The sequence below is a fragment of the Pseudomonas sp. LBUM1662 genome (genome assembly GCF_059695915.1).
The window spans coordinates 2,701,991-3,159,658 of the sequence record NZ_CP166793.1 but is presented as its reverse complement, the minus strand read 5'-3'; the positions used below and the strand labels follow the sequence as shown (position 1 = coordinate 3,159,658).

Annotated in this window: 426 protein-coding genes, 3 tRNA genes, 8 pseudogenes and 2 riboswitches (2 of these 439 only partly in view); of the genes and pseudogenes, 239 read left to right on the top strand and 198 right to left on the bottom strand. The window is 59.0% G+C overall.

Annotation, left to right across the window (positions count from 1 at the left end; genetic code table 11):
- The 6 genes and pseudogenes from arnF to ACA049_RS14300 form a co-directional block, all read left to right on the top strand.
- Positions 1–182: the 3' end of a 4-amino-4-deoxy-L-arabinose-phosphoundecaprenol flippase subunit ArnF gene (arnF, locus tag ACA049_RS14325; protein ID WP_497336434.1), read on the top strand. It extends 220 nt beyond the left edge of the window; 182 of the gene's 402 nt are visible here — the last part of the coding sequence; the start codon falls outside the window, past its left edge; its stop codon occupies positions 180–182.
- On the top strand, positions 179–1,558 hold the full coding sequence (locus ACA049_RS14320; RefSeq protein WP_497336432.1) for a UDP-glucose dehydrogenase family protein: 1,380 nt from the start codon (positions 179–181) through the stop codon (positions 1,556–1,558). Before arnF ends, ACA049_RS14320 begins: the two co-directional genes overlap by 4 nt.
- A 175-nt stretch (positions 1,559–1,733) precedes the next feature.
- Positions 1,734–1,877, top strand: a pseudogene (locus ACA049_RS14315) (GNAT family N-acetyltransferase); the annotation flags it as partial.
- Positions 1,878–2,124: 247 nt separating this feature from the next.
- Positions 2,125–2,619, top strand: coding sequence for an Hcp family type VI secretion system effector (locus tag ACA049_RS14310; RefSeq protein ID WP_497336430.1), 495 nt, complete (start codon positions 2,125–2,127; stop codon positions 2,617–2,619).
- Entirely contained in the window at positions 2,607–3,320 is a 714-nt protein-coding gene (locus ACA049_RS14305; protein WP_497336428.1) for a DUF4225 domain-containing protein, read from the top strand. Before ACA049_RS14310 ends, ACA049_RS14305 begins: the two co-directional genes overlap by 13 nt.
- On the top strand, positions 3,317–3,622 hold the full coding sequence (locus ACA049_RS14300; protein ID WP_497336426.1) for a hypothetical protein: 306 nt from the start codon (positions 3,317–3,319) through the stop codon (positions 3,620–3,622). Before ACA049_RS14305 ends, ACA049_RS14300 begins: the two co-directional genes overlap by 4 nt.
- A gap of 626 nt (positions 3,623–4,248) precedes the next feature.
- Here ACA049_RS14300 and ACA049_RS14295 read toward each other — a convergent pair.
- Entirely contained in the window at positions 4,249–5,214 is a 966-nt protein-coding gene (locus tag ACA049_RS14295; RefSeq protein ID WP_497336424.1) for a LysR family transcriptional regulator, read from the bottom strand.
- Positions 5,215–5,521: 307 nt separating this feature from the next.
- On the opposite strand from ACA049_RS14295, the gene argH reads away from it, so the two are divergent.
- The 14 genes from argH (at position 5,522) to ACA049_RS14225 (ending at position 21,988) form a co-directional block, all read left to right on the top strand.
- Positions 5,522–6,949: an argininosuccinate lyase gene (argH, locus tag ACA049_RS14290; RefSeq protein ID WP_497336422.1), complete on the top strand. Its 1,428-nt coding sequence runs from the start codon at positions 5,522–5,524 to the stop codon at positions 6,947–6,949.
- Between the two features lie 148 nt (positions 6,950–7,097).
- Complete coding sequence (locus ACA049_RS14285; RefSeq protein WP_109631694.1) at positions 7,098–7,976, top strand: amino acid ABC transporter permease; 879 nt, start codon at positions 7,098–7,100, stop codon at positions 7,974–7,976.
- A gap of 10 nt (positions 7,977–7,986) precedes the next feature.
- A complete protein-coding gene (locus ACA049_RS14280) occupies positions 7,987–8,751 on the top strand; it encodes an amino acid ABC transporter ATP-binding protein (protein WP_497336420.1) in 765 nt (254 codons plus the stop codon).
- A 38-nt stretch (positions 8,752–8,789) separates the two neighbouring features.
- On the top strand, positions 8,790–9,614 hold the full coding sequence (locus ACA049_RS14275; RefSeq protein ID WP_497336418.1) for an ABC transporter substrate-binding protein: 825 nt from the start codon (positions 8,790–8,792) through the stop codon (positions 9,612–9,614).
- 140 nt (positions 9,615–9,754) lie between these two features.
- Positions 9,755–10,603 (top strand): polysaccharide deacetylase family protein, encoded by an 849-nt coding sequence (locus ACA049_RS14270; RefSeq protein ID WP_497336416.1) that lies wholly within the window; start codon positions 9,755–9,757, stop codon positions 10,601–10,603.
- Entirely contained in the window at positions 10,596–11,483 is an 888-nt protein-coding gene (locus ACA049_RS14265) for a polysaccharide deacetylase family protein (RefSeq protein WP_497336414.1), read from the top strand. Before ACA049_RS14270 ends, ACA049_RS14265 begins: the two co-directional genes overlap by 8 nt.
- Positions 11,480–12,859 (top strand): MmgE/PrpD family protein, encoded by a 1,380-nt coding sequence (locus tag ACA049_RS14260; RefSeq protein WP_497336412.1) that lies wholly within the window; start codon positions 11,480–11,482, stop codon positions 12,857–12,859. Before ACA049_RS14265 ends, ACA049_RS14260 begins: the two co-directional genes overlap by 4 nt.
- 106 nt (positions 12,860–12,965) lie before the next feature.
- On the top strand, positions 12,966–14,144 hold the full coding sequence (locus tag ACA049_RS14255; protein ID WP_497336410.1) for an MFS transporter: 1,179 nt from the start codon (positions 12,966–12,968) through the stop codon (positions 14,142–14,144).
- 160 nt (positions 14,145–14,304) lie between these two features.
- Complete coding sequence (locus tag ACA049_RS14250) at positions 14,305–15,012, top strand: HPP family protein (protein WP_497336408.1); 708 nt, start codon at positions 14,305–14,307, stop codon at positions 15,010–15,012.
- A 376-nt stretch (positions 15,013–15,388) separates the two neighbouring features.
- Positions 15,389–18,235: a cytochrome P450 gene (locus ACA049_RS14245; protein ID WP_497336406.1), complete on the top strand. Its 2,847-nt coding sequence runs from the start codon at positions 15,389–15,391 to the stop codon at positions 18,233–18,235.
- Positions 18,232–18,630, top strand: coding sequence for a Rid family hydrolase (locus ACA049_RS14240; protein WP_497336404.1), 399 nt, complete (start codon positions 18,232–18,234; stop codon positions 18,628–18,630). The genes ACA049_RS14245 and ACA049_RS14240 overlap by 4 nt, the downstream gene beginning before the upstream one ends.
- Positions 18,627–19,490, top strand: coding sequence for an alpha/beta hydrolase (locus tag ACA049_RS14235; RefSeq protein WP_497336402.1), 864 nt, complete (start codon positions 18,627–18,629; stop codon positions 19,488–19,490). Before ACA049_RS14240 ends, ACA049_RS14235 begins: the two co-directional genes overlap by 4 nt.
- Positions 19,491–19,726: 236 nt before the next feature.
- A complete protein-coding gene (locus tag ACA049_RS14230) occupies positions 19,727–20,833 on the top strand; it encodes an enoyl-CoA hydratase/isomerase family protein (protein WP_497336400.1) in 1,107 nt (368 codons plus the stop codon).
- Between the two features lie 3 nt (positions 20,834–20,836).
- Positions 20,837–21,988, top strand: a complete 1,152-nt coding sequence (locus tag ACA049_RS14225; protein WP_497336398.1) for an acyl-CoA dehydrogenase family protein — start codon at positions 20,837–20,839, stop codon at positions 21,986–21,988.
- Positions 21,989–22,087: 99 nt separating this feature from the next.
- On the opposite strand, the gene ACA049_RS14220 is transcribed toward ACA049_RS14225, so the two are convergent.
- The 6 genes from ACA049_RS14220 to ACA049_RS14195 form a co-directional block, all read right to left on the bottom strand.
- Positions 22,088–22,861 (bottom strand): enoyl-CoA hydratase, encoded by a 774-nt coding sequence (locus tag ACA049_RS14220; protein ID WP_403103656.1) that lies wholly within the window; start codon positions 22,859–22,861, stop codon positions 22,088–22,090.
- A 149-nt stretch (positions 22,862–23,010) separates the two neighbouring features.
- Positions 23,011–24,138 (bottom strand): acyl-CoA dehydrogenase, encoded by a 1,128-nt coding sequence (locus tag ACA049_RS14215; RefSeq protein WP_109631727.1) that lies wholly within the window; start codon positions 24,136–24,138, stop codon positions 23,011–23,013.
- A 159-nt stretch (positions 24,139–24,297) separates the two neighbouring features.
- A complete protein-coding gene (locus ACA049_RS14210; RefSeq protein ID WP_497336396.1) occupies positions 24,298–25,491 on the bottom strand; it encodes an acetyl-CoA C-acyltransferase in 1,194 nt (397 codons plus the stop codon).
- Between the two features lie 11 nt (positions 25,492–25,502).
- Complete coding sequence (locus ACA049_RS14205; RefSeq protein WP_497336394.1) at positions 25,503–26,264, bottom strand: SDR family NAD(P)-dependent oxidoreductase; 762 nt, start codon at positions 26,262–26,264, stop codon at positions 25,503–25,505.
- A gap of 15 nt (positions 26,265–26,279) precedes the next feature.
- Positions 26,280–27,944: an AMP-binding protein gene (locus ACA049_RS14200; protein WP_497336392.1), complete on the bottom strand. Its 1,665-nt coding sequence runs from the start codon at positions 27,942–27,944 to the stop codon at positions 26,280–26,282.
- A 276-nt stretch (positions 27,945–28,220) separates the two neighbouring features.
- A complete protein-coding gene (locus ACA049_RS14195) occupies positions 28,221–29,237 on the bottom strand; it encodes an AraC family transcriptional regulator (RefSeq protein ID WP_497336390.1) in 1,017 nt (338 codons plus the stop codon).
- A 276-nt stretch (positions 29,238–29,513) separates the two neighbouring features.
- Here ACA049_RS14195 and efeU point away from each other — a divergent pair, with 276 nt between their 5' ends.
- From efeU to ACA049_RS14170, 5 genes are all read left to right on the top strand, one after another.
- The gene (gene efeU, locus ACA049_RS14190) at positions 29,514–30,353 is read left to right on the top strand and encodes an iron uptake transporter permease EfeU (RefSeq protein WP_497336388.1); all 840 of its coding nucleotides are present in this window, start codon (positions 29,514–29,516) and stop codon (positions 30,351–30,353) included.
- 8 nt (positions 30,354–30,361) lie between these two features.
- The gene (efeO, locus tag ACA049_RS14185; RefSeq protein WP_497336386.1) at positions 30,362–31,561 is read left to right on the top strand and encodes an iron uptake system protein EfeO; all 1,200 of its coding nucleotides are present in this window, start codon (positions 30,362–30,364) and stop codon (positions 31,559–31,561) included.
- Positions 31,562–31,578: 17 nt separating this feature from the next.
- Positions 31,579–32,877 carry an iron uptake transporter deferrochelatase/peroxidase subunit gene (gene efeB, locus ACA049_RS14180; protein ID WP_497336384.1) on the top strand — a complete coding sequence of 433 codons (1,299 nt, stop codon included), beginning with the start codon at positions 31,579–31,581 and terminating at the stop codon, positions 32,875–32,877.
- Between the two features lie 24 nt (positions 32,878–32,901).
- Positions 32,902–33,726 carry an iron uptake system protein EfeO gene (gene efeO / locus ACA049_RS14175; RefSeq protein WP_497336382.1) on the top strand — a complete coding sequence of 275 codons (825 nt, stop codon included), beginning with the start codon at positions 32,902–32,904 and terminating at the stop codon, positions 33,724–33,726.
- Positions 33,727–33,912: 186 nt separating this feature from the next.
- Positions 33,913–35,082, top strand: coding sequence for an MFS transporter (locus tag ACA049_RS14170; protein ID WP_497336380.1), 1,170 nt, complete (start codon positions 33,913–33,915; stop codon positions 35,080–35,082).
- Positions 35,083–35,085: 3 nt separating this feature from the next.
- Here ACA049_RS14170 and pssA read toward each other — a convergent pair whose 3' ends face one another.
- A complete protein-coding gene (pssA, locus tag ACA049_RS14165) occupies positions 35,086–36,429 on the bottom strand; it encodes a CDP-diacylglycerol--serine O-phosphatidyltransferase (RefSeq protein WP_497336378.1) in 1,344 nt (447 codons plus the stop codon).
- Positions 36,430–36,646: 217 nt separating this feature from the next.
- Between pssA and ACA049_RS14160 the strand changes: the two genes are divergently transcribed.
- Together ACA049_RS14160 and ACA049_RS14155 are read left to right on the top strand one after the other, a co-directional pair.
- Positions 36,647–37,210, top strand: a complete 564-nt coding sequence (locus ACA049_RS14160) for a TetR/AcrR family transcriptional regulator (RefSeq protein WP_497336376.1) — start codon at positions 36,647–36,649, stop codon at positions 37,208–37,210.
- 56 nt (positions 37,211–37,266) lie between these two features.
- Complete coding sequence (locus tag ACA049_RS14155; RefSeq protein ID WP_010460010.1) at positions 37,267–37,743, top strand: nuclear transport factor 2 family protein; 477 nt, start codon at positions 37,267–37,269, stop codon at positions 37,741–37,743.
- A gap of 167 nt (positions 37,744–37,910) precedes the next feature.
- Here the strand turns inward: ACA049_RS14155 and sfnG are convergent, their stop codons facing one another.
- Positions 37,911–39,005 carry a dimethylsulfone monooxygenase SfnG gene (gene sfnG / locus ACA049_RS14150; RefSeq protein WP_497336374.1) on the bottom strand — a complete coding sequence of 365 codons (1,095 nt, stop codon included), beginning with the start codon at positions 39,003–39,005 and terminating at the stop codon, positions 37,911–37,913.
- Between the two features lie 351 nt (positions 39,006–39,356).
- Here sfnG and ACA049_RS14145 point away from each other — a divergent pair, with 351 nt between their 5' ends.
- Complete coding sequence (locus ACA049_RS14145; RefSeq protein ID WP_497336372.1) at positions 39,357–40,595, top strand: acyl-CoA dehydrogenase family protein; 1,239 nt, start codon at positions 39,357–39,359, stop codon at positions 40,593–40,595.
- Between the two features lie 206 nt (positions 40,596–40,801).
- Positions 40,802–41,581, top strand: a complete 780-nt coding sequence (locus ACA049_RS14140; RefSeq protein WP_109631768.1) for a TSUP family transporter — start codon at positions 40,802–40,804, stop codon at positions 41,579–41,581.
- Here the strand turns inward: ACA049_RS14140 and nudC are convergent.
- The 3 genes from nudC to ACA049_RS14125 all read right to left on the bottom strand — a co-directional run bounded on the left by nudC (position 41,549) and on the right by ACA049_RS14125 (position 44,180).
- Positions 41,549–42,379 carry an NAD(+) diphosphatase gene (gene nudC, locus ACA049_RS14135; protein ID WP_497336370.1) on the bottom strand — a complete coding sequence of 277 codons (831 nt, stop codon included), beginning with the start codon at positions 42,377–42,379 and terminating at the stop codon, positions 41,549–41,551. The genes ACA049_RS14140 and nudC overlap by 33 nt on opposite strands.
- Before the next feature lie 6 nt (positions 42,380–42,385).
- A complete protein-coding gene (locus ACA049_RS14130) occupies positions 42,386–43,198 on the bottom strand; it encodes a crotonase/enoyl-CoA hydratase family protein (protein ID WP_497336368.1) in 813 nt (270 codons plus the stop codon).
- Between the two features lie 208 nt (positions 43,199–43,406).
- Positions 43,407–44,180 (bottom strand): class I SAM-dependent methyltransferase, encoded by a 774-nt coding sequence (locus tag ACA049_RS14125; protein ID WP_497336366.1) that lies wholly within the window; start codon positions 44,178–44,180, stop codon positions 43,407–43,409.
- Between the two features lie 127 nt (positions 44,181–44,307).
- On the opposite strand from ACA049_RS14125, the gene ACA049_RS14120 reads away from it, so the two are divergent.
- The 4 genes from ACA049_RS14120 (at position 44,308) to ACA049_RS14105 (ending at position 46,742) form a co-directional block, all read left to right on the top strand.
- Complete coding sequence (locus tag ACA049_RS14120) at positions 44,308–44,868, top strand: cytochrome b (protein ID WP_497336364.1); 561 nt, start codon at positions 44,308–44,310, stop codon at positions 44,866–44,868.
- Positions 44,869–44,895: 27 nt separating this feature from the next.
- Positions 44,896–45,426, top strand: coding sequence for a tetratricopeptide repeat protein (locus ACA049_RS14115; protein WP_497336362.1), 531 nt, complete (start codon positions 44,896–44,898; stop codon positions 45,424–45,426).
- Between the two features lie 66 nt (positions 45,427–45,492).
- The gene (locus ACA049_RS14110) at positions 45,493–45,978 is read left to right on the top strand and encodes a sigma-70 family RNA polymerase sigma factor (RefSeq protein ID WP_497336360.1); all 486 of its coding nucleotides are present in this window, start codon (positions 45,493–45,495) and stop codon (positions 45,976–45,978) included.
- The gene (locus tag ACA049_RS14105) at positions 45,975–46,742 is read left to right on the top strand and encodes an anti-sigma factor family protein (RefSeq protein ID WP_497336358.1); all 768 of its coding nucleotides are present in this window, start codon (positions 45,975–45,977) and stop codon (positions 46,740–46,742) included. The genes ACA049_RS14110 and ACA049_RS14105 overlap by 4 nt, the downstream gene beginning before the upstream one ends.
- A 159-nt stretch (positions 46,743–46,901) precedes the next feature.
- On the opposite strand, the gene ACA049_RS14100 is transcribed toward ACA049_RS14105, so the two are convergent.
- Together ACA049_RS14100 and ACA049_RS14095 are read right to left on the bottom strand one after the other, a co-directional pair.
- Entirely contained in the window at positions 46,902–48,203 is a 1,302-nt protein-coding gene (locus tag ACA049_RS14100) for an ATP-binding protein (RefSeq protein WP_497336356.1), read from the bottom strand.
- Positions 48,204–48,207: 4 nt separating this feature from the next.
- The gene (locus tag ACA049_RS14095) at positions 48,208–48,909 is read right to left on the bottom strand and encodes a response regulator (protein WP_497336354.1); all 702 of its coding nucleotides are present in this window, start codon (positions 48,907–48,909) and stop codon (positions 48,208–48,210) included.
- A gap of 269 nt (positions 48,910–49,178) precedes the next feature.
- On the opposite strand from ACA049_RS14095, the gene ACA049_RS14090 reads away from it, so the two are divergent.
- From ACA049_RS14090 to ACA049_RS14065, 6 genes are all read left to right on the top strand, one after another.
- On the top strand, positions 49,179–50,336 hold the full coding sequence (locus tag ACA049_RS14090) for an efflux RND transporter periplasmic adaptor subunit (protein WP_497336352.1): 1,158 nt from the start codon (positions 49,179–49,181) through the stop codon (positions 50,334–50,336).
- Positions 50,337–50,350: 14 nt separating this feature from the next.
- A complete protein-coding gene (locus tag ACA049_RS14085) occupies positions 50,351–53,449 on the top strand; it encodes a multidrug efflux RND transporter permease subunit (RefSeq protein ID WP_497336350.1) in 3,099 nt (1,032 codons plus the stop codon).
- A gap of 188 nt (positions 53,450–53,637) precedes the next feature.
- Positions 53,638–54,279 (top strand): DUF1345 domain-containing protein, encoded by a 642-nt coding sequence (locus tag ACA049_RS14080; protein WP_497336348.1) that lies wholly within the window; start codon positions 53,638–53,640, stop codon positions 54,277–54,279.
- A 76-nt stretch (positions 54,280–54,355) separates the two neighbouring features.
- Positions 54,356–55,195, top strand: coding sequence for an AraC family ligand binding domain-containing protein (locus ACA049_RS14075; protein ID WP_497336346.1), 840 nt, complete (start codon positions 54,356–54,358; stop codon positions 55,193–55,195).
- Between the two features lie 51 nt (positions 55,196–55,246).
- Positions 55,247–55,864: a LysE family translocator gene (locus ACA049_RS14070; RefSeq protein ID WP_497336344.1), complete on the top strand. Its 618-nt coding sequence runs from the start codon at positions 55,247–55,249 to the stop codon at positions 55,862–55,864.
- Positions 55,865–56,010: 146 nt separating this feature from the next.
- Complete coding sequence (locus ACA049_RS14065) at positions 56,011–56,514, top strand: hypothetical protein (RefSeq protein ID WP_497336342.1); 504 nt, start codon at positions 56,011–56,013, stop codon at positions 56,512–56,514.
- Between the two features lie 61 nt (positions 56,515–56,575).
- Here the strand turns inward: ACA049_RS14065 and ACA049_RS14060 are convergent, their stop codons facing one another.
- From ACA049_RS14060 to ACA049_RS14050, 3 genes are all read right to left on the bottom strand, one after another.
- Complete coding sequence (locus tag ACA049_RS14060; protein WP_497336340.1) at positions 56,576–58,828, bottom strand: autotransporter outer membrane beta-barrel domain-containing protein; 2,253 nt, start codon at positions 58,826–58,828, stop codon at positions 56,576–56,578.
- A 211-nt stretch (positions 58,829–59,039) separates the two neighbouring features.
- A complete protein-coding gene (locus tag ACA049_RS14055) occupies positions 59,040–61,046 on the bottom strand; it encodes a hypothetical protein (RefSeq protein WP_497336338.1) in 2,007 nt (668 codons plus the stop codon).
- Between the two features lie 102 nt (positions 61,047–61,148).
- A complete protein-coding gene (locus ACA049_RS14050) occupies positions 61,149–61,952 on the bottom strand; it encodes a hypothetical protein (protein ID WP_497336336.1) in 804 nt (267 codons plus the stop codon).
- A 240-nt stretch (positions 61,953–62,192) separates the two neighbouring features.
- Here ACA049_RS14050 and ACA049_RS14045 point away from each other — a divergent pair, with 240 nt between their 5' ends.
- From ACA049_RS14045 to ACA049_RS14025, 5 genes are all read left to right on the top strand, one after another.
- A complete protein-coding gene (locus ACA049_RS14045; protein WP_497336334.1) occupies positions 62,193–63,221 on the top strand; it encodes a LacI family DNA-binding transcriptional regulator in 1,029 nt (342 codons plus the stop codon).
- Between the two features lie 151 nt (positions 63,222–63,372).
- Positions 63,373–64,155, top strand: coding sequence for a sugar phosphate isomerase/epimerase family protein (locus ACA049_RS14040; protein ID WP_497336332.1), 783 nt, complete (start codon positions 63,373–63,375; stop codon positions 64,153–64,155).
- The gene (locus tag ACA049_RS14035; RefSeq protein ID WP_497336330.1) at positions 64,148–65,185 is read left to right on the top strand and encodes a sugar kinase; all 1,038 of its coding nucleotides are present in this window, start codon (positions 64,148–64,150) and stop codon (positions 65,183–65,185) included. The genes ACA049_RS14040 and ACA049_RS14035 overlap by 8 nt, the downstream gene beginning before the upstream one ends.
- Positions 65,186–65,230: 45 nt before the next feature.
- On the top strand, positions 65,231–66,529 hold the full coding sequence (locus ACA049_RS14030; protein ID WP_497336328.1) for an MFS transporter: 1,299 nt from the start codon (positions 65,231–65,233) through the stop codon (positions 66,527–66,529).
- Positions 66,530–66,550: 21 nt separating this feature from the next.
- Positions 66,551–67,531 carry an NAD(P)-dependent oxidoreductase gene (locus ACA049_RS14025; RefSeq protein ID WP_497336326.1) on the top strand — a complete coding sequence of 327 codons (981 nt, stop codon included), beginning with the start codon at positions 66,551–66,553 and terminating at the stop codon, positions 67,529–67,531.
- A gap of 527 nt (positions 67,532–68,058) precedes the next feature.
- Here the strand turns inward: ACA049_RS14025 and ACA049_RS14020 are convergent.
- The 4 genes from ACA049_RS14020 to ACA049_RS14005 all read right to left on the bottom strand — a co-directional run bounded on the left by ACA049_RS14020 (position 68,059) and on the right by ACA049_RS14005 (position 73,800).
- Entirely contained in the window at positions 68,059–69,246 is a 1,188-nt protein-coding gene (locus ACA049_RS14020; RefSeq protein WP_497336324.1) for a pyridoxal phosphate-dependent aminotransferase, read from the bottom strand.
- 43 nt (positions 69,247–69,289) lie between these two features.
- Positions 69,290–70,915 (bottom strand): methyl-accepting chemotaxis protein, encoded by a 1,626-nt coding sequence (locus ACA049_RS14015; protein ID WP_497336322.1) that lies wholly within the window; start codon positions 70,913–70,915, stop codon positions 69,290–69,292.
- 332 nt (positions 70,916–71,247) lie between these two features.
- The gene (locus ACA049_RS14010; RefSeq protein WP_497336320.1) at positions 71,248–72,390 is read right to left on the bottom strand and encodes a glycerate kinase; all 1,143 of its coding nucleotides are present in this window, start codon (positions 72,388–72,390) and stop codon (positions 71,248–71,250) included.
- 285 nt (positions 72,391–72,675) lie between these two features.
- On the bottom strand, positions 72,676–73,800 hold the full coding sequence (locus ACA049_RS14005) for a sugar diacid recognition domain-containing protein (RefSeq protein ID WP_497336319.1): 1,125 nt from the start codon (positions 73,798–73,800) through the stop codon (positions 72,676–72,678).
- A 170-nt stretch (positions 73,801–73,970) separates the two neighbouring features.
- On the opposite strand from ACA049_RS14005, the gene ACA049_RS14000 reads away from it, so the two are divergent.
- Entirely contained in the window at positions 73,971–75,281 is a 1,311-nt protein-coding gene (locus ACA049_RS14000) for an MFS transporter (RefSeq protein WP_497336318.1), read from the top strand.
- A gap of 192 nt (positions 75,282–75,473) precedes the next feature.
- Here the strand turns inward: ACA049_RS14000 and ACA049_RS13995 are convergent, their stop codons facing one another.
- Both ACA049_RS13995 and ACA049_RS13990 read right to left on the bottom strand, forming a co-directional pair.
- A complete protein-coding gene (locus ACA049_RS13995; RefSeq protein WP_497336317.1) occupies positions 75,474–75,830 on the bottom strand; it encodes a DUF6124 family protein in 357 nt (118 codons plus the stop codon).
- Positions 75,831–76,328: 498 nt separating this feature from the next.
- Positions 76,329–79,355 (bottom strand): hypothetical protein, encoded by a 3,027-nt coding sequence (locus ACA049_RS13990; RefSeq protein WP_497336315.1) that lies wholly within the window; start codon positions 79,353–79,355, stop codon positions 76,329–76,331.
- 141 nt (positions 79,356–79,496) lie between these two features.
- Between ACA049_RS13990 and ACA049_RS13985 the strand changes: the two are divergent.
- Positions 79,497–79,718, top strand: a pseudogene (locus tag ACA049_RS13985) (MFS transporter); the annotation flags it as partial.
- Between the two features lie 192 nt (positions 79,719–79,910).
- On the opposite strand, the gene ACA049_RS13980 reads toward ACA049_RS13985, so the two are convergent.
- Positions 79,911–80,267 carry a DUF6124 family protein gene (locus ACA049_RS13980; protein ID WP_497336313.1) on the bottom strand — a complete coding sequence of 119 codons (357 nt, stop codon included), beginning with the start codon at positions 80,265–80,267 and terminating at the stop codon, positions 79,911–79,913.
- 352 nt (positions 80,268–80,619) lie between these two features.
- A complete protein-coding gene (locus ACA049_RS13975; RefSeq protein ID WP_497336311.1) occupies positions 80,620–81,570 on the bottom strand; it encodes a halovibrin HvnC in 951 nt (316 codons plus the stop codon).
- A gap of 307 nt (positions 81,571–81,877) precedes the next feature.
- On the opposite strand from ACA049_RS13975, the gene ACA049_RS13970 reads away from it, so the two are divergent.
- Positions 81,878–82,891 carry an aldo/keto reductase gene (locus ACA049_RS13970; protein WP_497336309.1) on the top strand — a complete coding sequence of 338 codons (1,014 nt, stop codon included), beginning with the start codon at positions 81,878–81,880 and terminating at the stop codon, positions 82,889–82,891.
- 346 nt (positions 82,892–83,237) lie between these two features.
- Complete coding sequence (gene rarD / locus ACA049_RS13965) at positions 83,238–84,125, top strand: EamA family transporter RarD (RefSeq protein ID WP_497336307.1); 888 nt, start codon at positions 83,238–83,240, stop codon at positions 84,123–84,125.
- A 140-nt stretch (positions 84,126–84,265) separates the two neighbouring features.
- Here the strand turns inward: rarD and hppD are convergent, their stop codons facing one another.
- Together hppD and ACA049_RS13955 are read right to left on the bottom strand one after the other, a co-directional pair.
- On the bottom strand, positions 84,266–85,342 hold the full coding sequence (gene hppD / locus ACA049_RS13960) for a 4-hydroxyphenylpyruvate dioxygenase (RefSeq protein WP_219093983.1): 1,077 nt from the start codon (positions 85,340–85,342) through the stop codon (positions 84,266–84,268).
- 249 nt (positions 85,343–85,591) lie between these two features.
- On the bottom strand, positions 85,592–86,530 hold the full coding sequence (locus ACA049_RS13955) for a DMT family transporter (protein WP_497336305.1): 939 nt from the start codon (positions 86,528–86,530) through the stop codon (positions 85,592–85,594).
- 78 nt (positions 86,531–86,608) lie between these two features.
- Here ACA049_RS13955 and ACA049_RS13950 point away from each other — a divergent pair, with 78 nt between their 5' ends.
- The 3 genes from ACA049_RS13950 to ACA049_RS13940 all read left to right on the top strand — a co-directional run bounded on the left by ACA049_RS13950 (position 86,609) and on the right by ACA049_RS13940 (position 89,725).
- Positions 86,609–87,481 carry a LysR family transcriptional regulator gene (locus tag ACA049_RS13950; protein ID WP_497336303.1) on the top strand — a complete coding sequence of 291 codons (873 nt, stop codon included), beginning with the start codon at positions 86,609–86,611 and terminating at the stop codon, positions 87,479–87,481.
- 115 nt (positions 87,482–87,596) lie between these two features.
- Positions 87,597–89,129: an EAL domain-containing protein gene (locus ACA049_RS13945; RefSeq protein WP_497336301.1), complete on the top strand. Its 1,533-nt coding sequence runs from the start codon at positions 87,597–87,599 to the stop codon at positions 89,127–89,129.
- A 233-nt stretch (positions 89,130–89,362) separates the two neighbouring features.
- On the top strand, positions 89,363–89,725 hold the full coding sequence (locus tag ACA049_RS13940; RefSeq protein WP_403097998.1) for a histone-like nucleoid-structuring protein, MvaT/MvaU family: 363 nt from the start codon (positions 89,363–89,365) through the stop codon (positions 89,723–89,725).
- A gap of 169 nt (positions 89,726–89,894) precedes the next feature.
- Here the strand turns inward: ACA049_RS13940 and ACA049_RS13935 are convergent, their stop codons facing one another.
- Positions 89,895–90,419 carry a DUF4946 domain-containing protein gene (locus tag ACA049_RS13935; protein ID WP_497336299.1) on the bottom strand — a complete coding sequence of 175 codons (525 nt, stop codon included), beginning with the start codon at positions 90,417–90,419 and terminating at the stop codon, positions 89,895–89,897.
- A 145-nt stretch (positions 90,420–90,564) separates the two neighbouring features.
- On the opposite strand from ACA049_RS13935, the gene gloA reads away from it, so the two are divergent.
- Positions 90,565–91,086, top strand: coding sequence for a lactoylglutathione lyase (gene gloA, locus ACA049_RS13930; protein ID WP_046054068.1), 522 nt, complete (start codon positions 90,565–90,567; stop codon positions 91,084–91,086).
- A gap of 132 nt (positions 91,087–91,218) precedes the next feature.
- On the opposite strand, the gene ahpF is transcribed toward gloA, so the two are convergent.
- The 3 genes from ahpF to ACA049_RS13915 form a co-directional block, all read right to left on the bottom strand.
- On the bottom strand, positions 91,219–92,781 hold the full coding sequence (ahpF, locus tag ACA049_RS13925; protein WP_497336297.1) for an alkyl hydroperoxide reductase subunit F: 1,563 nt from the start codon (positions 92,779–92,781) through the stop codon (positions 91,219–91,221).
- Positions 92,782–92,909: 128 nt separating this feature from the next.
- On the bottom strand, positions 92,910–93,473 hold the full coding sequence (ahpC, locus tag ACA049_RS13920) for an alkyl hydroperoxide reductase subunit C (RefSeq protein ID WP_010460707.1): 564 nt from the start codon (positions 93,471–93,473) through the stop codon (positions 92,910–92,912).
- Positions 93,474–93,623: 150 nt separating this feature from the next.
- Positions 93,624–94,562, bottom strand: a complete 939-nt coding sequence (locus ACA049_RS13915) for a site-specific integrase (RefSeq protein ID WP_497336295.1) — start codon at positions 94,560–94,562, stop codon at positions 93,624–93,626.
- Positions 94,563–94,740: 178 nt separating this feature from the next.
- On the opposite strand from ACA049_RS13915, the gene ACA049_RS13910 reads away from it, so the two are divergent.
- Positions 94,741–95,760, top strand: a complete 1,020-nt coding sequence (locus tag ACA049_RS13910; RefSeq protein WP_497336293.1) for a DNA-binding protein — start codon at positions 94,741–94,743, stop codon at positions 95,758–95,760.
- Here the strand turns inward: ACA049_RS13910 and gorA are convergent.
- Positions 95,757–97,115 (bottom strand): glutathione-disulfide reductase, encoded by a 1,359-nt coding sequence (gene gorA / locus ACA049_RS13905; RefSeq protein WP_497336291.1) that lies wholly within the window; start codon positions 97,113–97,115, stop codon positions 95,757–95,759. The genes ACA049_RS13910 and gorA overlap by 4 nt on opposite strands.
- A gap of 130 nt (positions 97,116–97,245) precedes the next feature.
- A complete protein-coding gene (gene galU / locus ACA049_RS13900) occupies positions 97,246–98,085 on the bottom strand; it encodes a UTP--glucose-1-phosphate uridylyltransferase GalU (protein WP_010460715.1) in 840 nt (279 codons plus the stop codon).
- Between the two features lie 258 nt (positions 98,086–98,343).
- Between galU and ACA049_RS13895 the strand changes: the two genes are divergently transcribed.
- Positions 98,344–98,532, top strand: coding sequence for a hypothetical protein (locus ACA049_RS13895; protein ID WP_497336289.1), 189 nt, complete (start codon positions 98,344–98,346; stop codon positions 98,530–98,532).
- Between the two features lie 140 nt (positions 98,533–98,672).
- On the top strand, positions 98,673–98,954 hold the full coding sequence (locus tag ACA049_RS13890; RefSeq protein ID WP_497336287.1) for a hypothetical protein: 282 nt from the start codon (positions 98,673–98,675) through the stop codon (positions 98,952–98,954).
- 11 nt (positions 98,955–98,965) lie between these two features.
- Here the strand turns inward: ACA049_RS13890 and ACA049_RS13885 are convergent, their stop codons facing one another.
- Both ACA049_RS13885 and ACA049_RS13880 read right to left on the bottom strand, forming a co-directional pair.
- Positions 98,966–99,196 (bottom strand): hypothetical protein, encoded by a 231-nt coding sequence (locus ACA049_RS13885; RefSeq protein ID WP_109631864.1) that lies wholly within the window; start codon positions 99,194–99,196, stop codon positions 98,966–98,968.
- 72 nt (positions 99,197–99,268) lie between these two features.
- Complete coding sequence (locus tag ACA049_RS13880) at positions 99,269–99,625, bottom strand: hypothetical protein (RefSeq protein WP_497336285.1); 357 nt, start codon at positions 99,623–99,625, stop codon at positions 99,269–99,271.
- 212 nt (positions 99,626–99,837) lie between these two features.
- On the opposite strand from ACA049_RS13880, the gene ACA049_RS13875 reads away from it, so the two are divergent.
- The 6 genes from ACA049_RS13875 (at position 99,838) to ada (ending at position 103,514) form a co-directional block, all read left to right on the top strand.
- Positions 99,838–100,140: a DUF1883 domain-containing protein gene (locus ACA049_RS13875; RefSeq protein ID WP_007946189.1), complete on the top strand. Its 303-nt coding sequence runs from the start codon at positions 99,838–99,840 to the stop codon at positions 100,138–100,140.
- A gap of 29 nt (positions 100,141–100,169) precedes the next feature.
- Complete coding sequence (locus tag ACA049_RS13870) at positions 100,170–100,346, top strand: hypothetical protein (RefSeq protein WP_178082308.1); 177 nt, start codon at positions 100,170–100,172, stop codon at positions 100,344–100,346.
- Positions 100,347–100,484: 138 nt separating this feature from the next.
- A complete protein-coding gene (locus ACA049_RS13865; protein WP_497336283.1) occupies positions 100,485–100,991 on the top strand; it encodes a methylated-DNA--[protein]-cysteine S-methyltransferase in 507 nt (168 codons plus the stop codon).
- Positions 100,988–101,692, top strand: a complete 705-nt coding sequence (locus tag ACA049_RS13860) for a 2OG-Fe(II) oxygenase (RefSeq protein WP_497336281.1) — start codon at positions 100,988–100,990, stop codon at positions 101,690–101,692. The genes ACA049_RS13865 and ACA049_RS13860 overlap by 4 nt, the downstream gene beginning before the upstream one ends.
- Positions 101,682–102,362, top strand: coding sequence for a DNA oxidative demethylase AlkB (gene alkB, locus ACA049_RS13855; RefSeq protein ID WP_497336279.1), 681 nt, complete (start codon positions 101,682–101,684; stop codon positions 102,360–102,362). The genes ACA049_RS13860 and alkB overlap by 11 nt, the downstream gene beginning before the upstream one ends.
- An 87-nt stretch (positions 102,363–102,449) precedes the next feature.
- Positions 102,450–103,514: a bifunctional DNA-binding transcriptional regulator/O6-methylguanine-DNA methyltransferase Ada gene (gene ada / locus ACA049_RS13850; protein ID WP_497336277.1), complete on the top strand. Its 1,065-nt coding sequence runs from the start codon at positions 102,450–102,452 to the stop codon at positions 103,512–103,514.
- Here the strand turns inward: ada and acuI are convergent, their stop codons facing one another.
- Positions 103,515–104,498 (bottom strand): acrylyl-CoA reductase (NADPH), encoded by a 984-nt coding sequence (gene acuI, locus ACA049_RS13845; protein WP_497336275.1) that lies wholly within the window; start codon positions 104,496–104,498, stop codon positions 103,515–103,517.
- A gap of 236 nt (positions 104,499–104,734) precedes the next feature.
- On the opposite strand from acuI, the gene ACA049_RS13840 reads away from it, so the two are divergent.
- The 8 genes from ACA049_RS13840 (at position 104,735) to ACA049_RS13805 (ending at position 110,837) form a co-directional block, all read left to right on the top strand.
- Entirely contained in the window at positions 104,735–105,799 is a 1,065-nt protein-coding gene (locus tag ACA049_RS13840) for an NAD(P)H-dependent flavin oxidoreductase (protein WP_497336273.1), read from the top strand.
- Between the two features lie 158 nt (positions 105,800–105,957).
- Positions 105,958–106,725 (top strand): molybdate ABC transporter substrate-binding protein, encoded by a 768-nt coding sequence (gene modA, locus ACA049_RS13835; RefSeq protein ID WP_497336271.1) that lies wholly within the window; start codon positions 105,958–105,960, stop codon positions 106,723–106,725.
- Positions 106,726–107,406, top strand: coding sequence for a molybdate ABC transporter permease subunit (gene modB / locus ACA049_RS13830; protein ID WP_497336269.1), 681 nt, complete (start codon positions 106,726–106,728; stop codon positions 107,404–107,406).
- A gap of 3 nt (positions 107,407–107,409) precedes the next feature.
- The gene (gene modC / locus ACA049_RS13825) at positions 107,410–108,489 is read left to right on the top strand and encodes a molybdenum ABC transporter ATP-binding protein (RefSeq protein ID WP_497336267.1); all 1,080 of its coding nucleotides are present in this window, start codon (positions 107,410–107,412) and stop codon (positions 108,487–108,489) included.
- Positions 108,490–108,567: 78 nt separating this feature from the next.
- Entirely contained in the window at positions 108,568–109,608 is a 1,041-nt protein-coding gene (locus tag ACA049_RS13820) for a DNA topoisomerase IB (protein WP_497336265.1), read from the top strand.
- A 72-nt stretch (positions 109,609–109,680) separates the two neighbouring features.
- Entirely contained in the window at positions 109,681–109,902 is a 222-nt protein-coding gene (locus tag ACA049_RS13815; protein ID WP_497336263.1) for a hypothetical protein, read from the top strand.
- Positions 109,903–110,018: 116 nt separating this feature from the next.
- Complete coding sequence (locus ACA049_RS13810; RefSeq protein ID WP_010460746.1) at positions 110,019–110,249, top strand: hypothetical protein; 231 nt, start codon at positions 110,019–110,021, stop codon at positions 110,247–110,249.
- Between the two features lie 303 nt (positions 110,250–110,552).
- Positions 110,553–110,837, top strand: a complete 285-nt coding sequence (locus ACA049_RS13805; protein WP_109631887.1) for a hypothetical protein — start codon at positions 110,553–110,555, stop codon at positions 110,835–110,837.
- Between the two features lie 45 nt (positions 110,838–110,882).
- Here the strand turns inward: ACA049_RS13805 and ACA049_RS13800 are convergent, their stop codons facing one another.
- A complete protein-coding gene (locus ACA049_RS13800; protein WP_497336261.1) occupies positions 110,883–111,548 on the bottom strand; it encodes a TetR/AcrR family transcriptional regulator in 666 nt (221 codons plus the stop codon).
- A gap of 180 nt (positions 111,549–111,728) precedes the next feature.
- Here ACA049_RS13800 and ACA049_RS13795 point away from each other — a divergent pair, with 180 nt between their 5' ends.
- Positions 111,729–112,565: an NAD(P)H-binding protein gene (locus tag ACA049_RS13795; RefSeq protein WP_497336259.1), complete on the top strand. Its 837-nt coding sequence runs from the start codon at positions 111,729–111,731 to the stop codon at positions 112,563–112,565.
- An 86-nt stretch (positions 112,566–112,651) separates the two neighbouring features.
- Here ACA049_RS13795 and ACA049_RS13790 read toward each other — a convergent pair.
- The 8 genes from ACA049_RS13790 to ACA049_RS13755 form a co-directional block, all read right to left on the bottom strand.
- Positions 112,652–112,738 (bottom strand) — tRNA-Leu (locus tag ACA049_RS13790).
- 161 nt (positions 112,739–112,899) lie between these two features.
- Positions 112,900–112,973, bottom strand: a tRNA-Cys gene (locus ACA049_RS13785).
- 46 nt (positions 112,974–113,019) lie between these two features.
- Positions 113,020–113,095, bottom strand: a tRNA-Gly gene (locus ACA049_RS13780).
- A gap of 63 nt (positions 113,096–113,158) precedes the next feature.
- Positions 113,159–113,719: a CDP-diacylglycerol--glycerol-3-phosphate 3-phosphatidyltransferase gene (gene pgsA / locus ACA049_RS13775; protein ID WP_109632018.1), complete on the bottom strand. Its 561-nt coding sequence runs from the start codon at positions 113,717–113,719 to the stop codon at positions 113,159–113,161.
- Between the two features lie 32 nt (positions 113,720–113,751).
- Positions 113,752–115,575 (bottom strand): excinuclease ABC subunit UvrC, encoded by a 1,824-nt coding sequence (gene uvrC, locus ACA049_RS13770; RefSeq protein WP_497336257.1) that lies wholly within the window; start codon positions 115,573–115,575, stop codon positions 113,752–113,754.
- 2 nt (positions 115,576–115,577) lie between these two features.
- Positions 115,578–116,219, bottom strand: a complete 642-nt coding sequence (gacA, locus tag ACA049_RS13765; protein ID WP_008015884.1) for a response regulator transcription factor GacA — start codon at positions 116,217–116,219, stop codon at positions 115,578–115,580.
- A gap of 127 nt (positions 116,220–116,346) precedes the next feature.
- Positions 116,347–116,790: a GNAT family N-acetyltransferase gene (locus ACA049_RS13760; RefSeq protein ID WP_497336255.1), complete on the bottom strand. Its 444-nt coding sequence runs from the start codon at positions 116,788–116,790 to the stop codon at positions 116,347–116,349.
- Positions 116,790–117,548: a carbon-nitrogen hydrolase family protein gene (locus ACA049_RS13755; RefSeq protein WP_497336253.1), complete on the bottom strand. Its 759-nt coding sequence runs from the start codon at positions 117,546–117,548 to the stop codon at positions 116,790–116,792. The genes ACA049_RS13760 and ACA049_RS13755 overlap by 1 nt, the downstream gene beginning before the upstream one ends.
- A gap of 627 nt (positions 117,549–118,175) precedes the next feature.
- Between ACA049_RS13755 and ACA049_RS13750 the strand changes: the two genes are divergently transcribed.
- The 11 genes from ACA049_RS13750 (at position 118,176) to ACA049_RS13700 (ending at position 132,630) form a co-directional block, all read left to right on the top strand.
- Positions 118,176–119,264: a 3-deoxy-7-phosphoheptulonate synthase gene (locus ACA049_RS13750; RefSeq protein ID WP_497336251.1), complete on the top strand. Its 1,089-nt coding sequence runs from the start codon at positions 118,176–118,178 to the stop codon at positions 119,262–119,264.
- A 289-nt stretch (positions 119,265–119,553) separates the two neighbouring features.
- The gene (locus ACA049_RS13745; protein ID WP_497336249.1) at positions 119,554–120,435 is read left to right on the top strand and encodes a lipase family alpha/beta hydrolase; all 882 of its coding nucleotides are present in this window, start codon (positions 119,554–119,556) and stop codon (positions 120,433–120,435) included.
- A gap of 83 nt (positions 120,436–120,518) precedes the next feature.
- The gene (locus ACA049_RS13740; protein ID WP_008150918.1) at positions 120,519–120,800 is read left to right on the top strand and encodes a peptidylprolyl isomerase; all 282 of its coding nucleotides are present in this window, start codon (positions 120,519–120,521) and stop codon (positions 120,798–120,800) included.
- Between the two features lie 134 nt (positions 120,801–120,934).
- Positions 120,935–122,803 (top strand): extracellular solute-binding protein, encoded by a 1,869-nt coding sequence (locus ACA049_RS13735; RefSeq protein WP_497336247.1) that lies wholly within the window; start codon positions 120,935–120,937, stop codon positions 122,801–122,803.
- Positions 122,803–123,864: a microcin C ABC transporter permease YejB gene (locus tag ACA049_RS13730; protein WP_497336245.1), complete on the top strand. Its 1,062-nt coding sequence runs from the start codon at positions 122,803–122,805 to the stop codon at positions 123,862–123,864. Before ACA049_RS13735 ends, ACA049_RS13730 begins: the two co-directional genes overlap by 1 nt.
- Positions 123,864–124,886 (top strand): ABC transporter permease, encoded by a 1,023-nt coding sequence (locus ACA049_RS13725; RefSeq protein ID WP_497336243.1) that lies wholly within the window; start codon positions 123,864–123,866, stop codon positions 124,884–124,886. Before ACA049_RS13730 ends, ACA049_RS13725 begins: the two co-directional genes overlap by 1 nt.
- Positions 124,887–124,914: 28 nt before the next feature.
- Positions 124,915–126,489, top strand: a complete 1,575-nt coding sequence (locus tag ACA049_RS13720; protein WP_497336241.1) for an ABC transporter ATP-binding protein — start codon at positions 124,915–124,917, stop codon at positions 126,487–126,489.
- 139 nt (positions 126,490–126,628) lie between these two features.
- Complete coding sequence (locus tag ACA049_RS13715) at positions 126,629–128,044, top strand: sigma-54 interaction domain-containing protein (protein ID WP_497336239.1); 1,416 nt, start codon at positions 126,629–126,631, stop codon at positions 128,042–128,044.
- 297 nt (positions 128,045–128,341) lie between these two features.
- Entirely contained in the window at positions 128,342–129,733 is a 1,392-nt protein-coding gene (locus ACA049_RS13710) for a GntP family permease (RefSeq protein WP_497336237.1), read from the top strand.
- Positions 129,734–129,740: 7 nt separating this feature from the next.
- Positions 129,741–130,526, top strand: a complete 786-nt coding sequence (locus tag ACA049_RS13705) for a 3-hydroxybutyrate dehydrogenase (protein ID WP_497336235.1) — start codon at positions 129,741–129,743, stop codon at positions 130,524–130,526.
- Between the two features lie 148 nt (positions 130,527–130,674).
- The gene (locus ACA049_RS13700; RefSeq protein WP_497336233.1) at positions 130,675–132,630 is read left to right on the top strand and encodes an acetoacetate--CoA ligase; all 1,956 of its coding nucleotides are present in this window, start codon (positions 130,675–130,677) and stop codon (positions 132,628–132,630) included.
- Positions 132,631–132,802: 172 nt separating this feature from the next.
- Here ACA049_RS13700 and ACA049_RS13695 read toward each other — a convergent pair whose 3' ends face one another.
- Positions 132,803–133,909, bottom strand: coding sequence for a PilT/PilU family type 4a pilus ATPase (locus tag ACA049_RS13695; protein WP_497336231.1), 1,107 nt, complete (start codon positions 133,907–133,909; stop codon positions 132,803–132,805).
- 121 nt (positions 133,910–134,030) lie between these two features.
- Between ACA049_RS13695 and ACA049_RS13690 the strand changes: the two genes are divergently transcribed.
- Both ACA049_RS13690 and ACA049_RS13685 read left to right on the top strand, forming a co-directional pair.
- A complete protein-coding gene (locus ACA049_RS13690; protein ID WP_497336229.1) occupies positions 134,031–136,568 on the top strand; it encodes a hybrid sensor histidine kinase/response regulator in 2,538 nt (845 codons plus the stop codon).
- A gap of 51 nt (positions 136,569–136,619) precedes the next feature.
- Positions 136,620–136,895, top strand: coding sequence for a peptidylprolyl isomerase (locus tag ACA049_RS13685; protein WP_007898282.1), 276 nt, complete (start codon positions 136,620–136,622; stop codon positions 136,893–136,895).
- A gap of 147 nt (positions 136,896–137,042) precedes the next feature.
- Here the strand turns inward: ACA049_RS13685 and ACA049_RS13680 are convergent, their stop codons facing one another.
- From ACA049_RS13680 to ACA049_RS13645, 8 genes are all read right to left on the bottom strand, one after another.
- Complete coding sequence (locus ACA049_RS13680) at positions 137,043–137,978, bottom strand: sugar kinase (RefSeq protein WP_497336227.1); 936 nt, start codon at positions 137,976–137,978, stop codon at positions 137,043–137,045.
- Between the two features lie 158 nt (positions 137,979–138,136).
- A complete protein-coding gene (locus tag ACA049_RS13675) occupies positions 138,137–139,354 on the bottom strand; it encodes an amino acid deaminase (protein ID WP_497336225.1) in 1,218 nt (405 codons plus the stop codon).
- Positions 139,355–139,393: 39 nt separating this feature from the next.
- Entirely contained in the window at positions 139,394–140,158 is a 765-nt protein-coding gene (locus ACA049_RS13670; RefSeq protein WP_497336223.1) for an IclR family transcriptional regulator, read from the bottom strand.
- A gap of 147 nt (positions 140,159–140,305) precedes the next feature.
- The gene (locus ACA049_RS13665; protein WP_497336221.1) at positions 140,306–140,695 is read right to left on the bottom strand and encodes a RidA family protein; all 390 of its coding nucleotides are present in this window, start codon (positions 140,693–140,695) and stop codon (positions 140,306–140,308) included.
- 28 nt (positions 140,696–140,723) lie between these two features.
- Entirely contained in the window at positions 140,724–141,515 is a 792-nt protein-coding gene (locus ACA049_RS13660) for an amino acid ABC transporter ATP-binding protein (RefSeq protein ID WP_497336219.1), read from the bottom strand.
- Entirely contained in the window at positions 141,512–142,174 is a 663-nt protein-coding gene (locus tag ACA049_RS13655) for an amino acid ABC transporter permease (protein WP_008033040.1), read from the bottom strand. Before ACA049_RS13655 ends, ACA049_RS13660 begins: the two co-directional genes overlap by 4 nt.
- Positions 142,175–142,183: 9 nt before the next feature.
- Entirely contained in the window at positions 142,184–142,846 is a 663-nt protein-coding gene (locus tag ACA049_RS13650; protein ID WP_008015908.1) for an amino acid ABC transporter permease, read from the bottom strand.
- A gap of 54 nt (positions 142,847–142,900) precedes the next feature.
- On the bottom strand, positions 142,901–143,749 hold the full coding sequence (locus ACA049_RS13645; protein ID WP_497336217.1) for a transporter substrate-binding protein: 849 nt from the start codon (positions 143,747–143,749) through the stop codon (positions 142,901–142,903).
- A gap of 345 nt (positions 143,750–144,094) precedes the next feature.
- Between ACA049_RS13645 and ACA049_RS13640 the strand changes: the two genes are divergently transcribed.
- Positions 144,095–144,538 (top strand): thioredoxin family protein, encoded by a 444-nt coding sequence (locus ACA049_RS13640; RefSeq protein ID WP_497336215.1) that lies wholly within the window; start codon positions 144,095–144,097, stop codon positions 144,536–144,538.
- A 130-nt stretch (positions 144,539–144,668) separates the two neighbouring features.
- Here ACA049_RS13640 and ACA049_RS13635 read toward each other — a convergent pair whose 3' ends face one another.
- Positions 144,669–145,535 (bottom strand): LysR family transcriptional regulator, encoded by an 867-nt coding sequence (locus ACA049_RS13635; protein ID WP_497336213.1) that lies wholly within the window; start codon positions 145,533–145,535, stop codon positions 144,669–144,671.
- Positions 145,536–145,699: 164 nt separating this feature from the next.
- On the opposite strand from ACA049_RS13635, the gene ACA049_RS13630 reads away from it, so the two are divergent.
- Positions 145,700–147,238, top strand: coding sequence for an MFS transporter (locus tag ACA049_RS13630; protein WP_497336211.1), 1,539 nt, complete (start codon positions 145,700–145,702; stop codon positions 147,236–147,238).
- A 63-nt stretch (positions 147,239–147,301) separates the two neighbouring features.
- Positions 147,302–147,559 carry a DUF2790 domain-containing protein gene (locus ACA049_RS13625; RefSeq protein WP_497336209.1) on the top strand — a complete coding sequence of 86 codons (258 nt, stop codon included), beginning with the start codon at positions 147,302–147,304 and terminating at the stop codon, positions 147,557–147,559.
- Here the strand turns inward: ACA049_RS13625 and ACA049_RS13620 are convergent.
- Positions 147,556–147,960, bottom strand: a complete 405-nt coding sequence (locus ACA049_RS13620; RefSeq protein WP_109632067.1) for a MerR family transcriptional regulator — start codon at positions 147,958–147,960, stop codon at positions 147,556–147,558. The genes ACA049_RS13625 and ACA049_RS13620 overlap by 4 nt on opposite strands.
- 77 nt (positions 147,961–148,037) lie before the next feature.
- On the opposite strand from ACA049_RS13620, the gene ACA049_RS13615 reads away from it, so the two are divergent.
- Complete coding sequence (locus ACA049_RS13615; RefSeq protein ID WP_497336207.1) at positions 148,038–149,261, top strand: NADH:flavin oxidoreductase/NADH oxidase family protein; 1,224 nt, start codon at positions 148,038–148,040, stop codon at positions 149,259–149,261.
- 84 nt (positions 149,262–149,345) lie between these two features.
- The gene (poxB, locus tag ACA049_RS13610) at positions 149,346–151,070 is read left to right on the top strand and encodes a ubiquinone-dependent pyruvate dehydrogenase (protein ID WP_497336205.1); all 1,725 of its coding nucleotides are present in this window, start codon (positions 149,346–149,348) and stop codon (positions 151,068–151,070) included.
- A 116-nt stretch (positions 151,071–151,186) separates the two neighbouring features.
- Here the strand turns inward: poxB and ACA049_RS13605 are convergent, their stop codons facing one another.
- From ACA049_RS13605 to cobW, 5 genes are all read right to left on the bottom strand, one after another.
- Positions 151,187–152,833, bottom strand: coding sequence for a phospholipase D-like domain-containing protein (locus ACA049_RS13605; protein ID WP_497336203.1), 1,647 nt, complete (start codon positions 152,831–152,833; stop codon positions 151,187–151,189).
- Between the two features lie 285 nt (positions 152,834–153,118).
- The gene (locus ACA049_RS13600) at positions 153,119–153,730 is read right to left on the bottom strand and encodes a vWA domain-containing protein (RefSeq protein ID WP_497336863.1); all 612 of its coding nucleotides are present in this window, start codon (positions 153,728–153,730) and stop codon (positions 153,119–153,121) included.
- 53 nt (positions 153,731–153,783) lie between these two features.
- Positions 153,784–154,782, bottom strand: coding sequence for a magnesium chelatase ATPase subunit I (locus ACA049_RS13595; RefSeq protein ID WP_497336201.1), 999 nt, complete (start codon positions 154,780–154,782; stop codon positions 153,784–153,786).
- 149 nt (positions 154,783–154,931) lie between these two features.
- Positions 154,932–158,798, bottom strand: coding sequence for a cobaltochelatase subunit CobN (cobN, locus tag ACA049_RS13590; protein ID WP_497336199.1), 3,867 nt, complete (start codon positions 158,796–158,798; stop codon positions 154,932–154,934).
- A gap of 3 nt (positions 158,799–158,801) precedes the next feature.
- Positions 158,802–159,863: a cobalamin biosynthesis protein CobW gene (gene cobW / locus ACA049_RS13585; protein WP_046048481.1), complete on the bottom strand. Its 1,062-nt coding sequence runs from the start codon at positions 159,861–159,863 to the stop codon at positions 158,802–158,804.
- Positions 159,864–159,963: 100 nt separating this feature from the next.
- Positions 159,964–160,176: riboswitch (cobalamin riboswitch) on the bottom strand.
- Positions 160,177–160,353: 177 nt separating this feature from the next.
- A riboswitch (cobalamin riboswitch) is annotated at positions 160,354–160,581 on the top strand.
- A 119-nt stretch (positions 160,582–160,700) separates the two neighbouring features.
- On the opposite strand from cobW, the gene ACA049_RS13580 reads away from it, so the two are divergent.
- The 4 genes from ACA049_RS13580 to cobM all read left to right on the top strand — a co-directional run bounded on the left by ACA049_RS13580 (position 160,701) and on the right by cobM (position 162,862).
- Positions 160,701–160,892, top strand: a complete 192-nt coding sequence (locus tag ACA049_RS13580) for a CbtB domain-containing protein (RefSeq protein WP_438658072.1) — start codon at positions 160,701–160,703, stop codon at positions 160,890–160,892.
- Between the two features lie 11 nt (positions 160,893–160,903).
- Complete coding sequence (locus ACA049_RS13575) at positions 160,904–161,608, top strand: CbtA family protein (RefSeq protein WP_497336197.1); 705 nt, start codon at positions 160,904–160,906, stop codon at positions 161,606–161,608.
- A complete protein-coding gene (locus ACA049_RS13570; RefSeq protein WP_497336195.1) occupies positions 161,605–162,018 on the top strand; it encodes a cobalamin biosynthesis protein in 414 nt (137 codons plus the stop codon). Before ACA049_RS13575 ends, ACA049_RS13570 begins: the two co-directional genes overlap by 4 nt.
- A gap of 97 nt (positions 162,019–162,115) precedes the next feature.
- Entirely contained in the window at positions 162,116–162,862 is a 747-nt protein-coding gene (cobM, locus tag ACA049_RS13565; protein ID WP_497336193.1) for a precorrin-4 C(11)-methyltransferase, read from the top strand.
- Positions 162,863–163,033: 171 nt separating this feature from the next.
- Here cobM and nfuA read toward each other — a convergent pair whose 3' ends face one another.
- The 3 genes from nfuA to ACA049_RS13550 all read right to left on the bottom strand — a co-directional run bounded on the left by nfuA (position 163,034) and on the right by ACA049_RS13550 (position 167,182).
- The gene (nfuA, locus tag ACA049_RS13560; RefSeq protein ID WP_007898222.1) at positions 163,034–163,618 is read right to left on the bottom strand and encodes a Fe-S biogenesis protein NfuA; all 585 of its coding nucleotides are present in this window, start codon (positions 163,616–163,618) and stop codon (positions 163,034–163,036) included.
- Positions 163,619–163,675: 57 nt separating this feature from the next.
- Complete coding sequence (locus tag ACA049_RS13555; protein ID WP_497336191.1) at positions 163,676–164,710, bottom strand: acyltransferase family protein; 1,035 nt, start codon at positions 164,708–164,710, stop codon at positions 163,676–163,678.
- A 186-nt stretch (positions 164,711–164,896) separates the two neighbouring features.
- A complete protein-coding gene (locus ACA049_RS13550; protein WP_497336189.1) occupies positions 164,897–167,182 on the bottom strand; it encodes a fatty acid cis/trans isomerase in 2,286 nt (761 codons plus the stop codon).
- A 155-nt stretch (positions 167,183–167,337) separates the two neighbouring features.
- Between ACA049_RS13550 and metH the strand changes: the two genes are divergently transcribed.
- Together metH and ACA049_RS13540 are read left to right on the top strand one after the other, a co-directional pair.
- Positions 167,338–171,048, top strand: a complete 3,711-nt coding sequence (gene metH / locus ACA049_RS13545) for a methionine synthase (protein WP_497336187.1) — start codon at positions 167,338–167,340, stop codon at positions 171,046–171,048.
- A 226-nt stretch (positions 171,049–171,274) separates the two neighbouring features.
- A complete protein-coding gene (locus ACA049_RS13540) occupies positions 171,275–171,493 on the top strand; it encodes a DUF2970 domain-containing protein (protein ID WP_497293790.1) in 219 nt (72 codons plus the stop codon).
- On the opposite strand, the gene ACA049_RS13535 is transcribed toward ACA049_RS13540, so the two are convergent.
- Positions 171,490–172,563, bottom strand: a complete 1,074-nt coding sequence (locus tag ACA049_RS13535) for an ABC transporter substrate-binding protein (protein ID WP_497336185.1) — start codon at positions 172,561–172,563, stop codon at positions 171,490–171,492. The genes ACA049_RS13540 and ACA049_RS13535 overlap by 4 nt on opposite strands.
- Before the next feature lie 522 nt (positions 172,564–173,085).
- On the opposite strand from ACA049_RS13535, the gene ACA049_RS13530 reads away from it, so the two are divergent.
- Positions 173,086–174,744, top strand: a complete 1,659-nt coding sequence (locus tag ACA049_RS13530) for a nitrite/sulfite reductase (protein ID WP_497336183.1) — start codon at positions 173,086–173,088, stop codon at positions 174,742–174,744.
- Entirely contained in the window at positions 174,728–175,222 is a 495-nt protein-coding gene (locus ACA049_RS13525; RefSeq protein ID WP_123431863.1) for a DUF934 domain-containing protein, read from the top strand. Before ACA049_RS13530 ends, ACA049_RS13525 begins: the two co-directional genes overlap by 17 nt.
- Before the next feature lie 46 nt (positions 175,223–175,268).
- Here the strand turns inward: ACA049_RS13525 and ACA049_RS13520 are convergent, their stop codons facing one another.
- Positions 175,269–179,111 (bottom strand): leucine-rich repeat domain-containing protein, encoded by a 3,843-nt coding sequence (locus tag ACA049_RS13520; protein WP_497336181.1) that lies wholly within the window; start codon positions 179,109–179,111, stop codon positions 175,269–175,271.
- A 187-nt stretch (positions 179,112–179,298) separates the two neighbouring features.
- Positions 179,299–180,321, bottom strand: coding sequence for a protease SohB (sohB, locus tag ACA049_RS13515; RefSeq protein ID WP_497336179.1), 1,023 nt, complete (start codon positions 180,319–180,321; stop codon positions 179,299–179,301).
- 206 nt (positions 180,322–180,527) lie between these two features.
- Here sohB and ACA049_RS13510 point away from each other — a divergent pair, with 206 nt between their 5' ends.
- The 3 genes from ACA049_RS13510 to ACA049_RS13500 all read left to right on the top strand — a co-directional run bounded on the left by ACA049_RS13510 (position 180,528) and on the right by ACA049_RS13500 (position 183,744).
- Positions 180,528–181,238, top strand: coding sequence for a histidine phosphatase family protein (locus ACA049_RS13510; RefSeq protein WP_497336177.1), 711 nt, complete (start codon positions 180,528–180,530; stop codon positions 181,236–181,238).
- Between the two features lie 49 nt (positions 181,239–181,287).
- Positions 181,288–181,602, top strand: coding sequence for an SCP2 sterol-binding domain-containing protein (locus tag ACA049_RS13505; RefSeq protein WP_497336175.1), 315 nt, complete (start codon positions 181,288–181,290; stop codon positions 181,600–181,602).
- A 294-nt stretch (positions 181,603–181,896) separates the two neighbouring features.
- Positions 181,897–183,744, top strand: a complete 1,848-nt coding sequence (locus tag ACA049_RS13500; RefSeq protein ID WP_497336861.1) for an amidohydrolase — start codon at positions 181,897–181,899, stop codon at positions 183,742–183,744.
- Positions 183,745–183,826: 82 nt separating this feature from the next.
- Here the strand turns inward: ACA049_RS13500 and ACA049_RS13495 are convergent, their stop codons facing one another.
- Positions 183,827–186,457 (bottom strand): MGH1-like glycoside hydrolase domain-containing protein, encoded by a 2,631-nt coding sequence (locus tag ACA049_RS13495; RefSeq protein ID WP_497336173.1) that lies wholly within the window; start codon positions 186,455–186,457, stop codon positions 183,827–183,829.
- Between the two features lie 259 nt (positions 186,458–186,716).
- Between ACA049_RS13495 and ACA049_RS13490 the strand changes: the two genes are divergently transcribed.
- The 3 genes from ACA049_RS13490 (at position 186,717) to ACA049_RS13480 (ending at position 189,913) form a co-directional block, all read left to right on the top strand.
- The gene (locus tag ACA049_RS13490; RefSeq protein ID WP_497336171.1) at positions 186,717–187,580 is read left to right on the top strand and encodes a LysR family transcriptional regulator; all 864 of its coding nucleotides are present in this window, start codon (positions 186,717–186,719) and stop codon (positions 187,578–187,580) included.
- A gap of 99 nt (positions 187,581–187,679) precedes the next feature.
- Positions 187,680–188,825 carry an SRPBCC family protein gene (locus ACA049_RS13485; protein WP_497336169.1) on the top strand — a complete coding sequence of 382 codons (1,146 nt, stop codon included), beginning with the start codon at positions 187,680–187,682 and terminating at the stop codon, positions 188,823–188,825.
- Positions 188,822–189,913, top strand: coding sequence for an SMP-30/gluconolactonase/LRE family protein (locus tag ACA049_RS13480; protein WP_497336167.1), 1,092 nt, complete (start codon positions 188,822–188,824; stop codon positions 189,911–189,913). The genes ACA049_RS13485 and ACA049_RS13480 overlap by 4 nt, the downstream gene beginning before the upstream one ends.
- A 307-nt stretch (positions 189,914–190,220) precedes the next feature.
- On the opposite strand, the gene ACA049_RS13475 is transcribed toward ACA049_RS13480, so the two are convergent.
- Positions 190,221–190,463, bottom strand: coding sequence for a hypothetical protein (locus ACA049_RS13475; protein WP_497336165.1), 243 nt, complete (start codon positions 190,461–190,463; stop codon positions 190,221–190,223).
- Between the two features lie 111 nt (positions 190,464–190,574).
- A complete protein-coding gene (locus tag ACA049_RS13470; RefSeq protein WP_497336163.1) occupies positions 190,575–190,817 on the bottom strand; it encodes a hypothetical protein in 243 nt (80 codons plus the stop codon).
- Between the two features lie 218 nt (positions 190,818–191,035).
- On the opposite strand from ACA049_RS13470, the gene ACA049_RS13465 reads away from it, so the two are divergent.
- Positions 191,036–191,557 carry a DUF4142 domain-containing protein gene (locus ACA049_RS13465; RefSeq protein WP_497336161.1) on the top strand — a complete coding sequence of 174 codons (522 nt, stop codon included), beginning with the start codon at positions 191,036–191,038 and terminating at the stop codon, positions 191,555–191,557.
- A 54-nt stretch (positions 191,558–191,611) separates the two neighbouring features.
- On the opposite strand, the gene ACA049_RS13460 is transcribed toward ACA049_RS13465, so the two are convergent.
- A complete protein-coding gene (locus ACA049_RS13460; RefSeq protein WP_497336159.1) occupies positions 191,612–191,884 on the bottom strand; it encodes a hypothetical protein in 273 nt (90 codons plus the stop codon).
- A gap of 284 nt (positions 191,885–192,168) precedes the next feature.
- On the opposite strand from ACA049_RS13460, the gene ACA049_RS13455 reads away from it, so the two are divergent.
- Genes ACA049_RS13455 through ACA049_RS13430 form a run of 6 tightly spaced genes read left to right on the top strand, consistent with a single transcriptional unit; the run spans position 192,169 to position 197,596 of the window.
- Complete coding sequence (locus ACA049_RS13455) at positions 192,169–193,020, top strand: STAS domain-containing protein (protein WP_497336157.1); 852 nt, start codon at positions 192,169–192,171, stop codon at positions 193,018–193,020.
- Between the two features lie 4 nt (positions 193,021–193,024).
- Positions 193,025–193,387, top strand: coding sequence for an STAS domain-containing protein (locus ACA049_RS13450; protein ID WP_109632121.1), 363 nt, complete (start codon positions 193,025–193,027; stop codon positions 193,385–193,387).
- On the top strand, positions 193,384–193,788 hold the full coding sequence (locus tag ACA049_RS13445) for an anti-sigma regulatory factor (RefSeq protein ID WP_010460966.1): 405 nt from the start codon (positions 193,384–193,386) through the stop codon (positions 193,786–193,788). Before ACA049_RS13450 ends, ACA049_RS13445 begins: the two co-directional genes overlap by 4 nt.
- A complete protein-coding gene (locus ACA049_RS13440) occupies positions 193,785–194,795 on the top strand; it encodes an ATP-binding protein (RefSeq protein WP_497336859.1) in 1,011 nt (336 codons plus the stop codon). Before ACA049_RS13445 ends, ACA049_RS13440 begins: the two co-directional genes overlap by 4 nt.
- Positions 194,788–195,663, top strand: coding sequence for a sensor histidine kinase (locus tag ACA049_RS13435; RefSeq protein WP_497336155.1), 876 nt, complete (start codon positions 194,788–194,790; stop codon positions 195,661–195,663). The genes ACA049_RS13440 and ACA049_RS13435 overlap by 8 nt, the downstream gene beginning before the upstream one ends.
- Positions 195,653–197,596, top strand: a complete 1,944-nt coding sequence (locus ACA049_RS13430; RefSeq protein ID WP_497336153.1) for a PAS domain-containing hybrid sensor histidine kinase/response regulator — start codon at positions 195,653–195,655, stop codon at positions 197,594–197,596. Before ACA049_RS13435 ends, ACA049_RS13430 begins: the two co-directional genes overlap by 11 nt.
- A gap of 97 nt (positions 197,597–197,693) precedes the next feature.
- On the opposite strand, the gene ACA049_RS13425 is transcribed toward ACA049_RS13430, so the two are convergent.
- From ACA049_RS13425 to ACA049_RS13415, 3 genes are all read right to left on the bottom strand, one after another.
- The gene (locus ACA049_RS13425; protein ID WP_497336151.1) at positions 197,694–200,330 is read right to left on the bottom strand and encodes an excinuclease ABC subunit UvrA; all 2,637 of its coding nucleotides are present in this window, start codon (positions 200,328–200,330) and stop codon (positions 197,694–197,696) included.
- A gap of 156 nt (positions 200,331–200,486) precedes the next feature.
- Positions 200,487–202,598, bottom strand: coding sequence for a hybrid sensor histidine kinase/response regulator (locus tag ACA049_RS13420; protein WP_497336149.1), 2,112 nt, complete (start codon positions 202,596–202,598; stop codon positions 200,487–200,489).
- A 268-nt stretch (positions 202,599–202,866) separates the two neighbouring features.
- Positions 202,867–203,556, bottom strand: a complete 690-nt coding sequence (locus ACA049_RS13415; RefSeq protein ID WP_497336147.1) for a GntR family transcriptional regulator — start codon at positions 203,554–203,556, stop codon at positions 202,867–202,869.
- Positions 203,557–203,696: 140 nt separating this feature from the next.
- On the opposite strand from ACA049_RS13415, the gene ACA049_RS13410 reads away from it, so the two are divergent.
- The 7 genes from ACA049_RS13410 to ACA049_RS13380 all read left to right on the top strand — a co-directional run bounded on the left by ACA049_RS13410 (position 203,697) and on the right by ACA049_RS13380 (position 211,044).
- On the top strand, positions 203,697–204,782 hold the full coding sequence (locus ACA049_RS13410; RefSeq protein WP_497336145.1) for an ABC transporter ATP-binding protein: 1,086 nt from the start codon (positions 203,697–203,699) through the stop codon (positions 204,780–204,782).
- A gap of 1 nt (position 204,783) precedes the next feature.
- Positions 204,784–205,701: an ABC transporter permease gene (locus ACA049_RS13405; protein ID WP_497336143.1), complete on the top strand. Its 918-nt coding sequence runs from the start codon at positions 204,784–204,786 to the stop codon at positions 205,699–205,701.
- Complete coding sequence (locus tag ACA049_RS13400) at positions 205,698–206,486, top strand: ABC transporter permease (RefSeq protein WP_438659045.1); 789 nt, start codon at positions 205,698–205,700, stop codon at positions 206,484–206,486. Before ACA049_RS13405 ends, ACA049_RS13400 begins: the two co-directional genes overlap by 4 nt.
- A 19-nt stretch (positions 206,487–206,505) precedes the next feature.
- Positions 206,506–207,567, top strand: a complete 1,062-nt coding sequence (locus tag ACA049_RS13395; protein ID WP_497336141.1) for an extracellular solute-binding protein — start codon at positions 206,506–206,508, stop codon at positions 207,565–207,567.
- A gap of 121 nt (positions 207,568–207,688) precedes the next feature.
- Positions 207,689–208,885 carry an amidohydrolase family protein gene (locus ACA049_RS13390; RefSeq protein WP_497336139.1) on the top strand — a complete coding sequence of 399 codons (1,197 nt, stop codon included), beginning with the start codon at positions 207,689–207,691 and terminating at the stop codon, positions 208,883–208,885.
- Complete coding sequence (locus ACA049_RS13385) at positions 208,882–210,369, top strand: amidohydrolase family protein (protein ID WP_497336137.1); 1,488 nt, start codon at positions 208,882–208,884, stop codon at positions 210,367–210,369. Before ACA049_RS13390 ends, ACA049_RS13385 begins: the two co-directional genes overlap by 4 nt.
- A gap of 12 nt (positions 210,370–210,381) precedes the next feature.
- Positions 210,382–211,044, top strand: coding sequence for a flavin reductase family protein (locus ACA049_RS13380; RefSeq protein ID WP_497336135.1), 663 nt, complete (start codon positions 210,382–210,384; stop codon positions 211,042–211,044).
- 154 nt (positions 211,045–211,198) lie between these two features.
- Here the strand turns inward: ACA049_RS13380 and ACA049_RS13375 are convergent, their stop codons facing one another.
- The 8 genes from ACA049_RS13375 to ACA049_RS13340 form a co-directional block, all read right to left on the bottom strand.
- Positions 211,199–211,858, bottom strand: coding sequence for a DUF799 domain-containing protein (locus ACA049_RS13375; protein ID WP_497336133.1), 660 nt, complete (start codon positions 211,856–211,858; stop codon positions 211,199–211,201).
- On the bottom strand, positions 211,855–212,196 hold the full coding sequence (locus ACA049_RS13370; protein ID WP_497318264.1) for a DUF4810 domain-containing protein: 342 nt from the start codon (positions 212,194–212,196) through the stop codon (positions 211,855–211,857). Before ACA049_RS13370 ends, ACA049_RS13375 begins: the two co-directional genes overlap by 4 nt.
- A gap of 60 nt (positions 212,197–212,256) precedes the next feature.
- Positions 212,257–212,931 (bottom strand): CsgG/HfaB family protein, encoded by a 675-nt coding sequence (locus ACA049_RS13365; RefSeq protein WP_497318266.1) that lies wholly within the window; start codon positions 212,929–212,931, stop codon positions 212,257–212,259.
- Between the two features lie 352 nt (positions 212,932–213,283).
- Positions 213,284–216,361 carry an error-prone DNA polymerase gene (locus tag ACA049_RS13360; protein ID WP_497336131.1) on the bottom strand — a complete coding sequence of 1,026 codons (3,078 nt, stop codon included), beginning with the start codon at positions 216,359–216,361 and terminating at the stop codon, positions 213,284–213,286.
- Complete coding sequence (locus tag ACA049_RS13355; protein WP_497336129.1) at positions 216,358–217,773, bottom strand: Y-family DNA polymerase; 1,416 nt, start codon at positions 217,771–217,773, stop codon at positions 216,358–216,360. The genes ACA049_RS13360 and ACA049_RS13355 overlap by 4 nt, the downstream gene beginning before the upstream one ends.
- A gap of 7 nt (positions 217,774–217,780) precedes the next feature.
- Positions 217,781–218,398: a translesion DNA synthesis-associated protein ImuA gene (gene imuA, locus ACA049_RS13350; RefSeq protein ID WP_033061610.1), complete on the bottom strand. Its 618-nt coding sequence runs from the start codon at positions 218,396–218,398 to the stop codon at positions 217,781–217,783.
- Entirely contained in the window at positions 218,398–219,015 is a 618-nt protein-coding gene (gene lexA / locus ACA049_RS13345) for a transcriptional repressor LexA (protein ID WP_497336127.1), read from the bottom strand. Before lexA ends, imuA begins: the two co-directional genes overlap by 1 nt.
- 175 nt (positions 219,016–219,190) lie before the next feature.
- The gene (locus ACA049_RS13340) at positions 219,191–220,126 is read right to left on the bottom strand and encodes a LysR family transcriptional regulator (protein ID WP_497336125.1); all 936 of its coding nucleotides are present in this window, start codon (positions 220,124–220,126) and stop codon (positions 219,191–219,193) included.
- A gap of 103 nt (positions 220,127–220,229) precedes the next feature.
- Here ACA049_RS13340 and ACA049_RS13335 point away from each other — a divergent pair, with 103 nt between their 5' ends.
- Positions 220,230–221,972 carry an amidohydrolase gene (locus ACA049_RS13335; protein WP_497336123.1) on the top strand — a complete coding sequence of 581 codons (1,743 nt, stop codon included), beginning with the start codon at positions 220,230–220,232 and terminating at the stop codon, positions 221,970–221,972.
- Between the two features lie 108 nt (positions 221,973–222,080).
- On the top strand, positions 222,081–222,818 hold the full coding sequence (locus tag ACA049_RS13330; RefSeq protein WP_497336121.1) for a TorF family putative porin: 738 nt from the start codon (positions 222,081–222,083) through the stop codon (positions 222,816–222,818).
- 1,605 nt (positions 222,819–224,423) lie between these two features.
- Here ACA049_RS13330 and ACA049_RS13325 read toward each other — a convergent pair.
- The 11 genes from ACA049_RS13325 to ACA049_RS13275 all read right to left on the bottom strand — a co-directional run bounded on the left by ACA049_RS13325 (position 224,424) and on the right by ACA049_RS13275 (position 235,454).
- A complete protein-coding gene (locus ACA049_RS13325; RefSeq protein ID WP_497336119.1) occupies positions 224,424–224,699 on the bottom strand; it encodes a DUF971 domain-containing protein in 276 nt (91 codons plus the stop codon).
- Complete coding sequence (locus tag ACA049_RS13320) at positions 224,696–225,658, bottom strand: HEAT repeat domain-containing protein (RefSeq protein WP_497336117.1); 963 nt, start codon at positions 225,656–225,658, stop codon at positions 224,696–224,698. Before ACA049_RS13320 ends, ACA049_RS13325 begins: the two co-directional genes overlap by 4 nt.
- Complete coding sequence (locus ACA049_RS13315; protein WP_497336115.1) at positions 225,655–226,503, bottom strand: ABC transporter ATP-binding protein; 849 nt, start codon at positions 226,501–226,503, stop codon at positions 225,655–225,657. Before ACA049_RS13315 ends, ACA049_RS13320 begins: the two co-directional genes overlap by 4 nt.
- Complete coding sequence (locus tag ACA049_RS13310) at positions 226,503–227,285, bottom strand: ABC transporter permease (protein ID WP_497336113.1); 783 nt, start codon at positions 227,283–227,285, stop codon at positions 226,503–226,505. Before ACA049_RS13310 ends, ACA049_RS13315 begins: the two co-directional genes overlap by 1 nt.
- 139 nt (positions 227,286–227,424) lie before the next feature.
- Complete coding sequence (locus tag ACA049_RS13305; RefSeq protein ID WP_497336111.1) at positions 227,425–228,843, bottom strand: ABC transporter substrate-binding protein; 1,419 nt, start codon at positions 228,841–228,843, stop codon at positions 227,425–227,427.
- 237 nt (positions 228,844–229,080) lie between these two features.
- Complete coding sequence (locus tag ACA049_RS13300) at positions 229,081–229,326, bottom strand: 4Fe-4S dicluster domain-containing protein (RefSeq protein ID WP_007946457.1); 246 nt, start codon at positions 229,324–229,326, stop codon at positions 229,081–229,083.
- Between the two features lie 25 nt (positions 229,327–229,351).
- Positions 229,352–231,082 (bottom strand): fumarate reductase/succinate dehydrogenase flavoprotein subunit, encoded by a 1,731-nt coding sequence (locus ACA049_RS13295; protein WP_497336109.1) that lies wholly within the window; start codon positions 231,080–231,082, stop codon positions 229,352–229,354.
- A complete protein-coding gene (locus tag ACA049_RS13290) occupies positions 231,079–231,831 on the bottom strand; it encodes a GntR family transcriptional regulator (RefSeq protein WP_497336107.1) in 753 nt (250 codons plus the stop codon). The genes ACA049_RS13295 and ACA049_RS13290 overlap by 4 nt, the downstream gene beginning before the upstream one ends.
- Positions 231,832–231,949: 118 nt before the next feature.
- Positions 231,950–233,062 (bottom strand): NAD(P)/FAD-dependent oxidoreductase, encoded by a 1,113-nt coding sequence (locus ACA049_RS13285; RefSeq protein WP_497336105.1) that lies wholly within the window; start codon positions 233,060–233,062, stop codon positions 231,950–231,952.
- A gap of 16 nt (positions 233,063–233,078) precedes the next feature.
- Entirely contained in the window at positions 233,079–234,392 is a 1,314-nt protein-coding gene (locus tag ACA049_RS13280; protein ID WP_497336103.1) for an MFS transporter, read from the bottom strand.
- Between the two features lie 273 nt (positions 234,393–234,665).
- Positions 234,666–235,454, bottom strand: coding sequence for an SDR family oxidoreductase (locus ACA049_RS13275; RefSeq protein ID WP_497336101.1), 789 nt, complete (start codon positions 235,452–235,454; stop codon positions 234,666–234,668).
- A 155-nt stretch (positions 235,455–235,609) separates the two neighbouring features.
- Between ACA049_RS13275 and ACA049_RS13270 the strand changes: the two genes are divergently transcribed.
- The 3 genes from ACA049_RS13270 to ACA049_RS13260 all read left to right on the top strand — a co-directional run bounded on the left by ACA049_RS13270 (position 235,610) and on the right by ACA049_RS13260 (position 238,234).
- Positions 235,610–236,776 carry an iron-containing alcohol dehydrogenase gene (locus ACA049_RS13270; RefSeq protein WP_497336099.1) on the top strand — a complete coding sequence of 389 codons (1,167 nt, stop codon included), beginning with the start codon at positions 235,610–235,612 and terminating at the stop codon, positions 236,774–236,776.
- Positions 236,777–236,788: 12 nt separating this feature from the next.
- On the top strand, positions 236,789–237,103 hold the full coding sequence (locus ACA049_RS13265; RefSeq protein ID WP_497336097.1) for an NIPSNAP family protein: 315 nt from the start codon (positions 236,789–236,791) through the stop codon (positions 237,101–237,103).
- Positions 237,104–237,250: 147 nt separating this feature from the next.
- Positions 237,251–238,234, top strand: a complete 984-nt coding sequence (locus ACA049_RS13260; protein WP_497336095.1) for a cyclase family protein — start codon at positions 237,251–237,253, stop codon at positions 238,232–238,234.
- On the opposite strand, the gene ACA049_RS13255 is transcribed toward ACA049_RS13260, so the two are convergent.
- The 3 genes from ACA049_RS13255 to ACA049_RS13245 all read right to left on the bottom strand — a co-directional run bounded on the left by ACA049_RS13255 (position 238,227) and on the right by ACA049_RS13245 (position 241,918).
- Entirely contained in the window at positions 238,227–239,156 is a 930-nt protein-coding gene (locus tag ACA049_RS13255) for a LysR family transcriptional regulator (protein ID WP_497336093.1), read from the bottom strand. The genes ACA049_RS13260 and ACA049_RS13255 overlap by 8 nt on opposite strands.
- 72 nt (positions 239,157–239,228) lie before the next feature.
- Entirely contained in the window at positions 239,229–240,812 is a 1,584-nt protein-coding gene (locus tag ACA049_RS13250; RefSeq protein ID WP_497336091.1) for an aldehyde dehydrogenase (NADP(+)), read from the bottom strand.
- 167 nt (positions 240,813–240,979) lie between these two features.
- Positions 240,980–241,918 (bottom strand): cyclase family protein, encoded by a 939-nt coding sequence (locus ACA049_RS13245; RefSeq protein WP_497336089.1) that lies wholly within the window; start codon positions 241,916–241,918, stop codon positions 240,980–240,982.
- Positions 241,919–242,186: 268 nt separating this feature from the next.
- Between ACA049_RS13245 and ACA049_RS13240 the strand changes: the two genes are divergently transcribed.
- The 7 genes from ACA049_RS13240 (at position 242,187) to ACA049_RS13210 (ending at position 250,229) form a co-directional block, all read left to right on the top strand.
- A complete protein-coding gene (locus ACA049_RS13240) occupies positions 242,187–243,191 on the top strand; it encodes a GlxA family transcriptional regulator (RefSeq protein WP_497336087.1) in 1,005 nt (334 codons plus the stop codon).
- Between the two features lie 345 nt (positions 243,192–243,536).
- The gene (locus tag ACA049_RS13235; RefSeq protein WP_497336085.1) at positions 243,537–243,809 is read left to right on the top strand and encodes a hypothetical protein; all 273 of its coding nucleotides are present in this window, start codon (positions 243,537–243,539) and stop codon (positions 243,807–243,809) included.
- A 286-nt stretch (positions 243,810–244,095) separates the two neighbouring features.
- Entirely contained in the window at positions 244,096–246,816 is a 2,721-nt protein-coding gene (mgtA, locus tag ACA049_RS13230) for a magnesium-translocating P-type ATPase (RefSeq protein ID WP_497336083.1), read from the top strand.
- A gap of 185 nt (positions 246,817–247,001) precedes the next feature.
- Positions 247,002–248,657, top strand: coding sequence for a Na/Pi cotransporter family protein (locus ACA049_RS13225; RefSeq protein WP_497336081.1), 1,656 nt, complete (start codon positions 247,002–247,004; stop codon positions 248,655–248,657).
- Positions 248,645–248,998, top strand: a complete 354-nt coding sequence (locus ACA049_RS13220; protein ID WP_497336079.1) for a DUF2493 domain-containing protein — start codon at positions 248,645–248,647, stop codon at positions 248,996–248,998. The genes ACA049_RS13225 and ACA049_RS13220 overlap by 13 nt, the downstream gene beginning before the upstream one ends.
- 34 nt (positions 248,999–249,032) lie before the next feature.
- A complete protein-coding gene (locus ACA049_RS13215) occupies positions 249,033–249,803 on the top strand; it encodes a PA4824 family protein (protein ID WP_497336077.1) in 771 nt (256 codons plus the stop codon).
- 108 nt (positions 249,804–249,911) lie between these two features.
- A complete protein-coding gene (locus ACA049_RS13210; protein ID WP_094471899.1) occupies positions 249,912–250,229 on the top strand; it encodes a DUF2388 domain-containing protein in 318 nt (105 codons plus the stop codon).
- Between the two features lie 59 nt (positions 250,230–250,288).
- On the opposite strand, the gene ACA049_RS13205 is transcribed toward ACA049_RS13210, so the two are convergent.
- Together ACA049_RS13205 and ACA049_RS13200 are read right to left on the bottom strand one after the other, a co-directional pair.
- Entirely contained in the window at positions 250,289–251,209 is a 921-nt protein-coding gene (locus ACA049_RS13205; RefSeq protein ID WP_497336075.1) for a pyridoxal-phosphate dependent enzyme, read from the bottom strand.
- A gap of 103 nt (positions 251,210–251,312) precedes the next feature.
- Positions 251,313–252,104: an SDR family NAD(P)-dependent oxidoreductase gene (locus ACA049_RS13200; RefSeq protein ID WP_497336073.1), complete on the bottom strand. Its 792-nt coding sequence runs from the start codon at positions 252,102–252,104 to the stop codon at positions 251,313–251,315.
- Positions 252,105–252,225: 121 nt separating this feature from the next.
- Here ACA049_RS13200 and ACA049_RS13195 point away from each other — a divergent pair, with 121 nt between their 5' ends.
- Positions 252,226–253,173 carry a GlxA family transcriptional regulator gene (locus tag ACA049_RS13195; RefSeq protein ID WP_497336071.1) on the top strand — a complete coding sequence of 316 codons (948 nt, stop codon included), beginning with the start codon at positions 252,226–252,228 and terminating at the stop codon, positions 253,171–253,173.
- 3 nt (positions 253,174–253,176) lie between these two features.
- Here the strand turns inward: ACA049_RS13195 and ACA049_RS13190 are convergent, their stop codons facing one another.
- Positions 253,177–254,157 (bottom strand): MBL fold metallo-hydrolase, encoded by a 981-nt coding sequence (locus ACA049_RS13190; RefSeq protein ID WP_497336069.1) that lies wholly within the window; start codon positions 254,155–254,157, stop codon positions 253,177–253,179.
- A gap of 109 nt (positions 254,158–254,266) precedes the next feature.
- On the opposite strand from ACA049_RS13190, the gene ACA049_RS13185 reads away from it, so the two are divergent.
- Positions 254,267–254,926 carry a methyltransferase family protein gene (locus ACA049_RS13185; protein ID WP_497336067.1) on the top strand — a complete coding sequence of 220 codons (660 nt, stop codon included), beginning with the start codon at positions 254,267–254,269 and terminating at the stop codon, positions 254,924–254,926.
- 108 nt (positions 254,927–255,034) lie between these two features.
- Here the strand turns inward: ACA049_RS13185 and ACA049_RS13180 are convergent, their stop codons facing one another.
- Together ACA049_RS13180 and ACA049_RS13175 are read right to left on the bottom strand one after the other, a co-directional pair.
- Entirely contained in the window at positions 255,035–255,703 is a 669-nt protein-coding gene (locus ACA049_RS13180) for an HAD-IA family hydrolase (RefSeq protein ID WP_497336065.1), read from the bottom strand.
- Positions 255,704–255,750: 47 nt separating this feature from the next.
- Positions 255,751–256,158: a response regulator gene (locus ACA049_RS13175; RefSeq protein WP_497336063.1), complete on the bottom strand. Its 408-nt coding sequence runs from the start codon at positions 256,156–256,158 to the stop codon at positions 255,751–255,753.
- A gap of 197 nt (positions 256,159–256,355) precedes the next feature.
- On the opposite strand from ACA049_RS13175, the gene ACA049_RS13170 reads away from it, so the two are divergent.
- Positions 256,356–257,297, top strand: a complete 942-nt coding sequence (locus tag ACA049_RS13170) for a class I SAM-dependent methyltransferase (protein ID WP_497336061.1) — start codon at positions 256,356–256,358, stop codon at positions 257,295–257,297.
- A gap of 123 nt (positions 257,298–257,420) precedes the next feature.
- Here the strand turns inward: ACA049_RS13170 and ACA049_RS13165 are convergent, their stop codons facing one another.
- Positions 257,421–258,194 carry a helix-turn-helix transcriptional regulator gene (locus ACA049_RS13165; protein ID WP_497336059.1) on the bottom strand — a complete coding sequence of 258 codons (774 nt, stop codon included), beginning with the start codon at positions 258,192–258,194 and terminating at the stop codon, positions 257,421–257,423.
- A 111-nt stretch (positions 258,195–258,305) separates the two neighbouring features.
- On the opposite strand from ACA049_RS13165, the gene ACA049_RS13160 reads away from it, so the two are divergent.
- Complete coding sequence (locus ACA049_RS13160; protein ID WP_497336057.1) at positions 258,306–259,409, top strand: extracellular solute-binding protein; 1,104 nt, start codon at positions 258,306–258,308, stop codon at positions 259,407–259,409.
- A gap of 163 nt (positions 259,410–259,572) precedes the next feature.
- A complete protein-coding gene (locus ACA049_RS13155; RefSeq protein WP_497336055.1) occupies positions 259,573–260,700 on the top strand; it encodes a DmpA family aminopeptidase in 1,128 nt (375 codons plus the stop codon).
- Positions 260,701–260,750: 50 nt separating this feature from the next.
- On the opposite strand, the gene ACA049_RS13150 is transcribed toward ACA049_RS13155, so the two are convergent.
- Positions 260,751–261,203, bottom strand: a complete 453-nt coding sequence (locus ACA049_RS13150; protein ID WP_497336053.1) for a cupin domain-containing protein — start codon at positions 261,201–261,203, stop codon at positions 260,751–260,753.
- Positions 261,204–261,349: 146 nt separating this feature from the next.
- Positions 261,350–261,799 carry a winged helix-turn-helix transcriptional regulator gene (locus ACA049_RS13145; RefSeq protein WP_497336051.1) on the bottom strand — a complete coding sequence of 150 codons (450 nt, stop codon included), beginning with the start codon at positions 261,797–261,799 and terminating at the stop codon, positions 261,350–261,352.
- A gap of 205 nt (positions 261,800–262,004) precedes the next feature.
- Between ACA049_RS13145 and ACA049_RS13140 the strand changes: the two genes are divergently transcribed.
- The 5 genes from ACA049_RS13140 to msrA all read left to right on the top strand — a co-directional run bounded on the left by ACA049_RS13140 (position 262,005) and on the right by msrA (position 265,621).
- Positions 262,005–262,787, top strand: a complete 783-nt coding sequence (locus ACA049_RS13140; RefSeq protein ID WP_497336049.1) for an SDR family NAD(P)-dependent oxidoreductase — start codon at positions 262,005–262,007, stop codon at positions 262,785–262,787.
- A 172-nt stretch (positions 262,788–262,959) separates the two neighbouring features.
- Positions 262,960–263,379 carry an organic hydroperoxide resistance protein gene (locus tag ACA049_RS13135; protein WP_497336047.1) on the top strand — a complete coding sequence of 140 codons (420 nt, stop codon included), beginning with the start codon at positions 262,960–262,962 and terminating at the stop codon, positions 263,377–263,379.
- A 550-nt stretch (positions 263,380–263,929) separates the two neighbouring features.
- Complete coding sequence (locus tag ACA049_RS13130; protein WP_497336045.1) at positions 263,930–264,382, top strand: Ohr family peroxiredoxin; 453 nt, start codon at positions 263,930–263,932, stop codon at positions 264,380–264,382.
- A 109-nt stretch (positions 264,383–264,491) separates the two neighbouring features.
- Positions 264,492–264,944 carry an Ohr family peroxiredoxin gene (locus ACA049_RS13125; RefSeq protein WP_497336043.1) on the top strand — a complete coding sequence of 151 codons (453 nt, stop codon included), beginning with the start codon at positions 264,492–264,494 and terminating at the stop codon, positions 264,942–264,944.
- A 170-nt stretch (positions 264,945–265,114) separates the two neighbouring features.
- Positions 265,115–265,621, top strand: coding sequence for a peptide-methionine (S)-S-oxide reductase MsrA (msrA, locus tag ACA049_RS13120; protein WP_497336041.1), 507 nt, complete (start codon positions 265,115–265,117; stop codon positions 265,619–265,621).
- Positions 265,622–265,667: 46 nt separating this feature from the next.
- Here msrA and ACA049_RS13115 read toward each other — a convergent pair whose 3' ends face one another.
- The gene (locus ACA049_RS13115) at positions 265,668–266,756 is read right to left on the bottom strand and encodes a polyamine ABC transporter substrate-binding protein (protein ID WP_497336039.1); all 1,089 of its coding nucleotides are present in this window, start codon (positions 266,754–266,756) and stop codon (positions 265,668–265,670) included.
- A 38-nt stretch (positions 266,757–266,794) separates the two neighbouring features.
- Positions 266,795–268,096 (bottom strand): NAD(P)/FAD-dependent oxidoreductase, encoded by a 1,302-nt coding sequence (locus ACA049_RS13110; RefSeq protein ID WP_497336037.1) that lies wholly within the window; start codon positions 268,094–268,096, stop codon positions 266,795–266,797.
- 148 nt (positions 268,097–268,244) lie between these two features.
- Between ACA049_RS13110 and ACA049_RS13105 the strand changes: the two genes are divergently transcribed.
- On the top strand, positions 268,245–269,144 hold the full coding sequence (locus tag ACA049_RS13105; protein WP_497336035.1) for a LysR substrate-binding domain-containing protein: 900 nt from the start codon (positions 268,245–268,247) through the stop codon (positions 269,142–269,144).
- 608 nt (positions 269,145–269,752) lie between these two features.
- Here the strand turns inward: ACA049_RS13105 and ptrR are convergent.
- Positions 269,753–270,643: a putrescine utilization regulator PtrR gene (gene ptrR / locus ACA049_RS13100; protein ID WP_497336033.1), complete on the bottom strand. Its 891-nt coding sequence runs from the start codon at positions 270,641–270,643 to the stop codon at positions 269,753–269,755.
- Between the two features lie 101 nt (positions 270,644–270,744).
- Between ptrR and ACA049_RS13095 the strand changes: the two genes are divergently transcribed.
- Entirely contained in the window at positions 270,745–272,136 is a 1,392-nt protein-coding gene (locus ACA049_RS13095) for an aldehyde dehydrogenase family protein (protein ID WP_497336031.1), read from the top strand.
- Between the two features lie 90 nt (positions 272,137–272,226).
- Here ACA049_RS13095 and ACA049_RS13090 read toward each other — a convergent pair whose 3' ends face one another.
- Together ACA049_RS13090 and ACA049_RS13085 are read right to left on the bottom strand one after the other, a co-directional pair.
- Positions 272,227–273,171, bottom strand: coding sequence for an aldo/keto reductase (locus ACA049_RS13090; RefSeq protein WP_497336029.1), 945 nt, complete (start codon positions 273,169–273,171; stop codon positions 272,227–272,229).
- Complete coding sequence (locus ACA049_RS13085) at positions 273,158–274,444, bottom strand: NTP/NDP exchange transporter (protein ID WP_497336027.1); 1,287 nt, start codon at positions 274,442–274,444, stop codon at positions 273,158–273,160. Before ACA049_RS13085 ends, ACA049_RS13090 begins: the two co-directional genes overlap by 14 nt.
- Before the next feature lie 124 nt (positions 274,445–274,568).
- On the opposite strand from ACA049_RS13085, the gene ACA049_RS13080 reads away from it, so the two are divergent.
- Together ACA049_RS13080 and ACA049_RS13075 are read left to right on the top strand one after the other, a co-directional pair.
- Positions 274,569–275,333 carry an alpha/beta hydrolase gene (locus tag ACA049_RS13080; protein ID WP_497336025.1) on the top strand — a complete coding sequence of 255 codons (765 nt, stop codon included), beginning with the start codon at positions 274,569–274,571 and terminating at the stop codon, positions 275,331–275,333.
- Positions 275,334–275,484: 151 nt separating this feature from the next.
- Entirely contained in the window at positions 275,485–276,384 is a 900-nt protein-coding gene (locus ACA049_RS13075; RefSeq protein WP_497336023.1) for a bestrophin family protein, read from the top strand.
- Positions 276,385–276,412: 28 nt separating this feature from the next.
- On the opposite strand, the gene treS is transcribed toward ACA049_RS13075, so the two are convergent.
- Positions 276,413–278,479 carry a maltose alpha-D-glucosyltransferase gene (gene treS, locus ACA049_RS13070; protein WP_497336021.1) on the bottom strand — a complete coding sequence of 689 codons (2,067 nt, stop codon included), beginning with the start codon at positions 278,477–278,479 and terminating at the stop codon, positions 276,413–276,415.
- A 344-nt stretch (positions 278,480–278,823) separates the two neighbouring features.
- Here treS and ACA049_RS13065 point away from each other — a divergent pair, with 344 nt between their 5' ends.
- The 3 genes from ACA049_RS13065 (at position 278,824) to ACA049_RS13055 (ending at position 281,538) form a co-directional block, all read left to right on the top strand.
- Positions 278,824–280,383 (top strand): sensor histidine kinase, encoded by a 1,560-nt coding sequence (locus tag ACA049_RS13065; RefSeq protein WP_497336019.1) that lies wholly within the window; start codon positions 278,824–278,826, stop codon positions 280,381–280,383.
- Between the two features lie 31 nt (positions 280,384–280,414).
- The gene (locus ACA049_RS13060) at positions 280,415–281,065 is read left to right on the top strand and encodes a response regulator transcription factor (protein WP_497336017.1); all 651 of its coding nucleotides are present in this window, start codon (positions 280,415–280,417) and stop codon (positions 281,063–281,065) included.
- Between the two features lie 101 nt (positions 281,066–281,166).
- The gene (locus ACA049_RS13055) at positions 281,167–281,538 is read left to right on the top strand and encodes a response regulator transcription factor (RefSeq protein ID WP_497336015.1); all 372 of its coding nucleotides are present in this window, start codon (positions 281,167–281,169) and stop codon (positions 281,536–281,538) included.
- A 230-nt stretch (positions 281,539–281,768) separates the two neighbouring features.
- On the opposite strand, the gene ACA049_RS13050 is transcribed toward ACA049_RS13055, so the two are convergent.
- The gene (locus ACA049_RS13050; protein ID WP_497336013.1) at positions 281,769–283,172 is read right to left on the bottom strand and encodes an MFS transporter; all 1,404 of its coding nucleotides are present in this window, start codon (positions 283,170–283,172) and stop codon (positions 281,769–281,771) included.
- 128 nt (positions 283,173–283,300) lie between these two features.
- On the opposite strand from ACA049_RS13050, the gene ACA049_RS13045 reads away from it, so the two are divergent.
- A complete protein-coding gene (locus tag ACA049_RS13045) occupies positions 283,301–284,200 on the top strand; it encodes a LysR family transcriptional regulator (RefSeq protein WP_497336011.1) in 900 nt (299 codons plus the stop codon).
- 195 nt (positions 284,201–284,395) lie between these two features.
- The gene (ilvD, locus tag ACA049_RS13040; RefSeq protein ID WP_497336009.1) at positions 284,396–286,078 is read left to right on the top strand and encodes a dihydroxy-acid dehydratase; all 1,683 of its coding nucleotides are present in this window, start codon (positions 284,396–284,398) and stop codon (positions 286,076–286,078) included.
- A gap of 105 nt (positions 286,079–286,183) precedes the next feature.
- Here ilvD and ACA049_RS13035 read toward each other — a convergent pair whose 3' ends face one another.
- From ACA049_RS13035 to ACA049_RS13025, 3 genes and pseudogenes are all read right to left on the bottom strand, one after another.
- Positions 286,184–286,909: a methyl-accepting chemotaxis protein gene (locus ACA049_RS13035; RefSeq protein WP_497336857.1), complete on the bottom strand. Its 726-nt coding sequence runs from the start codon at positions 286,907–286,909 to the stop codon at positions 286,184–286,186.
- Between the two features lie 132 nt (positions 286,910–287,041).
- Positions 287,042–287,797, bottom strand: a pseudogene (locus ACA049_RS13030) (MCP four helix bundle domain-containing protein); the annotation flags it as partial.
- A gap of 136 nt (positions 287,798–287,933) precedes the next feature.
- A complete protein-coding gene (locus ACA049_RS13025; protein ID WP_497336007.1) occupies positions 287,934–288,293 on the bottom strand; it encodes a hypothetical protein in 360 nt (119 codons plus the stop codon).
- A 193-nt stretch (positions 288,294–288,486) separates the two neighbouring features.
- Between ACA049_RS13025 and ACA049_RS13020 the strand changes: the two genes are divergently transcribed.
- Together ACA049_RS13020 and ACA049_RS13015 are read left to right on the top strand one after the other, a co-directional pair.
- Entirely contained in the window at positions 288,487–288,747 is a 261-nt protein-coding gene (locus ACA049_RS13020; RefSeq protein WP_497336005.1) for a DUF2024 family protein, read from the top strand.
- 4 nt (positions 288,748–288,751) lie between these two features.
- Positions 288,752–289,030: a Rho-binding antiterminator gene (locus ACA049_RS13015; RefSeq protein WP_497336003.1), complete on the top strand. Its 279-nt coding sequence runs from the start codon at positions 288,752–288,754 to the stop codon at positions 289,028–289,030.
- Here the strand turns inward: ACA049_RS13015 and ACA049_RS13010 are convergent.
- Complete coding sequence (locus ACA049_RS13010; protein ID WP_497336001.1) at positions 289,006–289,356, bottom strand: hypothetical protein; 351 nt, start codon at positions 289,354–289,356, stop codon at positions 289,006–289,008. The two genes, ACA049_RS13015 and ACA049_RS13010, sit on opposite strands and share 25 nt — an antisense overlap.
- Before the next feature lie 449 nt (positions 289,357–289,805).
- Between ACA049_RS13010 and ACA049_RS13005 the strand changes: the two genes are divergently transcribed.
- From ACA049_RS13005 to ACA049_RS12970, 8 genes are all read left to right on the top strand, one after another.
- Entirely contained in the window at positions 289,806–291,104 is a 1,299-nt protein-coding gene (locus ACA049_RS13005) for a sialidase family protein (RefSeq protein WP_497335999.1), read from the top strand.
- Entirely contained in the window at positions 291,101–291,715 is a 615-nt protein-coding gene (locus tag ACA049_RS13000) for a hypothetical protein (RefSeq protein WP_497335997.1), read from the top strand. The genes ACA049_RS13005 and ACA049_RS13000 overlap by 4 nt, the downstream gene beginning before the upstream one ends.
- Positions 291,716–291,746: 31 nt before the next feature.
- Positions 291,747–293,783: an LTA synthase family protein gene (locus ACA049_RS12995; RefSeq protein ID WP_497335995.1), complete on the top strand. Its 2,037-nt coding sequence runs from the start codon at positions 291,747–291,749 to the stop codon at positions 293,781–293,783.
- A gap of 370 nt (positions 293,784–294,153) precedes the next feature.
- Positions 294,154–296,409, top strand: a complete 2,256-nt coding sequence (gene katG / locus ACA049_RS12990; protein ID WP_497335993.1) for a catalase/peroxidase HPI — start codon at positions 294,154–294,156, stop codon at positions 296,407–296,409.
- A 563-nt stretch (positions 296,410–296,972) separates the two neighbouring features.
- Positions 296,973–297,605, top strand: a complete 633-nt coding sequence (ycaC, locus tag ACA049_RS12985) for an isochorismate family cysteine hydrolase YcaC (protein ID WP_497335991.1) — start codon at positions 296,973–296,975, stop codon at positions 297,603–297,605.
- Between the two features lie 134 nt (positions 297,606–297,739).
- A complete protein-coding gene (locus tag ACA049_RS12980; protein ID WP_497335989.1) occupies positions 297,740–298,555 on the top strand; it encodes a DUF1206 domain-containing protein in 816 nt (271 codons plus the stop codon).
- 63 nt (positions 298,556–298,618) lie between these two features.
- Positions 298,619–299,059: a tryptophan-rich sensory protein TspO gene (gene tspO / locus ACA049_RS12975; RefSeq protein ID WP_497335987.1), complete on the top strand. Its 441-nt coding sequence runs from the start codon at positions 298,619–298,621 to the stop codon at positions 299,057–299,059.
- The gene (locus ACA049_RS12970) at positions 299,059–300,036 is read left to right on the top strand and encodes an alpha/beta hydrolase (protein WP_497335985.1); all 978 of its coding nucleotides are present in this window, start codon (positions 299,059–299,061) and stop codon (positions 300,034–300,036) included. Before tspO ends, ACA049_RS12970 begins: the two co-directional genes overlap by 1 nt.
- A 10-nt stretch (positions 300,037–300,046) precedes the next feature.
- Here the strand turns inward: ACA049_RS12970 and ACA049_RS12965 are convergent, their stop codons facing one another.
- On the bottom strand, positions 300,047–300,502 hold the full coding sequence (locus tag ACA049_RS12965) for a winged helix-turn-helix transcriptional regulator (RefSeq protein WP_497335983.1): 456 nt from the start codon (positions 300,500–300,502) through the stop codon (positions 300,047–300,049).
- Between the two features lie 124 nt (positions 300,503–300,626).
- On the opposite strand from ACA049_RS12965, the gene ACA049_RS12960 reads away from it, so the two are divergent.
- Together ACA049_RS12960 and ACA049_RS12955 are read left to right on the top strand one after the other, a co-directional pair.
- On the top strand, positions 300,627–301,910 hold the full coding sequence (locus tag ACA049_RS12960) for an MFS transporter (RefSeq protein ID WP_497335981.1): 1,284 nt from the start codon (positions 300,627–300,629) through the stop codon (positions 301,908–301,910).
- On the top strand, positions 301,907–302,794 hold the full coding sequence (locus ACA049_RS12955) for an EamA family transporter (RefSeq protein ID WP_497335979.1): 888 nt from the start codon (positions 301,907–301,909) through the stop codon (positions 302,792–302,794). Before ACA049_RS12960 ends, ACA049_RS12955 begins: the two co-directional genes overlap by 4 nt.
- Here the strand turns inward: ACA049_RS12955 and ACA049_RS12950 are convergent.
- Positions 302,782–303,018: a hypothetical protein gene (locus ACA049_RS12950; RefSeq protein ID WP_497335977.1), complete on the bottom strand. Its 237-nt coding sequence runs from the start codon at positions 303,016–303,018 to the stop codon at positions 302,782–302,784. The genes ACA049_RS12955 and ACA049_RS12950 overlap by 13 nt on opposite strands.
- 156 nt (positions 303,019–303,174) lie before the next feature.
- On the opposite strand from ACA049_RS12950, the gene ACA049_RS12945 reads away from it, so the two are divergent.
- Complete coding sequence (locus ACA049_RS12945) at positions 303,175–303,630, top strand: VOC family protein (RefSeq protein WP_497335975.1); 456 nt, start codon at positions 303,175–303,177, stop codon at positions 303,628–303,630.
- Between the two features lie 61 nt (positions 303,631–303,691).
- Here the strand turns inward: ACA049_RS12945 and ACA049_RS12940 are convergent, their stop codons facing one another.
- Together ACA049_RS12940 and ACA049_RS12935 are read right to left on the bottom strand one after the other, a co-directional pair.
- Complete coding sequence (locus ACA049_RS12940) at positions 303,692–304,618, bottom strand: Gfo/Idh/MocA family protein (protein ID WP_497335973.1); 927 nt, start codon at positions 304,616–304,618, stop codon at positions 303,692–303,694.
- A 121-nt stretch (positions 304,619–304,739) separates the two neighbouring features.
- On the bottom strand, positions 304,740–306,227 hold the full coding sequence (locus tag ACA049_RS12935) for a phospholipase effector Tle1 domain-containing protein (RefSeq protein WP_497335971.1): 1,488 nt from the start codon (positions 306,225–306,227) through the stop codon (positions 304,740–304,742).
- A gap of 461 nt (positions 306,228–306,688) precedes the next feature.
- On the opposite strand from ACA049_RS12935, the gene ACA049_RS12930 reads away from it, so the two are divergent.
- Positions 306,689–307,696 carry a hypothetical protein gene (locus ACA049_RS12930; protein ID WP_497335969.1) on the top strand — a complete coding sequence of 336 codons (1,008 nt, stop codon included), beginning with the start codon at positions 306,689–306,691 and terminating at the stop codon, positions 307,694–307,696.
- 145 nt (positions 307,697–307,841) lie between these two features.
- A complete protein-coding gene (locus ACA049_RS12925; RefSeq protein ID WP_497335967.1) occupies positions 307,842–308,858 on the top strand; it encodes an AbrB family transcriptional regulator in 1,017 nt (338 codons plus the stop codon).
- A 461-nt stretch (positions 308,859–309,319) separates the two neighbouring features.
- On the opposite strand, the gene ACA049_RS12920 is transcribed toward ACA049_RS12925, so the two are convergent.
- The 8 genes and pseudogenes from ACA049_RS12920 to ACA049_RS12885 form a co-directional block, all read right to left on the bottom strand.
- Positions 309,320–309,682, bottom strand: coding sequence for a DUF6124 family protein (locus ACA049_RS12920; RefSeq protein ID WP_497335965.1), 363 nt, complete (start codon positions 309,680–309,682; stop codon positions 309,320–309,322).
- Positions 309,683–310,069: 387 nt separating this feature from the next.
- Positions 310,070–310,618 (bottom strand): hypothetical protein, encoded by a 549-nt coding sequence (locus ACA049_RS12915; protein WP_497335963.1) that lies wholly within the window; start codon positions 310,616–310,618, stop codon positions 310,070–310,072.
- Positions 310,615–311,544, bottom strand: a complete 930-nt coding sequence (locus ACA049_RS12910; protein ID WP_497335961.1) for a catalase family peroxidase — start codon at positions 311,542–311,544, stop codon at positions 310,615–310,617. The genes ACA049_RS12915 and ACA049_RS12910 overlap by 4 nt, the downstream gene beginning before the upstream one ends.
- 113 nt (positions 311,545–311,657) lie before the next feature.
- Complete coding sequence (locus ACA049_RS12905) at positions 311,658–313,115, bottom strand: aldehyde dehydrogenase family protein (RefSeq protein WP_497335959.1); 1,458 nt, start codon at positions 313,113–313,115, stop codon at positions 311,658–311,660.
- Positions 313,116–313,134: 19 nt separating this feature from the next.
- The gene (locus ACA049_RS12900; protein WP_497335957.1) at positions 313,135–314,772 is read right to left on the bottom strand and encodes a GMC family oxidoreductase; all 1,638 of its coding nucleotides are present in this window, start codon (positions 314,770–314,772) and stop codon (positions 313,135–313,137) included.
- 117 nt (positions 314,773–314,889) lie between these two features.
- Positions 314,890–315,819: a LysR family transcriptional regulator gene (locus ACA049_RS12895; RefSeq protein ID WP_497335955.1), complete on the bottom strand. Its 930-nt coding sequence runs from the start codon at positions 315,817–315,819 to the stop codon at positions 314,890–314,892.
- Between the two features lie 73 nt (positions 315,820–315,892).
- Positions 315,893–317,431, bottom strand: a complete 1,539-nt coding sequence (locus ACA049_RS12890; protein WP_497335953.1) for a GMC family oxidoreductase — start codon at positions 317,429–317,431, stop codon at positions 315,893–315,895.
- 117 nt (positions 317,432–317,548) lie between these two features.
- Positions 317,549–317,644 (bottom strand): annotated as a pseudogene (locus tag ACA049_RS12885) (alpha/beta hydrolase); the annotation flags it as partial.
- Between the two features lie 127 nt (positions 317,645–317,771).
- On the opposite strand from ACA049_RS12885, the gene ACA049_RS12880 reads away from it, so the two are divergent.
- On the top strand, positions 317,772–318,707 hold the full coding sequence (locus ACA049_RS12880; RefSeq protein ID WP_497335951.1) for a LysR substrate-binding domain-containing protein: 936 nt from the start codon (positions 317,772–317,774) through the stop codon (positions 318,705–318,707).
- A gap of 36 nt (positions 318,708–318,743) precedes the next feature.
- On the opposite strand, the pseudogene ACA049_RS12875 reads toward ACA049_RS12880, so the two are convergent.
- A pseudogene (locus ACA049_RS12875) lies at positions 318,744–318,980 on the bottom strand (diaminopimelate epimerase); the annotation flags it as partial.
- Positions 318,981–319,242: 262 nt separating this feature from the next.
- Here ACA049_RS12875 and ACA049_RS12870 point away from each other — a divergent pair.
- Positions 319,243–319,794, top strand: a complete 552-nt coding sequence (locus ACA049_RS12870; RefSeq protein WP_497335949.1) for a 4-hydroxylaminobenzoate lyase — start codon at positions 319,243–319,245, stop codon at positions 319,792–319,794.
- 28 nt (positions 319,795–319,822) lie between these two features.
- On the opposite strand, the gene ACA049_RS12865 is transcribed toward ACA049_RS12870, so the two are convergent.
- Both ACA049_RS12865 and ACA049_RS12860 read right to left on the bottom strand, forming a co-directional pair.
- Entirely contained in the window at positions 319,823–320,416 is a 594-nt protein-coding gene (locus ACA049_RS12865; protein ID WP_497336855.1) for a methyl-accepting chemotaxis protein, read from the bottom strand.
- Between the two features lie 478 nt (positions 320,417–320,894).
- A complete protein-coding gene (locus ACA049_RS12860; protein WP_497336853.1) occupies positions 320,895–322,202 on the bottom strand; it encodes an OprD family porin in 1,308 nt (435 codons plus the stop codon).
- A 609-nt stretch (positions 322,203–322,811) separates the two neighbouring features.
- Here ACA049_RS12860 and ACA049_RS12855 point away from each other — a divergent pair.
- The 3 genes from ACA049_RS12855 to ACA049_RS12845 all read left to right on the top strand — a co-directional run bounded on the left by ACA049_RS12855 (position 322,812) and on the right by ACA049_RS12845 (position 326,901).
- A complete protein-coding gene (locus tag ACA049_RS12855; RefSeq protein ID WP_497335947.1) occupies positions 322,812–323,771 on the top strand; it encodes an AraC family transcriptional regulator in 960 nt (319 codons plus the stop codon).
- A 200-nt stretch (positions 323,772–323,971) separates the two neighbouring features.
- Positions 323,972–325,303, top strand: coding sequence for an MFS transporter (locus tag ACA049_RS12850; RefSeq protein WP_497335945.1), 1,332 nt, complete (start codon positions 323,972–323,974; stop codon positions 325,301–325,303).
- 149 nt (positions 325,304–325,452) lie between these two features.
- Positions 325,453–326,901, top strand: a complete 1,449-nt coding sequence (locus ACA049_RS12845) for an amidase (protein WP_497335943.1) — start codon at positions 325,453–325,455, stop codon at positions 326,899–326,901.
- Positions 326,902–327,052: 151 nt separating this feature from the next.
- On the opposite strand, the gene ACA049_RS12840 is transcribed toward ACA049_RS12845, so the two are convergent.
- The 5 genes from ACA049_RS12840 to ACA049_RS12820 all read right to left on the bottom strand — a co-directional run bounded on the left by ACA049_RS12840 (position 327,053) and on the right by ACA049_RS12820 (position 331,263).
- Positions 327,053–328,054 carry an MBL fold metallo-hydrolase gene (locus tag ACA049_RS12840; protein WP_497335941.1) on the bottom strand — a complete coding sequence of 334 codons (1,002 nt, stop codon included), beginning with the start codon at positions 328,052–328,054 and terminating at the stop codon, positions 327,053–327,055.
- A complete protein-coding gene (locus ACA049_RS12835) occupies positions 328,051–328,743 on the bottom strand; it encodes an HD domain-containing protein (RefSeq protein ID WP_497335939.1) in 693 nt (230 codons plus the stop codon). Before ACA049_RS12835 ends, ACA049_RS12840 begins: the two co-directional genes overlap by 4 nt.
- 29 nt (positions 328,744–328,772) lie before the next feature.
- Positions 328,773–329,480 (bottom strand): nitroreductase, encoded by a 708-nt coding sequence (locus tag ACA049_RS12830; protein WP_497335937.1) that lies wholly within the window; start codon positions 329,478–329,480, stop codon positions 328,773–328,775.
- 128 nt (positions 329,481–329,608) lie between these two features.
- Entirely contained in the window at positions 329,609–330,571 is a 963-nt protein-coding gene (locus ACA049_RS12825; protein WP_497335935.1) for a LysR family transcriptional regulator, read from the bottom strand.
- A gap of 392 nt (positions 330,572–330,963) precedes the next feature.
- Entirely contained in the window at positions 330,964–331,263 is a 300-nt protein-coding gene (locus ACA049_RS12820; RefSeq protein ID WP_497335933.1) for a hypothetical protein, read from the bottom strand.
- 204 nt (positions 331,264–331,467) lie between these two features.
- Between ACA049_RS12820 and ACA049_RS12815 the strand changes: the two genes are divergently transcribed.
- Together ACA049_RS12815 and ACA049_RS12810 are read left to right on the top strand one after the other, a co-directional pair.
- Positions 331,468–332,601 (top strand): pyridoxal-phosphate-dependent aminotransferase family protein, encoded by a 1,134-nt coding sequence (locus ACA049_RS12815; RefSeq protein WP_497335931.1) that lies wholly within the window; start codon positions 331,468–331,470, stop codon positions 332,599–332,601.
- A gap of 441 nt (positions 332,602–333,042) precedes the next feature.
- Positions 333,043–333,447 carry a DUF6632 domain-containing protein gene (locus ACA049_RS12810; RefSeq protein ID WP_497335929.1) on the top strand — a complete coding sequence of 135 codons (405 nt, stop codon included), beginning with the start codon at positions 333,043–333,045 and terminating at the stop codon, positions 333,445–333,447.
- 245 nt (positions 333,448–333,692) lie between these two features.
- On the opposite strand, the gene ACA049_RS12805 is transcribed toward ACA049_RS12810, so the two are convergent.
- The gene (locus ACA049_RS12805) at positions 333,693–334,808 is read right to left on the bottom strand and encodes a formylglycine-generating enzyme family protein (RefSeq protein WP_497335927.1); all 1,116 of its coding nucleotides are present in this window, start codon (positions 334,806–334,808) and stop codon (positions 333,693–333,695) included.
- A 181-nt stretch (positions 334,809–334,989) separates the two neighbouring features.
- On the opposite strand from ACA049_RS12805, the gene ACA049_RS12800 reads away from it, so the two are divergent.
- Positions 334,990–337,476 (top strand): arylsulfatase, encoded by a 2,487-nt coding sequence (locus ACA049_RS12800; protein WP_497335925.1) that lies wholly within the window; start codon positions 334,990–334,992, stop codon positions 337,474–337,476.
- Between the two features lie 292 nt (positions 337,477–337,768).
- Here the strand turns inward: ACA049_RS12800 and mqo (ACA049_RS12795) are convergent, their stop codons facing one another.
- The 4 genes from mqo (ACA049_RS12795) to ACA049_RS12780 form a co-directional block, all read right to left on the bottom strand.
- Positions 337,769–339,421: a malate dehydrogenase (quinone) gene (mqo, locus tag ACA049_RS12795; RefSeq protein ID WP_497335923.1), complete on the bottom strand. Its 1,653-nt coding sequence runs from the start codon at positions 339,419–339,421 to the stop codon at positions 337,769–337,771.
- Between the two features lie 318 nt (positions 339,422–339,739).
- Complete coding sequence (locus tag ACA049_RS12790) at positions 339,740–340,450, bottom strand: GNAT family N-acetyltransferase (protein ID WP_497335921.1); 711 nt, start codon at positions 340,448–340,450, stop codon at positions 339,740–339,742.
- A 100-nt stretch (positions 340,451–340,550) separates the two neighbouring features.
- Positions 340,551–342,167, bottom strand: coding sequence for a DUF1254 domain-containing protein (locus ACA049_RS12785; RefSeq protein WP_497335919.1), 1,617 nt, complete (start codon positions 342,165–342,167; stop codon positions 340,551–340,553).
- Between the two features lie 156 nt (positions 342,168–342,323).
- Positions 342,324–342,959 (bottom strand): TetR/AcrR family transcriptional regulator, encoded by a 636-nt coding sequence (locus tag ACA049_RS12780; protein WP_497335917.1) that lies wholly within the window; start codon positions 342,957–342,959, stop codon positions 342,324–342,326.
- A 161-nt stretch (positions 342,960–343,120) separates the two neighbouring features.
- Between ACA049_RS12780 and ACA049_RS12775 the strand changes: the two genes are divergently transcribed.
- The gene (locus ACA049_RS12775; RefSeq protein ID WP_497335915.1) at positions 343,121–343,561 is read left to right on the top strand and encodes a hotdog fold domain-containing protein; all 441 of its coding nucleotides are present in this window, start codon (positions 343,121–343,123) and stop codon (positions 343,559–343,561) included.
- A 104-nt stretch (positions 343,562–343,665) separates the two neighbouring features.
- Here the strand turns inward: ACA049_RS12775 and ACA049_RS12770 are convergent, their stop codons facing one another.
- The 3 genes from ACA049_RS12770 to ACA049_RS12760 form a co-directional block, all read right to left on the bottom strand.
- The gene (locus ACA049_RS12770; protein WP_497335913.1) at positions 343,666–346,143 is read right to left on the bottom strand and encodes a TonB-dependent siderophore receptor; all 2,478 of its coding nucleotides are present in this window, start codon (positions 346,141–346,143) and stop codon (positions 343,666–343,668) included.
- 118 nt (positions 346,144–346,261) lie between these two features.
- Positions 346,262–347,215 (bottom strand): FecR domain-containing protein, encoded by a 954-nt coding sequence (locus ACA049_RS12765; protein ID WP_497335911.1) that lies wholly within the window; start codon positions 347,213–347,215, stop codon positions 346,262–346,264.
- Between the two features lie 3 nt (positions 347,216–347,218).
- A complete protein-coding gene (locus ACA049_RS12760) occupies positions 347,219–347,728 on the bottom strand; it encodes a sigma-70 family RNA polymerase sigma factor (protein WP_497335909.1) in 510 nt (169 codons plus the stop codon).
- 290 nt (positions 347,729–348,018) lie between these two features.
- On the opposite strand from ACA049_RS12760, the gene ACA049_RS12755 reads away from it, so the two are divergent.
- Complete coding sequence (locus ACA049_RS12755) at positions 348,019–351,423, top strand: Ig-like domain-containing protein (RefSeq protein WP_497335907.1); 3,405 nt, start codon at positions 348,019–348,021, stop codon at positions 351,421–351,423.
- Between the two features lie 74 nt (positions 351,424–351,497).
- On the opposite strand, the gene ACA049_RS12750 is transcribed toward ACA049_RS12755, so the two are convergent.
- Both ACA049_RS12750 and ACA049_RS12745 read right to left on the bottom strand, forming a co-directional pair.
- Positions 351,498–352,763: a DUF1479 domain-containing protein gene (locus ACA049_RS12750; protein ID WP_497335905.1), complete on the bottom strand. Its 1,266-nt coding sequence runs from the start codon at positions 352,761–352,763 to the stop codon at positions 351,498–351,500.
- A gap of 112 nt (positions 352,764–352,875) precedes the next feature.
- A complete protein-coding gene (locus ACA049_RS12745) occupies positions 352,876–353,748 on the bottom strand; it encodes a helix-turn-helix domain-containing protein (protein ID WP_497335903.1) in 873 nt (290 codons plus the stop codon).
- A gap of 138 nt (positions 353,749–353,886) precedes the next feature.
- On the opposite strand from ACA049_RS12745, the gene ACA049_RS12740 reads away from it, so the two are divergent.
- The 5 genes from ACA049_RS12740 (at position 353,887) to ACA049_RS12720 (ending at position 356,817) form a co-directional block, all read left to right on the top strand.
- Positions 353,887–354,372 (top strand): hypothetical protein, encoded by a 486-nt coding sequence (locus ACA049_RS12740; RefSeq protein WP_497335902.1) that lies wholly within the window; start codon positions 353,887–353,889, stop codon positions 354,370–354,372.
- Between the two features lie 24 nt (positions 354,373–354,396).
- Positions 354,397–354,735 carry a hypothetical protein gene (locus ACA049_RS12735; RefSeq protein WP_497335901.1) on the top strand — a complete coding sequence of 113 codons (339 nt, stop codon included), beginning with the start codon at positions 354,397–354,399 and terminating at the stop codon, positions 354,733–354,735.
- A 461-nt stretch (positions 354,736–355,196) separates the two neighbouring features.
- Positions 355,197–355,583 carry a DUF6124 family protein gene (locus ACA049_RS12730; protein WP_497335899.1) on the top strand — a complete coding sequence of 129 codons (387 nt, stop codon included), beginning with the start codon at positions 355,197–355,199 and terminating at the stop codon, positions 355,581–355,583.
- Between the two features lie 164 nt (positions 355,584–355,747).
- Positions 355,748–356,320 carry an Xre family toxin-antitoxin system antitoxin gene (locus ACA049_RS12725; RefSeq protein WP_497335897.1) on the top strand — a complete coding sequence of 191 codons (573 nt, stop codon included), beginning with the start codon at positions 355,748–355,750 and terminating at the stop codon, positions 356,318–356,320.
- Positions 356,320–356,817, top strand: coding sequence for an RES family NAD+ phosphorylase (locus tag ACA049_RS12720; RefSeq protein ID WP_497335895.1), 498 nt, complete (start codon positions 356,320–356,322; stop codon positions 356,815–356,817). Before ACA049_RS12725 ends, ACA049_RS12720 begins: the two co-directional genes overlap by 1 nt.
- 72 nt (positions 356,818–356,889) lie before the next feature.
- On the opposite strand, the gene ACA049_RS12715 is transcribed toward ACA049_RS12720, so the two are convergent.
- Positions 356,890–358,017 (bottom strand): GGDEF domain-containing protein, encoded by a 1,128-nt coding sequence (locus tag ACA049_RS12715; RefSeq protein ID WP_497336851.1) that lies wholly within the window; start codon positions 358,015–358,017, stop codon positions 356,890–356,892.
- Between the two features lie 310 nt (positions 358,018–358,327).
- On the opposite strand from ACA049_RS12715, the gene ACA049_RS12710 reads away from it, so the two are divergent.
- On the top strand, positions 358,328–358,771 hold the full coding sequence (locus ACA049_RS12710) for a hypothetical protein (RefSeq protein ID WP_497335893.1): 444 nt from the start codon (positions 358,328–358,330) through the stop codon (positions 358,769–358,771).
- A gap of 444 nt (positions 358,772–359,215) precedes the next feature.
- Here ACA049_RS12710 and ACA049_RS12705 read toward each other — a convergent pair whose 3' ends face one another.
- The gene (locus ACA049_RS12705) at positions 359,216–359,677 is read right to left on the bottom strand and encodes a hypothetical protein (protein WP_497335891.1); all 462 of its coding nucleotides are present in this window, start codon (positions 359,675–359,677) and stop codon (positions 359,216–359,218) included.
- Positions 359,678–359,971: 294 nt separating this feature from the next.
- Positions 359,972–360,541: a YceI family protein gene (locus ACA049_RS12700; RefSeq protein ID WP_497335889.1), complete on the bottom strand. Its 570-nt coding sequence runs from the start codon at positions 360,539–360,541 to the stop codon at positions 359,972–359,974.
- Positions 360,542–360,722: 181 nt separating this feature from the next.
- On the opposite strand from ACA049_RS12700, the gene ACA049_RS12695 reads away from it, so the two are divergent.
- Complete coding sequence (locus ACA049_RS12695) at positions 360,723–361,469, top strand: SDR family oxidoreductase (RefSeq protein ID WP_497335887.1); 747 nt, start codon at positions 360,723–360,725, stop codon at positions 361,467–361,469.
- A 35-nt stretch (positions 361,470–361,504) separates the two neighbouring features.
- Here ACA049_RS12695 and ACA049_RS12690 read toward each other — a convergent pair whose 3' ends face one another.
- From ACA049_RS12690 to ACA049_RS12645, 10 genes are all read right to left on the bottom strand, one after another.
- Positions 361,505–361,996 (bottom strand): DUF2269 family protein, encoded by a 492-nt coding sequence (locus ACA049_RS12690; protein WP_497335885.1) that lies wholly within the window; start codon positions 361,994–361,996, stop codon positions 361,505–361,507.
- A 2-nt stretch (positions 361,997–361,998) separates the two neighbouring features.
- Positions 361,999–363,126, bottom strand: coding sequence for a saccharopine dehydrogenase NADP-binding domain-containing protein (locus ACA049_RS12685; protein ID WP_497335883.1), 1,128 nt, complete (start codon positions 363,124–363,126; stop codon positions 361,999–362,001).
- A 72-nt stretch (positions 363,127–363,198) separates the two neighbouring features.
- Entirely contained in the window at positions 363,199–364,947 is a 1,749-nt protein-coding gene (locus ACA049_RS12680) for an SIR2 family protein (RefSeq protein ID WP_497335881.1), read from the bottom strand.
- A 34-nt stretch (positions 364,948–364,981) separates the two neighbouring features.
- Entirely contained in the window at positions 364,982–365,743 is a 762-nt protein-coding gene (locus ACA049_RS12675; RefSeq protein WP_497335879.1) for a hypothetical protein, read from the bottom strand.
- Positions 365,744–365,806: 63 nt separating this feature from the next.
- Positions 365,807–366,208: a GIY-YIG nuclease family protein gene (locus tag ACA049_RS12670; protein ID WP_497335877.1), complete on the bottom strand. Its 402-nt coding sequence runs from the start codon at positions 366,206–366,208 to the stop codon at positions 365,807–365,809.
- A 194-nt stretch (positions 366,209–366,402) separates the two neighbouring features.
- The gene (locus tag ACA049_RS12665) at positions 366,403–366,936 is read right to left on the bottom strand and encodes a substrate binding domain-containing protein (protein ID WP_497335875.1); all 534 of its coding nucleotides are present in this window, start codon (positions 366,934–366,936) and stop codon (positions 366,403–366,405) included.
- Positions 366,903–367,112 (bottom strand): hypothetical protein, encoded by a 210-nt coding sequence (locus ACA049_RS12660; RefSeq protein ID WP_497335873.1) that lies wholly within the window; start codon positions 367,110–367,112, stop codon positions 366,903–366,905. Before ACA049_RS12660 ends, ACA049_RS12665 begins: the two co-directional genes overlap by 34 nt.
- The gene (locus ACA049_RS12655; protein WP_497335871.1) at positions 367,094–367,759 is read right to left on the bottom strand and encodes a phosphoribosyltransferase; all 666 of its coding nucleotides are present in this window, start codon (positions 367,757–367,759) and stop codon (positions 367,094–367,096) included. Before ACA049_RS12655 ends, ACA049_RS12660 begins: the two co-directional genes overlap by 19 nt.
- 209 nt (positions 367,760–367,968) lie before the next feature.
- Positions 367,969–368,616 (bottom strand): hypothetical protein, encoded by a 648-nt coding sequence (locus ACA049_RS12650; RefSeq protein ID WP_497335869.1) that lies wholly within the window; start codon positions 368,614–368,616, stop codon positions 367,969–367,971.
- Between the two features lie 627 nt (positions 368,617–369,243).
- Complete coding sequence (locus tag ACA049_RS12645) at positions 369,244–370,602, bottom strand: MATE family efflux transporter (protein WP_497335867.1); 1,359 nt, start codon at positions 370,600–370,602, stop codon at positions 369,244–369,246.
- A gap of 265 nt (positions 370,603–370,867) precedes the next feature.
- Between ACA049_RS12645 and ACA049_RS12640 the strand changes: the two genes are divergently transcribed.
- On the top strand, positions 370,868–371,245 hold the full coding sequence (locus ACA049_RS12640) for a c-type cytochrome (RefSeq protein ID WP_497335865.1): 378 nt from the start codon (positions 370,868–370,870) through the stop codon (positions 371,243–371,245).
- A 276-nt stretch (positions 371,246–371,521) separates the two neighbouring features.
- Positions 371,522–371,770: a hypothetical protein gene (locus tag ACA049_RS12635; protein WP_497335863.1), complete on the top strand. Its 249-nt coding sequence runs from the start codon at positions 371,522–371,524 to the stop codon at positions 371,768–371,770.
- A gap of 188 nt (positions 371,771–371,958) precedes the next feature.
- Here the strand turns inward: ACA049_RS12635 and ACA049_RS12630 are convergent, their stop codons facing one another.
- The gene (locus tag ACA049_RS12630) at positions 371,959–373,818 is read right to left on the bottom strand and encodes an ABC transporter ATP-binding protein (protein ID WP_497335861.1); all 1,860 of its coding nucleotides are present in this window, start codon (positions 373,816–373,818) and stop codon (positions 371,959–371,961) included.
- 166 nt (positions 373,819–373,984) lie between these two features.
- Here ACA049_RS12630 and ACA049_RS12625 point away from each other — a divergent pair, with 166 nt between their 5' ends.
- Positions 373,985–375,268: a peptidase MATCAP family protein gene (locus tag ACA049_RS12625; protein ID WP_497335859.1), complete on the top strand. Its 1,284-nt coding sequence runs from the start codon at positions 373,985–373,987 to the stop codon at positions 375,266–375,268.
- Positions 375,269–375,311: 43 nt separating this feature from the next.
- Positions 375,312–375,740: a hypothetical protein gene (locus tag ACA049_RS12620; protein WP_497335857.1), complete on the top strand. Its 429-nt coding sequence runs from the start codon at positions 375,312–375,314 to the stop codon at positions 375,738–375,740.
- Between the two features lie 62 nt (positions 375,741–375,802).
- On the opposite strand, the gene ACA049_RS12615 is transcribed toward ACA049_RS12620, so the two are convergent.
- Positions 375,803–376,078 carry a hypothetical protein gene (locus tag ACA049_RS12615; RefSeq protein ID WP_497335855.1) on the bottom strand — a complete coding sequence of 92 codons (276 nt, stop codon included), beginning with the start codon at positions 376,076–376,078 and terminating at the stop codon, positions 375,803–375,805.
- Positions 376,079–376,354: 276 nt separating this feature from the next.
- Between ACA049_RS12615 and ACA049_RS12610 the strand changes: the two genes are divergently transcribed.
- The 8 genes from ACA049_RS12610 to ACA049_RS12575 all read left to right on the top strand — a co-directional run bounded on the left by ACA049_RS12610 (position 376,355) and on the right by ACA049_RS12575 (position 382,863).
- Entirely contained in the window at positions 376,355–376,798 is a 444-nt protein-coding gene (locus ACA049_RS12610) for a DUF6130 family protein (RefSeq protein WP_497335853.1), read from the top strand.
- 158 nt (positions 376,799–376,956) lie between these two features.
- Positions 376,957–378,117 (top strand): SIR2 family protein, encoded by a 1,161-nt coding sequence (locus ACA049_RS12605; protein WP_497335851.1) that lies wholly within the window; start codon positions 376,957–376,959, stop codon positions 378,115–378,117.
- 2 nt (positions 378,118–378,119) lie between these two features.
- Positions 378,120–379,883, top strand: a complete 1,764-nt coding sequence (locus ACA049_RS12600) for an ATP-binding protein (RefSeq protein WP_497335849.1) — start codon at positions 378,120–378,122, stop codon at positions 379,881–379,883.
- Positions 379,876–380,094: a KTSC domain-containing protein gene (locus ACA049_RS12595; RefSeq protein ID WP_497335847.1), complete on the top strand. Its 219-nt coding sequence runs from the start codon at positions 379,876–379,878 to the stop codon at positions 380,092–380,094. Before ACA049_RS12600 ends, ACA049_RS12595 begins: the two co-directional genes overlap by 8 nt.
- A 322-nt stretch (positions 380,095–380,416) precedes the next feature.
- On the top strand, positions 380,417–380,689 hold the full coding sequence (locus ACA049_RS12590; protein ID WP_042932149.1) for a hypothetical protein: 273 nt from the start codon (positions 380,417–380,419) through the stop codon (positions 380,687–380,689).
- A gap of 173 nt (positions 380,690–380,862) precedes the next feature.
- Positions 380,863–381,585, top strand: coding sequence for a nuclease-related domain-containing protein (locus ACA049_RS12585; RefSeq protein WP_497336849.1), 723 nt, complete (start codon positions 380,863–380,865; stop codon positions 381,583–381,585).
- A 417-nt stretch (positions 381,586–382,002) separates the two neighbouring features.
- Positions 382,003–382,308 (top strand): panthothenate synthetase, encoded by a 306-nt coding sequence (locus ACA049_RS12580; RefSeq protein WP_497335845.1) that lies wholly within the window; start codon positions 382,003–382,005, stop codon positions 382,306–382,308.
- Positions 382,309–382,422: 114 nt separating this feature from the next.
- Positions 382,423–382,863, top strand: a complete 441-nt coding sequence (locus tag ACA049_RS12575; RefSeq protein ID WP_497335843.1) for a phage infection protein — start codon at positions 382,423–382,425, stop codon at positions 382,861–382,863.
- Positions 382,864–382,937: 74 nt separating this feature from the next.
- Here the strand turns inward: ACA049_RS12575 and ACA049_RS12570 are convergent.
- Positions 382,938–383,030 (bottom strand): annotated as a pseudogene (locus tag ACA049_RS12570) (LysR family transcriptional regulator); the annotation flags it as partial.
- A gap of 159 nt (positions 383,031–383,189) precedes the next feature.
- Between ACA049_RS12570 and ACA049_RS12565 the strand changes: the two are divergent.
- The 3 genes from ACA049_RS12565 to cls all read left to right on the top strand — a co-directional run bounded on the left by ACA049_RS12565 (position 383,190) and on the right by cls (position 385,904).
- Positions 383,190–383,561: a DUF6463 family protein gene (locus tag ACA049_RS12565; protein WP_497335841.1), complete on the top strand. Its 372-nt coding sequence runs from the start codon at positions 383,190–383,192 to the stop codon at positions 383,559–383,561.
- Between the two features lie 293 nt (positions 383,562–383,854).
- On the top strand, positions 383,855–384,415 hold the full coding sequence (locus tag ACA049_RS12560; RefSeq protein ID WP_497335839.1) for a lipid-binding SYLF domain-containing protein: 561 nt from the start codon (positions 383,855–383,857) through the stop codon (positions 384,413–384,415).
- Between the two features lie 82 nt (positions 384,416–384,497).
- Positions 384,498–385,904 (top strand): cardiolipin synthase, encoded by a 1,407-nt coding sequence (gene cls / locus ACA049_RS12555; RefSeq protein WP_497335837.1) that lies wholly within the window; start codon positions 384,498–384,500, stop codon positions 385,902–385,904.
- A gap of 58 nt (positions 385,905–385,962) precedes the next feature.
- Here the strand turns inward: cls and ACA049_RS12550 are convergent, their stop codons facing one another.
- Entirely contained in the window at positions 385,963–386,652 is a 690-nt protein-coding gene (locus tag ACA049_RS12550) for a winged helix-turn-helix transcriptional regulator (protein WP_497335835.1), read from the bottom strand.
- A 104-nt stretch (positions 386,653–386,756) separates the two neighbouring features.
- On the opposite strand from ACA049_RS12550, the gene ACA049_RS12545 reads away from it, so the two are divergent.
- The 6 genes from ACA049_RS12545 (at position 386,757) to ACA049_RS12520 (ending at position 390,607) form a co-directional block, all read left to right on the top strand.
- Positions 386,757–387,710 carry a carbon-nitrogen hydrolase family protein gene (locus ACA049_RS12545; RefSeq protein ID WP_497335833.1) on the top strand — a complete coding sequence of 318 codons (954 nt, stop codon included), beginning with the start codon at positions 386,757–386,759 and terminating at the stop codon, positions 387,708–387,710.
- Entirely contained in the window at positions 387,707–388,141 is a 435-nt protein-coding gene (locus ACA049_RS12540) for a GFA family protein (protein ID WP_497335831.1), read from the top strand. Before ACA049_RS12545 ends, ACA049_RS12540 begins: the two co-directional genes overlap by 4 nt.
- Positions 388,142–388,237: 96 nt before the next feature.
- Positions 388,238–388,642 (top strand): antitoxin Xre-like helix-turn-helix domain-containing protein, encoded by a 405-nt coding sequence (locus tag ACA049_RS12535; protein WP_497335829.1) that lies wholly within the window; start codon positions 388,238–388,240, stop codon positions 388,640–388,642.
- Complete coding sequence (locus ACA049_RS12530; RefSeq protein ID WP_497335827.1) at positions 388,636–389,328, top strand: RES family NAD+ phosphorylase; 693 nt, start codon at positions 388,636–388,638, stop codon at positions 389,326–389,328. The genes ACA049_RS12535 and ACA049_RS12530 overlap by 7 nt, the downstream gene beginning before the upstream one ends.
- Positions 389,329–389,460: 132 nt before the next feature.
- Entirely contained in the window at positions 389,461–389,901 is a 441-nt protein-coding gene (locus ACA049_RS12525; RefSeq protein WP_414884332.1) for a phage infection protein, read from the top strand.
- 250 nt (positions 389,902–390,151) lie between these two features.
- Complete coding sequence (locus tag ACA049_RS12520; RefSeq protein WP_497335825.1) at positions 390,152–390,607, top strand: glycine zipper 2TM domain-containing protein; 456 nt, start codon at positions 390,152–390,154, stop codon at positions 390,605–390,607.
- 134 nt (positions 390,608–390,741) lie between these two features.
- Here ACA049_RS12520 and ACA049_RS12515 read toward each other — a convergent pair whose 3' ends face one another.
- Both ACA049_RS12515 and ACA049_RS12510 read right to left on the bottom strand, forming a co-directional pair.
- Positions 390,742–391,440, bottom strand: a complete 699-nt coding sequence (locus ACA049_RS12515) for a hypothetical protein (RefSeq protein ID WP_497335823.1) — start codon at positions 391,438–391,440, stop codon at positions 390,742–390,744.
- 105 nt (positions 391,441–391,545) lie between these two features.
- Positions 391,546–392,034, bottom strand: coding sequence for an Lrp/AsnC family transcriptional regulator (locus tag ACA049_RS12510; protein ID WP_497335821.1), 489 nt, complete (start codon positions 392,032–392,034; stop codon positions 391,546–391,548).
- A 131-nt stretch (positions 392,035–392,165) separates the two neighbouring features.
- Between ACA049_RS12510 and ACA049_RS12505 the strand changes: the two genes are divergently transcribed.
- Entirely contained in the window at positions 392,166–393,629 is a 1,464-nt protein-coding gene (locus ACA049_RS12505; RefSeq protein ID WP_497335819.1) for an L-lactate permease, read from the top strand.
- Positions 393,630–393,641: 12 nt separating this feature from the next.
- On the opposite strand, the gene ACA049_RS12500 is transcribed toward ACA049_RS12505, so the two are convergent.
- Positions 393,642–394,316 carry a TetR/AcrR family transcriptional regulator gene (locus ACA049_RS12500; protein ID WP_497335817.1) on the bottom strand — a complete coding sequence of 225 codons (675 nt, stop codon included), beginning with the start codon at positions 394,314–394,316 and terminating at the stop codon, positions 393,642–393,644.
- Between the two features lie 146 nt (positions 394,317–394,462).
- Here ACA049_RS12500 and ACA049_RS12495 point away from each other — a divergent pair, with 146 nt between their 5' ends.
- Positions 394,463–394,885 (top strand): DUF2871 family protein, encoded by a 423-nt coding sequence (locus ACA049_RS12495; protein WP_497335815.1) that lies wholly within the window; start codon positions 394,463–394,465, stop codon positions 394,883–394,885.
- A gap of 84 nt (positions 394,886–394,969) precedes the next feature.
- Here the strand turns inward: ACA049_RS12495 and ACA049_RS12490 are convergent, their stop codons facing one another.
- Positions 394,970–395,824, bottom strand: coding sequence for a LysR substrate-binding domain-containing protein (locus ACA049_RS12490; RefSeq protein WP_497335813.1), 855 nt, complete (start codon positions 395,822–395,824; stop codon positions 394,970–394,972).
- Positions 395,825–395,926: 102 nt separating this feature from the next.
- Between ACA049_RS12490 and ACA049_RS12485 the strand changes: the two genes are divergently transcribed.
- Both ACA049_RS12485 and ACA049_RS12480 read left to right on the top strand, forming a co-directional pair.
- Positions 395,927–396,592, top strand: a complete 666-nt coding sequence (locus tag ACA049_RS12485) for an FMN-dependent NADH-azoreductase (protein WP_497335811.1) — start codon at positions 395,927–395,929, stop codon at positions 396,590–396,592.
- A gap of 45 nt (positions 396,593–396,637) precedes the next feature.
- Positions 396,638–397,309 carry a class I SAM-dependent methyltransferase gene (locus ACA049_RS12480; RefSeq protein WP_497335809.1) on the top strand — a complete coding sequence of 224 codons (672 nt, stop codon included), beginning with the start codon at positions 396,638–396,640 and terminating at the stop codon, positions 397,307–397,309.
- A gap of 2 nt (positions 397,310–397,311) precedes the next feature.
- Here ACA049_RS12480 and ACA049_RS12475 read toward each other — a convergent pair whose 3' ends face one another.
- The 3 genes from ACA049_RS12475 to ACA049_RS12465 are packed head-to-tail and all read right to left on the bottom strand — an operon-like array spanning position 397,312 to position 400,835.
- The gene (locus ACA049_RS12475) at positions 397,312–398,544 is read right to left on the bottom strand and encodes a nucleoside permease (RefSeq protein WP_497335807.1); all 1,233 of its coding nucleotides are present in this window, start codon (positions 398,542–398,544) and stop codon (positions 397,312–397,314) included.
- Between the two features lie 57 nt (positions 398,545–398,601).
- Complete coding sequence (locus tag ACA049_RS12470; RefSeq protein WP_497336847.1) at positions 398,602–399,699, bottom strand: sugar phosphate isomerase/epimerase family protein; 1,098 nt, start codon at positions 399,697–399,699, stop codon at positions 398,602–398,604.
- Positions 399,696–400,835 (bottom strand): Gfo/Idh/MocA family protein, encoded by a 1,140-nt coding sequence (locus tag ACA049_RS12465; RefSeq protein WP_497336845.1) that lies wholly within the window; start codon positions 400,833–400,835, stop codon positions 399,696–399,698. The genes ACA049_RS12470 and ACA049_RS12465 overlap by 4 nt, the downstream gene beginning before the upstream one ends.
- 227 nt (positions 400,836–401,062) lie before the next feature.
- On the opposite strand from ACA049_RS12465, the gene ACA049_RS12460 reads away from it, so the two are divergent.
- From ACA049_RS12460 to ACA049_RS12440, 5 genes are all read left to right on the top strand, one after another.
- Positions 401,063–402,067 carry a LacI family DNA-binding transcriptional regulator gene (locus ACA049_RS12460; RefSeq protein ID WP_497336843.1) on the top strand — a complete coding sequence of 335 codons (1,005 nt, stop codon included), beginning with the start codon at positions 401,063–401,065 and terminating at the stop codon, positions 402,065–402,067.
- 121 nt (positions 402,068–402,188) lie between these two features.
- A complete protein-coding gene (locus ACA049_RS12455; protein WP_497335805.1) occupies positions 402,189–404,351 on the top strand; it encodes an ATP-binding protein in 2,163 nt (720 codons plus the stop codon).
- A gap of 140 nt (positions 404,352–404,491) precedes the next feature.
- A complete protein-coding gene (locus ACA049_RS12450) occupies positions 404,492–405,061 on the top strand; it encodes a GNAT family N-acetyltransferase (protein WP_497335803.1) in 570 nt (189 codons plus the stop codon).
- Between the two features lie 250 nt (positions 405,062–405,311).
- Positions 405,312–405,806: a PaaI family thioesterase gene (locus ACA049_RS12445; protein ID WP_497335801.1), complete on the top strand. Its 495-nt coding sequence runs from the start codon at positions 405,312–405,314 to the stop codon at positions 405,804–405,806.
- Between the two features lie 223 nt (positions 405,807–406,029).
- Positions 406,030–407,082: an alpha/beta hydrolase family protein gene (locus ACA049_RS12440; protein ID WP_497336841.1), complete on the top strand. Its 1,053-nt coding sequence runs from the start codon at positions 406,030–406,032 to the stop codon at positions 407,080–407,082.
- A 290-nt stretch (positions 407,083–407,372) separates the two neighbouring features.
- Here ACA049_RS12440 and mqo (ACA049_RS12435) read toward each other — a convergent pair whose 3' ends face one another.
- Both mqo (ACA049_RS12435) and ACA049_RS12430 read right to left on the bottom strand, forming a co-directional pair.
- Positions 407,373–409,019: a malate dehydrogenase (quinone) gene (mqo, locus tag ACA049_RS12435; RefSeq protein WP_497335799.1), complete on the bottom strand. Its 1,647-nt coding sequence runs from the start codon at positions 409,017–409,019 to the stop codon at positions 407,373–407,375.
- A gap of 372 nt (positions 409,020–409,391) precedes the next feature.
- Positions 409,392–409,988 (bottom strand): eCIS core domain-containing protein, encoded by a 597-nt coding sequence (locus ACA049_RS12430; RefSeq protein WP_497335797.1) that lies wholly within the window; start codon positions 409,986–409,988, stop codon positions 409,392–409,394.
- A gap of 181 nt (positions 409,989–410,169) precedes the next feature.
- Here ACA049_RS12430 and ACA049_RS12425 point away from each other — a divergent pair, with 181 nt between their 5' ends.
- Entirely contained in the window at positions 410,170–410,715 is a 546-nt protein-coding gene (locus ACA049_RS12425; RefSeq protein ID WP_497335795.1) for a cupin, read from the top strand.
- Between the two features lie 10 nt (positions 410,716–410,725).
- Here ACA049_RS12425 and cydB read toward each other — a convergent pair whose 3' ends face one another.
- Both cydB and ACA049_RS12415 read right to left on the bottom strand, forming a co-directional pair.
- Complete coding sequence (cydB, locus tag ACA049_RS12420; protein ID WP_497335793.1) at positions 410,726–411,727, bottom strand: cytochrome d ubiquinol oxidase subunit II; 1,002 nt, start codon at positions 411,725–411,727, stop codon at positions 410,726–410,728.
- Positions 411,728–411,739: 12 nt separating this feature from the next.
- Positions 411,740–413,116, bottom strand: a complete 1,377-nt coding sequence (locus ACA049_RS12415) for a cytochrome ubiquinol oxidase subunit I (protein ID WP_497335791.1) — start codon at positions 413,114–413,116, stop codon at positions 411,740–411,742.
- Positions 413,117–413,483: 367 nt separating this feature from the next.
- On the opposite strand from ACA049_RS12415, the gene ACA049_RS12410 reads away from it, so the two are divergent.
- The 4 genes from ACA049_RS12410 to gfa all read left to right on the top strand — a co-directional run bounded on the left by ACA049_RS12410 (position 413,484) and on the right by gfa (position 416,457).
- Positions 413,484–414,158: an NADPH-dependent F420 reductase gene (locus tag ACA049_RS12410; RefSeq protein ID WP_497335789.1), complete on the top strand. Its 675-nt coding sequence runs from the start codon at positions 413,484–413,486 to the stop codon at positions 414,156–414,158.
- A gap of 121 nt (positions 414,159–414,279) precedes the next feature.
- Positions 414,280–414,579 (top strand): hypothetical protein, encoded by a 300-nt coding sequence (locus tag ACA049_RS12405; protein WP_497335787.1) that lies wholly within the window; start codon positions 414,280–414,282, stop codon positions 414,577–414,579.
- A gap of 352 nt (positions 414,580–414,931) precedes the next feature.
- The gene (locus ACA049_RS12400) at positions 414,932–415,513 is read left to right on the top strand and encodes a hypothetical protein (RefSeq protein ID WP_497335785.1); all 582 of its coding nucleotides are present in this window, start codon (positions 414,932–414,934) and stop codon (positions 415,511–415,513) included.
- Positions 415,514–415,875: 362 nt separating this feature from the next.
- Positions 415,876–416,457 carry an S-(hydroxymethyl)glutathione synthase gene (gene gfa / locus ACA049_RS12395; RefSeq protein ID WP_497335783.1) on the top strand — a complete coding sequence of 194 codons (582 nt, stop codon included), beginning with the start codon at positions 415,876–415,878 and terminating at the stop codon, positions 416,455–416,457.
- A gap of 101 nt (positions 416,458–416,558) precedes the next feature.
- Here the strand turns inward: gfa and ACA049_RS12390 are convergent, their stop codons facing one another.
- From ACA049_RS12390 to ACA049_RS12375, 4 genes and pseudogenes are all read right to left on the bottom strand, one after another.
- On the bottom strand, positions 416,559–417,374 hold the full coding sequence (locus ACA049_RS12390; protein WP_497335781.1) for an SDR family oxidoreductase: 816 nt from the start codon (positions 417,372–417,374) through the stop codon (positions 416,559–416,561).
- 61 nt (positions 417,375–417,435) lie between these two features.
- Positions 417,436–417,800 (bottom strand): annotated as a pseudogene (locus ACA049_RS12385) (LysR substrate-binding domain-containing protein); the annotation flags it as partial.
- Between the two features lie 31 nt (positions 417,801–417,831).
- Positions 417,832–418,488, bottom strand: a complete 657-nt coding sequence (locus ACA049_RS12380; RefSeq protein WP_497335779.1) for a DUF2931 family protein — start codon at positions 418,486–418,488, stop codon at positions 417,832–417,834.
- Positions 418,488–420,032 carry a T6SS phospholipase effector Tle1-like catalytic domain-containing protein gene (locus ACA049_RS12375; RefSeq protein ID WP_497336839.1) on the bottom strand — a complete coding sequence of 515 codons (1,545 nt, stop codon included), beginning with the start codon at positions 420,030–420,032 and terminating at the stop codon, positions 418,488–418,490. The genes ACA049_RS12380 and ACA049_RS12375 overlap by 1 nt, the downstream gene beginning before the upstream one ends.
- Positions 420,033–420,252: 220 nt before the next feature.
- Here ACA049_RS12375 and ACA049_RS12370 point away from each other — a divergent pair, with 220 nt between their 5' ends.
- On the top strand, positions 420,253–420,654 hold the full coding sequence (locus ACA049_RS12370) for a hypothetical protein (RefSeq protein ID WP_497335777.1): 402 nt from the start codon (positions 420,253–420,255) through the stop codon (positions 420,652–420,654).
- Between the two features lie 197 nt (positions 420,655–420,851).
- Positions 420,852–421,253, top strand: a complete 402-nt coding sequence (locus ACA049_RS12365) for a RidA family protein (RefSeq protein ID WP_497335775.1) — start codon at positions 420,852–420,854, stop codon at positions 421,251–421,253.
- Between the two features lie 3 nt (positions 421,254–421,256).
- Here the strand turns inward: ACA049_RS12365 and ACA049_RS12360 are convergent, their stop codons facing one another.
- Positions 421,257–422,162, bottom strand: coding sequence for a LysR family transcriptional regulator (locus tag ACA049_RS12360; protein WP_497335773.1), 906 nt, complete (start codon positions 422,160–422,162; stop codon positions 421,257–421,259).
- 191 nt (positions 422,163–422,353) lie between these two features.
- Here ACA049_RS12360 and ACA049_RS12355 point away from each other — a divergent pair, with 191 nt between their 5' ends.
- The 6 genes from ACA049_RS12355 to ACA049_RS12330 all read left to right on the top strand — a co-directional run bounded on the left by ACA049_RS12355 (position 422,354) and on the right by ACA049_RS12330 (position 426,831).
- The gene (locus ACA049_RS12355; RefSeq protein WP_497335771.1) at positions 422,354–422,926 is read left to right on the top strand and encodes a chorismate mutase; all 573 of its coding nucleotides are present in this window, start codon (positions 422,354–422,356) and stop codon (positions 422,924–422,926) included.
- 131 nt (positions 422,927–423,057) lie between these two features.
- Positions 423,058–423,459, top strand: coding sequence for a hypothetical protein (locus tag ACA049_RS12350; protein WP_497335769.1), 402 nt, complete (start codon positions 423,058–423,060; stop codon positions 423,457–423,459).
- 198 nt (positions 423,460–423,657) lie between these two features.
- On the top strand, positions 423,658–424,086 hold the full coding sequence (locus ACA049_RS12345) for a nuclear transport factor 2 family protein (RefSeq protein WP_497335767.1): 429 nt from the start codon (positions 423,658–423,660) through the stop codon (positions 424,084–424,086).
- 217 nt (positions 424,087–424,303) lie between these two features.
- Positions 424,304–425,335 carry an NADPH-dependent aldehyde reductase Ahr gene (gene ahr / locus ACA049_RS12340; protein ID WP_497335765.1) on the top strand — a complete coding sequence of 344 codons (1,032 nt, stop codon included), beginning with the start codon at positions 424,304–424,306 and terminating at the stop codon, positions 425,333–425,335.
- 15 nt (positions 425,336–425,350) lie between these two features.
- Positions 425,351–426,331 carry a Dyp-type peroxidase gene (locus ACA049_RS12335; protein WP_497335763.1) on the top strand — a complete coding sequence of 327 codons (981 nt, stop codon included), beginning with the start codon at positions 425,351–425,353 and terminating at the stop codon, positions 426,329–426,331.
- Between the two features lie 47 nt (positions 426,332–426,378).
- Positions 426,379–426,831 (top strand): hypothetical protein, encoded by a 453-nt coding sequence (locus tag ACA049_RS12330; RefSeq protein WP_497335761.1) that lies wholly within the window; start codon positions 426,379–426,381, stop codon positions 426,829–426,831.
- Between the two features lie 82 nt (positions 426,832–426,913).
- Here ACA049_RS12330 and ACA049_RS12325 read toward each other — a convergent pair whose 3' ends face one another.
- The 3 genes from ACA049_RS12325 to ACA049_RS12315 all read right to left on the bottom strand — a co-directional run bounded on the left by ACA049_RS12325 (position 426,914) and on the right by ACA049_RS12315 (position 429,531).
- Positions 426,914–427,372 (bottom strand): MarR family winged helix-turn-helix transcriptional regulator, encoded by a 459-nt coding sequence (locus ACA049_RS12325; protein WP_497335759.1) that lies wholly within the window; start codon positions 427,370–427,372, stop codon positions 426,914–426,916.
- A 242-nt stretch (positions 427,373–427,614) separates the two neighbouring features.
- A complete protein-coding gene (locus ACA049_RS12320; protein WP_497335757.1) occupies positions 427,615–428,820 on the bottom strand; it encodes an epoxide hydrolase family protein in 1,206 nt (401 codons plus the stop codon).
- A gap of 258 nt (positions 428,821–429,078) precedes the next feature.
- On the bottom strand, positions 429,079–429,531 hold the full coding sequence (locus ACA049_RS12315; protein ID WP_497335755.1) for an Ohr family peroxiredoxin: 453 nt from the start codon (positions 429,529–429,531) through the stop codon (positions 429,079–429,081).
- Between the two features lie 354 nt (positions 429,532–429,885).
- Here ACA049_RS12315 and ACA049_RS12310 point away from each other — a divergent pair, with 354 nt between their 5' ends.
- Positions 429,886–430,803 (top strand): LysR substrate-binding domain-containing protein, encoded by a 918-nt coding sequence (locus tag ACA049_RS12310; RefSeq protein ID WP_497335753.1) that lies wholly within the window; start codon positions 429,886–429,888, stop codon positions 430,801–430,803.
- A gap of 14 nt (positions 430,804–430,817) precedes the next feature.
- On the opposite strand, the gene ACA049_RS12305 is transcribed toward ACA049_RS12310, so the two are convergent.
- Positions 430,818–431,312, bottom strand: coding sequence for a cupin domain-containing protein (locus tag ACA049_RS12305; protein ID WP_497335751.1), 495 nt, complete (start codon positions 431,310–431,312; stop codon positions 430,818–430,820).
- Between the two features lie 222 nt (positions 431,313–431,534).
- Between ACA049_RS12305 and ACA049_RS12300 the strand changes: the two genes are divergently transcribed.
- On the top strand, positions 431,535–432,230 hold the full coding sequence (locus tag ACA049_RS12300) for a tRNA (adenine(22)-N(1))-methyltransferase (RefSeq protein ID WP_497335749.1): 696 nt from the start codon (positions 431,535–431,537) through the stop codon (positions 432,228–432,230).
- 84 nt (positions 432,231–432,314) lie between these two features.
- Entirely contained in the window at positions 432,315–432,476 is a 162-nt protein-coding gene (locus ACA049_RS12295) for a DUF2986 domain-containing protein (RefSeq protein ID WP_497335747.1), read from the top strand.
- An 84-nt stretch (positions 432,477–432,560) separates the two neighbouring features.
- Here the strand turns inward: ACA049_RS12295 and ACA049_RS12290 are convergent, their stop codons facing one another.
- From ACA049_RS12290 to ACA049_RS12280, 3 genes are all read right to left on the bottom strand, one after another.
- Positions 432,561–432,926 (bottom strand): antibiotic biosynthesis monooxygenase family protein, encoded by a 366-nt coding sequence (locus tag ACA049_RS12290; RefSeq protein ID WP_497335745.1) that lies wholly within the window; start codon positions 432,924–432,926, stop codon positions 432,561–432,563.
- 41 nt (positions 432,927–432,967) lie between these two features.
- Positions 432,968–433,942, bottom strand: a complete 975-nt coding sequence (locus ACA049_RS12285; RefSeq protein WP_497335743.1) for a zinc-dependent alcohol dehydrogenase family protein — start codon at positions 433,940–433,942, stop codon at positions 432,968–432,970.
- A gap of 204 nt (positions 433,943–434,146) precedes the next feature.
- Positions 434,147–434,449 carry an ArsR/SmtB family transcription factor gene (locus tag ACA049_RS12280; protein ID WP_109632588.1) on the bottom strand — a complete coding sequence of 101 codons (303 nt, stop codon included), beginning with the start codon at positions 434,447–434,449 and terminating at the stop codon, positions 434,147–434,149.
- Positions 434,450–434,933: 484 nt separating this feature from the next.
- Here ACA049_RS12280 and ACA049_RS12275 point away from each other — a divergent pair, with 484 nt between their 5' ends.
- Together ACA049_RS12275 and ACA049_RS12270 are read left to right on the top strand one after the other, a co-directional pair.
- Positions 434,934–435,293: a DUF6124 family protein gene (locus ACA049_RS12275; protein WP_497335741.1), complete on the top strand. Its 360-nt coding sequence runs from the start codon at positions 434,934–434,936 to the stop codon at positions 435,291–435,293.
- Between the two features lie 95 nt (positions 435,294–435,388).
- Positions 435,389–435,658 (top strand): hypothetical protein, encoded by a 270-nt coding sequence (locus ACA049_RS12270; RefSeq protein WP_497335739.1) that lies wholly within the window; start codon positions 435,389–435,391, stop codon positions 435,656–435,658.
- A 125-nt stretch (positions 435,659–435,783) separates the two neighbouring features.
- Here the strand turns inward: ACA049_RS12270 and ACA049_RS12265 are convergent, their stop codons facing one another.
- The 4 genes from ACA049_RS12265 to ACA049_RS12250 all read right to left on the bottom strand — a co-directional run bounded on the left by ACA049_RS12265 (position 435,784) and on the right by ACA049_RS12250 (position 438,581).
- Positions 435,784–436,212 (bottom strand): ester cyclase, encoded by a 429-nt coding sequence (locus ACA049_RS12265; protein ID WP_497335737.1) that lies wholly within the window; start codon positions 436,210–436,212, stop codon positions 435,784–435,786.
- 98 nt (positions 436,213–436,310) lie between these two features.
- A complete protein-coding gene (locus tag ACA049_RS12260) occupies positions 436,311–436,727 on the bottom strand; it encodes a nuclear transport factor 2 family protein (protein WP_497335735.1) in 417 nt (138 codons plus the stop codon).
- 90 nt (positions 436,728–436,817) lie between these two features.
- Positions 436,818–437,438, bottom strand: a complete 621-nt coding sequence (locus tag ACA049_RS12255; RefSeq protein ID WP_497335733.1) for an NADPH-dependent F420 reductase — start codon at positions 437,436–437,438, stop codon at positions 436,818–436,820.
- A gap of 201 nt (positions 437,439–437,639) precedes the next feature.
- Entirely contained in the window at positions 437,640–438,581 is a 942-nt protein-coding gene (locus ACA049_RS12250; protein WP_497335731.1) for an SDR family oxidoreductase, read from the bottom strand.
- Positions 438,582–438,727: 146 nt separating this feature from the next.
- Between ACA049_RS12250 and ACA049_RS12245 the strand changes: the two genes are divergently transcribed.
- Positions 438,728–439,180 carry a winged helix-turn-helix transcriptional regulator gene (locus ACA049_RS12245; protein WP_497335729.1) on the top strand — a complete coding sequence of 151 codons (453 nt, stop codon included), beginning with the start codon at positions 438,728–438,730 and terminating at the stop codon, positions 439,178–439,180.
- Positions 439,181–439,287: 107 nt separating this feature from the next.
- On the opposite strand, the gene ACA049_RS12240 is transcribed toward ACA049_RS12245, so the two are convergent.
- The 3 genes from ACA049_RS12240 to ACA049_RS12230 all read right to left on the bottom strand — a co-directional run bounded on the left by ACA049_RS12240 (position 439,288) and on the right by ACA049_RS12230 (position 441,204).
- Positions 439,288–439,716, bottom strand: a complete 429-nt coding sequence (locus ACA049_RS12240; protein ID WP_497335727.1) for a nuclear transport factor 2 family protein — start codon at positions 439,714–439,716, stop codon at positions 439,288–439,290.
- A gap of 83 nt (positions 439,717–439,799) precedes the next feature.
- On the bottom strand, positions 439,800–440,399 hold the full coding sequence (locus tag ACA049_RS12235; RefSeq protein WP_497335725.1) for an NADPH-dependent F420 reductase: 600 nt from the start codon (positions 440,397–440,399) through the stop codon (positions 439,800–439,802).
- Between the two features lie 70 nt (positions 440,400–440,469).
- On the bottom strand, positions 440,470–441,204 hold the full coding sequence (locus tag ACA049_RS12230; RefSeq protein ID WP_497335723.1) for an SDR family NAD(P)-dependent oxidoreductase: 735 nt from the start codon (positions 441,202–441,204) through the stop codon (positions 440,470–440,472).
- 113 nt (positions 441,205–441,317) lie between these two features.
- Here ACA049_RS12230 and ACA049_RS12225 point away from each other — a divergent pair, with 113 nt between their 5' ends.
- Positions 441,318–441,680 carry a winged helix-turn-helix transcriptional regulator gene (locus tag ACA049_RS12225; RefSeq protein ID WP_497335721.1) on the top strand — a complete coding sequence of 121 codons (363 nt, stop codon included), beginning with the start codon at positions 441,318–441,320 and terminating at the stop codon, positions 441,678–441,680.
- A 223-nt stretch (positions 441,681–441,903) separates the two neighbouring features.
- Here the strand turns inward: ACA049_RS12225 and ACA049_RS12220 are convergent, their stop codons facing one another.
- A complete protein-coding gene (locus tag ACA049_RS12220; RefSeq protein ID WP_497335719.1) occupies positions 441,904–442,275 on the bottom strand; it encodes a hypothetical protein in 372 nt (123 codons plus the stop codon).
- A gap of 213 nt (positions 442,276–442,488) precedes the next feature.
- Between ACA049_RS12220 and ACA049_RS12215 the strand changes: the two genes are divergently transcribed.
- A complete protein-coding gene (locus tag ACA049_RS12215; protein ID WP_497335717.1) occupies positions 442,489–442,638 on the top strand; it encodes a hypothetical protein in 150 nt (49 codons plus the stop codon).
- A gap of 74 nt (positions 442,639–442,712) precedes the next feature.
- Here the strand turns inward: ACA049_RS12215 and ACA049_RS12210 are convergent, their stop codons facing one another.
- Entirely contained in the window at positions 442,713–443,588 is an 876-nt protein-coding gene (locus ACA049_RS12210) for a LysR substrate-binding domain-containing protein (RefSeq protein WP_497335715.1), read from the bottom strand.
- A gap of 145 nt (positions 443,589–443,733) precedes the next feature.
- Between ACA049_RS12210 and ACA049_RS12205 the strand changes: the two genes are divergently transcribed.
- The 8 genes and pseudogenes from ACA049_RS12205 to ACA049_RS12170 all read left to right on the top strand — a co-directional run bounded on the left by ACA049_RS12205 (position 443,734) and on the right by ACA049_RS12170 (position 453,110).
- Positions 443,734–444,084: a RidA family protein gene (locus ACA049_RS12205; RefSeq protein ID WP_497335713.1), complete on the top strand. Its 351-nt coding sequence runs from the start codon at positions 443,734–443,736 to the stop codon at positions 444,082–444,084.
- Positions 444,085–444,131: 47 nt separating this feature from the next.
- Positions 444,132–445,523, top strand: a complete 1,392-nt coding sequence (locus tag ACA049_RS12200) for an FAD-dependent oxidoreductase (RefSeq protein ID WP_497335711.1) — start codon at positions 444,132–444,134, stop codon at positions 445,521–445,523.
- Between the two features lie 307 nt (positions 445,524–445,830).
- A complete protein-coding gene (locus ACA049_RS12195; RefSeq protein ID WP_497335709.1) occupies positions 445,831–446,997 on the top strand; it encodes a 2-aminoethylphosphonate--pyruvate transaminase in 1,167 nt (388 codons plus the stop codon).
- A gap of 271 nt (positions 446,998–447,268) precedes the next feature.
- Positions 447,269–448,612: an MFS transporter gene (locus tag ACA049_RS12190; protein WP_497335707.1), complete on the top strand. Its 1,344-nt coding sequence runs from the start codon at positions 447,269–447,271 to the stop codon at positions 448,610–448,612.
- Positions 448,613–448,651: 39 nt separating this feature from the next.
- Positions 448,652–449,479, top strand: a complete 828-nt coding sequence (gene phnX, locus ACA049_RS12185; RefSeq protein WP_497335705.1) for a phosphonoacetaldehyde hydrolase — start codon at positions 448,652–448,654, stop codon at positions 449,477–449,479.
- A 75-nt stretch (positions 449,480–449,554) separates the two neighbouring features.
- A complete protein-coding gene (gene exaC, locus ACA049_RS12180) occupies positions 449,555–451,075 on the top strand; it encodes an acetaldehyde dehydrogenase ExaC (protein WP_497335703.1) in 1,521 nt (506 codons plus the stop codon).
- A gap of 55 nt (positions 451,076–451,130) precedes the next feature.
- Positions 451,131–452,252 (top strand): annotated as a pseudogene (locus tag ACA049_RS12175) (HAMP domain-containing protein); the annotation flags it as partial.
- 144 nt (positions 452,253–452,396) lie between these two features.
- Positions 452,397–453,110, top strand: coding sequence for a methyl-accepting chemotaxis protein (locus ACA049_RS12170; protein WP_497336837.1), 714 nt, complete (start codon positions 452,397–452,399; stop codon positions 453,108–453,110).
- A gap of 43 nt (positions 453,111–453,153) precedes the next feature.
- Here ACA049_RS12170 and ACA049_RS12165 read toward each other — a convergent pair whose 3' ends face one another.
- From ACA049_RS12165 to ACA049_RS12150, 4 genes are read right to left on the bottom strand one after another with little or no spacing between them, the layout of a single operon-like run.
- The gene (locus tag ACA049_RS12165) at positions 453,154–454,272 is read right to left on the bottom strand and encodes an agmatine deiminase family protein (RefSeq protein WP_497335701.1); all 1,119 of its coding nucleotides are present in this window, start codon (positions 454,270–454,272) and stop codon (positions 453,154–453,156) included.
- A gap of 23 nt (positions 454,273–454,295) precedes the next feature.
- Positions 454,296–455,393, bottom strand: coding sequence for an extracellular solute-binding protein (locus ACA049_RS12160; RefSeq protein ID WP_497335699.1), 1,098 nt, complete (start codon positions 455,391–455,393; stop codon positions 454,296–454,298).
- Position 455,394: 1 nt separating this feature from the next.
- Positions 455,395–456,303, bottom strand: a complete 909-nt coding sequence (gene aguB, locus ACA049_RS12155; RefSeq protein WP_497335697.1) for an N-carbamoylputrescine amidase — start codon at positions 456,301–456,303, stop codon at positions 455,395–455,397.
- A gap of 4 nt (positions 456,304–456,307) precedes the next feature.
- Positions 456,308–457,360 (bottom strand): agmatine deiminase family protein, encoded by a 1,053-nt coding sequence (locus tag ACA049_RS12150; RefSeq protein ID WP_497335695.1) that lies wholly within the window; start codon positions 457,358–457,360, stop codon positions 456,308–456,310.
- Between the two features lie 134 nt (positions 457,361–457,494).
- Between ACA049_RS12150 and ACA049_RS12145 the strand changes: the two genes are divergently transcribed.
- A protein-coding gene (locus tag ACA049_RS12145; protein WP_497335693.1) for a LysR substrate-binding domain-containing protein crosses the window boundary here: on the top strand, positions 457,495–457,668 show its 5' end (the start). It continues 714 nt past the right edge of the window; 174 of the gene's 888 nt are visible here — the first part of the coding sequence; its start codon is at positions 457,495–457,497; the stop codon falls past the right edge of the window.

The following is a 457,668-nucleotide window of genomic DNA, read 5'->3' as shown; positions in this document are numbered from 1 at the left end:
GCCGGGCTTATTCGCTGCTGAGCATCAGCTACGCGCTGGTGTATCTGCTGGCGGCCAGCCTGCCGCTGTTCAACGAAACATTCAGCCTTTCAAAAAGCCTCGGGGTGGCCCTGGTCATGCTCGGGGTCATCACCATCAATTCACGTCCAGCTCGCGCGCCCGAACTCAGGAGTGCCTCATGAAAATCAGTGTATTTGGTAGCGGTTACGTTGGTCTGGTGCAAGCCGCCGTTCTGGCAGAAGTCGGCCACGACGTGGTCTGCATGGACATTGACGAGAAGAAAGTCGAGTTGCTGCAACAGGGCCACGTGAGCATTTTCGAACCGGGGCTGGCCAGCCTCGTGCGTGAAAGCCTGGAAGCCAAACGCCTGCAATTCACCACCGATGAAAAACTCGCGGTGCAGCACGGCCAGGTGCTGTTTATCGCAGTCGGCACGCCGTCCCGGGACGATGGTTCGGCGGACTTGCGTTACGTGTTGTCGGTGGGTGAAGCGGTGGCACGGCATCGTGAGCAGCCGGTGATTCTGGTGGAGAAATCCACGGTGCCGGTGGGCACGGGCGACACCTTGCGCGCGCATATCGACAAGTGCCTGATCAAGGTCGGCCGCTTGCTGCAGTTCGATATCGTCTCCAACCCCGAGTTTCTCAAGGAAGGCTCGGCTGTGGCGGACTGCCGGCGCCCGGACCGAATCGTCATCGGCTGCGAGAGCGATGACGTGCGCGACGTGATGCGCGACCTCTACGCGCCGTTCAACCGCAACCACGACCGCATCATGTTCATGGACCTGCGCAGCGCCGAACTGACCAAGTACGCCGCCAACTGCATGCTGGCGACCAAGATCAGCTTCATCAACCAGATCGCCGAACTGGCCGAACACCTCGGTGCAGACATTGAGTCGGTGCGCCTGGGCATCGGCGCCGACTCGCGCATCGGTTACCACTTCATTTACCCCGGCTGCGGTTATGGCGGCTCGTGTTTCCCCAAAGACATGCGCGCGCTGATTCACAGCGCTGAAGAGGCGCACTGCTCCAGCGACCTGCTGCAAGCGGTGGAAGCGATCAACCAGCGGCAGAAGCACAAGCTGTTCGAGCGCATCAATGCGTTCTACCAGGGCGACTTGCGCGGCAAAACCTTCGCCGTGTGGGGCCTGGCCTTCAAACCCAACACCGATGACATGCGTGATGCACCGAGCCGGGTGTTGCTGGAATCGCTATGGGCCGCCGGGGCCAGCGTGCGTGCGTTCGACCCGGAAGCCATGCAGGAAACCCAGCATCTGTATCCCGACGAGTCGAAGCTGATGCTGATGGGCACGCCGGAATCGGTACTGGCCGGTGCCGATGCGTTGATCATTTGCACTGAATGGCAACAGTTCAAGGCCCCGGATTTCAACCTGATCCAGCAGCGGCTGAAGGCGCCGGTGATCTTCGACGGACGCAACCTGTACGACGCCGAACGCCTGGCCCGCAATGGATTCCTGTACTTCCCCATGGGGCGTGGGGAATCGCGCAAACTGCCGATTCCGCATCAACAGTGGCCGGCGGCGCAGGTTGTTGCTTGATTGCGTTGTGCTAGCCCCGTAGCAGCTGCCGAGCAACGCGAGGCTGCGTTCGGCGACGCAGTCGTCGTAAAACCTGCGCATGCGGTTCACCTGATAAACCGCGGTGCCTGACTTCACGACTGCTTCGCAGCCGAACGCAGCCTCGCGTTGCTCGGCAGCTGCTACAGTGCCGCGCATGAATTTTATTGTCCGCCGCGCCCACTTTGCCGACGCCGCCGCCCTCCCCGCCATCGAGCGTTCGGCGGCGGAACTGTTTCGTCGTGACCCTTGGCTGGACTGGCTCGCCGATGCTGAGGTGCCTGATGCAGAGCACCATCAACGGGTGATCGAGACGGCTGATGAGCCCGGCTGAAATCAACCCACGGTTTACCCGGTGAGCGGCGGTGTGCGATGCATCTCACGCTCTGAACACGCAACTTGCGCCGGGGCTTGGGGCCGATGCTCATCGGTCATCGCATCAGATAAAGAAAAAACACTCACGTCCTACCTTGCGCCCAGAAACCTCCTACATCTACGCGTTGACGATTTCAATAAGGTGCCCATCCGACGCAAGGAGAGGCACCCCTATGGCCAATCACGGCTACATGACAATCACAGGTAGAACCCAAGGACTGATATCGGCGGGTTGTTCAACTCAAGAGTCGATTGGTAATAAATGTCAAACCGGACATACAGATGAAATCATGGTGCTGTCTTACAGCCACAACATGGCCAATATAGGAAACATCAACAAGCCAACACACCGCCCACTCGTGATTACAAAAAACGTAGACAAGTCATCACCTTTACTGGCTCAGGCACTTTCAAGTAGAGAGGAAATAAGCTGCGCGATAAATTTCTATCGAATTTCTTCGTACGGTCTTCAGGAGAAATTCTTCAGCGTCGAAATCGAAGGCGGAATTATTGCTGACCTGACACTTGATATGCCGCATGTTGTTTTACAGAACGACGTCGAACCCCAGGAGCACGTTGCAATTCGTTATCGCGAAATCACCTGGCGACACCATCTCGCCGGTACCAGCGGGTACGGATCTTGGGGAAATAACGAATGGGACAGTTAAAAGATCGCTGCGAAACGGGCGACTGTGATTATTGGGCAGTTAGTAAAGCGGCGGGTAATTTGACGAGTCAGGCATGCACGCTGTCTGCTCGCCATATTAAAGATGGGACGTTGCGTTTGCAGTTCAATCGTGAAGTGTCTTACTACGCGAGGGGAATTGTTAATGATGTGGCGCAGGGGCGAAAAAGTGCTGATCAGGGATTGAAGGAAATAAAGAACGAACAAAACAGTTTGCTCAGCCAGTCATGGGAAGTAGCGAAGAAAGGTGCGGGCGTGGTCGCTGGGGGAATACAGGTCTTTACAGGAGCAGGAGTTTGCTATGGATCAGGAGGCACGTTATGCCTTGTTTTTGGCGGCTCCATGATGCTCCACGGCGTGAATAATATTTATGAGAACGGGCGTAACCTGTTAGAGGATCGTACTGATACGCAGGGGCCAACCCGAAAAGTTTATCAATCGATAGCAAAAGGACTCGGCCAGTCTGAGAGGGAGGGCAATATTGCTTACGCAACCGCTGATATTGCCACGTCAGTTTTTGGGATTTTTAGGAATACTTTGAAGCCAGATGCATGGCGACTATTTAGATATATAAAAACAGATTATGCGCGCTCCTATAAAAATATGGGACCTGCATCACGCGCCTTGGAGGCGCACACTACCTACCAGACAACAAAACAAATACAGCAGGAAATCGAAAAATGATAGTCTGGATTTTTCCACTGCTTGCGATTCTAGGTGTAACTACGGCTTACTTCCTGAAGATACATCTGTCCGGCGACAACCTGAATCACACCAAACTCTGCTTGGGGCTGGTGTTAAATGCAGTATTTGTGATCCCTTATATAGGCATCATCGAAAATAACAAATTCCCAGTTTTAGGTTATCGCCCGGACATAGTTTCAGATAATCCATTTATTGGCTGGATTGCGTTTGCCAGCATTCTTCTTCATTCGTTTTCGCTTCCTGTAAAACACGAGGTTAAATTTTGGTTCTCGAAAAAATAATAGCGGCGATAATTAGATCGTTTTTTATTATTTCTTGCGCGGCCTTTCACACGGCATGGATTCTGCTGGCGCTGAATTACCTCCTTGAAATGGAAGTTGAAACGTTTAGAGTGGTCGGAGGCATTTGTTTTGCTGTTGTATTGTTTTATTGTTTCAGGCTTGGATACAAGAAACTTGAAAAACTTGAAACTTAGTAACAATTTTATGCTGCGCAGACTAGTTCTAAAGCCCGGTTCTTGGCGATTATTTAGATTCGTTCGCGCCGATTATGCTCGAGCATATAAACATACACCGATACCCGTATTCGTTTTAGACAGAACTGCAGACGCTATAACCGTGGATGGAATGCTAGACCAGTGGAAAAGCAACAAATAAACCAATCACTACAATACACTGAGCTCCGCATGAAAAAATTAATTTCAGATATGCGAATGTATTTATTTTCCCTTGGGTGCGCTGGCTTTCATACAGTCTGGACCTCACTATTAATAGTTTATTTTTTTGAGCCTGACATTTTCGCAGCTAGAGTAGTGATAGTTATATGCTTCGTTATTTGGTCATCCTATTGCCTGAAAATCATTCCAAAAGAACTCCGAAAACTTCAAGGGAGATGAATTTTCAGTCCCTCAACCCACTACCCTCAAATCAACCTTCAACGCCTGTGCAAAGGCCTTCACCAACGGACTGCGCACGGTGTTATGGCGCAGGATCAAATTGAATGGTGTGTCGAAGTGAATCGATGTCGGGCGCAGGGCTCGCAGTTGTCCTTGGGCGACCATGGCGGCGGCGTAATGCTGAGGAAGAAAACCGAGGAATCGTCCGGTCTTGATGAGCAACGCCACGGCTTCGACCTGGGTGGCGGAGGCGGAAAAGCTGTTGTACGCGGCGAAGTTGAGCTTGTCGCGGTGGATCGCGTAGCGGTGATTGACCCACTCGTACTGCTTGAGTACGTCCCCCCCGAGTTGTTCGTCAGGCACCTCGAACAATGGGTGTCCGACCGCGCAGTAGGCTTCGGACCGCTCCTCGTACAGGGCGAAGTAATCAAACTCTTCCCGGCGCTGGTATACCGGCACAATACCCGCCACCAAGCGACCTTCCACCACGCCTCTTTCCACTTCATCCAGTTGCGAGGCTTGAAGCTGGAAACGCACCTTCGGTGACTCTTCATTAATCTGTTTAAGCGCCGCAACTAATGGCGAACTTTCATCGGTCAGCGTGTTATCAATAACCCCCACTCCAAGGTCGCCAACAAGTTCGTTCTGCGCCGAACTAAGCCGATCACGAAAGTTGTCAACCGAGGCGAACAAATCGATGGACGCCTGGTACACCAGATTGCCTTCTTCGGTCAGGTGAAAACCTTCCCTGCCGCGGGTACACAAGCGCATGCCGATACGAATTTCAAGGTCGGAGATCTGTTTGCTGATGGCCGCCAACCCCACATTCAGCTCGTTCTGAGCGGCACTGAAACCGCCGGCCTCGACCACGGCCTTGAAGACTTTTAGCAGTTTGAAATCCAGGCCGCTGAGGGCCAACGGCGCGCGATGCGTCGTTTTCAGCGGCGGGTTTCCGGAATTGGAAAGTGGGGTTTCCATAATGCTTATTTACCTCTGGCGCCCTATTCAACACTCTGTGTCCAACAACAAAAATAGTGCTGGTAAATAATAATGAACACAGAAAACCAGGCTTGGCAACCGCTAATAATCCCCGTACTTCAGTGCCAACTCACTGATTTCGAACTATTAAAAGCTGACACTTCGATCAGCTCTCGCCACTTCGTAACTGCCCCTATTGAAAACTGCTTTGGCCTGACCACGCCCGGTTGATTGTTTAACGATCCCGGCGAGGGTTCCAGGCCCGGCATACCGATTTCAATTCGCTTTACCGACGAGGAAAACAACAATGTCTCAAACCACCGACCGTCTCTGGGGTGCGCGCTTCAAAAGCGGCCCGTCCGAAGCCCTGGCGGCCTTGTCCCGTTGCCCCGAGCGCTACTTTCGCCTCACCCCGTATGACCTCGCCGGTTCCAAGGCACATGCCCGCGAACTGCAACGCGCCGGGCTGCTGAGCGAGCAGGAAACCCTGACCATGCTCGACGCCCTGCAGCGCATCGGTGATGACTTCCGCGCCGGCAGCATCGCACCGACCCTGGACGACGAAGACGTCCACACCTTCATCGAACGCCTGCTGACCGAACGCCTCGGCGCCCTCGGTGGCAAGCTGCGCGCCGGTCGTTCCCGTAACGACCAGACCGCCAACGACCTGCGTCTGTTCCTGCGCGATCATGTGCGCACCCTGGCCGTTGAAGTGCTGGCCTTGCAGCAAGCGCTCGTCGATCAGGCCGAGCAACACATCGAGAGCATCTGCCCGGGCTTCACTCACCTGCAACAGGCCCAGCCGATCGTCTTCGCCCACCACTTGCTGGCTCACGCGCAATCGATGTTGCGTGACGTGCAACGCCTGGTGGACTGGGACAATCGCACCTCGCTGTCGCCCCTCGGTGCGGCGGCCATGGCCGGTTCCGCCATCGCGCGTTTGCCACAGCAGTCGGCCAAGGAAATGGGCTACAGCGGCGTCTGCGAAAACTCCATCGATGCCGTGGCCAGCCGCGATCACGTCGCCGAGTTCCTGTTTATCGCCAGCATGCTCGGGATCAACATTTCCCGCCTCGCCGAAGAATTCTGCCTGTGGTCGTCGCGGCAATTTCGCTGGGTCGCCCTGGACGATGCCTACGCCACCGGCAGCTCGATCATGCCGCAGAAAAAGAACCCGGACATTGCCGAACTGGCGCGGGGCAAGGCTGGCCGGTTGATTGGCAACCTGACCGGTTTGTTGTCGACGCTGAAATCCCTGCCGCTGTCGTACAACCGTGACTTGAGCGAAGACAAAAACGGCGTGCTCGACAGTGTCGATACCTTGCTGCTGGTGCTGCCGGCCATGGCCGGGATGGTTGCGACCATGAAGGTCAACGTCGAGGAGCTGCGCCGTCAGGCCCCGCTCGGTTTCACCCTCGCCACTGAAGTTGCCGACTGGCTTGCCATGCGTGGCGTGCCGTTCAAGGAAGCGCATGAAATCACTGGTGCGCTGGTCCAGGCTTGCGAGAAACACGACATTGAATTGTGGGAAGCGTCCCCGGCGCTGTTGGCCGAGATCGACCCGCGCCTCAAACCGGAAGTGCGCGACAGCCTGACCCTCGAAGCCGCCATCGCTGCCCGCAGCGGCTGGGGCGGAACAGCGCCGCAACAAGTGCGCGAGCAGATTGGCCGCTTGAAAACCGCCCTTGCGGCGCAGCAAGAGTGGACCGAGAACTATCAGGGTTTCCGCCTCTGAAAATGGCACAAAACCCGTAGGAGCGAGGCTTGCCCGCGAAGAGGCCGTCACAGGCAAAATCACTGTTGACTGACACACCGCTTTCGCGAGCAAGCTTCGCTCCTACAGGGATTGTGTTGGATTTGAAAGAACAGTTCGGAGAAACAACATGAGCCAGACTCAGGCAGAACGACTCCAGCGGGAGCGAAAACTGGCGGAAAACCAGTTCGACATCACCCAGTACCACCACGTCCCCCGGCGTTACTACGGGCGGATTTTCTTCGCCACCGTGATCGTCATTGCGATTCTCGGCCTGGTGCGGGCCTTCGCCGAAGGCAAGATCGAATGGTCGTACATCGGCCAGTTCCTTACCTCGCAGGCGATCATGTGGGGCTTGCTCAACACCATCGTCATGGCGGTGCTGGCGATGGCGCTGGGCATCGTCTTCGGGGTGATCACGGCGATCATGCGCATGTCCGCCAACCCGATCCTGCGTTATGTGGCAGTGACCTACACCTGGCTGTTTCGCGGTACGCCGCTGATCCTGCAACTGCTGTTGTGGTTCAACCTGGCGCTGATCTTCCCCACCATCGGCATCCCCGGTCTGTTCGAAATGGACACCGTGAGCCTGATGACGCCGTTCGTGGCCGCCCTCCTCGGCTTGAGCATCAATCAGGGCGCCTACACCGCCGAAGTAGTGCGTGCCGGCCTGTTGTCGGTCGATACCGGCCAATACGAAGCGGCCAAGTCGATCGGCATGCCACGTCTGCAAGCGCTGCGCCGGATCATCCTGCCGCAAGCCATGCGGGTGATCATTCCGCCGGTGGGCAACGAGTTCATCGGCATGGTGAAAATGACCTCCCTGGCGAGTGTCATCCAGTATTCGGAGCTGCTCTACAACGCCCAGAACATCTACTACGCCAACGCCCGCGTGATGGAGCTGCTGATCGTCGCCGGTATCTGGTACCTGGCCACCGTCACCGTGCTGTCCTTCGGTCAAAGCCGTCTGGAGCGTCGTTTCGCTCGCGGCGCCGGCAAGCGTTCTTGAGGAATTCGACATGAGAAGCATCGTCAAGGCCGTGAGCCTGAACAAGTATTACGACCAGTTCCACGCGCTCAAGGACGTCAACATCGAAGTCGAGCAAGGCGAAGTGCTGTGCATCATCGGCCCGTCCGGCTCCGGCAAAAGTACTTTGCTGCGTTGCGTCAACCAGCTGGAAAAGATCGACAAGGGCGGCCTCTGGGTCGACGGCGAACTGGTGGGCTACCGCGTCGTCGGCAACAAACTGCACGAACTCAACGAGTCGCAGATCGCCCGTCAACGCCTGTCCACCGGCATGGTGTTCCAGCGCTTCAACCTGTTCCCGCACATGACTGTGCTTCAAAACATCATTGAAGGGCCGTGCCAGGTGCTCAAGCGCTCGCCCAAAGAGGCGCACGAAGAAGCCCTGGAACTGCTCGCCCGCGTCGGCCTGGCCGACAAGCGCGACAGCTACCCGATCGAGCTGTCGGGTGGTCAGCAACAACGCGTCGCCATTGCCCGAGCCCTGGCCATGCGCCCCAAGCTGATGCTGTTCGATGAACCCACTTCGGCACTCGACCCGGAACTGGTCGGTGAGGTGCTGTCGGTGATGCGCGACCTCGCGCACACCGGCATGACCATGATCGTCGTCACCCATGAACTGGGCTTCGCTCGCGAGGTTTCCAACCGCATGGTGTTCATGGACGGCGGGCAGATCGTGGAGGCTGGAAGCCCCGAAGAAATACTAATAAGTCCGCAAAACCCGCGCACCCAAAGCTTCATTTCTGCCGTTCGAACTTAAGCGCCAGCTGGCGTAACAACACTCATAAGAGAACGACCATGAAGAACATAGTGATCCCCGCAGTACTCGCAAGCGTTATGGCATCCGGCTTCACCTTCGCCGCTGAGCTTCCAGCCAGCATCAAGGAAAAAGGCGAGGTCGTGGTAGCCATCATGCCGAACTACCCGCCGATGGATTTCAAGGACCCGGCCACCAACACCCTCACCGGTCTCGACGTTGACCTGGGCAACGCCCTGGCCGAACGTCTGGGCGTGAAGATCAAATGGCAGGAAACCGGCTTCGAGCAAATGATCAACGCGCTGACCACCGACCGCGTGGATATGGTGATGTCAGGCATGACCGACACTGCCGAGCGTCAGGCCAGCGTGACCTTCGTCGACTACTTCACCAGCGGCCCGCAGTTCTACACCTTGCAGAAGAACAAGGACTTCAACGAGATCACCGACCTGTGCGGCAAGAAAGTCGGCACCAGCCGCCGTACCACCTTCCCGGCGGAAATCGCTGAATACAGCAAGGCTCACTGCGAAGCCGCCGGCAAACCGGCCATCGTCGTGGTCGGCACCGAAGGCTCGGCCGATGCCCGCGCCCAGCTGCGTCAGAGCCGTATCGATGCCGCGATGCAAGGCAGCGAAACCCTGCCGTACCTCAAGACCCAGGAAAAGGACATGTACAAGACCGTGGGCCTGCCGATCTCCCAGCAGTTCACCGGACTGGGCGTGAGCAAGAAAAAACCTGAGCTGAGCGAAGCGGTGAAAGTCGCGTTGCAGAGCATGGTGGATGACGGCAGTTACCAGACCATCCTGAAAAAATGGGACCTGGAACTGGGTGCAATCAAAACCGTAACCATCAACGCCGGCAAGTAATGCTTGCCCTGTAGGAGCGAGGCTTGCCCGCGAAGGCGGTGTTTCAGTCAACAGAGATGTTGAATGTACTGGCCTCTTCGCGAGCAAGCTTCGCTCCTACAGGGACTGTGTTTTATCGATAAATAAATGGAGAGCCACTGATGTCCTCCTCGCCACACCCAACCTGGCCCGAGCAGCACAAAGCCTGCCTCGCCCTGGCCTTCGACCTTGACGGCCCGACCGGCGATGCCATGCTCAACGGCTCGATCTGGCGCAAGCCCGAGTACTTCGGTTTCGGCGGTTATGGTCCTTACCGGGCCCTGCCGCGAATCCTCGACCTGCTCGACGACTACCGGATCCCGACGACGTTTTTTGTCCCGGCCTGGGTCGTGGAAAACTGGCCGAAACAGTGCCAGGCGATTGTCGAGCGCGGGCACGAAGTGGCATACCACGGTTACAAACACGAATCCTTTTACGCCCTGACGCTGGAACAGCAAAAGGCCGTGATGAAGAAATCCCGCGAGGTGTTCTGGAAATACCTGAACATCCGCGCCGAAGGTTTCCGCACGCCGTCCGGCGACTGGCGGGCCGAGACCCCGGCCATGCTGGTGGAAGCCGGCGTGACCTACTCCAGCAGCATGCGCGGCGATGACCGCCCGTACCTGGTAAAAGTACCGGGCTACGAGACGCCGCTGGTGGAAATCCCCGGCCGCTGGGAAATGGACGACTACGCCTCCCTCGCCTATACCCGCGCGCCGGACTTCCCTTCCGGGCTGGACCGCACCGCCAGCTACGAACTGACCCTCGACAACTGGCGCCGTGAATACGACGGTGCGATGAACGAAGGGCTGTGCCTGACCACCCTGTTCCACCCCAAGATCACCGGCAAACCGGGGCGCATCCTGCTGCTGGAAAAACTCTTCGAACACATGCGTCAGCGCGACGACGTGTGGTTTGCCACCTGCCGCGATGTCGCCCAGTGGTGGCTCAAGGAGCATCACCATGGCTGATTCCACCGTCTGGCCCCAAGGCTACCGCTGCGCCGTGATCCTGACCGTCGATTACAACGACATCCACGGCATCCTGACCCAAGCGCCGGAAGTCGCCGGGCGCGACAAGACGCTGTCGGTCTGGCGTTACGGCAGCCAACGTGGCGTCGACCGTTTGCTCGGTTTGTTCACCGAACTCGGCGTAACAAGCAGCTGGTGCATCCCCGGCACCGTCGCCGAGGAAAACCCGGAGCACATCCGGGCGATTCAGGCCGGCGGACACGAGATCGCCTGCGCAGGTTATCGCCATCAGAACTACGACCTGCTCGATCTGGCGGAGCAAAGCGCCGAGATCGCCAAAGGATGCGAAGCACTGACAGCGTTGACCGGCCAACGGCCGACCGGGTTTCGCATCCCGGCCGGTAACGGTGCGCCAGGCTTCATCGAAGCGTTGAGGGCTCAAGGCATTCGCTGGTCTTCATCGTGGCGCGGCGATGACTTGCCATTTGCTCATCCCACGGCCCCCGAAGTCATCGAGCTGCCGTTGCACTACGAACTGGAAGACGAACCCTACTTCGCCTTCAACCTCAGCCCGGCGGTGCCGCCAGCGCAATCGCGGATCGCTTCTTACAGCCACACGCTGGGCAACCTGCAAATGGACTTCGCCGGGTTTCATCGCTTTGGCCTGTGTTACGTGCTGCGCCTGCACCCGGAAATCATTGCCACGCCGGGGCGGATTGGTGTGTTGCGTGAATTGCTGCAGGGCATCCAGCAGCACGATGACGTGTGGATCGCCACGGCTGGCGAGGTCGCGCAATGGTGGGCGGATTCGGCAGCACCCGTGACCGAGGACCACCCGGCATCGGTGTATGAGCGCCATTATCGAGATTACCTCGTATGACTGAACGCATGCAGCGACTGGCGCAGTTTTGCGTCGACACCCGTTTTGAAGACTTGCCACCGGCCTTGGTGGCGCAAGCCAGGCGACACATCCTCGACACCTTCGGCGTGACCTTGGCCGGGGCTGATAGCGAAGTGGCGAAACAGGCGCGTCAGGTATTTGCAGGTGAAGCTGGCGACACCCTGGTCTGGGGCACTGACTTGCGAATGGGCGCCGCTCAAGCGGCGATCCTCAACGGCATCGCCGCCCATGCCCTGGAGCTGGACGACACCGGCGGCTGCGATCACTCCGGCGCAGTGGTGTTGCCGGCGGTGATGGCTGCGGTGTCGATGCAGACGAAACCGGTCAACGGTCGCGAGTTGATCACTGCGGTGGTGATTGGCTACGAAGTCGGCCGTCGCGTACTCGAAGCCTGCGGCGGTTACTCGGCGCACAACGGCGCTGGCTGGCATTCGACCGCGACCTGCGGAGTGTTCGGCGCCGCAGCGGCAAGTGCGCGAATTCTCGGCCTGGACACTGCGCAAACCGTGTCGGCTCTGGGTATCGCTGGGAGTTTCAGCGGCGGTTTGTGGGCCTTCATCCACGACGGTTCGCAGAGTAAAAAGCTGCACAGCGGTCGAGCGACCGAAGGTGGAGTGCTGGCGGCGCGGTTTGCTCAACAAGGCATCAGCGGGCCGAAGAAGTTGTTCGAGGATGTCTGGGGCGGTTTTCTCAGAACCCTGGCCGGCGTGGCGTCAGACCCTGGCGCACTTGATGCGGATCTGGGCGTTGTGTGGAAACTCTCCCGTTGCTCGATCAAGCCTTACGCCGCGTGCCGGGGCACGCATTCGGCAATCGATGCGTTGGGGGTGTTGCTGGATCAATTGCAGGTTGGCGCCGATCAAATCGAAGACATCGACGTCTCGTTGTGCGGGTTTCTTCAGGACATGTGCGGTGGCCGGGACGTCAGCACACTGGCAGCGGCGCAGATGAGCCTGCCGTATGCCCTCGCCGCCCGTCTGGTGCATGGGCATTGCCGGCTGGAGGCTTATGACGAGGCACAACGGAGTGATCCGCGGATTGCTCAGTGGATGTCGCGCATCCGTCTTGAAGTGGACCCGCAACTGTCAGAGGATGGCGAGCCCGTCGTCAGCCTGCGGACCGTGGACGGTCGGCAGGCGAGTCTGTGTGTCGACCCGCCACTGGGTGCGCCGGGGAATCCGTTGAGTGATGCGGCGCTGGAGGAGAAGTTTTTCAGCTTGGCGACGCGGGTGATGCCGCGGGAGCAAGCGCAAGAACTGCTCAAGCAGCTGTGGCGGCTGGATGAGCTGGAATCGGTGTCTTGCCTGTGCGGGCCTCTTCGCGGGCAAGCCTCGCTCCTACAGGTCATGCGTTGATCATGCGGACACCAACACCCTGTAGGAGCGAGGCTTGCCCGCGAATGAAGGCGACTCGGTATCCCTTCGAACACTACAAAAACTAAATAAGGACATTTGCCCCACCGTGGCCACTTACTCGCTCGTAATCCGCCGGTTGATGATCGTTTCGCTGACCATCGTCGTCAGCCGCGCCATCACCAGCCCGTTGCTCACCCTGTTCCTGAGCAACAAACTCGGCCTCAACCAACAGGACGTCGGTTTGCTGCTGGGCATCGCGGTGTTCATCGCCACCCTGCTCGCGCTCTACGGCGGTTACATCATCGACCGCCTCGAGAAGCGTCGGCTGCTGATCCTCGCCATGCTCTCCAGCGCCATCGGCTTTGTGTTGCTGACCTTCGCCGAAAACCTCTACCTGACCACCGCGACCCTGGTCATCACCGAAACCGCCTCGGCGCTGTTCCTGATCGGATCGAAGGCGATCCTCAGTGAAAACCTGCCCATGGGCCAACGCGCCAAAGCCTTTTCGCTGCGCTACACCCTGACCAACATCGGCTACGCCACCGGCCCGATGCTCGGCGTGGTGATTGCCGGCGTGTACCCGATTGCGCCGTTCCTGATTGCCGGCGGCATCGCCTTCTTCAGTATTTTCCTGATGATCGGAATCCCTAAGGACTCGGCCCCGACACCCGCGATCGGCCAACCGCAAAGTTTTCTCAAGACGCTGATCACCCTGAAGAACGACCGCACGCTGATCATGTTCACCTGCGGCTGCCTGCTCAGCACGGTGGTCCACGGCCGCTTCACCTTGTACCTGTCGCAATACCTGCTGGTGACTCACGACTCCAAACGGGCGCTGGAAACCATGGCCGCCCTGCTCGCCTGTAACGCCATCAGCGTGATCCTGCTGCAATACCAGATCGGTCGTTTCCTCAAACGCGAACAACTGCGTTACTGGATCGCGGGCGGCACCAGCCTGTTTATCGTCGGGCTGATAGGCTTCAGCCTGGCCGACAGCCTGGTGAGCTGGTGCGTGGCAATGTTCATCTTCACCCTCGGTGAAATGATCATATACCCCGCCGAATTCCTCTTCGTCGACACCCTGGCCCCGGAAGAACTGCGCGGCAGTTACTACGGCGCGCAGAACCTCGCCGCCCTCGGCGGTGCGCTGAGCCCGGTAATTTGCGGATTCCTGCTGATGCACACGCCGGCACCGACGATGTTTTATGCCCTGAGCGCATTGACCGCCATCGGTGGGTTCCTGTGTTTCATGAGTGGTCGCCGAGTTGCTTTACAGCAAAAATAATGCACTCAAGCTGCATTAATATGAATTTGTCAGCATCGGGAATGCACGGCACACTGTGCCCTGTTCCTCCCCCAATAGTTGGAACACCTTCAAGGGCTTTCTGGGTTTCCCAGTTAAGCCTTTTTTTTGCCTGACTTTTTGCCAACGGATCGTTTGCCTTATGCTCGCTCGCTGGTTACCCGCCGCCATTAACACTCGTCCTTCCGAATGGAGCCGCGCCGCCATCGGCATGTCCTTGGGCACGATGTTCAGCGTCTGGCTGTGCGCTCAGGTATTCGGCATCGAAGTGGCCCAGCATTTGATTGGTCCGCTGGGGGCCTCTGCCGTGTTGCTATTCGCGGTGTCCTCCGGCGCGCTTGCCCAGCCGTGGTCGATTCTGGGCGGATACTTGAGCGCCGGCGTCGTATCGCTGCTGGTCGCTCACGTACTCGGACGCACCCTCGGCAGCGCCTGCCTGGCGGCGGGCATGGCGCTGATTCTGATGTGCTGGCTGCGTTGCCTGCACCCGCCGGCCGGGGCCTTGGCGCTGCTGTTGGTGTTGGCAGACCCGGCGACCATTGCCCTGGACTGGAAAGCCCTCGGCCCGGTGATGCTCGCGGCAACGACCATGCTGCTCAGCGCTCTGGTCTACAACAACCTGACCCGCATCCGTTACCCCAAACGCGCCGGCGAACCGGTGGCCGTGGTGCCGGCCGATCATCCACCGATCGACAGTCAGGCCATCACCGCGCAGGACTTGAAACTGGCGTTGGCGGAGATGGAAGCGTTCTTCGATGTCACCCCGGAAGACCTTGAACAACTGATTCATATCAGTGAGTTGCACGCCAAACGTCGCAGCATTGGTGAAGTGTTGTCGCCTCGCACATAGCGTCACAGGGATCGACCGACGGTCAGTAATGCACCTTGCCTGGAGTCAATCTGCGGCTAAAGTCAGGCATGTACCGCATAGAGTTGTCTGCCTTTCACTACGAAGTCTGGCGCGCCGTAACGTCCAGTAGCGATGACATGGAAGAAGTCTGGCTATGGAGAAACACTCGACATTGTCGAGTGGCGACGCTGCCTTCGCGCTTTGACAGAACCGCGTCTCCCGGAAAAACAACACGCAGTCCTTCGCGTATCTTGCTGTCCGCGAATGCTTCGGGTACGTGATTCGTACTCGCAGGATTCGGTTGTTCTCTGCTCGCCAGCCCTCTGGCTCTGGTGGTTTCGAAACCGTATTTCGAAATCCAAGAGAGGGATGTTTCATGAGCGATCCACTGCTGAAAATGCTGCAAGGCCCTGAGTTCGATGCGCGGGTCCGCCATCAACTGCCACTGCGCGATTACATGGACCTGACAATCGCGCGCATGCGTGAAATCGTCCGGGCAGGCCTGATCACCAATGACACGTGGCTCGGTCAGGCCCGCCAGTCAGACTTCCGACAGATGATCGAGTGTCTTGGCCACATCGGTGCCTTTGACTACGCGTTGTTCTCCTCGATCGTCGACCACATGATCGCCGGCAACGCCTTGTTCGCTCAGGGTGATGCGCTGCAAGTCGCGCGCTACCGTCAGGAAGTCATCGAGATGGGCGCGGTGTACGCGTTCGGTTGCACCGAGATCAACAGCGGCTCCGACGTCCGGAATCTGCAAACCACGGTCACTCACGATCGCCTCAACCAGTGCCTGACCTTGCACACGCCATCACCTGCAGCGTGCAAGTTCTGGATCGGCAACGCACTGCACGCGGCGCACGTGGTGATGGTGCTCGCGCGTTTGCTGGTCGATGGCAAGGACGAGGGGCTGCACTGGTTGCGGGTGGTCATCCGCCAACAGGAAAATGGCCCGCTGCTACCTGGCGTCAAAGTCATGGCCTGCGACCCCAAAGGCGGGATTCACGCTAATCAAGTGGCGGGCATTCGTTTCTGCGAGATGAAACTGCCGCTGGACGCGATGATGCAACGGCACGCCCGGTTCACCCCTGAAGGTCAGTTCGTCAGTGACATTCCACGGGATCAACGCGCCACCCGCGCCATGGAGACTTTCATCCAGGAGCGCCTGTTTCTGCTGGCGGCGGCGCGTGGCGGTGCCGGTCTGTGCACGCATCTGGCGTATCGCTTTGTCTGCCATCGACAGGTAAACAACGCCGACAACAGCGAGCCATTGCTGGCCAAACCCCTGATTCGGCAACGCCTCTATGTCGAACAGCTGAAAGCGCTCGCACTGAAGCTTCTGGAGCAAGCCATCCTCTCGCGCTTCGAAGCACTGTGGGATCAACCGGACAGACGCAAGGAACTGCACATTCTCGCGGCCATCGCCAAAAGTGTCGGCACCTGGATGGGGCTGGACGTGATGCGCAGGTGCCGCGAGCTCTGTGGTTCTCAGGGTTTTCATCACTACAACCAGATCGTCACGTTATGTATCGATTGCGAAATCAGCATCACCTTTGCCGGTGATAACAGTGTCATGGCCTATCAGGTTGCCCGGGATGCGCTAACTCGCCCGCGCTTTGCCTCCAGGCCCACGGACAATATCGCTCAGCGCATCGAGAAGACGATTGTCGAGCGTTGCCACAATCCAGGTGATATTTCACATCGTCAGGCGGTGGCACTGACCTATGCCCGGGCGCTCGACCTGATCATCACCGAAGTGCAGCGTCACCCGCTCGTTTCGCCGGAAATGATCCACGACCTTGTCCATGTGTTTGCAGAGCCTTTAAGCGAGGGCGGGCTGAGCGCGGACAGTAGTGACCTGAATGGACATGCGACTGAAGATCAGTTGGCTCTGCTGGCGGCAATGCTGGCGCCGCCGCCGGAACTGATCAGCGCACCCATCGATGATCCGGACTATCTGCAGCAATTCACGGCAGCGTTGTACGAGGAACCGGACATTCCATCGCTCGACTTCACCTGCCGCGAGACGATTCGCAATCCTTATCGTGCGTACGCCTGGTTGCGTGAACATCAGCCGGTGTATTGGTGCCCTCACTTCAAGGCGTGGTTTCTGACCCGATACAGCGACGTGTTCGCCGCGCAGGCCGACACCCAACGCTATTCCTCGGACCGCATGCAACAACTGGTCGATGCGCAGGTGCCACCGGAAAAACGCGCGCAACTGGCAACGTTCGTCAGCCTCGCTTCCGAATGGATGTACTCGCAGGATGGCCCTGCGCACAAGGACAGTCGTCATCTGCTGGGCAAAGCCTTCACGCCCCGCACCATTGAATCCTTGCGTGCGATTGTTGAAGACATCACCAAGGGAGAACTGTCCGGGCTCAAAGGGCAAACAGACCTGATGGCCAATCTGTTCAACCGTGTTCCCGCACTGATCCTGGCCCATCTCTACGGCATTCCGCGCGAAGACGCGCTCAAGCTCAGGCGCTGGACCGATGACATTCTGATTTTCCTGGTTGGCAGCCTGGACCCTGACTATGGGCCTGAACAGGCGCTCAAAGGTGTCGAGGAAATGTATGCGTATTTTGCCGAGGTCATCGAGCAACGCCGCAAACAACCCGAAGACGACCTGGTGAGCCGGGTACTCGAGGCCAGCCTTGAAAGCGGTTCAAGCACCGATAAGGTGCTGGCACAGATCGTCTTCATTCTTGTCGCCGGCTACACCACCAGCGCTGACCAGCTGTGCATCGGCTTGCTGCATTTGCTCGAACATCCCGAGCAATTTGCCGCGCTCAAGGCCAACCCTGATCTGATCAAACAGGCCATCGAGGAGATGCTGCGCTTCGATTCCGCCGGATCATTCAGTCATCGGGTGCTCAAAGAAGACGTCACGATCGACGGTGTGACGATGAGCAAAGGCCAGCTGGTTTACCTGATGCGCGGTTCCGCCAATCGCGACCCCGAAAAATTTCCCGACCCCGAACAATTCGATATACGCCGCAAGCCTAACGATCATCTGGCGTTTGGTCGCGGTGAGCATTTTTGCATGGGCACTGCATTGTTTCGCCTTGAAGCGGAAGTCGTCTTCATCTCGCTGTTCCAGCGTTTTCCCGAATTGAAGCTGATGGCGGGCAATCCTGTGATCTGGCGTGAAAACAACCTGCAGTTTCGTGGATTGAAAACACTGCCCATCGATCTGGGCAAGGGAGTTGAGCAATGAAAATTCAACGGGTTTACTCGCAGGCAATCTGGGAAAAAATGGCTGGATATTGCCGGGCAATCCGTGTGGGTGAGCGCATTTTGATGGGTGGCACCGTGGCGTTTGATGACAAGGGCAAGCCATTCAAACCCGGAAATGCATACAAACAGACCCTGCGCTGCCTGGAGATCATAGAGACGTCAATCAAGCAGCTTGGCGTAGATCGGCGAAGCATCATCGGGATTCGCATTTATACGACAAGCATGAAGTTCTGGCCGGACATTGCGAGGGCGCACAAAAAGTTTTTCAAGGGCCACCCACCGACATTGATGTGTCTGGCAGTCAGCGAATTGATCAGTAAAGAATATGTGGTTGAGATGACCACCGAAGCAACGGCCTGTGAGATTGAACTATGACGGCCAATCAGCAGGATTCGGGACCTGCCGTCGAAACCGCCAGAACAGCGCTTCGCGAGTTGATGGTCGTCAGCGTTCGCGACCTGTCGATCCAAAGCCACGGGCGTCCCCTACCGCTAAGGCTTTACACCCCCGCCGGCCCCGGGCCCTTTGCGGTGCTGATGTTTTTCCACGGCGGCGGTTGGGTCACCGGCGATCTGGACACCCACGACGGATTCTGCCGACACATGTGTGAATGGGCAGGCTGCGCCGTGGTAGCCGTGGACTACGCGCGGCCTCCGGAACACATGTTCCCTGCAGCGGTAGACGATTGCTGCGCAGCGACGCAGTGGGTCGTCGATAACGGCCCGGGAATGGAGTTGGACCCTACGCGAATGGCGGTCGCCGGCGGTGGCTCGGGTGGTGGGCTGGCGGCCGTCATCGCTCAGTGGGCCCAGGCTCGCGGTGGACCGCACATCGTGTTTCAACTGCTGCTTTACCCGTTACTCGATTGCCTGACCAAAAACCCTTCGCACAAGGCATTCGCTGAAGGCCATGGCCTGACCGGAAAAATGCTCGAGTGGTACATCGATCACTATGTGCCGCCCGGCGTGTCCCGGGCTGATCCCAGACTTTCACCCGTAAACCAGGAGAACCTCAAAGGCTTGCCGCCGGCATTGATCATCACCTCCGGGTACGATGTGTTACGGGACGAAGGCCGAGCGTACGTACGCCGGTTAACGGAGGCCGAGGTGCCGGTTCAGCACAAGGAATACCCGGACATGCACCACGGTTTCATCAACTATCCGGCGAAATTTGATGAGGCCAGACAGGCGTTGCTGCTGTGCGTGCGAACCCTGCAAATGCGATTGCGTGGCTGAAAAGATCAAAAGATCGCAGCCTCGTTGCACTCGACAGCTCCTACATTGATAAATGTGATCCCTGTAGGAGCTGTCGAGTGCAACGAGGCTGCGATCTTTTGATCTTGCCGTAAGGCAAAAACGCAAACTAACCCTGCACATATCCCGGTTGTACATCACAAATTTGCACTGTTACGATCCGGCATCGCTCGCGCGCGAGCTTCTCTATAAAGAACAATAAAAGCAGGGAGTTAGTGATGACTGCTCAGGTTTCATCGAAAGGGACTTCGTCCATGGATGCCACTCAAATCGAAGTGTTGGCCGAGGTTCGCAACCACATCGGTCACCTGACCCTCAATCGCCCCGCCGGTCTCAACGCCATTACCCTGGACATGGTCCGCCACCTGCAGCGTCAGCTCGATGCCTGGGCGCAGGATTGCGACGTACACGCGGTGGTGTTGCGCGGGGCTGGTGAAAAGGCCTTTTGCGCCGGGGGCGATATTCGCTCGCTGTATGACAGTTTCAAAAGCGGCGACACGCTGCATCAGGATTTCTTCGTCGAGGAATACGCCCTCGACCTCGCCATTCACCACTACCGCAAACCCGTGCTGGCCTTGATGGACGGTTTTGTCCTCGGCGGCGGCATGGGCCTGGTGCAAGGCGCTGACTTGCGGGTGGTCACCGAGAAAAGCCGTCTGGCGATGCCGGAAGTGGCCATCGGTTATTTCCCGGACGTTGGCGGCAGTCACTTCCTGCCACGGGTGCCTGGTGAACTGGGGATTTACCTGGGCGTCAGCGGCGTGCAGATCCGCGCGGCCGATGCGCTTTATTGCGGTCTGGCCGACTGGTACCTGGAAAGCGACAAGCTGAGCAGTCTCGACGAGCAACTCGATCTGCTCGAATGGAGCGACTCGCCGCTCAAGGACCTGCAAGGCCTGCTGGCGAAACTCGCCGTGCAACAACTGCCTGACGCGCCATTAAAAGCGCTGCGCCCGGCCATCGATCACTTCTTCGCCCTGCCCGACGTGCCGAGTATTGTTGAGCAACTGCGTGAAGTGACGGTCGCCGACAGCCATGAATGGGCCCTGAGCACCGCTGACCTTCTGGAAAGCCGTTCGCCGCTGGCGATGGGCGTGACCCTGGAAATGCTGCGTCGCGGTCGGCACTTGAGTCTGGAAGACTGCTTCGCCCTTGAGCTGCACCTGGACCGTCAGTGGTTCGAGCGCGGCGACCTGATCGAAGGCGTGCGCGCCTTGCTGATCGATAAAGACAAGCAACCGCGCTGGAACCCGCCGACCTTACAGGCGCTGGACGCCGGGCACGTCGCGAGCTTCTTCAGCGGTTTTGACCAGAGCGGGAACTGAGCCATGCACGATATCGAATTGAGCGAAGAACAAGTCATGATCCGCGACATGGCCCGGGACTTTGCCCGTGGCGAGATCGCGCCCCATGCACAAGCCTGGGAAAAGGCCGGCTGGATCGATGACGGTCTGGTCGCGAAGATGGGTGAGCTGGGTCTGCTGGGCATGGTGGTGCCGGAAGAATGGGGCGGCACCTATGTCGACTACGTTGCCTATGCGCTGGCGGTGGAAGAGATTTCGGCCGGCGACGGCGCCACGGGCGCGCTAATGAGCATCCACAATTCCGTGGGTTGCGGGCCGGTCCTGAACTACGGCACCGAAGAACAGAAACAGACCTGGCTACCGGACCTGGCCAGCGGCCAGGCGATCGGCTGCTTCTGCCTGACCGAGCCGCAAGCCGGCTCCGAAGCGCACAATTTGCGCACCCGCGCCGAACTGCGCGACGGTCAGTGGGTGATCAACGGCGCCAAGCAATTCGTCAGCAACGGCAAACGGGCAAAACTGGCGATTGTGTTCGCCGTGACCGATCCGGACCTGGGCAAGCGAGGCATCTCGGCGTTTCTGGTGCCGACTGATACCGCCGGTTTTATCGTCGACCGCACCGAACACAAAATGGGCATTCGCGCCTCGGATACGTGTGCGGTAACGTTGAACAACTGCACGATTCCCGAAGCCAATCTGTTGGGTGATCGCGGCAAAGGACTGGCGATTGCCCTGTCCAACCTCGAAGGCGGCCGCATCGGCATCGCCGCGCAGGCGCTGGGCATTGCCCGGGCGGCGTTCGAAGCGGCGCTGGCGTATTCTCGGGATCGGGTGCAGTTCGACAAGCCGATCATCGAGCACCAGAGCATCGCCAACCTGCTGGCCGACATGCACACCCGGCTGAACGCGGCGCGTTTGCTGATTCTGCATGCCGCGCGCCTGCGCAGTGCCGGCAAGCCGTGCCTGTCCGAGGCTTCGCAGGCCAAGCTGTTTGCGTCGGAGATGGCCGAGAAAGTGTGTTCTTCGGCGATGCAGATTCATGGCGGGTACGGGTATCTGGAGGATTATCCGGTGGAGCGGTATTACCGCGATGCGCGGATTACGCAGATTTATGAGGGGTCGAGCGAGATTCAGCGGATGGTGATTGCCCGGGAACTGAAAAACTACCAGGTTTAAAACCCTAAAAGCTTCGCGGGCAAGCCTCGCTCCTACATTGGTTTGCATTCCCCTGTAGGAGCGAGGCTTGCCCGCGAAGGCGTCATCAAATACGCAGCATTACTTACCGGTGAACTCGGCTTCACGCTTGGCAATAAACGCCGCCATCCCTTCCTTCTGATCCTGCGTCGCAAACGCCGCATGGAACACCCGACGCTCAAAGCGCACGCCTTCGGACAGGCTCACTTCAAATGCGCGGTTGACGCTTTCCTTGACCATCATCGCAATCGGCAACGACTTCTTGGCGATCAACGCTGCGACTTTCAACGCTTCTTCCAGCAGTTCATCCGCCGGCACGATCCGCGCAACAATCCCGCAGCGCTCGGCTTCTACCGCATCAATCAAACGACCGCTCAGGCACATTTCCATGGCCTTGGCCTTGCCCACGGCGCGGGTCAGGCGCTGGGTGCCGCCCATGCCCGGCAGCACGCCGAGGTTGATTTCCGGCTGGCCGAATTTCGCGTTATCACCGGCGAGGATGAAATCGCACATCAGCGCCAGTTCACAACCACCGCCCAGGGCAAAACCGTTGACCGCAGCAATAATCGGCTTGCGGCGGTTGGCCACGCGATCGCTGTCGCTGAACAGGTCGTCCAGATAGATCTGCGGGTAGGTCAGCTCGGCCATTTCCTTGATATCGGCACCGGCGGCGAAAGCTTTTTTCGAGCCGGTCAGCACGATACAGCCGATGTTCGAATCGGCTTCCAGGCCATCGAGGGCGTGGTTCAGTTCGCTGACGATCTGCGCATTCAACGCGTTCAGCGCTTGCGGACGGTTGAGGGTAATCAGGCCCACGCGACCATGGGTTTCCAGCAAAATCGTTTCGTAACTCATCACTAACTCCTAAGTACTTTGTAAGCATCGATCCCCTGTAGGAGCTGTCGAGTGAAACGAGGCTGCGATCTTTTGATCTTGATCTTTTTAAAAGCAAGATCAAAAGATCGCAGCCTCGTTTCACTCGACAGCTCCTACAGGGGTTCACTTTAAAGATTGCGCGAAATAACCATGCGCTGAATATCGCTGGTGCCTTCGTAGATCTGGCACACCCGCACGTCGCGGTAGATCCGCTCCAGCGGGAAGTCGTTCAGGTAACCGTAACCGCCGAGGGTTTGCAACGCTGAGGAGCAGACCTTCTCGGCCATTTCCGAGGCGAACAGTTTGGCCATGGACGCTTCGACCAGGGCCGGTTTGCCGCTGTCCCGCAGGGCCGCTGCGTAATGCACCATCTGCCGCGCCACGGCAATCTGAGTGGCCATGTCTGCCAGGCGGAACGCGACCGCTTGGTGTTCGATGATCGGCTTGCCGAAGCTCTCACGCTCACGGGCGTAGTCGCGGGCTGCTTCAAACGCAGCGCGGGCCATGCCCACCGATTGCGAAGCAATGCCGACGCGGCCGCCTTCGAGGTTGGCCAGGGCGATCCGGTAACCTTCGCCTTCCTCGCCCAACCGGTTGGCCACCGGCACTTTGACGTCCTCGAACAGGATCTGACAGGTGTCTGAGGCGTGCTGACCGAGCTTGTCTTCGACCCGCGCGACTTTGTAGCCCGGCGAATCAGTCGGCACGATCAGCGCCGTGATGCCGCGCTTGCCAGCACTCGGGTCGGTCACGGCAAACACAATCACCACCCCGGCGTTCTGCCCGGAGGTGATGAACTGCTTGCAGCCGTTGAGTACGTAGTGATCGCCTTCCAGACGCGCGCGGGTTTTCAGTCCGCTGGCGTCGGAACCGGCTTGCGGTTCGGTCAGGGCGAAAGCGCCGAGCATTGCACCGCTGGCCAAAGGCTTGAGGAAGCGTTCTTTCTGGTCGTCGTTGCCGTACTTGAGGATCGGCACGCAACCCACTGAGTTGTGCACGCTCATGATGGTCGAGCAGGCGCCGTCACCGGCGGCGATTTCTTCCAGGGCCATGGCGTAGGCCAGGTAGCCGGTGTCGCAACCACCCCACTCCTCTGGCACCAGCATGCCGAAGAAACCCAGCTCGGCCATCTCGCCGATGGCTTCCTTGGGGAAGCGATGCTCGCGGTCCCACTCGGCGGCGAACGGTTTCAGCCGTTCCTGGGCGAATTGCCGGGCGGCGTCGCTGATCTGAAGTTGTTCGTCATTGGGAATCATGCCAAATCCTTAAAAATACAATGGCCTCTGCAGGAGCTGTGTAGGAGCTGTCGAGTGAAACGAGGCTGCGATCTTTTGATCTTGATCTTTTAAAAGCAAGATCAAAAGATCGCAGCCTCGTTTCACTCGAGAGCTCCTACATTGCTCCTCATGCAGGCCTTAGTAGAGGCATTCCACGGCCATGGCCGTGGCTTCGCCGCCGCCGATGCAGATGGCTGCAACGCCGCGTTTCAGGCCTTTCTGGCGCAGGGCCGAGAGCAAGGTCACGAGAATCCGCGCGCCAGAGGCACCAATCGGGTGGCCCAAGGCGCAAGCGCCACCGTGCACGTTGATCTTCTCGTGAGGGATTTCCAGTTTGGTCATGGTCACGAGGCTGACGACGGCGAACGCTTCGTTGACTTCGAACAACTCGACGTCGTCCACGGACCAGCCGGTTTTCTTCAGCAGTTTCTTAATTGCACCCACCGGCGCCACCGGGAACAGGCCCGGGGTATCGGCAAACGCAGCGTGACCGTGAATCACCGCGAGCGGCTTCAAGCCTTGTTTTTCAGCCTCGGAACGGCGCATCAGCACCAATGCCGCCGCACCGTCGGAAATCGAGCTGGAGTTGGCCGCCGTCACCGTGCCGCCCTCGCGGAACGCTGGTTTCAGCGAAGTGATCTTGTCCAGTTTGGCTTTGGGCGGCTGTTCGTCGTTGCTGATCAGCACCTGCTCTTTGCCAACAGTCACAGTGATCGGCACGATCTCGTCCTTGAAGTTGCCATCCTTGATCGCCTGCTGTGCGCGGGTGGTCGAGGCGATGGCAAACGCGTCCTGGGCTTCGCGGCTGAAACCGTTGGTTTCGGCGCAATCCTCGGCAAAGGTGCCCATCAGGCGGCCCTTGTCGTAGGCGTCTTCCAGGCCGTCGAGGAACATGGAATCGAGTACGCGGCCATGGCCCATACGGTAACCGCTGCGGGCGCGGTCCAGCAGGTACGGCGCGTTGGACATGCTTTCCATGCCGCCCGCGACGACCACGTCGGCGCTGCCGGCGACCAGCATGTCGTGGGCCAGAATCGCCGCTTCCATGCCCGAGCCGCACATCTTGTTCAGGGTGGTGCAGCGAGTCGATTTATCCAGCCCAGCGCCCAACGCGGCCTGGCGCGCCGGGGCCTGGCCGAGGCCGGCGGGCAGTACGCAGCCAAACAGCACTTCTTCGACCGATTCAGGGGCGATACCGGCGCGTTCAACCGCTGCACGAATCGCCGCAGCGCCGAGTTGCGGTGCAGTCAGGCTTTTCAGTTCGCCCTGGAAACCGCCCATCGGGGTGCGGACGGCGCTGACGATAACGATGGGATCGTTGGCAATAGTCATGACAGATCTCCTTATTTGGCGGCCATGCGCAAGGCACCGTCGAGACGGATCACCTCGCCATTGAGCATGCTGTTTTCAATGATATGCCTGACCAGCGCGGCATACTCGCCCGGTTTTCCCAAACGTGGCGGGAACGGCACGCCAGCGGCAAGAGAATCGCGGACTTCCTGGGTCATGCCGGCCATCATCGGCGTTTCGAAGATGCCGGGCGCGATGGTCATCACGCGGATGCCGAAACGCGCCAGTTCACGGGCAGCGGGCAAGGTCAGGCTGACGATGGCACCTTTCGATGCGGCATAGGCCGCCTGGCCGATCTGGCCATCGTAGGCGGCCGCCGAGGCGGTGTTGATGATTACGCCGCGCTCGCCGTCGGCATCCGCTTCGGTTTCGGCGATGGCCGCCGACGCCAGACGCAGCATGTTGAAGCTACCGATCAGGTTGACGTTGATCACCTGGCTGAAACTGGCCAGCGCATGCGGGCCGTTTTTGCCGAGGATCTTCTCGCCCCGCACGATGCCGGCACAATTGACCAGACCGTTGAGGCCACCAAAGGCTTTCACCGTCGCTTGCACGGCGGCTTCGGCGGCCGCTTCGTCGCTGATGTCGGCGACCACGCTTTGCGCGCCGAGACGTTCAGCCTGGGCCGCAACAGCCTCGGCATTCATGTCAACCAGCATCACTTTGGCGCCGGCCGCGACCAGCATTTCAGCGGTGGCCGCACCGAGGCCCGACGCACCGCCGGTGACGAGAAAAACCTTGTTTTCGATCTGCATCATTGTTTCCTTGATTCAAGCTGAAACGTTCTTCGCGGCGGCCTCTTGAGCCTTGGCGATTTCCTGGTTGCGCAAGATAAAGCGCTGCAATTTGCCGCTTGGGGTTTTCGGCAGTTCGCTGACAAATTCGATTTCACGCGGGTACGAATGCGCCGCCAGACGCTTGCGCACGTGTTGACGCAGCTCTTCGGCCAGTTCTGGCGTCGCGCGGTATTGCTCACAAATCACCACGAAGGCTTTCACCAGTTCGGTGCGTTCCGGATCGGGCTTGCCGACCACGGCAGCTTCGATCACGGCCGGGTGTTCGATCAACGCACTTTCCACGTCGAACGGGCCGACGCGGTAGCCGGAAGTGGTAATCACATCGTCGCTACGCCCGACGAAGCTGATGCTGCCGTCCGGGTTCCACTCGACGGTGTCGCCGCTCAGGTAATAGTTGCCGACGAAGGCTTTGGTTGGCGCGCCTTCGTAACCGGCGAACCAACACATCGGCGACTGGGTGCGGTCGATGGCGAGGATGCCGGGCTGGCCGACGCCGAGTTCCTTGTACTCATCGTCGAGCACTACGATGCGGTGGCCCGGCGAGGCAAAACCGGCGGCGCCCATGTGGATCGGGTGTTCCAGGCCGTGGTGATTGCACAGGACCATGCCCAGTTCGGTCTGGCCGTAATGGTCGTGAATGACCACGCCGAGGTTGTCGGCGAACCAGCGGATCACTTCCGGGTTCAGCGGCTCACCGGCGCTGCTGACGATGCGCAACTTGCCTTTGATCGATTTGGCGAATTCGTCGCCACCGGCAATCAGCAAGCGGTAGGCCGTCGGCGAACCAGTGAGGTTAGTGATGCCGTATTTGTTGATGACCCGGCAGGTACTTTCTAGGGTGAACGGGCCGTCGTAAAAGGTGATCGGATGCCCCATCGCCATCGGCCCGGTGACGCCGAAATAGATGCCGTACGCCCAGCCCGGATCGGCCACGTTCCAGAACGCGTCTTCGGGGCGCAGGTCCACGGCGTCACGGGTGTAGCTTTCGAAGGCAACGATGGCCTTGAGCGGCACCGACAGCGCTTTCGACGGGCCGGTGGTGCCCGAGGTGAACATCAGCAGGAATGGGTCTTCGCCGGTCAGCAACACCGGTTCACACTCGGCGGAATAATTGGCCAGCTCGGCCCAGAAGCTGTAATCGCCACGGACGATGCCTTGGCCTTTCGCACCGCCGACGGTGACGATAGTCGGGCAGTCGGCGACTTCAGCGAGTTTGGGGCGGTTGACCGCGTCGGTCACCACGACTTTGGCGCCGGAGCTGCTCAAGCGGTGTTCGATGGCTTTCGGGCCGAAGGCGGTGAACAGCGGCTGGTAGACCGCACCGATACGCCAGGTGGCGAAGACGGTGATCAGCAATTCGATGTTTCGCGGCAGCAGGCCGGCGACTTTGTCGCCTTTCTTCACGCCTTGGGCCAAGAGGAAATTGGCAAAACGCGCGGCCTTGTCCTGCAGGTCGCTGAAGGTGTACGTCGCACTGGTGCCGTCGCGGCCTTCCCAGAACAGCGCAATGCGCCCCGGCAAGGCATGCCGGTCGCAACACTCGACGCAGGCGTTGAGGGCAGTCAAATCACCGGTAAGAGCGGCGTCGACGGTGTGCTGATAATTGAACTGTGACGTGGCAGACAAGTAATCGCGCATTGCCAGAATCCCTCTGTATTTTTATTAGGTTGGGGGAACCGTAAAAACCACAGAAATACTCGCCCTGTGCGGGGATCGGGGCAATGGTCAAAGCTATCAAGTTGTCTGACTGGTTTGGCCAAGGTTCAAGGGGTGTGGTGCCCGGACTGGCGCCTTCGCGGGCAAGCCTCGCTCCTACAGGGTGGTGTGTCGTTCGCAATAATTACAAACCACAAAAATCCTGTAGGAGCGAGGCTTGCCCGCGAAGAGGCCGGCCCTATCAACACAATCCTCGGATCAGTGGGCTTCGTTGAGGATCAAACTCCGGTAATGCCCAGGATTAGACCCCGACCACTTGCGAAACGCCTTGTAGAACGAACTCGCATCCGCAAACCCCAACCGGGTGGCAATTTCAGCAAAGCTGATGTGCGGCTCGGCCAGCCACACAATCGCCAACTCCTTGCGCACGCTGTCCTTGAGCCCCTGGTAGGTCTGCCCTTCTTCCGCCAGCCGACGGCGCAAGGTCGAGGCCGACATGCACAGTTGCTGCGCCAGCGGTTCGGTCTCCGGCCATTGCTCGGCGGGCAACTGCCGCAAATCATGCTTGATCCGGCTCGCCAGGCTTTCCGGGTCGCGGTACTTGACCAGAATATTCGCCGGCGCATGGGCCAGGAACCGCTTGAGTTCCTCCGGGCTGCGCTTGATCGGCAGGTCCAGGCAATCGGCCGAGAAAATCATCCGCGTACGCGGTCGGTCGAATCGCAGGTTTTCGGAGAACATCACCTGATAGTCAGCGCAGAAATCCGGCTCTGGACAGCGCAGTTCGATGGCCAGAATCGGAATGCGCCGCCCGGCCAGCCAGCAGGCGACGCCATGCACGATCATCCAGTAAGTGAAATAGGTGAAGGCGCGGCGCGGCGCCTGGTCGTCTTCCAGCAACACGATCTCCGCCAGGCTTTGCTGATGAACCAGCTGCGCGGGCATGCGATCGAGCATCAGCGACAGGAAGCTCAGGCCAGAGGTGAGGCCGGCCGCCAGGCTCGGCTGGATCATCGAGCTGCGACAGAGAAACTCAAGGCTGCCGGATTTGAGCTTGCGCGGGTCCATGCCAAAAAACTCGTCATCCCCGCGTCGGGCCAGCAAACGCCATAGCCGCGCGTACGCCGTGGCCGGGACTCGGGCGTCGGTGGTGTGCAGCAGCGCCGGATCGATGCCGACCTTGTTCAACACCTCGTCGGTGGCGGCTCCGGGGGCGCAACTTTGCAACAGGGCTTCGCGCACCAGTTGAATGGCGATGGTGTCTTTTTCCGACATTGAGCGAGGTGGGCCTTGTTCTTGTTTGAGTGCCGGCATATTAGCGCACGGCGACCCAATCCTGTAGGAGCGAGGCTTGCCCGCGAAGCAGGCGACTCGGTCTTGCCCTGAAACCGCGTAATCGTTCTTCGCGGGCAAGCCTCGCTCCTACAAGGGGGTGGTGTGATCTTTAGAGTTGTTCAGGCTAGGTTCAGGTAAATGTCAATGAATGCCATTTGGGAATGAGTGTCATTATGTTACAAATTAGCACCCTATCTAATCCCGAGACGGTGCTGAATGCTTGTTCCTTTTCTGATCATGCTGCGCGAAGGCATTGAAGCCGCGCTGATCGTTGGCATCATCGCCAGCTACCTCAAGCAGACCGGCCGTGGCCAGTGGATGCCCGCCGTGTGGATCGGCGTGTTCCTCGCCGTTGCGCTGGCGCTGTTGGTGGGCGGCGGCCTGGAACTGGTCAGCGCCGAATTCCCGCAGAAACAACAGGAACTGTTTGAAGGCGTGGTCGGGCTGGTGGCCGTCGGCATTCTCAGCTCGATGGTGTTCTGGATGCGCAAAGTGGCGCGTTCAATCAAGCATTCGCTGCACGTCTCCCTCGATCACGCGCTGACCGGTTCCAGACACCAGGTGACCGCGTTGATCGCCATGGTGTTTTTCGCCGTCGCACGGGAAGGCCTGGAAACGGTGTTCTTCCTGCTCGCCGTGTTCCAACAGAGCGAAGGCCCGGCGGCTCCGATTGGCGCCCTCCTCGGCCTGATTCTGGCGATCATCGTCGGCTTCCTCATCTACACCGGCAGCATGCGCTTGAACCTCGGCGCGTTCTTCCGCTGGACCGGGCTTTTCATCCTGGTGGTGGCGGCCGGCATTCTCGCCAACTCGGTGCAGGCGCTGCACGAGGCCGGGGTGTGGAATCACCTGCAAACCGTGCTCTTCGATTTCAGTGCGACGCTGCCGATGGACGGCCCGGTGGGTTCGGTGCTCGCCGGCATGTTCGGTTACCAGGATGCGCCGACGGTCAGCACCCTCGGGGCCTATCTGATTTACCTGGTGGTGGCGTTGGTGATGTTCTTTCTCCCTGCGCCCGCACTCGCCAAGCAACCTTCTTCCGTTTCCAGCCAGTAAGGGCACCCATGCCAAATCAAGCCCCTCCCCAGGCCTCGCCTCCTCGCGCCTTGCGCTGGGCGGTGGCCGGTTCGGTGATCGTGATGATCGCTGCCGGCGGCCTGTTCTACTACGCCTCGAAAATGGCTGCCGCCAAGCGCCAGACCCACCACGATGAAGTGGTGGTGACCATTCACTCGCACAGCTGCGAGCCAAATGCGCTGACCGTTCCGGCGGGCCGCGCCAGTTTCCGCATCGTCAATCGCTCGGATCGGGCGGTGGAATGGGAAATCCTCGACGGCGTGTTGGTGGTCGAAGAACGGGAAAACATCGCGCCGGGCCTAAGCCAGGTGATCAACGCCAACCTGCTGCCCGGCGACTACGCGATCACCTGCGGATTGCTGAGCAACCCGCGCGGCACTTTGCACGTGACCCCGACCGCCGCTTCCGACGCGGCGGCCAAGGCCAAACCGTCGATGGTCGCGTTCGTGGGGCCTTTGTCGGAATTCCGTGTGTACCTGAGCAGCCAGGGCAGCGCGCTGATCAAAGCCGTCGCCGCCCTTGAGCAAGCCATCGCCGCCGGTGACCTGAGCCAGGCACAAGCGCTGTATGTGCCCGCTCGCGCAGCCTATCAACGGATCGCTCCAGCCGCCCAGCGTCTGGCGGAACTGGACAATGCGATCAACGCCCGCGCCGATTACTTCGAGAAACGTGAGCAGGACCCGGCCTTCAGCGGTTTCCACCGGATCGAATACGCACTGTTCCAGCAACGCAACCTCGACGGTCTGGCACCGATTGCCCAGCGCCTGAGCAGCGACGTCACCACACTGAAACAACAACTGCTCGCCCAGTCACTGCCACCGGAGCAACTGGTGAGCATTGTCGTGCGCAATCTCCACAGCCTCGCCGATGTGCGCGCCAGCAGCGGTGAAGAAGAACGCTACAGCCACACCGACCTGAACGGCTTTGCCGCCAACCTCTTTGCTGCGCGCAAAGTCGTCGACCTGTTGCGTCCGTTGCTGACCAAGTCCGCCGCTGAGCTGCTGCCGAAGATCGACAACGCGATCACTGCCCTCGACGCCGAACTCGACGGTTTGAAGGTCAAGGACGGCTACGCCAGCTACGACACGGTCACCGCCGAGCAGCGTAAGCAGATCGCCGACAAGGCCAAGGCACTGGCCGACGCACTCGACGCCATCGATCCCGCCCTCGGCCTTTCCGGCCTTTAAGCAGAAGACTCAAACCGATGAACGATTCAGAACACTTCAACCTCCAGCGTCGCCGGGTATTGATGGGCATGGGCGCCGCCGGTGTCGCGCTGGCAGGCTCGGCACTGAGTTGCCCGGCGATGGCCGCGAGCCCCGCGCAAGTCACCGAAGCGCCGAGCAGCGACAAGACCGAAGACCGCCACGCGTTCCACGGCAAGCACCAGACCGGCATCGTCACTCCGCGTCCGGCGTCCGGCATGCTGGTGTCGTTTGATGTGCTGGCCAGTGATCGCGAGGACCTGGCGCGGCTGTTCCGCACGCTGAACGCGCGCATCGCCTTCCTGATGCAGGGCGGCCCGGTAGCTCAAGTCGATCCGAAACTGCCGCCGGTGGATTCGGGCATCCTTGGCCCGGTGGTCACGCCGGACAACCTGACCATCACCGTGTCAGTGGGCGAGTCGCTGTTCGACGAGCGCTTCGGCCTGGCCGCTGCCAAGCCAAAACGGCTGATACGCATGGTCGGTTTTCCCAACGATGCGCTGGAAGCCGATTGCTGCCACGGCGACCTGAGTCTGCAGTTCTGCGCCAACACCACCGACACCAACATCCACGCCCTGCGCGATATCGTGAAAAACCTACCGGACCTGCTGCTGGTGCGCTGGAAACAGGAAGGCAGCGTGCCGCCACAGGCTCCGGCGAAACCCGGTGTGCCGGCGCAGAGCGCGCGCAATTTCCTCGGTTTTCGCGACGGCTCGGCGAACCCGGATTCTAACGACGCCAAGGCCATGGACAGCATCGTCTGGGTGCAACCGGGCAGCGACGAACCGGCGTGGGCGGCCAATGGCAGCTATCAGGCGGTGCGGATCATCCGCAACTTCGTCGAGCGCTGGGACCGCACGCCCTTGCAGGAACAGGAAAGCATCCTCGGCCGCATCAAAAGCACCGGCGCGCCCATGGGCGGCGCCCATGAAACCCAGGTCCCGGACTATGCCAAGGACCCGGAGGGCAAGCTGACCAAACTCGACGCGCACATTCGCCTGGCCAACCCGCGCACCGCCGCGACCCAGGCCAACCTGATCCTGCGCCGGCCGTTCAACTACTCCAATGGCGTGAACAAGAACGGCCAGCTCGACATGGGCTTGCTGTTCATCTGCTACCAGGCCGATCTGGACAAAGGCTTTATCACCGTGCAGACCCGACTCAACGGCGAGCCGTTGGAGGAATACCTCAAGCCGGTCGGCGGCGGTTACTTCTTCACCCTGCCGGGTGTGACGGGCGACAAGGACTTCATCGGTCGCTCGCTGCTTGACGCTACCTCACCAAAAACAACCACCTGATCGTCCCCCACACGGAACCGTCCCATGAAAAAGTCGCCACTCGCGCTATTGCTGACCCTTGGCTTGCTCAATACCCCGTTTTCGGCTTTCGCGGCGACGGCGCCGTTGGAGCTGGTGCAGCCGATTTCCGACTACAAGATCTACGTCACCGAGCAACTGGATGAGCTGGCCAGCCACACGCAGCAGTTCACTGATGCAGTGAAAAAAGGTGATCTGGCCACCGCCAAGAAACTCTACGCACCGACCCGGGTTTACTACGAGTCGATCGAACCGATTGCCGAGCTGTTCAGTGACCTCGATGCGTCCATCGACTCACGCGTCGATGACCATGAAAAAGGCGTGAAAGCCGAAGACTTCACCGGTTTCCACCGCATCGAGTATTCGCTGTTCTCGGAAAACAGCACCAAGGGTCTCGATGCACTGGCCGACGGCTTGAACAAAGACGTCAAAGACCTGCAAACCCGCGTCGCCGGCCTGACCTTCCCACCGGAGAAAGTGGTGGGCGGTGCTGCTGCGTTGCTGGAAGAAGTGGCGGCCACCAAGATCTCCGGTGAAGAAGATCGCTACAGCCACACCGACCTGTATGACTTCCAGGGCAACATTGACGGCGCGAAGAAAATCGTCGACCTGTTCCGTCCGCAGATTGAAAAGCAGGACGCGGCGTTTATTGCCAAGGTCGACAAGAACTTCGCCAGCGTGAACAAGATTCTGGCCAAGTACAAAACCAGGGATGGTGGGTTTGAGACGTATGACAAGGTGAAAGAGAACGACCGCAAGGCGTTGGTTGGGCCGGTGAATACGTTGGCTGAGGATCTTTCTACATTGCGTGGGAAGCTGGGTTTGAACTGAGAATTTTGTAGCGTTTTGGCGGGCCCCTTCGCGGGCAAGCCTCGCTCCTACAGGGGAATGCGATCAACTGTAGGAGCGAGGCTTGCCCGCGAAGGCATTATCACGCTCACCAATATTCCTCCTGCCTTGCACATAACCCGCGCTAACATCCCCCGCCAATAACAAAAGCTCACGGAAGACTCGCCCATGACCACCCCTGCCTTCGACCTGCGCCCGCTCATGGTCGCCAACATGGCCTGTTCCATGTCGATGATGGCGTTCGTCTCCCTGATCGGGCCGATCGCCCGGGTGTTGGGCCTGGCCACCTGGCAGGCGGGCGCGGCGGTCACCGTGTCCGGGGTGATCTGGATGTTGCTCGCCCGCCCTTGGGGCCAGGCCAGTGATCGCTATGGCCGGCGACGTATTCTGCTGATCGCCACGGCCGGTTTCACCCTCGCCTACTGGGCCTTGTGCCTGTTCATCGACGCCTCGTTACGGTTTCTGCCGTCAGCACTGCTGGGGTTTATCGGCTTGATGATCGGACGCGGCCTGATCGGCGTGTTCTATGCTGCGATTCCGGTCGGTGGCAACGCGCTGATCGCCGACAACATCGAGCCGCAACACCGCGCCAAAGCGATGGCGGCCCTGGGCGCGGCCAACGCCTGCGGCCTGGTGATCGGCCCGGCGATTGCGGCGTTGTTATCGCGCTTCAGCCTGAGCCTGCCGTTCTATGCCATGGCGATTCTGCCGTTGCTGGCGTTTGTGGTGCTGCGCTACAAGCTTAAAGGTCAGGAACTGCACCTGCGGCAAGCACCGCGCAAGGTTCATCTGAACGATCCGCGACTGCGCCGGCCAATGGCTGTCGCGTTTGTGGCGATGCTCTGTGTGTCGATTGCGCAAATCACCGTCGGCTTCTTCGCCCTCGACCGACTCGGCATGAGCCCGGCCGATGCCGCGCAAACCGCTGGCATCGCCTTGACCATGGTCGGTTTCGCGCTGATCTGTTCGCAACTGGTGGTGCGGCGGCTCGAATGGCCGCCGCTTCGGCTGATTCGCGCGGGTGCACTGGTGGCGGCCGTGGGCTTCGCCGGTAGCATTCTGGCGGATGCCGCGTGGGGTTTGTGGCTGTGCTTTTTCGTGTCGGCGGGCGGGATGGGACTGATCTTTCCGTCGTTCGCGGCACTGGCGGCCAACGCGGTCGACGCCTCGGAACAAGGCGCCACCGCCGGCTCAATCGGTGCCGCGCAGGGCTTTGGCGTGGTCATCGGACCGCTGGCGGCGACGTTGATCTACGACATCGAACCGCGCCTGCCCTATCTGGTCGCCGCTGCGCTGTTGCTGCTGGTGGCGCTGTGGCCGCAGCCTCGGCAGCACTGAGTCTTACAGAATGCGATAGAGCAACCGCTCGATCCGCACCCGGCTGACACGCTTGAGAAACTTGGCCACTGCCGCCGGGTATTCCAGCAGCGTTTCAAGATCCTGATAACGCTGGATGCGCGTGGTGTTCTGGAAAATCTCCTCCAACTCCTTACTGCGCGGCTCCAGCAGCTCGCCTTTCGGGTCATCGATCAGCAGTGCGTTTTCCAGGTCGAGACGGAACGCCCGTGGATTGAGGTTATTGCCGGTCAACAAGGTGTAGCGCTGGTCGATCCACATGCCTTTGAGGTGATAGGTGTTGTCGCCGTCCTTCCACAAATGCAGGTTCAGCTTGCCGCTGTCGATGCTGTGTTGATGGCGTTTGGCGAAGCGCCGCAGGCTGATCTCGTAGAGATACGGCAGCGCCGCGATCACCTTGAACGGCTCGGTCGGCGGGATGTAGAAGTCGTTGGCAGTCTTGTCGCCGACCACGATGTCGATCTTCACGCCACGGCCCAGCGCCCGGTTGATTTCCCGGGTCACCGCCAGCGGCAGGTTGAAGTATGGGGTGCAGATGGTCAGCTGATGCTGGGCGCTGGCGATCAATTCACAGATCACCCGGCTCAACGGGTTGTTCTTGCCCACACCGAGCAATGGACTCACCGACAAACCGCCCTTCGCCGTGCTGCCGGCCGTGGTGTCGTACGTCGCGTGCTTGAGACGGCTGCGCAAATCGCCGATGTCGTTGCGCAGGCTGCGGGTGGTCGGCAGGTTCGGCAGGTCGAGGCGATGCACCGCTTTGGAAGCAACCAGACCGTGCTGGATCAGGTGCTGCATGGAATCGGCCAGCGCGGCGTTCTGCAGCAGGTGATAACGGTCGTAGCGGTACTTGTCGAACTTGTGCAGGTAAACGTTATTGAGGCTCGCGCCGCTGTAGATCACACAGTCGTCGATCACAAAGCCTTTCAAATGCAGCACGCCGAACAGCTCGCGGGTCTGCACCGGCACGCCGTACACCGGCACTTCGCTGGCGTGGGTGCGCGTCGCCTCCTGATACCAGGCGGAGTTGCCCGGCTGTTTGCCGGCACCGATCAAGCCGCGCTGGGCGCGCAGCCAGTCCACCACCACGACCACGTCCAGTTCCGGACGCGCCAGTTTGGCGGCGTGCAAGGCATCAAGGATTTCCTGACCGGCCTCGTCCTGTTGCAGATACAGCGCGACGATGTAGATGCGCCGGGTGGCGCTGGCGATTTTTTCCAGCAGGCAACGACGGAACTCGGCAGCGCCGGAAAGAATGGTGACGGCATCGGCGGTCAGCGGAAAACTGCGCAGTTTAGGCAGCAGAGAGCGTTTGAAAAGCGACGGCATAGGGCTCGCAAAGGGTCAATTCCGAATAGTGCGAGAGCTTACACCATGGATGGGCTTGGGTCTTGTTGCGGTCTGTAATGGCCCCTTCGCGGGCAAGCCTCGCTCCTACAGTTGGACGCATTCCCCTGTAGGAGCGAGGCTTGCCCACGAAGGCGATTTAACAGGCAAATAAAATATCTGCTTGACCAAGGAGAACGATCGTTCTACTGTTCGCCACATGAACGAAATCACAAGCAACGACACACGCGACATCATTCTGGATGTCACCGAAAAGTTGATCTACAAAAGTGGCATCGCCGCCACCGGCATGGATCTCCTGGTGAAAACCGCCGGCGTCTCCAGAAAAAGTATCTACCGCTACTTCGCCAACAAGGAGGAGCTGACCGTCGCCGCCCTGCAACGCCGCGACGTGCGCTGGATGCACTGGTACAGAAGTGAAGTCGACCTGGCTGAAACCCCGGCCGACCGCCTGCTCAACCTGTTTACCGTGCTCAAGGCCTGGTTCGCCTCCGAAGGCTTCCGCGGCTGCGCATTCATTAATACCAGCGGCGAAACCGGCGACCCGCAAGACCCGGTCCGCCTGGTCGCCAAGGACCATAAACAAAAGCTGCTCGACTACGTGTGCGAGCTCTGTACCGAACATGGCGCTACCGACCCGGAGACGCTGGCCAGACGCCTGCTGATCCTGATCGACGGTGCCATTACCGTAGCGCTTGTGATGGGTGATCACAGTGCAGCCGATAATGCGCAATGCATGGCGCGAAAGTTATTGGACCTGTAACACTTTAACCAAGCCCGACAACTTGCTTGAACTTTAATTTGAGAGGGAGACGTTAAATGTCAAACGCAGAAGTTCGTCCGCCATTGCCGCCTTTCACCCGTGAATCGGCCATCGAAAAAGTTCGCCTGGCCGAAGACGGCTGGAACTCCCGCGACCCGGAACGCGTGTCGCTGGCCTACACCCTGGACACCAAGTGGCGTAACCGCGCCGAGTTCGCCTACAACCGCGAAGAAGCCAAAGGTTTCCTGACCCGCAAATGGGCCAAGGAACTGGACTATCGCCTGATCAAGGAACTCTGGGCCTTTACCGGCAACCGCATCGCCGTGCGTTATGCCTATGAATGGCACGACGACTCGGGCAACTGGTTCCGCTCCTACGGCAACGAAAACTGGGAGTTCGATGAGAACGGCTTGATGGCCAACCGGTTTGCCTGCATCAACGACATGCCGATCAAGGAAAGCGACCGCAAGTTCCACTGGCCGCTGGGGCGTCGCCCTGACGATCACCCAAGCCTGTCCGACCTGGGCCTGTAAACCCTAACCCCTAACCCCTGACCCCTACCCCCTGTAGGAGCTGTCGAGTGAAACGAGGCTGCGATCTTTTGATTTTGCTTTTTAAAGATCAAGATCAAAAGATCGCAGCCTCGTTTCACTCGACAGCTCCTACAGGGTGTTGTGGGTGTTGTGGGGTTTTTGGGTGTTCAGGCGACTGCGGGTTGCGGCTTGGCTGATGCTTTGGCTTCCAGCTCACGCACCAACGGCAATACCCGCTTGCCGAAATACTCCACTTCTTCCTGGAAGTGCAGGAACCCCGCCAGCACCAGGTCCACGCCCACCGCCTTCAACGCCACGATGCGCTCGGCGATCTGTTGCGGCGTGCCGATCAGGTTGGTCTTGAAGCCATCGTTGTATTGCACCAGGTCCTCAAACGTCGACTTCGCCCAGTTGCCCTCGCCTTCCGGCGACGCCCTGCCCGCTTGTTTCGCTGCATCACCGAAGGCATTCACCGCTTCCGGGTCTGCCTGGTCGATGATCTGCGCCAGCACTGCCCGCGCCTCTTCTTCCGTATCGCGTGCGATGACGAACGCATTCACGCCGATTTTCACCGAGTGGTTATTGACCGCCGCCTTGATGCGAATGTCATCGACCTGGGCCTTGATGCCTTCAGGTGTGTTGCCGTTGGTGAAGTACCAGTCCGACACCCGCGCGGCCATGTCACGGGCTGCGCGGGAACTGCCGCCCTGGAAGATTTCCGGCTGGCCCAGTGGCTTGGGTTTAAGGCTGTAGTTGTCGAACCGGTAGAAGTCACCACGGAAGGTGAAGTTGTCCTGACTCCAGATGCCTTTGAGCGAGCGGATGAACTCTTCGGAGCGGCGATAACGCTCGTCGTGTTCCAGCCAGTGTTCGCCGATCGCTTGAAACTCACCCTTGAACCAGCCGCTGACGATATTGACCGCCACTCGGCCGTTAGTCAGCTGATCGATGGTCGCCAGTTGCTTGGCCGCCAACGCCGGTTGCCAAGGCCCCGGCAGGATCGCGGCGATCACTTTCAGTTTGGTCGTGGCGGCCAGCAGCGCATGGCTGAAAGCGACGGATTCGTGCTGGAACTCGGCACCGTAGCCGGCGGTGAAACGAATCTGGGTCAGGGCATATTCGAACCCGGCCTCTTCGGCCAGTTGCGCCAGTTTGCGGTTGTAGTCGATGCCCCAATGGGTACGTTGTTCGATCTTGCTGACCACCAGCCCGCCGCTGACGTTCGGCACCCAGTAGGCAAATTTGACGGCTTGCTGACTCATTGGCTTGTCCTCGGGACGTTGGGAAGTCCTAGGGGCAGAGCAGCAACCGTGCCAGTGCGAAATTGCAACCCGCGACACAACGGCCTCAAGCCAAGTGAAATCCCTGTGGGAGCGGGCTTGCTCGCGAATGCGGTCGGTCAGCTGACGAAGATGTTGAATGACACACCGCATTCGCGAGCAAGCCCGCTCCCACAAGAATCCGGGCGTGTCTGGGGCAATTTGCTGATGGACTGTTGGTCCGGCAACAGTTGCGATCAGGGTAAACCCGCACAAGCCCGTAATCACAGGCCTTTGAAGATCGGCATGGACCCTGCAATCCCCTTTGGCATCCACTGCCCAAGGAACCCTCCCATGACCGAACACCAAATAATCAACCCTCTGTCCATTGGCACTGACTATGAAGCGCTGGCCTCAAGATTCCGGCCGATATTCCAGCGCATCGCCGCCGGCGCCGTAGGACGCGAGCAGTCGCGCAGCCTGCCGTTCGAGCCGATTCAATGGCTCAAGGACGCCGGTTTCGGTGCCGTGCGAGTGCCGGTGGAATATGGCGGTGGCGGCGCGTCCGTGCCGCAATTGTTCGAGTTGCTGATCGAACTGGCCGAAGCCGATTCCAACGTGCCGCAGGCCCTACGCGGGCATTTCGCCTTCGTCGAAGACCGCTTGAACTCGCCGCCGGTTTCGGGCCGGGATCTGTGGTTCAAGCGCTTTGTCGACGGTGACATCGTCGGCAACGCCTGGACCGAAATCGGCAGCGTGGCCATCGGCGACGTCATCACCAAAGTCTCGCCCCACGGCGAACAATGGCGGCTCAATGGTGAAAAGTTCTACAGCACCGGTAGCCTGTTTTCCGACTGGATCGACGTGTACGCCCAGCGCAGCGACACCGGCGGCGATGTGATTGCCGCGGTCCGCACCCGCCAACCGGGGATCGTGCAGAGCGATGACTGGGACGGTTTCGGCCAGCGCACCACCGGCAGCGGTACTTCGCGGTTTATCGACGCCGAAGTCGACGCCGAGAACGTCATCGACTTCGCCACCCGCTTCAAATACCAGACCGCGTTTTATCAGCTGGTGTTGCTGGCTACCCTCGCCGGGATCGGCCGCGCGGCGCTACGCGACGTGGCGCATCAGGTCCGCGAGCGCAAACGCATTTACAGCCATGGCAATGCTCAGCATGTCAGCCAGGACGCGCAGGTTCAGCAAGTGGTCGGTGACATTGCAGCGTTGGTGTACGCCGCCGAAGCGAGTGCCTTGAAGGCCGCGGAGCCGGCGCAACGGGCGTATCTGGCGCGGTTCTCCGGTGATGAGGTGCTTGAGCGGGCGGCGAATGTCGCGGCGGAAATCGAATCGGCCAAGGCACAAGGGGTGGTTTCTGAACTGATCCTGCGAGCGACCACGCAGTTGTTCAATGCGCTGGGCGCTTCGGATGTCCGTGAAGGAAAATCGCTGGACCGGCATTGGCGCAATGCACGGACGGTGTCGTCGCACAATCCGTTGATCTACAAGGCGCGGATTGTCGGGGACTGGACGATCAACGGGACTGAGCCGCCGTTTGTGTGGCAGATCGGGAATGGACCTTCCAGCAAGTGATGTAGCGTCTGGAAGTCAGTCTTCGCGGGCAAGCCTCGCTCCTACGGGATTTATGTCGTCCGACCATTTTGTGATCACCACAATCCCGTAGGAGCGAGGCTTGCCCGCGAAGAGGCCAGACCTGTCGCCGCAGAAGTCGGATCTAGGTAAGATATCGGCCCTTCCCCGCAGCCCCTTGCTGCACCCCGCCGAATAAGCCGATTTCCATGCCTTTCGAACTCAGCGTTGACCTCACCACCCTGGCCATTCTGGCCTTCGTCGCTTTCATTGCCGGTTTCATCGACGCCATTGCCGGCGGTGGCGGTCTGCTGACCACCCCGGCGCTGTTGACTGCCGGCTTGCCGCCGCACCTGGTGCTGGGCACCAACAAACTGAGTTCGACCTTCGGCTCCGCCACTGCCAGTTTCACCTTTTACCGGCGCAAGCTGTTCCATCCAAGGCAGTGGGTTCACGCCATCGTCGGCACGCTGGTCGGTGCGCTGACCGGCGCGGTGGTCGCGCATTACCTGCCCGCCGAATGGCTGAACAAGATGCTGCCGGTGATCGTGTTCGCCTGTGGCCTGTACCTGTTGTTCGGCGGCACTCCAAAAGCGCCGTTGGACAGCGATGCGCCGATCAAGAAAAAGTGGCAATCGACCCAAGGCTTCAGCCTCGGATTCTACGATGGCGTAGCCGGCCCGGGCACCGGCGCGTTCTGGACCGTCAGCAGCATGCTGATGTACCCCATCGACCTGGTGAAGGCCAGCGGCGTGGCGCGCAGCATGAACTTCGTCAGCAACATTGCGGCGCTGTCGGTGTTCGTGTTTTCCGGGCAGGTGGACTGGATCATCGGCCTGAGCATGGGCCTGTCGGTAATGGTCGGCGCGTTTTTCGGGGCTCGCACCGCCATCAGCGGCGGCGCGAAGTTCATTCGCCCGGTGTTCATCACCGTGGTGCTGGGCTTGACCGTGCGGTTAGCCTGGCAACACTGGTTCAGCGTGGCCTAAGCGCCGCGCCACGTAGACGTCGATGAGGTAACGGGCAATCGAGCGCGATGCCGGCAACGGCGGTAACGCGTGAACGTTGAACCACTGGGCGTCTTCGATTTCGTCTTCCTGGCAGACAATCTCGCCACCGGCGTATTCGGCGTGAAAACCGAGCATCATCGAATGCGGGAACGGCCAGCACTGGCTGCCCAGGTACTGGATGTTCTTGACCTCGATCTGCACCTCTTCGCGCACCTCGCGAATCAGGCAGTCCTCGGCGGATTCACCCGGTTCGGCAAACCCGGCCAACGTGCTGTAGACCCCAGCCACAAAGCGTGGCGAACGGGCCAGCAGCACTTCGTCGCCACGGGTCACCAGCACAATCATGCTCGGTGAGATGCGCGGGTAATAACGCAGATCACACGGCTCGCAGTACATCGCCCGTTCACGGGGCACTTGCGTCGCCGCCTGGCCACAGTTGCCACAAAAGCGATGCTCGCGATACCAGGTGCCAATCTGCGCGGCATAACCGAGTACCTTGTACACCGTGTGATCGCCGTCGAGCATGAACGCCCGCAGGCCTTTCCAGTTGCAGCCCGGTACTTCGCTGTGGCTGCGCAGTTCCAGCAGATAGACCGGTTCGCCATCGAGGTGACCGATGCCATGTTCAGCGAGAATCGAAAGATCCTGACGCTTGAGCCATTCGCGAGGGAACAGCGCGCCATTGTCATCGAACAGAAAGCCTTCGGGGCTACGAGCCACGGCCCAGCCGCCGGGTTGATCGGTGTCCAGTACTGCGGTGGTCCAGCGTGAAGTCATGTTTAATCAGTCCAGAAATTCGGGTTTCTGTTTGCTCATATGGGCGGCCATGGCCACGCGCAAATCGGTGGATTGCAGCATGGCGGCGTTCCAGGTGGCGACGTATTCGAGGCCGTCGTCAATGCGGTGGTCGCGCATGTAGCTGATCATCTCTTTGGTGCCGGTGACCGCAATCGGCGACTTGCTGGCGATTTCCCGGGCAATGCCCATCACACCGTCCAACAGGCTGGCAGGGTCGCTGTAGACGCGATTGACCAGACCGATGCTGCGCGCTTCCTCGGCACCGAAAGTGCGACCAGTGTAAGCCAGTTCACGCAGCATGCCGTCACCGATGATCCGCGGCAAGCGTTGCAAAGTGCCCACGTCGGCGGCCATACCGATGTCGATTTCCTTGATCGAGAATTGCGCGTCCTCGGCGGCGTAACGCATGTCGCACGCGGCAATCAGGTCGATGGCGCCACCCAGGCAATAACCCTGAATCGCCGCCAGCACTGGCTTGCGGCAGTTATCGACGGCATTGAAGGACGCTTGCAGGGCGAGGATCTTGCGGCGCAGCAGGCGCGCATTGCGGCCGACGTCCTTGCCCAGTTCATTGGCCACCCCGGCCAGCATCATCAGGTCGATGCCGGAGGAAAAGTGCTTGCCCGCGCCACTGAGTACAACAACCCGGGCTTCGTCGGTGTCGTCGATCCACTGGAAAATCTCGATGATCTCGCTCCAGAACGCGGCGTTCATCGAATTGATCTTTTCCGGGCGGTTGATCTGCACATGGGCGATTTTATCGGCCAGTTCGACGGTGAACGCGGTGTACTCAGACATGGCAGTGATCCTTTACCGGGGTAGAAAATGAGGCCCGGACTATAACAAGGCATTGCCTGGGGGAGTAAGGCAGTGGTTCGGCCAAAAACGGGACTGGCTTATGGATCTTTAGTGTCTGGGCCGGCCAATCGCGGGCAAGCCTCGCTCCTATAGGGGAAATTGTGCCTTTGTAGGAGCGAGGCTTGCCCGCGAAGGCCGCACCACCAATCTAACTGCCCTTCACCGCCACAAACGCCACGGTTTCATAAGGCACCGTCACCACATCCTTGCCGCGCAACTCTGGATCCCCGGCAATCAATGCCCGCATCTGTTCATCCACCCTCTCCCGCTGCTCCTGCGGCAACGCTGCAATAAAACTGGTCGAACGCACCCGGTTGAAGATCACATCCTCGGGCGCCCCTGTGTGCCCATGGCTGAAATGCTGCGCCTGCAACGACCCGAACGCCGGATGAGGAAAGGCCCGACGCCAGGCCCCGGTGTAATAGCGCGGCGTATCGCCTTCCAGCGCGTTGACGATCGCATCCAGTTTCGGCACCCAACTCACTTTGGTATCGCGCAGGTTCCACACCAGGCCCAGCCTGCCGCCGGGCTTGAGGACCCGGGCGATTTCAGTCAGCGCTTCGGGGCTGGCAAACCAGTGAAACGCCTGGGCGCAGACCACCACATCCACTGAGGCATCGGGTAGCGGAAGGTCCGTCGCCGTGCCGCTGACCGCCAAGACCTCCGGGAAGGCCAACGACAACTTTTCAAGCATTTGCGCCACCGGCTCCACCGCAATCACCTGCGCGCCCGTCGCCACCAGTCGCCCGGTAAATTTACCGGTGCCGGCGCCCAAGTCGATGACGGTTGTGTCCGCGTTCAATCCCAGGGTGTCGCTCAACCACTCGGCCACTTGCGGCGGGTAATCCGGACGCCCGCGAACATACGTATCGGCGGCGGTTTTATAGCCCGCAGCGGCAGAATGATGGACCTGATCTTTCATGGCAGCGCTCCCGATCGACAACGAATGCTGTCGAGCATAGCGCCTGGATTTGAGCTTTCCCTGCCAAAGAAATGAATAATTGTTCACCCTGCGGTGTTCTCCAATCAACGCCCCATGAGAATTGTCTGTGAACAACCTGAACCCGGATTCACCGCCCCGTTATGACCGCCTCACCATGAGCCTGCACTGGCTGTCCGCGCTGCTGGTGATCGGCATGTTCGCCAGCGCACAAGTCTGGCAACAACTGGAAAAAGGCACGCCGCTGCGCAAGGAATTGCAGTCGCTGCACATTTCCTGCGGCATCTTGCTGGCCGTGATCGTGATCGGCCGGCTGCTCTGGCGCGTCTCACGCGGGCGTCATTTGCCAGCCGCCAATCACGGCGTGATGAATGTGCTGGCAAAGTCGGCGCACTGGGCGCTCTATATCTTGCTACTGAGCCAGATTGTGCTGGGTTTTGTGTTTCGCTGGGCCCAGGCAGAGCCTTTCAACTTTTTCGGTCTGTTCGATGTCCCGACTTTGCTGACGTTCGACAAAAGCATGCGTTCCGTCTTCGGCGGCCTGCACGAGCAAGTGGCCTGGGCTATTGTGACTCTGGCCGGGCTGCATGCGGTCATGGCGCTGGTTCACCATTACGGCCTGCGCGACAACACCTTGCGCCGGATGCTGCCCGGGCGTGGTTCAAACTGATTCGAATTTAACTGCGGAGCATTGCTCATGAACGTCCGTTTCGCTGTTTTCACCGTTCCGCTGCTGCTTGCCGTTGCGTTGTCCGGTTCGCTGGCCATAGCCAATGGGGACGATGACGCCCCGGCCAAACCAAACTGCCCCAAGGGCCAGGTTTTCGACACCAAGTCGCAGAAATGCGTGATGCAGACCAGCAGCCTGGTCCCGGACGCCGACCGCACCGATTACGCTTATCGCCTGGCCAAGGACGGTCGTTACGAAGAAGCGCTGGCGCTGCTCGACACGCTAAAGAATCCCGATACCGCCAAAGCCCTCAACTATCGCGGCTACGCCACGCGTAAACTGGGGCGCACCGACGAAGGCATCGGTTATTACCTGCAATCGGTCAAACTCGATCCGCAGTACGCGCAAGTGCGTGAATACCTCGGCGAGGCGTACGTCATCAAAGGGCGACTGGACCTGGCGCAAGAGCAGTTGCAGCAGATCAAATCGATCTGCGGCAGCACCTGCGAGGAATACCAGGACCTGGCCGAAGCGATCAACGATTCATCGAAAACCTGACACACCGAACGGACGGAGGTCGCTATCGCCAGCGATCAGGCAATACGGGCAGAGCTGGGCCAGCATTTGGCGCGTTTATGGCGTTACGGCCTGCTGCTGTCCCGGCAACGGCATGTGGCCGAAGACCTGGTGCAAGCCACCTGCGTGCGGGCGCTTGAGCGTGCCGGGCAGTTTGTCCCCGGTACCCGCATGGACCGCTGGCTGTTGAGCATTCTGCATTCGATCTGGCTCAACGAAGTACGCTCCCGGCGGGTGCGCCAGGGTCAGGGGCTGGTCGATGCCGATAGTCAGTTGTCGTTTGATGGAGAATCCGCGGCGCAGACCCATGTGCTCGCCGCCCAGGTCATCCGCCGCGTCGACGCCCTGCCCGAGGCCCAACGCGAGACGGTGTACCTGGCTTATGTCGAAGGCTTGTCGTATCGCGAAGTCGCCGATGTGCTGCAAGTGCCCATCGGCACCGTCATGAGCCGCCTCGCCGCCGCCCGCGTGAAACTGGCTGAATACCCGCCATTGCACGCAGTACAGAATCCTTCCACCGGAGAACGTCGATGAACGACCGCGCGATACCTTCGGACGAGCAACTGGTCGCGTACCTCGACGATCAGCTCGATGTCGACCAGCGCACCCGCATCGACGCCGCCATCGCCGACGATTCGACACTCAACCTGCGCCTGCAATGGCTGGCCCGCAGCAGCCTGCCGTTCAAAGCGGCCTACGATGAACTGGCTCAACAAGCCCCGGTCGACCGTTTGCAATCGATGCTCGACACCTTGCCTTCGCCTGAACGCCCGGCGATGAATCGCCGCTTGTTCCTTGCCGCTGCGGCAGGCCTTGTGATCAGCGGCGTGGTGGCGGATCGCTTGTTCCTCGGCTGGCAAATGAGTCAGGAAAAGAGCAACTGGCGAGGCCTGGTCGCTGACTATATGTCGCTGTACGTGCCGCAAACCCTGGAGCACTTGCCTTCCGATGAAGCCACTCAGCGGGCGCAACTGCAAACCATCGACGCACGTCTGGGCCTGAACCTGACGCCTGCGCAACTGACCCTGCCACGGTCCGAATTGAAACGCGCGCAAATCCTCGAGTACGACGGCATGCCCATCGCGCAGATCACTTATCTGGATCCGGCACACGGCCCGATAGCCTTATGCGCCAAGCGTTCCAACAACGGCAGCCGGCATTTCGCCCATGAGATTCGGCACAGGATGAACGTGGTGTATTGGGCGGACATGGAGCATGCGTGGATGTTGATCGGGCATAACCCGGCGGCGGAACTGGAGAGCATGGCGAAGTTATTGCGAAGCCGACTCAGCGCGTAATTCTGTAGCAGCTGTCGAGCCTGCGAGGCTGCGTTCGAGTGCGAAGCAATCGCCAATCGGGTATACGCGGTTTTCCTGATGGAACCGATTGCCTGATTTTGCGACTGCTTCGCAGCCCAACGCAGCCTCGCAGGCTCGACAGCTGCTACATAGGGTGCGTCAGGCAGAGGTGGGCAGCCACAACCGGAATCGCGCGCCACCCAGGGGCGACGGTTCCACGGTCAGCGTGCCGCCCTGCGCTTCCAGTGCCCGGCGGCTGATTGCCAGCCCCAGACCAAACCCGCCCGTTGCCCGGTCGCGGCTGCGGTCCAGCCGATAGAACGGTTCGAATATCCGCTCGCGCTCATCATCGGGTATGCCGATGCCGTCGTCATCGACCCAGATCTCGCAGCCTTTCGGACAGACCTGAACGCCAATCTGAATGCGCTTTTCGCAATAGCGCATGGCATTGCGCAGCAGGTTCTGAATCGCGCGAGCGGTCAGTCGCGGATCCAGCACAAAGCGTTCGAGCTGCCCATGAAGCACGACATCGATCACGATGTCCGGCGACTCCAGTTCTTCATCGACGCTGCCCAAAATACTGTCGATAAATTCATCCAGCGACACTTCGACCTGTTCCGGCAGCCGTGCCGGGTTCTGCAATCGGCTGTAGGACAGCAACTCCAGCACTAACTCATCCAGTTCCCGAATGTGCGCGACCAGCCCCATCAAGCGCTCGCGACTGGCTGCCGGCAAGTCGTCGGACAGCGCCAGGGCCAGGCCGAAGTCCAGGCGCGTCAGCGGTGTGCGCAGTTCGTGGGAGACAGCGTTGAGCAGGTCGCGCTGCTGGTTGAGCAGGTTCTCGATATCGCCGGCCATGGTGTCGAAGACGTTGGCCAGGCTGCCGATATTGGAATGAGGGGAAATCTGTGTGCGTTCGTCGAGGTGGCCCTTGCCGAAGCGTTCGGCGGTGCCTTTGAGGCGTTCCAGGTCGCGCCAGTGCGGTCGCAACCAAAGCAACAGGCAGGCCAGCATGGTCGCGCCGATCAGCACGTTGATGCTCCAGTACAACAGGCTGACGTCCATCGGGTCGGGCGGCACGACCATTTGCACGACCGTCGTCTTGTTCAACGGTGCCACGGCCAAAGTGCGCCAGCCCCAGTCGCCGATGCGCACGACCTTCTCGTCGCGCTGCAAACGCTCTTGTTCATCGAGGGTGAAATCAGGGTCGTCATTGCGGGTCAGGACGATGCGCAGCGGGGAAAACTCCTTGTCCATCTCGCTCGCCAGCGCCGGCCACTGCGCTTCGGGCACCGCGTGGAACTGTTTGACGATGAGGGTTTGCAGCCCGCGCGAGTAATCGAGGTTGTAGGTGACAAACCGCTCATGGAACACCTTGATCACCAGGTCCGGCACCAGGTAGATCGCCGCGCTGTACGAGACGATCATCACCAGATAGAGGCGAAAGAGGATTCTGAACATCGTCTCAGCATTCCCACTCGGAACGGCTGAACAGGTAGCCCTTGCCCCACACGGTCTTGATCTTGCGCGCCTCGCCCGCGTGGTCGTCGAACTTGCGCCGCAACTTGGAGATCGCCACGTCTACCGAGCGGTCGGTGCCGTTGAATTCGATGCCGCGCAGGCGTTGCAGGATCTGGTCGCGGCTTAGCACTTCGCCGGCATGCCGGGCCAGCACCACCAGCAGGTTGTATTCACCGCTGGACAGTTCCACCAGCTGATCGCGCCAGGTCACGGTGCGCTCCGACAGGTCGATGCACAGGTTACCCATGAGGATGCGGTCGTTGGCGGTCTGCGGTTCGCTAAGGCTGCTGCGGCGTAACAGCGTGCGCACGCGGGCCAGCAATACGCGGGGCTCGCAGGGTTTGGTGACGTAATCGTCGGCGCCCATTTCCAGGCCCAGCACCTGGTCATGGCTGTCGTCACGGGCGGTCAGCATCAGGATCGGCAACGTCGCTGAATCCGCCCGCAGCAAGCGGCAGACTTGCAGGCCATCGAGCCCCGGCAGCATCAGGTCGAGGATCACCAGGTCCGGCGGACTGACCCGCGCTCGCTCGCGCACGTGATCGCCACGGCTGATCACACTGACGCAATAGCCATTGCGTTCCAGGTAGCTGGCAATCAGTTCGGAGAGCGCGGTGTCGTCTTCGACCAGGAGGATGTTGGGCATGGGGTGTTTCCAGAAAGTGCGGTGGCGACCTTTGGGGCCTCTTCGCGGGCAAGCCTCGCTCCTACAGGGGAATGCGATTAACTGTAGGAGCGAGGCTTGCCCGCGAAGGCGGCGTGACAGGCGCAATAAATTCCAAGCGGCCAAGGATATACGCCCGCGCCCGCCCGTGAGTAAAACCCTTACACAATTTCACACAGCACCAACAAAGCTTCACCGCTACTCTCCTCGCCTCCCCGTAGGATGCGGGCAGTCATTATTGGGGTATTTACATGTCAAAGAACCTGCTTGCCAAGCTCAGCCTGATAGCGATGGCGTTGACGCTGAGCGCTTGTGACAAGTCCTCGAACGCCGAAGAGCAGGCGCCTCTGGCCACGGTTCGCATCGAAACCATCGAAGCCCGGCCCTTGTCGATCACCAGCGAATTGAGCGGACGGATTGCCGCGCCACGGATCGCCGAAGTGCGTGCCCGGGTCGCCGGCGTCGTGTTGCAACGCGCCTTTCGCGAAGGCAGCGACGTAAAAAAAGGCGATGTGCTGTTCCGTATCGATCCGGCGCCCTTCAAGGCCGACCTGGACAGCGCCGAAGCGTCCTTGCGCAAGGCTGAGGCCAACGCCTTCCAGGCCAAACTGCAGGAACAGCGTTATGCCCAGTTGATCGAAGGCAACGCCATCAGCGGCCAGGATTACGACAACGCCCGAGCCAGTGCCCGGCAGACCGCCGCTGACGTCGCCGCCAACAAGGCCGCCGTGGATCGCGCGAAACTCAACCTCGGTTACGCCACCGTTACCGCGCCGATTTCCGGGCGCATCGGCCGTGCGCTCGTAACAGAAGGCGCGCTGGTCGGGCAAAACGAAACCACGCCATTGGCACTGATTCAGCAACTGAACCCGATTCACGCCGACCTGACCCAATCGACCCGCGAACTCAACGACCTGCGCCGTGCTTTCCGCTCCGGCCAGTTGAAAGAAGTGGGTCAGGGCCAGACCAAGGCGACGCTGATTCAGGATGACGGCAGCCTCTACCCGCTGCCGGGCAAGTTGCTGTTCACCGACATTACCGTTGACCCGGGCACCGGCCAGATCATCGTGCGCAGCGAGTTCCCCAACCCGGACCTCGATCTGCTGCCGGGCAGCTTCGTGCGGGTGCGCCTGGAACAAGCGGTGAACCAGCAAGGTATCAGCGTGCCGCAACGGGCCATTCAGCGTGACAGCGCCGGTATTGCCCAAGTGCTGTTGCTCGACGCCGAGCAGCGCATCGGCCAGCAACCGGTAGAGCTGGGCGCGGTGCAGAAAGATCGCTGGATCGTCACCGGTGGCCTCAAACCCGGCGACCGTATCGTCACCGAAGGCCTGCAACACGCCAAACCCGGTGAAAAAGTCCAGATCGACAACACCCCTCTTCCACTTGCCCAGGTTTCTGGTCAGTAAGCAGGACGCTTTTTATGCCGCAGTTCTTTATCGATCGCCCGGTGTTCGCCTGGGTGGTTGCCCTGTTCATCCTGCTGGCCGGCGCGTTGGCCATTCCTCAGTTGCCGGTGGCGCAATACCCCGATGTCGCGCCGCCACAGGTTGAAATCTACGCCGTGTACCCCGGCGCCTCGGCGCAGACCATCGACGAGAGCGTGGTCAGCCTGATCGAGGAAGAGCTCAACGGCGCCGATCATCTGCTGTATTTCGAATCCCAGAGCAGCCTCGGCAGCGCCACCATCAAAGCCACTTTTCAGCCGGGCACCAACCCGGAGATGGCCCAGGTCGATGTGCAAAACCGCTTGAAAGTGGTGGAGTCGCGCCTGCCCCAAGCGGTCAATCAGCAAGGTTTGCAGGTGGAGAAAGTCTCCGCCGGATTCCTGCTGCTGATCACCCTGACCTCCAGCGACGGCAAGCTCGACGATGTGGCGCTCAGTGATTACCTGGCGCGCAACGTGATGAACGAGATCAAGCGTCTGGACGGCGTCGGCAAGGCCCAGTTGTATGGCGCCGAACGGGCGATGCGCATCTGGATCGACCCGCAGAAGCTGATCGGTTTCAACTTGACCCCGGCCGACGTCAACGCCGCTATCGTCGCGCAGAATGCCCAGGTCTCGGCCGGCAGCATCGGCGATTTGCCGACGCGCACCACCCAGGAGATCACCGCGACCATTCTGGTGAAAGGCCAATTGTCGACGCCGGAAGAGTTCGCCGACATCGTCCTGAAAGCCAATCCTGACGGTTCCACGGTGCGCATCAAGGACGTCGCGCGGGTCGAGATCGGCAGCCAGGAATACCAGTTCGGCACACGCCTGAACGGCAAGCCTTCCACCGCTGTCAGCGTGCAACTGGCGCCGGGGGCCAATGCCCTGAGCACCGCGACCCTGGTGCGGGCGAAGATGGATGAACTGGCGCGCTACTTCCCGGCGGGCGTGGAATACAAGATCCCGTACGACACCTCGCCCTTCGTCAAAGTCTCGATCACCAAAGTGGTTTACACCCTTGGCGAGGCGATGTTGCTGGTGTTTGCGGTGATGTTCCTGTTTCTGCAGAACATCCGCTACACGCTGATCCCGACCCTGGTGGTGCCGGTGGCGTTGATGGGCACCTTTGCGACCATGTTGGCGCTGGGGTTCTCGATCAACGTGCTGACCATGTTCGGCATGGTGCTGGCCATCGGCATTCTGGTGGACGACGCCATTGTGGTGGTGGAGAACGTCGAACGGATCATGGCCACCGAAGGCCTGTCGCCCAAGGAGGCGACGCGTAAGGCCATGACGCAGATCACCGGGGCAATCATCGGCATCACCCTGGTGCTGGTGGCGGTGTTCATTCCGATGGCGTTCATGCAGGGTTCGGTCGGGGTGATTTACCGCCAATTCTCCTTGTCGATGGCCACCTCGATCCTGTTCTCGGCGTTCCTTGCACTGACCTTGACCCCGGCGCTTTGCGCGACGCTGCTCAAGCCGATTGCCAAGGGCGACCATCACGAGAAAACCGGATTCTTCGGCTGGTTCAATCGAAGTTTTGAACGTTTGACCGAGCGTTATCAGGGCTGGGTCGCCTATGCGCTGAAACGCACTGGCCGTTATCTGCTGATCTACGGCGTGCTGCTGATCGGTCTGGGCCTGTGCTTCAGCCGCCTGCCCTCCTCGTTCCTGCCGGTTGAAGATCAGGGTTACACCATCACCGACATTCAGCTGCCGCCGGGCGCGAGCAAAAATCGCACGGTGCAGGTTGTTGAGCAGATCGAAGCGCACAACGCCACGGAACCGGGTGTGGGCGACAGCACGGTCATTCTCGGCTTCAGTTTTTCCGGTAGCGGGCAGAACGCCGCACTGGCATTTACCACGCTCAAAGACTGGTCAGATCGGGGCAGCGACGACTCGGCGAGTTCCATCGCCGACCGTGCCAACATCGCGCTGAGCCAGATCAAGGATGCGGTGGCCTTCTCGGTGCTGCCGCCGCCGGTTGACGGTCTCGGCACCTCCAGCGGTTTCGAGTTCCGCTTGCAGGACCGTGGCGGCCTCGGCCATGCCACGCTGATGAAAGCGCGCAGCGAATTGCTCGCCGCCGCAGAGAAGAGTCCGATCCTGATGAACGTGCGCGAAAGCGCGCTGGCCGAAGCGCCGCAGGTGCAGCTGGAAGTCGACCGCAAACAGGCCAACGCGCTCGGCGTGTCGTTTGCCGACGTGGGCAACGTGCTGTCGACGGCGGTCGGTTCAGCCTACATCAACGACTTCCCCAATCAGGGGCGGATGCAACGGGTGGTGGTGCAAGCTGAAGGCGATCAACGCAGCCAGGTGGCCGATCTGCTGAAAATCCACGTGCGAAACGATGCCGGAAAGATGGTGCCGTTATCGGCGTTTGTTCAAGCGAAATGGATTCAGGGGCCGGCGCAATTGACCCGTTACAACGGCTACCCGGCGATCAGCATTTCCGGCGAACCATCGCCCGGTCACAGCACCGGTGAAGCCATGGCGGAAATCGAACGGCTGGTGGCACAAGGCCCGGCAGGATTGGGTCAGGAATGGACCGGGTTGTCATTGCAGGAACGTTTGTCCGGCAGCCAGGCACCGATTCTGCTCGGCTTGTCGCTGCTGATCGTGTTCCTGTGCCTGGCGGCGCTGTATGAGAGTTGGTCGATTCCGACCTCGGTGTTGCTAGTGGTGCCACTTGGCGTGCTTGGCGCCGTGCTGGCCGTGACCTTTCGCGGGATGCCCAACGACGTTTTCTTCAAGGTCGGGTTGATCACCATTATTGGCTTGTCGGCGAAGAATGCGATCCTGATCATCGAATTCGCCAAGAGCCTGTATGACGAAGGTCATGACCTGATCGACGCGACCCTGCAAGCGGCGCGCCTGCGATTGCGGCCGATTGTCATGACATCGCTGGCGTTTATCCTCGGTGTTGTGCCGCTGGCAATTGCTACCGGTGCCAGCTCGGCCAGTCAGCAAGCGATCGGTACCGGGGTGATTGGCGGGATGATCACGGCGACACTGGCGGTCCTGTTTGTACCGGTATTCTTTGTGGTGGTGATGAAGCTCGTCCGCAAGCGCCACAAGGACCTTTGACCAAAACACCCCCCCTGTGGGAGCTAGCCTGCTAGCGATAGCGGTGTATCAGACACGATGATGCTGACTGACACACCACAATCGCGAGCAGGCTCGCTCCCACAAGAGACCCCATCAACTTCAGGGTTGTGGTCACAACAGACCACGCTGGGCTAAGGTGTTCGCACACCCTGGCCCATCGAGCAATCATGCCCTTCCTCGCCCGCACCCACCCTCGCCTGTCCGCCGCCACCACCCTCGGTGTCGCGGCAGGCATTCTGGCTCCGGCCGATTCGATCATCAGCAAAATCCTCATTGGCTGGAATGTCGGGGTCTGGACGTATCTGGTGCTGATGCTCTGGCTCGCCACCCGCGCCAAGGCCCCGGACGTGAAGCGCATTGCCGAGATCGAAGACGAAAACGCCGGGCTGGTGTTATTCGTGGTGTGCATCGCCGCCATTGCCAGCCTGGCGACGATCACCTTTGAACTGGCCGGCAGCAAAGACCTGGAAACCACCCGCAAGCTCCTGCATTACGGCTTCACCGCGCTGACGGTGATCGGTTCATGGCTGTTGATCGGGGTGATTTTCAGCGTGCACTACGCCCGTCTGTTCTACACCTGGGATGGCAAAGACCTGGCGCTGCGATTTGCTGAGGGTCTGGAAACCCCCAATTACTGGGACTTCCTGTATTTCTCTTTCACCATCGGCGTGGCGGTGCAGACTTCGGACGTGGGCGTGGCGACACGTGGCATGCGCAAAATCGTGCTGGCGCAATCGCTGGTCGGCTTTTTGTTCAACACCGCGATTCTCGGCTTTTCGATCAACATCGCAGCGGGACTGTTCGGCTAGCCGCTGCACAAACGTTCTAGCCGCCGAGCCCAATGGGCGCGTTAAATACGTCGGCAATCCGTCCCACAGGTGCAGCATGACCACTCACAACTGGATCGATCTGGCCCAGGACGCCGAGACCGGCATCGAGACCTTGCGCGCGCATTTCGAGGGTCATGCCTACGACCCGCATTGGCATGACAGTTATCTGGTGGGCGTGACCGAACAAGGTGTCCAGCAATTCAATTGCCGCCGCACGAGACATCAGAGCACCCCGGGCAAGGTGTTTCTGCTCGAGCCGGGGGACATCCACGACGGCGACGCGCCGACCGAGGATGGCTTCACTTATCGCATGCTCTACCTCGACCCGCAGTGGTTGAAGCGTGAACTGAGCGAGGTGTTCGAGAATGCCCCGGACAACAGCCAATTGAGTTTCGCCAGCACCCTGGCCAGCGATGCGCGACTGGCTCACGCCACCAGCCTGGCGTTTCAAGCGCTGCATGGCGGCGAACTGAAGATCGTCCGTCAGACCGCGCTCGACAGTTTGCTCGAACGCCTGACCAGCCATCTGCATTGGCGCACTCGCTACAGCGAAGACCCGCGCCTGCCGCTGGTGGCGCAAAAGGCTCGTGAGTATCTACACGCCAATGCCCAATACGACATCGGCCTCGACCAACTGGCTGCCGCAACAGGCGTTGACCGCTTCCGCCTGACCCGCGCCTTCAAGGCTGCCTATGGACTCGCACCCCACGCGTATCTGGTGCAGCTGCGCTTGTCCAAGGCGCGGCGCATGCTCGCCAGCGGCGTGCAACCGGCGACGGTGGCAATGGAGTCGGGGTTTGCCGATCAAAGTCACTTGGGCCGCTGGTTTGTCCGGGCTTATGGTTTGACGCCCGCGATGTACCGCAAGCGCTGCTCAAATCTTCCAGACGCATGAGGCAGACTTTGTGAGGATCGGCACCTTGGATCATTCACGGAGCCCGTTGCCATGCCGTCCACTTTCTCCTCACTGTTACCTTTTATGCTGTTTGCTTTTGTTGCGTCCATCACGCCGGGACCGACCAATATTCTTGTGCTGAGCAACAGCGCCCGGTATGGATTCAAGGCTACTGTGCCAATTATTTTCAGTGCCTGCGCCAGCGCTGCAGTCATCGTCCTGTTGGTGGGTTATGGTCTGGGTGAATCACTTAAGCAAACGCCCACGCTGCAATTTGCCATGCAGTGCATGGGCGTTGTCTGGTTGAATTATCTGGCTTGGCAGATTTTCCATTCGATACCCAACACCCTTGATCCCGAGTTATCCGACAATCATCGGCGTCCAGGTCTTTTTACCGCTGCTGGCCTTCAATGGGTCAACCCTAAAACCTGGATGATGGCCATCGCGGTCATCGGCGTATTTGCCAGCAATGGCGCCGATCGTTCGCATCAGGTCTTGTTGTTGAGTTTGGTTTTTTTTGCGATGGCTATCCCTTGCATGGCTGTCTGGGCGCTGCTGGGGTCAAGTGTCAATCAATGGCTTCGGTCAGCCAAAGCTCTGCAAAATTTTAATCGGTCCATGGCTTTATTGCTGGCGGGCTCGACATGGCTAAGCATTTGGATCGCCTGACAAACTTTTACTCTCGCCGTGAACTGTCAAACAAAAATCATATTAACTTCGCGCTGTAAACTGTCAGCTTTGACAGTTTACAGCGACGATCAATAGCGGTTTGATACCTTATCCCGGCTGTTTCCTTAATGCCGGGGTACCTTGTCATGACTATGGAGATGGAATTGATGAACATGAGCATACAGAAACGCAGGCAGGCCGTAGGCGCGGGTAATTGTGTCGGGACAATTAACGATACCGTACCGTTCAACGCAGGTCTGGTAGAACTCTCCGAGCGCTCTTTCCCACTGCCTCACGGTGACGCTTACTACATGTTTGCCCGCCAACGCGATGCACTTCCGGAATACACGACGAAAGAACTTACCCTCTCGTTTTCCAAGGGACTGGAAAACGGATCCTACACCCTGACGCCAACGACACATCAGGTCCGCCTGACATTTGCCGATGGCAGTGTTCCAGACAAACCCATTATTTACACTCAGATTTCCGGAACCGCCGAATTGGAATATGATCCTGTCTCAGGTGTTTTCTCAGGAACTTTGAAAAAGGTTGTCGTCGAAAACCTCGACGATGATGTTATTAGTCAGTTAACTCTAGATGTGAGTTTTGCAGCGAAGGGGGCTATCTCCACTCGGACACTGGCGGCGTAACAGCTGACCTGAAATTAAAAAAAGGAAGCACATGCTTCCTTTTTAATTGTCGACTGATTAATCACCACATATAACGAATGCCAACATTGACGCCGAAAGGTTGTTCTATATTGTGGCCGTTGCTGTACTCAAGATCGGTATGCATATTGAGATTTTGAGTGACTGCCACCGCGACACCAACTCCGAACTCTACGCGGGAACCTGACAAGTCGTTTTTGAACACGTTGTTGTTGACGTGTACCTCGTTATTTTTTGCGAATTCATGAGCCCAGGCGGCGCGAAGATACGGCTGTACCACACGTCCTTGACCCAATTCTATATTTCGGCCAGCGGTAGCCCCTACCTTCCCGATAAATGACTTTGAACGATCACCTTCTGCGCGTAGATCATTGCTCAGGGAATAGTCCTTGGCCTCAATGACCACAGCGGACCATTGAGTGAAAGGTTCAAGGAAGTTGCCATTGTCGAAACTGATGTGTTTACCAAACTCGACAGAACCACCCAGCCCCGAGTTGTCATAATCGCCCTTGGCCCGGTTGCCGTCGCTCAACCCCACTTTCGCTTTATTGCGGAAACGGTTTGCCTTGAACACACCGTCAAAGTAGTAGCCTGACTCGGCGTCCAACCAGGTGAGATAGGCGCCCATGTAGTAACTGTCGATGTGACCTGAAGTGCCGGCATTGAGATTGAGATCAGATTGACTTTGCCCCACCATCACGCCCACTAACCATTGGCCATCTCCGAAAGGCAACGGTGCATCCGCCCCCAGGGTGAAACCTTGCTGGTTTTGTTGATAACCGACACCCGAGCCATCAGCAATATTGTACCTGTTGGCATAGGTGCGCCCCCATGCGCCTGCATGGCCGCCGTTGAAACGCAGCTCCCCCATACGAGTGCGCAATGAGGTCAGTTCACCCAGCCAAACGGTCGATGCAGTGTTGAAGAGCGCAAGTACTGAACGTGCGCCTGGACTCACTGTCCGGGTAGTTGGATCAAGTATCCAGTCATTACCGCTTTTCACCAGGCCGTAGGAATAGGTCCCAAGTTCAACCGCTCCGTTCACCAGCAAAAAACCAGCATCGCCGCCTTCGGTTTCAACCACACGAACAGGTAGTCCGGAGGCTGGGTCTTTGCCACTGCTGGCGATCAGAATTTCATGAGTGCCTGAAGCGGTTCCGGTGATCCTCAGCAAGTCGGTTCGGCCTGTGCTGAAATCCGTCGCCATCACGAAACGGCCATTGCCGGAAAGGTTAGTCACATTCAATTGATAGAACGTGTTGGTGTCTCCAAACACCACGGATCCCCCACGGTTGAGGATAAGCGTGTCAACGTTGCTGTCCTCCACCATTACCCATCGGGAAGTGTCGTTGATCGTGGTGCTGGCGATATTGTCAAGACGGCCCGTCAAAACCGAATTATTTTGCAGGACCAGTTGAGTGGAGCTGCCTTGCTCGGAAACAAAGTTTCCGTTCAAGGTACTGCCATTTACGGTCATGGAGACATTGGCTCCGCCTCTCACATCCAGCAAAGTCTCGCTACCGGCCAACAATCTGGAGTTACTCAACGATATGGTGGCAGGTGGCGCTGAAGCATTGTTGAAATCGACAACGATCGCCGAACCGGAGAGGCCTTGAAGGGTGGTGTTTTCAAGTGCCAATAGGGCGGGTCGTGCGTCATTTACATCTACATCAATACGTACGCCGTCTTGTCCTCCTGTAACCGTGCTGTTTTTGGCAACGGCTTGCCCACTGCTCAGTCGAAGCCCGTAACTCGTGGCACCGGTGCCTTGAATGACTGAATCACTGACGTCCAGACCACTATGTGCGCTGACCAGCGCACCTCCCAGCACCCCCGTAATGGTGCTGTTGCCAGTAATGACAACGTGGGAGCCGGTCTGAGTGGCTGTATTGCGAACCGCCTGCAGTCCCAGCCGATTGCCGGTAACAATACTGTTATCAATAGTGGCATCGCTATTGGTCAGCAAAACAGCGGCAAGACCACCGACACCCGAGACCGTAGCGTCCTTCAGATTGACTTTTGATTCATTTCTGGCCGAAATCTGCCGCGTGGTACTACCGGCGTTTACATTGAGCGTCGAATGATCGCTCGTAAGTTCCAGTGTTGTTGCGCCGATGACATTAAGTGTCGCGTCCTGACTTAAACTCCAACTCTCGGGAATGCCACCATTAATGGTCACAGTCCCCCCAACAATGGATGCAGCACCAGCATGTGAATTATAGAGTGCCAGCAGCATCAGTGACGCTGTTGTTGACCCACATGTTTTTCTGAATTTTGATAAAACAATTCCTCGCATCGGGCACCTACCTTAATAAAAACTTAACTGCTGATACTGAGCAAGCCAGCTATTCGAGGGGCGCTAGGTTAGCTAGGTGTTTCGCGAAGCTCTGTAGGATTAATCCTGTTTTACTACTGGAAAAGCCGCCAGGATCGAGCGCTGACAATCAATTGCAAACAAGAAAAAACGGTGAGCGCATTACGCCCACCGCGTCGTATCAATCTTGATGCTACATTTCCTCGCAATATTTTCCTTGGTTATCCGTAAGAAATACTCCGTGTTCAGCAGGCAATGAGTCAGGGGTTGGATTGTTACCGGCCCCCCCCCGAGAAATCGAATACGTAACTCTGCCTTTCCCAAGATGGGCTGGTTTAAAGTGATCCTCATAGAGACCGATTTGAATCAATGCACCCGCATCCGGATAGGTTCCAGTAATAGGATATTCCTCTGTAGTGTCTGCGCCCGGAATGGGCTGTGGAGGGGTGGCATCGCTATACGGCACCCACTTCAGGGTAATGGTCTCCCCGTCAACTGTGTACGCATTTTTCGGCACGCGCACTGTCAGGTTACGCCGTGGCGTACCGTCACCTGGATTTCCAACTATAGGAAAGTTCAAGGTCGGGCAACTGATCTTTTTAAGTACCCCTCCCAAATTCATAACTTCCGGCGCAACCATTTCAATAGGGAACTCTTCTACAAAAACATCCTTTGGCTTGGATGGCGTTGGGTTCAACCCCGTTAACGTATACAGCTTATAACTCACGACTTTTGACCCGCTATTGTGTGCAAGCACTTTATCCCACGCCAGATCAACGTAAATTTCTGTACCTTCCTGGCCAGTGGTCAACGCAATGGTATTGCCGATTTTTTCTCCATCGTAATCGACATCGATCAACCAACCCTCCTCCGTTGGTGGATCATTAAAAAGTTGGATTTTTATCTTGATTGCGGTATCACCATAATCCGCTTCAAGAATTTCGTCGATACTGCCGGCTGAGGTCTCCAACGTCGGAGCGTCCAAACCAATAAGAATCGGATCAGGACCAACATATGAAATATCGACATCGATGGTAGCGTTAGCCGAAGCTTTCTCGAGGCCTGAGCGCATCATTTTATAGCTGACCACTGTCGAGACGATTCCATCGGTGTTGCCGTACACTCTTTTTACAAGATCATAAGGGGCATAGAATGACAGCTCTGTATTCGCTCCAACTCTTAGTTCCCCAGGTATCGTCTCAGCTCCCCAAATGCAAAATATTGTGTCGGACCCTGCATTAGGAGTCGGCACAGGTACGACTATCTCGACACCCTTGGGATCAAATTGAGTGTCAGCCAAATCAATAACATCGTCACCATTTTCGCCGTTCGCCAATGTAACAACCGGCGGTTTGACATCAGTAGGATCTGGCAGAATAACAACAGTTCTCTGGCTGGGATTTGATCTTTTCCCCTGGTTGCCAGGCAAGTCTTTTGCGCGATAAATAAGCCGTTTTGTGCCCTCGTTCACTTGAAACACGCTAGCAGGAATCAGCGCTTCCCCTGCCGTCAACTCACCTTCAAACACCGGTGCGTCGCGGTCGGGGTCAGGCGTCTCTCCCCAAAAGAACTGGTAAATGTCAGTTTGGTGATAGGTTGCAGAGACGGCAGGTTTGACGAGAATCCCTGGCTTGCCTTCGAGGTATGCCTCATCGATCGGGTCGCTCGGCCCAAGATCTGCCGGCCACGTCGGCGCACCCGGTGTACGGTCTGCAGCGGGGTTCTTTATTTTGTATGGATAGGTGCGGTCAATCTCGTAAGGAACAGCAGGTGAAGTTGATTCGTTGCTGCCGTCCGCATACATCAGGTATCGAAACTCATATCCAGTCGGAGCTTCTGGAGTGGTGTCCTCGACCGAGTAGATGACCGGAATTTCGAAAGGTACAGACCAGTCCCTGTCAGCAACTTCACCCAATTCGATGTAATGTGGAGCAGGCAGAAAATCAATCCAGTCGGGAGCTCCTCTTTTTCGAATCTGTGGCCATAGTAAATCGTCCCTGTATTCGACGAGAGGTTGAGGAACCGTGTACTTCAAGGGCAAGTGCAATACGTTGACCGGGATACGCAAATCACCATTCGGTAACGTTTGTGCCACTAACGTAGGGATCGGAGCTTCAGCAAGAACACTACCTCGCCGAGTGCTTCTTGCTTGGAGCTCTGCCATCCTGGACAATTTCGCCTGTTCAACTTTAGCATTCATGTTCGCCATCTCCATTGCATTCACAATTAATCACGACACGATCCCGGCAGCCGTCAGTCTCTTCGTACGTTCTGCTGGTCACTCTTGGTACCCATGTCGAACTCAAGGCCCACATGGAAGTATTTCGCCACTTATAATCCTGTCTATTTTTACCAGTGCAATCTTTGACATCCCTACAAGCTTTCTCCCCCTGAATACACGGTAAACAACAGTGGCGGAGTCATTGTTCACCATCGGTTTTATATGAGCGTCGTAGGGTTCAATCACCAACGAATATCCTTCGCGTATGTCTTGATCACTTAAGGATGGCCGGATGACGACCTTTCGAGCACGGCTCATTTCCACACCACTTCCATTGAGTGTCGAATAACACCGCCAGAGCACCTCGCATCGATCACCGACCTGAAACCCTGATAGCGGCGGAACCTCAACCTTTATCCCTTCCCACATTGGAGGAATCGTTTTGCAATTAAGATACCCCCAAAAATCGACATGGGTAAACTTGGCCGGCTCGAGATCTAATGGAACAGGTGTGTGATCAATAGTCAGTTGCCGTTTAAATGATTCCGATGTATTTCCAGCGCTGTTGGATAGCTCGTACCACAACTTGCCTACACCGTTGTTCTTCAAATGTTCCGGACCAATTCGAATAATGAATTCCGGTTTCATATCCTCTGGTTTGTAGGTATTAATTATTTCCACTGGTGGTTGCCCACTCTGCTCAAAGCGGATCGTCAGGGTGTCTTCTTCATCCGGTTCTTTTGCAGGGACCGGCCATAAGGGAACTACGACATCAATACCGGTCAACAGCAAACGAAGGAGGATATGACCTTCCGGATCGATATCATCATCAAGTACATCAATCACCTTGGGTGTCTTGTATTCCAATGGTGCATTACCCGCCATGCCGGAAATCCTTTTCTCACTCATAGCTAGATTCTCTAAAGTTAAAAGCAACTGTTGAAATCAATTAGAAACTGAGTTTGAAAGCCTGGCTACTGTCATATCTGACAGGTAACGCCACCGTTCATCGGTTTGCCCCAACGCTCTGCGACTGCGCTGGCTTGACGCAGCCTCGCGAATGATGTCTTCTGAAACCGGTTTCATAACCAGCCTGTACAAACTCCAATAACAAGGTTGAAAACCGTGAACGACTTCTCCGCCGCCCAGCGCAGCCGCGTCACCATGCTCGACGTCGCCGAACACGCCGGTGTCTCCAAGGCCAGCGTCTCGCGCTTTATCGGCGATGACCGCGCCCTGCTCTCCGATGCCATTGCCTTGCGCATCGAGCAGGCGATTGCCGAACTTGGCTATCGCCCCAACCAGATGGCCCGTGGTCTGAAGCGCGGGCGCACGCGCCTGATCGGCATGCTCGTGGCCGATATCCGTAACCCTTATTCGATTGCCGTGATGCACGGGGTGGAAACCGCCTGCCGTCGTCATGGCTATAGCCTGGTGGTGTGCAACACCGATCGCGATGACGAGCAGGAGCGTCAGCACCTGGCGTTGCTGCGCTCGTACAACATCGAAGGCTTGATCGTGAACACCCTCGGCCATCACCGCGATGAGTTGCGCGAGTTGCACCGGGAGATGCCGATGGTGTTGGTGGATCGCAAGGTCGAGCAGCTTGAGAGTGATCTGGTCGGGCTGGACAATCCGGCTGCCGTTGAAATGGCCCTCGCACATTTGCAGGAGCGCGGCTATCGCGATGTGCTGATGGTGACGGAACCGTTTGACGGCACCAGTTCGCGGATTGAGCGGGTCAGCAGTTTCAAGGCGCAGATACAGAAACGCCCTGCTTTAACCGGCGCGGTTGTTGAGACCGGCAACGAACTGACCTCGCAGCTGAAAACCTTCCTGAACACGCCCGGCCCGGGCCCGAAAGCGCTGTTCTGTGCCAATGGCATTGCGGCATTGGCCGCTACCCATTCCCTGCGGGAGTTGCAGTGCAACCTGTTCGAGGAAATCGGGGTGATCGCGCTGGATGATCTGGATTGGTATCCGTTGGTGGGCAGCGGGATTACTGCCCTCGCCCAGCCGACGGCGGAGATGGGTGCGAGTGCGTTTGAGTGTTTGCTCAAGCGGTTGCGCGGGGATGACGGGCCGGTACGGACGATGGATTTCTCGGCGCGGTTGATTGTGCGTGGGTCGACCGCGGCGCGTGTTTCAGTTTGAGGACGCCTTCGCGGGCAAGCCTCGCTCCTACAAGGGCACCGCATCCCTGTAGGAGCGAGGCTTGCCCGCGAAGAGGCCCTGAAGAACACCACATTACCTAAGCAGCCCTTTTTTTGAACAAAAATGAAACCGGTTTCAGAGGTGCAAAACAATGAATAAACCACCCGTTTCCATCAGCCTGTCGAGCTACGGTGCCGACCTGGTCCGCCAGCGCGGCCAAGGCAGTTTTATCGAAGTGTTGGCCGCTGCCGGCGCCTCGCGCATTGAATGGCGCGAAGAGTTGCTGACCGATGAAAACCCGCTGCAACTGGCCGCCGACACCCTGTCACAAGGCCTGGAAAGCATCTATTCCTCGCCGATGGAATTGTGGCTCGCCGGTCAATCGAAACCAAATCCTGAACTGCTCCCCACCCTCGAACGTGCCCAGACCTTCGGCGCCAAATGGCTGAAAGTCTCCCTCGGCTATTTCACCGACAACAACGACCTCCAAGCCTTGAGCCGTGTTCTGGCGCAAAGCCCGGTGCAACTGCTCGTGGAAAACGACCAGACCCTGCACGGCGGTCGTATCGAACCGCTCCAACGCTTCTTCGGCGAGGTCGAGCAACACAGCCTGCCGATCAAGATGACTTTCGACATCGGCAACTGGCAATGGCAAGACCAGTCCGCCGCCAGCGCTGCGCGGTTGCTCGGCCGGCATGTCGGCTACGTCCATTGCAAAGCCGTGGAGCGGCGGGCCGACGGCAAACTGGTCGCCACCCCGCCCGCGGCCAGTGACGTGCATCTGTGGGAACAACTGTTGCGGCACATGGCCCAAGGCGTGATGCGGGCGGCGGAATATCCGCTGCAAGGCGATGACCTGGTGCAACTGACCACCGACCACGTCGCCACCCTCGCCCACCTCGGCCAATCCCGCCTGGAGAGTGCTCATGCCTGAGTTCGATATCCTCTCGTTCGGCGAAACCATGGCGATGTTCGTCGCCGAGCAGAACGGTGATCTGGCGGCCGTCGGCCAATTCCACAAACGCATTGCCGGGGCGGACAGCAACGTGGCGATCGGGCTTTCGCGGCTGGGTTTCAACGTGGCCTGGTTGAGCCGGGTCGGCGCTGATTCGCTCGGTCGCTTCGTGATCCACACGCTGGAAAACGAAGGCCTCGATTGCAGTCATGTGGCCATCGACCCGGCGCACCCGACCGGTTTTCAGCTCAAGTCTCAAGCCGACGATGGCAGCGATCCGGTGGTCGAGTATTTCCGTCGTGGTTCGGCAGCCAGTCACCTGTCGGTGCAGTCGATCTCGCCGTCACTGCTCCAGGCGCGACACCTGCACGCCACCGGCATTCCACCAGCGCTGTCTGCGTCGACCCGGGAAATGTCCTTCGAATTGATGACCCGTATGCGCACTGCCGGGCGCAGTGTGTCCTTCGACCCGAACCTGCGCCCGAGCCTGTGGGCCAGCGAACAATTGATGATTACCGAGATCAACCGCCTTGCCGCCCTCGCTCACTGGGTGTTGCCAGGGTTGAGTGAAGGCCGTTTGCTGACCGGGTTCGAAGACCCGGAAGACATTGCGGCGTTTTACCTTGATCAGGGTGCAGAAGCAGTGGCGATCAAACTCGGCCCGCATGGCGCGTATTACCGCACGCACCTGGATCAGGGGTTTGTCGCGGGCGTGCCGGTGGCAACGGTGGTCGATACCGTCGGCGCTGGTGATGGCTTCGCCGTCGGGATGATCAGCGCCTTGCTGGAAAACCACAGCTTTGCCGAGGCCGTGCAGCGGGCCAATTGGATTGGCAGCCGGGCGGTGCAGAGTCGGGGGGATATGGAGGGGTTGCCGACCCGATCAGAAATGTCTGTTGAATGTGAGGGTGCTGTTCGCGGGCAAGCCTCGCTCCTACAGAACTGCGGCGCTCTTGTAGGAGCGAGGCTTGCCCGCGAAGAGGCCACCACAGTCACTGAAGATTTGTAACCCGTTACCTGCTGCGACAAAAACAACAAGCTCAGGAGCACCACCATGAAAACCGCCTCACTCGCCACCCGCCGCTGGTGGTACATCATGCCCATCGTTTTCATCACCTACAGCCTGGCGTATCTGGACCGCGCCAATTACGGGTTCGCCGCCGCCTCGGGCATGGCCGCCGACCTGATGATTACTCCGGGCCTGTCGTCGATGCTCGGCGCGCTGTTCTTCCTTGGCTACTTTTTCTTCCAGGTGCCGGGCGCGATCTATGCGCAGAAGCACAGCGTGAAGAAGCTGATTTTTGTCAGCCTGATCCTCTGGGGCGGGCTCGCGACGTTGACCGGGATCGTGTCCAACGCCTATTGGCTGATCGTGATTCGCTTCATGCTCGGCGTGGTCGAAGCCGCAGTGATGCCAGCGATGCTGGTCTACCTGTGCCACTGGTTCACCCGCGCCGAACGCTCGCGGGCCAACACCTTTCTGATCCTCGGCAACCCGGTAACCATGCTCTGGATGTCGGTAGTGTCGGGTTATCTGGTGCAGCATTACAGCTGGCGCTGGATGTTCATCATCGAAGGGCTGCCCGCGGTGCTCTGGGCGTTTATCTGGTGGCGCCTGGCCGATGACCGTCCGGCCCAGGCCAAGTGGCTGACTGACCAGGAGAAGCACGACCTGGAAAGCGCCCTCGCCGCCGAACAGGTTGGCATCAAAGCGGTGAAGAACTACGCCGAAGCCTTCCGCTCGCCGAAAGTGATCATCCTCGCGCTGCAGTTTTTCTGCTGGAGCATTGGTGTCTACGGTTTCGTGTTGTGGCTGCCGTCGATCCTCAAGGCCGGCGCGCAGATGGACATGATCGAGGCCGGCTGGCTCTCGGCGCTGCCGTACCTGGCCGCAGTGATCGGCATGCTGCTGGTGTCCTGGGGTTCGGACAAATTGCAGAAGCGCAAACGTTTCGTCTGGCCGCCGCTGTTGATTGCCTCGATTGCGTTCTACGGCTCCTACGCCTTGGGCGCCGAACATTTCTGGTGGTCCTACACGCTGTTGGTGATTGCCGGTGCCTGCATGTATGCGCCTTACGGGCCGTTTTTCGCGATAGTTCCGGAGATTCTTCCCGCCAACGTCGCTGGCGGCGCGATGGCGTTGATCAACAGCATGGGCGCGCTGGGTTCTTTTGGCGGTTCCTATCTGGTTGGTTACCTGAACAGCTCCACCGGGTCGCCCGGCGCTTCTTATCTGTTGATGAGCGGCGCGTTGATGCTCTCGGTGGTGCTGACGATTTTCCTCAAGCCCGGCGCCAGTGACCGGGTCGTGGTCAAGGCCGCTGAGCAGCGGCCCGTGACCGCTCACCCTTGAATTGAAGTTGAGATGATGACGATGAAAAAGCAGGTCGTGCTGTACAAGAAACTCTCGCCGCTGGTGATGGCTCGCCTGCATGAACACACCGAGGTGACACTGATCGACAATCTCAAGCCGGAGGGCATCGAACAACTGCGCGCCGCCCTGCCCCGCGCTCACGGACTGCTCGGGGCGAGTCTGAAACTGGACGCCGAACTGCTTGATCTGGCGCCCAATCTTGAAGCCATCGCCAGTGTCTCCGTCGGTGTCGACAACTACGACATCGACTACCTGACCGAGCGGCGCATCTTGCTCAGCAACACGCCGGACGTGCTGACCGAAACCACCGCTGACACGGGTTTCGCGCTGATTCTGGCGACGGCGCGGCGGGTGGTGGAATTGGCCAACATGGTCCGCGCCGGGCAGTGGACCCGCAACATCGGCCCGGTACATTTCGGCACCGATGTGCATGGCAAGACGCTGGGCATCATCGGCATGGGCCGCATCGGCGAGGCGTTGGCGCAGCGTGGGCATTTCGGTTTTGGCATGCCGGTGATCTACAACAGTCATTCGCCGAAACCGGCGGTTGAACAACGCTTTGATGCTCAGTACCGCAGCCTGACGGAGCTGTTGCAGCAAGCCGATTTCATTTGCCTGACCTTGCCGCTGACGGCTGAAACCGAAGGGTTGATTGGCGCTGAGGAATTCGCCTCGATGCGGCCGGAGAGTATTTTCATCAACATTTCCCGAGGCAAGGTTGTGGATGAGACCGCGTTGATCGAGGCGTTGCGCACCGGGCAGATTCGCGCGGCGGGGCTGGATGTGTTTGAGCGGGAACCGCTGGATGTTGAGTCGCCATTGTTGACGCTGAACAACGTGGTGGCGACGCCGCACATGGGGTCGGCGACGCATGAGACGCGGGAGGCAATGGCTGGGTGTGCGGTGGATAATCTGCTGATGGCGTTGGCGGGTGAGCGGCCGAAGAATCTGGTGAATGTTCGGGCGTGGTCCGGGGCGTAGAAATTTAGCGTCTATGAGTCAGTCTTCGCGAGCAAGCCCGCTCCCACATTGGATCTGTGGCGTTCACAGAACCCTTGTGGGAGCGGGCTTGCTCGCGATGAGGCCGGCAATGCCAACACAAAACTGTCAGGCCCGCCGCGCTCCCACATTGGATCTGTGGCGTTCACAAATCCCCTGTGGGAGCGGGCTTGCTCGCGAAGAGGCCGGCAATGCCAACACAAAACTGTCAGGCCCGCCGCGCTTCCACACTGGATCTGTGGCGTTCACAGAACCCTTGTGGGAGCGGGCTTGCTCGCGAAGAGGCCGGCAATGCCCAACACAAAACTGTCAGGCCCGCCGCGCTTCCACACTGGATCTGTGGCGTTCACAGAACCCTTGTGGGAGCGGGCTTGCTCGCGAAGAGGCCGGCAATGCCAACACAAAACTGTCAGGCCCGCCGCGCTTCCACACTGGATCTGTGGCGTTCACAGAACCCTTGTGGGAGCGGGCTTGCTCGCGAAGAGGCCGGCAATGCCAACACAAAACTGTCAGGCCCGCCGCGCTTCCAGCAGGTCCGCCGCGCACAACGCGATCCGCCGACAGGCATCCGCCAGTTTCACTTGATCCACCACCAATCCGATCCGGATATGCCCCGCCGCACTCGGCCCGAACGCTTCCCCGGCGAGTACGGAAACGCCGTAACCCTCCAGCAAACACTCGGCAAACCCTTGAGCACACAACCCGGTCGGGCGCACATCGACCATCACAAACATCCCGCCATCCGGCCGGATCGGTCGAAGCCCCGCGCAACCACTCAGCCGCGCACACACCAGATCGCGACGCTGACGATATTCCTCACGCATCAGCGCCACTTCCGGCAGGTCTTCATCCAGCGCCACTTGCGCGGCTTTCTGCACAAAATCCGGAATGCCGAACAACATGCACAACGACAAGTGCACCAAATGCTCGGCCAGCATTTTCGGGCCGATCGACCACCCCACGCGCCAACCGCTCATGGCGTGGGATTTGGACAGGCTGTTGATCGTCGCGGTGCGTTCGGCCATGCCCGGCAGGCTCGCTGGGCTGATGTGTTCGCCCTCGAACAACAGATCGCTGTAGACCTCGTCGCTGATCAGCCACAGATCATGGCGCACGCACAACGCGGCCAGCGCTTGCCAGGTCTTCAAGGACAGGCTCGCGCCGGAGGGGTTGTTCGGACTGTTGAGTAGCAAAACGCGGGTCTTGGGCGTGATGAGCGCCGCGACATCCGCCGGGTCAACGCGAAAACCGTTCTCGGGCCGCACCGCCACCGGCACCACGTTGGCGGAGCAGGCGCCGAACACGCCTTCGTAGGTCACATACATGGGCTCGGCAACAATCACCTCATCGCCCGGATCGAGCAGGCATTGCGCGACCGAATACACCGCACACTGCGCGCCCGGAAACACGATCACATGATCGGAGTCCACCGTCTGACCACTGCGCTGGCGGTGTCGCCGCGCGATGCTGCTGCGCAATCCGCGACTGCCGCGAACTTCGGGGTAATGCGTGTCGCCGGCCCGCAAGCTGTCGATGGCCGCCTGAACGATGGGCGGCGGCGTGTCGAAATCCGGATCGCCGATCGACAGCAGCAGCACATCGATTCCTTGTTCGCGCATTTCCAGCGCTCGGTCATGAATCTGCCAGGCTGCCGCTCCGTCGCCGGCGATTCGTTGGGTCAAGGCTGAATAGCGCATGTGTTTCTCCTGTCGCGCGCGGACTCCCAGCCTCAACCCTATCTCAAATCACGAAACGCGCCACCATCGCATTCAAATCCACCGCCAGGCGCGACAGTTCATGGGTCGCGGCGCTAGTCTGATTCGCACCGGCGGCGGACTGGGTGGCGAGGTCGCGGATATTCACCAGGTTGCGGTCGACTTCACGGGACACCTGGGCCTGCTCTTCGGACGCGCTGGCGATCACCAGGTTGCGTTCGTTGATGAGGTGGATCGACTGGGTGATCTGCTCCAGCGCCACACCGGCGGCGCGGGCCATCTCCAGCGTGCTGTGGGTGCGCTGATTGCTTTGCTGCATCGATGAGACTGCTTCACCCGTGCCGTTCTGGATGCCGGCAACCATTTTTTCGATTTCCTGGGTCGATTGCGCGGTGCGATGGGCCAGCGCCCGGACTTCGTCGGCGACCACGGCAAACCCACGTCCGGCTTCACCGGCACGCGCCGCTTCGATCGCCGCGTTGAGGGCCAGCAGGTTGGTTTGCTCGGCGATGGCGCGGATCACGTCCAGCACTTTGCCGATATCACGGCCCTGAGCGGCCAGGCCTTCGATCATCAACGAAGTGTTTTGCACGTCGTGGGTCATGGTCTGGATCGCGTCGACGGTTTCCACCACGCGGTCACGGCCTTCGCGAGCGGCCTGGGTCGACTGGTTCGAGGCTTCGGAAGTCGACACGGCATTGCGCGCCACTTCTTCCACGGCAGCGGTCATTTCGTTGACGGCGGTGGCGGCCTGTTCGATTTCATTGTTCTGTTGTTGCAGGCCGCGGGAGGCTTCCTGGGTCACGGTGCTGAGTTCTTCTGCAGCAGCACCCAGTTGCGTGGCGGAGCCGGCAATCTGCTCGATGGTTTGGCGCAGGTTGGCCTGCATGACGGACAAGGCCCCAAGCAAACGCGCCGGTTCATCCTTGCCGTCGACCTCGATGGCTTTGGTCAGGTTGCCGCCGGCAATGGTTTCGGCCGCCTGCACGGCGCGGTTCAGCGGCGTGACGATGCTGCGGGTCAACAGCCAGGCCAGCAGCACGGTCATGAGCGACGCCACCACCGACACCGCGATAATGCCGGTCACGGCCGTGTTGTAATTTTCTTGCGCGATAACCCCGGCCGCTTTGGCGCCCTCCTGGTTGTACGCCACCAGTTTATTGAGCTGTTCGCCCATCTGGTCGGTGCCGTCCTTGATCCGCGTGTTGATCAAGGTGCGCATCTCGTCCACCTTGTTCTGGCGCGAAAGGTCCATCATTTCGCGCTGCGCTTGCATGTAGTTGTCCAGCGTCGCGCTGAATACTTTGTACAGCGCGGCTTCCTCAGGGTGCGCCGGCAACTCGGCATAGCTGGCCTGGGCCTTGCGCGCCTTGTCGGTGAGCACGGCAATCCGGGCTTCAGCTTCTTGCAAGCTGGCCGGCTCGCGGTTAACCAGAATGCGGAACGACAGGATGCGCATACGCAGGATATTTTCGGTGACATTGCCCAGGTAGCCGACGCTGGGCAGTTGGGTGCTGCCCATCTCGACCGAGGATTGGCGGATGATCGACATGCGGTTCACCGCAAACACACCCAGCACGATGACGAGCAAGGCTATGAAGGCAAACCCCAGGAAAGCTCGAGGCGCGATATTCAGATTACGCAGGGACATAGGACGATACTCGGGTGATTGAGGCGGCGAGCGTCCATGCGGTGATGGCTGAGTGGCGGGCGTTGAGGCGCGCGAGGTCAGCGGGGCGCCACTGTTGTAATAGGTTTGTGTGCGCTTAATGGGTGTATCGGCTGGGGATGAGGTTTTTCGCGGGGATTTGAGAAATATATTTTGCGGGGGGCAGGTGTTTCAACGCTGAAACACCAATCCCCGTAGCAGCTGTCAAGCCTGCGAGGCTGCGTTCGGCTGCGCAGCAGTCGCAGGGTTCTAAAAGCGCGACCGCTGCGCGCTCGAACGCAGGCTCGACAGCTGCTACAGGAATGGGGTGAACTTCAGGATGTGCGAGCGGCCATCCGCCAAACCCGGGCAATATCACTCGCCCGATCACGCAACAAACGTGGCGCTTCGGCACATGCCTGCTCCAGTGTCATCGGCCCGCTGGCCAAGGCAAACGCGGCATCAATGCCATGTTCATACAACTCCTGATAACCCTCGCCCAACGTCCCCGCAATCACAATCACCGGCACGCCCTGCTCCCGGGCGATGCGCGCCACGCCGAACGGGGTTTTGCCGCGCAACGTCTGGGCGTCAAAACGGCCTTCGCCGGTGATGACCAAGTCAGCGCCCTTCACCGCTTCTGCCAGCCCGACCAACTCGGCGACGACTTCCACGCCCGCCTTGAATTGCGCCCCCAAAAACGCCTTGGCTGCAAATCCCAAGCCACCCGCTGCGCCGCTGCCCGGTTCGTCCTGGACGTCCTTGCCCAACGCTTCGGCGCACAGCCCGGCGAAGTGCCCGAGGGCAGCGTCCAATTGCCGGACTTGCTCGGGCGATGCGCCTTTCTGCGGCCCGAAAATCGCTGAAGCGCCGTGCGGACCGCACAGGGGATTGTTGACGTCGGCGGCAATGTCGAAGCGCACGTTGGCCAGACGCGGATCGATTTCACTCAGATCGATTTGCGCCAGGTGCGCCAATGCCAGACCACCCGGCGCCAGCGTTTGCCCTTGTGCGTCCAGCAACTTCACGCCCAGCGCCTGCATCGCCCCGGCGCCGGCGTCGTTGGTGGCGCTGCCGCCAATGGCCAGGATCACCCGATGCGCCCCGGCATCCAGCGCGGCACGAATCAGCTCGCCGGTACCAAAGGTGCTGCTGACGCACGCATCGCGCTTGCTCAGCGGCACCAATTGCAGGCCGCTGGCCTCGGCCATTTCGATGATCGCGGTGTGGGTTTGCGGCAACCAGCCCCACGCTGCATCGACGGTTACACCGAGCGGACCGCGAACCTGAGTCCTGCGTAATTCGCCTTCACACGCCGCCAGAATCGACTCGACCGTGCCTTCGCCGCCGTCGGCCATCGGGCATTTGACCAGTTGCGCATCGGGCCAGACTTGCGCCAAGCCGAGGGCAATGGCATCGGCCACACCCTGGGCACTCAGGCTGTCCTTGAACGAATCGGGGGCGATGACGATTTTCATGCGAATTCTCCAGTTCCAATGCGTTCCATGCTGCCAGCAGCCCCGAACAATAACGCCGGTCCGCTGCACAAGCGGGGGTGGCGTTTATTGTTCATTTCCACAAAACACAACTATTCACATGGCCTTTGCAGGAGCTGTGTCGGACCTCTGTAGGAGCTGTCGAGTGAAACGAGGCTGCGATCTTTTGACTTTGTTTTTTTACAAGCAAGATCAAAAGATCGCAGCCTCGTTTCACTCGACAGCTCCTACATAGCTCCTACACCTCCTACACCTCCTACATAGCTCCTACAAGGGAGTTGTGTCGGTTTGGGGGAGGAGCTGGACGCCTAGGTACAGCGCGAGCATGCCGTCCAGTTTCAGCGGGTCAACCCCACTCAACTCGGCAATCCGCTCCATTCGGTAACGCAAACTATTGCGATGAATCCCCAGCGCCTCCGCACACGCCTGGCTCTGCCCGTCGTGTTCACACCAACTGCGCAAGGTCGCCAGCAGCTGGCCGTTGCCATCCTTGGCGATGACTTTGCGCAGTGGCTTGAGCAATTCATCCAGCGCGTCATCATTGCGATGCCGCCACAGCATCACCGGCAGCCTGTACCGATTGAGCGTCAGCAACCGTGAACGCGGCAACACATCACGCCCATACGCCAGCAAGTCGCCGACCCGTCGATAACAACGACGCAGCCCGGACAATCCATCCGCCTGCCCGCCCACGGCGATGCGCAAAATATTCCAGCCCAGGCCGTCGAGTTTTTCCAGCAGCCGATCATTCTCGATCGCCTGGGACGCCGGTCGGCACCAGAGCAGCGACGACTTGGCCGAACTCACGCACCAACTGTCCGGGTAACGCGAGGTCAGCCATGCACTCAGCGCATCGACGGTTTGCCCCGGCCCATGCTCCATGCCCAACTCGAACAGGTACGGCACCCGCGTCATCTGCGGTTTGAGGCCCAACTGCTGCGCCTCATCCAGCAAACGCGGCGAATCCCCCGCCTCGCTCAGCAATAACGCCAGCAGGTCATCGCAACGTTGACGCCGCCATTGCTGCTCGGCCTGCTGATTGCGCTGACCCACCAGCATCTCGGCCGTCATCCGCACCAGCTCGGCATAAGTGCGCAATTGCTCCGGTGCGCCGGTAATCCCCAGCACACCAATCAGGCGCTGATCGAGCAACAAAGGCAAATTGATCCCCGGCTGCACGCCTTTGAGATGAATCGCGGTTTGCGCGTCGATTTCCACCACGCGCCCGTTGGCCAGCACCAATTGCGCGCCTTCATGGCGGGTGTTGATGCGCTCCGGTTCGCCGCTGCCAAGAATCAAGCCCTGACTGTCCATGACGTTGACGTTATACGGCAGGATGGCCATCGCCCGGTCGACGATGTCCTGGGCCAGGTCGTGATCGAGTTCGAACATATCGGGATCCTTGAAGGCGTGATGGGACGGGCTTGTTCACCCGCACAGGGCTTGGTTGCAAACCCTGTGCTCAGGCACAAAGACAGCAACCCCGAGGGTGGCCGAGACTCTCTGGGCGATCAACGTTACCCTGCGCATCGCAAAAAATCATAATAAAGAGAGAGCCCGCCATGTCACAGAGCGCCGCCGCTACCCAGGCCATCGTTGACGAAAAAAATGCCGTCTACAAACGCATCACCCTGCGTTTGATCCCCTTCATCTTCATCTGCTACCTGTTCAACTACCTCGACCGGGTCAATGTTGGATTCGCCAAACTGCAGATGCTTGACGCACTGAAGTTCAGCGAAACCGTGTACGGCCTCGGGGCCGGGATTTTCTTTATCGGCTACGTGCTGTGCGGCGTGCCGAGCAACCTGGCCTTGACCAAATTCGGCCCACGGCGCTGGATTGCGCTGATGATGATCGTCTGGGGCACGCTGTCGACCTGCCTGCTGTTCGTCACCACGCCGACCGAGTTCTACACCTTGCGCCTGTTCACCGGCGCCGCCGAAGCCGGGTTCTTTCCGGGCGTGGTGCTTTACCTTTCGCAGTGGTTCCCGACCTTCCGCCGTGGACGCATCATGGCGCTGTTCATGTCGGCGATCCCGGTCTCCGGCCTGCTTGGCAGCCCGTTTTCCGGCTGGATTCTTAACCATTTCGCGGCGGGCCAGGGCGGTTTAGCGGGCTGGCAGTGGATGTTCCTGCTGCAAGGCATTCCGACCGTGATCCTCGGCGCCCTCGCCTATTTCCTGCTGAGCGACAGTTACGCCAATGCCAAATGGCTCACGCCGTTCGAGCGTTCGGTACTCGAAGCTGACCACGCTGAAGACCTGGCCAACAAACCGAAAACCACTACCGATTCGCTGCTGGCGGTGTTCAAGAACCCGGCGATCTGGGCGTTCGGTTTGATCTACTTCTGCATTCAGAGCGGCGTCTACGCCATCAACTTCTGGCTGCCATCGATCATCAAGAACCTGGGTTTCAGCGACAACCTGGTGATTGGTTGGCTGAGTGCAATTCCCTACCTGCTGGCGGCGGTGTTCATGTTGATGGTCGGTCGCTCGGCGGACCTGCGCAAAGAACGTCGCTGGCACTTGGTGGTGCCGATGTTGATGGGCGCAGCGGGCCTGCTGATCGCCGTGAACTTCGCCACGACGCCAGCCATCGCAATCCTCGGCCTGACCATCGCCACCATGGGCGCCCTCACCGGCCTGCCGATGTTCTGGCCGGTGCCGACGGCGCTGCTGAGCGCGGGTGCGGCGGCCGGTGGTCTGGCGTTGATCAACTCCATGGGGCAGATGGCTGGGTTCCTGAGTCCGTACCTGGTGGGTTGGGTCAAGGACAGCACCGGTTCGACGGATGCGGCGTTGTATCTGCTGGCGGGTGTGATTGTGTGCGGGAGTTTGCTGGCGTTGCGCATGACGCGGACGTTGCGGGTTTAACGACTTAAGATCAAAAGATCGCAGCCTCGTTTCACTCGACAGCTCCTACAAGGGTTTCGCATTTTCCTGTAGGAGCTGTCGAGTGAAACGAGGCTGCGATCTTTTGATTTTCGCTATTACTGCTGCTTTATCGGGTCAGACACACTTTTGTGCCCCCCTCGCCACAGGTAAGTGCCCTCTTCTGCTTTAGCTCTACGGGCTGACGTTATCCAACACCCGGTTCGCCGCGATCTCCGCCACCATGATGCTGTTGGAGATACCCAAAAGCGCATAACGCGATTCACCGTCCAGATGATCCACCAACTGATGGACCATCACATCGACCGAAGCCAGCGTCTCGACCAGATAAACCGCCAGGGTTTCGGTCGTGGCCTCAGGGTCCACGGAAAACAGGGTGCTGCGGGTTCGCGGGGTGGCTTTGATGTCGGCGTTTGATGGGAAATGGAAGTCGAGGGCTCGCTCGGCGGCGTCGTTGAGCTTTTTGGAATCGGTGGATTCGTAGGGGGAAACGTCGTCCGTTTCGGGTGGGTTTGGCGTTGGTTTGAACATGGATGAAACTCCTAAAGCGCTTAAAAGGAGCCATCACTCTCGCTACCAAACGAGGGGTGGTGGCCATACGCAGGTTGGTAGACCGGGCTCTAGGAAAACGGCGCACCCGAAGATGCCCTGCGCATGACCACCATAAAAACGAGACAAAAAATCTCGGCAAAAGGCAGTGCTTTGCGACTAGAAACCCGGGCTACCAAACCCGATCGCTGTTCTTCAGCGACGGGGGAAACGATAAGACCCAGGCCCAAGGCGCACAAGCCGGCGGATTCTGGCGCAGTCGTAGGCAACGGCGCAAGGATGTGTAGCCTGAGAGAGTGTCTGGAGATGTCAGTTAAACATTGCTGTTTAATGCCCACTCAGTGTTGCGCGCGAACATCAAACGGATAAATAAATTCGTCCCCTTTTCCTCTATCGGGCGTTAGTAGGAAAAAGGTGTAAACCTATTTCAGGACAAGACAGATCGCCAAGATAGACAAACCTAATAACATTACAAAAAAATCAACTCCATTCGATGTCGTCAATGATAATTCCCTGATCATTATCGTATACGTAGACTTCAAAGTAGGCACACCGCCCTATACCAATTGGTTTAAGACTCACTTTCTCAAGTCCAGGGGGACCGTAAAGCTGGTACTCATCGATGACGGCACCACTATTGTTAAAAAAGTTTACTCGATTAGATGTTGATGAGGATCCACCAAATAAAAAGCTCACACGTTCAGCTAGATCTGGAAACTCAAACCTCGCTACTCCGCCTGATCCATTGGCTGGTGTGCCGGTTATCAAAACATGTTTACCATTCCCAGGAATGGCTCCTCCAGCAAGCGAAATATATGCTTCATAGGCATTCTGGATAGCAACTATTAACCCGCTTGGGAATTCAGTTTTTACATTAATAGGAATCTGGAAATTTGTAGCTGTATTTTCCCAGCCTTCAAATCCAGGGACTCTCTTTTTAAGCAACACCAACTCTTCGAGCTTTACTGCCATTTCTTCGTTGGTGGCACCATCGAAAGCCACCTTCAACTCCACTCGCAGTTCGCTGTCGTGTTTCAATAGCCTCAACTCACTGCGCAGCAGCACCTTGTTCAAACCAACATTGGCCTCGTCCTCAGAGATCTCGATCCCCTTGGCCAACTCGATGGTATAAGGCGAGCTATCAGCCTTGGTGCCGTAGCATCGCAACCAAATCCGCTGCTTAGCCCGGATCAACGGCCACGCAATACACTTCACCGCCGCATCCCCTTCAAACTTACTCAGATCCAATACTTTCTGGTCGGGCGATTGAGGCACCGTCGGCATCGGCCAATCTGGACTCTCATCAGGGATCGCCAACACGTCGAGGGACAACGGCTCCGACCATTTCGGTTCAGCAGTACCCTCAATAATCCCGTACCTCACCGTTACCGACTTACCCAGGTTAAACGCTACCACTCGGTTGTCGATCAGGATCTTGAGTTCGCCAACCAGCCCTACTGTAACCGGCGCGGTCACCAGTGAACCTTCCCCCACGGCGCCCTTCCATTCCACGACAACCTTGTGTGCGGGATCCATACCGACGTATTGCTTGATCACCACCGTTAGGCTTTTGTCAGCCTCAATGGGTTTCAGTATGTTGCTTGGTGCTTCTTCGATAGATGGCGGCTTCAGATCCAACGCAGACTTGACGGTGTACCGACGCACAGAAAACCTCACCGCTGCCACCTCATCGACCACCTTGTCGAAGTTCACCGCAAAAGTAATGGTGACTTCGCTGTCATCCTTGAGGCTGTTCAACCAGTTGACCAGCGCCGCTGTCAGCGATATCACCAGATCCGACGGTTCAAACCGATGGATTTGCCCGCTCCAGATAATGCGGGAGTCCGATTGACCATTGGCCAGGGTCCCGTCAAAACGCAACCAGACAGGTATGTCTTTCGTCTGCAACAGCCACTGCTTAATGCTCAGCGTGTCGGTCGCCAGCAGCTTGGCAACTTCCAGAATTTGCCCTGTATGGCCGACAATGACCGGCATCGACAGCCGCGGATCCTCATGCGCAATCCGATTTACCGTCAACACCAACGGCAACGACTGGGCAATCACCTCCCCGTCCCGAATCAGGTCCCAACGCAACTCCGGTTGCTTGCCGTGCCATAGCCCCAAAAACGCGGCATTCAGGGTAAAAACAGCCCGATGGTCCGGATCGAGCGGCAACATCGAAAACGGCAATGAACCCGGTAAAGCATTGACCGCGACCAGTAGCGCCTGATCCTGCGGCAACGATCCCGCAAAGGCGACCTCAACCTCCACACCTTGTGAGTAAGCGAGCGGATCGACCGGATTGGCGGCAGCGACTGGCGGAGTCAGGGTAATCGTCCTTTCACCAATCACCTGTGCCTTGGCGGTCGCAGAACTGGCGATCACCGTATCGCCTCGTTTCAGCGTATAGACCACCGTCACCGCACTCTCGGCGATCACCTTGTCGTTGGGCACCTGAAGTATGCAAGGCTTCTTCTGCCCGAATGGATCGGTCTCGATCACGCCGTTCAGCGGTACCACAAGGTCCTCCGGTTGCCCTGGTATTTTCGCGGTGTAGGTCGCTTCGATGATGTCCCCCGCCAGGAAACGGTTGTCAGCGGTGACGACGATCACCAACAGCGGACCACCGTCCAACTTGTCCAGCTCGATCCGGGTGGAATCATCCCCCGGAAAGTCTTCCATTCTTTCGAGCAGGATCGCCGCCGGCAGGCGCGTGCCAGCCAGGTCCTCGTCCACCCTTTGCGTCGCCGACCACACCGCATCCGTGTCCGGGGTGTTGCCGATCTGGTCGGTGGCGGTGCAGGAAAAATCGAGCTTGCCATCCGGCCTTGCCGCGCGTTCCAGGTAGTCGCGAATCACGGTAAAGCACACGGTGATCGGCTCCGCCGAGCCCGGGTTTGGCGGCTGAGGCGCTTCATCAGCGCCGACCTTGTACGTCATGATTTCGCCGTTGCACTTCAAGGTGATCGTGTCGTAGGCCCGGCAATAAGGGTAGGACACGCACACTTGAGCGCTGACAAAGTCAGGGCCGACGCCGTTCTTGATCGCGTCGGGCAACAGCAGCGCCAGCTCGGAATGGCCGTCGATCTCCGGGAACCGGTCTTTCAGTCCGGGGCGGATTTTGTTGTAGAGCAGGGTCAGATTGGGCTCGGATGTTCCGATGTTCGAACTGTTGCGCGTGATGGTGTAAAACAGCTCGTTGATCCGGTCAGGATGCAGGCGGCCCTTGGGGATGCGCAGGCGCGTTTTGGCGTTCACATCGGTAATGATTTCACTGTCCAGGAACGCAGTGTCCCCCAACAGCCAGAGCCAAATGACATCACCCGGCTCGACCGTGCCTGACAACGGCGGATCCACCTCGACCGTCGCGCCCTTTCCATCAATGACCAAGTCATAAATCAACAGCGAAACACCGCTATGTGCACCTACGACCGACGGGGTAGCGCCCAGCACGTGAGGCGGGGACAGCGCGAGGACGCCGTCTTCGATTGATTCGGGAGTGGTCATGTCTGGAGGCTCCGGCACGATGGAAGGGGACTGGAGCTATCAGATAGCGGAACGGAGAAGGCGGCTACTGTCAGATCTGACAGTAGCGACGAGTGGTCATGCGTTCAGGTGAGTAATAAAGGATAAATAGATACGTCCCCTTTTCTCCTCGTGCCGACGGCGCTGCTGAGCGCGGGTGCGGCGGCCGGTGGTCTGGCGTTGATCAACTCCATGGGGCAGATGGCTGGGTTCCTGAGTCCGTACCTGGTGGGTTGGGTCAAGGACAGCACCGGTTCGACGGATGCGGCGTTGTATCTGCTGGCGGGTGTGATTGTGTGCGGGAGTTTGCTGGCGTTGCGCATGACGCGGACGTTGCGGGTTTAACGACTTAAGATCAAAAGATCGCAGCCTCGTTTCACTCGACAGCTCCTACAAGGGTTTCGCATTTTCCTGTAGGAGCTGTCGAGTGAAACGAGGCTGCGATCTTTTGATTTTCGCTATTACTGCTGCTTTATGGGGTCAGACACACTTTTGTGCCCCCCTCGCCACAGGTAAGTGCCCTCTTCTGCTTTAGCTCTACGGGCTGACGTTATCCAGCACCCGATTCGCCGCGATCTCCGCCACCATGATGCTGTTGGAAATACCCAACAGCGCATAACGCGACTCACCGTCCAAATGATCCACCAACTGATGGACCATCACATCAACCGAGGCCAGCGTCTCGACCAGATAAACCGCCAGGGTTTCGGTCGTGGCCTCAGGGTCTACGGAAAACAGGGTGCTTCGGGTTCGCGGGGTGGCTTTGATGTCAGCGTTCGACGGGAAATGGAAGTCGAGGGCTCGCTCGGCGGCTTCGTTGAGCTTTTTGGAAGCGATGGATTCGTAGGGAGAAACGTCGTCCGTTTCGGGTGGGTTGGGTGTTGGTTTGAACATAGATGAAACTCCTTGTGCTACCAAAAAAAAGAGCCATCACCTTCGCTACCAAACGAAAGGTGGTGGCCATACGCAGGTTGGTAGACCGGGCACAAGGAAACCGGCGCATCCGAAGATGCCCTGTGCATGACCACCATAAAAGTCGAGACAAAAAGACGCCTCAATTTATGGTGCGTTGCACTCTTGTGAAAAACCGGGCTACCAAACCCCATCGCTGTTCTTCAGCGACGGGGAAACGATAAAACCCAGGCCCAAGGCGCACAAGCCGGCGGATTCTGGCGCAGTCGTAGGCAACGGCGCAAGGATGTGTAGCCTTAGAGAGTGTCTGGAGATGTCGATTAAACATCTCCGTTTAATGCTCACTCAGAGCTGATGTGGCACTGGGTTTATTGATTGCGTATTCGCCTTTTTCAAACCCGGAAGGCACCCAGCGTCCAACAATCTGCTCGCCGCTGAAAAATTGAAAACTCGCATTGCCGCCCTGAACCGTGGGCATTGTCACTCGGATGATCGGTGCCACGATGCCGCCCGACGCGTTGTAGAAATCACGCTGGTTATACTGGGCGTCTGGCAGACCGGAGCCGGTATAGAAGAACGCCCACAATGGAACGGTTCGATGGATGTTCTGCGGCCAGATTCCACTAACCACTTCGTTCCAGCCCTGGAATGAGGTCGCCCCCAGAAGCGCCATCGCGCGGACGCCCTCGATATAGGCCGATGCAGCGTGATCGCCCGCACTGCCTTCGCGGACATTGAAACCGCATTGAGCATTGTTTGTTCGGTAATTATTGAGCCACTGCTGCGCCGTGGTGATTCCCGAAAGATGGCAGGGTCTGCTGGTAAGCGGTTGTGAGGTATTTGCACCGCAACCATTCTCAGAACGCCCAACGGAACCCGCGTTCATGGGGAACATGCAGAAAACGTCAATGTCGAGTTTGTCGGCCGGACTGTCGAAGATCGGGTAAACAAAGTAGCCATTGTTGTAATAAAAGGTTCGAAAGCTCGAATCACGTCGCACCCAGGACCACGACACGCCACCGCGGGTCACTGACGACGAACTTGGATTCCACACCTTGTAGGCCGTGGATTTTACGGTCGCACGGCCCATGATCCCGGAACAGAGAAAGGCAGGACGCCTCGGCCCACCGCAATCAGCCCGTGTATCGTTAAATAGTGCCTGCAGTTTGGCTGCGGTGGCGTTACCGTCGAGAAGGGTTTGTTGAACTTGAAAATCTGATGGTTCTTTTATCTGGCTGCCGCACCCTGCGAGCAGGCAAAAAAGTGCCGTCATGAGAAGTTTCATAAGTGAAATCCCGATAGAAATAGGTTCACCAGCGACAACCTGACAACCGACTGGCAGCGATATCCTGCAAAGTGCTACTACTGACACCAATCGACAAAGCTTGGCGACGATTCAGCGCTGCCTAGATCAAATCTCATCGGTACGGCCCGCGCTACTGTCAAATCTGACAGTAGCGACAAACGGTTAACTATCGTGGATTGCTGATCCTCAACACTGCACTGCCAGTGCGCATTCGATAATTCAGATTGCTCGGCACAGCCGTTCTGGTATTTGATTGAGACTTTCCCACCGGTAAAAGGATTTCGTCATGAGCTATCGCACGCTGGGTCATTCGGGTTTACAGGTATCGACCCTGACGTTGGGCACCATGATGTTCGGCGAACAGACCAGTACCGAAGATTCCCTGCGGATCATCGACAAGGCCTGGGACCAGGGCATCAATTTCATCGACACGGCGGACGTTTACACCAACGGCCGTTCCGAAGAGATCGTCGGCGAAGCGATCGCCGGAAACCGCCACGAATGGGTGCTGGCGACCAAGGTCGGTTTCGGCCCGGTGGATGGTGTGCCGAACCGCAGCGGTTTGAGCCGCAAGCATATTTTCAACGGTCTCGACGCCAGCCTGACGCGTTTGGGCACTGACTATCTCGACATCTATTACCTGCACCGCGAAGACCACAACACGCCGCTGGAAGTGACGGTGTCGGCGATTGGCGATCTGATTCGTCAGGGCAAGATTCGCTATTGGGGGTTGTCGAACTATCGGGGTTGGCGGATTGCCGAAGTGATTCGGGTGGCGGATCAGTTGGGTGTTGATCGGCCGGTGATCAGTCAGCCGCTGTACAACATTGTTAACCGTCAGGCCGAGACTGAGCAGATCACGGCCGCGCAAAACTATGGTCTGGGGGTGGTGCCTTACAGTCCGTTGGCGCGAGGGGTGTTGAGCGGCAAATACGCACCCGATGTCAAACCGGACGCCAATAGCCGTGCCGGGCGTGCGGATAAGCGCATTCTGGAAACCGAATGGCGGGTGGAGTCGTTGCGCATTGCCCAGCAGATTCAGCAATACACCCAAGGGCGCGGCGTGGGGATAGTCGAGTTTGCGATTGCGTGGGTGTTGAACAATAGCGCCGTTGCTTCGGCCATCGTCGGGCCGCGGACCGAGGAACAATGGGATGCATATACCAAGGCGCAGTCGGTGAAGATCACGGCCGAGGATGAGGCGTTTATTGATTCGCTGGTGACGCCGGGGCATTCGTCGACGCCGGGGTTTAATGACGTGAGCCATTTCGTGTCGGGGCGTAAATCGCGTACGGCTTGAGACTTTTCGCGAGCAGGCTCGCTCCCACAGGGGGCTTTGTGCAGGACACAGGTTTTGTGTTCGACTCAGAGCTAATGTGGGAGCGGGCTTGCTCGCGAAGGCGGTGTGTCAGGCACCAATGATTTTGGATATGCCGGCCTCTTCGCGAGCAAGCCCGCTCCCACAGGGGGTTTAGGCGGGACGCGGATGTAGCGTTCGGCGCAGGACCAATGTGGGAGCGAGCCTGCTCGCGATAGCGGTCTATCATTCACTGCGATGTTGGAAATATTGAGCACCCGGCCAATATTCAGCACAAAAAACACGTATCCTCTGCGCCCCGTTTCACCTTCAACCTCGCGAGGGCAGTTTGTCTAAAGGTATCGCTTTATCGGTTTCAGCCTCGGTGCTGTTTGCCGTCATGTATTACTACACGTCGTTGCTCACGCCTTTGAGCGGCGTGGAAATTTTCGGTTGGCGCATGCTGCTGACCGTGCCCTGCATGACCGTGTTCATGGTGGTCTCCGGCGAGTGGAGACGCGTGACCGACATTCTTCGACGCCTCAACGGCCAGCCGAAACTCATCGCAGGCCTGGTCGCCTCCTCCGCCCTGCTCGGCGTACAGCTTTGGCTGTTCATGTGGGCGCCGCTCAACGGTTACAGCCTGGATGTGTCACTCGGCTATTTCCTGTTGCCGCTGACCATGGTGCTGACCGGGCGACTGGCCTATGGCGAACGCCTGTCCTACCTGCAAAAAATCGCCGTGGTGCTGGCCTGCCTCGGGGTGATCAATGAGGTGTATCAGGTCGGTGGTTTTTCCTGGGCAACCTTGCTGGTCTGCATCGGCTATCCCCTGTATTTCATCCTGCGCAAGCGTCTGGCCGCGGACAACCTTGGCGGTTTATGGCTGGACATGGCATTGACGCTGCCGGTGGCGTTCTGGTTCGTGCAAAGTGGTGAACAGGGTTTCGGCGTGTTTGATCAGCACCCGTGGTTGTCGCTGCTGATTCCGATACTCGGGGTGATCAGCGCCTCGGCGCTGGTGGTCTACATCATCGCCAGTCGGCTATTGCCGTTCAGTCTTTTCGGGCTGTTGAGTTATGTCGAGCCAGTGTTGTTGCTGGGCGTTGCGCTGCTGCTTGGGGAAAGCATCAAGCCCGGGGAATGGCTGACCTATATTCCGATCTGGCTGGCGGTAGTGGTGCTGGTGTTTGAAGGTTTCAAACACCTGGTTCGGCAACGACGCAAACCAATGTAGGAGCGAGGCTTGCCCGCGAAGGGGCCGATGAAGACGCTGAAAGCTTCGCGGGCAAGCCTCGCTCCTACTTTGGTTTTGCATGATCCAAAAAAAACCGGCCAGCAATATTGCTGACCGGTTTTTCTTACATCTGCAGCGGATTATTCGGTGGCAAGCACGCCACGACGAACCTGATCCCGCTCGATCGATTCGAACAACGCCTTGAAGTTGCCCTCGCCGAAACCATCGTCGCCTTTACGCTGGATGAATTCGAAGAACACCGGGCCCATCAGGGTTTCCGAGAAGATCTGCAGCAACAGGCGCTTGTCGCCCGACTCGGACGAACCGTCCAGCAGGATCCCGCGCGATTGCAGTTGATCAACCGGCTCGCCGTGGTTCGGCAAACGGCCTTCAAGCATTTCGTAATAGGTTTCCGGTGGCGCGGTCATGAAGCGCATGCCGATGCTTTTCAGGTGATCCCAAGTCTTGATCAGGTCATCGCTGAGGAACGCCACATGCTGAATGCCCTCACCGTTGAACTGCATCAGGAACTCTTCGATCTGCCCGGCGCCCTTGGACGATTCTTCGTTCAACGGGATGCGGATCATGCCGTCCGGCGCGGTCATGGCCTTGGAGGTCAGGCCGGTGTATTCGCCTTTGATGTCGAAGTAACGGATTTCGCGGAAGTTGAACAGCTTCTCGTAGAAGTTGGCCCAGTAAGCCATGCGACCGCGATACACGTTGTGGGTCAGGTGGTCGATGATTTTCAGACCTGCGCCGACCGGGTTACGGTCCACACCTTCGATGAACACGAAGTCGATGTCATAGATCGAGCTGCCTTCGCCGAAACGGTCGATCAGGTACAGCGGCGCGCCGCCGATGCCTTTGATCGCCGGCAGGTTCAGCTCCATCGGGCCGGTTTCGATGTGGATCGGCTGGGCGCCGATTTCCAGCGCGCGCTTGTAGGCCAGTTGCGAATCCTTGACGCGGAACGCCATGCCGCACACCGACGGGCCGTGCTCGGCCGCGAAGTACGAAGCGACGCTGTGGGGTTCGTTGTTGAGAATCAGGTTGATCTGGCCCTGGCGATACAGGTGTACGTCTTTGGAGCGGTGGGTCGCGACCTTGGTGAAGCCCATGATCTCGAAGATCGGCTCCAGGGTGTTCGGGGTCGGCGATGCGAGCTCGATGAATTCAAAGCCCATCAGGCCCATTGGGTTTTCATATAAATCTGCCATTTTGGCGCCTCATCATTTTTTAGAATTAACGGAACGTTAGTTGCTAAGAATGCTGAAGCCGGCGGGTGGCGCGCAGGAGATGCCCCGCACGCTGCGTGCAAGGAAGTCACCGTAGATCAATTGAAACCCGAAACTCTTCATTGTCGACCCAAGGCTCTTGCGGGCGAGGCTTCTGCTGCCAGAAGACGTTTATTATTGTATGCGTAACCGGATTCTACACAGCGTAAATAGGTTTGTCCGCCTTCTGTATCAAATCCCCTTTTTCCCCACTCGCGCAAGGGGTTTGTTGCACAGGCAAATCCCGGCGAGAATCAGCCCTCCTCCCAGGCACATCACGAGCGTCAACTGCTCGCCCAACAGCAACGCACCGAGGATGACCGCAGTCAGCGGGTTCAAGGCAATGAACACCCCCGAACGCGTCGCGCCGATCTGGCGAATACCGTCGTAATAGGCAATGTAGGCCAGCGCCGAGCCCAACACGCCCAGGTACATCAGGCTCACCCATTGTTGCGGACCGAGGCTGATGAGCGCATTCACACTCAGTTCACCACTTACCGCGCTGGTCACCCACAGCATCAGCGTGCCCAGCAAGATCGAATAGGTCACCGTCTGCACCGGCCCCAACGAGTGATTCAGTTCTTTGGAGCACAGCGAGTAAATCCCCCAACCGAGTACGCAGCCGAAAATCAGCAGGTCGCCAATCCAGGCGTCGGCGTTGCCGGCCAGCAGTTGCGGATTTCGACTGACGATCACCAGACTCGCCCCGGCGATGCACACCGCGATCCCGACAACCTTCGCCCGACTCAAGCGCTCCTTGAACAGCAGCCACGACGCCAGCCCGATCACGGCGGGGTTCAGCGCCACAATCAATGACGCACGCGACGCATTGATGAAATGCAGACCATAAAAGAAGCACAGGTTATAGAAGAAGATCCCGAAGAACCCCAGCAGCGTCAGTTGCAGCCATTGCCGGGGGCTCGGTTTCGCCAGCGGCACTCGGGCGAGCAGCAAAAACAGCAGCAAAGCCACGCTGGCCAGGAGGAATCTCAGGCTGGCGGCGAATAACGGGCTGAGGCTGTCCGCGAGAAACCGGCCGGCCACGAACGTTCCGCCCCAGATCATGGTGACGGCGGCGAGTTTCAGATAGACCGGGATATCCGCTGAGGTTGTTTGCGCATAAGTATTCATAAGGCGTCGGGACTTCAATCCGGGGAGATGACGTATCATTCGTCTAATGCACGATCATCGTAAAATGAGTAAAGACTCATGACCCTGACACAACTCGAGATTTTCTCGCTGGTCGCCGAACTGCGTGGCTTTACGGCGGCGGCCAATCGCTTGGGAATTTCCCAATCGGCGGTCTCTCATGCCCTGAAGTCGCTGGAACAGGAATTGGGTGTCGAGTTGTTCAGGCGCCACCAGTCTCATATCGAGCTGAGCGACATCGGCCAGCAACTCTTATCGCGCGCCCGGGCGATGCTCGGGCTGGCCAACACGTTGCGCCAGGAAGCGGCCGATGCTCGCGGAATGAAGCGCGGCACCTTGCGCATCGGCTCGTTCGGCCCGACTTCATCGATCAAGCTGCTGCCGCAGATCCTGCAGCACTACCGCGCCGCTCATCCTGGTATCGAAGTCCACATCGACGAAGGTCCGGACCGGCAGATTATCCAGTGGCTGGAAGAACGGCGGATCGATATCGGCTTCGTGGTGCTGCCTGAAGATCGCTTCGACACCTTCCCACTGATTGAAGACCGGATGGTCGCACTGCTGCCCGCTGAGCATCCGCTGGCGGGTCGCGACAACCTGAGTTTGAGCGACTTGTGTCATGACCCGTTCGTGCTGACCGAAGCCGGGTCTTCGGAGCTGGTTTCACGGCTGTTCAGTGCTGCCCGGCTGGCACCGAACATCCGTTATCGCTGCTCGCAGTTGCTCAGCACCCTCGACACCGTAGCCCGTGGTGACGCCGTGGCCGTGGTCGCTGAAGGCTCATTGCCCGACCATAACGACAGCCGCTACGTGAAGAAACCGCTGTCGCCACCCGTCAATCGGCAGGTCGGTTTGGCGGTACTCGACCAGCGTCAGTCGTCGCCCGCAACGCTGGCGTTTATCCAGCTGGCTTCAAGCCTGAAATATCGTTGAGCGGCATAAGTATCGAGGGCCATCTATCATGCCCACTACCTGAACTCTTTATGGGAGGCGTGCCGTTGTCCTCCCAGCATTTGAGAGCCGTCCTTCATTGCCACAGGCTTTTCGAATGCCACTGAACGCCAAAACCCACAAACGCAGCAAATCAACGGCTGTAACCTTTCTGAGCGGGTTGCTCCCGGTGCTGCTAGGTAGCGTCATCCTCTATATGCAGGCTGAGCGCACACTCCAGCAAAGCACCGAGCTGACGGCCGACGAAGCCATCCGCCAATTCGAACTGATGCTCGACAGTAACGCCCAGGCCGCACGGGAACTGCTGCCGCTGGCCGGCCAAAACTGCAATGACGTCAAATTGGCCTTGCGTGAACAGGTCACCCGCGGTCCATTCGTGCGCGCGACGAATCTGGTGTGGGACGACAACATCTATTGCAGTTCCTTGTTTGGTGACTACCAGGAAAAGCTCAGTGCCGGCGACTACTCCAAAGGCCATTTACTGCTGATGAAAGGCAACCTCGTCACGCCCGACACCGCGGTACTGGTGTATCGGCTCGGTGAGGGAAAACAGGGGGCGCTGAGCACGCTGGACGGTTATCACTTGAGCAATGTGCTGCGCATGATTGGTCGCAAGACGATGCTGTTGCTGCAAGTCGGTCCCAACTGGTTATCCGCCGACGGCAAGGTTCACGACGGTGCCCTGCCCGTCCTGCCCGTGGCCGAAAGCAAACTGACGTCCACGCGTTATGGCTTTACGGTCGCAGCCGGTTTCCCCAAGGGTGAAACCTGGCGCTACATGAGCGCCGAGTATCCGCCGCTGTTCAGTTTGCTGATCTTCTTCGGGATGGTGTCAGGCGCTATCGGACATGTCCTGCAGAAACGCTCGTCGTCCCCCAGCCACGAAATGCAGCGCGCGCTGGAGGCCGCTGAGTTTGTTCCGTACTTTCAGCCCGTGGTGCATGGCGACACTAAAACCTGGTCCGGGGCCGAAGTGTTGATGCGCTGGAACCATCCCAAGGAAGGCCTGGTGCGCCCGGACCTGTTCATTCCATTTGCCGAGCATTCCGGGTTGATTGTGCCGATGACCCGCTCGTTGATGCGACAGACTGCGGCGTTGTTGGCACCTGCTGCGTCCTCGTTCGACGGCCCCTTCCACATCGGCATCAACATCACTGCCAGCCATTGCAAGGACCTCGATCTGGTCGAGGACTGCCGGACGTTTCTCAGTGCCTTTGCCCCGGGCGCCATCAACCTCGTGCTGGAGTTGACTGAGCGCGAACTGATCGAACCGACGGCCATCACGCACCAATTGTTCGAGCAGCTTCACGCCATGGGTGTGATGATCGCTATCGATGACTTCGGCACCGGTCACTCAAGCCTTGGTTATCTGCGCCAGTTCAATGTCGACTTCCTGAAAATCGATCAGAGTTTTGTCGCAATGATCGGCGCTGATGCGCTTTCCCGGCACATTCTGGACAGCATTATCGAACTGTCGGCCAAGCTCGATCTGGGCATCGTCGCCGAAGGTGTGGAAACCGAGGAGCAAAGTGATTATCTGACGGCACATGGCGTGAACTTTCTGCAAGGTTATTTGTTCGGTCGACCGATGCCCGGCGCAGAATTCATTAATGCATTAAGGCACCATTAACCTGCGGTTCTAAGCGACGAGGCAACGAAGCGGCGCACCAAATTGAATCAAAAGACTACTGTTGTTACATGAAGAAAAAGACAGGATTTACTCTTGGTCAATTAACTACTACAATTTTTCATGCCTGTGCAAGATTGGCAGGTGAGCCACTATCACCGAGTCGCTTCAAGGCTCTTGGCTTATAGCTTTGTTTGCGGTTGGTATCAGCCAAACACACTATTGGAGTAATGAATTTGTCCAGACTCGCTGAATTTCGTGCCGCTGAAAAGGCCCTTCAAGAACAGCTCAAGCAGCTGGAATCGCTGAAGAATGATGCCGGGCTCAAGAAAGAAATCGAATTCGAAGAAAAGCTCCAGGGGCTGATGAAAACCTACGGCAAAAGCCTGAAAGACATCATCGCCATCCTCGATCCGAACCCGGCAAAATCCGGTCTTCAGGCAGCAGCTCCGAAAACTCGCCGCGCTCGCGTGGTCAAGGTTTATCACAACCCGCACACCGGTGAGCTGATTGAAACCAAGGGCGGCAACCACCGTGGCCTGAAAGCCTGGAAGGAACAGTACGGTGCCGCTACCGTTGATTCCTGGCTGCGAGGCTAAGCACTCGCGGTGATAAAATAAGCCCTGCCAATGCAGGGCTTTTTTATGGATGCCCTCAAAATCAAAAGTCGTTCAACTCGCTACTTGCCGACTAAACTTTTTGCTTAATCCGTTTGGGTATCTAAAGATTTCGGATCGAGCTGAAATTTGCAGTCATGCAAACCGCCTACTAAAGTTTCAGGCTGTTACGAGCGGCTGCTATTTCGTCCTGACTTGCCTTATAAGCTTCGGCCTGCCCTGCGTAGGAAAAAACATAGGCCTTATCGGCATCCACCGCCGCGACCAATGTTTGCGACAGCACATGTCGACCGTTCTGTGTAATCGTGCAGGTAGTTTCCAATCCCCTTAAGCGGCTCAGGGTCGCTGGATGAATTTTGTTGCAGACACTTTGATAACCGCCTTGAAAAAAGTCCTTCTGCACCGACTTGCGCATTTCCAGCAATACGCCTTCCAGATTGACCTGATGACCGCTTTCTACTTGGGTCATGGTCAGTTCCATTACCAACACTGGCGTCCCGCCTTGGTCGACTTTCACCGCACGCTCGCGCAAAACCCCTGGTTTGGCGTCGTCTTGCGGCACGGCTTCGATCTCCCAGCCAATGGGCCAGGTCACCAGCGGTGCATCCGCGTGAGCGCTGGCGACACCTGACAACAGGCAAATCAGGACCCACGTCGAATTACAGAATCGGATCATTGCAATGAGTACTCACGGATTGAACCGTAAAGTCTGAGCTTCACCCGTCTGTCAGGCAATAGCCGACTGTTTGCGTTTGGTGATGTCCTAGCCGTTGCGTATCATTGTCGCCATTCGTTAGCCCCACTTATTTTCCGGAGGGCCCATGAGCCTGCACGAATTGAACACTTTCCCCGGCGTCACCGCACAACCTGACACGGCCACCCAGAAATTCGTCTTCAACCACACCATGCTGCGGGTCAAGGACATCACCAAGTCCCTGGATTTCTACACGCGTATCCTGGGTTTTTCGCTGGTGGAAAAACGCGACTTCCCGGAAGCCGAGTTCAGCCTGTACTTCCTGGCGCTGGTCGATAAAAACCAGATTCCAGCCGACGCTGCCGCCCGTACCGAATGGATGAAATCGATCCCCGGTATTCTCGAACTGACCCACAACCACGGCACCGAGAACGACGCGGACTTCGCCTACCACAACGGCAACACCGACCCGCGCGGTTTCGGCCATATCTGTATCTCCGTGCCGGACATCGTCGCCGCATGCGAGCGCTTCGAAGCGCTGGGCTGCGATTTCCAGAAACGCCTGAATGATGGCCGTATGAAGAGCCTGGCGTTCATCAAGGATCCGGATGCTTACTGGGTTGAAATCATCCAGCCTGCCCCGCTGTAAATCAAAATCAAAAGATCGCAGCCTCGTTTCACTCGACTGCTCCTACCAGGTTTTTGCGTACACCTGTAGGAGCTGTCGAGTAAAACGAGGCTGCGATCTTTTGACCTTAACCCCCCAGACCAGCGTCGGCATTTAAGCCGGTGCGGAGGTCCGGATCAGGTGATCGAATGCGCTCAACGAAGCCTTGGCGCCCTCGCCCACCGCAATCACGATCTGCTTGTACGGCACAGTAGTCACGTCACCGGCAGCGAACACACCCGGCATCGACGTTTCGCCACGAGCATCGACAATGATCTCGCCGCGCGGCGACAGCTCGATGGTGCCTTTGAGCCAATCGGTGTTGGGCAGCAAACCGATCTGCACAAAGATCCCTTCCAGCTCTACGTCACGCAGCTCGTCAGACTGACGATCCTTGTAACGCAGGCCGTTGACCTTCTGACCGTCGCCCAACACTTCAGTGGTTTGCGCACTGGTGATCACGGTGACGTTGGGCAGACTGTGCAACTTGCGCTGCAAGACTGCGTCGGCGCGTAGCTGTACATCGAACTCCAGCAACGTGACGTGAGAGACGATCCCCGCCAGGTCGATGGCTGCTTCGACGCCGGAGTTACCGCCGCCAATCACCGCCACACGCTTGCCTTTGAACAGCGGACCGTCACAGTGCGGGCAGTATGCCACGCCTTTGTTGCGGTATTGCTGCTCGCCCGGGACGTTCATTTCACGCCACCGCGCACCGGTCGCGAGGATCACGGTCTTGGCTTTCAGGGTCGCGCCGCTGGCGAAGTGGACTTCGTGCAGCTCACCACTCTTGCCCGGCACCAGTTTGTCGGCGCGTTGCAGGTTCATGATGTCGACGTCGTATTGCTTGACGTGTTCTTCCAGCGCCACGGCCAGTTTCGGCCCTTCGGTTTCCTGCACGGAGATGAAGTTCTCGATGGCCATGGTGTCGAGCACCTGCCCACCAAAACGTTCAGCCGCGACACCAGTACGAATGCCTTTACGAGCGGCGTAGATTGCGGCCGAAGCACCGGCCGGGCCACCGCCGACGACCAATACGTCAAAGGCTTCCTTGGCGCTGATCTTCTCGGCTTGACGCTCGATGCCGCTGGTGTCGATCTTGGCGAGGATTTCTTCCAGGCCCATGCGGCCCTGGCCGAAGTTCACGCCGTTCAAGTAAATGCTTGGCACAGCCATGATCTGACGATCATCGACTTCGGCCTGGAACAGCGCGCCATCGATGGCAACGTGGCGGATGTTCGGGTTCAGGACCGCCATCAGGTTCAGCGCCTGGACCACGTCCGGGCAGTTCTGGCAGGACAGCGAGAAGTAAGTCTCGAAGCTGAATTCGCCTTTGAGCGAACGGATCTGTTCGATCACTTCGACACTGGCCTTCGAAGGGTGGCCGCCGACTTGCAGCAAGGCCAGCACCAGCGAAGTGAATTCGTGGCCCATCGGGATGCCGGCAAAACGCAGGCTGATATCGGCACCCGGGCGGTTGATCGAGAACGATGGTTTGCGTGCATCGTCACCGTTATCGAGCAAGGTAATGTGGGTAGAAAGGCTGGCAACGTCTTTGAGTAATGCGAGCATTTCCTGGGATTTCGCACCGTCGTCGAGGGAGGCAACGATCTCGATCGGCTGGGTGACCCGTTCCAGGTACGATTTCAACTGGGCTTTAAGATTGGCGTCCAACATACGGGCGATTTCCTTTTACTTACTTGAGACGAAAAAAAACGCCCGAGCGAATCTCGCCCGGGCGTTTTTATTGGGCGGTTGCAGCTTACTTAGGTGCGGAAACCCGCCCTGATAGTGCTTTCACAGACTTAGATCTTGCCGACCAGGTCCAGAGACGGAGCCAGAGTGGCCTCGCCTTCTTTCCACTTGGCAGGGCAAACCTGGCCTGGGTGAGCAGCGACGTATTGAGCAGCCTTGATTTTGCGCAGCAGCTCGGAAGCGTCACGGCCAACGCCGCCATCGTTCAGTTCAACGATTTTGATCTGGCCTTCAGGGTTGATCACGAAGGTGCCACGGTCAGCCAGGCCAGCGTCTTCGATCAGTACGTCGAAGTTGCGGGAGATGGCGTGAGTCGGGTCGCCGATCATGGTGTACTGGATTTTGCCGATGGCTGGCGAAGTGTTGTGCCAGGCAGCGTGGGCAAAGTGGGTATCGGTGGAAACGCTGTAGATCTCGACGCCCAGTTTCTGGAACGCGTCGTAGTTGTCGGCCAGGTCTTCCAGTTCGGTCGGGCAAACGAAGGTGAAGTCGGCTGGGTAGAAGAACACGACAGACCACTTGCCTTTCAGGTCAGCGTCCGACACTTTTACGAAGTCGCCATTTTTGAAGGCGTCAGCTTTGAACGGTTTAACTTGGCTGTTGATGATAGGCATCGATGACTCTCCGTCAGGGTTGAAATGTTTGGTTGAGAAGTTGATGGGGTGAATCCTACCCACTCGGTCACCGCCTGGCTCATTGGCAAAGCTCATGCTGCTGATTGGTTTTCGCTATTAGCGGACAGTATTAATAGAAGAAAACGGTATCTAGCGCGCCAATGGCTTTTCAGCGACCCGGGCCATTCCGAGAAACGGGCTGGCTTCAACATAGCGCATGGCTGACTTCACATCCTTCCAACCCACGTAATTCATCAACGATTTCAAATCCCAACCGCTTTGATGGGCCCAGCTGGCAAAACCGCGTCGCAGGGAATGGCTGGTGTAGTGTTCGGCGGGGATGCCGGCACGTTCCAGGGCCTGGCGCAGCAAGGGGATCACGCTGTTCGCGTGCAAGCCCTCTTCGCTCAGATGGCCCCAACGGTCGATTCCACGAAACACCGGCCCGCGGACCAACGCCGCTTCGGTGATCCATTGGATATAGGCGCTCACCGGGCAAAGTCGTTGCAGTGCCGGGGTCTGGTAAGTCTTGCCGAGGTTTTCGCGATCGCTCTTGCTGCGTGGCAGGTAGAGGGTGATGCCAGAACCGGCGCTCGCCTGCACGTGTTCAATGTGTACGCGGCACAACTCATCGCTGCGAAAGCCGCGCCAGAAGCCCAGCAAAATGAGCGCGGTGTCGCGTCGGGCGCGCAGTAAGCCCGGCTGATCGTTTTGCGCCTTGGCGGTTTGCGCCTCCAGCTCAAGCCACGCCACCACTTGCTCCAGATGCTGAAGCTGCAAGGGCTCGGCCTGTTTCTCCTGCGCGGGGTGCAGCGCACGGATGCCCTTGAAGACCTTGCGCACCACCGGTGATTTGGTGGGATCGGCGAAACCCTGGCTGTTATGCCACTGCGCCAACGCTGACAACCGCAGCTTCAACGTGTTGATCGACAGCACGCCCGCATGGGCGACCAGATAACGCGCCACGCTGTCGCTGGTCGCCGGCAGGAAACCACCCCAACTGACTTCAAAGTGTTCGATGGCCGCCCGGTAGCTGCGACGCGTGTTGTCACGGGTGGCGGCTTGCAGGTAGCGATCCAGATCGGTCATGGGCTCAATTCTCTAAAACGTACCGCTCTAGCGGCTGAAAATGCGCCGAACAGCGCATCACGCGGGGTAATACCAGTATATCCCGCATTACTATTTTACGTTTTTTATCTTTTTGTTAACGATGGTACACTGCGTACTTTAGTGGCATGTACCACAGTACGAAATCGTAGGAGAACAAATGGCTCGTGGCGGCGTTAATAAAGCAGTGGTGCAGGCGGCACGTTTGGCAATTCTTGCCCGTGGCGACAACCCCAGCATCGACGCAGTACGGATCGAGATGGGCAATACCGGCTCAAAAACCACCATCCACCGCTATTTGAAGGAGCTCGACGATGGCGGCGATCGCGTCGAGACGCCTTCGGAACCCATCGATGACGAGCTCGCCGGCCTGGTCTCGCGCTTGGCGCAACGCCTGAAGGAACAGGCGCAAGAACCCATCGAACAGGCACGCACGCAGTTCGATCAGCAACGTAAAGAGTTGGAAATCCAGCTGACTACGGCCCGGCAAGACAACGCAGAATTACACCAGCAATACGAAATTCAGAGCCTGGCCCTGACCCAGGAGTCCGAGTCTCTGCAAGAAACCCGCTCCATGCTGCAGGCGGAACAAACCCGCAACGCCGGGCTGAATCAGGCGCTGGCCGATGTCGAACTGCGCTTGCAAGACAAGGATGAGCAAATCCGCTCACTGGAAGAAAAGCACCTGCACGCACGCGATGCGCTGGAACACTACCGCAATGCCGTCAAGGAACAGCGCGAGCAGGAACAGAGCCGCCACGAAGGCCAGGTGCAGCAGATTCAGATGGAATTGCGCCAGGCCCAGCAAAGCGCATTGGTGCGTCAGGATGAGATCACTCAACTGCATCGCGACAACGAGCGCTTGCTTACCGAGAACAGGGGAACCCTGCGGGAACTGGGGCTGTTGCAGGAGCAGCTCAAACACACTCACAGCCGTCAGGATCAATTGCTGGAGCAGGTCAACCGCATCGATAGCGAACGCACCCTCCTCCAGGAACGCTTGCGCGCCGCCCTGCTCGAGAGCCAGTCGCTCAAGCAAAGCGTCGACGAGCAGTCGCAGATAAATAAAGGACTGGAGGTTGAATTGCTCAAGACTCAGGCGAGTCTCGATGAAAGCCTGCGCCTGGCGGCTGTCATTGCAACAGCGCCAGACACATCAGAACGCGAAAAGAACGATTAACCGCTAACCGGCGTGCGCATGGTGACGAACTCTTCGGCGGCAGTAGGATGCACGCCGATGGTTTCGTCGAAATCGCGCTTGGTCGCGCCAGCCTTCAAGGCAATCGCCAGCCCCTGAACGATCTCACCGGCCTCCGGCCCGACCATGTGGCAACCCAGAACCTTGTCGGTCTTGGCATCGACGACAAGCTTCATCAGCGTGCGCTCCTGGCATTCGGTCAGGGTCAGCTTCATCGGACGGAAGCGACTTTCGTAGATCGTGACCTCGTGGCCGGCCTCGCGAGCCTCTTCCTCGCTCAAGCCCACCGTACCGATGTTCGGCAGGCTGAACACGGCGGTCGGGATCATCTTGTAATCCACCGGGCGATATTGCTCGGGCTTGAACAAACGACGCGCCACGGCCATGCCTTCAGCCAGCGCGACGGGCGTGAGCTGAACGCGACCAATCACGTCCCCCAGCGCCAGGATCGACGGCTCTGCGGTCTGATACTGATCGTCGACCTCGACGAAACCTTTCTTATCAAGTTTGACCCCGGTGTTTTCCAGCCCGAGGTTGTCGAGCATCGGCCGGCGACCGGTGGCGTAGAAAACACAATCGGCCTCCAGCTCACGGCCATCCTTGAGCGTCACCTTAAGGCTGCCATCGGACTGTTTGTCGATGCGTTCGATGTCGGAATTGAATTGCAGGTTCATGCCGCGCTTGGTCAGCTCTTCCTGCAGGTGTTTGCGCACCGCACCGTCAAAGCCGCGCAAGAACAGCTCGCCGCGATAAAGCAACGTGGTCTCAGCGCCCAGCCCGTGGAAGATCCCGGCGAATTCGACAGCGATGTAACCGCCGCCCACCACCAGAACGCGCTTAGGCAGCTCCTTGAGGAAGAACGCCTGGTTGGAACTGATCGCGTGTTCATGCCCCGGAATCTCCGGGATCTGCGGCCAGCCACCGGTAGCAATCAGGATGTTCTTGGCGGTGTGGCGTTCGCCATTGATTTCGACCGTGTTGGGGTCGACGATCTTGGCGTGGCCTTCATGCAAGGTCACACCGCTGTTGACCAGCAAGGTGCGGTAAATGCCATTCAGGCGGTTGATCTCGCGATCCTTGTTGGCGATCAGCGTTGCCCAATCGAACTTCGCCTCGCCCAACGTCCAGCCAAAGCCCGAAGACTGCTCGAAGTCTTCGGCGAAGTGCGCGCCGTAGACCAGCAACTTCTTCGGTACACAACCCACGTTCACACACGTACCGCCCAGATAACGGCTCTCTGCTACAGCCACTTTCGCGCCAAAACCGGCAGCAAAACGAGCAGCCCGCACACCGCCGGAACCGGCGCCAATTACATAAAGGTCAAAATCGTAGGCCATTTTCAATCTCCTCGGCAGGCAACCAGCATACCCGCAGACGTCCGTTGGGCAAGCGCTGCAAGCGATATGGGGGCAGAAAACGAAAAAGCCACCCGAAGGTGGCTTTTCAATACAAGCAGGTCAAACGCTATCAGTAAGCCTTGCCAGTCTTGTAGAAGTTCTCGAAGCAGAAGTTGGTCGCGTCGATGTAGCCTTCGGCGCCACCGCAGTCGAACCGCTTGCCTTTGAACTTGTAGGCCATGACGCAGCCGTTCTGGGCTTGTTTCATCAGGGCGTCGGTGATCTGGATTTCACCACCCTTGCCTGGCTCGGTCTGTTCGATCAGGTCGAAGATGTCCGGGGTCAGGATGTAACGACCGATGATCGCCAGGTTCGACGGTGCATCTTCAGGTTTTGGCTTTTCGACCATGCTGTGAACACGGTAGATGTCGTCGCGAATCATCTCACCGGCAATAACGCCGTACTTGTGAGTTTCTTGCGGATCGACTTCCTGGATGGCAACGATCGAGCAGCGGAACTGCTTGTACAGCTTGACCATCTGGGTCAGGACGCCGTCGCCTTCGAGGTTGACGCACAAGTCATCCGCCAGGACCACGGCGAACGGTTCGTCACCGATCAACGGGCGACCGGTCAGAATCGCGTGGCCCAGGCCTTTCATTTCGGTCTGGCGGGTGTAGGAGAACGAGCAGTTGTCGAGCAGCTTGCGGATACCGACCAGGTACTTCTCTTTGTCGGTGCCTTTGATCTGGTTTTCCAGCTCGTAGCTGATGTCGAAGTGGTCTTCCAGGGCGCGTTTGCCGCGACCGGTGACGATGGAGATTTCAGTCAAACCAGCGTCCAGTGCTTCTTCGACGCCGTACTGGATCAGTGGCTTGTTTACCACCGGCAGCATTTCTTTGGGCATGGCTTTAGTCGCTGGCAGGAAGCGAGTACCGTAACCGGCTGCTGGGAACAAGCATTTCTTGATCATATAAGTCCTTGAAAGGGCTGTGTGTACGAGTTTCGGCGCAGTCTAATCAGGCGGCGGGCACCTTACAATGCCCCGCACTGGCTAACCGATGCCATCATAGAGAAATATTCCCGCGGATAGTTCCATCCGGATTTTTTCGCGGTCAAATCAGCGTAGCTCAAAGAGGCCGGGAAACTGGACCACCATACGCTTATCGCCCCCCAATGCGAGCATTTGCCGGTATCATGGCGACTTTGAACCAGTGAACGAGACAGATAGATGACCGTAGCAAAAATCATCAACGGGTACACGGTCGACAAAGGAAAAGATGGCCAGTGGCACATTACCGCCGCCAATGGCGAAGATGTTTCCGGACCGTTACCCAGCGAAACGATGGCGATTGAAGTGGCGTCGGTGCTCGATTACACCCCTCCCGCGCCGAAACGACGCGGCAAGAGCCAGGACTGATTTCCTGCGGCACTCGCAGAGCCCTGCCATCGAGCAGGGCTTTTTTGTGGCCGGGTGCAAACAAGTGGCCAATCGCTATAACCTTTTCACACTGGCGCTGTCAGAGCGTCTAGCCCCCCTCGCTGAAGACGACTATGAACATGAACAGATTTTTACCCCTGATTGCACTCCTGGCCCTGAGCGGCTGCGCTACATCCGAAAAAATGTACCTGAACAACGGCGAGCAAGGCCTGTCGATCGACTGCTCTGGCGAAGCCAATTCCTGGGCCACGTGCTATGAAAAAGCCGATGCCTCTTGCGCCGGCACGGGCTACCGGATTGTCGGCACCGACGGATCACCGTCGACCAAGGAAAGCGACAAGACCCTGGGGGTCGACGTCGGCAACTTCAAGAACCGCAGCGTCGTGGTGGTCTGCAAGTAAGGCGCCCTGCCCTACATGTGAATTTCGGCGAATTTGATCCCGAGGCCGCGCACGGTCTCGATCAAATCGTCGAGGCGGCCAAACGATTCGACCTCATCGTTATCATCCACCAGGAAATAACTGCGCCCGGCGCTTTTCTTGAAAAACACGATCCATTCCCCGGGGTTTGCCGGATTTTGAATGACGTGGGTCGCAGAGATCAGTCCCTCTGCATGGCGTTCCCGAACTTGCTCTCGCTTCATGCGCGACTCCAGAAATGACAATGCCGCCAAAGCATGGCTTTGACGGCATCAGTATGAACGGCGGACAGTCTATCAGCCGGAAATGCACGCGTTGGCGGCTTTCTGCACGTCTTTGGGACGCACCGGCACATTGGACATACGCTCATGCAGCTTGATGCCACTGCCACCCGAGCGGTCTTCGATGTCGAACACGGCTGCCGGAGCCGACGAGAATTTCGCCGGCACGATCACGCGCATCCCGTCCTTGGTTGACTCCAGTTGCAGGGCGCCACGACTGTCGGCCAGTTTTTCGACCAGGCATTGCGCGTACTCATTGGGCTTTTTGCCTGAGATCACGTTCATGGTAGGCAGCGTCTCGTTAATTTCCGCGACATTCGCACAGCCACTCACCACCAATGCCAACGGCAAGACCAACACACCCCACTTCATACAAAACCTCCGATAAAGACCCTCCGACAGCCCAAATGCTGATTTTCTCCGAGGTTCATTGCGTTTATCGCTCATAGAATTCCGAATAACTGTTTTTAATTGTCAAAGCGAACCCCGACGACCGGATAATAACCTGTTCGGGCTGATAAACTGCGCCAATCGACCATGCTATCGTTTTGATTTTGTAGAAAAAGCCCTTCTGGAGGCGCCTCATGAAATTTATCCACCAGCGCGAGCACCTCAACGAAGACGACATCGTCGTCATCCAGTGCTCCCAAACGTGCAACATCCGCTTGATGAACGACGCCAACTTCCGCAGCTTCAAGAACGGTGGCCGTCACACTTATCACGGCGGTGCGTTCGACACGTTCCCGGCGCGAATTACTGCACCAAGCACCGGTTTCTGGAACATCACCATCGACACGGTCAACCGCCGGCCGATCAGCGTGACCCGCAAACCGACCCTGACGCACTCGATCAAGATCATCCGTCGCTCCAGCACAAAACTGAGCTGAGTGACGTTCCCACACGAACAACAGCAGGTATGACCGTGGCCCAAACGACCAAGTACGTCATCAAATACAAACTCAACGGCGAGCGCCGCTTCGAATTTGCCCAGCTTGAAAACGGCACCGAAGAAGAAGCCAAAGCCGCGCTGGACGCCATTCATGGTTCGAGCGAAGACGTCATCAGCGACATCGCCGTCAGCAAAGCGCTGTAACGCGACCCGGCACCCGGAGCGACAACAAGGACGTCATGCTCCGCGCCCGTTTTGAATTCGACCGCAAGCGCCGGAGTGTTCACTCCCTTGGCGCGCCCCAGACTGGCCACCTCGACCTTGGGTCAAGGAGTCAGAAACATGTCTACTTCCTCTATTCGCTACATCAGCGGCTCTTCCTGCCTCGGCGTCTTGTTGCTGGCGTTCAGCGCCGATGGCCTGTGTGCGTTGCTGCTCGGCGACGACTTGATCCTGCTTGAACAGGATCTGGCGCGGCGCTTCCCTGGCCAGCCAACCCCACAGCGCGATGAAAGTTTGTTGCCGGCCCTGGAGCAGACCCTGCGCCACCTCGAAGACCCACGCACCGCGCTCGATCTGCCACTGGATTTGACCGGCAGTGTGTTTCAACGGCGGGTCTGGGCAGTCCTTCGGCAAATCCCCGTCGGCGAAACCGCCAGCTACCGCGATATCGCCCAGCGCCTCGGCCAGCCCGACGCTTTTCGGGCGGTGGCGAATGCTTGCGGGGCCAACCCGGTGGCCGTTATCGTGCCGTGCCATCGGGTGCTGCGTCAGGACGGCAGCCTTGGCGGCTACCGCTGGGGATTGGAGCGCAAACGGCAGTTGCTCGATCGTGAGGTTCAACGATGAGCGAGCAAACCTTCGATGCGCTGGACTGGGCAACCCTGGAGCGACAAACTGATCAGGATGGCTGCGCCGTCATCAAATCGCTATTGAGTGCGCAGACGTGCGACGAAGTCAGCGCGCTCTACGCCCAGCCAGGCCCCTTTCGCTCGCAAGTGGTGATGGCGCGTCACGGTTTTGGTCGTGGCGAGTACAAGTACTTCAAATACCCGCTGCCGGATCCGGTCGCTCATTTGCGCAGCGCGCTCTACCCTCGACTGGTGTCGATTGCCAATCGCTGGTACGAATGCATGGACCTGCCGACCCGGTTCCCCGAAACCCACGAAGCGTTTCTGCAACGCTGCCATGCCGCCGGTCAGGCGCGCCCGACTCCGTTGTTGCTGCAATATGGCCCGCAGGACTACAACTGCTTGCATCAGGATTTGTACGGTGAATACGTGTTCCCACTGCAAGTGGCGATTCTTCTGTCAGAACCGGACGAAGATTTCACCGGTGGCGAGTTTGTCCTGACTGAACAACGCCCTCGGATGCAATCACGCCCGCAGGTCATCGGCCTGAAAAAAGGCGATGGTGTGATCTTTGCGGTCAGCCAGCGCCCGGTCAAAGGTGTTCGCGGCTATTACCGGGTGACGATGCGTCACGGTGTGAGTCGCCTGCACAGCGGAAAACGGCATACCCTTGGAATCATCTTTCACGATGCGTTATGACCCCATGAGCCCGACTACCTTCGATTTGTTCGCCGACGCCGAGCCCGAGCAGCAGCCCAGGCGCGAGCAAATCGGCGAACAGTCCTACGTCTTGCGCGGCTTTGCCCTGCCCTGGCTGGATCAACTGCTGCCGGCACTGGAAGCGGTTCTGGCGGCCGCGCCGTTTCGGCAAATGGTCACGCCCGGCGGCTTTACCATGTCGGTGGCGTTGAGCAGTTGCGGAACCTGGGGCTGGACCACCGACCGCAGCGGCTACAAGTACACACGCGACGACCCACAGACCGGGCAACCCTGGCCTGAGATGCCTGACGTATTTTTCGAACTGGCACAGGCCGCCGCACGGGAAGCGGGATTTGCGGATTTTGTTCCTGATTCCTGCCTGATCAACCGCTATGTCCCCGGGGCCAAAATGTCATTGCATCAGGACAAGGACGAAGGTTCCTACGCGGCTCCGATCGTTTCGGTGTCGTTGGGATTGCCTGCCATGTTCCTGTTCGGTGGTTTTGAACGGAGTGATAAAAGCCAGCGCGTGCCGTTGTTGCATGGCGATATCGTGGTCTGGGGCGGCGTCGATCGTTTGCGTTATCACGGCGTGCTGCCGATCAAGGACGGTCATCACCCGCGCCTTGGCGAACAACGGATCAACTTCACCTTTCGAACCGCCATATGAAGCCCTCGAATTCAACCGCAAGACGCGGGGTGCAGCGGTTTTACCGGCTGGTTAATCTGAAGGAAACGGGTTAACGGACATGAAGCCATGACAACTCATTCGACCAAGCTTGCCACCGAGAACGATCCTCGCTGGGCCGCCGTCGTCGCACGGGATTCCAGTGCCGACGGGCAGTTTGTCTACGCCGTGAAAACCACCGGAATCTATTGCCGCCCCAGCAGCCTGGCGCGCTTGCCGAAGCCGCAGAATGTCGAATTTTTTGACACCGCCGAGCAGGCCCAGGCGGCGGGATATCGTCCGAGCAAACGGGCCGCAAAGGATCAAAGCGACGTCGCCGCGCAACACGCCGCAACCGTAGCGGCCGCCTGCCGGCACATTGAAACCGCTGAACATCTGCCGGCCTTGAATGAACTGGCCGACGCAGCGGGTCTGAGCAGCTTCCACTTTCATCGCGTGTTCAAAGCCGTGACCGGCCTGACACCCAAGGGTTACGCCACGGCCCATCGTTCACGCAAGGTTCGCGAACGCCTGGCGGACGGCGGGTCGGTCACCGACGCCCTGTATGACGCCGGTTTCAACTCCAACAGTCGCTTCTATGAATCGGCCGATCATCTGCTGGGCATGAAGCCCGGGGATTACCGAGCGGCGGGCCAGAACAACGACATCCGTTTTGCCGTCGGCCAGTGTTCCCTAGGGGCGATTCTGGTGGCGCAAAGTGAACGCGGTATTTGCGCGATCCTGTTGGGGGATGATCCGCATCAACTGGTCTGCGATCTGCAGGACAAGTTTCGGCGGGCCAATCTGATTGGCGCCGATCACGCGTTCGAGCAGTTGATCGCCAGGGTGGTCGGCTTTATTGAAGCCCCAGCGATTGGCCTGGACTTGCCGCTGGACGTACGCGGTACGGCGTTTCAGGAACGGGTCTGGCAGGCGTTGCGGGAGATTCCTGCCGGCAGCACCGCCAGCTACGCCGATATCGCTCAGCGTATTGGCGCGCCCAAATCGATGCGTGCCGTGGCCCAGGCCTGCGGCGCGAACAGTATTGCGGTGGCCATTCCTTGCCACCGCGTGGTGCGCAGCGACGGCAACCTGTCGGGCTATCGCTGGGGGGTTGAACGCAAGCGTCAGTTGCTGGAACGCGAGACTCGCTAATCAGCGATTCACATCGACCACAACCCGTCCGCGCAATTGCCCGGCGAGCAAGCGCGGCGCAGCGTCAATGGCTTCGCTCAAGCCGATTTCATGGCTGATCAGCGGCAGCAACGCGAAGTCCAGATCCTTGGCCAGGCGACTCCAGGCTTGTACCCGCTTGGCTTTGGGTTGGGTCACGCTGTTGATCCCGGCCAATGTTACACCGCGCAAAATGAACGGCGCGACGGAGGCCGGAAAGTCCATGCCTTGGGCCAGCCCGCACGCGGCCACCGTGCCATTGGCCTTGGTGCTGGCACAGGCGTTGGCGAGGGTGTGGCTGCCGACCGAATCGATCACCGCGGCCCAGCGTTCCTTGGCCAGGGGTTTGCCCGGCTCGGAAAGCGTGGCGCGGTCGATGATCTCGCTGGCACCCAGTTGCTTGAGGTAATCGTGTTCGGAAGTACGGCCCGTGGACGCTACAACCTTATAGCCAAGCTTGTTCAGCAGTGCGATGGCGAAACTGCCTACACCACCGTTGGCCCCGGTGACCAGGACTTCGCCTTGCTCAGGCGTGACGCCGTTATGTTCCAGGGCCAGGATGCACAGCATCGCCGTGTAACCGGCGGTGCCGATTGCCATGGCCTGGGCCGCAGTGAATTCCTTGGGTAGCGCAATCAGCCAGTCGCCCTTGAGGCGCGCTTTTTGCGCCAGTCCGCCCCAATGACCTTCGCCCACACCCCAGCCATTGAGCAGGACCTGGTCACCGACCTTGTAGTCCGGATGCCCACTGAATTCGACCGTGCCGGCCAGATCGATCCCCGGCACCATCGGGAATTTCCTGACGACCGGGCTGCTGCCGGTGATCGCCAGGCCGTCCTTGAAGTTCAGCGTGCTGTACGCCACGCGCACCGTCACATCACCCTCGGGCAGTTGATCGTCATTGATCTCTTGCAGTGTCGCCCGGTAACCGCTGTCGTCTTTGTCGATCAAAATACCTTTGAACATCATCGCCTCTCAATGGAATCAATCAGGGGGGGCCATTGAAATACCACAAAGAAACATCTCGCCGTACAAGACTTTAGCCAAACCACCGACGCGCCGAGTGTTTCCATGACGTGCGGCTACGCTTTTTTCCCCGCGCTTGTGCAAGACCTGAAAACCTCCCAGATACAAAAGTCGGCTGGCCCTGCGCCAGTCATTGCTGGTAAAAAACCGGTTCTACCCGTCGGAGAATCATTCAAATGAGCCAATGGCCAGACACCCGCATTCTTGACCTGCTCGGCATCGAACTGCCGATCATCCAGGCGCCCATGGCTGGCGCTACCGGCTCGGCCATGGTCATCGCCGCGAGCAACGCCGGCGGCCTGGGCTCGATGCCTGCCGCGATGCTGAGCATCGACCAGTTGCGCGAAGAGCTTAAGACGATCCGTCAGCACAGCCAGCGCCCGTTCAACATCAACTACTTTTGCCATCAGGTGCCGGCCGCCGATGAGCAACGCGCTCGGGACTGGAAAAATCTGCTGGAACCGTACTATCGGGAACTGGGTGTCGATTTCGAGGCACCCACGCCGGTGTCCAATCGCGCACCTTTCGATAACGCCGCCTGCGAAGTGCTCGAAGAATTTCGCCCCGAAGTCGTGAGCTTTCACTTCGGGCTACCGGAAAAAACCCTGCTGGATCGCGTAAAAGCCACCGGGGCGAAAATTCTCTCCTCGGCGACCACGGTCGAAGAAGCCATCTGGCTGGAACAACATGGCTGCGACGCGATCATCGCCATGGGTTACGAAGCGGGCGGACATCGCGGCATGTTTCTCAGCGATGACTTGAGTAGCCAGGTGGGCACCTTCGCCCTCGTGCCTCAGATCGTCGACGCGGTGAAAGTGCCAGTGATTGCAGCGGGCGGGATCAGTGATGCGCGAGGCGTTGCGGCAGCCTTTCTGTTGGGCGCTTCGGCGGTGCAGTTGGGAACGGCTTACCTGTTCACGCCGGAAGCCAAGGTCAGTGCTTCTCACCACAAAGCGTTGCGCACGGCCAAGGAAAGCGAGACCGCTGTGACCAATCTTTTCACCGGCCGCCCGGCACGGGGAATTCTCAATCGGGTAATGCGCGAAATCGGCCCCATGAGCGATAAAGCCCCGGCCTTCCCTCTGGCCGGTGGTGCGTTGATGCCGTTGCGGGCGAAGGGTGAAGCGGATTTCAGCAATCTCTGGGCAGGTCAGGCATTCACGCTGGGCGTTGAAATGACCACGGCAGAGCTGACGCGCCGGCTGGCGGATGAAGGCTTGGCCAAGTTGCTTCGTCGGTAACGCACACGCCTTGTGGTGAGGGGCTTGCCCCCTCGCCACGGGCTACAAGTCCCACGCAAACTCGGTACCGACACATTCCGTTTGCAGGCATTTCGCTATATATTCCGCTATATAGCGTTTCACCCCCTCGTTGCATTTGCCTATAACGGAGCCGTTTCATGACCATTCGTGCCTCACGTTTTGCCCCCACCTGCCTCGCGAGCCTTCTCGCCGCATTCGTTTTCGGGCCCGCTCAGGCGGACGAAGTGCAGGTAGCCGTCGCCGCGAACTTCACCGCGCCGATCCAGGCCATCGCTGCAGATTTCGAGAAAGACACCGGGCATAAACTGGTCACCTCCTTTGGTGCAACCGGGCAGTTCTACACTCAGATCAAAAATGGCGCGCCGTTCGAAGTGTTCCTTTCGGCGGACGACACCACCCCGCAAAAACTCGAAGCTGAAGGCGACACCGTGAAGGGGTCGCGCTTCACCTACGCCATCGGCACGCTGGCACTGTGGTCAGCCAAGGAGGGTTACGTCGATGCCAAGGGCGATGTGCTGAAAAAGAACGAATACCAGCACCTCTCCATCGCCAACCCGAAAGCGGCGCCTTACGGCCTGGCCGCCACACAAGTGCTGGCCAAGCAGGGCCTGACCGACAAGGTCAAAGACAAGATCGTTGAAGGCCAGAACATCACACAGGCCTATCAGTTCGTTTCCACCGGCAACGCCGAGCTCGGCTTCGTGGCCTTGTCGCAGATCTATAAAGACGGCAAAGTCACCGGCGGCTCGGCCTGGATCGTACCGGCCGACCTGCACGACCCGATCAAACAAGATGCGGTGATCCTCAACAAAGGCAAGGACAATCCGGCTGCCAAGGCGCTGGTTGACTACCTCAAAGGTCCGAAAGCCGCCGCTGTCATCAAGTCCTACGGTTATCAACTTTAAATGACGCTGACGAGTGCCGACTTTTCCGCCATCTGGCTGACCTTGAAACTGGCGTCCCTGACGACGGTAATCCTGTTGATCATCGGCACTCCGATTGCGCTATGGCTGTCGCGCACCCAATCCTGGCTGCGCGGCCCGGTCGGGGCGATCGTCGCCCTGCCCCTGGTCCTGCCGCCCACGGTGATTGGCTTTTACTTGCTGCTGGCGCTTGGCCCTAACGGCTTTGTCGGCCAGCTCACCCAGTCGCTGGGTCTTGGCACCCTGACTTTCAGTTTTGCAGGGCTGGTGATCGGTTCGGTGCTGTACTCGATGCCGTTCGTGGTCCAGCCGCTGCAAAACGCGTTTTCCGCCATCGGCACTCGTCCGCTGGAAGTGGCCGCGACCTTGCGCGCCAATCCTTGGGACACCTTCTTCAGCGTGATCCTGCCGCTGGCTCGACCCGGCTTCATCACCGCCGCCATTCTCGGTTTCGCCCACACCGTCGGCGAGTTCGGTGTGGTGCTGATGATCGGCGGCAATATTCCGGACAAGACGCGCGTGGTCTCGGTGCAGATCTACGATCACGTTGAAGCCATGGAATACGCCCAGGCCCATTGGCTGGCCGGGGCGATGCTGGTGTTTTCATTTGCCGTGTTGCTGGCGCTCTACTCCAGCCGCAAAACCAAAGCGGGCTGGAGCTGAGTAATGATTCATACGCGTCTGAAACTGAGTTATTCGGGATTCGCCCTGGAGGTGGATCTGCAACTGCCCGGCCGTGGGGTCACCGCTCTCTACGGTCATTCCGGGTCGGGCAAGACCACCTGCCTGCGTTGTATCGCCGGTCTGGAGCGGGCCGAACAGGGTTTTATCCAGGTCAACGACGAAGTCTGGCAGGACAGCGACAAGGGGATTTTCGTACCGCCGCATAAACGCGCGCTGGGGTATGTGTTTCAGGAAGCGAGCCTGTTTCCTCACCTGTCGGTGCTGGCCAATCTGGAGTTCGGCCTCAAGCGCATTCCGAAACAGCAGCGCCGGGTCGACATGGCGCATGCCACCGAACTGCTGGGCATTGGTCATCTGCTGGACCGCCATCCGCAGCACCTGTCCGGCGGCGAGCGGCAGCGAATCGGCATCGCCCGCGCGCTGCTCACCAGCCCTAAACTGTTGCTGATGGACGAACCGCTGGCGGCGCTGGACAGTCCGCGTAAAAACGAAATCCTGCCGTACCTGCAACGCCTGCACGATGAACTCGACATCCCGGTACTCTACGTCAGCCACTCGCAGGATGAGGTCGCACGCCTGGCCGATCACATCGTATTGCTCAGCGACGGCAAGGCACTGGCCAGCGGCCCCATCGGCGAAACCCTGGCGCGTCTCGATTTGCCTCTGGCGCTGGGCGACGATGCCGGCGTGGTGATTGAAGGCCATGTCAGCGCCTATGACCCGCACTATCAGTTGCTGACGTTGCAACTGCCCGATACCGACCTGAGCATTCGCGTGGCTCATGCTCCGATGACCCAAGGCCAGGCACTGCGCTGCAAGGTTCAGGCACGGGATGTCAGCCTGAGCCTGCAAGGCGTCGAGCACAGCAGCATCCTCAATCGCTTGCCGGTGACGGTGATCAGTGAAATCGGCGCCGATAACGCTGCGCACGTGCTGATCCGCCTGAATGCTGGCGGCACGCCGCTGCTCGCACGCATCACCCGCTACTCCCGGGACCAACTGGGCGTGTACCCCGGCCAGCAACTCTGGGCCCAGATCAAAGCGGTGGCGGTGCTGGCTTAAATTCGTCGGCACCACGGCGAATGGCCGCGGTCAATGGCTGTACAGGCCCCCTGACTTCGTCGCCAAGGATCTCTTGCCATGTCCGATTCCGCGCTGCCCGATGTGCTGCCTCCTGACCTGCATTATGTCGATGACACGCAGCCCGGGATCACCCGCAAACTGTTGCGTGGCAAATTTTGCTACTTCGATCCTGCGGGCCAGCGCATTACCGATCCCGACGAAATCAAGCGTCTCAACGCCCTTGCCGTGCCGCCGGCCTATACGAACGTGTGGATCTGCGCCGACCCGCGTGGCCACTTGCAAGCCACCGGACGTGATGCTCGCGGTCGCAAGCAATACCGTTATCACGCGCGCTGGCGCGAAGTGCGCGATGCCGACAAATATTCGCGGCTGCGGGACTTTGGCCTGGCACTGCCGAAACTGCGCAAACAGCTGGAAACACTGCTGGACGCTCCGGGTTTCAGCCGAGACAAAGTCATGGCGACCGTCATAACCTTGCTCGATGCGACGCTGATCCGGGTTGGCAACACACAGTACGCCCGGGAAAATCGCTCCTATGGCCTGACGACCCTGCGCAGCCGTCACGTCGAGGTCAACGGCAGCGCGATCCTGTTCCAGTTTCGCGGCAAGAGTGGTGTCGAGCACCAGATCACCGTGAAGGACCGACGCCTGGCGCGAATCATCAAGCGCTGCCTGGAGATTCCCGGGCAGAACCTCTTTCAGTACCTGGACGAGAATGGCGAGCGGCACACCGTCAGCTCCTCAGACGTCAATGCCTACCTGCAAACCCTTACCGGCGCCGACTTCACGGCCAAGGATTACCGCACCTGGGCGGGTAGCGCGCTGGCGTTGTCGGTGCTGCGCGAATTGCAGTGGGAACCCGAGTCGGATGCGAAACGGCATGTGGTGGAGATGGTCAAGAACGTCGCCAAGCAACTTGGTAACACCCCGGCAGTGTGTCGCAAGTGCTATATCCACCCGGCAGTGCTCGAAGGCTTCATGCTTGGCGCATTGGCCCAACTGCCCCGGCCGAGGCTGCGTAAAGGGCTCAGGGCGGAGGAAGTCGGCCTGGCAATGTTTCTGGATAAGATGATCGCAGCCGCTGAATCGACGAAATGACCTGTCCATTTTTTGCACGATTGCGAAGAACTTCTATAGTTGATGTGGACATGAATCAGCTGCGGTGAAGCCATGGAAGACATTTTCGTTGTGAAGCGTTGCAACAAGATCATCATTCATGGCCGCCGAGCCGGAGAAGCCGACCACCCGCCACCCGACGCCGAAGTCTGGTATCGCATTGCCGATACCCGTACTCATGGCTTTATCGGTGACGGCTTCGACCTTGAAGAAGACGCCCGACGTGAATGCCAGCAGCTTAATGCCAGGTCCCAAGTGACGGCCCGACAAGCCTGAAGTCCGGGTCTATACTGAAAATCAGCTGAAGGAACAGCGACCCCATCGGCAGAAAGCTCGCACCCAGCGGGCTTTTTGCTGCTATTTGCCAGGTTTCTTGAACGGAGGTGTTTGCCATGTCCGAAAAAGAGTCCATCACCACCCTGCTCACCCTGCTCGACTCCCGCCAGGCTCGACTCGCCGCTGCGTGCAAAGAGATTGCCGACTGGGTAGATCATCAAGGAGGGCACCCGACAGCCCTCAGAATTCGTGACCGCCTGAACGACATCGAGAAAGACGCGCCACTGATTCGAAACACCCTGTCTTCGTTAAAACCTGTCGATCCGCCTCTTCCGCGGTTCAGATGATTTGATCCGGACGCTCGATTCGAGAAAGGGCCTGATTCAGGACACATGAACGGCGACTTCAACGTCACCGTGTTTGTCCTTGTCTGATTTCTTTACGTGACACCCCCACCCGGCCTGGCGCTGGGCTTTTTTTGCGAGCCTCTTTTCACGTAACGTTCACAACACACGCCTTACAGTGAACCACTCCTTTGAGAAATACCCTGGTCTGCCCGCATGCAGGCCTTTTTTTTGCCCGCCAGACAGCTGGCGAACGTCACTGATTGCTGGAGGTCAAACAAACACACGTCACAAAGGAGACGTCCCATGGTCACCCACTTCAAAGTCGGCGGGCATTTAGCCTGCGGTCACAAGGGCAGCAATCTCACATCAAGCAGCGAATTGACCCGCGTCAAATGCAGAAGCTGCCGAAACACCGATGCGTTCAAGGACGCGCGCAAAGCCGAACGTAACGCCGCACGCCGTGCTGCACGCAAGGCTAAAGTCACCCACACCGCCAATGACTGGCGCGCAGCCTGGGTAGAAAGGCTGACCGCCATGGCCGGGTTGCAGAGATTACCCCGTGGATTTACTGGCCAGCCTTTCGTTTAAAGGCTGATTCAATAGCTGGGTCGACTTTGCTCGGCCCAGCCCTGTTTATGACCCGGGCGTATTCATGCACGCGGGCTCCACGATCTCAGCGAGCGACATGCGCTTGAACGCTTCAAACAACCGTCGCCCCTCTTCGGGCTCACAGGAAATTGCCAATCGCATGGTCGCTTCACCGAGCTGCCAGATCAGAAAGGCAGAATCCGCAACCCGCTGCGCATCGCTGCCTGGAAACACCCGCAACATCGCATCGGCCAGTAACCCGCCCGCCACGCGACTCTCCTCCAACTCCAACGCGAGCAACTGCTTGTCTGCCTGCATGCCTGACCAGATATCACGCATCGCGGGTTCGGCCTGAACGATTTCGTAATACTGATCCAGCAGGCTGCAATAGGCATCCGCCAACCCTTGGGCATCGTGAACCGCCACCAATGCCTCTTCGATACAACGACGGCTTGCAGCGTTATAGCGCTCGGCCAGCGTGCGAATGACCGAGCTTTTGTCAGGAAAGTACTGATAAAGCGATCCGATCGAGATCTCAGAACGCTCGGCAATTTCGCTCATCTTGACCTGATCGCTCCCCTTCGTCGCGATCAGCTGAGTCGCCACCGCAAGAATTCGCTCCTGCCGCTCGCGACTGCGTTGTTGCGTAGGATTGCGCCGGCTCGGCTCTGAAACAGGTGGCTCGAGCCCGGCGTCGGTCTTTTTTCGCACTGGCGTGATTCCTGGTTAATAACATGACAAGCACTCACCTTAGCACCGCCCACGTACGCCCCCAAGGGGTTGCGTCCGTACGTCGGCTTCCTCACCAACGTTGGTTGACGGCAGAACATGAGCGTTTATCATCTTTTATAACGTGAGTATCACTCACATAAACCGACGGAGATGAACGCGATGAAAACTGCTCAAGACACTTTCCTCGTTCTCGGTGCGACCGGTAAAACAGGAAGCAGGATCACTCAACAGCTCAAAGCCTTGGGATTGCCTGTGCGCCTCGGGTCGCGCAATGCGAATCCACCCTTTGACTGGGAAGACCGGACAACCTGGGAGGCAGCGCTTGATGGCGTTCACGCCGTTTACATTTCCTATCAGCCAGACCTTGCCGTACCGGGCGCCCTCGAGACGGTTCAAGCGTTTACCGATCTGGCCGTCAAAAGCGGTGTGGGCAAACTGGTCCTGCTGTCCGGACGCGGCGAGGTCGAAGCGGAACAAGCCGAACGCGCCATACAAAACAGCGGTGTCGACTGGACGATCCTGCGGGCCAGCTGGTTCTTCCAGAATTTCAGTGAGGCGCATTTTCTGGAGCCCCTTCTTGAAGGAGAACTGGCCTTGCCCGTCGCCAATATCGCGGAGCCCTTTGTCGATGTGGAAGACATCGCCGAAATCGCCGTACAAGCGCTGACTCAACCCGGGCACTCGAGCCAGCTCTATGAATTGACCGGACCACGGGCGTTTACATTTGCCGAAGCGGTCGATGAGATCGCTCAGGGGACCGGACGCGATATCCGGTTCGTCGCCGTACCGCCGGATGCCTATCGTCAGGCGCTGGAACAGGCACAACTCCCAGCCGAGCTGATTGACCTGGTGCTGTATCTCTTCACGACGGTGCTCGACGGACGCAATACGCCGCTGGCCGATGGCGTTCAGCGCGCCCTTGGCCGGCCCGCCCGAGACTTCAGCGCTTACGTTCGGCGCACGGCGGCTACGGGTGTCTGGCAGAATCAGGTTTGAGGTCGACGAGGATCGTCTGTTAAAAATTGTGGAGCAGAAACGACAAAGGCCTGCATGAGCTTCCTCATGCAGGCCTTTGATATATTTGGTGCCCGAAGCCGGAATCGAACCGGCACGCCCTTACGAGCGGGGGATTTTAAGTCCCATGCGTCTACCAGTTTCGCCATTCGGGCGGTAGCGCGGTGAAGCGGTCTGGCTTGTGCAACAGAGGACGAAATATATACATCCCGTCCCGGTGAAGCAAGTTCGCATATACCCTTTTCAAGACAAAATCTTGCAAGGTGCGCAAATAAAAAAGCTCCGTAAATCATAGATCTACGGAGCTTGTTTATAGTGGAGGCCGAGGTCGGAATCGAACCGGCGTAGGTGGATTTGCAATCCACTGCATAACCATTTTGCTACTCGGCCTCAAACATTTGCTGTCATGTAGCGCGACATCAAATGCATACAAACTTGGAGCGGGAAACGAGACTCGAACTCGCGACCCCGACCTTGGCAAGGTCGTGCTCTACCAACTGAGCTATTCCCGCGTCTTGGTGTGGCGCATTCTATAGAATCCAGAAGCCCCGTCAACCCTTTGATTCAAAAAAGTTTTATTTCTTTTCCACGTCGGTCTTCAGATGCGGCCAGGCAGCCCGCAGGTATTGGACCATGGACCACAATGTCAGGCCCGCAGACACCAGCAGCAAGGCATAACCGATCAAGACCCAGAAGGTGAAGTCCGATGGATTGGCGAGCAGGATCACCAGCGCCAGCATTTGCGCGGCGGTTTTCCATTTGCCCAGGTTCGACACAGCGACGTGAGCGCGGGCGCCGAGCTCGGCCATCCATTCGCGCAGTGCCGAAACGACAATCTCGCGACCGATGATGACGGCGGCCGGCAGCGTGAGCCACAGGTTGCCGTGTTCTTGCACCAGCAATACCAGCGCAACGGCGACCATCAGCTTGTCAGCAACGGGATCGAGGAAAGCCCCGAACGGTGTGCTTTGTTCCAGACGACGGGCCAGATAACCGTCCAGCCAGTCAGTGGCGGCGGCAAATGCGAAGACCGAGGCCGAGGCCAGGTAGCTCCATTGGTAAGGCAGGTAGAACAGCAAAATGAAGATCGGGATAAGCAGGACGCGTAGAACGGTAATCAGATTAGGGATATTCATCGGCACAACTGGCTACGAGGTGAGGTGGCATTCTACTCGCTGTGCAGATTTGCATAAATCAACTCTGCGAGCTTTTTACTGATCCCGGGTGCTTTGGCGATCTCTTCGATGCTGGCACGAGACAGCTCCTGCAATCCACCAAAATGTTTTAACAAATCGCGCCGCCGTGTCGGGCCGACGCCAGCAACACCCTCAAGTGTCGAGGTGCGACGGGTTTTACCACGGCGCGCGCGGTGCCCGGTAATGGCAAAACGGTGGGCTTCGTCGCGGATCTGTTGAATCAGATGCAGCGCGGGGGAATCACCGCGCAAGGTGAATTCGTGGGCAGCGTCGTTGAGGTACAGGGTTTCAAAACCAGCCTTGCGCGTCGCGCCCTTGGCCACGCCCAACAGAATCAGGTCAGGCACCGCCAGTTCATTGAGTACGTCGCGGGCCATCGACAGCTGACCCTTGCCGCCGTCCACCAGCAGAATGTCCGGCAGCTTGCCCTCCCCGTCCTTCAGCTTGCTGAAGCGCCGGGTCAGGGCCTGGTGCATGGCCGCATAGTCGTCGCCCGGGGTGACGCCCTCAATGTTGTAACGACGATAGTCGGACTTGATCGGGCCTTCAGGCCCGAAGACCACGCACGACGCCACGGTGGCTTCGCCGCTGGAGTGGCTGATGTCGTAGCACTCCAGACGCTGCGGCGGCTCGTCCAGGTTCAACACTTCGGCCAGGGCATCGAAACGTGCGGCGACGTGTTGACGGTTGGCCAGCCTCGCGCCCAACGCCTGCTCGGCATTGGTGACGGCCAGTTGCTGCCAGCGCGCTCGCGTACCACGTACCCGATGGCTGATGCTCAATTCACGACCGCGCAGCTCTTCGATGGCCGTAATCAGGGTCGGGAAGTCTTCGTGAACCACGTTGACGATCAGCTCGCTCGGCAAGTCGCGCTCAGGACTGGTAATGAAGTACTGACCGAGAAAGGCAGCCATGACCTCGGAAACGTCTTCGTCGATGCCGACCTGAGGGAAGAAGTTCTTGCTGCCCAGCACCCGCCCGCCCCGAACACTGATCAAGTGAACACAGGCACCACCCGGATTGACGAATGCGGCGATCACGTCGATATCGCCAGTGCCGCCTTCCATGCTTTGCTGATCCTGGACTCGGCGCAGCAACGATATCTGGTCACGTAACTCGGCGGCGCGTTCGAACTCGAGGTTGATCGCCGCTTCTTCCATGCCTGCAGACAACTCGTCCGTCAGCGCATTGCTGCGGCCCTCAAGGAACATCACCGAGTGGCGAACGTCTTCGGCATACACCTCGGGCTCCACCAGCCCGACGCACGGGGCCTTGCAGCGTTTGATCTGGTATTGCAGACACGGGCGCGTACGGTTCTTGTAGTAGCTGTCTTCGCACTGGCGAACGAAAAAGGTCTTCTGCAGCAGACTCAGGCTTTCGCGAATGGCGCCCGCGCTGGGATACGGACCGAAATACTTGCCCTTGGCTTTTTTCGCACCGCGATGAATGCTCAGGCGAGGAAACTGGCCATCCGAGAGAAAGACGTAAGGGTAGGATTTGTCGTCGCGCAGCAGGATGTTATACGGCGGACGCCATTCCTTGATCAGCGTCTGCTCAAGCAGCAAGGCTTCCGTTTCGTTGGCCGTGATGGTGGTCTCGACCTGGGCGATACGGGCGACCAGCGCAGCTGTCTTGGGCGCGAGACCGGATTTGCGGAAGTAGCTCGACAGCCGATTTTTCAGGTTCTTGGCTTTGCCGACATACAGCAGGCGCGCATCGCTGTCGAACATGCGGTAGACGCCGGGGCGCCCGCTGACGGTCGACAGAAAAGCGCCTGGATCGAAGACTTCAGTCATTTTCAGAGGCTGGCGTCGACCATGCCGTGACGCACCGCCAACAGCGTCAGCTCGACATCACTGCTGATCGAGAGCTTCTCGAAAATGCGGTAACGGTAAGTGTTGACCGTTTTGGGCGACAGGCAGAGCTTGTCGGAAATGATCTGGACTTTCTGACAGCCGACAATCATCAATGCGATCTGGATTTCGCGCTCCGACAATGCGTCGAAGGGTGAATCGTTGGTCGGCTGAAAGGACTTGATCGCCAGTTGCTGTGCAATCTGCGGGCTGATGTAGCGTTGCCCGGCAAACACCAGGCGAATCGCCTGGACCATTTCCGGCAACCCGGCGCCCTTGGTCAGATAACCCGCGGCTCCGGCCTGCAGCAGCCGCGTAGGAAACGGATCTTCCTCGCACACGGTGACCGCGACGACTTTGATGTCCGGATGACTGCGCAATAACTTGCGCGTGGCTTCAAGACCGCCGATCCCGGGCATCTTGACGTCCATCAGCACCACATCGGGTTTCAACTCACGCGCCTTAAGCAGGGATTCCTCCCCTGACTCAGCCTGGCCGACTACTTGCAGGCCATCGATGTCAGCCAGCATTCGTGTAATGCCTGTACGAACGAGATCATGGTCATCGACTACTAGCACCCTAATCAAGCAGACACCTCGCGATATGGTCTTATTGGGTTGCCGGACACCTTAGCAAAAAGCGACTGGCAGACCTAGCGGCAAGCGTTATATAAAAAGTTTCAATACATCTTGAAAGGCTTGCCGCCAGCGTGTTTCAGCGATGGGGCTCATGGACATCGCGCTGCATTCTCAGGAAACACTCGTCCTGACCGACCACCTTCAGCCCTTTTCGCTCATACAGCGCTTTGGCCGGATTCGTTTCAAAAACTGTCAGGCGAAGCGCCGGACGCCGCTCCTTGCAGGCCATGGCAAATACCTGATCGATCGCCCAGGAACCGGCACCCTGCCCCTGAAACGCTTCGAGCACGTGCAATTCGCGGATGTACAAGGCTCTGGCGTCGCGACTCAGGCTCACATAACCCTGCAAGACCTCGTCACGGAAAATCAGCCAGCTCTCGCGCCCGGCCCATGCCACATCGAAGGCTTCGTCCTGCCATAACAAGTCATGCCTAATGTAGTAGCCGAGCATGGTCCGACGGGTCAGGTCGCGAGCGAATTCCAGATCCCCGGACGTTGCCGGACGCATTTCGAACCCCATCAAGCCTCCACGACCTTCACAATGTCACCCTTCCAGCCGTCCGTATCTCGGCGAGCCACGACCAGCAGGTTGCCCGTGCCGGGTGCCGCTGCAACGAGCGATCCGTCCGCCGCCCAGATTGCACTGCGCCCCGCCGATGCCCAACCTCCGGTTTCCCCACCATGGTTAGCCATCAGCACAGCCATCGAATGGGTGCAGGCATAGCCTTGCAAGAGGGCAGTATCCGGCGCATAGCCGTTTTCGGTGATCAGTACGCCGGCGGCATAAAGGTCGGCGGCTTGCTCTGCCGCCGCGGCCGCGTGGCTGGCGTGAGAAAAATCGGCACACACCGCCAATGCGATCGTGTCGGCGCCGATCGTCAACGTCGAACCGCCCGTTCCCGGCGCAAACGCTACCTCCTCACCGGGATGCAGGTGCTGTTTGCTGTAGACCCCGAGCGAACCATCTGCGCCCAGCACCAACGCGCCGATCAGTACCGGCGAATCATCCGACAGACGAATCGGCATACCGACCACGCTCGTCACGCCCACTTCCCGCGCGAAATCGCGCAGCGGTTGCAGCACCTCGGCATTCGGGTCGATTGCCAGCTCAGCCGCCAATTCTCGCTCGTAGCCGGTCAGCGACAATTCGGGAAAGACCAGCAACTGCACACCCTGCTCCGCCGCGACATGCATGAAGCGCTGATGCCAGGCCATGTTGGCGGCAAGATGACCCGCGATGGCAATCGATTGAGCAGCAGCGATGGTCAGAGTCGTCATGTTTCGTCCTTGTGACGTAACGGATTGGGCGGAACGCGAAGTGTGTCATAAACCCTGACGCACTCAAGCGATAGAAAACCCTGCCGGTGACCAATAGCAATTTCTGATTGAAACCGCGCACCGGCCTCTAGTAAGCTCGGCGCATTCATCGGAGACAGACCATGTTCAACGCCCTCTCACAGCTTCGTACCGCCAGCGCCTCGCGCTCGGTTGCGGCTGCCCGGGCGACTGGCGTTTGTGCTCCGGTCAGCTTTTATTTTGGGTATTGGTTTAGCCACTGGCGCGCCTGATACCCACACGGCGCCCACTTTAAACGGGTCGCCACCAGAGAATTCTCAACCCCCGGCCGGCTTCCCGACCGGGGGTTTTGTTTTTTCAGCCCCACACATTGTTAGCGACACACCAGACAACCAGAGGATTCACGAAATGAACTACGCCACTTATTACCGTTACGACAGTTTTTCCGCCTGGCGATTTAGCAGCCTCCGCTCGGGACAGCCTGCCGCCTCCGATCGGTCACCCACAGGTGGCAAGCACACACACGCAGCCAATCCGGCCAATTGTCGAACACCCCAGTAGGGCCGAGCGCGCGGGAACGAACCCGCCGCCCGCCCAGGAAGCCTGAATATGAACTCGTCCGTCTCTGCTCTGCCGCTGTCCACCTTGAGCCCTGCCAATGAAGCGCTGACCCTGCGTCTGCCCAGCTCGTTGCAACTCAAACAGCAACTGCCCCTCAACAACGCCCTGACCCGGCAAGTCGCAGCCCACCGCGACGCGGTCCGCGCGATCCTCAACGGTGAAGATTCCCGTCTGCTGGTCATCGTCGGCCCTTGCTCGATTCACGACCCCCAATCCGCTCTCGAATACGCGACCAACCTCGCTCGCCTTGCGGCCGACGTCAGCGACGAGATGCTGCTGGTGATGCGCGCCTACGTCGAAAAACCCCGCACCACAGTCGGCTGGAAAGGCCTGGCCTACGATCCGCAGCTTGATGGCAGCGATGACATGGCTGGCGGTTTGACGCTGTCGCGCGAACTGATGCGCGAAATGCTGCGCCTCGGCTTGCCGATTGCCACCGAACTGCTGCAACCGATGGCAGCCGGCTACTTCGACGACCTGCTGAGCTGGGTCGCTATCGGCGCGCGTACCACCGAGTCGCAGATCCACCGGGAAATGGCCAGCGGCCTGAGCATGCCGGTCGGTTTCAAGAACGGCACCGACGGCGGCGTGGCTGTCGCCAGTGATGCCATGCGTTCGGCCGCCCACCCGCATCGCCACTTCGGCGTCGACAGCCAGGGGCATCCTGCGATCATTCATACCCCGGGCAATCCCGACACCCATCTGGTGTTGCGTGGAGGCCATCGCGGGCCGAACTATGATCGTGACAGCGTCGCCCAAGTGAATAGCGATTTGGCCAAACTGAAGATCCCGGCACGGATCATGGTCGACTGCAGCCACGCCAACAGCGGCAAAGACCCGGCACGCCAGCCGGCCGTGTTCAACGATGTGCTTGAGCAGCGCCTGCAAGGTGATCGATCGCTGATCGGCATGATGATCGAAAGCCATCTGTTCGAGGGTTGCCAGCCACTGAGCCCATCCCTGCGCTACGGCGTATCGATCACTGATGGCTGTCTTGGCTGGGCCGGAACCGAACAGCTGCTGCGCCAGGCAGCCGAGCGGCTGCGGGCACAGAACAGCGTCCAACAACCGGCGTAACCGCTGCCGACCTTCCAGCCCTCGATCGAGGGCTGAACACCCTGAAAAGCGAATCGTCCCAAAGGCAAACGGCCTACTCACGGTAGGCCGTTGCGGTGATGTGCTCTGGATGTGACGAAAAGATGTCCAAATATTCCGAACAGGACCTCATGCTCTTTCGAACTTTCCTACATTTTCTATACCTTTTTCATCAGCTTACAGCGGATTCCTCATACATCGCCGAGCAGCCGACGTGCTTTAGAGTGAGCCCATATTCACACCTCTGAACCACCGCGAAAAAGGAACGAACATGCTACGGAATGCAACCACCCAGTATCCAATCCTGCTGATCCACGGGCTCTTCGGCTTTGATCGCATTGGCAAGGTCGAACTCTTCCACGACGTCAAGCAGGCCCTCAGAAGTGCCGGCGCAAGAGTGTTTATCCCCTACCTCTCGGCGACCCAAAACAACGAAGTGCGCGGCGACCAACTGTTGGCACAGATCGAACGGGTGCTGGAAGGAACCGGTGCCCGGCAAGTCAACCTGATCGGTCACAGCCAGGGCGCCCTCGCGGCACGTTACGCCGCAGCCATCGCGCCGGAGATCGTCGCCTCGGTGACTTCGGTCAGCGGGCCGAACCACGGTTCGGAACTGGCCGACTTTCTGCGCAAGGCCCTCACGCCCGGACGTTTGCCGGAACACGTCGCCGCCACGATTGCGACGCTGTTTGCGGACTTTCTGTCGTTGCTCAGCGGCCACCAGACGCTGCCGCAAAATGCCATCGCCGCGCTCAGTGCGTTAACCACCGAAGGCGTGGGGGCTTTCAACGACAAGTACCCGCAAGGGCTGCCGAAAACCTGGGGAGGCAAAGGCCGCGAGTTGGTCAACGGTGTGCGTTATTACTCCTGGAGCGGGACGTTGCAGGGCGACCTTCTTGACAACGGGCTGGATGGGGTCGATCCGCTGCACGGTTTCCTCCAGGCCTTTTCCCGCTATTTCACCACCGAAGCGGAACAGAATGACGGCATGGTCGGCCGCTACAGCTCTCATCTAGGCAAAGTTATCCGGTCCGACTATCCGCTGGATCATTTGGACAGCCTTACTCAAACCGCCGGCGCACTGCGCAAGGGCGTCGACCCGATTGCCCTGTATGTGCAGCATGCCGAGCGCCTGAGAAATGCCGGCCTATAATCCGTCCGGAACTTTGACGAGAAATAGGCCACTGAATCCGGTAGGCTCCGCACTTTACTGAACATTGAAAGGAGTATTTTTCCATGGCTAAAGCCACTGCCCGTCACATCCTGGTTGCCTCTGAAGCCAAGTGCAACGAACTCAAAGCCCAGATCGAAGGCGGCGCCGATTTCGCCGAAGTTGCCAAAGCCAACTCCACTTGCCCATCCAGCCGTCAGGGCGGTGACCTGGGTTCGTTCGGTCCAGGCCAGATGGTCAAAGAGTTCGACACCGTCGTCTTCAGCGCACCAATCAACGTAGTGCAAGGCCCGGTGAAAACCCAGTTTGGCTATCACCTGCTGGAAGTGACCAGCCGCCAGGACTGATCAGCGCCTGGTTTTGTGCATGACGGCCCGCCTTTTGGTGGGCCGTTGTGTTTCGGATACGTAATACGGCTGGCGAGGGACGCGCCGCTAGCGTACAAATTGCGGTTATCGACCACCCGGCTCTAAGGCTGACAATGCGACTGGCTTTCCCCACTTTATTGTTCACTGCCGTGGCCCTGCTGTTGAGTGCCACCGGTGTGAATGCAGCACCGCAGCAGGCGTTGACCGTGTACGGCGAACCGGCGAAGTATCCCGCCGGTTTCAGTCATTTCGCCTACGCCAACCCGCAAGCCCCAAAGGGCGGCACGATGCGTCGCTCAGCCATCGAAATCGGCCATTTCGACCATATATTGCCGTACATCGACAAGGGCATTGGCGTCACGCAGATCGACGGCTTGCTCTACTCGCCCCTGGCCCAGCGTTCACTGGACGAACCCTATACCGTGTATGGCCTGGTCGCGCAGATGATGGAGCGCTCGGACGACGGCATGTCCCTGCGCTTCTACTTGAACCCGAAGGCACGCTTCGCCGACGGCACCCCGATCACGGCCCAGGACGTGCGCTACACCTTCGACTTGCTGATGACCCAGGGCAGCCTGCGCTACCGTACCCAGTTCGCCGACGTCAAAGGCGTCGAAGTCGAAGCGCCACTGACGGTGCGGTTCGACTTCAAAAGTAACGAAAACCGCACCCTGCCCCTCGACATCGCCACCTTGCCGGTATTCCCCGAACACTGGTGGAAGACCCGCGACTTCGCCAATGGCGGGGGTTATGAGGCGCCATTGGGCAGCGGCCCGTACAAGGTGGGCAAGGTCGATTCCGGTCGCAGCATCACCTTCGAGCGCAACGCCACCTGGTGGGGCAAGGATCTACCGGTCAGCCGCGGCCTCTATAACTTCGATCATTTCAGCATCGAGTACTTCGGCGACACCGACGTTGCACGCCAGGTGCTGCGAGGCGGCGCCTACGACTACAACCGCGAATTCTCCGCGACCGGCTACTCCATCGGCTATGAAAGCCCGGCCCTGAGCGACGGTCGCCTGCAGAAAGCGCATCTGGCTACAGAAGCCCCGCAATCGGCCCAGGGCTTTGTCTTCAACCTGCAAAATCCGATATTCCAGGACCGCCGCGTGCGCCAGGCCCTGGCCATGCTCTGGGATTTCGAGTGGAGCAACCGGCAGATGATGCGCGACCTGTACATCCGCCAGCAGAGCTTCTTTTCCAACACCGACCTCGCCGCCCGCAAACTGCCGGATGCCGGCGAGCTGGCTATTCTCGAACCGCTGCGCGGACAAATCCCCGACGAAGTCTTCACTAAAGTCTTCGAAGCACCGAAAACCGATGGCAGCGGCCTGATTCGCGACAAACAATTGCAGGCGCTGGATCTGCTCGAACAGGCCGGCTGGAAACCCGATGGCGACCAGTTGGTCAACGCCGAAGGCACCCCGCTGAGCTTCACCTTCCTGGTCAGCCAGAACGGCATGGACCGATTGCTGCTGCCGTATAAGCGCACCTTGAAACAGATCGGCATCGACCTGAACATTCGCCGAATCGACTCATCGCAGTACGTGAACCGCTTGATGAGCCGCGACTACGACATGATCGTCACCGGCTACCCGGTCACCACTTCACCGGGTGGCGAGCTGTTCAACTACTTCGGTTCGGTCTCGGCCAACGACCCCGGCGCCAACAACTACATGGTGCTGAAGAACCCGGCGGTCGATACTTTGATCAACGGGCTGGTCCGCGCCAACACTCAGCCTGAAATGCTGCGTTACGCCCATGCGCTGGACCGGGTGCTGCAATGGAACTACTACTGGATTCCCAACTATTACCCGCCGGGCACTTCGACGGTGTGGTGGAACCGCTTCGGCATGCCCAACGAGCAGGCCAGTAATGACGAGGCCATCGAGAGCTGGTGGGAAGTGAGCAGCACGCCGCTGACCAACCAGCAGATGACGTCGGAAAAAATCCGCCGTGGCAAACCCGGAGGGCCGCATTGATGTGGGCTTATATACTGCGGCGCCTGCTGCTGATCATCCCGACCCTGGTGATCATTCTTCTGGTCAACTTCATCATCGTCCAGGCCGCGCCGGGCGGTCCGGTGGAACAGGCCATCGCGCACCTGCAAGGCATCGGCGGCGCGAGTGTCGGCGGCGGCTCCGGGGAAACCCCGTCCGGCACCTCCCGCGCCAGTCGTGGCCTCGATCCGCAATTGATCAAGGACATCGAAAAGCAGTACGGCTTCGACAAGCCCGCGCACGAACGCCTGTGGCTGATGCTCACCAGTTACGCGCGCCTGGACTTCGGCAAGAGCTTCTTCCGCGGCGCGACCGTCACCGATCTGATCCTGGAAAAAATGCCGGTGACCATTTCCCTCGGGCTCTGGGCCACGCTGATCACTTATCTGGTGTCAATCCCGCTGGGCATCCGCAAGGCCGTGCACCACGGCAGCCATTTCGACATCTGGAGCAGCACCGCGATCATCATCGGTTACGCGATGCCGGCGTTCCTGTTCGCGATGTTCCTGATCGTGGTCTTCGCCGGAGGCACCTCACTGAACTGGTTCCCGGTGCGCGGACTGGTCTCGGACAACTTCGAATCGCTGTCGACCGTGGGCAAGATTGCCGACTACTTCTGGCACCTGGTGCTACCGGTGACGGCGCTGGTGATCGGCGGTTTCGCCACCCTGACGATCCTGACCAAGAACTCGTTCCTCAATGAAATCACGCGCCAGTACGTGGTCACCGCACGGGCCAAAGGTTTGAGCGAACGACGCGTGCTGTACGGCCATGTATTCCGCAATGCGATGTTGCTGGTGGTGTCGGGGATTCCCCAGGCGTTCATCAGCGTGTTCTTCGCCGGCTCGCTGCTGATCGAAGTGATCTTCTCGCTCGATGGCCTGGGGCGCATGAGCTATGAAGCCGCCGTGTCCCGGGACTATCCGGTGGTGTTCGGCTCGCTGTTTATCTTCACGCTGTTCGGGCTTTTGATAAAACTGATCGGCGACCTCTGCTACACCCTGGTCGACCCGCGCATCGACTTCGCCGCGAGGAACGCCTGATGTTCAAGCTCTCGCCGTTAGGCCGTCGCCGCTTCGAACGCTTCAAGAAAAACCGCCGGGGCTGGTGGTCGCTGTGGCTGTTCATTGGTCTGTTTCTGCTGACGTTGGGCGGCGAGCTGATCGCCAACGACAAACCGCTGATGGTCAGTTATCAGGGCCAGTGGTACTTCCCGGTGTTCAAGCGTCACACCGAGCAGGAGTTCGGCGGGCAACTGCCGTTTCAGGCCGACTATCGCAGCGACTACGTGCAGAAGCTGATTAAAAAAGACGGCGGCTGGATGCTGTTCCCGCCGATTCCCTTCAGCGATGACACGCCCAACTATGAACTCAGCAAACCAGCGCCGAGCCCGCCCTCGAGTGTCAACTGGCTGGGCACCGACGACCAGTCCCGGGACGTCATGGCCCGGGTGATCTTCGGGGCGCGGGTATCGATCCTGTTTGCGTTGATGCTGACCTTTGTCAGTGCGCTGATCGGCATCGCTGCCGGCGCCCTGCAAGGCTATTACGGCGGCTGGGTCGACCTGTTGGGTCAGCGTTTGCTGGAGGTTTGGTCCGGGCTGCCGGTGCTGTACCTGCTGATCATTCTGTCGGGGTTCGTCGAGCCGAATTTCTGGTGGTTGCTAGGCATCATGGCGCTGTTTTCCTGGCTGGCGTTGGTCGACGTCGTGCGCGCCGAGTTTCTGCGCGGGCGCAACCTGGAATACGTCAAAGCCGCCCGGGCGCTGGGCCTCACGGACCGGAAAGTCATCGTCCGGCATATTCTGCCCAACGCCATGAACGCGACCTTGAGTTATCTGCCGTTCATTCTCACCGGGGCGATTTCCACCCTCACGGCCCTGGATTTCCTCGGCTTCGGCATGCCCGCCGGTAGCGCATCGCTGGGCGAGTTGATCGGCCAGGGCAAGCAGAACCTGCAAGCGCCGTGGCTCGGGCTGACCGCCTTCTTCACCCTGGCGCTGATTCTTTCCTTATTAGTGTTTATCGGCGAGGCGTTACGTGATGCCTTTGATCCGCGCTCTTGAGCCTCGATCGTGAAATGGGACAGCTGATATGAGTACCAACCTGATCGAAATCCGTGACCTCAGCGTGGCCTTCAATGGTCAGACTGTGGTGCGCAACCTGTGCCTGGACATCCATCCCGGTGAATGCCTGGCGCTGGTCGGTGAATCGGGCTCCGGCAAATCGGTAACGGCCCACTCAATTCTGCAGCTGCTGCCCGAGACCGGCACCCAGACCACTGGCAGCATTCGCTATCGCGGCAAGGAACTGCTCGGCGCCCCGGCCAAGGTGTTGCGTGAGTTGCGCGGCAACCGCATCGCGATGATCTTCCAGGAACCGATGACCTCGCTCAATCCGTTGCACAGCATCGAGAAACAGATCGGCGAAACCCTGCTGGTGCACAAGGGTCTGACGGGCAAAGCGGCGCAAGCGCGGATTCTGGAGTTGCTGCAACTGGTCGGTATCCAGAAGCCCAAGGAACGGCTCAAGGCCTATCCCCATCAATTGTCTGGTGGCCAGCGGCAACGGGTGATGATCGCCATGGCCCTGGCCTGCGAGCCGCAGTTGCTGATCGCCGACGAGCCCACCACGGCGCTGGACGTGACGGTGCAGCGCAAGATTCTGATTCTGCTCAAGTCCCTGCAACAGCGGCTCGGCATGTCGTTGCTGTTGATCAGCCACGACCTCAATCTGGTGCGCAGCATCGCGCAGCGTGTGTGCGTGATGAAGGCCGGGGAAATCGTCGAAGAGGCTACGTGCGAAACCATCTTCACCGAACCGAAACACCCTTATAGCTGCGTGCTGCTGAACGCCGAACCGGAAGGCGAAGCCCTGCCCCGGGACGAGCGCGAGAACGTGTTGGAAGTGGACAACCTGCGTGTGCAGTTCGCCCTCGGTGGCGGGCTGTTCCAGCGCAAGACGTACCTGAACGCGGTGGACGGCATCAGCCTCAACATTCAGCGCGGCAAAACCCTGGGGATCGTCGGCGAGTCCGGCTCGGGCAAGTCGACGCTGGGTCAGGCGATCCTGCGTTTGCTCGATTCCGAAGGCAGCATTCGCTTTCAGGGCGAAGCGCTGGATGGCCTGACGCAAAAGCAGCTACGGCCATGGCGCAAGAAGATGCAGGTGGTGTTCCAGGACCCCTTCGGCAGCCTCAGCCCGCGCATGTCGGTGGCGCAGATCATCAGCGAAGGGCTTGAAGTGCATAGTCAGCTGACCGCTGACGAGTGCAAAGCCGAAGTGATTCGCGCGCTGGTAGAAGTCGGCCTCGACCCGCAAAGCCGCAATCGCTATCCCCACGAATTCTCCGGTGGCCAGCGTCAGCGCATCGCCATTGCCCGGGCGCTGGTGCTGAAACCGGCGCTGATCTTGCTCGATGAACCGACGTCGGCGCTGGATCGTACCGTACAGAAACAAGTGGTTGCCCTGCTCCGCCAGCTTCAGGAAAAACATGGCCTGACCTACCTGTTCATCAGCCATGACCTGGCGGTGGTGCGCGCCCTGGCCCACGACATGATCGTGATCAAGGACGGCAAAGTGGTGGAAAGCGGCGCCAGCCATGATGTGTTCGATTCGCCGCAGCACCCGTACACCAAAGAGCTGTTGGCGGCGGCGCATCCGCGGTAGGCATAATCGCGTCCGCACCGATGAACCGCGTCGCGGCCATCGCGGGCAAGCCTCGCTCCTACAGGTCGGGTGATCCGTAGGAGCGAGGCTTGCCCGCGAAGAGGCCCGCCAAGACAACACCTATTCTGGACATGCGCCTATGAACACCACCGAAAGCCTCAAGGACTACCAGCGCGTTCGTCTGCTGGCGATCCGTTCGCTGTTCGAAATCATCGAGCAATCGAGCGAAGGCACGGTGATTGTCGACCGCGACGCGAACATCGTCTGGATGAACGAGCGCTACGCCCGGCGTTTCGGCCTGGAGTCCGCCGAAGTGGCGATCGGCAAGGCCTGCGAAAGCGTGATCCCCGGCAGTCTGTTACGTGAGGTCGTACGCACGGGCCGGCCGATATTGCTCGACATGCAAGACACGCCGAAAGAACCGCTGGTGGTGATGCGCCTGCCGATCCACGACGATGCCGGCGCGGTGATCGGCGCCATTGGTTTTGCGCTGTTCGATGAGTTGCACAGCCTGTCGCCGATGCTCAAACGCTACTTGAGCATGCAGGAAGAACTGGCCTCCACCCGATCGCTGCTGCGGTCGCGGCAAACCAAATACAACTTCGCCCATTTCATCGGCACCAGTGCCGCCAGCCTGGAAGTCAAACGCCGCGCCCGGCGCAGTGCCAGTGCCGAGTCACCGGTGTTGTTGCTCGGCGAAACCGGCACCGGCAAGGAGTTATTGGCCCAGGCGATCCACGGCGCTTCGCCGCGCGCGCACAAAGCCTTCGTCAGCATCAATAGCGCGGCGATTCCCGAATCATTGCTGGAGGCCGAGTTCTTTGGCACCGCGCCCGGGGCCTTTACCGGCGCCGATCGCAAGGGCCGCGCCGGCAAGTTGCAGATCGCTCAGGGCGGCACGCTGTTTCTCGACGAAATTGGCGACATGCCGCTGCCGCTGCAGAGCAAATTGCTACGGGTGTTGCAGGAAAAGGAGTTCGAACCGGTCGGTTCCAATGAAGTGATCCAGAGTGATGTGCGAGTGATCGCGGCCACCTCCACCGATCTGGAAGCCGCGATCAAGCGCGGCGAATTTCGTGCCGATTTGTATTACCGCCTCAACGTGCTGCCGATCAACGTGCCGCCCCTGCGCGATCGACTCGACGATTTGCCGGCACTCAGTGAAGCGATCCTCGAGGAACTGCGCAGCCAGCATGAACTCAACCGCGAAGCCTTGGAACTGCTGGGGCAACACGCTTGGCCGGGGAATATCCGCGAACTGCGCAACGTGCTGGAGCGCGCGGCGTTGCTCAGTGATGACCTGGTGCTGAACGCGGGGGATATCCGCGCGGCGATTGGGACGTTTACCCCGGTAGAGCGTGTGGCGCCGAGGGCGATTGAGGCGCTCGCGCATGAAACATTCAGTGAGGCGCGGGAACGGTTTGACCGGCAATTGATTGAAACGGCCCTGGCGCAATGTGGGGGCAAGGTGATTGAAGCGGCGGCGCGGTTGGGGCTTGGGCGGTCTACTTTGTATAAGAAGATGGTGGCGTTGGGGATTGTTGAGTCTCTATAAAGAGACATTGATCTCTATTGGTAGATAGGGCCTCTTCGCGGGCAAGCCTCGCTCCTACAGGGCCGAGTTGCTCCAATGTTAAAGCCCGATCATAAATCCTGTAGGAGCGAGGCTTGCCCGCGAAGACGTCCACACAACCACCAACAATCTCAAAACAGAGACAAATAACTCAAAACCGTCCAGAAAAAATATAAATATCTTTATATTTCAATACTTTACATAAATGGCACGAATCTCGCTAAAGCCCTCTCCCACAAAAGATCCACCCTACAAAAATAACAATCCAGGAGACACACCATGAGTGTGATCATTGCCTTGGCAGCTCTCTCGCTGCTGATGCTGGCTGCTTACCGTGGCTACAGCGTTATTCTCTTCGCCCCGATTGCCGCCCTCGGCGCTGTCTTGCTCACCGACCCGTCCGCCGTCGCCCCCGCCTTCACCGGGGTGTTCATGGAGAAAATGGTCGGCTTCATCAAACTGTATTTCCCGGTGTTCCTGCTTGGCGCCGTGTTCGGCAAGCTGATCGAGCTGTCGGGCTTCTCGCGTTCCATCGTTGCGGCAGCGATTCGACTGCTCGGCACCCGCCAGGCGATGCTGGTGATCGTGCTGGTCTGCGCCCTGCTGACTTACGGCGGCGTGTCGCTGTTTGTGGTGGTGTTCGCGGTCTATCCGTTTGCCGCTGAAATGTTCCGCCAGAGCAACATCCCCAAGCGTCTGATCCCGGCGACCATCGCCCTCGGTGCGTTCTCGTTCACCATGGACGCCCTGCCCGGCACCCCGCAGATCCAGAACATCATCCCCAGCACCTTCTTCAACACCACCGCGTGGGCGGCGCCGTGGCTGGGTGTGATTGGCGCGATCTTCGTGTTCAGCGCCGGCATGCTGTTTCTCCAGCGCCAGCGCAACAAGGCTCAGGCGGCTGGTGAAGGCTATGGCACCGAACTGCGCAACGAGCCGGAAACCGCGGCCGACATCAAACTGCCGAACCCTTGGATCGCCCTCTCGCCGCTGCTGGCGGTGGGCATCATGAACCTGCTGTTTACCCAGTGGATTCCGCAGTGGTACGGCAAGACCCACAGCCTCGCGCTGCCGGGCATGGCCGCGCCGGTGACCACTGAAATTGCCAAGCTCACGGCGATCTGGGCGGTCCAGGCGGCCTTGCTGGTGGGCATCATCATGGTGCTGGTCTTCGGCTTCCAGGCGATTCGCGGCAAGTTGGCCGAAGGCAGTCGCAGTGCGGTCAGCGGTTCGCTGCTGGCGGCGATGAACACGGCGTCGGAATACGGTTTTGGTGCGGTGATCGCTTCCTTGCCAGGCTTCCTGGTACTGGCCGACTGGCTCAAGAGCATTCCCAATCCGCTGGTCAACGAAGCGATTACCGTAACCTTGCTGGCCGGTATCACCGGTTCCGCGTCGGGCGGCATGAGCATCGCGCTGGCGGCCATGGCCAATGACTTCATCGCCGCGGCCCACGCCGCCAACATCCCGCTGGAAGTGCTGCACCGGGTGGCGGCGATGGCCAGTGGCGGCATGGACACCCTGCCGCACAACGGCGCGGTGATTACCTTGCTGGCGGTCACCGGCCTGACCCACCGCGAAGCCTACAAAGACATTTTCTGTATTACGCTGATCAAGACCCTGGCGGTCTTTGTGGTGATCGGTACTTTCTACGCCACTGGCATTGTGTGAGGTATTCATGACGACTCTTTCGGGCAAGACTGCACTGGTCACCGGTTCCACCAGCGGCATTGGCCTGGGCATCGCCCTGAGCCTGGCCAAGGCTGGCGCCAATCTGATCCTCAACGGTTTCGGCGATGCGTCCAAGGTGATTGCCGAGGTCGAGCAGCTCAGTAAAGAAAGCGGCGGCAAGGTCGGCCATCACCCGGCCGACGTCAGCGACCCGGCGCAGATCGCCGACATGATCGCCTACGCCGAGCGTGAGTTCGGTGGCGTGGATATTCTGGTGAACAATGCCGGGATCCAGCATGTGTCGCCCGTGGAAGACTTTCCCGTGGAGCGCTGGGATTCGATCATTGCGATCAACCTGTCGTCGGTGTTCCACAGCACCCGCTTGAGCCTGCCGGGCATGCGCGCCAAAGGCTGGGGGCGAATCATCAACATCGCCTCGGTGCACGGTCAGGTGGGTTCGGTGGGTAAAGCTGCCTACGTCGCGGCCAAGCATGGCGTAATCGGCTTGACCAAGGTGGTCGGGCTGGAAACGGCAACGACCAATGTCACCTGTAACGCCATATGCCCGGGTTGGGTATTGACGCCGCTGGTGCAGAAGCAGATTGATGATCGCATTGCCAAGGGCATCGACCCGCAACAGGCGCAGCACGATTTGCTGGCGGAAAAGCAGCCGTCGCTGGAGTTCGTCACGCCGCCGCAACTGGGAGAGCTGGTGCTGTTCTTGTGCAGCGAGGCCGGCAGCCAGGTGCGTGGCGCGGCGTGGAATATTGATGGTGGGTGGTTGGCGCAGTAATTCGGCAGCACACCGCGTTATCGTTCTTCGCGGGCAAGCCTCGCTCCCACAGGTTTTTGTGGTTGCCGCTGGATTTGTGGCTCGACGCAAAACCTGTGGGAGCGAGCTTGCCTGCGAATGGATCTGAAGATAGAAGAAGAGGCAAGCCATGTCCGACATCCTCTGGCAACCCAGCGCCGAGCGCATCAGCAAAACCCGCATGGAGGCCTTTCGGCGCTTCATCATCAAGCGGCACCACATCCACCTCGACGATTACCCTGCCCTGCACCAATGGTCCATCGATCAGCGGGTCGCGTTCTGGCAGGCGATCGTCGACTTCTTCGACATCCGTTTCCACGATCAACCGGACGCGGTGCTGGTGGAAGGCCCGCAAATGCCCAGCGCCCAGTGGTTCCCGGGCGCCACCCTGAACTTCGCCGAACACCTGCTGCGCCGTCGCGACGATGCCATCGCGGTGATTGCCATTGGCGAGAACGGCCAGCGTGAACACCTGACCTGGGCCGAACTGGCCGAGCATGTCGCCGGATTTCAAAACAGCCTGAAAGCCGCCGACGTCGGCCTCGGCGACCGCGTCGCTGCGTGCATGCCCAACACCTGGCAAACCCTGGTGGCCATGCTCGGCACCACCAGCCTCGGGGCAATCTGGTCTTGCTCGTCACCGGACTTCGGCACCCAGGGCGTCATCGACCGCTTCGGCCAGATCGAACCGAAAGTGCTCATCACCTGCGCCGGTTACCGCTACGCCGGCAAGGACATCGACCAGACCGCCAAGGTCAATGAAATCCTCGAACGCCTGCCCTCCTTGCAACAGTTGATCGTGGTGCCCTATGCCCGGCCACAGGCACACATCGAGCATTTCCACACCCGGGCCAACGTGACGCTGTGGGATGATTTCTATGACATCGGTGGCGAACCGGATTTCGTCCCGGTGCCTTTCGCCCATCCGCTGTATATCCTCTATTCCAGCGGCACCACCGGCGTGCCGAAATGCATCATCCACAGCACCGGCGGCGTGCTGCTGCAACACGTCAAGGAACACGGGCTGCATTGCGATCTCGGCCCTGGCGACCGGCTGTTCTACTACACCACCTGCGGCTGGATGATGTGGAACTGGCTGGTTTCGGCCCTGGCCGTGGGCAGCGCAGTGGTGCTGTACGACGGCTCGCCGTTTCATCCAGATCCCCAGCGCTTGATCGACCTGATCGACGATGAACGCATCAGCGTGTTCGGGACCAGTCCCAAATTCCTCGCGACACTGGAAACCAACGGCGTCAAACCCCGCGAGAGCCATGACCTGAGTAGCTTGAAAATCCTGCTCTGCACCGGTTCTGCGCTGTCGCCGCAGAGCTACGATTACGTCTACCGCGATTTCAAGAGCGACCTGTGTCTGGCCTCGATGTCCGGCGGCACCGACATCGTTTCGTGCTTCGTGAACAGCAACCCTTTTGACCCCGTGCGCCGTGGCGAAATCCAGGGCAAGAGCCTGGGCATGGCGGTCGAAGTCTGGAACGACGATGGCAAACCTGTGATCGGCGAAAAAGGCGAGTTGGTTTGCACCCGGCACTTCCCTGCCATGCCCATCGGTTTCTGGAACGACCCGCAGCAAGAGAAGCTGCACGCTTCCTATTTCAGTCAGTTCCCCGGCGTCTGGTCTCAGGGCGATTACGCCGAACAACTGCCCCACGGCGCGATGATGATTCACGGGCGCTCGGACGCGGTGCTCAACCCCGGCGGTGTGCGCATCGGCACGGCTGAAATTTACCGCCAGGTGGAGAAAGTCCCGCAGGTGCTGGACAGCGTGGCGATTGGTCAGCAATGGCAGGATGACGTGCGGGTGGTGCTGTTCGTGAAGTTGCGCGACGGCGTCGAACTCGATGAAGCCTTGCAGCAGCAGATCCGCCAGGTCATCCGCGCCAACACCACGCCACGGCACGTACCGGCGAAGATTGTCCCGGTGACGGATATTCCGCGGACTATCAGCGGCAAAGTCGTCGAATTGGCAGTGAGGAATGTGGTGCATGGGCAGAAGGTGAAAAACACCGACGCACTGGCCAATCCCGAAGCGCTGGAGCAATTCCGCAACCGCCCCGAACTCCAGGATTGATACAACCTGTGTAGGAGCGGTGTAGGAGCTGTGTAGGAGCTGTCGAGTGAAACGAGGCTGCGATCTTTTGATCTTGCTTTTAAAAGATCAAGATCAAGATCAAAAGATCGCAGCCTCGTTTCACTCGACAGCTCCTACACAGCTCCTACACAGCTCCTACAGGGGCTATGCGTCAGTCCATTAGGCCCCATTCTCCAGAGGGCGGCTGAGCAGGCGACGCATCGGCATGCAACTTGATCCGCAACCGCAAGTTGTTCACCGAATCCGCATGTTTCAACGCCTCTTCCTCCGTGATCGTCCCTTCGACAACCAACGCGTACAGCGCGCCGTCAAAGGTCTGCATCCCCAGCTCCAGCGACTTCTCCATGATCCCCTTGAGATCGGCAAACTCGTTGCTGCGAATCAGGTCGCCGATGGTCGGTGTCCCCAGCATCACCTCCACCGCCGCCCGGCGCTGCCCGTCGCGGGTACGCACCAGCCGCTGGGACACGAACGCTTTGAGGTTGTTGCCCAAGTCATGCAGCAGCTGGGTGCGGCGCTCCTCGGGGAAGAAATTGAGAATGCGATCCAGCGCCTGATTGGCGTTGTGCGCGTGCAAGGTGGAAATCACCAGATGACCGGTATCGGCAAATGCCAACGCGTGTTCCATGGTTTCGCGGTCGCGGATTTCGCCGATCAGCACCACGTCCGGTGCCTGGCGCAGGGTGTTTTTCAACGCGGCATGAAAACTGCGGGTATCGACGCCGACCTCGCGCTGGTTGATGATCGACTTTTTATGCCGATGGATGTATTCGATCGGGTCCTCGATGGTAACGATATGGCCACTGCTGTGCCGGTTTCGGTAATCGATCAGCGCCGCCAGGGAAGTAGACTTGCCGGAGTCGGTGGCGCCGACGAACAGCATCAATCCTTGTTTGAGCATCACGGTTTCGAGTAGCACCGCCGGTAACTTGAGGTCTTCGAAACGCGGGATGTCGAGCTTGATGTTGCGTGCCACGATTGACACATCGTTGCGTTGCTTGAAGATGTTGACCCGAAAGCGCCCGACACCCGCCAGGGAGATTGCCAGGTTCATCTCCAGTTCGCGATCGAACTCCAGACGCTGTTCGGCGTCCATGATGGACTCGGCAATGGCCGCGACTTCTCCCGGTTTGAACGGTTGGTCGGTCAGCGGTTTGAGCACACCGTCGAACCGAGCACTGGGTGGCGCGCCGGTAGAGAGATAGAGATCGGATCCGTTCCGGTCAGCCAGTATCTGCAACAGTGCATCGATTTCCATGGCAAATAGCACCCGCGAAGCATTCAATGAAAAAATAATGACCCCAAACAGGTCATCCAGCGTCTACCGCCCTGCAAGGATAGTAGACGCCGCCACACCGACTTAAGCGCAGGACAATTTGATGAACGCATCACCGACGGGCAGCGATGCCCAGGCCTTGATCGCCAGACTGGACTGGACACGCACCCCGCTGGGCGCGGCCAGTACCTGGCCACAGAGCCTGCGCACCGCCGTGGACATCGTGATTCATTCGCCGATGCCCATGCTCTTGCTGTGGGGCCCACACCTGACGCAGATCTACAACGACGGCTTCGCCCTGCTCGCCGGCAGCAAGCATCCTCATGCTTTCGGACAACCGACGCACCAGATCTGGCCAGAACTCCAGGACTTTACCGACCCCATTTACAGCGCCGTCCTACAAGGTCAGGTGCGAACCTACAGCGAACAACGCTTTACCTTGCAGCGCGACGAGGGTGATACCGACTTCTGGCTCGACCTGACCTACAGCCCGATCCGCGACGAAAACGCGGAGGTCGCCGGCATACTGGTCACCGCCATCGAAACCAATGAACGTCGCCGCATCGCCCTGGAGCTGGAGCAACGCTCGGCCGCCAGCCTCAAGGCCCAGCACGAAACCGAAGAACGCCTGCAACTGGCGCTGGCGGCCACCGACGCCGTCGGCACCTGGGATTGGGACATTGGCGAAGACCGCTTCATTGCCGACACCCACTTCGCCGAACTGCACAACATCGACCCGCTGCTCGCCAGTCAGTTGCCCATCAGCGCCTACCTCCAGGCCGTGCACCCGGAAGACCGCGCGATGGTCGCCCGCAGCATCAAATATTCCATCACCCACGGCACCGAATACGCCGAGGAATATCGCCTGCTGCATCCCGACGGGCACCTGCGGTGGGTATTTGCCCGCGGTCGATGCTACAAGGACCACCACGGCCGGCCGATCCGGTTCCTGGGCGCCGCGCTGGACCTGACCGAACGCAAACTCACCGAGCAAGCCCTGCGCCAGAGCCAGACCGAACTGCAACTGATCATCAACGCCATGCCCATCCTGATCAGCTATGTGGACAGCGAAGAGCGCTTTCGCTTGAACAACGCCGCTTATCTCGACTGGTATGGCCTGACGCCTCAGGAACTCTATGGCCGGACCATTCGTGAAGTGCTGGGCGAGGAAGCCTATGCCTTGCGCGCCGAGCACATCGCCCTGGCACTGACGGGCAAGCCCTGCTGTTTCAGCATCAGTACCCCGCACCGGGACGGCAGCATCCGCCATGCCTTGATGAATTACTTGCCGCGCCACGGTGCCGACGGAGCGGTGAATGGTTTCTACATCTTCGTGATCGACGAAACCGAGCGCAAACAGACCGAAGAAGCCCTGCGCAATCTCAACGAAACCCTTGAGGAACGGGTCGCCGCCCGCACCCAGCAGTTGGCCGAAGCCAACCAGCGCCTGCAAAACGAGATGTTCGAGCGTGAGCGCGCCGAGGATGCGTTGCGCCATGCGCAGAAAATGGAAGCGGTCGGGCAACTCACCGGCGGCATCGCCCACGACTTCAACAACATGCTCACCGGGATCATCGGCAGCCTCGACTTGATGCAGCGCTATATCGCTGACGGGCGCGCCGCCGAGATTGGCCGCTTTACCGAAGCCGCGGTGTCCTCGGCCAATCGCGCCGCCGCCCTGACCCATCGCCTGCTGGCGTTCTCCCGGCGTCAGTCGCTGGACCGCAAGCCGCTGAACGCCAATGACCTGGTGCACTCCCTGGAAGATTTGTTCAGCCGGACCAAGGGCGACCACATCGAACTCAAACTGCTGCTGGCCGACGAGGTGTGGCCGGTGAGCACCGACGTCAGCCAACTGGAAAACGCCCTGCTCAATCTGGTGATCAACGCCCGGGACGCCATGCCCGACGGTGGCGAGTTGCTGATCGAAACCGCCAACGTTTACCTCGACGGCAACGACATCACCACGCTGGAGCCGGTCAAGGCCGGGGATTACGTGATGATTGCGGTCAGCGATAACGGCAGCGGCATGACGCCGTCGGTGCTGGCGAAGGCGTTCGACCCGTTCTTCACCACTAAACCGATCGGCCAGGGCACGGGCCTTGGTTTGTCGATGATTTATGGGTTCGCCCAGCAATCGGGCGGGCATGTCAGCCTGTTCAGTTTGCCGGGCAAAGGCACCAGCGTTCGTTTGTACTTGCCCCGGTTGCAAGTCACCGAACCGCAAAACGTGCTACTGCCGTTGACGGGCGAAGCGCCGGCGGCGATTGCCGGTGAAACCGTGGTGTTGGTGGAAGATGATCCGGCCGTGCGCATGCTGGTACTCGACCTGCTCAACGAGCTGGGTTATCACGCCCACGAAGCCGAAGACGCGAAGACCGCCCTGCCCTTGCTGGAATCCGACTTGCGGGTTGATCTGCTGGTGACGGACGTGGGCCTGCCGGGGATGAACGGACGACAATTGGCGGAGATCGCGCGCCAGCACCGCCCCGAACTCAAGGTGCTGTTCATGACCGGTTACGCGGAGAAAGCCGCCGAACGCCAGGGCTTCCTGGAAGAAGGCATGGACATGGTCGCCAAACCGTTTTCCATCGACCTGCTGGCCAACAAGATTCGCACGATGATCGGCCAACCGGAGTGAGTTGAGGCATAATCGCGCGCCCCGCCGTCACCCTGTTGCAAGGTACGCCCCATGAAAGCTCAAGCCCGCCATATTCTGGTGAAAACCTCGGAAGAAGCCGAGCAGCTCAAACAACGCATCGCCAAGGGCGAAGCCTTTGATGTGCTGGCCAAGAAATACTCCACCTGCCCGTCCGGCAAACGCGGCGGCGACCTGGGTGAGGTGCGGCCCGGGCAGATGGTCGGGGTGATCGATGCGGTGATCTTCAAAAAGCCATTGCGCGTGGTGCATGGGCCGATCAAGAGCAAGTTCGGGTATCACCTGGTACAGGTGTTTTACCGGGATTGATCGAATACCGCTCGCAAATCTCCTGTAGGAGCTGTGTAGGAGCTGTCGAGTGAAACGAGGCTGCGATCTTTTGATCTTGCTTGTAAAAAAACAAAGTCAAAAGATCGCAGCCTCGTTTCACTCGACAGCTCCTACAGGTATTGTGGTTCAGGTGCGGGGAATGAGTGCTCCGGGCACTTGAATCACCCGACTGGCTAAGCGATGTCCGGCCTCAGCAGCATCGGTCGCGCTCCCACCCTTGAGCCGACTGGCCAGATATGCCGCACTGAACGAATCCCCCGCCGCCGTGGTGTCCACCACCCGCTCGACCTTCTGCGCCGGCACTTCAAACGACTCGCCACCACAGCGAATCAAACACGCCTCGGCACCGCGCTTGAGCACCACTTCGGGGGTGCCGATCTGTTCGTAAGCGGCAAACACCGCCTCGCAATCGGAAAAATGAAACAGCGCCTGCTCATCATCAACCGTCAACAATGCCAGATCGACATAAGGCAAGACGCTGCGATAAGCCGCCCGCGCCTCTTCGACTGATGCCCACAGGCGTGGCCGGTAGTTGTTGTCGAAGACGATCCGCGCATCTCGCTGCCGGGCCTCGATCAGGGTTTCCAGCAACTTCTCCCGACCTTGCACACCGAGCACTGCCAGTGTGATGCCGCTGAAATACAACACATCGTAATCCGGCAGCGCGGCCAGGATTGGCGCGGCGGCCGGGGTGGTGAAGCAATCGCGCACGGCTGCTTCGTTGCGCCAGTAGAGGAAACGTCGCTCACCTGCCGCATCGGTCTGGATGCAGTACAAACCGGGCAGTCGCCCGGGCAGGCGCTGGACCATGTCCAGGCCGATGTTTTCGTCAGCCCAGGTCTGGCACATGGCATCGCTGAAACTGTCATCGCCCAGGGCGGTGACGTAATCGACGACGCCGCTCGCGCCCAGTTCCCGGGACAGGTACACCGCGGTGTTCAAGGTATCGCCACCGAAGCTTTGTTGCAGCGTGCCGTCGGCGCGTTGTTGCAATTCGATCATGCACTCGCCGATCAGGGCGATGCGCGGGGTGTTGGGGCCCAAGGTGTTGATGGTGTTCATTGTTTTTGTCGTCTCTGGTGTTGCGATGTTGTCTGGGAGGACGCCTTCGCGGGCAAGCCTCGCTCCTACAGGTCCAGCGGTTGCCGCCTATTTCGCGACCGACACAAATCCTGTAGGAGCGAGGCTTGCCCGCGAAGGCCGCACCTCGGTCTCGAGCCTTAGAAACAGGTTTCCATGGTTTCGATGACGTTCAACTGCTCATCCACCAGACACCCCGTGCGCCACTTGTCGAACGTCAGGCACGGGTGCGATGTGCCGAACGAAATGATGTCGCCCACCCGCAACTCAACGCCCGGGGCCACGGTCATGAACGCATGCTGGTCCATCACCGCCGTCACTTTGCAGGCACTGACATCGTCCCCGTTCGCCGGCACCGCGCCGGCCTTGTAACGCAGCAGCGGCACAGGCAAACCCGCGTCATAAGCCACGTCGCGCTTACCCAGGGCAATCACCGCAAAACCCGGTTCCGGCAACGACTGCACGTGCGCCCAGACTTCCAGCGCCGGGCGCAGGCCTTCGTGCAGGTCGCTGCGGCGGTCGAGCACGCAGCACTGCGCTTCCTTGTAGATGCCATGGTCGTGGGCCACGTAGCTACCGGGGCGCAACACGCTCAGGAAACGTCCACCCGCGTTCTGTGCTTCGAAGGACTCAGCGATCAAGTCGTACCAGGCCGAACCCGAGGCGGTGATGATCGGCTTGGGAATCGCAAAGGCGCCGCTGTCCTGCAACTGCACGGCCAGACGCACCAGGGAGGCGGCAAATTCACGAATGCCCGTCACCGCATGATCACCATGGATCACGCCTTCATAGCCTTCGATACCGGTCAGCGCCAACGCCGGTTGCGCGCCGATGGCCTTGGCCAGCGCGACCACTTCCTCTTCCGTGCGGCAACCGCAACGACCGCCGACCACGCCGTACTCGATCATCACGTTCAGGCGCACACCGCGCGAGGCGAAATACGCGCCGAGGTCAGCGACGTTGTCCGGGTGATCGACCATGCAATGGAAATCGAAGGTCGAGTCCGCCAGCAGATCGGCGATCAGCGCCATGTTCGGCGTGCCGACCAGTTGGTTGGCCATCAGCACCCGACGCACACCGTGGGCGTAAGCCGCACGGGTTTGCGTGGCGCTGGCCAGGGTGATGCCCCAGGCGCCGGCGTCCAGTTGGCGACGAAACAGCGCAGGTGTCATGCTGGTTTTGCCGTGGGGCGCGAGTTCAGCGCCGCTGTTGCTGACAAACGCCTGCATCCAGCGAATGTTGTGCTCCAGCGCTTCGCGGTGCAGCACCAGCGCAGGCAGGCTGACGTCGCGTACCAGGTTGGCGCCGGTCTGGGCAAAGCCCTTTTCCACGGCGGCAGTATGTTGGGCAGAAGACATGGTCGAACTCCTCACATTCGCGGCTGCAGGCAGCCGCTGTTATTCGTTGATACGCCGGGCCAGGCTATTGGCGCTGTCGATCAGCACCCGGCGATAGTCGTTGTAATTGTTCTTGGCGTCGTCCCTTGGGGCGACGATGCACAGGGTTGCAATGGCCACGCCGTTGGGGTCTTTGACCGGGGCGGCGAAGCAATGGGTAAAGGTGTCGGCGACGCTATCGAAAGAGAAAAAACCATCGATATCAGCCTGACGAATTTCCTTGAGAAACTGCTCCAGCGGCAGGCGCTCGCCGTCAGGCAGGATGAAGTCGTCGTGGTCGATCAGGTCTATGATCTCTTGATCGCTCAAATGCGCCAGCAGCAGGCGCCCGGAAGCGGTCCAGGGAATCGGCGCGTTCTCGCCGATGTCCGAGGAAATGCGGAAATGCCGCTCGCCCTCTTTCATCAACGCCACGGTGTATTTGCGCCCGTTGAGCAGGCACATCTGCGCGGTTTCATGGGTCTGGCTGACGATGTCCTGCAAGGCGTGATCGGCCTCGCGGGTCAGGTCAAAATGACGCAGATGCGCCTGCCCGAGGAAGTACAGCTGACGGCCAAGGTAGACGTGACCGTCCTTGCCCACGGGTTCGAGAATGCGTCGTTCCAGCAGGGAAGCAACCAGCTCGTAGATCGTGGATTTCGGGCTGTCGATGCCGCTGGCGATTTCATTCGGGCGCAGCGGTTTGCCGACTTCCTTGAGGAAATCGAGGATATCGAACGCCCGGTCCAGACCGCGAGCCCGGCGCTTGATGGTGTCTTCGGTCATGTCAGTGGTTCCCATACAAAGTGCCGGGAGTTTAACCAGAGTGCGGTGGTGACTGTTAGGGCGCCTTCGCGGGCAAGCCTCGCTCCTACAGGGGAATTCGGTCTCATGTAGGAGCGAGGCTTGCCCGCGAAGAAGTCACCGCAAATCTCAGGCCTTTTTCTTGTACGCGATGCAGTCGATCTCGACCTTGCAGTCGACCATCATGTTCGCCTGCACGCAGGCCCGGGCCGGGGCGTGTTCGGGCTTGAAGTATTCGGAGAAGACCTTGTTGAAACTGCTGAAATCCCTCGGGTCCTCCAGCCACACGCCAGCACGCACCACGTCTTCCAGGCCATAACCGGCCTCTTCGAGAATCGCGATCAGGTTCTTCATGGTCTGGTGGGTCTGCTCGACGATGCCGCCAGTAATGATCTCGCCGTCCACCGCCGGCACCTGCCCGGAAACGTGCAGCCAGCCATCGGCTTCAACGGCGCGGGCGAAAGGGCGAGGCTGACCGCCAGCGGCGGTGCTGCCGGTGCCGTAACGAGTAATGCTCATGAGTGTTTCTCCTGATTGAAAATGATGTTTAAAACCGCGTGTTCTTGAGAAATTCTGCCAGACGCGGTGATTGCGGGCGTTCGAACAGTTCCTTGGGAGGCCCCTGCTCTTCGATCCGCCCCTGGTTCATGAAGACGATTTTGTCCGACACCTCAAAGGCAAAACGCATCTCGTGGGTGACCAGCAACATGGTCATGCCTTCATCGGCCAGGCCCTTGATCACGTTCAGCACTTCGCCGACCAGCTCCGGGTCGAGGGCTGAGGTGACTTCGTCGAACAGCATCAGGCTCGGGTTCATCGCAATCGCCCGGGCAATCGCCACGCGCTGTTGCTGACCACCGGACAACTGACCGGGATAGTGATCACGGCGCTCCAGCAAGCCGACCCGCTCCAGCCATTTTTCCGCCAGCGCCACGGCTTCGTCCTTGTGCAGCTTCTTGACCTTGAGCAAGCCGAGGGTGACGTTCTGCAACGCGGTCAGGTGCGGGAACAGGTTGAACTGCTGGAACGCCATGCCGGTCATGGCCCGGTGCCGAGCGATGATTTTTTCCGGGTGACGCACGCGCTTGCCGTTCACCTCGTCATAACCGATGGACTCGCCATCGAGCATGATCTGCCCGCCCTGGAATTCTTCGAGCATGTTCACGCAACGCAGCAGCGTGGTCTTGCCCGAGCCGCTGGAGCCGATCAGCGTGACCACGTTGCCGCGCTGCATGGTCAGGTCGACGCCCTTGAGTACCTCAAGCTTGCCGTACTGTTTGTGCAGGCCGCGAATGTCCAGCAGGGCCTGGTTCTGTGTCGAAACTTGAGGTTGAGTCATGGCAAGGCCACCCGCTTTTCAATGTGCCGGCCGAGTAATTCGATGGCGTAGTTGATGACGAAAAACAGAAATCCGGCGAACAGGTAAAACTCCAGCGTCATAAAGGTGCGGGCGATGATTTGCTGCGTGCTGAGCAACAATTCCGCCACACCGATGACCGACAGCAAGGTCGAGGCCTTGACGATCTCCGTGGAGGAGTTGACCCAGGTCGGCAGGATCTGCCGCAACGCCTGAGGCAACAACACGTAACCCAGGGCTTGATAAAACGTCAGGCCAATCGCCTTGCTCGCTTCCATCTGACCGCTGGGCAACGCTTGCAACGCGCCGCGCACAATCTCCGCGACGTGGGAGCCGCAAAACAGCGTCAGCCCCAAGGCGCCGGCCTGAAACGCACTGATCTGCCAGCCCAGCGCGGGCGCCATGTAAAAGCAGGCCAGCACCAGCACAAACACCGGCGTGCCGCGAATAATGTCCACGTAAAACCGGAACGGCGCACGCATCCAGAACTTGCCGTAGGTCAGCACCAGACCGGCGACAATGCCGACCATCGTGCCCAGCAAAATCGCCAGGGCCGAGACCTGCACACTGGTCAGAAAGCCTTGCCACAACACTTCGCGGGCAACCCATAACTCATGCAACCAACTGGGGGATTCGTACATGGGGGCCTCCTATCGGCGGATCGCCAGACGCTGCTCGAGGTAACGCAGCATCATGGCAATGAGGTAACAGGCCGCAACATAGAGCGCTGTGGTCACCAGCCAGGTTTCGATCACCCGGTAGCTCTCGACATTGATCTTGCGCGCGTAATAGGTCAGCTCCGGCACGGCAATCGCGGCGGCCAGCGAGGTGTCCTTGAACAGCGAAATGAAGTTGTTCGACAAGGCCGGCAGCACATTGCGCAGCATCACCGGCACGGTGACGTAGGCCTTGACCTGCCACTCGCCGAGACCGATGGCCAGCCCGGCTTCACGTTGCCCTTTGGGAATGCTCAACAAGCCGCCACGAAACACTTCGGTCAGGTACGCCCCGGCATACAGCGACAGGGTGATGATGAACGACGGGATCTTGTCCAGGCGGATCCCCAGGCTCGGCAAGGCGAAGTAGATCAACAGAATCAACACCAGAATCGGCGTATTGCGGATCACCGTCACATACACCGACGCCAGCACCCGCAATGCACGGTGCTTTGACAGCAAAGCAAACGCCATCATCAGGCCGATCACGCAGCCGATGGCGATCGACACCAGCGCCAGCTCAAGGCCCAGACCGAGCCCCGCCAGCAAGGTGTCGAAATCGCGCCACACGGCGGCAAAGTTCAACTGATAGTTCATGGTCAGCAGTACCTTTTGAACGGGGCGATTCATCACCGCCCCGCTCTCACGGGATCATTTGAATTCGATAGGGAAACCGATGGCCGGGGTCGGCAGATCGACACCGAACCATTGCTTGAACGACGCCGCGTAAGTCGGGAACTCAACGCCGGTCATGGCTTCATGCAGGGTGGTGTTGACGAAGTTCAGCCAGTCCTGATCGCCGCGTTTGACCGCGCAGGCGTAGGTTTGAGGGCTCCAGGCGTAAGTCGGGCTGCGGTAGCGGCCAGGGTTTTGCACCATCAGGTATTTCACCGATGACTGATCGGTGGCGGCTGCATCGGCACGGCCGGAGTTCACGGCCTGATACATCAGGTCAACGCTGTCGTACTGATCGACCTTGGCTTTGGGCAACGCCTGGTGCACCAGCTCCTCGGCGTACACGTTCTGCAGCACCGCCACGGTCACGCTGTCGTTGGCAGCCTTGAGGTCGTCGATTTCCTTGTACTTGCTGTTGGCCGGCAATAGCAGGCCGACGCCTTCGCGGTAGTACGGCAGCGTGAACGCCACTTGCTGGGCACGGCTGGCAGTCACGGTGATGAACTGGCAACTGATGTCGACCTTGTCAGTCAGCAGGTTGGGAATCCGTGCATCGGAGGACTGCACCACGAACTCGACCTTGGTTGGGTCGTTGAACAACCCTTTGGCTATCATTTTGCCGATATCGATATCGAACCCCTGCAACTTGCCGTCCGCTCCCTGGAAGTGCCACGGGGCATTGGTGCTGCCTGTACCCACAATCAACTTACCGCGGGCCAGCACGCTATCGAGCTTGCTGTCCGCCGCCTGGGCTACGCCCATGGCAGCAGCCGAAGCTGCGACAAGAAAAACACACGCTTTAAACAAGGAAGGTCGGCGATGCATGGCAAGCACTCCAGGGTGATGTTTATTCCGCTATACCGGACGTTGGTATGTAACAACGGAATAGACAGCAGAAAGTGTGCCACAGGTTGGGCGGTGAATGTAGGGGGGATTGAAAAGTGTTTTGAATCAAATGGATGGATGACAATGAAAAACGGGCGTTACCAAATGCACGGGTGAACGGACGCTACCGATGGCCACAACGGTTCGGGTACTTGCACCACATTTGCGGTGAAGCGATTCAAAATGGAGCAGCGTGTTACCTGTAATTTCTGACAGTAGACCCACCCGCCTCCACTCCTTTACCGTCGACAGACTCTCAACGCACAGTGAAAAAAGGAGGTTTCAATGCGCTCGGTCACCGCCCAAGACACGCTGGCCCCGGTCTATCGCAAGGCACTGAGAACCTGGCGTCCCGTGATTTTGTACTTCGGCAGCCAGCACTGCCCGGCCTGCGATTGGGCAGGGCCGATCTTTCGCCAGATCGCCGAGGCTTATCGGCATCACGCGCACATCTACATGCTGGACACGGTTGAATCGCCTCGGCATCCGAACGTCACCGGGACACCGACGGTGCTGTTTTACAAGGAGGGGAAGCTGCAGAAAAAGCTCAAGGGGATTGGGACTGAGCAAACGCTGAAGGAGAATTTCGCCAGGCACATTGGCAAGGTGAAACCGGCAAAGGTGAAGCGTAAACCGGTGCACAATCTGGTGTGGTTGAAATGGGCCTTGCGCAGGCTGTGCACTGTGCCTCGTGCCGCTGAGCGGTTGAATCGGCGGGTTTGGTGGTAACCGGTGGCATTTGTTGGGGTTGATAGATCGCTTTCGCGAGCAAGCCCGCTCCCACAGGGATCTTGTGAACACTGAAGATCCAATGTGGGAGCGGGCTTGCTCCGGGAGGCGTTACGGCGAAGCTTTGCCTTTAGCGATTTTTGACTTGCTCGATATATCGAGTCACCGCCGCCGATTTCTCGAACCGTCGATGAATCAGCGACAACCACGACGTCGCCTCGCAGCCCTTGATCGGCCAGTACAACACGCCCGGCAAACCGACATGCCCGACCACCGACTCCGGCACGACCGCCACGCCCTGCCCCAACGACACCAGCGCAATCACCGCCACCAGCCCGCCCGGCTGTGCACCCAGTTTCGGTGCAAACCCGCCCTCGGCGGCAACTTGCAACGTGCCGCTGATTTGCTCCGGCAAGATGAACGTCTCGTTTTGCAGATGCTCGGGACTGATATCCGGCAGATGACACAGCCATGACTCGGCGGACAGCGCCAGCACAAAGCCTTCCGAGTCCAGACGAATGGCCTCCAGGCCGTCAGGCAGGGTCATGGGTGAGCGGACATAACCTATGTCGAATCGTCCCTCGACCACCATCGCCGGCAATGACGCCATGGGGCTTTCCCGCACGTTCAAGCTGACGTCCGGACACTCGCGGCTGAAGGCCTGCACCTGTTTTTGCAGCACCCCCGAGTACACCGCCGACGCCACGTAACCCAGTTCGATATGACCGATATCGCCGCGTCCGGCCCGCTGGGCATTGTGCTGGGCGTATTCGAATTGCCGCACCGTCGCCTCGGCTTCGATCAACAGTGCGGCGCCGGCTTCGGTCAGGCTGACTTCACGGGTCTGGCGCACGAACAGACGTGTGCCCAGTTCGTTCTCCATGTCCTGGATTTGTCGAGTCAGGGTCGGCGGTGCGATGCCGAGTTGTTCGGCGGCGCGGGTGAAGTTGCCTTGCCGGGCAACAGCCAGAAAGTAGCGGAAATGCCGTATGTCCATGGGTGCATTAGCTCAAAGGTAATGAAGTCCCGATACCAGGCTAACAAAGCCTGCAATCGATCGCGATAAGCTCATTGCCAATCACAGTAGAGAGCCAATGCCATGCACGTCAAACCACTTTTCGCTGCGGCGACCACCGATCTTGCCCAAAAGGCAATCACATCATGAACCGGGTCAGTCCACGTCTGACCCTGCTGACGGCCTCCGGCGTGTGTTCGCTGATCGTGCTCGACACCAACATCGTCGCCGTCACCTTGCCAACCATCGCGCGGGACCTGGGCGCAAACTTTGCCGACATCGAATGGGTGGTCAGTGCCTACATGCTGGCGTTTGCCGCCTTGTTGTTGCCGGCAGGCAGCATTGCCGACCGCTTTGGCCGGCAGAAAACATTGCTGTGGGGCCTGGGTATTTTCATCCTCGCCTCCATTGGTTGCGGCGCGGCGCCGACGGCGTTGTTTCTCGACATCGCGCGAGCGGTCAAGGGTGTCGGCGCGGCCTTGTTGTTGACATCGGCCCTGGCCTCCATCGGCCACACTTTTCACGATGAAGTCGAACGGGCCAAGGCCTGGGCGTTCTGGGGCGCGTGCATGGGCGTGGCGATGACAGCGGCGCCAACGGTCGGCGGGCTGATTACCGAATACGTCGGCTGGCGCTGGATCTTCTACCTCAACCTGCCGGTCGGCGCGTTCCTGATGTTCATGGTCTGGCGCGCCGTGCCGGAATCCAGGGACGCCCAGTCTGCGCGCCTCGATCCTTGGGGCAGCCTGGCGTTCAGTGCGAGTTTGTTGTGCCTGATCTGGGGTTTGATCGAAGCCAACCGCATCGGCTGGAGCAACCCGCTCACCTACGCCCGGCTCATCGGTGGCGCGCTGTTGTTGGGATTGTTTGTGCTGATTGAGCGGATGCAGCAGCGACCGATGGTCGACCTGCAATTGTTCAGGCATCCACGTTTCATCGGCGCCCTGCTCGGAATGTTCGCCTACGCAGGCTGCGCCCAGGTGATGATGACGTTGCTGCCGTTTTATCTGCAAAACGGCTTGGGCTTTTCGGCCATCGCCTCAGGGTTGGGGATGCTGCCGTTTGCCGTGACCATGTTGATTTGCCCACGAATCGGCGCTCGGCTGGCGCATCGATTTGCCCCGGCGACGCTGATGGCGGCGGGTTTGACCCTGGTCGGCAGCGGCAACCTGCTCAGCGCCTGGGCCGTCAGCAGCGGCGGCTACCTGCCCTTCGCCCTGGCCATTGCCGTGACGGGCGCCGGTGCCGGCCTGCTCAATGGCGATACGCAAAAAAACATCATGGCCTGCGTGCCCCGCGAACGCACCGGCATGGCCTCGGGCATGAGCACCACCATGCGTTTCAGCGCGATCGTGCTGGCCATCGGCGTCTTCGGTGCGTTGCTGTCCAGCCATACCGAATTGCTGTTGCGCACCAGCCTGTCGGCGCAAGACGCGCAATGGCTCGGGCAGTCGAAAGGCATTGCCTCACGGGTGGTCGCCGGTGACATGACAGCGGCAATGAACCTGCTTCCGGAAACCGCGCGTGCGGTGGTCGAGCCGCTGGCGCGCCAAGCGTTCGTCGGTGGCTTCAGCCTGCTGCTTTTGGTTGCCGGTTTGCTGGCCTTGCTGGGGGCATTGGTGGTCGGCACGTTGATGCGCAATCCAATCCCGGTGCAGAAAAGTTTTTCCCTGGGCCTGGAATAAACCCCGACGGGGCTCGTCGTACTGCCACTGAAATCGTTCAGTAGCCACTACGAGAGCCCCATCATGAAACTCATTCTGTCCGCCCTGTTTCTCATCAGTCTGAGCGGTGTTGCAGCGGCCGCTTCCGTCGACAATTCCAGCACGCCGAAAGTCGAAGACTACACATATTCGACACCGCTCCATATCGCCAAAGTGCTCAACATGACCAGCAGCGATGGTTGCGGCCCGCTGCCTCGGGAGATGACCTACATTGACACCATGGGCAATGAACATGTCCTGCGTTATCAGGCCTTTGGCGAAAACTGCCTAGGGCAAAATTAATGCTTCATCGACGCCAGCACCCGCTCGGCATTTTCACCGCAGGCCATCCCTTCGGGCCGTGCCTGGATGTTCTCGATCAACCCCAGTAACTGCGCCTTGCTTTGAGCCAGGTGCAGTTGCATCGCTTCGATCTGTTCGACTTTGCGTCCCAGGCTCGCCACCAGCTCATCGTGCTTGAACTCGCCCGTCACCGTGTCCGGCAACAACAACTTCAGCTCTTCGAGGCTGAACCCGGCCTGCTGCGCGCACTGGATGATCTTCAGGGTTTGCAGGACTTGCGGCGGGTAGCGCCGATAGCCGTTGGCCAGGCGTTCCACTTGCCGGATCAGGCCCTGAGCCTCGTAAAACCGAATGCGCGAGGCGTTCAACCCGCTCAACTGCGCCAATTCACCAATCTTCATCTCGGCCTCATCTGCCTGCTTGACATTAAAGTTAACTTTAAGCTTAGCCTCTACTCATCACTGATGAGGAGTCAAGCATGTCGCCTTTCCAAACGTTGAAGTTGCCCAACGGCCAGACCCTCGGCAATCGCATCGCCAAAGCCGCGATGGAAGAGAACCTTGCCGATACCGGACAAGCGCCGTCCCGCGCGCTGTTTCAGCTTTACCAGGCCTGGGCCGATGGCGAAACCGGCCTGCTGTTGTCCGGCAACGTGATGATTGATCGCCGTGCCATGACCGGCCCTGCAGGTGTTGTTCTGGAAGACGAGCGGCATCTTGAGCAGTTCCGTCATTGGGCAGCCATCGGCCGCTCCGGTGGCGCGCATTTCTGGGTGCAGCTCAATCATCCCGGTCGCCAGACCATGGCCAACCTCGGCCAGCAAGCCTGGGCACCGTCGGCCGTGGCGCTGGATCTGGGTTCGTTCTCCAAGATGTTTGCCGAACCCAAGCCGATGTCGGAAAGCGATATCGCCGAGGTCATCCAGCGCTTCGCCACCAGCGCGGCCCTGGCGGAAAAAGCCGGTTTCACCGGCGTGCAGATTCATGCGGCGCACGGCTACCTGCTCAGCCAGTTTCTCTCGCCATTGACCAATCGCCGCACTGACCGTTGGGGCGGTTCCCTGGAGAATCGCGCCCGTCTTTTGCTGGACGTGGTCAGCGCCGTTCGCCAAGCCGTGTCGCCACAGTTTTGTGTGGCGGTAAAACTCAACTCGGCAGACTTCCAGCGCGGCGGTTTCGACGCCGATGACGCCAGACAGGTGATCCTGTGGCTCAACGATCAGAAAATCGATTTGCTGGAGCTCTCCGGGGGCAGCTACGAAGCGCCGGCCATGCAAGGCGAAGCCCGCGACGGCAGGACCCTGGCGCGGGAGGCGTACTTTCTGGAAATGGCCGGCGAACTGGCCAGCGTCGCGAGCATGCCGGTGATGGTGACCGGCGGGATTCGACGCCTGGCCATTGTCGAACAAGTACTCGACAGCGGCATCGCCATGGCCGGTATCGGCACGGCGCTGGCCATCGAGCCGCAATTGGTCAAGCGCTGGCGCGAAGGCCAGAACAGCCACCCGCAATTGCCGCCGATTCGCTGGAAACGCAAACCGCTGGCAGCCCTGGCGAGCATGGCCGTAGTGAAATTCCAGTTGCATCGCCTGAGCCGTGGGCGCAAGACCCGACCACAGGTTTCAGCGATATGGGCGTTGATTGTCGATCAGCTGTACATCGCCCGGCGTACGCGCCAGTACCGGCAGGCGATGGGCAAGTAATCGAACATTCAGGTGAGTCATGGTTGCCCCAGCGTTGTCCTCTTCTAACCCCTGAGGACAATTCATTTATCACTGGAGCACCCCATGGCGAAAATCACCATTGCCCAGCAACTGGCAACCACCCTTGAACAGGCCGGCGTTAAACGCATCTGGGGCCTGACCGGCGACAGCCTCAACGGCCTGACCGAGGCCTTGCGCACCATGGACAACATCGAATGGATGCACGTGCGCCACGAGGAAGTCGCTGCGTTCGCCGCTGGCGCTGACGCGGCGGTCACCGGGGAATTGGCGGTGTGCGCCGGCAGTTGCGGACCGGGCAATCTGCATTTGATCAACGGACTGTTCGATTGCCACAAAAACCATGTGCCGGTGCTGGCCATCGCCGCACAAATACCGTCCTCTGAAGTCGGTCTGAATTACTTTCAGGAAACTCATCCGCAGGAACTGTTCAAGGAATGCAGCCACTTTGTCGAACTGGTGAGCAACCCGGCGCAGATGCCCCAGGTGCTGCATCGGGCGATGCGCAGTGCCATCCTCAATCGCGGCGTGGCGGTGGTGGTAATTCCCGGCGATGTGGCGCTGCAGGAAGTCGAAGACAACCTCAAATCCTGGCCGGCGCTGTCGAAACCCCGCACCCTGCCCGCGCCTCAAGACCTGGATCGTCTGGTCGAATTGCTGAGCCAAAGCAAAGCCGTGACGCTGATGTGTGGCGCCGGTTGCGCGGGCGCCCACGATCAGGTGGTGGCGTTGGCTGACGCCCTCGGCGCGCCGGTGGTGCATGCGTTGCGCGGCAAGGAGCATGTGGAGTGGAACAATCCGTTCGATGTCGGCATGACCGGGCTGATCGGCTTCAGCTCCGGTTATCACGCGATGCTCAACTGCGACACGCTGGTGATGCTCGGCACTGACTTTCCCTATCGCCAGTTCTATCCCACCGACGCCACCATCATTCAGATCGACCACGACCCCCAAGCCCTCGGCCGGCGCACCGCGCTGGATCTGGGCATCGCCGCCGATGTCGGCGAAACCCTCGCCGCATTGCTGCCGCGCCTCCCGTATCAGGGCGACCGCAGCTTTCTCGAGTCATCCCTCAAGCATTACCAAAAGGCGCGTCAGGGGCTGGATGACCTAGCTCAACCGTCGTCGCCAGGCCGGCCGATTCATCCGCAATACCTCACTCGCCTGCTCAGTGAACTGGCCGATGACGATGCGATCTTCACCGCCGACGTGGGCACGCCGACAGTGTGGGCCGCTCGTTATCTGAAAATGAACGGCCAGCGCCGATTGCTTGGCTCGTTCAATCACGGCTCCATGGCGAACGCAATGCCTCAAGCCATTGGCGCGCAAGCGGCGTTTCCCGGGCGGCAAGTGATTTCGCTGTCTGGCGATGGTGGTTTCAGCATGCTGATGGGGGATTTCATCTCGCTGGCACAACTGAAGCTGCCGGTAAAAATCATCGTCTACGACAATGCCTCGCTCGGCTTCGTGGCCATGGAAATGAAATCCAGCGGACTGCTGGATACCGGCACGGACCTGCACAACCCGGACTTCGCAGCGATGGCCAACGCCATGGGGATTCTGGGGATTCGTGTCGAGGAATCCGAGGCACTGGAACCTGCCTTGCGCCGGGCGCTGGCACATGACGGGCCGGTGCTGGTGGACGTGGTGACGGCGACTCAGGAATTGGCGATGCCGCCGACGATCAAGCTGGAACAAGCCAAAGGGTTCAGTTTGTACATGCTCAAAGCGGTGATGAGCGGGCGTGGGGATGAGGTGATCGAGTTGGCGCGCACGAATCTGTTTCGCTGACACGCTGAAACCGCGTCGCCCTCTTCGCGAGCAAGCCCGCTCCCACACTGGATCTCGTTATGACGCAGATCCTGTGGGAGCGGGCTTGCTCGCGAAGGGGCCCGTGAGACCAGCACTTACTGCCCGGAGAAACGCAACCTCGACAACTGACGCAAATTCCCCTCGACATAATAATCATCAGTCCAACGGTCATCCGCCGCCAACGGCTGCACCTGCTTGAGCGCCAGTTTTTTCGCGTAATAGCGAAACCGGTAATGCTCATAAAACCGCAACAACTCCAGACCATAACGATCAGCCAAATCAATATCACCACGAACGATCAGATAGTTCTCGTCATTGCTGCGACTGGCCGCCGCACTAAGGTTGTGGCTGCCGCTGATGATTGTCGGTGCATCGCTGGTGAAATCCGTGACGATGGCTTTGGTGTGTACCAGCAGGTTGCCCTTCTGGCCTTCCTTGCTTTCCAGGAGCCAACCTTCCAGACCTGTATTGAGCAACGCAACCGTGGTGAATTCGGCGCTGCGGTCGGCGTGAAACCCGGTGATTTTGCTCGCGGAGTTTTGCAGGCCGTAGCGCAGGATGTCGTCGTGGGGCTGGCCGAGCAGCGCGTTAAGGATGGCGTCGGGCAAGGTGAATGCGGTGACGAATAGCAGGTCTTTTTTCGCCGCGTTGATGATGTCGACGAACTCATGCAAGTCGCCCTTGCCCGAGCGCGGTGAGAATCCGGCGAACAATGGTTGGCTCGGGTCCATCGGGTTGTGTTGGGTGATCCATTGCCGCGTGGCGCCGACATCTGCCGGGGTGTTCCAGACCTGTTCGAAGGTTTCCAGGTAGCTGGCGCCGACCCGAGGATCGTCCAGCACATGCACCACATTGGCCTGACGGTAGATGCCGTTGGGAGTGAAGTTGGTGCTGCCGCAGAGCACGGCTTCAGGCTGGCGCAGACCCGCTGCATCGAGCCGGCTCAGGACGATGAATTTGTTGTGGAAAATGCTGTGGGTGACGCGCCCGCGCTTGTTCGCCGCCGGGATTTTTTCCAGGCTGGCCTCGTTCATGGCGGTCGTGTCTTCGTCCGGTTGCGCGTGGTAGAGAACGCGCACCTTTACGCCGCGCTCGTGCGCCTCGTTCACCGCCTCGACAATCACCGGCAACTGGTATTCGTAGATGGCGATATCCAGCGCCCACTGGTCATCGATTGCACGCCCGATAAACCCCAGCAAACGCCCGAGCAAACCGTTCTCCAGCCATTGGCGCGGGGCATCGGGCCAGGCTTCAATGGGCGGCTTCTGGTCGCCACTGAGCAGCGCGTCGAGTTCGGGAAACTTGCGCTGGAACGCTTGGCTGGCGGCCACGGCGCGGTTGAAATTGACGCTTTGGTTGCCGGGGTGACCGTCATCGGAAGTGACCGTCACCTCCAGGGATTCGCCCAGTTGCGGCGCATCGGCGCTGCCGTAGGCCAGATAGATCCGGTAATGAATCGTCAGCCCCGGATTCACCGCGTAATCGGCCCAGCGGAATTTCTGCAACGGCGCGATATTGCTCGGGGTGGCGTGGTATTGGGGGAAGGTATGAGACTTGCCCGGGAACGTCAGGCTATTGAACAGAAACAGCCAGGGTTTGCTGCCCTGCTGCTTTTCGATGGCGAAACCCAGCAGGCCTTTACGACGGGGTTCGGCCACGTCCATGGCCAGCAGCACGCCGTTGGTGCCGGCGTAGGCTTTGACGCGGAAATCGTTCTGAGGGTTAACGACCAGCACGCGCATGATTCACTCCTTTGATCGAATGCAGTTCAGAGCATAGGGGAGCGATGCGGATTCGCCATGAATAGCCGGGACCGGGGTGATGCCATCGCGAGCAGGCTCACTCCCACAGGGTTTTGTGGATGCTGGAGATCAAGGGTGGGTCAGTGATGTGGATTCGCCATGATTATCCGGAACCGGGGTGATGCCTTCGCGAGCAAGCCCGCTCCCACAAGAGATCTGTGGCGTTCACAAATCCTGTGGGAGCGGGCTTGCTCGCGAAGAGGCCCCTGCAGGCAACACAGTTTTTCACCCCGAAACCAGCTCATCAATGTGCCGATAATCCGCTTGCAACTCAGCAGCCATCTGCCTGGCGCGACCTAACCGAATCGGCCCACGCTCGATATCAATCAATAATCCCGGGCAATCCAGCACCGGCAACCCCGACCACTCCTTCAATCGCCCATCAGTCACCAACAGCAGCCTTTGCTGTTCCGCCGGAAAGCGCTTTTGCCGTGCCGCCAGCCAGCGCCCCGCTTCGCCCAGCGCCGCCAACAACGGCGTGCCGCCGCCCGCGCCCAGGCTATCGAGCCAGGCACGCAACCCCGTCGACGCTTTTAAACCCTGCACTTGCCACTTCGGTGTATGACCGCTGGCGGTCAGCAAGGCCAGACGCGCGCGTTGGCGATATGCATCGTCAAATACTTGCGCGAGCAACCCCTTGGCATCGCTCAACGCCTGATGACGGCGGGTCGAGGCCGACGCATCGACGATCACCAGCCACAGTTCATGTGAGGACCGCGTGCGCAGGTGGAACAGCACATCGCTGCGCTGACGCGGCCGACCATTGAGCAAAGTGCCGGGCCAGTTGATCGAGCCACTGCGCGCGGCGTGACGCTTGCCCTGCTTGCCGTTATCCAGCCGTCCTGCGCGGGGCCTGGCATTCGCCCCCGCGTCAGATCGAGGGCGAATGCCTAAGGCTTTTTTGGCCAGCTCGGCACTTCACGGCGGGCACCGACCGGCAGCGCCTGCGCGGGCATTTCACCCCACTGGCCCTGGCCTTCGCTCGGGCTGGAAGGTTGCGCCGAAGGCGATTGATTGTGTTGCGGCGCCGGAGGCGATTGCTCGCGACGACGATGACGCAGGGCGAACTCGGCGACGGCGTCGATATCGTCCTCGGCGATGGTGCTCGCCCCTCGCCACGCGGCGTGGGCACGGGCGGCGCGCAGCCAGACCAGATCGGCGCGCAGGCCATCGACACCGGCAGCAAAACAGCGCTCGGTGATCTGTGCCAGAGCTTCATCATCCAAGGGGATACTCGCCAACAGGCTGCGCGCCTTCTCGCAACGTTCACGCAGCGACTGCTGCTGGCTTTCCCACTCGGCGCAAAAGCGCTGGGGATCGCTATCGAAATCCAGACGCCGACGGATGATCTGGCCACGTTCGGCTGGTGCGGTATGGCCGCTGAGGGCGACGTTCAGGCCAAAACGGTCGAGCAGTTGCGGCCGCAACTCACCCTCTTCCGGGTTCATGGTGCCGATGAGCACGAATTTCGCTGAATGCCGGTGGGAAATGCCGTCGCGCTCGACCAGGTTGGTGCCGCTTGCGGCCACGTCGAGCAACAGGTCGACAAGGTGATCGGGCAGCAGATTGACTTCATCGACGTACAACACACCGCCATCGGCCTTCGCCAGTACGCCGGGGGAAAATTGTGCGCGGCCTTCGCTCAGTGCGGCGTCGAGGTCGAGGGTGCCCACCAGCCGTTCTTCGGTGGCGCCAAGAGGCAAGGTGACGAACTGACCGCTGGCCAGCAAATCTGCCAAGCCTCGGGCGAGGGTCGACTTGGCCATGCCGCGCGGGCCTTCGATCAGCACGCCGCCGATTTTCGGGTCGATGGCGGTCAGGTAGAGCGCGAGTTTCAGATCGTCGGCGCCGACCACGGCGGAGAGCGGGAAATGGGGGGTGTCGGTCATCTTCAATACTCGGTCATGGTCGTTAGCAGGCACACGTTATACCTGTAGGAGCGAGGCTTGCCCGCGAAGGCGTCCGTTCAGTCGAAATCCATGTTGAATGCAAGGGCCTCTTCGCGGGCAAGCCTCGCTCCTACAGGTTTTGCGGAGCGTCAGGTCTCTTCTTCTATATCCAGCAACAGGTTTTCCAGTGCCTCGCGATACGCGCCAGGTTCCTGCCACATCCCGCGCTGCTGCGCCTCGAGCATGCGCTCGGTCATGTCGCGCAACGCGTGGGGATTATGTTCGCGCACAAAATCCCGGGTCGCCGGATCGAGCAAATACGCATCCGCCAGCAATGCATATTGATGGTCGTCGATCAGTTGGGTCGTAGCGTCGAAGGCGAACAGATTATCCACCGTCGCTGCCAACTCAAACGCGCCTTTATAGCCGTGACGCTTGACCCCCTCGATCCACTTCGGATTCGCCGCCCGGGAGCGGATCACCCGGTTCAGCTCTTCCTTCAAGGTGCGGATCTTCGGCAAGTCCGGCTGACTGTGATCGCCATGGTAACTGGCCGCCGCTTCACCGCTCAGGCTTTCCACGGCGGCGAGCATGCCACCCTGGAATTGGTAATAGTCGTTGGAATCGAGCAAGTCATGCTCGCGGTTGTCCTGGTTTTGCAGCACCGCCTGAACCTGGCTCAAGCGTTGGGCAAATTGTTCACGGGCGGCGGTGCCTTCATCGGACCCGCCGTAAGCGTAGCCGCCCCAGTTCAGGTAAACCTCGGCCAAGTCCTCGCGGCTTTGCCACAGGCGACCGTCGATGGCGCCTTGCACACCCGCGCCATAAGCGCCGGGTTTGGCCCCGAAAATGCGCCAGCCGGCCTGACGCCTGGCCGCTTCTTCATCCAACCCCGACTGGATCAACGCTACACGCTCGGCCCGCACTTTGGCGGCCAACGGGTTGAGGTCGTCCGGTTCATCCAGCGCGGCGACCGCTTGCACGGCGGCGTCGAACAGACGGATCAGGTTGGCAAAGGCATCGCGGAAGAACCCGGAAACCCGCAAGGTCACGTCCACACGCGGACGGTCGAGCAAGCTCAGCGGCAGGATTTCAAAGTCGTCGACCCGTTGACTGCCGGTGGCCCAGACCGGGCGCACGCCCATCAACGCCATGGCCTGGGCGATGTCGTCACCGCCGGTGCGCATGGTCGCGGTGCCCCAGACGGACAGGCCGAGCTGACGCAGGTGATCGCCGTGGTCTTGCAAATGCCGTTCGAGAATCAGGTTCGCCGACTGGAAACCGATGCGCCACGCGGTGGTGGTCGGCAGGTTACGCACGTCCACCGAATAGAAATTACGCCCGGTCGGCAGCACGTCCAGACGACCGCGACTCGGTGCGCCGCTGGGGCCTGCCGGGACAAAACGACCGCTCAGGGCGTCGAGCAAGCCGCGCATTTCTGCCGGGCCGCAGGCGTCCAGACGTGGGGCGACGACTTCGCACAGGCTGTCGAGGATGGCGCTCACTTCAGACCAGCGTGGCTCCTGTGGGAGCGGGCTTGCTCGCGAAAGCGGTGGGTCAGGTAAATCTATATCGACTGACACTCCGCTTTCGCGAGCAAGCCCGCTCCCACAGGGTTCGGGGTTGGCTTGAGACGGGTTTAGTGTCTGCGAGATCAGTTGAGCGGCGAACAGTTCCAGGCGTTCGCGGGTATCCCCGGCGGTGCGCCAGGCTTCATCGTTAATTGATTGCAGTTCAACGGGACGCGGCCCGACCCAAGGCTCAGCCAACGCACAATCCAGCGGATCAAACCCCAATTCAAACGCCTTGGCCAACGCTCGCAACAAACTCGATTGCGCCCCACGGCCATCGCCACGGGGGATGCGCAACAGCGCCAGCAATGTATCAATGCGCAAGCGTCCGGTCGGTGACTCGCCAAAGATGTGCAGGCCATCGCGTATCTGCGACTCTTTCAAGTCGCACAGATACGTGTCCAGCCGCGGCAACCAGATCGCCGCGTCGGCGTCACTGTTGAGTTTTTCGTCCAGTTGCAGTTCACGGTCGATGTGCGTGTCGCGCACCAGTTGCAGGATGTCGCGCTGCAATTCCCGGGCGCGGCGCGGGTCGAGCAGCTGCGCTTCGTAATATTCATCGGCCAGCAACTCAAGGTTACGCAACGGGCCGTAGGTTTCGGCGCGGGTCAGCGGCGGCATCAGGTGGTCGATGATCACCGCCTGGGTGCGACGCTTGGCCTGGGCGCCCTCGCCCGGGTCGTTGACGATAAACGGATAGATGTTCGGCAGCGGCCCGAGCAACGCGTCCGGCCAGCAGTTTTCCGACAGCCCGACACCTTTGCCCGGCAACCATTCAAGATTGCCGTGCTTGCCGACGTGGATCACGCCGTGGGCGCCGTAGGTGTTGCGCAGCCAGAAATAGAACGCCAGATAGCCGTGGGGCGGCACCAGGTCCGGGTCGTGATACACCGCGCTCGGATCCACCTGATAACCCCGCGCCGGTTGAATGCCGACGAAGGTCAGGCCAAAGCGCAGCCCGGCGATCATCATGCGCCCGTCACGGCACATCGGATCGCTGTCAGGCGTACCCCAGCGCTCCAGCACGGCTTGCTGATTGGCCTCGGGCAAGGCATTGAACATCGCCCGATAGTCGTCCATCGCCAGGCTTTGCTGACAGGGGCGCTGGTCGATTGTGTCGAGGTCGTTGCTGACGCCGCCGAGCAATTGTTGAATCAAGGCAGTGCCGCTGTCCGGCAATTCGGCAGGCAGCGGATAACCTTCTTTATGAAGCGCACGCAGGATGTTCAGCGCGGCGGCCGGGGTGTCGAGGCCCACGCCATTGCCGATGCGCCCGTCGCGGGTCGGGTAGTTGGCGAGGATCAGCGCGATGCGCTTTTCGCTGTTTGGCACGCGCGCCAGATCGATCCAGCGCCGCGCCAGTTCGGCGACGAAATCCATGCGCTCCGGCTGAGCCCGATAACACACCACGTCCGACTGACTGCGCTCGCTGCGCCATGCCAGGTCCTTGAAACTGATCGGCCGACTGATGATCCGCCCGTCCAGCTCCGGCAGCGCGATGTGCATGGCCAGATCACGCGGGCCGAGGCCTTGTTCGCTGGCGAGCCAACCGGGCTCGTTGTCTTGGGCACAAATCGCTTGGATCACCGGAATATTGCGGCGAAACGGCCGCAAATGTGGCGCTTCAGGGCTGGACTGGGCGAAACCGGTGGTGTTGAGAATCACCCCTGCCTCGACTTCGTCCAGCAAATCCTCGACCACCGTCAGGCAGCCGGGCTCTTTCAAACTGGCCAGCGCAATCGGCAACGGATTCAAACCCGCCGCCTGCAAACGCTGGCAGAAAACATCGATGAATGCAGTGTTCGCCGCCTGCAAATGCGAGCGGTAAAACAGCACCGCCGCCACCGGTTGACCGGCCTGCCAGTCGGCTTGCCAATCGCTCAGTTCAGCGGGGCTTTTTTGCGGGTGATAAATCGCTGTGCGCGGCAGGGTTTGCGGCTCGGACCACACATAATCGCGATCCAGCCAGCGATTGGCCAGACAGCGGAAAAAATCCAGGGCATTGGCCATGCCGCCCTGACGCAGAAACTGCCAGAGCCGGTCGCGATCGTCGGCAGCCACGGTACTCAGGTCGCTGAGTTCCGGGTCCGGACGATCATCGCCCGGCACCAGAATCAGCTGCACACCGCGCTGGGAAAGCTCCACCAGACGTTCGACCCCGTAACGCCAATAGGCGATGCCGCCGTGCAGCGAGATCAGGATCACCTTGGCGTGGCGCAGCACTTCGTCGACATACAGGTCGACCGAGGCGTGATTCTGCACCTGCATCGGGTTGGCCAGACGTACGCTGGGGTAATCCTCGGGCAACTGCTGCGCCGCTTCGGCGAGCAGCGCCAGGCTGGAGTCGCCGCTGCACAGGATCACCAGCTCGGCGGGGGTTTGTCCAAGGTCGGCGATGTTGTCATCCGACACGAAACCGCCGGGCTGGGTCCTGAGCAGGTGCATGGCTTAAACGCTGAGCGCGGCGCGCAGTTGCGCTTCAAGCAGCGTGGCGTCCAGTTCCTGGCCGATCAGCACCAGGCGCGTGGTGCGCGCTTCATCGGCGCCCCACTGACGGTCGAAATGCTTGTCGAAACGCGTGCCGACGCCCTGGATCAACAGGCGCATCGGTTTGTTCGGGATCGCGGCGAAACCTTTGACCCGCAGGATGCCGTGCTGGACCACCAGTTGGGTCAGCGCGTCCAGCAACAGGCTTTCGTCCGCTTGCGGCAGCTCGATGGAAATGGAATCGAAGGCGTCGTGGTCGTGATCGTCTTCACCTTCATGGTGGTGATCGTGATGGCTGTGACGGCTGTCGATGTGCTCTTCGGAACCGGCACCGAGACCGATCAGCACGTCCAGTGGCACGCGGCCGCTGCTGGCTTCGATGACTTTGACGGCGGGCGGCAGCTCTTCGGCGACTTCCAGGCGCACACGGGCGAGGTCTTCAGGGCTGATCAGGTCGGCCTTGTTGAGGATCACCAGGTCAGCACTGGCCAGTTGGTCGGCGAACAGCTCGTGCAGCGGCGATTCGTGATCCAGATTCGGGTCGAGTTTGCGCTGGGCGTCGACCTGGTCCGGGAACGCGGCGAAGGTGCCGGCGGCGACGGCCGGGCTGTCGACCACGGTAATGACCGCGTCAACGGTGCAGGCGCTGCGGATTTCCGGCCACTGGAAGGCTTGAACCAGCGGTTTTGGCAGGGCCAGGCCGGAGGTTTCGATCAAGATGTGGTCGAGGTCGCCGCGACGGGCGACGAGTTCGCGCATCACCGGGAAGAATTCTTCCTGAACGGTGCAGCACAGGCAGCCGTTGGCCAGTTCGTAGACGCGGCCGTTGGCTTCTTCTTCGGTGCAGCCGATGGAGCATTGCTTGAGGATTTCGCCGTCAATGCCCAGCTCGCCGAACTCATTGACGATCACCGCGATGCGGCGACCCTGGGCGTTGTCGAGCATGTGCCGCAGCAAGGTGGTTTTGCCCGAGCCGAGGAAGCCGGTAACGATGGTGACGGGGAGTTTGGCCAGTGTTTTCATCGGATGCCCTTTGGCAAGGTGGCGGGCATACGGGACGACAATCGCAGCGACGGATGCGCGCGCGGAAGAGTTCGCCACCGGATCACCCCGCCCGGTTGTAGTGAGAATCTGTGTCGAGGCAGGTCTCCTGGCTGACGGTGTGCCGGGCGGTTGCCTGGCATTCGCTGCGCCTTCCCGCGAACCCGCTGGACAGGGCTTGCAGTGGCGTGGCAACGAACATCACCGTTCACAGTTGCGGGGGCAGCCGCGGCATCGACCGCGTTCCCTTCTTAGCTTCGGCAAATGCCGAAGAACCTCGAAAGCGCAAGGCTACGCATCGTGTGGGGGCGGGTCAATGTCTTGTGGTGCCGTCACCGGCCCCTTCGCGGGCAAGCCTCGCTCCTACAGGACGGCGGTGCTTTTGTAGGAGCGAGGCTTGCCCGCGAAGAGTTCGCCTCGGTCTCGAGTTGAGAACCCATACCAATTGACGCCCATCCCCCGCCCATGCTCTCCTACACGCCTTGTTACGGGTGCCCTTCACAGGGTGAAACGGGAAACCGGTGAATCATGTGCTTTACTCAAAGCCATGTCAGTCCGGTGCTGCCCCCGCAACGGTAAGCGAGCGAAGCGTCAGATCCACTGTGCCAGCAGTTCGGCATGGGAAGGTGATGCTTGCAGGTTCAGGCGCAAGCCTTGGCCCCTCGTGAGCCCGGAGACCGGCCCGCAACACAAAGTGACCACTACGATCACTGAATAACAAACCCGCGGTGGGCGGGCGCTGTTGAACCTCTGCGTGCCCGACTCGCAGGGGTCTTCCATGCGCTCTATTCACCCGCTGACAGACCAGAGGGAAGCGCCATGTCGATTATCAGCAGCACCGGCCACAGCACCGCCAGCACCACCACAACCCTGACTCAACGCCTGACCGCCGCCGTGTGTGCGTCGATCCTCGGTGCGTGCCTTGTGTACTTCGCCGGTTTCTCGCACATCGAAGCGGTGCACAACGCCGCGCACGATACCCGTCACAGCTCCGCCTTCCCGTGCCATTGAGACCTGTCGACATGATCAAGCGTATTGCGCAAACCGCAGGTTTCACCGGGCTGCTGGCCGCCCTGTTGCTGACCCTGCTGCAAAGTTTCTGGGTGTCGCCGCTGATTCTGCAGGCCGAGACCTACGAAAAATCCGAGCCGGCCGCTGTTGAAGTTCACGAACACGCCGCCGGTGTCGCCGCTCACACTCACGACGCCGAAGCCTGGGAGCCGGAAGACGGCTGGCAGCGCGTGCTGTCGACCACGGGCGGCAATTTGGTGGTGGCCGTCGGTTTCGCCCTGATGCTGGCTGGTCTCTACACCTTGCGTGCTCCGACCAAAACCTCTCAGGGCCTGCTCTGGGGTCTGGCCGGTTACGCGACCTTCGTGTTGGCGCCGACCCTCGGCCTGCCGCCTGAACTGCCAGGCACTGCCGCGGCTGATCTGGCCCAACGGCAACTCTGGTGGATCGGTACGGCTGCTTCCACCGCTGTCGGCATCGCGCTGATCGTATTCAGCCGTCACTGGCTGATGAAAATCCTCGGCGTGGCGATTCTCGCCGTTCCGCATGTGATCGGCGCGCCGCAGCCGGAAGTGCACTCGATGCTGGCTCCGGAAGCCCTGGAAGCGCAGTTCAAAATCGCTTCGCAGCTGACCAACGTCGCGTTCTGGCTGGCCCTGGGCCTGATCAGCGCCTGGTTGTTCCGCCGCAAAAGCGATGGCCAATACCACGCATGATTGATAACAGCACTGTGCCGACTTTAGTCGTCGGCCTGGGCTGCCAGCGCGGCTGCCCCGCCAGCACGCTGCGGGCGTTACTCGATCAGGCATTGCAGGCGCATAAAATCGGACTTCATCAGATCAAGGCCTTGGCCAGTATCGACCTGAAGCGTGATGAACCTGGCCTGGTCGAGCTCGCCGAACAACTCGCGTTGCCGCTGATGTATTTCAGCAGCGAGCAATTGAAAGGCTACAAACCGCAACTCAGCCATCATTCGGACATCGCGTTCGAACGCACCGGTTGCTATGGCGTGGCGGAAAGCGCCGCTCTGGCCCTGGCCGAACACTTGGCCAAGGCACCGGCGAAACTGCTGATTTCGCGACAAAAATATGCCCAGGCCACCCTCGCATTGGCCTGCGTTGCGTAAGATCCCCGATAATCCCCGCCTTCGATCATGAGCAATCTTCATCTGAAGCCTTGCCCACGCCCTTTTTCAACAGACTCTTTATTCAAAGGAACGGACGATGACCGTCTACTTCATTGGCGCAGGTCCCGGCGACCCGGAACTGATCACCGTCAAAGGCCAACGGCTGATTCGCAGCTGCCCGGTGATTATCTATGCCGGCTCTTTGGTCCCCGCCGCCGTGCTGGAAGGCCATTGCGCCGAACAGGTGGTCAATAGCGCCGAATTGCACTTGGAGCAGATCATCGAACTGATCAAGACCGCCCATGCCAAAGGCCAGGACGTGGCGCGCGTGCATTCGGGTGATCCGAGTCTTTACGGGGCGATTGGCGAGCAGATTCGCTACCTGCGCGAACTCGGGATTGCGTTTGAAATCATTCCAGGTGTTACGGCGACGGCGGCATGCGCGGCGCTTCTCGGCGCCGAACTGACGCTGCCCGACGTTTCACAGAGCGTGATTCTGACCCGTTATGCCGACAAAACCGTGATGCCTGCCGGTGAAGAGCTGGGCAGCCTGGCGCAGCATGGGGCGACCATGGCGATTCATTTGGGCGTGCAGCATCTGGAAAAGATCATCGCCGAACTGCTGCCGCATTACGGCGCGGACTGCCCGATCGCGGTAATTCACCGGGCGACGTGGCCGGATCAGGATTGGGTGGTGGGGACGATTGCGGACATTGCCGGGAAGGTTGAGGCGAAGGGCTTTCGGCGTACGGCGTTGATTCTGGTGGGTCGGGTGTTGGGGAGCGATCACTTCAGCGAGTCGTCGCTGTATCGCGCGGGGCATGCGCATTTGTATCGACCTTAACGGCCTCTTCGCGAGCAAGCCCGCTCCCACATTGGATCTGTGGCGGACCCCGGTTTTGTGTTTGGTCACAATCCCTTGTGGGAGCGGGCTTGCTCGCGAAGGCGGCCTTGAACTTCACCCATAAAAAAACGGCACTCACGGGTGCCGTTTTTTCATTTCGCAGCGAACACCTTAGTAGTAGGCGTTTTCTTTCTGCGTGTGGTCAGTCACATCGCGTACACCCTTGAGCTCGGGAATGCGCTCGAGCAAGGTGCGCTCGATGCCTTCGCGAAGGGTCACGTCTGCCTGGCCGCAGCCCTGGCAGCCGCCACCGAACTTCAGCACGGCGATGCCGTCTTCGACCACATCGATCAGGCTGACCTGACCGCCGTGGCTCGCGAGCCCCGGGTTGATCTCGGTTTGCAGGTAGTAGTTGATGCGCTCGTTGACCGGGCTGTCAGCGTTGACCATTGGTACTTTGGCGTTCGGCGCCTTGATGGTCAACTGGCCGCCCATGCGGTCGGTGGCGTAATCGACGACCGCGTCGTCCAGGAACGCTTCGCTGAACGAATCGATGTAAGCGGTGAAGCTTTTCAGCCCCAACGCGGTGTCTTCAGGTTTTTCTTCGCCCGGCTTGCAATAAGCAATGCAGGTTTCGGCGTACTGGGTGCCAGGCTGGGTGATAAAGACGCGGATGCCGATACCCGGGGTGTTCTGCTTGGAGAGCAGATCAGCCAGATAATCGTGGGCGGCGTCGGTGATGGTAATAGCGGTCATGGAAACTCCTCGCAGGCTTGGGCGCAGTTTACGCCAATCATCGCGCCGTACAAAGTCCTAGTATTTTTGTCGGGAAAGAGCCGGAACAGCGCTAGCTGCCGATTCGCCGTCAATCCAGCCTTTAAGCCACCGATAGCTGCATTTTTCTACAAATTCGTAACTTGCCCAGGACGCCACGCCGATGGTCAGCACGCAGACGGCGAACATCACGTAGGGATTTACTCCATAACGCTGTGCGACAAAGCCACCGGCAGACAGCACCAACACGTGCATCAGGTACACCGAATAGGACCAATCGCCGAGCACCTTGAACAGCCGGGTGTTCTCGAAAAAGCGTTCCAGCGCCATGCACGCCATGACCAACACCGCACTGGGCAGGCCCCAGGCCAGGAAACGCGGCTGCGGCGCCAGGTTATAAATTGCCAGCAATGCACCGCCAATCCCCAGCAAGGGCAGCCAGAAACCGGGCTTGATCCAGCCGCGCCGATAGATCATGCCGACCGCGATCCCCAGCAGAAACTCATAAACAATGTCCGAATGATAGAACTCACTGATCCAGCCATAACCGGTCCAGGCCTGACACACCGCAAACAGCAACGCCGCGACAATCAGCAACCGAACCTGCAAGCGGAACAGCAACGCCCAGGCAAACAGCACGTAGAACAGCATTTCATAATTCAACGTCCAGCCGACATTGAGCGTCGGATAAATCCCGTAGCCGCCGGGGTTTTCCGTGGGAATAAACAACAGTGACAGCAGGAAATGCGACCAGTCGACCGTCTGATCCGGCAACACAGGCTGTGCGAACACGACCACCAACGCCATCAGCACCGTGTACAACCAGTACGCCGGAACGATGCGAAACAGTCGATACAGGAGAAACCGTCCGGGCGGCAGTGATTTGCCTTCGGTGGACAGGAAAATCACCAATCCACTGATGACAAAGAAGATATCAACGCCCACCGCGCCCTTGTCGATGAACATCTGCCCCACCGGGCCGCGGGCCTGGAAGTCGAAGAAAATCTGCATGAAGTGGTGGCAAACCACCGTCCAGGCCGCGACGGCACGCAGTGCCTGTACTGAAATCAACATGGGCGGCCCTCCGATCACTGGTCTCCAAACCACCACACATCCCCGTAGGAGCGAAGCTTGCTCGCGAAGAGGCCTGAACATCCAACATCATTGTCGGCCGGTCGATTGCCTTCGCGAGCAAGCTTCGCTCCTACAGGGAATGGCGGTGCCTATGAGATCCGACAGCTGCCCACCCTTAAAGGTCGATCAAAGATTCTCGTACCGATTCATGTCCAGCACGCCCTCTTCCACCGGCTCCGTTTCGTGGATATAGCGACTCAGATCATGGAAGTAGAACCAGAACTGCGGATGGCTGCGGCGAATGCCCCAGCGCTCGACGATTTTCTCGAATCGCTGCGCGTCCTTGGCGTTTTCCATCGCATCGACGAACGCCGGCACCTGGTCGGCCGGAATATTGAACATGAAGTTCGGATAACTGCTGAGTACGCCCGGGAAAATCGTCAACGTATCGAGCCCGGGTTGATAGCGCAGCGATTCACCAAGCAGGAACGCCACATTGCTGTGAGCCCGGTTGCGCAGCAGGCTGTAGACCTCGCGTTTGCCACTCGCGGTTTCGATGCGCAGCATGGTCGCTTCCGGTAACTGATCGATCACCTTCAGACCCGCCGCCGGGCGCGACGTCAGGCGGCTCAAGGCCTGCTCGGCACTCTGCAAGGCCGGGTCGATGTTGGGCCGCGAGCAATAAGCGCCGTCGCAGCGATTGATCGGATCGGGCCTGGCGTTGAGCTCGCCGTAACGGGTCAACAACTGCATCGCAAAGTCGCGTTTGGGGTCCTTCTCATCCAGTTTCAGCGCCGTCGGCGTGTCGTTGTCGATGGCCTCGTAATCCAGCCACATCTTGAATTGGCCACCGGCCTGGTACCAATCATTGAGGTAATCGTCCCGCGAATCGGCCGGCATCAGGCGCAGGAAATTTTGCTCGGCGCCGTTGCGGATCAGGTCGAAATACAGGCGCGTCTGTGCTTGGTGGGACACGTTGCCGAACACGTCGAAGTTGACCGCCAACTGATAATACGTGCGCTCCAGCAGCGGAAAGTCAAACAACCAAATGGTTTGCGGCACGTCGCCGATCAGGCCCTTGTTCACCGAAGCACTGTCGAAATGGCGAAAGATGCTCAGCAGCGCGTTGTCATTGCCCGCCCACAACGCCGACCAGCTCGGCGCCGGCAATTCCGCGTAATTGTCCCGGCGCAGCGCTTCGTACTCGTTGCGTTTGTCGCGGTAGTCATGCCACAGGCTGAGGACGCTGCCCACGTCGTCGTTTTGCCCCGGCATCGCCAGCAACGGCGTGGCCTGGCCGCGATAGTTCGGGTCGGTGATGTAGAGGTCGTGTTCCGGCGCCTGGAACAGCGCCCAGAAGTGATCGCGGATCACGTCAGTGGCGATCTGACCACGGCACACCGGCCCACGAATGAACGTGCGCACAAAGTATTCGGCGTTATCGAGCATGAACTGATAACGCGCCTGCGCCGGGATCGCTTCGAACGTGGTGAACGGATTGGCCCGGTGGTCCGGCCCGTACCCCGGCAAGGCGTTGACTTGCCATTGACCGTTGTAAAACAGGCTTTTGATCCGCGCCATCTTCGCCGCGCTCAGCGGATAAGTGATGTGGGTCTTGTGCACGATCACACCCTGCACCGGCCACAAGCGGTAATACACCTGAGTGCCCGGATCGTCGTTCGGACGCCGGGTATTGATCAGGTCAATCGGCTGGCCAGTCGGGGTTCGCGAGCGCACCCACTGGAAGTAGTGCCCCGGCTCGCCGTCCTTGAAGTAGAGATGGGCGAGGAACCAATGCTCGAACAACCAGCGGCCGACCAGGCTTTGCCGCGCACCCGGAGCGTTGAGCAGGTTTTCCCACTGCACCACCTCCAGGGCTTCCTTCGCGCTCGGGACCAGGCCTTGCTCATCGATGGGCGCGCCGGAGGCCAGCCAGCGTTGCAGCGTCTGGTATTGCTGGTCGGTCAGGCCGGTGACCGCCAGCGGCATGCCTTCTTTCGGATGGGTGCTGGCGTAGCCACCGAACTCCGCCGGCATGGCGCACATGTTTTCCCGGTTCAAGCCCAAGACGATGTCTTGCGGAATCTTGGCGTTGGGTTGCAGCGGGGTTGTGTGGCCCAGTTCCAGCATTCGCGCCATCAACGCCGCTTGGCTGCCTTGGGCGTCAAGCACCGAATAGAAGCCCTTCTGCTGCCAGGCACGTTTGCCGAAGGCGTCATAAAACAACCGGGTCGGCGCGGCGGCCTGGCTGCGTTCGCCGTCGTAGACCGGGGTTTTGGTCGCACCACGCGCCACCCCTTCGCCGCTGCCCAGATTGAGCTGACAGGCGGAGTCGTAGCAGGCATGGCAGGCCACGCACTTTTCGGTGAAGATCGGTTGGATATCCTGCGTGTAGGAGATCGCCGGACCTTGCGCAGCGGCACCCCAGCTTAAAAGCAGCATAAAAATGCTGGTGATGACGCGATACGACATGTCCCTGGTCCTGATCCTGAAAAAACGCCGCGATTCTACCGGTCCGGCACGGGTACCAACATGAGCGATATTCATGCAAAACCGGGGCATGCTCTAAAACCGCACAGGTTTGCTATGATCCCGGCCCTTCGTCATGGTCTTTCCGAGTAGTCCCAATGTCCGATCGCAGTGTTCGCCTCCAAGCTCTCAAGCACGCCCTCAAAGAGCGCATTCTGATTCTCGATGGCGGCATGGGCACGATGATCCAGAGCTACAAGCTCGAGGAGCAGGATTACCGTGGCAAACGCTTCGCCGACTGGCCGAGCGACGTCAAGGGCAACAACGACCTGTTGGTGCTGACCCGCCCGGACGTGATTGGCGGCATCGAGAAAGCCTACCTGGATGCCGGCGCCGACATTCTGGAAACCAACACCTTCAACGCCACCCGGATTTCCATGGCCGACTACGGCATGCAGGGCCTGTCGTACGAGTTAAACGTAGAAGGCGCACGCCTGGCGCGCAAGGTGGCCGACGCCAAGACCCTGGAAACCCCGGACAAACCGCGCTTTGTTGCCGGCGTCCTCGGCCCGACCAGCCGCACCTGCTCGCTGTCACCGGACGTGAACAACCCCGGCTATCGCAACGTGACCTTTGATGAACTGGTGGAAAACTACACCGAATCCACCAAAGGCCTGATCGAGGGTGGCGCCGACCTGATCCTGATCGAAACCATTTTCGACACCCTGAACGCCAAAGCCGCGATCTTCGCCGTGCAAGGCGTGTTCGAAGAGCTGGGCATCGAGTTGCCGATCATGATCTCCGGCACCATCACCGACGCCTCCGGCCGTACCCTGTCGGGCCAGACCACCGAAGCGTTCTGGAACTCGGTGGCCCACGCCAAGCCCATCTCGGTCGGCCTGAACTGCGCCCTCGGCGCCAGCGAATTGCGTCCGTACCTGGAAGAGTTGTCGAACAAGGCCGGCACCCACGTTTCGGCGCACCCGAACGCCGGCCTGCCGAACGAATTCGGCGAGTACGACGAGCTGCCGTCGGAAACCGCCAAGGTCATCGAAGAATTCGCCCAGAGCGGCTTCCTCAACATCGTCGGCGGTTGCTGCGGCACCACGCCGGGTCACATCGAAGCCATCGCCAAAGCCGTGGCCGGTTATGCGCCGCGTCAAATCCCGGAGATTCCCAAGGCTTGCCGCCTGTCCGGCCTGGAACCGTTCACCATCGATCGCAGTTCGTTGTTCGTCAACGTCGGCGAGCGCACCAACATCACCGGTTCCGCCAAGTTCGCCCGGCTGATCCGTGAAGACAACTACACCGAAGCGCTGGAAGTCGCCCTGCAGCAGGTTGAGGCCGGCGCCCAGATCATCGACATCAACATGGACGAGGGGATGCTCGATTCGAAGAAGGCCATGGTGACCTTCCTCAATCTGATTGCCGGCGAACCGGACATCTCCCGCGTGCCGATCATGATCGACTCCTCGAAGTGGGAAGTGATCGAAGCCGGCCTCAAATGCATCCAGGGCAAGGGCATCGTCAACTCGATCAGCATGAAGGAAGGCGTCGAGCAGTTCATTCATCACGCCAAACTGTGCAAACGCTATGGCGCCGCCGTAGTGGTGATGGCGTTTGACGAAGCCGGCCAGGCCGACACCGAAGCGCGCAAGAAAGAAATCTGCAAACGTTCCTACGACATTCTGGTCAACGAAGTCGGCTTCCCGCCGGAAGACATCATCTTTGACCCGAACATCTTCGCCGTGGCCACCGGTATCGAAGAACACAACAACTACGCCGTGGACTTCATCAACGCCTGCGCCTACATCCGCGACGAACTGCCGTACGCGCTGACCTCCGGTGGCGTGTCCAACGTGTCGTTCTCGTTCCGCGGCAACAACCCGGTGCGCGAGGCAATCCACTCGGTGTTCCTGCTGTATGCGATCCGCAACGGCCTGACCATGGGTATCGTCAACGCCGGCCAGCTGGAGATCTACGACCAGATCCCGGCCGAGCTGCGCGACGCCGTGGAAGACGTAATCCTCAACCGCACCCCGGAAGGCACCGACGCCCTCCTCGCCATCGCCGACAAGTACAAGGGCGACGGCAGCGTCAAGGAAGCCGAGACCGAAGAGTGGCGCAACTGGGACGTCAACAAGCGTCTGGAGCATGCGCTGGTCAAGGGCATCACCACGCACATCGTTGAAGACACCGAAGAGTCGCGCCAGTCCTTCGCTCGCCCGATCGAAGTGATCGAAGGCCCGTTGATGTCCGGCATGAACATCGTCGGCGACCTGTTCGGTGCCGGCAAAATGTTCCTGCCGCAGGTGGTGAAATCCGCCCGAGTGATGAAGCAGGCCGTGGCCCACTTGATCCCGTTCATCGAACTGGAAAAAGGCGACAAGCCGGAAGCCAAGGGCAAGATCCTGATGGCGACCGTGAAAGGCGACGTGCACGACATCGGCAAGAACATCGTCGGCGTGGTCCTGGGCTGTAACGGCTACGACATCGTCGACCTCGGTGTGATGGTCCCGGCAGAAAAAATCCTGCAAGTGGCCAAGGAGCAGAAGTGCGACATCATCGGCCTGTCCGGCCTGATTACGCCTTCGCTGGATGAAATGGTCCACGTCGCCCGTGAGATGCAGCGTCAGGACTTCCATCTGCCGTTGATGATCGGCGGCGCAACCACCTCCAAGGCGCACACGGCGGTGAAGATCGAGCCCAAGTACAGCAACGACGCGGTGATCTACGTCACCGATGCCTCCCGCGCCGTGGGCGTGGCGACGCAATTGCTGTCCAAGGAATTGAAACCGGCGTTCGTCGAGAAGACCCGCCTGGAATACATCGACGTTCGCGAGCGCACCGCCAACCGCAGCGCCCGCACCGAACGCCTGAGCTACCCGGCCGCGATCGCCAAGAAGCCTCAGTTCGACTGGAGCACCTACGAGCCGGTCAAACCGACCTTCACCGGATCGCGTGTGCTGGACAACATTGATCTGAAGGTACTTGCCGAATACATCGACTGGACGCCGTTCTTTATTTCCTGGGACCTGGCCGGCAAATTCCCGCGCATCCTCACGGATGAAGTGGTCGGTGAAGCCGCCACCTCCCTGTACGCCGACGCCCAGGAAATGCTCGCCAAGCTGATCGACGAAAAACTCATCAGCGCCCGTGCGGTGTTCGGCTTCTGGCCGGCCAACCAGGTGCGTGAGGATGACATCGAAGTCTATGGCGATGACGGCAAGCCGATCGCCAAACTGCATCACTTGCGTCAGCAGATCATCAAGACCGACGGCAAGCCGAACTTCTCCCTCGCCGACTTCGTCGCGCCGAAGGACAGCGAAATCACCGACTACGTGGGGGGGTTCATCACCACCGCCGGGATCGGTGCCGAAGAAGTGGCCAAGGCTTATCAAGACGCGGGCGATGATTACAACTCGATCATGGTCAAGGCGTTGGCCGACCGATTGGCCGAGGCCTGCGCCGAATGGCTGCACCAACAGGTCCGTAAGGAACACTGGGGTTATGCCAAGGACGAGACGCTCGACAACGAGGCGCTGATCAAAGAGCAATACACCGGCATCCGCCCTGCTCCCGGCTATCCGGCCTGCCCGGACCACACCGAGAAAAGCACCCTGTTTGCCTTGCTCGACCCTGAAGCCAGCGAAATGCAGGCCGGCCGCAGCGGCGTGTTCCTCACCGAGCACTACGCGATGTTCCCGGCGGCAGCGGTCAGCGGCTGGTACTTCGCTCACCCGCAAGCGCAATACTTTGCGGTGGGCAAGATCGACAAGGATCAGGTGCAGAGCTATACGTCGCGTAAAGGCCAGGAATTGAGCGTGACTGAGCGGTGGCTGGCACCGAACCTCGGGTACGACAACTAACCCTTAAGCCAACAATGATCCCCTGTAGGAGCGAGGCTTGCCCGCGAAGGCGGCGCAACAGTCAACGAAGATGTTGAATGTTATGGCCTCTTCGCGGGCAAGCCTCGCTCCTACGGTTGTTTGGGGTCGTTCACAAATACCGGGTTAAACCCGCTCCCACAGGATTTGCGCCATCCCCAAACTGATTGTCTATGCTTAGCTCTCACACCTAAGTGACGAGGGATTTATGGACGATCCAGTCGACAACAAGCCGCCGACGTTCTGGCAGATGCTGCACAGCGTCTTGGCGGCGGCGTTCGGGGTCCAGAGCGGAAAAAACCGTGCACGGGACTTCACCCACGGCAAGCCGAGTCATTTCGTGATTCTGGGGATTCTATTCACAGCGGTGTTTGCACTGACGCTGTTCGGCATCGTGCAACTGGTGGTGCATTTGGCGGGGCGTTAGCGCATCAGGGTTTGCAAGCTGAACGGATAGCGATAGGACGTCGGCCGCCCCTTGGCCGACAGACGACGGAAATTCACCCCGTAATTCGGCGACGCGCCCATGGCCAGCAACCGCTTGGCGTGGGCCTTGTCGATCAATTGCAGCAAGGGGATCAACCGGTCACGCCCGCCGTACTGGTCCAGATCCACGCCTTGTTCAAGGTCATGCAATTCCACCAGCGCCCAACCGCCCAATGTAAAGTGCCCGCCCAACAGCACGCTCATGCGTCCGTCAACCACCGCCTGCAGCGCGGCAGGCGACGCGTTCACTGCGCTGAACAACGCCTCTTTGCCGGGCACTCCACCCGTCTCCGAATAGGCCCGCATGGCGCCAAACGCCATTTCGTCATTGGCCGACCATACCAACGAGACTTTCGGGTATCGCCGGAACAGCAATTTGGCCTGTTCATAGGCCCGGCCTTCGGTCCAGCCGCCGTAAACCAGTTGGCGCAAACGCACTTCAGGATGCTCGGCCAAGGCGCGCATCATGCCTTGCTCGCGTAGTTGCGCCGACGGTGTGATCTTCAGACCGGAAAACGCCAGTAACTCGATGACTTCGCCGGGTGCTACCGGGGGATGCTGGCGAATCAACTCCTTGAGCATCAGGTAACCGCCCTCCTCATCGTTCGGCACCAGACTGCCCAATCGATCAGAGCGTTCGCCCAACAGGCTCAGCTGATTGGCTGTCAGCGCAGCGTTGACCATAAACAGCTTGACCCCGCTGCCCTGGGCCAGGCGCAGGATTTGCGGGGCGACATACTGTTCGTTGACGAACACCAGATAGTCCGGACGATCAGGACCTTGCAGCGCCAGGCGGGCTTGCGCCAAGGTGAGCTCGGGCATGCGTTGGGAATAGAGAATTTGCAGATCGATGCCCAGATCCGTGGCAGCCGCCTGCATGAATTGCGAATAGCTTATCCAGAAGGCTTCGTCAGTCTTCCCGGGATTCAGGAACAACACCGATTCCGCATGCGCAGCTGGGCCGTAAGCTGCGCCAAGCATCAGCAGGAAGGTGCAGAAAAACTTCAACATTAACGTCCGAGCCCCCGAAATTTCGCCGCGCATTATAGCCAGCGAAGTCCCGGCAAACGGCGTTTATTCCGGTTTTTGTCCGACAATCGTCGGAACCGGGCCCGGACGGGGTCGGTTATTGATGGCTGACCCAAAACACCGCAGTGCCCACGACCAGGATGATCAGGAACAGAATCGCCCAAGCATCGACCGTGCTATCAGGTTTTGTCGCTTTGGTAGGGTTGCTCATTGCATCGCCTCTTGTCGGTTTTATCGGTGATTGCATAAAGACTCGACCACAGTAAAGACGACGATTGCCCGCACCACAAATGTGGGTTTATCAATAACGGTTCTCGTTAGTCGTTTTGGTTCTTTACATATACTCAAACATCACTTTTGCGCATAACTGCAAACTGGTATCTTGCCCCGGCTCCGTAGGGAGTGCGCGGCCGTGCGCGCAGAATTGCCGAGGCAGTATCGGAGACTTCAGCAAGCGAAAAACGCCACTGATCCGACCGGCCCAAGCCTGAGAACAGGACTTATATGTACGTATACGACGAGTACGATCAGCGGATCATCGAGGACCGCGTCAAGCAGTTCCGAGATCAGACCCGACGCTATCTGGCAGGCGAGCTGAGCGAAGAAGAATTCCGCCCCCTGCGCCTGCAGAACGGGCTTTATATCCAACGCTTCGCGCCGATGTTGCGGGTGGCGGTGCCTTACGGCCAACTCACTTCGCGCCAGACGCGGATGATGGCCAAGATTGCCCGCGACTATGACAAGGGCTATGCCCACATCAGTACCCGGCAGAACGTGCAGTTCAACTGGCCGGCGCTGGAAGACATCCCGGACATCCTCGCTGAACTGGCCACCGTGCAGATGCACGCGATCCAGACCAGCGGCAACTGCCTGCGCAACGTCACCACCGATCAGTTCGCCGGTGTCGCTGCCGATGAGCTGATCGACCCGCGCCCATGGTGCGAGATCGTTCGCCAGTGGACCACGTTCCACCCTGAATTCGCTTACTTGCCGCGCAAGTTCAAGATCGCGATCAACGGTTCGACCTCCGACCGTGCCGCCATCGAAGTCCATGACATCGGCCTCGAGCCAGTGCACAACGCCGCGGGCGAGCTGGGTTTCCGTGTGCTGGTCGGTGGTGGCCTCGGCCGTACGCCAGTGGTGGGCGCGTTCATCAATGAATTCCTGCCATGGCAAGACCTGTTGAGCTACCTCGACGCCATCCTGCGGGTTTACAACCGCTATGGCCGTCGTGACAACAAGTACAAGGCGCGGATCAAGATTCTGGTTAAGGCTCTGACGCCTGAAGTCTTTGCGCAGAAAGTCGACGCGGAAATGGAACACCTTCGCGGTGGCCAGACCACGCTGACCGAAGCCGAAGTGCATCGCGTTGCCAAGCACTTCGTCGATCCGGACTACAAGGCCCTGGATAACCAGGCTGCCCAACTGGCCGAGCTCGACAAGCAACACCCAGGCTTCGCGCGCTGGCGCACCCGCAACACCCTGGCCCACAAGAAGCCAGGTTATGTGGCGGTGACCCTGTCCCTGAAGCCGACCGGTGTTGCACCGGGCGACATCACCGACAAGCAGCTCGACGCAGTGGCCGACCTGGCCGATCGCTACAGCTTCGGTCAACTGCGCACCTCCCACGAGCAGAACATCATTCTGGCCGACGTTGAACAGTCCCAACTGTTCGCGATGTGGGGCGAGTTGCGCGAGCAAGGTTTCGCCACGCCGAACATCGGCTTGCTGACCGACATCATCTGCTGCCCTGGCGGTGATTTCTGCTCGCTGGCCAACGCCAAGTCGATCCCGATCGCCGAGTCGATCCAGCGTCGTTTCGAAGACCTGGACTACCTGTTCGACATCGGCGAGCTGGACCTGAACATCTCCGGCTGCATGAACGCCTGTGGTCACCACCACGTCGGCCACATCGGTATTCTCGGGGTGGACAAGAAAGGCGAAGAGTTCTACCAGGTTTCCCTCGGTGGCAGCGCAAGCCGCGACGCCAGCCTGGGCAAGATCCTCGGCCCGTCCTTCGCCCAGGAAGCCATGCCTGATGTCATCGAAAAGCTGATCAACGTGTACCTCGAACAGCGTACCGAAGACGAGCGTTTCATCGACACCTATCAGCGTATTGGCATCGACCTCTTCAAGGAACGCGTCTATGCAGCGAATCATTAAGAACAACGAGGTCGTCGACGAAACCTGGCACTTGTTGCCGAAGGACTTCAACATCGACGAGATCAGCAACTGCGACGATCTGATCGTCCCGCTGACGCTGTGGCGTGAACACAGTCGTATGCTCAAGGCCCGCGATGGCGGCCTGGGCGTGTGGCTGGATGCCGATGAAGAAGCCGAAGAAATCGGTGACGACGTGGAAAATTTCCAGGTCATTGCCTTGAACTTCCCTGCCTTCACCGACGGTCGCAACTACTCCAACGCCCGTCTGCTGCGCGACCGTTATGGTTTCAAAGGCGAACTGCGGGCGATTGGTGATGTGCTGCGCGACCAGCTCTTCTACATGCACCGCTGCGGTTTCGACGCGTTTGCAATCCGCGCCGATAAAGACCCGTACGAAGCCCTTGAAGGCCTCAAGGACTTCTCGGTGACCTATCAGGCTGCCACCGACGAACCGTTGCCGCTGTTCCGTCGCCGCTGATCGTCACACCTTGAACCCCGTCCGGGGTTCAAGGTTCTCCCCTTTACTACGCGTCTATCGGAAACGGCTGCCCCATGGCCATCCAGTCCCGATAAAGCCGGGCACGGTTTTCAAGTGCCGTGAACAGCGTAAACGGGTTCTCCGGATCGACCTGAGCCACTTCAATATCCTGAACCAGTTGCGTCCATAGCGCCTCTGACGCATCGGCGTCGCCGAGAAGTCGCCACACCCTCGCCTGCAACGCAAAATAATCAACCCTGAAGTCCGCCGTCAGAGTCAGGCCATCCATTATTCTCAAGAACCTGCTGCCGAGCGGCCTGCCTGCCAGCCTCTGCCACGTCAATACTCGCGCATCCCGCTGCCCGCTATCGCCTTCGCGCAACCACTCGATGGAGTTGCCGTAATTGGGGCCGGGCTCGCTCAACCACAGGTTGATTCCTGTTCGCCGCCGGTGGTCCACGACACGCAACAGAGTGTCCTCGTCCGTTAACGGATTGCCCTGCAACAGCACGCGATCCCTGGCAATAGCTTGATTCAGCACCGGCTGCGGAACCCGGTTTATCCAGTTATTGCGTAAGTCCAGGCTCTCCAGATAAGGCTGGTCCATAATCCCGATCGGGCTAGTACTGATCCGGGTGTTTCTCAAGTCGAGCCAACGCAAGTCGTTCATTCCCAGCACCAAAGGCGGGACACCTAATGGGTTGTCGCTCAACACCAGAGTACGTAAACGGGTCAGATCAGTCAGTTGAGAGGCCGCGTGTTCACTGAAGGTCAGGTTTGTCGACCTGAGATTCAGCGTAGTGAGATGCCGCATATGATTGATTGCAGGAGGTAAAGCGCGTTGCACGTCGCCGCCTGGGTTGAAGTGACTCAGGTCGACATTTTCCAGATTCAGCGCTTCTAGATTGGGAAAACCTTGAAGAAACCCGTTCAGGCTTTCCTCTATGCTCAGGTGAAAGCTACGCATCGATAACTCAAGAACGTCGTTGAACCGAACATTCAAATCGGGCAGCCGGTGATAATTTTCGAAGTCGAGATCCAGCTTGATGCCGCGTCTCTGATCACCTGCCAGGAGGAGATCCTGCTTCGGTCTGCGCTGTTGCCAAATGTCGACCAGTTCCTCGGCCAACTCATTTCGAATGACACGTTCGTTGTGTACTTCAATCTGCTCCAGCTGAACGTTATAGGCTTCGATTTGGGCAGCGTTCAGTCCCGCCGCTCCGGGATCATTCGGGGTCAGAAAATCGATATCCATTTCTTGGATGTCGTCCTCCACCTGATCTACCCAGGCGGTCAGGTCGGTGTCGAGTTGCTGCAACTGTTGCTTCAACCACTCAATGTGAGTCTGTGCGTTGACGCCTTCGCGTTGAAGAACCGCATCCGCCTGGGCATCGGTGAATTCCGGATAGACCTCTTTGAGTTGCAGCCTCATCATCTGGTGCGTCAGCGCCTCGGACTGGGGCGTTGCCGGAAAACCTCCGCCTCTGAGTCCCTGCGGCTCGAAGGGTAACCGGGCGTCCATCCTCCCGAGGCCGAGTCTGAGTTCTGACCGGGGTAAAGCCTGATCGCTGATTTTCAGCCGCAATTCACTGGCCGGATCAAGCGACACCAAATGCAACGCTGAACGCTCGTCTTCTGACAGCACACCCAGCAGCGCTTGGTAAAAGTCGCTCTGCATGCCGTGATGCAGGTAGTGATCGGTGGTCTTGATCAGGTCTCGGACGCTCGTTGCATCAAGTGGACCGCTGCGGTCCAGCACTCTTCCGATCGCGGTCTGATCGTGTACATCGATCCGAAGGCTTTTCGGCCAACCGGGCAGATTCTGGAGTGAGTGCAAGGCCAGTGTGTCCGACTCCGGGCTAATCACGGAATGAAGATAAAGGCCTTCATAGGCCCGATTGAGCCGCACATGTTGTTGGTATTGCCGTGCTTTGCTGTCCAGGCGTGCGAACACCTGCCTGACCTCCGTCACGTTGGGCGCCGCTTGAATATTCACGCCGTAACGGTCGAGCATTTGCTCAATGGCGTTTTTGGGCAAGCCCGGATATTCGCGTTGAAACAGCCGAACCCACTCATGCTCCGAGTGTTGAAGTGCTGCGTACCGGCTGTTGAACGGCTCACCTGCGCCGCCCGGACCAAGATCCTGATCGATCTTGAAGCGACTGATGGTGTCAGCCAGCAGAGGCGTCGGTGGATGACCCGTCTGCATCAACCGCAACATATCGTCGTCGACCGCGCTGACTTTGCCTATCTGTGTCAGGACATCATCGCTGAAAGACGCCACGGACGGGCCGATACCGCGAATCAGTTCGACCCGTGTCGGCAGTGCCAGGCCTGTTGGTTGTGGCGTTGGGGCAACGGATATTTCCGACGCAGGCTTCACACCTCCTTCTTCCGGATGGACGACCGCAGTTTCACCCCTCAGTGCCACCTCTGCGGCTATCGGCAGCGCATTCAGCAACCCGAACACGGTGCGTGTCACGCCTTCCGAGCGTTCGCGCGGTGTTTCACCGTTTACCGCCTGATCAAGACCGTAACCGGCGTCAATAAGCCCGGCCAGCGCCAATACGCCTTCGCCACCCGGAACGAACAACGCCAAGGGCCCAAACCGGTTGATCCATTGCACCACCGGTTCGACCACTGCACTCAAGTTGTCACGATTGACCTGTGCATCGGTACGAATGCTTTTGAGACTGGCGCGGGCGGCCTGCTTCATGGTCAGCACCAGTTGCGCAAACGGATCAGTCGCCGATGGCGGATTATCGTAGCCAATGTAATCGGCCGGGTCCCAGTAGCCGTCGTTGTTGAAAAAACCGGCGTTGTTGGTCAACCGGTGTATCGCGGGATACTGCGCCATGCCGTCCAGCGCCGTGAGTACACCCGCATGAAACGTACCGTCCTCGCGATCATCTTCGGCAAAATGGGCAGCCAACGCCTGTTTTGTCTCGCTGAGCTTGCTCTGCGCGACTACCCATTGGTGCAGCTCAGTGGCATCGGTGAATTCGTGCAGCGGGGAAGAATTGCCGGGGAGGTACAACAGCACTCGGGTCGTGGAAGTGTCACGGAACGCCCAGATATCGGTTGCGGTGTATCGGTATAGCGTCAAACGACCTGCCCTGACGGCCAAAGGGGTGCGCGTCGCTACTTGCAGTTGTTTGATGGTCAGGGTTTCCCATGTCTGACCGGGCGGCAAGCCAGCCGCTTGCATCGCGAGCTCAAGTCCTTTTTGAGACAGGCATCGTTCCTTGAACTGCAACCAGGCCGTCATTACAAACGCCGCTTTGACCGATGTTCTCAACGCGTACGGTGCGGACGCCGTGAGCACCTCGTCAGAGGGCCAGGCCTGATCAAGATAGGCCTCGTATACGCATTTGAAGTCCAGCTCCCAGACCCATTTTTTGAAATCAGCCGGCCTCAGTTTCAATTGTGAGGCGGGACCGTAAGTCTGCGGAGTCGTTTGCCGATAGATGCCTTCATAGGTTTCGTGATTGCCGCTGCCGTGATCGGCGAACTCGTCGACATGCTCGACAATTTGCACCGTTGGCCCGACGTCTGGTGGCGTGTAAAGACCAAAGGCCGTTTCCGCAAAACGCCCGTCACCAACCGTCTGATCATTTGAAAGCAGCGCTTGCAGCAGTGACCGTGAATTTGCCACTTGGCCCTGCTGGAAACCGTTTTCTTCAGGGTGGCCCTTGTAGTGGTAATCGAGGGAGACCATCAAGGTCGTCCGCGGGTCGATGTCCTGCCCCCATTTTTCCTTGATCAGGCGTTCGCCCAATTCACCGGGGGTTTGTGGAATGGCGATGTCCAACGCAGCTTTCAGTTCGTCACGCATTCGCAGCGACGGGGCCGGATGAGGTTCGGCAACGTGGTGAGGGAGATCATTCATGGTGCAATCCATTGCAGTCAATTCAGGTCTGTCACCCTACCCGACCTGACTCCACACAAATGCGCGACCGATCGACAATGGCGTTAGGAAAATTCGTTATTTTCGCAAGAAGCGTGAACATGTTCTGAAGGCAAAAAAAAACCGGGGGCATTCCACGGTTTTTTACTGACGGTGATGCCTGGTACGGTTACCAGAAGCGTTGCTGGGTCAAGCGGCTCCACCAGCTCAGCAAGACACGATCGACCGAACCGCTGGCCGCCATACCGATGCGCTCTTGCAGGCTTTTGCGTTCGGCGTAGTGCAAGTGGTACAGCTCGGACTTCTTCGCCCGTTCAGCGAGGTACTCGTCGCTGGTCTTGAGCTCGTCCACCAGCTGTTTGTCCAGCGCGGCGATACCGAGCCAGATTTCACCGGTAGCGACCTCGTCGATAGCCAGTTGCGGGCGATAGCGCGAAACGAAGTTCTTGAACAGCTGATGGGTGATGTCCAGGTCTTCCTGGAACTTTTCCCGGCCCTTCTCGGTGTTTTCGCCAAACACGGTCAAGGTGCGCTTGTATTCGCCGGCAGTCAGGACTTCGAAGTCGATGTCGTGTTTTTTCAGCAAGCGATTGACGTTGGGCAACTGTGCCACGACGCCGATAGAGCCCAGGATCGCGAACGGGGCGCTGATGATCTTCTCGCCGATGCACGCCATCATGTAGCCACCGCTGGCCGCGACCTTGTCGATGCAGATGGTCAACGGCACGCCCGCGTCGCGGATGCGCGCCAGTTGCGAGGACGCCAGGCCATAGCTGTGAACCATGCCGCCGCCGCTTTCCAGACGCAGCACGACTTCATCCTTCGGCGTCGCCAACGTCAACAGCGCGGTGATCTCGTGGCGCAGGCTTTCAGTGGCCGACGCCTTGATGTCGCCGTCGAAATCCAGCACGAACACCCGTGGCTTGGCCTCGGGTTTCTTCTTTTGCTTTTTATCGGTTTTAGCCTGGGCCTTGCGCAAGGCCTTGAGCTGATCCTTGTCGAGCAAGGTCTGCTCAAGGCGTTCGCGCAGCCCTTTGTAGAAATCATTCAGTTTGCTGACCTGCAACTGGCCGGCCGACTTGCGCCGACCTTTGCTGCGCAACGCCGCGAAACTGGCCAGGACCACCAGAATGGCGATCACCAGCGTCACGGTCTTGGCCAGGAAACTGGCGTACTCGGACAAAAACTCCACAGTGACTCCTTCAAAAAACAATGCGCGGCCTGATAAACGCGCGGGATAACTCAAGCATACCCATGCGCCGCCTCGGCGGCCAGCCGTGAAACCTCTGGCAACAAGCCTGGAACGGGCATTTCAAACAAGCGTATGTTTTTTCATTGACAGCTCACTGCCATCCTCATAACCTCGCCAAACCTTCAACGTACCGGGATGACGCGGACGTGGGCAGCATCTATTTGATTCGACATGGCCAGGCCTCCTTTGGTGCAGACGACTATGACGTCCTGTCGCCGACCGGTGTTCGCCAGGCAGAAATCCTCGGCCAGCACCTCGCTGAGCTGGGTGTCAGCTTCGACCGCTGCCTCTCTGGCGACCTGCGCCGTCAACAGCATACGGCCACCAGCGCGCTGGAACAGTTCGCTGCCGTGGGCCTGCCGGTGCCGACCCTGGAAATCGATTCCGCCTTCAACGAATTCGACGCCGACGCGGTGATCCGCGCGCTGCTGCCGGCCATGCTGGAGGATGAACCCGAAGCACTGGAGATCCTGCGCAACGCCGCGCAGAACCGTGCGGAGTTCCAGCGCATCTTCGCCCTGATCATCGAACGCTGGCTCGCCGGCACCTATGACACGCCGGGGCTTGAAAGCTGGCTGGGCTTTGTCGAGCGCGTGCAGGCCGGTCTTCACCGCATCCTGGAAAGCGCCGACAACACTCAGAAAATCGCCGTGTTCACCTCCGGCGGCACCATCACTGCCCTGCTCCACCTCATTACCCAAATGCCGGCGCGGCAGGCATTTGAACTGAACTGGCAAATCGTCAACACCTCGCTCAACCTGCTGAAGTTTCGCGGTCGCGAGGTGGCTCTGTCTTCTTTCAACAGTCATGCGCACTTGCAACTGTTGAAGGCACCGGAACTCATCACGTTTCGCTGAGTCCGGACTATTGTGACCCCAGCTGTTATTCCCAAAAAAGGATCGAACCATGACCTCCGTAGCTGATGCCGTACAAGCAATGAAAGCCAAGTTCAACCCAGCCGCCGCTGCCAGTCTGGACCTGGTATTCGGTTTCCGCATCGACGACACCAAGAACTTCTCGCTGATCGTCAAAGACAGCACCTGCGAGCTGCAAGAAGGCGAAAACCCTGACGCCCAGGTCACTCTGGTGATGGACGGCGAAACCCTGCAAGGCATCGTCGACGGTTCGACCGACGGCATGCAAGCGTTCATGGGCGGCAAACTGCGCGCTGAAGGCGACATGATGCTGGCCATGAAACTGTCCGAGCTGTTCCCGAGCTAAGACGGCGGCTCCCGGTCTTCGGGAGCCTCTCTGGCTGCACACGAATCCCGCCCCTCGAGGCGGGATTCGTCGTTTTCTGCCCCCGGAAAACGGCTACCTGTGGATTCACCGTCTATATTCCTTCTGGCCGCATGCGTCAGACATCGGCTGCTGGCCTCCCAAAGAATTGCGCGGAGCACTGCCATGAGTCCACCTGACGAGCACGACGGTTTCAACCGCCGACGTGTACTGCAAGGCCTTTCGGCAGGTGCCGTCGGTGCCTGGATCAGCCCGCTATTCGCAGGGAGTAAAACCATGCCCGACACCCCCGCCGACCTCATTCTGTACAACGGACGCCTGCACACCGTCGATCGCAAGAAACCCCAGGCCAGTGCCGTCGCAATCAAGGACGGACGCTTTGTGGTGGTCGGCAGCGACGCCCAGGCCATGGCCCTCCAAGGTCCCGGCACGCAGATCATCGACTTGCATGGTCGCACGGTCATCCCCGGCCTCAACGATTCGCACCTGCACCTGATCCGCGGTGGCCTGAACTACAACCTCGAACTGCGCTGGGAAGGCGTGCCGTCGCTGGTCGATGCCCTGCGCCTGCTCAAGGATCAGGCCGACCGTACGCCAACACCCCAATGGGTACGGGTGGTCGGTGGCTGGAACGAATTCCAGTTCGCCGAAAAACGACTGCCGACGATTGATGAGCTGAACAAGGCGGCGCCGGATACGCCAGTGTTCGTGCTGCACCTTTACGACCGCGCCCTGCTCAACCGCGCCGCGCTGAAAGTGGTCGGTTACACCCGTGACACGCCGAACCCACCCGGCGGAGAAATCCAGCGTGACGCCAACGGCGATCCCACCGGCATGCTCATCGCCCGCCCAAATGCGATGATTCTCTACTCGACCCTGGCCAAGGGGCCGAAGTTGCCGCTGGAATACCAAGTCAACTCTACACGCCAGTTCATGCGAGAACTCAACCGCCTCGGTGTCACCAGCGCCATCGATGCCGGCGGTGGTTATCAGAACTACCCGGACGACTATCAGGTCATTCAGCAACTGGCCAAAGACCAGCAACTCACGGTGCGCATCGCCTACAACCTGTTCACCCAGAAACCCAAGGAAGAACTGACCGACTTCAAAAACTGGACCAGCACTTCCCATTACGGCCAGGGCGACGACTTTCTGCGGCACAACGGTGCAGGGGAAATGCTGGTGTTCTCGGCGGCAGACTTCGAAGACTTCCTCGAACCACGTCCGGATCTGCCACAAACCATGGAGCAGGAGCTGGAACCAGTGGTACGGCATCTGGTGGAGCAACGCTGGCCATTCCGACTGCACGCCACCTACAACGAATCCATCAGCCGCATGCTCGACGTTTTCGAGAAGGTCAATCGCGACATTCCGTTCGACGGTTTGCCGTGGTTTTTCGATCATGCGGAAACCATCACCCCGCAGAACATCGAGCGGGTTAAAGCCTTGGGCGGCGGCATCGCCATTCAGGATCGAATGGCCTTTCAAGGCGAATACTTCGTCGACCGCTATGGCGCCAAAGCCGCCGAACATACGCCGCCAATCGCACGCATGCTTGCCGAAGGCCTTCCGGTCGGTGCCGGCACCGACGCCACGCGGGTGTCCAGCTACAACCCGTGGACCTCGATGTATTGGCTGGTCAGTGGTCGCACCGTCGGCGGACTGGAGTTGTACCCGCAGGGCTTGAGCCGCGATACGGCGCTGGAACTGTTCACCCACGGCAGCGCCTGGTTTTCCTCCGAACAAGGCAAGAAAGGCCAGATCAAAGTCGGGCAACTGGCGGATCTGATTGCGTTGTCGGCGGACTATTTCCACATCGACGATGAGGCGATCAAATGGATCGAGTCGGTGCTGACCATCGTCGACGGCAAGATCGTCTATGGTGCCGTCGAGTTCGAAAAACTCGGGCCGCCGCCAATTCCTGTGGTGCCCGAATGGTCACCCGTGGCCAAGGTGCCGGGTCATTGGAAGCCGATGGCGCCGCTGACGGCGCAGGTGCATCAATGCGTCGGCGCGTGTGCGGTGCATGCGCACAGTCATGAGCGTGCGCGATTGTCTTCGGCGCCGGTCAGCGACTTCCAGGGATTTTGGGGGGCGTTTGGTTGTTCGTGTTTTGCGTTTTAGAAACGTAAACGTCAAAAGATCGCAGCCTCGTTTCACTCGACAGCTCCTACAGTGAAACGAGGCTGCGATCTTTGATCTTGATTTACGGCTGCAACAACAACGCAATCAACGCGCTCCATCCCGTCTGATGGCTGGCCCCCAATCCGCGTCCGGTTTCTCCATGAAAATACTCATGGAACAGCACCAGATCGCGACTCGCGGGGTCCGACTGCAACTGCGGATACACCGCCATCGACGGCCGATTGCCCTCTTCATCGCGCAGCACAAGCCGGGTCAGACGTTGGCTCAAGCTGTCGGCCACCTCGTCCAGTGACGCCAAAAACCCCGAGCCCGTCGGGTATTCCACTGAAAAGTTCTGATCGTAATAGCGATGAAACTCGCGCAGGGATTCGACCAGCATGTAGTTGATCGGCATCCACACCGGCCCGCGCCAATTGGAGTTGCCGCCGTACAAGCGTGATTCGGACTCGGCCGGCTCGTAATGGGCACAGAGCCGCTCGCCATTTATTTGCAGGCCGAACGGCTGTTCGGCGAAGGTTTTGGACAATGAGCGAATACCAAATTCGGAGAGAAACTCGCTTTCATCGAGCATGCGTTTGAGCAGGTCCTTGGTGCGTTCGCCGCGCAACAGTGCCAGCAGCATCCGGTTGCCTTCGCCCGGTTCGGTCCAGCGTGACACCAGGCTGGCGAGGTCCGGGCGATGACGCATGAAACCGAGCAGACGCTCGCGCAAGCCAGGCAACCCTTCATGCTCGTGTTGCTCCAGCACTTGCACGGCAAACAGCGGCATCAGGCCGACGATCGAGCGCAACCGCAGCGGTTCATTCACGCCATCGGGGCGATGCAGCACGTCGTAGAAGAACTGATCCTGTTCATCCCACAAGCCTTCGGCATCGGAGTCGACCCGATTGATGGCGCCGGCGATGTAGAGGAAGTGTTCGAAGAACTTCACCGCGATATCGACGTACACACCGTTACGCTTGGCCAGCTCCAGCGCGATGCGCATCAGGTCCAGCGCATAGGCGGCGACCCACGCCGTGCCGTCGGCCTGATCGAGCTGATAGCCGGGCGGCAACAGCGCCGAACGGTCGAACAGGGCAATGTTGTCCAGCCCCAGAAAACCGCCCTGGAACAGGTTGCGGCCTTCGGCGTCCTTGCGATTGACCCACCAGGAAAAATTCAGCAACAGCTTGTGGAAGATCCGTTCGAGGAAATCCATGTCCCCGGCTCCGGTCAGCACCTTGTCCTGCTGATACACCCGCCAACAGGCCCACGCATGCACCGGCGGGTTAGCGTCGTCGAAACGCCACTCGTAGGCCGGCAACTGGCCGTTGGGGTGCATGAAGCGGTCTTTGACCAGCAGCAACAACTGATGCTTGGCGAATCCTGGATCGATCAGCGCAAACGCGACGGCTTGAAAGCCCAGGTCCCACGAGGCGTACCACGGGTATTCCCAAGTGTCTGGCATGGAGACGATGTCGAAATTCGACAGGTGGCGCCAATGGGTATTGCGAATATGCGAACGCCCGGGGGGTGGCGAAGGTTGCGCCGGATCGCCATCGAGCCACTGGTTAACGTCGAAGTAATACAGCTGCTTCGACCAGAGCAACCCGGCCAGCGCTTGACGCTGAACATTGCGCGCATCCGCATCGCCGATGCCGGTTTGCAGCGCCGCGTAAAAATCATCGGCTTCGCTGCGACGCCGTTCGAACAGCGCTTTGGCGTTGACCCGGACCGCGCCGGCCGGAGCGAAACGCATGTAGACACATCGGCTTTGGCCGGCATCAAAATTCAGGACGAAGTGCGCCGCCATCCGGGTTCCAGCGTCATGACGGATCGCCTCGTTGTTGCCGGCGACCAGGAAATCATTGATGCCGTCCTTGAACGGGCCACTTGCCGCCACGCCATCGAGTTTGGGGAAGTTGCTCTCGTTGTTGCAGAACAGCCAATGGCAGTCTTCCTCGCCCCAGGCGCTGGCCTGCCGATCGGTGAGTTGCGGGTGCCGCGCCAGGACCTCGTCGCCACTGAGCGTCAGGCTCGGTTTCTGCCCGTCCGCCGCCCAGCTCCAGGTGTTACGCGCCCAGAGCTGCGGCAACACGTGAAGTCGCGCCGGCTGCTCGGACCGGTTGTGCACGGTGACGCGCATGAAGAGGTCATCTGCAGTGTGTTTGGCGTATTCCACCGTCACGTCGAAATAACGGTTGTCCTCGAACACCCCGGTGTCGAGGATTTCGTACTCGGTGTCGGCCAAGCCACGGCGAGCGTTTTCGGCCACCAGGTCGGCATAGGGAAATTCGGCCTGCGGGTATTTGTAGAGCATGCGCATGTACGCATGACTGGGCACGCCATCAACGTAGAAATACAGCTCTTTAACGTCCTCGCCGTGATTGCCTTCGGCGTTGTTCAGGCCAAACAGTCGCTCTTTGAGAATCGGATCACGCTCGTTCCACAGGGCCAGCCCAAGGCACCAGTGCTGAGCCTTGTCGCAAAACCCGGCCAGTCCGTCCTCGCCCCATCGATAGGCACGGCTGCGGGCGTGGTCATGGGGGAAATAACGCCAGGCATCGCCGTCGGCGCTGTAATCCTCGCGTACCGTGCCCCATTGGCGTTCGCTCAAGTACGGCCCCCATTCGCGCCAGGCCTCAGCGTCGCGGCCGGCCAGGCGCAGGCCTTCGGTCGTGTCGAGGATGTTCGCTGCGTGCTTGGCCGTCATGGGTGGAACCGTTGGGCGGGAGACGGTTGCAGTGTAGTGCGTTCACACACCGAAAAACTGAACGCACGCTGTCGCAGCTGGCGAAGGCCCTGTAGGAGCGGGCTTGCTCGCGATGGCTTCGTGTCAGTCGATACATGCGTTGTCTGATACACCGCTTTCGCGAGCAAGCCCGCTCCCACAGGGGGTTCGGCAGCGGCTACATGAACCGGCTCCGGCAGGATCCGTTTACAATGCCCACACCTCCCGCACCGGCCTGCCCATGGACATCGATCTCGCTCGCACCTTTCTGGAAATTGTTCGCCACGGCAGCCTTGCCGCCGCCGCTGAAAAACTTCACGTCACCCAGACCGCAATCACGGCGCGCGTGCAAAAACTCGAGAGCCAGCTGGGCAGCACGTTGTTCGTGCGCAACCGTGCCGGAGCGCGGCTGACGCCCAATGGCGAAGCCTTTGTGGTGTACGCCAATCAACTGGTCGAGACCTGGGAAGCCGCACGCCGTGACTTGCCGTTGCCCGAGGGTTATCACGACGTGCTGCACATCGGCGGCGAGGTCAGTCTGTGTAATCCGCTGATGCTCAGTTGGGCCGGTGAACTGCGCGAGAAGATTCCCAGCCACGCCCTGCGCATGGAAATCCGCGACGGCGAGACCTTGTTGCGTCAGCTGGAACTGGGGGTGCTGGACGCAGCGCTGGTCTATCAGCCCGAGTACTGGCCGCGCCTGCAAGTCGAGCAGATCCTCGAAGAAAAACTCATTCTGGTACGCCTCGCCGGGCGGCCCGATCCATACGTATATATCGACTGGGGTCCTGACTTCCGCCGTCAGCACGATGCCGCCCTGCCGGAAAAAGCCAAGGCTGCCCTGAGCTTTAACCTCGGTCCGCTGGCCCTGCAATACATCCTGGAAAACGGCGGCAGCGGCTACTTCCGCACCCGCGTGGTCCAGAGTTACCTGGAAAGCGGCGTGCTGGAGCCCGTGCCCAAAGCCCCGGAATTCAGTTACCCGACCTACCTGGTCTACTCCCGCGATCGCGACTCGGCGACCTTGCAACAGGCCTTCGATCTGTTGCGTGAAGTGATCAAGACCGACGACGACTGGTCCCAACGCTGGAACCCGCTGACCTGATACACCGGATCATGGCGTTTGTGTCATCCAGGTTTGCCCGAGCCGTCGCGGGCAGATCAGCTAATCTGCTGGTGATAACAATAACCAGAGGTGACCGCAGTGAGGCAGACCACCCAGGCATTTCGCAGCCGCTATCGCGCTGACATTCACCCGCTCTACAACCCCTGGCTGCACGGCGCGTTTGTGCTGCTGTTCGGCGTGCTGGCCATCGGCGGGTTTTGGAGCACCGTGCATCAGGTCCGGCTGCTGGAATGGCTGGCGGTGCCGTTGACGCTGCTGTTCTTCAACTTCGGCGTGTACATGGTGCATCGTCACCTGGGGCATCACAAAAAGAGCTTCGCGCGGATGTTCTACGCCCGCCATGCCGGCGACCATCACAGCTTTTTCGCCCCCGGGCACATGACCTACGACAGTGCCCGGGACTGGCGGGTGATTCTGTTTCCGGCCTGGTTGATCGTTTTGCACACCGTGGCCATCACCTTGCCGCTCTGGTGGTTGCTCAAGCAGGTCGATGCCAATGTCGCCGGACTGTTTGGCGGCTGCCTGGTCCTCGGGTACCTGCTGTACGAGGTGTTTCATGCCTGCGAGCACTTGCCCCCGGGCAACCCCGTCACGCGCCTGCCATGGATCCGCCAGATGCGCCGCCTGCATGAACTGCATCACCGCCGCGAGCTGATGCAGGAACGCAATTTCAATATCGTTTTTCCACTGATGGACTACCTGTTCGGCACCCTGTATTGGGAGCCGGAGCCTGCCCCCCTGCCTCTGACGAGAACGACCATGACCCGCATGCAACACCAGATCGCTATCGCCGGAAACCCGATTGATGTACTCGCCTATGCCAGCACCGTGACCCGGTGGCCGGAGTGGCATCCCTCTTCTCTCAAGGTCGAGGGGCAAGGTGGTCCGTTGCATGCCGGGCTGCGCTTCGAGGAGGACATCCGTGCCGGCGGGCGTACCGGGCACTTGAGTTGGGAGGTTAACGAATACCTGCCGGGACGCCGCTGGAGTGCCTGGGCGCACGGTGATCACGGGTTGTCGCTGGTCGTGACCTACGAATGCGAAGCGCAGGGCGAAGGCACACGCTTTGTGCGGACGCTGGAGTATCAGTTTTCTGGCCTGGCGATGCGTATCACCAATCAATTGCTGCTCAAGCGGCGTATCGAACGCGAATCCGCAGCGTCGATGCTGGCGCTGCGCGAAATGGCGCAGAAAACCCTGGCCCCAGCAGGAGTCAGCGTGTGAGAAGAGCCTTCAGGTTTCGCCATTTGCTGTGGCTGCTGATTATTGTCCTGGGCGCTTTTCTGTTGCTGTTCCCGACCAAGGTTCGGCCAGTGGCCTGGACGCCGTCGCCGGCGCCTTCCCTCTCCAGCGGTGTTTACGCTGACAATCAGCGTCTGAAAGGGGTGCAGCGTGTCGGCGCGGCAGACATCGAAGGACCCGAAGCGCTGTTGCTCGAAGACAACGCGCTCATCACCGGGCTGCACGATGGCCGGCTGATCCACACCAGCCTCGACGGCAAGGACACCAAAGTGCTGGCCAATACCGGCGGCCGGCCTCTGGGTCTGGCGCGGCACCCGAGCGGGTTGCTGGTGATCGCTGATGGCGTCAAGGGTTTGCTGTCCCTGGATGCCCAAGGCCGGCTGATCCCGCTGGCCACCGCGGCCGCCGACGTGCCTTTCGGTTTTACCGATGACGTGGTCATCGACAAGTCCGGGCACTACGCCTATTTCAGCGACGCCTCCAGCCGCTGGGGCTACGGCAAGGATGGCGAGGCGATCATCGAGCACGGCGGCGACGGTCGTTTGTTGCGCTATGACTTCCAGACGGGCAAGACCTTGGTGTTGCTGGACAAACTCGAGTTTGCCAACGGCGTGACGTTGGGGCCGGACGACAGCTTTGTGTTGGTCAACGAAACCGGCGCGTACCGCATCACCCGATTCTGGTTGAGCGGGCCGAAGGCCGGTACCCACGACGTATTTATCGACAATCTGCCGGGGCTGCCGGACAACCTCGCCTTCAATGGCCGCGACCGCTTCTGGGTGGCGCTCTACGCACCGCGCAATGCACTGCTCGACGCCACGGCGTCGCACCCGTACGTGCGCAAAATGATCGTGAGAGCGATGACCGTGTTGCCCAAACCGGTGGAAAAGCGCGCCTTTGCGCTGGGCCTGGACCTTGACGGCAAGGTGATTGCCAACCTGCAGGATGCGAGCAGCGGCAATTATTCGCCGATTACCACGGTGCGCGAGTATGGGGACTGGTTGTACCTGGGTTCACTGAAAGCAATGAACATGGCGCGCCTGCCCCTGACCACCGCCCTCCAGAAATAACGCAGATCATAATTGTGAGAGCGGGCTTGCTCGCGAAGGCGTCGTTTCAGTCGATATCTGCGTTGACTGATGCACCGCTTTCGCGAGCAAGCCCGCTCCCACAGGGGATGTGTATGGGTTGAAAGATCGGGGGCGAGCCCGTGGTATGCAAACCTGCCGATTACCACCGCACTTCAGAAGTCACACAGACCAAACTGTGGGAGCGGGCTTGCTCGCGAAGGCGTTGTTTCAGTCGATATCTGCTTTGACTGATGCACCGCTTTCGCGAGCAAGCCCGCTCCCACAGGGGATGTGTATGTAGAGGGGGTTAGCGGGGATCCATCTCGTTATCGCGCACCGCGTTGTCCGTCTCTTCACGCACGCGCTCAGGGTCCATCGCGGTGGTGTCGTCCTCATCCAGCGGGCGCACGCCTTCATTGTTCGGCAGTTCATCGATGCCCGGTTCGTCTTCGGGATTGACCGCGGTGCGGCCGGGGCTCAGGGGTTCGGGATGAGTCGGGATCGGGTCGAACCCGCCCTGCTCTTCACTGGGAAATTTTGGGTCGGTCATAGGGCACCTCGCAGGGAGTCGAAAGGGTCGGACTCTGATCTTTCGAGGTGCCGGTTTTGATCACCGTTCCAATTTTTCAGTCACCGGTTGTCGGTGAGTGGGCAAGGCGCGTCAGGACGGCGTCTGGAGCCGATCAACGATCTTTTGCTTAACCTCCACGCGCTTGGCCTTGAGTTTCTTCAGTGCGTCATCGCTGGGCGCATCCGATTGTGCGGTTTCAGCCTTGACTACCTCGGCGTCCGCTTGCGAATACTTGTTGATCAGCGAATCCAGTAACGGATCCTTGGTGCGTTTTTGCTGGATATCTTCCTTTGTGAGCTTCAAGTCCTGATAAAGGTCGTGTGGCACCGGCATGGAACACCTCCGTTTGTTGATCGGTAGCAAACGCGAACAATTGCGTTCACCAACTATCAGAATGGCCTCGGTTGACGGGTTCTGTCGACCGCCTATCAGACCAGCGGTGTCCGTTCGTCGTCCGGCCGCAAACCCGATAAAACCTTTGCCCGAACGCCTGCCTCCATTGAATAACGATCACCTCGATCGCTTACCCAAACCTGTGTGGAGAATGACCAATGGACGGATTCACCCTGCGCCGCCTCGCCCTGGCCGTAGCCTTGAGCACCAGCATGGGCACAGTTTTTGCCGCCACTTCCAATGATTTTGTCGACAACGCCGCCGCAGGTGGCATTGCCGAAATCGAAACCAGCCGTCTGGCGCTGGAAAAAAGCTCATCGGCCGACATCAAGGAATTCGCCACCATGATGATCACCGATCATTCCAAGGCCAACGATGAACTGGCGGCCCTCGCGAAAAAGAATGACATCGAGGTGCCGGACGAAACAACGCTGGTCAAACAGGCCAAGGAAAAAATCCTCGATATGCGCGACGAATCCTTCGACGCGGCCTATGCCAACAATCAGGTAAAGGCCCACGAAGACACCATCAAGCTGTTCGAAAAACAGGCCAACACAGTGACCGACGATAAGGTCAAAGGCGCCACCGAACTGAAAGGCTTCGCGCAAAAAATGTTGCCGGCACTGGAAAAACACCTGGAGATGGCGAAAAAACTCCAGGCGGCGCACCCAAGCAAATAACACGCAAAAAGAAGGCCGCATCAATGGATGCGGCCTTTTTGCATGCTGCCGGAACTAGCCGCCATCGGTATCGATGTCGGCATCCGTGTCATCGCCGGGTTTCGGCCGGTCCGGAGTCGGTTTGAAACCGGGGCTGAATTCATTGTCGTTGTCAGTGTGGACATTCTTCTGATCCACCGCTTCATCAGCGCTCTGCGAGCCGGTGGATTGGCTCTGCCGTTGCCCCTCTGTCGCGGCTTCACCCGGAGTCTGCGGGTCGATGGCCGGGTCATTGCGATCGAGCGGTGTCCCCGATTGATCCTGTCGTTGTGTCGATTCGTCTTTCATACGTACCTCGCTTGTGACGGCCAGCCCGCGATTGAAACAGCCGGGCCTTGAAGGTTCGAAGCCATCCCGTGACAGGGGTTCAATCCAATGGACCGACACCCGGCAGGATCAAGGTCAAAAAATCGCCGTCGACGGCAGTGCCGACTAGAGTTACCGGGCAAGTGCTGGCCGGGACGAAAAAAACCTGCCCGCAGCGGACAACTATTTCATACGGCAAATGTCACTGGTTCGGGCCGATTGTTTTTTGGGGAATCCGGCCCTTCATTTTTCAGGAGCACAAGGACATGGCAGCAATGCAAATCAGCACACTCGACGCGATGAAAAACAACCACACGCAATTGCTTGGGGAATGGATCACCAGCCTGGAAGCCAGTGGTGCCAATCGTAATCTCAAGGACCAGGATCTAAAGCAGCAGACCACGGATTTCCTGCAACTGGTGGTCGCGGGCCTGGAAAACGGCAACAGTCAGAACATCGCCGCGCCGGGCTGGGATGAGGCTCGCCAATTCCTCGAAAAACTCTCCCACAGCCGCGCCCTGCTCGGCCAGGACTCGCACCAGACCGCCAGCTTCATTTTCTCGCTGAAAGGCCCGCTGTTTTCCTTGCTGCAATCTCATTACAAAGACAATCCGGGTGTGTTGGCCGAACAGCTGTGGGAAGTGTCCGAGTTGCTCGATGCGCTGGGCATGCACACCATCCGTACCTTCCAGAAATCCCGTGAAGCGGTGATCAAGCGTCAGCAGGAAGAACTGCTGGAGCTCTCGACCCCGGTGGTCAAGCTCTGGGACGGCGTACTCGCCCTGCCGATGATCGGCACCCTGGACTCGCAACGCACCCAGGTGGTGATGGAATCGCTGCTGCAACGCATCGTTGATACCGGTTCGGAAATCGCCATCATCGACATCACCGGCGTGCCGACCGTCGACACCCTGGTGGCGCAGCACCTGCTCAAGACAGTGACCGCGATCCGCCTGATGGGCGCCGATTGCATCATCAGCGGCGTGCGTCCGCAAATCGCCCAGACCATCGTCCACCTGGGCCTGGACCTGCAAGGCGTGGTCACCAAGGCCAACTTGGCCGATGCCCTCAAACTGGCTTTGACCCGTCTGGGAATCACCGTCAGCAAGGCAGTGTGAACCGATGGATAGAATTCCAATTCTGCAGATGGGCGACCTTCTGCTGGTGACCATCCAGGTCGACATGCACGACCAACTGGCCCTGACGCTTCAGGACGATCTCTCCGAGCGCATCAGCAAGACCACGGCGCGTGGAGTCCTTATCGATATCTCCGCCCTGGACATGGTCGACTCGTTCATTGGCCGCATGATCGGGACGATTTCCGGGCTGTCGAAAATCATGGACGCCGAAACCGTGCTGGTGGGCATGCAGCCCGCCGTCGCCATTACGTTGGTCGAACTGGGCCTGACCTTGCCCGGCGTCAGCACCGCGCTGAACGTCGAGCGCGGGATGAAACTGCTTCAGGATCGAGTACGCGAGCAATGACCCTGCGCAGCAGCGGCACTCAGCCGATTCAGATCGAGCAGGACGTGGTTCTGGCCCGACAGACTGCGCGCAAGCTGGCCACGGAATGCGGCATGCGCCTGATCGACCTGACCAAACTGGTGACCGCCGTCAGCGAGCTGGCGCGCAACACCATGGTGTATGGCGGTGGCGGCGACATGGACTGGCAGATCCTCGACGAAAATTCGAGGGTCGGTTTGCGCCTGACCTTTCGCGATGAAGGCCCGGGCATCCCGGACATCAAACTGGCCATGACCGACGGCTGGACCTCCGGCAGCGGCCTGGGCCTTGGCCTGACCGGCGCCAAACGATTGGTGGATGAGTTCGAACTGGACACCGTGCCCGGCCAGGGCACTCGCATAACGATCACCCGATGGACATGAACATCACAGGGTCGCTGACCCAAGTGCTGTTGATCGAAGACAGCAGCCAGATCGGCTTTGCCCGGCGCACTGCGCAGAGGCTCGCCGAAGACAATGGTTTCGACGCGACGGATGCCGGACGTGTCGCGCTGGTGGCCACTGAATTGGCCAGCAACGTACTCAAGCATGCAACACGGGGCGAATTGCACCTGCGGATCCTGCCGGGTAAAAGCGCCACTGGCATCGAAATGCTCGCGGTGGACCGTGCCCAAGGCTTTGACCTGCAAGCGTGCATGACTGACGGTTTTTCCACGGGAGGCACTCAGGGCATCGGACTCGGCGCGGTGTCGCGCCAGACCGAGGTCTTCGATGTTCACACCGACTCGCGCGGCACCGTGTTGCTGGCCCGCTTGTATCCGCGCGCCAGCAAGGATGCGGACTTGCGCATCGGCATCAGCCAGCACTCGCTGCACAACGACCCGGCGTGCGGCGATGTCTGGCACCTGGCGTTCGATGGGGCGAACCTCAGTGTCCTGGTGATCGATGGCCTGGGCCATGGCGAAGAAGCCGAACGTGCCGCCCGCGCCGGTGAAAAAGCCTTCGCCCTGGCACCGTTTGCCTCGCCCGTGTTCCTGCTCGAAGACATTCACCACGCCATGATCGGCACCCGCGGCGGCGCCCTGGCGATTGCCCAGTTCGACGGCTACCGCAGCACCCTGAAATTTACCGGCATCGGCAACATCGGCGGCAGCCTGATCAGCCTGGACAAGTCCCGCGGCCTGGCATCCCACCCCGGGATCGTCGGCGGGCAATACCGCAAAGCCCAGCCTTTTGATTATGCTCACGTGAACGGACATCTATTGATCATGTACAGCGACGGCCTGCAGTCCCGTTGGAACCTGCACGACTACCCTGGCCTGGTGCACCGTCATCCCGCCGTGATCGCCGCGGTCCTGCATCGCGATTTCTGCCGCGGCCGGGATGATGTAACCGTACTGGTGATTGCGCTGGAGGCCGCCCATGGCTGAGTCGCCCTTGCAACCGATCGACGAACAATCGGCGCTGATCGAGCGCTTGCAGAGTGAATCCGCTGCGCTGCGCGAAGAGCTCGACGAAACCAATCAGGGCGTGCTCGCGCTCTACGCCGAACTCGACAACCAGGCTGAAGAACTGCGCCAGGCGTCGGACCTCAAAAGCCGCTTTCTGTCGTATATGAGCCACGAGTTCCGCACGCCGCTGGGCTCGATCCTGAGCATCGCGAGCCTGCTGACCGATGAACTCGACGGCCCGCTGAGCCCCGAGCAACACAAGCAGGTCGCATTCGTCAGCACCGCCGCGCGGGAGCTGAGCGACATGGTCGACGACTTGCTCGACCTGGCAAAAATCGAGGCCGGGCGGATCACCATCTCGCCTGCATGGTTCGATATGTTCGACTTGTTCGCCGCCCTGCGCGGCATGTTTCGGCCGATCGTCGACGCTTCGGCGGTGGACCTGATCTTCGAAGAACCGGTGGGATTGCCGCGCCTGTACACCGATGACAAGAAGCTGGCGCAGATCCTGCGCAACTTCATTTCCAACTCGCTGAAGTTCACCACTCGCGGCGAAGTGCGGGTCTCGGCCTCGCTCGAAGGCTCAAACCAAGTACGTTTTGCCGTCACCGATACAGGAATAGGTATCGCTGCCGAGCTACATGGCGCATTGTTCGAGGACTTTTCCCAGGTCGACTCGCCCCTGCAAAAACGCTTGCGCGGTACCGGTCTGGGTTTGTCTTTGTGTAAACGCTTCGCCGCACTGCTGGGTGGTGAGGTCGGGGTCGAGAGTACGCCGGGGGTCGGTTCGACCTTTTTCGTGATCATCCCGCTGGCCATCGCCATGGAGCCTGCCGATGAAACGTGACATTCGCCTGTTGATCGTCGATGACAACGTCGCCACCCGCTACGCCCTGCGCCGGCGCCTGGAGCCGCACGGCTACATTGTGCTGGAGGCCGGAACAGGCGGTGATGGCCTGGCGCTGATCGACAGCGAATGGATCGATGCGCTGATTCTGGACGTCAACCTGCCCGACATGAGCGGCTTCGACATTGTCCGCAAACTGCGTTCGGAACCTGCCACGGCGTTGCTGCCGGTGATCCATGTGTCAGCGGCGTCGATTCAGACTGGCGACATCATCACCGGCCTGGACGCCGGGGCCGATGCCTACCTGATCCATCCCGTGGACCCGGACGTGTTGCTGGCGACCCTGCGCACCTTGCTGCGGGTGCGTGATACGGAAAACGCCCTGCGTGAAAGCGAGGCGCGTTTTCGCGAGATTTTCGTCAACGTCTCGGCGCCCATCGCGGTGCTGGACGCACAATTCAAAGTCCATGAATGCAACCATGCCTTCTCCCGATTGATTCAGGACAACCGCGACCCGGACTCGTTGCGCGAATGCTTCGCCGACCAGCAGGAGACGATCCTTGATGAACTGCGCCTGCGACTGACTGCGGGGGAACGCTGGAAAGGCACGCTGAACATGCGCATCGAGGGCGAGCTGCGGGAAACCGAGTGGCAGATTTCGCCCTATCGCACCCCCGAGTTAAGCCTGGTGTTCGTGGAGGATTTCACCGAGCATCGTCACCGCGAACGCTCGCACCTGGCCCGTCTCGACGACGCCACGTCGCAACTGGAACACGAGATCGCCGCGCGCGTGCGCACCGAAAGCCAGTTGCTGCAAGTGCAGAAAATGGACGCACTGGGCAAGCTCACCGGCGGCATCGCCCATGACTTCAACAACCTGCTGACCGGCATCATCACCAGCCTGGAACTGATCCAGAAACGGGTGGCGGATTCGCGTACCGACAAGGTCCAGCTCTACGCCGAAGCGGCGCTGAACTCAGCCATGAGCGCCGCGTCCCTGACCCATCGTTTGCTCGCCTTCGCCCGCCAGCAACCGCTCAACACGCGGCCCGTGGACATCAACGAACACATCCGCTCCCTCGAAGAATTGCTGGTGCGCACCATCGGCGAACACATTGCGTTGAAGCTCGAACTGACCTCCAAGGCCGCCATTGCCCTGGTCGATCCGATCCAGCTGGAGAGCGCCGTGCTCAACCTGGTGATCAACGCGCGCGATGCCTTGCCCCAGGGCGGGAATATCTGGGTCAGCACTTACGCGGCGTATTCGCGCGGCGATCTGAAACTGGCAGACGGGGCGTACGTCGTGTTGTCAGTGCGCGATGACGGGACGGGCATCGAGCACAATGTGATCGACAAGGTCTTCGACCCGTTTTTTACCACCAAGCCACTGGGCCAGGGCACCGGGCTGGGGTTGTCGAGTATTTACGGGTTCGCCCGGCAATCGGGTGGCGACGCGCACATCCGCAGCGTCGCCCGTCGCGGCACCGAAGTGACCATCATGCTGCCCGCCAGCGCCGATCCGACTACTGCGCAAGCAGAACCGGCGAGCGTCGATCAACAGGGCTCGGGCGAGCATGTGTTGATTGTCGAAGACATGCCGTCGGTGCGCATGTTCGTCACCGAGGTGTTGGTGGATGCCGGCTACCGCTGCACGCAAGTGGGCGATATCGAAGGCGCGCTTGAACGCCTGAAAAACGACCCCTCGATTGATCTGATGCTGACCGACGTGGGCCTGCCGCGCATGAACGGCCGGGAACTGGCGGATGTCGCCCGGGGCTGGCGTGAAGGCTTGCCGATCTTGTTTATGACGGGTTACGCGGAAAACGCCATTAACCGCCAGGTGTTCCTCGGTGATGGCATGGAGATGCTGATCAAACCGTTTCAGATCAATGAGCTGCTGGACAAGGTCCGGCGCACGCTCGACTGCGCCTGACAGGCCGCCTTCGCGAGCAAGCCCGCTCCCACATTGGATCGCATTCCCTGTGGGAGCGGGCTTGCTCGCGAAGAGGCCAGCAAAATCACCACATCTCTCAAACTGCGCCGAGGACCCGGGCCAGGAACGGGGCCGTGCGGCTCTTCTTGCTCTTGGCCACTTTCTGCGGCGTACCGGCAACGACGATTTTCCCGCCTTGATCCCCCGCCCCCGGCCCGATATCGATCACCCAGTCACTCTGCGCAACCACGCGCATCTCATGCTCAACGACAATCACCGTGTGCCCCGCCGCTACCAGCGTGTTCAACTGTTCAAGCAGCCGGTCAACGTCCCGTGGATGCAAACCGGTGGTCGGCTCGTCGAGCACATACAAGGTCGCGCCACGCTGGTTACGTTGCAGCTCGGTCGCCAGTTTGATGCGCTGGGCTTCGCCGCCCGAGAGCTCCGTGGCCGGCTGGCCGAGGCGCAAATAACCCAGGCCGATATCACGCAGCACTTCCAGCGAACGGCGAATGCCCGGTTGCTCGGCGAACACTTCGACCGCCTCATCCACCGTCAACTGCAACACCTGTGCAATGTTCAAACCTTGCCAGATGATCGCCAGCGTCTCGGGGTTGTAGCGAGCGCCATGGCAGGTCGGGCACGGCGCATAGACGCTGGGCATGAACAGCAACTCAACGCTGACAAACCCCTCGCCTTCGCAGGTCGGGCAACGGCCCTTGGCGACGTTGAAGGAGAACTGCCCGGCGTCATAACCCTCGGCTTGCGCCTGGGGTGTGGCGGCGTACAGTTTGCGCACGTTATCGAACAATCCGGTGTAGGTCGCGAGGTTCGAGCGCGGCGTACGGCCGATGGGTTTCTGATCGACCTGCACCAGGCGCCTGATCGATTCCAGCCCGGCCGTGACCTGACCGCCGCTGACCTGCGGCGCATCGTCTTCAAGGCTCAGCTCTTCAGGCTCGCTGGCACTGACGCCACGCCCCAGATGCGCGCCGACCAATTCCAGCAACGCCTGGCTGACCAGGCTTGATTTGCCGGAACCGGACACACCGGTCACCGAGGTGAAACAGCCCAGCGGAAACTCGACGCTGAGGTCGTTCAGGTTGTTGCGTGTGATGCCTTCCAGGCGTAGCCAGTCGGTCGGCTTGCGGCTGGTTCTGACATCAGTGACCTGCTCGGCGAACAGGTAGGCGCGGGTCTGGGAGTCCTTGATGCCCTCCAGTCCCCGCGGCGGTCCGCTGTACAGAATCCGCCCGCCATGCTCACCCGCCGCCGGGCCGACATCGATCAGCCAGTCCGCACGACGCATGGTTTCCAGATCGTGTTCGACCACAAACAGCGTGTTGCCGGCCGCCTTCAAGCGTTGCAACGCTTCGAACAGCGCCTCGCCATCCGCCGGATGCAGACCCGCCGACGGCTCGTCCAGCACATAGATCACGCCGAACAACTGCGAACCCAATTGAGTGGCCAGGCGCAACCGCTGCAACTCGCCGGACGACAGCGTCGGCGTGCTGCGTTCCAGGGCCAGATAACCGAGGCCCAGGTCGGTCAACGTGCTGACCCGCTCCAGCAAGTCCTGGGCGATCCGTTGCGCGGCCAGGCGTTTTTCCACCGACAGATTAGGCGTATGCCGCACGTCCGGCGCGTTGGCATGGGCGCTGGCGCCGTGGGCCACGCGCTGTTCACGGGCTTCGCGCGTCTGGTTGTGAGTCAACACCTCGCCCGCCTCATCGGCCTGTTCCAGGTAACTGTGCGCCGCCACCGGTTTCAGCACCTCGGCCACTTGCAGCAGCGGCATCTGCGACAGCTCGCCGATGTCATAACCGGCAAACGTTACCGACAACGCCTCGCGCTTGAGCCGTTTGCCGTCGCACAACGGGCAAGGGCTGCCGAGCATGAATTGCGCAACGCGCTTCTTCATCAGTGCACTTTGCGAGTGGCTGAAGGTGTGGAGGATGTAGCGTCGGGCGCCGGTGAAGGTCCCTTGGTAACTGGGCTCCATTTTGCGTTTGAGCGCGACTCTGGTTTCTTCGGGAGTGAGCCCGGCATACACCGGGACAGTCGGGGTTTCCTCGGTGAAGAGAATCCAGTCACGCTGTTTTTTCGGCAGTTCGCGCCAGGGTTTATCGACGTCGTAGCCCATGGTCACGAGGATGTCGCGCAGGTTCTGGCCTTGCCACGCCGTGGGCCAGGAAGCCACCGCGCGTTGGCGGATGGTCAGGCTCGGATCGGGGACCATCAGGGCTTCGGTGACTTCATAGACCCGGCCGAGGCCATGGCATTCGGCGCAGGCGCCTTGAGGTGTGTTGGGCGAGAAGTCCTCGGCGTACAGCATCGGCTGCCCCGGCGGATAGCTGCCCGCCCGCGAGTACAACATGCGGATCAGGCTCGACAGCGTCGTCACGCTGCCCACCGAAGAGCGTGTACTCGGCGTGCCGCGCTGCTGTTGCAAGGCCACGGCCGGTGGCAGGCCTTCGATGGAATCGACGTCCGGCACGCCGACCTGATCGATCAGCCGCCGTGCATACGGCGCCACGGATTCGAAATAGCGGCGCTGTGCTTCGGCATACAGGGTGGAAAACGCCAGCGACGACTTGCCGGATCCCGAGACGCCAGTGAACACCACCAGGGCATCCCGGGGAATGTCGACATCAATGTTCTTGAGGTTGTGTTCCCGGGCACCGCGTACCCTGACCATGCCGGAAGGAGGGTTGGAGGTGCGCTTTGAAGTCATCGGGAGCCCTTAATAAATAACTGGAAAAACATAGACCCCCTGTGGGAGCGGGCTTGCTCGCGAATGCAATTTAACATTCAACATTGATGTCGACTGACACGACGCTTTCGCGAGCAAGCCCGCTCCCACAGGGGGATATTCCCACAGCGGATGTGGTCAGCCGCTGAGGACAGTACGGATCATCTGCGTCAGCGCTTCGGGCCCATAAGGTTTGCTCAGCAAATGGGTATCCGGGCTGAGTTGGTGATTGCGCGAAATGATGTCCCGGGTGTGGCCGGAGGTAAACAGCACCGCCACCGGAGGAGTCTGCACCTTGGCCCAGGCCGCCAGGTCCGAGCTTTTGATCAGGCCGGGCATGACCACGTCGGTGAAAATCAGGTTCACCGCCACGCCTTCCAGCAACATCTGCATCGCCTGGTCACCGTTCGCCGCGGTCAGGACCTGATAGCCCTCTTCGCTCAGTAACTCCACCGCCGAGCTGCGCACCGCTTCGTTGTCCTCGACCACCAGAATGGTTTCGTGCCCACCCCGCCGAGGTGAATCCGGCTGCGTTTTTTCGCTGAGCAGCGCACGCAAACTGCGTGGGAAGTAAAGCTGCACCCGAGTGCCCTGCCCGACCTCGCTGGACATTTCGATGTGCCCGCCGCTCTGCTTGACGAAACCGAACACCATGCTCAGCCCCAGCCCCGTGCCTTGACCGTCACCCTTGGTGGTGAAGAACGGCTCGAACGCCTGCCCAAGCACTTCGGGTGACATGCCGGCGCCGGTGTCGGCCACCGCGACCCGCACATAGTCGCCGGCCACAATGCCCTTACCGGCACAGAATTTACGGTCGAGCGCCACATTCTCGGCGCTCAGCTCAATGGTCCCCTCGCCCTGCATCGCGTCACGGGCGTTGATCGCCAGGTTGAGAATGGCGTTTTCCAGTTGGTTGCGATCGACGTTGATGTGCCAGGGCTCTTTCGGCACCTGCGCAGTGATCTGGATGGTTTCCCCCAGCGCCCGCTGCAACAACTCGCCCAGTCCTTCAAAGATCTGTTGTGGATCGCACACCGCTGGCGACAGCGGTTGGCGGCGGGCAAACGCGAGCAATTGCGAAGACAGTTTGGCGCCGCGCTCGACAGCCGCAATCGACGCACTGACCCGGCGCTGCACGTTGGCGTTGTCCGGCTCATGCCGCGCCAGCAAGTGCAGATTCCCGGCAATTACCTGCAGCAGGTTGTTGAAGTCGTGGGCCACGCCGCCGGTGAGGCCGCCGATGGCTTCGAGTTTCTGCGATTGGCGAAGTTGTTCTTCCGCCGCCAGCCGCGCGTCGACTTCGTCGGCCACGCGCTGCTCCAGGTTGCGGGTGAATTTGAGCAGCGATTCTTCAGCCATCTTGCGTTCATGAATGTCGATCAACACGCCGGGGAAGCGGAACGGCTCGCCCTTTTCATTGAACTCGCAGCAGCCACTCGCCTGCACCCACAGATAGCTGCCGTCAGGGCGCAGAACCCGATACTCGGCATTGAACGGCTCACCGGTGGCTACCGACTGACTGACTTGTTCCTGGACCCAACTGCGGTCGTCAGCGTGAATCTTGGCTTCAGCAATGTCGGTGGGCAGGTCGGCAAGGTTCTGCTCGCTGGGGTAGGAAAACGTGCGGGCGAAGCGCTCGTCGCCGGACAGCACATTGCCCTTGATGTCCCAGACGAACGAACCGAGCAAAGCGCCGGCATTGAGCGCCAGCCGCACCCGTTCGTTGTCGGCGCGATAAGCGTCTTCGGCTTCCTGGCGCCGGCGCTCGGAAATCACATGCTCAGTGGTGTCAACGACCATCGCCATGACCCCGGCCGGGTAACCTTCATCATTGGCGACCGGGCTGTAATAGAGGTCCAGCCAGACATCCTCGGGGACCCCGTTGCGCAGCAACTCCAGCTCTTTATTGCGATAGGACAAGGTGCCGCCCGCCAGGCAGGTATCGACCACATGGCGATTGAACTCGGCCACCTCCGGCCAGCCCAGCTCCACCGGAGAGCCCAGCAGATAAGGATGGCGTCCACCGGCGAATTGCGAGTAGGCATCGTTATAGATCATGTAACCGGCATGGCCCCAGAGCATCACCATCGGCAGTGGCGACGCGAGCATCAACTGCACCGTGCTGCACAGGCTGGCGGGCCAGGCGTCGATGTGTCCAAGCTCGGTATGGCTCCAGTCGAACGCGCGAATGCGCCCGGCCATTTCACCGTTCCAGCCGGCACACCCGTGGCTATCAGATAGAAACTGCATCGGCTGGCTTTATGTCCCTGTGATTGGCTGGCTAGCGGGATCGCAACGACGCGAGGACGGCGCGGGTCCGTTTGTTTCGAGCATCGTCGACGCCAATGGTTTCATAGAGATTAGCCGATTCTTGATCTGCAGATTTATTGTGGACTTGCCCGACGACGCCCCTGTAATTGGATGGACTCGCCCAAGCCGAGGCGTCAATGCGCCACGGTGGCAGTCTAAGCAGCCAACGACAGCGAGGGCGAGTCCATCCAATTACAGATCTCGGAGACTAAACCTCGATTAAGTGCTTGAGCGGGTGGTAACCGGTTTTCAGTGTGGCGGCGACGTCGAGGATTGCCTTCTCGATGCCATTCAAATGCATGCAGGTCAGTTCGATCGCCGCGCTTTGATTGCCGGCCTCGATGTACTCGATCAGCCGCAGGTGTTCGTCGTCGCGGCACGCCTCGTGGCTGTCGTCATCCAGCGCGGCGGCGTACAGCGAGGCGCGGGAAATCAGTTTCTGGAACCAGTCCAGCAACACCGGGTTATTCAGGCTTCGCGCGAGTTTGAAGTGGAACTCGCCAAGCAGATGAATCAGCCGTTCATGGTCGCCACTGCGGTGCGCTTCATCTTCCAGCAACAGGTGATCGCGCAGGTCCTGGGTCACCGCGGTGTCCCGTCGACGGCAGAGTTCGCTGACGATACCGATTTCGATCAGCCGCCGGGTTTCGAACAATGAGCGGATCTCTTCGTCGCTGGGCAACGACACCGACGCCCCTTTATTGGGCTCGGTGGTGACCAGTCCATCCGCTTCCAATTGCTTGAGCGCGGCACGAACCGACGTGCGGCTGACATTAAAAAGTTCGGCCAGCGACGCCTCGCCAAGCTTCATCCCAGGCCGTAACGAACGTTTGCTGATCGCCTCGTAAACCCCTTGGTAGACGCGGTCGACCGTGGTCTCGAGTTTCTTCTCGGTCATTTCAACCCTCCTTTAGCGCTAAACAACCGGCCCCAGGCGATGAGCTGCCTTTGAAAAAGGGGGTTGCACGGGCAGATTAATCCGGTTATTTGTAGATTGCATCCAGATATTGCATACAATAAATAGAGGAACGCACCAATATGGGTCATCCAATAGCAATCGAAGTGCGTAACGTATACAAGCGGTATTCCGACGATCCGGGGCTGGCTCCAGCCCTCGACAACGTATCAGTCGACATTGCCGACAACGAATTCTTCACCCTGCTCGGCCCTTCCGGCTGCGGCAAAACCACCCTGCTGCGCACCATCGCCGGCTTCGAGCATGTCAGCGAAGGCGAGATCCGTCTGGCTGGCGAACCGGTCAATGATTTGCCGCCGTTCAAGCGCCGCGTCAACACGGTCTTCCAGAGCTACGCGCTGTTTCCGCACATGAGTGTCGCGCAGAATATCGCCTTCGGCCTCGAGATGCAGGGTCTTGATCACAAGCAAATTGCACAGCGTGTCGATGAGATGCTGGCGCTGGTGCAAATGCAACACCTGGCCAGGCGCAAACCGGCCGAATTATCCGGCGGTCAGCAGCAACGCGTGGCCCTGGCCCGGGCCCTGGCGCCGAAACCCAAAGTGCTGTTGCTGGATGAGCCACTGTCGGCGCTGGACCTCAAGCTGCGCAAGGAAATGCAGGTCGAACTCAAGCGCGTGCAGAAGGAAGCCGGCATCACCTTCATCTTCGTCACCCACGATCAGGAAGAAGCGCTGACGCTGTCCGATCGCATTGCCGTGATGTCCGCCGGCAAGATCCTGCAGATCGGCACGCCCAACGATATTTACGAACGCCCGCAACATCAGTTCGTCGCCCAGTTCATTGGCGATATCAACTTCCTCCCCGGCCACCTCAAGCGCGGCCAGCAGAACGAAAAACTCTTCGTGCCGAGCGGTATGCCCGTGGAAATCCCCTGCCCGGCTCAAGGCTTCGACGGCGCCAACGTGCAACTGGCCTTCCGTCCGGAGCGTTCGCAACTGGTCGATCCGGCGCAACCGCATCACTTGCGCGGGGTGATTGAAGCGGTGTTGTACGTCGGCACCGCGACCCTTTACCAATGCCGGTTGAACAACGACATCAAAGTCATGCTGCGCGAGAACAATGAAGGCCTGAACCGCGGCCGGGTGGTCGGTGATCGTGTCGCGGTCAATCTGCCGCCCCACGCCTGTCTGTTGATGGAGGCCTGAGATGAGCGTCAGCAGCACTTCTCCCGCCCTCAACCGCGTGCTGTTGCTCAGCCCGGTGGTTCTGACTTTGCTGGCATTGATCGCCATTCCGCTGGGCATCATGGGCTACATCAGCCTGTTGCCACGCAACGTGTATGGCGGCGTCGACTGGCAGGCCGACTGGCAATTGCAAAGCTACGTGCAACTGTTTTTCCAGGAGGGATTCGACGGCGAACTGGAACTGAACTGGGTCTACGCCCAAGCGTTGTTGCGCTCGGTGTTCCAGGCCGGCGGCACCACGTTGCTGTGCTTCCTGTTCGGCTTTCCGGTGGCGTTGTGGATGTCGAGCCTGACCCCGCGTCGACGCAACCTCATGGTCTTGCTGATCACCATTCCGTTCTGGACCAACCTGCTGATCCGCAACTACGCGTGGCTGATCATCCTGCGCGAGCACGGCTGGGTTGCGCAAAGCCTCAACGCGCTGTTCCCGCAGGCCGGCGGCATCACCCTGCTCTACAACGACTTCGCGGTCAGCGTCGGGCTGGTCTACAGCTTCCTGCCGTTCATGATTTTGCCGATCTACTCGACCCTGGAAAAACTCGACTGGCGCCTGGTAGAAGCCGCCTACGACCTCGGTGCCAATCGCTGGCACGCGCTGAAGCGGATCATCCTGCCGCTGTCGATGCCGGGGGTGATTGCCGGTGCGCTGCTGGTGTTTGTGCCGAGCCTCGGCGCCTTCATTACCCCGGCGATTCTCGGCGGTGGCAAGACGCTGATGATCGGCAACCTGATCCAGCAACAGTTCGGCACCGCGCGCAACTGGCCGCTGGGCAGTTCGCTGTCGTTCCTGTTGCTGGGGATTCTGCTGCTGTCGCTGGTGGGCTATGCGCTCTATAGCCGCAGCGCCGCCAAAACGCTACGTCGGGGAGCCACCGCATGATTGCCCTGCACCTGAAAAAACTGCCGCTGACCCGCGAAGTCAGCCTGCTGATCCTGGCCTATCTGTACGTGCCGATCTTTGTGCTGATCGCCTACAGCTTCAACGCCAATCGCTCGGCGACGGTGTGGACCGAGTTCTCGTTCGACTGGTACGCAAGAATTGTGGCCAACCCGTCGATCCAGACCGCAGCGTTGAACTCGATCATCGTCGCCAGCATCGCCACGGTCTGCGCCACGGCGATTGCCCTGCTCGCGGCGCTGGCGACGTACCGGCCGTTCTATGGGCAGAAGATGGTCGAGGGCGGGATCAACCTGCCGCTGATCCTGCCGGAGATCGTCACCGCAGTGGCCACGTTGCTGCTGTTCATGGCGCTGGGAATCAAGCTCGGTTTGCTGACGGTGATCGTCGCGCACGTCGGCTTCTGCATTCCTTTCGCGTACCTGCCGATTCGCGCACGCCTGAATGATCTGGACAAGAGCCTGCTCGAAGCGGCGAACGACTTGTACGCCAACCCGTGGCAGGTATTTCGCCGGGTCACGCTGCCGCTGTTGTGGCCGGCGGTGCTGTCCGGTTCGGTGCTGGCGTTCGTGGTCAGCCTCGACGATTTCATCATGACTTTCTTTGTCGCCGGGCCGGGTTCGACCACCTTGCCGGTGTACATCTTCTCGGCGATCAAGGCCGGCGTGACGCCGGAGATCAACGCGATCTCGACCCTGATGCTGGTGATTTCCATCGTGCTGGTGGTGCTGGCCTTCTGGCTGGGACAGCGCGGCAAAAACCAATAATCCTGGAGCGCACAAAAACATGAAAATGAAAAAAATGTGTTTCGCCGTCACCGGTCTGGCCCTGAGTTGCTTCACCGCACTTACTGCGTTCACCGCACAGGCCGCCGAGCCCAAGGAATTGTTCTTCTACAACTGGACCGATTATTACCCGGTCGACTTGCTGGCCAAGTTCGAAAAGGAGACCGGGATCAAGGTCACCATGGACGGCTACGACAGCAACGAAACCCTGCTGGCCAAGTTGCAGGCGGGGGGCGCGGCGTATGACGTGATCGTGCCGTCGCAGTCGATCATGCGCACCTTGATCAACCAGAACTTGCTGCTGCAAATCGACGCCTCCACCCTGCCCAACTTTCAATACGTGAAACCCGCGTTCCGCGACCCGGTATTCGACCCCGGCCGCAAGTTCTCCGCGCCGTACTTGTGGGGCACCACCGGGTTCTCCTATGACAGCGCGCGGGTGCCTGGCGGCAAGCTCGATGACTCGTGGAAAGAGTTCTTCGAACCGCGCAAGGAACTGCAAGGACAACTCGCCGCCCTCGACACTTCCAGCAGCGTAATCAACGCGGCCAGCCATTACTTGAACGTCGACGAATGCAGCGAAAATCCGCAGGACGCCAAGCGCATCCTCGAACTGCTGCAAAAACAGAAACCGTTCCTGAAGATGTACAGCTCGGACAACACCGTCGACCGCATGGCCTCCGGTGAAGTGATCATGATGCAGAACTGGAACGGCTCGACCGCACGGGCCACGTTGCAGAAAAGCACCATCAAGTACGTGTACCCGCGCGAAGGCCTGGCGATGTTCCAGGACAACTTCGCCGTGCCGAAAAGCGCGCCGCATCCGGACAACGCGAAGATTTTCATCGACTGGATGATGAAACCGGAAAACGCCGCCGCCGTGTCCAATGCCATTGCCTACGCCAACGGCATCCAGAGCGACAAGCTGCTGGACGCCAAGTGGAAAGTCATGGACGCCATCAACATGCCCGACGAATTCGCCTCGCGCTTGCGCCCGGAAAAAGAGTGCAGCAACAAGGCGCGGGAGCTGCAGGATCGGGTTTGGTCAAAGCTCAAGGGCTGATCCGGGACCGAGTCGCGGCCTTCGCGAGCAAGCCCGCTCCCACAGGGGAACGCATTCCAAATGTGGGAGCGGGCTTGCTCGCGAAGAGGCCCGCCCAAACAACACAGAATTCGAGGTTTAGATGACCCAACCCCGCTGGCTACGCAACGTACGCCTCTACGGCTCACCCGCCGAAGACCTGCTGATCGAAAACGGCCTGTTCAAACAACGCCGTCCGGCATCGACTGCGGCCCTGGCCGCCACCGACATCGACGGCCAACACCAGCTCCTCACCCCAGCCCTGGTGGAAAGCCACGTCCACCTCGACAAAACCCTCTGGGGCCAACCCTGGCGTCCAAACAGCGCTGGGTCGACGCTCAAGGACTACATCGCCAACGAGCGCCGCGTTCTGCGTGAAGTCGACGCGCCCATCGCCCAACGTGCCGGCGCCCTGCTGGAAAACTGCATCGCCCGTGGCTCGCTGACGATGCGTTGCCACGTCGACATCGACCCGGAATTCGGCTTGCGCCATGTCGAGGCCATGCAACAGCTTCGTGAAACCTACCGCGACCTGATCGACCTGCAACTGGTGGTGTTCCCGCAAACCGGCCTGATCAGCCGTCCCGGCACCGCCGAACTGATGCGCGAAGCCATGGCGCTGGGCGTGGAAAACGTCGGCGGCCTCGACCCGTGTGGCATCGACAACGACCCGGTCGCGCAGCTCGACTTCGTGTTCAAGCTGGCCAGTGAATTCGAGCGTGGCATCGACATTCACCTGCACGACAAAGGTGAACTGGGCCTGTGGCAAATCGCGTTGATCGCCGACTACACCGAGCGCTACGGGCGCCAAGGTCGGGTGATGATCAGTCATGCTTACTGCCTGGGGATGTTGCCGTGGAGTCAGGTGAAACCGGTGGCCGAACGCTTGGCGGCCTTGAAGATTTCTCTGATGAGTTCGGCTCCGGCCGATTGCGCGGTGCCGCCGTTCCTCGCGTTGCGTGAAACAGGCGTGAATGTCTGCCTGGGTTCGGACGGCATTCGCGATGCGTGGTCGCCGATGGGCAACGGCGACATGCTGGAGCGGGCGATGTTATTGGCCTTCCGCTTTGACTTGAACAAGGACGATGAACTGGCCGCTGCGTTTGAAGCAGCGACGGTGAACGGTGCCCGGGCGCTGGGCTGTGAAGCTTACGGGATGGAGATCGGCCAGCCGGCGGACTTCCTGCTGATGCCGGTACAGACGTTGGGCGAGGCCGTAGTTTCTCGACCGGTGCGGCAGGTTTATCGCGGTGGCGAGTTGATCGCCTCGGGCGGCCGTTTGCTGGACAGTCGCTTGTGAAACGCATCGGTCTGAAGGCCAGTTGCGTGGTCGGGTTCGACGGGACGCAGCACGTGCTGTGGCGCGACGGCGAAGTGGTGTTCGAAGGTTCGAGCATTTTGTTTGTCGGGCGTGGTTATGCGGGGCCAGTGGATCAATGGATCGACTATGGCAACGCGCTGATCGGCCCGGGTTTCATCGATCTGGATGCGCTGGGCGATCTCGACTCCACGGTGCTGACGCTGGACAACGGCGATGAGCGCGACATGGGCCGGATGTGGTCCGAGGACTATCTGGCGACAGGTCCGCGTGAGAGTTTCAACCCCGATGAAGAAGTCTTCAAATACCGCTACGCCTTCACCCAGTTGATCCGCAACGGCATCACCACAGCGATGCCGATCACTTCGATGTATTACCGCGAGTGGGCCGAAACCTACGACGAATTTGCTGCCGTCGCTGGCGTGGCTGCCGAGTTGGGGCTGCGGACTTACCTTGGCCCCTGCTACATGAGCGGCATGAGTTATTGGCGTGCCGATGGCACCCTCGGGCATCAGTGGGATGAAGCGCGGGGAATGGCCGGGCTCGATGCGGCAGTTCGGTTTTTCCATGATTTCGAGGGATCGCACGACGGTTTGATTCGTGGTGCGCTGTTACCGGATCGCATCCAGACCTGCACCCCGGCGCTGCTGCAACGCACCGCCGCACTCAGTCGCGAACTGAACGCACCAATGCGTCTGCATTGCTGCCAAGGGCTCGGCGAGGTGGCGATGGTCGAGCACCTGCGCGGGGTGTCGCCGCTGCGCTGGTTGCAGCGATTAGAGCTACTGACTCCGCGCAGCCTGCTGCCCCACGGCATCTACACCTCAGGCGACGACGACCTGCAACGGGTGGTGGATGGCGGCGCCAGTCTGGTGCATTGCCCCGTGGTGTTTGCCCGTGACGGTGAGGCGCTGAATTCCTTTGGCCGTTATCGGGCCAGGGGCATCAACTTCGCCTTGGGCACCGACACCTGGCCGGCGGATTTGCTGGAGAACATGCGCCAGGGGTTGAACATCGCACGTTTGATGGAAGGCAGCAGCGCTCTGACCAGCACGCTGGACATGTACAACGCCGCCACGCTCGGCGGCGCCAAAGCCTTGGGCCGCGACGATATCGGCCGTCTGGCAACCGGAGCCAAGGCGGACATCACGGTGTTCAGCCTTCGTGGTTTGCACCTGGGGCCGTTGTTCGATCCGCTGAAAAACCTGGTGCTGGCCGGTCGCGGTGATGACTGCATCGCCAGTTACATCGACGGCCGCTGTGTCATGCAGGAAGGCCAGGTCCAGGGCGTCGACTACCCCGCCCTGCAACGCCAGGCCCAACAACAATTCGAAAAACTGATGCGCAGCCACAGCAACCGGGCCTTTGGCCAACCGGACTGGAAAACCCTGTTCAAACCGGCCATTCCGTTCGCCGACGACTACAGCGCACACGCGCCGCTGAGCGCAATTGATCCCCTTCTTTAGAGATGTCTGCCTATGCAAAGCTTCGACTTCAGCAAAATGAGTGCACGGGACAAATACAAGATTCTGATCGGCAGCGTGGTGCCTCGGCCGATTGCGCTGGTCACCACCATTGACGGCGAAGGCCGGATCAATGCCGCGCCGTTCAGCTTCTTCAATGCGCTGTCCGCCGACCCGCCAATCCTCGCGCTGGGCGTGGAAAACTACGGCGATCAAAGCCCCAAGGACACCACCCGCAATATCCAGCTCAATCAGGAATTCACCGTCAACATCGTCAGCGATGCGCTGGTGGAGGCGATGAATGTGTGCGCGGTGCCGTTTGCTCCCGGCTTCGATGAGCTGACGGCGGCAGGGCTGACGGCGATTGCCGGCACCACGGTCAAATGCCCACGCATTGGCGAGGCGCCGGTGGCGTTGGAGTGTCGGCGGATGATGGCGCTGTCCATCGGACAGTCGCGGGAGATTATCTTTGGGGAAGTGTTGATGGCGCATGTGCGGGACGAATTGATCGACCCGAAAACCTTGTACATCGATCAGCTGGGGCTGGACGCGATCGGGCGCATGGGTGGGCATGGCTATGCGCGGACGCGCGATTATTTCGATTTGCCGACGCGGTCATTGCAGGCGTGGACGGATGCGCCTGGAGGTGGGGAGCGGTTTTGGCCTGAGGCCAAGTAGCGGTCACACAAAAACCCTGTAGGAGCTGTCGAGAGAAACGAGGCTGCGATCTTTTGATCTTGATCTTTTTAAAAGCAAGATCAAAAGATCGCAGCCTCGTTTCACTCGACAGCTCCTACACAGCTCCTACACAGCTCCTACAGGAGTGTGGAGATCAGTCAGTGCCGTATTTCGGCGAACGCGGTCCGTACAGCAAGCCCGCCGGTTGCCCGGCCGACAGCAGTCGCGCACTGGTCACACCGGCAATCGGGTGGCCGGCGTCGGTGGAGCTGTTGATCACTTGCTTGACCGCTGCCGTGATCAGCATGCCAACCAGACCACCGCCACCGTTGTTGCCGCCCTCTTCGCTCGACGCCCGAGCCGAGCCGGTCCACAGGGTGGTGCCGCTCTTGAGATCGACCAGTTTCGCGGTGGCGGTCACCACGGTTTCGCTGCTGATAATCATGTAGCGAGTGCCATAGTCGGTCACGGTGATGTACAGCGCCGCGTCGGCACCAAAGATTTCCTGCAGCTTGTTGGCCGGTGCCTGGTGAATGTCCGCCGGTGTGGTCAGGCCGTTCTGACGGAATGTCTCATCGACCAGGGTGATCGGCAGCACGTAGTAACCGGCTTCCGCCAACGGGTACGTGACCTGCGACAACATGCTGTAGGACGCCTTGACGTCCGGCGAGTTGTTCAGCGGCGGCAGCACCAGAATGGTTTTCGGACGGGCTTGCTTGTACGCCGAATAGTCCACGGTCTTGGGGCTGACGCAACCACCGAGCAGCGCCAGCGCCAGCAACCCGGCCATCAGTTTCAATGCGCGCGTAATCATTGGGTGTCTCCGGTCTTGGCGTTTTTAAGCAGGAAATCCATGTACGGCGTCGACTCGGGAAACAGGGTTTTCTCGGTCCTGAACTGCTGCACCATCTGATCGTCCTTGCCCATGCTCAGGTACAACAAACCCAGGTGAGCGTGGTAGCCAGGCGGTGGCGTCTTGCCGGTCGACCGGATCTTCTGCAGGTCGCGTTCCAGCGCTTCGGCCTGGGCTTCCTTGGGCTCTTCACCCTTGAAGTACTCGTAGACTTCCGGCTGGTAGCTTTCCCACTGATAAAGGGTTTTCGGGCCGGCGCAACCGCCCAACAGGCCACTGACCAGCAATGTCGACGCCATCAGCGCCCACGACACATATGTCTTGAACATGCTTTTACCGCTCCTTGTCATCAACCTTGATCAGTTACCCGGTTTCCATGCCCCGGCGTTCATCCCGTCCACCAGGCGATTGATCGCCTCGCGCATGGCCAGGTCGAGCACTTTGCCGTTGAGGGTCGAATCGTAGGCAGCGGTGCCGCCGAAGCCGATGATTTCACGGTTGGACAAGGCGTACTCGCCTGCGCCCTGAGTCGAATAAACCACTTCGGACGTGCTGATGTTGACGATGTTCAGGTTGACCTTGGCGTAGGCCACCTGGGTCTTGCCGCGACCGAGAATGCCGAACAGCTGGTGATCGCCGGTCTCTTTGCGGCCGAACTCGGTGACATCACCGGTGACCACAAAGTCAGCACCCTTGAGGCGCTGGGACTGGCCCTTGATCGCGGCTTCCTGCTGGATCTCGCCCATGTTGTCGCGGTCCAGCACGCTGAAGCGGTTGGTTTGCTGCAAGTGAGTGATCAGGATGGTCTTGGCCTGACCGCCGAGACGATCCACGCCGTCGGAGAAGATCCCGCGCATGTAGCTCGAACGGTTGTCGAACTTGCCGACCGCCATCGGTACGCGAACACCGGCATACGCCACGCTGGCGCTTTCGACTTTGGCGACCGGCAAGGCGCGCGAGCTTTCGGTGGCGCACCCGGCCATGCTGCCCAAAAGGGCAATCGCTGCCGCCGATACCAACATCCGAGAGATCATTCTCACTGTGCATTCCTTCTGAAAAAACGGTTTATCCCGGCACGGCCATAGCCAACCGCTGCGGGGGGCAGCGGCGAAAAAGCGAGGGGGAATCGAATCGATCATCGACGTGCGGGACGTCGGCGGCCGGCATTATGCCAAAGTGCCATCATCGTGGACAGTGTTTAATTTTTATTGGCGCCAGTAGATTGGCAACCACACTCCCTTTGTAGGAGCTGTCGAGTGAAACGAGGCTGCGATCTTTTGACTTTGCTTTTTTAAAAACAAGATCAAAAGATCGCAGCCTCGTTTCACTCGACAGCTCCTACATAGCTCCTACACAGCTCCTACAGGGGTTGTGCATGGCTGAGGATTAGTGGAAATCGCGGCTGCGTACGCTGATGCCGTCCAGCAAGGGGCTCAGGTCGCTCAAGCGTCCGGCAATCAGGTGTCGCACCTCGCCTTCCTTTTCCCAGCGGCCATCGACCTTGAGCAATTGCGAGCCGACGAGGACCTTTCGTTGCCGGTCGGCGAGGTCGCGCCAGACGATGACGTTGATGTTGCCGAACTCGTCTTCCAGGGTAACGAAGGTCACGCCACTGGCCGTACCCGGCCGCTGCCGACCGGTGACCAGCCCGGCGACGCTGACCGGTCGCCCGTGTTCGACCTCCATCAGTTCTTTCGAGCTGCGACAACGCCGGGCTTTCAACTCACCGCGCAGCAACGCCAGCGGATGCGGGCCGAGGGTGGTGCCGACACTGTTGTAATCGGCCAGCAAATCCTCGCCCACCGTGGGTTTGGGCAGATAGATCGCAGGTTCTTCCTGACTCGGCAAACCGGCAAACAAACCGAGCTGCTTCTGCACCCCCGCCACTTCCCAGCGCGCCCGATGACGGTCACCGGCCAGGCCCCGTAGCGCACCGGCATCGGCCAGTTGCTCCTGGGCACGGGCATCGAGCCGCGCGCGTTCGCCTAGGTCGGCGATGTCGACAAATATTCCCTTCGCCCTCGCCGCCTCGATGCGCCGGGCATCGTCCTCGCGAAAGCCCTTGATCATCCGCAGCCCCATGCGAATCGCCGGTTGCGCGCCAGTGATCGGTTCGAGGCTGCAATCCCAGTCACTGGCGCGCACGTCCACCGGACGAATCTGCAAATGATGCCGACGCGCGTCCTGCAGAATCTGGTCCGGGCTGTAGAAACCCATGGGCCAGCTGTTGATCAGCGCACAGGCGAAGGCCGCCGGTTCGTGGCATTTCAACCAGCAACTGGCGTAGGTCAGCAAGGCGAAACTGGCGGCGTGGGACTCGGGGAAACCGTAGCTGCCGAAGCCTTTGATCTGTTCGAAGATCTGCGCGGCGAACTCGGCCGTGTAGCCGTTTTTCTTCATCCCGGCGGCCAGTCGATCCTTGTGCGGTTCGAGTCCGCCATGGCGTTTCCAGGCGGCCATGGAGCGACGCAACTGATCGGCCTCGCCGGGGCTGTAGTCGGCGGCGACAATCGCAATCTGCATCACCTGTTCCTGGAACAACGGCACGCCCAGGGTGCGTTTGAGCACGACTTCCAGTGCCGGGGACGGGTAAACCTCCGGTTCTTCCTTGTTTCGGCGGCGCAGGTACGGGTGCACCATCCCGCCCTGAATCGGCCCCGGGCGGACGATCGCCACCTCGATCACCAGGTCATAGAAGGTGCGGGGCTTGAGTCTGGGCAGCATCGACATCTGCGCGCGGGATTCGATCTGGAACACGCCGATGGTGTCGGCACGGCCGATCATGTCGTAGGTGGGCGAGTCTTCGGCCGGAATCGTCGCCAGGCTCAAGTCCAGATGGCGATGACGGCGCAGCAGATCAAAACAGCGACGGATCGCGCTGAGCATGCCCAAGGCCAGAATATCGACCTTGAGCAACCCGACCGCGTCCAGATCGTCCTTGTCCCACTGGATGATGGTGCGCTCGGCCATGGCGGCGTTTTCCACCGGTACCAGAGTGTCCAGCGGCTGCTCGGAAATCACGAAACCGCCGGGGTGCTGGGACAGATGCCGAGGAAAACCGATCAGTTGCCCGGTCAGACTCAGCACCCGGCGCAGCACCGGGCTCTCGGGGTCAAAACCGCCTTCAAGCAGGCGATCCACGGGAGGCGTTACATCGCTCCAGTGGCCACAACAGTCGGCCAAAGCGTTGATCTGGTCCGGCGGCAACCCCAGGGCCTTGGCCACGTCGCGCACCGCGCCGGCCGCGTGATAGGTGCTGACCACCGCCGTGAGCGCGGCGCGGGTCCGGCCATAGCGCTGGAACACATACTGCAAGACTTCTTCGCGCCGTTCGTGTTCGAAATCGACGTCGATGTCCGGCGGTTCATTGCGTTCTTTGGAGAGAAAGCGTTCGAACAACAGCGTGGTGCGATCCGGGTCGATTTCCGTGATGCCCAAGGCAAAACACACCGCCGAATTCGCCGCAGACCCACGACCCTGACAGAGGATTTGTTGCTCACGGGCGAATCGCACAATGTCGTGCACCGTGAGGAAGTAGCTTTCATAGCCCAGCTCGGCGATCAGCTCCAGCTCCTTGTCGATCTGCACCAGCACCTTGGCTTGCGGACCATCGGGCCAGCGCCATGCAATCCCCTCGTCGGTCAGATGCCGCAGCCAGGACGTGGCTGTCTGGCCTTCCGGCACCAGTTCGCGGGGATACTGATAACGCAACTGACCGAGGTCAAAGGTGCAGCGCCGGGCAATGGTCAGCGTTTCATCGAGCAGCGCTTGCGGGTAGATCGCTTGCAGGGCATCGAGGCTGCGCACATGCCGCTCGCCGTTCGGATGCAGCCGCAACCCGGCCTCGGCCACCGGCAGGTGATGACGGATCGCCGTCATGGTGTCCTGCAAGGCGCGCCGTCCACGGGTGTGCATGTGCACATCGCCGCTGGCCACCGCTGGAATCCGCAGCTCACGCGCCAGGCTCAGCAGTGCGTCCAGTCGCCGGGTGTCGTCCTGCCCGCGATGCAACTGCACCGCCAGCCACAGGCCCTCGGTGAACGTCTGTTTCAGCCAGTGACCGCTGGCAAAATCATCGAGCGCGTCCGGCACCCACAACGCCAACAGCCCTGGCATCGGCTCGCTGAAGTCCTCACGCAGCACCTGATACTGGCCTTTCTGGGTACGGCGCCGCGCCCGGGTAATCAACCGGCACAGGCTCTGGTAACCCTCAAGGTTTTCCACCAGCAGCACCAGTTTCGGACCGTCCTCGATGCGTATTTCGCTGCCGATAATCAGCGGCAGCTCCACCGACCTGGCCGCTTGCCAGGCGCGGACGATGCCGGCCAGGGTGCATTCATCGGTGATCGCCAGCGCTTGATAGCCGTGCTTTTTCGCCCGTTGGAACAGTTCGAGGGCACTGGACGCACCGCGCTGGAAACTGAAGTTCGACAGACAGTGCAGCTCCGCATATTCAACGCTCATGCAAACCAGCCTTGCAGCCACAGCGGACCGCCCTCACCCACTGCACGGTAGGCCCAGCCCTGCTGGCCGGAACGGGTTTCGATCAGGTAGTAATCGCGGCGCACGTCATCGCCGTCCCACCAGCCGGACTCGATACGCTCCGGCCCCATGAGGATCCGCGTCGAGCCTTCGTGTACGGCTTGCGGCTCCGTCAGCAACCAGCCCGGACGCTGCACCCCCGCCAAGCCCGCACACAGTTGACTGTCGGCCCGTGCCTGCCACGCGCACTCAGGTCGGTGATCGGCCTGGAAGCGCAAGCCGTGCACCGCGTCATCGCCGAGCCGTGCGCGCAAGCGTTCGCGCAGTTGCTCCCAGGGCAAGGACTGCTGCGGACGGTCGTCGAACAGTTCCTGACGCTGCGGGACGAAGCTCGGCAGGTCTTCGGCGCGCAACCGGAAACCGCGCACCGGGGCCTCGACCTGCACCTGCTCCAGCCGCCCCCGGGCCAGTTCGAAGAGCATCGCCGGATCGCGCTCGGCGCTGAGCAGGCCGACCTTGATCACCGTGTCCGGCAAACCGGCGTGTTCCAGGTGCAGATCAAAACGCTGGACGCCACTGTCGCGGCCGCAGAGGAAGGCCGACAGATCGCCGGTCAAGCGACGTAACGGAAACAGCAGCGCCTGATGGGACTGCACATCGAAATTGAGCTCGATGCGCACATCAAACCGGTCCGGCGGCAGGTAGAACGCCAGCGCCAGCCGCCGCTCGCCGAACAGCGCATCCAAGTGCTTGAGTACCTGTGCCTCGAACCGTCGCGCCAGGCTATTGCGCGGCAACGCCTGCACCTGACTCAAGGTGCGCAGCCCCATGCGCGACAACGCCGTGGCCACCGCCGGTTCCAGGGCAACCCGATCGACCGGCAATTGCCCAAGGTGATAGCGCAAGGCTTGATCGTCCGGCACCACCAGACCGTCATACACGTTGGCCAACACCCGCGCAGCCACCGGGTTGGGCGCGGCGACGATGCGATGACGAAAGCCCAGTTCGCCGAGTTCGGCACGCAACCTCGCCTCGAACTGCGGCCAAGGCCCGAACAACCCCAGGCTGGACTCGATCTCAAACACTACGGCACGCGGGTAATGCACGCTGACCTGAGAGCTGAAGCGATAGGCCCAGGCCGCCAGGAACTGCTGCCAGTGTTCGATCTCGGCGACGTCGTATTCGGCCGTGACAAAGCCTTTGCTCAAGGCTTGCGCGGCAGTCATCGACTGGCCCGGACGTAAGCCCAGCGCCCGCGCCGGAGCGTTGACCGCTTGCAGCACCCGTCGTTGTGCCGGGCCCGTCAGCAGCGCCAACGGTTCATCGGGATCGGGGCGCTGACGCAGTACCGCGTCCAGCGCCAATTGCGGGAAGAGAATGCAGACCCAGCGCATGGCAACCTCAATGCCCCACGGGGAAGGCAATCGGCGCCGAACGGGCCAACCCGCCCCGACACTTGAGTACGCGCAATTGCGCAGGCCGGGCATCAATGGCGATGCGCAGGGCCGCGGGCGAAGGGTTGATGGCTTCATTGATCGAGCGGTAGGCGAACGCCAGGGTCGAGCCGGTTTCCGCCGCCACCTGCAAGCGCCGCAAAGCGCGGTCATCGGCCTTGTGCGGCCAGCACAGCACAGCACCGCAACTGCCCGAACGCAGGCATTGTTCCGCCGCCCACAGCGCATCGCGCTCGCTGGCCTGGATGATCGACAACTGGCGCAGATCGACCCCGGCGTTCTGCCAGGCTTGGGGATACGGCACGTAGGGCGGCGCCACCAGCACAATGCGCTCGCCCGCCGCCGACAGCCGCGCCAGCGCCGGCCACACCAGTTGCAACTCGCCAACGCCCTGCCCGGCCAGGAGGATTTCAGTCAGGGCCGCTTCCGGCCAACCGCCGGTGGGCAACGCCGCGTCCAGCGCGGCATGCCCGGTGGGTTGCGGGCTGACCGCCGGTGGCGCAGGCCGGCCCTTCCAGACCTGGCCGCCATTGAACAGCGTATCCAGCGCAACGACGGCGCCCATCACCCTTGCCTCACCAGACCGCAGAACACCCCTTCGATGGCCAGGTCCTGAGTGGCCTCGACGATGATCGGCTGATAGGCCGGGTTGCGTGGCAGCAACCGGACAACGTCGCCGATCCGTTCGAAACGCTTGATGGTGACTTCGCCGTCGAGCCGCGCCACGACGATCTGGCCGTTGAACGCCTCGGGATTGCGGTGTACGCCCACCAGGTCACCGTCGAGAATGCCGTCCTCGATCATCGAATCACCCTGAACCCGCAGCATGTAGTCCGGCACCCGCGAGAAGATCGACGGATCGAGCAGCAAGCGGCTGTGCACCTCGGCATCGGCACCGATCGGCGCACCCGCCGCGACCCGGCCGAGCACCGGAATGTCCAGCAACTCGGGCCGCGCCGGTTGCCCGAGCAAACGAATGCCTCGGGCCTGATGCGGGTTGACCTCGATAAATCCGGCTTCGGTCAGCGCCAGCACGTGCTTGCGCGCCACGCTGCGAGAGGCAAAACCAAACGCCTCGCTGATTTCAGCGAGGCTCGGGGACTGACCGTGCTCCGCGATTCGATCGCGGATAAAAGTCAGGATGGCGGTACGGCGGGGAGTTAAAGTCGTCATGGAGTACATTTGTACTCTTTCGGCATTTTCCTGGCAAGGACTTGCAGACGACATGCAGAAGCTATGTAGGAGCTATGTAGGAGCTATGTAGGAGCTGTCGAGTAGAACGAGGCTGCGATCTTTTGATCTTGCTTTTAAAAAGATCAAGATCAAAAGATCGCAGCCTCGTTTTACTCGACAGCTCCTACAGGGGAACCACGTCGTCATTCAACCCGCGGGACGCCAGGAAACCTGCGATGTAATCGATGAAGGCCAGCACTTTCGCGGTGGCCCGCCGATGACTGGGGTACACCGCCAGGATGTGTGAGCCAAAGCTGTCCGGATCGATGTCGTAATCGGCCATCACCCGCACCAGCCGCCCGTCGGCGATGTACGGCGCGGCGCTCCATAGCGGCGTGTGCAACACGCCGCGCCCGGCCAGTGCGTTGGCCAGCAACAGGTCGTAATTGTCGCTGCGCAACCGTGGTGACTGCGGTTGGGGCAGGCTCAAGCGCTGCCCGTCGCGCTCGGCCCACCAGAATTCGCGGCTGAGCAGCGGATGACGGTAGAGCAGCCATTCGTGGTCATCGAGGGTGTCCGGCGTGACCGGCAACCCCTTGCGCGCCAGATAGTCAGGGCTGGCGCACAAGGCCAGACGATTGCTGCCGACGACGCGAGCAATCAGCCCCGGCAAATCGTCATGGCCCTCGCGCAAGGCCAGGTCGTAGCCGCTTTCCAGCAGATTGACGAACTCGTCGCACAAATCCACTTGCAGGTTGATCTGCGGGTATTGCTCCAGAAAACCGCCGCACACCTGATCCAGAAAAGCCTGCCCGTACGCCAGCGGCGCGGTGATTTTCAGGTTGCCGCGCAGGCCATGCTGCAACTGTTCGATTTCCTCGCCGGCCTCCTCCAGCCTCTGCAACACCTGGCGCGCGGTTTCCAGATAAAGACGCCCCGATTCGGTCAGCAAAATCCGCCGGGTGCTGCGCTCGAACAACCGGGCGCCGAGCTCCGCCTCCAAGTGGTTGACCGCTTTGGTCAGGGCCGACGGGGTCTTGCCCAATTGCTCGGCGGCGCGGCTGAAACTGCCCAGTTGCGCCGTGACCACGAACATTTTCAATGCACCCAACTTGTCCATTCTTTTTCCATTCAGGCAAAAACGTTTTTCGTGAGCGAGGCGTTCTGCTGGCCGTGACAAGCCACTAATCTGGCCATCAGACGCAATAACAAGGAAACATTCAATGAAAAGATTCATTCCGAATCTATTGATGGTCGCAGTCAGTTTTGCCTCGATGGAAGCCATGGCCGCCGCCGATCTGGTGCTGATCAATGGCAAGATTTTCACCGCCGACCGCACCCAACCGAAGGTGCAGGCGTTGGCGGTACAGGACGGCAAAGTGCTGCAAGTAGGCAGCGATGCGCAGATCAAGGCCCTGATCGCGTCGGGCACCCAAGTCGTCGATCTCGGCGGAAAGGCCCTGATGCCCGGCCTGATCGACAGCCATTCCCATGCGGTTTTTGGCGGCCTGGAAATGGTCTCGGCCAATATGGAAGACGAGGTGGTCGACCTCGACGAACTGGAAAAACGCCTGAAAGCCTGGCGCGATGACGGCAAGGCGAAGCATGGCGATGTGCTGAGCGTGGCCGGCATGAGTTCGACTTATTGGGCTCAGGCCGAAGCCTTCGGCAAGAAATTCAACAGTGGCGAATGGGCCAAGGTGCCCGTGGTGTTCACCGGCAGCGATCACCACACCGCGTGGGCCAACAACGTGATGCTCGAACGCGCCGGGATTGATGCCGCGATGCTCAAGTCATTGCCGGACGCCGAGAAAGACACCATCGGCAAACTCGCCGATGGCAGCCCCAACGGTTTCCTGGTGGACGCCGGCTGGGATCGCGTCGCCTCGAAGATGCCGGTGCCGAGCCCCGCCGACATGTTGAAAGCCGCGCAATCCGCCGTGCGTTACAACAACAGCCTGGGCATCACCGCCTGGATGGACCCCGCCGCCAACGCCGCGCCCGGCGAGCCGGTGTTCGCGCTCAAACCCACGGAGAAGACCGTCGGCGTGCTGCCGGTGTACAAAGCGCTGGCCGAAAGCGGCGGCATGAGCGCCCACGTCGCCGCGCTGCTGGTGGCCAACCCGAAAAGCGTGCCGGCCGATCTCGACACTCTGGACAAGGTCCGTCAGCAATTCCAGGGCATCCCGAACCTGACCTTGCCCGGGATCAAGATCTTCGCCGACGGCGTGATCGAATACCCGGCGCAGAGCGCGGCGATGATCGATCCGTATAGCAACTCGCACAAACAGGGCGAACTGCTGATCGATCCGAAGCACTTCGGAGAATTGGTCAGCGCCATCGATCAGCGCGGCTGGCTGGTGCACATCCACGCCATCGGCGACCGCGCGGTGCGTGAATCTCTGAACGGCATCGCCCAGGCGCGCAAGGATCGCCAGAGCGGCGTGACCCACTCGATCACTCACCTGCAAATGGTCAACCCGAAAGAGTTCGCACGGTTCAAGCCGCTCAACGTCATCGCCTCGATGCAACTGCTGTGGGCCAGCGCCGACGAATACACCCTGGACATGATCAAGCCGTATGTCAGCGCGCAGGCCTTCCGTTACCAATACCCGGCGCACTCGCTGCTCAAACAGGGCGCGACCATCGCCGGTGCCAGTGACTGGGCGGTGTCTTCACCGAATCCGTGGAACGCCATGGCCCAGGCGATCACCCGGGAAGGTCCGCTGGGGGTGTTGAATGCCGATGAGCGCATCGATCGCGAAACGATGTTCTATGCCTACACCCTGAACGCTGCGCGCACCATCGGGCTGGAGAAGCAAATCGGCTCGTTGAGCCCCGGCAAGCAAGCCGATTTCATCGTGCTGGACCGTGACGTGTTCAGCGTCGACAACAAAGCCCTGCACGACACTCAGGTGCTGCAAACCTGGTTCGCTGGTCGCGAAGTTTACGCACCGACTCTCTAAGAAAAATCAGCTTCACCCGCTGCCCTGCCCCGCGTTCGTCGCCGGGGTTCGGCGCAGCCTTGCCGTAAAAAATCTGCCCATAACAATCACAATAACGGGACGCTCCCCATGAAAGCTTTCACCCTGTTCGCCCTCGGTTCCTTGAGCCTGCTGCCCTTGAGCAGCCAGGCGTTGCCCTTGAATGACGATTTCGCCCTGCTGGTCGACCTGACTCTGGCCAGCGACTACCGCACCCGTGGCATTTCGCAAACCCAGAATGACCCTGCGGTGCAGGCCGGTTTGACCCTGGCGCACAGCAGCGGCCTTTACCTCGGCGCATGGAGTTCAAACGTCGATTTCGGTGGCGGTTTGAAGACCCGACAGGAAGTCGATTACTACGCCGGTTGGCTCTGGCAAATGACCGATGCCGTCAGCCTGGACCTCGGCTATCTCAAATACGCTTACCCCAAGGAAAGTCAGTTCAACCAGGGCGAGACCTACGCAATCCTCAGCGCTTATGGCGTGAAGCTGGCGGCCTATTACTCCGCCGATGCGCCGGGCATCGACAGCAAGCAGAGCTCGCTCTACAGCTACGTTGGTTATGAAACCGAGTTGCCTTACGACACAGGCCTGAAACTGCGCTACGGCAACATGGATTTCAAGGACCCGCACCTGTACACGATGTCGGGCGAAGCCGAAGACTCGTACCGCGAATGGGAAGTCAAACTGTCCCACGAACTGGCCGGTGTGATGCTGGGCTTGAGTTACATCGACACTGACCTGTCGAAAAGCCAGTGCATCAGTAATTGGGGTTATGGAGATGTCTGCACCGCGACCGTCGTGGCCAGCATCAGCAAATCCTTCTAACCCCCACCGCCCCCTGTAGGAACTGTCGAGTGCAACGAGGCTGCGATCTTTTGATCCTGATTATTAAAAAATAAAGTCAAAAGATCGCAGCCTCGTTGCACTCGACAGCTCCTACAGGGGGCGAGGTTGTCAGAAAAGTTGGCTGACACTCGCCACTATGCTCGCGATACACACGTCCCTCTCCGGCCAGACCTGATCCTTGTAGGAGCTGTCGAGTGAAACGAGGCTGCGATCTTTTGATCCTGGTTATTAAAAAACAAAGTCAAAAGATCGCAGCCTCGTTGCACTCGACAGCTCCTACAGGGAGCGAGGCGGTCAGATAGGTTGGCTGACACTCGCCACTATGCTCGCGATACACACGCCCTTCTCCGGCCAGACCGGTTCCTTGTAGGAGCTGTCGAGTGCAACGAGGCTGCGATCTTTTGATCTTGATATTCAAAAAACAAAGTCAAAAGATCGCAGCCTCGTTGCACTCGACAGCTCCTACAGGGAGCGAGGGCGGTCAGATGGGTTTGCTGACACTCGCCACTATGCTCGCGATACACACGTCCCTCTCCGGCCAGACCGGTTCCTTGTAGGAGCTGTCGAGTGCAACGAGGCTGCGATCTTTTGATCCTGGTTTTTAAAAAGCAAAGTCAAAAGATCGCAGCCTCGTTGCACTCGACAGCTCCTACAGGGAGCGAGGGCGGTCAGATGGGTTTGCTGACACTCGCCACTATGCTCGCGATACACACGCCCTTCTCCGGCCAGACCTGATCCTTGTAGGAGCTGTCGAGTGAAACGAGGCTGCGATCTTTTGATCCTGGTTATTAAAAAGCAAAGTCAAAAGATCGCAGCCTCGTTGCACTCGACAGCTCCTACAGGGAGCGAGGGCGGTCAGAAAGGTTGGCTGACACTTGCCACTATGCTCGCGATACACACGCCCTTCTCCGGCCAGACCGGTTCTTTGTAGGAGCTGTCGAGTGAAACGAGGCTGCGATCTTTTGATCCTGATTTTCAAAGAAAGCAAAGTCAAATGATCGCAGCCTCGTTTCACTCGACAGCTCCTACAGGGAGCGAGGGCGGTCAGGAAGGTTTGCTGACACTCGCCACTATGCTCGCGATACACACGTCCTTCTCCGGCCAGACCTGATCCTTGTAGGAGCTGTCGAGTGCAACGAGGCTGCGATCTTTTGATCCTGATTTTTAAAAAACAAAGTCAAAAGATCGCAGCCTCGTTTCACTCGACAGCTCCTACAGGGAGCGAAGTCGGTCAGAAAGGTTTGCTGACACTCGCCACTATGCTCGCGATACACACGTCCCTCTCCGACCAGACCTGATCCTTGTAGGAGCTGTCGAGTGCAACGAGGCTGCGATCTTTTGATCCTGGTTATTAAAAAGCAAAGTCAAAAGATCGCAGCCTCGTTGCACTCGACAGCTCCTACAGGGAGCGAGGGCGGTCAGGAAGGTTGGCTGACACTCGCCACTATGCTCGCGATACACACGTCATTCTCCGACCAGACCGGTTCTTTGTAGGAGCTGTCGAGTGAAACGAGGCTGCGATCTTTTGATCCTGGTTTCACTCGACAGCTCCTACAGAGTTCGGGTCAAGTCAGAGAGGGAGGATCAGGTCAGGTCCGCGAGGTAGGGCCACGGGTAGATTCCGCGGTCGTGGCCGTCGCTGAAGATCAGTTGCAGGCCATAGCCCTGTTGGTTGAGTTCGATCACGCGGATGCGCGCGTCGACTTTCACCGTCAGCCCCTGCAACCGAAATGCACGACATTGCGAACACGGGCACTGTCGGCGCAACTTGGCATGATCCAGCAGCTGCTCACGACCATCCGGCCAGTTCAATCGCAGCTGTTGTTTGCCTTGGGAATTACCAATCGCCAAAGGGTTCATTGCAGCTGACTCAAGGCGATGCGCACGGCTTTGCGCACTTCAGGGTCGCCGTCGTCCTGGGCGGCCTGCAAGGGGGCGATGGCGCCTTTATCGTTCAGTTCGCCGAGGGCCAGCGCGGCTTCCTTGCGCAGGTTGCTGATGCGATGGCCGAGGGTTTCGATCAGCGCGTCGAGGGCCGGGACGTAACGCAAACGGCCGAGGCTGCGGGTGGCGCGCAGGCGGACTTGCCAGTAAGCGTCGCTCAGGGCGTCGACCAGGGCGGCACCGGCGTCTATGTGGCCGACCTTGCCCAACGTCGTCGCGGCTTCTTCGCGCACTTGCCAGGCTTGGTCCTGCAAGGCCTGGCGCAGGGCCGGCAACACTTGCGCATCGGAGGCCAGGCCGAGGGCGCCGGTGGCGGCGCGGCGGACTTCGGTGTCCGGGTCGTCGCTGGCCAATTTTGCCAGGGCCGGCAAGGCATCGAGCTGTTTGAGCCAGCCAAGCACGCCGACCGCTTCGCGACGAACGCCGGCGTCTTTATCGTTCAAGGCAACGATGGCGGCGGCAGCGGCATCGGGAAAGCGCAACTCCCGCAACGCCCTGAACGCGGCGATACGCACGCTGATGTCGGTATGCCCGGTCCACGGCAGAATCACCCTGCCCGCCGCCTCGCTCTTGAGCAGGCTGAGACTTTGCGCAGCCGCGGCCTGCACCGCCGAAGAGGGATCGGTCAGGGCCTGGCATAACGCTTCGACCACCGGCTCGTCCTCCCAGGCTTCAAGCAAGCGCGCGGCCTCGGCGCGGACCTCTTCGGTCGGGTCCTCAGCCAGGCGATTGACCAGCCACATCAAACCGTCCGGTTCTTCGAGGTCGGCCAGTTCGATCAAGGCAATTCTGCGCACGCCGGGATCTTCATCCGTGAGGCGCGGTTGCAGGGCAAGAATGTCGTCGTTGTCGGTTACATCGAATAGAGAGGTCATAGGGCAAATCGCGGCAGTTTGTTTTCAGGAGGCAGTCCGAGAGGGTTCAGGCGCGGCAGCTGCCGACCGTCTTCGTGACGCAGTAATTCGAGGCAATGGCGTTTCAAGCGGGAGAACTCATGGCTGGTCACCAGTTCGGTGGTGCGTGGCCGGGGGAAGTCGAGGCGCAGGTCTTCAATGATGCGACCGGGACGCGAGCTCATGACCAGCAGGCGATCGGCGAGGAACAGCGCTTCATCGATGTCATGGGTGACGAACACCACGGTGGTGCGAATTCGCGTCCAGATGTCCAGCAGCAGTTCCTGCATGTTCAGCCGGGTCAGCGCGTCGAGGGCGCCGAAGGGTTCGTCCATCAGCAACAGACGCGGACGATTGATCAGCACCCGGGCGATCTCCACCCGCTGCTGCATGCCGCCGGAGAGCTGGTCGGGCCAGCGGTCTGCGAAGCCGTCCAGGCCTACCAGCGCAAGGATTTCATCAGCCGCTTTGTGGCGTTCGGTTTTGCCGATGCCGCGCATTTTCAGGCCGAAAGCCACGTTGTCGCGCACGGTGCGCCATGGAAACAAGGTGTGGTGCTGGAAGACCATACCGCGCTGGGGTGATGGACCTGATACCTGCGCGCCGTCGACTTTCAGTGTTCCGGTATAGGACTGCAGATGCCCGGCCAATGCGCCGAGCAAGGTCGATTTGCCGCAACCGGACGGCCCGAGAATGCAGACGAATTGTCCCGGCTCGATCTGGCAGTCGAGGCCTTGTACGGCTTCGAAGGCGTGCTGGTCTTCGCCGAGGACGATGGACAATTGGCGGATGTCGATCCGCCCTTCAGGGGTTTGCATCACGCTCATCAGGCTTTTCCTCGTGGTCGGTGCCACGGCGTGAACAGCCCGCCCAGACGTTTGATCAGCAGGCTGCTGCCCATCCCGAGTACGCCGATCAGCAACATGCCGACGACGATGTCGGCGTAGTTCTGGATGGTGTAGGACTCCCAGGTGTAATAGCCGATGCCGAACTGACCGGAGATCATTTCCGCGGTGACCAGGCAGAACCACGAGGTGCCCATGCCGATGGCCAGGCCGGTGATGATGCTCGGCGCGGCGCCCGGCAGGATTACTTCCAGCAGAATCGCCCGGTGCCCTGCCCCGAGGCTTTTGGCCGAGGCGATCAGCCTTGGGTCGACGCCTTCGACGCCGTGCACGGTGTTGAGCAGGATCGGGAACAGCGCGCCGGTGAAGGTGATGAAGACCATCGACAGTTCCGAGGATGGGAACATCAGGATGGCCAGGGGGATCCAGGCGACGGCGGGGATTGGGCGCAGGACTTCCAAGGGTGGCAGCAACAAGTCCTCGGCCCATTTCGAGCGGCCGATGGCCAGGCCCAAAGCGATGCCGATGACCAGCGCCGCGAGGTAACCGGCGAAGACCCGGCTGAGGCTGCTGCTCAGGTGCTGGGCGAGTTTGCCGGAATCGCCGAGGCCCAGGGCAGCCTGAATCACTGACAGTGGCGTTGGAACATTGGCGAAGGTGACCAGGCCGAGGTTCCAGTGATGGCTGGCGGCGAGTTGCCAGAACAGCAGGCAGAGCAGCAATGAGGCGGCTCTTGGAATCCAGCGTAAATATGATCCAGACATACACATCTCCAGATGACAACCACCCCCCCTGTAGGAGCTGTCGAGTGAAACGAGGCTGCGATCTTTTGACTTTTAAAGACAAGATCAAAAGATCGCAGCCTCGTTTCACTCGACAGCTCCTACAGTGGGATTGTGGGGTTTAGCGGGTGGCAACGGCCTGGGTGGTGGCGTCGGTGAAGTCGAGGACTTTGCCGCCCTGGGCCGTGGCGAATTGTTGGGCCTGGCCTTTGAGCAGGAATGCACTGAGGCGACCCTTGGCGTCACTGGCAAACCACGCCTGATCTGCCAGCAATTTGATCCCGCTGTCACTCGCCTGGGCATATACCGCTCGGATGTTTTTACCTTCGGATTTCAAACTGGCCAATGCGCTGAACGCCGACTCTGCCGAAGCGTATTGCCGGACTTTCGGCTCGCCACGCACCCAGATCTCCGCCACATGGCTGAAGTCGGTGATGGCTTTGCCGCTCGCCGCATCCACGCCTTTGAGCGGCGTCTGCCCGTAGTTGGCCAATTGCGCGGTGTAGTCCAGGTTCGACGCCTTGAACGCGGCGCGGATGTATTGGTCATCGATGAAGGTATTGAGATCGAGCCCACGATCCGCCTTCTTCAACAGCTTGAGGGTATCGATGGCGGTGCCCACGGCCTTACGGTATTCCGGCTTCCAACTCAGGTCGCGGGTTTGCACGCCGAGCGGGCCGTGGAACAGGTAATTGACCTCGGCATCGACGCCGGTGACCTTGGCGATCAGCTCGCTGTACTTCTCCGGTTCAGCCGCCAGCAATTGATTGGCTTCGATGCTGGCGCGCAGGTAAGCGACGACGATTTCCGGGTACTTTTTCGCGTAGGCCTGATCCACCAGCGCGCCGTGGAAGGTTGGCGTATTGGCTTGAGAACCGTCATAGACCTTGCGAGCAAAACCACGGCTCGGGAACAGTTCGGCGAACGGCACGAAGTCAGCGTGGGCGTCGATTTTCCCGGCCTGTAATGCCGAGCCTGCGACTTCCGGCGGCTGGGCGATGATGTTGACGTCTTTGAGCGGATCCCAACCTTGAGCGGCCACGGCGCGCAGCAACATGCCATGGGCGGTGGATGCGAATGGCACGGAAATGGTCTTGCCCTTCAACTCCGCCAAAGACTGCACACCCGAAGCACTCGGCACCACGATGCCATTGCCGCTGCCTTTGATACTGCCCGACAGCACGCTGATGAACAGGCTGTGCTTGCCGGCGGTTTCGAACGCCACCCCGTTGAACGAACCCGGGAAATCGGCCATGGCGCCGAAGTCGAGTTTGCCGGCAACCATCTCGTTGGTCAGAGGCGCGCCGCTGGTGAAGTTCTTCCACTCGACGTCGTATTGGGCGTCCTTGTACTGGCCGTCGTGGGGCAGGTATTTGTCCAGCAGGCCAAGCTCGCGAATCAACAGGCCGCCAGCGGCGCAGTTGATCGTGGTGTCCTGGGTGCCGATGGCAATGCGGATGGTTTCGGCGGAGGCCGATAAGGTAAACGAAGCCAGTACCAGACCGGCAAATGCTGCGCGCAGCGATGTTGGCAAAGACATGGGTGAATCCCCTCGAATCATTTATAGGATGTTCGTCTCCGCCACGATCAGGGCGTGGTGGGAAACGAGGGGTGTTTTGAAGCAAGCGTCCGGGGGTGGCCGGGTAGCGTTTTATGTTGTCTGGGCTGGCCTCTTCGCGAGCAAGCCCGCTCCCACAGATTACCGGGTGTACGCAAGATCTCCGCTTGGCCTCGATCCCCTGTGGGAGCGGGCTTGCTCGCGAAGGCGTCCTGTCAGTCAGCGCAATAAATAAGGGATTTCGACTTTCACGGCACCAGTCGGGCAGTCCTTTTCGCACGGCATGCAGTACCAGCATTCGTCGAAGGCCATGTAGGCTTTCTGCGTAGCCGGGTTGATGGCCAGCAGGTCCATCGGGCAGACGTCGACGCACACGGTGCAGCCTTTGTGGGCGATGCAAAGGTCCTCGTCGACCGTGACCGGCGCGTTGGAGCGGAAGAAGATTTCCTGGGGTTGGTAGGCCATTTCACGGTTCTCTCTTTTGTAATACTCAGGCCGCAAACGCGCCGACCCGCAGCCGGTCGTAGGCCTGCATTTCTTCGGCATCGAGCGGGATGATGTAAGGCTCGACGGCTTTCTTGAAACTGGTCATCTGGCCGTCGTCACCCTTCTTCAGGTGGCAATGGCAGAACCAGTCGCTGTCGTTGCGTTGCGGGTGGTCGACCCGATAGTGGTAAAGCCCCCAGCGACTTTCGGCGCGGAACAAGGATGCGCGGGCGGCCATTTCGGCGCAGTCGCGGATCATGCTGACTTCCATGGCACGCATCAGTTCGTGGGCGTTGTGGGCCTTGATCTGATCGAGGTCGCGCTGGATATCGCTGAAACGTTGCAGGCCGATTTGCATCTTCTTGGTCACTTTCGGCGGTTGCAGGTAGTCGTTCACAAAACGCCGCAGCTTGTATTCCACTTGTGCTGGTGGCAGACCGTGTTCGCGATCCAGTGGCGCGTAGACCCGGGCTTTTTCCGTTTCGATCTGCCGGGCATCAACCGCTGAAAACTCACGACCGGCGACAAAATCCGCCGCGTTGGTGCCGGCAAACCAGCCGTAGGTGAACGCGCCGAGCATGTAGTTGTGCGGCACAGCGGCCATGTCACCCGCCGAGTACAAACCCTTGACCGACGTCTCGGCCTTTTCGTTGACCCACACGCCGGACGCCGAATGCCCGCTGCAAAAGCCGATTTCAGAGATGTGCATCTCGACCATCTGCGTGCGGTAATCGGTGCCGCGATTGGCGTGGAACTGGCCGCGACTCGGCCGTTCGTTGCTGTGCAGGATCTCTTCGATGTTCTGGATGGTTTCCTCGGCCAGGTGATCGAGCTTGAGGAACACCGGGCCGTTGCCGCTTTCGAGTTCCTGGTGGAACTCCCACATCATCTGCCCGCTCCAGTAGTCGCACTCGATGAAGCGCTCGCCCTTGTTGTTGGCGGTGTAGCCGCCCAACGGGCCGGTGACGTATGCGCAGGCCGGGCCGTTGTAGTCCTTGATCAACGGGTTGATCTGGAAGCATTCGAGGTTCGCCAGTTCAGCCCCGGCGTGATACGCCATCGCATAGCCGTCGCCGGCGTTGGTCGGGTTTTCGTAGGTGCCCATCAGGTAACCGGAGGATGGCAGGCCCAGACGTCCGGCGGCACCACAGGCGAGGATCACCGCTTTGGCCTTGATCACATGGAAATCGGCAGTGCGGCAGTCGAAGCCCATCAGACCGTTGACCGTGCCCTCTTCGTCCGTCAGCAAGCGCGTGCAAACGACGCGATTGGTAATGCTGACCCGCGCCCGTTTCAACTGGCGGTACAGGACTTTCTTGATGTCGTGCCCTTCCGGCATCGGCAGCACATAGGCGCCCATGTGGTGGACCTTTTTCACTGCGTAATCGCCGGTCTCGTCCTTCTCGAACTTCACGCCCCAGCGGTCCAGTTGTGAGAGGGTTTCGAAGCTGTGGGTCGCGTAGGCGTAGACCGCCGCCTGGTTGACGATGCCGTCATTGGCAATGGTGATTTCCTTGGTGTACTGCTCCGGTGTCGAGTGGCCGGGAATGATCGCGTTGTTCAGGCCGTCCATACCCATGCTGATCGCGCCGCTGCGTTTGACGTTGGCCTTGTCGATCAGCAAAACCCGCAGATCGCGGTTGCGTTCCTTGGCCTTGATCGCCGCCATTGGCCCCGCCGTGCCGCCGCCGATCACGACGATGTCGTATTCCTGTTCAAGGGTATTTCTACTCATGCCTGATCCCCTTTTTGCCGGTCGATCCGCAAGCGGTACTGGAAGGCATCGCCGCGGTAGTAAAGATGTTCGAAGTCCACGGGAAGGCCTGCGGCATCGTGGGTCAGACGCTCGATACGCATGATCGGCGAACCGGCCTCGACATTCAGCGCCTGGGTCAGGTCGCTGTCGGCCAGCACCGCATCGATGGCCAGGTCGGCATGACCAAGCGCCAAACCGCAGTCGTTTTCGAGGATCAGGAAGATGTCGCGGGTGACCAGGTCAGCCTTCTCCAACCGTTCGCCGATGGCTTGGGGCAAGTAGGTGATTTCCAGCGAGATCGGCTCGCGGTTGATCAGCCGCACGCGTTTGATCTGCGCCACGGTCTCGCCTTCGGCGACCTGCAAACGCTCGGCAACGAGCTTGTCGGCAGCGATGAATTTGAAGCTGCGCAGGCGGTTGATCACCTCGTAGCCGCGACCGGTCATGGACTCGGCCAGGCCTTGCAAGGTGCTGACGTTCTGAAAGGTTTTCGGCTTGGCAACGAAGGTGCCCTTGCCGTGAATCTTGAAGATCAGCCCTTCCTTTTGCAGATCGCCCAAGGCTTGGCGCACGGTGATGCGGCTGACTTTGAACAGCGCGCCGAGTTCGCTTTCGGAGGGCATCTGGCTGTCTTGCGGGTATTCGCCGTCGAGGATGCGGGCGCGCAACACATCGCGCAGTTGCGTGTGCAGCGGGATGCTGCTGAGGGATAGAACGTTATCGGTCATGGCGGATCACTTGTTATAACGAGTTATGACGTGATCTTAAAGAGACACTGCTGGCATTGAGAAATACTGATTAAGCATAAGGTTAGATTCACCAGACGACCGCGGACCTCGGTAGCTGCTACGAGAATTTCGGCAGGCGCTGCACCACCCAGTCGGCCAGCGCCAGGCAGCTGGTCAGGCCCGGAGACTCGATTCCGAACAGGTTCACCAGCCCTGGCACGCCATGCTCGGCCGGGCCGCTGATGATGAAGTCCGCAGCCGGTTCGGTCGGGCCGGTGATTTTCGGGCGGATACCGCTGTAGGCGGGTTGCAAGCTGTCATCGGGCAATGCCGGCCAGTAGCGGCGGATCGCCTGATAGAACCCGTCGGCCCGGCGCGGGTCGACGCGGTAATGGATATGGTCGACCCATTCCACGTCGGGCCCGAACCGCGCCTGGCCGCCGAGGTCGAGGGTCATGTGCACGCCCAGCCCGGCGCTTTCCGGTGCCGGATAGACCAGATGCCGGAACGGCGCCCGTCCGCTGAAACTGAAATAGCTGCCCTTGCACAATCGCGCTTCGGGAACGTGCTGCGACGGCAAGCCTTCGATCCGGCTCGCCACCTCGGGCGCGGACAATCCGGCGCAATTGACCAACTCGCGACAACTCACGGTCATCGGTTGTGCGCCGCCCATGTGCAATTGGAAACCTTGTTCGGTGCAACGGGCGGACAACAGCGGTGTGTGGAAAACAATCGAAGTCCCCGAGGCTTCAGCGTCTGCCTGAAGCGCCAGCATCAGCGCATGGGAATCGACAATCCCGGTGGACGGCGACCAGAGCGCGGCGACGCAGGACAGCGCCGGTTCAAGCGACTGCGCCTGCCCGGCGTCCAACCAGTGCAAGTCATCGACGCCATTGCGCCGGCCCTGCTCCAGCAACGTCCGCAATGCCGCGCACTGGCTTTCATCGGTGGCCACGATCAACTTGCCCAGGCGCTGATAATCAACGCTGCGCTCATCGCAAAAGGCGTACAGGCGCTGCTTGCCCTCCACGCACAACTGCGCTTTCAGGCTGCCGCTCGGGTAATAGATGCCGGCGTGGATCACCTCTGAATTGCGCGAACTGATGCCCACGCCAATGCCCTCGCCGGCTTCGATCAGGATCACTTCGCGCCCGGTTTGGGCTAGCGCCCTGGCCACCGCCAGGCCAACTACGCCGGCCCCGACCACCACACATTCGATATCAACGCTCACCTGCCCTCCACTCATTTCACGCCAGTCCCCGCTCCCGATAATCGATCAGGCTGGAGAATATCGCCAGCAGCATGGCCATGACCACGAAGAAGATCAGCACCAGGAAATACGAGCCGGTGAACTGCACAATCAGCCCGATCAGGATCGGCACGATCACCCCGGCCATGTTGCCGCAGAAATTCATGGTGCCGGCCAGCACACCGGTTTTCGAGGTGCCACCGAGGATCGAGGGAATGCACCAATACATGCCGCACCAGCGAATGAAAAACATCGCCACGCAGAGCAAGCCAATAGCCTTGCTCGCCTCATTGGTGTAAGCCACCGCCAGCATGCACAGCGCCGCAACCAATGCCGAGCCGCTGAACATGCTGCGCATGACCAGGTTGGGCGAGGCGCCGCTGGTTTTCCATTTATCCCCCAGATAACCACCCACCAGTTCGCCAACAAAACCGCACATGAAGATCAGGAACGTCGCACCGCCCATGCTGGAAATGTTCAGGCCGTGGGTCTGGTGCAGGTAGCTCGGCATCCAGGTCAGCAAACCGTAGAACACGCTGAGAATGCAGCAGTAGCCGGCGAACATGGCCAGCACCGAGCGGTCCTTCAGCAGTTCTTTGAGGGGGATGCTGGTCACCGCGCCGGGTTGGCTGACTGTGCGGTTGCCCTCGGTGATGTGCGCCAGTTCCGCCGCGTTGACACCGGGGTGTTCGCCGGGATGGTTGCGGATGTATTTCCAGGCCAGCACACCGGCGAGCATGGTGCCGATGCCGGCGATGACGAAGGCGATGCGCCAGGAATCGAACCAGCCGATCAGTCCGGCAATGATGATTGCGCCGAAGGCACTGCCCAACGGTGCGCCGCCATCGACCAGCACTGCGCCGCGCCCGCGTTCGTTGGGGGTCAGCCAGGCGCCGTTGAGCTTGGCCCCGGCCGGCATGATCGGCGACTCGGCGATGCCCAGGCCCATGCGCGTGATCAGCAGCGTGATCCAGTTGTGCGCACCGGCAGCCAAGGCCTGGAAGGCGCCCCAGGCAACGGTCGCGATGACGATGACGCGCCGGGTCTGAAAGCGGTCCAGCAGCATGCCGCCGGGAATCTGCATCAACGCGTAGGACCAGAAAAACGCGCTGAGCATCAAGCCTTCCAGCGCTGGCGGGATTTGAAATTCACTGGAAATCAGCGGCAAGGCCACCGACAGCGAGGCGCGGTCGATGTAGTTGATGGCGGTCAGCAGTAACATGATGAGGAAGATCCGCCAGCGCACGCTGGTGGGACGCTCGGTGGCAGACGCGGCTGCGAACCGCAGGGTTTCGGTACTCGGATTGTTCATGAGGGGCGCTCTTTATTGTTGTGGAACAAGCGGCCCCACTCTATTCACGCTCACAAGTGCTGAATAATGATGGGATCTGATTGGGGGATCACCAATGGTCATCCCCAAAAAATGCCTGAGACATTTTTGTTGGATTCAAAGGCCTCTTCGCGGGCAAGCCCGCTCCCACAGTGGGCGATAGCGTTCATAGAGTTTCGATACGCCGCCGATCCCTGTGGGAGCGGGCTTGCCCGCGAAGAGGCCGGTTTAATCAACACTAAACCGGCAGACTAGTCAGAAGGTCCCCGGGTAGCTGCCGCCGTCGAGCAACAGGTTTTGCCCGGTGAGAAAACCGGATTGGGCGCTGCAAATGAATGCGCAATAAGCGCCGAATTCATCGGGCTGGCCGAAGCGTTGGGCCGGTACATTTTTACGCCGTTGCTCGGCGATGCTCTCAACGCTGGTGCCATTGGCCTCGGCGGCGGCACTCAGGGTCTTGTGCAAACGCTCGGTTTCGAACGGCCCCGGCAGCAGATTGTTGATTGTCACGTTGTGCCCGGCCAGCCGCGACTGGCGTGCGAGCCCGGCGATGAAACCGGTCAGGCCGCTGCGTGCGCCGTTGGACAAACCCAGCACATCAATCGGCGCCTTCACCGCGCCAGAGGTGATGTTGACGATGCGCCCGAAACCCCGCTCGGTCATGCCATCGACGCAGGCCTTGATCAGCTCGATGGGCGTGAGCATGTTGGCATCCAGCGCCTTCAACCAGTCTTCGCGCTGCCAGTCACGGAAGTCACCCGGTGGCGGGCCGCCGGCGTTGTTGATCAGAATGTCCACCTGCGGACACGCCGCCAGAACCTGCTCGCGCACCGCGGGCGTGCTGATGTCCCCGGCCACCGTGCGCACTTCGATGCCTGGCGCCAGGCTGCGCAATTCTGTAGCGGCGGCCTGCAAGGTTTCGTCGCCACGGGCGTTGATCACCAGGTTGACGCCCTCCTTCGCCAAGGCCCGTGCACACGCCAATCCCAAGCCCTTGCTGGCGGCGCAGACGATGGCCCAGCGACCCGAAATACCCAAATCCATGACGGTGCTCCTGACAGTTGGAAAAACCTCACGTTACCACCGCCAACCGCCTCACCGGGGGATGACAAAGGGTGATCGGCGGATCAGACCTTTTCATTATCGGCCGCCTCCCACGCTTATTACTGTCTGCGGACCAATAAGAACCGGAGAAACCCATGAACCCGTTCCAGTTTTATTTCCCCACCACCTTGAAGAGCGGCAACGGCCTGGTGCGTCAGGCCGGCGCATTGCTCAAGCCCCATGTTCGGAAAAAACTGCTGGTGGTCACCGATGCAGGGCTGATGGCGTCGGGCGTGATGGAAGGTTTTTTCGCTTCGTTGGCCGAGAGTGACATCGGCTATGAAGTGTTTTCCGGCGTCGAGCCCAACCCCACCACAGACGTGCTGGAACGCGCCGTGGCCTTCCTGAAAAACCACGACTGCGACTCGGTGATCGGCGTCGGTGGCGGCAGCAGCATCGACACCGCCAAAGGTGTGGCAGCCATGGCCACCAACCCCGGCAACATCCTCGACTACGAGGGCTATGACAAGCTGCTGCACCCGCCCCTGCCGGTCTTCGCGATCCCGACCACCTCCGGCACCGGCAGTGAATGCACCGCCTCCACCGTATTCACCAACACCAAGACCCTGTTCAAAACCGTGATCATCAGCCCGGCGCTGTTTCCGACACTGGCGATTCTCGATGCCGAACTGACGCTCAAGCTGCCGCCGTCGATCACCGCCGCCACAGGCATGGACGCCTTGACCCACGCCATCGAATCCTATGTATCGAAGCAGGCCAACCCGGTCAGCCAGGCCCTGGCGCTGCAAGCGATCAAGATGATTTGCACGCACCTGCCGAAAGCCTTTTTCACGGGCTCCGACCTGCACGCACGTGAACAGATGCTGCTCGGTTCGTTCCTCGCCGGGGTCGCGTTCGCCCAATCGAAACTGGGCAATGTGCATGCGATCTCCCACACCTTCGGCGGCGTCTTCAACATTCCCCATGGCATCGCCAACGCCACGCTGCTGCCCTACGTCATCGAATACAACCTGGCCGCCTGCCCGGAGCTGTTCCGCGAGATCGCCATTGCCATGGGCGAAGACGTCGACGGCCTGAGCCCTGCCCGCGCCGGGCACAAAGTGATGGAGCACGTGGTGGCGCTGAACAAGGCCATCGGCATTCCCGACACCATCAAGGACCTGGGTGTGGACCTGGATTACATGCCGCAAATGGTCAGCGACTCGATGCGCAGCGGCAACGTGCTGGTCAACCCACGCCTGACCACCGCCGCCGACATCGAACGAATCATCAGCAACGCCTGGCACGGCATTCACTCCTGAGAGACGACTCCCATGTTTTACGAAATGCGCACCTACACGATTCAAATCGGAAAAATGCAGACCTACCTCAAGCACTTCGAAGAGGCCGGGCTGCCGGTGATCTCCCGCTACACCACGCTGGTGGGCTGGTGGTACACCGAAATCGGCGAGCTGAATCAGGTGATCCACATCTGGGCCTACGAGAGCCTCGATGAGCGGATCAAGAAACGTGCGGCGCTGTATCAGGATCCGGACTGGCTAGAAGGCTTTGTGCCGAAGGCGTTCCCGATGCTGGAGAAAATGGAATCGAAACTGCTGATTGCCGCTGATTTCTCCCCGATCAAATAACCCCTGACCGCCACCGATCCTGTAGGAGCGAGGCTTGCCCGCGAAGGCGGTGTGTCAATCACGATGATGTCGACTGACACTCCGTCTTCGCGGGCAAGCCTCGCTCCTACAGGGCCGGGGACGCCTGATAGATCCTAGGAACCCCTCATGTGCGACCACAACCCCGATAACACCGCCGCCGACCGTTCTCCCGACATCAAGACCTTGCTCGAAGGCCTGCCCACCAACTGGGGAAAATGGGGGCCGGACGATGAAGTCGGCGCCCTGAATTACCTGCAAAGTGCAGAGATCCTGCGCGGTATCGCCTCGGTCCGCCAAGGCAAGACCTTCACCCTGCAAGTGCAGATCGGCCACCCCAAGGGCGAACCGTTGTGGCCCGGCCGACGTCCGTCGATGCGCGTCAACGTGCTGGATAAGGGCCACTTCCTGGCGGGCAAGACTCACTTCGACGGCCACGTGGAATACGCCGATGACGTGATCTTCATGCACCTGCAAGGCTCGACCCAATACGATGCGCTGGGCCACGTCTGGCACGACAACAAACTGTGGAACGGCTACGACGCCATGAGCACCATCGGCAGCATGGACAAGGCCAGCATTCTGCCGATTGCCGAGCGCGGGATTGTCGGCCGCGCGGTGCTGATCGACATGGCGCGTCATCGCGGCAAAGCGGTACTGGACAAGGGTGAGACCTTTAACCACCTCGACCTGCAGGCCGCCGCCAAAGCACAAGGCATCGAGATCCAGAAGCGCGACATCCTGATCATCCGCACCGGCTGGATCGGCTCGTTCTACGAGCGTGAATCGGAAGAGTTCTACAAGGATTTCGCCGAACCGGGCCTGACCTTCAGCCGCGAGCTGGTGGAATGGTTTCACCAGATGGAAATCCCCAATCTGGTCACCGACACCATGGCCAACGAAGTGGCGGTCGACCCGACCACGGGCGTGCTGATCCCGCTGCACAATGCCCTGATGCGCAACCTGGGCGTGACCTTTACCGAAGTGGCCCTACTCGATGATCTGGCCCGCGATTGCGCCGAAGACGGCCAGTGGCAGTTCCTCTACACCGCCGCGCCGCTGAAGATTGTCGGCGGGACCGGTGCGCCGGTGAATCCGATTGTGATCAAGTAATCAGGTCTTGCTTCAGCTCGTTGATCAGCAGGGTCGCCGCCGGGGACAGGTCGGCGCCGGCCCGACTGATCACGCCATAAGGCTCGATCAGCGCGCGCATGGACACCGGCAGTTTCACCAGCAAATCGTGTTGCTCGCAGAACTCGGCGACTTCCACCGGGATCACCGCCAGCAAGGTCGGGTCTTGCTGCACCAACAGAATGGTGGCAAAGGTCGACGAGGTTTCCAGCGGATACCGCGGAATCTCCAGCCCCGCCTCATTCAACTCACGCTCCAGGGCCTGACGCATCGGCATGTCCTTGGGGTAGACCACCCAGCGGTAATCGCTCAACTGCGACAACTGCAACGACTCGGCACGGGCCAAAGGATGGTCCTTGCTGGCGACCACCGCCAAGGGCTCTTCGCTGAGTTCGATGCAGTCGTAGGCGTCCGAACGCTGGCCGACGCTGGTGCGACAGATCGCCAGGTCCAGCCGCCCCTGGTCCAGCAACCCGAGCAACGTGGCGCTGGTGTTTTCCACCAGTTCGACGGACAGCTCCGGTTGCTTTAGCCGTAATTCGGTCAGCGCCCGGGTCAGCAACGGCACCGCGCCCATGATCACGCCTACCGACAGCCGCCCGCCCTGGCCCTGCATGATGCTGAGCATTTCCTCGCGCAGGTGCTCGACATCGCTGTAGATCAGCCGCGCATAACGAATCATGCAACGGCCCATTTCATTGGCGACCAACCCTTTGGGCTGGCGTTCGAACAGCGGCATGCCGAGCAACGACTCGACTTCATGCAACGCCTTGGTGGCGCCGGACTGGGAAATCGAGATCTGCTCGGCGGCCTTGTGCAACGAGCCGCGATCGTCCAGCGCGATCAGCAACCGCAGTTGTTTGAGTCGAAGGCGAGAAGCAATGCTGCCAAGGGAAGGAACCATGTCGGTGTGTGCTCGATTCAATGGACAATTCCGTCAAGGCCCACGCCAGCATCTGCCGACGTGGGAAGATGTTCAGCTCAGGGCCGCCCTGCTCCACTGGCCGTCGACCAGTCGATTGAGGCCCAGCGGGTTAGCGTTTTGCAGCGCCTGGGGCAGGTACTCATCAGGATAGTTCTGGTAGCAGACCGGCCGCAGGAAGCGATCAATGGCCAAGGTGCCAACCGAGGTGCCGCGCGCATCCGAAGTGGCCGGATACGGTCCGCCATGCACCATCGCATCGCTGACTTCGACGCCGGTCGGGTAGCCGTTGAGCAGCAAGCGTCCAACCTTGTCTTCGAGCAGCGGCAACAGGTCGCTGAAGCGGTCCAGGTCCGCCGGTTCGGCAATCAGCGTGGCCGTCAGTTGACCGTGCAAACTGTCGAGTACGGCGCGCAGTTGTTGCGGGTCGGCAACCTCCACCACCACCGTGGCCGGGCCGAAAATTTCTTCCTGCAACAGCGGATCGCCGTCGAGCAACAGTTGTACATCGGCCTTGAACAGTTGCGGTTGTGCCTTGGATTCACCTTGTGGCTGACCCGCCAGGTGATCGACCCGGTCGTGGGCCGCATTGTGTTGCAGGCCTGCACGATAACTTTTCAGCGCGCCGGCGTTGAGCATGGTCTGGGCCGGTTGGCCGCCCATGTTCTGCGCGAAGACTTCGAGGAACTCGCTGAACTGCGGCGAGCGCAGGCCGATGATCAGGCCGGGGCTGGTGCAGAACTGGCCGCAGCCGAGGTTGATCGACGCGGTCAGTTCTTCGGCGACTTTGCCGCCACGGGTGTTCAGCGCTTCGGGCAGCAGGATCACCGGGTTGATGCTCGACATCTCGGCGAACACCGGGATCGGTTGCGGCCGTGCGGCGGCCAGATCGGACAGCGCCCGACCGCCCTTTAATGAACCGGTGAAACCGACGGCCTTGATGCCCTCGGCCTTGACCAAGGTCTGGCCGACACCCGCGCCGTAAATCATGTTGAACACGCCCGAAGGCATGCCGGTACGCTGTGCCGCACGCACGATGGCGTTGGCCACACGATCCGCCGTCGCCATGTGTCCGCTGTGGGCCTTGAACACCACCGGGCAACCGGCGGCCAGCGCCGAGGCGGTATCGCCACCAGCGGTGGAAAACGCCAGGGGGAAATTGCTCGCGCCAAACACGGCGACCGGGCCGACGCCGATGCGGTACTGACGGATGTCCTGTCGCGGCAGCGGCGTGCGTTCAGGCAGTGCCTGATCGATCCGCGCACCGAGAAAATCACCGCGCCTCAGCACCTGGGCAAACAAGCGTAACTGCCCCGTGGTGCGACTGCGCTCACCGCGAATCCGCCCCTCGGGCAACGCGGTTTCCTGGTACACCAGCGCGATGAAATCGTCGCCCAGTGCATCGATTTCATCAGCGATGGCGGTTAGAAATTCCGCGCGTCGCAGCGGCGACAGTTGCCGAAACGGCGCAAAGGCTCGCGTGGCGGCCTTCACTGCCAACGCGACTTCCTGATCATTGGCCTGATGAAAAACGTAAGGCAGCGGCTGCCCGGTGCTGGCGTCGAAACTTTGCAACGTCTCGCGACCCAGGGCGCTGCGCTGCCCGTCGATAAACTGCTGGCCCAAAATAGCAGACATCAAAAACTCCCTCGCCCGCGTTCGGCAGGCGATCACTCGAATTGAAGGGGTACGCCCAAGGCGCACGCTTCACTCTATTGGCCGGGGTGATGGGCAACAAATGACAACAACGGGCCGGGGGATGAGTGTTTGTCATCCCCCGACCGGTCATGGGTGAGCAATTGATGTCAGTGAATCGCAACCGGGTTGATATTGACCTGGGTCGAGCCCTTGTACAGCGGCTGTCCTAGAACAAACATGAACTCCCAGGCCTTGTCTTTCACCAGCGCACGGCTGTCGATCAGCTCAAGGTTGTAGATGCCGTTCTTGGCCAGCATGAATTGGTTGACCGGGAACTCCTGGCCGTCTTTCGCCGGGTAGATTTCCGAAGCCCAGGTGTCGCCGCCGAACGCGACGATCTGTTTGTCCGCCAACCATTTGGCCGCGGCCATGCCGATGCCCGGTTCCACGGCGAGGAATTTCTCGTTGTCCTTGCCCAGCAGTTCCAGCCAACCTGTGTTGAACAGCACCACGTCGCCCTTCTGAATGCTGATGCCTTGCAGGTCCAAGGCCTTCTGGATGTCGGCGACGCTGAACTCGGTTTTCTCCGGCACGATGGCGCTGCCGTAGACCGCGGTCATGTCCAGCACCACGCCACGGGTGACGATGGGCGGGACTTTCTCGATGCCGAGTTTCTTCACGCCTTCGACGGTGACGAAGTCGGCGGCGCGGTTGCCGTTGTAGTAGACGTTGTCGATGCCAATGTGGCCGATGCCGTTGAGTTGGGTGCCGACACCGGTCCAGCCGACCACCAGTTCATCGTTGAAGGTGAATTTGTTCGGTCCCATGGTGGTGCCGCCCGCCTCGCCTGGCTGGATGTTGGTCAGGTGAAAGCTGCGGTGACGGAACGCTGGCAGGGTTTTGTCGATGGGCACGGCCAGCGGGTAGGTTTTGCCGGTCTTGATCAGTTTCGAGGCGTTGATCACTGACTCGGCGTTCAGCAGATTCAGCGCGCCGATTTCATCGTTGGCGCCATATTTCGAGGGATACCATTTTTCGCTGTCCGCTGCTTGGGCGGCATTGAGGGTGAACAACAGGGCAAACGGCAGTACCAATCGGGTCAGCATGAGCGGGTCCTTGTGAGGTTGCAGTGGACCCACGGTACGCAGCCTGCTTGTGGGGAAACAGACAGGGATGGGCAATACAATTGTTCTGGATTGTCACGAGTGGCTCACTCTCACAGATGAGTGTCATCTCCCTGGTAATGTGTTTGGCTGGCGGGGATTCATGGGGCCGGCAGCCATTTCGTCGTGTGGCGGTTGATCTCTGCCGGCCGCAATGACATAAACCCCGGAAATCCGGCCGTTTGAATCGGAGTCGCTGACAGCCAAGACCATGAACGAAATAACCCGGACACCTCACCCCGATCAGCCGCGCGCTATCGTCTTCGTCGCGTTCCCGCAGATGGGCCTGCTGGATCTGACCGGGGCGCAAACCGTGTTCTGGGCCGCCTCCAAGGCCTTGGCCGAGCGCAGTTTGCCGAGTTACATCCGGCACACCGCGAGCCTCACCGGTGGGTTGATTCAGACAGCGGAAGGCCTGGCGGTAGAGACCTTGCGATTGAGTGACCTCGACCCACATTCGATTGATACCCTGATCGTCCCCGGCGCGCCGGATATTCGTCATGCGATGGACAATTCCCAGGCGTTGGTTGCCTGGCTGAAATCGGCAGCGGTCAACGTCAGGCGCACCGCTTCCGTGTGCAGCGGCGCTTTCCTGCTGGCGCAAGCCGGTTTGCTCGACGGCCGTCGCGCGGCGACCCACTGGGCGATGTGCGACATGCTCAAGCGGGGCTTCCCGTCGATTGAAGTCGACAGCGATGCGATCTTCATCCAGCAAGGTTCGGTGTGGACGTCGGCGGGTGTCAGCGCCGGGATCGACCTGGCGCTGGCACTGGTGGAAGCCGACTGCGGCCGGGACGTGGCGCTGGAGGTTGCCCGGGAACTGGTGGTGTTTCTCAAGCGCCCCGGCGGGCAGGCCCAGTACAGCCAATTGCTGCAATCGCAGACCGAAGACGGTGCGGCCTTCGACGATTTGCACCTGTGGATCGCGCAGAACCTGAGCAGCGAAAAGCTGACTGTCGAAGCGCTGGCCGACAAGGTGCAAATGAGCCCGCGCAACTTTGCCCGGGTCTACAAACTCAAGACCGGCCGCACCCCGGCCAAATCCGTGGAAGTGCTGCGACTGGAAGCTGCCCGACGCCTGCTGGAAGAGTCCGAGCGCAACATTGATCAAATCGCCCGGCAATGCGGGTTTGGTGATGAAGAACGCATGCGCTTTACCTTTCAGCGCAACCTTGGGATTTCGCCGAGGGATTATCGTAATCGCTTCCCCCGATAATCACAGGGCAGGCAACTAACTGTCATTTAGCTGAACCGGTTCCAACTTCAATATGAAGATTCGATGTTTTTCCATTTAACTCGGCATTTAGCGGGCATTGAAGGTTGACTTCACTTACCTCCCTGAGTAAATTGCCCGGGCCTTCGACGAAGGCCTTTTTTCAACTCACAAAAGAATCCAATGGACACAGTATCTAGTCGCTGTCGGGTCACTGCGAATTCGCGGAACCTGGCACATAACCCAGTAAATGACGGGACTCGACTTTTCGGTCGGGTGAGCTGCGCTAGAGCTTGATGCTCCACCGTAACTTGCCTCACCGGCGTCCGTCCGGTCCAGAGGCATGTTATGAACTTCAAAACCACCGTAATGCCGGGCGTACGCGCCTTTGCATCGACCATGCGGGTCAAGCTGTGCCGTGAGCGTCTGCTGGCGACTCGGGTCAGCGCCCCGTTTTCCACTGCTTCCCCTGCCAAGGCACACCCTCGTGCCAACTGGCGCGTCTGCCCGATGACGGGTCGGCTTCAGCAACGCTGGAGCTTCGACGACAGCCAGGAACCACCGAGTCGGCGCATCGCGCGAATGCTCGGTCTGACCCTCGGGGCCAGCACTTTCAGTTAACCTGAAGGCACTTCAAAGTCCTTCCACCAACGGCTTCCTTAATAAGGAATCCGGCAACTTCTTATTGCCTGTTAAAACACAAAGTCATTGGAGTTAGTTATGGACGAAGCCAGTAGACGGTTCGCTGCGCCTCAACTTTCCGTTGAGACGCAGCGAACGTTAAAACACAAGAAAACAACACTTCCGAAATTGATCGCCTGTTTGCGACTCGACATACATTCGCTCGCCTATGAATAGATGAGTGGACAGTGTGTCGTGCCGCAAGACGGCGGCAGGAGCACACACCATGACGACTGTAAAAACGCCGAAAACTCGCGCCAAAGGCGCCAGCAACGACAACGCCAAACTGTCGATGCGCGCCGCCCGGGAAGCGCAAAACGGCCTGGCCGTGACCCTCGCCAATCTCAACGCCACCCCTGACGGTTTGACCGAACTCGAAGCCGAAGGCCGGCTGGCCCGCGCAGGCTTCAACGAAGTCGCCCACGACAAGCCGCCTCACGCCATCGTCCAGTTGCTCAAAGCCCTGAACAATCCCTTCATCTATGTCCTGCTGACCCTGGCCGGCATCAGTTTCTTCACCGATTACTGGCTGCCGATCAGCCAGGGTGAAGGCGACGAGGCGGACCTGACCAAGGTCATCATTATCATGACCATGGTCACCCTGAGCAGCCTGCTGCGGTTCTGGCAGGAATACCGCTCGGCGAAATCCGCCGAAGCCCTCAAAGCCATGGTGCGCACCACGGCGACCGTGCTGCGGCGCGGACAAAACGGCAACCGCCCGGTGCTGCGCGAAGTGCCGATGCGCGAACTGGTGGCCGGCGATATCGTCCAGCTCAGCGCCGGCGACATGATCCCGGCGGACATTCGCCTGATCGAATCCCGCGACCTGTTCATCAGCCAGGCAGTGCTGACCGGCGAAGCCTTGCCGGTCGAGAAGTACGACACCCTGGGCGACGTCGCGCAGAAGTCGGCGAGCCACAGCGCCGCCGATCAATCCAACCTGCTGGACCTGCCGAACATCTGCTTCATGGGCACCAACGTGGTCAGCGGCACCGCCAAAGCGGTGGTGGTCGCGACCGGGCCGCGCACCTATTTCGGTTCGCTGGCCAAAGCCATCGTCGGTTCGCGGGTGCAAACGGCCTTCGACCGAGGGGTGAACAGCGTCAGCTGGCTGTTGATCCGCTTCATGCTGGTCATGGTGCCGATCGTGTTCCTGCTTAACGGTTTCTCCAAGGGCGACTGGAGCGACGCATTCCTCTTTGCCCTGGCGGTCGCGGTCGGCCTGACCCCGGAAATGCTGCCGATGATTGTCAGCGCCAACCTGGCCAAAGGCGCGATGGCCATGGCCAAGCGCAAAGTGGTGGTCAAGCGCCTCAACGCGATCCAGAACTTCGGTTCGATGGACGTGCTGTGCACCGACAAGACCGGCACCCTGACCCAGGACAAGATCATTCTTGAGCACCACGTCGACAGCCACGGCCAGCGCGACGACAAGATCCTCGAACTGGCGTGGCTCAACAGCCATCACCAGAGCGGGCTGAAAAACCTGATGGACCAGGCGGTCGTGCAGTTCGCCAACGCCAATCCGAAGTTCCGGGTTCCGTTCGCCTACAGCAAGGTTGACGAGTTGCCGTTCGACTTCGTCCGTCGGCGCCTGTCGATCATCGTCAAGGACAGCCGCGACGATCACCTGATGGTGTGCAAAGGCGCGGTCGAGGAAATGCTGACCATCGCCAGCCACATTCATGAGAACGGCACGGTCGTGGCGCTCGACGAACAGCGCCGCAAAGACCTGCTGGCCCTGGCCAACGAGTACAACGAGGACGGTTTCCGGGTGCTGCTGGTCGCCACCCGCGAGATCCCGAAAGCGCAGAGCAAAAACCAGTACACCACTGCAGATGAACGCGAGCTGGTGATTCGCGGCTTCCTGACCTTTCTCGATCCACCGAAGGAAACTGCGGGCCCGGCGATTGCAGCGCTGCGCGACATGGGCGTGACCGTCAAGGTGCTGACCGGTGACAACGCCGTGGTCACCTGCAAGATCTGCCGCGAGGTCGGGCTGGAGCCTGGCACGCCGCTGCTCGGGCCGGACATCGAGAACATGGACGACACCACCCTCAAGCTGCGGGTCGAAGAACGCACGGTGTTCGCCAAGCTGACGCCGCTGCAAAAATCCCGGGTGCTCAAGGCGCTGCAGGCCAACGGTCATACCGTGGGCTTCCTCGGCGACGGCATCAACGACGCCCCTGCCCTGCGCGATGCCGATGTCGGCATTTCGGTGGACAGCGGCACCGACATCGCCAAGGAATCGGCCGACATCATCCTGTTGGAGAAGAGCCTGATGGTGCTGGAGGAAGGCGTGCTCAAGGGCCGCGAAACCTTCGGCAATATCATGAAGTACCTGAACATGACTGCCAGCTCCAACTTCGGCAACGTGTTCTCGGTGCTGGTGGCCAGTGCGTTCATTCCGTTTCTGCCGATGCTGTCGATCCACCTGCTGCTGCAAAACCTCATGTACGACATCTCTCAGCTGTCGCTGCCGTGGGACAAGATGGACAAGGAATTCCTGCGCAAACCACGCAAGTGGGACGCCAAGAACATCGGCCGTTTCATGCTGTGGATCGGGCCGACCTCGTCCGTCTTCGACATCACCACCTTCGCGCTGATGTGGTACGTGTTCGCCGCCAACAGTGTGGAAATGCAGGGCCTGTTCCAGTCTGGCTGGTTCATCGAAGGGCTGCTGTCGCAGACGCTGGTAGTGCACATGTTGCGCACGCAGAAGATTCCGTTCTTCCAGAGCACGGCGGCGTTGCCGGTGATTCTGATGACCGGGTTGGTGATGGCGCTGGGTATCTACATTCCGTTCTCGCCACTGGGCACGCTGGTCGGCCTGCAACCACTGCCATGGGCGTACTTCCCTTGGCTGGTAGGCACCCTGCTCAGCTACTGCGTGTTCGCGCAGATCATGAAGACGATCTACATCCGCCGCTTCAAACAGTGGTTCTGAAGCACTGAACCCTGCACGAGCTGTATAGGAGCTGTGTAGGAGCTGTCGAGTGAAACGAGGCTGCGATCTTTTGATCTTGCTTTTAAAAATCAAAGTCAAAAGATCGCAGCCTCGTTTCACTCGACAGCTCCTACACAGCTCCTACAGGCCTACAGGGTCATTCTTGGAAATAAAGGAGCGTTCTCATGTCGGGAACCACTCTACTGATCAACCTCGCAGGCGCCATTGCACTTTTGCTCTGGGGCACTCACATGATTTCTTCGGCGTTGTTGCGCGGCTTCGGCACGCCGCTGCGCCAGTGGCTGGGCCACAACTTGAACAACCGCTGGATGGCGTTGCTTTCGGGTATCGGCATCACCGGCATCCTGCAAAGCAGCACCGCCGTCAGCCTGATGGCGACGTCGTTCACGGCTGCCGGCACCCTGGGCCTGGCGCCAGCGCTGGCGGTGATGCTCGGTGCCAATATCGGTTCGACCCTGGTGGTGCAACTGCTCAGCGTCGACGTTTCAATCCTCACGCCTATCGTGTTGCTGGCGGGCCTGATGGTGTTCCGGCTGCGCGATGACTCGCGCTATGAAAGCGTCGGTTGTGCGCTGATTGGCCTGGGGCTGATGTTGCTGGCCCTGCGCATGCTCGGTTCAACACTGGCGGAAGTCGAGGGCGCGCCGGTCTTCCAACTCATCATGCAAAGCCTGGACGGCGATCTTCTGATTGCGCTGCTGGTGGCGCTGATCCTTACGTGGCTGTGCCATTCCAGCGTCGCCGTGGTGTTGTTGATCGTCTCGCTGGCTGCCACCGGGCTGCTGTCGGCCACCACCCTCGTCGCCCTGGTGCTCGGCGTGAACATTGGCGGCGCACTGCCTTCAGTGATCAATGCCGGTTCGAGCGTCGGCCGACGTTTGCCGCTGGGTAACCTAATGGTGCGGGCGGTCGGTGCCCTGGTCGTTCTGCCTTTCGCCGGGCTGCTGGCCGAGCTGAAACTGGAGCCGTCGGTGTTGGTGGTGTCACTGCACACGGGGTTCAATCTGCTGCTGGCGCTGGTGTTCATCGGCCTGACCGATGTGCTCGCCAAATGGCTCACCCATCTGCTGCCGGCGCCGGAGCGGGATGTCGATCCGGGCATGCCGCACTACCTCGACGAAGCGGGTCTTGAGGTGGCCAACATCGGCCTGTCCAACGCCGCCCGGGAAGCGCTGCGCATGGCTGACATGCTCTCGGCGATGCTCGGCCGGCTGGTGCAGCTGTTCCACACCTCGGCGCCGGCCTGTGCCGACGAAGTGCGGCGCATCGATCAGTCCCTGGACCTGTTGGGCGCGGCCATTCGCGCTTATCTGGCGGACATCGGCAAGGAAGGCATCAGTGACAGCGATGCCGATCGCTCCCAGGAAATCCTGCTGTTCGTGATCAACCTGGAACATGCCGCGGACATTCTTTCCAGCAGCCTGACGCAGTTGGCCATGCGCCGCTTGCGCCGTGGCGAACAATTCTCGGCCTTTGAGCTGGGCAACATCGCGCCGCTGCACGACGCGCTGCTGGAAAGCCTGAGCCTGGCGATCACCGTATTCCTGCGCGAAGACATTCCCACCGCGCACCATTTGATCCATCGCAAGGAGACCGTCAGAAGGCTCGAAGCGCACGCCAGCCGCGAGCATTTTCGCAAGTTGCAGGAAGACAAAAACACCTGGGCGGAATCCGGTGACATCTTCCAGCGAGTCCTGCGCGACTACCGCCGCGTGCATCACCACATCGCCGCTTTGGGCTATCCGCTGCTGGAGCGTGCCGGTGAACAACCGGTCGAGAGCACCGACCTGACCAAGGAAAACCCGTCATGCGCCTCTTGATCTGCGCGGGCCGCCATTACGCCGACAGCCGTCTGTGCCGACGGGTCCTCGACGCCTTCCAGCGCATGCATCCGGTGCGTGTGCTGATCCATGGCGGCAATCAATACCTGGGCGGCGATATCGAAGAATGGGCCCGGGAACACGGCGCCGACATCGTGCGCTACCCACCCAACTGGCAGCGCCACGGCAAGTCGGCTGAACGCCTGCGCAACCACTTCATGTTGCTCGACAGCCGACCGGACGTGGTGATCGCCCTGCCCGGCGGCGAAGACACCGAAGAACTGGTCGCCCAGGCCCGGACGGCCGGTTTGCAAACCTTATCGGTAGAGGATCGGGGCTGACCCATCTCAGCCACAAAACATCGAGGTAAATTTCATGCAAAAACCCACTCGCCTGTTTACGTCCTTCGTGCGCAGCCTGCCGCCCGCCCAAGGCCGGAGCCTGCGGCGCAATCTGTTGTTCGTCAGCCTTACTCTGAGCCTGATTGCGTTGCTGAGCATCATCTCCAGCGCCAACGCTGCCGGCGGAGCCTACGTGGTGGACGACGCCGGGATCAACGCGCCCGGCGAATGCAACATCGACGCCTGGTACCAGAACGGTCGGCACGGTTCGTCCAGTACCAGCGTGGTGTCACAGGACTGCACGTTCAAGGGCCTGCCCAACGTGCAACTCGGCGCCGCCGTGCAGCACAGCCGCGATGACGGGGATGCGGAAACGCAGTTGAGCCCGCAATTCAAGACACAAATATTCTCTCGGGAAGACCTTGGCCTGCAGTTGGCGCTGGCGGGGACAGCGCACTTTGCCTTCAATCGGGCCCACGCCTTCGATGGCGCCGACCTGAACCTGCCGCTCACCTATCAACCGCTGGATAACCTGCGCCTGAACCTCAATGCCGGCTGGGCCCACGCCTATGACGAGGGCGAGCAAAACCATCGCTGGACCTGGGGCACCGGTGTCGAATACGACTTGGCCCGCTCCCTCACGCTGATCGCCGAACGCTACGGCCAACAAGGCGGCGAACAGGCGTGGCAGGCCGGGCCGAGGCTGCATGTCGGTGAACGCATCGACGTCGATCTGCTGGTGGGACGCAACCTGAGCGGGGAACGCGATCAGTGGCTGACCACCGGGGCAACGCTGCGGTTTTGAACGGTATCGGGCGCGGATAACGCATCCACAGGGAACTCCTGACGATCGCCGGGCATCCTAAATGATGAAGTACTCCCTTTTTTGCTTCACGCTTCAGAGGACATTGCTATGCGCCGTCTGATTATCATTTCCTCATTCATGTTGTGTTTGCCCTTCGGTTCGGCCTTCGCCAAAGTGGACGCAGGCGATGTCGCCACCTCTGCGGGGGTTTCCGCATCGCTGTACTCGACGTTCAAGGACCACAAACTGGCGATTCCCGCCCGTGATGACGCCTCCAGCTTCGTGGCCAGTGGCGGTACGATTCGCGGTGTGTATCTGGAGTCGGTGTTGAATCAGATTCGCCAGGAAAATCCCGGACTCAAAGCCAGCGACGAAGAGCTGGCCAGAGCCATCCTGATCCAGGAAGGCGCTGCTGCCGGCCAATGAAGGTGAAACGGTAACGGTGGGGCTCGCGACAGCCGGAGTGTGTGCAGCCCTGCCTTGCTTCACCCTGCGGACAAACGCGCCCACCCGGCCACCAGCTGCGCGCTGATGCTGACCCCGCCACACACCACAATCACCACGTCATGGGCTTCGGCGATCGCCGGATGGTCCAGGTACGCCACGGCCAATGAAACACCGCACGCCGGTTCGACCAACTGACGCAAGTCGTTGGCGTATCGCACCACGCCCATGATCGCCTCGTCATCACTGAGCACCACACATTCGTAGGGAAAATCGGGCAGGTGCTGCACCGGCCACGCGGCCACTTTGGCAGCGCCCAGCGATGTCGCGACGGTGTCGATGCGCGCCAGCCTGACGGGGTGCCCCGCCTCCATGGCGGCGGCGAAGGACGCTGCACCTTGGGTTTCGCAGGTAACGATCCGGCAATCCATGCGCTGGTGCCGGATCAACCCGGTCAGCAACCCCGCCAGCAAACCGCCGCCGCCCACCGACGTCACCAACGCATCGACTTGAGGACAATCCTCGAGGACTTCATCAATCAGGGTGCTGTGTCCTTCCCACAACACCGGATGATCGAAGGCTGGTACGTATTCGGTATCCGCGTCCTGTGACAGCTCTTTCGCCCGTTGATTGGCCTCGTCCCAGACCTTGCCGTGGACGATCACCTCAGCGCCGGTTTTCCTGATCCTGGCGCGAGTGGTTTCCGGGGTGGTGTGCGGCACGACAATGCAGGCTTTGAGCCCGAGGGCAGCGGCCGCCATGGCAGTGGCGAACCCGGCGTTGCCACCGGAAGGACAGACGACTTTGCGCTTGCCCTGGGCCTTTGCCTGACTGCACAAAAGGCCCATGCCACGCATTTTGAACGAGCCGCTGGGTTGCAGGTTTTCCAGCTTGAGCCAGATGCGCCGGGTCGGCGTTGACAGGCCTGGGTGCAGAATCAAGGGCGTTCTGATGTGAAGCATTGTGTGCTCCCTTTGGCAGCACCGGCTTGTCGAGGTTTTCGCCAGGCCGGTGGTGAACAGTCCTTATCCAAGCTTAGTTCACCCTGCCCCCGGGGTTACCGCCTTACCGATAACGCGGTGCCGCTGACGAGTGGCCAAACGACCCCGACAGCACCTGACGCTGGGCTTCGTACGTGTCCCATTTGTCGCCCTCGTGCAGGCCAGGGATGGTCACCACTTCGCCTTGCGCCAACCCTGCCAGCGCGGCATCGACCATGTCCTCGGCCGACATCACGATCTCTTGCGGCAGGTTCTCCACCGGGTTGCCCGCCTCGCTCCAGAAGTCGGTGGCGGTGGCGCCGGGCAACACTGCCTGGACGCGAATGCCTTTGTCGGCCAGTTCGTGATGCATCGACTGGCTCAGGCCCAGCACGAAGGCCTTGCTCCCGCCGTAAACACCGTTGAGGATTTCTGGAGCGATGGCGACGATGGAGGAAATGTTGATGACGGTGCCGCTGCCCCGTGCAACGAAGCCAGGCACCACGGCGTAGGACAAACGCATCAGCGCGGTGACGTTGAGGGCAATCATGTCTTCCATGTCATCCACCGGGCTGCCAAGCAACGGCATCACGCCGCCAACGCCAGCGTTGTTGACCAGCAAGGTGATGCTCGCGTCGTTGCGCAGGATACTTTCAACCCGCCGCAGGTCGGCCTTGTCTTTGAGTTCGGCGGCGACCACTTCCACGGCGCGGCCGGTTTCGTTGCTCAAGCGGTTGGCCAAGGCGTTGAGTTTGCCCTGGCGGCGGGCGACCAGAATCAGGTCGTAACCCTGCCGGGCGAGACGGTCGGCGTAGACCGCGCCGATGCCCGAAGAAGCGCCGGTGATCAGTGCGGTGCCTTTTGATGAGAGTGCCATGTGCAATTTCCTTCACAGTGAGGCGATAAGGTCGCCGGTGTGAACTTTATAAATTGACTGACGCTCGTCTCAAATGACGTTTAAAGTACGTTATTAGGACACAGGCTTAGAGGGCACCATCATGACTTCCGTGGCGTTTGTGGTTTTCGAGGGGTTCCAGTCCATGGCGCTGGCGGCGATGCCGGTGTTCGAGTACGCCAACTTCAGCGCCGGCGAAGCGCTGTATGAGGTCAGCGTGATCTCTGAGGATGGCCGTTCCCTGCGGGCTTCCGGCGGTTTGAGTGTCGGCACCGAGGCGTTTGATGAGCGGGTGTTCGACACCGTGATCGTGGTCGGCGGCGACTCGATCCTCGAGCAAGCGCCCGAGGGTGTGCTGGCGTACGTGCGCGACAGCGTGAAAACCGCACGACGTACAGCGTCGATCTGTTCGGGGGCGTTTGTGCTGGCCCAGGCCGGCCTGCTCGACGGACGGCGCGCCACCACGCATTGGGCGTATGCGCGGGACCTGCAAACGCGGTTTCCCTCGATCAAGGTGGAAGAGGACCGAATTTATGTGGTCGACGGTTCCATCTGGACTTCCGCCGGCATGACCGCAGGCATCGACCTGGCGCTGGCCATGGTTGAAAAGGATCATGGCGCCGAACTGGCCCGTTCCGTCGCGCAGAAACTGGTGATGTACCATCGCCGCGCGGGTGGCCAGTCGCAGCATTCGGCCTTGCTGGAACTCGAGCCCAAATCCGACCGTATTCAAACCGTCCTCGGCTACGCCCGGGAACACCTGACATCGGCCTTGTCGGTGGAGCAACTGGCGGACGTGGCGCGCCTCAGTCCCAGGCAGTTCAGCCGGACTTTTCGCGCCGAGACCGGGCAGTCGCCGGCCAAGGCCATCGAAAACCTGCGTCTGGAGGCGGCGCGGCAGCTGCTCGAAAGCGGGCGCCTGACCCTTGACCAGATCGCCGCCGAGGCCGGCTTCACCGACCGTCGTCGCATGCGCGAAGCCTTCCTTCGGGCGTTTGGCCAGCCGCCGCAGGTGATTCGGCGCAATGCCAGGTCGCAGATGACGGCGTGAAGGCTACTGCGCAGGAAGCGCCGCTTTTAGATCGACAACTTTAAACAGCGGCATCATCCGCAAGGCCACGCCATCGGCCAGGGCCAGCGGCATCAGCCTTTGCATCGCCACCTCGAAGGGGTCCATCCACGCAGGCATGGGGTGCAAACCCTTGTCGAGCGGCTCGAAAAAATAATCCCAATGGATCGGAATCACCAGCCGCGCGCCGGTGACTTGTACCACTTCATGCCAGTAGTCACGGGCAAACTGGATGTCCTGCTTGCCGAGGAAACCGATGCCCAGAAACACCACGTCAGCCTTGACGTTGTTGAACAGGCCTTTGGTGAAATTGGCGCTGGGGTGGATGAGAATCTTCAGGCCATCGTGTTGTTCGATCAAATAAGAGTAATTGCCGCCCTCCTTGTATTCACTGGCTCTGGCGGGCGGGATCAGCGCCGTTTCGATGTTCCCGGGGTACCTCGCGCCCGGAGAGTGGGGTGACTGGAAGGCTTTCACCGTGAACTCGCCGAACTCGAAAGGTTGTTTGTCGACCGTCTTGATTCGCTCGGCTGGAAGTCCTGCGCCTGACCCGATCCTGGCGACCGATGTTGACCCTATCAGCATTGCCCCCGTGCGCGAGGCGACCACGGCGGAATCGAGCGCATGGTCGTAATGAGCGTGCGCCACCATCACCGCGGCCAGCGGTGGATTATCAATCGTGCGCAACGCCGCAGTGATTCGTTCGTCCACCGGCCCGATCCGGCCCAGCGCCACCCTCCAGAATCCCGGACGCGAAAAGAAGCCGTCGGTCATGATCGATGTTTTGCCGTCGCTGAGCATCAGGGTCGACACGCCCATGAATCGCGCGGTCAGCGCACCCGGTGCTGGCTCTGAATGCTGTAAAACGATCGGTGAATAAGGTTCGAGCGAGGGTGTCGTGCACGCGACGACGCCACCTCCCATGATGACCAGGAACATCGCAACCGCTATCAAGCGTTTGTTCATTCACCTCTCCTTTTGCCTGACCGGAACGTTCATTGAGGCTAGCGCAATCCGACGGATCGGCATGACCATCTACACTCAAGAAGTCGGTTGGAACCAGGAAAATCCACCCATGAAAATCTCCGCCAGACTGGCATTTTTCACCATCGTCTCCACCCTCGCCTACCTCGGACTCGCGGTGTGGGGGCTGGGCGGGTTTGCGGCATTTTTTACCCATGCGCCGCTGGTGGTCGTTGTCATCGCCACCTTGGGGATGGCCGTTGCCTCGTTGTTCACCGAGGTCAATCTGAGCTCAGGCGAACGTGAAGACCGGGCCAATCGCTGGGTGCTGCCAGCGTTTGGCGTAATCGGGCTGTTGAGCGGATATTTGCCGGCGTACACCGACCGGATCGATTTCTGGACCTTCGGTGGCGAAGGTGTGCGCTGGCTGGGGGCGTGGCTGTTCATCCTCGGCGGCGCACTACGTATGTGGCCGGTGTTTGTGCTGGGCAAGCGTTTCAGCGGATTGGTGGCAATTCAACCGGGTCACAGCTTGGTGACCGACGGGATTTATCGCCGCTTGCGCAACCCCAGTTACCTGGGGATGCTGGTCATCGCCGTGGGCTGGGCGCTGGCATTTCGCTCGGGGGTCGGGTTGCTGCTGGCGGCGCTGACGGTGATTCCGCTGATTGCGCGGATTCACTCCGAAGAGGCGCTACTGAGGGCACAGTTTGGCAGTGAATATGAAGCTTACTGCGCCCGTAGCTGGCGGTTGATCCCCGGGTTGTACTGAATAAACACAATCCTAATGTGGGAGCGGGCTTGCTCGCGAAGGGGCCATGACATTCAACATTGATGTTGACTGACCCACCGCTTTCGCGAGCAAGCCCGCTCCCACATTTTAGATTTTTGTCAGGCGGATAAGGTTGTCGGGAGCCACTTGCGCCGTAACAGATTCATAACTGGCCAATGTCGCATGCGCCGTCTGAATCGGATGATCGTGCGTCGCGGTGACGATCAACAGTCCCGCCCCCGCCGCCTCCGCCGCCAGAATCCCCACCGTGGCATCTTCAAAGATCAGGCAATCGGTCACCTCAACACCCAAGCGCTTAGCCGCCAGTCGATAGCCCGCAGGATCCGGTTTGCCGGCGCTGACATCTTCGGCCGTGACCATGACACCAGGCTCGGGAATCCCCGCCGCCGCCATCCGGCGTAACGCCAGTGCTCTTGGCGCAGAGGTGACAATTGCCCACTGATTCGCCGGCAAGGACCTGAGAAAATCTGCCGCGCCAGCCACCTCGACTATCCCCACCACGTCCTCGATTTCCGCCTCGGTAATCCAGTTGGCTTCTGCTTCGGAATCCACCCCGGGCAACGCCAGGCGGTTGATGGTGTCGATGGCACGGGCGCCGTGGATGGTCGGCAGGAAGGACTCGACATCCACGCCGTGACGCAAGGCCCAGGTGGTCCAGATGCGCTCGGCGGCGGCGATGGAGTTGAGGACGGTGCCGTCCATGTCGAACAGGAACGCGCGATACGGCGTGTTAAAAACGGAGTCGTGAGCAGACAAGGATGAGCTTCCTTCGTGTGTCAGGCAGGTCCGTCAATGTACACGACCTAAAGTGACCGTCGCGACCTGAAGGCCCCTTCGACACAATCCAGCAGTTGTCCCAATGCCCAGGGTTTCTTGATGAAAGACACCTCATGCCGCACCCCGGAGCTTTCGGGAGTTTCATATCCGGACATGATCATGATCGGTTTGTCCGGCCAGCGATCGCCAAACTCATTGGCCAGGTCCGCACCGTTAAGCTTTCCGGGCATGGTGATGTCCGTGAGCAACAGACCCACCTCGTTTGCATGCAATTTCAGGTACACCGATGCAGCGTCCGCGCTGACGTGCGGCTCAACCTTGAAACCTTCCTCCTGAAGAATTTCGCAGAGAAATTCTAGAATCAGCGGGTCATCTTCAACCACCAGAATCAACCCGCCAGGAAGGTGCTCGCCCGCCGTCGATATTGGACACATGACTTTGCCACTCCCTGATTGCCTAATGATTTCGCGGGCTCAAATCCGCTGCCTACAGGTATGAGCAGCGGATCTGGCGGAAATTCATTTTTGATACATGCCTGTTGAATATTGTGCGTACATCCCGACCATCGCAGCCGTTTGCCAACCCACAATTGTGTAAAATGCCGCCCCCTTGAACTGCTGGCCCCTGCCCGATGAACGCTGACGCTCTCTCCACCCTTCACGACCATTTGCTGACGGCCCTGGCAGATGCACCCGCAGAAACCCGTCGGCTGTTTCATGGCCGGGGTCGTTGCTGGCCGGGGCTGGAACAATTGACCGTCGACTGGCTGCAGGGCGTGGTGCTGGTGTCGCTGTTCAAGGAACCTGAAGCGGCGCAGCTGGAGGCGTTGAAACAGCTACTGATGGCGATCACTGAATCGGCGCAATGGGAAAAATCCGGTGCGCAGACCTTGTTGCTGCAACACCGCTATCTGCTGCAAAGCACCACCGAATGGCTGCTTGGGGAAGCCATCGACGAACTGATCATTACCGAGGGCGGTCTGCGTTATCGCGTGGACCTGGGCCGCAAGCAGAACACCGGGCTGTTCCTCGACATGCGCTACGGCCGCGACTGGGTGCGAGCGAATGCCGAAGGCAAGCGTGTGTTGAATCTGTTTGCCTACACCTGCGGCTTTTCGGTCGCGGCCATCGAGGGTGGCGCCGAACACGTGGTCAATCTGGACATGTCCAGCCCGGCCCTGAACCGTGGTCGCGACAACCATCGGCTCAATGGCCACGACATGAGTAAGGTGAGTTTTCTCGGGCACGACTTGTTCAAGTCCTGGGGCAAGGTGATTGGCAAAGGGCCCTACGATTTGGTGATCATCGACCCGCCGTCCTTTCAGAAAGGCAGCTTTCTGCTGACCAAGGATTACCAGCGCGTGTTGCGTCGACTGCCGGAATTGCTCAGCCCCGAAGGGACGGTACTGGCGTGCATGAACGACCCGGCGTTTGGCGCGGACTTCCTCATCGACGGCGTCGAGCGAGAAGCACCGAGCCTGCGTTTCGAGCAGCGGCTGGAGAATCCGCCAGAGTTTCCGGATGCCGATGTTGAGTGCGGGTTGAAGGCGTTGGTCTTCACACTCGGAAATTGAGGTCCCTGTGGGAGCGGGCTTGCTCGCGAAAGCGGTGTGTCAGGTAAAAGAGTTGTCGTCTGACACTCCGCATTCGCGAGCAAGCCCGCTCCCACAGAGGATTGGGTGTGAGACCTGTGTTGGTCAACGCGGCTGCAACACCAGCGCAAACAGCTCGCCGTGACCGTTCACGTTGAGCTTGTGATAGAGATTGCGCCGATGCACCTTCACCGTCTCCGGCGAAATGGCCATTTGCTGGGCGATGGCTTTGCTGGAAAAACCCTGGAGAATCAGCCGAGCCGTTTCGACTTCCCGCACGGACAATCGCGCATCGAAGCGATCCAGCAGGGTTGCCAGATCGCCAGCCACGGCCTCGGCAGTCTTGCCTTCCGGCGGCATCAACTGCAGATGCCGGCGCATTGCCGACAACACCCAATCGCGCACACACAGCAAACGGCCCTGCTCTTCGAGGGTGAACCGCGTCGAGCGTCCCAGCGATAAACCGAGCACGGCACCGTCGATGTTGACCATGAACTGCAACTCGTCTGCGCCCACCACCGAGCGGAAGTAACTCAGGTAATACTCGCTCTGCTGAAACTGGTCGGGGGCCACCGAATCGAGGCTGTGCAAGCCATCGGCAATGCCCGCGCAAACCGCTTGGTAAAAGGGATCCAGCAGGTACATGCCGGCGCTGTAGTCCGCCAGTTCTTCGTGTTCGGTGGCGCCACCTTTTGAGTCGAAGTCGATCAGCAAGCGCGGCACTCGGCCCGCCCGCATCACCGCCACCAACGCGTTGTCCAGCGGCACCAGCAGCCGCAGGGTGTCGACCAGCGCGCGCCAGAAACCGTCCTGGCCCAACGCGCCAAATACTCGCGCCAGCCCCTGATGCACCGGCAACTCTTTCAACAACGCGTCCACGCACTACCCCTTTCGAGTAACCCATGATGGGAATGGGTGTGTATCCCGCCTGCCGATACGCTGCAAGCACCTGTTCATCACCGGCCTGCAGCAGGCCAGGAGTGCCGCATCATGAGTCGTCGCCGTCAACAGATCAATCTTGGACTAAGCGCCTGTTTGTGCGTTTCGCTGTCGGCGGTCGCTGCCGAGGGGCCCACGGTTCATGTCTACAACTGGTATGACTACATCGGCCCCACCACGCTGCACGACTTCAAGCGCGACACCGGTATCGAGCCGGTTTACGACACTTTCGACAGCGCCGAAGTACTGGAAGGCAAACTGCTGACCAGCCGTAGCGGATACGACGTGGTGGTGGCGAGTAACTTCAGCCTGCCGACCCTGATCAAGGCCGGCGCCCTGGCACCTCTGCCCCGCGCACAGATGCCCGACTTCAAGAACATGGACACCGAGCTGCTGGCGAAACTGGCCAACAACGATCCAGGCAATCAGTACGCCGTGCCGTACCTGTGGGGCACCAACGGCATTGGTTACAACATCGACAAGGTGCGTGCCGCGTTGGGTGACAAGGCGCCGGTGGATTCCTGGGACCTGGTGTTCAACGAAGCGAACCTGGCCAAGCTTGGCCAGTGCGGCGTAGCGATGCTCGACTCGCCGTCGGAGATGCTGCCGGTCGCCCTGCATTACCTGGGCTTGCCACCCAACAGCACCAATCCCGAGGACTACAAAAAGGCCGAAGCGCTGCTGCTCAAGCTGCGTCCGCACATTGCCTACTTCAACTCCTCCAAATTCATCAGCGACCTGGCCAACGGCAACATCTGCGTGGCGGTGGGCTGGTCTGGCGCGATGCTCGAAGCCAAGACCAATGCCGAGCAGGCCAAGAACGGCGTGAAGATCGCCTATAGCCTGCCGAAGGAAGGCGCGCCGGTCTGGTTCGATACGCTGGTGTTGCTCAAGGACGCACCGCATCCGGAGCAAGGCCTGGCCTTCATCGACTACCTGATGCGCCCCGACGTCATCGCCCCGGTCAGCGATCACCTGTCCTACCCCAACGGCAACCGCAGCGCGACACCGTTGGTGGCCGAAGCGACCCGCAACAACCCGGCGGTGTATCCGTCCGCCGAAGCGATGGCCACGTTGTTCACCCTTCAGCCGTTGCCGCCGGCCACTGAACGGGTGCGCACGCGGATCTGGAGCAAAGTGAAAAACGGCCAATAACACACGACCGCCCAATGTAGGAGCTGTGTAGGAGCTGTCGAGTGAAACGAGGCTGCGATCTTTTGATCTTGCTTTTAAAAAGATCAGGATCAAAAGATCGCAGCCTCGTTTCACTCGACAGCTCCTACAGAAACTTAATTATTCGGTAAAGATGAGAGAAACGATGAAACCACGTGCCCGCGATTTGAATATCCAGTTCGGCCAACTGCAACCCGGCCCCCTCAACGCCATCACCGATGTGCCCGGCGTGCGCGTCGGCCACAGCGATGTACGCGGCCGCACCGCCAGTGGTCGCGACATTTACACCGGGGTGACGCTGATCGAACCGCGTGCCGGATCGACCAATCAGCAACCGTGTTTTGCCGGCGTCCATGTCCTCAACGGCAACGGCGACGCCACGGGGCTTGAGTGGATTCGTGAAGCCGGCCTGCTGACGAGCCCGATCGCCTTCACCAACACCCACAGCCTGGGCGTGGTGCGAGATGCGTTGATTGCTTTGGATCGCCAGGCCCAGCCCGATGACGGGCGACTGTACTGGAACATGCCGGTGGTGCTGGAGACCTTCGACGGCCTGCTCAGCGACATCAACGGCTTTCATGTGAAGCCCGAACATGTGGCCGAGGCCCAGGACAATGCCGTCGGCGGACCAGTGACGGAAGGTGCGGTGGGTGGCGGCAGCGGGATGATCTGTCACGAATTCAAGGGCGGTATCGGCACGTCCTCGCGCCAATTGAGCAAGGCCCAGGGCGGCTGGACCGTCGGTGCGATCGTCCAGGCCAACCATGGCATTCGCCATGAGCTGCGCGTCGATGGTTATCCGGTCGGGCGTTATATGGAACAGGCTGACTCACCGTTCCTGAGAGCATCGCTGCCCTATCCGGGCATGGGCTCGATCGTCGTATGCCTGGCCACCGATGCACCGCTGCTGCCGCATCAATGCACGCGCCTCGCACAGCGCGCCAGCCTCGGGCTTGCCCGTACCGGCGGCGGCAACGAAGACCACAGCGGCGACATTTTCATCGCCTTCGCCACTGGCAACCAACACGTGCCACCGGCCGCTTATGAAGGCAAAGGTGCGCCCACTTGCGACAACCTGCGCATGGTCAACAACGACCACATCAGCGAGTTGTTTTTGGCCGCAACGGAAGCGGTGGAAGAAGCGATCATCAACGCCGTACTGGCCGCTGAAACAACGGAGGGTAACGGTCACACCGTGCCGGGACTGGACGCAAAGACACTGCTCGAGGCATTGCGTCAGGCCGGTTGGCCGGGAGAAACAGGCGGGGTCTGAAGGCTCGCTGTAACGAGGCCGCCCGATGGAGTGCATCGGGCGGCTATCGCTTAGTCTTTAAGGATCAGCAGCGGTGTGTCTTTTTTCACGAGGTAGGTCGCCAGCTCCGAGGCCTTGCCGTCACCGACGTTCTTCGCAACATGCATCGTGCCTGCGGGGATGTACAAGGAGTCGCCGGCTTTGAGCGTCACTGGCGCCCGCCCTTCGAGCTGATACTCAAACGTGCCCGAGATGACGTAGGCGACTTCCACGCCAGGATGCGAGTGCTTGGGGGATACCACGCCCGGGTCGAAATCGACACGCACCTGAATCACCTCCCCCTTGGAAATGTCGAGGTCCTGGCGCACCAGGTCCGTGCGGTGAAGGCCTGTCTGCCAGCTTTTTGCCGGAGCGGCTTGCGCAGGCGCTTTTGCTTCTTCAGCCGCGAATGCGTTGAGTGATACAGCGGCAGCCAGGGCGATGCCGAGCAGGCCTGCGGTGTGACGGGATGTGATACGGGACATCGCAATTCTCCAATGAATGCCGCGGTTGCGGTGGCTTCATTAGGAGGTCGCTGTGTATCGCGCAGGTGTCGAGCAACGCAGGGTTTTGTATGCCCAGGTAACGACAAGGGCCGGGGATACGTTCGGATACAACCGTGGGCGCACGGTCAGTGCGGTACGCCCAGTTTGGTCACGATGTCTTCTGGCTTGAGCTGACGTCCATCCGTTGAAACCAACTGCAGTTTCTGGATCGGCTGACGATCCTGTGCGTCGACCATGACGGACCCCGCTTCGCCGGGCTCGTACAAAAACTCGTTGCCCCACTGCGACAGGGCGATCAGGACGGTCTGCAACGCCCTGCCCTTTTCAGTCAGCACATACTCCTTGTAGATGCTCCCGTCGGCCGCCGGCTCCATGCGCATCACACCCTCTGCCACCAGGCCTTTGAGGCGGGTGCTCAGAATGTTTTTCGCGACATTCAGGCTTTTTTGAAAATCGCTGAAGCGCTTCGTGCCAGAAAGCGCATCACGAATGATGAGCAAGGACCACCAGTCGCCAATCAGATCCAGGGATCGAGCGACCGGACAGGGATTGCCCTGCAAGCTTTTGCGCTTCATGTAAACCAACCTCCAACAAAAATGCGCCAACGCTGACGCAAATCCGTCAGATGGCAGGTGGTTGCATAATACAACTCATGCTGGTAAAAATCACTTCCATTGGTTTCATAATGAAACCGATAACCCGATTTCGAGTGATTCCTGTGCCAGACGCACAGTGATTTCGCCCTCAATGGTTGCATTATAAAACCGCAGGAGATTCCCAATGAAACTGGCTGGCAAAACTGCATTCATCACCGGCGGCAACAGTGGCCTCGGCCTGGCCACCGCCAAACTGTTCATCGCTGAAGGCGCAAAAGTCGCGATCACCGGTCGCAGTCAAAAAACCCTGGACGAAGCCCGAGAGGCGTTGGGGCCAAACCTGCTGGCGATCCAGGCAGACCTGACCGACGTGAAAGAGATCGAGCGCGCCGTATCAGCAGCCGTAGCGGCATTCGGCAAGCTGGACATTGTGTTCGCCAATGCCGGAATTGCGGGGTTGACCCCGGTAGGCGGCACCACGCTGGAAACGTTCCAGAACATCATCAATACCAACCTCACTGGCACATTTTTTACCGTGCAGGCAGCCGAACCGCATCTCAACCCGGGAGCTTCGATCATTTTGAACGGTTCGGTGCACGCCGATATGGGATGGCCTGCTTATAGCGCCTACGCAGCCACCAAAGGCGCCGTTCGCTCCATGACCCGAGTGATGGCCGCAGAGTTTGCGCCGCGTGGCATTCGCGTCAATCAGATTACCCCCGGGGCTGCGCGCACACCGGTCTGGAACCCTCACGCCGCCAAGGTTGGAATGGATGCGCTGGAGGAAAAACTGAAGACCACCATCCCGCTCGGTCGCATAGGTGAGGCTCATGAAGTCGCCACGGTCGCGCTGTTCCTCGCCTCCAGCGACTCCTCAAACGTCGTGGGCGCCGAGATTGTCGTCGATGGCGGAGCAACCAGTTCGCCATTGGGCGCACCGGCTCACCGAAAAAACTGGCAGGCGTAACCGGTTTGTATCGATGTGTATGTTCGCTGACGATCTTACACAGCGATACACAACCACCGGATCAGGACACATAGGCATTACATAAAGGTGGAAAAGTGGGGGCTTCTCCCGTTCGTCCGTAGAAGCGACGGCATAAACGGTGAGGCCCCCAACCCTTTAGCAGGAACTCGTCATGATCAATAAAATCGACACCGTGCTGTACACCGGCAGGACCCACACCACCGGCGGCCGCGACGGCGAATCGAAGAGTTCGGATGGACGTCTGGACGTCAAGCTTTCCCCGCCTGGCTCTTCCGGCGCTGGCACCAACCCCGAGCAACTGCTGGGTGCGGGCTGGTCGGCCTGCTTCATCGGCGCGATCGGTAAAGCCGCTGCCGCGCAGAAAGTGACCTTGCCGAGCGGTGTCGCTGTTGATGCCGAAGTGGACCTGGGCAAGACCGAAAACGCCTTCTTCCTGCAGGCCCGCCTCAATGTCAGTCTTCCGGGTCTGGATCCGGTTGTCGCACGGGCGCTAGTGGATGCCGCGCATCAGACCTGCCCGTACTCCAAAGCGACCCGTGGCAACATCGACGTCGAGATCAATCTGGTTTAACCCGGGCACCGCATGCGGCCTGTCTTCCCTGGCAGGCCGTACCGGGTTGTTCCCTATAGCATTTATCCATCCTGCCGCCCTTGCCCAAGGACGAAATCGGTCTAAAAAGTCCGCTTTGCGTTTCGCAGGCTTTGCTATTCTGAATTTTGTAGGTGAAGACGCAGACTGATGCGCAAGAGGATAGCGAGGAAGCGTGGGGCGCGCTCCTAAGGGTACACGGTTAGAAAGACTCTCCGAGGTGAGGTCCAGCCCTTATGCCGTGTGAAGCAGGACAGCACAAAACTGTTCTGTCAGAAGCCTGATAAACCTTGTAAGCCAGAGACCAGCGCTGGCCACCTACTCGATTTCGAAGCCCGCCCTGTGCGGGCTTTTTCGTTGTGTGCGGAACCGGGAGCCAATGCCACCTCCCCTGCTTCGACCATTCGTCGCCAAGCACGCCTTTACCCTATTGACTTCGATTGGCGACTGCGCGAGTATTACTTCCATCGCATACGATACAAACGTATACGTCAGACAAGCAAACCCTACTGCACTTTTGAGGATTCATCCCATGAGCAAGATCGAAAAAGTCCTGGCCTCCGGCAAAACCCACACCACCATGAGCAGCACCGGCACCACTTCGCGCGGCCATAACGGCACCCTCGACATCGTGCTGACGTCGCCTGGCAGCGACAAACCCGTTCATGAATTCAAAGGCACCCAACCGCACCCGAAAGCCGAGCAATTGTTTGCCGGCGCCTGGTCGGCCTGCTACATCGCCGCCGTCGGTCTTGCCGCCAAACAACGCAACGTTGAGCTTCCATCCGATTTGTCCGTCGATATCGAAGTCGACCTCGGCCAGACCGGCGACGCTTACTTCCTTCAAGCACGCCTGACACTGCGCGCTCCCGGCCTGGATCAAGCTGTAGCGACCGAAATCGCCCACGCCGCCGACCAAATCTGCCCGTACTCCAAGGCAACACGCGGCAACATCGAAGTGGCCCTGAACGTTCTCACGGCCTGAAACACCGCGAAGCTTTAACACCCACCGACATTTTAGAAACATTACATATGTCGTATGCGATACAAGCGCATACGAATAACAAACTTATTAAACATTCAGGTAATCACCCATGAGCAAGATTGAAAAAGTACTGGCCACCGGCAAAACCCACACCACCGCCAGCAGCACCGGCAACACCTCGCGCGGCCATAACGGCAGCCTCGACATCGCCCTCTCGTCGCCCGGCAACGCCCAGCCTGCGCACGTGATCGCCGGCACCCAACCGCACCCGGCCGCCGAGCAATTGTTTGCCGGCGCATGGTCGGCCTGCTACACCGCCGCTGTCGGCCTGGTGGCCAATGACCTGAACGTAGTGCTGCCGGCAGACATGTCCGTGGACATCGAAGTCGACGTCGGTCAGACCGGTGCCGAGTACTTCCTTCAAGCTCGCTTGACCCTGCGCGTGCCCGGCCTGGCGGACGATGTTGCAAAGACCCTGGCGCACACCGCCGACCAGATCTGCCCATACTCGAAGGCAACCCGTGGCAACATCGACGTGGATCTGAACGTCCTCACGGCGTGATGCACCGCGCGGCGGGTTCGACGTTGCCCTGCACGTCGACCCGCCGGAAGGCAGAAACGAGGTTCTCGGGCGCGACCGGTCTGATGCAGAATGAGTTCACATCAGCGCAGACCTCCCCCGAGCCCCTGCGCAACAACCTGATCACATCAATCAACACTGAGGAGTAAGCGATGACCACGCAAACTGAAACCGCAATCCTGGCCGGTGGCTGCTTCTGGGGCATGCAGGACCTGATAAGGAAGCAAAAAGGCGTGCTGTCGACGCGAGTCGGTTACTCCGGCGGCGATGTGCCGAATGCGACGTACCGCAACCATGGCACCCACGCCGAAGCGATCGAAATCGTGTTTGATCCGGCCATCACCAGCTACCGTCAGATCCTTGAGTTTTTCTTTCAGATTCATGACCCGTCGACTGCCAATCGCCAGGGCAACGACATTGGCCTCAGCTACCGCTCGGCGATTTTCTATCTGAACGAAGAGCAACAAGCAGTGGCCGAAGACACCGCGGCCGATGTCGATGCCTCCAAACTCTGGCCCGGCCGGGTGGTGACTGAAATCGTTCCCGCCGGCCCGTTCTGGGAAGCAGAGCTTGAGCATCAGGACTACCTGGAAAAAACACCTAACGGTTACACCTGCCACTTCATTCGGCCGAACTGGAAATTGCCGAAACGAGCGTGATGCTTTGAGGCCTGGGTTTCGTCAATGGAACCCAGGCACCTTTGGGTCAGGTATTGGTTTTCAACTTGGTCCACAGCCGGGTGCTCAACCGTGCAATCGCCGCAGGCAGATCCTCTACCGTAAACAACTTGTCCATTACGGTTTTCGGCGGGTAAATCGCCAGATCCTGCTTCACCGCCGGATTGACCAGCGTGTCCGCCGCCAGGTTCGGGTTGGCGTAGTGGATGCTGTTGCTGATGTTGGCGATGACGTCAGGCGTCAACAGGTAATTCATGTAGGCGTAGCCGTTCTTTTCGTGGGGCGCGCTCTTGGGCATGACCACCATGTCGAGCCACAGGGTCGAGCCCTCGTCCGGGATCGAATAAGCGATCTCGATGCCGTTGTTCGCTTCCTTGGCACTGGCCGCCGCTTGCACCACGTCTCCGTTAAAGCCGATCACGGCGCAGACATTGCCATTGGCCAAGTCGCTGACGTACTTGGACGCATGGAAATACTGAACGTACGGCCGAATCTTGAGCAACGCCTGCTCGGCTTTCTTGTAGTCCGCCGGCTCGTGGCTATGGGGCGGTAATCCGAGGTAGTTGAGGGTGATCGGCAGAATCTGCGTCGGGTTATCGATGATCGCCACGCCGCATTCGCTCAGCTTCTTGATGTTGTTCTCATCAAAAATCAGGCTCCAGGAATGGGTGACGTCGGTGGTGCCGAAAATCGATTTGATTTTCTCGACGTTGTAGCCAATACCCGCGGTGCCCCACATGTAGGGATAGCCGTACTGGTTGCCCGGGTCATTGACCTCGAGTTTTTTCATCAGCGCCGGATCGAGGTTTTTCCAGTTCGGCAGCTGGCTCTTGTCCAGTTTCTGAATCGCGCCGGCCTTGATCAATCGCGACAGGAAATGGTTCGACGGGCTGACCACGTCATAACCGGTGTTGCCGGTCATCAGTTTTGATTCCAGGACTTCGTTGCTGTCGTGAATGTCGTACGTCGCCTTGATCCCGGTCTCCTTAGTGAAGTTGATCAAGGTGTCGTCGGCGATGTAGCCGTTCCAGTTGGAAATATTGACCTCTTCGGCCGCGTGAGTGGCTGCCGAAAATGCCGTGAGCGCGAGCATCAGGGAAAGTGTATTGGCCTGCATGTTGAATCACCTTTTTGTTCTTTTGTGATAACCGGAATCTAGATTTCTGTCTTGGCCCGGACGGCTTCGACGCGCATCCGAAACAGGGCGCCAATGTCGAGCAAGGGGCGCGGCGGGAGCCAGCCGGGCTGGGCTCTGTCCATCACCGAATCGAGCAACGGCGAGCCAACACCCGATGCAAACTCGGCAAGCAGTCGTCCCCAAAGGGTGCCGCGCGCCACGCCCGAACCGTTGCAGCCGGCCACGGCAAACACGCCCTCTTCCACTCTGGAAAAAAACGGCTGTCCGGAGCGTGAGGCGCTCAAGTGTCCGGTCCAGGTGTGCTGGATATCCTGCTCGGTCAGCCACGGGAAACGCCGCTGCAAACCCAGCACATGGTGCTGGCGACGGATCGCCAGTTCACCGCCGGACAAATCCCGCGAGCGGTATTCCGCGGTGTTGCGGATCATCACCCGCCGATCAGGTGTCAGCCGCACCGTGGCGCCAAGCGGACGGGTGGACAGCACTCCCCAGGGCTCGACACTGCCGATATTGCGAAACTCTTCGTCACTCAACGGCCGCGTGAGGCTGGCGCTGAGTTCCATGGCAAAGGTGCCGCTGTCATGAATGCCGGCGCGAGGCACGAAGGCGTTGAGGCAGATCAGCACCTGTTTCGCCTCGATGCTGCCATCGATGCCATTGGTCCGCACACGCCCTTTACCCAAACGTTCGAGGCCAGTGATGTCGGTGTTTTCGTAGACCGTCACCGTCTCCGGCAGCGCTTCGAGCAAACCTTTCACGTACTTCGCCGGTTGCAGCAAAGCATTGCCCTTGCCGCACCAGATCGCGGCGCGGTAATGCCCTGTGCCGAGTTTCTGCTTCAGTTGCTCGCCGTCGAAAAACTCTGCGCAGGCACCGAGCGCCCGCAGGGTGTGCAGCTTGGCGTCGATGTGGGTCAGCTTGCCGGGATCGCTGACGGCAAAGTAATAACCCGAGTCCCGGAAGTCGCACTCGATGCCGTGTCGGTCAATCACCTTGCGCACTTCCGCGCTGGCGGCACGGGAAATCGTCGTGTCCACTTCAAATCCGGCAAACCCGGCGTTGCCGATCAATTCATCATTGGCGGGGTGTTCGTGGGCCACCACGAATCCGGAATTACGCGCCGAAGCACCCTGCGCCGCGCGCTGCCGGTCGACCACCACGATCCGCGCCTGCGGGTGCAATTGCGCCAGCGCATGGGCGGCACTCAGGCCGGTGATGCCAGCGCCGATGATCAGCCAATCGGCCCTTTGCGCGCCGATCAGTCGATCAAGCGCCGGAGTACTTCCTGCTTGCGCGATCCAGCCACATTCATTATTCATGCGTCACCTGCCTAGACTGTCGTTCTGCGAACCGGCACATGCAGTAATTGCATAGGCAATGTGTGATGGCGGCTGCTAGCGCTAGAATCTATTAGGTCTTCGGTGCTACAACCAACGTTATAAATTCATTGAGCCATTCATAAAACGCATGGATAAGATTCGTCACGCCCCCTCCCTTCAAGCCATGCAGGCGCTGGTGGAAGTCGCTGATTCCGGCAGCTTCACCCAAGCAGCGAACAAGCTCTGCCTGACCCAAAGCGCCGTCAGCCGGCAAATACAGCAGCTGGAAAGTCACTTCGGTGTGCCGATGTTTGTCAGGAGCAGCCGCAGCATTCGCCTGACCCCGGAAGGCGAGCTGGTATTGGCGAGTGCGCGCAATATTCTCGATCAACTGAAAACCCTCGAAGATCGGCTGTCACCGCAAAAACGCCCGTTCCGCATCCGCATGCATGTGTCGCTGGCGGTGCGTTGGTTGCTGCCGAAATTGAGCGATTTCTATCGCAGTCACCCGGACATTTCCCTGTCGATCGAAACCGTCGCGACCGAGATCGTCGAACCGGCCAGCGACAGCGACGCCTACATCCTCTACCTGCCGGAACCGTCCAGCGATCCTGCCTGCCTGACCCTGTTCGAAGAAGCGCTGGTGCCAGTGTGCGCGCCCGGCCTGGCCAACGAAACGCGGCCGCTGGCGTCGGTGGAGGATTTGGTTCGTTTCCCGCTGCTGCATCGTTCGGCCGATCAACAAGCGTGGATCGAATGGCTGGCGGCCAATGACGGCAAGCCGCTGGAGGACTATCGGCACATTCCCTTCAACCTCGACGAGTTAGCGCTTGATGCTGCGGCGCGAGGGCTTGGGGTGGCGGTGACCGATCTGACCCTGGCGCAGGAGTCGATTGATCGCGGGGTGCTGGTCGTCCCGTTCGGCAGCCCGTTGAAGACACAAGGTGTCTATTCGCTGTGCCTGCAACCGTCGGCGGCGACTCATCCGGCGTGCGCGTTGGTCATGCAATGGTTTTCCGGGCAGGCTGAACAGCACGTAACAAGTTGAGTTCCTCTGTAGGAACTGGGTAGGAGCTGTGTAGGAGCTGTCGAGTGAAACGAGGCTGCGATCTTTTGATCCTGTTTTTAAAAAGCAAAGTCAAAAGATCGCAGCCTCGTTTCACTCGACAGCTCCTACATGGAGGTGGGCGCGGCATTATCCAGCGGTTGAGGTTTCTCGCTCTACCACGCCCCGCTCCTCCAACAGGCGCACAAGTAACAAATTGAGTTCCTCTGTAGAAGCTGGGAGGAGCTGTGTAGGAGCTGTCGAGTGAAACGAGGCTGCGATCTTTTGATCTTGTTTTTAAAAAGCAAAGTCAAAAGATCGCAGCCTCGTTTCACTCGACAGCTCCTACACAGCTCCTACATGGAGGTGGCCGCGGCTTATCCAGCGGTTGAGGTTTCTTGCTCTACCACCCCCCGTTCCTCCAGCAGGCGCACAAGTAACAAATTGAGTTCCTCTGTAGAAGCTGGGAGGAGCTGTGTAGGAGCTGTCGAGTGAAACGAGGCTGCGATCTTTTGATCTTGATCTTGATCTTTTAAAAGCAAGATCAAAAGATCGCAGCCTCGTTTCACTCGACAGCTCCTACACAGCTCCTACATGGAGGTGGGCGCGGCTTATCCAGCGGTTGAGGTTTCTTGCTCTACCACCCCCCGCTCCTCCAGCAGGCGCACAAACATGGTCAGGCTCTGCGACACCGTGCCTCTGCGCCACACCAGCCAGGTGCGCAAATACCGGAACGATTGCGACAACGGCCAGACGCTCACCGTGGTGCAGCCCGGCATGCTTTCGAGCATGCTGCGCGGCATCAGCGCCAGGCCGGCACCGGCGCTGACGCAGGCCAGCATGCCGTGATAGGACTCCATTTCGAAGATTTTGCCGGGCACCGCCGCGTCCTTGCTGAACCAGCTTTCAAAGTGGTGGCGATAGGAGCAATTGGAGCGGAAGGCATAGATGTTTTCGCCGTTGACCTCCCGCGCGCGGTGGATCGGGGCATGGTGGAGCGGCGCGATCAGCACCATTTCTTCCTCGAACGCCGGCACGCCTTCCAGTGCCGGGTGCAGCACCGGGCCGTCGACAAATGCCGCGGCCAGTCGGCCCGACAGCACGCCGTCGATCATGGTCCCGGACGGTCCGGTGGACAGGTCCAGCTCGACCTTGGCGTGCTTCTGGTTATAGGCGGCCAGCAGCTCGGGGATGCGCACCGCCGCCGTGCTTTCCAGCGACCCCAGCGCGAAAGTGCCCTGAGGTTCTTCACCGGCCACCGTCGCCCGGGCTTCCTGCACCAGGTCGAGAATGCGCCGGGCGTAATCGAGAAAACTCCAGCCGGCCGGCGACAGGCGCAGGCGGCTTTTCTCGCGGATAAACAGGTCCACGCCCAGGTCCTGCTCCAGTTGTTTGATCCGCGTCGTCAGGTTCGACGGCACGCGATGGATGTGCTGAGCCGCCACGCTGATGCTGCCGTGTTCGGCCACTGCCTTGAAAATTTCCAGCTGAACCAGATCCACAGTCATTCTCCAAACGTGAACGATATGCTCAGCATTATTCAGTTTCCAGAAAACAAACGCCACCGTAACCTGATTGCATTCCCACCTAGCAGGACGGTGCCATGACCCGTGTTTCCAGCCTCACCCACGCCATTTCGATCAACCCCGCTACTGGCGAGCAGATCGGCCACTACCCATTTGAAACCGACTCGGCGCTGCAGGCTGCGTTGACCCGTGCCGCTGCCGGGTTCCGCGTCTGGCGCAGCACAGCGGTTGCGCAACGCTCGCAACTATTGATCACCCTGGCCCGGGTTTTACGCGACAACGCCGCAGCGATGGCGAACATGATCACCCTGGAGATGGGCAAGCCGATCACCCAGGCGCGCGGTGAAATCGAAAAGTGCGCGCAGCTCTGCGAGTGGTACGCCGAACACGGCCCGGCCATGCTCAGCGCCGAGCCGACGCTGGTTGAAGGTGGCAAGGCACGCATCGAATATCGCCCGCTCGGCCCGATTCTCGCGGTGATGCCGTGGAATTTCCCGATCTGGCAGGTCCTGCGTGGCGCCGTTCCTGCGCTGATCGCCGGCAACACCTACGTGCTCAAGCATGCGCCGAACGTGATGGGCAGCGCTTACCTGCTGCGGGAAGCCTTCAAGCAAGCCGAATTCCCTGAAGGCGTGTTCGAGGTCATCAACGTCACGCCGGAGGGCGTTTCCACAGCCATCGCTGATCCGCGCATCGCCGCAGTGACCCTCACCGGCAGCGTGCGCGCCGGCATGGCCATTGGCGCGCAGGCCGGTGCGGCGTTGAAGAAATGCGTATTGGAACTGGGCGGTTCGGACCCTTTCATCGTGCTCAACGATGCCGACCTCGACGAAGCGGTCAAAGCCGCTGTGATTGGTCGTTACCAGAACACTGGGCAAGTCTGTGCAGCCGCGAAGCGTTTGATCGTCGAGCAAGGCATTGTCGAAGCATTCACGCGCAAGTTCGTCGAAGCCACGCGCAAATTGGTGGTCGGCGATCCACTGGCCGCCGAAACCTACATCGGCCCGATGGCGCGCTTTGATCTGCGAGATGAACTGGATCAACAGGTGCGCGACACCCTGGAAGAAGGCGCGACGTTGCTGTTGGGCGGCAAGAAGGCTGAAGGTCCGGGCAACTTCTACGAGCTGACCGTTTTCGGTGATGTCACCGACCAGATGACCTCGTTCAAGCAGGAACTGTTTGGCCCGGTGGCCTCGATCATCACCGCGCGCGATGCAGCCCATGCGCTGGAACTCGCCAATGACAGCGAATTCGGCCTCGCCGCGACGATCTACACCGGCAACGTCGAACGTGCCCAGCAGATGGCCGGCGAACTGGAAACCGGTGGCGTGTTCATCAACGGCTACTGCGCCAGCGACCCGCGCGTCACCTTCGGCGGCGTGAAGAAAAGCGGTTTCGGTCGCGAGCTTTCGCACTTCGGCGTACGCGAGTTCTGCAACGCGCAGACCGTGTGGCTGGATCGCCGCTGATCGCCTCCAGTGGCCCGGAAGTCTTTTGACGCCCGGGCGGCGGCTATGCGGGTGAAGGCTACTTGTCAGGAGGCGATATCGCGAGGGCGCTCAGCCGACAATATCGATCAACTGCTCGCGCTGCGCACCGGTCAACATCGGCCCGAAACCGGCGCCGGCGTTGTCCGCCATGTAGCGCGGGTTGCCGGTGCCAGGAATCACGCAAGTCACCGCGGAATGCGAGAGCAGGAATTTCAGCGCCATCTGCGCCCAGCTGTTGACCCTCACGTCCGCCGCCCAGCGCGGTAACGGTTTGTCCTTCAATCGAGCGAGCAAGTCGCCGCCGCCAAACGGTCGATTGCAGATCACCGCCACGCCGCGCTCGCGACACAGCGGCAGGATGCGTTTCTCGACGCCACGGTCGTCCAGCGCATAGTTGATCTGCAAGAAATCCAACGGTTCAGCCTTGAGCACCGCTTCCACCTCGTCATACGCCGAGGCCGTGTAATGGGTGATGCCGATGTAGCGGATGCGCCCTTCTTCTTTCCATTTGCGCAAGGTCGGCAGATGGGTTTGCCAGTCCAGCAGGTTGTGGATCTGCATCAGATCGATGCGATCGGTTTGCAGCAGCTTGAAAGACTGTTCCATCTGCGCGATGCCTTCTTCGCGGCCCCGGGTCCAGACCTTGGTGGCGAGGAAGGCCGGCGAACGCGGCTCATGAATCGACAGCAATTCACCGGTCGTCTCTTCCGCCCGGCCATACATCGGCGAGCTGTCGATCACCGTTCCGCCCTTCTCGAACAGCGCACGCAGCACGGCGGGCAACTGCTTGTAGGCGGGGCTCGAAGGCTCGACATCAAAACCGCGATAGGTGCCCAACCCGACGATGGGCAACGGCTCGGAGCTGGAAGGAATGGCGCGGGTCAGCATGTTCTTGCCTCCTGTTTCCTTCGACGGCGCGGTTGCAGCAAAGGCCTGACCGAAGGTGAAAACCGCCGAAGCCCCGGCAGCCAGCGTGAGTATTTGGCGACGCGTGTATCCATCAGTGTGGCTCATGGAATGGCCCTTCCACCTTTTTGCTGTCAGCCCGTTGTTCCTGGTGCCTGGCCAGCCACAGGCATAACCAGCCCCACAGCCCGGCAAACGGTACGATCACCAGCGCGACCAGACCAAAACCGGCGCCCAGAGCCGTCAAACCCACCGACAACCAGCCACTGGCGGCATCTCCACCGCGATACACCAGGGTTTCGATCACATTCTTGGCCTTGTACTTTTCCTCGCGGCTCACCACGGTCCACAACACCTCCCGCGCCGGGCGCACGATGGCGAACTCGACCGCACGACGCAGCCCCTGGGCCAATGCAACCGTGGCGGGCACGGGCGCCAGGGCCATGGTGGTAAACGCCACGATCGTCGCCAGTGGCAACGCCACCAGCGCCCCGCCGACACCGACCAGACGAATCAACGGCGCTGTCAGCAACAGCTGAAAGATCAAGGTCAGCGCCGACACGATCAAATCGACCACGGCGAAGAATTGCGTGCGACTGGCCACATCAGCATAGCTACCCGCGACAATCCGTCCTTGCTCGAAATACAACAAGGTCGCGGCACTGGTGTGCAGCAGCATGAACAACACCAGCCCCAGCAGATAGGGCGAGCGCACAATCAGCGTGATCCCGGCCAGCATGCTGCCGCCCATGCGCCGATCGTCCATCAAGCGGCTGCCGGACTGCGATTGGGTCCGGGACAGCAGCGCCCGATAGCAGCGCACCGCGATTTCCAGCAGCACCGCCGCCGCGACGGTCAACGCCACCGGGCCCAGGCGTGTGGCCATGGTCGCCGCCAGCAATGGCCCGATGAATGTGCCCAGGGTGCCCCCCGCCGCGATGAACCCGAACAGCCGCCGTCCTTGCTCACTGGAAAACCGGTCGACCAGCACGCTCCAGAAAATGCTGACGATGAACAGGTTGTAGATGCTGATCCAGACAAAAAACACTCGCCCGACGGCCACCGGCGCGATGTGATTGGCGATCAACATGCCAAACACCAGCATCGACGCGGCGATCACGCGATAGATCAACGGCACGAAACGGGTGGCCGGCAGCCGTGAAGCCAATGCACCAAACACCGGGACCATCAGCAACATCACCACAAAGGTCGCCGTGAACAGCCACTGCAATTTGTCGGCACCGCCCTCAAGGCCCAAGGCATCGCGCAGCGGTCGCACCAGGTAATAACTGGCCAGCACGCAGAAATGGAACGCGAACCCCAGCATCAGGGCGGTTCTTTCGCCGGGCTGGACGTTGAGCCATTTTGCAGCGATGGGCATGGGCGCCCTCCTCTGTAGCCGGGCTCGGTGTGCCCCGCTACCGATGAACTAAACTCTGGCTCCGACCCAGTGGATTGGGTTCCTCAGCCCAGAGCCGTCAATGTCGCCCACTAAAGTTAGTCGAATGCCACGAACCCTGGTGTTAATCGTCGTCATCCTCGCCGCGTTGTACCTGGCGCTCTGTGCAGCGCTGTTCGTGTTTCAGCGCTCGTTGATCTACTTCCCGCAACCCAGCGCCATCGAGACGCCCGAAACGTTGCTCAAACTGACCGTAGAGGACGCCGACGTGATGGTGTCGATCAGGCCCCACGACGGGCCGAAGGCGTTGATCTATTTCGGCGGCAATGCCGAGGACGTGACTCGCAACCTGCCCGGGTTTGCCCAGGCGTTCCCGGATCATGCGATCTATTTGCTGCACTATCGCGGCTTCGGCGGAAGTTCCGGCTCGCCGTCCGAGGAGTCGATCCAGCGCGACGCCATGACCTTGTTCGACAAGGTCTACGACACCCATTCGCACATCGCCGTGGTCGGGCGCAGCCTCGGTTCGGGCGTCGCCGTGCGCCTCGCCAGCCAGCGCCCGGCGTCCCGCCTGATCCTGATCACGCCCTACAACAGCCTGGAAGACCTCGCCGTGCGCCAGTTCCCGTGGTTTCCGGTGAAGTGGCTGTTGCAGGAGCGGTTTGAATCGTGGAAGTACGCGGCGCACATCACGATACCGACGCTGCTGATCGCGGCGGAGCACGATGAAGTCATACCGCGTTCCAGCACCGAGCAGCTCTTCACGCATTTCGCCAATGGCGTGGCCACGCTGCGGGTCATACCGGGCGTCGGCCACAATTCCATTTCCGATAGCCCCGAATACCTCAAGCTGCTGGGCGCAGCCCTGTGAACAAAGCAGTTCAGCGACCCGTAGCAGCTGCTACATAGTACGAGAGGGAGTGAGTCATAGAGCCCATCGATCACTCGGTCATCAACAGTGATTGGACGGATTGCCCGCACGCTCTTTAGCCTGCGCCCGTTTTCTCCATAGGTGGAACACCATGATCGTCAGACCGAAACCGAACTTCCTCAACATCATGAGTGCGATCAAGGGGTCGATCGCCAAGCGGATTGCCCTGCGTTGCCTGATGGTGACGCTGCTCGCCTCGGTCATCGTGCTCGTCGAGACGTGGCACCCGAGCTATTTCTCCAAGGTCAGCGCCACGCCCTTTACCCTGTTGGGCCTGTCGCTATCGATTTTCATGAGTTTTCGCAACAACGCCTGTTATGACCGCTGGTATGAAGCCCGCAAAGCCTGGGGCGACGTGACGGTGGCCATTCGCTCGATGATTCGCGAAACGCAGGTCATCAAGGACGAGCATGAGCGCCGGACAATGCTTCATCACCTGTGCGGGTTCGCCCACGCATTGAACGCAAAGCTGCGCCTGGAAAACCAGAGAGCGGCCAGCAGCCGCTGGCTCGACCCGGTGCCCGAGGACAACGCGCCTGATTTCAGCGGACAGATTGTGCAGCAGGTCGGCCAGCAGTGTTCGGCACTCAGCGAGTCAGGGGTGATCAACGAATGGCGCTACACGATCATGACCAATCACCTGACGCACCTGACCCAGGCCCAGGCAGTGTGCGAACGCATCAAACACACGCCGCTGCCTTTCGCTTACACCTTGTTGCTGCACCGCACCAGCTACCTCTTCTGTTTCCTGCTGCCCTTCGCGATGGCCGAACCCCTGGGCTGGCTGACACCGATTTTCACAGCGATTGTCAGCTACACCTTTTTCGGCCTGGATGCGATTGGCGATGAGCTGGAGGATCCGTTCGGCCGCGACGAAAACGACCTGCCGATCGACGCCATCGTGCGCACGATCGAGCGGGAGATTCTTGCCGCGCTGGGGGAAACACAGCTGCCTCCGGCACTCGAGCCGGTGGATTTCGTGTTGAGGTAACTTCATCCTGCGGCACGCCGCACAACCCTCAAATCATCGGCGAAGTACTTACCACCCGCAGCGCCAACCCTTCATAGGCATCCAGCGTAATCGTGAAGTCACCCTCTGGCGTCAGATCCCCTTCGACCCGCTCATTGATGATGTCGACCACTGGCCCCGGCGCAATATTGGGCAGGTGCAAGGTTTCGGTGATCGGCGTCGAGCCAAAGTTCAGCGCGGTGATTTGCGTACCTTTACCGGCCGGCAATTCGTGCACCATGACCAGCAACCCCGGGTGCTGCACGTCCGGAATCAGGATCTGACGACTCGCGGCAATATCGTAGGCACGGCGCGCGGCAAGGATTCTCCTCAGTTGCGAGACAAACGAATCCGGGTCTTTCAACTGGCTGGGCAGGCTGCCGTACAACGTCTTCGGACGTGGCATCTGACCCGCAGACAGCGGCGCATCCGGATTAAGGTCCACCAGATCATAGGCACCGCGATGAATCCAGCGCGTGTCACCATCCCCCATCAGATGCTCGACCTGTTCCGCCGGCAACGGTAGCGCACCGACCAGGTCCCAGCCGGACAACGCGAACACGCCGGGCTGCATGGCGTTGTACATCACCAACAGCAAATGCACCTGGCGAATCTGCTGGATATCCGCCGCCGTGATCGCGTCGAGATCACGAATCCCCAACGCCGCCGTGATGATGCTGGCGGTGGTGCACGACACGCCGTTGGTGACGAATTTCAGATTGTAGGGTGCGTGTTCGCCCGCCAGACGTTCGTACATCTGCTCGCGAATGTGTTCACGCAAGATGCTGCCGGGAAAGGTCTGGCCCTGATAGAGGTAGGTGTCATGGGCGTGCAGCGTCCAGAAATGCACCAGTTCCAGGGTCAGTTCGTCGTGATTCTGCAAGGCATGGATCAGCGAACCGGGGTCGATGCCGAGGGTGTGCATCTGCCGCAACATCAAGCGCAGGAACTCGGTATCACCCATCAGCAACGCGTGCTGGTACGCCGGTCGGGTGATGAAGTCGTAGGAGAGATCGGCGCCGCCGTGGGACATGCTGGCGATGTCATCAACGGTCAGGTTCAGTTCCTGGAAACTGAAACCGCCGGCCTTGCGGATCGCCCCGCCCAGCAACTGGTTGCCGGTGATCGACAGCGGATGACTTTCCGACCAGGCCGTGCCGTCGAGCTTGCGCTCCACGCCGAGGAATCCGTTGGCATCAAGGCGCAGGATTTTCGCGCCCATGACGTCAATGGCGTGCAGGGCATCGCCGATGATCATCTGCTGCGCGGCGAAGGTCGGGTCCAGCCAGTTCAGGGATGGTTGCCCTTCCTTGAAGTAATGCAGATAGACCCAGCGCCGCGGCTTGCCATCGACGCCTATCACGATGGGTGTCGCACTCCAGTCGGTTTCCTTCACCCCCGGTTCGAAGAAGATCACGCGTTGCAACTGACCGACGATGTAGTGCTTGTCCCGGAGTACGTCGACCTGCAGCGGGCTGAGGTTTTGCGCATCACGACCGTCGGCAACGTCCGGCAACAGCGACCAGTCCTCTTCGCGGATTTCGACCATGTGGTAGAGACCCGGATAGTCTTCGTAGGCCATCTCGGCCAAACGGAAATCCGCGCCTTTGCCGGTGTGTGAAGGGATCACGTCATCGATGATCACCGCATTGTGCGCAGCGGCCATGCGCACCAGCGCCTGGAGCTGCGCCTCGGTGCCCAGTTGCGGGTCGATCTCGAAACTGATGCGGTCGAAATTGCCGTCGATGGTCGGTGTGCGCTGGGTGCCCGTCAGGCCGCCAGACATTTTCAGCGGCCCGTTATGAATGCCCTGGATGCCGATTTTCGACAGTGCATGCCATAAAGTTTCATCGCCCAGGGCCTCGAGTACGCTGCCCTCTTCACGGGTGACGATGGACGCCGGGTAGGCGGTGAACCACACCGAAGCCAGGGCCGAAGCATCACGGGGCCGGGTATGGGCATAAGGTTGTTGCCACAGGCGACCTTGCCCCGAGTAGAGCTTGGCCCGCTGCCTTGCAGCATGAAGCATCGATTGTTCAACCAGCCAGGTCACATGATTCTTGTCAGCCGCAGTCATAAAAGCAGTCACCTGTCGTCGGGGTAAATGTGCGCGTGGCCATCCCGTGCGTACCTGCACCGGCGGACCCGTCCTTTTCATATGAGGCCCTGGGGCGGCATTCGTTGCATTGGCGCTGGACCAATCAGAACCCACCTCCTGTTTCAAGTCATACCTGGGGATGGGTCGTTAACACCTATATATCCTCGCGAGCAACCTAGGCATTACCTCCAAGAGGGGCTTTTTTCATCCGCCAACCTTCAGGACGATTTTTGGCCGAAATTCAGGGGTTTATGTCCTATTGAAGGGCAAACGATTGCTTCTAGGATAGGCCCCCAACTCCGCCCCCTCGATCCCAGGAGTGCATGACCAAGATGAAAAACAACAGGTCTTCCAATGCGCGCAAACCCTTTCCATTTTTCAACAGCGCCAACGGCAAAGGGCAACGCATACCCTGTGAGACAAGCATTGATACATCAATCGGCATCAGTTCAAACCCGCTGATCAACGCCCTGGGATGGCTGATCGGGCTGGTGGTGGCTTGCGGCATCGTGATCATCAACTCCGAGACACACACCGACCTGGCCCCGACGATTCTTTACATCACCTTGCTGTTGATGGCGGCCAACCTGTTCTCAATCAACGTCGTCATCTCAATCGCGCTGCTGTGCATGCTACTGCTGACCGCGACCTTCGTTTATAACGGCGGCTATCAGCGCTGGGACTCGACAACGGGGTTCTTCCGCTGCCTGACCGCACTGTCGGCGATCACCTTCCTGGCGCTGCGCAGCAAGTATGCTGCCGACCGGCTGCGTCATAACGAGGTGTACCTGATCGGCGCCCAACGTCTGAGCCAGACCGGCAGCGTCGGCTTTCGCGCCGGTGCCGAAGCGATCTCCTGGTCGGATGAATCGGCGAGGATTTTCGAGTACCCGCTGACCGAAGCCCCGACCTTCTCCAGGGTTCTGGCACGTACCCATCCCGACGACCTTGCGCTGGTGCACGAAATCTTTGCCAAAGCGACGCGCCATGAAGCGCTGATCGAGGTCAAACACCGTTTGCTGATGCCGGACGGACGCATCAAGCATGTCCACATGATCGCCAGTCCGCTGTCCACCCAGCATGAACGCTCGAAATATGTCGGCGCACTGATGGACATCACTGCCAATAAACAAGCCGAAGAAGCGCTCTTCAGCGCTCAGGCGCAACTGGCCCACGTCACCCGTGTCACGGCGCTGGGCGAACTGGCCGCGTCGATTGCCCATGAGGTCAACCAGCCGCTGACGGCCATCACCAGCAGCAGCGAAGCCTGCCGTCGCTGGCTCGATCGCCCCGTCCCGGATCTGAACGAAGCGATTGCGTCCCTGGATCGCATCATCGCCAGCTCGTGCCGCGCCAGCGACGTCATCAGCCGCATCAGGACGTTGTCACGCAAGTGCGGGCCGCTGCGCCAGAGCGAGTCGCTGAACGACATCGTCAACGAAACGCTGAGCCTGGTCCAACAAGAGTTGGCGCACCACAAGATCAATCCGAAAATCGATTTGGCCGCACGCTCGGGCCGTGTCCATGCCGATCGAGTACAGCTGCAGCAAGTGATCATCAACCTGATCATCAACGCCTGCCAAGCCTTGTCGGAGATCGAGGTGGGCGAGCGGATTCTGCATGTACGCACGTGGGTCAAGGACAACGAGGCCGTGGTGGAAGTGGCAGACCTGGGCTCGGGCATCGCCGCCCATGTCCTGCCGTCCCTGTTCACCCCCTTTTTCACGACCAAGGAAAACGGCATGGGCATGGGCCTCTCCATCTGCCGCTCGATCATTGATTTTCATGGCGGCAGGATCTGGGCCACCAGTGCAATCGGCCACGGCACCTCTTTCAAGGTCGCCCTGCCGCTGCTCGTCACCGTCACCCACGAAACGGCCTGAAACACCGGGCAACTGCTCACAAGGAAGCTCCATGAACAAACATCACCCCATGAAGAAGGCCAGCAACAATGAGCCACTGGTCTTCATCGTCGATGATGATGCGCCGCTGCGTGAAGCGGTCGGCAGCCTGCTGCGTTCCATCGGCCTGCAGGTCGAACTGTTCGGCTCTGCTGCCGACTTCATGAAGTACAACCGCCCGGACATCCCCAGCTGCCTGGTGCTGGATGTGCGACTGCAAGGCACCAGCGGGCTGGATTTCCAGCAGGAGCTGGTGGCCGCAAACATTAATCTGCCGATCGTTTTCATGACCGGGCACGGAGACATTGCCATGACGGTCCGGGCGATGAAGGCCGGAGCGGTGGATTTCCTGGAGAAACCTTTTCGCGAACAGGACTTGATTGATGCGGTATCTGCGGCCCATGCACGGGACAAGGTGCGGCGCGAGTCGGAGCGCGAAAACGATGAGTTGCGTAGCCGCTATGCCACGCTCAGTCCCAGGGAACAAACCGTCATGGCACTGGCCGTGTCGGGCCTGATGAACAAGCAGATTGCCGGGGAAATCGGCTTGAGCCAGATCACCGTCAAGATCCACCGCGGTCAGGCCATGCGGAAGATGTTCGCCCGCTCCTTTGCCGACCTGGTTCGTATGGCGCAAGCCCTGGGACTCAACCGACCTCAGTGACATGCCTATACGCAGGTATACTGTGCCGCGCTTCGGGATTGCGTATCTTGCAGTGATGGCGGGCACTCTTTATGGGCTACCCGATATCACCAGGTACTTAAATGTCCTACCCATTCATTATTTCCGTGGTCGACGATGACGAGTCGGTTCGTATTGCACTGGACAGTTTATTGCGCTCCAACGGCTACAGCGTCCGGGTGTTCGCCACTGCCGAAGCGTTCCTCTCCTCCAGCCCGCAGCTCACTTCCTGCCTGATCTGCGATGTTCAAATGCCCGGCCTGTCGGGCATTCAGATGTATGAAGAACTCTCGACCCGAGGCATTCACCTGCCCGTCATCTTCATCAGCGGCTACCTGGATTCACTGCCCCAGGTCAGCGCAACGGCCGTCGCACCCGTCGCATTTTTTCCAAAGCCATTTCCCTGCGGCGAACTGATTGCCTGTATCGAAGGCATCCACAATCGCTACGCTTGATGCCTCTGCACGCATTGATTAATACATGTGTATGCCTTGCTCATACGCAGGCATGTCTGGACTGACCCGATGTAGAAGTGTGCTGCTTGTTCCCCCTCGATAACATCTCCACCTGTGACCACTTCACGTTGCCGACACAAGCAAGCCCGGCCAGCTCCCTCCTTGCTGAACCGGCGATTCCCAAACGCCCGCCAACCCGTTTTTTTGGCGGGCTTTTTTTTGCTTTTGATTTACGCCACTGCGCGTTCTTTTTTCAGGGCTGGCAACGCTATGGCGAGCGCCAGGCCAATCAGACCCGCGGCGACCGCAAAGGTGATTGCCATGCCACGGGCGACCGCTTCCGGGGCTGCGCTGGTGACGTCGATTGTCGACGACGCCAGTGCAAACACCGCCCCCATGACCGAGGCACCGCTGATGAGTCCGAGGTTGCGCGACAGGCTGAGCAGGCCGGCAATGACGCCGCGCTGATCCTGACTCACGCCGGTCATGATCAACGTGTTGTTGGCCGCCTGAAACAGCGCATAGCTGGCGGTGATCACGGCGATGGGCGCGAGGTAGCCGAGGACGCCGAAACGCGTTGGCATCATCGACAGCACGCAAGCACCGAGCGCCATCGCCACAAGCCCGGAAACGCTCATACGCTGAGCGCCAAAACGGTCTACCAGGCGCCCGGCGGGTACACCTGCCAGCGCGGCCACCAGCGGACCGACTGACAACGCGAGCCCGACCAATGCAGCATTCAAGCCGAGTGCGCCAGAGAGATAGAACGGCCCGACCACCAATGTCGACATCATTACCATCGAGACCAGCAGGCTCATGACAAGGCTCGCGCTCAATCCGCGATCACGCAACAGCGCCAGTTTGATCAAAGGCGATGCAACCGTCGCCTCGATGAACAGGAAAACCCCGCTGCCAGCAACGGCGATCAGCACTAACGCGAGGTTGAGCGAACCCCAAACCCCTTCACCCAACGTCATCGCCAGTGCATACGCGCCGAGTGTCAGCGCCAAGGCCACCGTGCCTGCAACATCAAATTCGCCACGTTGCGCCTTCGGTACTTGGCGATCCGCAGGCAAGTAGAGATACGCGAGCACCCCGTTCAAAATGCCCAGCGGCAAGTTGACCAGAAAAATCGCCTGCCAGCCGAAGCCGGAGATCAGCACGCCGCCAAGCGACGGGCCCAGCGTAGTGCCGATCGCCGACACCGTGCCGAGCAAGCCCATGGCGCTGCCGGTCTGCGCTTTGGGCACTGTCTCACCGACAAACGCCACGGTGAGCGCCAACATGATCGCTGCCCCGAGGCCTTGCACCGCCCGGGCGGCGACCAGCGACCACAGCGACGGCGCCAGGCCACACGCCAGCGAAGCCAGGGTGAAAATGGCGATGCCGGCCAGCATCAAGCGGCGTCGACCGACGAGGTCTCCCAAGCGTCCAACACTGACGATCAACGTCGTGATCGCGAGTAGATACGCCAGGACAATCCACTGCACTTCCTGGAACGAAGCATCGAGTGCCTGGGACAAGGTCGGCAAGCCTGCATTGGCGATGCTGGTGTCGAGCGACGGCATCAACATCGACAGTGACAGGCTGGAAAGCGCCCAGCGAACCGAGCCGGATTGCGTGATGGGTTTCATGGTTGGGCCGCTGATGAAGAGTTGACCTACAGCGTATGCCCGCGTTTGGCATGGCGGAAGACGCACCACTTGCACTTGATACCTGCATCAAACGCCATGCCATCGTCGGACCGTGCTAACGTTGAATCATGACGACTCCTGACCTGAATCTGCTGATCACCCTCGATGCGCTGCTCGCCGAAGGCAGTGTGGCGCGTGCTGCTCAACGGCTACGGCTGAGCCCATCGGCGATGAGCCGGGCACTGGCGCGGTTGCGTGAAACCACCGGCGACCCACTGCTGGTCCGCGCCGGACGCGGCCTGGTGCCGACACCCCGCGCCCTGGAACTGCGCGAGCAGGTCAGCCAATTGGTGCAGCACGCCGAAGCGGTGCTGCGCCCTGCCGAGCAACTCGACCTCAAGCAACTGGTGCGAACCTTCACGCTGCGCACCAGCGACGGTTTTGTAGAGAACTTCGGGCCTGCGCTGATAGCTCGGCTCAGCGAAGAAGCACCCGGCGTACGGCTGCACTTTTTGCAGAAACTGAACCAGGACAGCACGCTGCTGCGGGACGGCACGGTCGATCTGGAGACCGGTGTTGTCGCGGACACCACCAGTCCGGAAGTGCGCAGCCGCGCGTTGTATCAGGACCGTTTTATCGGCGTGGTCCGCCCGGGTCATGCGCTGAGCAAGGGCAAGATCACCCCCACCCGGTATGCGTCCGGCCGGCATGTCCTGGTCTCGCGGCGCGGACGGGACAAAGGGCCGATGGATGACGCCTTGAAACCGCTCGGTCTGGAACGGGAAATCGTGACTATCGTCGGCGGCTTTTCCGCAGCGCTGGCGCTGGCCCGTGCCTCGGACCTGATCGCAACCGTTCCCGAACGCCACACCCACAATCTGCGCGCCGGACTCCACAATTTTGCCCTTCCGGTCGACACGCCGGTGATTACCGTTTCAATGCTCTGGCACCCGCGCATGGACGCCGATGCCGCGCACCAGTGGTTGCGCGGCTGTATTCGGGAAGTGTGTGCGGGGCTTCAGGATTAGCACTTATCAGGCGCTTTCGCACCCTGTGGGAGCGGGCTTGCTCGCGAAGGCGGTGTGTCAGCCGACAATAAAGTTGAATGACACACCGCCTTCGCGAGCAAGCCCGCTCCCACAGGTCGGCCAACCGGGACTAGACTCAATGCGTTGCTTCGGGCCACACCGGTCAGGCCAGCGATCTGGATATGAGGGAACGTCATGAGCGACAAAGTCGATTTACGCAAGTACTCCTCGCAAGTGGTCGACGGCGTGGAGCGCGCGCCCGGCCGTTCGATGCTGCGTGCCGTGGGCTTCACGGATGAGGATTTCAAGAAACCGCAAATTGGCATCGCCTCCACCTGGGCGATGGTCACGCCGTGCAACATGCACATCGACAAGCTCGCCGTTGAAGCGGAAAAAGGCGCAAATGCCGCCGGCGCCAAGGGCGTCATTTTCAACACCATCACCATTTCCGACGGCATCGCCAACGGCACCGAAGGCATGAAGTATTCGCTGGTGTCGCGGGAGGTGATCGCCGATTCCATCGAGGTGGTAGCCGGTTGCGAAGGCTTCGACGGCCTGGTCACCGTGGGCGGTTGTGACAAGAACATGCCGGGCTGCCTGATCGGCATGGCGCGGCTGAATCGCCCGTCGATCTTCGTCTATGGCGGCACCATTCGCCCGGGCGCCGGCCACACCGACATCATTTCCGTGTTCGAGGCCGTCGGCCAAAATGCTCGCGGCGATATCAACGAGATTCAGGTCAAGCAGATCGAGGAAGTGGCGATCCCCGGCCCCGGTTCCTGCGGCGGCATGTACACGGCCAACACCATGGCCTCGGCCATTGAGGCGTTGGGCATGAGCCTGCCCGGTTCCAGTTCCCAGGACGCCGTCGGCAGCGATAAGGCGTCCGACAGTTTCCGTGCCGGCCAGCAAGTCATGGAACTGCTGAAGCTGGACCTCAAGCCACGCGACATCATGACCCGCAAGGCCTTCGAGAATGCGATCCGCGTGGTGATCGCCCTCGCCGGCTCGACCAATGCCGTGCTGCACCTTTTGGCCATGGCACATGCGGTGGATGTCGAACTGACGCTGGATGACTTCGTCGCACTCGGCAAGGTGTCACCGGTGGTGGCCGACCTGCGCCCCAGCGGCCAATACATGATGAGTGAGCTGGTGGCCATTGGCGGCATCCAGCCGCTGATGAAGCGCATGCTTGCCGCCGGCATGTTGCACGGCGATGTGATGACAGTGACCGGCAAGACCCTGGCAGAAAACCTGGAAAACGTGCCCGACTACCCAGACGGCCAGGACGTGATCCTGCCGTTCGACCAGCCCGTCAAAAAGGACTCCCATCTGGTGGTGCTGCGCGGCAACCTTTCGCCCACTGGCGCGGTGGCCAAGATCACCGGCAAGGAAGGCTTGCGCTTTGAAGGCACCGCGCGCGTCTATCACGGTGAGGAAGGCGCATTGGCCGGCATTCTCAATGGCGAAGTCAAAGCCGGCGACGTCATTGTCATTCGCTACGAAGGGCCCAAGGGTGGGCCCGGCATGCGCGAAATGCTCTCGCCGACGTCAGCGGTCATGGGCAAAGGCCTGGGCAAGGAGGTCGCGCTGATTACCGACGGCCGCTTCTCCGGTGGCTCCCATGGTTTTGTGGTGGGGCATATCACCCCGGAAGCCTTTGAGGGCGGGCCGATTGCGCTGATTGAAGATGGCGACAGGATCACCATCGACGCTGAAACCCGACAGATTACCGTGGATGTTTCAGACGCTGAATTGGCTGAGCGCAAGACCCGTTGGGTGCGGCCGGAATCCAAGTACAAACGCGGGGTGTTGGCCAAGTATGCGAAGACTGTGTCCAGCGCTTCGGAGGGGGCGGTGACGGATAAGTACCTTTAAGATCAAAAGATCGCAGCCTCGTTTCACTCGACAGCTCCTACAGGGGAATGCAAAACCCATGTAGGAGCTGTCGAGTGAAACGAGGCTGCGATCTTTCAACGATGCCTACAGTCGAAACCGATCCACGGACTGCGACAGCTTGCCCGCCAAACTCGACAGTTCATCCGTCGTCGAAGCCGTCTGGCCAATCACCTTGCTGTTGCCTTCCGACATCCCCGCAATCATGTCCACCTGATGGGCGATTTCGTTACTGGCCAGGCTTTGCTCGCCGATGGTGCGGGTTATGTCGTTCACCAGCTCAGTGGTATTGAGCGTGGCTTCGAGGATTTCGCGAATGGCGCGCTCGACGTCGGCGGTCACGGCCATGCCTTTGTCGACCTGCGCAACGCCCGCCTCCATGCTGGTCACCGCCTCGCGGGTGCTTTGCTGGATGCGCGAGACCATGCTGGCAATTTCCTGGGTCGAAGCGCTGGTGCGTCCTGCGAGGCTGCGGACTTCGTCGGCCACTACGGCAAAACCACGGCCTTGCTCACCGGCACGAGCCGCTTCGATGGCGGCGTTGAGGGCCAGCAAGTTGGTTTGATCGGCGATGCCCTTGATCACCTGAATGATGCTGAAAATCCCCTCGGACTCCTTGTCCAGCGTGCGGATCACCTGGGCTGACTGCTGCGCCGAACGCGCAATGCCATCCATGTCGTTGACCACTTGATGAATCACCCGACCGCCATCCTTGGCCAGAGCCTCGGCCTGGTTGGCCATGTTCAGTGCGCGTTCGGCGTGACGAGTAATTTCCTCGATGCTTGCGGTCATTTCACTGGCGGCAGCGGCCATGGTGCTGGCGGCGACGCTTTGTTGCTGGCTGCTGTCGGCGACCTGATGGCAGCCGCTGCTCAACTGCACGCTCATGCCACTCACGCCGTGGGCGTTGCTGCGAACCACCTCGATCATGCCGCGCAAGTCGCGCTGCATGGTCGCCAGACTGCGGATCAATGCGCTGGCTTCGTCCTTGTGGGTCGGTTCGACAATCGGCTCGCTCAAATTGCCATGGGCGATGCTTTGGGCAATGCGGCTGGCGGTCTGCAACGGCCCCATGATGCTCAAAATCACCCAGCGGCCCTGGACGAGCAGCAGCAGGAGGCTGGCGATGAGCACGATTCCCAAGGTGAAATTCGCGCTGCTGATGGCCTGTTCAGTGCCTTTGCTGGTCTGTTGGGTGTTGGTTTCAATCACCTCGCTGAGGGCCGCCATCTGGTCTTCCAGCTGGCTGAACGCGGTATTGAACGTACCCAGTTCCTTTTGCGCGGCATCCGGATTTTCCAGGGCCAGCCCGACGATGCGTTCCGCCGCACTGATGTAAGTATCGAGGCTCGGCTTGACCTTGTTCAGGCCAGTTTTGATGGTGTCGTTGACCGGCAGCTTGAGGTTTTCACCCAGCACTTCACGAAAATGCGCTGCATGCTCCTCGATGGAACTGCGCACCTCGGCTTTGCTGCTAGTGCTTTTGCCCAGCCCGACCACCATCGCAGACAACACATCGGCGCGCAGTGCGTCGTGCATCATGTCGGCTTCGAGGTGATTGCGCAGCGCGGTCATGCTGACCTCGTTGTCCTTCACCGCTTCCGCCATCCGGGTGTTTCCCACGTAACTGACCAGGCTCACGATCAACGCGGTGAGCAAGCTCGTACCTATCAGCAGCAACAAGCGTAATTTTATAGACATGGGGTAGCCCTCTCGGTACGTCGCTTTTATGAACACGTTATCGGCGGCGCCCGCCAGTCTTTGAAGCCTGACGCCGGACTTTCGGTGTTTTGCGACATGCGGTAGGTACGCCCCGGACGCTGCGCCCCGGCCGCGACTAGCCCTTGCGCGCCAGACGCTGCTGCCAATTGCCGCCATTGGCGCGCCGGCATTGCTCTTCAGAATCAAACTGCACATGGGCCGAGACCGGGCTGACGAGCACATCCGCTTCGCTTAACGCCATGGCCGTCAGTTCGACCATGCGCTCGCCCTGCCCGCTCGCCAGCGCCTGATCCTTGTTGGCCTGGGTGTCGAAGACCCAGATAACTCTGAGGCTGGAAGGAAATTCGTCGTAATCGACTTCGTGGGTCAGCCATTCAAATCCGACGATTTGCGCTTTGGCCGCTTCACACGCTTCGGTCAAGGTGGCAACCAGGCGACGCTCGATGTGTGCCTGATCGCGTTTGCTTAAACCCATGGGAAATCCTTTGGTGGTCGAAATGTTAAACCGGTCTTAATCGTGCACGTCTTCGGGCACTCGATGTTCCCTGCAAATCAAACTGATTTCGCCGGACTCCAGAGGTTCCTGAGTCAGCCCACAAAAGGCCCCGCCCGTAGGCTTGGTATCGATTCGAAACAACCTGACATTTGGAAACTGAAGGAGAACCATGATGAGCGTCAAAGTATTCGATACCCACGTGCGCACCAAAGACGGCCGCTACTTACATTTCGATGTGTTGATCGACAGCAACGACCCTGAATTGGCGAAGACCTACGCCCGCCGCTTCCTTGATGAACAAGGCGTTCAGGACGAAGATGTTTCTCAGAATGAATGCCGGTTCTGCCACGTTGAACCGAGCAATCCGGTCGTCGCTGAGGCGATCAGCAAGCAAGGTCACTTCATCATCAAACTGCAAGGTTGCCAGGAGTAACGAGATGAACGCGTATCAGCCTTTGAACTGCGATCTGCACGACTATCTGGAGATCGCCTGCCTGCGCGGTTATCGACTGGATATCGAGTTGAACGACGGCGCACGCCTGATCGCCAAGGCGCTGACGACGCGAACCTCCAGCGACAAGGAAGAGTTTCTCTGCCTTGAAACGGCTGACGGCCCGCAGGAAGTCCGTCTGGACCAACTGCTGGCTGTCACGCCGCTGGACGCCAATGCGCAGTTTGGGCGCGTGGTGTTTCAGGGTGCTGTTTGCACGTTTTGAGTGCCCGCAAGGGGGCAATACGTTTTGTCCATGCGGGTAGAGCCCGGTTCAATCGGGCGCTCCACCTTTCCAGGCGCTCGGTGATAGTCCTCACCCGCGATGGCTCGCAGGTACGCTTGATCCGCCTCAACCCTGAGGTCGCGCCACTCTTGCCAGCTGACGATTCCCAGGCGATCCATCTCGTCAGACTGACGGATCAGTTCTTCGTGATAGGCATCGGGACACTCCATGCGCAGCCTCAAATCTTCCAGGACGATATGCCAGGCGTTGAGCGCTCGCAGCTTTTGCTCTTGAGCCGGTGTCAGCAGATTGGCAAACGAGTGCATGGCAGCGCCCCCCGAGAGTTCTTTCAGAATGGATCAACCCATCGTGAAAGCGGTTCAGGCACGCCGACCAAAGGCAGGTTTTCAAGGTTGCAGGGTTCCCCTGCAACATAGAATCTCCCACAGGGGATTTTGGTCGATCATTCCTCATGTGAACGACACAATCCCCTGTGGGAGCGTGGCTTGCCCGCGAAGAGGCCCGAACAAACAACCTAATTCCGGATGACTCGACTGTTACAACCCTGACCTTTACGACCAACGGCGAAAAGGATCCCTGAACGAACGCAATCCCTCTAGTCCGACAGTCTTCGTCCCGGAATCAAAAGCCGAGTATCGACCTGGCAACTTGCTACAAATACCTGCTTACAATTTAGCCAATCATAAAACCCGATCGTGTACTACCGAGTGTTACGTTGAGCGCCTTATCGGGGCCATGAGATGCCAACGTAGTCATGCGCATCAAACTTCCCAGTATTCCTGCCTTCTGTGCTTACCTCGCACTGTCCTGCCTTTTTGCGACCGCGTGGTTGATCAATCCTGCCAATACGCATTCTTCCTTTGCCCTTATCAGTCCAGTACTGGCAGTGGCCGGCAAAGTGGCCGAGCCCATTTATACCAGCCGATTCGCCTCCTCCGGGCTCGTCGATTTCGTGCATTCCTCTGCGGTTACCGCCTTGCCCGACGGCAGTCTGATGACGGTCTGGTTCGCCGGTTCGCGCGAAGGCGCCGCCGATGTACAGGTGCGCTCCGCCCGTTTCGATTCGAAAACCGGTGAATGGGGTGCGGAGCAGGTCCTGGCGACTCGAGACTCGACCCAGCAGGGCACTCGAAAATACATCCGTAAACTGGGCAACCCGGTGGTGGCCCTCGCGCCGGATAACCGCGTGTGGTTGTTCTACGTGTCGGTGTCCATGGGGGGCTGGGCCGGTAGCGCGGTGAATGTGATGGTTTCCGACGACTTCGGTGAACACTGGTCCGCTCCGCGTCAATTGATCACCTCACCCTTTTTGAACATCAGCACCCTGGTCCGCTCGGCACCGGTGTTTCACACCGACGGCTCCATCGGCCTGCCGGTCTACCACGAGTTTCTGGGCAAGTTTGCCGAGTACCTCTACCTGAGCGCCAACGGCGATGTGATCGACAAATTCCGCATCAGCCACGGCATGAATTCCTTGCAGCCCACGGTGGTTCCGCTCGACGGCAATCGCGGCATCGCCTTGCTGCGTTATGCCGGCAACACCCACCATCGTGTTCTGGCGGCCCGCACCGAAGATGCCGGGCAAACCTGGAGCGAGCCTTATCCGCTCGATCCCTCGAATCCCAACTCTTCGTTGGCGGCAGTCGCGACACCCGAACACGGCTTGCTGGTGGCGCTCAACGATCTGCAGGAGGGACGCTTCAAGCTGAGCCTGTATGGGACCGACGCGAAAATGGACGATTGGCGCTCGTTGCGCGACCTGGACAAGTCACCCGATCCACAGGGCGCCCCGTTTTCTCCCGAAGCCTACAAGGAGATCATCGGCCGGGAATTCCGCGGGTCCAGCGGCGCGCGTCGCCAACCGCTGGAAGCCGAGTTCCTGGATAACCTCGACAACCGTGTCTGTAAAAACCAAGGGTGTGAATTCGAATACGAATACCCCTACTTCATCCGCAGTCCTGACGGCATGTATCACTTGGTTTATTCCTGGAACAACACCTTCATCAAGCACGTTACTTTTAACGATGCATGGCTCAACGAGCGTCTCAAATGATCAGCCTGTGGCAAGCCCATGTCAGCTTCGCAATGATCATCTTCCTGATGTTGCCTTCGTTCGGTCTTTCCAGGGCCTGGCGGATCACGCTGTTGGCCGCATTGCTGGCAGCCAGCTTTGTAGCGCTGGAAGGGTTGTCGTTGGCCGCGTATTTGCGCAGCTACATTGATGACCTGGCGATCACCACTCTGGTGTTCATGGCGTGGGGCTGCTTGCGTCGACTGGACATGCTGCCTGCGGCGCGGGGCAAAACCGGCGTCTTGATCCTCTTCGCCGCGCTGGCCCTGGTGCTGTACCCCGCCACTCTGGGCATGAGTGATGTGGACCCCTATCGCCTCGGCTATAGCCCGCGAGCCATGTTGATTTTCTTCGCTGTGCTGACACTGGGCCTGTTTTACCTGCGCAATGGCCTGGCCGTCTTGATGCTGGCCAGCGCAACCCTGGCCTTTATCGCCGGGATCAAACCTTCGCAAAACTATTGGGATTACCTGGTTGATCCGCTGCTGGGCCTGTACTGCTGCGGCGCACTGCTGATGCTTGCCGTACGCTGGACGTATCGCCGCTCAAGCAAGCGGCGTGGTGCGATGGGCGACGAATTCAAATCCGCTTGAGATTCAACGACTTTTTAACAGGGGAACAGGGATGGGTTGGCTGCACTCGAGACGTTTACATTACTGGCTAGGCGCGACAGCGATTGCGTTTGTGCTGTTTGCACTGCTGAGGGTGGTGTTCTTCTTCGGCTTTTCCGGGTTCGAACCCAAAGCCCTGACCGACACGCAAGGCGTCTGGGAAACCCTGAGCATCGGCTTTCGTTTCGACCTGCGCCTGGCCATCCTGATGATGTTGCCGCTGGCGCTGTTGGCCTGGATACCTCGGTGGAATCTGGTCAGCAGTCGTCTGCTTCGCCGCATCGCCCGTGTGTATCTGGTCGCCGCCCTGAGCGTCCTGCTGCTGATCTACATCATTGATTTTGGCCATTACGCCTACCTGGGCGTGAGGATCAACGCCACCGTTTTGCGCTTCATCGAGGATGCGCAAATCTCCCGCGACATGGTTTGGCAGACTTACCCGGTGATCTGGATTTCACTGGGTTGGCTGGCCACCGTCGCTTTCGTGACCCTGGCGCTGGTGCGTCTGGAAAGCGTCACGCTGGACCGCCCTCGCAAAATCATTCACCCGCTCTCCGCAACATGGGGTGGCGCAGTCATGGTCGTGCTGGTGCTGCTGGGCATTCTGGGGCGTGTCGAAAACATGAACCTTGAAAACCCGGTGCCATTGCGCTGGAGCGATGCGTTCTTCTCGGGCAATAACCAGATCGCCGCGCTGGGCCTCAACCCGGTGTTGTTCCTCTACGACACGGCCAAGGTCGGCCAGTCGCGTTACGACGAAGCGCAGGTGCGTGAGCATTACGCGGTGATGGCCAACTACCTGGGGGTCGACAAGCCCGATCCGCAGACCCTGGATTTCGTCCGGCACCAGGCGCCACAACCGTACAAGATCCCGGGCACGCGTGCGCCGAACGTCATGTTCATCATGCTTGAGTCGCTGGGCACCAGTGCTGTCGGCGCCTACGGCAACCCGATCAATCCGACGCCCAATCTCGATCGCCTGGCCACCCAGAGCTGGTTCTTCGAGCACTTCTACGTGCCAGTGACCGGGACCGCGAAAACCGTCTGGGCCAGCATCAGCGGCGTGCCTGACGTCACTCGACAGGAAACCGCGACACGCAATCCGCTGATCACCCAGCAACACACGCTTATCAACGCCTTCACCGGTTACGAGAAGATCTACACCATCGGCGGCAACTCCGGCTGGGCCAACATGAATGCCTTGATCCGGCAAAGCATCGACGGCGTGCGCTTGTTCGAAGAGCGGGACTGGAAATCGCCGGTGGTGGATGTCTGGGGCATTTCCGATCTGGACCTGTTCAAGGAAACCGACCAGATCCTGCAAGCGTTGCCCAAGGACAAACCGTTCTTTGCCTATGTGCAGACGGCCGGCAATCACCGCCCGTTCACGATCCCCAAGAGCAATGACGGCTTCGAGGTCAAGCACCCTACCCTGGCCGAAGTACAGGCCGCCGGGTCGCGCAGTGTCGAGCAGTACAACGCCGTGCGCTTGCTGGACTTCAATCTCGGACGCTTGATGGAAATCGCCAAGGCCGGCGGCTGGTACGAGAACACCATTTTCGTGATGTTCGGCGACCACAACACCCGCATCGCACAGATCCCGTTCCTGGCACCGGCCTACGAGCAACTGGGCCTGGAAAGCAATGCGGTGCCGATGATTATCCATGCACCGGGCTTGATCGGGACACGCAAGGTCAAGGAAGCGGTCGGTCTGGTGGACTTGCTGCCCACCGTGGCGGGGATGGCCGGTCTCGAGTTCCGTAACAGCGGCATGGGCCGTGATATCCAGCAGCCAGCACCCGAGGGTGAACGCGTGGTACCGCTGGTATTGCGTGAGGGCACCTTCCCGCTGATTGCCGGCGTGACTCAACACTACATGGTGCAGATGGAGCACGACGGCAGCTCGCCGTCCCTTCACGACCTGGCCTCGATGACGCCGCGGGACAACGTTGCAGAGAAAAACCCTGAAGAGTTCAAGCGCCTGTCAGAGCTGACCCGCGCCATGCACGAAACCTCAAGGTTGATGCTGTACCAGAACGTGCGCAAGTAACCGCTCAGGCCTGCAAACCCGCGTCTTAGCTCCAGATAGACGCGGGTCCTCCCCGCGACATCCGTAAAAGACTCTGCCTATTACCTCCCAATACTCCACCTATTAGCTGACTTCCAAAGTGGGGTCTAACCTGTATCCAGCGCTGGCGGAACAAGCCGGCCGGTTTAGTGCTGATAAGGAGACAGGAATGAGTCCGACGCTTGACTAGGCCACCCGTGGGCCACCGCCGCTGTCCAATTCTCGTGTGGTCCAGACAATCAGTTGATCCAACTGTTGGTCCTGCAGCCTATGTCATTGAGTTCGCTCGTTGCTATCTAACGCCCACCCCGGGCCGATAGCCGGATGAAACACGACCAAAGGTAGCTCACACATGGCAAATGAATCGAAATGCCCGTTCAATCACGCCGCTGGCGGTGGCACGACGAACCGCGATTGGTGGCCGAACCAACTGAATCTGAAGATCCTGCACCAGCACTCATCCCTGTCAGACCCTACGGATGAGGGCTTCAACTACGCCGAAGAATTCAAGACCCTGGACTTTGAGGCGGTCAAGCGCGACCTGACGGCGCTGATGACCGATTCGCAAGACTGGTGGCCAGCGGATTTCGGTCACTATGGGCCGCTGTTCATTCGCATGGCCTGGCACGCCGCCGGCACCTACCGCACGGGCGATGGTCGTGGCGGCGCCGGCTCCGGTCAGCAGCGCTTTGCACCGCTCAACAGCTGGCCGGATAACGTCAGCCTCGACAAGGCGCGCCGGCTGCTCTGGCCGATCAAGCAAAAGTACGGTCGTAAAATCTCCTGGGCGGACCTGATCGTCCTCACCGGCAACGTCGCGCTGGAATCGATGGGCTTCAAGACTTTCGGTTTTTCCGGTGGCCGTGCAGACGTCTGGGAACCGGATGAAGACGTCTACTGGGGCTCGGAAAACAAATGGCTGGGCGGGGACACCCGCTACGGCAAAGAAAACGAACCGATGCAGGAGCCAGGCGAAGGCCCGCTCGTGGCTGAGCCGGGGGAAAACGAGGAGAGCCGTACCGAACAAGGACGCAACCTCGAAAACCCGCTCGCCGCCGTGCAAATGGGCCTGATCTATGTGAACCCGGAAGGCCCTGAAGGCAACCCGGACCCCGTCGCTTCAGCCAAGGACATCCGCGAAACCTTCGGGCGCATGGCGATGAATGACGAAGAAACCGTGGCGTTGATCGCTGGCGGCCATGCCTTCGGCAAAACCCACGGTGCCGGTCCTGCCGACAACGTCGGGGCCGAACCCGAAGCCGCCGGCCTCGAACAACAAGGCTTTGGCTGGAAGAACAGCTTCGGCACCGGCAAAGGCCCGGACACCATCACCAGCGGCCTGGAAGTGACCTGGACCACCACGCCCACCCGGTGGAGCAACAACTACCTGGAAAACCTGTTCGGTTTCGAGTGGGAACTGAGCAAAAGTCCCGCCGGTGCGCACCAGTGGGTCGCCAAAAACGGCGCGGGCGCCGGCACCATTCCGGATGCTCATGATCCGTCCAAACGGCGCAACCCCACCATGCTGACCTCGGACCTGGCCCTGCGCTTCGACCCGATCTATGAACCGATCTCGCGGCGCTTCCTGGCCAATCCGGATCAGTTGGCCGACGCCTTCGCGCGCGCCTGGTTCAAGCTGATCCACCGCGACATGGGCCCCCTCTCCCGCTATCTCGGGCCGGAAATGCCCAGCGAAGAATTGCTGTGGCAAGACCCGATCCCGGAGGTCGACCATGCCTTGGTCAACGACAGTGACGTCGCCGCGCTCAAGAGCAAAGTGCTTGCTTCGGGCCTGAGCGTCTCGCAGCTGGTATCGACGGCGTGGGCAGCGGCTTCTACCTTCCGCGGCTCCGACAAACGTGGCGGCGCCAATGGGGGTCGGCTGCGTCTGGCCCCGCAGAAATTCTGGCAAGCCAACCAGCCTGATCAACTGGCAAATGTGCTGGCGAAACTCGAGGGCATCCAGAACGAGTTCAATAACAGCGGCAAAAAAATCTCGCTGGCCGACCTCATCGTGCTTGCCGGTAACGCGGGCGTCGAACAGGCCGCGAAAAATGCCGGTCACAGCGTCACGGTGCCGTTCACCCCAGGGCGGATGGACGCCTCGCAAGAGCAGACGGATGTCGAGTCTTTCGGCTTCCTCGAACCCATCGCCGATGGCTTTCGTAACTACCTCAAATCCCGCTACAGCGTGTCGGCCGAGCATTTGCTGATCGACAAGGCGCAACAGCTGACGCTCACCGCGCCAGAAATGACTGCGCTCGTGGGCGGCCTGCGCGTGTTGAACACCAATGTCGGGCAATCAAAACACGGCGTGTTCACGCAGCAGCCAGAGGCGTTGACCAATGACTTCTTCAAGAACCTGCTGGACATGGGTGTGGAATGGAAACCGACCTCGGAGGCTAACGAGGCGTTTGAAGGACGCGATCGCAAAACCGGCGAAGTGAAGTGGACCGGGACCCGTGTTGATCTGGTCTTTGGTTCTCATGCGCAGTTGCGGGCGCTGGCTGAGGTTTACGCGAGCAGTGACGCGAAGGAGAAATTTGTGAAGGACTTCGTGGCGGCGTGGACCAAGGTGATGAACCTGGATCGCTTCGACGTGAAGTGACGCGATTGTTGAATCAGTGAGGCCTGGAATGGGCCGCCTCGATCCGGTAAGACGGATTGGAGTGGCCCTGATTACCCGCCCCCCTGATGAGAGCTTCTTCAACCGGATTCAAAGTGTATTTGGAATCAGGGTCGACGCAGGGCAATTGAGAAATGCACTCCAGACTTCATAAGCATCGTGATGTCGTTTAGTCGCAATGTCCCATTCAGGCCCGGAAACACATCGGGATGACACCAGCGTCATCATGCCCATGGTGGCAGCATCCAGTTCGATCAGCAGTGCGTGAGAATGGATTCTGAAGTCTTCTAGCGAAGTCATAATGTAAGTCCCAGCGGATATCACCGCTATCGAGAAGCAGGCACCTCTCAGGGTGTGGAGTGCGGCCACCTCGAAAGATTCATATTTTCCGAGCTTATACCCGTAATCGCCTGGTACTCCTTTCGATTGTCCGCTCTGAGTTGACAGTCAAACCGTTTTCACCCTCTTTTTCCCCTTCCTGTAGATCATTAATCTGAGCCCATGTTGAACGAAGCCACTTACCCCTCTCGATAAAGGATTTCATCATGAGCAACGCCACCTACAACCGCCTGAACAAAGACGACGCCGTAGTGTTGATGATCGACCACCAGACCGGTCTGATCTCGCTGGTGCAGGACTTCTCGCCCAACGAGTTCAAAAACAACGTGCTGGCCCTGGCTGACGTGGCCAAGTTCTTCGAATTGCCAACCGTCCTGACCACCAGCTTCGAACAAGGTCCGAATGGCCCGCTGGTGCCGGAACTCAAGGAAATGTTCCCGGACGCGCCTTACATTGCCCGTCCTGGCCAGATCAACGCTTGGGACAACGAAGACTTCGTCAAGGCGATCAAGGCGACCGGGCGCAAACAGCTGATCATCGCGGGTGTGGTGACCGACGTTTGCGTGACCTTCCCGACGCTGTCGGCCCTGGCTGAAGGGTTTGAAGTGTTCGTGGTCACGGACTCTTCCGGCACTTTCAACACCACCGTGCAACAGGCGGCGTGGAACCGCATGACGCAAGCCGGTGCGCAGATGATGAACTGGTTCTCGGTAGCCTGCGAATTGCAGGGCGACTGGCGCAACGACATCGAAGGCCTGGGCAACCTGCTGTCCCAGCGCATTCCGAACTACCGCAACCTGATGAACAGCTACTCGGCATTAACAGCCCGCCAGGCGTAAAACCTGAGGCGCAAAACCCGAAGCCCGCACTTGCGGGCTTTTGGCCGTTTCCTGCCTGTACACCCCGATTTTCAATCGAACCCCGCCCAACCCGAAAGGTCTGCTTCTGTATTGCCTCTCTGGAATAAACGCCCATGTCTGCGCACCACAACCTTGTTGTACTCGCTCGGGGCGGCTATGCCGCTCGAGGCGTTCTTTACCTGATCATAGGGATCTTCGCGTTGCTGGCGGCTCAAGACTCGTCGAAACCGAAGGACAGTCACAAGAGCCTGGAGGCCGTGTTAAGCCAGCCTTTCGGTTATGTGTTAGTCGGACTGGTGGTGGCAGGCCTGCTCGCGTTCGCCTGTTGGCGAGTGTTGCAAGCCATACGCGACGTCGATCACCACGGCAACAATATGAAGGGGCTGGTCATTCGGGCAGGACTGTTCGCGGGAGGTCTGGTCAATGGCGCGCTGGCGTTTTTTGCGTTGGGCTTGCTCGTCAGCGGCATCCGAAGCTCGGGGGACTCCGGCGGTGGCCAGACCAAGGATTTACTGGCGCATCTGCTGTCCTGGGAACATTCGAATGTATTGGTGTACCTCGTCGCACTCGTGCCTCTCGGCGTAGGCATCGCTCACATCATCAAGGGCTGGAAGTCGTCGTTCGAGAAATATTTTGAAGCTGATGAAGACGTCATGCGCTACGTACGTCCGGTGTCCCGGTTCGGTCTCATCGCCCGTGGCGTCGTGTTTATCGAGATCGCCCTGTTGCTGATCGTCAGTGGCTCCCGCTATAAAGCCATGGACCCGCCCGGCATGAAGGAGGCCCTCGACGCGCTGCAGAATCTGCCGGCCGGGGGTGTGATTTTGATGGTGATGGCCTTGGGGTTGATCGCCTTTTCGGTTTACAGCTTGTCCGAAGCCGCCTGGCGCAAGATCAACATGGATGTGCCAGGCGTACCGAGCGCATAGCGCGCCTGAACTGCCGACAGAATCCTGCAAACCCACACCGCTGAGCTCAACCAAGGACTGACGATGACCTTTCTGATTTTTCTTCTGGCCTGCGCGGCCGCAGCAAGTACAGGCATTCTTTTCAAACCGGGCCAGTGGTACGAATCGCTCGTCAAGCCCAGCTTCACGCCACCCAATTGGCTGTTTCCGGTCGCCTGGTCGATTATCTATCTGCTGCTCGCCTGGGCCGGGTATCGGTTGTCCCTGATACCTGGAAGTCAGGTGGTGCTGGCGTTATGGGCGGCGCAGATTGCGCTTAATACGCTGTGGACACCGGTATTCTTCGGCGCGCACCGTATTTTCGCCGCCATGGTGATCCTGACACTGCTCTGGCTGGTGGTCGCCGCCATGGTGGTGATGGCAATCCGGCTGGATGTGATCACTGGCCTGATCCTGTTTCCTTACCTGGTGTGGCTGTGTGTCGCGGCTGCGTTGAATTTTTCCATCTTGCGCAATAACCGCTGATGGAGAATCCCGAACTCGCGACTCAAACACCTTGGCCGGCTGGCGAGCAGGCGTGGGAGCAAGTGCGCAACTTCAACAAAAAGCTCGCCTGGTTGCCGCGCTTTCGCATCCGCAATCGGCTTACGCCTCGGGTGATCCAGGCACTGCTGCGCGCCAGCCAGATCGGCGGCGCGGGTCAATTGCTCAAGCATGGGCTCAAGGCTGAAAGAAAGATAATTGATGCCGGCGGCGTCCCGGTGCCCGTCCGGATCATCCGGCCGAGAGGTCAAGCAAAAGGCGTTGTGCTTGATTTCCACGGCGGTGGATGGGTGATCGGCAATGCGCAAATGAATGACGGCTTTAACGTTGCCATGGTGAATGCGTGCAACGTTACGGTTGTTTCGGTCGATTACCGGCTTGCCGTATCGACTCCGATTGAAGGCCTGATGGAAGACTGCCTTTGTGCCGCTCGCTGGTTACTGAAGGACTGCACCGAGTTTGCGGATCTGCCCGTCATTGTCGTCGGCGAATCGGCGGGGGCTCACCTTGCGGCGGCAACGTTGCTGTCGCTGAAACAATCGCCCGACTTGCTGCAACGGGTGAGCGGCGCGCTGTTGTATTACGGCGTCTACGATTTGACCGGAACCCCGAGCGTCCGCGCAGCGCCGCCTGAAACGCTGCTGTTGGACGGTCCTGGCATGGTTGAAGCGTTTCGCATGCTGACGCCGGGCCTGACCGAAGAACAACGTCGGCAGCCACCGTTGTCACCGCTGTACGGCGACTTTACCGATTTCCCGCCGGCGCTGCTGTTTGCCGGCGAGCTGGATCCCCTGAGAGACGACACACTCGACATCGCCGAGCGCTGGAGGCAATCGGCACCTGTGGAGATGCACTTGCTCCCGTCGTCTCCACACGGATTTATTCATTTTCCGACGGCGATTGCACAGAGCGTGCTGGCGTACAGCCGTGAGTGGATAACGGCTCGCATCGACGGGTGAAGCCCGTCCGCTATTCGCCGTTAACCAGCCTCACCCTGTGGCAGTCAGCGGGTCCGAGTTTTTGCCCGCTTGATGAGCGAACGTCCATCGGCATCAGAGGCTGGCCGGACGCGTTGTCCAGCAGCACAGAACGCGTCTCCCGAGGCTGGAACAGGTAACGCTCGCCCCACTGCCTCATGCTGACCACCACCGGAAAGATCTCCCGCCCCTTGTCCGTCAGGACGTACTCCTTGTAGGCGCTTCCGTCTGACGCCGGCCGAATGTCGAAGACTCCGACCTCAACCAAGGTTTTCAGTCGCGAAGCCAGAATATTTTTGGCGACGCCCAAGCTCTTTTGAAATTCGCTGAATCGGCGAATGTCGTCAAACGCATCGCGAATGATCATGAGCGACCAGCGATCCCCGATGGCCTCCAGTGTTCTTGCCACGGGGCATTCGCTGCTTTGCGTTGAAGTGCCTTCGACCATCGTATTTACCTTTTGGATAAGGGTTGTCACATCTGCCGACAAACTGGTTGCAATTTAAAACTTGATTCAGCAATACTCGAATCCAGTTTTTATTTGAAACCAGCTTAACGCCATGGAGGCGTTCATGACAGCAGATGCCGACACAGTCGCCCAACGTAGCACCCGGCAGCCTTCGGGATTGCCGACCATGGAAACCGGAAAAAGCAGCAGGCCCGCCCAACCTGCGGGGCTTTCTCCGGCGCTCACGTTATTGTTTTCGGTCACCTGCGCACTGGCCGTCGCCAATGTCTACTTTGCCCAACCCTTGCTCGCTTCAATGGCTGAAAGCCTGGGCGTCACCTCAGGATTGATCGGGGTCGTGGTGACGGCCACTCAGGCTGGATACGCGCTGGGATTACTGTTCATCGTACCGTTGGGCGACCGGGTTAACCGCAAGCGGCTGATTCTGACTCAAGTGATGCTGTCTGCCATAGCACTGGCAGCCGTCGGCGCCTCACAGCAATGGCTGGCGCTTTTGGGCGCGGTGATCGTGATGGGTTTACTGGCCGTGGTGGTTCAGGTGCTTGCGGCCTACGCCGCCACGTTGGCCACGCCCTCACAACGTGGGCAGGCAGTGGGGACCATCACGAGCGGCGTTGTCCTGGGCATTCTTCTGGCGCGGTTTACCTCTGGGCTGATCGCCGACCTGGCAGGCTGGCGCGCCGTCTATTTCGTTTCCTCAGGATTGATGCTGACCCTCGCGGTGGTGCTATGGAAAGTGGTGCCTGCCGCCGTGTCGCCACGCAATCAAGACACCTACCCAGCGCTGATCCGGTCGATGTTCAAGCTGTTCATGACCGAACCGGTTTTGCGGATCAGGGGTTTGTTGGCCTTATTGATCTTCGCCGCCTTTTCCGTGCTGTGGACCTCCATGGTGCTGCCGCTGAGCGCCCCGCCGCTGTCGCTTTCACACACGGCCATCGGCCTGTTTGGCCTGGCCGGCATCGCCGGAGCCCTGGCTGCGAGAAGAGCCGGTCAGTGGGCCGATAGAGGTTGGGGACAACGCGTGACTGGCATTTCGCTGGGGCTGCTGATGCTTTCCTGGTTACCCATCGCTTCTGCCGAGACGTCCCTGATTGCGCTGGTCTGCGGCGTGATCGTGCTCGATTTCGCGGTGCAAGCCGTCCACGTCACCAATCAGAGCTTCATTTTTGCGGCACGCCCTGACGCCCAAAGTCGCATGGTCGGCGCCTACATGTGCTTCTACTCGGTCGGCAGCGCGCTGGGCGCGGCAGCCGCGACCCAGGTTTACGCGCTCTGGGGCTGGACGGCGGTGAGCCTGCTGGGCGCCCTGATCAGCGCTGCGGCGTTGGCGCTTTGGTTTCTGACGAGTCATCTCTCACCCACCCATCAAGGAAGATCAGCATGAAAGCCGGACACCTGCTACTCGCCCTCTCGATTACGGCCATTTGGGGCGTGAATTTCTCAGTGATCAAACTGGGCCTCACCACCGTTGACCCACTGATTCTTGCCGGCATTCGCTTCACGCTTTGCGCACTGCCAGCGATCTTTTTCATTCCAAAACCCGATGTGCAGTGGCGCTACATCATTGGATACGGTCTGGTCTTCGGCATAGGGCTCTGGGTCGTCGTCAACCTTGGCATCAAGTCGGGTCTTTCAGCAGGCATCGCTTCGCTGGTGCTTCAGTTCAGCGCGTTTTTCACAATCCTACTGGGCGCATGGATGTTCAAGGAAACGATTTCCCGCTACCAACTGGCGGGCATGGGCATCGCCTTCTGTGGCTTATTGAGCATCATCTCGATTGTTGACGGCACAGTGACGACGGCCGGGCTGATCCTGGTGCTGCTGGGCGCAGTGGCCTGGAGTGCGGCCAACATAATCAACAAAAAAGCCAGGACCACTCAGGTCTTCGCCTTCCTGGTGTGGTCCAGTGCGTTTTCGCCCATCCCGCTTTTCGCGCTTGATTACGCGGTCAACGGCTCGACGGGTTACAGCGCGTTGGTGCATCAACTGGACTACCGTGCCGTCCTGTCGATCCTGTTCCAGGTCTATCCCAATACCCTGTTCGGCTACTGGGTGTGGAATTCACTGCTGAAACGATACCCAGTGTCGACCGTCGCGCCGTTGTCGTTATTGGTGCCGGTGTTCGGCCTGCTGGGTTCAGTCCTGATTTTCAATGAAAGCCTGTCCTTCAACAAAATCGTTGCAGTCGTTCTCATCGTGTCGGGGCTTGGCGTCGGTTTATACGGACAGCGTGTCCTCAGTGCCGTGCTCAGGCATCAACCGGGTTGATTCACGACCGCAATCTGCGTCAGCCCTACCCGCTCGGCCTGTTGCAGAATCTGCGCCGGCGTCGCGTCCGCGGTGGGCATGATCAGGCTGTTTTCACCGTCGCCATAATGCAGCTGCAGCAAGTGCATCGCGGCCTCATGGACGGGCAGCTGAGGCTGTTCCAGTTCAAACAGGTAGGTGCGGGGTTCGCCGTTGAACAGGTAATTCAGGGTCCATTCGTGCATGGTGGAATCCTCTGATGAAAAAAGTACATCTGATGATCCTGACTTATCGATCAGCTCTTCGTTCAACTCTTCGACCAGAAAACAGCCACACAAAACCCCTTCTCATTCTGATGAAGCCGTCGTTACCATGGCCACCGGTCAGACAGGAGGAATGCAATGGAGCTGAAGTTCAGCCACGTCGATGTACTGGTCAAGAATCTCGAGGAAGCCTGTGCCTATTACGCACAGATTCTTCAAGCCAGGATTTCTAAAACGCTCGTATGGGAACGCGGTGGCCTGCACGTGCGCTACGCGATTGCGTTGATCGGTCAGGAGCGTTTCATGCTGGTGCATCCCTTGGCGGGCAACCTGAAGGACCTCCTGGACTCCGCGGGCGAAGGCATGATTTACCGCCACTGCTACTCCACACCGGACATCGAGAAGGCCTATGACGACTTGATCGCCGCGGGTGTTCAGCCAGAAGACGAAAATGGAAAACCACTCGCTCGCGCGAACCTGCAATCCCCGTCCGGGACCCGCATCATCTGGTTGCCCAAGCGCTTTGGGCACTTCTCCATCGAGATACTGGAAGACAAAGCGCTGGAAGCATTTATCGAGGAAGCGTTTGCCTGAGAGAGGCGGCGGTGAATATCCACTTTCGCCCCAACCAGTCACTGCCGCACTTTAGCGGTTGTCAGTCGTAGAACGGCTCAACCGACACCCGACTGCCGACAAAAAAACTGTCGGCCACCAGTCGCAGCGGCTGGAGGTCCAGGTCGCTGGCGTTGTCGCCAATCAGCTGTTGGAAATGTCGATACACCGCCGCGTACTCGCCCTCCTCCGAGACGGCCTGGCGCACACCGTCGATACTCAGCAGGGCACCACCGTTATCCAGGCGCAGGGTGCCTTCGGTGCAGCGGATCTCGACGCTCCAGAGTTCGTCATGGCCGTGGTCGAAATCGAACTCCGCGCGGACATCGAGGTGACGCGCGTCAGACATTTTGATCGAAGCGGCAATCGGCGACTGGCAGTTATTGGGGACTCGCAGTTCAGCCGACTCGACAAACAGCGGCAGCGCCAGCAGATAGGTGGCGATCGACAAGGCATTGATGCCCGGATCGAAAACGCCCAGGCCTCCAGGCTGCCAGATCCAGGCCTGGCCGGGATGCCACTTGCGCACGTCTTCCTTCCAGTCGATCTGCACGCTCTGAAGGGTGCGGCTGGCCAGCCAGTCACGGGCCGCCTCGATGCCCGGCGCGTAGCGTGAATGCCAGGCGAATAAACCGCTGACGCCTTGCTCCTGTGCCTGGCTCGCCAACGCCATCGCTTCACCCAACGTGGCGCACGGCGGTTTTTCTACCAACACGTGCTTGCCTGCGGCCAGTGCTTGTTGCACCAGAGCGAATCGTCCTTGCGGTGGTGTGCAAAACGCAATCGCATCAACCGGCGGGCCGTTTTCGAGCAGCTCGCTCAGGGACTTGAAGTTCTCGACCCCGGCGCAGGGCTGCCCTTGCGTGGCGACAGACACCAACTGGAACGCAGGGTTGGCGTGGATAGCGGGAACGTGTTGATCCTGGGCAATCTTGCCGTAGCCCACCAGACCGAGACGGATCGGTTGCATCAATGACTCCTGATTTTTGTTTTATCTTGATACGCGAACCGGCAAGACTACGTTTGTGGCGCGAGGAAGTCATTGATGACCTTCGCCACCGCCCGAAATTTGCGTGAACGCCACCCAGTCCTCAAGGAGAATGAGTGAGCGCCGGCATTGAGTCTGGACTGACAATCGTGAAGGTTGATTCAGGGTCGTGTCCGAGATTAACCGGTCGATATTGTCCTTCAGGCTCACGATTGGGATGGGGTGCTGCTAGCTTCTTGATCTTCATACGGGTCAGGACGCTCTTATCGACGTTGTCATGAGCGATAGGTTTGCGACGCAGTAAGCCCGCGTTTTTATAGAGCGCGGCTAAATACCGGTTGGCGTCAAAATATTCATCATGAAGCTGCCCGCCTACACATTCCCTGGGCCACTCGGCATCAGAAAAAATACGATCATTTTTTGTTCTCGTTAACATCCAGCGCAACGGCGTAGCTTCCAATCCAACCGGGGCAGATTCACCCACTCCAAATTCTTTACCGCAGATTAACGCTTCAGGGCCTTTGTAATAGCCGCCGCCGACATCGGCATGAGCCCCCGCAAACCAGACCTCCTCTAGCGTTTGCTCTGCATACTGCGGCACACCGAAACGCTGAAGGCGAAAGCTATCGCGCTGCTCGTCCAGGGACATCGCGTGATAACCCCGTCTCGCATAAAGCTCGATTCGATGCCCGTCTGGATCCTCATCCAGGCCTAGCCCCACTGCGGGAACGGTATCAAACACGCCCACCACTTCCACGGTGACCTTTTTATCCGACGGTTTATCTCCATATATCTCTATGTTGTTCGCCTTGCGATAGTCTTTCAACTCAGTGCGCAGCTCGCTTTCAAAAGTAGCTCTGCCAGTATTAGATTGATGATAGAGCTTATACATATTGGAGACTTTGCTGTGGAAGTTCCCCGCCCACCACAACAGGAATGTATCGTCTAGTGTATTGGGGGCTACGGACGCTGGTTTCGCCAAGCCCGCAAATTCGATAAAGCCGTTAAGGGAGCGCGCCGTGAATGCTCCGCGACTGAATCCGAATAAATAGATTTGATCCTGTGGTTTGTAGGCCTCGACCAAAAAGCGATAGGCCTGACGGATATTCATACTCACACCGGTACCGAATGCGGCGCCGCTTATAGGCGAGGTAGGACTGGTACCCACACCCTTGTCATAATAGGGAATGACCGGATCGCCCAGCTCTATTTTGGTGTCTAAACTGCCTTTAAGTGTCCTGGACAGCGCAAGTTCATAAAGGCGCCAAATATTGGTGCTGTCTTCCTTGTCATTGGCGGTTCCATCCAGGAGCACGACAAGTTTTCGCCCCTGCACATCCTTGAACAAGCAATCGAGGAGTTTCCACCGAGCCTGAACCTTATCGTAATCATCATCGGCTTTTCCTTTCGGAAAGCTCGCTTGACCGGGACAGTTCTGGGCTTTAGCCAGCAACAAGTCATCAAACTTCACTTTTTCTTGCTGATGCATCCCCAAACGCTCTGCACGATTGCTGACTGGCGTATCAAGATTTTGAGAAACGGCAGAACAACCTGAAAGCAAAAGAACCAATGGAAAAATTAGGTTTCGCACAGTCCGAACTCCCTGAAGTTATTGGAGCAATCGTTTTAGTAGCGTCAACGACTGGCACTCTCTCCGTCATCTCCAGCATAGATTCGACAATTGGAGTGTGCAAATTGGCAGCGCAATTATAGTTCTCACCCGTAAATACAATGACTTAAGGATGCTTTTCATGCCTTCCACCTGATTCGGTGCTTGTCATGAAACCGTCTACACTCCTGCAAGTGCTTGCCTGGATCTAATTTTCTTATGCTTTAAAGCAGAATTAGACATAAACGAAATAGATGTCTGAGAGAAATCCAATGCGTACACCAACGTTTGTTAACCGAATCATACGCTGGTTTTCCTGGTCGACAGGGGTCATCGCCTTGACCTCCTGTACACATCTAGCGATGGAGCATTGTGAAGACTATGGAGTCCTCGGAATCAGAACACCAGGAACAGTTAGAATACGGACCGAACATTACAGGGCAATGATTGAAAACCCAGTCTTGGCGGCGAGGCGATTTACCCCCTATGCACTAATGTCAGCCTATGCTTATCACGTCCCCCCTCACTGCATACCGCGCGAAAAAGCGAGCGAAGTAGACGATAAGCTAGAAAAAAAACTTAAGGACGAGATACTTGAAGCCGGAATCGGGGAAAGTCGCTGGGTGGAGATAAAAGAACTCAGTATCCCCGATACTGCTGTCCCGCCAAAGTTTGGTTGCGAGGATGAAACAGGTCTGATGTACAACGTCTGGGAGCGCCGACAAGATAATCAGACAATAGTAGCCGTGGCTTTCCGCGGGACCTATGGTGGTATCGGGGATTGGATTTACGGAAACATGTGGTGGTTTACCAGGACTCTACCTGGCGAAAATCAATTTGATCTTGCTCGAGTCTATATGCAACGACTCATTGATCATTATGAAAAAGACTCAAAGACAAAAGGGATGCGTCCACCTAGATTTATAACTACGGGACACTCGTTGGGTGGAGGGCTGGCTCAGCACATACTGTATGCGTTTCCGAGCCGCGTGGAGCAGGCAATCGTGTTTGATCCCTCCCCCGTAACAGCTTCGGTAGATGCTTCAACGAAAGCCAAAGAAGTTATCGACTGTACTTGCACACCTCAACGCCTTGAAAATATCGGAGTAAGCCTGGGTGCAGAAGCGCGGATCCTCCGCGTATATTTTGATTATGAAATTCTCTCAATTTTCAGATTACCTCATAAGATATTTTTCAAACCTCTACCACATGTTCAGGAGATAACTTTTAATCTTGCAGGCTCCTTCAATGTGGCGACGCGACATTCAATGAGCGATCTCGCCAAGGCTATCTACAAAGGAAGCGGGGATGAAACTGCCTATAATCGCGGCGATGAGTGGATTGCCAGCGCTAATAAAACATGCAAAACAAAACTGAGAGATGATCAAGCGCGTAGTTGTAAAAACACGCAATCAGCTAACCCTGCAGCAACGTGCCCAATTGTTGATTAACCTTGTTCCTTGGGTCTCCATGGAATGCTGAGCATCCGGTCCTGACAGAGAACGCACACGTGCTTGACGCTCCACCTTATTAAGTGGGAAAACGTGCACGGCCCAAACGGATGCGTTGGCGTACGACACGAATCAAGGAAGACTCATGAAAACCCTAGTGTGTTTGCTGATTGCCACTGGCGTCGGCACCCTGTTGCAACACACCGGTATCCCCCACGGCCTGTTGCTGGGCTCAATCCTCGCGAGCGCATTGATCGCCAGCAACTTGCGCTTCTCCCCCACCCTGCCCTTCGGCCTTGGCTACGTGCAAATCGTGCTGGGGATCGCGACCGGTCTGATGTTCACCTCGTGGGACAACCACACCGTGGCGGCCATGTTGCCCAGCCTCGGTTTCATGCTGTTGTGCCTGACGGTCCAGAGCACGGTGGCGGGTTTCTGGTTGTTCAGGGTTTCGGGCTGGAACCTCAAAGACTCGATGCTATCCGTGTACCCGGGCGCACTCGCCGCCGTGTTCGACTTGATCGAGTCCGAACGCGCGTCCGGCAAAGTGATCGTCGTACACCTGGTCCGGCTGTTGTCGATCACCTTGCTGGTCAGCTTTTGCATTCCCGGGCAGGTCGACGTGGCGCTTGCCCAGAGCAGCCCGCTGGACGTGAGCACGGCGCTGACCCTGCTGTCGCTGATCGCCTTGTGCCTGTTGCTCGGCCGCGTGCTGTTGAGCGTCGGCGTGCCGGCACCGTTCATGCTCACCGCGATCGTGCTCACCGGCACCTACATCAAGCTGGGCTACCTCCAGGCGTTCCACCTTCCGCAATGGAGTGTCGACTCGGCCTCCGTCCTGATCGGCGTGCTGATTGGCTCGAAATTCAAGGACATCACCTTCGCCGAACTCGTGCGCCATGGCCGCGCCGGGCTGATCGCCGTCGGCCTGATGCTGGTGATCGCCGCAGCGTTTGCCGGCATCGCCGGGCGCGTGCTGGGCAGCGATCCGTTGTCGTTGTGGCTCGCATACATGCCGGGCGCCATCGAAACCATCGCCATCGTCGCGTTCAGTGGCGGGCTGAACGTGGTGTTTATCCTGACGCATCATTTGGTACGAATGGTTGTGCTGCACTTTGCTCCGGCGCTGATCGTGCAGGCGCGGCGCTGGCGAGCCGAGTGATTGCCGAACACAAATCGCCAACGCCTCCCACTGTGGAGGCGTTGTGCTGTGTGCTGACGGGAGGAAGGGACTAAGCGGGAGAGATCGTGGCCAGGGCACCAATCAAAATGGTTAACACCAGAAATCCACCGAGGAAAATTGCCATCTTGCCCATAGGGCCTCCTACATTATGAGTTTACGGTGCAGTGACTGTGCGACTGCAGACCGTGCTGTCATTGTGAGCTGCAGGCGGGGTGCATTACAGACGCAGATGGCGAAGGAAAATACGGGTCAGAACGGCGGAAATGTAGCAGCTGCCGAGCTTGCGAGGCTGCGTTCGGCTGCGAAGCAGTCGTAAAATCAGGCGACTGGTTCTGTCAGGAGTACCGCGTTTACCGGGTGGCGAGGACTGCGTCTTCGGACGCAGCCTCGCAGGCTCGACAGCTGCTACAGGGGACTGGTGCGGATTTTCCTGTGGTGATTTACGCTTTTGGTTCGACTTTATCCAGCGCCTGGTTTACCGCCAATTCTCCCAACATGACCACTTGCGTGATGCCCAACAAGGTCTTGCGGTGTGAGTTGTCCAGCAACGCCGCGAAGTTGCTGAGCATGGTGGTGGCCGAGCCCAGTGATTCGCTGGCGTTGGCCAGCAGGGATTCGGTGTCGTACTTGGGGTTGGCGAGGAACATGGGTTCGGGTTCGTGAGTGCTGGCCATGATGTGGGCGCCCGGGTTGAGGTAGTGATCGAGTGCGCGCTCGGCGGCTTCGTGGAGTTTTTTCGAATCGAGGGATTCGTAGGGGGATGCCGGATCGGTGTCCGGTGGGTTTGGCGTAGCTTTGAACATAGATGAACTCCTGGAATAAATGAGGAGCCATCACCCTTCGCTACCAAACGCAGGGTGGCGGCCATACGCGGGTTGGTAGACCGGTCCAGGAACCCGGCGCTCCCGAAGGAGCCCTGCGCATGGCCACCATAAAAAACAGAGATTAAAACGACCTCTGCAAAAGGTGGCGCTCTGCGCCTGGAATACCGGGCTACCAAACCCGATCACTGATTTTCAGTGACCCAGCAACGATAAAACCCGCACCCCAGACGCACAAGCCGGCGGATTCTGTCTTACGTGTAGGGGGTGGCGCAAGGCGTTGTAGCCTCGATGCGGTAACAGCAAGCTTCATTTAAACGTGTCTGGTTTTTCTGTTTAAACAGGCTGCGGGCAAGCCACCTTCGATCGTCATTTCAACAACCACCGCGACATCAGCCGCGTCGTCAACGGCATCAGCCAATACACCATGTTGAACGACACCAACCCGGCAACCGCAACCTTGAATATCCAGGCCGGCCATCGCAGATCAGCCAGTTCAAGCCCCACCGCCAACCCCCAAGGCAAAATCACCGTCAACGGCAAAACAATCATCCACGACAGCACCCATTGCTTCCATCGCGCAACCGCCACCCGCCCCTGCACCGGCTCAAACCAGAACTTCGAATCGTCGTCAGTACGGTGGTAGTCCTGTCGCAACCAAGGCAACGATTCGCGCAACAACGCCTGCCGCACCTGGGATTCCAGCCAAGCCACAACATGCCCCTTGCTGACAAAACGCAAAATGATCGCGTAACGCAGGTGCGAGCCAACAGGCTTGACCACATCCGTCGCCAGGTAACCCGGAAACTGCCGATGGGCGTCGATGGCCTTGTTCATCCATTGCTCATACAACGCCTGATGCTGCGGATTGACCTCATGCACAATCACGCTGACGCCAATCTCGGCGTCAATGCTCATGGTTGCTGCCGCCTGAGCAGCGCCCGCTGGTAGATGCGTTCCCGCGCCAGAATCATCGGGTCGTGACTCGGTGCAATCCCGTCGGGCAAGCGTCCGGGATTGAAGTCGAGGCGCTGCTGCGTGGACTGTTGCTCCTCGGCCGGGACAAGCATATCCAGGGTCAAAATCCCCAGCTCGACTTCATCGTGGCTGCGCGACCAAGTAATCGAGCCGTCTTCGATGGCATCCCCGGGCGCCGCCAATTGCACCACCAGACGCAACTTCACAGCCCCCCGCCTCAATCGTGCGCCGATCTCGTCCTGCAAATAATCCGCAGGCATCGCGGCGGCTTGCTGCTCGCTCAAGGCAGGTTCTGCCCGCAACGGTTCAATCCGGTAACGACCGACATGCGCTTCACCCTGACGGTTGGTGAACACCAGCGCGTTGATGCCGAAGTACTCGGAGGTCGCGTAACTGCTCGGCGCGGGCTTGGGCGTCTGCAGAAAATGCCCGGCTCTGGGATGGCTGGCCAGAAAGGTTTGCAGCGGCAGCGGGTCCGGCGGAGTGGCGACATTGGCGGCGATGCCTTGCAGAAAACTCAGGAAGTCTTCAGGCGTGGCCACCGGGAAGCCGTCGAAAGAATGGGTCACGATGTCCGTGAACCCGCCATCCGGCAGCGTAAAGCGAACGGCCAGGCCATGCGGGCTGGCCATCGGGTCGCCGTCCTCGGTGGCCGGCACGCCGCTGAAGTTGGAGAACCTCAGCAACACCGGCACCGGATGCCCCTGCAAGTGGGCCGCCCGGCTTAGTACCGGAGCGGGCGGTGACGGCATAAAGGTTCCGCTGAGCAACACACCCTTGGCATGGGTCGCGCGAAATCCAGGGTGATGGCCGAACGTGGCGGTCAGCGCATCAAGTAACGCGTCGTAAAGTCTGTCCTTGGACATGGGGGCACTTCTCATGGGTGACACGTCATTCTCGTGGGCGGCAAAGGCAGAGGACGCGGTGAGCGGCCCTGCCAGCAGCGCGCCGATCAATAATCGGTTGGGCCTCATCGGATTCAGCCCTGGCGCAGGCCGGGATTGAGGGCGATGTGTTTGTACTCTACAAAATCATCCATGGCCGCCACGCCGTTGAGGCGCCCCTGCCCCGACTGTTTGAAACCACCCTCCTCAAACTCGTCATAGACAACGGCCCAGTCGTTGACCCACACCGTACCTGCCTCCAGTTCGCGAGCCACCCGCAGCGCGCGGTCGACATCGCGGGTCCAGACGCTGGCCGCCAGGCCGAACTCGCTGTTGTTGGCCAACTCGATACCCTCGGCTTCGCTGTCGAACACCTGCAATGTCAGCACCGGGCCGAAGGTCTCGCGCTGGACGATGGCCATCTCGGGGTCGCTGACCCGCAGCAAGGTCGGGCGATAGAACGCGCCCCTGGCCAACGGCCCATCGATCACCGGGCCGCCGCGAACGATGACCTGGGCACCGGCAGTGATCGCCTCTTTCACGATCTGATTGACCCGCTGCACATTGGGCTTGTCGATCAACGGCCCCATCTCGCTGGCAGAATCCGCGGCGGGTCCTACGCGCACCGCTTCCAGTCGTGCGGCCAGGCGTTCGGTCAACGCCGCGGCGATGTCCCGTTGCACCAACAGGCGCGAACCGGTCATGCAGAACTGGCCGGCGAATACGGTCAGGGCTTTCACCAGGGTCGGCACGGCGGCGTCGAGGTCGGCGTCGTTAAACACCAGCATCGGCGTCTTTCCACCGAGCTCCAGGCCAAAGCGCTTGAGGTGCTGGGCACCCGCGGCTGAAATCGCCCGACCGGTGCCGGTGCTGCCGGTGAAACTGATCACCGGAACCCGCGGTGATTTCACAAGATGAATAGAGCCCGCCGCGCCCTGCTCGCTGAACAGATTGATCACGCCACGGGGCAGCGACGGCGCCTCGCTCATGATCCGCGCCACCAGGCAATTGGTCTGGGCGGTTTGCCCGGGCATTTTGATGACCGTGGTGCAACCGGCCGCCAGTGCCGGTGCCAGCGAACGAATCATCAGCACCACTGGCGAATTCCACGGCACGATGATGCCCGCCACGCCCACGGCCTGACGGATCACCAAAGAGATCTTGCCGGGTTTGGGCTCGGCCGCACGCCCGTATTCGGCACGGGCCAGCGCGGCGTAATAGCGCAACTTGGAGGGCACCATGCCGACTTCAAACCCGGCTTCGGGCCTGATCTTGCCGTTTTCCAAAGCCAAGGTTGCGATCAGCTCATCGGCGTTGCGTTCGAAGGCATCCGCCAACTCCATCAATACCTGTGCGCGCAACTGGCGGTCATCTTTCCAGGGGGTTTCGGTAAACGCCCGTTGCGCGGCCTCGATGCCTTCTTGGGCTTCGTTCAAGCCGCCTTCGGCGTAACGGCCGATCAACTCGTAGGTCGCCGGGTCGATGGAGTCTTTGTAAACACCGGAGTCCAGCCATTGGCCGTCGATCCAGTTCAATACCGGGGTGCTGTTCATAGAGGCAGGTTCCTGAGAGTTAGGCGTAGAGACGGGCAATGTGCTCGGCAGTGGCAATCACGGTGATGTTGGTAGCGACCGAGGGCACGTCGGGGAAGATCGACGCGTCCACCACGCGCAAACCCTGCACACCGATGACTCGCGCTTGCAGATCGACCACCGCCCGCGCATCCCCCGGCTTGCCCATCGGCGCCGTCGAGGTCGGGTGGTGATAGGTGTCGAGGCTGGCTTTGACGCTGGCCAGCAACGCCTCGTCCGAGTCGTTGCCTTGACCGGGATTGAGCTCGGAATGGATCAGGTTATTCAGCGGCCCCGTGGTGCCGATCTTGCGGGCCAGGCGGATGCCATCCAGCAGGCGCTGGCGGTCCTTGGGCTCGGCGAGAAAATTCAGGTCGATGTTCGGGGCCACGAACGGATCACGACTGGCCAGCGTCACCTTGCCCCGGGACAGTGGCCGCGTCAGCGCAACCGCAAGCACGAAGCCGACGCCGGTCGGGCTCTGATCATGAGGAAACAAGTGCGTGGCGGTGATGTGCAGGTCCAGCTCGCCATTCTCGGCAGAACGGCTGTGGGTCCAGAGCTTGGCGCCGATGGCGGGCGACTGGCTGCCGATTGCATCAGGCTTGGCGGCATAGGCGTTGTAGTAGAACGGGTGATCCACCAGGTTCTGCCCGACCGCGAGCTCCGCGATTTGTGGAATCTGCAACGCTCGCAGATCCTCGCCAGGACCAACGCCGGAACGCAGAAGGATCGCGGCGCTGCCGTAGCTGCCGGCGGAAAGAATCACTTCACCAGCCAGCAACTTTTCACCGTTGGCCAGTTGCACGCCGATCGCACGCTTGCCGTCGAACAGCACTTTGTCCACCAGGCTGTCGGTCTGGATGTGCAGGTTATCGCGGGCGCGCACCTCTTCGGTGAGATACGCCATGCCGGTGTTGACCCGTACGCCGTTGACGATGTTCATCGGGTACGGGCCCACGCCGTGAGCGTCCGCGCCGTCGAAGTCTTCGATTACGCGGTAGCCATTGGCGAAGGTTGCGTAGATGAACGCGCGCTGCATCGGCGTGACGTCGGCCTTGCCGAGTTGATGCACCGGCAGCGGCCCTTCATGGCCGTGCAACGCGCTCGCACCACCGCTGTGGGTTTCGAGTTTTTTGAACGACGGCAGCAGCTCTTCGTAGCTCCAGCCCGGCAGATCCCAACGCTTGAAATCGGTGGCTCGGGCGCGGATGGCCACCGCGCCGTTGATTGCCGAACTCCCGCCCAACACCTTGCCGCGCAAGGCACCGATGGGGTGGTCGATGTAGCCCGGTCGGGTCTTGTAACCCCATTCGAATTCAGGATTGGCGTTAGCGCCGACAATGTCGCTGCTGGCAACGATCTCGGGGTAATGGTGCGGGCCGTAGCCATGGCCGGCCTCAAGCAATAACACCTGACGCGTGGTGTCCTCGCTCAAACGACGGGCCAGCACCGCGCCGGCCGAACCACCACCGACAATGATCACATCAACCGGCGCGCGGTGAGCGGTGCGCTTGCCGGCGATGCCGCTTGATTCCAATGCCTGCGCCAAACCACTGCCCGCCGCCAACGTCGCAGCGGCCACAACTCCGCCGGCCAGAACCGCACGGCGAGCAGGATTGTTAAGGGTACTCTTCATCCGTCTTCTTCCCTGTCAGACGCCAAATTGCGTCTGTTGGGAAAAAGCATATGGGAGGTCGCGCCGGCTCATAAGCCACTGAAAAACGATTCCACGTTCCGTTTTTCTCGAACGAAATCAACTCGGTGGCGACGCGTGAGCCGCGAGCATTTGCTCCCACACCGGCGGGCTGCCGATCTGTTCGATGAGGAAGCTTGTCAGCGCGTGAAGCTTGGGTGACGCTCGCTGGGATTGCCGGTAGACCGCCGAGATATTGCCGCCACGCGGGGCGTAAGGCGCCAGCACTTCTTTGAGTTCACCGGCCACAATCGCCTGCGCTGCCAGGAAGGTCGGCAGAATCGCCAGGCCCATGCCGGCCTTGGCACCTTCCATGAGTTGATGGCCATTATTGGTGCGCATCCGGCAGCGCACACGGAACGATTCCAGGGTGTTGTTCACCGGCAGCGTCCACATGCCGTGGGGCTCGCGGTTCACATAGAGCATGGCGAAATGCTGGGACAACTCTTGCGGGGTTTGCGGGGTGCCGTGCGCGGCCAGGTAGTCCGGGCTCGCGCAAATGATGTGGCGGTTGGGCGTGATGGTCTTGGCAACCAGCGAGGAGTCCGGTAACTCGCCGATGCGGATGGCCGCGTCATAACGCTCTTCGTGCAGGTTGACGTGGCGGTCATCGAACTCGATATCCAGCCGCAATTCCGGATAACGCACGGCGAAAGAAGACAGGATCGGCGTCAGGTAGCGAATGCTGAAGGCCATCGGCGCAGCCAGCCGCAACACGCCGCGCAAGCTCGATTGAAACGCCAGGACCGCGTCTTCGGCATCTTCGACGTCGGCCAGAATACGCACGCAATAACGGTAAAACACATCGCCGGACTCGGTCAGCCGGGCCTGACGCCCCCGCTCCAGCAGGATGCTGCCCAAGCGTTTTTCCAATTGCTGGATGCGCAGGCTGACCATTGATTTTGCGATACCCAAACGCCGAGCGGCTTCGGAAATACTGCCGGTGCCCACCACCATGACGAAAGAATGCATCTCGGACAGCTTGTTCAAGTTTTAGTAATCCAAAAAGACGGGGGCCTGCCCTTCCAGATGGCATGCCCCCTCAGCGTTTTTATTATGTGAATTAGCGGGATTGTTTGATGGCGTCGGCCAACTTTTCCGCCGTCATGATGACGGTGGGGTTCAAGTTGATCAGCGGGATCTCGGGGAAGATAGAAGCATCAATAACGCGCAGTCCTTGCAGCCCATACACTCGCCCTTCCTCATCCACCACGGCGCCCGGGTCATCCGGCAAGCCCATCGGCGCCGTCGAGCAAGGATGCTGCAAGGTGCCCACGCCTTTTGCCAGCGCCGCACGAATGTGCTCGTCGCTGTCGTCAGTCGCCGCGCCTGGATAGAGCTCTTCCACGATCAGGCTCTTGAGCGGTTCGGTGTTGGCCAGTTTCCGGGCCAGACGGAAGCACTCAATCATCCGGTTCATGTCCTCTTCACTGGTCAGGTGATTGAGTTCGATGACGGGTGCGTCTTTGGGGTCGCGACTGTTCAAACGCAGACGACCGTGGGACGTGCAATGCATCAACTCCAGACCCAACGAAAAAGCGACACCCGTTGGACTGATGGCGGGATCGAGCAGATGCGAGGGAGAGATTCCGATATCCAGTTCTTTATCCGAACTGGCGTAGGACGAGTGGGTCCACAACTGTGCGCCCACCACCGGATGCTCTTGCCCTTTCAGCGCTTCTACCCCACTGAAGTTCATCCAGAAAAACGCATGATCGAGCAGCCGTACACCGACCGGCGCGTCTTTTACCAAGGGAATATCCAACGCTTCAAGGTCTGCCCTGGGGCCGATGCCTGAGCGCATAAGAATCGCTGCAGAGCCATAGGCACCCGCGCTCAGAATCACTTCTTTGCCGTGGACTTTTTCACCGTCCGCCAACCGCACCGACTGAACCTTGCCGTCGTCAAACAACACCTTGTCTACGAGGGTTTGATCGAGGATCGACAGGTTCTGGCGAGCGCGCACTTCACGCGTGAGGTAGGCCATCGCGGTGTTTACGCGAACGCCGTTGATCACGTTCATGGGATTAGGGCCGGCGCCGTTGTTGGCCTCGGGGTCATTGAAGTCGTCGACCTTTTTTGCTCCACAGGCCCATGCTGCCTCGACCATTGCGCGCTGCACAGGGGTGATGTAATCCAGCGACATCTGGTGAATCGGCAGCGGCCCGTTGCGGCCGTGCCATTTGTCTTCACCGTGGGCCGTGCGCTCCATTTTCTTGTAATACGGCAGCACTTCTTCAAAGCTCCAGCCTTTCAGGCCTTTGGCGGTGAAGCGCGCAAAGTCAAAAGGCAACGCTCGGCAGGCAACCGCGCCATTGATCGCGGAGCTTCCGCCCAGCACTTTTCCCCGCGGGGTGTAGACCGCTTGCGGCTGCTCGACCGGCGATGCGAAATAGCCCCACTCGTAACGGCCATCCGCGTTGGCGGCGATGATAGTGCTGCTGTAGATCTCTGCCGGGTATTCATCCGGGTCAAAGGCTCGACCCGCCTCAACCAACAGCACACTCAGTTGCGGGTCTTCCGACAGGCGCGCCGCCAATACGGCACCGGCAGAGCCTCCGCCCAGAATGACAAAGTCGAATACCTTGCTGTGCACAGTCATTTTCATATCCCTATAGATTGATGTGGCGACTTGAATTGATATCGCCGGTCATGTTCAGCGCGTGATGTTGAGTGCTTCGGTAATGACCCTGGCCACGTCCGCAGGTCGAGACTGATGCAACAACGTGATGACCTTCGCCCAGTCAGAACCGTCGGCAAACGCACCGTGCACCTGCACCACGGAAGGATCGTTGGCAGCGTTGGCGTAACCCACCGAACGGCGGCAATCTAGGCGCTTCGCTGTCTTGTGGACCAGTCCCGAAAAACGGGTTTGTCTTTCCCATCCACTGGACGATTGATCTTGTATAGTTGGCCTCTTTTGGCCGAATGGATGCCGCCCGGTGCTCGACCTCAATGACCTTCAATACTTTGTGATGGTGGTGGACCACGGCGGCTTCGCACCGACCGCACGGGCGCTGGGCATCCCGAAATCCAATCTCAGCCGCCGCATTGCCCTGCTCGAAGAACGGCTGGGCGTACGCTTGATCATCCGCAACACCCGCAATTTCAACGTGACGGAATTAGGGCAGACGTATTACGCCCATTGCCGCGCCATGCTCAAAGGGGCAGAAGCCGCTGAAGCAGCGGTGGCCATGACCCGCACAGAACCCGGCGGCTTGCTGCGCGTCACCTGCCCTACGGTTTTGCTCGAAGAATGCGTCGGCGCCATCATCACCCGATTCATGGCCATGCACCCGCGTGTCGAAGTGCATCTGGAAGCCAGCGACCGCCAGGTCGATGTGGTCGCCGAAGGCGTTGACCTTGCACTGAGAGTCCGCCCGCCTCCCCTTCAGGATTCGGACCTGGTCAACCGCGTCATGTCCCAGCGGCCACAATGCCTGGTGGCCAGTCCCGCGCTGTTGAACCGCCTCGGTACACCCCAGGAGCCGGAAGACCTGGCGCGCTTCCCCAGCGTCCATCACGGCAGCCCGCAACGTGATTACAGTTGGACGCTGTTTCATCAAGATGGCGCGCAATTCACCATCCAGCACCGTCCGCAACTGATCACCAAGGGCCTGCCAATGCTGCGATGCGCGGCGATAGACAGCGTCGGCATTGCACAGATGCCGATGTCGCTGGTGCATGACTTTATCGAGCGCGGGCAACTGGTGGTGGTGTTGCCTGATTGGGCGCCGCGGACCGAGATGATTTATGCGGTGTTTGCGAGCCGGCACGGGATGCTGCCGTCGATGCGGATGTTGATTGATTTCATGGTGGAGCAGTTCAGGTTACTGGATGATCCGGCGCGGGGCATTCGCGGGGTTCCAGTGGGTTGATCCATTCAATCCTTCAATTGCCCTAACCCTTACTCATTACCAGCTACCCGTGAGCACTCCCGAAAAAGTCGTCTCTACCGGCCCACTGAGAAATACCGATCCCACGCCATCCCATTGAACGGTTACGGTGCCGCCATCACATTCAACCTCAACGGAATCGTCTAACAAACCACGACGAATTCCGTTAACAACGGCGCCACACGAACAGGAACCTGAACCGAGCGGAATACCGCCCGCGCGTTCCCAGATGCGCAACCGGATATGCTTTCGGTCGACGAAGGCGATTTACCATCGACTTGGGTACCTGAGCAATCTGTTGCGTCGACCGGTTGAATCCACAGCCAATAGCTGACGTTCGAATTCGTCCGCTCACACCGAAACCAGCCGTAGAGCTTATGTCTACGCTACTCAGGGGATACACCCGGTGAGCACTCAGATGCATGCTATGCATTAATACACTGTGAAAAGTTCTCTTTTTTTTAACGGTACAGGTATGGGAATGTGCGGGAAACGTTAAACCAGTGAGTGCCTGTAAATGGAAAAGCGTGAAGAGCTGATTGAAGTGTGTATTGAGTTCCTTTCCACAATCAAAGATAAGACCGCGGGACCCTGCATAGAACAATGGTTGAACGATAATTACGGACCGGAAAGTGAGATGTACCAAAGAATCGCCAACCTGGTAATTGAAGGTGTTGCGCATGGATGGGCAGCTAGCACCGAAATCAGTGGTCCACACTATCGCCGCAGCCGTCTGTGTGAACCCACCGCTGAAACATTCTACTTCAGCATCACCGCCGTCTATATGGACAGCAAAGGGCACGAGCTGGATAACGCGCAGCGTACATTCCGTGGTGACTATCATTGCCACCCGTACGGGGAATTGAACATGGTTATCCCACTTGACGAGGGCGCGGTACTGGCGGGGCCACGCGGCTGGCAGGGTGCCGGATGGACTGCCCCGGCCCCCGGAAGCCATCATTATCCTGAGGTGAAAAACGGCGCATTGATTGCCTTTTTTTTCCTGCCTGCCGGACGAATTTCCTATGACGTCCAGGCTGAATGCGAAATGCAGGTTATGCATTCATAACCTGGCAGCTTGATCGATCAGTCACGCGTTACAGGCTGTTACGGGTTGCAAGTGCCAAATGAGTCGTGGTGTTCATGTCCACGCAGACTTCTTCTACTAGCCCCCGTTGCCAAGCCAGGCGTTGAGTGATGCGCTGAACGATTTCCATGCGATCGACGGCCCCCGCCTGGATGTCGGTCATCGCCGTCAGTGCGGCTGCCGATGATAGAAGACTTGCCTGAGTTGATTGACCGATATGTTCGACTCCGACCCGGGCGTCTCTAGCCGACTTTTGCAGTCCACTTGCGATCTGGCGAATCTGTTCGCTGGACTCATTAGCACGGGAGGCGAGATGGCGCACCTCATCGGCTACCACGGCAAACCCGCGTCCTTGTTCACCCGCGCGAGCGGCCTCTATTGCCGCATTGAGTGCGAGTAGATTGGTCTGTTTCGCAATGTCTTGAATACTGCTGACAATTGCACTGATGCGAATTGATTGCTCACCCAGATCGGTAAACACTTCACTGATACATTCCATATACCGAGCGAGCTCACTGATGGAGGCTTGAGAGGAACGAATGCTGTCTGCACTCGCCGTCACGTTTTCTCCAGACTGGCGCGCGAGGAGTGTTGCCTCATGCATTTCCTGTTCGCTGTGCAGTGCATTTTCCAGCAACACCTTTAGCTTGTTGTTGAGTTGCTCATGTTGGGTGAGTGCATCGTCAAGCATATCGATTGCGAGATCATTTCCGGGTGCATTGCTGTCTGCTAAAGTTAGCAATTGCACATCTTGTTGTGCAGGAGGCGTCGGCAAGGATGAAAAGGATTCCCGAGGTGGCGATTTTTGCAGAAGCAGAATGCCAGCCAGCGTTTGTGCTGCGAACACTAAGAGGGCAAGCAGCGATTGATTGGTCGACCTGCTCAAGTACGTTAATACAAAGGCCAGACCAATGCATAACGCTACCAATATATAAATGGTTCTGTAGTTGACGCGGGAAATACAGCGCCCTTGATCTTCAGTGAACATCGTTGAATTCTCACAAGTGGCAATAATTAGAGCTAAGCGCCGACAACGGATCGGCGCCCACTCATTGAATCAGAGAAAAACGAAAATAGTGCCTCTAGAACAAGTCACGAGTGTAAGTAATGTACACCCGGTTCTCGTCAATATCTCGCTGATTGGGAACAGTGCTGCGTAGTGTTGCATTACGCAGTGACACACTTAAACCTTTAAGTACAGGAGCCTGGAACGCGTAGTTGAAGTGAATATTTCGTTCCCATTCATGCTGATCACCCATATCGGTTTTAACGTTATCCCCTCGCTGATAGTTCATCAGGGTGGTGAGCCCGGGGATTCCGACACTCGCAAAGTTGAAACCGTATTGTGCTACCCATGTATCTTCGCCAGCACGCTGGAAGCGAGCACCGGTTTGTCTGTCTGTAATCAAGTAGGTAGCTGATCCGTCACCCTGATTGACGAAAGGAAAGTCACTGGAACCGCTAAGTGCCTGATAACCAAGTCCGACAGAGTGAGGTCCTACCGTGTAGGTGAACATCCCGGCCAGCGCTCGATTATCGACTTCGCCGTTATTGTGATAACCGGTGCTGCGGTATCCTTCTTGCCGTCCGGCCAGGCTACCATTGCGGCCATCCGGGCTGCTGTCGAAGAAACGAAGGTCGCTCTTCAAATTCCCGACAGGCAAAGCGAGGTTATGGACCATTCCCAGGAAATGTTGTTGATAAAAGTCTTCCAGGCCGCCGTAGTAGTACTGGAGCAGTAGGTTCGGGCTGAGTTTATAGTCGATACCCGCGAAGTAGAATTTGTTGCTTCGTTTGCCTGCTGCGCCGCCGGCACCTGAAATGGCCATGTTCTCGTTGTTGGATGAGGTGCGGCTTTTCACCTTTTCGACTTTGCCGCCGGTGAGGGTAATGTTTTCAAAATCCTGCGAGGTGATTTGCAGCCCCTCAAAGGTTTCTGGCAATAAACGACCATCGTTGATGATCAGGATTGGCATTTTTGGCCGAAGGGTACCAAGTTTGGCTTCCGTATTGGCCACGCGCACTTTGGCGGTCAGGCCAAGGCTGCTGAAGTCATTCACTGCGCGACCATCATTGTCTGTAGGGAAGACAAAACCGGCCTGATTGGTACTGTTGGGGTTGTAGTGCGTACCTTTGCCGGAGTCCAGACGGATACCGAGCATGCCCAATGCGTCGAGACCAAAACCAACCGTCCCCTGACTGAAGCCGGAAGTATAATTAAGGATAAACCCCTGGCCCCACTCTTCTTGTTTTGAGGGGGCTGCCGCGCCGCTGCGATAATCCTGGTTGAAGTAATAGTTACGTAACTCTAGCGTCGCTTTGGAATCCTCAACAAAACCGGCAGCGGACACGGTGAAGGGTAATCCGCAAGAAAGTGTGAGAATACCCATTAAACTCAACGGGTACCGTTGCTCCGAACCGATGCCGGAGTGCGCGTATTTTGTTTTCATGTTCTTTCCGCCATATCTTTATTTTTATTGGGATGTACGGGTAAACAACAGACAAGCACAACCTACTGATCTGATGTAGACAGAAGGGTGCGTTGAAACATTTGCGTGGAAAACACTAAATAAAATATGTCGTTTAATCGGGTTGGTATGAACTGCATTTGCTAATTCAAATTGCAACAGGTATTTGACATTTGCTCAAGTTAGAATGATTAGATAGGTGGCGTGTGCGGCATCTCCGGTTCTTATATTTGTTCGTGGAATTTAAATTAAGCCTGGTGCCGGAGGGGCAGTATCCAGTTTTTGCAGATCCTTATCCTTATTCTCCACATTTTGCGGAGTGCTCGACCGGGACCAGCGGAGAAGGTGTATAAGGCATTACCCCCCGTGAGGCCGGGAGAAGGGACGCAGCCGTTGGGCGGTTTGTGCCACCGGGTAGTGCAATGATGCTTGACGCCCTTGCGCGGGAGGTAGAATTTCTTGAATACGGTGTCCTGGGTAATGCCGTGTAGCGGCATCATCGGTGCACCAGACCGACGATTAGAGTACTGAGTGATGGAACAGCTACTTTCAAGTCAACAAAGCGCAGTGTTCAACCTGGCTGACCCTTATGCGGTTTCAGATTACGTCAACGTACACTTGGGCACCCACAGTATTCATCTCTCCCGATCGCAGGCGTTTGTATCGAGCCTCTTGCACCGCAAGTTCGCCGACTTCGATTTATGTCGTATCAGTTACGGCTCCGATGTGCGGGTTACATCGCCCGCCCTCGAAACGTTTTATCACTTGCAGGTCCTGTTACGAGGTCATTGTCTGTGGCGCAACTACAAGCAGGAGCACTACTTGAGCGCCGGGGAAATGCTGATTATCAATCCTGATGATCGCGTCGATCTGACGAGTTCGGCCGACTGCGAAAAATTCATCCTGAAGATCCCTTCTGCGGTGATGGAAGCGATTTGTCGCGACCAGCGCTGGCTGACGCCCAGTCAAGGCCTGCGGTTTGTCGAGTCACACTATCGGATGAGCGAGCTCCAAGGTTTTTTCGATCTCTTGCGCATGGTATGCGCTGAGGCGGAATCCGCTGAGCAAATGCCCCGGATTCAGGAAAACTACATGCAGATTGTCGCGACCAAACTGCTCATGCTGATGCGCACGAATTTGACTCGCCCGGAGTTGAACTCATCTATCGCCACCTTCGAACAGATTGCTGACTACATCAAGCAAAACCTCAAGGAAGACATAGACAGTGACGAACTCGCCCGTCAGGCACACATGAGTCCTCGATCGCTGTACGGCCTGTTTGAGCGCACTGTGGGGCTTACCCCCAATCGTTATATTCGGCAGAAGAAGCTGGAGCGAGTACATGCCTGTCTTGGCGATGCGACTTGTGGGTATCGCAACGTCACAGAACTCGCCATGGATTTCGGTTTCCTTCACTTGGGCCGGTTTTCCGAGATTTACCGCAAACAGTTTGGCGAGTTACCGACTGACACCCTCAAGCGTCGCCAGTAAACAGGCCTGGCTGGGCGGCCCCGATACTGCCAGCGCTTGCTCCACGTAATGTCCCTCTCAAAATGCCCATCTGTAAAAATCGGATAAAGAACTGCGATCAGCGGATATAGGCGGAAAACGCCCAGCCATAGGATTGTGTTGCCTGAAAAAAAACAGGGTGACTGTCAAATCCCTTACAACAACAAAAAGAGTTGATCACCATGCGAAAAATCGACATCAATGAGGTCATCGACCAAGCGCGCTTCAACGCCTTTCATTGGCGGGTACTGTTTTGGTGTGCGTTGATCATCATCTTCGACGGCTACGATCTTGTGATCTACGGCGTTGTACTCCCGGCGTTGATGAAAGACTGGGGACTCACGCCGCTGCAAGCCGGTGCGCTGGGCAGCTATGCATTGTTCGGTGCCATGTTGGGCGCCATCATTTTCGGGTCGCTTTCAGATCGTTTCGGACGCAAATGGATTATTGCCATTTGCGTGATTTTATTCAGCGGGTTCACGCTGCTTAATGGTTTTGCACGGGATACCACCGAATTTGGTCTATGCCGTTTTCTAGCGGGGCTGGGGATCGGTGGCGTGATGCCCAATGTTGTCGCGTTGATGAGTGAATACGCACCTAAGAAAATACGCGGCACTTTGGTTGCAATCATGTTCAGCGGGTATTCCGTGGGCGGGATACTTTCCTCCGGTTTAGGCATGGTGTTGTTACCTGATTTTGGCTGGCAGTCAGTATTTTACGTGGCGGTTATCCCTTTGATCCTGTTACCGCTGATTATGCGCTATCTGCCGGAGTCGGTTGGCTTCATGATTCGGCAAGGCCACGAAGCGAAAGCCAAAGCGGTCTTGCATCGGGTCGAACCCGCATTCGTATCTTTGCCGGGTGATGAATTTATCGTGCCTGTTCTGAATGCACCAGGCGCTCCGGTTGTTCAGTTGTTCCGAGAGGGTCGGGCCATTGGCACGTTGATGTTGTGCCTGGTGTTCTTCTGCTGCCTGCTAATGATTTATGCACTTAACTCGTGGCTGCCAAAACTGATGATCACCGCCGGTTATGGCCTCGGATCGAGTCTCAGCTTTTTGTTGCTAATGAACGTCGGAGCTATTTTTGGTGCTGTCGGTGGCGGGTGGATTGGCGATCGCCTGGGCTTGCGCAGGGTTCTGATCGTATTTTTTCTACTGGCCGCTGCATCAATCAGCCTGTTGGGCTTCAACAGCCCGACTGTGATTTTATATGCGCTGATTTTTGTTGCGGGTGCCACCACTATTGGCACTCAAATCCTGGCTTACTCCTGCGTCGCGGAATTTTTTCCGATGGGCATTCGCACCACAGGATTGGGTTGGATTTCCGGAATCGGGCGCAGCGGAGCCATCAGTGGTCCGATTCTCGGTGGCGTGCTGGTTAATATCCAGTTGCCCCTCCACTTAAACTTCATAGTATTTGCCATACCGGGCTGCGTGGCCGCATTAGCTATGTGTTTCGTGCGTCACCGGAAAGTTAAACTCAACGCGCAAGGTTCGACTCAACCGGTTTGAATCCAATTAAGCGCTGCACATTAACAACATTGCTGTAACCGGTGACATCCCAACTCCATTTACTGACGCTTGTGCAATGTCGGGAGAAGTGTTGCCGATGGGTGGCCGGATCACTTATTCAAACTTCAATCAGAATGGAGTGCCAGTTGATGACAACCCCGATGAACGATGAGGATGTAATCTGCGCAACCGAGCTTCCGGATCAAATCTGGCGCTGGGATGCAGCGGACATGGCTGCACACATCCGTCTAGGTACAATCTCCAGCCGCGACGCTGTTGAAAGTTGCTATGAGCGTATCGACGCCATTAATCCTCATCTGAATGCCATCGTCTTTGCCGATCGACAGCGGGCTTTGCGGGACGCTGATATGGCTGACACGCAAGTTCGCAGTCACGAAAATCTGGGGGCGTTACACGGTGTGCCAGTGACCATCAAGTTGAATGTCGATGTCGAAGGCGAGGCCACAACCAATGGCGTGCCTGCCTTCGCAGGACGAATCGCGACCGGTGACAGTACCGTTGTCAGCAATTTGCGAAAAGCCGGCGCGATTTGCGTGGGTCGCACCAACACGCCCCCGTTTTCTTTTCGCTGGTTTACTGAAAACCCTTTGCATGGGCGCACGCTCAACCCTTGGGATGAGACGGTGACCTCAGGGGGATCGAGTGGCGGGGCTGGGGTCTCGGTAGCAGCAGGCATGTGCCCGTTGGCGCATGGTACTGATATTGCCGGCTCCATTCGCTACCCGGCCTATGTTAATGGCCTAGCAGGTTTGCGCGCCACACCCGGGCGAATTCCGGCATTTCATCCCACGACCGGCCTGCGCTACCTTGGATTGCAAACTATGTCAGCTCAAGGTCCGCTTGCACGGCGTATGCGGGATGTGCGCCTGGGGCTGGTCGCCATGGCCTGTGCTGATCGTCGCGATCCGATGTGGGTGCCAGCGCACATGGATTACCCAGACGATTGGACGGCCGTACGTGTTGCCTTGGTCGATGAACTTCCAGGCAGCACGATAGCGCCCGCGATTAAAACGGCTTTAAACAAGGCGGGCCAAATCCTGGAAGCAGCGGGATATGTGGTTGAACGAGCCACGCCCCCAGGATTGGCCGAAGGCGTTGAGATCTGGCAATCGATTGTCATGACTGAAGCGCGTATGGGGATGTTTGCCGGTGTGAAAGCGATAGGTGATGACGTCATCCTGCGCTCTGTTGAAAACATGATGGCGGGCGCCCCACCAGTTGATCTTGAGGGTTATGCACTCGCCATCGCCCGTCGTGATCAACTACGTCGCCAGTGGAACGAATTCATGATCCGCTATCCACTTATTCTCATGCCGACCTCTTGTCGCTTGCCCATGAAGTGGGGTGAAGATCTAGGCTCGACAGAGGATATGAAGCGAGTGTTAGTGGACCAGAGCCCGCTTATTACTGTGGCGGCACTTTGTTTGCCCGGTCTGAATGTTCCAACCGGCGTGGTCGACGGTCTCCCGACCGGGGTTCAGTTGGTCGCTGACAGCTATCGAGAACAACGCCTGTTGGTCGCGGGAAGCGTCATCGAGCGAGAGGTCGACATGCCCAACTTGCATGATCGCTTTTGACTGAGCAGTGTTTAGATTTTCTACTTGCCTCACGCAAGTAACCAACCGCTACCGTTCGCTCCCGTGAGGTAGTTTAGCGAGACCCTGTTGTAAATATTCGGGTCTCGCTTTTTTATCTGCGTTCGCACGCCGAGACGAGATTTTTCTACCTCTACAGGCCGGCATACACCAGTCGGACAAAGTGATCCGGCTTGATCACGAAGTCGCCCCATTTAGCGTCAAAGGCAGCAGAAGGTTTCGCAGCGATTACCTCGTCCAGCGATTTGCCTTGTAGTTTTAGCAGCCTGACGTTATCGCGCACTGCCACCAACATATTGCGGAACTCTATGAGTTGAGTCCGTGTTCCCACCGGACCATGGCCGGGAATCACGATCGTGTGATCAGTGGTGCGTTCAATGGCTTTGTTGGCCCATTTGATTGCAGCATCGACACTGCCGCCGTCCTGGTTGTCGATAAACGGATAGCCTGCATTCCAGAACGTATCACCCATCGCCAGTACATCGGCTTTTTCAAAGTAGATCATCAGGTCACCGTCAGTGTGCCCGGGACCAAAGTGCTCGACTTTGATTTTGCTTACCTCGAAGGTAAAGGTCTTTTCATTTTTCACTAGAACGGTCGGTCGTGCCCCTGCGGGGACAGGCTGGAATGTCCAGTTCCAATCATCGACGTGCGTGGTGTGGGACAGATGTTTCAATGTATTGGCTTGTGCCACGATGGTCGCACCTGACGCGTGCATCCAGGCATTGCCGTCAGTGTGGTCCCAGTGCCAGTGGGTGTTGACCACATATTTCACAGGCGCCGCGCTGATTGCCAAGAGCGCCGCTTTGACTTTCCCCTGGGATTTACTGATTCCCGCATCGACCAGAAACTTGCCCCCCTTACCCGACAACACCACGATATTGGCACCCGAACCTTCAAGAACACTGATGTTGTCTCGAAGCGATCGGGTGATGATGTCGTTGTCGGCACGGTGCAAATAATGATTTCCGGCACCGGTGTGGAAATAGTCATTTTGAACGGGTTTATCGCCTGCGGCGAAAGTCATGTCAGCACCAAACAGTGAGGCTGTGGCTATTGTCGCTGTGAGAAAAAAGTCAGCAGAAAGCGTGATGCCACGTTTGCTGAAGTGTCTGCGTTTTTTAACGGGGTTCATTTTGCTTGCTCTTTGACGTGGACGTGCAGTGGTTTACCGCGATAACAATGTTCCCAATGCGAGCACAAAATAATGCTGCACAGATCTGTTCGCTTGAAATCTGGATCCTTGAAGGCTAGGAAGTCATCATTGAAGGTGCCGAATGTGCTGTCAGGCCGATGTTTCATGCCGTGATAAAACTCGTCGATCATCTTGTGAGCAAAATCGGATTCGCGGGGATAGGCGGCGATCACCGCGCTACGTTGCTCGTCGGTGAACTGTTCAAAGCCACGTCTCGCCACGTCCATTCCCGCGCCGGCCTGCAGCAGGGCAATTTCTGAATGCATATGCTCTGGAATGCTTGGCGTTGTATGCAGCGCGATCGCGTTCCAGACCTTTTCTATATCGGCCCCGCCAATACCATGACTGCGCAGGAAGTCGCGCGCGGCATTCGCGCCGTCCACCTCGAAGCGAAGTTGACTGTTTTGGTATTTCGACGTAAGCCCGATATCGTGAAACATCGATGCGGTGTAAAGCAGTTCAGGGTCAAAAATCAGGCCTTTACGATTACCGATCAGCGCTCCCCAAAAGTAAACGCGTGTGGAGTGGGAATACAGCAATTCACTCTCAGTGTCGCGGATCAGTTGAGTCACCTCGCGTGCTAATGAACTGTCAGGGATTTTTACGTCGAAAGTATCGTTGGGTGCCATGGTTCTTTATCTCTTCAATAAGCCAACGTTCAGAAACCGTGAAGCGAGGCGAATTCTTCAATGGACGCTTTCGGCATATGCGGACGCCGTTTGGCCCAGTCCGGATCACCGAACCCCATGGCCATGCTGCAAACCACTAACTCTTCGGCAGCGAGTGGCAGATGCGCACGAAAAACGGTGTGGTAGCGGGAGAGGAATTCTTGAGTGCAGGTGTCGAGCCCACGCGCTTTTGCTGCGAGCATGACGTTCTGGATAAACATGCCCAGATCCAGCCAGCTGCCTTTCTCAAGACGCCGGTCGATGGTAAAAACCAGGCCGATTGGCGCGTCGAAGAAACGGCAGTTTCGCTCGGTCTGTTCCGCTCGGGCGGGCAGGTCGTCGTGTGCGATACCCAGAGAGCCATAGAAGACCGAGCCGAACTCGCGTCGACGTGCAGCGAATGGCTCCGGCAGCGGATCCGGAAGGTAGCTGTATTCAGATGAGTGCTGACCAGGTGCTGTTTTGTGTGCAGCAGTGATAGCGTCTGCCAGCGCGGCTTTCGCGGCCCCCGCTGTCACGTAGACGCGCCAGGGTTGCACGTTCGCTCCAGTGCCCGCATGGCGCGCGGCATGCAGAATACTTGTGATGGCTTCAAGATCGACGGCGCGATTAAGATAGAACCGATTGGCAAATCGACTCATCATGATGTGCTCGACGTCAGTAAATGCTTGTGTCGATTTAGCTTGGGTACTCGGCATGGTCACCGTCCAATCAGCGGGTGTATTCGGATACCCTACGCCGCTGATTTACGGTTAATGAAGTGCAATTTTCATAAGATGAAAATGCATGCCGTGCATGGGAGCGAGCATTGCGTTTCGGTGATGAATTACGAATCCAGATCACCGACAAGCTGTGCCGCGTTTTTAAGCATGATCCGCAGCCATTTGTGCCCGGGATCTTGAGTATGGCGTTCATGCCACACCATCTGCACAGCCCGCGGGGGAGATTTCCAGGGCAATTCCGAAAGGAAGGCTGATCCGGATTGGTGGAAGAACTTTGCCAGGGTGGCTGGCACGATCGCCGCGATTTCAGAGCCAGCTAGCAGGCTTGGCACTGCGAGAAAATGAGGTTGCACGATCTTGAATTCCGGGTGTTTGCCGATCGAGTTGAAGGCAGCCGTCAACGCCTTGCGGTCGAACATTTCAGTGCGCCGCGTCAGCCCGCGCTCCGAGAGCAGACCATCTTCCGAACCGCTCGTAGAAACAACCAGCAGCGGTAGATTCGATAGATCATCCAACCCGATCTCGCTGCCGGCGAGCGGATGATTGATATCGACCACCATCATGTCCCGTTCTTCGAACAACACTTGTTCGCGTAACCGATGGGGAATGCTGGAGTAAGAGCCCAACGCAATGTCCACGCGGCCGACATCGATCTGCGCAGTCAAATCGATCCTGCTGGCGGGCAACACGGTGACGCTGGCATGCGGTGCGAGGTCAGACATTGCCCGCAGTAAATTCGGCAGAATCACCGCCGTCATATGGTCCGTCGCCGCGACACAGAACTGGCGGTCGGTGAGGCCGGGATCGAATTCTCTGGGCCCGACCGCACGCTCGATCGTGACGAGCGCATCGCGCACGAGCGGTGCCATTTCCAGCGCCCGGACTGTCGGCTCCATACCGGCAACCGTGCGCACAAACAGTTCATCCTTGAGCAACACCCGCAGTCGTCCAAGTGCATGACTCACCGCTGACGGGCTGAGACTGATCGCCTCACTGGCACGGAGCACATTGCGCTCACGGATGATTGCGTCAAACACCCTAAGTAAATTCAAGTCCAGATTTCTCATTCCCAAGTCACCACATTTTTATGGCCATCAGGCCCATGCTTTGCCGCATGTATGCTTTACCTCGTTGTCAAAGCTGGCGTTCTGAAGTGAGCCAGGAAAGTGGAACGGCACTGAATCAACTTCTTCGGCAGCCACCTCATTCAATAACTCGCCATGAACACGAAGTACATGGCGCGTTGAGAGAGTGGACGTCAGAAGTGGGTTTGTCGAATCAGTGGATTAGGCAGCTTATGACATCTATCGCATGCGAATGAGCGGCCGGTAAAGAATTTGCTGATAGGAAGTAATGGCCCGCGAGGCGAGCGGGTGAAGCACCCTGACATTGAGCTTTGTGGCCGAGCTGAAAACAGAATGTTCTCGCTTCTGAGAGTGTCCGCTTTTGACTGAAGCGGTCATCCCGGTTGAGCACTATCCAGAATGACTTTGGTCTCCATTTCATATCTGCTCAACAACGCGGCACCATCCGTAACACTAAGAATCTGATCGATCGCGGTGATTTTCCGGGCTGCGTGGTCGAGCTGAAAGTCAGCGTTGCTGTATGCAGCATCCGCTTCATTGTGGAGTGCATAGGCCATATGCGCAGCGACACGGACGTTTATTGGAGCATCTACATCGCTGCCCAGATAATCAGCAAGCAATTTTCTGATCTCAAGCAATGCGAGGGCGAGTAGCCTAGTCTGGTCAGTCTGCATAAAGGGCTCCTGGACATTGCAACGAGTGTGCGACACGAATTTCGCGAGGTTATATAACGCTCAGACAGGCAAAAGCAAAAGATCGCTTTGGGTAGATACCAACCGCTCGACAGAAGTCGCCATTCAATCCCGAGCAATCTTGTCATTTGCCAAGGCTTAGGGCAGGGTCGATACCACTGACATCTCTGCCAAAGGAGTCACCCCATGTCAAAGCTATATCCCAGTATCGATCCCGAGGGGCTGGTCGAGTACTCGGTGGTCTACACCGACCGCTCGCTCAACCACATGTCGCAGTCATTTCAAGGCGTGATGAAGAACATTTCCACGACCCTGAAACAGGTCTACAACGCCCAGGCTGTTGCAGTGGTTCCGGGCAGCGGCACCTTCGGCATGGAAGCGGTGGCGCGACAGTTTGCCACCGACCAGCAATGCCTGGTGATACGCAACGGCTGGTTCAGTTATCGCTGGAGCCAGATCCTTGAGATGGGCAACATTCCGGCGGCCACCACGGTGCTGAAAGCCCGACCGGTCGAGACTGGTCGCCAGGCTGCCTACGCCCCACCCCCTCTGGACGAAGTGTTGGCAGCCATTGCGGCGCAGAAACCGCAAATTGTTTTCGCCCCCCACGTTGAAACCTCATCGGGGATTATCCTGCCGGACGAGTACTTGCGGGCCGTCGGCGACGCCGTGCATGCGGTGGGTGGCCTGTTCGTGCTGGACTGCATCGCCTCAGGCACGCTTTGGGTTGATATGCACAAATGCGCAGTCGACCTGCTGATTAGCGCACCGCAGAAAGGCTGGAGCGCCTCCCCTTGCTGCGCCCTGGTGATGCTCAGTTCTTTGGCCCTCGAGCGCATCGAACAGACTCAAAGCAGCAGCTTCGCCTGCGACCTGAAAAAGTGGCTTCAGATCATGCAGGCCTACGAACAGGGCGGACATGCCTACCATGCGACCATGCCCAGCGATTCTCTCGCGCGATTTAACGAAGTGATGAAAGAGACGCAAGCCTACGGCTTCGACAAGGTCCGCGGCGATCAACAGGCTCTGGGCGATCGGGTGCGCAAAATGTTGACCGGCAAAGGCATCAAAAGCGTAGCCGCAGCCGGCTTTCAGGCGCCTGGCGTAGTGGTGAGCTACACCGATGATCCCGACATCAAGAGCGGTAAGAAATTTGCCAGCCACGGCCTGCAGATCGCCGCCGGAGTGCCGTTGCAATGCGACGAGCCAGCCGACTTCCAGACCTTCCGCATCGGTCTGTTCGGACTCGAAAAGCTGCAAAATATCGAGCGCACGGTCAATACCCTCGAGCAGGCACTGGACGAGGTGATGGTTAACTAAACCCTCATCTTGCCCGCGGCAGATACCGAACTTGTGAGTTCCATGGAGGTATCCTGCCGTGGGCACTGCCGCCCATGGCGCCCCTTGAGCGCTATCAAAGATAGCGTTCCGAAGAATCCTTTCAAGGGGCGGATGATTGGCGGCTGTATGACTTGGATCGACCCAAGGCTGACTGTGGCGATAGGCAGAAATCGGCCAGGAGCAGCCGGTGTACGGAGCGATAGCGAATGAGTAGCTATGCTTGGTACTGCCGGAACTAATGGAGCAGATGGGGCTTTCCATCCAGGGTGTATAAACCCCTTCAGCGGTTACCCGACTGTCACAATGCCCGGTCTAGTCAGGGCTAGACGACAGAACAAGGAATGTTATCCACCAAGCCCGTGACGGTGTTATCACCCCACTTGAGGTCAATTTAGAGTTAGGCCCAAAGAGGAATCCGCCATGACCGTAGTTGATCGCCTCAGGTATTTGCGCGTCGTTCTAGTGTTGGCTGGCCTCGCGTGCCTTGCTCTCTACCCACTTATGTTGTTCTGGCCGTCCGGCTGGGCCTGGCACGTCGGTCACTCGGACTACCCCATGATGATCGTTGGCATCTACGCCACACTGGGCGTGTTCTTGATCCTGGCCGCACGTGATCCATTAGCCAATCTGAGCCTAATCTGGTTCACCGTGTGGTCTAGTGCCGTGCACGGAGGAATCATGACCGTCCAGGCGCTCACCCAGCCGGGGCAAATGGGGCACTTGGCAGGTGACGTGCCGGCGCTTTTCATCGTGGCGGCTGCCTTGGCCATCTTGACGCCCCGCTCGCAATTGGCCGCTCGGCCCCGGACACACAATGGGGAATAAGAGCAGGTTTGACAGTCAGGATCGGGACGAAAATTGCGTTTCTACGCAAATTTTTGCGTCTGCTGATCAATCAAGCGCCGACAGATTTTACCGAGCAACGCAGTCTTCAAGACTGTGCCCGCGTTTTTTCACAGGCTAAGGCGTTTTCTGCCTGTCACGACTGACCGGTTTGGGTCGACCGGTTGAATCCACAACCATTAGCGGTCATTCGTATTTGTACGCATGGCCCACATGTACTCTTGTATTCAGCGGTTCTTTTCCCATTGGTCATTACTCATCGCCAAGCGAAAGCCGAGATGCGACATGGAGTTCATAGGGTCTGCGCCCTGCCTGGCACTGGTTCGAAAACTCGTGCAGTAGCTGTCGCTACAAAGAAAAGATCCACCCCGGATGACACGCTGCGGAGCATTGGCCGTCAGCCCAAGTTCGGGGTCATAGCTGTCGGAAGGCCCAACCGGGTTTACCGCTGCTTCGCCCGCCGGTTGACGTTTGAGCCCTACTCTAAACGCGTCGGCACGATACCAATCGGCGACCCATTGCCAAACATTCCCGGACATGTCGTAAAGTCCATAGGCGTTAGCTCGGTAACTGCCAACCGGCTTGGTGCCAATTTTGAATTTGTTATTGGTTCCGGTCACGGGGAACGGCTGTATCTCATCCCAGGTATTCGCCATCTTTTCTCCCCCAGGCGAGAAGTCATTCCCCCACGCATAATTCGCTTGTTCCAGTCCGCCTCTCGCGGCGTACTCCCATTCGGCCTCAGTGAGTAGGCGCTTGTGCGCCCATGCGGCATACGCCTGCACATCTTCACGCGAGACCTGAACAACTGGATGGTTTTCCTTGCCCTCGATTGTACTGTCTGGCCCCAACGGATGACGCCAGTCGGCCCCCGGAACAAATGCCCACCACTGGCTGAAATCATTAAGTGGGATCGGCCTTTCTGTGCCGACAAAAACCAATGCGCCAGGCACCAGGTCACTTTCATCCGGCTCAGGAGTTCCTGGCGGCAGTTGTACTTTCAGATCTTCCCATCTGGGTTTGCGTTCGGCGGTGGTGACGTAATGTGTTTCAGAAATGAAACGGGCGAAATCGGCATTGGTGACGTCATGGCGGTCGATCCAATACCCGTCGAGTTGAACCTTGTGCGCCGGCCCCTCGTTAGGGCGAGCCTGTTTATGGTCGCTCCCCATCAAAAATTCGCCGGCAGGAAGCCAGACCATATTCAGGGGGCCATTCTTTCCATCACCCAGCGTCAACGGCACGGGGCCGCGAATGTGCTGATAACCCGCAAACGCCAGGCAGGCCGACACAATTCCGGCGCAGACGATGGCGATACCAACACGCCGTTTCCTGCTTAGCATGTGCGCTCCTCCTCATCTCAGGCTGCGGCCCTTGCTGAACCTGCTGGGTATCAAGATCAGGTATAGACACCACGCCTCCAAAGTCAACGGCCACCAGCGTTGCCCATGAGATGGACTGGCAAGCGACGAAAACGGTTCTACACTCGAAACTTGGGGTTTCGGGGGGTTACAGGAGCTGGCCATGGCCATTGCATTCTGGACTCAATCAAATTGGCTGCATAACAGGCTTGGTGCCGGACTGGCCCTAGCCATGCTTACGCTCTCTTGTGCCGATGCAGCGCCACAGGAAGTCAACGGCACGCCCGGTTCACCCAGTGCGACCACGACCATCGACGGCAGATACCTACCCAACCCTCCCCCGGCGTTTGGTGGCGTCATCAACCTCGACGCCACGACCTCGACGCCCTACTGGTCCCCGACCGTCGTACCTCCCAAAGACGCGCCAAATGTGTTGTTGATCATCACTGACGATGTCGGCTTCGGTGCACCCAGTACGTTCGGTGGTCTTGTCCCGACGCCGAGCATGGATCGCGTCGCGGCAGCCGGATTGCGCTTCACGCAATTCAATTCGACGGCACTGTGCTCGCCCACACGTGCAGCCTTGATCACCGGACGCAATCACCACTCTGTCGGTTTCGGCGTCATCACGGAAATTTCGACGGGGTATCCCGGTTACAACAGTGTCATCACCAAGGACAAAGTGACCATTGGCAAAATCCTCAAGGACAACGGCTATGCAACGTCGTGGTTTGGCAAAAACCACAACACGCCGTCATTCCAGATCAGTCAGGCCGGTCCGTTTGATCAATGGCCCATTGGTATGGGCTTTGATTATTTCTACGGGTTCATGGGCGGTGAAACCAGCCAGTGGCAACCGGGCAATCTGATGCGCAACACCACGCCAATTCATCCGTACGTCGGCAAACCGGGGTGGAACCTGATCACTGCGATGGCGGATGACGCCGTTGGCTATGTCAATGAATTGAATGCGCTCGATCCGAAGAAGCCGTTCTTTCTTTACTACGCGCCCGGCGGTACCCACGCGCCGCATCATCCGACGCCCGAATGGATCGACAAATTCAAGGGCAAGTTCGACATGGGCTGGAACGCTGCGCGCGAGCAGATCTTTGCCAATCAGAAGCGCCTCGGCGTCATCCCGCCGGAAGCCAAGCTCACGCCGTGGCCGGATTCACTGAAAAAATGGGACGAACTGTCGGCGGAAGAGAAAAAACTGTATGCCCACCAAATGGAAGTCTATGCGGCCTATCTCGCGTACACCGATCATGAAATCGGTCGGGTGATCCAGGCGATTGATGACGTGGGCAAACTCGACAACACGCTTATTATCTATATCAGTGGTGACAACGGCGGCAGTGCAGAAGGCACCCCGAACGGCACACCCAACGAGATGACCACTTTCAACGGAATCGACGTGCCGGTCGCCGACCAGATGAAGTCTCTGGATGCTTGGGGTTCGGATCGGACCTATCCGCACATGGCCGTGGGCTGGACCTGGGCCATGGACACTCCCTTCAAGTGGACCAAGCAAATTGCATCGCATTTTGGCGGCACGCGTCAGGGCATGGCCATTTCCTGGCCGAACCGGATCAAGGATGCCGGCGGCATCCGTAACCAGTTCCACCATGTCATTGACATCGAGCCGACGATTCTTGAAGCCACCGGGATTGATGCGCCGCTCCAGGTGGACGGCATTGCGCAAAAGCCCATCGAAGGCACGAGCATGGCTTACCTTTTCGACAAGCAGAATGCCGCGAAACCTTCTACACGCACCACGCAGTATTTCGAAATGTTTGGAATGCGCGCGCTTTATCACGAGGGCTGGATGGCATCGACGACGCCCTACCGCGCACCTTGGGACATTACTTCTCAGCCACCCAAGGACATCGTCAATGGCGTCAAATGGGAGCTGTACGACATCACCAAGGACTGGACGCAGAATGAGGATATCGCCGCCGCCAACCCTGAAAAACTCAAGGAACTACAGGATCTGTTCTGGGTGGAAGCGAACAAATATCAGGTGCTGCCGCTCGACGCTTCCGCCTTTACGCGCGTCATTGCGCAGAGGCCGAGCATCGTGGCCGGACGGACCGAGTTCGATTATCTGTCTCCGATTACCGGCATACTTCCAGGCAACGAACCCAACGTGTTGAACAAGTCCTACGTCATTACGGCGGACATCACTGTTCCTGAAAACGGTGGCGACGGTGTATTGGTGACCGACGGCGGCCGCTTTGGGGGGTACGCCCTTTATCTCTTGAAAAGTAAGCCGATCTTCAACTACAACCTTGAAGGCGTTGCGCGATTCCGCTGGGAAGGGACTGAGGCGCTCACTCCCGGAAAACACATCATCAGCTTTGATTTCAAATATGCCGGGCCGGGATTCGGTAAAGGCGGCACCGGCGTGCTGGCGGTGGATGGCAAGCAACTGGCTAGTCAAACAATCCCCCACAGCGTTCCATTCGTCTTCGGTGTGGATGAAAGTTTCGATGTTGGTTCCGACACCGGCACTCCCGTCGACGACAAGGATTACCAGGTACCGTTTGCATTCACTGGTTCACTGCACAAACTTACCGTCAAGCTTGAACCAACGCAGTTGAATGTCGCGAGCAAGGAAGCAGTTCAGAACAAGGTCGGCACCAAAGACTAGGAAAAAGCACGCGGGTCAACTCGCACGAGATGATCCGCAGCTTACCTGCGACAGCCTCCTTTGCAACCATTGGATCGAATTCGCCTGTTACAACTTTTCCTGAGGGTTCGTATTGGGTCGAAAGCGATCATTTATGGCCGACTGCTTTTGGACGATAACCGCCGTTGACGAATGTCTCCTCTCGAAAGCAATCATGTGAACCCAGATGAATGTAACCCTTGAAACCTATCATCCACAAAAAAAGCCCACTGACCGTCTCCGATCAGTGGGCTTTTTCTGATTACGCTTCTACTTACAAAGCCATATCACTGGCAGCATTAGCCTTCGGCGCCTTCGCCTTATCAGCATCAGCCGGAGCAGCTGCCGGAGCCGCCACCTGACCAATCGCCGGCGGCGGAGTCAGTTGCAGTACCTTGGCGGTGTACGCCCACTCCTGTGCAACCTTCTCAGGACTGCCATTCAACTGAGTGCCATAACTCGGCACGATCTGATGCAGCTTTTCCTGCCACGCTGGCGAAGCAACCTTGTCCTTGAACACTTTCTGCAGCACGGTCAGCATGATCGGTGCAGCGGTCGATGCGCCCGGCGATGCGCCCAGCAGGCCAGCGATCGAGCCGTCAGCGGAAGCTACGATCTCGGTACCCAGTTTCAGCACGCCACCGGCAGCTTCATCACGCTTGATGATCTGCACGCGTTGGCCGGCTTGCCACAGGCGCCAGTCTTCGGCTTTGGCGTTCGGGAAGTATTCTTTCAGGGCGTTGAGGCGGTCTTCGTCAGACAGCATCAGTTGGCCGGCGAGGTACTCGACCAGCGGGTATTCCTTGATGCCGACCTTGGTCATCGGCCACACGTTGTGCGTGGTGGTGGTGGTCAGCAGGTCCAGGTACGAGCCTTCTTTGAGGAACTTGGTGCTGAAGGTCGCGAATGGGCCAAACAGGATGACGCGCTTGCCGTCCAGGACGCGGGTGTCCAGGTGCGGAACCGACATTGGCGGTGCGCCAACGGAGGCTTTGCCGTAGGCCTTGGCCAGGTGTTGCTCGGCGATGGTCGGGTTCTCGGTCACGAGGAACGAGCCGCCAACCGGGAAGCCAGCGTATTCCTTGGCTTCAGGAATGCCGGACTTCTGCAGCAGGTGCAGTGCACCGCCGCCCGCGCCGATGAACACGAACTTGGCGTCGGTTTCGGACTTGCTGCCGTCTTTCAGGTTTTTGTAGCTGACGCGCCAGGTGCCGTCGTCGTTCTTGGTGATGTCTTGCACTTCGCTAGACAGTTTCAAGTCGAACTTCGGCGTTGTTTGCAGGTGCGCAACGAACTGGCGGGTGATCTCGCCGAAGTTGACGTCGGTGCCGATCGGGCTCCAGGTGGCCGCGATTTTCTGGTTCGGGTCGCGCCCTTCCATCATCAGCGGGACCCACTTCTTGATTACAGCCGGGTCTTCGGAATACTGCATGCCGGCGAACAGCGGGCTCGCTTGCAGGGCTTCGTAGCGCTTCTTCAGGAACTTGATGTTGTCATCGCCCCACACAAAGCTCATGTGCGGCGTGGAGTTGATGAACGAACGCGGGTTTTTCAGCACGCCTTGCTGAACCTGCCAGGCCCAGAACTGACGGGAGATCTGGAACGCTTCGTTGATTTCAACGGCTTTCGGGATCGATACGTTGCCCTTGTCGTCTTCCGGGGTGTAGTTCAACTCGGCCAGGGCGGAGTGACCGGTACCGGCGTTGTTCCAGCCGTTGGAGCTTTCCAGGGCGACGCCGTCGAGGCGCTCGATCATTTCCATCGAAGTGCCAGGTTCCAGCTCGTTGAGCCAGACACCCAGGGTCGCGCTCATGATGCCGCCGCCGATCAGCAGTACATCGACTTTCTTTGCCTCTTCCGCGTGAACGGACGTGATCCCCATCGACAAAGCCAGCCCCAGCAGGGCCGTGTTCATTTTCTTAAACATCTGTAGCACCTATGATAAAACGCCATCCGCCCTTCCATCCTCATTCACGTAGCCCCTGAATCACGACATTCAGGCAGGACGTCGTGGGTGCTCGTACACAAGAATTGGAGGGTGGGCACACAAGGCCGACGTGTCTCCATCGACCTCAGTTATATGTCCCTACTGAACTGACTTTTTATCATTATTGGCTTCAGCTACTTGAGCGACATTGATCCTGTTGGCACGTCTCAAGGACATGCAAACTGAATAGGTCAAAACAAGTTGGCGCGCAGAATATCATGGCTGGACGACCGCGCGCTCCCAAAAGGACTTATGAGTCTAGTCCAGACGGGGCTCGTTCGCCGCGTCCTGGCCCAAACGATTCAGCACAAACACCTTGGCGTTGTGGGTCATTTGGTCCAGATGCCGGTCGCGCTGCTTTTCAGCATCGACCATCGCGCGCTTTCCGTGTTTTTGCAGCAAGTAGGTATGTATCTGCCGGACCTCTAAAGAACTGTAGATAAATGTGACATCCAACAGTCCCATCAAGCCTTCACTGCTGTGGTCGTGGGTGTTCATCAGCACTTGCGTGCCGCGCACGCCCAGCACCTGAAAACCCATCGACTCGAACCACGGCACCTTGGCCACGGTGCAGGTCAGTTCGGCGTGCGGGTAGCGGCTGATCATGTCCTGCAACATGGCTCGCGCGACGCCTCGGCGACGATGACCCGAATCGACAGCCATGTAGGCCACTCCGCACGCCTCGGGGTCGTCCTTCACCGGCAAGTACAGCAGAAAGCCGACGACCTTTTCAGGGTCTTCATCATCGGTGGCGACGATCAACTCGACCGCAATCCCTTTCGTCCCGCCGAGGGCTTCCAGGTACAGATGCACTTCGTAGCCGACCGCGTACTGATACACGTTGTACAGCGGGTTGCTCGGCGCAATGCCGACCATGCTGATGTCGGTCAGGTTGTCGACGACCATCTGCAGGATCTGGCTGTTGATGTGCTCCGGGCACGGGGTTTCAAAGTGGCTGAGTTGGGACATTGCGTGACTGACTCCGAGGTTTAAGGCGCGCCCGTGACGTGAAGCGTTGGCACCGGGCGCGCCTATGATAACTGCTGTTGCAACCTTTCCCTCGACTGACTCACCGAACCTCTTCAACTTCGCCGGGGCGCCAGGCTTTGGTGAAGAACGGTTCGAGCGGCCCGTATAACCGCAAGAGCATGAACCAGCCTTTGCCCGGTAGCGTCTGAATCCAGTTGCCACGCTTCACGCCTTCCGGTTGTTGAGGACCGAAGTAAACGGTGGTGGAGCCATCCGTATCGGCCTCGGCGGCTGGCGACGGATAGCTCTGGCTGCCGGCGCGTGGATAACGCTGTGGGGTATCCAGCATCGATCGGGTCTGATTGTCGTACACGGTGAACGACCAGAAGTTGGCTTCGGGAATACCTTTGGGCAGCGTCACTTTGTAGGTCTTGGCCCCGTCGAAATACGCCTTCTTCGAATCCAGCATGGCAAACAGGTATTGCGAGCCGATACCGGGTAGGCGCATCGCCATGGCCGGCGTGATGCCGGTGACGCCATAGAAAAACGCCGAGCGCGCATCCAGGGTGCGATAGCCCGTCGCCGGGAAAGGCTTGGCGCCTTCGGAGGTGATGATCGGGATTGGCGTTTCAAACTCACTGCCACTGATGAACAGGAAGTTGGACCAGGATGAACCGGGGTAGTAATACCAGTCCGGATCACGCGGATTCATCAGCAAGCTGCGCGCGGTGGCATTCGCCGCCGCCAGCGCTTCGGTCATGATTTTCTTCAAGCGTGCATCCGGGGCAAAAGGTTTGCCCTTGACGATGCCGACGGCGGCCAGCGAGCCCATCAGTTCAGCGTCGAGCGTGGTCGCAGGCTCTTGCTGCACGATTTCATTGAGGAGTTCATAGGCGCTGAAGTCGTTCGGCGGAATGGTGTTCATCACCTTGCCGCTGCCTTCGTGGAACACCGTGGGCGGCGGCTCGGCCACCCTGGCCAACGCGACCTGGCCACTGAGGAATTGCGCCACGCTGGTGCCATAGCCTCCCGCCTGGTAGGGATAGATTTTGGTGGTTTTCTTGATCACCTCGACGACCGGTTTCGGGTCGCTCTTATCCATGAAAGCACGGCCCAGGATCAGCACTTTGGTGGTCGGCGCACGCGTCACGAAATAGCCGCCTTCAGGGACGGGCCCGTCGTAGCCAGGGGGCAGCACCAGGTATTTCCCGCCCTGCCCCCGGTCCGGCCCCGGTGCGCCGAAGTCAATCATCCAGCGCCACCAATAGTCGTCCAGCGTGCCCAGCGAATTGGGCGGTGTTTCCAGCACCATCGGCCCTTTGCTCACGTCGATGAAACCGAGGAAGTAAATGGTGTCGGCATTGGCTGTCAGGAACAGCGACTTGGCATCCATCAACTCTGAAAAGATCAGGATCTCGTTGTCCTTGACGCCGGCCTCCAGGAAGCCTTTACGGATCGCCACCACGTTGACACCCTGGAAGGTGTTGGTGATGGCGTTGAAAGCATGGGTGTAGTCGAGGTTGTCGTAGACCTTGTTCAAGGTTTCCGTGCTCGGCATGCCGTCCTTGAACTCCAGCGTGCCGAAACGGGTGTCGACTTTTGCGGGCGTGCTGATCGAAGGGGGAACAGGAGCGTTGTCGAGCGCGGTTGCAACGCTTGGGAGCGCCAGCGCGATACAGGCGGCGGGGGCGGTTAGTAGCCGAATGATTGGTTTCACAGTGTCATCTCCATCGAGAATGGATTGAACGCCTGCCCTTTCGACATTGGAAAACGGCCCGATTGACTCCCTCTGTTCGCGGCAGCAGATCAAGCATAGCCATGCATGGACGGAACCATTGCCGTTCAGTGGAGAACGGCCTTGTTGAACAGAAATTTACTCGTCAGAAATGGCTGCATCGCCACAGATAGATCGCCACGCCGCTTGCGCCAGCAGCTCTCTGTAAGCCTTCGGACTACCAGCCACCCTCCCCGACAACCATGCCCGGCAGTAACTGTCGGCCTGGCCGATGATCAGCGACAGCAACAATTCGGACGGAATCGCCCGCAACTCATCGCGCCGACCGGGTTCCGCCAGCCATTGGCCGAGCTTCTGGTTACGGGTTTTGTTGCGGGTGGCCAGTTCTTCCTTGAACGGCCCTTTGGTGACGGCGAACCGCGCGTGGTACTGGAAACGCGCCCATTCGGGTTGGCTGTCCACCCAATCGACGTAGCTGTGGACCAACGCGTGCACACCCTCTTCGGTTGTCTGTGCCTCGGCGAGATAGCTGTCGCGTAGCAGTGCCTGATCGTCCAGCGCGGTGAAAAACAGCGCAGCCACCAGACCTTCCTTGTTGCCGAAATGATGGTAGATCGCACCGACGCTGGTATCGCATTCAGCGCGGATCATTTCGATGGTCGTGGCTTCCAGGCCTTGCTCGTTGAACAGGGCCAAGGCCTTTCTGAAGATGTCGCGCTTGAGTTCGGCTCTTCTGCCGGGGTAGCTGCGCTCGAGTAGATCTGCGGTTTCCATGGGGATACAGGCCTAAAAATCCAGGACAAGGCAGACGGCTGCCGATGAGAAAGCTGCGCTAGGTTGACAGATTTGATCGCGACAGAATACTGTTCCGTCACAGAACATTATTCTGTTACGGAAGATCATTCTGTAAAACCACCCCTCAGCGAGGCTTCACAATGAGTCAGTTTCTCAGCATGTTTAACAGCGCCGGCCCGCAAGCATTCAGCAAAATGGCCTGCCAGGTTGCGCCCTACTTCAGCACCATCAATCCGCTGATCTCCGAGTTGCGCCCGGGTCATGCCACGGTGCAGGTGCCGTTCAGCAAGGAGATCACCAACCACTTGGGCTCGGTTCATGCGATTGCGATGTGCAACGCCGCCGAACTGGCTGCCGGGACGATGACCGACGTCTCCATTCCCGCCGGTGCGCGCTGGATTCCGAAAGGAATGACGGTTGAGTACTTGGCCAAGGCGAAAACAGACGTGACGGCGGTGGCCGATGGTGAGGCGGTGGATTGGCAGACGGAAGGCGACAAGATTGTGCCGGTGGATATTCATGATGCTGAAGGCAAGAAGGTGTTCACGGCGCGGATTACCATGAATGTGAAGCTCGCTTAACCCCCGGCAGAATCAAAAGATCGCAGCCTCGTTTCACTCGACAGCTCCTACAAGGGATCCCGTAATCCTGTAGGAGCTGCGATCTTTTGACCTTGCTTCGCGCGTTACCAGTCGTAGCTCATTTCAACCGACGCCACCCGCTCCTGGCCGTAGTAGCAACCGAACGAGTAATTGCAGTCCGATACGTACTCGCGATCAAACACGTTTTGCACGTTCAAGCGGGTTTGCAAACCGCGCAGGCTTGGGTCGAGTTTGCCCATGTCATAGCTGACGGTGGTGTCGTAAACCACGTAAGACGGCACGTCGAACGAGTTGGACGAATCCCCCGGTTTGCGCCCGGTGTATCGCGCACCCGCACCGAACGTCAGGCCATTGATCGCCGCTTGCGTGAAGTGATAATCCACCCACAGCGAGGCCGAGACCGGCGACTGCGCTTCGTTGCGGTTGCCCTGATCGCCATAGGTGCTCTTGGTGTAGAACGAGTCGATGTAAGTTGCTGCCGCCAGCACGTCGACGTTGTCGATGCTGGACTTCGCTTCCAGTTCAATACCGCGTGAACGCACCTCGCCTGCCTGGGCCTGGTACTGCGGATACTCGTCGTCACCGGTCAGCACGTTTTTCTGTTTGATCTGATACACCGAGGCGGTGATCAGCGTCTTCTCGAACGGCTGGTACTTCACGCCCACTTCGTATTGCTCGCCCTCGGTCGGTTCGAAAGCATTGCCGCCACGTTCAGGCGCCGCGGTGCCGATGGTCGGCAGGAAAGACTCGGAGTAGCTGATGTAAGGCGCCAGGCCGAATTCAGTGACGTAGGTCAGGCCCACGCGGCCGGTGAATTTGTTGTCGCGTTGCGAGCTGACGGTACGGGCGAGAATGTCCTTGTTGTCGATTTCCGCCCAGTCCTGACGGCCACCGATGGTCAGGATCCACTGGTCCAGTTTGATCTGGTCCTGCACGTACACACCCGTCTGGCGCAGGGTGTTGTCCCACTTGGTGTCGAGTACCGGCGTCACGCTGCTGGTGTCGTAGTTGTTCTTGCCGTAGAGGTCGACCGGCAACACATTGTTTGCATTGAGCCCGTCGTATTTGCGGTTGAAGTGGCGATAATCCACGCCCACCAACGTGGTGTGTTCAAGGGCTCCGGTGTTGAAGGTGTATTCGAGGTTGTTATCGATGGTGTAGGCGATGTTGTGCTGGCGCCAGTCGAGCTTGGTGCGGTTGGCGCGGGTGAAATCGGTCACGCCGCCAGCATCGGTGACGAAGCTGCGCAAATAGAAACCTTTGTAGCGGTCGCGCACGTCGGTGTAGCGCGCAGTCGAACGGTACTTCAGGTCGTCGCTGAAGTTGTGGGTGAAGTCGTAGCCGAAGACGTACTGGTTGCGTTTGTAGTCGTTGTAATGCGAGTCGCCGGAGAAAAAGTCGCGGTTGATTTTCTCGCCATTGGGGCCGCGATCCAGCGAACCGATCCTCGGCAGCGACTGATAATCGACCTGACCGTCGTCACGCTGGATCTGTGCCAACAGCGTCAGCGACGTGTCGTCATTCAGTGCCCAGGTCAGGCTTGGCGCCAACAGCATGCGTTCGCTGTGGGTGTGCGCGACCTGGTCGTTGCCTTTGTTCGTGACGCCGACGAGGCGATAGGTGAAGGCTTTCTGATCGTCGATCGGGCCGCTGGTGTCGAACGCGCCGTTGACCCGGTTGTAGCTGCCCACACCGAGTTTGACCTGGCTGCGCTGTTCCGTGGTCGGACGTTTGGAGACCATGTTGATCAGGCCGCCCGGCTGGTTCTGCCCATAGAGGACCGACGACGGGCCTTTGAGCACTTCGATGCGTTCCAGGGTGTACGGATCGATTTGCGGTGCGCCGCCGAGGCTGCCGGCATACGGGATGTAAGCACCGTCCAGGTACAACGGCGTCGGTGCGAACCCACGGCTGGTGATTTCGTCGGCGATCGAGTTACGGTCAGTGAAACCGCCGGTATTCAGGCCGGGCGTGTAGCGCAGCGCCTGGGTCAGGTTGCGTGCGCCCTGCACTTCGACTTGATGCGCCGTCACCACGTTGATGGCCTGGGGAATTTCCAGGATCGGTGTGTCAGTCTTGGTGCCGGTGGCGCTGCGAGTGGCGACGAAACCGTCCACCGGCCCGTACGCCGACTCGATGACCTCACCCGAAATGCTGGTCGCGCCCAGTTGCAGCGCCGAGCCCGACTCCACGACTGGCAACAGCGAATAGCTGCCATTGTCCAGACGCACTGCCTGCAATTTGCTGCCCGCAAGCAGCTGTCGCAACCCGGCATCCACCGTGTAGCGGCCGTGCAACCCTGCCGATGTCTGGCCTCCGGCATGGGCCGGATCAAACGAAACCGTCACACCCGCGGTGGCGGCAAACTGGGTCAACGCGGAGCCCAGCGAACCCGCAGGAATATCGAATTCAGTTTCGACGTTGGTCTGCGCCCACGCCGGCTGCGCAACGACCGCCATCCCCAACGGGACGACCAGCGCCATGCCCAGCAATGCGGCATGGACGGCACGGTTCAACGGTTTGAGAGAAGGTTTACGGTTCAGGGGATTGCGAGGGGTCATGCAGTTTCCTTTCGCCCGGCGGCAGTGAATGGCGGCGACTAAGTGCGCCTCTACCTACAAGGTCGAATGAGAAACAGAATCAACAACCCTCCACCGCAAATTCTTTTCAGATGAGCAATCACACCGGTTCCACACTGGCCCAATACCGACTGAAACGGCGAATGCGCACCGGCAAGGTCGAGGTCAGGTTGTCCAGAATCGTGTCCGTGCTGCCGAGATGAAATGCACCGGAGATGCGCAGCGCAGCGACCGCCGGATCACACCCCAGGTGGCCAGGACGATAGCGCTGCAACTCCATGACGAAATCGGCCAGGCGCCAGTCATTGACCACCAGCATGTCGCGGGTCCAGGCATCCGCTTGCGGGTTGGCCCGCTGCAAGGGGTCAACGTTGTCACGGCGAAAACTCAGCTGTTGCCCCGCCTCTACGCGCACGGCAGCGCCAGCCAGATGAGCGGAGCGCGCTTCAACCGCATGCTCCTGCACACAGACCTGCGTCTGCCCCGCTTCGCTGCGCACGATAAACCGCGTGCCCAAGGCGCGAATGCTGCCTTCTTCGGTGTGCACAATGAAAGGCCGCGACAGTTGATCGCGCGCCGTTTCAATCTGGATTTCACCGCTGAGCAAGCGAATTTCCCGCAGCCGTTCGCTGTAGCGAATGTCCACGGCGGTGGCGGTGTTGAGTTGCAGCTGGCTGCCATCGTCGAGGCGCACGCGGCGGCGTTCGCCGGTGCCGGTGCGTTGGTCCGCCATCAACGTCGGCAGCGGCGTGGTGGTCCAGGCCAGGGTGCCCGCCCCGCCCGCCGCCAACAGAATCGACAACACCTTGAGCACGTCGCGCCGTTTGGTGCGGGCGCTGGCCAATGTCGGCCGAGCGATGCCGGGGGCGACCTGACCGAGTTTGTCCTGCAAGCGCGCGAGGCGCTCCCAGGCTTGCTGATGGCGAGGATCGCGTTCCAGCCAATGTCGATGCGCCTCACGAACGGCCTCGTCCGGCACCTCACTGCGCAAGTCGACATACCAGCGCGCCGCCGCTTCAAGGGTGGCGTGATCCAGTGATTGGGAACGTGCCACGGTTCAGTCCTCAACCAGCAACAGGCAATGAGTCAGCGCACGCACCGCATGCTTCTTCACCGTGTTCACCGAAACGTTCAGGCGTCGACCGATCTCCACATAGCTCAGGCCGTCGAGCTGCGACATCAGGAAAATCTCACGGGTCCGGCTACCCAGACCATCGAGCAAGCGGTCGATTTCCATCAGGGTTTCAATAATCAGCGTGCGGGTTTCAGGCGAGAACGCGACCGGCTCGGGGATGAGCGCAAGGGTTTCCAGATAGGCTTGCTCCAGCGCCCGACGGCGGAACATGTCGATCATCAAGCTGCGCGCGACCGTACTGAGGTATGCGCGCGGCTCACGCAATTCGGGCGCCTTGCGCTGGGTCAGGACCCGGATGAATGTGTCCTGGGCCAGGTCCGCGGCATTGTCGATGCAGCCGAGCCGTTTGCGCAGCCAGCCGCAGAGCCAACTGTGATGGTCCTCGTAAAGCGTATGCACGGCGCGTTGCAGCGAGAGATCAACAGACGACATGGAGAGGGCCCAATGCAGAGAGTTATTTGATAATGACTCTCATTTTCTTCGATGGCAGTTGGTTTTGGCAAGACCGCACGGGTGTCAGGGTGGTTGGGCCGGGGGCAATGCTGGCCCGACAGTGAGGAAAATCACCCGTTTTCACGTACTGCCCCCTCCGTTTCTATGTTTCTGTTACGCATAACTGAATGATTTAACGCATGTTTTTTCGTCATTCTGCTGATGGCTCGAGGATTGCTTAGCAAGACAAGCAAATGCCGAGACTCCCGGCATGCCCCGAGAGAACCACCATGAAAAGCTCAATACCTGAACACAAGTCGTCCGGCTTCTTCAGGGGAGCGGGCATCACTTCTGTCATGCTGATGACCTTCAGCCTGGCCCCGGTCAGCGCCGCACCCATCGACGATGTCAGCCAACCGCCGCCGACGGATCCCTCGGCATTTACCAATCCTCCGGCCGATCCTAAAGCCGCGCTGGACGCACTGTTACTCTTGCCGGAGGCCAATCAGGGTGCCATCGCCCTGCCCAACGGCGTGTTCGGCGACCGGGACACCCCACGGGCCGACAACGTGCTGCCGCCCGCCGCGCAGACGTCGTTCAACTTCCCCACCAACGGCAAACCCAGCCCCTTGTTCGGGGCCGAACCGTTTACCCAGCAATTGCTGCTGTTCGAAGAATTCGGCCCGGAAAAACTTGACCCGACCACCCCGCCGCAACTCCTGACGTTCCCGGTGCCCACGACTGGCCCGGCGCCGCAGCAGGATCCGAACAACGTCGCCCGCAGCGGCCCGTCGAGTGCGGCGATTGAAGCGTTCATGCGCCAGCCGGGGCTGTTTCCGTACCCGTCGCAGTTTTCCAACGTGCTGGACCGCAACCCGTGGAAGGCGCAGATCGAAGCCTTCCTCAATCGCCATCCGGTCGGCTCGCCCGCCGAGGGCCGGCCGCCGGGAAAAGGCTGGTCGCACCAGCGCTGGAACGAGTTCTATCCGCAGGTTCAATACAAGACCGTGCAAATGGGCGCACGGACCAACCAGGGCTTGCGTGACCGCAAACAACTGCACAACTACGCCGTCGGTGAATTCGCCCCCGGCGGGCTCTATTACCAGACCTCCGACATCCCTGAAACGGCGGGCACCACCAAAGGCATCGACGTGCGTTTCCACTCCAAAATGCCGGTGCAGAATCACAACTCGCTGTGGACCTTCGACGGTTCCGTGCCGCCGAAATTACTGATGGTGCGCTACGGTCAACCGTTGCTGATGCGTCATTACAACGCCCTGCCGATCGACCCTTCGGCCAACGCCGGTTTCGGCTTGCACACCATCAGCACCCACGAACACAACGGTCACTCCCCCGCCGAAAGCGACGGCTATGCCAACGCGTTCTTCTTTCCGGGGCAGTACTACGATTATCGCTGGCCGATGCAACTGGCCGGCTACGACACCATCAACACCTCCGCGCAGGATCCACGCGCCGCGTTCCCCTGTGCACCGGGCGAAACCCTGTACGTCAACGATGCCAACCCGGGCCTGAAGACCTGTGAAAACGGCACCATCAAGATCCGTGGCGACTGGCGTGAAACCATGAGTACCCACTGGTTCCACGACCACATGCTCGATTTCACCGCACAGAACGTCTACAAGGGCAACGCGGTGATGATGAACTACTACAGCGCGCTGGATCGCGGCAACGAAGCCATCGAGGATGGCGTCAACCTGCGCCTGCCCAGTGGTTCGGCGCTGCCGTGGGGCAACCGCGACTATGACGTCAACCTGGTGGTCGCCGACAAGGCCTGGGATACAAACGGCCAGTTGTGGTTCAACCCCTTCAACACCGACGGCTTTCTCGGGGATCAGATCCTGGTCAACTGGCAGTATCAGCCACGCCTGAAAGTGCGGGCGCGCAGCTATCGTTTCCGCATCCTCAACGGCTCGGTGTCTCGCTACTTCAAACTGGCGCTGGTGCGCGAAATCAGTGGCAATGGCGGCGAGTTTCCGGGGCCGGCGGGATCGGGGGTTTCCTACAACCGGGTGCCGTTCCACCTGATCGGCAACGACGGCAACATCATGGAACACGCCGTGCCCTTCGACGGCAGCATGGACCTGGATGCGGACGGCGACCGTCAGGACCACAATGCAATCCTGCCGACACAGGGCATCGCCGAACGCTACGACATCATTGTCAACTTCGCGAAAAACGGGATCAAAACCGGCGACAAGCTGTACTTCGTCAACTTGCTCGAACACAAGACCGGCAAAGGTCCCGAGAAAAACGAACTGTCCCTGGCCGACGTGCTGTCCGAGAAATACAAAGCCGTCATCAAGCAAACCAGCAAGGGCCCGCAATGGGACAAAGGCGATCCGACCGTTGGCAAGTTCCTGCAACTGCTTGTTCAGCCTTACTCCGGCCAGGATCAGAGCATGGACCCGGTGGCCTATGAGCCTGCCAAACCAGGCAAACCCGCCGGGAAGATCATGATCCCGCTGACCATCAATCGCGACAGCCCGACTGACCAGGTCAAACTCAAGCTGGCGCGGCATCGCGAGTTCATTTTCGGTCGCTCCGACGGCACCGATGAAGCGCCCTGGACGGTCAAGACCGACGGCGGTTTTGGCTACAACATGGACCCTCGCCGACTCAGTGCCGCGCCACAATTGGCCAACGGCCCGACCGACGCCGGGTTCTCCGGCGACGGCACGCTCGAAGTCTGGAAAATCAAGAATGGCGGCAACGGCTGGAACCACCCGGTGCACGTGCATTTCGAAGAAGGGGTCATCCTCAGCCGCGATGGCAAGGCGCCGCCGGAATGGGAAAAAGGTGCACGCAAAGACGTCTATCGCATCGGTGAAGGCATCGACAGTTCGGTGGATGTGGAAATGGCGATCCGCTTCCGCGAGTTTGCCGGCACGTACATGGAGCATTGCCACAACACCCAGCACGAGGACTCTTCGATGCTGTTGCGCTGGGATGTCGAGCATCCGGGCCAGTTCCAGTTGATGCCAACGCCACTGCCGGGTTGGGACGGTGTCACCTACGTGAACTCCGCCGCTCTGCCAACCTTCCGCACCGGCGATCGGGACGACGATCACGAAGGTGAGAACAAGAAACCCATAGCCAACCCTGACGTCGCCACCAGCAGCAACGGTCTGCCGCTGACCATCAACGTGTTGGCCAATGACACCGACCCCGACGGCAACCTGCCACTCAAAGTGGTAGGCCTCAGCCAACCGGATTCCGGCCAGGGCTCAGTCAGCACCGACGGCGTGCGAGTGATCTACACGCCACCGGCCTCCGTCGCCGAGCCGTTCACCGCGACCTTCACGTATAACGCCAGTGACGCCAAGGATGCCGTCTCGGAGAACCCGGCAACGGTGTCCGTGTCGGTCGCCGCAACCGCTACGGTCAACGAAGACTTGCTGGTGACCAGCGCCTCCGTCACCGCTCGCAGCAACAACCGCTACACCTGGGACCTATCCGGCACGACCTCGCGGGGAACGGGCAACACCCTGACCGTCACCGCGACCACCACCGGCGGGCCACTTAACCTGGGGACCGCGATCCTCACCCCGACCGGCACGGGTGCTCGCTGGAGGGTGTCCGTGACCACCACCGGCAATGGACCGACGTCTAGCCCGACCGTCACCGTCAGTTCGACGTTCGGGAAGACCGTGACCGTGCCGATAGCGGCGCATTGAAGTGACATCGGTTGACGCCCGGTCCATGCAAGGTGGACCGGGCGCCAGTCGGTTACTCAGCCCTCCCTGCTGAATCAGCGACATAACCCCTTGGCGCCGATGTCATTCAATTCGTCGACACCAAACCTGCCTTTCCAGTGCCGCTCATAGTCTTCCCTGGGAAAATCACTCGGCGAGGCGCCGGCGGCAAAGGCTTTGAAAACCGCTTCGGCGTATCGCTGATTTTTCGGGCACATCGGTGCTGCGGGGACATACATCACATTGCCCCAGCCCTGCTGGTTTTCGACCGGCGCGACACTGTGAATCACGTCGCAGTGCCACCACACCGAGTCGCCCGCCTGGACATCCGGGATCGGGCTCATGCCATCGACCAGCAGGGGATGCCATTGCTTCGAGACCGGCAACACTTTCCCCGGCGCAACACCGCACAACTCGTCCTGCGGAACATCCTTGAGCAGCGGCCGTAAAAGCAGGTAGGCCATGGCCTGGGGAATCGGCAGCGTATGGAGCACGCCTTGATCGGCTTTCATATCGGACAATGCGGTCCAGCCCTGGAAGGTCCGGAATGCCGAACACTTCACGGTGTCCTGATAGGCGTATTCGTCGACTTCGCTGCGGTAGGCCGCATCCCAGGGATCGTAGGATTTGAAGTCGTTGTTGTAGATCTTGTCGAACACCTTCAAGTAGGCCGGGTGCAACCAACGCTCCAGCGCCCCCGAATCCGTGTGCGGGCCCAGCCCTTTGGACGTAGTGCCCGGCGGGCGGCGGCGCACCCGATCGGGGTACAACGCGTTCACATCCGGATCAAACCATTGCCGGCCTTCGGAGTGGGTTTTCCAGAGCCGATTCAGAAAGGACTGCGCCACCGCCATGCGTTCGTGTTGGCGCAACTGCATTTGCGAGCGGGACCAATAGATGGGGAAAATCTCCGGGCGCGACGCGTCAAGGTTGCCGAAGAACTGGTCGACCGGCCCTCGATAGGTCGCATCGAAGGCATTGTCATCCAGGTAATCGAGCAAACCCTTGTCCCATTCAGCGACTTGTTCGGCAGGAAAGTGGCCTCTGATGACCAGGCAACCGCGACGCTTGATCGCGGCCAATTCGTCGTCCGTTACCGCGCCGTCGGCGATGGCCTGAAAATCCAGAATGGGCCATGCGCTGCCGGTCGCGGCTTGCTGGTCCTTGATCGAGGCGATTTCGCTTTCAATGAACGCGCTGACTTCGGCGAACAGCGATTCCACATCGCCAATTTGCCTGCGCAACGCTTGCTTCATCCGGACGATATTGTCTTTGTAGTGTTCTGGGAGTGTTGAGCTTTCGAAGCTGTGGTATTTGCTCATCGTGGCGACCTGGTGATTGTTGTTAAAAGCCAGGTCACTACACCACTGACGCCTTGCTCGACTCAGTCGGTTTTGAAGCGTTCGCTGATACGATTGTGGCGTCTGCCACGCGCTACCGAAAATGATGCCCATGAAGCTTTCGATACGCGCTCGGCGTCAGGCCTTTTTGCGCCTTGAACTGTCGGTTGAACAGTGCCAGCGATGAATACCCCACCGTCTCGCCAATCAACGAAATGGGGGTGGTGCCTTGCAGCAGCATCGCGCACGCCCGACCGATGCGCAGGCGCGCGATGTAGTCCAGCGCCGTACAGTGCGTATGCCGGCGGAACATTCTATGGAACGCCGAGACGCTGATGCACGCGATGTCCGCCAACTCGGGGACCGTCAGTGGTTCGGTGTAGTGAACGTGCAGGTAATCAAGCACCCGTTGCAGACGCGCGTCCTCACCCGCCCCGCTCGCGGCTTCAGTCACCGGGTCGCTGATAATTTGTTGGGCGGCCATGTCCCGGGACAACTGCGTCAAGACATGAAGCAGGGAAACCAGGCGCTCGGGGCCTTGCTGCTCCACCATCGCCTCAATCACCGGTCGCAGCGCCTTTGAGGCCTGATCGCTGAAGTGCACGGCGCATTGCGCGGCGGTCAGTAACGCGTTTAACGAACCCATCTCAGGGAACAGGCCAACCAGTGAATTGGCCCACGCCTGGGAAAACCAGATCACCAGCGCGACATGCGGCCGGGCCGGATCGATCAGTTCACCCGAGCACCAGCTGTGCGGCACATTCGGTCCCAACAGCACCAGATCACCGTCGTCATACAGCCGCACGTCATTGCTCACATAGCGATGGCCGCGACTGTTGAGCGTCAGGGTCAGTTCGTACTCCGGGTGATGGTGCCACTCGAACGGAATTTCGTCGGGCAACCGCCGGTTCAGCATCGACCACGACGCATCGGTGGGGATGGGGATCTTTTCGAAACTTGGCTTCACGGCAATACATTCCTGCCCGGCTGCTGGGTGCAAACGCCAGAATCGTATCACTCACATCGCACAAAGACCCGTCGTGCCTAAAGTTGTTTCCCCTCGCGCCGACTCCTTCCTGTGAACCCACAAACGAAGGACCGTTAGATGTATTACCCCCGCGAAGCTGAAAAAGATCACCTGTTCAACCGCGTGATCCTGCTCACCGTGGCCTGCTGCGTGGTGCTGATCCTCGCCGGCATGGCCCGGCACGAGGGCATTGCCTACGCCGCCATCCGCTTGAGCCCCGTCGAGACCACCGGCACAGTGACGCAGCTGGACAACATCCTCATGAACAGCGACGGCAAAGTGATCCATTACCGCTACACCGATCACAACGGCCAAGTGCACGACGATCAATACGTCGACGAGCGCTACGCGCAAAAAACCGCCTATGAAACCGGCGGCAGCATCGACCTGATTTACTCGCGCTGGTTACCGGGGCAAAACAGCATTGCCCGCGAGCTGAACGGCAATCGTCCGGGGTTTTACATCATGTTGGGTGGGGTGTTGCTGGCGTTGTTGTTCCTGGGAATATCGGCCAGGACGCTGGGACGGATTTATGCGATGAAGGAAGAAGACCGGTTTTATTGAGATGGGCCTGAAGGTGGTTCAACCATGAATCTGCAACGTGCAAGGCAGCTGTTTTGTGGCAAGCCAAACCGGGACTCGCCGACTGAGCGACTCATCCATATTCTCGAAGCCTCTATCGAATTGATTTCGATGGAAGACAATAATTTTGACTGGTCGAGCTGGGAAGACGCCGCTGCGGCAAAAGCGGAACTGCTCGGGCTGGTCAATCTTCTGAAAGCCGGCACGCTTCCCGAAAGACTGAAAGTGGCAGTCCTGTTTGCAGTGACAGGCCCGCTGCAGGAAGTCAGCCTGAGTAGTGGCTGGGCAGATACCTTTCTGAGATTGGCGGACAAGTTTGACGAAGTTGAAGCGTTGTTGTGGTGAATGGGGAGTGAGCTGACATGCCGGCATTGATATGGGAGCCGTTTGACCTCTTCCACGTACTTGGGGCCATTCCCGTCGAAGGAGGGTCTGGAACATCACGCCCTCGCTGCCGGTGTTTAACGGCTGTTTAAACTCCCTCGAGGTTACGTCCTGAAAGCTACAAAACCTTGCGCCGTTGCCTACGGCTGCGCCAGAATCCGCCGGCTTGTGCGCCTTGGGGCCGCTCGGTAACTTGATCCCCGTCACTGCCCTTCAGTGATCGGGTTTAGTCGCCCGCGTTAACTCAGTTGTGCGTACATCTGTCATGCAGGTCTTCCATTCCTGTACTTGATGGTAGCTGTACGCAGGGCGCCCTCGGGCGCGCCGGATTGCTGAGTTTCCCGGTCGACTAACCTGCGTGCAGCTGCCTCCCCTTACGTTTAGTCGCAAGAGGGGCGGCACCCAATCTGGAAACTCAGCATATGTTCAAAGTAACGCCCAACCCACCGGACACCGACCCGGTCTCCCCATACGAACCCGATTCAAAAAAACTCAACGAGGCCGCCGAGCGCGCGCTCGACTTCCACTTCCCGTCGAACGCCGACATCAAAGCCATGCCGCGAACCCGCAGCACCCTGTTTTCCGTCGACCCCGAGGCCACGGCCGAAACCCTGGCGGTTTACCTGGTCGAGACGCTGGCCTCGGTCGATGTGATGGTCCATCAGTTGGTGGATCATCTGGAGGGTGAGTCACGCTACGCCCTGCTGGGCATTTCCAACAGCATCATGATGGCCGAGATCACGGCGAACCGAGTGCTGGATAAAATTGATTTACCCAAGCAGGAGCGCTCTGCTGACTTGAGTCGATAACTGACGTGCAGCGGCCCCCTTTTTTGGGGCCGCTTCGCAGCCCGGCGGGAGCAAGCTCCCTCGCCACATGTTTCTCGGTGCTTGCTGTCAAACGATGCTGGATTAGGCCTTTCTGCCATTTGGCACTATATTTAATGCCATATGACGGAGCGACGGAGACTGCCATGGCCGCCAGGAAGAAAGATGTTGTACTCGATGAAGTTGTCAAAGATGACAGCCAAAAAAGAAAGGTCAAACCACGCGACCCTGTCGCCGTAACCGACTTGGACAACAGTCGGGCGGCGGCGACAGTGACAAGGAAGGATTCGAATGGCGCACCACAGATGGTCGCGATCTTACTCGCTGGAGAAGTGGGTGATGATCGTATGGAGATCTATCGGGCCGTTACAAACGGTTTCCCGCTGCAATCGGTGCTCAATATGATCGAGAACAGCAATGTATATAAGCAATGGGGGGTGTTATCGAAGATCGTTGGCACGTCTGATCGCACGCTTGCGCGGCGGTTGAAGACGCCCAATGAAGTCCTGACGCCAGAGCAAAGCACGCGAGCGCTCAATTATGCCGAGGTCTTGGAAAAGGCAACGGATGTGCTGGGTTCGCGTGAGCTTGCCGAGCAGTGGATGGTCAAACCTGCGCGGGGCCTGGATGGTGAGATACCCATCGACCTCATTTCAAATTCGGTCGGGTATGAGCTGGTGACTGACTTTCTGACGCGTATTGAGTATGGGGTCTATTGATGGCTAAAGACCCTTTAAGCAGTGAGATTCACTTCTGGCGCCTTGATCCTGCTGAGTATTCCCCCTCCTGGAATTCGGGTGTCGGGGCTGAAAAGGTGGGTGGGCGATGGAACCCTAAAGGTATGGCAACGGTTTATGCAGCACTGGATGCCTCAACGGCCATCCTTGAAGTTGCGGTGCATAAGGATTTCGATGCACTGGATTGCAAGCCCCATCGTCTTACGCAGGCGCGCGTGCTGGACCCCACCAGGATTCATGTGGTGCAACCCGAAAGCATTGCAAACCCTAACTGGTTGGTGCCGGGCACCCCAAGCCGCAGCCAGCAACAGTTCGGCGCTGATCTGTTGAGTCAGCACCCGTTTGTATTGGTCCCTTCCAGTGTCTCCCGGCATAGCTGGAATATGTTGATGAACCCGCTTCTGGCCGAAGGTTTGTATGAGTTGGTTCTGCAAGAACCTTTTGCCCTGGATGGGCGACTTAACAGACCTTTGCCCTGAAGACGAGCCTGCCCTCCAGGCGTGTCCGCACACTTGTCGAATTAACGACGCGCCACCCTCTTAACCTCCGCCCTACTCCGAAACAGCCACCTGATTCCGCCCCCGCGCCTTCGCCCGATACAGCGCCTTATCCGCGTTATTCAGCAAACTTTGCAGATCGTGATCGCCAATCTCCATCGCTGCCACCCCCAGACTCGCCGATATGCGGTGAACCGGCCCGGTCATCAATCCACCGATGGACTGGATAAGATGCTCGGCGATCTGCAGGGCCACTTCAATGGAGGTGTTCGGCAGCAGGATCGCGAATTCCTCGCCCCCCAGCCTGCCGAAGACATCGGTCTCGCGGAAGGACCGGTTGATGATCACGCCCATTTGCCGCAACACCTGATCCCCGACCTGATGGCCGTAAGTGTCATTGATGTGTTTGAAGTGATCCATATCCAGCATCACCGCGCACAGCGGTAGCCGGTTGTGTTTGCAGTCATGGAACAATTGCTGGGCATGCTCGAAAAAAGCGCGGCGGTTTTTCAGGCCGGTGAGTTCATCTGTTTGTGCGGCGTAAGTGGCAATGCGATGGGCGCGTTCCATTTCGCGGGTTAACTGGAAGGCGGTTTCCAATGCCTCGGAGAGTTTGCGGGTCGCGCTGGCCACGAATGAGGCAAATACAATTACGGCCAACGCCATGCCGATTTGCATCGCTGACGGTTGAAACAGCAACCAGAAGGTACACGGCAACAAGACCAGGCCAATGGACGCCAACGTCATGTATCGATAGGCCGAATAACACGACACCGCGCTGACCGACATGCCGACGGCAAAGAGCATGACCAACGCCTGCGCCAACAGGTCGTTTGCCGGCATGACCGCTAAAGCGCCTGCCCCCCAGATACCGGCGGACAACGCCAGCGTGAGCCCGTATTTCTTCTCCCAGCGTTGCGGGGTGCGCTCACTTTCCGGGCAGCGAAACCAGGCGACGAACATCAGGATGCGCAGCAACGACGATACCGTCAGCAGCCCTATCCACGTGAAAATGACGCTGTGATCAAAACGCTCCCAGCACAGCCCGCACAACATGATCGCGGCCAGAAAACTGCCGAAAATCGCAGGGAATGACTGGTGGAATAGCTGATGCAATCGATCACTGCGCACCTGCGCTGCGATGAAAGAATCCTGGTCGTGCCGAAATCCTGGGCCACCCATTTGATCCGCCTGATCATGATGCTGCGACAAAAAACGCGATTGTGGCACCCTGCCACTCAGGCAAACAAACAATTACGACTCATGGGTACCTGCACATTCACCCTAATGCGCTTCTGAAGGCCTCAGTGACAATCGTCAGAAAAGTAATAGCACACAAGTGCGCTCCCCACGTCCCGTCGTCATCAAGCCAAATGACATTCCATCATCAACGTGCAACGCGTTCGTCCTGCTACGCTTTTTAAGCCTGCGATGGAATCGAGCGAAAATTACACATACGGGTGGATCCCCTTGACTGTTGAGGTTGCGCGATGTGAGAGCCCAATTTATCAGCGCCGTCATTACCCTGACCATGATCGGTGTGACGACTTATGGATTTATAGAGTGGGACGCTAGCGAGCGCGCACGCCGGGATGCGGTGTGCAAGACAGCACGGCAGCACAAGGAAACGGTGGAAATTCGCGCACGGGCGATGGCTGCCGGGCTGTCTGTCGATGCTTATGCCGAGGCCGAGAAGGCGGAAGTCGGCAAATTGGTCAGCTCCCTGGACAACGCGAAGAATGATGCCGAGGTTGAAGCGGTCATAGACGCACACGCCGCCGAGTTGCAGGCCCAGGACGCGGCCACCGACGCGGAGTTGAAAAACCAGGGGAGTCAGCAATTCCTTGAGCAGAAGTTCAAGGAACAGCGGATCACCACGGACATCAAGCAGGAAATTGAACGTGCCGAGAAGGCGGTGGCGGATGCTTGTGGTTAGGTGGCGGGGTGTTTCCCGTCTATCGCGATCAAACGGATGAAGGTCTCATCCGCTAACCCTTGAAAGCCAACGCCAAGCAGGCACCTTACCCTCGCCACACCGTTCAGAAACGCATTGACCAATAACCCTCATTGCCTACTTCCTCTCGAGGACAACCAGCAAACATTCTTTATTGTCGTTCGGGCACTTTGTAGACCACGTGATAATACTCTTCAGCATCCATCCTTCCTTCAGCTTGGCATTCAACATATCTTGCAGCTCATAGGGCTGAGCCCCTATCACAAGATAACTGGGTGTCTGCGCAAAAGCCTGGCTGAACACCAACCAGCCTCCGAGCAACCACAGCAACATCAACCGTTTCGACTTCATAGCCTGCTCCACAGAAAAAAACAGAGAACCCGTCTATTTTTTCGTACCCTTAACGCGGTACTTCAAAGCTATTTATCAAAACTTGAAATACACCCAAACGACGATCCCGATCTCTACCGCCAGCAAGAACAGGTAGAAATAGAACAACATCGGCAACAGAACAGTTTTTTCTTGCCTCCAGAATTTTTCCCACCCCAAGCTCTCATCCCCCAAATGCCTCTCAACCTTCAGAAGGTAGCGTCCTGCCGTATCAACGTGCCTGTAAGTCGCCAATGCCAGCAAGCCAAAAAAGAACACCAACACCGGAGGTATCAAACTGGCACCTAAAAGAACCTCCGGGGACTGCTTTATGTCTGCCTTAAGGACCAAATTGGTAAGAAACCATGAGTAAACTGCCGCACTACCGATCAGACCGTACTTGAATAGCGAAGCGACTCTTTCAAGTAACGTAGAAATTTCGGCTTTGAGCTGCTTGAACTCTTCCAGATGAAATCCACGCTGTTCCGCACTCATTGCGCCTACCGTGTACGAAGTCATTTATTTCGCTCCTTTTGATGCCCTCCCGTCACTAAAACGAATGGCGATGACAAGCAGGCGTTACAAGACCGTAACCCAATCGAAACCGTCCAGTTTAATCACCAAAGTGCGGACTGCCGTTGAACTGACAAGAACCAGACCCGTCAAAAGGCTAGTTCATTTTCAACATTAGCAAGAGAGACAAATGCGATTAACACCGCTTACTTTATTTCCAATTTATTTAACAAAAAACACTTCCCCCGATAATTGAAGGCCGGAAAACGAGAGGTTGCATTGCTACGAGCAGCACAGCCATTAACGCTGCGGCGCAACCATCCGAAACCGGATATTGATGTCGTCGGAAACGGCAGTGTCACCCCACTCACCCTCGCCCACCTTGAAGTCGCTACGCTTGAGCGTCAGCTGGCCATCGAAGATGCCGATGGCGTTCTCCTCTTTCAGGAGGACCGGAACGTCCACCTCACGGGTGACGCCTCTGAGCGTGAGTTTGCCGGTGATCGAATAGCGGTTGTCGCCCAGGGCTTTCACGCCGGTCGACTCAAACGTCGCCTCGGGATACTTCTGCGTGTCGAACCAGGCGGGCTTTTTCAGCTCGGTGTTGGCGTCTTCGCTGCCGGCATCGATGCTGTCGAGCTGGATGGTGAGCGCCGCATGGCCCGCTGCGGGGTTGGCCGTGTCGAAATCAAGCGTGGCCTTGAACTTGCCAAACGTGCCGTACACCCGCGAGCTGAACTGGTTGTAGGTGAAAGAGAGGGTGCTGGCGGCTTCATTCACTTGCGTATATTCGGCCGCTTCGGCGCCGGGGAAACAACCAAAGGCAAACGCCGCAGCCAGTACGGAAAACGACGGGATTCGAGAGTTCATGGGAAGCTCCGGTCGAGGCACACGCTGGCCAGCGATAGGTGGACTAAAGCAAAGAACCGCCGTTTATTCCACCAGGCATAAAGACTTCCGACCACCTGTCGGCAACGTTCACCAGTGCCCGATGCTGCCACACGCGCAGGTGTTTAATGAATCAAGCACTCACCGCATCGGGAGACTGGACATGAAAATCGTCGTCATCGGGGGCACCGGCCTGATCGGCAGCAAGCTCTGCCAGAACCTGCAGGCCCTGGGGCATGAAGCCCTGGCGGCGTCGCCCAGTACCGGCGTCAATGTCATCAGCGGTGAAGGCCTGACGGAGGCGTTGAAAGGCGCGGACGTGGTGGTCGACGTGTCGAACTCGCCCTCCTTCGAGGACCACGCGGCGTTGCACTTCTTCGAAACCGCCGGGCACAACCTGATCGCGGCGGAGAAGATCGATGGCGTCAAACACCATGTCGCCCTGTCGGTGGTCGGCACCGAACGGATGCTCGACAGCGGTTACTTCCGGGCGAAAATGGCCCAGGAAAAACTCATCAAGAAGTCAGGCATTCCCTACACCATCCTGCGCGCCACGCAGTTCTTCGAGTTCATCCATGCCATTGCGCACTCAGGGCGCGAGGAAGGCGACACCCTTCACTTGACGTCCGCCGCGCTGCAACCAGTGGCCTCGGCCGATGTGGCCACGGCACTGACGGACATCGCGTTGAAAGCGCCGATCAACCAGACCGTCGAAGTGGCCGGCCCTGAGAAACGCCCCCTCATCGAGTTCGCGAGTTATTACCTAACGCACACCAATGACCCGCGCCAGACCGTGGCGGACGACACGGTTCCTTACTTTGGTGCGCCGATCGATGACCAGTCACTGACGCCGGGCGCCAACCCCATCGTCGGCGCAACCCGGTTTCAGGACTGGCTCAAGACCCACTAGACGGTCAAGGCGAATGGTGAGGCGTGGCCGTTGCGCTAGACCACCGCCGCCACTAGCTGCATCGGCGTCATCTTCGTGACCATCATCATCACGATCACAAACATCCCCGCAAAACCCGCCACGCCCATCCAGAACCATTTCTGGTAGACCGACCGATACTGCGCATCTAGCCCCTCGCCAGTCTGAACCGCGCTCAACGCCATCCGGTGCAGCCGCTTCTGCAGCACCAACACCGGCAGCCAGAGCGAGCCCACGCACAGAAAAATTATCAACGAGGTCAGAATCCACTCTGTGCTCATGGGCAGCCCCGACACTTTCATCAGCAGATAACCCGTGGCGATCTGAATGAAGCCTGCCGGAGTGGTGATCCAGGTGTCGAAGCGCACCACCATTCTGGCCACGTGCGCGATCACTTGTGGGTTGGCTGTACGACTGGCGGCGATCAAATAGAGGTAGGAACCCATGCCGAACCCGAACAGGAAAATCGCGGCAATCACGTGCAGGTACTTCAGGCACAGATAGAGCATGCTCAGCCCTGCTCGTCAGAGAAGCGCACGGACAGGTGCAGATTGGCCGGGTCGTTGATCGCGGCCATGTATTCGTCGACGCTAATCTCGCCCACGCAAGGACGGGCACCGGGGGCCGGCTCGTAACCTGCGACCAGTTTTGCCGCCAACGCGACCGCCGCGCAGCTCGGGATTTCCGGGCCCTTGTCGTTGTGCGCGGTCAATTGCACGGTCATGGACAGCGGTTGCCCATCAACTCCCTGCCCTTCGACGTCGATGTACATCGCACTCAGGCCATCGCCGAATCGCTCGAACCATGTCCCCCAGCGATGCAGCCTTGCCGCCCACGCCGCAGAGTCACGCACCAGTCCGATTCTCAGCGCCTCGGCGAGTACGTAGTTGGCCACGCCACCGAGTTTCAGGCCCGAGCCTGCCTTGAAACTCAAGGTATGGGCGCCGTAACGGCCGGCGAAAATATCCATGTCTGGCACATCGACGTTGGACAGGAGACGGCTCCCCAATTGCGGCATCTTGCGCAGGGTCAGGTCCTGCCAGCCCGATACTTCGTGCACCTGGCCATTCTTGAGTTGCTTGATCGGTTTGCCCGCGTAGGCCAATACGCCTTCGACGGTGGAGAGGCCGGGCATCTTGGCCGAGGAAGAAATGCCATGCTCGATCGAGTCGATGCGTTTGAAGCGATAACGGTACTGGTCGATAAGTGCCGATGACAGCGTCGGCACCGAACTGCAGCCGCTGAGAATCGCCACGCCGGCCAGTTTTGCCTCGGCGTCGAGTACATCAATGCCATTGACGAAGGTGCGGCAGTCAGCCAAATCGCAGTAACTCACGCCCGCGTCGATGCAGCTTTGCGCGACCGCGTAGGATTGGCCCTGAAACGGGCCGCCGGTGTGCACGACCCACTGAATGCCCATCGCGCTCAACGCGGACCCGAATGCGGCGCCCATGGCATCGCCGCACCAGCTCTCACAGGCGCGGCCGGACTGGGTTTTCAGCTCATCGACCTTGCGTTGCAACTTCTGCGAGTCACGGCCCGAGATCACCAGCTCTACACCTGGCATCGTGACTAGATGCCTGCAAACGATGCTGCCGAAGTTTCCGTAGCCACCGATCACCATTACCCTGAGTGTCATTCAACGCTTTCCTTGACCATTGGATCGTTTAGCTAATCTCTGCAAACGACACAGGACGCCGAGTATCAGTACTTAGCTGGCCTGGAAGTGACTCTTGATAATTTTGAAGAGCCTTTCGAGGAACACTTCGTCCATCGTTTTGAATCCTGCCTTTAGAAATGCCGACGTGCTTTCTCCCCCAACCAGTTCGTTACGGATTTCTTCGAATACTTCCCTGTCCTCCGCCAAAACACCAACAGCCACTTTATCAGCGCCGGGCTGGAACAAATTGGATCGCCTGGCACCATTCCACAGGGTCTGGTTCAACGCGCAACACAACTCGAAGCGTGCAAACTGGACCTTTGCATTATGAGCAGCCCCAAGAAAACTATCTGCCCATTGTGAAACGAGCGCGCACACACGATGACTCAACGGCGAAGAGAACTGTTCATAGCCAGCTAAATTTTTCCAGACGGTTTTTGTCGATACTTCAAAAGCGACGGTCCAGAAAAGCATTCCTGCAACTCTCGTCTGAGACTGTCGCAGGACCAGTGAATAGTTGACCAGTTTGTTCATGGTTTCCCAACGCCCGGCCCTCGACAGACCTGCACCGTAAGCATTGAAGATCAGAAACGCCGGGTACATCCGCAACTTGTCTAATGTGAGGTCACTCGCACTGGACTGTTGAGCGAAACTCAATAATGCCTTGATCACTTCAAGCATTAGCGAATGGTCAATGTTCGTCCCCCATCGTCCCAGCACCGTAGCAACGCGGGCGAGACCTTCGACTTGCTGCTCGCAGGTCGTAATCAAATCCGCTACTGGCGTTGCCGGCATATCTGCCATCAGCACTTGCAGTTTTTCAATAAGTCGCTTGGTCTCTTGCGCAATCAGCGCATCTAACTGGATCTGGTGCTCCGGCTTGCCAAGAAAGCCTTTTACCATTCCGACTAGGAGTTCAATGCTTTGCGGACTCTCAAGCCTGGAGTCGGTAATCGTGTGCACCTTATTCTTCAACTGAGTGAAAAACCCGTCAGCGTTGGCCCCCTTCACCAAGATGGCACTGCGATGAGCGATAAGCGCCGCGGCCCGTTCAGCAGGGATGCCTTGCGTCAGCCAAAACGTTGTATAGCGCCGCCCGCCGGCACGCAGTATTGCGGTGCGCAAAGCCTCGTCCCACACACCCGACCATCCGGCAACGATCAGGCCGAACTCATCAAACAGTCGATCAAGCAGTGTGTTGATCGCGCCCGGGTAACGATTAAGCTCATCTTCAGTGTTTAGAATCCGCGTATCTTTGTAGTCGCCATGCAGTTTCAGTACATAACATCTGGCATGGATCAATGGTTCGGCGCCTGAGAGCGCATCCTCAGAGGAGATGACCGCCGGTTCGACACCTACCTCACGCAGCGCATTTTCCATCAACCGGTCAAAATTAGTGGTGATCACGACGCGTACATGACCCGACTTGACCAGTTGAGCCAGCGCTTTGTGTGCTGCAGTGGGAATCTTCTCGCCATTCTCTTGTTCTTGCGCGGTCGGCTCCACATAGGCCTGGATGAGCGCCCGACGCTCAGCCGCCGTCGTCGCCAGCTCCGCGAGCAACGCCGAATAGTCTGGCTCAGCTTTTTCTGTCGCCCTGTACCAAGCGGCCCAATCAGGCTGCGGCCCAATACCACGGGCCTCTGCTGCACGGCGGACCAGGTCCAGAGTAATCTCCCAACCGGTCGGGATTTTGGCTGAACGGGAAAGTCCGGAACCGATCAGAACAGCGTATACACCTTTATTCTCCGCCAAAGAAAATGCCAGTCGCGATGTAGCGTCATCAGAAATCAGTGCCACCGGGGGATCCTTGAAAAGTTAATGTGCCGCGGCTTCAAACAGCGCTGCATTGAAAATCGGAATGGATATTGAATGTCTCAAAGAGCAGCGCGAATTCGGCAATCGCCGGCTGGATATCCCGCTCAAACACCTGATCAAAATCGTCACGCAGTCCCAAACACTCCTCACACAATTTAGACATCCACTGAGGCGTAATGAGGGTGAAATCACACTTATCTACAACACTGCCAGGGGCATGATGAGTAGCTTGTGTGATCAATCTGAATCGTCGCCCCGGGGCGGGTTCGGGTGACTCTGCGTTGAAGAGTTGATCCAGCTGCAGTTCTTCAGACAATACCGCTTCTTTCATCTCGAGGATCACGCTGACAAACGTATTGGTCTCGGGAAATTTTTCCAGGCGAATATGGCTGGCGAAACCCAACGTGCGGGCAACCAGTGCGGTCGTTTCACGCAGACAACGCGCTACATTGGAAACATCGAAGGGATAGTTCGTTTGCCTGGACTTCCTGGAGTTCTCGCGACTTGCCGGCACTCCCTCAGTTACCTGCACAGGCTTATGCACCACATTCCAGATCGGGTTCTCGCGAATGATTGCTTCCTTTTCCGCTGCGGCAGCCGACGCCTGAGTGAGGAACCGTTCGATTTTGATATAGGCGATGTCATCCGCCCACGGGGAGGACCGTCGGTGCTGCGATAACCGCGAGGCAGTACTCAGGGAAATGCCGACATAAAGCAGTTTATCGGCCTCATCAAAGTGTCGGTAAAGCTCTCTACCTTGTTTGTCTCGTGCAGTCATTGTCGATTGGCGTCCCTGATCCAGTGTGAATACCCTTTAAGATGAAGCTTCCTGCCCCTCCGACTACAGAGGGAACAGCGACCCGATATTTTTTGCTTTGGGTTTAATGTTCCCACTCGGCTCATATATGGCGATCAGCAACGACTCAAGCACCAGCCGATCGACATCACACTCAAGTGCAACAAAACGCATATATGACCAACTGCTCCACCACTCCTTACTCTTGTGTGGCGACGTTTCATCATGAAGCCTTGCTTTGACTTTCCTGCCTGTCTCGCCCACGTAGACAGCCTTGCCTTTTTCCGAGAAGTAAACGTAAACAGCCCCTATGCCGGCATCACCCAGCTCCCCGCGAGCTTCAAACTGTTTTCTGGTTTTAATCTCTGCTCTGTCTTCAAACCACGAGCGTGCAATGGCAGCGGTGGTCGCTAGAGAGTCACGCAATACAGTTGTCGAAATAGGCATCTTTCATCTCAAATTTTCGGCAGCTTCATGTTGCCTACGCCATTGGCGGCCCGAGGCTACTAATTAGCCATCACTCTGTCCAGTGCTGAACCCTCCCCCATCCGCGCCTTCAAAAACCCGATAAACGCCGTGACCTTCGGCGACGGCAAGTACTCCCGTGCCGTGACGGCATTCAGATCCTGTGGCGACCCGATCTACTCCGGCAACACTCGGCACAACCGCACGGCCTCCACGTCAGCCTGCATGCTTTGCTCCATCCCCAGGCTCAGCCCTTCGCCGGCACACATCGCATCTTTCAGCAGCGCCGGATCGTTGGCGATGATCGACGGCTCGACTCGATAGTGGCGTACCTTCGCGCCGGCCTTGCGCAGCGGCCAGACATAACCCACGTCGCGCCGGGCCTGATGCAACACCAGTGCGCGATGCTCGATCAGCTCATCCGGCGTGGCCGGTTGGCCATGGCGCTTGATGTAGTCGGGCGCGGCAAAGAGGCCTGTCGGGTAACTGGCCAGTTTCCTCGCAATCAGGCTTGAGTCCGGCAAGGCGCCGAGACGCAATTCCACATCGACCTCCTCGCCGACCAGATCCAGCGGCACGTGGGTCGCCAGGATCTCCAGTTTGATGTCCGGATAGGCCCGACAAAACCCAGCCACCAACGGCGAAAACCAACTGACCCCGAATGAATACGGCACCGTCACCCGTAGCCAGCCGCGCGGGTCGTCGCGCATTGATGCACCGCCAGTTCGGCGTGTTCCAGCGTGGTGGCGATGTCTTGGCACTGTTCGAAGTAAACCGCCCCGGCCTCGGTGAGGCTCAACTGGCGCGTGGTGCGACGCAACAGTTGCACGCCGATGGCGTGTTCCAGTTCAATGCCTTCAGCTCGCTTCAGGACGTTTTCTGCCACGCCCGCTGCAACAACCTGATGACCTCCGCATCCGAAGTCTGGGAAAAGTCCATGTACCAACGGCTGATCGACATCAGCCACTCCGGGATCAGCGGGCAAATCAGCTCATCCACTTCACTGCGCAGCGCCTCCGCCGTCTCGATCGGCGCCACCGGCACGGCGACGACGATTCGAGCCGGCGCATGCACCCGCACTGCTTGGATGGCGGCCATCATCGAGGCGCCCGTCGCCAGGCCGTCGTCGATCAGAATCACCACTTGATCCTTGAGCAGCACCGGCGCGCGCGTTCCCCGGTAAACCTGTTCACGCCGCGACAGTTCCCGGGTCTCCCGGGCAACCACGGCGTCGAATGTGACCTTATCAATCGGGTGAACCCGCAGCGCATGTTCGTTGAGGATCTGGATGCCGCCGCTGGCAATCGCGCCCATCGCAAACTCTTCATGGGACGGAACGCCCAGCTTGCGCACCAGCATCAGGTCGAGGCGAACCTCCAGCGCTGCAGCCACTTCATAAGCCACCGGCACACCGCCACGGGGCAAGGCGAGGACGATGACGTCAGGGCGATGTGCGTACTTGAGCAACGACTCCACCAGCCGCCGACCGGCAGCGGCCCGGTCCTGCAGGAGGGTGGGCGATGAGGAATCCATTGGAAAACCTCCCCAGGCGATCACGCCTGTCGGTTCGCGTCACAGGTTCACTCAGGATTGTCGGTCGGACAGCGGCGTGCATCAAGTTCAGCCTTCTGACCCAAAACAAAGCGACCTCCTTGATGCAGGCTTTTATGATCGCCTGCACTAAGAAGGTCGCGCTTTTCAGGCTCCGGACAAGCCCGCAAGTTTTTACGCAGTGAACCAGCCTACCGTGCGTTCGCTACTGTCCGCGGAGAAATAACGATGGCGTCCTGTATTTTCAGACGCTGAGTCAATGCCAGCATCGTAAGGAAACCCAGTGCAATCAGTACCGGATACGCCATCAACAATTCGGAGAGAGAGTATTTCCAGGCCAACGGGCGGCCGACACCCAGCATGGCCGCATACATCCAGGACACGGCCGACAGTGAGCCGCAGAACAGCGCCATCATCCGTGCGCTGAACCCGAGATTGAGCAACGAGCCGGCCTTTTGCAGCGCGGGCAATACCAGGCGATGCAACATGAGGCCGTTGTAACTCAGCAACACGACAATGATTACTTTGGCGTGAAGTTTTGGATTCATGAAGTAATTCATACCTTTTTCCAGGTAATCAATACCGATGATCGCGGCACCCGTCACCCACAACGCTATCAATGCAGCGATGACAGACTTCTGAAGACTTTCCATATGAGCATTGTCATGCTCAGTGAATGTTTTTCGTTTTAACAAGTCTCTGACCATTGCAACATCACTGGTTAACACCAAACCAATCGCCACACAACACGCTACTAAATGAACGTAAATAACGCCCAATCGCAAAAATTCCATGCACTCTTTATTTTCGAGCAGGCTCATAATTGTATTTATCGCCACGGTACTTTCTCCACCTTATTCGATAGTACAGATCGGTAGTAAACAGGATATTCAACTCTTCGACACCCTGCACGATCTTACTTTTATAAGATATGCCAACTCATCGACTTGGCACTGCTTAGCCCATTGATTCGCCTGGCAAATCAATGACCGGCTTAGTTGTTGCCTCCTGAATTTCAGGTAAAAAAATCCCCATTAGCATTCAATGCACATGAGGTTATTTGTCCACTTCTTTTCTGCGGCTGCAGGAGCAGGTCTTGGGTGACGTGCTGCAGGATCAGAGGCCGGGGATCCTGGAATGTTCATTTTTTGAGCAGCCCACCGACAAACGGCGGCTAGTGTGAACGTCCTACACACCGTGTACTAACGTATCAACTTCTCTGTCAGCCCCATGACAACTGGGCTGGTGAATTACAGAGATTTCCAATAATGTTTATTGGATCCATTAGTTGTTAGGTTACTTACGAAAAGTGCAATAACGAGCTGCTCGCATTTAGGACCTGCCCCCACTGAAACAGTCATACTTTTACCCTTCCACTCGCCTGGAAAAGTGAGGACCTGATTAATGGCGAAAGTTGCGTCGCAGGTCCGGGCATCGATCAGGGACAGATTGCTGTGGTCGCGCCCCTACACCAACCGCTCAATCTTCTGATGCTGCCAGACCATTTTGTAATACGCCGTCTGCAACACCAGCATCCCCAGATACGCCACTGGAAACGCCATCCACACGCCCTGCAACCCGAAGTGCCCATCCAGCACATACGCCACCGGCAGCTGCACGCCGACCACGCAGAAAATCGAAATGGCCATCGGCACCAGCACCGAACCGCTGGCGCGCATGATGCCGCCGACAATCGCCTGGAAGCCGAACACCAGCAGACTCCAGAGCATGATGTGCAACAGATGCTCAGCCTTCGCCCGGGTGGAATCCTCCGTGAGGAACAGCCCCAGCAACCAGTGCGACAACAGATAACCCAACACCACCAGGCCACCGGTCAGGCACACGTTGATCAACAGCCCCGTGCGCAGAATCGGCCCCATGCGTTCAAGGCGCCCTGCCCCGATCGCCTGAGCGCCAAGGATCGACGCCGTGATCGCAATCGACAGCGCCGGAAACTGCACGTAATTGACGATCTGCGTCACCGCGCCATACGCCGCCGTCGCCTGCGAACCGTGCTGATTCACCAGCGCCAGAATCACCAGTTCTGACACCGACAACACCACCATCTGTAACCCGGTCGGCAAGCCGATGCGCAATACCTTGCCGAGAATCACCAGGTCCAGGCGCATCGCCGCGAACATCTCGCGATCCGGCGCCAACGGATGCCCCTTGCGAATCAACCGCCAAGCCAGCCATCCCATCGCCGACAAATTCCCCGCCAACCCGGCATACGCCGCACTCTGAATCCCCATCATCGGCAAGCCGAACCAACCCCGAATCAACGCCGGCGTCAGCGCCAACCCGATACACGTCGACACCACCAAGGCGATCAGCGGCGACACCGTATCGCTGACCCCGCGCAGCAGTTGAGTGAACAGCACGTAGACCAGCAGCGACGGCATGATCCACATCATCACGTGGGCGTAAGACACCGCGTCATCGAGGACATCAGCCGGCGTGCCGAGGCCTTGCAGGGCGGGCCTTGCGAACACACTGCCCAAGATCGCCGCTACCAGGCCGATCACTGCGCCCAGCAGCAACGTGGTGCCGGCGATGGTTTTCACCAGATGCGGTTCACGCGCACCCCAGGCTTGGCCGATGAGTACGCCCGCACCCGCGCCGAGGCCGATGACCAGGGCGATGAAGAAGAAGACGATGGGGAACATGCCCGAGACGGCGGCCAAGGCTTGGACGCCGAGCATTTGGCCGATGTAGATGCTGTTGATGGTGCCCGACATGGATTGGAGGAAATTGGAGAGGACCATGGGGGCGAGGAAAAGTAAGTAGGTTTTCCAGAGGGGGTGTTGGGTGGTCGGGGTTTGCATTGAGGGTCCGTCTCGGGTGGGGCTGGCGGTGTGCGAATTCTACGCTAGGGAGCTTGTGCCAACGCGCTCCGATTTCGAAGATTTAGAGAGTATGGACGATGTCAGCTTTCGGCCAGAAGCGGTGACTGGGATGCGCCTGAAAAACAAGTTGATTCAATGGGCATCAGAAATGACTGTGTGTGCGTGCCGACACGATGGCTGATATCTTTCCCGCGCACCAAATTGCCTTCAATCGACACTGCTCCCATCAAGGAAGATAAAAACAATGAAAATAGTATTCATCGCTTCGCTAGGAATGTTATCGCTAATTCAAACATCGCTATCCTGCGCGGATAATGTTAATGGAAAAAATCTCTATTTACAGCGATGCACCATGTGCCACGGAACAGATCTCAAAGCAACAGGACCACTGGCTAACAAGAGCAATCCTCCTACACCTGATCTAACAACAGCCGCTTTCAAAAAACGATTAAATGATTATCCGGGCGCGATTGTGTCTTCGATAATACTTCGTCCAAATGGAGACTTGATTCCAAAAACTTTGCGAGAGAATGGTGTAGTGCTATCGCCGCACGCATGGAGCATTAAAGATCTGCGCGATTTGAATCAATACATGCGTGGTGTGATGGCAAAAAATCGATGATTTTGAGGGCGATCCAGATGATTTTGGATCAATCAGCGTCAGGCTCGAGATAGCGACGTGCGTGACGAGTGTGATGCGATACGGCGTTGATCTCCGAATCACTCGGGACCAGTCGCCCTTCATCGACGCTGGGCCCACTGCACAACGTATCGGTGCTTCATCCGAAGCCGATATCAACGCATCAAATAATTTGAACCGCTTTTGGACGCGCTCGCCTAATGATCAGCGTGTGGATAATCCCACAGGCAATGTGCCAATACCGGCAGACTCCGAGAGGTGATCAACGTGGCTAAAGACGAGAAGAAAAGCAAAGGTGAAGCTTCGAACGCCAGCAAGGAATTGAAAGACAAAAAGTCATCGAAGGTAAAGAAATCAGCGGCTGCCTCGGCTCTTTCGAAATCTTCCGAAAAGAAAGACAAGAAAAAAGATGCCGAACCTAAAAAATCTGCAAAAAAAGCTGATAGCAAGCCAGAGAAGGCTAAGAAATCAGACAAGGCAGAAAAGCCGGCGAAAAAGAAAAAGTGACATCTGCTATCTGCTAGGGCGTTACGCCCTAGCTTCCTCAGGCCGTGAAGCGGCCAGTCGGCACAGCCAAAATACTATGCAGATACCTTCACACCTCTAAAGTGCCGGAGTACGCGATAACCAAAAACATGCCTTTGATCCAGACTGATATTTTCGTGTACCCGACTCCGGCTGCGCACCCTACTCCCTCACACCTGATCCATCGCCTCGACCACGCCCTTGTCCTCACCCAGGAATCCTCCGCTTTGATGGTGCCAGAGCCGCGCATAGACACCGTTCTTCCCAAGCAATTCGCTGTGAGTGCCCTGTTCGATGATGCGCCCGTCATCCATGACGATGAGCCGGTCCATGGCCGCAATCGTGGACAGCCGATGGGCGATCGCGATCACGGTCTTGCCCTGCATCATTTCATCAAGGCTCTCCTGAATGGCGACTTCGACTTCCGAATCCAGCGCGCTGGTGGCCTCGTCAAGCAGCAGGATCGGGGCGTTCTTGAGCATCACCCGCGCAATCGCCACGCGTTGGCGCTGGCCGCCCGACAGCTTGATGCCGCGCTCACCCACAAGGGTGTCGTAGCCGGTATGACCTTGTCGGTCGCTCAGTTGGCTGATGAACCCATCAGCCTGCGCACTAGCTGCGGCGCTGCGAATTTGCGCGTCGGTTGCATCGGGACGACCGTAGGCGATGTTGTCACGAATGGAACGGTGCAGCAGCGAGGTATCCTGCGTGACCATGCCGATGGCGCCGCGCAGGCTGTCTTGCGTTACGTGTGCAATGTTTTGGCCGTCGATGCAAATCTCCCCGCTGTCGATGTCATAGAAGCGCAGCAGCAAGTTGATCAGCGTGGATTTGCCGGCGCCAGAGCGGCCAACCAGGCCGATTTTTTCGCCTGGGCGGATGCTCAGGCTCAGGCCATCGAGCACCTGGCGTTCGCCGTTGTAGTTGAAGCTCACCTTATCGAAGGTTACCGCGCCGCCAGAGGTCACGAGCGCACCCGCACCCGGCGCATCCTGCACCTTGGCGCCCAGGGTCAGCGTCGCCATGCCATCCTGCACAGTGCCGATGCTCTCGAACAGCGAGGTCATTTGCCACATGATCCAGTGCGACATGCCATTGATCCGCAACGCCATGGCGGTGATTGCCGCCACGGCACCTGCGCCGACCTGACCCTGATGCCATAGCCACAGCGCATAACCACCGGCAGCCATGATCAATGCCACCACCAAGGCCTGGTTGACGATCTCGAACTGGCTGACCAGGCGCATCTGGCGAAAGCCGGTCTGCTTGAAATCTTCCATCGCCGCACGGGCGAAGTGCGCTTCACGATTGGAGTGGGAGAACAGCTTCACCGTCGTGATGTTGGTGTAGGCGTCCGAGATACGCCCGGTCATCATCGACCGCGCATTGGCCTGGTCCTTCCCGACTTTCCCCAGACGGGGCACGAAGTACAGCATGGCCAGACCGAACAACACGAGCCAGGCCACGAAAGGCAGCATCAGTTTCAGGGCGAAGCCGCCAGCCAGTGCGATGATCGCAATGAAATACACCCCGATCCCGGGTGCGATCTCGATCAGGGTGAACAGCACGTCGCGCACCGCCAGCGCCGTCTGCATCACCTTCGTCGTGACGCGGCCGGAAAACTCATCGGAAAAAAACGAAAGGCTTTGCCGCAGCATCAGGCGATGGAAGTCCCAGCGCAGCCGCAACGGCAAGTTAATCGCCAATATCTGGTGCTGCACCATGGTGCGCAACGCCACCAGCCCGACACTGGCCACCATGACGATGCCCATGCCCCACAACACGCGACTTTCCTGCGCCGCCGCTTCACCGCCCGCCTGCCAGGTCGAGAGCAGGTCCACGACCTGCCCGAGGAAGGAAAACAGCCAGGCTTCGTAAATCGACACAACGGCACTGAGCAGCGCCAGCGCAAGAATGTAACCGCGGGCGCCCCGGGTGCAGGCCCACAGGAAGCGAGCCAGGCCGTTGGGTGGCGGTGGTACCTCGTCAGGAGGAAAAGGGTCGAGTCTTCGTTCAAACGCACGAAGCATGGTGGTCTCCAAAACGATCAAGTTGAGGGGGATTCTGCCATTGATCGGTTGCCTTGAGGGTTTTGCGAACTTGAGGTCGCTCGTGAACAGCGCAAGGCCGCTACAACGCGATGCATCGCAGCGGCTAAGCTTTTTCTAATAAACCTCGTCGTTCAAGGGAGACTCCATGAGCAGCGCCCCCCTGTCTGAACTTGATGCCGCGCTACCCGGTCTGGCGCGCAAGATCCGCGTACTGGATGCCCTGTCCTGGCCGGATGGCGTCGAGGAAGTTTTCCTGGCGAATTGGCGCGCAGGGAAAGCAGCATTACCTGAAGTCGAGCAGCACCCACGCGATCACAGCGCCGACGTCTTCGCGCTGGAAGCATTTATTGAGCGTTGCGATCAGGGGCATCCGGCCGGGAACTACCTCGCCATGACAGCGCGCAGCTATGCCACGGCTGGACGCATGCTCGGTGCGATTGGCACGCCCGCCTTCACACACTATTCATCCGCGTTGTACCGACGCCCGGATTTCTATTATCCGAACCAGAATCTCAGCATGCTGGACGCGGCCAATTTCTTTCTCACGACCACCGACGCCCTGCTGGGGAGTGCCCGTATTCCACCGACTCAGGCTGAAATCCCGGCCGAGGCCTTCGCCGCCTGGATGCAGCCGGAACTGGACCGTTTCTTCGGCGAGGGCCGGGTCACGGTCGTGCTCGACCCGAGCCTTGCTGCCAAGGCAATCGCCGGGTCAAGCCGCATTCGTCTGCGTAGCAGCGCCCTGTTCTCTGAGCTGGACAAGAATCAGTTGCTGCAGCATGAGGCCTTCGTGCATGTCGCTACCGCACAAAATGGCGCGCTGCAGCCCAACCTCAAAAGCCTGGGTTTGGGAGCGCCACGCACCACTCAAACCCAGGAAGGCATTGCCACCCTTGCAGAACTGTTCACGGGCAGCATGGACATCAGTCGATTACGCCGCCTGGCCCTGCGCGTGCTGGCGGTCCAGCAAGCATTGGACGGCGCCGATTTCATCCAGGTATTCGAGGGTTTTCTGGCCGCCGGCCAGTCACAAGAGGAGTCCTTCCGTTCAACCCAGCGAGTCTTCCGTGGTGCCGACCTGCGGGGTGGTTCGGCGTTTACCAAAGATGCCGCCTACCTGACGGGTTTGCTGGGTGTCCACACCCTGCTGCGCATCGCGATCCGCGACAATCGACCGGAGTTGGTGGGGCATTTATTTGCAGGGCGCCTCAGCCTAGCGGATACCGTACGCCTGGCGCCTCTATTCGAGTCCGGCTGGCTCCAGGGCCCCACCCATCTACCGGCCTGGGCATGCGACCTACGTCTACTCGCCGCCAACCTGGCCTTCTCCGCTTTTATCGCCCAGATAAAACTGGATGTGCTCGATCTGGAAGTGCTGATGGCCTTTGCCGATGAACACGAAAACGATGCGAGCGCCCAATTGACTTGATTCAGATTCACGGACATTCGCCCTTATTCAGGAGAGAAAAATCATGCGAAGGATGATCGCAACGGGAGCGCTCTTGTTGGCCTTGGGCGGGTGCGCAACATCACCCATGCCGGTGTCTGAAGCGCGGCCAGTGCCGCCCGACAAGATGTATGCGTTCAACAGCCAGGGTACGAAAGATCCTGGGCGCCTGACCATTCTGCGTGATGACGGGTTTGTCGGTGCGGGGTGTGACGCCATGTTCTACATCGAGGGTCAGCGCGCCGCCAAGATAGGTCCCGGTCAAAAGGCCTCTTTCGTTTTGCCGGCCGGCGAAGTGAATCTCGGCACCGGGCTTGCCGAGTCTGGATTATGTGCGGGTGCTGCGATCAAAACCGTTGCGGCCAGGATCAAGTCAGGAAAAGAAGTGATTTATCGAATCAACTGGGATACGCAAGGTTTCTACTTGGGCCCTTACGTTGAATATGGACGTTGAGCCCAGACAGCTCCGACCTGTTTCGCACGCCACCTCTAGTGATCGCCTTTTCCGATCTTGTTTTATTTCAGTTCCGTTCTTATCTCGGTTCCGGGTACGAAAAGTTTACTGGGATCATCGACCTTCTTCAGGTCAACCAAGGCTCGGCAAATGCAATGTGAGAATTGCTTCTGCAACGTTTCGGGGTCTTGCCATGCCATTTGCGAGGCTTGCAAATGCTGTGCATCGGCCGATTTATAGCAGACACAATTGTCGAGTCGGGTGACACCATTGTCATTGGTGCTCTGACACGCAGTGGTCAGCAAAGAGATCGCGACGAGCATGACGAAACGTTTCATTGGCTCCCCTCCGAGGCTGGAGTGAGGGCTGAGAGCGGTTAGACGCCAATGGCCGCAAAGCCCAACTTGCTCAATAAGCCCGACTGTAGAAGGAAGCTTAGCTCTCATTTTGCATCGCTCCATTCACTGCCTGCTTTTAGCCGATCACCGTTAATAAGCGGCTCGTATTCAACACCACCTTCCTACTTGGCTGTTTCGCAGAGCGTGGCCGCTTTGACATAGACAACTGCCCGGTTTGATCTAGCCTTGAATGAGATCACGCGGGAGAAAAACCCCATGCCCCTCGTTCTCAGAAATCTAACCGCCCTTGCGTTGGGTGCCTTCTTTTGCATAGCCGCGTGGGGTCAAGAGGTAGCAGACACCCAACAGCCACCGGCCATACTCCCAGTGGAATCTGAGACAGGGCCAAAACTCATTGCCTATCCGCCGCTCGCCGCACCGCTCGCCCGCGGAGTTGTCATCATCCAGTATCGAACCGAGAACGCCCGGATCATGCCGGTGTTTGGCAAAACGGCTGTTGAGGTGTCACCACGGCTTGGTCACCTGCACGTGACCGTCGACGACTGGAAAGGCACATGGGCGCACACCAGTGAAGACCCGATTATTTTGGTGGGGCTGACGCCTGGTGCTCATAAGGTGCTTCTTGAGGTGGCTGATCCGAGTCATACGATTCTGACCAGTACGGTGGTGAGTTTTGTGGTTCCGGAGAAGAAGCCGTGAATCAAATGGGACTGACCTATTTGGGGCTCGCCCTTATCTAAAAAATCTTTCACCCTTTGCCCAAGAATTTTTATTCTCGATGAAGGTATGTCGATCAACACCTCGCAATTCTAATTTGTAGTCTAATCTGCTGGCACCCTTAAGGACTTGGTGTAAATATGGCCACGCATGATCCCTTACGATTTGTTAATGGTTTAGGGGCGAAATTGGCAACGCGCTCCCGACACGTATGTACCTTTTTTGGAGCTGGCACTTCAAAGGCATGCGGCCTACCAGACATTACTGAGTTACGGGACCGAGTACTTGCAGGCCTCAACGACGCTCAAAAGCCTTTGCTAACCCTGCTCCTGACAGATAGAAACTTAGAACAAGGTCTTAGTCGACTGAGGCGAATCGCTGCTCTGTTAGATGGCGATCAGACTTTAGACAACTTTACCGCTCAGACAGCATTAGATTTGGATCTGGCCATCTGCCAAATAATTATTAAAGAGCTAGACATTAGCAACGCCAACCTTATACCAAGTAGATACTTTGCTGCCTGGCTTGCTCGTACAAACTACCACATGCCGGTTGAAATTTTCACAGTTAACTACGATCTCTTGCTAGAGACCGCACTAGAAGAAATGCGAGTCCCTTATTTCGACGGATTTATAGGGAATTTGCGGGCCCGATTTCAAACAGATCTTGTTGAAACTCGACCAGATTTTGAAAGAGAAGGTATCCCTGCCTTTTTTTCACGCTTATGGAAGTTACACGGATCCGTTAACTGGGCTTGGGAAGATGAGCGCCAAATTGTTCGAATCGGCCAACCAGTCAGCAATGAGATGGCTGCAGCGATATATCCTTCCGATACTAAATACGAAGAATCCAGGCGAGTTCCTTTTCTAGTACTTCAAGATCGCATGCGCCGAGCGCTGCACCAGCCAGAAACATTAGTGCTAGTAGCAGGATATTCTTTCGGTGACGCTCATCTGAACGAGCTATTTTTCGATGCTGCGATGCGACGCGAACGTACAGAAATAGTCGTTTTTTGTTATTCATCCATTCCCGAGATATTGGCCGCCCAAGCACTTTTGACACCAAATCTTCAGGTATTGGGTAACAAAGAGGCAATCATTGGAGGTGTAAGAGCCAACTGGGCATCCCTCGAAGAAGAGTGCCCAGGTATATATGAAGGAAATTTATTTTTACTCGGTGACTTCCATAAATTGGCTGAGTATTTGGCTAAAAGCACCAGTCGCGACTTTGATAGCGACCTTCGCTTGAAAGATATATTAAAAACGGCAATGGAAATCCAAAGCCAAGGCACAGGAGAATGAGCATGTCATGGCAAGATCCGACATGCATCGGCAAGGTTAGAAATGTTCTTGGCGCCACTGTCATAGTTGCACTCGACCCTAACCTTGCTGGAGTGGCACCAATCTATAGGGGACGCCTTCAACCTATTGGACAAATCGGATCCCTTGTTCGAATCCCTCAGGGTCTTATCGATCTTATAGCTACCGTAACTCTTGTAGGCATCGCAGAGCTTGTAGGAAAAGTAGCTCTTTCCGATGCTATTGAACGCGATGAACGCTGGCTAGAAATTCAGTTACTCGGCGAGATTGATCGAGCAACGGGGCGCTTTCAGCGAGGAGTTGGGGTATTTCCAGGACTCGATGATCCGGTTCATTTCGCTACTCCTGAAGAGCTCGCCGCTATTTTTCCCCATGCGGATAACGAACATTTACGCTTAGGGTGCTTATCCGCCGCCGAAGATGTACCAGTTTGCCTAGACGCAAAAAAACTTGTCGTGCGACATGCTGCGGTAGTCGGATCAACAGGATCAGGTAAAACGACTGTAGTGGCTTCTCTGCTGCAGAGTTTTATTAGAGGTGGCTGGAATGCAGCCAATATTGTAGTTGTTGATCCTCACGGGGAATACGCACGCGCTCTTGCAGAGAGTGCTTCCGTTCGTAGTGTGCTCGCAGATGACGAGAACCGTCTCAGGGTTCCGTATTGGGCACTACCAGCAAGCGATATAGTAAGGATATTTGCAGGCACACCAGGCGGCGCGACATTCACCAATCGATTTAACGATCTCGTGGCGCAAGCCCGCCGAGAATTCGTCGCCACTTCAAATTGGTTAACTCTTGACCCAAATGCTGTCACTGCCGATACACCAGTACCATTTGATATTCGTCCAATTTGGCATCAACTAGACTCAGAAAACCGAGAGACTCGCCGAGTAAAATCTGACCCCACCACAGCATGTCAAATCGATCCGGGCGATGCGGCGACGTTACGATCAGCTAAATTCGAGCCGTATGGACCTGGAGGTCAACCACCTCATCAAGGTCCGGCATTCGGAGTTTACGGCGCCACACCAGATCTAATCCGTTTAGGGCTACTTGATCCGCGTCTTCGCTTTTTCCAAGAGCCTATGGGTGATCCGGTCGGCACGGACCCACTCGTTGAGGTTATGCAAGATTGGTTGGGTGGGAATCGCGCAATATCCGTATTGGATTTCAGTGGGGTCCCAGCAGCAGCGGCAGACCTCGCCATTGGAGTCGTCTTAAATTTGTTGTTTGAGGTAGCGCTGCGTAGTGAACCGGAGGGGCCTGGGATTGGGCGCCCAAGTCCTGTTCTGATTGTGCTAGAGGAAGCACACCGATACCTCGGAGCATCTGCAAGCGCAGTTACTCGCGACTCAGCTAATCGAATAGCCCGAGAGGGTCGTAAATATGGGGTTGGATTATTGCTAGTGACACAGCGACCGACTGAACTCCCGGAAACTGCACTAGCACAGTGCGGAACGATAATTGCGCTTCGACTTACGAATGCCGGTGACCAAGGAGCTATTCGTGCGGCGTTACCTGACACGGTGGCAGGATTGGCAGCAGTTTTACCGTCGTTGCGAACAGGGGAAGCTATAGTCAGCGGAGAAGCACTAGTGCTGCCGGTCCGGGCGATGTTGGATAAACCAAATCCCATGCCACGGGCAGAAGATCCTTCTCTTGAGTCTTGGCGCCAAGCTCCGCACTTACCAAATATAAGCGAACCACTAGCCGCATGGCGCGGCACCTACGAGGCCGGAGATGACTGAATGGATTGCTGTGTATGGCTCAACTCGAATAGTCGCAGAGAAGTACGACTCTAGTTCGGAAACCATTTATGTCAGATTCCCAAATGGCGTGGAATGGTGGTACTCAGCTTGTCCTCCGCAGGTGTGGGAAGCGTTCACTGCACCAGGACAATCGAGAGGCCAATTTATTCATATGACGCTCAATCACAAACCAAATGGACGAAATGTTTAGAAATCTTCAGCGCAAATGGCTATTCGTTCAGCGAAAAATGACCTGATCAATCAGGCCTTTTCCTGTTAAGTAATTGCTTTTTTATCAGGAAAGTCCCCGCTATTTAAGTCGTAAGCGGACACAACCTCCTAAAAATCTTGAATCTAATATGCCAGGTCAACGTTCATACCAGATTTTCACGTAATTCCTACGTCATCCTAGGAAATGTCCACCTCCCCCCTCCAGCGACAACCTCTATAGTCACCACATTGCCCATCAGCAATCAGGTTTGGCGACCTGCAGATCGGATCAGTCCCCATAAATCTGATTCGGAGTTTCACCTATGGAAAGATACATGCCCCTCACCGGAATCGACCTGATCCCGGCCTCCCTGCTCATCGATACCCAAGCTCCACTCGACGTCCTGCAAGCCATGGCTGACTACCGCATCCGCACGGTCACGCAGGTGCTTGAAAACATTGCCTTCCGGGCCGAGCTCGGTTGCGACACGGTGGTGCTGACGGACTTTTCCAAACTGCTGGCCATTCCGTTACGCGATGGCTGTGACTTGATGGACGTCATCGGCCGGCGCTTGCGGGCGCAGGCGGCGGAGTAAATGAAAACGGGCGCCTTGTCAGGCGCCCGTTTTGTTTGTGCTCCGTAATGCTTTACTTGGACGTAGCATCACCGACACCACGAAACCCATATCTCACTGCAAAGGACTGCCATGTGAACCCTTCCGTTATCCTGCAACCCTTAATCAACATCCTGATTTGGCTACTACCGCTGATGCTGGTGTTGACGCTGCTGCAAACTCGTCTGTTCAAAGGCTGGTTCGGTGAACAGCTCGTACGGTTGCTGGCTTTCTTTCTATTGAATCGTCAGATTTACCGCCGCGTTCATGACATAACGCTGATCACCCCAGACGGCACCACGCAGATCGACCATGTGTTTGTGTCGTCCTTCGGCATTTTCGTGCTGGAGACCAAGCACATGCGCGGCTGGATCTTCGGTGGTGAACAGCAGGCTCAGTGGACGCAACAGATCTACAAGAAGCGCTTCCAGTTCCAGAACCCAGTCCACCAAAACTACAAACACTTGAAAGCGCTGCAAGCCGTGCTGGGTATCGGCCAGGAATATGTGCATTCGGTCATCGTGTTTGTCGGTCCGAGCACCTTCAAGACCCGGATGCCGGCGAATGTCATCCACGGCAGTGGCTGGGTCCGTTACATCAAGTCTTTCCAGCAAACGGTGTTCAGCGAAGCGCAGGTGACGGCCATGCTGGATACCCTGCAAACAGGCCGTCTGGCGCCGACGTTCGCTACCCGGCGTGAGCATGTGCAACGTCTGAAGCAGCGCAACGATCCATCAGTCTCTCGCCAATGCCCGCGCTGCGGCAGTGCGCTCGTGGTGCGTACATTCAAAAGCGGTTCCAGGATTGGTCAACAGTTTTGGGGATGCAGCACATTCCCCAAGTGCCGAACGATGCAGCCCATTACGCCAAGCAACTAAGCTTTATCAGGAAGCCGTCTCGCAAAACCCTGAAAAATTCAGGAGCCGAACCATGAGCAAACAACCCCAACCCCGCAGCCGCTCCAACCCTCAACCCCGTTCCCGCCCGGTCGTGCCAAACCTGCCCAGCAAAAACGGAAACAAGTCCGGAGGCTTGCGCGGTAACTACCCGCCTAAGCAGTCGAGTTGAGCGCTAAGCGGTTCGTCCCCCGAGCCGCGTTGCAAGGCCGATCCCAGGACTTCTCACCGCTTGAAGCGAGGCTTCACGACCACCGGTAGCCCTGCACAAGGGCCGGCACACGCTTCGCTATTCTTGATAGAACGAGCTGCGAGGACTGTGGCATTGAAGGCTGGCGGCACGGGGGTCAGGCGCAAAGGCCTGGCGATAGGGTTGCAGGTTGAGCAGAGGATTGAATGATGAAGATGTTACTGATGGTCGAATGCCCTAATGAACCCTTCAACTCCCTTGTCAAAGCCGGGACGGTGGGCGAAGTGATTGAGCGCATTCTGGCGAGCATCAAGCCGGAGGCGGCGTATTTTACCGAGCAAGATGGCACGCGCGGCGGGATCTTTCTGGTCGACGTGAAAGAGCCATCCGACATCCCCGCTTTGGCCGAGCCCTTTTTTCTCAACTTCAATGCCAACTGCAAGTTCCGAATTGTGCTGAGCGCGGAGGATCTGCAAAAGGCCGATTTGGGGAGGCTCGGGCAAACCTGGGCGTAAGGCGCATCCATTGCCGCCATCGATAGTCACCATCAACTCAATGAAGTTCTCATAAAAACTCCGGGGCGTAACATCGCCTCCATACCAAATAACTACACCCCGGAGCACACAATCATGAAACGCCAAATCCTCCTCAGCATCGCTTTCTCGGTTTTTGCAGTTAACGCTTTCGCCGCTACCTCTACTCACCCGGTCGTCGCTGAAGGCGGCTCGGATCGTCTGATTGAAAGTCGTGTGGCTGAGGGTGGTTCGGATCGTTTGATCGAAAACCGCGTCGCTGAAGGTGGCTCCGACCGTCTGATCGAAAACCGCGTCGCTGAAGGTGGTTCCGATCGTATGATCGAAAACCGCGTCGCTGAAGGTGGTTCCGACCGTTTGATCGAAAACCGCGTCGCTGAAGGTGGTTCCGACCGTCTGATCGAAAACCGCGTTGCTGAAGGTGGTTCCGACCGTCTGATCGAAAACCGCGTCGCTGAAGGTGGTTCCGACCGTCTGATCGAAAACCGCGTTGCTGAGGGTGGTTCCGACCGTCTGATCGAAAGCCGCGCTGTGTAAATGAATGGCTTTACCGCAGTACTCAACGAAAAACCCGGCCTGATCAGCCGGGTTTTTTACGCTCTGATTTTACTCAGCCAGGCAGCGCTGCTGCACAACATCGCCGTGCGCGGGGCAATCCCTGCCTGCGCCAGCCTCGTCAGCGCGGCCTCGCGATAAGGGCACGGCGGTGCAGTATTTGATGGTCAATGAGAAAAAAGCCGAGGACCCGGCGTGTGGGCGTTTGAAGGATCGGTGGTTGCTCAGTTCAAGTGAAGTAAATAGCGAGCGTCCACACCTGTCTTTGAGGTACAAAACACCCGATCAAACACTTACCGCTACGGAGCATGGAAGATATGTCAAACATCGTCGCATGGACCCTGTTCGCCTTGGGCGTCTTACACATCCCATTCGGTATCATCAAGTTCAAAACAGCATTCGCCGCCGCGGTAGGCTCTGGCTTCGTTGACCAGTTCAAAGCGCACGAAGATCGGCGTACTGCCCTCTGGTTCACCCTGCTGGGGCCACTTTTTATGCTCGCCGGGCATACAGCGATTCACGCCGTGGCGGTTGGCGATCTCGCGCTGCTTAAAATTGTTGGTCTCTATGTGCTTATGATCTCGATCATTTGCGTCATTGCTGTTCCAAAGTCGGGGTTCTGGGCAACGCTTCTGGTTTCTCCACTGATCATCGCAGCCGGGTATGGCTTGTACGCCTGACAAACGGTTCATACCGTTCGCTTCGCTTACTCTCTTCAAAACAAATCCGAGAATCATCTGGCCGGCCTCCCCTGCCTCACGGTATTTACCGACGAACCCGCCCCGCGCCCAGAGGTCAAAGCAGTTGATGGCATCGCCAATGATCAAAGGCCTCGAGCCTGTTTCATTCAAGGACGAAGCCAGTCGTTCACACACTGTAGGGTGCGCCGGATAAATTTCAGTAGGCTCGAACTCTGCCCAGGGCAGGTGCTGACTGCTGCTCACATCCAATGCTCCCGAATCGGAGTACGAAAATGACTCAGTCAATGCGGTTCTTCCTATCCATAGTCCTCGCGACTGCCTCGCTGGCATCGGCGAGTTTCCTGAACACTGCCGGTGCGGCAACCGCCGAGGACCTGAATACCGACTCTCGGCAAGCCTTGCAAACGCTCTACAAGACTCATCCATTTGCCGAGACCATGTCGCACAACGCCAAAGCGATCCTGGTTTTCCCGAAAATCATCAAGGCCGGCCTGGTGTTTGGTGGCAGCTATGGCGAAGGCGTTTTGTTCAAAGGCAAGACTGTTGAGGCTTATTACAACTCCGTCACCGGGTCATGGGGGCTGCAGGCAGGAGCCCAGTCTTATGGCTATGTGGTTTTCCTCATGACCGACAAAGCAGTGAACTATGTTCGCGAAACCAAGGGGTGGGAAATCGGCGTAGGGCCCACCGTCGTTGTAGTGGATGAAGGGATCTCGAAGAACCTGTCCAGTTCGACGCTGAAGGACGATGCCTACGCGTTTATATTTGACCAGCAAGGGTTAATGGCCGGAGTCAGCATCGAGGGCACGAAGATTTCCCTGATCAAACGCTGAAATCCCTCTCTAAGGGCGCCTTGCGTTGTCTGCAAGACGCCCCGACAGCGCGTTATCACCGTCCTCGCCGAGAGGTGGCCTGATGAATCTTCTAACCAGCTGCAAGGGTGTATGTATTCCTCTGGTGCTGTGCGTGGCGGTGTTCCTGACAGTGGTGATTTCCTGCAGTACATTGCCGAGGATAGTGCCCGACATGGCTCGCGCGCCCTCTGCGCCAGTGCAAGTCGACGGGATCCACGGACCTCTGTCTACCGAGCGCAGCAAAGCCATTCTCGACCGACTCAAGTCCACAGGCGCAGAAACCAACATCTTCGATGTGCACCTCGCTATCGAAGAATCCGTTGTCGGTAGTCCGCTAACGGAAGGAAACAAGGTCGACTTGTTGCAGGACGGCCCCACCACCTACCAGTCGATGATCAAAGCCGTGGAAGGTGCGCGCGACCACATCAACATGGAGACCTACATCCTTGACGATGATGAAGTCGGCCAGCGCTTCGCCGCCGCACTGATCGCTCAGCAACACAAAGGCGTGCAGGTCAATCTGATCCGCGACAGCGTCGGAACCCTTGGAACACCCTCAGTGTTTTTCGCTCGATTGACCGAAGCGGGCATCAAGGTGCTGGAGTACAACCCGGTCAATCCGGCGACGGCCAAAGCGGGCTGGGACGTGAACCAGCGCGACCACCGAAAGCTGCTGATAGTGGACGGCCGTGTTGCCTTTCTTGGCGGGATCAACATCAGCAGCGTCTATTCGGGGGGCTCGTTCAGCACTCAGTCGAAGACTCGCCCCACGGGTGATTTGCCCTGGCGCGATACCGACTTGCGCGTCGAGGGGCCGGTGGTTGCGGATCTGCAAAAGCTGTTCATCGAAACATGGACGACCCAGAAAGGTGAACCGCTCGCCGCTCGCGACTACTTTCCGCCACCAGAGCGCAAAGGCACCGAGGTGGTGCGCGCCATCGGAAGCTCGCCAAATGAGCCGTTCAGCCTGATCTACGCGACGCTGATTTCGGCGCTGCATAGCGCGCAGACCGAGATATGGCTGACGAACGCCTACTTTGTGCCCGATCCGCAGTTGCTGGCGGCACTCAAGGAGGCGGCGGCACGTGGCGTCGACGTCAAACTGGTGCTGCCCAGCAGCACTGATTCGGCGCTGGTATTTCATGCCGGACGCGCTCACTACAGCGAGCTTCTGAAGGCCAACGTCAAGCTTTACGAACGCCGTGACGCGCTGCTCCACGTCAAGACGGCGGTCATCGATGGCGTGTGGTCGAGCGTCGGCTCTACCAACTTCGACTGGCGAAGCTTTCTGCACAACGATGAAGTCAACGTGGTTGTGCTGGGCACCGGGTTCGGAAAAAAGATGCAGGCGGCATTCATGGCTGATCTGGCGAAGTCGAACGAAATCAAGCTGGAAGAGTGGCAGCGCCGCTCGCTCGCGGTGAAAGCCAAAGAGCAGATGGCGCTACTTTGGGAATACTGGCTCTGAGTCGAGTGGCGCATCGCCGGGGTGCGCTCTTCTGCTCCCTGACGGGTATTTCGCCAACCTACCGAGTCACTGCCGCACGGCGAGTCCCCGCAAACGCACTCGTACCCAACCAGCGCCACAAGCTTTCCGCATCCTTCACCGCGCCATCCACACGCAGCTCTTGCGACTGAAGCACTTCCCGCGGTGTGCGGTCGCCGGTCCAGACCTCGGTCAACGCGCGCACGCTGGAATCCACGACCAGCGTCAGTTCACGACCAGGATCATCGCGACACAGGTCCGCCACGCCCTGCTCCACCACCAGCCACCACGCCTGCTCGCCGGGTCGCGCATCGCGGAAGGTGAACTGGATGACCACCGGGCGGGACGGGAACGTCTCGATGCGCACGAATCGGCGCACGTCCCACATCAGCAAGCCGGCGTCGAGTTCGTCATCGCGCAGGCGACTGCCGATCCAGCGTGCGCCCCAATGCCCCAGCGCCATGATGATCGGGCGCAGTTCCTCGCCCGCCTCGGTCAGGCTGTATTCCCAGACTTTGCCGGTGGCCGTGCGGTGGATGACGCCGATGTCTTCCAGATGGCGCAGCCGTTGTGTCAGCAGGTTGGTGGACATCCGGGGGACGCCGCGGTGCAGTTCGTTGAAGCGTTTGCTGCCGCACAGCAGCTCGCGCACCACCAAGGGTGTCCAGCGCTCGCACAGCGCTTCCGCACCGCGGGCGACCGTGCAGAACTGACCGTAGCCTTCTTCCATCGCCTGGACTCCGCAACTGCAACGCTTCACTTTTTGAACTAGCCCGGCCTCTTCGCCACGCGCACGCTCATGCCTTCGAAAGCCAGATTTCAAAGGAGAACGCCATGATCACGGTAGCCATCATTCAGCGCCCGCCCGTGCTGCTCGATCGCAGCGCAACGATCACCCGGGCCGTGCAATCGGTCGCCGAGGCTGCGGCGGCGGGCGCCTCGCTGATCGTTTTGCCCGAATCGTTCATTCCCGGTTATCCGTCGTGGATCTGGCGGCTGGCGGCAGGTAAGGACGGGGCTATCATGGGCCAGTTGCACACGCGGTTGCTGGCCAACGCCGTCGACATCGCCAGCGGTGACCTGGGCGAATTGTGCGAAGCCGCCAGGGTTCATGCGGTGACGATCGTGTGCGGCATCAATGAATGCGACCGGCGCACGGGAGGCGGCACGCTCTATAACAGCGTAGTCGTTATCGGTCCGGACAGCGCCGTGCTCAACCGCCACCGCAAGCTGATGCCGACTAATCCAGAGCGCATGGTGCATGGCTTCGGCGATGCCTCCGGGTTGCGCACGGTCGACACACCGGTCGGTCGCGTGGGCGCGCTGATCTGCTGGGAAAACTACATGCCGCTGGCGCGCTATTCGCTGTATGCCCAAGGGGTGGAAATCTACGTCGCGCCCACGTACGACACCGGCGAGGGCTGGATCAGCACGATGCGGCACATTGCACTTGAAGGCCGCTGTTGGGTGCTGGGCAGTGGCACCGCGCTGCGCGGCAGTGACATTCCCGAGGACTTCCCGGCGCGTGCGCAACTGTTTGCCGATCCGGAGGAATGGATCAATGACGGCGACTCGGTGGTGGTCAGTCCGCAAGGCAGGATCGTGGCCGGCCCGTTGCACCGGGAGGCCGGTATTTTGTATGCGGAGATCGACGTCGCTCTCGTGGCGCCAGCACGGCGGGCGCTCGACGTCACCGGGCATTACGCGCGCCCGGATATTTTCGAGTTGCAGGTGCGGCGCACGCCGACGACAGCTGTGCGTTTCATCGACGAAGGAGTCACGCCATGAGCATTGAACGGACTTACAAGGGCAGTTGTTTCTGCGGCGCGGTCGAGATCACCGTCAGCGGCGAGCCCGCCGGAATGGGCTATTGCCATTGCGAGTCGTGCCGGCATTGGTCAGCAGGCCCGGTCAACGCCTTCACGCTGTGGAAACCCGACGCGGTGCACGTGACGCGGGGCGCCGACAACATCGGCACCTACAACAAGACTCCGCGCAGTTACCGAAAGTGGTGCAAGACGTGCGGCGGACACCTCTTCACTGAACACCCTGAGATGGGGCTGATCGATGTATATGCCGCGATCATTCCGGATCTCGAATATTCGCCGGGCGTTCACGTGCACTATCAGGAGACGGTGCTGCGGATCAAGGATGGGTTGCCGAAGTTTAAGGATCTCCCCGGAGAGTCAGGCGGATCGGGTATCAGCGTGGAGGAATAGCGCCGTCATTGGAGATTCCATTGGTCGGGCCTGTCTTGCTCTGTAGATTCAATAGCTATAGTTTTGAATCTATGGATTTACAGTGAGGCACAGAACATGGCAGTCCCCCTCCAGGAACAAGCCTTCACCAAGGCCCAATGCGTCACAGGCCTACGCGCCGCAGTAGGCATTCTCGAAAAATGGAGCGCCTCCAGCGAGCAGGCCTGTCGCATCCTGCGCATTTCCCGTAGCACCTACACCCGCGCCCGGCAGCGTGATCCGTCGTGGTCCGTGACACTCGATTCCGACCAGATGCAGCGCATCAGTTTTGTGCTCAACATCCACGCCGCGCTGCGCCTGGTCTTCGATAACCCGGATAACGTCTACGGCTTCCCGTCGATGGCCAACCACAACGAGTTTTTCAATGGCCGCAGTCCGCTGGAGATCATGGCTCAGGGCGACATGATTTCCTTGTATGAAACCTTCAAGCGCATCGACGTGCTGCGCGGTGCGCAATGGTGACGGTGAGCGAACTGGCAGAACTGGCCGGCGAGCAGTTGCAGGCTTACCGACTGGTCAATTCGAAGTTTCCACCGATTGCGATGTTTGATGACGTGGCGGACGCGGATGAGTTTGAGGTGCTGTATCAGATTCAGGCGCTGACGAATCCCAGGCTGAAAAATGAAGTGGGTCATCTTGAGTTGATTGCGCGGGATCAGATCCCGTTCGGTATTCCGGGCTGCTCTTACGCGACGGCGCCTTTCACTCACGTCAACCCGGCGGGTTCGCGGTTCAGCGATGGCAGTTTTGGGGTGTTGTATCTGGCGGATTCCATGGAAACGGCGTTGGCCGAGGTGCGGCATCACCAGAGTCTGTACTGGTCGAACGTGCCGAGTCTCAACTATGAGCGATTTGTGTTTCGGGGGTTGTCCTGCTCTTTCGTGGATGCGGCGATGAGAGATGCGACCGCCATTGCGATGACTGATCCTGTTTATGATCCTGACGATTACACGGCATCGCGGCGTTTGGGGAGGTCGGTCAAAGAGGCGCGCTGCGCTGGGATTCGTTACCACTCCGTGCGTCTGCAGGGCAGTTATTGTTGGGCGCTGATGACGCCGAGACCGGTTTTATCCATCATTCAAACGGCGCATTACGAGATGGTCTGGAATGGTCAGATGACCAGTGTCAGCAAGATCAGCGAGGCTTGAAGCGTCTGGACAGGGCCTTTCGCATTCATTGCCGACATCGATAGTTACAATCGACTCAATGAAGTTCTCATAAAAAATCCGCGGCGTAAGATCGGCTCCATACCAAACAACTACACCCCGGAGCACACCATCATGAAACGCCAACTCTTCCTCAGCATCGCATTCTCGGTTTTTGCAGTTAACGCTTTTGCCGCTTCTTCTGCTCACCCGGTTGTCGCTGAAGGCGGCTCGGATCGTCTGATTGAAAGTCGTGTGGCTGAGGGTGGTTCGGATCGTTTGATCGAAAACCGTGTTGCCGAAGGTGGTTCGGACCGTCTGATCGAAAACCGCGTTGCTGAAGGTGGTTCCGACCGTCTGATCGAAAATCGCGTCGCTGAAGGTGGTTCGGATCGTCTGATCGAAAACCGCGTTGCCGAAGGTGGCTCCGACCGCCTGATCGAAAACCGCGTTGCTGAAGGTGGTTCGGATCGTCTGATCGAAAACCGCGTTGCCGAAGGTGGTTCGGATCGTCTGATCGAAAACCGCGTTGCCGAAGGTGGTTCCGACCGTTTGATCGAAAGCCGCGCTGCATAAATGAATGGCTTTACCGATGGACTCAACGAAAAGCCCGGCCTTATCAGCCGGGCTTTTTTACGCGCTCTGTCTCGTCCTGAATAAGGTTTACACCTTCTGACTTCTTATCAGGAAGGTGCAATGGATACGGGCGCAAAACGCAGTCAGCGAGATTACACGCTGAATATAAAGGCACCCTCCAGACTTTTTCGTCTACCGTGAATTGATGCGTTTGCAAGATCAACTTCCTCGTAACTGCTGGAGTCTGAGCATGAAAACTATCACTTGCTGGTTGACGACTACGCTGTTGAGTCTGGCGCTGTGTTCCTGTGCCGCGGTCGACGCCGGGAGCGGAGGCGCGGGCGAGATGGAAATTCGCTCGGGGAAAATCGAGCAGATTACCCAGACGCAAATGCAGACCAACCACGACAGTGGCGTGGGGGCCATCTTAGGCGGCATCGGCGGTGCTGGCCTCGGTAGCCTGATCGGTCGTGGCACCGGTCGGGATGTTGCGATGATCGCCGGTGCGCTTGCAGGTGCAGCAGGCGGTAATTATGCGGAAAAGAAAAAATACGACCAGCCGAAAGAAGCCCAGCAGATCATTGTGCGGACCAACAGCGGCGTGCTGGTTTCGGTGACCCAGCCGATCAACCCGGTACTGACCAAAGGCATGAGCGTTTATGTCGAGGGTGCCGGTAGCGAAGCGCGGGTGGTACCGCAAAGCTAGCCCTGTGTCTCGGGACCCGAGCGCTCGTCGGCGCGCCACGCGGTGTTTTTTGAGGTTTTCGACAGGGCGCGAGCCGCGGTCATCTTTGCGGTGGATATGAACATCGGCAGCCCCTTTTTGCGAGGGGCTGACGATCACTCATTCAAGTCCTTGACCAAGTAGCGGTCCACGATTTGCGCGACGCCCGTCAACGCAGTCCGTAGCAATTCCGGTTCTGTGCGATAGCGCAACGGCTCATAGCCATAGGTGTTGGCACCGTTGAATGCCGTGATCGGCTCATTGCGTTGCCAGATCAGTTCATCGCCACGTTTCATGACACCACTCACAGCGATCGTCGGGTACACCACGCTGCTGAAGCCTTGAGTCAGGGCGAAACCCCAGTTGAGGACGGTCAACTGAATCTGCGCATCGGCCTGTTCGTTTTCACCGACGATCTTGAAACGACCGGTAGCGGCCAGTTGTTCCTCGAAGCTCTTCTTGACCAACTCGCCCAGGTCAATATCAGCGCTTTCCATGTTGAAAAGAATCGCATCGACCGTCGACATCGAGGCCAGGTCGCCGGCCTTCAGACCTGCTGCAAACCCGGCTCCACCCAAAGCCGCCGTACCCAGTTTCGATGCACCTGCCGCCATACCCACACCCGTACCGACGCCGGCGCCCAACGCCGCGCCCCATGCCTGCTCACGTCCCATGTAACTCATTTCCCGGAGCTTCCACGACACCGGGAGGATTTTCACGGTGTGAATCTGCGTACGGTATTCGGGTTTGAATTTCTGGTTGGCGCATCCAGCAAGGCAAAGAACGGCAAACAACAGAACAGCGATCTTGTTCATGTACAACTCACGGCACGAAAGGAATGTGCGTACGTTGTCGTCACGGTCGTGAAATTCTGAAGAGTGTTTGAGCAGCGTGACAGGCGAATCGCAAGGGGCAATGGGTTACCCCGCCCCGCTCGGCACATCAAGCCCGACTTTCACACGGTCCAGCGCCACGATGGTCTTGAACCAGGTCACGTTGGCATTTTCGGCAAACAATCGCCGCGCCAACGCCTGGTATTCCTGCATGCTCGCGACGGTCAACACCAGGACGAAATCCACTTCGCCGGTGACGTAGTAACACTGCTGAACTTCGGGCACCGCGAAGTGGGCCTTCATCGACTCCAGCGCCTCAAGGCTGGTGCGCTCGGCCATCACTTCCACAATGATCGTGATCGGCCGCCCTACAGCCGTTGGATCGACAATGGCGACATTGCCCGTGATAACGCCCTTCTCTTCCATTCGCTTGATACGGCGCTGAACGGCGGCCGTGGAGAGGTTGACCTGCTCGGCCATCAGGCGCAGAGGCATGGTGTTGTCGCGCTGGACCAGGTCAAGGATGGCGCGGTCGAATTTGTCCAGCGATTCAGTTGCAGCGTCGTGTTTTACCATGGTCGGCCCGCGAGAAATTTTCTCGAAAACTACCAGAAAACAGCGACCCTTTATCTAGCCGCGAGAAATATTATCTTGCTTGCCGTCTGCATGTGCAGCCTGGCGGGAATTCACACAAGGATAGTATTGGCATGCTCGCACTGTTCCATCTTTCCCCTGTCCTGTTGGTCACGGCCATGCTCGTCGTGCTGCGCCGGCCGCCCGTTCACGCCGCCATGGCAGGCACCCTGCTCGTCGTGGTGCTCTGGCTTGCCGGAGCGGCCGACGCGTGGCGCCCGGACAGCATGCTGGGCGCCGCTCAAGATACGGCCGTGCTGTTTGCAAGTACCGCGTTCGTGATTGTGCCGGGTCTGGCCTTCGTGATTCTTATCGAGCGCTTGGGCGTGAACCTGGCGCTGAGCCAATGGGTGCGTTCACTGGGTCTGGGACGCGGCGATCAGGTGGTGTTCATCGTGCTCGGGCTGGCACCGTTACTGGAAGCGATGACCGGCTTCGGCGTGTCATTGATCGCGACGGTGCCGCTGTTGCTCAGCCTCTTCGAGCGCCGGGTCGCGTTGCGAATTGCATTGACCGGCATGGCAATCATGCCGTGGGGAACGCTGGGCCTGGCGTCGGTCATTGGCGCCTCGCTGGCTCACCTGGACGCCGCCGCGCTGGCTTCGACCTCGGCACTGACCAGCGCACTGGTCTTTTTGGGCCTCAGTGTGATGGCGCTGTATCTGGCCGGCGTTCGTGAATTGCGGGACTGGAGTTCGCTGGGCGTTTTCTGGCTGCTGTTTGTGGCTGTGCTTTACAGTGCCAGTCGGTGGTTCGGGCCGGAAGTGGCCGGTGTTGCCGCAGGCCTGCTGACGGCAGCCGTTGTACTCTCTGCCGGGTTGTGGCGCCTGCATCGTAGCGACAGCGAACGCGGTGCGGTGCAATGGCCGCGTCAGGCGTGGCCGTATCTGCTGCTGATTGCTTTCATCGTCGCGTTGAAAATGCTGTGGACGATCACCTCTTGGCAGGACGTTTGGTTGGTACAGGGCGCCCAGGTCACCTGGAAGCCGCTCGCGTCGCCGGGTTTGGCACTGATTCTGGTGCTGATCGGGCTAAGGTTTCACACGCGCAATACACAACCGCTGACTGGCCCTGATGTCAGCCTGTTTGCTGCGTTGGCGGCGCGCGCGAAGCGGCCACTGTTGACCATCTTCTTCTTTCTCGCGATGTCGCAAATGATGGTGAAGGCCGGCTTCCTGGCGGGCCTGATGCAATTGCTGGAAGGCCTGTCACCCACCGCCGCGACGTCGCTGGTTGCTCTGCTTGGCGCGCTGTCTGGCTATATGACCGGGTCGAATGTCGGCGGCAACGCGATCTTCATGCCGGCCATCGCAATGATGCCCGAGCCTTCTCGTCTATTGCTGGCAGCGGTGCAGAACAGCTCGGCAGGACACGCAGCACTGGGGTCCTTGTCGATCGTCATGCTGATTCTGGGACTCGCCAAAACCCAGGCCAGTGAAGAAGGCGAACTGGTGAGGTTTGGCTTCACGCTGGTCTGTCTCAATACTGCGTTGGTCGCGTTGGGCGCCGGGTTGCTGAGTGGATGGGCGTTCCAATGAGCAGCGTGCGGATTAGCCTGTAGACCGCGAACTCGTCGCTTTGCGCTTGTGTCGTGTCTCCTCATCCTCCGCCAGTGCCTGACGAACCAGCGCCCGAGCCGCCCAGGCGGCGGCGTCGAGTGACTCTTCGACGCTCGCGCCACTGATATCACGCACGGCAATCAACGCCTCGGTGCCCATGACAATCGACAGCGCCTGCTTCAGCCGTTTGCTCGCTCGGGGTGAGAGCACGTCCTTCAGCGAGTCGACAATCGGTTCGATGTAACTCATGCGTCGCCCCGGTCGCAGGGGCGCCTCGTGGGACTCGTTTTCGAGCCACACCGTCATGAACGAACGCTCCATTACGTGCAGGCCGATCTCGTCGTCGATCAAGAGTTTGTTCAACGCGTTCGCCGCCAGACCAATGCCCTTCACCGGATCGTCCCCCGGCTGCCAGAGGTGTTCCAGCGGCGTCATGTCGCGGTCTGCCGCCGTCTCGCTGATCAACGCCTCGGTCGAGGGAAAGTAGCGATACGCCGTGGCCCGCGACACCATTGCGCGTTCGGCCACTTGCGCAACCGTCGGGTTATGGCCTTCGTCGCGCAATGCGATTGCGGCATCGATCAGCGCCTGGCGGGTTCGGCGCTTCTGGTTGTCGCGGCCCTGATCGCCGTCTCCGCTGGACGGGCTTGACTTCGAAATTGGCATGGAGTAAATGAGATCCTGTCTTGTCGTGAGACACGAGTCTCATAATAGACACTGAAAATCCAACCAACAAGTGGTCGCCCCGCAGGACCGAGAGTGACGACTTCACATGCAACTGAGCGCGCCGCAGGGCGCATGAGGTGAATGCCATGAATCACAACCCCCGTTCGCGGACCTGGTTTCGGCTGGCTGCTCTCTACTTTGCCATTGGCGTGATGCTGGGCGTAGCGATGGGCGCTTCCGGCGACCACTCGCTGTTCGCGGTGCATGCCCATGTCAATCTGTTGGGATGGGTGTCGATGGCCCTGTTCGGCATCATCGGTACCGCCCACCCGTCGATCACCGAAGGACGCGTTGCTGCGGCGCAGTTCTGGACGTACAACATTGGCGTCCCGGTGATGCTCGGCGCACTGACGCTGCGGCTCAAGGGCTTCCCGTCAGTGGAGCCTCTGATTGGCGTCGCCTCAATTCTGAATGGCTGCAGCGTGCTGCTGTTTGTGTGGCAGGTGTTCACGCGCATCGGTGCGAGGCAGCACGCGAATCGCGCCTGTCTTGACGCGCAAAACACGTAGCCGCTCTGGGCAGCGTCGGTGCGCGGTGAATCTGCCCCGGATCGATGGCTGCCCTGTGCAACTGACCGCTATCCACCGCGACAATCAAGCCCTGCGCGTGGCGCAATACTCCACCATGAGCTGAGTGACCGCGGCCACCATCGCCTGATCCGCTTCAGGCGAGGTGAACAACCGACATTGCGCATCCGGCAAATCCGGCAACCCTTGTTCCACCCCCAGCACGGCCAGTCCCTGTCCCAACTGACTGAGTGGCATCGGCGCTATCGCGAAGCCTGCGAGTGCCGCCGCCCGCAACCCGGCCGTGCTGCTGCACAACATCGCCGTGCGCTGGGCAATTCCCGCCTGCGCCAGCCTCGTCAGCGCAGCCTCGCGATAAGGGCACGGCTCGGGGAACAGCGCCAGCGGCAACGGCTTTGGTAAATCGGTGACAGGTTGCGCCGACCAGGCCCACACCAGCGGTTCCTGCCACAGCAACCGCCCCGCTTCGCTGGTTTCGCACAGAGAACCGATGACCACCTCCAGATGCCCTTGCTTCATCAGCGTCAGTAACGTGCCCGGAATACTCACCTGCACCTCGATCTCCATCCCTGGATACTGCGCCGCGAAATCCTGAAAAGTGCGCAGTAATCGAGACTCGACAAAATCCTCGGACACACCGATCCGCAGCCTTCCTTGAAACGGCGTGCGGGTCAGTTCTGTCCAGGCATCACGGTTCAGCGCGAGGATCGTGCGCGCATAAGAAACCAGGCGCTCGCCATCGACAGTCAGCTGCTGGGAACGGGTGGTACGCGTCAACAGGGGTTTGCCAATCTGCTCTTCCAATCGCCGCACGTGGCCACTGACCGCCGACTGAGTCAGGTGCAGCTTCTGGGCGGCACGGCTGAAGCCGTCTTCATCGACGACCGTGACAAATGTTTTGAGCAGCAGCGTATCGAACATAGTTTTCTACGTGATTAATCGAGGCTTTATTTACGATTTATATTTCAAATACAACTATGTTGCAATGCGTCCACCTACCCCGCCCCCCAATCAAGGTGTGCCATGACGACCCTTCTCCATATTCAATGCTCTCCACGCCAGCAGCGTTCGGCCTCCCTCGAAGTCGCCCGCAGCTTCATTGCGCGTTATCAGGAAAACACGCCGGACACGGAGGTCATCACGCTCGACCTCTGGAACATGGCGTTGCCGGAATTCGATGAGCGGGCGATGGAGGCCAAATACGCCGGACTCAATGGCACGCCGTTGACCCCGGCGCAACAGGACGCCTGGAACACCTTGAAGGATCTGGCGGCGCACCTGCACAACGCGGACGTGCTGGTGATGTCGGTACCGCTGTGGAATTTCAGCATCCCTTACAAACTCAAGCACTTCATCGATCTGGTGTCGCAGAAAGACATCCTGTTCAGCTTCGACCCTGAACGCGGTCTGGAAGGCATGCTGAACCACAAAATCGCTGCGGTGATGTACGCCCGCGGGCTGGATTTTTCGGCGCAGTCGAGCACGCCGGCAACGCGCTTCGACTTTCAGAAGCCCTATGTTGAAGCCTGGCTGGAATTTATTGGCGTGACGGATGTGTATTCGGTGATTGTGGAGAAAACCATCATGGGGGATGACGTTGATCGCAGCGCGCGTGAAGCGGCGACGCAGCAGGCCAGGAGATTGGCTGACAGCTTGTCGCTGAGACTTGAGGAAGCCAGTCAGTCTTGATACTTGTCCTATCCTTCTAACCAACCCACAACACCGGACACCGACATGCCCGCCCCCGAATCCACCCTCCTCGACAGCTGGCACCACAACGCCCACGCCTGGATCGAAGCCATCCGCAGCGGCGCCATCGAAAGCCGCCTCACGGTCACCGATCAGGCGATCCTGCTGGCGGTGTTGGGTCGCCAACCGGAACGCGTGCTCGATCTGGGTTGCGGCGAAGGCTGGCTATTGCGCGCACTGGCTCAACGGGGCATTGCGGCGGTCGGGGTGGATGGCGATGCGACGCTGATCGAGGCGGCACGGGCGGCGGGCGCTTCGCGGGTGCATGTAGCGAGCTATGAAGCGTTGGTGGAAGCGCAGGTGGACATCGGCCGCGACTTTGACCTGATCTGCGCCAACTTCGCTTTGCTGCATCAGGACATCATCCCGCTGCTCGCCGCCATGAACGCCCTGCTCGCCCCGGGCGGTGCGCTGGTGATCCAGACGCTGCATCCGTGGGCCGTGGCGGCGGGCGACTATCAGGACGGTTGGCGGGAAGAGACCTTTGCCGGGTTCAAGGGCCAGTGGCAACCGATGCCGTGGTATTTCCGCACCCTGTCCAGTTGGCTGAATGCGCTGGACATGGCCGGTTTTCGGCTGGCCGGCCTGCAGGAACCGCAGCACCCGCAAAGTGCGGTGCCGCAGTCGTTGCTGTTGGTGGCCGAGCCGCGCCAGTGAGTTCAGACGGTTGACTGAACAACCGCCGCCTGCCGCCCTTTGAACGCCAGCCCGAAGCAGAAAAATATCGCCAGGGCGAACCCGGCCGGAAACAACCAGATGCTCTTCCAGTCATGGCTGCCCGTCAGCGCAAAGTGATCGGTCACCTGCCCTGCGACCCAGAATCCGATCAGCATGCCCAAGCCGTAGGTCGCCAAAGTAATCAGGCCTTGAGCCGAACTTCTGAAGCGCTCCGGTGCTTTGGCGTCGGTGTAGATCTGGCCGGACACAAAGAAGAAGTCGTAGCAGATGCCGTGCAAGGCGATGCCGGTAAACAGCATGAACGCCAGGTCGCCGTTGTTCCCGTAGGCGAACAGCACGTAGCGCAAGGCCCACGCCAGCATGCCCACCAAGAGCGCAAGCTTGATCCCGAAGCGGTGAATGAACAGCGGCAAAAGCAGCATGAACAGCACTTCGGACACCTGCCCGATGGCCATTTTTGCCGTCGGGTTGGTCACGCCGATTTCCGCGAGAAACGGATTGGCATTCTGGTAATAAAACGCCAACGGAATGCAGATCAGAATGGAGGCGATGAAGAACACCAGGTAACTGCGGTCCTTCAACAAACTCAGTGCATCCAGCCCGAGCATTTGCTTGACGCCGCTGCGGCCTGCTTCAGGCTTCAGTGGTGCGGTGCGCGGCAAGGTGAAGCTGTAGAGACCGAGCACCAGAGAGGCAATCGCCGACATCAGAAAGGTATTGCGCAGCCCGCCTGACGAAATCATCGCCTGGGAATCCCAGGCAAACACAAAACTGATGACCACACCGGCCACGATCCAGCCGATGGTGCCCCACACGCGAATGCGGGCGAACTCGAGGGCCGGGTCGCGCATCTGCCGGAACGCCACGGAGTTCACTAGTGCCAGGGTCGGCATGTAGATCATCATGTACGCCAGCACGTACGGGTAAAACGTGCTGAAGTCCGGCGCGCGATACAACTGATACAGCAACACGGCACCCACCAGGTGCAACACCGCGAGGATGCGTTCGGCATTGAAGAAACGGTCGGCGATCAAGCCGATCACAAAGGGCGCGATGATCGCGCCCCAGGACTGGGTCGAGAACGCCATGCCGATCTGCCCGCCGCTGGCGCCCAGGTTACTGGCGAGGAACGTACCGAGGGTGACGAACCATCCGCCCCAGATAAAGAATTGCAGGAACATCATGGCGCTCAATCGCGCGGTCATCGTGGACATAAACAGTCACCGTCTTATTGTTTTTTTTGTTGGAGAGTGGAGCGAACAACGTTGTGATCAGGCGTCGGGCAACCCCAGCAATCGTCGATTGAACGCTTCGTCTGACTGCACGCTGGCGAAATCGTCGAACGCCTTCTGCGTCTTGGTGATCATGTGCTGCTCGATGAACGCCGCCCCTTGCGCGGCGCCTTGGGCGGAATCTTTCAGGCAACATTCCCACTCGAGCACGGCCCAGCCGCTGAAGTCGTATTGGGTCAATTTGCTGAAGATCGATTTGAAGTCGATCTGGCCATCGCCCAGCGAACGGAAACGCCCCGGCCGCTCGACCCAGCCTTGGTAACCGCCATAGACGCCCGAGCGGGCATCGGGCCGGAACTCGGCGTCTTTGACGTGGAACATGCGGATGCGCGCGTGGTAGCGATCGATGAAACCGAGGTAGTCCATTTGCTGCAGCAGCAGATGACTGGGGTCATACAGAATCGCCGCGCGCGGATGGTGATCCACCGCCTCCAGAAAACGCTCGAACGAGGCGCCGTCATGCAGGTCTTCGCCGGGGTGGATTTCGTAGCACAGGTCGACACCGGCCTCCTCGAAGCAATCAAGAATCGGCAACCAGCGTTTCACCAGTTCGGCAAAGCCTTGTTCGACCAATCCGCTTGGGCGTTGCGGCCATGGGTAGATATAGGGCCACAGCAGCGCACCGGAAAAGGTCGCGTGGGCCTTCAAACCCAGGCGCTGACTGGCGCGGGCGGCGAGCTTCAACTGCTCGATCGCCCACTCGGTGCGCGCCTGTGGCTGGCCGCGTAAATGCGCGGGGGCAAAGTCGTCGAACAAGGTGTCGAACGCCGGATGCACCGCCACCAATTGGCCTTGCAGGTGCGTCGACAACTCGCTGATTTCGACGCCCGCGTTAGCGCAGACCGCTTTCAATTCGTCGCAGTAATCCTGACTTTCTGCGGCGCGCGCCAGGTCGATGTATTGCGTGCCCAGGGTCGGCAACTGGATGGCCTTGTAGCCTTGGGAAGCCGCCCATTGGGCGATGTTGGCCAGTGTGTCGAAAGGTGCTTCAGCGGACATGAACTGCGCGAGGAAGATCCCCGGACCACGCAGGCCAGCTTGGTAAGTAGGGTTCACGGGTGAGTGCTCCGGGGTCATTGAGGGCAGACCAGTTCGGTCCATTTCGTGTCGCCACGATGATTGGCAATCACGGTTTCGATAAAGGCCATGCCACGCAGCCCGACGTCGATGCCCGGTACGCCGGGGGCGGCGTTGCCGCCGACGTTGCTGCGGATCGCGCTGGCGAAATCGCCGTAGAGGTTGGCCATCGCTTCCAGATAACCCTCGGGATGCCCCGCCGGCAAACGCATGCGCCGGGTCGCGGCGTCGCACAACCAGGGTTGGCCGACACCGGAACGCAGCACGCGCATCGGTTGATCCAGTGAACGATGGATCAGGCTCGACGGTTGTTCCTGACGCCACTCCAGGCCGCCCTTGTCACCGTAGACGCGGATCTTCAGCGGGTTCTCTTCGCCCGCGCAGACCTGGCTGGCAATCAACACACCGCTCGCGCCATCGGCCATCTTGAACAGCATTGCGGCGTCGTCGTCCAGTTGTCGGCTGGCGATGTGGGTATTCAACATCGCGCACAGGTGCTGGATGGGTTGGTCGGCGACGAATTCGGCCAATGAAAAGGCATGGGTGCCGATATCGCCGATGCAGCCGCCCAACCCGGACTGCTCAGGCAGATCGCGCCAGCCGGCCTGCTTGTTGCCCTGCCCCGCCACATCCTCGCTCAACCAGCCTTGGGGGTACTCGACAATCACTTTGCGCACGGTGCCGATCACGCCGTCGCGCACCATCTGCCGCGCCTGCCAGACCATCGGATAACCCAGGTACGTGTGGGCCAAGCCATACAGGCGATCACTGCGCTCAAGCACAGCCTTGAGCGGCAGCAACTCGGCCAGATTCAACGCCGCCGGTTTTTCGCTGAACACATGGAACCCCGCGCTCAGCGCCTGGCTGGCAATCGGCGCGTGCAGGTGATTGGGCGTGACAATGATCAGCAGCTCCATGCGCTGATCGGCGGGCAGCGCGCGCTCGGCCTCCAGCATCTGGCGCCAGTCGCTGTAGCAGCGCGATGCGAACAAGCCCAGCGCGGCACCGGTGTCCTGATTGTTGCGGGCGTCGCGACTGAACGCGCCACACACCAGTTCAAAACGACCGTCGAGCCCGGCAGCCTGACGGTGGGCCTGCCCGATGAAGGCACCCTCCCCGCCACCGACGAAACCCATTCTTATTTTTGCCACTGGAACAGTCATCGCAATTCTTCTCTGTTTGAGGCGGCTTCAGGCGGCTTTTCAGAAATGAATCCTCAAGCCGATGTAACCGGTTACATCGTGACGGAAATTTAGGCGCTGTTTTATGAGGTGTCAAACCCCGAATGAATCGCCAGGAAAATTTCGGGGTGACGTCCACCTGCGCTAAGCTCGCCGCTGCACAGTTCGATAACGAGGTGGTCTTGTCCAATATCCGCGAAGTGGCCCGGCTGGCCGGCGTCTCCGTCGCCACGGTGTCCCGAACGCTGAAGTCGCCTGAGCGCGTGCTTCCCGACACGCGCGACAAGGTCAACGCCGCCGTGGAAAAAGCCGGTTATCGACCGAACCTGATGGCGGTGCAATTTCGTTCACGCAGAACCGGCAACCTGGTGATTCTGGTGCCAGCCATCGCCAACACCTTTTTCGCCAAGGTGATCAGCGGTGCACAACAAGCCGCCCAGCTCGCCGGTTATCGGCTGTTGCTGTGCGACACCCAGGGCCGCGAGGAAATCGAACGGGAATTTGCCGAATTGGTGTACGCCCATCAGGCCGATGGCGTGATCCAGTTGCGCGCCTACGACCCTTTCGAAGCGCCCTTCCCCAGCGCCGAATTGCCGCCGATCGTCAATGCCTGCGAGGTGATTCAGGGCGGCCGCCACCCCACCATCAGCCTCGACAACCGCGCGGCCGCCAAGGCCATGACCGAGCATCTGATCGAACTCGGCCACCGCCGCATCGGCCTGATCAAAGGCCCGAAAAGCAGCCCGCTGACCCGCGACCGCGTGGCCGGTTATCAGGACGCCTTGCATCAGGCCGGCATCGCGTCGGACCCCGCGCTGATCTGCCATGGTGATTTCAGTCTCAAGGCCGGCGATGACGGTGCCGCTGCGATGCTGGCATTGCCCGACCGCCCCACGGCGCTGTTTTGCGAAAACGATGAAATGGCCATCGGTGCGTTGAAACGCATCAAGCAACAGGGCCTGCGAGTGCCCGAGGACATTTCATTGGTGGGTTTCGACGACATCCCTTTCGCCGCGTACTGCGATCCGCCCCTGACGACCATCTCGCAACCCGCCGAAACCTTCGGCCAGAAAGCCGTGGAGATGTTGATTGCGCTGATCGAGAAGAAACCGCTCGCACAACGGCATGTGGTGTTGCCGTTTGAATTAACGTTGCGCAACAGCACCGCGGCGGTCAGGTCGCGCTGATACCCGCTGGATCAGAGCGCCGCCGCACGCCCAAAACAAAGAAACCTCACGCATTCGGTCACACCGGTGGAACCTAGTCGGAGGGCCAGCCTCGGATGTATAAATCTGCGTGGGTAATCACATGGCAATCGAGGCGACGTTACTGCGCCAGCGCAAGGTGCTTGCCGAGTTTGGTGAGCTGGCGCTGGTGTCAGACGATCTTGAGCACATCCTCGACGAAGCCTGTCGTTTGGTCGGGGACGCGCTCGAGACTCATCTGGCCAAGTTCATGCTGCTGCAAGAAGACGGCGTCACCTTCTTTGTGCGAAACGGCGTTGGCTGGACGCCGGACGTGGTCGGAAAGGTCTGGGTTCAAGCCTGCGAAGGAAGCCCTGAGCGGTTTTCACTGGACACGGACGCCCCGGTGATTTCGACGGATATTTCGACAGAAACTCGCTTCCGCTATCACGATTTTCAAAAGGAAAACGGAGTAAAAGCCTTCGTAAACGTGCTGGTGTACGGGGCCACGGAGAACCGCCCTTTTGGCATCTTCGAGGTCGACAGTCGAAGCCCTCGCCACTTTACGGACAGCGACATCGATTTTCTTCGTGTCTACAGCAACCTGCTCGGCGCGGTGTTAAAGCGCTCCAATACCCTGCAGGCCATGCGTTCGACGGAAGAACGCTTGCGCGAAAGCGAAAGACACTACCGAATTGCGGCGGAACTCAATCCGCTTTGGCCCTGGACGGCGGACAAGGCCGGCACACTGAAATCCATTGATCAGCGCTGGTATGAATACACCGGGATGACCTCGGCAGAGACTTTAGGGCATCAGTGGGCAAAAGCGGCTCACGCTGAGGACCGAGAATCCCTGGAAAACCTCTGGAGTCGATCCCTGGCAACGCTGGAGCCGTTCGACACGCAAGTTCGGCTGCAAAAAAATACCGGGGAATATCGCTGGTTCAGAACCCGTGCGTTGCGCAGCTTCGACGCTGCCGGACAAAGCGAGCAGTGGTACGGAACGATCGAGGATATCGACACGCGGGTGCAATTGGAGGGTGCGCTTCGAGACTGGAACGACTTGCTTGAGGACCGTATTGCCCAGCGTACGGCGCAGCTTGAGTCTGAACAGCAAGAACGCGCCATGACCGAATCCAAGCTTCGGCAAAGTCAGAAAATGGAAGCGGTCGGCCAACTGACTGGCGGCATCGCCCATGATTTCAATAACTTGCTGGCGGGCATTATCGGCAGCCTGGAGCTGCTGCAACGACGTATCGACGCGGGGCGCTTCGATGAGCTGACGCGCTATGCCTGCGTGGCGATGACCTCGGCATCACGGGCCGCTGCTTTGACCCAACGACTGTTGGCGTTTTCGAGACAGCAATCACTCCAGCCTGAACTGCTCGAACCCCGGACAGTGGTGGCAGGCCTGGATGAAATGATCCGGCGCTCGGTCGGCCCCAGCATCATCGTCGAATGCTCTTTTCGCGCAAACGATCGCATCCGGTGTGACCTCAACCAGCTGGAAAATGCGCTGCTTAACCTCGCGATCAATGCCCGGGATGCCATGCCCAATGGCGGCACCCTGAACCTGGGCGTCGATCGATGCGTCATCGATCAGGCATCGTCTACCGAGAAAATGGTGCCGTCAGGTTCCTACGTCACGATATCGGTGACGGATTCAGGCACGGGCATCAGCGCGGAGAATTTATCGCGCATCTTTGACCCGTTCTTTACCACCAAGAAGATTGGGGAAGGCACTGGCCTGGGCCTTTCGATGATTTACGGCTTCACCCAGCAATCCGGCGGGCAGGTCAGGGTTCACAGCAGCCTGGGTGTGGGCACCACCGTGACGATGTTCTTTCCAGTGGACCATTCGCAGCCTGCCCAGAACACAGCCGATTCGGATGAGACTCAAACGACGGAGCCGTTCGGCCACAACGAAACCATCCTGCTGGTGGACGATGAAACGGCCATTCGGCAAATGGCCTCGGAGTTTTTGTCCGACATGGGCTATCGGGTCATTGAAGCGGTCGACAGCGTCTCTGCCATCCGGCAAGCGGAAAAGCTCGAACACATCGATCTGCTACTGACGGACATCGGCTTGCCCGGACTGATGAACGGAGTCGCGCTGGCGGCGGAGTTCAAGGCGAAATACCCGCAACTCAAGGTGCTGTTCATCACCGGTTTCGCGGGTGGTTCGAACCTGGTTTCCGTTGATTCGACCACCCGGCTATTGACCAAGCCGTTCAGCCTGAACGACCTCGGCCAGCGCGTGCGCTCGCTGGTCAGCGCAGGTTCATGACTGAGTGTTGGGCTAAGGAACCGGTGATTGAGCGCACCGGCTGTCCAGTTTACCTGTCAGCGAGCGGATATCGGTCCAGCGCCCCCCCGCATAAGACTAGGGTGAATGAGCAGTCCCATTAATGAGCTGGAGTTCATCGCATGTCTTATGACGCAAGCATCAACCAACGTTTCAAGGATGAAACCGATGGGCTGGCCAGCGAATACTGGGTGGAATCCTTGGCGGACGGTACGCCCCTGCTGATTCGCGAACTGGCGGAAACGGATCGAGAGCGGGATCTGGCCTTTTTCAACGAGCTCGGCAAAGGCAAACCGCATTTTCATTTTCTGGCCTCGTTCAGCAACCTGGTCGAACCCCACGACCAGCTCATGGACATCAATCTGCACAATCGCATGGCCTTCCTGGCGCTGGCATACGAAGGCAGTCAGCTGATTGAAGTGGGTACGGCGCGTTACGGGGCGTACGAAGGCGACGCCCATTGCGAGTTCGCCGTGGCGGTGGTTGAACGCTGGCAACGACGAGGCGTCGCCAAGGCGCTGTTGCAACATTTGATGGACACCGCCACACGCCAGGGCTTCAGCAAAATCTCGTCAATGGATTCCTCTGGTAACGAGGCGATGCATGGTCTGGCAGTCCATATGGGATTCACCAGCAGAAACGACGACCAGCATGGGCCGCAGATCTTTCATGAGTACGTTCTGGCGCCCTAGTTTCATCCTGCGGTTTGCGCAGCCTGCGCTTTCGCGTGTCGCGCACAGCCGATCTTGATGCCCGCCAGCCTGGCGGCATCGCATTGCCCGACAGGGCACGGTTGCTCATGCCGTTCGCTTGAGTCCGCTGGACCCGGAAATATTCACGATGCAGGTGGGCATGTCGCTCGGGATTGCCCGAGTGACCGCAGCTTGCTTGCAGCGTTAAAATCCGCCGGGTTTGGTTCCCCTGTTTGAGGAAGATCCCGTTATGTCCAGTCTCGACACCTCCCTGCAAGACAGCGCCGCGCCTGAAGGCGTTTGTTATGGCTGCGGCAGCAGCAATCCGCACGGGCTCCACATCAAGAGTTTCTGGGATGAGGACGGCGTGCATGTCATGGCCGAGCACATCCCCGATCCCATGTATTGCGGCTGGCCGGATCTGGTGTACGGCGGGTTGATCGCGATGCTGGTCGACTGCCATTCAAACTGGACAGCGATGGCCTACCACTACCGTTCTGAAAACCGCGAAGTGGCCAGCCTCCCCCGCATCAACTGCGTCACCGGCAACCTCGGCATCAAGTTCATCAAGCCGACACCGATGGGTGTGCCTTTGACGCTGCGTGCGCGAGTGGAAGGAGATGTCGGGCGCAAGACTCATGTGATCTGCGAGGTTTACGCCGGGGACGTGCTCACGGCGGTTGGAGACTCGGTTTTTGTGCGCGTGGATACTGAGCAATTGGCGGCTGCGGCGCATAGTCGGTAGTGAATTTCTACGCACTAGAGATAGGCTGATATAAACGTTCAGCCATCTCACTAAACACCGCGAACAGAGCTGACGATAAAAAATTATGTGTGGCGATTCGAATGTGGACTTTAATGTCCGAGCTGATATGCAACCCCATTAGCTTCGACGCCCTACGAAAGTGGACGCGTTTGACGGAGGATTCAGGTTGCCATGCACTCGTCTAATCAAGGAAGAAACGACATTGAAAATAGCTTTTGCCGCCCTGCTGTTGACCTCGCTGACGACCATCGCACTCGCTGACCAGAGCCCTGTCGGCTTCCACTCCTCCACACTGGCGGACCCGCAGAATAACCGCGCACTGGAGATGGTCGTCTGGTACCCCAGTGCAACGACCGCCGCCACGCAACTGATTGGCGATGATGTGGTGTTCGTCGGGGCTTCTGCCATTCGTGACGCGCCGCCCGCTGCTGGCAAGCATCCATTGTTGGTACTCTCCCATGGGTACAGGGGTAACTGGAGCAACCAGATCTGGCTTGCCAGTGCCCTGGCTCAAAAGGGTTACATCGTTGCCGCACTCAATCACCCTGGCACCACCACTCATGACCGCAGCCCTCAAGCAGCGGCGCAGTTATGGCAGCGGCCCGTAGATTTGACTCGAGCTATTGATAGCGTCACGGCTCAACCTGATAAATTCGGCTCGGTCGCCGATGGCCAAATTGCAGTGGTGGGCCATTCACTCGGCGGCTGGACCGCTCTGGAGATCGCCGGTGCTCGCTTCGATCCAGACCGCTTCGCCCATGAATGCAAAGCTCACCCGCAGTTAGCAAGTTGCAGCGTTTATGGAAAGATAAACCCCGCAAACACCTCAGAATCAAAGGCCGCGTTGACCGCCGATTGGCGCGATAAACGCGTCACTGCCGTGGTGACATTGGACCTGGGGCTTTCACGGGGCATGACCGATGAAAGCCTGGCCGCGCTGCCGGTACCAACGCTGGTGATCGCCGCCGGCGCACCGTCGCGCGACCTTCCAGCCGAGTTGGAGTCTGGCAACCTGGCCAAACGCCTTCCACCGGCATCAAGCCGCTACGTCGAGATCAGCGACGCAAGCCATTTCAGCTTCGTGTCGGTGTGCAAGCCTGGTGCGCAGGCACTGCTCGATGAGGACGTTCCAGGCGATGGCATCATTTGCCGGGATGGCGACGGCGCTCGCCCACGTGAGGTGATCCAACAGCAGGTTGCATCGCTGATCGACGAGTTTCTTCAGTCCTCTGCCTACAAGGTAGGCAGTTTGTAAAACCGTGGCGCGGGAACTGCTCCAGCAACAGAAAAAACGCTGGAGCCGTTTCTGCACCCGCGCAATCTGTCAGAACGGTTGGCCGGGTCTGAGCGCTCGAGGTCGGAAGCGGTCGTCGCAAAAAGCTGCTATCGGTCATAAACAGACATTTGCAGTTAGGCTTGATCAGCGTGTCAATCGAACCTCTTCCTTCTCTCGACCCATTAAAAAGCCCGCTGGCCGTTAACGTCCAGCGGGCTTTTGTCTCTAAGTCAGCGATGCCAGGCATTGCGAATGAGGGGGCTTGTTAATCATAGAGCCATGTCAGCCGGTGCCTTTTCTTTCATCGGCTTGCCCTCCTCTTTTTCAGCAATCGGCGTAGCGATTTGACTGATCGCTGGTGGGGGCATCAGTTCAAGTATCTTGGCGGTATAGGCCCACTCTTCAGCCACTTTTGCCGGATCGTCGTTAAGTTGGGTACCGTAGCTCGGGAGAATCTGATGCAGTTTCTCCTGCCATTCGGGCGTCGCGACTTTGTCTTTGAAGACTTTCTGCAACAAGCTCACCATGATGGGTACCGCGGTCGACGCGCCTGGAGAGGCACCTAGCAAACCGGCGATGGTGCCGTCCTGGGACGTAACAATCTCCGTGCCCAGTTTCAGGACGCCACCGGCAGCTTCATCACGCTTGATCACCTGCACGCGCTGGCCTGCTTGCCACAGATGCCAGTCTTCGGCTTTGGCGTTGGGGAAGTATTCTTTCAAGGCATTGAGCCGATCGTCGTCCGACAGCATCAGTTGGCCAGCCAGGTACTCGACCAGTGGATATTGTTTGATGCCGACGCGAGTCATCGGCCACACATTGTCTATCGTGGTCGTACTCAGCAGGTCTAGAAAGGAGCCCTGCTTGAGAAACTTGGTACTGAAGGTTGCGAAAGGCCCGAACAGGATCAGGCGCTTGCCGTCCAGTACACGGGTATCCAAATGCGGAACCGACATGGGCGGCGCCCCCACCGACGCCTGGCCGTAGGCTTTGGCCAGATGACGCTCTGTAATAGCCGGGTTTTCTGTCACCAGAAATGAGCCGCCCACTGGAAAACCCGCATATTCCCTGGCCTCGGGAATACCCGATTTCTGCAACAGTTTCAGCGCGCCACCACCCGCACCAATGAACAGGAACCTGGCATCGGTTACGTTTTCGCTCCCGTCTTTGAGACTCTTGTAGCTGACGCGCCAACTACCGTCCTCGTTTCGGGTGATGTCCTGTACTTCGCTTGACAGCTTCAGGGTAAATTTCGGCGAGGTTTGCAGGTAACCGACCAGTTGGCGGGTAACTTCACCAAAATTGACATCAGTGCCATTGGGATTCCACGTGGCCGCGATTTTTTGCTTGGGATCACGCCCTTCCATCATGAGTGGAGCCCATTTTTTGATCACGGCCGGGTCTTCGGAGTACTGCATTCCGCGAAACAACGGGCTAGCCTGCAACGCCTCATAACGCTTTTTCAGAAAGCTGGCGTTGGCATCGCCCCAGACGAAGCTCATGTGCGGGGTGGAATTGATGAACGAACGCGGGTTCTTCAACACGCCTTGCCTGACCTGCCAAGCCCAGAATTGTCGGGTCAGCTGGAAGCCTTCATTGACTTCAACGGCCTTCGAGATCGTGACTTTTCCGTTCTCGTCCTGCGGTGTGTAATTCAACTCGGCCAATGCCGAATGACCTGTACCCGCGTTGTTCCAGCCATTGGAGCTTTCGAGGGCGACACCGTCGAGGCGTTCGACCATCTCCATCGAGAGCCCCGGCTCCAATTCATTTAGCCACACGCCCAAGGTTGCGCTCATGATGCCGCCACCGATCAGCAGTACATCGACTTTTTTGGCCTCCTCTGCATGCGAATGCACAGCGCCAAAAGACAGGGTTAAACCGGCAAGAATGTGCTTCAGTTTTTTCGTGTTCATCTTGTGCTTCTCCCGCAAATTTACGGTCATCCTTACCGCTCAATTAGCTCTATCGTTGGTGATAGGTGGTAAAGACCTGGTGAGAAGCTTCAAGATCAAGCATCACGTGAATCCAGGAGCCCTATCGGGTTCCGTGCTCGGCACCCAATGGAAATCAGGGTAACGAGGATTGAAAAATCCTGTTCAGGTGCTTGCTTACTTTTTGTGCCAAATTGCATTTAATTCCGGCCACACTTTGAATCCATAGGCCTGTCGGCACATACAACGTCAGTTTCAGTCGCAAATCAGCACTTCAGGGCAGGCGCCTATCAGCCAGAAGCCGTCAGCTGTAAAGGCGCTCCTGAACATGCGCCGTAACGCATTCACGCCCCCTCAGAGCGTCCCATCCCGCACCCACCGCCTGACCTCGGCCTGTATGGCATAAGCCGGCGCCTCCACCGCATTGAAATCTTGTGTATACCGCTGGGCAAACCCCTCAACCCCCCATTCCTGATACTGCTGCACATGCTTGAGTTCGTGAGCCCAGAGCGCGATGTTCTCTTCTGCGGTTTGCGCATCCCGGAAGAGGATGATGTCGATCAGCGTCACGGCGCCGACATCGGGGTTTTGCAGCATAGCGGTGGCGGCGTTGAATTGACTGTTGTCGCTGACTTTGTAGCGTGCGGCATCGAGGATGCTGGGGTCGTACCAGCGCAGCAGTTTCTCCCGGATGTGCGGTGGAATGGGTTGGGTTCCGTTGACGGCTGCATCAGCGCGGGCCTGGGTCAGCCACAACGCCAGGGCCGGTGACGCGATCTGGTAGATGTCATCCGGCAGAGGGCCGAGCAACGGTCCCAGGTCTGGCAGGCAGATGCATTCGTCCAGGCAGACTTGTTTCTCGCCAGCCGGGCAGGCGCTGCCCTGGGCTGGCACCTCAAGGGTCAGGCAAAGCACAAACAGCGCCACCAGGCGCAAGGTGATGGGCGGCATTGGGCGCTCCTGGGGCGGACGCTGCGCGAGTAGTTTCAGCGTAGTCTCGAGTTTGAGGCACGCCTTATCACAGCTTAAATGCTCCGTTGGCCCGTGGCGTTGAACTCACACCTCATTCCCATCGTCTAGCGCATAGGGAGGGTCAACGCGTAACGCCTCACACCGTTTCAAGGACATTGCCATGACTGAAACCTTCATGAACAACTCGCAATCTGCGACCGATAACGTGCAAGCCCTGATGTTTGAACGCAACGAATGGGTTCCCAACAACCCGCGCCTGCCGGTACTCATTTACCCCAACGCGATTGCCGTTCAGGGCGATGATCCCGCTGTGCTGTTCGAGCAAACCTTCAGCGCCAATGGCTGGCCACCGCAATGGCGCTACGGGGTTTACAGCTATCACCACTACCATACCGAGGGTCATGAAGTACTCGGCATCGTCAGCGGCCACGCCCGTTTGATGCTGGGCGGCCCGGATGGACAGGTTGTTGAAGTCAGCTCAGGTGACGTGGTGCTACTTCCGGCGGGAACCGGCCACTGCAATCTGGACGCCAGTGACGACTTTCTGGTGGTCGGAGCCTACCCGCCGGGGCAGCAGGCCGATATCTGCCGCGAGGCGCCCACCCAGGCTCAACTGGCGAGCATCGACACACTGCCGTTTCCCGACCAGGACCCGGTGCAAGGCTCGCAGGGCGCCGTGCAACAGTATTGGGCTGGGCAGCGTTGAGAGTCTGCGGTCAATCACGAATGGCGCGAACCTTTCCGCTGAAGACTTTGAAGCCGTAGGTGTTGTAGATGAGCGTCACCGGGATCAGCACGGCGAAACCGACCAGCATGAACATCTGGCTCTTCGGACTTGAGGCGGCCGCTTGCAAGGTCAGCTGTGGCGGGACAATCAACGGATAAATCGCGGCGATCATCAAGGCGAACGCCAGGATGAAGATCCCCAATGCGGCGAACAGTGGCAGACAATGCCAACGGCTTCGAAACCCCAAGGTGAAGCCGATCAGCAATGCAGTGATAAGGGCTGCGGCTGGCAGCCAGACAAGTCGATTGCCAAGCCGACTCGCATAGCGGGCGTCCAGTGTCGCGGTCCAGACCACCAGCACGGTCAACAGCACCAGGGTGATGATGGCCAGTGCCCTCGCCTGTCGACCTGATCGTTGTTGCAGTTCTTCGACCGTGCGCCAATACAGCCAGCAGGCGCCCAACCACGTGTAGCCAACGACAAGCACCGCGCCGCAAAACAATGGAAACAGACCTGACCACTCCCAGCCGTTCCCGCTGTACTGCCCGCCCTGATTGGGCACGCCTTGTACAAGCGTACCCAACACAATCCCCTGGGTTGCCCCTGCCAGCAGCGAACCGACCAGCAGCAGGCCATCGACCCCGCGCTTGATACGATCGCTGGGCGAGTAGTCGCGAAACTCCAGCGCTACGGCGCGAAGAATCAGTGCCAAGAACATCGTGATAAACGGCAGATAAAGCGCCGGCAGCAGGATGGCGTAAGCCAGCGGAAACAGCGCCAGCAGACCACCGCCTCCCAACACCAGCCAGGTTTCATTGGCGTCCCAGATCGGCAAGATCGTCACAGCCATGGAACGACGGTGCTGACTGTTTCGGGTAAGGCCGAGCAGTACGCCCACACCCAGATCAGTGCCGTCCAACAGCACATAATTCAACACCGAGAACCCCAGGGCCGCGGCGGACAGCAGGGTTATCCAGTCATTGTCCAACATGGATGCAGGCCCTCACGGTTTACCCGTCTCGTCAGCCAGCGTAGGTTGCGGCCCGGGCTCGTCCTCGTGAGGTGGCTCACGCAGCAGCCGCAGCAGCACCCATAGACCCACACCGAAGATCACCAGATAAAACACCAGGATCGTCCACGTCGCCCCGACCACTTGCTGGCGAGACACCGAAGACAGGCTGTCAGCCGTGCGCAGCAATCCATAGACGGTGAAGGGTTGGCGTCCGACCTCAGTGACCACCCAGCCACTCAACATCGCCAGAAATCCCGCCGGCGCCATCAACACGCACACTCGGAGCATCCAGCGCGCAGCGTACAACCGTCGTCGCCAGCGCAACACCAGGCTGGCCAGGCCTTGGCCCAGCATCAACAGGCCCAGGCCAACCATCAATCGAAAGGCAAAGAAGACCGCAGGCACAGGGGGAATATCCTGAGGCGGGAACTCATCCAGTGCAGCGATGGTGCCACTCAGGTCGTGTCGCAGGTAAAGCGATCCTATACGCGGAATCGCCACCTCCCAATGGTTGCGTCGCTCGGCCATGTCCGGAAGCGCGAACAAGCGTAAGGGTTCGCCCTCCCCCTCAGGCGGACGAGTCCAGGAGCCTTCGATGGCGGCAACCTTTTGCGGCTGAACCACAAGGCTGTGTTGGCCATGCAGGTCTCCGACCACGATTTGCACAGGCATGAGCAAGGCAATCGTCCACAGCGCCATGGAATACGCTAGCCGTGCCCGCGGATTCTCAGGCGCGCGCAACAGCTGCCAGGCGCTGACACCGGCCACCAAGGTGGCGCTGCCGAGTAACGCAGCCAGGGTCATGTGCGCAAACCGATAAGGAAACGATGGATTGAAAATGATCGCCCACCAGTCCTCGGCAATGAAACGACCCTCATCGCCAATCGAGTAACCAGCGGGTGTCTGCATCCAGGAATTGGCCGACAAGATCCAGAACGCGCTCATCAGCGAGCCGACGGCCACCGCGCAGGTGGCGAAGAAATGAATCCGTGGGCCAACCTTCTTCAATCCGAAGAGCATGATGCCGAGAAAACCCGCCTCCAGGAAAAAGGCGGCGAGTACTTCGTAAAACATCAAGGGGCCGAGGATGTCACCAGCCTGTGTCGAAAGCCGCGACCAATTGAGTCCGAACTGATACTCCAGAATCAGGCCCGAGGCGGTGCCCACCGCCACAGTCAGGGCAAATACTTTTAGCCAGTAACGATAGACGTCGAGGTAGATCTGTCGTCCACGCCACAGCCACTGAGCTTCGAGCACCATTAAAAAGTTGGACAAGCCGATGGTGAGTGCCGCCAGCACAATGTGAAAACTGATGGTGATCGCAAACTGGACACGCGCCGCCATCAGCGCCGAATCAAGCGCGTCCACTTATCGTTCACTCCGCAACAATCGATGTCTATTCAGACAGTCACGGCATTGGGCGAGAGTCAGCATGGCACCTGTCCGATGCAGCACAAGCGAAATCAAGAGGCAGCGATCGTGGTCGATCTTTGAAGGCTTCCCTCGCGAGCTTCAGGTCACACACGCAAAACGATCAACAGAGAGTTCACCCCGCCAGCCGCCTCAGGGACGAGCTGGTTGGGCGGCAACTGGCGAGGTGAACACATAGACAATAGCTGCCCCTGCTCAACCTGCCTCACTCCGTTCATCACCTATCCCTGCTCGACCTCCTCGTTGGTACGCTGTCTCTACTACGGTTACTCCACGACCGCTTTGCAACCGAGGAGCGCAGTGCATGTCCAGAATTTTCTCTCTGATGTTTGCCGTCCTGATCCTCTGTACCAGCCAGGCGATGGCGGACGCCCTCAAGATCAGCGTGATCGGCGCCGGTAAGGTCGGCGGTACGCTGGGCACGCTATGGGTGAAGGCCGGGCACTCGGTGATGTTTTCGTCACGCCACCCCGAGGAGCTGACGGACCTGGTCAAGGCGGCCGGCCCCAACGCTCGGGCGGGCACGGTCGGCGATGCCGCAGCATGGGGCGATGTGATCGTGTTGAGTGTGCCCTATGGCGCAATGCCGGTGCTGTCCGAACAGCTGAAAGGCAAGCTGGACGGCAAAGTGCTGTTCAGCACCAGCAACCCCTTCAGCGGCCGTGACGGAGACATCGGGCGCAAGGCGCTGGACGTGGGCGTCGCCTCGGCGGACCGGCAATATCTGCCCGGCGTGCACCTGGCGCGGGCGTTCAACGCCATTGGCTCTGCCTCGATGAAAGAACTGTCGGGCAAAGACAAGGCGATTCCCGTGTTCGCCGATGATGCCCAGGCTCGGGAGATCGGTGCACGGTTAGTGCGCGACGCCGGATTTGTACCGGTGCTGTTTCCGCTGGCGCGAGCCAATGAGGGTTTGCCCGGCAGCCCGCTCAGCGGCGTCTGGAGTGAGGCCGATCTCAAGCAAAAGCTGGGACGTTAGCGAGCACTGCCGGAGGACTGAAACTCACTGCATTTTGAAACCGATACAAGCCCAGGCCCAACACCGTCTAATCTCATTAGAGCAGGCCCCCAGACACGCCTCTTGATACAGGGGAAACGGGATGATCGTTAAAACCGCACGCCAATGTTCGCCATGGCTCATCCCTTCCCTGCTCGCCATCAGCCTGGCGCTGATCGCGGGATGTTCAGGTAAAACGTCCACTGCTCGTTACACAACCTCAAGCGTAGGCTCGGCCTGCTATGCCAAAGCGCTCCCAACCGCCGGCGAAGGCGGTCTGGCCTGGGGCAACACCTTGAGCATGGCTCGCAAAAAATCCATGGATAATTGCATCCGCTATGCCGGTCGATCCGGTGGCACGCCGAACACCTGCCAAGTGGTGTTGGCGGAGTGCAGGAATTGAAACCTAGGCAAACCCGAGGAACGACAGGATTACCACGACGACCACGACTAACCCGACGATGTAGATGATGTTATTCATGAAACCCACCTCTCAACCAGAATAGGACTGCGGCACGAGGGCTTACACCTACACGGTAGTGCAGCTTTGCCCGCAGTGCCATTGCGGTCTATCAGGCTGATCGCCGACCCCGCCTCCACACAGGCGTTCACGGCCAGCGTCTTTTACCTGAACCCGCCTGTCACGAGCGCGTGCTGACCGGCTGAAATCGTCTGATCTTGCCGGTCGGCTGCCAGATAACTACTTTTGCGCTGCTATGCTGACAACATCTGTTTCTGCACTAGAGACGATTAACATGGCAGCACAAGGCAAGCATTCCGCTTTAACGTTCAAGGCCATGGCCTGCTCGGCTGGAGTTTTCCTTGTCGCTTGGGCTGCCATAAAGCTGCTCGACCCTGACTTCGACCTGACATTGATCGCAGATGCCATGAGCTGGCTGCTACGTTTGGGGAATTGGCTTTTGCTGGAAACGCCAATGCCGAATTGGTCGCTGCTGATGATTATCGCGATGTTGATCTGCACCCTGTCTGTAGCGATTTACTACACCCGCAACACTGATGGAACTTACGATGAGCTACATGAGATAGAGCGGAAAGTTTACAAGATGAACAACCCCCAGTTCCCGCGTTTGACAGATAACCAAACGCTACTGATGGAAGCGTTGGCCTATCATGCGAACTTCAGAAAAGTCGCAAACTTAAACTCGATTTGCAAACTCGTCTCGCTCAGCACGCTAGAAGTTGAAACCGGTCTGAAGCAACTCCAGGCCAAACGTCTCGTGAAGCAAAAAGTGACACGGGGTACGTTTGGCGCCACCACTTTTGAACTGACCTTGGCAGGCAAGGATTATTCGTTAGAGCGATTTGAGTTGACGTAGTGCAGACACACGGGACGTCGACTGGAGGTGAGAGCACCGCCAGGCACCTCAGTCGGCAGGCGTAGCTTCAGGAAAATGCCAGCTGCCATCCAGCACAGTCGCACGCGGCTAACCTCGGCCTGGGACTGAAAACCGACCGCGCCGATGATCCGTTCCCATGCCAGGTCGTTTTGCAGACTCGCCCCCTCATTGTGCAGGTGCCCCCCTTCCCCCTGTAGGAGCTGTCGAGTGAAACGAGGCTGCGATCTTTTGATCTGGTTTTTTAAAATCAAAGTCAAAAGATCGCAGCCTCGTTCACGTCAGCTCCTACGGACGCAGAGCTATTCTTTATCTGGAGGACACCCTGAAAAGGAGGAGCCAGCATGGCCACCCTGAAACTTCACCCTGCTCTGGACAACGGTATCGAACCTGCCGCTGCAAATTTCACGGGCGGCACCCTGCAATGCCTATGTGCGACCGACAAGGTCGAGGTCAGGATCGACGCGCAAACGCTGCATAACCACGCATGCGGCTGCAGCAAATGCTGGAAACCGCAAGACGCGACGTTCGCCGTCATCGCCGTGGTACCTCGGGACAAGGTCAGCGTCACGGCCCATGGCGAAAAACTGGCGATTGTTGACGAAAGCGCGACCATCCAGCGCCACGCCTGCAAGCAGTGTCATGCCCATCTCTTTGGGCGCATCGAGAACAAGGACCATGCGTTTTATGGCCTGGATTTCGTCCACACCGAACTCTCCCCCCAACGCGGATGGGCTGCGCCAGGCTTCGCGGCGTTCGTGTCGTCCATCATCGAAACCGGCACACCACCCGCGCACATGAAAGCGATCCGCGAGCGTCTGCGTTCGATCGGCCTGGAGCCCTATGACTGCCTGTCTCCGGACTTGATGGACGCAATGGCGACGCATGTCGCGAGACAGAAAGGCCTGCTGCCCGCTGCCGGATAAAATGCACGCCCCCCGCCCCTGTAGGAGCTGTCGAGTGAAACGAGGCTGCGATCTTTTGATCTTGTTTTTAAAAATCAAAGTCAAAAGATCGCAGCCTCGTTTCACTCGACAGTTCCTACAGGGGGCGTCGCAGCCGTACCCGCCAATAGGCCGCCATCGATGTTGAACTCACTGCCGGTGATATAGGTCGCTTCATCCGAGGCAAGTAGCAGTGCCAGTGCCGCAACCTCTTCGGGCATCCCGAACCTCCTAAGTGGAGTATCTCGAACCAGTGCGGCCATTCGCTCTTGACGATCGGCGCCGATGCCCAACATGGGCTCCCACATGGGTGTGAGGATGGCCGCTGGATGAATCGAGTTGCATCGAACGTTCAGACCTTGCTCGGCACAGTAGAGCGCCACTGTCTTTGTGTGATTACGCACTGCGCCTTTGGACGAGGCATAAGCCGCGGCACCCGGAATGCCGACCAGGCCGGATCGAGAGGAGATGTTGATAATGGACCCAGCCCCATGCTGCCGCATGGAGCGTATGGCGTACTTGCAACCGAGGAATACTCCATCGAGATTGGTTTGATGCACGGCGTGCCAGTCCTCCAGACGCGCATGCTCCGGATCGTGTCGCACGAAGCCTTGCTCAAATCCGGTGATACCCGCGTTGTTCACCAATACATCCAGCCTGCCGCGTGCCTTCAGTATGTGCGCCGTCACTCGCTGCCAGTCTTCTTCCAGCCGCACATCAAGGCGCAGATAGCTGGCGTGATCACCGAGTGAGTCTGCTACGACTTTGCCCAGCTCATCGTTGATATCAGTGACATAGACAAAGCAATCCTCCTGCGCGAAGAGTCGCGCAATCGCCGCCCCAATCCCTTGGGCTGCCCCGGTAACAATCGCAGTCTTGGACGTGAGCTTATTAGCCATAAGTAATGTGGTAACTCCCTTGGTTCGTTTTCATGCCCGGCAACCTCAGCCATTTATGCACTCAGGGCGGCGGGCGATTATGTGCCATAAGGAACTCGATAAAACGCTGGGTCTTTGCCGGCAGCAGGCGCGTTTCGGTGAGGGCATAAACCGAAATGCGCGACGCATGCCATTTAGGCAAGACTTTGCGCAGCGTGCCATTGGCAACGTCTTGCGCAGCGATGCCTTCGGCCAGTAACGCGATCCCAGAACAAGCGTCGCCAGAAGTCGAATCGCGTCCACGCTGTTGAGTTCAAGTCGGCCGCCGATGTCGATGTCCACAGTCCCTTCATCGCTGGAGAGCGTCCAGCGGTTGACGCCTGTTCCGCGCAGTCTCAGGCATTCGTGGCGGGCAAGATCCGCGAGATGCACAGGTTCAACGGACAGTAGGCGTCCGTTTTTTGTTTGCGGGTTGGGATTACCAACTGCCGTAAGGGATGCCGTATTGGCTGATGTAGCGCTTCGCCTTGTCGCTAACTGGATAGGCATATTGCCCCTGGCTTTTGCCTTGGTCCGGGCCCATCGGTTCTATCTCTGCTTGCGCCCGAGCCACCTTGACGGCTTTCATGCATTTATCTGCGACCCACACTTGGACAACTCCACCAGGCGCCACGCCAACATAAACCAGTGCGACATTACCTGCGGGCTCATCCGGTGATGCGGGGCAAGGTTCTTTCCAGGTAGCGCGCATGATTTGTCGGGCCTCTTCTGGAATGTCGACCCATACTCGGTACGTTTGGGGTTCGACTATCGACTGCCAGCGAACAAAGATACGTTTGGGTAATTCGGCACCAACCACCTCACGAATGCCTCCGGTTATTTCGCCCCACCCTCGAGCGGACTCCGTACTGTTTTCTGGCTCCCCCCCCGCCGCCGTACCGCCCCCTGTACGGTGGAACAGCTTACCGTTGGTGTCTTCAACCGCGCTGTCTTCGACCCAAGCTTTCATGTAGTACGGCTCGTTGAAGCTGAGGCTCCACCATTTTCTCGTGAGTTCCGTTTTGGGCGATACAAGGTTTGTGCCTTGGCAGCCTGAAACCAAAAGCATCCCTAGCAACATTCCCAAGACACGCATCAAAACGTTCTCCAGCTTGAATCCTGCACGTGGGGGTGACGCACGCGCACACCATCCGCGGTGGGCGCATTGGTATAGCGAAGATCTACGCCACGCTCACGACTTATTCCTATTGGATTGCTCCAGTTAGCAGACATATGGATGTAGTGCAATTTGAGCGTTTTGTCTTCTGTGGTAGTGACTGCGTAGTTACCGCCAAGAAACCTGTCACGAAGAGTTTGGAGCTCTGCTGGTACAGAATACTGAGAGGTATTTGGTATATCGATGAACTGCACACCCTTCTCCTTCGCCAATTTATGCATCAAATGCAGATACACCACCGACAGCTTGCCACTGACCGGACGCTTCAATTGCAAACCTGCGTACGCCCGGACCTGCTTGAACCCAGTGGTCTGCTCTGCCTTAGGCAGGAGGCTCGGTTTCGGAGTCACGATCTCCAGCATTGTCTCCGGCCAGCCGTTGGCGATCCACTTGGCTTTTTGCTGCTGGGCATCAAGATAAATTGAAGTGGTTCGAATATCTGCGCCCTCTCGAATCGTAAGGGCCTGCATAGGGCTGACCAGCACGCACTCCTCCACTTCCTCCCGATAACCTCCACCGACATCCGAATGCACGCCGGGAACAGATATTTCTGTGTGTGCGGGGATAACCGTGCTTAACGCGAAGTTGGCTCGAATTTCATCTCGCGCGGTCAACTGAACAACATCGGTAAAGTACTTTCGATCAAGGTAGAGTTTGATCCCCGGGGCTATTGGGCTCTGGATGTTACCAATGTTTGTGACTCCCGCGACTGAGGGAACGGTATCGAACAGACCGACAAACCCCATGATGATCTCACTGTTGTACTGACCACCAAAACTGGAGCTGAAGCCCTTAGGGTTGCTACGCAGCACTTCGCCCAAAGGCCCTTGTTTACAACGCACGATTTCATTGGCGAAATGCCGGGCAGCGGCAGCACCTCGACTGAACCCAAAGGTGTCGAAGGTGAGCGATGTGATTTCGCTACCGGGGTTACGATCTGCGGCTTCCTTGATCAGTGTTTTCATGGCGACAAACGCTTTTTGCACCTTCCCCGCGACTCCGGCATCACCTCGCCCGGTGGCCGCAGCCCCCATGCTGTCTTCAACACCTGCATCCGTACCGATTCCATCGACATACAAACTGCGGTGTACGAGTTTGGCTGAGCCATCGCTGTTGGCTAATTCCGATGTTGGATAGAGCTCATAGAGCTTGAAGACATTACTGACATCGTTGCCATAACTTCCTTCAGGATCTGCCATATAAGGCTTACAACTCGCGTCAACATCCGCTGGCTGGATCGGATGATGCGCGCCGCAAAGCAACCCTGAGGCCGAGTTACCGGCATTGTTCAGCGTCCCGTCAAAGAACACCCCAATGCGCAGCGCGACCCGGATTTTTTCTTTCGCAGGCGCCGGTGCCTTGCCGTGTTTCTCGTATTCCGCCCAGCGTTGGGCATGGATATCGACGGGTTTGGCTTCGTCGTATTGGTAGTTTTTCGGGGGGTTGGGGACGTATCCACTCATTCCTTGATCACCTGGCTCCTTGCTACAGCGGGCGCTGAGGGTGCCACTGTGGATCCAATCAAGCAATGCGTAGCCAGAGGCCATCACCCGATGGAAATTGAACGTCGTGCATCCATTGCCGACGTCGATAGTCACCATCAATTCAATGAAGTTCTCATAAAAAATCTGCGGCGTAAGATCGGCTCCATACCAAAACAACTACACCCCGGAGCACAAAATCATGAAACGCCAAATCCTTCTCAGCATCGCTTTCTCGGTTTTTGCAGTTAACGCTTTCGCCGCTACCTCTACTCACCCGGTTGTCGCTGAAGGCGGCTCGGATCGTCTGATTGAAAGTCGTGTAGCTGAGGGTGGTTCGGATCGTCTGATCGAAAACCGCATTGCTGAAGGTGGCTCTGATCGCCTGATCGAAAACCGCGTTGCCGAAGGTGGCTCTGACCGCCTGATCGAAAACCGCGTTGCCGAAGGTGGTTCCGACCGTCTGATCGAAAACCGCGTTGCCGAAGGTGGCTCCGACCGTCTGATCGAAAACCGCGTCGCCGAAGGTGGTTCCGACCGTCTGATCGAAAACCGCGTTGCAGAAGGTGGCTCCGACCGTCTGATCGAAAGCCGCGCTGTATAAATGCATGGCTTCACCGCGGTACTCAACGAAAAGCCCGGCCTCATCAGTCGGGCTTTTTCGTGCGCCACGCTATTTCAACTATCCACACACATGGATAGTCATGACAGCTTTGGCGGCTATTGGTCTTCTTTTCAGTCTATTAGCATCAGCAACAGGTAGAAGCCTCTACCGGCCATCAAACTGAACAGAGAACCACAATGAACAAGCCCGAGTTTTTTGTTACCCCCGGCTATGGGGAAACCCTGCTCAATGCCCTGCACTACTCGCAAGCGCTGAAAATTGGCGATCGCGTGGAGACATCAGGCCAAGGCGGCTGGGATGACGATCTGCAGATTCCCGAATCGATCGAGGACGAGATTGCCCAGGCATTTCGCAACCTGGAGCGAACCCTTGCGACCGCAGGTGCCAGTTGGGAGCATGTGGTTCACGTCAACTCTTACCATGTCGGAGGTTTCCCCCCGATAGTTAACGAGACGATGGCCAGGCTGTATCGGCATTACATGCCCAACCACGCTCCCATCTGGACGCAGCTCGGAGTCGCTTCACTTGGACTTCCAACGATGCGCATTGAAATCCGCGTGACCGCCATTGTTCGTTAAGCTTCAATGAGCGGGCGACGCCTCTCGGAATGTCTGAATCACCCAATCGATAAAAACCTTCAGCCGGGCATTTTGATGTCGATTGGGTGGATAGAGGACATGAAACGGCATGGCGGGTCGAGACCAGTCCTCCAAAACGGCAACTAACTCGCCCGCGTCCAGATAAGGCTGAACGATGTGCCTGAAGTGCTGCCCGATGCCCAGGCCCGCGAGCATCATTTCTTTAAGGCCATTACCGTCGTTCGTCGAAAACTCGCAATCACCGACTTCATATCGATGAGTACCGTTATCGAAGATCAAGGGTTCCGGTTTACTGGTCGCGGCAAAGAAGTATCCGGCTTGAACATGGTTGGCCTGAAGATCAATGGGGGAAGAAGGCATCCCCGTGCGTTCCAGGTAAGCAGGGGCCGCGCAGGTGACGTAGTGAAGGTCGACAAGCTTGCGCCCGATCATCGTCATGTCCTCCAGTTCACCGGCACGAATCACGCAATCGACGCCCTCGCCAACGATATTGACTGGCCGGTCGCTGATGCCTAGGGCAATGGTGATATCGGGATACTCGCGATGAAAATCAGGCAACGCGGGTATCAACAGGCAATTGGCGAACGAGGCCGGCGAATCGACCCTCAGGTGTCCGCCGGGCTTGAGCTTTTTACCTCGCGCGGCGGCGTCCACGGAGTCCAGTTCGGCAATAAGACGCATCGCATGACTGTAGTATTCCAGCCCGTCCGATGTGGCGGCGACCGCACGGGTAGTGCGGTGCATCAGCTTGATGCCAAGGTGCTTTTCGAGGTCGGTGATCAACTTGCTGACCGTCGAACGCGGAAGCGCCAGTTGGTCGGCAGCCCGGCTGAAAGAGCCTGTTTCCACAACACGTACAAACGCACGCATTGCTAAAAGTTGATTCACTGTGGTCTACCCGCTTGATGATGAACATCCAGTCCGACTGTCCATGAATCTGCACAGTGATGACTGAAATCAGTATGTTTGTTCCGCGTTTCAGTCTAACTCAGCGAGCACGCCAAGCGTTGTATGCTTGGCGTCCGTCTGTGATACACATCACCTGATCGTAAATTCTGAGCTCTAACGAGGTTTTGCTTATGCCCCGCTCCCCACGCATCCCGCAGCTGCTGACCTGCGCCCTGATCGGTTTACTCGCTGGCGGCGCGCAGGCGAGTACGCCCTCCCCGGCACCCGCTAGTTTGCAACCGCTGCTGGTGACGATGAACGAGCGTCTGAACATTGGCGATCTCGTGGCGCTGACCAAGTGGGACAGTGGCAAAGCGATCCAGGACAGTGCGCGGGAAGCGCAAGTCATCGCCAATGCCAGGAAGATGGCCATTAAACGAAAACTGGACCCGGAACAGGTCGCCGAGTTGATCGCCGCGCAAATTGAAGCCAACAAGCTGGTGCAGTATGGCCTGCTCGCTAATTGGCGAGCGGCCGGCAAGGCGCCTGACACACCGCGGCCGGACCTGGCCAAGCAGATCAGGCCACAGCTGGACGAGCTGCAAAACCGTCTGCTGCAGCAATACGCCGACTTCGCGCCCTACCGCAAAGACCCGAACTGCCCGAACTGGCTAGGCGCGGCGCGAGCCGGCCTGATCAAGGACCAACTGCATGGTCAGGCTTTGATACGCGCTACCGGGGAGCTGTGTGTCGCTGATCAGTGACAGGGCGATGCCCGTTTCGGTCAGCCATTGACTGCATCAATAGTCACCATTAATTCAATGAAGTTCTCTTAAAAACTCCGGGGCGTAACATCGCGTCCATACCAAACAACTACACCCCGGAGCACACCCTCATGAAACGCCAAATCCTTCTCAGCATCGCTTTCTCGGTTTTTGCAGTTAACGCTTTCGCCGCTACCTCTGCTCACCCGGTTGTCGCTGAAGGCGGCTCGGATCGTCTGATTGAAAGTCGTGTGGCTGAAGGTGGCTCGGATCGTCTGATTGAAAACCGCGTCGCTGAAGGTGGTTCCGACCGTCTGATCGAGAACCGCGTCGCTGAAGGTGGTTCCGACCGTCTGATTGAAAACCGCGTCGCCGAAGGTGGTTCCGACCGTCTGATTGAAAACCGCGTCGCTGAAGGTGGTTCCGACCGTCTGATCGAAAACCGCGTCGCCGAAGGTGGTTCCGACCGTCTGATTGAAAACCGCGTTGCCGAAGGTGGTTCCGACCGTCTGATCGAAAGCCGCGCTGTATAAATGAATGGTTTCACCGCAGGACTCAACGAAAAGCCCGGCCTAAACAGCCGGGCTTTTTCGTGAACAACTTTTAATAAATTCGCATAGCCGCCAGTCGATCCTCGCGGCACTATTGACGTTCTGCAGCAAGCCATCGGGCAATTCTGCATGTGCAACACTGAGGCGTTTTACAGAACAACAAAAATACAGGAGTTGAAAATGTCTGAACTGAACCTGCACCCCAACGCCGCAAAATCCCTGAGCCACTGGCACGACATGATCCTCAAGGGTGACTTGCGCGCCCTGCCCGAATTATTGGACCCACAAGCTATATTCCGCTCGCCCATGGCTCACAAGCCCTACCCGGGTGCGCCCGTGGTCTCGATGATTCTCAACACGGTCGTCAAGGTGTTTGAAGATTTCACCTACCACCGTGAATTGTCGACCGCCGATGGTTTGAGCGTTGTCCTGGAATTCAGCGCCAAAGTCAGCGGTAAAGAGCTCAAGGGCATCGACATGATCCGGTTCAATGAACAAGGGAAAATCGTCGAGTTCGAGGTGATGGTCCGTCCGTTCAGTGCCTTGCAAGCCTTGGGCGAGCAAATGGGACAACGCCTTGGCGCTTATCTGGCAGCCAGCAAAGCCTGATTGCGTTGCGTCGTTCAAAGTGAGGTGCTGCGGCTTGGCACCTCGCTTGCGGTTTCAGACAGCGATCAAGGTGCAATGGCAATCCGGAAGAACTGATTGTCGGTCCGCGCCCTTGGTTCCAGATCCGGGACTATCCTTTCATGCGGTCGCCCGCTTCACTTGCTCCGCGGCGACGCCTGAGTAGCCCCCCTTGTGTCTCCTGATCTGGAGGTATCCCATGAAAGATAACAGCGAAGTCACGTCCTTCACCGGCTGGGCCGCAATGGCCGCCGGCGCGCCCCTGGAGCGTTACAGCTACGACCCCGGTCCATTAGGGGATGAAGAGGTGGAAGTCGCGGTGGAATATTGCGGCGTCTGCCACTCCGACCAGTCGCTGATTGATAACGAATGGGGTGTCAGCAGCTACCCCTTTATCCCCGGCCACGAGGTGGTCGGCAGCATTGTGCGAGTGGGTGCGCAGGTCCGCGGTCTCCAAGTGGGGCAACGGGTGGGCATCGGCTGGTACAAGGGCAGTTGCATGCATTGCTCTTCGTGCATCGGCGGCGCCCACCATCTGTGCGGCACCGCCAAACCCACCATCATCGGCAGCAACGGAGGCTTTGCCGATCGCCTGCGTTCGCACTGGGCCTGGGCGCTGGCGATACCGGGCGAGCTCGACCCGTCGATGGCCGGGCCGCTGTTCTGCGCCGGTTCGACGGTGTTCAACCCGCTGGTGCAATTCGACGTCAAACCCACTGACCGGGTCGGCGTAGTGGGCATCGGCGGCCTCGGTCATCTGGCACTGCGCTTCCTCAACGCCTGGGGCTGCGAGGTCACCGCGTTTACCTCGTCGCTGAACAAGACCGACGAAGCCCGTCGCCTCGGCGCGCACAACGTCGTCGCCTCGACCGACAGCGATGCGCTGAAAGCCATTGCCGGCACCCTGGATTTCCTGCTGGTGACCGCCAACGCCAACCTCGACTGGACGGCCATGCTCGCCACCCTGCGCGGCAAGGGGCGACTGCACTTTGTCGGCATCGTGCCCGACGCTATTCCTGTGCATGTGTTCAACCTGATCCCCCAACAAAAGACCCTGTCCGCCTCGCCGGTCGGCTCGCCGAGTACCACGGCAACCATGCTGGAATTCTGCGCCCGTCACCAGATCCTGCCGCAGGTCGAGCTGTTTCCCATGAGCCGGGTCAACGAAGCGATCGATCACCTGCGCAGCGGCAAAGCGCGTTACCGCGTTGTGCTGGATGCGAGCAAATGAAGGACCAACGCTGATATGGATAACCAGACACCCGAGCCTCAATCCGTCGACAGCCTCATCACCAGCAGCGCGATTTTTATCGTGGCGACACTGGCGCCCGGCGCCGACGCTGCAGGAGAAGTGCGCGCCTGGTGTGCAGAAATCGCGGGCCTCGTGCGCTCGGTCGGCAAACGCGTTCCCGGCGGTAATCTGTCGTGCGTCTGCGGCTTTGGCGCCACCGCGTGGGACACCTTGTTCGGCGATCCGCGCCCCGCTTCGCTGCACCCGTTTCGCGAATTCGGCCTGGCAGGACGCCGGGCCATCGCCACGCCCGGCGACCTCTTGCTGCACATCCGGGCTGACCGGATGGACCTGTGTTTCGAATTGGCGACGCAATTGGTTTCGTCACTTGGGGATGCGATTTCAGTCGTCGATGAAGTACAGGGTTTCCGCTACTTCGACATGCGCAGCATCATCGGTTTTGTCGACGGCACCGAAAACCCGGTCGGGCGCAAAGCCGTCGAGTTCACGATTGTGGGTGATGAAGATCCGTCCTTCAGCGGCGGCAGCTACGTGCTGGTGCAGAAATACCTGCACAACATGAATGCCTGGAACGCGTTATCCGTCGAGGCTCAAGAGCGGGTGATCGGGCGAACGAAACTGTCCGACATCGAACTGGATGATGCGGTCAAGCCGACCAACTCGCACAGCGCCCTGACGACGATCACCCAGGACGGTCAGGAGGTGAAAATCCTGCGCGACAACATGCCGTTCGGCCGGCCGGGCGCGGGGGAATTCGGTACTTATTTCATTGGCTATGCGCGCTCGCCCGCGCCGCTCGAGCTGATGCTGGAGAACATGTTTGTGGGCAGGCCGGAGGGGAACTATGACCGGCTGCTCGATTTCAGCACGGCGGTGACCGGGGGATTGTTTTTTGTGCCTTCGGTGGAAGTGTTGGAGGGGCTGGCTGAACGTGAGGGGGAATTGGCACGGGCAACGCGGGAAGGCGATAAATGAGCTATACCCGCTAATCACCCATTGCAGTTCTTACGCAGGAGTTGGCAATGAACCTCAGACTCTCACTTGCACCCCTGATCATCAGCGCAAGCCTGTTTGGATGCGCCACTTCGACCGACCATGGCGTGTCTGTCCCGTTGGTTGCCACCCGGCAGAACACAGGGCAGATCGGCAATGTAACGCTGACAAATTGGGACAAGCAAACCGGACTCAGCTTCTTCATCAGTGGCGCTCCAAGCGGAGCGACCCTGCCCTTGCGCCTCTACTCCTTCATCCATAAAGGCAGTTGCCAGCAACCCGGGCCGGTGGCCTTTGCAATGAACGACAAGGTCAACACCACGCGCGAAGCCGTACGCGGCTGGTCGTTCTCAAGAAGTGCACCGATCGCCCTGCCCGATCTGCTTTCCGGTAAGTATTACATCGTCGTAAAAACGGCTCCGGAGAGTGGCAACGTCGATATTTTTTGCGGAGATATCAGGCCGGCAGGCGCAGTTAAGTAGCCACTGGAGATAATGCGATAACGGGACAGATTCATTGATTTGAGTCCGTCGGGTGCGACTCATCCCCTGCATTCGAAACGGCTTACTCCCGGTCTTTCGTAGTACGGATCAGGTTGTCCCGTAATTTCACAATGGCTTGCTGCATTTGCACGAATTCGTCGGGATCAAGGCCGGTTTGCGGGAAGCCTTCTTCCGTGAGGCCTTCACGCAGTTCTCGCCCCTCTTTTGTGAGACTGATGCGTACCTGGCGCTCGTCTTCCGGGTCGCGCTGGCGTAGCAGATAACCCATCGCTTCCAGTTTCTTCAGGATCGGCGTGAGGGTGTTGGATTCGAGGAACAGCTTTTCGCCAAGGCTGCCCACGGTCTGGTTGTCTTCTTCCCACAGCACGACGAGGGTGATGTATTGCGTGTAGGTGAGTCCGAGGCGTTCGAGCATCGGCTTGTAAGCCTTGCCGAAAGCGAGGTTGGAGGAATAGACCGCAAAGCACAGGAAGTCGGAAAGTTTCAGGTCGAGGGCAGCTGTCTTTTTGGTGGATTTCATGAGCATTCTCTGTGGCCAAAGACGGATGGACTGCAAAGCCCGACTATACATCGCATGCGATGGTATCGGAAGTGCTCGTTGCGTTGGCCGTCGTCAACACCTGCGTTGACCGACGACTGGTTCATAAGGAATGCCCCTGGGTTGCTCGGTTCGGATCACTTTCACGCATGACGATCAACGATCCGAACCGAGCCCTCCTGATCATTACGAGATCAGTTCTTCGATGCTTGTGGGTTTGGCAATTACCTCAGCGATTTGAATCCCGCCCGGACTTCCTGTGAGAACAGCGCCGGCTGCTCCCACGCAGCAAAGTGCCCACCCTTGGGAAGCTCGTTGTAATGCACAAGTTTGGGATACGCCTTCTGCGTCCAACTTTTCGGCGCCGCATACAGTTCATCAGGAAAAACACTAACCGCGACCGGGATGTTGACGCCTTTGACGGCGAAGAATGTTGACTTGTTCTCCCAGTAGAGCCGGCCCGAGGAAACAGCCGTTTGGGTCAGCCAGAACAGCGTGATGTTGTCGAGGACGTCATCCGGTGTGAGGCCTTCCGGTTGGCCGTCAATGGATCGCGCAATCATCTCGTAGCTTTTAGGATCGTGATCAAGCATGAAGGCGGCCAGCCCGACCGGCGAATCATTGAGACCTGTCAGCGACTGCGGCCGATCCCCCATCATGATCGCGTAACCGATGTGCTTGTAAGTATTGGCGAGTTGATCAGCCGCTCGCTTCTCTTCTTCAGAAAGACCGCTGGGTACCGGCTCGCCGCGAAACAGCGCCGCATCCAGTTCAGGCGGGATGACGCCGGGCATGTTCGAATGAATACCGATCAAGCCAGGTGGCGCCTTTACCGCCATCAGATCGACAACGATAGAACCCCAATCGCCACCTTGCGCCCCATACCGGGTGTAGCCGAGACGTTTCATCAACTCGATGTAGGCATCGGCAATACGATCGGGATTCCAGCCGGCCCCGGTCGGTTTCTCCGAGAAGCCGTAACCCGGCATAGACGGGATCACCAGGCTGAACGCATCGGAGGCACTGCCGCCATGCGCGGTAGGATCGGTGAGTGGCCCGATGACTTTCATCAACTCGATCACCGACCCGGGCCAGCCGTGCGCCATTAACAGGGGCAACGCATTCTCGTGTTTTGAGCGGACATGAATGAAGTGGATATCTAGGCCATCAATGTTCGTGATGAAGTTTGGAACGGCGTTGATTTTGGATTCGATTACCCGCCAGTCATATTTAGTCGCCCAGTGTCTGGCCAGCTTCTGGATCGTCGCCAGTTGTACGCCTTGAGAGGAATCATTGACTGTTTCCTTGTCCGGCCATCGTGTTGCTTCTATTCGTCTACGCAACTCTGAAAGTTCAGACTCTTTGGCGCTGAAATGAAAGGGGCGTATTTCAGCGGAAACACTATCGGTTTTTGTTGAAGTATTGGTCATAGCGTCAGTCCTGGTGGATAAACCGAGTAACCCGAGCGGTGCAGCGGCACAGGCCACCGCAGCAGCGCCGCAAAAGTTACGTCGGGTCAGGGAAAGGTGTTTGGTGTGTCTTGACATACAGGCTCCTGAGGCGCGCAGCCCTACGCAGATCCCTCTTCGATTGAAGGGACCCTAACGACAAATGGGTGTTTATAGCGGGAGCTGTAACGAACCTGATCGGTGTTTCTTATAGCCCGGGAAACAAAGGAATAAGTTTGATCACACCGACTGCACATTAAATGAAACGTCGATATTGCCGCGCGTCGCCTTCGAGTAAGGGCACATCTGATCCGCAGCATGTGCGACAGCGCAAGCGACCTCATGTGGCAGACCTGGCAGCCGCACATTGAACCGGGCCTGCAGCAGGTAAGCGTTACCGGTTTGACCCAGATCGACCTCGATCTCGACGGACACGTCGGCTGGAATCGTCACCTTCAATTCTTTGCCCGCCAGGCCAACGGCGGCGATGTAGCAGGCCGACCAAGCCCCGGCGAACAACTGCTCGGCCGTCGGATGCGGTTGGGTGGCGGCAAATACGTGGGCCGGTTTGGCGCTCCCGGGCGTCGAGAGTTCGATGTCGAGGTTGCCGTTGTGCCCGCGAGATGTGATGCCGGAGCTGCTCAGGGCGGTGTGGGTTTTGCCGGTAACCAGGACTTTTTCAATGTTGCTCATCGGTGATTCCTTGAGATTTTCAATGAAGGTCAGATAGCACAAACATTACGTAACTATCTGACAGGACTGAGTTTATAGGCGCGATCCAGAGGTCGAGAAGAACGGAAAAAGCGATCACCTTCGGCTTTTCCGCCCACCACCGTTCGTCACCAAGGCGCAACGTCCGCTTTGACATCACCAGGTCTTTGGGAGATTATTTATACATCGCATACGATCTAATCGATTACGATTACAACCCATCACAATCCTGCCGTTTGGAGATCCAGCCATGAACACCGGAAGCAGCCACACAATGTCGAGCAATGCCCCTCACGCTTCCCGTGGCCACAACGGCAACAACTGGATCACGGCTTCATGAAGTTGATCCAGCTGCGAGCGTTCTGCTCAGTGGTCGACAGGGGCAGCTTTCGTTCGGCGGCACGAGAACTGGACGTTGCCCAAAGCACGTTGACGGAGTCGGTTCAAAGTCTGGAAAGAGAGCTCGGGGTCACCTTGCTGGTGCGCTCCAATCAAGGCATCAGCCTGACCTTGGCCGGCAAGGTGTTCCTGACCCGGGCTCGCTCGATCATTCTCGATTGCGATCGCGCGGTACAAGACGTCCGGCAGTGGAATGGAACGCCCGAAGGCCAGATCGCCCTGGGTGTCACAGCGGAACCCATGGCCGCGTGTTTGATGCCGGTCTTCAGCAGTTTTACCCGCCGATTTCCGAAGGTGCAGCTGCACGTCGCCAGCGGAAAGACCCGGATGCTGATCGAGATGATTCGCGCTGGCCGGCTCGACTTTGTGATGGGTCCGCTGAGTCCCGACGTCTGCGATATCGACCTGCACATCGAGCGGCTCTACAGCTCGAAAACCAGCGTGATTGCGCGCAAGGGGCATCCCTTGGCGGGGGCTCGATCAGTGCGAGAGTTAGCCGATTGCCAGTGGATCAGCGTCCGGCCGGCGGGAGTCATCGGCAGCGCGGAGAGCCATCTGATCGAGCTGTTCAAAGCCCAAGGCTTACCGCCTCCGAAGATCGCGATCACGACCGAATCGCTGCTGGAAATCCTGCACATCATTTCCGAGACGGATTACCTGACCCTGGAGCCCGGCATGCTTCCCGGCATGAAGCTGTTTTCCTCGTCGCTGATCAGCATTTCGATTCGCGAGCCGCTGGAGTCGTGTGAGGTGTGCCTGATCAGCCGCCGCGTGTCACCCTTCACCCAAGTCACGCAGGAGCTGACCAGCATGCTGATTTCGTACTCGCGCTTGCGTCACCGAGCCAAGGGGTGAGGCGCTTTTCTTGTTTATTTTGAGGCATGACGAGGATCGTCACGGCTATCAATGTACTCAAGCCCCAGCGGACCTGTTCCATACACTTGAGAGATGTATTCCCCCGATCGGGCCCAATGGAAATGCGGAGTATTGGCCGGGAGCACCACTACACTGCCCGGGCCATAAGCGACCAGTTTGTCCGGATCAAACACAGTCCCGAAACCAATGTAAAACACACCGGACATTACGGTGTAGATACGGTCTTCAGGATGGGTATGGGGCATCAATTTAGTGCCGTTCGGCACTTTGACCCGCACAACGTAGGGACCTGGCTTGGCAGGATCACCGACCAGGACCGCCAGTTTCACTTCTTTCGGAAACGCCGGAAAGCTACGCCACTCCACGTCTTCGTTATACAAGGCAGCGGTTTTACCCAGCGGCAAGGGTTGTGCTTGAGTGACCGACATGGCTGCACACAGGACAAGAAAAGTGGTCAGGGAAGCAGTTTTCATCATGCTCTGAATCATGAGAGGCACCTGGGAAAAAATGTCCTCTCTAATGTAGTGGTCGCCGCCTGTTGTGATAATGCCGCTGATGCGCATTACAGTTGATACGCGATGTAATCAGTTCAATAGATGGGTCTAGCCGTGGCTCCGGTCGCAAGAATTTGAAATGCACGGCATTGCTCGACAGAATGGCGCCCCGATTCGGCCAACGTGCCGAACGTTCGTGGTGAAAAGGGGTTGCGGTTGAACGAACAGACATTGTCCATGCGCCTGGAGCGCGTGGCAGCGCATGTGCCGGCCGGTGCACGCCTGGCCGATATCGGCTCGGATCACGGCTACCTGCCGGTGGCGTTGATGCGCCGGGGCGCCATCGCGTCGGCGGTGGCCGGCGAAGTGGCGTTGACACCGTTCCACTCGGCCGAACGCACCGTGCGCGAGAGTGGCCTGGACCCGCACATCACCGTGCGCCTGGCCAATGGTCTGGCGGCCATCGAGTCGGAAGACCGGATCACCGCGATCAGCATCTGCGGCATGGGCGGCGAGACGATCCGCGACATCCTCGACACCGGCAAAGCACACCTGAACGGTGAGGAACGCCTGATCCTGCAGCCCAACGGCGGCGAGCAGCCCCTGCGCCAATGGCTGATGGACAACGGCTACCGCATCCTCTGCGAGGAACTGCTGCGGGAAAACCGCTTCTTCTACGAAATCATCGTCGCCGAGCGCGCCGGGCCGGTGATGTACACCCCCGAAGAACTGTATTTCGGCCCGTTGCAGATGCAGGCACGCAGCCCGGCGTTCCTGGTCAAGTGGCAGCGCATACTGCGCCACAAGCAGCAGACCCTGAGCCACTTCGCCCGAGCGCGGCAGGCGGTGTCCGAGGAAAAGGTGCAGGACGTCGCCCGGCAGGCCCGATGGATCACCGAGTTGTTGGCTTAAAACGGGTTTAGGGTTAGTGCGAACAGTCGCCGAGCGTCGATCAGGCAAGGCATCATTCAAGAATTTTCAAGCTGAGTGGAAAAGATGAATCGTCAAAAAAAGATAAAGCAGTTGTTAAAAGCACACGCCAAAAAGGCCAGTGCCAAATTGGCACCGGCCAGCAAGTCTAAATACATCAGCAAGGCGGACCGATTGAAATTGGCGGCGGAATCCAGTGACGATTCAGTTGTTGCCTCTGAGAGCTGAGTCGTAAGTTTCACCGGGCCGTCCCCGATCACTACAAATCAGTCGACAACAAGACTGCAAATCTCCGACGACGGCCCAGTCGTGTTAAAGCCACAAACTTTTAGTACCGGTATTACGCATGCCAACGGCACTGTCAGGGTGATGATGTTCGCCTGTAGTAAAAGCGGCCCCCTCAATGTGATAGACCGTCGGTTCTTCCGAAAAATATTCCTGTAAGCCCATCATGAACATCCGATGGTCTTCACTCTCTTCGAAGCCTGGCGTGTGATCCTCGAGTGAAGCCCAGCGCACGATCAGGTTGAATAGCTGCGGGGTTTCGATGCCTTGCGCGAGCAAGTGGCCGCCGTAACCCTTTGCGCGGGTAAGCAGAGGAGCAACCTCGGCAAATGCACGCCTGAACATTTCAATGCGTTCTTTGTGGACGGGGAGCAAAGCGATCTCATAAATCATGGCGTTCCTCTGATATGACTTAAACGGTTAAAAGTACGCACTTACGGGATGAGCGATGGCTCGACTGCAATCGCGATTTTTCCTTGAATGCCGTTGTTGGGACTTTCCAACCGGCCATGGGCGAGCGCAATGTCGGCAAGCGAATAGACAGCACCAACGTGTGGCCGCAGCTGCCCGCGCTCAATCAGTGCGCTCAACTCATCCAGCTTGCCGCGGTTTTGTCTTGTGAAAACGAAGTGATAACTGGCGTTCTTGCCCCAGGCCTGAACGACGTTTTGTGGCTGTGCAATGTCCACAATCGAGACTACGCGGCCAAGTTGTGCGAGCGCGTCGGGGCTGCGCGACAATGTGTTGCCGCCAATGGTGTCGAACACGACATCGACTCCGCGGCCACCCGTTTCACGCATGATGGCGTCGACATAATCCTTCTTTTCATAGTCGATGATCACGTCGGCCCCCAAGCTTCGTACAAATTCAACGTTTGCTTCGCGCACGGTCGTGAACACCCTTGCTCCCATGGCTTTTGCCATTTGGATCGCCACATGACCGACGCCTCCCGCGCCGCCATGTACAAGGATGCTTTCCCCCACTCTGAGTGCTGCACGCACGACCAGTGCTTCCCATGCCGTCCCACCAACCAGGGTCAGACTTGCCGCCTCAAGATGGCTTAGCGAGGCAGGCTTTTTCCCGATAATGCTTTCGGCAGCAACGTGGTACTCCGCATAACTTCCTGGCCCGTCGAATATTTGTGGGGTGTACCAGACTTCGTCTCCGGGCACGAAGGACGTCACACCCGGCCCGACTGCTTCGACAACACCCGATACGTCATGCCCTGTAATGGCCGGCAGTTGCACCAAGTCTGGATAGTCGCCACGTCGGACCTGGTAATCCAACGGATTGATGGAGGTTGCGTGTACCCGCACCAGGACTTGTCCCGTATGCGGCACTGGCTTGGGCACCTCGCACAGTTCAAACGATTGCGGCCCGCCAAATGACTTAAGTATTAGCGCTTTCATTTTTGATCCTCGTTTCGACAAAAAGGGATATCGGGATTTATCGATATGACGTAATAAAAAAAATCACAGATCTTTCTCTACGGCGAGAATTCTCACCAATGCTGCGGGTACTCGGACGTAACTCGCCCCGTGTGCTATGTCATTGCAAATCCTCATTTCGATAAAAAGGGATATCGGGATTTTTCGATATCATGTGGCAAAAAATTACAGCTCTTTCCCTATGATCTCCGCTAGAACACGGATGGTTGCTTCATTCCGCTTGTAATAGGTCCACTGACCGATGCGTGTGACGTCGACCAAGCCCACCCGTTGCAGAGTCGCAAGATAATCAGAAACCGTTGACTGCGACAGCCCGACGCCTTCTTGAATACTACTGACGCAGACTCCCACCGTATGAACGTCCCCTTCATCTTGCGGAGGGAAGTTCTTGGCTGGGTCCTTCAAACCTTTCAAGATTTCAAGGCGCGTACGGTTCGAGAGAGCTTTGAATATTTCGAGTAATTCCATGCCGCGATGATATCGGCATTTCCCGATATGTCAATGTGCGAATGCAGTCTGGATGACAGACGACTGGCCGCGTTGGGTTGATGCCCGCCTCTGAAGACCGTCAGCATCCAGACGTTGAAAACGAGCGCCTGCATGTTGAACGCCCTTGTTTAACGACATTCCGCGTTACTTCCCAAAGGCTACAAATCCTTGCGCCGTTGCCTACGGTTACGCCAGAATCCGCCGGCTTGTGCGTCTATGGACCGGGCTTTATCGTTTCCCCGTCGCTGAAAAACAGCGATCGGGTTTGGTAGCCCGGTTTCGTCAGCTGCACAGCACCACTGTTATGCGGGGGCTTTTTCGTCTCTGTTTTATGGTGGTCATGCGCAGGGCGTCTTCGGACGCGCCGGGGTTCCTGACGGCCGGTCTACCAACCTGCGTATGGCCTCCACCCGTCGTTGGTAGCGAGGGTGATGGCCCCTTTAACACCGTTAGGAGATTCACCATGTTCAAGCCCACACCTAATCCACCGGACACCGATCCGGCCTCCCCCTACGAAACCGTCGACTCAAGAAAACTGCACGAAGCCGCCGAACGCGCGCTCGATTTCTACCTCAACCCGGCGGCGCTCATGAACACTCCACGCAAACCCAGCACCATTTTCATGATCGCCCCGGATGTCGATGATGAGACCTTGCTGGTGCAAGCGTGCGAGTCGATGGCGTCGGCCAGTGTCATGGCCAGCGACATCGCCGGGATGATGGAGGGCAGCCATCGCAATACATTGCTGGCGCTTCAGCAGGTCATCATGCTCGGGGAATTGGCGGTGAATCGAATGCTGGATAACCTCGTTCCACCGACGTAATCACTGAACCCGGCATAGTGAAGGCATTGCACCCTCACTATGCCGGTGCTGAAAGCTGTGCCGCCAACCTTTCACTTTCTCTCAGAGGCAGGTTCATGACTTCCAACCTGACAGTCTCGACACTAATAGGTCCGTGGTATGGCGATGCCTCCACCGGACTGACGCAGCGTTGCCGGGAGGCATGGGATACACCTCTCGCAAAATTGAATGATCTGATTGTCGCCACTTTTTTGAATCAGGGCATCGCTGTGACACACATGCTTGCCGAGGCAAAGCGTCGCCTGGAAGCACAGGAACGAGATGACACCGAGTATTTCGACGGCCAGCTTCTCGAAGCTATACAACGCGTGGAATCTCGCCTGTGATTCATACCTGCGGGCGGTTGATCTACAGGGTTGCTTCGCGTCGAAAGCGGCACTTCATGACAGGCAGCTCTCCGCCTGGAGCTACCATTCGCTCAAAGCAAGGTTGCAGTCCCCAGCGCCGTTCATCAGCTGCTGGCAAGGCCAAGTTGCTGCTGCATTACGGAAGCCGCGTTGTAGCAATTAAAGGATATGACCTTGCCACCCTCCAGGTGAAAAACGTCACAGCACGGAACATCTATTGTCTTGCCCGTTGGAGCGACAGTCCCTGCGGCAAGTGTCAGCTCACCTTTATGCGTCCCCCGAATTGCAAGCTCGACGACTACGACATTCTCCGCGACATAGAGGTTGAATAGCTCGCGGTGAACATCAGGAAATGCACTGGCGAATGCATCGATAGCGTCGCCAATAGCCTTCCCCTGCAGTTTCAATCCGGTAGGAATGTCGCGCATATATCCTTCTTCCGAGAAGAAGGAGACAAACTTCGCGATGTCCTTCCCGCTTCCCTCCCCGGCGGCGTACAGTTCTCTGATAATTTCTTTGTTGTTAAGCATCATCAATCCTCCGCGTAGTGGGTTACCGACTCACTTGGGGCCGTTGTCGCTGTTCAACGTATTCGCTGACTGTGCGAATTGTTTCGGGTGGGCTCAATGGGTCAGGGCAAGGGGCTCGCGTCCATCTCGGAGGCCCGGGCCAGTGCTTGCGTATCGATATACTCCCGGATGTGCGTCAGTTTTCCATTTCGCACAGTAATGGCGAAGACCCAATCGTCCTCCCAAATCCTGTTCGTCGCTTTAATTCTCCCCCTGGCAAAGCCGACGACCAGAACCCGGTCTCCCTGCGCTACGAATTCGTGGAACTCCATCACTGATGTTTCCATCTTTTCGGAAGCCTTCTGAAGCAGATCTGCCAATCCCGCGTGCCCGCGATACGTGCCAGCCAGCGGCCAGTCTTCGCCCGGAATGATCCATTCAATATCTTCGGAAGTCAGCGCCAGTAGATCTCGCCTATCGCTGCGGCCCATTGCTGTAAAGAAGTCCTTAACAACCTGGACATTCTTTTGTGTGTTCATCGAAATCTCTCCGTTTCTCTCGCATCTGATCGCGTCCTTTCTAATCAGATACCTTGTAGACCTGCCGGTGAGGGACGTGGTGTCGGCGATTCAGCCGATATCGACGTTCAAGGCGATGTCCCAGGTGCCGGCGCCGTTTTTCGCCAGGCCGATCATCATCAGGCCGAGGGCCTCGAGCGTCTGGGCCATGTGCAGGCCGCCGACATCCAACGGACGCAGCCCGAGACTCTCGATAAACGTCGAGACGAGTACCTTGGCCTCCGGATCGTCGGCGGCGATGAACGCGTCGAGGTGTCCACCCTTGGCAAGGACGTGGCCGAACAGGGTGTTGAACGCCTTCACGACATGCGCACCGGCAGGCAAGATCTTGGCGATCTCCTGTGCACCAGAACTGCCGGCGGGAGAGACGAGGCCTGTGAGGTCCGGAGAGGCCGTGTTGGTGATGTCGATGATCACCTTGCCGTCGAGCGCGTCCCCGTAATCGGCCACCACCGACGCCGCACCGGTGTACGGCACGGCGAGGATGACGATGTCGCCGGCCGGCGCGGCCCCGTACGTCCCTGTGGTCGCTCCGTCTGCAAGCTTATCAGCCAGCGCCTGCGCTTTGGCGGGGTCGCGGCTAATCACCTCAACGCTGTGTCCAGCTTTGGCGGTACGACCGGCGATCGCCGCGGCCATGCCTCCTGATCCGATGATGCTGATAGTGGTCATGTGTAGTTTCCTCGTGAATTTGGGGGGACTCGTTGTCTTGACGGGCACCTCACGGTTGATATCGAGTGAGTGCCGAGCCGCGTGCGTTATCCCTCATGCCATCCCGGGTCGACAGAGTCTTTACCCGAACGGATCACGCATCGCGACATTGCTGTCTGCCGGGCCAGTTGCGACCCGGTTGCCTGCTCAACTCAATTCAACTCAGTCGCCACGGAAGTAATGACCGTTGTCCAGGTCTTCGAGCAGGCCGGGTTGAGCAGGCTTCCATCCGAGGATTTGACGGGTGATGAGGTTGGACGCCGGAAGGTCCAGCGTCACCAGATTCGCGAGGAACCCAAAGTAACCCGGCAGCATCAGTACGTCCGCGGGAATGCTCACGGCCGGCAGACCCAGACGGCTGCCAATGGCCTCGGCGATGGCGCGGAACGAAATAGCCTCGTCGGCAACCGCGTGCCAATTTTTGCCGGCAGGGCCCTTCTCCAGTGCCAGACGGAACACGGCAGCGAGGTCGCGGGCGTGCACGGCCGACCAGTTGTTCTTGCCGTCACCGGGATAGCCTACGACGCCCTTCTCTTTCGCAAGCCCGATCAGTATCGGGAGGAAGCCGGCGTTGTCGGTCGTGCTGTGCATGATGGTAGGAATCCGCACGACCGAGGACCGCACGCCTTGCTTGGCGAGACCGAGTACGGTCGTTTCGACGATGTTACGAACTCGCAAGGTGCCCTTGAACTTCTCGCCGCCAGAAAGGGTGGGATCCTCCTCGGTTGCTGGACGGCCGAGATGTTCCCAACCCGGCGAGCCGATGCTCCCAGACGTGACCAGCGGCTTTCCGGTCCCCTTCAGTGCCTCGCCGTACGCGAGCATGATCGCCTGCTCCGCGGCAGCCACCGCGTCGAGGCCTCCGGTGGGAAGCAGGTCTTGCCTGTGCGCGACGTGAATGACACCGTCGGAATCCGCTGCCGCTGCTTTTAACCCGTCGAGATCATCGAGGTCGCCGCGACGCACCTTGGCGCCAAGCGCAGACACCGCCTCTGCGGACTTGTCCGACCGGGCAAGCGCAGTGACCTCGTGACCGGCTGCAATGAGGTCGGAAATGATATACGGACCGGAATGGCCGGTCCCTCCAGTGACGAAAACGTGCATGTTGATGCTCCTTGTGAGTGATGTGACGCGAGAAATGGCGCCACGGGTGCACTCAACGTACGATCCATGCTGGTCGCTTTACTTGCTAAAAGCAAGTGATCTACAGGATTTTACTTGCGGCATGCAAGCGATGCTAAGATCCAGCCATGAAGACAACTCTTAAAGAAGATTTTCGATCCCATTGCGCGGTGAACTACGGCGTGGAGATTTTCGGCGACCGCTGGTCGCTCTTGATCATTCGCGACATCGTTTTTGTTGGAAAGAAGACGTATGGCCAGTTTCTGAAATCGGAAGAGGGTATCGCGACCAATGTCCTTGCTTCCCGACTTGCCTTTCTTGAGGAGCAAGGCGTTCTTTCGAAGGCGCCCAGCCCCGACGACAGACGCAAGGACTTTTACACGTTGACCGAGAAGGGCCTGGACCTCATTCCCATTGTGATCAACATTGTGCTCTGGAGCGCGAAGCATGATTCGAAGTCGTACGTGCGGCGCCATGAGGATTTAGTGGCTCGATTCAGTCAAAACCCCATGCAGGTGAGCGAGGAAGTGAAGGCGCTGGTCCGCAATGGCGGGTGCATCTTTCCTGAGAGCGGGGGATGAACAAGGCGGCGAGCGCGCCCTGTCACGGCGCGCAAATGAGTGGGTTTCGGTTCCGATGACTCAGGTCCGAGAGCTCGCGACCATTTCCGAGGCCCGCGCCATTGCATTCAGCCGGGTACGAGGCCGAGTTGTTGCTGCATCGCAGAAGCCTCGTTGTAGCAATGGAAAGATTTGACCTTCCCACCTTCGAGGTGGAAAACATCGCATGACGGGACATCTATCGTCTTGCCCGTGGGAGCTAGCGTCCCTGAAGCAAGAGGCAGATCCCCCTTGTGCGTTCCCCGAATCGCGAGTTCGACAACGACGACGTCTCCCGCGACATGGATCTTGAATATCTCACGGTGGACATCGGGGAACGCACTGACCATACCGGCGATAGACTCACCAATGGCCTTCCCGCGAAACTTCATGCCGGATGCCATATCCCACATGTATCCGTCCTCAGAGAACATGGAAACAAACTTCTCGATATCCGTTCCTTGCCCTTCCGCAGCGGCGCAGAGTTCTCTGATTATTCTTTCATTATCAAGCATCATCATTCCTCTCCTTCAGTATTGAGCACTTACCTGGTCGTATAAGTGATGGCCAGGACCGCATCAACATTTGCGATCACGATCCGTCAGTCGAACTTGACCAAGTCCTTGAAGATCAGTTGACCCCAGCTATTTCCGCGCGCCTGCACAAGCAGTCCACCTTCCGAAAGCCCGCCCAGTTTGATCGGCGAGAAACCGAGGTTTTCCGCCAGCGCACCAATCTCCGCAGCGGCGCCGTCATCGTCGCTCGCCAGAAACACGACTCTCCTGCCACCCTGTACGGCCGGATCCTGGCCAAGGATGGCGGCGCCCAAATGGTTGAAGCCCTTGACCAGTCGCCCAACGGTAAAGGCCTGCGCGACGACCCTGGAAGAAGGCTCGCCTCCCAGTTCCTCAGGAGACACGCCGTAGGCATTGGTCACATCGATGATGGTTTTCCCCTTCCAGCTCGGCAACGCCTTAGCGACGTCCCGGTGCGACTCGAAACGGACAGCCAAAAAGACGATATCCGCCTTGACGGCTTCCGCCAGTGTTTTGGGAATGATCTCGGGGCCGATAGCGGCCGCAGTGGATGCAAAGCTTTGCGGGTCGCGCGTGGTTGCAACGGCTACTTCGATGCCGTTGCGGGCAAACGCCTTGGCCAGGGCCTGGCCGATATTGCCGAAGCCGATAATTGCGTAGCTCATAAATTCTCCTTGGGTTTACCACGCCCTGCGGGTTCCAAATATCGATGGAGTGACCGGCGGGCGTGGCGAGTCAGATTTGCGCCAGGCCGCCGTCGACGGCGACCTCACTTGCGGTCATGAAGCTGCTGTCCTGCGATGCGAGAAACGCGGCCGCCGCTCCGATCTCCGACGGATCGGCCATGCGCTGGAGCGGATTCATCGAGGCGAATACCTTCATGCCTTCCTCGCCTAGCGCTTCCTTCGCAAGCTCGGTCGCAGTCGGTCCGGGCGACAGTACGTTTACCCGGATGCCGGTACCCTTCAGGTCCTCGGCCCAGGTCCGCGCGAGGTTGCGCACTGCCGCCTTGCTTGCGCTGTAGACGCTGAATGCCGGGGCACCCGTGGTGCCGGCGCTCGATCCGGTCAGGATGATCGAACCGCCCTGCCCCATCAGAGGTAGCGCCTTCTGAACCGTGAAGATCAAACCCTTCACGTTGGTTTCGAAGATTTCGTCAATGTGCTCGGCGGTGATTTTTCCGAGCGCAAGCTGGCTTCCCGCCCCGGCATTGGCGAAGACGATGTCGAGGGTTCCGCGCTCGGCTTTCACCGCCGCGTAAAGTCGGTCGAGGTCGGTCAGATCGGAGACAGAGCCCTTCACCGCGCGGGCATTGGGCCCGAGTTCGGCGACAGCGGCGTCGAGCGCTTCCTGCCGGCGGCCAAAGATGAAGACGAAGGCGCCCTCCTCGATAAAGCGTTTTGCGGCGGCGAGGCCGATGCCGGTAGCGCCACCAGTGATCACAGCGGTCTTTCCATTCAGTCTGGTCATGTCGTGCACCCTTCGTTGGATTCGTACCCAAGCAGGAAATTGCTTGCTTGAGGACGAGGATGCAGCTCTGATAACCTAAGGACAAGTATGCACCTTTTGGTAAGTATCAAAAAATGACGAAGACATCTGAAATCTGCGGTACCGGTTGCGGGCTCAACGCCACGCTGCGCATCATCTCGGGCAAGTGGAAACCGCTGGTCTTGTTTTTCCTGCGCGACGGTCCGAAGCGCTACGGCGAGCTCAAGCGTTTGATCCCGGGCGTCAGCGATAAGGTGCTAATCCAGCAATTGAAGGATCTGGAAGCCGACCACGTGCTGGCGCGGACCGACTACAAAGAAGTGCCACCGCGCGTGGACTACACGCTGACCCTGCTCGGTAGCAGCTTGTCTGACGCGATTGTCCCGCTGTGCACCTGGGGGACCGAGAACGCGGCGGAAATGGCAAGGATCTTCGCCAAGCGCGACACGTTGCCCTAGCAGGATGCTGAAGAACCGCTGAGTCGGACGACCCTGCGCATTCGTGGGAGGGCGGCAGGTCGAACTCCTCCGCTCAGACCGTCAGGATGCGCGGTTTTGGCGCTCTGGCCCATGTTTGTGTTGAAGCAATAGCCGAAGGTCCGTATGGCTGGTTTCTGCCGGTGCTGACCGGCAGCAATGGGTCGCAAGCACTCATTCACCTTGGTGACAGCAGCCTTAAGCATCAATCATGGTGGAATTTCACCATGAGCGCTTCGCACGTCACCGATACAGCGCCCCAATCACCGGAAAGCATGTAGTTGCGTCCGTCCGCCACGAACGTGTCTATATTTCCCAAATCAACCTCGCCGTTCGCATCTACGGAAACGCGATCGCTTCTCTTCTGCCAGCTCACGCTCTCCGTTTCACGGAACAGAATGTCGGCCCTTCGATAGCAGTAGCGTTCACCTGCGCTTGGTTTTTTATAAAACGGGTGCGACTCAAGAAGTACCAAATCCATGGCAAATACCAAGGTTGATTCTCCCTCTTCGATTGCGAGCACGTAGCTATCTTCGAGGTAAATTTCGGCCAGACAGGCTTGTTCGTCGTAACGCATAAGTCTCACGCATTCATATGAAATTACGATTGTTGATGCCGCTGAACACAACGGTCAACTTTCGGCCCATCGCCTCGTCGCAACCAGCAGGCTGCCACTTCCAACCTGACAGTTTCGACACTAATAGGTCCTTGGTATGGCGATGCCTCCACCGGACTGACGCAGCGTTGCCGGGAGGCATGGGATACACCTCTCGCAAAATTGAATAATCTGATGGTCGCCACTTTTTTGAATCAGGGCATCGCTGTGACACACATGCTTGCCGAGGCAAAGCGTCGCCTGGAAGCGCAGGAACGAGATGACACCGAGTATTTCGACGGCCAGCTTCTCGAAGCTATACAACGCGTGGAATCTGGCCAGTGATTCATACCTGCGGGCTATAGCGGTTGGCATACAGGGTCGCAGCTGGCGGATAGCATCCATCCGAATCCCGAACCTCATTCCGCCAGCCTCTCTCGAACCATGTCAAAAAAGGTCGTCAGGATTCGCCGGGAACTCTGTGCGCGCAGGCACACCAAGGTCTCGGTGAAGCGCCGCTGACAATCGACGATTGGCAACCCGCGAAGCCGCGAGTCGAAGCCAAGCTCGGTCGCCGAGACAACACCGACGCCCATGCCTATCGCCACGGCTTCGCGCGCGGCTTCACGGCCATCCACTTCAATCGCCTTGCGGATGCGCAAGCCTGCGGTTGCCATCTCTTCCTCCAGGCACTGGCGCGTCACTGAGCCTTTTTCGCGCAGGACCAGTGGCGTGTCGTGCAGATCGCCAAGGCTGATGGATTCACGTTGCGCCCAGGGATGGTCAAGCGCGACGAACGCGAGCATCGGGTCGCTACGCAGGGGCAGCGACAGCAGTCGGTCGTCTTCGATATTGCGTCCTAACAGAGCAATGTCGGCCTGATGACCGAACAAACGCTGCAACACTTCATCGGTATTGGCGGTTTCAATCTTCACATCGATCCCGGGGTAGCGACTGCAAAAGCGTGCGACATAGGGCAGCACATGCACCGGCGCATCCACGGCGAGGTTCAAGGTTCCCGTGGACAGAGTGCGGTAGTCCATCAGCATGTCGTGGGCATCGACACTGATATCAAACAGGCGCCGGGTCAGGCCGAACAACCGCTCGCCCACTTCAGTCAGGCGCACCAGACGCTTGTCGCGGTAGAACACCATCACCCCGTAGTAATCCTCGAGCTTGCGAACCTGATCGGACACCGCCGGTTGAGACAGGCAGAGCTGCTCGGCCGCGCGCGTGAAACTGCCATTCATGGCAACGGCGTGGAATGCCTTGAGTTGGGTATGGGAAATCGTCATTGGGGATGCCTTGGCATAGGTTCAACTTATTCATGCATATGCTAAATCGATTTTATTTATAGACGATGAACTGCAAGCATGGTTTTCGCAAGCCTCAGACCAGTGTTCGAACACTGCCGCCCCCGTATCAACCCAGGAATGCTTAATGGAAATCGAACGTTTCGCCGCGATAAAACGCCGTTCGGACATGGTCCGGCACGACAACCACCTCTACATCGGTGGCCAGGTTGCCACGGACCTCAGTGGCGATATCGAGGCACAGACCCACGAGGTGCTCGCCAATATCGAGCAGCTATTGCTCAGTGCCGGCAGCAGCCGCAAGCAGGTGCTTTCGGTGCGTATCCTGCTCGCCCATCGCGAGGACTATGCGGGACTCAACAAGGTCTGGGACGAATTCTTTCCCGAAGGCCATGCCCCCACGCGAGCTTGTACCCTGGCGGATCTGATCGACCCCGGTTGGCGCGTGGAAATGATCGTGGTCGCTGCGTGCGGCTGATTGCTTCCTGAACCCTGCCCCCAAACCGCTCCAACGGAGATGACCCCATGCGCCCCTACTGGCTCGATCAGGCCCTGAAAACTCAACCCGATTCGCCCTGCCCGCCGCTGCGACAGAACACCCGCGCCGATGTCTGCATCGTCGGTGGTGGCTACACCGGTTTGTGGACCGCCATCATGCTCAAGGAACAGAATCCGGAGCTGGACGTGGTCATCGTCGAAGCCGACATCTGCGGTGCCGGTGCCAGTGGGCGCAACGGCGGCTGCGCGCTGTCCTGGTCGGCCAAGTACTTCACCCTGGAGCGTTTGTTCGGCGTCGAAGAGGCAATACGCCTGGTGAAGGAATCGGAGCAAAGCATCTACGCCATCGGCAGCTTTTGCGAGAAGTACGCGGTTGATGCCGATTACCGTCTCGATGGCACGCTTTACACGGCGACTAACCGCGCTCAGGTCGGTTCGACCGACGGCGTGATCGCCGCGCTGGAACGCAACGGCATCAACTCTTTCTCCAAATGCGCGTTAGCTGACGTGCAGCGGATGGCGGGTTCTACCCGACACATTGAAGGCTGGTTCTCGCCTGCGGCCGCCAGTGTGCAACCGGGCAAGCTGGTGCGCGGTCTGCGTCGAGTCGCACTGGAATTGGGTGTACGCATCTACGAAGGCTCGCCGATGACCGGTTTGGAAGAGGGGCTGCCAGCCATCGTCAACACGCCGAACGGGAACGTGACCTGCGACCGGGTCGTGTTGGCGATAAACGCCTGGATGGCGCGTGCCTTTCCACAGTTCGAACGTTCGGTAGCCATCGTCTCCAGTGACATGATCATTACCGAGCCAAGACCTGACCTGCTCGAGCGGATCGGTCTGACCAGCGGGGTCACCGTCCTCGACTCACGCATCTTCGTGCACTACTACCACAACACCCCGGACGGCCGGATCATGCTCGGCAAAGGCGGCAATACCTTCGCCTACGGCGGGCGCATCCTTCCCGTATTCGACCAGCCTTCGCCCTACAAAGGATTGTTGCGCAACACCCTGGCAGAGTTCTTCCCGGACTTTGCCGATGTGGGCATCGCCGCCACCTGGAATGGCCCGTCCGATCGCTCCGTCACCGGGCTACCTTTCTTCGGGCGCATGGGCGCGAACGGCAACATCTTTTATGGTTTCGGCTATTCCGGCAGCGGCGTCGGTCCGTGTCATATGGGAGGGCAAATCCTCTCATCGCTGGTTTTGGGGGCAGACAACCCCTGGACACGCTCGCCGCTGGTGCAAGGCCCACTCGGCCATTTCCCACCGGAGCCGATCCGTTACCTGGGTTCGCTGATGGTGCGCAACGCCATTCGCCGCAAGGAGCATGCCGAGGACCACAACCTGCGCCCCCGTCGACTGGATGTGCGCCTGGCGAAATTCGCGGCGGCGGCTGGCAAGTCAGACAAGGGCTAACGCCTCGATCACGCAGCGAAACGTTTACGCTTGCCAACAAAAAACCGCCTGGCCATTGGCCGGGCGGTTTTTTTGTTTACAGCGCGGGTGCGTTGCGCCACCCCAGCGGCCTTGATCACCAAGGGCGCGTCGATCTGAACCCGAGTGCCAATGGACTCGCACTGACCAGGGCGCAAAGTCCAGCAATTCCACTTATAAGCTCAGCTTGTTATTGACATGTGATAAATCGATTTCAGTTATTTGTAAGCGAGTGTTTTTATTGACCCATGCATCACTCCTTACAAAAACAACATCGCCGGAGAAGATCATGACCAAAGCTGAATTTCCGACCACACAGGCGCTGGCTACACCCGCCTTGGGTGAACCCTACCTGCTGACCCCAGGCCCGTTGACCACTTCCAAAGCCACCAAGGAAGCGATGCTGCGCGACTGGGGTTCATGGGATGTTTCCTTCAATCAAGTCACTGCTGAAGTTCGCCAGAACTTGCTCAGCATGGCAGGCATACAAGATGACAGCTTCGTCTGCGTGCCATTGCAAGGCAGCGGCAGCTATTCGGTGGAGGCTGCTTTGGCCACCGCCATCCCTCGCGACGGCAAAGCGCTAGTGCTGATGAATGGCGCCTACGGCCAACGTGCCACCAAGACCCTGGAGTATCTGGGTCGCGCGTTCATCACCCTGGACAAAGGGGATTATTTGCCGCCCCAACCCGAGGAAGTGGACGCCCTGCTCAGGGACAATCCCGACGTCACCAACGTCTTCCTCGTCCACTGCGAAACCAGCTCCGGCATTCTCAATCCGCTGCGCGAAATAGCCGATGTGGTGAAGGCACATGGCAAGAGCCTGATCATCGATGCCATGAGTTCCTTCGGAGCCGTGCCTTTGACGGTCAATGAAATCGCCTTTGACGTGGTGGTGTCCTCTGCCAACAAATGCATCGAGGGAATTCCGGGGTTCGGTTTCGTTATCATCCGTCGCTCCGTGATCGAGGCCGCCAAAGGCCGAGCCAATTCACTCAGCCTCGACCTTTACGAGCAGTGGGTTTACATGGAGCGCACTGGCCAATGGCGTTTCACGCCGCCGACCCACAGCGTTGTAGCCTTCCATAAAGCCCTGGAGCAACACACTGCCGAAGGCGGCGTGCACGGCCGTCTGGCACGTTACACCCGCAATCGCGATGTACTGGTCTCAGGCATGCGCGAACTTGGCTTCAGAACATTGCTTGAAGACCGTTGGCTGTCGCCGATCATCACCACGTTCTTCAGCCCGGAACATCCGAACTTCGAGTTCAAGCGCTTCTACGATGAACTCAAAGCCCGTCAGTTCATCATCTACCCCGGCAAACTGACGGTAGCCGACAGTTTCCGTATCGGTTGCATCGGCCAGATCGACGAATACATCGTCCATCAGTTGCTGCGCGCCATCGCCGACAGCCTTGTGGCGATGAACGTCGACATGCAACAGCCGACAGGCTGACCGCCCCTTTAAAGGTTCTTGTCAATTCGAGCACAGGTGCAATGGGTAGCACCTTTGGACAGGGATCTTTTTTTAAACATGGATTCGGTGACTTATCGCCAGGCAATGCCGAGCAGAAGTCAGCGACCGCGGCAATTTAATACTTAAAGCCTGATGCCATCTCACCGCCATCTAGTCGATGTCGTGTGCGTGGACAGATTTTCTGTACCGAAAACAAAAACAAAACCCATTAATTTGCGCTGTCTGGCACCACATACGGGATCAGAACACCATGAACAAGAATGCTACAAGTCCTCTCGCAACCGGCTGGAAATCGCTCCAGCGTTGGCGCGTGCAGATTTTCCTCATCACCTGGGTGGCGTATGCCGCCTTCTACTTTACCCGCAAGGCGTTTTCTGTCGCCAAACTGGGTATTGGCGAAGACCCGAACTTTGTGCTCGAAAAGACCATGATGGCCAACCTCGATGCCATCTATCTAACCGCATATGCAGTAGGACAGTTTCTTTGGGGCAACTTCTCTGACCGTTTCGGCCCGAGGGTCGTGGTACTTAGCGGGCTCGTCATTTCCGCGTTAGCTGCCCTGCTTATGGGTACTTACGCCACCTTGCCGATTTTCGCCTCTTGCATGTTGATCCAGGGCCTTGCTCAGTCCACCGGATGGTCTGGCCTGTGCAAGAACGTCGGTAGTTTCTTCAGCACTGGCGAACGTGGCCGCGTCCTGGGTTACTGGAGCACCTGCTACGCCTTCGGGGGGCTGGTAGCAACACCGTTTGCCGGTTGGTGGGCTTACAACCAATACCATGACTGGCGCATAGCGTTCATCAGCAGCGCCGTGGTGGTACTGGTTGTAGCGGTATTGTTTTTTATCCTGCAGCGCAACCAGCCAGAAGATGTCGGGCTGCCTCCTGTCGAGATCGAAATCGAACCTGTCAGCAAGGTCGCAGTTCCGCGCGAAAGTATGTGGGCCGGCTTGCGCACGGCGACGAAAAATCGAACCGTGCTGGTACTCGGCCTCGCCTATTTCATGCTCAAGCCAGCGCGCTACGCGATCCTCCTGTGGGGGCCAGTCATTATCTACGAGCGGATGCCGGAGATTGGCAAAGTGGCATCCGCAATCGTTCCGACGGCTTTTGAACTAGCGGGTCTGGCGGGGCCGATCCTCATTGGTATCGCATCAGATAAATACTTCGGCGCTCGTCGCATGCCGGCCTGTGTCCTTAGCCTGGTTCTCCTGACCGTTTGCCTTGCTCTGTTCGTCCCCGCCATGCAGAGCGGAAGCCTTTACATGGTGGTTGGCCTGCTCTTCATGATGGGCCTGACACTCTACGGGCCAGACTCGATGATGAGCGGCTCGGCTGCCATTGATTTCGGCAGTAAGGACGGTGCGGCCTCCGCTGCAGGCTTCGTCAACGGCTGCGGTTCGATAGGTGCGGTCCTCGGCGGCCTGTTACCAGGATATTTCGACACCACCACCATCTTCCTGGTGTTCACCGTCGCCGCGTTGCTGGCCAGTTTGATGTTGATTCCATTTTGGAACAGTCGCCCCAAAACGCTGGAAACCAAGGAACTGGCCTCGGCTCCGGTGCAACCCGTCATTGTCGGCACCAACTCCTGAACCCGAATTAATCACTCACCCATCACTGGAGCAATCATCATGGACTACAAACAACCTTCTCAACTGCAAGCCGTGGTTCTGGACTGGGCGGGCACCGTCGTTGATTTCGGTTCGTTCGCACCGACTCAGATTTTCGTCGAAGCCTTTGCCGAGTTCGGCGTCGCGGTCTCTTTGCAAGAAGCTCGCGGGCCGATGGGCATGGGCAAGTGGGATCACATCCGCACACTGTGCAACGAGCCGCAGATTGCCGATCGCTACCATGCCGCCTTCGGCCGGTTGCCAACCGATGATGATGTCACCGCCCTCTACGAGCGCTTCATGCCGCTGCAGATCGAAAAGATCGCCCTGCACTCGGCGCTGATTCCTGGTGCGCTCGACACCATCAACGGCTTGCGCGACAAGGGCCTGAAAATCGGTTCCTGCTCAGGCTACCCGGCCGTGGTCATGGAGAAAGTCGTAGAGCTGGCGCGCAAGAACGGTTATGTCACCGACTACGTCGTGGCAACCGACGAAGTGCCCAATGGACGCCCGCACCCGGCTCAAGCCTTGGCCAACGTGATTGCGCTGGGGATCAGCGACGTCGCCGCGTGCGTGAAGGTCGATGACACCTGGCCCGGCATTCTCGAAGGTCGCAGCGCGGGTATGTGGACCGTCGCGCTGACCTGCTCCGGCAATGCTCTGGGCCTGACCTATGAGGAATTCAAGGATCTGTCCCTGGAGGAATTGGCCGAGGAGCGCGCGCGCATCATCAAGATGTTCGAAGGCTCTCGTCCCCACTACTTGATCGACACCATCGTTGATTTGCCGGCAGTCATTGAAGACATCAATGCCCGTCTGGCGCGTGGGGAAACCCCTCAGGGCTCCTGACCCTGTCGGGCTTGTGCAATTGACCGTGGCCGTCCAAAGGACGGCCACAACAAAAAACAACAAGAGAACGCCACCATGAACTACGCCCACCCTGGCACTCCGGGTGCCATCGTTTCCTTCAAATCTCGTTACGGTAACTACATCGGCGGTGAGTTCGTCGCGCCAGTCAAAGGTCAGTACTTCACCACAACCTCGCCCGTGAACGGCCAACCAATTGCCGAATTCCCGCGCTCCACGGCCGAAGACATCGACAAGGCCCTGGACGCTGCCCACGCTGCAGCCGATGCCTGGGGCAAGACATCGGTGCAGGATCGCTCTTTAGCGCTGTTGAAAATTGCCGACCGCATCGAACAGAACCTGGAACTGTTGGCCGTCACCGAAACCTGGGACAACGGCAAAGCCGTGCGTGAAACCCTCAACGCCGACATCCCGTTGGCCGTTGACCACTTCCGCTACTACGCCGGTTGCATCCGAGCCCAGGAAGGCAGCTCGGCGGAAATAAACGAAAACACGGCGGCCTATCACTTCCATGAGCCGCTGGGCGTGGTCGGGCAGATCATCCCGTGGAACTTCCCGATCCTGATGGCGGCGTGGAAACTCGCCCCGGCCCTGGCCGCCGGTAACTGCGTGGTGCTCAAGCCTGCCGAACAAACGCCGCTGGGCATTACCGTGCTCATGGAGCTGATCGGCGACCTGCTGCCGCCAGGCGTGCTCAACGTCGTGCAAGGCTTCGGCAAAGAAGCCGGCGAGGCCCTGGCCACCAGCAAACGCATCGCCAAGATCGCCTTCACCGGCTCGACCCCGGTCGGCTCGCACATCATGAAATGCGCGGCCGAAAACATCATTCCGTCCACCGTGGAGCTGGGTGGCAAGTCGCCGAACATCTTCTTCGCCGACATCATGCAAGCTGAAGAAACCTTCATCGAAAAAGCCGCCGAAGGCCTGGTACTAGCGTTCTTCAACCAGGGCGAAGTCTGCACCTGCCCTTCCCGCGCACTGGTGCAAGAGTCGATCTACGACGACTTCATGAAAGTCGTGATGAAGAAAGTGCTGTCGATCAAACGTGGCGACCCGCTGGACACCGACACCATGGTCGGCGCCCAGGCGTCCGAGCAGCAATTCGACAAAATCCTTTCGTACCTGGAAATCGCCAAGGGCGAAGGCGCCGAGCTGCTGACCGGCGGCAAGGTGGAAAAACTCGAGGGCAATCTGGCGACCGGGTATTACATCCAGCCGACCCTGCTCAAGGGCACCAACAAAATGCGCGTGTTCCAGGAAGAAATCTTTGGCCCGGTGGTGAGCATCACCACCTTCAAGGACGAAGCCGAAGCCCTGGCCATCGCCAACGACACCGAGTTCGGCCTCGGCGCCGGCCTCTGGACCCGCGACATCAACCGCGCCTATCGCATGGGCCGCGCGATCAAGGCCGGTCGTGTCTGGACCAACTGCTACCACCTGTACCCGGCGCACGCCGCGTTCGGCGGGTACAAGAAGTCCGGCGTCGGGCGTGAAACCCACAAGATGATGCTCGATCACTATCAGCAGACCAAAAACCTGCTGGTGAGCTACGACATCAATCCGTTGGGATTCTTCTAGCCCGGCGCGATACCGCGTAACGGCTTTCGCGGGCAAGCCTCGCTCCTACAGGACCATGTTTACCTGTAGGAGCCGGCTTGCTGGCGATGGCGTCCTCCAGGGCTGGATGCCCTGGTACTTGCTCTGTTTCGAGCATCCTTTGGAGTCTTCGATGAAAATCCGTTACAAGGTGAGCCTTGTGGCTGCTTGTGTGCTGTTCGTGACGACCAGTCTCCTGTCGCTGGTCCAGGTAGGACAGATACGCTCGATTTTGCGTAACCAGGTTGAGGCGAGCATCTCCGAATCCAGCAACGCCGTGGCGCGTCAGATCGAAAACTGGCTAAACGGCAAACTTCACCTGATGGATTTGGCCGCCCAGGCGATCGACAGTCAGTACAGTGCGCAAACGACCCAAAGAATCATTGATTCACCCATTTTGAAAGAAGAATTCAAGCTGGTATTCGGCGCCCTTGAGTCCGATGGAAAACCCATCAAGAACACTGCAGCCTGGAATCCGAAACCCGATTATGACGGTCGCACCCGCCCTTGGTACGCGACCGGCAAAGCAGGTAGCCAAGCGGTGTTAACCGAACCCTACAAAGACTCCACCACAGGTGAAATCCTGATCTCGGCTGTCGCCAGGATCAGCGATGCGGGTCGTCCGATCGGGGTGTTCGGTGGTGACATCCGCCTGACTGCGGTAGCAGAAACCATTAATACACTGGATTTCGGCGGCGCCGGTTACGCGTTCCTGCTCAGTAAAAGCGGCAACATCATTTCTCATCCGGACGCGGAACTGAATGGCAAACCCTACAGCGAGCTTTTTGCAGGAAATGCCCTGCCGCTGACAAGTCAACTTCAAGAAGTCAGCAGCAGTGGAAAGTCCCTGCTGGTGTCTTTCATTCCGCTTACTGATCTCAAGGGCATGGATTGGTACATCGGTGTGGTGCTGGATCAGGACCTCGTCATGGCCGCAGCCCGTACCCTGAGTTGGCGAGCCGTCATCGGTACTGGCCTGGGCGTACTGCTTAGCCTGTTGATATTGGGTCTTCTGGTCAGGCGGCTACTCTGGCCGCTGGATCAACTCAAGGAGTCGCTGGCTGACATCAATCGCGGAGAGGGCGACCTGACCCGCCAACTACCCGTGTCCGGCAATGATGAAATTGCGCTGGTCTCCAGGGAGTTCAACCAGTTCCTGCAGAACCTGAAAGCGCTCATTGGCGATGTGAAAAACAGCTCGCAACAAGTCCGCGAGAGCACCACCGCAACGTCGTGTGAAGCGGATCAGGCAGCCAGTCGCGTGCAGATTCAGTTGCAGGAACTGGATCAACTCGCTACCGCCATGACCGAGATGGCCTCGACAGCCGAGGACGTGGCGCGCAATGCCCAAGCCGCTGCCGAGGCGGCGATCGTTGCCACCGAGGAAACAGCAGACGGGGTGGCCCTGGTCTCCAGGTCAACGGGTGCGATCAAGCGATTGGCTGACGAGATGGACGACACCGGTCATGCGATTAATGAATTGTCCACGCTCAGTCAACGCATCGAATCGATCGTGGCGGTCATCACCAGCATCGCCGACCAGACCAATCTGCTCGCACTCAACGCGGCCATCGAGGCAGCACGTGCCGGTGAATCGGGACGCGGTTTCGCCGTGGTGGCTGACGAGGTGCGCTCACTGGCCTCGCGTACTCAGCAATCCACTCAGGAAATACGCCTGATGATTGATCAATTGCAGACCGGTGTGAAACACGCCCAAGTGCGAATGCAGCAAAGCCGTGACACGGCCAGCAAGACTGCCGGGGACGCCAATGCAGCCAATGACACGCTCGAGCGGATTCGTGAGGCCATTTATCGCATCAATGACATGAACCTGCAGATTGCCGCTGCTGCTGAAGAACAGAGCACCACGACCGAGGAAATCAATCGCAACACGACGAACATCCGCGATATCAGTCTTGAAGTATCCGCCAGCGCGGACAAGCAGGTTCACCAATGCTCGGCGATGGTGGACCACGTCGGCCAGCAAGACAAACTTCTCAGTCGCTTCCGGATTTGAGTTTTGCAATCGCCTGAATGCCTGGGTTCCGCGTCCATCCCGTTCAAGCCGCTGGCTGATGGCTGGTCACACAGTGAATCCCGCCGCCACCCGCCGCGACGGCGTCGATGTTCAGCTGCACCACCTCCCGGTCCGGGTACAGCTGCGACAACAGCTCAAAGGCTTTCGTGTCCGCCGACTTGTCACCAAACTCGGGGGCAATGACCGCGCCGTTCACCAGGAAGTAGTTGATGTAACCGGCAGCAAAGTCCGGGTTGTGGCGGTTGAACTGACTTTTGCGCGGATTGAGCGGTGGCGACAGGGTATGCACTTGCAATTTGCGGCCATCGGCATCGGTGGCGTTTTCGAGAATCTCCAGATGCGCCAACGTGACTTTGCGGTCGTATGAATCGGGGTCGTTGTCGAGGTTGGCCACCACCACGCCCGGCTTGACGAAACGCGCATAGAAATCGACATGGGCGTCGGTGATGTCTTTGCCTTTGATGCCCGGCAGCCAGATGATTTTGCGCAACCCCAAACGTTCTTTCAGTTCCTCTTCAACCTCGGCTTTGCTCCAGTCAGGGTTGCGGTTGCGGTTGATCCAGCTGCTTTCGGTCATGATGCCCGTGCCGTGGCCATCCACTTCGATGCCACCGCCCTCGCCCACCAGCTCGCTGCGCTGATAACGGGCATCTGTAGTGTCGGCCACCAACGCGGCCAGTTGTGTATCCCTGTCATGCTGCTGTTTGTTGCCCCAGCCGTTGAAGTTGAAATCCACGGCGCCGAGCCCGCCTTCGCCGTCGATGACGAAATTGGCGCCGATATCGCGCATCCAGATGTCGTCGAGTTCGGTGGTGACGTAGGTGATGTTGCTCGAGCCGCACTGTTGTTCGGCCAGGCTCCGCTCGCGCTCGCGGCAGAACACGGTGACCGGCTCATAGCGGGCGATGGTGCGGGCGATCAGGCCTAGGGCCGCTTGCACATGGGGCGTGAAATCTTCCCAGATGGCGTTCTGTGCGCCGAACGCGATAAAGGCGCGCTCGTGTCGATCGCCCTCATCCGGCATGCGCCAGCGGCCTTGGCTCGCCGCGTGGACTGGCGCAAAGCTGAAGCCGATGGAGGCCGCGGCGCCGAGACCGGCAATGACCGACACCTGTTTGATGAAACCCCGACGCGTCGGCATGTGTGAATCCTTGTCTATAACACTCATTTTGCGGTGGCCGTCTTGAACTTGGTCCAGGTGCGCATCCGCGCGCGCATGTCGGATTGTGGAATGTCCTTGCCCGGAATCAGCCGCGCATAGGTGGCCTCATCGAGGTAGATGTCCGGGTTGTTGCGCATCGTCGCATCGACGTCCGGGCGTGCCTTGGCGTTGGAAGTCGGGTAGCCGGTGGAGTTGGTGATGGCGGCCATGTTTTGCGGGCGCATGACGAAGTTGATGAACGCGTAGGCGTACTCCGGGTGTCTGGCGTCGACCGGAATCGCCATGGTGTCCATCCACAACGTCGTACCTTCCCGGGGTACGCGGTACTCGAACCGAGTGTGCTTGCCGGCGCTGTCGGAGGTCCGTTGCGCCTGGGTCATGTCGCCGCTGTAGCCGAGGGACAGGCACAGGTTGCCGTTCACCAGATCGGTCACCGGTTGCGACTGGAACTTGCGAATGTATGGCCGCAGCTTCATCAACAACTCATTTGCCGCCGCCAGGTCTTCAGGCTTGGCACTGCGCGGGTCGCGGCCGAGGTAATTGAGCACCACCGCCAGCACTTCGTCCGGCGAGTCGATCATCGCGATGCCGCAGTCGGCAAATTTCGCAGCCAGTTCCGGTTTGAACAGCATGTCCAGACTGGTGACGGGGGCGTCCGGCAAGCGCTGTTTGATCTGTTCGTCATTGTAGGTCAGGCCGATGGTGCCCCAGGTATAGGGGACGGTGGCCTGGCTCGACGTTTCGTACTGCCTGCGCAGTTTCTGCAAACCGGGTTCGATATCGTCCACGGCGGTGAGTTTTGAGCGATCCAGCGGCAACAGACTGCCGGCGCGCATCAAGCGTTCGGCAACGGTGTCGCCGGGGAAAATCAGGTCATATCCACTGCCGCCAGCGAGCATCTTGGCTTCCAGGGTTTCGCTGCCGTCCATGACGTCGTAGATCACCTTGATCCCGGTTTCGGCAGTGAATCTGGCGAGCGTGTCTTCCGCGAAATAATCGGCCCAGTTGTACAGCCGCAGGGTTTTCTCTTCGGCATGCAGCGACGACGAGGCGATTGCCAATCCCAAGGCGCCGAGCAACAGCTTGTGGGGAATGCGCATGTCAGACTCCTTGAGTGTTCCAGCGTGCATGAAGGTGACGACCGTCCTGACTCAGCAACGCCCCGTACATGTCCGGGCGACGGTCGCGGTAGATGCCCCAGCTCAGGCGCTCTTCGCGCATGGCGGCCAGGTCGAGGCTGTGCACCAGCACGCCGCTGCTGTCACGGTCGGCCTCGGCGAGCAATTTGCCTTTGTGGTTGCAGATGAACGATGAACCGTAAAAGCTCATCTGCAACTCTGGATCGGTGGTCGCCACTTCACGGCCGACGCGGTTGGCCGCGACCACCGGCAGGATGTTCGCAGCGGCATGCCCGCGCATGGTCATCTGCCAATGGTCACGAGAGTCGAGGGTTTCGCAGCCCGGTTCAGAGCCGATGGCAGTTGGAAACAGCAAGACTTCGGCGCCCATCAACGCCAGGCAGCGCGCGGTCTCGGGGAACCACTGATCCCAGCAGATCCCCACGCCGAGGCGCCCGAACGCCGTGTCCCAGACACGGAAACCGGTATCACCGGGACTGAAATATTCCTTCTCCTGATAACCGATGGCGTTGGGGATATGGGTCTTGCGATACACCCCCAGCAAGCGCCCGTCGGCATCGGCCACGCTCAAGGAATTGAAGTAGGCATTGCCGGCCTTCTCGTACCAGCTCAGCGGCAACACCACCCCCAACTCTTTGGCCAACGCAGCAAAGCGTTTGAGTACGCCGCTGTATCGATATTCTTCGGCCAACGCCAAATGCTGATGGCTTTGTTCGATGCAGAAATACGGCGTGGCAAACAGCTCCTGCAACAGGATGACCTGAGCGCCCTTCGCCGCCGCCTCACGGACCAACTGCTCGGCCTGATCGAGGTTCTTCGGCAAGTCCCAGGTGCACGGCATCTGGGTGGTGGCAATCGTCAACAGAGTCATGGCATCACCCCTGCACTGGCCAGGCTGGTTGCTGCTGGGTGATGCAATGCACCCCGCCGCCGCCATGGGCCAAGTGATTAATCCGCACCGGCACCACCTCACGTCCCGGGAACGCCTGAGCCAATATTTCGGCCGCCGCGTTGTCGGCGTCGATGCCATAGGCCGGCATGATGATCGCGTTGTTGGCGATGTAGAAGTTGGTGTACGAGGCACAGAACACTTCGGCTTCGGTGTCCACAGCCTCGGAGGCTTCATAAAGCTCGATCAGTTCGAACTTGCGTCCTTGGGCATCGGTGGCCAGTTCCAGCGCGCGACGGTTTTCCCGTGCAACCTCGGCATACACCGACTGTTTGTCGTGGGTGGCGTCCACCAGCAACGCACCGGGGCGGGCGAAGGCGCAGACGCCATCGACGTGGCCGTCGGTCACGTCTGCGGTCACGTAGTCCGGATCACCCGGCAGCCAGATGGTTTTCTTCACGCCCAGCAGCCGCGTGAAAATTTCCTCGATCTCAGCCTTGGTCATGCCCGGGTTGCGATTGGGGTTGAGCAGCACCGATTCGGTGGTGATCAGCGTGCCCTCGCCGTCGACATGAATCGCGCCGCCTTCGTTACTCAGCGGGGTGCCGAAACACGGCACGCCGAGGCGATTGAGTGCGCGGCGGGCCAGGCTTTCGTCGAGGTCGTGCGCCGACTTGCCACCCCACGCGTTGAAACGCCAGCTCACACCGGCCAGGCTGTGTTGCGGGTGGCAGACGAAGCTCGGGCCGGAGTCACGGCACCAGCTGTCATTCACGGCCAACTCGATCAATTCGATGTTGGGTCCGCACAACGCTTTAGCACTGGCGACTGCCGATGGATCGACCACCATTTTCACCGGTTCGAAGCGGGCGATGGCGTTGGCCACCCGGGCGAAATCTTCCTGCACCAACGGCAAGGTGACACGCCAGCCCGATTCCCAAAGTGCCTGATTGTGCGGCCAGACCATCCAGGTCGCGGCGTGTTTCACCCACTCTGCCGGCATCCACCAGCCACTGTTTTGAAGTTCGTTCTGCTGCATGACAAGCACCCTTTAGTTAAGTCATTGTGTTCAATGAAAACTGCCTTCGCGGTCTTGGCATGCATGCTACGGCCGTAAAACAAGGCCAACAAACGATGGATTTTGTAGAAAAGTGATTAGAGGAACTTATCGATATGCTCAAGCACTGGCCTCCGCTCAGTACCCTTCGCGGCTTTGAAGCCGCTGCCCGCCTCGGCAGTTTTCATAAGGCTGCCGACGAGTTGCACCTGACCCAGTCGGCCATCAGCCAGCAGATCCGCACGCTTGAGACGTACCTTGAGCAGCCGTTGTTTTTTCGCAGCGGACGC

Coding starts and splice junctions, on each gene's coding strand:
- ACA049_RS12790 (WP_497335921.1), bottom strand. CDS start 340,450: ATGTCCCAACTCAGCCACTTTGAAACCCCGTGCCCGGAGCACATCAAC.
- ACA049_RS13275 (WP_497336101.1), bottom strand. CDS start 235,454: ATGGATTTGGGTATTTCGGGTCGCTGGGCCATCGTCTGCGCCGCCAGC.
- ACA049_RS13140 (WP_497336049.1), top strand. CDS start 262,005: ATGAAACTGGCTGGCAAAACTGCATTCATCACCGGCGGCAACAGTGGC.
- ACA049_RS12815 (WP_497335931.1), top strand. CDS start 331,468: ATGTCAAAGCTATATCCCAGTATCGATCCCGAGGGGCTGGTCGAGTAC.
- mqo (WP_497335799.1), bottom strand. CDS start 409,019: ATGAACACGAAAAAACTGAAGCACATTCTTGCCGGTTTAACCCTGTCT.
- ACA049_RS12915 (WP_497335963.1), bottom strand. CDS start 310,618: ATGAGCATTGACGCCGAGATTGGCGTCAGCGTGATTGTGCATGAGGTC.
- ACA049_RS13420 (WP_497336149.1), bottom strand. CDS start 202,598: ATGCAGTTTCTATCTGATAGCCACGGGTGTGCCGGCTGGAACGGTGAA.
- ACA049_RS13250 (WP_497336091.1), bottom strand. CDS start 240,812: ATGTCTGCTATTTTGGGCCAGCAGTTTATCGACGGGCAGCGCAGCGCC.
- ACA049_RS14305 (WP_497336428.1), top strand. CDS start 2,607: ATGGGACAGTTAAAAGATCGCTGCGAAACGGGCGACTGTGATTATTGG.
- ACA049_RS13540 (WP_497293790.1), top strand. CDS start 171,275: ATGGACGATCCAGTCGACAACAAGCCGCCGACGTTCTGGCAGATGCTG.
- metH (WP_497336187.1), top strand. CDS start 167,338: ATGTCCGATCGCAGTGTTCGCCTCCAAGCTCTCAAGCACGCCCTCAAA.
- ACA049_RS12370 (WP_497335777.1), top strand. CDS start 420,253: ATGAAACGCCAAATCCTTCTCAGCATCGCTTTCTCGGTTTTTGCAGTT.
- ACA049_RS12640 (WP_497335865.1), top strand. CDS start 370,868: ATGAAAATAGTATTCATCGCTTCGCTAGGAATGTTATCGCTAATTCAA.
- ACA049_RS14060 (WP_497336340.1), bottom strand. CDS start 58,828: ATGCGAGGAATTGTTTTATCAAAATTCAGAAAAACATGTGGGTCAACA.
- ACA049_RS14115 (WP_497336362.1), top strand. CDS start 44,896: ATGAACGTCCGTTTCGCTGTTTTCACCGTTCCGCTGCTGCTTGCCGTT.
- ACA049_RS14095 (WP_497336354.1), bottom strand. CDS start 48,909: ATGCCCAACATCCTCCTGGTCGAAGACGACACCGCGCTCTCCGAACTG.
- ACA049_RS12905 (WP_497335959.1), bottom strand. CDS start 313,115: ATGAACAGCACCCCGGTATTGAACTGGATCGACGGCCAATGGCTGGAC.
- argH (WP_497336422.1), top strand. CDS start 5,522: ATGTCTCAAACCACCGACCGTCTCTGGGGTGCGCGCTTCAAAAGCGGC.
- ACA049_RS14170 (WP_497336380.1), top strand. CDS start 33,913: ATGACCACCCCTGCCTTCGACCTGCGCCCGCTCATGGTCGCCAACATG.
- ACA049_RS12405 (WP_497335787.1), top strand. CDS start 414,280: ATGATCGTTAAAACCGCACGCCAATGTTCGCCATGGCTCATCCCTTCC.
- ACA049_RS12470 (WP_497336847.1), bottom strand. CDS start 399,699: ATGACCCCGGAGCACTCACCCGTGAACCCTACTTACCAAGCTGGCCTG.
- ACA049_RS13655 (WP_008033040.1), bottom strand. CDS start 142,174: ATGTACGAATCCCCCAGTTGGTTGCATGAGTTATGGGTTGCCCGCGAA.
- ACA049_RS13810 (WP_010460746.1), top strand. CDS start 110,019: ATGTCCGAAAAAGAGTCCATCACCACCCTGCTCACCCTGCTCGACTCC.
- ACA049_RS12350 (WP_497335769.1), top strand. CDS start 423,058: ATGAAACGCCAAATCCTTCTCAGCATCGCTTTCTCGGTTTTTGCAGTT.
- ACA049_RS12715 (WP_497336851.1), bottom strand. CDS start 358,017: ATGGGTGGCCCAGGATTTCGGCACGACCAGGATTCTTTCATCGCAGCG.
- ACA049_RS12600 (WP_497335849.1), top strand. CDS start 378,120: ATGTCATGGCAAGATCCGACATGCATCGGCAAGGTTAGAAATGTTCTT.
- ACA049_RS14015 (WP_497336322.1), bottom strand. CDS start 70,915: ATGTCCCTGCGTAATCTGAATATCGCGCCTCGAGCTTTCCTGGGGTTT.
- ACA049_RS13975 (WP_497336311.1), bottom strand. CDS start 81,570: ATGAAACTTCTCATGACGGCACTTTTTTGCCTGCTCGCAGGGTGCGGC.
- ACA049_RS13220 (WP_497336079.1), top strand. CDS start 248,645: ATGCGCCTCTTGATCTGCGCGGGCCGCCATTACGCCGACAGCCGTCTG.
- ACA049_RS14070 (WP_497336344.1), top strand. CDS start 55,247: ATGCCGTCCACTTTCTCCTCACTGTTACCTTTTATGCTGTTTGCTTTT.
- ACA049_RS13170 (WP_497336061.1), top strand. CDS start 256,356: ATGAACGCTGACGCTCTCTCCACCCTTCACGACCATTTGCTGACGGCC.
- ACA049_RS12490 (WP_497335813.1), bottom strand. CDS start 395,824: ATGTTCGATACGCTGCTGCTCAAAACATTTGTCACGGTCGTCGATGAA.
- gfa (WP_497335783.1), top strand. CDS start 415,876: ATGGCCACCCTGAAACTTCACCCTGCTCTGGACAACGGTATCGAACCT.
- ACA049_RS12210 (WP_497335715.1), bottom strand. CDS start 443,588: ATGACGATTTCCCATACCCAACTCAAGGCATTCCACGCCGTTGCCATG.
- ACA049_RS13695 (WP_497336231.1), bottom strand. CDS start 133,909: ATGGAAATCGATGCACTGTTGCAGATACTGGCTGACCGGAACGGATCC.
- ACA049_RS13505 (WP_497336175.1), top strand. CDS start 181,288: ATGACCTCCGTAGCTGATGCCGTACAAGCAATGAAAGCCAAGTTCAAC.
- exaC (WP_497335703.1), top strand. CDS start 449,555: ATGAACTACGCCCACCCTGGCACTCCGGGTGCCATCGTTTCCTTCAAA.
- ACA049_RS12250 (WP_497335731.1), bottom strand. CDS start 438,581: ATGCACGTTTTCGTCACTGGAGGGACCGGCCATTCCGGTCCGTATATC.
- ACA049_RS13890 (WP_497336287.1), top strand. CDS start 98,673: ATGAACAGATTTTTACCCCTGATTGCACTCCTGGCCCTGAGCGGCTGC.
- ACA049_RS12545 (WP_497335833.1), top strand. CDS start 386,757: ATGATCACGGTAGCCATCATTCAGCGCCCGCCCGTGCTGCTCGATCGC.
- nfuA (WP_007898222.1), bottom strand. CDS start 163,618: ATGACCGCTATTACCATCACCGACGCCGCCCACGATTATCTGGCTGAT.
- ACA049_RS13530 (WP_497336183.1), top strand. CDS start 173,086: ATGTACGTATACGACGAGTACGATCAGCGGATCATCGAGGACCGCGTC.
- modA (WP_497336271.1), top strand. CDS start 105,958: ATGACCATTCGTGCCTCACGTTTTGCCCCCACCTGCCTCGCGAGCCTT.
- ACA049_RS12970 (WP_497335985.1), top strand. CDS start 299,059: ATGGAGAATCCCGAACTCGCGACTCAAACACCTTGGCCGGCTGGCGAG.
- ACA049_RS12335 (WP_497335763.1), top strand. CDS start 425,351: ATGGATAACCAGACACCCGAGCCTCAATCCGTCGACAGCCTCATCACC.
- ACA049_RS12865 (WP_497336855.1), bottom strand. CDS start 320,416: ATGCATGAGGCAACACTCCTCGCGCGCCAGTCTGGAGAAAACGTGACG.
- ACA049_RS12245 (WP_497335729.1), top strand. CDS start 438,728: ATGAAGACAACTCTTAAAGAAGATTTTCGATCCCATTGCGCGGTGAAC.
- ACA049_RS13715 (WP_497336239.1), top strand. CDS start 126,629: ATGAACACCACCGAAAGCCTCAAGGACTACCAGCGCGTTCGTCTGCTG.
- ACA049_RS12275 (WP_497335741.1), top strand. CDS start 434,934: ATGTTCAAGCCCACACCTAATCCACCGGACACCGATCCGGCCTCCCCC.
- ACA049_RS12225 (WP_497335721.1), top strand. CDS start 441,318: ATGACGAAGACATCTGAAATCTGCGGTACCGGTTGCGGGCTCAACGCC.
- msrA (WP_497336041.1), top strand. CDS start 265,115: ATGACCACGCAAACTGAAACCGCAATCCTGGCCGGTGGCTGCTTCTGG.
- ACA049_RS13025 (WP_497336007.1), bottom strand. CDS start 288,293: ATGGGTTTAAGCAAACGCGATCAGGCACACATCGAGCGTCGCCTGGTT.
- ACA049_RS13605 (WP_497336203.1), bottom strand. CDS start 152,833: ATGCGCGTGCTGGTCGTTAACCCTCAGAACGATTTCCGCGTCAAAGCC.
- gloA (WP_046054068.1), top strand. CDS start 90,565: ATGAGCCTGCACGAATTGAACACTTTCCCCGGCGTCACCGCACAACCT.
- ACA049_RS13500 (WP_497336861.1), top strand. CDS start 181,897: ATGCCCGACACCCCCGCCGACCTCATTCTGTACAACGGACGCCTGCAC.
- ACA049_RS14235 (WP_497336402.1), top strand. CDS start 18,627: ATGACGGCCAATCAGCAGGATTCGGGACCTGCCGTCGAAACCGCCAGA.
- ACA049_RS13210 (WP_094471899.1), top strand. CDS start 249,912: ATGCGCCGTCTGATTATCATTTCCTCATTCATGTTGTGTTTGCCCTTC.
- treS (WP_497336021.1), bottom strand. CDS start 278,479: ATGACTGCGGCTGACAAGAATCATGTGACCTGGCTGGTTGAACAATCG.
- ACA049_RS12825 (WP_497335935.1), bottom strand. CDS start 330,571: ATGAGAAATCTGGACTTGAATTTACTTAGGGTGTTTGACGCAATCATC.
- ACA049_RS12950 (WP_497335977.1), bottom strand. CDS start 303,018: ATGCACGAATGGACCCTGAATTACCTGTTCAACGGCGAACCCCGCACC.
- ACA049_RS13215 (WP_497336077.1), top strand. CDS start 249,033: ATGCAAAAACCCACTCGCCTGTTTACGTCCTTCGTGCGCAGCCTGCCG.
- cls (WP_497335837.1), top strand. CDS start 384,498: ATGAATCTTCTAACCAGCTGCAAGGGTGTATGTATTCCTCTGGTGCTG.
- ACA049_RS12940 (WP_497335973.1), bottom strand. CDS start 304,618: ATGCAACCGATCCGTCTCGGTCTGGTGGGCTACGGCAAGATTGCCCAG.
- ACA049_RS14230 (WP_497336400.1), top strand. CDS start 19,727: ATGACTGCTCAGGTTTCATCGAAAGGGACTTCGTCCATGGATGCCACT.
- ACA049_RS14245 (WP_497336406.1), top strand. CDS start 15,389: ATGAGCGATCCACTGCTGAAAATGCTGCAAGGCCCTGAGTTCGATGCG.
- ACA049_RS12500 (WP_497335817.1), bottom strand. CDS start 394,316: ATGCCAATTTCGAAGTCAAGCCCGTCCAGCGGAGACGGCGATCAGGGC.
- ACA049_RS13270 (WP_497336099.1), top strand. CDS start 235,610: ATGAACCCGTTCCAGTTTTATTTCCCCACCACCTTGAAGAGCGGCAAC.
- ACA049_RS13875 (WP_007946189.1), top strand. CDS start 99,838: ATGAAATTTATCCACCAGCGCGAGCACCTCAACGAAGACGACATCGTC.
- ACA049_RS13685 (WP_007898282.1), top strand. CDS start 136,620: ATGAAAGCTCAAGCCCGCCATATTCTGGTGAAAACCTCGGAAGAAGCC.
- ACA049_RS13260 (WP_497336095.1), top strand. CDS start 237,251: ATGTGCGACCACAACCCCGATAACACCGCCGCCGACCGTTCTCCCGAC.
- ACA049_RS14215 (WP_109631727.1), bottom strand. CDS start 24,138: ATGATTCCCAATGACGAACAACTTCAGATCAGCGACGCCGCCCGGCAA.
- ACA049_RS13915 (WP_497336295.1), bottom strand. CDS start 94,562: ATGACCGATCTGGATCGCTACCTGCAAGCCGCCACCCGTGACAACACG.
- ACA049_RS13410 (WP_497336145.1), top strand. CDS start 203,697: ATGGGTCATCCAATAGCAATCGAAGTGCGTAACGTATACAAGCGGTAT.
- ACA049_RS13615 (WP_497336207.1), top strand. CDS start 148,038: ATGTCGCCTTTCCAAACGTTGAAGTTGCCCAACGGCCAGACCCTCGGC.
- ACA049_RS13060 (WP_497336017.1), top strand. CDS start 280,415: ATGAACAAACATCACCCCATGAAGAAGGCCAGCAACAATGAGCCACTG.
- ACA049_RS14260 (WP_497336412.1), top strand. CDS start 11,480: ATGACTGAACGCATGCAGCGACTGGCGCAGTTTTGCGTCGACACCCGT.
- ACA049_RS12580 (WP_497335845.1), top strand. CDS start 382,003: ATGAAGATGTTACTGATGGTCGAATGCCCTAATGAACCCTTCAACTCC.
- sfnG (WP_497336374.1), bottom strand. CDS start 39,005: ATGAGTCAGCAAGCCGTCAAATTTGCCTACTGGGTGCCGAACGTCAGC.
- ACA049_RS13005 (WP_497335999.1), top strand. CDS start 289,806: ATGCGCATCAAACTTCCCAGTATTCCTGCCTTCTGTGCTTACCTCGCA.
- hppD (WP_219093983.1), bottom strand. CDS start 85,342: ATGGCAGATTTATATGAAAACCCAATGGGCCTGATGGGCTTTGAATTC.
- ACA049_RS12525 (WP_414884332.1), top strand. CDS start 389,461: ATGAAACGCCAACTCTTCCTCAGCATCGCATTCTCGGTTTTTGCAGTT.
- ahpF (WP_497336297.1), bottom strand. CDS start 92,781: ATGTTGGACGCCAATCTTAAAGCCCAGTTGAAATCGTACCTGGAACGG.
- ACA049_RS12520 (WP_497335825.1), top strand. CDS start 390,152: ATGAAAACTATCACTTGCTGGTTGACGACTACGCTGTTGAGTCTGGCG.
- ACA049_RS13570 (WP_497336195.1), top strand. CDS start 161,605: ATGATTGATAACAGCACTGTGCCGACTTTAGTCGTCGGCCTGGGCTGC.
- ACA049_RS13865 (WP_497336283.1), top strand. CDS start 100,485: ATGTCTACTTCCTCTATTCGCTACATCAGCGGCTCTTCCTGCCTCGGC.
- ACA049_RS13425 (WP_497336151.1), bottom strand. CDS start 200,330: ATGACTTCAAAGCGCACCTCCAACCCTCCTTCCGGCATGGTCAGGGTA.
- ACA049_RS12355 (WP_497335771.1), top strand. CDS start 422,354: ATGCCCCGCTCCCCACGCATCCCGCAGCTGCTGACCTGCGCCCTGATC.
- ACA049_RS12530 (WP_497335827.1), top strand. CDS start 388,636: ATGGTGACGGTGAGCGAACTGGCAGAACTGGCCGGCGAGCAGTTGCAG.
- pssA (WP_497336378.1), bottom strand. CDS start 36,429: ATGCCGTCGCTTTTCAAACGCTCTCTGCTGCCTAAACTGCGCAGTTTT.
- ACA049_RS12205 (WP_497335713.1), top strand. CDS start 443,734: ATGGAAATCGAACGTTTCGCCGCGATAAAACGCCGTTCGGACATGGTC.
- ACA049_RS13295 (WP_497336109.1), bottom strand. CDS start 231,082: ATGAGTAGAAATACCCTTGAACAGGAATACGACATCGTCGTGATCGGC.
- ACA049_RS12760 (WP_497335909.1), bottom strand. CDS start 347,728: ATGTCGTCTGTTGATCTCTCGCTGCAACGCGCCGTGCATACGCTTTAC.
- ACA049_RS12565 (WP_497335841.1), top strand. CDS start 383,190: ATGGAAGATATGTCAAACATCGTCGCATGGACCCTGTTCGCCTTGGGC.
- ACA049_RS14300 (WP_497336426.1), top strand. CDS start 3,317: ATGATAGTCTGGATTTTTCCACTGCTTGCGATTCTAGGTGTAACTACG.
- ACA049_RS13290 (WP_497336107.1), bottom strand. CDS start 231,831: ATGACCGATAACGTTCTATCCCTCAGCAGCATCCCGCTGCACACGCAA.
- ahpC (WP_010460707.1), bottom strand. CDS start 93,473: ATGCCTATCATCAACAGCCAAGTTAAACCGTTCAAAGCTGACGCCTTC.
- ACA049_RS12805 (WP_497335927.1), bottom strand. CDS start 334,808: ATGCTAAGCAGGAAACGGCGTGTTGGTATCGCCATCGTCTGCGCCGGA.
- ACA049_RS13175 (WP_497336063.1), bottom strand. CDS start 256,158: ATGTGTCCAATATCGACGGCGGGCGAGCACCTTCCTGGCGGGTTGATT.
- ACA049_RS13555 (WP_497336191.1), bottom strand. CDS start 164,710: ATGTTGATTTCAGTACAGGCACTGCGTGCCGTCGCGGCCTGGACGGTG.
- ACA049_RS13935 (WP_497336299.1), bottom strand. CDS start 90,419: ATGATCCGATTCTGTAATTCGACGTGGGTCCTGATTTGCCTGTTGTCA.
- ACA049_RS13805 (WP_109631887.1), top strand. CDS start 110,553: ATGGTCACCCACTTCAAAGTCGGCGGGCATTTAGCCTGCGGTCACAAG.
- ACA049_RS12595 (WP_497335847.1), top strand. CDS start 379,876: ATGACTGAATGGATTGCTGTGTATGGCTCAACTCGAATAGTCGCAGAG.
- cobM (WP_497336193.1), top strand. CDS start 162,116: ATGACCGTCTACTTCATTGGCGCAGGTCCCGGCGACCCGGAACTGATC.
- ACA049_RS13310 (WP_497336113.1), bottom strand. CDS start 227,285: ATGTCTGGATCATATTTACGCTGGATTCCAAGAGCCGCCTCATTGCTG.
- aguB (WP_497335697.1), bottom strand. CDS start 456,303: ATGACTCTGTTGACGATTGCCACCACCCAGATGCCGTGCACCTGGGAC.
- ACA049_RS12655 (WP_497335871.1), bottom strand. CDS start 367,759: ATGGATTCCTCATCGCCCACCCTCCTGCAGGACCGGGCCGCTGCCGGT.
- modC (WP_497336267.1), top strand. CDS start 107,410: ATGATTCATACGCGTCTGAAACTGAGTTATTCGGGATTCGCCCTGGAG.
- cydB (WP_497335793.1), bottom strand. CDS start 411,727: ATGTTGGACAATGACTGGATAACCCTGCTGTCCGCCGCGGCCCTGGGG.
- ACA049_RS12315 (WP_497335755.1), bottom strand. CDS start 429,531: ATGAGCAACATTGAAAAAGTCCTGGTTACCGGCAAAACCCACACCGCC.
- ACA049_RS12305 (WP_497335751.1), bottom strand. CDS start 431,312: ATGATTCAGAGCATGATGAAAACTGCTTCCCTGACCACTTTTCTTGTC.
- ACA049_RS13895 (WP_497336289.1), top strand. CDS start 98,344: ATGACCGTAGCAAAAATCATCAACGGGTACACGGTCGACAAAGGAAAA.
- ACA049_RS13080 (WP_497336025.1), top strand. CDS start 274,569: ATGCCACGAACCCTGGTGTTAATCGTCGTCATCCTCGCCGCGTTGTAC.
- phnX (WP_497335705.1), top strand. CDS start 448,652: ATGGACTACAAACAACCTTCTCAACTGCAAGCCGTGGTTCTGGACTGG.
- cobN (WP_497336199.1), bottom strand. CDS start 158,798: ATGCACCTGCTCAGGACCCAGCCCGGCGGTTTCGTGTCGGATGACAAC.
- ACA049_RS13665 (WP_497336221.1), bottom strand. CDS start 140,695: ATGAGCATTACTCGTTACGGCACCGGCAGCACCGCCGCTGGCGGTCAG.
- ACA049_RS13575 (WP_497336197.1), top strand. CDS start 160,904: ATGATCAAGCGTATTGCGCAAACCGCAGGTTTCACCGGGCTGCTGGCC.
- ACA049_RS13490 (WP_497336171.1), top strand. CDS start 186,717: ATGGACATCGATCTCGCTCGCACCTTTCTGGAAATTGTTCGCCACGGC.
- ACA049_RS13700 (WP_497336233.1), top strand. CDS start 130,675: ATGTCCGACATCCTCTGGCAACCCAGCGCCGAGCGCATCAGCAAAACC.
- ACA049_RS13820 (WP_497336265.1), top strand. CDS start 108,568: ATGTCCGATTCCGCGCTGCCCGATGTGCTGCCTCCTGACCTGCATTAT.
- ACA049_RS13335 (WP_497336123.1), top strand. CDS start 220,230: ATGAAAAGATTCATTCCGAATCTATTGATGGTCGCAGTCAGTTTTGCC.
- ACA049_RS13910 (WP_497336293.1), top strand. CDS start 94,741: ATGGCTCGTGGCGGCGTTAATAAAGCAGTGGTGCAGGCGGCACGTTTG.
- ACA049_RS12610 (WP_497335853.1), top strand. CDS start 376,355: ATGCCCCTCGTTCTCAGAAATCTAACCGCCCTTGCGTTGGGTGCCTTC.
- ACA049_RS13870 (WP_178082308.1), top strand. CDS start 100,170: ATGACCGTGGCCCAAACGACCAAGTACGTCATCAAATACAAACTCAAC.
- ACA049_RS12725 (WP_497335897.1), top strand. CDS start 355,748: ATGGCCGCCAGGAAGAAAGATGTTGTACTCGATGAAGTTGTCAAAGAT.
- ACA049_RS13725 (WP_497336243.1), top strand. CDS start 123,864: ATGTTCAAGCTCTCGCCGTTAGGCCGTCGCCGCTTCGAACGCTTCAAG.
- ACA049_RS13255 (WP_497336093.1), bottom strand. CDS start 239,156: ATGGTTCCTTCCCTTGGCAGCATTGCTTCTCGCCTTCGACTCAAACAA.
- ycaC (WP_497335991.1), top strand. CDS start 296,973: ATGAGCAACGCCACCTACAACCGCCTGAACAAAGACGACGCCGTAGTG.
- ACA049_RS14145 (WP_497336372.1), top strand. CDS start 39,357: ATGACCGAACACCAAATAATCAACCCTCTGTCCATTGGCACTGACTAT.
- ACA049_RS13950 (WP_497336303.1), top strand. CDS start 86,609: ATGACCCTGACACAACTCGAGATTTTCTCGCTGGTCGCCGAACTGCGT.
- ACA049_RS13955 (WP_497336305.1), bottom strand. CDS start 86,530: ATGAATACTTATGCGCAAACAACCTCAGCGGATATCCCGGTCTATCTG.
- uvrC (WP_497336257.1), bottom strand. CDS start 115,575: ATGACTGAAGTCTTCGATCCAGGCGCTTTTCTGTCGACCGTCAGCGGG.
- ACA049_RS14250 (WP_497336408.1), top strand. CDS start 14,305: ATGCTCGCTCGCTGGTTACCCGCCGCCATTAACACTCGTCCTTCCGAA.
- ACA049_RS12820 (WP_497335933.1), bottom strand. CDS start 331,263: ATGCAGACTGACCAGACTAGGCTACTCGCCCTCGCATTGCTTGAGATC.
- ACA049_RS12235 (WP_497335725.1), bottom strand. CDS start 440,399: ATGAGCTACGCAATTATCGGCTTCGGCAATATCGGCCAGGCCCTGGCC.
- ACA049_RS13945 (WP_497336301.1), top strand. CDS start 87,597: ATGCCACTGAACGCCAAAACCCACAAACGCAGCAAATCAACGGCTGTA.
- ACA049_RS12735 (WP_497335901.1), top strand. CDS start 354,397: ATGAATCTGCAACGTGCAAGGCAGCTGTTTTGTGGCAAGCCAAACCGG.
- ACA049_RS13620 (WP_109632067.1), bottom strand. CDS start 147,960: ATGAAGATTGGTGAATTGGCGCAGTTGAGCGGGTTGAACGCCTCGCGC.
- ACA049_RS12900 (WP_497335957.1), bottom strand. CDS start 314,772: ATGAAGAGTACCCTTAACAATCCTGCTCGCCGTGCGGTTCTGGCCGGC.
- ACA049_RS12480 (WP_497335809.1), top strand. CDS start 396,638: ATGCCCGCCCCCGAATCCACCCTCCTCGACAGCTGGCACCACAACGCC.
- ACA049_RS13190 (WP_497336069.1), bottom strand. CDS start 254,157: ATGAACAAACGCTTGATAGCGGTTGCGATGTTCCTGGTCATCATGGGA.
- ACA049_RS12400 (WP_497335785.1), top strand. CDS start 414,932: ATGGCAGCACAAGGCAAGCATTCCGCTTTAACGTTCAAGGCCATGGCC.
- ACA049_RS13840 (WP_497336273.1), top strand. CDS start 104,735: ATGAGCCAATGGCCAGACACCCGCATTCTTGACCTGCTCGGCATCGAA.
- ACA049_RS13475 (WP_497336165.1), bottom strand. CDS start 190,463: ATGACCGACCCAAAATTTCCCAGTGAAGAGCAGGGCGGGTTCGACCCG.
- ACA049_RS13015 (WP_497336003.1), top strand. CDS start 288,752: ATGAACGCGTATCAGCCTTTGAACTGCGATCTGCACGACTATCTGGAG.
- ACA049_RS13390 (WP_497336139.1), top strand. CDS start 207,689: ATGACCCAACCCCGCTGGCTACGCAACGTACGCCTCTACGGCTCACCC.
- ACA049_RS12810 (WP_497335929.1), top strand. CDS start 333,043: ATGACCGTAGTTGATCGCCTCAGGTATTTGCGCGTCGTTCTAGTGTTG.
- ACA049_RS13730 (WP_497336245.1), top strand. CDS start 122,803: ATGTGGGCTTATATACTGCGGCGCCTGCTGCTGATCATCCCGACCCTG.
- ACA049_RS12190 (WP_497335707.1), top strand. CDS start 447,269: ATGAACAAGAATGCTACAAGTCCTCTCGCAACCGGCTGGAAATCGCTC.
- ACA049_RS14160 (WP_497336376.1), top strand. CDS start 36,647: ATGAACGAAATCACAAGCAACGACACACGCGACATCATTCTGGATGTC.
- ACA049_RS12845 (WP_497335943.1), top strand. CDS start 325,453: ATGACAACCCCGATGAACGATGAGGATGTAATCTGCGCAACCGAGCTT.
- ACA049_RS13110 (WP_497336037.1), bottom strand. CDS start 268,096: ATGAATAATGAATGTGGCTGGATCGCGCAAGCAGGAAGTACTCCGGCG.
- ACA049_RS13705 (WP_497336235.1), top strand. CDS start 129,741: ATGACGACTCTTTCGGGCAAGACTGCACTGGTCACCGGTTCCACCAGC.
- ACA049_RS13690 (WP_497336229.1), top strand. CDS start 134,031: ATGAACGCATCACCGACGGGCAGCGATGCCCAGGCCTTGATCGCCAGA.
- ACA049_RS12220 (WP_497335719.1), bottom strand. CDS start 442,275: ATGCGTTACGACGAACAAGCCTGTCTGGCCGAAATTTACCTCGAAGAT.
- ACA049_RS13115 (WP_497336039.1), bottom strand. CDS start 266,756: ATGCAGGCCAATACACTTTCCCTGATGCTCGCGCTCACGGCATTTTCG.
- ACA049_RS12505 (WP_497335819.1), top strand. CDS start 392,166: ATGCTCGCACTGTTCCATCTTTCCCCTGTCCTGTTGGTCACGGCCATG.
- ACA049_RS12285 (WP_497335743.1), bottom strand. CDS start 433,942: ATGAAAGCGCTAATACTTAAGTCATTTGGCGGGCCGCAATCGTTTGAA.
- ACA049_RS13125 (WP_497336043.1), top strand. CDS start 264,492: ATGAGCAAGATTGAAAAAGTACTGGCCACCGGCAAAACCCACACCACC.
- cobW (WP_046048481.1), bottom strand. CDS start 159,863: ATGAAAACACTGGCCAAACTCCCCGTCACCATCGTTACCGGCTTCCTC.
- ACA049_RS13245 (WP_497336089.1), bottom strand. CDS start 241,918: ATGCTGACCCGATTGGTACTGCCGTTTGCCCTGTTGTTCACCCTCAAT.
- ACA049_RS13640 (WP_497336215.1), top strand. CDS start 144,095: ATGCGCTCGGTCACCGCCCAAGACACGCTGGCCCCGGTCTATCGCAAG.
- ACA049_RS12510 (WP_497335821.1), bottom strand. CDS start 392,034: ATGGTAAAACACGACGCTGCAACTGAATCGCTGGACAAATTCGACCGC.
- ACA049_RS13370 (WP_497318264.1), bottom strand. CDS start 212,196: ATGGCGTCGACATTGCTGGTCAGTGGCCTGTTGGGCGGTTGCGCCGGC.
- ACA049_RS12870 (WP_497335949.1), top strand. CDS start 319,243: ATGGAAAAGCGTGAAGAGCTGATTGAAGTGTGTATTGAGTTCCTTTCC.
- ACA049_RS13435 (WP_497336155.1), top strand. CDS start 194,788: ATGGCTGAGTCGCCCTTGCAACCGATCGACGAACAATCGGCGCTGATC.
- ACA049_RS14055 (WP_497336338.1), bottom strand. CDS start 61,046: ATGAATGCTAAAGTTGAACAGGCGAAATTGTCCAGGATGGCAGAGCTC.
- ACA049_RS13740 (WP_008150918.1), top strand. CDS start 120,519: ATGGCTAAAGCCACTGCCCGTCACATCCTGGTTGCCTCTGAAGCCAAG.
- ACA049_RS14200 (WP_497336392.1), bottom strand. CDS start 27,944: ATGCGCGATTACTTGTCTGCCACGTCACAGTTCAATTATCAGCACACC.
- ACA049_RS12705 (WP_497335891.1), bottom strand. CDS start 359,677: ATGACTTCGTACACGGTAGGCGCAATGAGTGCGGAACAGCGTGGATTT.
- ACA049_RS12560 (WP_497335839.1), top strand. CDS start 383,855: ATGACTCAGTCAATGCGGTTCTTCCTATCCATAGTCCTCGCGACTGCC.
- ACA049_RS12755 (WP_497335907.1), top strand. CDS start 348,019: ATGAAAAGCTCAATACCTGAACACAAGTCGTCCGGCTTCTTCAGGGGA.
- ACA049_RS12890 (WP_497335953.1), bottom strand. CDS start 317,431: ATGACTGTGCACAGCAAGGTATTCGACTTTGTCATTCTGGGCGGAGGC.
- ACA049_RS12380 (WP_497335779.1), bottom strand. CDS start 418,488: ATGCGTGTCTTGGGAATGTTGCTAGGGATGCTTTTGGTTTCAGGCTGC.
- efeB (WP_497336384.1), top strand. CDS start 31,579: ATGAACGATTCAGAACACTTCAACCTCCAGCGTCGCCGGGTATTGATG.
- ACA049_RS13020 (WP_497336005.1), top strand. CDS start 288,487: ATGAGCGTCAAAGTATTCGATACCCACGTGCGCACCAAAGACGGCCGC.
- ACA049_RS13815 (WP_497336263.1), top strand. CDS start 109,681: ATGGAAGACATTTTCGTTGTGAAGCGTTGCAACAAGATCATCATTCAT.
- ACA049_RS13225 (WP_497336081.1), top strand. CDS start 247,002: ATGTCGGGAACCACTCTACTGATCAACCTCGCAGGCGCCATTGCACTT.
- ACA049_RS13635 (WP_497336213.1), bottom strand. CDS start 145,535: ATGGACATACGGCATTTCCGCTACTTTCTGGCTGTTGCCCGGCAAGGC.
- ACA049_RS14005 (WP_497336319.1), bottom strand. CDS start 73,800: ATGTTCGAACTCGATCACGACCTGGCCCAGGACATCGTCGACCGGGCG.
- ACA049_RS14140 (WP_109631768.1), top strand. CDS start 40,802: ATGCCTTTCGAACTCAGCGTTGACCTCACCACCCTGGCCATTCTGGCC.
- ACA049_RS13235 (WP_497336085.1), top strand. CDS start 243,537: ATGAACTTCAAAACCACCGTAATGCCGGGCGTACGCGCCTTTGCATCG.
- ACA049_RS12345 (WP_497335767.1), top strand. CDS start 423,658: ATGTCTGAACTGAACCTGCACCCCAACGCCGCAAAATCCCTGAGCCAC.
- ACA049_RS13670 (WP_497336223.1), bottom strand. CDS start 140,158: ATGACCGAAGACACCATCAAGCGCCGGGCTCGCGGTCTGGACCGGGCG.
- ACA049_RS13360 (WP_497336131.1), bottom strand. CDS start 216,361: ATGAGCGTTGAATATGCGGAGCTGCACTGTCTGTCGAACTTCAGTTTC.
- ACA049_RS12615 (WP_497335855.1), bottom strand. CDS start 376,078: ATGAAACGTTTCGTCATGCTCGTCGCGATCTCTTTGCTGACCACTGCG.
- ACA049_RS14080 (WP_497336348.1), top strand. CDS start 53,638: ATGCCCTTCCTCGCCCGCACCCACCCTCGCCTGTCCGCCGCCACCACC.
- mgtA (WP_497336083.1), top strand. CDS start 244,096: ATGACGACTGTAAAAACGCCGAAAACTCGCGCCAAAGGCGCCAGCAAC.
- ACA049_RS12965 (WP_497335983.1), bottom strand. CDS start 300,502: ATGGTCGAAGGCACTTCAACGCAAAGCAGCGAATGCCCCGTGGCAAGA.
- ACA049_RS14195 (WP_497336390.1), bottom strand. CDS start 29,237: ATGTCGGAAAAAGACACCATCGCCATTCAACTGGTGCGCGAAGCCCTG.
- ACA049_RS12425 (WP_497335795.1), top strand. CDS start 410,170: ATGACTGAAACCTTCATGAACAACTCGCAATCTGCGACCGATAACGTG.
- pgsA (WP_109632018.1), bottom strand. CDS start 113,719: ATGAATATCCCTAATCTGATTACCGTTCTACGCGTCCTGCTTATCCCG.
- ACA049_RS14050 (WP_497336336.1), bottom strand. CDS start 61,952: ATGGCGGGTAATGCACCATTGGAATACAAGACACCCAAGGTGATTGAT.
- ACA049_RS14265 (WP_497336414.1), top strand. CDS start 10,596: ATGGCTGATTCCACCGTCTGGCCCCAAGGCTACCGCTGCGCCGTGATC.
- ACA049_RS14020 (WP_497336324.1), bottom strand. CDS start 69,246: ATGCGCTATTCAGCCTTGACCCAACGAATCGCCGGCGACGGAGCGGCA.
- ACA049_RS12430 (WP_497335797.1), bottom strand. CDS start 409,988: ATGCCGCCCATCACCTTGCGCCTGGTGGCGCTGTTTGTGCTTTGCCTG.
- ACA049_RS13970 (WP_497336309.1), top strand. CDS start 81,878: ATGAGCTATCGCACGCTGGGTCATTCGGGTTTACAGGTATCGACCCTG.
- ACA049_RS13400 (WP_438659045.1), top strand. CDS start 205,698: ATGATTGCCCTGCACCTGAAAAAACTGCCGCTGACCCGCGAAGTCAGC.
- ACA049_RS13885 (WP_109631864.1), bottom strand. CDS start 99,196: ATGAAGCGAGAGCAAGTTCGGGAACGCCATGCAGAGGGACTGATCTCT.
- ACA049_RS12850 (WP_497335945.1), top strand. CDS start 323,972: ATGCGAAAAATCGACATCAATGAGGTCATCGACCAAGCGCGCTTCAAC.
- efeO (WP_497336386.1), top strand. CDS start 30,362: ATGCCAAATCAAGCCCCTCCCCAGGCCTCGCCTCCTCGCGCCTTGCGC.
- ACA049_RS14090 (WP_497336352.1), top strand. CDS start 49,179: ATGTCAAAGAACCTGCTTGCCAAGCTCAGCCTGATAGCGATGGCGTTG.
- ACA049_RS12160 (WP_497335699.1), bottom strand. CDS start 455,393: ATGCGCATTCCCCACAAGCTGTTGCTCGGCGCCTTGGGATTGGCAATC.
- ACA049_RS12675 (WP_497335879.1), bottom strand. CDS start 365,743: ATGACTGCACGAGACAAACAAGGTAGAGAGCTTTACCGACACTTTGAT.
- ACA049_RS12620 (WP_497335857.1), top strand. CDS start 375,312: ATGCGAAGGATGATCGCAACGGGAGCGCTCTTGTTGGCCTTGGGCGGG.
- ACA049_RS13525 (WP_123431863.1), top strand. CDS start 174,728: ATGCAGCGAATCATTAAGAACAACGAGGTCGTCGACGAAACCTGGCAC.
- nudC (WP_497336370.1), bottom strand. CDS start 42,379: ATGACTTCACGCTGGACCACCGCAGTACTGGACACCGATCAACCCGGC.
- ACA049_RS12320 (WP_497335757.1), bottom strand. CDS start 428,820: ATGACCAATACTTCAACAAAAACCGATAGTGTTTCCGCTGAAATACGC.
- ACA049_RS12860 (WP_497336853.1), bottom strand. CDS start 322,202: ATGGGTATTCTCACACTTTCTTGCGGATTACCCTTCACCGTGTCCGCT.
- ACA049_RS12170 (WP_497336837.1), top strand. CDS start 452,397: ATGACCGAGATGGCCTCGACAGCCGAGGACGTGGCGCGCAATGCCCAA.
- ACA049_RS13305 (WP_497336111.1), bottom strand. CDS start 228,843: ATGTCTTTGCCAACATCGCTGCGCGCAGCATTTGCCGGTCTGGTACTG.
- ACA049_RS12995 (WP_497335995.1), top strand. CDS start 291,747: ATGGGTTGGCTGCACTCGAGACGTTTACATTACTGGCTAGGCGCGACA.
- ACA049_RS12240 (WP_497335727.1), bottom strand. CDS start 439,716: ATGATGCTTGATAATGAAAGAATAATCAGAGAACTCTGCGCCGCTGCG.
- ACA049_RS14280 (WP_497336420.1), top strand. CDS start 7,987: ATGAGAAGCATCGTCAAGGCCGTGAGCCTGAACAAGTATTACGACCAG.
- ACA049_RS13755 (WP_497336253.1), bottom strand. CDS start 117,548: ATGACGACTCTGACCATCGCTGCTGCTCAATCGATTGCCATCGCGGGT.
- modB (WP_497336269.1), top strand. CDS start 106,726: ATGACGCTGACGAGTGCCGACTTTTCCGCCATCTGGCTGACCTTGAAA.
- ACA049_RS14000 (WP_497336318.1), top strand. CDS start 73,971: ATGTCACAGAGCGCCGCCGCTACCCAGGCCATCGTTGACGAAAAAAAT.
- ACA049_RS13470 (WP_497336163.1), bottom strand. CDS start 190,817: ATGCCGGTGCCACACGACCTTTATCAGGACTTGAAGCTCACAAAGGAA.
- ACA049_RS12590 (WP_042932149.1), top strand. CDS start 380,417: ATGGAAAGATACATGCCCCTCACCGGAATCGACCTGATCCCGGCCTCC.
- ACA049_RS13580 (WP_438658072.1), top strand. CDS start 160,701: ATGTCGATTATCAGCAGCACCGGCCACAGCACCGCCAGCACCACCACA.
- efeU (WP_497336388.1), top strand. CDS start 29,514: ATGCTTGTTCCTTTTCTGATCATGCTGCGCGAAGGCATTGAAGCCGCG.
- ACA049_RS12265 (WP_497335737.1), bottom strand. CDS start 436,212: ATGATGCTTAACAACAAAGAAATTATCAGAGAACTGTACGCCGCCGGG.
- ACA049_RS14130 (WP_497336368.1), bottom strand. CDS start 43,198: ATGTCTGAGTACACCGCGTTCACCGTCGAACTGGCCGATAAAATCGCC.
- imuA (WP_033061610.1), bottom strand. CDS start 218,398: ATGGGCGCCGTCGTTGCGCTGGATACGCTGTTCAATGGCGGCCAGGTC.
- ACA049_RS13315 (WP_497336115.1), bottom strand. CDS start 226,503: ATGAGCGTGATGCAAACCCCTGAAGGGCGGATCGACATCCGCCAATTG.
- ACA049_RS13720 (WP_497336241.1), top strand. CDS start 124,915: ATGAGTACCAACCTGATCGAAATCCGTGACCTCAGCGTGGCCTTCAAT.
- ACA049_RS13205 (WP_497336075.1), bottom strand. CDS start 251,209: ATGCTTCACATCAGAACGCCCTTGATTCTGCACCCAGGCCTGTCAACG.
- ACA049_RS12830 (WP_497335937.1), bottom strand. CDS start 329,480: ATGCCGAGTACCCAAGCTAAATCGACACAAGCATTTACTGACGTCGAG.
- ACA049_RS12540 (WP_497335831.1), top strand. CDS start 387,707: ATGAGCATTGAACGGACTTACAAGGGCAGTTGTTTCTGCGGCGCGGTC.
- ACA049_RS13440 (WP_497336859.1), top strand. CDS start 193,785: ATGAACATCACAGGGTCGCTGACCCAAGTGCTGTTGATCGAAGACAGC.
- ACA049_RS13055 (WP_497336015.1), top strand. CDS start 281,167: ATGTCCTACCCATTCATTATTTCCGTGGTCGACGATGACGAGTCGGTT.
- ACA049_RS12730 (WP_497335899.1), top strand. CDS start 355,197: ATGTTCAAAGTAACGCCCAACCCACCGGACACCGACCCGGTCTCCCCA.
- ACA049_RS14320 (WP_497336432.1), top strand. CDS start 179: ATGAAAATCAGTGTATTTGGTAGCGGTTACGTTGGTCTGGTGCAAGCC.
- ACA049_RS12260 (WP_497335735.1), bottom strand. CDS start 436,727: ATGAACACACAAAAGAATGTCCAGGTTGTTAAGGACTTCTTTACAGCA.
- katG (WP_497335993.1), top strand. CDS start 294,154: ATGGCAAATGAATCGAAATGCCCGTTCAATCACGCCGCTGGCGGTGGC.
- ACA049_RS13200 (WP_497336073.1), bottom strand. CDS start 252,104: ATGGCACTCTCATCAAAAGGCACCGCACTGATCACCGGCGCTTCTTCG.
- ACA049_RS12575 (WP_497335843.1), top strand. CDS start 382,423: ATGAAACGCCAAATCCTCCTCAGCATCGCTTTCTCGGTTTTTGCAGTT.
- ACA049_RS13355 (WP_497336129.1), bottom strand. CDS start 217,773: ATGCGCTGGGTCTGCATTCTCTTCCCGCAATTGGCGCTGGACGCGGTA.
- acuI (WP_497336275.1), bottom strand. CDS start 104,498: ATGTTCAAAGGTATTTTGATCGACAAAGACGACAGCGGTTACCGGGCG.
- ACA049_RS12720 (WP_497335895.1), top strand. CDS start 356,320: ATGGCTAAAGACCCTTTAAGCAGTGAGATTCACTTCTGGCGCCTTGAT.
- ACA049_RS12310 (WP_497335753.1), top strand. CDS start 429,886: ATGAAGTTGATCCAGCTGCGAGCGTTCTGCTCAGTGGTCGACAGGGGC.
- ACA049_RS12375 (WP_497336839.1), bottom strand. CDS start 420,032: ATGAGTGGATACGTCCCCAACCCCCCGAAAAACTACCAATACGACGAA.
- ACA049_RS14125 (WP_497336366.1), bottom strand. CDS start 44,180: ATGAAAGATCAGGTCCATCATTCTGCCGCTGCGGGCTATAAAACCGCC.
- ACA049_RS14025 (WP_497336326.1), top strand. CDS start 66,551: ATGAAAAAGCAGGTCGTGCTGTACAAGAAACTCTCGCCGCTGGTGATG.
- ACA049_RS12775 (WP_497335915.1), top strand. CDS start 343,121: ATGAGTCAGTTTCTCAGCATGTTTAACAGCGCCGGCCCGCAAGCATTC.
- ACA049_RS12445 (WP_497335801.1), top strand. CDS start 405,312: ATGTCCAGTCTCGACACCTCCCTGCAAGACAGCGCCGCGCCTGAAGGC.
- tspO (WP_497335987.1), top strand. CDS start 298,619: ATGACCTTTCTGATTTTTCTTCTGGCCTGCGCGGCCGCAGCAAGTACA.
- ACA049_RS13430 (WP_497336153.1), top strand. CDS start 195,653: ATGAAACGTGACATTCGCCTGTTGATCGTCGATGACAACGTCGCCACC.
- ACA049_RS13465 (WP_497336161.1), top strand. CDS start 191,036: ATGGACGGATTCACCCTGCGCCGCCTCGCCCTGGCCGTAGCCTTGAGC.
- ACA049_RS12925 (WP_497335967.1), top strand. CDS start 307,842: ATGAAAACCCTAGTGTGTTTGCTGATTGCCACTGGCGTCGGCACCCTG.
- ACA049_RS14295 (WP_497336424.1), bottom strand. CDS start 5,214: ATGGAAACCCCACTTTCCAATTCCGGAAACCCGCCGCTGAAAACGACG.
- ACA049_RS14270 (WP_497336416.1), top strand. CDS start 9,755: ATGTCCTCCTCGCCACACCCAACCTGGCCCGAGCAGCACAAAGCCTGC.
- ACA049_RS14225 (WP_497336398.1), top strand. CDS start 20,837: ATGCACGATATCGAATTGAGCGAAGAACAAGTCATGATCCGCGACATG.
- ACA049_RS13160 (WP_497336057.1), top strand. CDS start 258,306: ATGAGTCGTCGCCGTCAACAGATCAATCTTGGACTAAGCGCCTGTTTG.
- ACA049_RS13660 (WP_497336219.1), bottom strand. CDS start 141,515: ATGACTCAACCTCAAGTTTCGACACAGAACCAGGCCCTGCTGGACATT.
- ACA049_RS12585 (WP_497336849.1), top strand. CDS start 380,863: ATGCTGGTGTTGACGCTGCTGCAAACTCGTCTGTTCAAAGGCTGGTTC.
- lexA (WP_497336127.1), bottom strand. CDS start 219,015: ATGTACTCCATGACGACTTTAACTCCCCGCCGTACCGCCATCCTGACT.
- ACA049_RS12910 (WP_497335961.1), bottom strand. CDS start 311,544: ATGTCCAAGGACAGACTTTACGACGCGTTACTTGATGCGCTGACCGCC.
- ACA049_RS13035 (WP_497336857.1), bottom strand. CDS start 286,909: ATGGCCGCTGCCGCCAGTGAAATGACCGCAAGCATCGAGGAAATTACT.
- ACA049_RS14010 (WP_497336320.1), bottom strand. CDS start 72,390: ATGAAAATCGTCATCGCCCCCGATTCGTTCAAGGACAGCCTGAGTGCC.
- ACA049_RS13445 (WP_010460966.1), top strand. CDS start 193,384: ATGACCCTGCGCAGCAGCGGCACTCAGCCGATTCAGATCGAGCAGGAC.
- ACA049_RS13010 (WP_497336001.1), bottom strand. CDS start 289,356: ATGCACTCGTTTGCCAATCTGCTGACACCGGCTCAAGAGCAAAAGCTG.
- ACA049_RS14040 (WP_497336332.1), top strand. CDS start 63,373: ATGAATAAACCACCCGTTTCCATCAGCCTGTCGAGCTACGGTGCCGAC.
- ACA049_RS12665 (WP_497335875.1), bottom strand. CDS start 366,936: ATGCGCGACGACCCGCGCGGCTGGCTACGGGTGACGGTGCCGTATTCA.
- ACA049_RS13760 (WP_497336255.1), bottom strand. CDS start 116,790: ATGGGGTTCGAAATGCGTCCGGCAACGTCCGGGGATCTGGAATTCGCT.
- ACA049_RS13395 (WP_497336141.1), top strand. CDS start 206,506: ATGAAAATGAAAAAAATGTGTTTCGCCGTCACCGGTCTGGCCCTGAGT.
- ACA049_RS12670 (WP_497335877.1), bottom strand. CDS start 366,208: ATGCCTATTTCGACAACTGTATTGCGTGACTCTCTAGCGACCACCGCT.
- ACA049_RS12980 (WP_497335989.1), top strand. CDS start 297,740: ATGTCTGCGCACCACAACCTTGTTGTACTCGCTCGGGGCGGCTATGCC.
- ACA049_RS12700 (WP_497335889.1), bottom strand. CDS start 360,541: ATGAACTCTCGAATCCCGTCGTTTTCCGTACTGGCTGCGGCGTTTGCC.
- ACA049_RS12625 (WP_497335859.1), top strand. CDS start 373,985: ATGAGCAGCGCCCCCCTGTCTGAACTTGATGCCGCGCTACCCGGTCTG.
- ACA049_RS13745 (WP_497336249.1), top strand. CDS start 119,554: ATGCTACGGAATGCAACCACCCAGTATCCAATCCTGCTGATCCACGGG.
- ACA049_RS13000 (WP_497335997.1), top strand. CDS start 291,101: ATGATCAGCCTGTGGCAAGCCCATGTCAGCTTCGCAATGATCATCTTC.
- ACA049_RS13320 (WP_497336117.1), bottom strand. CDS start 225,658: ATGACCTCTCTATTCGATGTAACCGACAACGACGACATTCTTGCCCTG.
- ACA049_RS13095 (WP_497336031.1), top strand. CDS start 270,745: ATGACCCGTGTTTCCAGCCTCACCCACGCCATTTCGATCAACCCCGCT.
- ACA049_RS14275 (WP_497336418.1), top strand. CDS start 8,790: ATGAAGAACATAGTGATCCCCGCAGTACTCGCAAGCGTTATGGCATCC.
- ACA049_RS12645 (WP_497335867.1), bottom strand. CDS start 370,602: ATGCAAACCCCGACCACCCAACACCCCCTCTGGAAAACCTACTTACTT.
- ACA049_RS12690 (WP_497335885.1), bottom strand. CDS start 361,996: ATGCTCTATCTGTGCCTGAAGTACCTGCACGTGATTGCCGCGATTTTC.
- ACA049_RS13280 (WP_497336103.1), bottom strand. CDS start 234,392: ATGAACAATCCGAGTACCGAAACCCTGCGGTTCGCAGCCGCGTCTGCC.
- ACA049_RS13130 (WP_497336045.1), top strand. CDS start 263,930: ATGAGCAAGATCGAAAAAGTCCTGGCCTCCGGCAAAACCCACACCACC.
- alkB (WP_497336279.1), top strand. CDS start 101,682: ATGCGTTATGACCCCATGAGCCCGACTACCTTCGATTTGTTCGCCGAC.
- ACA049_RS12840 (WP_497335941.1), bottom strand. CDS start 328,054: ATGAACCCCGTTAAAAAACGCAGACACTTCAGCAAACGTGGCATCACG.
- ACA049_RS13145 (WP_497336051.1), bottom strand. CDS start 261,799: ATGAAGCGCAAAAGCTTGCAGGGCAATCCCTGTCCGGTCGCTCGATCC.
- ACA049_RS13645 (WP_497336217.1), bottom strand. CDS start 143,749: ATGCATCGCCGACCTTCCTTGTTTAAAGCGTGTGTTTTTCTTGTCGCA.
- ACA049_RS13710 (WP_497336237.1), top strand. CDS start 128,342: ATGAGTGTGATCATTGCCTTGGCAGCTCTCTCGCTGCTGATGCTGGCT.
- ACA049_RS12290 (WP_497335745.1), bottom strand. CDS start 432,926: ATGATTTATGAGATCGCTTTGCTCCCCGTCCACAAAGAACGCATTGAA.
- ACA049_RS13045 (WP_497336011.1), top strand. CDS start 283,301: ATGACGACTCCTGACCTGAATCTGCTGATCACCCTCGATGCGCTGCTC.
- ilvD (WP_497336009.1), top strand. CDS start 284,396: ATGAGCGACAAAGTCGATTTACGCAAGTACTCCTCGCAAGTGGTCGAC.
- ACA049_RS14240 (WP_497336404.1), top strand. CDS start 18,232: ATGAAAATTCAACGGGTTTACTCGCAGGCAATCTGGGAAAAAATGGCT.
- ACA049_RS13135 (WP_497336047.1), top strand. CDS start 262,960: ATGATCAATAAAATCGACACCGTGCTGTACACCGGCAGGACCCACACC.
- ACA049_RS13650 (WP_008015908.1), bottom strand. CDS start 142,846: ATGAACTATCAGTTGAACTTTGCCGCCGTGTGGCGCGATTTCGACACC.
- ACA049_RS13195 (WP_497336071.1), top strand. CDS start 252,226: ATGACTTCCGTGGCGTTTGTGGTTTTCGAGGGGTTCCAGTCCATGGCG.
- ACA049_RS13550 (WP_497336189.1), bottom strand. CDS start 167,182: ATGTCGTATCGCGTCATCACCAGCATTTTTATGCTGCTTTTAAGCTGG.
- ACA049_RS12535 (WP_497335829.1), top strand. CDS start 388,238: ATGGCAGTCCCCCTCCAGGAACAAGCCTTCACCAAGGCCCAATGCGTC.
- ACA049_RS13380 (WP_497336135.1), top strand. CDS start 210,382: ATGCAAAGCTTCGACTTCAGCAAAATGAGTGCACGGGACAAATACAAG.
- ACA049_RS13150 (WP_497336053.1), bottom strand. CDS start 261,203: ATGTCCCGTATCACATCCCGTCACACCGCAGGCCTGCTCGGCATCGCC.
- ACA049_RS12920 (WP_497335965.1), bottom strand. CDS start 309,682: ATGTTCAAAGCTACGCCAAACCCACCGGACACCGATCCGGCATCCCCC.
- ACA049_RS14065 (WP_497336342.1), top strand. CDS start 56,011: ATGACTATGGAGATGGAATTGATGAACATGAGCATACAGAAACGCAGG.
- ACA049_RS12685 (WP_497335883.1), bottom strand. CDS start 363,126: ATGACACTCAGGGTAATGGTGATCGGTGGCTACGGAAACTTCGGCAGC.
- ACA049_RS13340 (WP_497336125.1), bottom strand. CDS start 220,126: ATGGACAAGTTGGGTGCATTGAAAATGTTCGTGGTCACGGCGCAACTG.
- ACA049_RS12605 (WP_497335851.1), top strand. CDS start 376,957: ATGGCCACGCATGATCCCTTACGATTTGTTAATGGTTTAGGGGCGAAA.
- ACA049_RS12150 (WP_497335695.1), bottom strand. CDS start 457,360: ATGCAGCAGAACGAACTTCAAAACAGTGGCTGGTGGATGCCGGCAGAG.
- ACA049_RS12485 (WP_497335811.1), top strand. CDS start 395,927: ATGACGACCCTTCTCCATATTCAATGCTCTCCACGCCAGCAGCGTTCG.
- ACA049_RS13680 (WP_497336227.1), bottom strand. CDS start 137,978: ATGAACACCATCAACACCTTGGGCCCCAACACCCCGCGCATCGCCCTG.
- poxB (WP_497336205.1), top strand. CDS start 149,346: ATGGCGAAAATCACCATTGCCCAGCAACTGGCAACCACCCTTGAACAG.
- ACA049_RS13265 (WP_497336097.1), top strand. CDS start 236,789: ATGTTTTACGAAATGCGCACCTACACGATTCAAATCGGAAAAATGCAG.
- ACA049_RS13330 (WP_497336121.1), top strand. CDS start 222,081: ATGAAAGCTTTCACCCTGTTCGCCCTCGGTTCCTTGAGCCTGCTGCCC.
- ACA049_RS12740 (WP_497335902.1), top strand. CDS start 353,887: ATGTATTACCCCCGCGAAGCTGAAAAAGATCACCTGTTCAACCGCGTG.
- ACA049_RS13455 (WP_497336157.1), top strand. CDS start 192,169: ATGGCAGCAATGCAAATCAGCACACTCGACGCGATGAAAAACAACCAC.
- efeO (WP_497336382.1), top strand. CDS start 32,902: ATGAAAAAGTCGCCACTCGCGCTATTGCTGACCCTTGGCTTGCTCAAT.
- mqo (WP_497335923.1), bottom strand. CDS start 339,421: ATGTTTAAGAAAATGAACACGGCCCTGCTGGGGCTGGCTTTGTCGATG.
- ACA049_RS12955 (WP_497335979.1), top strand. CDS start 301,907: ATGAAAGCCGGACACCTGCTACTCGCCCTCTCGATTACGGCCATTTGG.
- ACA049_RS13075 (WP_497336023.1), top strand. CDS start 275,485: ATGATCGTCAGACCGAAACCGAACTTCCTCAACATCATGAGTGCGATC.
- ACA049_RS14220 (WP_403103656.1), bottom strand. CDS start 22,861: ATGAGTTACGAAACGATTTTGCTGGAAACCCATGGTCGCGTGGGCCTG.
- ACA049_RS14075 (WP_497336346.1), top strand. CDS start 54,356: ATGACCACTCACAACTGGATCGATCTGGCCCAGGACGCCGAGACCGGC.
- ACA049_RS13090 (WP_497336029.1), bottom strand. CDS start 273,171: ATGAGCCACACTGATGGATACACGCGTCGCCAAATACTCACGCTGGCT.
- ACA049_RS14030 (WP_497336328.1), top strand. CDS start 65,231: ATGAAAACCGCCTCACTCGCCACCCGCCGCTGGTGGTACATCATGCCC.
- ACA049_RS12695 (WP_497335887.1), top strand. CDS start 360,723: ATGAAAATCGTCGTCATCGGGGGCACCGGCCTGATCGGCAGCAAGCTC.
- ACA049_RS12270 (WP_497335739.1), top strand. CDS start 435,389: ATGACTTCCAACCTGACAGTCTCGACACTAATAGGTCCGTGGTATGGC.
- ACA049_RS12780 (WP_497335917.1), bottom strand. CDS start 342,959: ATGGAAACCGCAGATCTACTCGAGCGCAGCTACCCCGGCAGAAGAGCC.
- ACA049_RS12255 (WP_497335733.1), bottom strand. CDS start 437,438: ATGACCACTATCAGCATCATCGGATCAGGAGGCATGGCCGCGGCGATC.
- ACA049_RS12230 (WP_497335723.1), bottom strand. CDS start 441,204: ATGACCAGACTGAATGGAAAGACCGCTGTGATCACTGGTGGCGCTACC.
- ACA049_RS12550 (WP_497335835.1), bottom strand. CDS start 386,652: ATGGAAGAAGGCTACGGTCAGTTCTGCACGGTCGCCCGCGGTGCGGAA.
- ACA049_RS14210 (WP_497336396.1), bottom strand. CDS start 25,491: ATGACTATTGCCAACGATCCCATCGTTATCGTCAGCGCCGTCCGCACC.
- ACA049_RS14105 (WP_497336358.1), top strand. CDS start 45,975: ATGAACGACCGCGCGATACCTTCGGACGAGCAACTGGTCGCGTACCTC.
- ACA049_RS14085 (WP_497336350.1), top strand. CDS start 50,351: ATGCCGCAGTTCTTTATCGATCGCCCGGTGTTCGCCTGGGTGGTTGCC.
- ACA049_RS12390 (WP_497335781.1), bottom strand. CDS start 417,374: ATGGCTAATAAGCTCACGTCCAAGACTGCGATTGTTACCGGGGCAGCC.
- ACA049_RS13405 (WP_497336143.1), top strand. CDS start 204,784: ATGAGCGTCAGCAGCACTTCTCCCGCCCTCAACCGCGTGCTGTTGCTC.
- ACA049_RS12960 (WP_497335981.1), top strand. CDS start 300,627: ATGACAGCAGATGCCGACACAGTCGCCCAACGTAGCACCCGGCAGCCT.
- ACA049_RS12770 (WP_497335913.1), bottom strand. CDS start 346,143: ATGACCCCTCGCAATCCCCTGAACCGTAAACCTTCTCTCAAACCGTTG.
- ACA049_RS13860 (WP_497336281.1), top strand. CDS start 100,988: ATGAGCGAGCAAACCTTCGATGCGCTGGACTGGGCAACCCTGGAGCGA.
- ACA049_RS12215 (WP_497335717.1), top strand. CDS start 442,489: ATGGTCGCCACTTTTTTGAATCAGGGCATCGCTGTGACACACATGCTT.
- ACA049_RS13415 (WP_497336147.1), bottom strand. CDS start 203,556: ATGACCGAGAAGAAACTCGAGACCACGGTCGACCGCGTCTACCAAGGG.
- ACA049_RS12295 (WP_497335747.1), top strand. CDS start 432,315: ATGAATCGTCAAAAAAAGATAAAGCAGTTGTTAAAAGCACACGCCAAA.
- ACA049_RS12475 (WP_497335807.1), bottom strand. CDS start 398,544: ATGTCCACGATGACCGCGCGATTGAGCGCCATGATGTTCCTGCAATTC.
- ACA049_RS13325 (WP_497336119.1), bottom strand. CDS start 224,699: ATGAACCCTTTGGCGATTGGTAATTCCCAAGGCAAACAACAGCTGCGA.
- ACA049_RS13365 (WP_497318266.1), bottom strand. CDS start 212,931: ATGATCTCTCGGATGTTGGTATCGGCGGCAGCGATTGCCCTTTTGGGC.
- ACA049_RS12280 (WP_109632588.1), bottom strand. CDS start 434,449: ATGGAATTACTCGAAATATTCAAAGCTCTCTCGAACCGTACGCGCCTT.
- ACA049_RS12195 (WP_497335709.1), top strand. CDS start 445,831: ATGACCAAAGCTGAATTTCCGACCACACAGGCGCTGGCTACACCCGCC.
- ACA049_RS14155 (WP_010460010.1), top strand. CDS start 37,267: ATGTCAAACGCAGAAGTTCGTCCGCCATTGCCGCCTTTCACCCGTGAA.
- ACA049_RS13240 (WP_497336087.1), top strand. CDS start 242,187: ATGAACGAAATAACCCGGACACCTCACCCCGATCAGCCGCGCGCTATC.
- ACA049_RS12410 (WP_497335789.1), top strand. CDS start 413,484: ATGTCCAGAATTTTCTCTCTGATGTTTGCCGTCCTGATCCTCTGTACC.
- galU (WP_010460715.1), bottom strand. CDS start 98,085: ATGATCAAGAAATGCTTGTTCCCAGCAGCCGGTTACGGTACTCGCTTC.
- ACA049_RS14205 (WP_497336394.1), bottom strand. CDS start 26,264: ATGCAGATCGAAAACAAGGTTTTTCTCGTCACCGGCGGTGCGTCGGGC.
- ACA049_RS12325 (WP_497335759.1), bottom strand. CDS start 427,372: ATGAAATCCACCAAAAAGACAGCTGCCCTCGACCTGAAACTTTCCGAC.
- ahr (WP_497335765.1), top strand. CDS start 424,304: ATGAAAGATAACAGCGAAGTCACGTCCTTCACCGGCTGGGCCGCAATG.
- ACA049_RS13595 (WP_497336201.1), bottom strand. CDS start 154,782: ATGACCGACACCCCCCATTTCCCGCTCTCCGCCGTGGTCGGCGCCGAC.
- ACA049_RS13155 (WP_497336055.1), top strand. CDS start 259,573: ATGAAACCACGTGCCCGCGATTTGAATATCCAGTTCGGCCAACTGCAA.
- ACA049_RS12630 (WP_497335861.1), bottom strand. CDS start 373,818: ATGCTTCGTGCGTTTGAACGAAGACTCGACCCTTTTCCTCCTGACGAG.
- ACA049_RS14100 (WP_497336356.1), bottom strand. CDS start 48,203: ATGTTCAGAATCCTCTTTCGCCTCTATCTGGTGATGATCGTCTCGTAC.
- ACA049_RS13520 (WP_497336181.1), bottom strand. CDS start 179,111: ATGAATGATCTCCCTCACCACGTTGCCGAACCTCATCCGGCCCCGTCG.
- ACA049_RS12930 (WP_497335969.1), top strand. CDS start 306,689: ATGATTGAAAACCCAGTCTTGGCGGCGAGGCGATTTACCCCCTATGCA.
- ACA049_RS13050 (WP_497336013.1), bottom strand. CDS start 283,172: ATGAAACCCATCACGCAATCCGGCTCGGTTCGCTGGGCGCTTTCCAGC.
- ACA049_RS13495 (WP_497336173.1), bottom strand. CDS start 186,457: ATGACGGCCAAGCACGCAGCGAACATCCTCGACACGACCGAAGGCCTG.
- ada (WP_497336277.1), top strand. CDS start 102,450: ATGACAACTCATTCGACCAAGCTTGCCACCGAGAACGATCCTCGCTGG.
- ACA049_RS13460 (WP_497336159.1), bottom strand. CDS start 191,884: ATGAAAGACGAATCGACACAACGACAGGATCAATCGGGGACACCGCTC.
- ACA049_RS12515 (WP_497335823.1), bottom strand. CDS start 391,440: ATGAACAAGATCGCTGTTCTGTTGTTTGCCGTTCTTTGCCTTGCTGGA.
- gorA (WP_497336291.1), bottom strand. CDS start 97,115: ATGGCCTACGATTTTGACCTTTATGTAATTGGCGCCGGTTCCGGCGGT.
- ACA049_RS13105 (WP_497336035.1), top strand. CDS start 268,245: ATGGATAAGATTCGTCACGCCCCCTCCCTTCAAGCCATGCAGGCGCTG.
- ACA049_RS12165 (WP_497335701.1), bottom strand. CDS start 454,272: ATGCCGACGCGTCGGGGTTTCATCAAACAGGTGTCGGTCATTGCCGGT.
- ACA049_RS13995 (WP_497336317.1), bottom strand. CDS start 75,830: ATGTTCAAACCAACGCCAAACCCACCCGAAACGGACGACGTTTCCCCC.
- ACA049_RS12945 (WP_497335975.1), top strand. CDS start 303,175: ATGGAGCTGAAGTTCAGCCACGTCGATGTACTGGTCAAGAATCTCGAG.
- ACA049_RS12465 (WP_497336845.1), bottom strand. CDS start 400,835: ATGGGTTTCGTCGGTGGCGGGGAGGGTGCCTTCATCGGGCAGGCCCAC.
- ACA049_RS13625 (WP_497336209.1), top strand. CDS start 147,302: ATGAAACTCATTCTGTCCGCCCTGTTTCTCATCAGTCTGAGCGGTGTT.
- ACA049_RS13450 (WP_109632121.1), top strand. CDS start 193,025: ATGGATAGAATTCCAATTCTGCAGATGGGCGACCTTCTGCTGGTGACC.
- ACA049_RS13675 (WP_497336225.1), bottom strand. CDS start 139,354: ATGTCTTCTGCCCAACATACTGCCGCCGTGGAAAAGGGCTTTGCCCAG.
- ACA049_RS12495 (WP_497335815.1), top strand. CDS start 394,463: ATGAATCACAACCCCCGTTCGCGGACCTGGTTTCGGCTGGCTGCTCTC.
- ACA049_RS13085 (WP_497336027.1), bottom strand. CDS start 274,444: ATGCCCATCGCTGCAAAATGGCTCAACGTCCAGCCCGGCGAAAGAACC.
- ACA049_RS13375 (WP_497336133.1), bottom strand. CDS start 211,858: ATGATTACGCGCGCATTGAAACTGATGGCCGGGTTGCTGGCGCTGGCG.
- ACA049_RS13990 (WP_497336315.1), bottom strand. CDS start 79,355: ATGACCACTCCCGAATCAATCGAAGACGGCGTCCTCGCGCTGTCCCCG.
- ACA049_RS12365 (WP_497335775.1), top strand. CDS start 420,852: ATGAACAAGCCCGAGTTTTTTGTTACCCCCGGCTATGGGGAAACCCTG.
- ACA049_RS12330 (WP_497335761.1), top strand. CDS start 426,379: ATGAACCTCAGACTCTCACTTGCACCCCTGATCATCAGCGCAAGCCTG.
- ACA049_RS13300 (WP_007946457.1), bottom strand. CDS start 229,326: ATGGCCTACCAACCCCAGGAAATCTTCTTCCGCTCCAACGCGCCGGTC.
- ACA049_RS13735 (WP_497336247.1), top strand. CDS start 120,935: ATGCGACTGGCTTTCCCCACTTTATTGTTCACTGCCGTGGCCCTGCTG.
- ACA049_RS13750 (WP_497336251.1), top strand. CDS start 118,176: ATGAACTCGTCCGTCTCTGCTCTGCCGCTGTCCACCTTGAGCCCTGCC.
- ACA049_RS12455 (WP_497335805.1), top strand. CDS start 402,189: ATGGCAATCGAGGCGACGTTACTGCGCCAGCGCAAGGTGCTTGCCGAG.
- ACA049_RS14035 (WP_497336330.1), top strand. CDS start 64,148: ATGCCTGAGTTCGATATCCTCTCGTTCGGCGAAACCATGGCGATGTTC.
- ACA049_RS12800 (WP_497335925.1), top strand. CDS start 334,990: ATGGCCATTGCATTCTGGACTCAATCAAATTGGCTGCATAACAGGCTT.
- ACA049_RS14285 (WP_109631694.1), top strand. CDS start 7,098: ATGAGCCAGACTCAGGCAGAACGACTCCAGCGGGAGCGAAAACTGGCG.
- ACA049_RS13630 (WP_497336211.1), top strand. CDS start 145,700: ATGAACCGGGTCAGTCCACGTCTGACCCTGCTGACGGCCTCCGGCGTG.
- ACA049_RS13185 (WP_497336067.1), top strand. CDS start 254,267: ATGAAAATCTCCGCCAGACTGGCATTTTTCACCATCGTCTCCACCCTC.
- ACA049_RS12750 (WP_497335905.1), bottom strand. CDS start 352,763: ATGAGCAAATACCACAGCTTCGAAAGCTCAACACTCCCAGAACACTAC.
- ACA049_RS12450 (WP_497335803.1), top strand. CDS start 404,492: ATGTCTTATGACGCAAGCATCAACCAACGTTTCAAGGATGAAACCGAT.
- ACA049_RS14310 (WP_497336430.1), top strand. CDS start 2,125: ATGGCCAATCACGGCTACATGACAATCACAGGTAGAACCCAAGGACTG.
- ACA049_RS13065 (WP_497336019.1), top strand. CDS start 278,824: ATGACCAAGATGAAAAACAACAGGTCTTCCAATGCGCGCAAACCCTTT.
- ACA049_RS13535 (WP_497336185.1), bottom strand. CDS start 172,563: ATGTTGAAGTTTTTCTGCACCTTCCTGCTGATGCTTGGCGCAGCTTAC.
- ACA049_RS12835 (WP_497335939.1), bottom strand. CDS start 328,743: ATGGCACCCAACGATACTTTCGACGTAAAAATCCCTGACAGTTCATTA.
- ACA049_RS13980 (WP_497336313.1), bottom strand. CDS start 80,267: ATGTTCAAACCAACACCCAACCCACCCGAAACGGACGACGTTTCTCCC.
- ACA049_RS13880 (WP_497336285.1), bottom strand. CDS start 99,625: ATGAAGTGGGGTGTGTTGGTCTTGCCGTTGGCATTGGTGGTGAGTGGC.
- ACA049_RS12200 (WP_497335711.1), top strand. CDS start 444,132: ATGCGCCCCTACTGGCTCGATCAGGCCCTGAAAACTCAACCCGATTCG.
- ACA049_RS13795 (WP_497336259.1), top strand. CDS start 111,729: ATGAAAACTGCTCAAGACACTTTCCTCGTTCTCGGTGCGACCGGTAAA.